General features: G+C 66.5%; 394 protein-coding genes, 4 tRNA genes, 1 pseudogene and 2 riboswitches (2 of these 401 cut by a window edge). Of the genes and pseudogenes, 194 read left to right on the forward strand and 205 right to left on the reverse strand.

The genetic code is table 11. The annotated features are described in order from the left end of the window. Positions 1-355: the end of an MDR family MFS transporter gene (locus AC2FAN_RS07075; RefSeq protein WP_485173213.1), read on the forward strand. The gene continues 1,139 nt to the left of window position 1, outside the view; the window shows 355 of its 1,494 coding nt (coding positions 1,140-1,494); its start codon lies off the left edge, out of view; it ends in the stop codon at positions 353-355. Positions 356-451: 96 nt separating this feature from the next. Next, positions 452-1,015, forward strand: a complete 564-nt coding sequence (locus AC2FAN_RS07080; RefSeq protein WP_485173214.1) for a DUF1269 domain-containing protein — start codon at positions 452-454, stop codon at positions 1,013-1,015. 93 nt (positions 1,016-1,108) lie between these two features. Here AC2FAN_RS07080 and dapD read toward each other — a convergent pair whose 3' ends face one another. The 7 genes from dapD to AC2FAN_RS07115 form a co-directional block, all read right to left on the reverse strand. After that, entirely contained in the window at positions 1,109-1,951 is an 843-nt protein-coding gene (dapD, locus tag AC2FAN_RS07085; RefSeq protein WP_485173215.1) for a 2,3,4,5-tetrahydropyridine-2,6-dicarboxylate N-succinyltransferase, read from the reverse strand. A 61-nt stretch (positions 1,952-2,012) separates the two neighbouring features. Further along, entirely contained in the window at positions 2,013-2,771 is a 759-nt protein-coding gene (gene cobF, locus AC2FAN_RS07090; protein WP_485173216.1) for a precorrin-6A synthase (deacetylating), read from the reverse strand. A 53-nt stretch (positions 2,772-2,824) separates the two neighbouring features. Beyond that, positions 2,825-3,142, reverse strand: coding sequence for a hypothetical protein (locus AC2FAN_RS07095; protein ID WP_485173763.1), 318 nt, complete (start codon positions 3,140-3,142; stop codon positions 2,825-2,827). Beyond that, positions 3,132-3,398 carry a hypothetical protein gene (locus AC2FAN_RS07100; protein WP_485173765.1) on the reverse strand — a complete coding sequence of 89 codons (267 nt, stop codon included), beginning with the start codon at positions 3,396-3,398 and terminating at the stop codon, positions 3,132-3,134. The genes AC2FAN_RS07095 and AC2FAN_RS07100 overlap by 11 nt, the downstream gene beginning before the upstream one ends. 155 nt (positions 3,399-3,553) lie before the next feature. Continuing rightward, the gene (locus tag AC2FAN_RS07105; RefSeq protein ID WP_485173217.1) at positions 3,554-4,333 is read right to left on the reverse strand and encodes a VOC family protein; all 780 of its coding nucleotides are present in this window, start codon (positions 4,331-4,333) and stop codon (positions 3,554-3,556) included. Positions 4,334-4,360: 27 nt separating this feature from the next. Beyond that, on the reverse strand, positions 4,361-5,344 hold the full coding sequence (locus tag AC2FAN_RS07110; protein ID WP_485173218.1) for a TRAP transporter substrate-binding protein: 984 nt from the start codon (positions 5,342-5,344) through the stop codon (positions 4,361-4,363). Between the two features lie 70 nt (positions 5,345-5,414). Continuing rightward, a complete protein-coding gene (locus AC2FAN_RS07115; protein WP_265051561.1) occupies positions 5,415-6,014 on the reverse strand; it encodes a nitroreductase family protein in 600 nt (199 codons plus the stop codon). 44 nt (positions 6,015-6,058) lie between these two features. On the opposite strand from AC2FAN_RS07115, the gene AC2FAN_RS07120 reads away from it, so the two are divergent. Beyond that, the gene (locus AC2FAN_RS07120; protein ID WP_476805192.1) at positions 6,059-6,232 is read left to right on the forward strand and encodes a hypothetical protein; all 174 of its coding nucleotides are present in this window, start codon (positions 6,059-6,061) and stop codon (positions 6,230-6,232) included. A gap of 102 nt (positions 6,233-6,334) precedes the next feature. After that, positions 6,335-7,210, forward strand: coding sequence for an aldose 1-epimerase family protein (locus AC2FAN_RS07125; RefSeq protein ID WP_485173219.1), 876 nt, complete (start codon positions 6,335-6,337; stop codon positions 7,208-7,210). A 3-nt stretch (positions 7,211-7,213) separates the two neighbouring features. On the opposite strand, the gene AC2FAN_RS07130 is transcribed toward AC2FAN_RS07125, so the two are convergent. From AC2FAN_RS07130 to AC2FAN_RS07155, 6 genes are all read right to left on the reverse strand, one after another. Continuing rightward, complete coding sequence (locus AC2FAN_RS07130; protein ID WP_485173220.1) at positions 7,214-8,803, reverse strand: ABC transporter substrate-binding protein; 1,590 nt, start codon at positions 8,801-8,803, stop codon at positions 7,214-7,216. A 51-nt stretch (positions 8,804-8,854) separates the two neighbouring features. Continuing rightward, entirely contained in the window at positions 8,855-10,363 is a 1,509-nt protein-coding gene (locus AC2FAN_RS07135; protein ID WP_485173221.1) for a serine hydrolase domain-containing protein, read from the reverse strand. Between the two features lie 12 nt (positions 10,364-10,375). After that, positions 10,376-11,536, reverse strand: a complete 1,161-nt coding sequence (locus AC2FAN_RS07140) for an amidohydrolase (protein WP_265051557.1) — start codon at positions 11,534-11,536, stop codon at positions 10,376-10,378. 174 nt (positions 11,537-11,710) lie between these two features. Next, entirely contained in the window at positions 11,711-11,926 is a 216-nt protein-coding gene (locus tag AC2FAN_RS07145) for a hypothetical protein (protein ID WP_476805196.1), read from the reverse strand. Between the two features lie 93 nt (positions 11,927-12,019). Next, positions 12,020-12,760, reverse strand: coding sequence for a M48 family metallopeptidase (locus AC2FAN_RS07150; RefSeq protein WP_265051555.1), 741 nt, complete (start codon positions 12,758-12,760; stop codon positions 12,020-12,022). Between the two features lie 44 nt (positions 12,761-12,804). Further along, positions 12,805-14,106 (reverse strand): polyhydroxyalkanoate depolymerase, encoded by a 1,302-nt coding sequence (locus AC2FAN_RS07155; RefSeq protein WP_265054981.1) that lies wholly within the window; start codon positions 14,104-14,106, stop codon positions 12,805-12,807. Positions 14,107-14,285: 179 nt separating this feature from the next. Between AC2FAN_RS07155 and AC2FAN_RS07160 the strand changes: the two genes are divergently transcribed. Further along, on the forward strand, positions 14,286-15,638 hold the full coding sequence (locus AC2FAN_RS07160; protein WP_485173222.1) for an ActS/PrrB/RegB family redox-sensitive histidine kinase: 1,353 nt from the start codon (positions 14,286-14,288) through the stop codon (positions 15,636-15,638). A gap of 87 nt (positions 15,639-15,725) precedes the next feature. Further along, complete coding sequence (locus tag AC2FAN_RS07165) at positions 15,726-16,292, forward strand: ActR/PrrA/RegA family redox response regulator transcription factor (protein ID WP_265051553.1); 567 nt, start codon at positions 15,726-15,728, stop codon at positions 16,290-16,292. A 78-nt stretch (positions 16,293-16,370) separates the two neighbouring features. Here the strand turns inward: AC2FAN_RS07165 and AC2FAN_RS07170 are convergent, their stop codons facing one another. Next, complete coding sequence (locus AC2FAN_RS07170) at positions 16,371-17,540, reverse strand: MFS transporter (protein WP_485173223.1); 1,170 nt, start codon at positions 17,538-17,540, stop codon at positions 16,371-16,373. 98 nt (positions 17,541-17,638) lie between these two features. On the opposite strand from AC2FAN_RS07170, the gene AC2FAN_RS07175 reads away from it, so the two are divergent. Further along, positions 17,639-18,604, forward strand: coding sequence for a LysR family transcriptional regulator (locus tag AC2FAN_RS07175; protein ID WP_476805199.1), 966 nt, complete (start codon positions 17,639-17,641; stop codon positions 18,602-18,604). Here the strand turns inward: AC2FAN_RS07175 and AC2FAN_RS07180 are convergent. Beyond that, positions 18,596-19,063 (reverse strand): MmcB family DNA repair protein, encoded by a 468-nt coding sequence (locus AC2FAN_RS07180; protein ID WP_476805200.1) that lies wholly within the window; start codon positions 19,061-19,063, stop codon positions 18,596-18,598. The genes AC2FAN_RS07175 and AC2FAN_RS07180 overlap by 9 nt on opposite strands. Positions 19,064-19,327: 264 nt before the next feature. Next, entirely contained in the window at positions 19,328-20,386 is a 1,059-nt protein-coding gene (locus AC2FAN_RS07185) for a LacI family DNA-binding transcriptional regulator (protein ID WP_476805201.1), read from the reverse strand. Between the two features lie 118 nt (positions 20,387-20,504). On the opposite strand from AC2FAN_RS07185, the gene AC2FAN_RS07190 reads away from it, so the two are divergent. From AC2FAN_RS07190 to AC2FAN_RS07210, 5 genes are all read left to right on the forward strand, one after another. Then, on the forward strand, positions 20,505-21,521 hold the full coding sequence (locus tag AC2FAN_RS07190) for a TRAP transporter substrate-binding protein (RefSeq protein ID WP_476805202.1): 1,017 nt from the start codon (positions 20,505-20,507) through the stop codon (positions 21,519-21,521). Between the two features lie 93 nt (positions 21,522-21,614). Continuing rightward, positions 21,615-23,462: a TRAP transporter large permease gene (locus tag AC2FAN_RS07195; RefSeq protein WP_476805290.1), complete on the forward strand. Its 1,848-nt coding sequence runs from the start codon at positions 21,615-21,617 to the stop codon at positions 23,460-23,462. Between the two features lie 20 nt (positions 23,463-23,482). Further along, positions 23,483-24,037, forward strand: coding sequence for a VOC family protein (locus tag AC2FAN_RS07200; protein ID WP_476805203.1), 555 nt, complete (start codon positions 23,483-23,485; stop codon positions 24,035-24,037). Positions 24,038-24,153: 116 nt separating this feature from the next. Then, the gene (locus AC2FAN_RS07205) at positions 24,154-25,437 is read left to right on the forward strand and encodes a ribulose-bisphosphate carboxylase large subunit family protein (RefSeq protein WP_485173224.1); all 1,284 of its coding nucleotides are present in this window, start codon (positions 24,154-24,156) and stop codon (positions 25,435-25,437) included. 5 nt (positions 25,438-25,442) lie between these two features. After that, positions 25,443-26,732 (forward strand): four-carbon acid sugar kinase family protein, encoded by a 1,290-nt coding sequence (locus AC2FAN_RS07210; RefSeq protein ID WP_485173225.1) that lies wholly within the window; start codon positions 25,443-25,445, stop codon positions 26,730-26,732. A 206-nt stretch (positions 26,733-26,938) separates the two neighbouring features. On the opposite strand, the gene AC2FAN_RS07215 is transcribed toward AC2FAN_RS07210, so the two are convergent. From AC2FAN_RS07215 to AC2FAN_RS07240, 6 genes are all read right to left on the reverse strand, one after another. After that, positions 26,939-27,883, reverse strand: a complete 945-nt coding sequence (locus AC2FAN_RS07215) for a threonine ammonia-lyase (RefSeq protein WP_485173226.1) — start codon at positions 27,881-27,883, stop codon at positions 26,939-26,941. Beyond that, a complete protein-coding gene (locus AC2FAN_RS07220) occupies positions 27,880-28,923 on the reverse strand; it encodes a succinylglutamate desuccinylase/aspartoacylase family protein (RefSeq protein ID WP_485173227.1) in 1,044 nt (347 codons plus the stop codon). The genes AC2FAN_RS07215 and AC2FAN_RS07220 overlap by 4 nt, the downstream gene beginning before the upstream one ends. Positions 28,924-29,104: 181 nt before the next feature. Then, positions 29,105-29,887: a transporter substrate-binding domain-containing protein gene (locus AC2FAN_RS07225; protein ID WP_265051542.1), complete on the reverse strand. Its 783-nt coding sequence runs from the start codon at positions 29,885-29,887 to the stop codon at positions 29,105-29,107. A gap of 41 nt (positions 29,888-29,928) precedes the next feature. After that, the gene (locus tag AC2FAN_RS07230; RefSeq protein ID WP_265051541.1) at positions 29,929-30,660 is read right to left on the reverse strand and encodes an amino acid ABC transporter ATP-binding protein; all 732 of its coding nucleotides are present in this window, start codon (positions 30,658-30,660) and stop codon (positions 29,929-29,931) included. Beyond that, positions 30,647-31,297, reverse strand: coding sequence for an amino acid ABC transporter permease (locus AC2FAN_RS07235; RefSeq protein ID WP_485173228.1), 651 nt, complete (start codon positions 31,295-31,297; stop codon positions 30,647-30,649). Before AC2FAN_RS07235 ends, AC2FAN_RS07230 begins: the two co-directional genes overlap by 14 nt. Continuing rightward, on the reverse strand, positions 31,294-31,956 hold the full coding sequence (locus AC2FAN_RS07240) for an amino acid ABC transporter permease (protein WP_485173229.1): 663 nt from the start codon (positions 31,954-31,956) through the stop codon (positions 31,294-31,296). Before AC2FAN_RS07240 ends, AC2FAN_RS07235 begins: the two co-directional genes overlap by 4 nt. Positions 31,957-32,097: 141 nt before the next feature. Here AC2FAN_RS07240 and AC2FAN_RS07245 point away from each other — a divergent pair, with 141 nt between their 5' ends. Next, positions 32,098-32,880, forward strand: a complete 783-nt coding sequence (locus tag AC2FAN_RS07245) for an IclR family transcriptional regulator (protein ID WP_485173230.1) — start codon at positions 32,098-32,100, stop codon at positions 32,878-32,880. A 33-nt stretch (positions 32,881-32,913) separates the two neighbouring features. On the opposite strand, the gene ureG is transcribed toward AC2FAN_RS07245, so the two are convergent. The 8 genes from ureG to AC2FAN_RS07285 are packed head-to-tail and all read right to left on the reverse strand — an operon-like array spanning position 32,914 to position 38,496. After that, a complete protein-coding gene (gene ureG, locus AC2FAN_RS07250) occupies positions 32,914-33,531 on the reverse strand; it encodes an urease accessory protein UreG (RefSeq protein ID WP_265051537.1) in 618 nt (205 codons plus the stop codon). Then, positions 33,528-34,250, reverse strand: a complete 723-nt coding sequence (locus AC2FAN_RS07255) for an urease accessory protein UreF (RefSeq protein ID WP_485173729.1) — start codon at positions 34,248-34,250, stop codon at positions 33,528-33,530. Before AC2FAN_RS07255 ends, ureG begins: the two co-directional genes overlap by 4 nt. Continuing rightward, positions 34,183-34,686, reverse strand: a complete 504-nt coding sequence (locus tag AC2FAN_RS07260; protein ID WP_485173231.1) for an urease accessory protein UreE — start codon at positions 34,684-34,686, stop codon at positions 34,183-34,185. The genes AC2FAN_RS07255 and AC2FAN_RS07260 overlap by 68 nt, the downstream gene beginning before the upstream one ends. A gap of 8 nt (positions 34,687-34,694) precedes the next feature. Next, complete coding sequence (gene ureC, locus AC2FAN_RS07265; protein ID WP_485173232.1) at positions 34,695-36,407, reverse strand: urease subunit alpha; 1,713 nt, start codon at positions 36,405-36,407, stop codon at positions 34,695-34,697. Continuing rightward, positions 36,407-36,712: an urease subunit beta gene (locus AC2FAN_RS07270; protein ID WP_265051534.1), complete on the reverse strand. Its 306-nt coding sequence runs from the start codon at positions 36,710-36,712 to the stop codon at positions 36,407-36,409. Before AC2FAN_RS07270 ends, ureC begins: the two co-directional genes overlap by 1 nt. A gap of 4 nt (positions 36,713-36,716) precedes the next feature. Beyond that, positions 36,717-37,298 (reverse strand): HupE/UreJ family protein, encoded by a 582-nt coding sequence (locus AC2FAN_RS07275; RefSeq protein WP_485173233.1) that lies wholly within the window; start codon positions 37,296-37,298, stop codon positions 36,717-36,719. Positions 37,299-37,319: 21 nt separating this feature from the next. Beyond that, positions 37,320-37,622, reverse strand: coding sequence for an urease subunit gamma (locus tag AC2FAN_RS07280; protein WP_265051532.1), 303 nt, complete (start codon positions 37,620-37,622; stop codon positions 37,320-37,322). Between the two features lie 28 nt (positions 37,623-37,650). Next, a complete protein-coding gene (locus AC2FAN_RS07285) occupies positions 37,651-38,496 on the reverse strand; it encodes an urease accessory protein UreD (protein WP_476805293.1) in 846 nt (281 codons plus the stop codon). A 591-nt stretch (positions 38,497-39,087) separates the two neighbouring features. On the opposite strand from AC2FAN_RS07285, the gene AC2FAN_RS07290 reads away from it, so the two are divergent. From AC2FAN_RS07290 to AC2FAN_RS07310, 5 genes are all read left to right on the forward strand, one after another. Then, positions 39,088-39,483, forward strand: coding sequence for a (R)-mandelonitrile lyase (locus AC2FAN_RS07290; protein WP_265051530.1), 396 nt, complete (start codon positions 39,088-39,090; stop codon positions 39,481-39,483). Between the two features lie 49 nt (positions 39,484-39,532). Beyond that, positions 39,533-40,537, forward strand: coding sequence for a 1-aminocyclopropane-1-carboxylate deaminase/D-cysteine desulfhydrase (locus AC2FAN_RS07295; protein ID WP_485173234.1), 1,005 nt, complete (start codon positions 39,533-39,535; stop codon positions 40,535-40,537). Between the two features lie 34 nt (positions 40,538-40,571). Next, positions 40,572-40,782, forward strand: a riboswitch (cobalamin riboswitch). 269 nt (positions 40,783-41,051) lie between these two features. Then, positions 41,052-42,083 carry an ABC transporter substrate-binding protein gene (locus AC2FAN_RS07300; protein WP_485173235.1) on the forward strand — a complete coding sequence of 344 codons (1,032 nt, stop codon included), beginning with the start codon at positions 41,052-41,054 and terminating at the stop codon, positions 42,081-42,083. Next, complete coding sequence (locus AC2FAN_RS07305; RefSeq protein WP_485173236.1) at positions 42,080-43,123, forward strand: FecCD family ABC transporter permease; 1,044 nt, start codon at positions 42,080-42,082, stop codon at positions 43,121-43,123. Before AC2FAN_RS07300 ends, AC2FAN_RS07305 begins: the two co-directional genes overlap by 4 nt. Before the next feature lie 10 nt (positions 43,124-43,133). Continuing rightward, positions 43,134-43,919: an ABC transporter ATP-binding protein gene (locus AC2FAN_RS07310; RefSeq protein WP_485173237.1), complete on the forward strand. Its 786-nt coding sequence runs from the start codon at positions 43,134-43,136 to the stop codon at positions 43,917-43,919. A gap of 109 nt (positions 43,920-44,028) precedes the next feature. Here the strand turns inward: AC2FAN_RS07310 and AC2FAN_RS07315 are convergent, their stop codons facing one another. From AC2FAN_RS07315 to AC2FAN_RS07350, 8 genes are all read right to left on the reverse strand, one after another. After that, the gene (locus tag AC2FAN_RS07315; RefSeq protein WP_485173238.1) at positions 44,029-44,544 is read right to left on the reverse strand and encodes a protein-tyrosine phosphatase family protein; all 516 of its coding nucleotides are present in this window, start codon (positions 44,542-44,544) and stop codon (positions 44,029-44,031) included. Positions 44,545-44,561: 17 nt separating this feature from the next. Then, complete coding sequence (locus AC2FAN_RS07320; RefSeq protein ID WP_485173239.1) at positions 44,562-45,668, reverse strand: acetate/propionate family kinase; 1,107 nt, start codon at positions 45,666-45,668, stop codon at positions 44,562-44,564. Then, complete coding sequence (locus tag AC2FAN_RS07325; protein ID WP_485173240.1) at positions 45,665-46,612, reverse strand: bifunctional enoyl-CoA hydratase/phosphate acetyltransferase; 948 nt, start codon at positions 46,610-46,612, stop codon at positions 45,665-45,667. Before AC2FAN_RS07325 ends, AC2FAN_RS07320 begins: the two co-directional genes overlap by 4 nt. A 5-nt stretch (positions 46,613-46,617) precedes the next feature. Then, entirely contained in the window at positions 46,618-47,739 is a 1,122-nt protein-coding gene (locus tag AC2FAN_RS07330; protein ID WP_485173241.1) for an alpha/beta fold hydrolase, read from the reverse strand. A gap of 100 nt (positions 47,740-47,839) precedes the next feature. Beyond that, positions 47,840-48,973 carry an ABC transporter permease gene (locus AC2FAN_RS07335; RefSeq protein ID WP_265051521.1) on the reverse strand — a complete coding sequence of 378 codons (1,134 nt, stop codon included), beginning with the start codon at positions 48,971-48,973 and terminating at the stop codon, positions 47,840-47,842. A 1-nt stretch (position 48,974) separates the two neighbouring features. Then, on the reverse strand, positions 48,975-51,707 hold the full coding sequence (rbbA, locus tag AC2FAN_RS07340; protein WP_485173242.1) for a ribosome-associated ATPase/putative transporter RbbA: 2,733 nt from the start codon (positions 51,705-51,707) through the stop codon (positions 48,975-48,977). After that, entirely contained in the window at positions 51,704-52,708 is a 1,005-nt protein-coding gene (locus AC2FAN_RS07345) for an HlyD family secretion protein (RefSeq protein WP_265051519.1), read from the reverse strand. Before AC2FAN_RS07345 ends, rbbA begins: the two co-directional genes overlap by 4 nt. Positions 52,709-52,917: 209 nt before the next feature. Then, positions 52,918-53,607 carry a GntR family transcriptional regulator gene (locus tag AC2FAN_RS07350; protein WP_265051518.1) on the reverse strand — a complete coding sequence of 230 codons (690 nt, stop codon included), beginning with the start codon at positions 53,605-53,607 and terminating at the stop codon, positions 52,918-52,920. Positions 53,608-53,764: 157 nt separating this feature from the next. Here AC2FAN_RS07350 and AC2FAN_RS07355 point away from each other — a divergent pair, with 157 nt between their 5' ends. The 10 genes from AC2FAN_RS07355 to AC2FAN_RS07400 all read left to right on the forward strand — a co-directional run bounded on the left by AC2FAN_RS07355 (position 53,765) and on the right by AC2FAN_RS07400 (position 60,398). Then, the gene (locus AC2FAN_RS07355; RefSeq protein WP_265051517.1) at positions 53,765-54,751 is read left to right on the forward strand and encodes a TRAP transporter substrate-binding protein; all 987 of its coding nucleotides are present in this window, start codon (positions 53,765-53,767) and stop codon (positions 54,749-54,751) included. Positions 54,752-54,821: 70 nt separating this feature from the next. Beyond that, entirely contained in the window at positions 54,822-55,355 is a 534-nt protein-coding gene (locus AC2FAN_RS07360; RefSeq protein ID WP_265051516.1) for a TRAP transporter small permease, read from the forward strand. A gap of 4 nt (positions 55,356-55,359) precedes the next feature. After that, positions 55,360-56,640 (forward strand): TRAP transporter large permease, encoded by a 1,281-nt coding sequence (locus AC2FAN_RS07365; RefSeq protein ID WP_485173243.1) that lies wholly within the window; start codon positions 55,360-55,362, stop codon positions 56,638-56,640. Positions 56,641-56,650: 10 nt separating this feature from the next. After that, on the forward strand, positions 56,651-57,487 hold the full coding sequence (gene kduI, locus AC2FAN_RS07370) for a 5-dehydro-4-deoxy-D-glucuronate isomerase (protein ID WP_485173244.1): 837 nt from the start codon (positions 56,651-56,653) through the stop codon (positions 57,485-57,487). Beyond that, positions 57,487-58,257 carry a 2-dehydro-3-deoxy-D-gluconate 5-dehydrogenase KduD gene (gene kduD / locus AC2FAN_RS07375; protein ID WP_485173245.1) on the forward strand — a complete coding sequence of 257 codons (771 nt, stop codon included), beginning with the start codon at positions 57,487-57,489 and terminating at the stop codon, positions 58,255-58,257. Before kduI ends, kduD begins: the two co-directional genes overlap by 1 nt. Positions 58,258-58,269: 12 nt before the next feature. Continuing rightward, positions 58,270-58,611, forward strand: a complete 342-nt coding sequence (locus AC2FAN_RS07380; protein WP_485173246.1) for a cupin domain-containing protein — start codon at positions 58,270-58,272, stop codon at positions 58,609-58,611. A gap of 89 nt (positions 58,612-58,700) precedes the next feature. Then, complete coding sequence (locus AC2FAN_RS07385; RefSeq protein WP_485173247.1) at positions 58,701-59,033, forward strand: ArsR/SmtB family transcription factor; 333 nt, start codon at positions 58,701-58,703, stop codon at positions 59,031-59,033. After that, a complete protein-coding gene (locus AC2FAN_RS07390) occupies positions 59,030-59,440 on the forward strand; it encodes an SRPBCC family protein (protein WP_485173248.1) in 411 nt (136 codons plus the stop codon). Before AC2FAN_RS07385 ends, AC2FAN_RS07390 begins: the two co-directional genes overlap by 4 nt. Before the next feature lie 57 nt (positions 59,441-59,497). Beyond that, complete coding sequence (locus tag AC2FAN_RS07395; RefSeq protein ID WP_485173249.1) at positions 59,498-59,950, forward strand: DUF1801 domain-containing protein; 453 nt, start codon at positions 59,498-59,500, stop codon at positions 59,948-59,950. 43 nt (positions 59,951-59,993) lie between these two features. Next, the gene (locus AC2FAN_RS07400; protein WP_485173250.1) at positions 59,994-60,398 is read left to right on the forward strand and encodes a DUF1801 domain-containing protein; all 405 of its coding nucleotides are present in this window, start codon (positions 59,994-59,996) and stop codon (positions 60,396-60,398) included. 255 nt (positions 60,399-60,653) lie between these two features. Here the strand turns inward: AC2FAN_RS07400 and AC2FAN_RS07405 are convergent, their stop codons facing one another. Continuing rightward, positions 60,654-62,300, reverse strand: a complete 1,647-nt coding sequence (locus AC2FAN_RS07405; protein WP_485173251.1) for a bifunctional aspartate transaminase/aspartate 4-decarboxylase — start codon at positions 62,298-62,300, stop codon at positions 60,654-60,656. 17 nt (positions 62,301-62,317) lie between these two features. Beyond that, complete coding sequence (gene aspT, locus AC2FAN_RS07410) at positions 62,318-64,006, reverse strand: aspartate-alanine antiporter (protein ID WP_485173252.1); 1,689 nt, start codon at positions 64,004-64,006, stop codon at positions 62,318-62,320. Positions 64,007-64,517: 511 nt separating this feature from the next. Between aspT (AC2FAN_RS07410) and AC2FAN_RS07415 the strand changes: the two genes are divergently transcribed. Together AC2FAN_RS07415 and AC2FAN_RS07420 are read left to right on the forward strand one after the other, a co-directional pair. After that, positions 64,518-65,678 carry an efflux RND transporter periplasmic adaptor subunit gene (locus AC2FAN_RS07415; protein ID WP_485173253.1) on the forward strand — a complete coding sequence of 387 codons (1,161 nt, stop codon included), beginning with the start codon at positions 64,518-64,520 and terminating at the stop codon, positions 65,676-65,678. Positions 65,679-65,682: 4 nt separating this feature from the next. Beyond that, positions 65,683-68,844 carry an efflux RND transporter permease subunit gene (locus AC2FAN_RS07420; protein ID WP_485173254.1) on the forward strand — a complete coding sequence of 1,054 codons (3,162 nt, stop codon included), beginning with the start codon at positions 65,683-65,685 and terminating at the stop codon, positions 68,842-68,844. Between the two features lie 41 nt (positions 68,845-68,885). Here AC2FAN_RS07420 and AC2FAN_RS07425 read toward each other — a convergent pair whose 3' ends face one another. From AC2FAN_RS07425 to AC2FAN_RS07470, 10 genes are all read right to left on the reverse strand, one after another. Continuing rightward, entirely contained in the window at positions 68,886-70,748 is a 1,863-nt protein-coding gene (locus AC2FAN_RS07425; protein WP_485173255.1) for an ABC transporter ATP-binding protein, read from the reverse strand. 135 nt (positions 70,749-70,883) lie between these two features. Further along, positions 70,884-71,762 carry an ABC transporter permease gene (locus AC2FAN_RS07430; RefSeq protein WP_485173256.1) on the reverse strand — a complete coding sequence of 293 codons (879 nt, stop codon included), beginning with the start codon at positions 71,760-71,762 and terminating at the stop codon, positions 70,884-70,886. Between the two features lie 13 nt (positions 71,763-71,775). After that, entirely contained in the window at positions 71,776-72,717 is a 942-nt protein-coding gene (locus tag AC2FAN_RS07435; RefSeq protein WP_485173257.1) for an ABC transporter permease, read from the reverse strand. Between the two features lie 133 nt (positions 72,718-72,850). After that, positions 72,851-74,452 carry an ABC transporter substrate-binding protein gene (locus tag AC2FAN_RS07440; protein WP_485173258.1) on the reverse strand — a complete coding sequence of 534 codons (1,602 nt, stop codon included), beginning with the start codon at positions 74,450-74,452 and terminating at the stop codon, positions 72,851-72,853. A gap of 103 nt (positions 74,453-74,555) precedes the next feature. After that, positions 74,556-76,025, reverse strand: a complete 1,470-nt coding sequence (locus AC2FAN_RS07445; RefSeq protein WP_485173259.1) for a M81 family metallopeptidase — start codon at positions 76,023-76,025, stop codon at positions 74,556-74,558. A gap of 196 nt (positions 76,026-76,221) precedes the next feature. Next, positions 76,222-77,757, reverse strand: a complete 1,536-nt coding sequence (locus AC2FAN_RS07450; RefSeq protein ID WP_485173260.1) for a CYTH and CHAD domain-containing protein — start codon at positions 77,755-77,757, stop codon at positions 76,222-76,224. 120 nt (positions 77,758-77,877) lie between these two features. Beyond that, positions 77,878-79,128: a DUF1501 domain-containing protein gene (locus tag AC2FAN_RS07455; RefSeq protein ID WP_485173261.1), complete on the reverse strand. Its 1,251-nt coding sequence runs from the start codon at positions 79,126-79,128 to the stop codon at positions 77,878-77,880. A 5-nt stretch (positions 79,129-79,133) separates the two neighbouring features. After that, entirely contained in the window at positions 79,134-80,600 is a 1,467-nt protein-coding gene (locus AC2FAN_RS07460; RefSeq protein WP_485173262.1) for a DUF1800 domain-containing protein, read from the reverse strand. Positions 80,601-80,778: 178 nt separating this feature from the next. Next, positions 80,779-81,987, reverse strand: a complete 1,209-nt coding sequence (locus AC2FAN_RS07465; protein ID WP_485173263.1) for a CaiB/BaiF CoA transferase family protein — start codon at positions 81,985-81,987, stop codon at positions 80,779-80,781. Continuing rightward, positions 81,984-84,302: a molybdopterin guanine dinucleotide-containing S/N-oxide reductase gene (locus tag AC2FAN_RS07470; RefSeq protein ID WP_485173264.1), complete on the reverse strand. Its 2,319-nt coding sequence runs from the start codon at positions 84,300-84,302 to the stop codon at positions 81,984-81,986. The genes AC2FAN_RS07465 and AC2FAN_RS07470 overlap by 4 nt, the downstream gene beginning before the upstream one ends. A gap of 124 nt (positions 84,303-84,426) precedes the next feature. Here AC2FAN_RS07470 and AC2FAN_RS07475 point away from each other — a divergent pair, with 124 nt between their 5' ends. Next, entirely contained in the window at positions 84,427-85,359 is a 933-nt protein-coding gene (locus AC2FAN_RS07475) for a LysR substrate-binding domain-containing protein (RefSeq protein ID WP_485173265.1), read from the forward strand. Between the two features lie 219 nt (positions 85,360-85,578). Beyond that, entirely contained in the window at positions 85,579-86,442 is an 864-nt protein-coding gene (locus tag AC2FAN_RS07480; protein WP_485173266.1) for an NAD(P)/FAD-dependent oxidoreductase, read from the forward strand. 55 nt (positions 86,443-86,497) lie between these two features. Here the strand turns inward: AC2FAN_RS07480 and AC2FAN_RS07485 are convergent, their stop codons facing one another. The 5 genes from AC2FAN_RS07485 to AC2FAN_RS07505 form a co-directional block, all read right to left on the reverse strand. Then, positions 86,498-87,832: an LLM class flavin-dependent oxidoreductase gene (locus tag AC2FAN_RS07485; protein ID WP_485173267.1), complete on the reverse strand. Its 1,335-nt coding sequence runs from the start codon at positions 87,830-87,832 to the stop codon at positions 86,498-86,500. Between the two features lie 37 nt (positions 87,833-87,869). After that, complete coding sequence (locus AC2FAN_RS07490; protein WP_485173268.1) at positions 87,870-88,751, reverse strand: ABC transporter permease; 882 nt, start codon at positions 88,749-88,751, stop codon at positions 87,870-87,872. 18 nt (positions 88,752-88,769) lie between these two features. Next, positions 88,770-89,687 (reverse strand): ABC transporter permease, encoded by a 918-nt coding sequence (locus AC2FAN_RS07495; protein WP_265051491.1) that lies wholly within the window; start codon positions 89,685-89,687, stop codon positions 88,770-88,772. Beyond that, complete coding sequence (locus AC2FAN_RS07500; RefSeq protein ID WP_485173269.1) at positions 89,684-91,204, reverse strand: ABC transporter substrate-binding protein; 1,521 nt, start codon at positions 91,202-91,204, stop codon at positions 89,684-89,686. Before AC2FAN_RS07500 ends, AC2FAN_RS07495 begins: the two co-directional genes overlap by 4 nt. A 194-nt stretch (positions 91,205-91,398) precedes the next feature. Beyond that, positions 91,399-92,085 carry a TetR/AcrR family transcriptional regulator gene (locus AC2FAN_RS07505; protein WP_485173270.1) on the reverse strand — a complete coding sequence of 229 codons (687 nt, stop codon included), beginning with the start codon at positions 92,083-92,085 and terminating at the stop codon, positions 91,399-91,401. A gap of 158 nt (positions 92,086-92,243) precedes the next feature. Between AC2FAN_RS07505 and AC2FAN_RS07510 the strand changes: the two genes are divergently transcribed. The 3 genes from AC2FAN_RS07510 to AC2FAN_RS07520 are packed head-to-tail and all read left to right on the forward strand — an operon-like array spanning position 92,244 to position 96,639. Further along, positions 92,244-94,361 (forward strand): TonB-dependent siderophore receptor, encoded by a 2,118-nt coding sequence (locus AC2FAN_RS07510; protein ID WP_485173271.1) that lies wholly within the window; start codon positions 92,244-92,246, stop codon positions 94,359-94,361. Between the two features lie 8 nt (positions 94,362-94,369). Then, positions 94,370-95,503, forward strand: a complete 1,134-nt coding sequence (locus tag AC2FAN_RS07515) for an ABC transporter substrate-binding protein (protein ID WP_485173272.1) — start codon at positions 94,370-94,372, stop codon at positions 95,501-95,503. Then, positions 95,500-96,639 carry a DUF2218 domain-containing protein gene (locus AC2FAN_RS07520; RefSeq protein WP_485173273.1) on the forward strand — a complete coding sequence of 380 codons (1,140 nt, stop codon included), beginning with the start codon at positions 95,500-95,502 and terminating at the stop codon, positions 96,637-96,639. Before AC2FAN_RS07515 ends, AC2FAN_RS07520 begins: the two co-directional genes overlap by 4 nt. A gap of 126 nt (positions 96,640-96,765) precedes the next feature. On the opposite strand, the gene AC2FAN_RS07525 is transcribed toward AC2FAN_RS07520, so the two are convergent. The 4 genes from AC2FAN_RS07525 to AC2FAN_RS07540 all read right to left on the reverse strand — a co-directional run bounded on the left by AC2FAN_RS07525 (position 96,766) and on the right by AC2FAN_RS07540 (position 102,391). Then, positions 96,766-98,820, reverse strand: coding sequence for a hypothetical protein (locus tag AC2FAN_RS07525; protein WP_485173274.1), 2,055 nt, complete (start codon positions 98,818-98,820; stop codon positions 96,766-96,768). A gap of 89 nt (positions 98,821-98,909) precedes the next feature. After that, a complete protein-coding gene (locus AC2FAN_RS07530) occupies positions 98,910-99,866 on the reverse strand; it encodes a LamG domain-containing protein (protein WP_476805255.1) in 957 nt (318 codons plus the stop codon). Next, a complete protein-coding gene (locus AC2FAN_RS07535; RefSeq protein ID WP_476805256.1) occupies positions 99,859-100,920 on the reverse strand; it encodes a glycosyltransferase family 4 protein in 1,062 nt (353 codons plus the stop codon). The genes AC2FAN_RS07530 and AC2FAN_RS07535 overlap by 8 nt, the downstream gene beginning before the upstream one ends. 124 nt (positions 100,921-101,044) lie before the next feature. Then, entirely contained in the window at positions 101,045-102,391 is a 1,347-nt protein-coding gene (locus tag AC2FAN_RS07540; RefSeq protein ID WP_485173275.1) for an FAD-dependent oxidoreductase, read from the reverse strand. A 254-nt stretch (positions 102,392-102,645) separates the two neighbouring features. Between AC2FAN_RS07540 and AC2FAN_RS07545 the strand changes: the two genes are divergently transcribed. The 3 genes from AC2FAN_RS07545 to AC2FAN_RS07555 are packed head-to-tail and all read left to right on the forward strand — an operon-like array spanning position 102,646 to position 107,270. Further along, the gene (locus AC2FAN_RS07545) at positions 102,646-104,595 is read left to right on the forward strand and encodes an HAD family hydrolase (RefSeq protein WP_485173276.1); all 1,950 of its coding nucleotides are present in this window, start codon (positions 102,646-102,648) and stop codon (positions 104,593-104,595) included. Next, complete coding sequence (locus AC2FAN_RS07550; RefSeq protein ID WP_476805259.1) at positions 104,583-105,779, forward strand: glycosyltransferase family 4 protein; 1,197 nt, start codon at positions 104,583-104,585, stop codon at positions 105,777-105,779. Before AC2FAN_RS07545 ends, AC2FAN_RS07550 begins: the two co-directional genes overlap by 13 nt. A 51-nt stretch (positions 105,780-105,830) precedes the next feature. Beyond that, positions 105,831-107,270: a lipopolysaccharide biosynthesis protein gene (locus AC2FAN_RS07555; protein WP_265051479.1), complete on the forward strand. Its 1,440-nt coding sequence runs from the start codon at positions 105,831-105,833 to the stop codon at positions 107,268-107,270. Between the two features lie 3 nt (positions 107,271-107,273). Here the strand turns inward: AC2FAN_RS07555 and AC2FAN_RS07560 are convergent, their stop codons facing one another. The 10 genes from AC2FAN_RS07560 to AC2FAN_RS07605 all read right to left on the reverse strand — a co-directional run bounded on the left by AC2FAN_RS07560 (position 107,274) and on the right by AC2FAN_RS07605 (position 119,593). Next, positions 107,274-108,341 carry a glycosyltransferase family 2 protein gene (locus AC2FAN_RS07560; RefSeq protein WP_265051478.1) on the reverse strand — a complete coding sequence of 356 codons (1,068 nt, stop codon included), beginning with the start codon at positions 108,339-108,341 and terminating at the stop codon, positions 107,274-107,276. After that, positions 108,331-109,116 (reverse strand): FkbM family methyltransferase, encoded by a 786-nt coding sequence (locus AC2FAN_RS07565; protein ID WP_265051477.1) that lies wholly within the window; start codon positions 109,114-109,116, stop codon positions 108,331-108,333. The genes AC2FAN_RS07560 and AC2FAN_RS07565 overlap by 11 nt, the downstream gene beginning before the upstream one ends. 24 nt (positions 109,117-109,140) lie before the next feature. After that, a complete protein-coding gene (locus AC2FAN_RS07570) occupies positions 109,141-110,853 on the reverse strand; it encodes a P-loop NTPase family protein (RefSeq protein ID WP_485173277.1) in 1,713 nt (570 codons plus the stop codon). Then, the gene (locus AC2FAN_RS07575) at positions 110,850-112,853 is read right to left on the reverse strand and encodes a glycosyltransferase (protein WP_485173278.1); all 2,004 of its coding nucleotides are present in this window, start codon (positions 112,851-112,853) and stop codon (positions 110,850-110,852) included. The genes AC2FAN_RS07570 and AC2FAN_RS07575 overlap by 4 nt, the downstream gene beginning before the upstream one ends. After that, a complete protein-coding gene (locus tag AC2FAN_RS07580) occupies positions 112,850-114,259 on the reverse strand; it encodes a hypothetical protein (protein ID WP_485173279.1) in 1,410 nt (469 codons plus the stop codon). The genes AC2FAN_RS07575 and AC2FAN_RS07580 overlap by 4 nt, the downstream gene beginning before the upstream one ends. Positions 114,260-114,338: 79 nt before the next feature. Next, complete coding sequence (locus tag AC2FAN_RS07585; RefSeq protein ID WP_485173280.1) at positions 114,339-115,031, reverse strand: class I SAM-dependent methyltransferase; 693 nt, start codon at positions 115,029-115,031, stop codon at positions 114,339-114,341. A 102-nt stretch (positions 115,032-115,133) separates the two neighbouring features. Beyond that, positions 115,134-116,291 (reverse strand): glycosyltransferase, encoded by a 1,158-nt coding sequence (locus AC2FAN_RS07590; RefSeq protein ID WP_485173281.1) that lies wholly within the window; start codon positions 116,289-116,291, stop codon positions 115,134-115,136. A 115-nt stretch (positions 116,292-116,406) separates the two neighbouring features. Beyond that, on the reverse strand, positions 116,407-117,099 hold the full coding sequence (locus tag AC2FAN_RS07595) for a sugar transferase (protein ID WP_476805265.1): 693 nt from the start codon (positions 117,097-117,099) through the stop codon (positions 116,407-116,409). Positions 117,100-117,500: 401 nt separating this feature from the next. Beyond that, positions 117,501-118,175, reverse strand: coding sequence for a LuxR C-terminal-related transcriptional regulator (locus AC2FAN_RS07600; protein WP_485173282.1), 675 nt, complete (start codon positions 118,173-118,175; stop codon positions 117,501-117,503). 68 nt (positions 118,176-118,243) lie between these two features. Beyond that, the gene (locus AC2FAN_RS07605; protein ID WP_485173283.1) at positions 118,244-119,593 is read right to left on the reverse strand and encodes a polysaccharide biosynthesis/export family protein; all 1,350 of its coding nucleotides are present in this window, start codon (positions 119,591-119,593) and stop codon (positions 118,244-118,246) included. A gap of 81 nt (positions 119,594-119,674) precedes the next feature. Here AC2FAN_RS07605 and AC2FAN_RS07610 point away from each other — a divergent pair, with 81 nt between their 5' ends. Both AC2FAN_RS07610 and AC2FAN_RS07615 read left to right on the forward strand, forming a co-directional pair. Further along, positions 119,675-120,010 (forward strand): hypothetical protein, encoded by a 336-nt coding sequence (locus AC2FAN_RS07610; RefSeq protein WP_476805268.1) that lies wholly within the window; start codon positions 119,675-119,677, stop codon positions 120,008-120,010. Between the two features lie 50 nt (positions 120,011-120,060). Next, positions 120,061-120,480: a hypothetical protein gene (locus AC2FAN_RS07615; protein WP_485173284.1), complete on the forward strand. Its 420-nt coding sequence runs from the start codon at positions 120,061-120,063 to the stop codon at positions 120,478-120,480. Positions 120,481-120,494: 14 nt separating this feature from the next. Here the strand turns inward: AC2FAN_RS07615 and AC2FAN_RS07620 are convergent. Continuing rightward, positions 120,495-120,570 (reverse strand) — tRNA-Glu (locus AC2FAN_RS07620). Between the two features lie 298 nt (positions 120,571-120,868). Between AC2FAN_RS07620 and AC2FAN_RS07625 the strand changes: the two genes are divergently transcribed. From AC2FAN_RS07625 to AC2FAN_RS07645, 5 genes are all read left to right on the forward strand, one after another. Beyond that, positions 120,869-121,612 (forward strand): ComF family protein, encoded by a 744-nt coding sequence (locus AC2FAN_RS07625; RefSeq protein WP_485173731.1) that lies wholly within the window; start codon positions 120,869-120,871, stop codon positions 121,610-121,612. 31 nt (positions 121,613-121,643) lie between these two features. After that, positions 121,644-121,901 carry a glutaredoxin 3 gene (gene grxC, locus AC2FAN_RS07630; protein ID WP_476805271.1) on the forward strand — a complete coding sequence of 86 codons (258 nt, stop codon included), beginning with the start codon at positions 121,644-121,646 and terminating at the stop codon, positions 121,899-121,901. Positions 121,902-121,985: 84 nt separating this feature from the next. Beyond that, on the forward strand, positions 121,986-122,462 hold the full coding sequence (locus tag AC2FAN_RS07635) for a DUF1178 family protein (RefSeq protein WP_476805272.1): 477 nt from the start codon (positions 121,986-121,988) through the stop codon (positions 122,460-122,462). 367 nt (positions 122,463-122,829) lie between these two features. After that, entirely contained in the window at positions 122,830-123,735 is a 906-nt protein-coding gene (locus AC2FAN_RS07640; protein ID WP_485173285.1) for a cell wall hydrolase, read from the forward strand. 204 nt (positions 123,736-123,939) lie between these two features. Beyond that, positions 123,940-125,925 (forward strand): methylmalonyl-CoA mutase family protein, encoded by a 1,986-nt coding sequence (locus tag AC2FAN_RS07645; protein ID WP_485173286.1) that lies wholly within the window; start codon positions 123,940-123,942, stop codon positions 125,923-125,925. A 143-nt stretch (positions 125,926-126,068) separates the two neighbouring features. Here AC2FAN_RS07645 and AC2FAN_RS07650 read toward each other — a convergent pair whose 3' ends face one another. Then, positions 126,069-126,686, reverse strand: a complete 618-nt coding sequence (locus AC2FAN_RS07650; protein WP_265051455.1) for a J domain-containing protein — start codon at positions 126,684-126,686, stop codon at positions 126,069-126,071. A 95-nt stretch (positions 126,687-126,781) separates the two neighbouring features. Here AC2FAN_RS07650 and AC2FAN_RS07655 point away from each other — a divergent pair, with 95 nt between their 5' ends. After that, positions 126,782-127,054 carry a BolA family protein gene (locus AC2FAN_RS07655; RefSeq protein ID WP_485173287.1) on the forward strand — a complete coding sequence of 91 codons (273 nt, stop codon included), beginning with the start codon at positions 126,782-126,784 and terminating at the stop codon, positions 127,052-127,054. Between the two features lie 10 nt (positions 127,055-127,064). Here the strand turns inward: AC2FAN_RS07655 and AC2FAN_RS07660 are convergent, their stop codons facing one another. From AC2FAN_RS07660 to AC2FAN_RS07680, 5 genes are all read right to left on the reverse strand, one after another. Continuing rightward, the gene (locus AC2FAN_RS07660) at positions 127,065-127,472 is read right to left on the reverse strand and encodes a type II toxin-antitoxin system VapC family toxin (RefSeq protein ID WP_485173288.1); all 408 of its coding nucleotides are present in this window, start codon (positions 127,470-127,472) and stop codon (positions 127,065-127,067) included. Beyond that, the gene (locus AC2FAN_RS07665; RefSeq protein WP_485173289.1) at positions 127,469-127,702 is read right to left on the reverse strand and encodes an AbrB/MazE/SpoVT family DNA-binding domain-containing protein; all 234 of its coding nucleotides are present in this window, start codon (positions 127,700-127,702) and stop codon (positions 127,469-127,471) included. Before AC2FAN_RS07665 ends, AC2FAN_RS07660 begins: the two co-directional genes overlap by 4 nt. Positions 127,703-127,783: 81 nt before the next feature. After that, on the reverse strand, positions 127,784-128,977 hold the full coding sequence (locus tag AC2FAN_RS07670) for an MFS transporter (RefSeq protein ID WP_485173290.1): 1,194 nt from the start codon (positions 128,975-128,977) through the stop codon (positions 127,784-127,786). A gap of 211 nt (positions 128,978-129,188) precedes the next feature. Next, on the reverse strand, positions 129,189-130,358 hold the full coding sequence (locus AC2FAN_RS07675; protein WP_485173291.1) for an acetyl-CoA acetyltransferase: 1,170 nt from the start codon (positions 130,356-130,358) through the stop codon (positions 129,189-129,191). A 135-nt stretch (positions 130,359-130,493) separates the two neighbouring features. Continuing rightward, entirely contained in the window at positions 130,494-131,399 is a 906-nt protein-coding gene (locus AC2FAN_RS07680; protein WP_476805279.1) for an EamA family transporter, read from the reverse strand. Positions 131,400-131,590: 191 nt separating this feature from the next. On the opposite strand from AC2FAN_RS07680, the gene AC2FAN_RS07685 reads away from it, so the two are divergent. The 4 genes from AC2FAN_RS07685 to AC2FAN_RS07700 all read left to right on the forward strand — a co-directional run bounded on the left by AC2FAN_RS07685 (position 131,591) and on the right by AC2FAN_RS07700 (position 136,522). Further along, a complete protein-coding gene (locus AC2FAN_RS07685; RefSeq protein WP_265051448.1) occupies positions 131,591-133,174 on the forward strand; it encodes a serine hydrolase in 1,584 nt (527 codons plus the stop codon). A gap of 7 nt (positions 133,175-133,181) precedes the next feature. Next, complete coding sequence (locus AC2FAN_RS07690) at positions 133,182-134,078, forward strand: DMT family transporter (RefSeq protein ID WP_265051447.1); 897 nt, start codon at positions 133,182-133,184, stop codon at positions 134,076-134,078. A 33-nt stretch (positions 134,079-134,111) separates the two neighbouring features. Continuing rightward, a complete protein-coding gene (locus AC2FAN_RS07695; RefSeq protein ID WP_485173292.1) occupies positions 134,112-135,266 on the forward strand; it encodes a CobW family GTP-binding protein in 1,155 nt (384 codons plus the stop codon). A 113-nt stretch (positions 135,267-135,379) separates the two neighbouring features. Further along, positions 135,380-136,522, forward strand: coding sequence for a GNAT family N-acetyltransferase (locus AC2FAN_RS07700; protein ID WP_485173293.1), 1,143 nt, complete (start codon positions 135,380-135,382; stop codon positions 136,520-136,522). Here the strand turns inward: AC2FAN_RS07700 and AC2FAN_RS07705 are convergent. The 3 genes from AC2FAN_RS07705 to AC2FAN_RS07715 all read right to left on the reverse strand — a co-directional run bounded on the left by AC2FAN_RS07705 (position 136,491) and on the right by AC2FAN_RS07715 (position 139,828). Next, entirely contained in the window at positions 136,491-138,104 is a 1,614-nt protein-coding gene (locus AC2FAN_RS07705) for an AMP-binding protein (protein WP_485173733.1), read from the reverse strand. The two genes, AC2FAN_RS07700 and AC2FAN_RS07705, sit on opposite strands and share 32 nt — an antisense overlap. A 100-nt stretch (positions 138,105-138,204) precedes the next feature. After that, complete coding sequence (locus tag AC2FAN_RS07710; protein ID WP_265051443.1) at positions 138,205-139,263, reverse strand: ABC transporter substrate-binding protein; 1,059 nt, start codon at positions 139,261-139,263, stop codon at positions 138,205-138,207. A 106-nt stretch (positions 139,264-139,369) separates the two neighbouring features. Continuing rightward, positions 139,370-139,828 carry an Lrp/AsnC ligand binding domain-containing protein gene (locus tag AC2FAN_RS07715; RefSeq protein ID WP_320109583.1) on the reverse strand — a complete coding sequence of 153 codons (459 nt, stop codon included), beginning with the start codon at positions 139,826-139,828 and terminating at the stop codon, positions 139,370-139,372. A 125-nt stretch (positions 139,829-139,953) separates the two neighbouring features. Here AC2FAN_RS07715 and putA point away from each other — a divergent pair, with 125 nt between their 5' ends. Further along, positions 139,954-143,055, forward strand: coding sequence for a bifunctional proline dehydrogenase/L-glutamate gamma-semialdehyde dehydrogenase PutA (gene putA, locus AC2FAN_RS07720; protein WP_485173294.1), 3,102 nt, complete (start codon positions 139,954-139,956; stop codon positions 143,053-143,055). 208 nt (positions 143,056-143,263) lie between these two features. On the opposite strand, the gene AC2FAN_RS07725 is transcribed toward putA, so the two are convergent. Next, the gene (locus AC2FAN_RS07725) at positions 143,264-144,364 is read right to left on the reverse strand and encodes an NADH:flavin oxidoreductase/NADH oxidase (RefSeq protein ID WP_485173295.1); all 1,101 of its coding nucleotides are present in this window, start codon (positions 144,362-144,364) and stop codon (positions 143,264-143,266) included. Positions 144,365-144,470: 106 nt separating this feature from the next. Between AC2FAN_RS07725 and AC2FAN_RS07730 the strand changes: the two genes are divergently transcribed. From AC2FAN_RS07730 to AC2FAN_RS07740, 3 genes are all read left to right on the forward strand, one after another. Next, positions 144,471-144,776 carry an ArsR/SmtB family transcription factor gene (locus AC2FAN_RS07730; RefSeq protein ID WP_485173296.1) on the forward strand — a complete coding sequence of 102 codons (306 nt, stop codon included), beginning with the start codon at positions 144,471-144,473 and terminating at the stop codon, positions 144,774-144,776. A gap of 96 nt (positions 144,777-144,872) precedes the next feature. Beyond that, the gene (locus tag AC2FAN_RS07735; RefSeq protein ID WP_485173297.1) at positions 144,873-145,391 is read left to right on the forward strand and encodes an RNA pyrophosphohydrolase; all 519 of its coding nucleotides are present in this window, start codon (positions 144,873-144,875) and stop codon (positions 145,389-145,391) included. Next, positions 145,388-145,768, forward strand: a complete 381-nt coding sequence (locus AC2FAN_RS07740; RefSeq protein WP_485173298.1) for a VOC family protein — start codon at positions 145,388-145,390, stop codon at positions 145,766-145,768. The genes AC2FAN_RS07735 and AC2FAN_RS07740 overlap by 4 nt, the downstream gene beginning before the upstream one ends. 47 nt (positions 145,769-145,815) lie before the next feature. Here the strand turns inward: AC2FAN_RS07740 and AC2FAN_RS07745 are convergent, their stop codons facing one another. The 6 genes from AC2FAN_RS07745 to AC2FAN_RS07770 all read right to left on the reverse strand — a co-directional run bounded on the left by AC2FAN_RS07745 (position 145,816) and on the right by AC2FAN_RS07770 (position 153,478). Beyond that, positions 145,816-146,229, reverse strand: a complete 414-nt coding sequence (locus AC2FAN_RS07745; RefSeq protein WP_485173299.1) for a F0F1 ATP synthase subunit epsilon — start codon at positions 146,227-146,229, stop codon at positions 145,816-145,818. A gap of 138 nt (positions 146,230-146,367) precedes the next feature. Then, positions 146,368-147,855: a F0F1 ATP synthase subunit beta gene (gene atpD / locus AC2FAN_RS07750; protein WP_265051435.1), complete on the reverse strand. Its 1,488-nt coding sequence runs from the start codon at positions 147,853-147,855 to the stop codon at positions 146,368-146,370. A 75-nt stretch (positions 147,856-147,930) separates the two neighbouring features. Further along, a complete protein-coding gene (locus tag AC2FAN_RS07755; protein ID WP_485173300.1) occupies positions 147,931-148,800 on the reverse strand; it encodes a F0F1 ATP synthase subunit gamma in 870 nt (289 codons plus the stop codon). A 164-nt stretch (positions 148,801-148,964) separates the two neighbouring features. Continuing rightward, entirely contained in the window at positions 148,965-150,497 is a 1,533-nt protein-coding gene (atpA, locus tag AC2FAN_RS07760; protein WP_265051433.1) for a F0F1 ATP synthase subunit alpha, read from the reverse strand. Then, positions 150,497-151,066 carry a F0F1 ATP synthase subunit delta gene (locus AC2FAN_RS07765; protein ID WP_265051432.1) on the reverse strand — a complete coding sequence of 190 codons (570 nt, stop codon included), beginning with the start codon at positions 151,064-151,066 and terminating at the stop codon, positions 150,497-150,499. The genes atpA and AC2FAN_RS07765 overlap by 1 nt, the downstream gene beginning before the upstream one ends. Before the next feature lie 207 nt (positions 151,067-151,273). Further along, positions 151,274-153,478 carry a primosomal protein N' gene (locus tag AC2FAN_RS07770; RefSeq protein ID WP_485173301.1) on the reverse strand — a complete coding sequence of 735 codons (2,205 nt, stop codon included), beginning with the start codon at positions 153,476-153,478 and terminating at the stop codon, positions 151,274-151,276. A gap of 264 nt (positions 153,479-153,742) precedes the next feature. Here AC2FAN_RS07770 and AC2FAN_RS07775 point away from each other — a divergent pair, with 264 nt between their 5' ends. Both AC2FAN_RS07775 and AC2FAN_RS07780 read left to right on the forward strand, forming a co-directional pair. Beyond that, the gene (locus tag AC2FAN_RS07775) at positions 153,743-154,669 is read left to right on the forward strand and encodes a tyrosine recombinase XerC (protein ID WP_476805296.1); all 927 of its coding nucleotides are present in this window, start codon (positions 153,743-153,745) and stop codon (positions 154,667-154,669) included. A gap of 65 nt (positions 154,670-154,734) precedes the next feature. Then, positions 154,735-155,295 carry a DUF4337 domain-containing protein gene (locus AC2FAN_RS07780; RefSeq protein ID WP_476805287.1) on the forward strand — a complete coding sequence of 187 codons (561 nt, stop codon included), beginning with the start codon at positions 154,735-154,737 and terminating at the stop codon, positions 155,293-155,295. 153 nt (positions 155,296-155,448) lie between these two features. Here the strand turns inward: AC2FAN_RS07780 and AC2FAN_RS07785 are convergent, their stop codons facing one another. From AC2FAN_RS07785 to AC2FAN_RS07805, 5 genes are all read right to left on the reverse strand, one after another. Next, positions 155,449-156,249 (reverse strand): SDR family oxidoreductase, encoded by an 801-nt coding sequence (locus AC2FAN_RS07785; RefSeq protein WP_485173302.1) that lies wholly within the window; start codon positions 156,247-156,249, stop codon positions 155,449-155,451. A gap of 152 nt (positions 156,250-156,401) precedes the next feature. Continuing rightward, positions 156,402-157,787: an amidase gene (locus AC2FAN_RS07790; protein WP_485173303.1), complete on the reverse strand. Its 1,386-nt coding sequence runs from the start codon at positions 157,785-157,787 to the stop codon at positions 156,402-156,404. A 155-nt stretch (positions 157,788-157,942) separates the two neighbouring features. Further along, positions 157,943-158,803 carry an ABC transporter permease gene (locus tag AC2FAN_RS07795; protein ID WP_485173304.1) on the reverse strand — a complete coding sequence of 287 codons (861 nt, stop codon included), beginning with the start codon at positions 158,801-158,803 and terminating at the stop codon, positions 157,943-157,945. Further along, positions 158,800-159,744 carry an ABC transporter permease gene (locus tag AC2FAN_RS07800; RefSeq protein WP_485173305.1) on the reverse strand — a complete coding sequence of 315 codons (945 nt, stop codon included), beginning with the start codon at positions 159,742-159,744 and terminating at the stop codon, positions 158,800-158,802. Before AC2FAN_RS07800 ends, AC2FAN_RS07795 begins: the two co-directional genes overlap by 4 nt. Before the next feature lie 154 nt (positions 159,745-159,898). Continuing rightward, entirely contained in the window at positions 159,899-161,389 is a 1,491-nt protein-coding gene (locus tag AC2FAN_RS07805) for an ABC transporter substrate-binding protein (RefSeq protein WP_485173306.1), read from the reverse strand. Positions 161,390-161,567: 178 nt separating this feature from the next. Between AC2FAN_RS07805 and uxaC the strand changes: the two genes are divergently transcribed. The 3 genes from uxaC (at position 161,568) to AC2FAN_RS07820 (ending at position 165,427) form a co-directional block, all read left to right on the forward strand. Beyond that, positions 161,568-162,971 (forward strand): glucuronate isomerase, encoded by a 1,404-nt coding sequence (gene uxaC, locus AC2FAN_RS07810; RefSeq protein WP_485173307.1) that lies wholly within the window; start codon positions 161,568-161,570, stop codon positions 162,969-162,971. Further along, on the forward strand, positions 162,968-164,437 hold the full coding sequence (locus tag AC2FAN_RS07815) for a mannitol dehydrogenase family protein (RefSeq protein ID WP_485173308.1): 1,470 nt from the start codon (positions 162,968-162,970) through the stop codon (positions 164,435-164,437). The genes uxaC and AC2FAN_RS07815 overlap by 4 nt, the downstream gene beginning before the upstream one ends. A gap of 159 nt (positions 164,438-164,596) precedes the next feature. After that, entirely contained in the window at positions 164,597-165,427 is an 831-nt protein-coding gene (locus AC2FAN_RS07820) for a transporter substrate-binding domain-containing protein (protein WP_485173309.1), read from the forward strand. A gap of 181 nt (positions 165,428-165,608) precedes the next feature. On the opposite strand, the gene AC2FAN_RS07825 is transcribed toward AC2FAN_RS07820, so the two are convergent. After that, positions 165,609-166,766, reverse strand: coding sequence for an amidohydrolase (locus tag AC2FAN_RS07825; RefSeq protein ID WP_485173310.1), 1,158 nt, complete (start codon positions 166,764-166,766; stop codon positions 165,609-165,611). A gap of 215 nt (positions 166,767-166,981) precedes the next feature. Between AC2FAN_RS07825 and AC2FAN_RS07830 the strand changes: the two genes are divergently transcribed. From AC2FAN_RS07830 to AC2FAN_RS07860, 7 genes are all read left to right on the forward strand, one after another. Then, positions 166,982-168,688: a lysine--tRNA ligase gene (locus AC2FAN_RS07830; RefSeq protein WP_265051420.1), complete on the forward strand. Its 1,707-nt coding sequence runs from the start codon at positions 166,982-166,984 to the stop codon at positions 168,686-168,688. 199 nt (positions 168,689-168,887) lie between these two features. Then, positions 168,888-169,877 carry an iron exporter MbfA gene (mbfA, locus tag AC2FAN_RS07835; RefSeq protein ID WP_485173311.1) on the forward strand — a complete coding sequence of 330 codons (990 nt, stop codon included), beginning with the start codon at positions 168,888-168,890 and terminating at the stop codon, positions 169,875-169,877. A 239-nt stretch (positions 169,878-170,116) separates the two neighbouring features. Beyond that, complete coding sequence (locus AC2FAN_RS07840) at positions 170,117-170,779, forward strand: hypothetical protein (RefSeq protein ID WP_485173312.1); 663 nt, start codon at positions 170,117-170,119, stop codon at positions 170,777-170,779. Between the two features lie 127 nt (positions 170,780-170,906). Then, the gene (gene acnA, locus AC2FAN_RS07845; protein ID WP_485173313.1) at positions 170,907-173,579 is read left to right on the forward strand and encodes an aconitate hydratase AcnA; all 2,673 of its coding nucleotides are present in this window, start codon (positions 170,907-170,909) and stop codon (positions 173,577-173,579) included. 44 nt (positions 173,580-173,623) lie between these two features. Further along, entirely contained in the window at positions 173,624-174,592 is a 969-nt protein-coding gene (locus AC2FAN_RS07850) for a Bug family tripartite tricarboxylate transporter substrate binding protein (RefSeq protein WP_485173314.1), read from the forward strand. A gap of 41 nt (positions 174,593-174,633) precedes the next feature. Then, positions 174,634-175,566 (forward strand): GntR family transcriptional regulator, encoded by a 933-nt coding sequence (locus AC2FAN_RS07855; RefSeq protein ID WP_485173315.1) that lies wholly within the window; start codon positions 174,634-174,636, stop codon positions 175,564-175,566. Positions 175,567-175,755: 189 nt separating this feature from the next. After that, entirely contained in the window at positions 175,756-176,445 is a 690-nt protein-coding gene (locus tag AC2FAN_RS07860) for a nitroreductase (RefSeq protein ID WP_265051414.1), read from the forward strand. Positions 176,446-176,661: 216 nt separating this feature from the next. On the opposite strand, the gene AC2FAN_RS07865 is transcribed toward AC2FAN_RS07860, so the two are convergent. Both AC2FAN_RS07865 and AC2FAN_RS07870 read right to left on the reverse strand, forming a co-directional pair. After that, positions 176,662-177,723 carry a DUF808 domain-containing protein gene (locus tag AC2FAN_RS07865; protein WP_265051413.1) on the reverse strand — a complete coding sequence of 354 codons (1,062 nt, stop codon included), beginning with the start codon at positions 177,721-177,723 and terminating at the stop codon, positions 176,662-176,664. 171 nt (positions 177,724-177,894) lie between these two features. Continuing rightward, positions 177,895-179,973: a 3-hydroxyacyl-CoA dehydrogenase NAD-binding domain-containing protein gene (locus tag AC2FAN_RS07870; RefSeq protein WP_485173316.1), complete on the reverse strand. Its 2,079-nt coding sequence runs from the start codon at positions 179,971-179,973 to the stop codon at positions 177,895-177,897. Between the two features lie 184 nt (positions 179,974-180,157). Here AC2FAN_RS07870 and AC2FAN_RS07875 point away from each other — a divergent pair, with 184 nt between their 5' ends. Next, positions 180,158-180,907, forward strand: coding sequence for an enoyl-CoA hydratase-related protein (locus AC2FAN_RS07875; protein WP_485173317.1), 750 nt, complete (start codon positions 180,158-180,160; stop codon positions 180,905-180,907). Between the two features lie 274 nt (positions 180,908-181,181). Here AC2FAN_RS07875 and AC2FAN_RS07880 read toward each other — a convergent pair whose 3' ends face one another. From AC2FAN_RS07880 to AC2FAN_RS07895, 4 genes are all read right to left on the reverse strand, one after another. Next, positions 181,182-182,687, reverse strand: a complete 1,506-nt coding sequence (locus AC2FAN_RS07880) for a tripartite tricarboxylate transporter permease (RefSeq protein WP_476806415.1) — start codon at positions 182,685-182,687, stop codon at positions 181,182-181,184. Positions 182,688-182,700: 13 nt separating this feature from the next. Next, positions 182,701-183,192 (reverse strand): tripartite tricarboxylate transporter TctB family protein, encoded by a 492-nt coding sequence (locus AC2FAN_RS07885; protein ID WP_476806416.1) that lies wholly within the window; start codon positions 183,190-183,192, stop codon positions 182,701-182,703. An 84-nt stretch (positions 183,193-183,276) separates the two neighbouring features. Then, entirely contained in the window at positions 183,277-184,272 is a 996-nt protein-coding gene (locus AC2FAN_RS07890) for a tripartite tricarboxylate transporter substrate binding protein (RefSeq protein WP_265051408.1), read from the reverse strand. A 128-nt stretch (positions 184,273-184,400) separates the two neighbouring features. After that, entirely contained in the window at positions 184,401-185,855 is a 1,455-nt protein-coding gene (locus tag AC2FAN_RS07895) for a S1 family serine peptidase (protein WP_485173318.1), read from the reverse strand. 390 nt (positions 185,856-186,245) lie between these two features. Here AC2FAN_RS07895 and AC2FAN_RS07900 point away from each other — a divergent pair, with 390 nt between their 5' ends. Both AC2FAN_RS07900 and pbpC read left to right on the forward strand, forming a co-directional pair. Next, positions 186,246-191,501, forward strand: coding sequence for an alpha-2-macroglobulin family protein (locus AC2FAN_RS07900; RefSeq protein ID WP_485173319.1), 5,256 nt, complete (start codon positions 186,246-186,248; stop codon positions 191,499-191,501). Between the two features lie 92 nt (positions 191,502-191,593). After that, positions 191,594-193,687 carry a penicillin-binding protein 1C gene (pbpC, locus tag AC2FAN_RS07905; protein WP_485173320.1) on the forward strand — a complete coding sequence of 698 codons (2,094 nt, stop codon included), beginning with the start codon at positions 191,594-191,596 and terminating at the stop codon, positions 193,685-193,687. A gap of 602 nt (positions 193,688-194,289) precedes the next feature. On the opposite strand, the gene AC2FAN_RS07910 is transcribed toward pbpC, so the two are convergent. Continuing rightward, the gene (locus tag AC2FAN_RS07910) at positions 194,290-197,376 is read right to left on the reverse strand and encodes an efflux RND transporter permease subunit (protein WP_485173321.1); all 3,087 of its coding nucleotides are present in this window, start codon (positions 197,374-197,376) and stop codon (positions 194,290-194,292) included. Continuing rightward, a complete protein-coding gene (locus AC2FAN_RS07915) occupies positions 197,376-198,455 on the reverse strand; it encodes an efflux RND transporter periplasmic adaptor subunit (protein ID WP_476806419.1) in 1,080 nt (359 codons plus the stop codon). Before AC2FAN_RS07915 ends, AC2FAN_RS07910 begins: the two co-directional genes overlap by 1 nt. A 78-nt stretch (positions 198,456-198,533) precedes the next feature. Between AC2FAN_RS07915 and AC2FAN_RS07920 the strand changes: the two genes are divergently transcribed. From AC2FAN_RS07920 to phnE (AC2FAN_RS07940), 5 genes are all read left to right on the forward strand, one after another. Beyond that, positions 198,534-199,298 (forward strand): TetR/AcrR family transcriptional regulator, encoded by a 765-nt coding sequence (locus AC2FAN_RS07920; RefSeq protein WP_265051402.1) that lies wholly within the window; start codon positions 198,534-198,536, stop codon positions 199,296-199,298. Between the two features lie 150 nt (positions 199,299-199,448). Next, entirely contained in the window at positions 199,449-200,267 is an 819-nt protein-coding gene (phnC, locus tag AC2FAN_RS07925) for a phosphonate ABC transporter ATP-binding protein (RefSeq protein WP_485173322.1), read from the forward strand. A 76-nt stretch (positions 200,268-200,343) separates the two neighbouring features. Next, complete coding sequence (phnD, locus tag AC2FAN_RS07930) at positions 200,344-201,273, forward strand: phosphonate ABC transporter substrate-binding protein (RefSeq protein ID WP_265051400.1); 930 nt, start codon at positions 200,344-200,346, stop codon at positions 201,271-201,273. A gap of 143 nt (positions 201,274-201,416) precedes the next feature. Beyond that, positions 201,417-202,298 (forward strand): phosphonate ABC transporter, permease protein PhnE, encoded by an 882-nt coding sequence (gene phnE / locus AC2FAN_RS07935; protein WP_485173323.1) that lies wholly within the window; start codon positions 201,417-201,419, stop codon positions 202,296-202,298. Beyond that, on the forward strand, positions 202,295-203,149 hold the full coding sequence (gene phnE, locus AC2FAN_RS07940) for a phosphonate ABC transporter, permease protein PhnE (protein ID WP_485173324.1): 855 nt from the start codon (positions 202,295-202,297) through the stop codon (positions 203,147-203,149). The genes phnE (AC2FAN_RS07935) and phnE (AC2FAN_RS07940) overlap by 4 nt, the downstream gene beginning before the upstream one ends. Positions 203,150-203,261: 112 nt before the next feature. Here the strand turns inward: phnE (AC2FAN_RS07940) and phnF are convergent, their stop codons facing one another. Next, a complete protein-coding gene (phnF, locus tag AC2FAN_RS07945; protein WP_485173325.1) occupies positions 203,262-204,005 on the reverse strand; it encodes a phosphonate metabolism transcriptional regulator PhnF in 744 nt (247 codons plus the stop codon). A gap of 88 nt (positions 204,006-204,093) precedes the next feature. Between phnF and phnG the strand changes: the two genes are divergently transcribed. From phnG to AC2FAN_RS07985, 8 genes are all read left to right on the forward strand, one after another. Beyond that, positions 204,094-204,525 (forward strand): phosphonate C-P lyase system protein PhnG, encoded by a 432-nt coding sequence (phnG, locus tag AC2FAN_RS07950; RefSeq protein WP_485173326.1) that lies wholly within the window; start codon positions 204,094-204,096, stop codon positions 204,523-204,525. Continuing rightward, complete coding sequence (gene phnH, locus AC2FAN_RS07955) at positions 204,525-205,127, forward strand: phosphonate C-P lyase system protein PhnH (RefSeq protein WP_485173327.1); 603 nt, start codon at positions 204,525-204,527, stop codon at positions 205,125-205,127. The genes phnG and phnH overlap by 1 nt, the downstream gene beginning before the upstream one ends. Positions 205,128-205,149: 22 nt before the next feature. Next, positions 205,150-206,337, forward strand: coding sequence for a carbon-phosphorus lyase complex subunit (locus tag AC2FAN_RS07960; RefSeq protein WP_485173328.1), 1,188 nt, complete (start codon positions 205,150-205,152; stop codon positions 206,335-206,337). After that, positions 206,334-207,257 carry an alpha-D-ribose 1-methylphosphonate 5-phosphate C-P-lyase PhnJ gene (locus tag AC2FAN_RS07965; RefSeq protein WP_485173329.1) on the forward strand — a complete coding sequence of 308 codons (924 nt, stop codon included), beginning with the start codon at positions 206,334-206,336 and terminating at the stop codon, positions 207,255-207,257. Before AC2FAN_RS07960 ends, AC2FAN_RS07965 begins: the two co-directional genes overlap by 4 nt. After that, entirely contained in the window at positions 207,254-208,060 is an 807-nt protein-coding gene (gene phnK, locus AC2FAN_RS07970; RefSeq protein ID WP_485173330.1) for a phosphonate C-P lyase system protein PhnK, read from the forward strand. Before AC2FAN_RS07965 ends, phnK begins: the two co-directional genes overlap by 4 nt. Before the next feature lie 212 nt (positions 208,061-208,272). Next, positions 208,273-208,968 carry a phosphonate C-P lyase system protein PhnL gene (phnL, locus tag AC2FAN_RS07975; protein WP_485173331.1) on the forward strand — a complete coding sequence of 232 codons (696 nt, stop codon included), beginning with the start codon at positions 208,273-208,275 and terminating at the stop codon, positions 208,966-208,968. 2 nt (positions 208,969-208,970) lie between these two features. After that, positions 208,971-210,110, forward strand: a complete 1,140-nt coding sequence (locus AC2FAN_RS07980; RefSeq protein WP_485173332.1) for an alpha-D-ribose 1-methylphosphonate 5-triphosphate diphosphatase — start codon at positions 208,971-208,973, stop codon at positions 210,108-210,110. Continuing rightward, positions 210,107-210,802, forward strand: a complete 696-nt coding sequence (locus AC2FAN_RS07985) for a DUF1045 domain-containing protein (protein ID WP_485173333.1) — start codon at positions 210,107-210,109, stop codon at positions 210,800-210,802. The genes AC2FAN_RS07980 and AC2FAN_RS07985 overlap by 4 nt, the downstream gene beginning before the upstream one ends. Here the strand turns inward: AC2FAN_RS07985 and phnN are convergent. After that, a complete protein-coding gene (gene phnN / locus AC2FAN_RS07990; protein WP_265051389.1) occupies positions 210,799-211,398 on the reverse strand; it encodes a phosphonate metabolism protein/1,5-bisphosphokinase (PRPP-forming) PhnN in 600 nt (199 codons plus the stop codon). The two genes, AC2FAN_RS07985 and phnN, sit on opposite strands and share 4 nt — an antisense overlap. Here phnN and AC2FAN_RS07995 point away from each other — a divergent pair. The 3 genes from AC2FAN_RS07995 to AC2FAN_RS08005 all read left to right on the forward strand — a co-directional run bounded on the left by AC2FAN_RS07995 (position 211,397) and on the right by AC2FAN_RS08005 (position 213,633). Then, entirely contained in the window at positions 211,397-212,032 is a 636-nt protein-coding gene (locus tag AC2FAN_RS07995; protein WP_476806426.1) for an LbetaH domain-containing protein, read from the forward strand. The genes phnN and AC2FAN_RS07995 overlap by 2 nt on opposite strands. A 117-nt stretch (positions 212,033-212,149) precedes the next feature. Then, positions 212,150-212,641 (forward strand): protoglobin domain-containing protein, encoded by a 492-nt coding sequence (locus AC2FAN_RS08000; protein WP_485173334.1) that lies wholly within the window; start codon positions 212,150-212,152, stop codon positions 212,639-212,641. Positions 212,642-212,757: 116 nt separating this feature from the next. Further along, on the forward strand, positions 212,758-213,633 hold the full coding sequence (locus AC2FAN_RS08005; protein WP_485173335.1) for a methyl-accepting chemotaxis protein: 876 nt from the start codon (positions 212,758-212,760) through the stop codon (positions 213,631-213,633). Positions 213,634-213,644: 11 nt separating this feature from the next. On the opposite strand, the gene AC2FAN_RS08010 is transcribed toward AC2FAN_RS08005, so the two are convergent. The 6 genes from AC2FAN_RS08010 to AC2FAN_RS08035 all read right to left on the reverse strand — a co-directional run bounded on the left by AC2FAN_RS08010 (position 213,645) and on the right by AC2FAN_RS08035 (position 218,996). Beyond that, complete coding sequence (locus AC2FAN_RS08010; RefSeq protein WP_265051386.1) at positions 213,645-214,307, reverse strand: class I SAM-dependent methyltransferase; 663 nt, start codon at positions 214,305-214,307, stop codon at positions 213,645-213,647. Further along, positions 214,304-215,458, reverse strand: a complete 1,155-nt coding sequence (locus AC2FAN_RS08015) for a glycosyltransferase family 4 protein (RefSeq protein ID WP_485173336.1) — start codon at positions 215,456-215,458, stop codon at positions 214,304-214,306. The genes AC2FAN_RS08010 and AC2FAN_RS08015 overlap by 4 nt, the downstream gene beginning before the upstream one ends. 46 nt (positions 215,459-215,504) lie before the next feature. Next, positions 215,505-217,004, reverse strand: a complete 1,500-nt coding sequence (locus AC2FAN_RS08020) for a S8 family serine peptidase (protein ID WP_265051384.1) — start codon at positions 217,002-217,004, stop codon at positions 215,505-215,507. Between the two features lie 61 nt (positions 217,005-217,065). After that, a complete protein-coding gene (locus AC2FAN_RS08025; RefSeq protein WP_485173337.1) occupies positions 217,066-217,758 on the reverse strand; it encodes a hypothetical protein in 693 nt (230 codons plus the stop codon). 48 nt (positions 217,759-217,806) lie between these two features. Beyond that, positions 217,807-218,367, reverse strand: coding sequence for a sigma-70 family RNA polymerase sigma factor (locus AC2FAN_RS08030; RefSeq protein WP_265051382.1), 561 nt, complete (start codon positions 218,365-218,367; stop codon positions 217,807-217,809). Between the two features lie 254 nt (positions 218,368-218,621). Beyond that, positions 218,622-218,996 (reverse strand): DUF6481 family protein, encoded by a 375-nt coding sequence (locus tag AC2FAN_RS08035; RefSeq protein ID WP_265051381.1) that lies wholly within the window; start codon positions 218,994-218,996, stop codon positions 218,622-218,624. Positions 218,997-219,326: 330 nt separating this feature from the next. Here AC2FAN_RS08035 and proB point away from each other — a divergent pair, with 330 nt between their 5' ends. The 9 genes from proB to AC2FAN_RS08080 all read left to right on the forward strand — a co-directional run bounded on the left by proB (position 219,327) and on the right by AC2FAN_RS08080 (position 227,976). Further along, complete coding sequence (gene proB / locus AC2FAN_RS08040) at positions 219,327-220,451, forward strand: glutamate 5-kinase (RefSeq protein WP_476806432.1); 1,125 nt, start codon at positions 219,327-219,329, stop codon at positions 220,449-220,451. 111 nt (positions 220,452-220,562) lie between these two features. Next, complete coding sequence (locus AC2FAN_RS08045; RefSeq protein WP_485173736.1) at positions 220,563-221,804, forward strand: glutamate-5-semialdehyde dehydrogenase; 1,242 nt, start codon at positions 220,563-220,565, stop codon at positions 221,802-221,804. 15 nt (positions 221,805-221,819) lie between these two features. Further along, positions 221,820-222,431, forward strand: a complete 612-nt coding sequence (locus tag AC2FAN_RS08050) for a nicotinate-nucleotide adenylyltransferase (RefSeq protein ID WP_485173338.1) — start codon at positions 221,820-221,822, stop codon at positions 222,429-222,431. A 103-nt stretch (positions 222,432-222,534) separates the two neighbouring features. Continuing rightward, positions 222,535-222,912 carry a ribosome silencing factor gene (gene rsfS, locus AC2FAN_RS08055; protein ID WP_265051378.1) on the forward strand — a complete coding sequence of 126 codons (378 nt, stop codon included), beginning with the start codon at positions 222,535-222,537 and terminating at the stop codon, positions 222,910-222,912. Between the two features lie 12 nt (positions 222,913-222,924). Further along, positions 222,925-223,404, forward strand: coding sequence for a 23S rRNA (pseudouridine(1915)-N(3))-methyltransferase RlmH (gene rlmH / locus AC2FAN_RS08060; RefSeq protein WP_485173339.1), 480 nt, complete (start codon positions 222,925-222,927; stop codon positions 223,402-223,404). Next, positions 223,401-224,765, forward strand: coding sequence for a murein hydrolase activator EnvC family protein (locus AC2FAN_RS08065; RefSeq protein WP_265051376.1), 1,365 nt, complete (start codon positions 223,401-223,403; stop codon positions 224,763-224,765). Before rlmH ends, AC2FAN_RS08065 begins: the two co-directional genes overlap by 4 nt. Beyond that, positions 224,765-226,141 carry a S41 family peptidase gene (locus AC2FAN_RS08070; RefSeq protein WP_485173340.1) on the forward strand — a complete coding sequence of 459 codons (1,377 nt, stop codon included), beginning with the start codon at positions 224,765-224,767 and terminating at the stop codon, positions 226,139-226,141. The genes AC2FAN_RS08065 and AC2FAN_RS08070 overlap by 1 nt, the downstream gene beginning before the upstream one ends. A 105-nt stretch (positions 226,142-226,246) precedes the next feature. Next, positions 226,247-227,470 (forward strand): divergent polysaccharide deacetylase family protein, encoded by a 1,224-nt coding sequence (locus tag AC2FAN_RS08075; protein ID WP_485173341.1) that lies wholly within the window; start codon positions 226,247-226,249, stop codon positions 227,468-227,470. Continuing rightward, a complete protein-coding gene (locus AC2FAN_RS08080; RefSeq protein ID WP_265051373.1) occupies positions 227,467-227,976 on the forward strand; it encodes an RNA pyrophosphohydrolase in 510 nt (169 codons plus the stop codon). The genes AC2FAN_RS08075 and AC2FAN_RS08080 overlap by 4 nt, the downstream gene beginning before the upstream one ends. Before the next feature lie 16 nt (positions 227,977-227,992). Here the strand turns inward: AC2FAN_RS08080 and AC2FAN_RS08085 are convergent, their stop codons facing one another. Together AC2FAN_RS08085 and AC2FAN_RS08090 are read right to left on the reverse strand one after the other, a co-directional pair. Continuing rightward, the gene (locus AC2FAN_RS08085) at positions 227,993-228,580 is read right to left on the reverse strand and encodes a hypothetical protein (protein WP_442864868.1); all 588 of its coding nucleotides are present in this window, start codon (positions 228,578-228,580) and stop codon (positions 227,993-227,995) included. A gap of 103 nt (positions 228,581-228,683) precedes the next feature. Next, positions 228,684-228,760: transfer RNA gene (locus tag AC2FAN_RS08090), tRNA-Arg, on the reverse strand. A gap of 58 nt (positions 228,761-228,818) precedes the next feature. On the opposite strand from AC2FAN_RS08090, the gene AC2FAN_RS08095 reads away from it, so the two are divergent. The 3 genes from AC2FAN_RS08095 (at position 228,819) to AC2FAN_RS08105 (ending at position 232,012) form a co-directional block, all read left to right on the forward strand. Continuing rightward, positions 228,819-229,562 carry a hypothetical protein gene (locus tag AC2FAN_RS08095; protein WP_485173342.1) on the forward strand — a complete coding sequence of 248 codons (744 nt, stop codon included), beginning with the start codon at positions 228,819-228,821 and terminating at the stop codon, positions 229,560-229,562. A 4-nt stretch (positions 229,563-229,566) separates the two neighbouring features. Then, positions 229,567-231,045: a M48 family metalloprotease gene (locus AC2FAN_RS08100; protein WP_485173343.1), complete on the forward strand. Its 1,479-nt coding sequence runs from the start codon at positions 229,567-229,569 to the stop codon at positions 231,043-231,045. Between the two features lie 97 nt (positions 231,046-231,142). Continuing rightward, positions 231,143-232,012, forward strand: coding sequence for a dienelactone hydrolase family protein (locus tag AC2FAN_RS08105; protein ID WP_265051348.1), 870 nt, complete (start codon positions 231,143-231,145; stop codon positions 232,010-232,012). Between the two features lie 217 nt (positions 232,013-232,229). On the opposite strand, the gene AC2FAN_RS08110 is transcribed toward AC2FAN_RS08105, so the two are convergent. The 6 genes from AC2FAN_RS08110 to AC2FAN_RS08135 form a co-directional block, all read right to left on the reverse strand. Continuing rightward, positions 232,230-232,829, reverse strand: coding sequence for a CarD family transcriptional regulator (locus AC2FAN_RS08110; RefSeq protein ID WP_485173344.1), 600 nt, complete (start codon positions 232,827-232,829; stop codon positions 232,230-232,232). Positions 232,830-233,205: 376 nt separating this feature from the next. Beyond that, positions 233,206-233,541, reverse strand: coding sequence for a ferredoxin FdxA (fdxA, locus tag AC2FAN_RS08115; RefSeq protein ID WP_265051346.1), 336 nt, complete (start codon positions 233,539-233,541; stop codon positions 233,206-233,208). A 171-nt stretch (positions 233,542-233,712) separates the two neighbouring features. Then, complete coding sequence (locus AC2FAN_RS08120) at positions 233,713-234,021, reverse strand: RNA-binding S4 domain-containing protein (protein WP_485173345.1); 309 nt, start codon at positions 234,019-234,021, stop codon at positions 233,713-233,715. A gap of 24 nt (positions 234,022-234,045) precedes the next feature. After that, entirely contained in the window at positions 234,046-237,438 is a 3,393-nt protein-coding gene (locus tag AC2FAN_RS08125) for a helicase-related protein (protein WP_485173346.1), read from the reverse strand. 264 nt (positions 237,439-237,702) lie between these two features. Further along, positions 237,703-238,149, reverse strand: coding sequence for a MerR family transcriptional regulator (locus AC2FAN_RS08130; protein ID WP_485173347.1), 447 nt, complete (start codon positions 238,147-238,149; stop codon positions 237,703-237,705). Between the two features lie 261 nt (positions 238,150-238,410). Next, the gene (locus AC2FAN_RS08135) at positions 238,411-239,385 is read right to left on the reverse strand and encodes a KpsF/GutQ family sugar-phosphate isomerase (protein WP_485173348.1); all 975 of its coding nucleotides are present in this window, start codon (positions 239,383-239,385) and stop codon (positions 238,411-238,413) included. Positions 239,386-239,540: 155 nt separating this feature from the next. Between AC2FAN_RS08135 and AC2FAN_RS08140 the strand changes: the two genes are divergently transcribed. After that, positions 239,541-241,067 (forward strand): outer membrane beta-barrel protein, encoded by a 1,527-nt coding sequence (locus AC2FAN_RS08140; RefSeq protein ID WP_485173349.1) that lies wholly within the window; start codon positions 239,541-239,543, stop codon positions 241,065-241,067. Positions 241,068-241,244: 177 nt separating this feature from the next. On the opposite strand, the gene AC2FAN_RS08145 is transcribed toward AC2FAN_RS08140, so the two are convergent. Further along, complete coding sequence (locus tag AC2FAN_RS08145; protein ID WP_485173350.1) at positions 241,245-243,086, reverse strand: M3 family oligoendopeptidase; 1,842 nt, start codon at positions 243,084-243,086, stop codon at positions 241,245-241,247. A 194-nt stretch (positions 243,087-243,280) separates the two neighbouring features. On the opposite strand from AC2FAN_RS08145, the gene AC2FAN_RS08150 reads away from it, so the two are divergent. From AC2FAN_RS08150 to AC2FAN_RS08160, 3 genes are all read left to right on the forward strand, one after another. Continuing rightward, complete coding sequence (locus AC2FAN_RS08150) at positions 243,281-244,777, forward strand: sigma-54-dependent transcriptional regulator (RefSeq protein WP_265051339.1); 1,497 nt, start codon at positions 243,281-243,283, stop codon at positions 244,775-244,777. 105 nt (positions 244,778-244,882) lie between these two features. Beyond that, complete coding sequence (locus tag AC2FAN_RS08155; protein WP_485173351.1) at positions 244,883-246,787, forward strand: L,D-transpeptidase family protein; 1,905 nt, start codon at positions 244,883-244,885, stop codon at positions 246,785-246,787. A 259-nt stretch (positions 246,788-247,046) separates the two neighbouring features. Continuing rightward, on the forward strand, positions 247,047-248,756 hold the full coding sequence (locus tag AC2FAN_RS08160) for a peptidoglycan L,D-endopeptidase MepK (RefSeq protein WP_265051337.1): 1,710 nt from the start codon (positions 247,047-247,049) through the stop codon (positions 248,754-248,756). 1 nt (position 248,757) lies between these two features. On the opposite strand, the gene AC2FAN_RS08165 is transcribed toward AC2FAN_RS08160, so the two are convergent. Beyond that, positions 248,758-249,366, reverse strand: coding sequence for a glutathione S-transferase family protein (locus tag AC2FAN_RS08165; protein WP_485173352.1), 609 nt, complete (start codon positions 249,364-249,366; stop codon positions 248,758-248,760). A gap of 78 nt (positions 249,367-249,444) precedes the next feature. Next, complete coding sequence (locus AC2FAN_RS08170; RefSeq protein WP_485173353.1) at positions 249,445-250,437, reverse strand: LysR family transcriptional regulator; 993 nt, start codon at positions 250,435-250,437, stop codon at positions 249,445-249,447. Between the two features lie 111 nt (positions 250,438-250,548). Here AC2FAN_RS08170 and AC2FAN_RS08175 point away from each other — a divergent pair, with 111 nt between their 5' ends. Then, the gene (locus AC2FAN_RS08175) at positions 250,549-251,154 is read left to right on the forward strand and encodes an FMN-dependent NADH-azoreductase (RefSeq protein ID WP_476806448.1); all 606 of its coding nucleotides are present in this window, start codon (positions 250,549-250,551) and stop codon (positions 251,152-251,154) included. 76 nt (positions 251,155-251,230) lie between these two features. Next, positions 251,231-251,571: pseudogene (locus AC2FAN_RS08180) on the forward strand (ABC transporter permease); the annotation flags it as partial. A 19-nt stretch (positions 251,572-251,590) separates the two neighbouring features. Here the strand turns inward: AC2FAN_RS08180 and AC2FAN_RS08185 are convergent. The 4 genes from AC2FAN_RS08185 to AC2FAN_RS08200 are packed head-to-tail and all read right to left on the reverse strand — an operon-like array spanning position 251,591 to position 255,764. Continuing rightward, complete coding sequence (locus AC2FAN_RS08185) at positions 251,591-253,024, reverse strand: amidohydrolase family protein (RefSeq protein WP_476806449.1); 1,434 nt, start codon at positions 253,022-253,024, stop codon at positions 251,591-251,593. Between the two features lie 14 nt (positions 253,025-253,038). Continuing rightward, the gene (locus AC2FAN_RS08190; protein WP_476806450.1) at positions 253,039-254,064 is read right to left on the reverse strand and encodes an ABC transporter substrate-binding protein; all 1,026 of its coding nucleotides are present in this window, start codon (positions 254,062-254,064) and stop codon (positions 253,039-253,041) included. 37 nt (positions 254,065-254,101) lie between these two features. Continuing rightward, positions 254,102-254,878 carry an ABC transporter permease gene (locus AC2FAN_RS08195; RefSeq protein ID WP_265051331.1) on the reverse strand — a complete coding sequence of 259 codons (777 nt, stop codon included), beginning with the start codon at positions 254,876-254,878 and terminating at the stop codon, positions 254,102-254,104. A 1-nt stretch (position 254,879) separates the two neighbouring features. Continuing rightward, on the reverse strand, positions 254,880-255,764 hold the full coding sequence (locus AC2FAN_RS08200) for an ABC transporter ATP-binding protein (RefSeq protein WP_476806463.1): 885 nt from the start codon (positions 255,762-255,764) through the stop codon (positions 254,880-254,882). A 124-nt stretch (positions 255,765-255,888) separates the two neighbouring features. Here AC2FAN_RS08200 and AC2FAN_RS08205 point away from each other — a divergent pair, with 124 nt between their 5' ends. Together AC2FAN_RS08205 and AC2FAN_RS08210 are read left to right on the forward strand one after the other, a co-directional pair. Beyond that, positions 255,889-256,641, forward strand: a complete 753-nt coding sequence (locus AC2FAN_RS08205; RefSeq protein ID WP_485173354.1) for a GntR family transcriptional regulator — start codon at positions 255,889-255,891, stop codon at positions 256,639-256,641. 219 nt (positions 256,642-256,860) lie between these two features. Continuing rightward, the gene (locus AC2FAN_RS08210) at positions 256,861-258,102 is read left to right on the forward strand and encodes an amidohydrolase family protein (protein ID WP_485173355.1); all 1,242 of its coding nucleotides are present in this window, start codon (positions 256,861-256,863) and stop codon (positions 258,100-258,102) included. Between the two features lie 507 nt (positions 258,103-258,609). Here the strand turns inward: AC2FAN_RS08210 and phhA are convergent. The 3 genes from phhA to AC2FAN_RS08225 all read right to left on the reverse strand — a co-directional run bounded on the left by phhA (position 258,610) and on the right by AC2FAN_RS08225 (position 262,631). Further along, a complete protein-coding gene (gene phhA / locus AC2FAN_RS08215; RefSeq protein ID WP_485173356.1) occupies positions 258,610-259,485 on the reverse strand; it encodes a phenylalanine 4-monooxygenase in 876 nt (291 codons plus the stop codon). 1,511 nt (positions 259,486-260,996) lie between these two features. Further along, positions 260,997-261,239, reverse strand: a complete 243-nt coding sequence (locus AC2FAN_RS08220; protein WP_442864865.1) for a hypothetical protein — start codon at positions 261,237-261,239, stop codon at positions 260,997-260,999. Between the two features lie 327 nt (positions 261,240-261,566). After that, positions 261,567-262,631, reverse strand: coding sequence for an AI-2E family transporter (locus AC2FAN_RS08225; RefSeq protein ID WP_476806453.1), 1,065 nt, complete (start codon positions 262,629-262,631; stop codon positions 261,567-261,569). A gap of 523 nt (positions 262,632-263,154) precedes the next feature. Here AC2FAN_RS08225 and AC2FAN_RS08230 point away from each other — a divergent pair. Beyond that, entirely contained in the window at positions 263,155-263,487 is a 333-nt protein-coding gene (locus AC2FAN_RS08230; RefSeq protein WP_265051325.1) for a potassium channel family protein, read from the forward strand. 141 nt (positions 263,488-263,628) lie between these two features. Here the strand turns inward: AC2FAN_RS08230 and AC2FAN_RS08235 are convergent, their stop codons facing one another. Beyond that, positions 263,629-265,272 carry a DUF2252 domain-containing protein gene (locus AC2FAN_RS08235; RefSeq protein ID WP_485173357.1) on the reverse strand — a complete coding sequence of 548 codons (1,644 nt, stop codon included), beginning with the start codon at positions 265,270-265,272 and terminating at the stop codon, positions 263,629-263,631. 223 nt (positions 265,273-265,495) lie between these two features. Between AC2FAN_RS08235 and AC2FAN_RS08240 the strand changes: the two genes are divergently transcribed. The 4 genes from AC2FAN_RS08240 to AC2FAN_RS08255 all read left to right on the forward strand — a co-directional run bounded on the left by AC2FAN_RS08240 (position 265,496) and on the right by AC2FAN_RS08255 (position 269,906). Beyond that, positions 265,496-267,010 carry a phospholipase D family protein gene (locus tag AC2FAN_RS08240; RefSeq protein WP_485173358.1) on the forward strand — a complete coding sequence of 505 codons (1,515 nt, stop codon included), beginning with the start codon at positions 265,496-265,498 and terminating at the stop codon, positions 267,008-267,010. Between the two features lie 177 nt (positions 267,011-267,187). Continuing rightward, a complete protein-coding gene (locus AC2FAN_RS08245) occupies positions 267,188-268,885 on the forward strand; it encodes a SulP family inorganic anion transporter (protein ID WP_485173359.1) in 1,698 nt (565 codons plus the stop codon). A 198-nt stretch (positions 268,886-269,083) separates the two neighbouring features. Then, positions 269,084-269,338, forward strand: coding sequence for an ATPase inhibitor subunit zeta (locus tag AC2FAN_RS08250; protein WP_485173360.1), 255 nt, complete (start codon positions 269,084-269,086; stop codon positions 269,336-269,338). A gap of 491 nt (positions 269,339-269,829) precedes the next feature. Beyond that, positions 269,830-269,906 (forward strand) — tRNA-Arg (locus tag AC2FAN_RS08255). Between the two features lie 381 nt (positions 269,907-270,287). Here AC2FAN_RS08255 and AC2FAN_RS08260 read toward each other — a convergent pair. From AC2FAN_RS08260 to AC2FAN_RS08305, 10 genes are all read right to left on the reverse strand, one after another. Continuing rightward, the gene (locus tag AC2FAN_RS08260) at positions 270,288-271,700 is read right to left on the reverse strand and encodes a mannose-1-phosphate guanylyltransferase/mannose-6-phosphate isomerase (RefSeq protein WP_265051321.1); all 1,413 of its coding nucleotides are present in this window, start codon (positions 271,698-271,700) and stop codon (positions 270,288-270,290) included. Between the two features lie 289 nt (positions 271,701-271,989). After that, a complete protein-coding gene (locus tag AC2FAN_RS08265; RefSeq protein ID WP_476807172.1) occupies positions 271,990-273,399 on the reverse strand; it encodes an HlyD family type I secretion periplasmic adaptor subunit in 1,410 nt (469 codons plus the stop codon). Beyond that, entirely contained in the window at positions 273,396-275,138 is a 1,743-nt protein-coding gene (locus AC2FAN_RS08270; RefSeq protein ID WP_485173361.1) for a type I secretion system permease/ATPase, read from the reverse strand. Before AC2FAN_RS08270 ends, AC2FAN_RS08265 begins: the two co-directional genes overlap by 4 nt. A 158-nt stretch (positions 275,139-275,296) precedes the next feature. Beyond that, entirely contained in the window at positions 275,297-277,459 is a 2,163-nt protein-coding gene (locus AC2FAN_RS08275; RefSeq protein ID WP_485173362.1) for a right-handed parallel beta-helix repeat-containing protein, read from the reverse strand. Positions 277,460-277,705: 246 nt separating this feature from the next. Next, positions 277,706-278,020 (reverse strand): hypothetical protein, encoded by a 315-nt coding sequence (locus AC2FAN_RS08280; RefSeq protein WP_476807175.1) that lies wholly within the window; start codon positions 278,018-278,020, stop codon positions 277,706-277,708. Next, positions 278,017-280,200 (reverse strand): GumC family protein, encoded by a 2,184-nt coding sequence (locus tag AC2FAN_RS08285; protein WP_485173363.1) that lies wholly within the window; start codon positions 280,198-280,200, stop codon positions 278,017-278,019. Before AC2FAN_RS08285 ends, AC2FAN_RS08280 begins: the two co-directional genes overlap by 4 nt. Positions 280,201-280,290: 90 nt before the next feature. Beyond that, complete coding sequence (locus AC2FAN_RS08290; RefSeq protein ID WP_485173364.1) at positions 280,291-281,766, reverse strand: sugar transferase; 1,476 nt, start codon at positions 281,764-281,766, stop codon at positions 280,291-280,293. A gap of 145 nt (positions 281,767-281,911) precedes the next feature. Continuing rightward, complete coding sequence (locus AC2FAN_RS08295; protein ID WP_485173365.1) at positions 281,912-282,925, reverse strand: NAD-dependent epimerase/dehydratase family protein; 1,014 nt, start codon at positions 282,923-282,925, stop codon at positions 281,912-281,914. A gap of 93 nt (positions 282,926-283,018) precedes the next feature. Then, complete coding sequence (locus AC2FAN_RS08300; RefSeq protein ID WP_485173366.1) at positions 283,019-283,810, reverse strand: WecB/TagA/CpsF family glycosyltransferase; 792 nt, start codon at positions 283,808-283,810, stop codon at positions 283,019-283,021. Next, positions 283,810-284,793 (reverse strand): UDP-glucuronic acid decarboxylase family protein, encoded by a 984-nt coding sequence (locus tag AC2FAN_RS08305; protein ID WP_265051312.1) that lies wholly within the window; start codon positions 284,791-284,793, stop codon positions 283,810-283,812. Before AC2FAN_RS08305 ends, AC2FAN_RS08300 begins: the two co-directional genes overlap by 1 nt. A 415-nt stretch (positions 284,794-285,208) precedes the next feature. Here AC2FAN_RS08305 and AC2FAN_RS08310 point away from each other — a divergent pair, with 415 nt between their 5' ends. From AC2FAN_RS08310 to AC2FAN_RS08335, 6 genes are all read left to right on the forward strand, one after another. Beyond that, positions 285,209-286,432 (forward strand): polysaccharide biosynthesis/export family protein, encoded by a 1,224-nt coding sequence (locus AC2FAN_RS08310; protein WP_485173367.1) that lies wholly within the window; start codon positions 285,209-285,211, stop codon positions 286,430-286,432. 35 nt (positions 286,433-286,467) lie between these two features. Continuing rightward, positions 286,468-287,877: a mannose-1-phosphate guanylyltransferase/mannose-6-phosphate isomerase gene (locus tag AC2FAN_RS08315; RefSeq protein ID WP_485173368.1), complete on the forward strand. Its 1,410-nt coding sequence runs from the start codon at positions 286,468-286,470 to the stop codon at positions 287,875-287,877. A 474-nt stretch (positions 287,878-288,351) separates the two neighbouring features. After that, positions 288,352-289,131, forward strand: coding sequence for a methyltransferase, TIGR04325 family (locus AC2FAN_RS08320; RefSeq protein WP_485173369.1), 780 nt, complete (start codon positions 288,352-288,354; stop codon positions 289,129-289,131). Positions 289,132-289,455: 324 nt separating this feature from the next. Beyond that, positions 289,456-291,486, forward strand: coding sequence for an amino acid adenylation domain-containing protein (locus AC2FAN_RS08325; RefSeq protein WP_485173370.1), 2,031 nt, complete (start codon positions 289,456-289,458; stop codon positions 291,484-291,486). Then, on the forward strand, positions 291,479-299,470 hold the full coding sequence (locus AC2FAN_RS08330) for a hybrid non-ribosomal peptide synthetase/type I polyketide synthase (RefSeq protein ID WP_485173371.1): 7,992 nt from the start codon (positions 291,479-291,481) through the stop codon (positions 299,468-299,470). The genes AC2FAN_RS08325 and AC2FAN_RS08330 overlap by 8 nt, the downstream gene beginning before the upstream one ends. Before the next feature lie 8 nt (positions 299,471-299,478). Beyond that, positions 299,479-301,734 (forward strand): condensation domain-containing protein, encoded by a 2,256-nt coding sequence (locus AC2FAN_RS08335; protein WP_485173372.1) that lies wholly within the window; start codon positions 299,479-299,481, stop codon positions 301,732-301,734. Here the strand turns inward: AC2FAN_RS08335 and AC2FAN_RS08340 are convergent. Then, complete coding sequence (locus tag AC2FAN_RS08340) at positions 301,703-302,401, reverse strand: 4'-phosphopantetheinyl transferase family protein (RefSeq protein ID WP_485173373.1); 699 nt, start codon at positions 302,399-302,401, stop codon at positions 301,703-301,705. The two genes, AC2FAN_RS08335 and AC2FAN_RS08340, sit on opposite strands and share 32 nt — an antisense overlap. A gap of 56 nt (positions 302,402-302,457) precedes the next feature. Next, positions 302,458-303,807: a lipopolysaccharide biosynthesis protein gene (locus AC2FAN_RS08345; RefSeq protein ID WP_485173374.1), complete on the reverse strand. Its 1,350-nt coding sequence runs from the start codon at positions 303,805-303,807 to the stop codon at positions 302,458-302,460. A 293-nt stretch (positions 303,808-304,100) separates the two neighbouring features. Between AC2FAN_RS08345 and AC2FAN_RS08350 the strand changes: the two genes are divergently transcribed. The 3 genes from AC2FAN_RS08350 (at position 304,101) to AC2FAN_RS08360 (ending at position 308,645) form a co-directional block, all read left to right on the forward strand. Further along, positions 304,101-306,968 carry a right-handed parallel beta-helix repeat-containing protein gene (locus AC2FAN_RS08350; protein WP_485173375.1) on the forward strand — a complete coding sequence of 956 codons (2,868 nt, stop codon included), beginning with the start codon at positions 304,101-304,103 and terminating at the stop codon, positions 306,966-306,968. A 135-nt stretch (positions 306,969-307,103) separates the two neighbouring features. After that, positions 307,104-307,760, forward strand: a complete 657-nt coding sequence (locus AC2FAN_RS08355; RefSeq protein WP_265051302.1) for a class I SAM-dependent methyltransferase — start codon at positions 307,104-307,106, stop codon at positions 307,758-307,760. 219 nt (positions 307,761-307,979) lie between these two features. Then, positions 307,980-308,645, forward strand: a complete 666-nt coding sequence (locus AC2FAN_RS08360; RefSeq protein ID WP_265051301.1) for a glycosyltransferase family 2 protein — start codon at positions 307,980-307,982, stop codon at positions 308,643-308,645. Here AC2FAN_RS08360 and AC2FAN_RS08365 read toward each other — a convergent pair. Further along, complete coding sequence (locus AC2FAN_RS08365; protein WP_485173376.1) at positions 308,631-309,338, reverse strand: Crp/Fnr family transcriptional regulator; 708 nt, start codon at positions 309,336-309,338, stop codon at positions 308,631-308,633. The two genes, AC2FAN_RS08360 and AC2FAN_RS08365, sit on opposite strands and share 15 nt — an antisense overlap. Before the next feature lie 360 nt (positions 309,339-309,698). Here AC2FAN_RS08365 and AC2FAN_RS08370 point away from each other — a divergent pair, with 360 nt between their 5' ends. The 6 genes from AC2FAN_RS08370 to AC2FAN_RS08395 all read left to right on the forward strand — a co-directional run bounded on the left by AC2FAN_RS08370 (position 309,699) and on the right by AC2FAN_RS08395 (position 314,931). Beyond that, entirely contained in the window at positions 309,699-310,256 is a 558-nt protein-coding gene (locus AC2FAN_RS08370; RefSeq protein WP_485173377.1) for a methanogen output domain 1-containing protein, read from the forward strand. Continuing rightward, complete coding sequence (locus tag AC2FAN_RS08375; protein WP_485173378.1) at positions 310,246-311,409, forward strand: sensor histidine kinase; 1,164 nt, start codon at positions 310,246-310,248, stop codon at positions 311,407-311,409. The genes AC2FAN_RS08370 and AC2FAN_RS08375 overlap by 11 nt, the downstream gene beginning before the upstream one ends. Continuing rightward, positions 311,406-312,065 (forward strand): response regulator, encoded by a 660-nt coding sequence (locus AC2FAN_RS08380; RefSeq protein WP_265051297.1) that lies wholly within the window; start codon positions 311,406-311,408, stop codon positions 312,063-312,065. The genes AC2FAN_RS08375 and AC2FAN_RS08380 overlap by 4 nt, the downstream gene beginning before the upstream one ends. 124 nt (positions 312,066-312,189) lie before the next feature. Continuing rightward, entirely contained in the window at positions 312,190-313,056 is an 867-nt protein-coding gene (locus AC2FAN_RS08385; protein WP_485173379.1) for a LuxR C-terminal-related transcriptional regulator, read from the forward strand. Between the two features lie 217 nt (positions 313,057-313,273). Further along, positions 313,274-314,089 carry a LuxR C-terminal-related transcriptional regulator gene (locus tag AC2FAN_RS08390; RefSeq protein ID WP_265051295.1) on the forward strand — a complete coding sequence of 272 codons (816 nt, stop codon included), beginning with the start codon at positions 313,274-313,276 and terminating at the stop codon, positions 314,087-314,089. A 29-nt stretch (positions 314,090-314,118) separates the two neighbouring features. Next, positions 314,119-314,931 carry a glycosyltransferase family 2 protein gene (locus AC2FAN_RS08395; RefSeq protein ID WP_485173380.1) on the forward strand — a complete coding sequence of 271 codons (813 nt, stop codon included), beginning with the start codon at positions 314,119-314,121 and terminating at the stop codon, positions 314,929-314,931. A 214-nt stretch (positions 314,932-315,145) separates the two neighbouring features. Here the strand turns inward: AC2FAN_RS08395 and AC2FAN_RS08400 are convergent, their stop codons facing one another. The 8 genes from AC2FAN_RS08400 to AC2FAN_RS08435 form a co-directional block, all read right to left on the reverse strand. Next, on the reverse strand, positions 315,146-315,874 hold the full coding sequence (locus AC2FAN_RS08400) for an SDR family oxidoreductase (protein WP_485173381.1): 729 nt from the start codon (positions 315,872-315,874) through the stop codon (positions 315,146-315,148). Then, positions 315,871-317,526, reverse strand: a complete 1,656-nt coding sequence (locus AC2FAN_RS08405) for an FGGY-family carbohydrate kinase (protein ID WP_485173382.1) — start codon at positions 317,524-317,526, stop codon at positions 315,871-315,873. Before AC2FAN_RS08405 ends, AC2FAN_RS08400 begins: the two co-directional genes overlap by 4 nt. Before the next feature lies 1 nt (position 317,527). Next, positions 317,528-318,967: an FAD-dependent oxidoreductase gene (locus AC2FAN_RS08410; protein WP_485173383.1), complete on the reverse strand. Its 1,440-nt coding sequence runs from the start codon at positions 318,965-318,967 to the stop codon at positions 317,528-317,530. 75 nt (positions 318,968-319,042) lie between these two features. Further along, a complete protein-coding gene (locus AC2FAN_RS08415; RefSeq protein ID WP_485173384.1) occupies positions 319,043-320,338 on the reverse strand; it encodes an ABC transporter substrate-binding protein in 1,296 nt (431 codons plus the stop codon). Between the two features lie 23 nt (positions 320,339-320,361). After that, entirely contained in the window at positions 320,362-321,195 is an 834-nt protein-coding gene (locus AC2FAN_RS08420; protein WP_485173385.1) for a carbohydrate ABC transporter permease, read from the reverse strand. Next, entirely contained in the window at positions 321,185-322,060 is an 876-nt protein-coding gene (locus tag AC2FAN_RS08425; RefSeq protein WP_485173386.1) for a carbohydrate ABC transporter permease, read from the reverse strand. Before AC2FAN_RS08425 ends, AC2FAN_RS08420 begins: the two co-directional genes overlap by 11 nt. A gap of 51 nt (positions 322,061-322,111) precedes the next feature. Beyond that, the gene (locus tag AC2FAN_RS08430; protein WP_485173387.1) at positions 322,112-323,209 is read right to left on the reverse strand and encodes a LacI family DNA-binding transcriptional regulator; all 1,098 of its coding nucleotides are present in this window, start codon (positions 323,207-323,209) and stop codon (positions 322,112-322,114) included. 90 nt (positions 323,210-323,299) lie between these two features. After that, the gene (locus AC2FAN_RS08435) at positions 323,300-324,229 is read right to left on the reverse strand and encodes a lipid kinase (protein ID WP_485173388.1); all 930 of its coding nucleotides are present in this window, start codon (positions 324,227-324,229) and stop codon (positions 323,300-323,302) included. Positions 324,230-324,385: 156 nt separating this feature from the next. Here AC2FAN_RS08435 and AC2FAN_RS08440 point away from each other — a divergent pair, with 156 nt between their 5' ends. Continuing rightward, a complete protein-coding gene (locus AC2FAN_RS08440; RefSeq protein ID WP_485173389.1) occupies positions 324,386-325,633 on the forward strand; it encodes a flavin-dependent oxidoreductase in 1,248 nt (415 codons plus the stop codon). On the opposite strand, the gene AC2FAN_RS08445 is transcribed toward AC2FAN_RS08440, so the two are convergent. The 7 genes from AC2FAN_RS08445 to AC2FAN_RS08475 all read right to left on the reverse strand — a co-directional run bounded on the left by AC2FAN_RS08445 (position 325,634) and on the right by AC2FAN_RS08475 (position 331,439). Then, positions 325,634-325,987 (reverse strand): PilZ domain-containing protein, encoded by a 354-nt coding sequence (locus AC2FAN_RS08445; RefSeq protein ID WP_476806635.1) that lies wholly within the window; start codon positions 325,985-325,987, stop codon positions 325,634-325,636. It lies immediately after the preceding gene. Positions 325,988-326,134: 147 nt separating this feature from the next. Beyond that, positions 326,135-326,593: a cupin domain-containing protein gene (locus AC2FAN_RS08450; protein WP_265051283.1), complete on the reverse strand. Its 459-nt coding sequence runs from the start codon at positions 326,591-326,593 to the stop codon at positions 326,135-326,137. A gap of 199 nt (positions 326,594-326,792) precedes the next feature. Further along, positions 326,793-327,491 (reverse strand): ABC transporter ATP-binding protein, encoded by a 699-nt coding sequence (locus AC2FAN_RS08455; protein WP_485173390.1) that lies wholly within the window; start codon positions 327,489-327,491, stop codon positions 326,793-326,795. A 2-nt stretch (positions 327,492-327,493) separates the two neighbouring features. Continuing rightward, positions 327,494-328,243 (reverse strand): ABC transporter ATP-binding protein, encoded by a 750-nt coding sequence (locus AC2FAN_RS08460; protein WP_265051281.1) that lies wholly within the window; start codon positions 328,241-328,243, stop codon positions 327,494-327,496. After that, entirely contained in the window at positions 328,236-329,225 is a 990-nt protein-coding gene (locus AC2FAN_RS08465; protein ID WP_485173391.1) for a branched-chain amino acid ABC transporter permease, read from the reverse strand. The genes AC2FAN_RS08460 and AC2FAN_RS08465 overlap by 8 nt, the downstream gene beginning before the upstream one ends. Further along, positions 329,222-330,148 carry a branched-chain amino acid ABC transporter permease gene (locus AC2FAN_RS08470; RefSeq protein WP_265051279.1) on the reverse strand — a complete coding sequence of 309 codons (927 nt, stop codon included), beginning with the start codon at positions 330,146-330,148 and terminating at the stop codon, positions 329,222-329,224. The genes AC2FAN_RS08465 and AC2FAN_RS08470 overlap by 4 nt, the downstream gene beginning before the upstream one ends. A 118-nt stretch (positions 330,149-330,266) precedes the next feature. After that, positions 330,267-331,439 (reverse strand): ABC transporter substrate-binding protein, encoded by a 1,173-nt coding sequence (locus AC2FAN_RS08475; protein ID WP_476806630.1) that lies wholly within the window; start codon positions 331,437-331,439, stop codon positions 330,267-330,269. A 248-nt stretch (positions 331,440-331,687) separates the two neighbouring features. Here AC2FAN_RS08475 and aspT (AC2FAN_RS08480) point away from each other — a divergent pair, with 248 nt between their 5' ends. The 3 genes from aspT (AC2FAN_RS08480) (at position 331,688) to AC2FAN_RS08490 (ending at position 334,503) form a co-directional block, all read left to right on the forward strand. After that, entirely contained in the window at positions 331,688-333,355 is a 1,668-nt protein-coding gene (aspT, locus tag AC2FAN_RS08480; protein WP_265051277.1) for an aspartate-alanine antiporter, read from the forward strand. Positions 333,356-333,464: 109 nt separating this feature from the next. Then, entirely contained in the window at positions 333,465-334,022 is a 558-nt protein-coding gene (locus AC2FAN_RS08485; protein WP_485173392.1) for a L,D-transpeptidase, read from the forward strand. Positions 334,023-334,182: 160 nt separating this feature from the next. Then, a complete protein-coding gene (locus tag AC2FAN_RS08490; protein WP_485173393.1) occupies positions 334,183-334,503 on the forward strand; it encodes a hypothetical protein in 321 nt (106 codons plus the stop codon). 173 nt (positions 334,504-334,676) lie between these two features. Here AC2FAN_RS08490 and AC2FAN_RS08495 read toward each other — a convergent pair. Beyond that, a tRNA-Ala gene (locus AC2FAN_RS08495) sits at positions 334,677-334,752 on the reverse strand. A 171-nt stretch (positions 334,753-334,923) separates the two neighbouring features. Then, positions 334,924-335,316 (reverse strand): TIGR02300 family protein, encoded by a 393-nt coding sequence (locus tag AC2FAN_RS08500; protein WP_485173394.1) that lies wholly within the window; start codon positions 335,314-335,316, stop codon positions 334,924-334,926. Between the two features lie 227 nt (positions 335,317-335,543). Here AC2FAN_RS08500 and aroA point away from each other — a divergent pair, with 227 nt between their 5' ends. From aroA to AC2FAN_RS08515, 3 genes are all read left to right on the forward strand, one after another. Further along, positions 335,544-336,887, forward strand: coding sequence for a 3-phosphoshikimate 1-carboxyvinyltransferase (gene aroA / locus AC2FAN_RS08505; protein WP_265051273.1), 1,344 nt, complete (start codon positions 335,544-335,546; stop codon positions 336,885-336,887). After that, complete coding sequence (cmk, locus tag AC2FAN_RS08510; protein WP_485173395.1) at positions 336,884-337,537, forward strand: (d)CMP kinase; 654 nt, start codon at positions 336,884-336,886, stop codon at positions 337,535-337,537. The genes aroA and cmk overlap by 4 nt, the downstream gene beginning before the upstream one ends. 116 nt (positions 337,538-337,653) lie before the next feature. Next, complete coding sequence (locus AC2FAN_RS08515) at positions 337,654-338,460, forward strand: DUF1194 domain-containing protein (protein WP_485173396.1); 807 nt, start codon at positions 337,654-337,656, stop codon at positions 338,458-338,460. A gap of 124 nt (positions 338,461-338,584) precedes the next feature. Here AC2FAN_RS08515 and hrpB read toward each other — a convergent pair whose 3' ends face one another. Next, entirely contained in the window at positions 338,585-341,080 is a 2,496-nt protein-coding gene (gene hrpB, locus AC2FAN_RS08520; protein ID WP_485173397.1) for an ATP-dependent helicase HrpB, read from the reverse strand. A gap of 78 nt (positions 341,081-341,158) precedes the next feature. Here hrpB and trpA point away from each other — a divergent pair, with 78 nt between their 5' ends. From trpA to AC2FAN_RS08550, 6 genes are all read left to right on the forward strand, one after another. Beyond that, on the forward strand, positions 341,159-342,004 hold the full coding sequence (gene trpA / locus AC2FAN_RS08525; protein ID WP_485173398.1) for a tryptophan synthase subunit alpha: 846 nt from the start codon (positions 341,159-341,161) through the stop codon (positions 342,002-342,004). 116 nt (positions 342,005-342,120) lie between these two features. Next, the gene (gene accD / locus AC2FAN_RS08530) at positions 342,121-343,020 is read left to right on the forward strand and encodes an acetyl-CoA carboxylase, carboxyltransferase subunit beta (protein ID WP_265051268.1); all 900 of its coding nucleotides are present in this window, start codon (positions 342,121-342,123) and stop codon (positions 343,018-343,020) included. A 29-nt stretch (positions 343,021-343,049) separates the two neighbouring features. After that, positions 343,050-344,372 carry a bifunctional folylpolyglutamate synthase/dihydrofolate synthase gene (locus AC2FAN_RS08535; RefSeq protein ID WP_265051267.1) on the forward strand — a complete coding sequence of 441 codons (1,323 nt, stop codon included), beginning with the start codon at positions 343,050-343,052 and terminating at the stop codon, positions 344,370-344,372. A 41-nt stretch (positions 344,373-344,413) separates the two neighbouring features. Then, complete coding sequence (locus AC2FAN_RS08540) at positions 344,414-344,836, forward strand: hypothetical protein (RefSeq protein ID WP_265051266.1); 423 nt, start codon at positions 344,414-344,416, stop codon at positions 344,834-344,836. Positions 344,837-344,854: 18 nt separating this feature from the next. After that, entirely contained in the window at positions 344,855-345,697 is an 843-nt protein-coding gene (locus AC2FAN_RS08545) for an aldo/keto reductase (protein ID WP_485173399.1), read from the forward strand. 132 nt (positions 345,698-345,829) lie between these two features. After that, a complete protein-coding gene (locus AC2FAN_RS08550) occupies positions 345,830-346,534 on the forward strand; it encodes a L,D-transpeptidase (protein ID WP_485173400.1) in 705 nt (234 codons plus the stop codon). A gap of 15 nt (positions 346,535-346,549) precedes the next feature. Here the strand turns inward: AC2FAN_RS08550 and AC2FAN_RS08555 are convergent, their stop codons facing one another. After that, a complete protein-coding gene (locus AC2FAN_RS08555; protein ID WP_265051263.1) occupies positions 346,550-347,434 on the reverse strand; it encodes an aldose epimerase family protein in 885 nt (294 codons plus the stop codon). A 130-nt stretch (positions 347,435-347,564) separates the two neighbouring features. Between AC2FAN_RS08555 and AC2FAN_RS08560 the strand changes: the two genes are divergently transcribed. Beyond that, complete coding sequence (locus tag AC2FAN_RS08560) at positions 347,565-348,461, forward strand: 2-dehydro-3-deoxygalactonokinase (RefSeq protein WP_485173401.1); 897 nt, start codon at positions 347,565-347,567, stop codon at positions 348,459-348,461. Between the two features lie 220 nt (positions 348,462-348,681). Then, entirely contained in the window at positions 348,682-349,176 is a 495-nt protein-coding gene (locus tag AC2FAN_RS08565; RefSeq protein ID WP_485173402.1) for a retropepsin-like aspartic protease family protein, read from the forward strand. 49 nt (positions 349,177-349,225) lie between these two features. On the opposite strand, the gene AC2FAN_RS08570 is transcribed toward AC2FAN_RS08565, so the two are convergent. From AC2FAN_RS08570 to AC2FAN_RS08580, 3 genes are all read right to left on the reverse strand, one after another. Then, on the reverse strand, positions 349,226-349,771 hold the full coding sequence (locus AC2FAN_RS08570) for a TadE/TadG family type IV pilus assembly protein (RefSeq protein WP_485173403.1): 546 nt from the start codon (positions 349,769-349,771) through the stop codon (positions 349,226-349,228). Positions 349,772-349,845: 74 nt separating this feature from the next. Continuing rightward, a complete protein-coding gene (locus AC2FAN_RS08575) occupies positions 349,846-350,472 on the reverse strand; it encodes a TadE/TadG family type IV pilus assembly protein (RefSeq protein WP_485173404.1) in 627 nt (208 codons plus the stop codon). Between the two features lie 234 nt (positions 350,473-350,706). Next, positions 350,707-351,150, reverse strand: coding sequence for a pilus assembly protein N-terminal domain-containing protein (locus AC2FAN_RS08580; RefSeq protein ID WP_265054970.1), 444 nt, complete (start codon positions 351,148-351,150; stop codon positions 350,707-350,709). On the opposite strand from AC2FAN_RS08580, the gene AC2FAN_RS08585 reads away from it, so the two are divergent. From AC2FAN_RS08585 to AC2FAN_RS08630, 10 genes are all read left to right on the forward strand, one after another. Continuing rightward, complete coding sequence (locus AC2FAN_RS08585; protein WP_476806619.1) at positions 351,149-351,322, forward strand: hypothetical protein; 174 nt, start codon at positions 351,149-351,151, stop codon at positions 351,320-351,322. The two genes, AC2FAN_RS08580 and AC2FAN_RS08585, sit on opposite strands and share 2 nt — an antisense overlap. A 310-nt stretch (positions 351,323-351,632) precedes the next feature. Beyond that, positions 351,633-351,806 (forward strand): Flp family type IVb pilin, encoded by a 174-nt coding sequence (locus AC2FAN_RS08590; protein WP_265051258.1) that lies wholly within the window; start codon positions 351,633-351,635, stop codon positions 351,804-351,806. Positions 351,807-351,974: 168 nt separating this feature from the next. Then, on the forward strand, positions 351,975-352,487 hold the full coding sequence (locus tag AC2FAN_RS08595; protein ID WP_476806618.1) for an A24 family peptidase: 513 nt from the start codon (positions 351,975-351,977) through the stop codon (positions 352,485-352,487). A gap of 124 nt (positions 352,488-352,611) precedes the next feature. Further along, positions 352,612-353,391, forward strand: a complete 780-nt coding sequence (gene cpaB / locus AC2FAN_RS08600) for a Flp pilus assembly protein CpaB (RefSeq protein WP_265051256.1) — start codon at positions 352,612-352,614, stop codon at positions 353,389-353,391. Further along, entirely contained in the window at positions 353,388-354,830 is a 1,443-nt protein-coding gene (locus AC2FAN_RS08605) for a type II and III secretion system protein family protein (protein ID WP_265051255.1), read from the forward strand. Before cpaB ends, AC2FAN_RS08605 begins: the two co-directional genes overlap by 4 nt. 39 nt (positions 354,831-354,869) lie before the next feature. Continuing rightward, complete coding sequence (locus AC2FAN_RS08610) at positions 354,870-355,616, forward strand: CpaD family pilus assembly protein (RefSeq protein WP_485173738.1); 747 nt, start codon at positions 354,870-354,872, stop codon at positions 355,614-355,616. Beyond that, positions 355,616-356,878, forward strand: a complete 1,263-nt coding sequence (locus AC2FAN_RS08615; RefSeq protein ID WP_442864863.1) for a CpaE/TadZ family protein — start codon at positions 355,616-355,618, stop codon at positions 356,876-356,878. The genes AC2FAN_RS08610 and AC2FAN_RS08615 overlap by 1 nt, the downstream gene beginning before the upstream one ends. Positions 356,879-356,974: 96 nt before the next feature. Beyond that, entirely contained in the window at positions 356,975-358,420 is a 1,446-nt protein-coding gene (locus AC2FAN_RS08620; protein WP_265051253.1) for a TadA family conjugal transfer-associated ATPase, read from the forward strand. 27 nt (positions 358,421-358,447) lie between these two features. Continuing rightward, positions 358,448-359,425: a type II secretion system F family protein gene (locus AC2FAN_RS08625; protein ID WP_485173405.1), complete on the forward strand. Its 978-nt coding sequence runs from the start codon at positions 358,448-358,450 to the stop codon at positions 359,423-359,425. Positions 359,426-359,434: 9 nt separating this feature from the next. Beyond that, on the forward strand, positions 359,435-360,412 hold the full coding sequence (locus tag AC2FAN_RS08630; RefSeq protein ID WP_265051251.1) for a type II secretion system F family protein: 978 nt from the start codon (positions 359,435-359,437) through the stop codon (positions 360,410-360,412). Between the two features lie 178 nt (positions 360,413-360,590). Here the strand turns inward: AC2FAN_RS08630 and AC2FAN_RS08635 are convergent, their stop codons facing one another. Beyond that, positions 360,591-361,475 carry a tetratricopeptide repeat protein gene (locus AC2FAN_RS08635; RefSeq protein WP_485173406.1) on the reverse strand — a complete coding sequence of 295 codons (885 nt, stop codon included), beginning with the start codon at positions 361,473-361,475 and terminating at the stop codon, positions 360,591-360,593. A gap of 126 nt (positions 361,476-361,601) precedes the next feature. Between AC2FAN_RS08635 and AC2FAN_RS08640 the strand changes: the two genes are divergently transcribed. From AC2FAN_RS08640 to AC2FAN_RS08650, 3 genes are all read left to right on the forward strand, one after another. Then, on the forward strand, positions 361,602-362,984 hold the full coding sequence (locus tag AC2FAN_RS08640) for a leucyl aminopeptidase family protein (protein WP_485173407.1): 1,383 nt from the start codon (positions 361,602-361,604) through the stop codon (positions 362,982-362,984). Positions 362,985-363,064: 80 nt separating this feature from the next. Further along, positions 363,065-363,418, forward strand: a complete 354-nt coding sequence (locus AC2FAN_RS08645; protein ID WP_265051248.1) for a MarR family winged helix-turn-helix transcriptional regulator — start codon at positions 363,065-363,067, stop codon at positions 363,416-363,418. 156 nt (positions 363,419-363,574) lie between these two features. Beyond that, positions 363,575-364,432, forward strand: coding sequence for a C40 family peptidase (locus AC2FAN_RS08650; RefSeq protein ID WP_485173408.1), 858 nt, complete (start codon positions 363,575-363,577; stop codon positions 364,430-364,432). Positions 364,433-364,441: 9 nt separating this feature from the next. Here AC2FAN_RS08650 and mutS read toward each other — a convergent pair whose 3' ends face one another. Further along, on the reverse strand, positions 364,442-367,165 hold the full coding sequence (gene mutS / locus AC2FAN_RS08655; protein ID WP_485173409.1) for a DNA mismatch repair protein MutS: 2,724 nt from the start codon (positions 367,163-367,165) through the stop codon (positions 364,442-364,444). Between the two features lie 104 nt (positions 367,166-367,269). On the opposite strand from mutS, the gene AC2FAN_RS08660 reads away from it, so the two are divergent. The 6 genes from AC2FAN_RS08660 (at position 367,270) to AC2FAN_RS08685 (ending at position 375,898) form a co-directional block, all read left to right on the forward strand. Then, positions 367,270-369,093, forward strand: coding sequence for a methyl-accepting chemotaxis protein (locus AC2FAN_RS08660; RefSeq protein WP_485173410.1), 1,824 nt, complete (start codon positions 367,270-367,272; stop codon positions 369,091-369,093). Between the two features lie 127 nt (positions 369,094-369,220). Further along, positions 369,221-371,506, forward strand: coding sequence for an NADP-dependent malic enzyme (locus tag AC2FAN_RS08665; RefSeq protein WP_485173411.1), 2,286 nt, complete (start codon positions 369,221-369,223; stop codon positions 371,504-371,506). Between the two features lie 362 nt (positions 371,507-371,868). Further along, positions 371,869-373,665 carry an ABC transporter ATP-binding protein/permease gene (locus AC2FAN_RS08670; protein ID WP_485173412.1) on the forward strand — a complete coding sequence of 599 codons (1,797 nt, stop codon included), beginning with the start codon at positions 371,869-371,871 and terminating at the stop codon, positions 373,663-373,665. A gap of 48 nt (positions 373,666-373,713) precedes the next feature. Further along, entirely contained in the window at positions 373,714-374,280 is a 567-nt protein-coding gene (locus AC2FAN_RS08675) for a hypothetical protein (protein WP_485173413.1), read from the forward strand. A 58-nt stretch (positions 374,281-374,338) separates the two neighbouring features. After that, positions 374,339-374,764, forward strand: coding sequence for a GNAT family N-acetyltransferase (locus AC2FAN_RS08680; RefSeq protein ID WP_485173414.1), 426 nt, complete (start codon positions 374,339-374,341; stop codon positions 374,762-374,764). A 186-nt stretch (positions 374,765-374,950) separates the two neighbouring features. Continuing rightward, a complete protein-coding gene (locus AC2FAN_RS08685; RefSeq protein WP_265051241.1) occupies positions 374,951-375,898 on the forward strand; it encodes a lysylphosphatidylglycerol synthase domain-containing protein in 948 nt (315 codons plus the stop codon). A gap of 9 nt (positions 375,899-375,907) precedes the next feature. Here the strand turns inward: AC2FAN_RS08685 and AC2FAN_RS08690 are convergent, their stop codons facing one another. Further along, positions 375,908-376,660 (reverse strand): hypothetical protein, encoded by a 753-nt coding sequence (locus AC2FAN_RS08690; protein ID WP_485173415.1) that lies wholly within the window; start codon positions 376,658-376,660, stop codon positions 375,908-375,910. Positions 376,661-376,785: 125 nt separating this feature from the next. On the opposite strand from AC2FAN_RS08690, the gene AC2FAN_RS08695 reads away from it, so the two are divergent. Both AC2FAN_RS08695 and AC2FAN_RS08700 read left to right on the forward strand, forming a co-directional pair. Further along, a complete protein-coding gene (locus tag AC2FAN_RS08695) occupies positions 376,786-377,424 on the forward strand; it encodes a glutathione S-transferase family protein (RefSeq protein WP_265051239.1) in 639 nt (212 codons plus the stop codon). Between the two features lie 143 nt (positions 377,425-377,567). Continuing rightward, positions 377,568-378,806, forward strand: coding sequence for a multidrug effflux MFS transporter (locus AC2FAN_RS08700; RefSeq protein WP_265051238.1), 1,239 nt, complete (start codon positions 377,568-377,570; stop codon positions 378,804-378,806). Between the two features lie 136 nt (positions 378,807-378,942). Here AC2FAN_RS08700 and AC2FAN_RS08705 read toward each other — a convergent pair whose 3' ends face one another. Next, positions 378,943-379,152, reverse strand: a complete 210-nt coding sequence (locus AC2FAN_RS08705; protein WP_265051237.1) for a cold-shock protein — start codon at positions 379,150-379,152, stop codon at positions 378,943-378,945. A 216-nt stretch (positions 379,153-379,368) separates the two neighbouring features. Between AC2FAN_RS08705 and AC2FAN_RS08710 the strand changes: the two genes are divergently transcribed. Next, a complete protein-coding gene (locus AC2FAN_RS08710) occupies positions 379,369-380,055 on the forward strand; it encodes a fumarylacetoacetate hydrolase family protein (protein WP_265051236.1) in 687 nt (228 codons plus the stop codon). A gap of 26 nt (positions 380,056-380,081) precedes the next feature. Then, positions 380,082-381,011, forward strand: a complete 930-nt coding sequence (locus AC2FAN_RS08715) for a dihydrodipicolinate synthase family protein (protein ID WP_265051235.1) — start codon at positions 380,082-380,084, stop codon at positions 381,009-381,011. 102 nt (positions 381,012-381,113) lie between these two features. Here the strand turns inward: AC2FAN_RS08715 and AC2FAN_RS08720 are convergent, their stop codons facing one another. Both AC2FAN_RS08720 and AC2FAN_RS08725 read right to left on the reverse strand, forming a co-directional pair. After that, positions 381,114-381,593, reverse strand: coding sequence for a copper chaperone PCu(A)C (locus tag AC2FAN_RS08720; protein WP_265051234.1), 480 nt, complete (start codon positions 381,591-381,593; stop codon positions 381,114-381,116). Between the two features lie 100 nt (positions 381,594-381,693). Continuing rightward, positions 381,694-382,071, reverse strand: coding sequence for a hypothetical protein (locus AC2FAN_RS08725; RefSeq protein WP_485173416.1), 378 nt, complete (start codon positions 382,069-382,071; stop codon positions 381,694-381,696). 411 nt (positions 382,072-382,482) lie between these two features. Between AC2FAN_RS08725 and AC2FAN_RS08730 the strand changes: the two genes are divergently transcribed. The 5 genes from AC2FAN_RS08730 to AC2FAN_RS08750 are packed head-to-tail and all read left to right on the forward strand — an operon-like array spanning position 382,483 to position 385,524. After that, positions 382,483-382,731 carry a hypothetical protein gene (locus AC2FAN_RS08730; RefSeq protein WP_265051232.1) on the forward strand — a complete coding sequence of 83 codons (249 nt, stop codon included), beginning with the start codon at positions 382,483-382,485 and terminating at the stop codon, positions 382,729-382,731. A 7-nt stretch (positions 382,732-382,738) separates the two neighbouring features. Then, complete coding sequence (locus tag AC2FAN_RS08735) at positions 382,739-382,912, forward strand: hypothetical protein (protein ID WP_476806603.1); 174 nt, start codon at positions 382,739-382,741, stop codon at positions 382,910-382,912. 7 nt (positions 382,913-382,919) lie between these two features. Continuing rightward, entirely contained in the window at positions 382,920-384,026 is a 1,107-nt protein-coding gene (locus AC2FAN_RS08740; protein ID WP_476806602.1) for a methionine ABC transporter ATP-binding protein, read from the forward strand. After that, entirely contained in the window at positions 384,016-384,681 is a 666-nt protein-coding gene (locus AC2FAN_RS08745) for a methionine ABC transporter permease (protein ID WP_476806601.1), read from the forward strand. The genes AC2FAN_RS08740 and AC2FAN_RS08745 overlap by 11 nt, the downstream gene beginning before the upstream one ends. Before the next feature lie 42 nt (positions 384,682-384,723). Beyond that, positions 384,724-385,524 (forward strand): MetQ/NlpA family ABC transporter substrate-binding protein, encoded by an 801-nt coding sequence (locus tag AC2FAN_RS08750; protein ID WP_485173417.1) that lies wholly within the window; start codon positions 384,724-384,726, stop codon positions 385,522-385,524. 275 nt (positions 385,525-385,799) lie between these two features. Here the strand turns inward: AC2FAN_RS08750 and AC2FAN_RS08755 are convergent, their stop codons facing one another. After that, positions 385,800-386,234, reverse strand: coding sequence for a hypothetical protein (locus AC2FAN_RS08755; RefSeq protein WP_476806599.1), 435 nt, complete (start codon positions 386,232-386,234; stop codon positions 385,800-385,802). A gap of 132 nt (positions 386,235-386,366) precedes the next feature. Between AC2FAN_RS08755 and AC2FAN_RS08760 the strand changes: the two genes are divergently transcribed. Both AC2FAN_RS08760 and AC2FAN_RS08765 read left to right on the forward strand, forming a co-directional pair. Then, complete coding sequence (locus AC2FAN_RS08760) at positions 386,367-387,188, forward strand: helix-turn-helix domain-containing protein (protein WP_485173740.1); 822 nt, start codon at positions 386,367-386,369, stop codon at positions 387,186-387,188. 80 nt (positions 387,189-387,268) lie between these two features. After that, the gene (locus AC2FAN_RS08765; RefSeq protein ID WP_265051226.1) at positions 387,269-387,460 is read left to right on the forward strand and encodes a CsbD family protein; all 192 of its coding nucleotides are present in this window, start codon (positions 387,269-387,271) and stop codon (positions 387,458-387,460) included. A gap of 68 nt (positions 387,461-387,528) precedes the next feature. Here the strand turns inward: AC2FAN_RS08765 and dnaJ are convergent, their stop codons facing one another. Together dnaJ and dnaK are read right to left on the reverse strand one after the other, a co-directional pair. Continuing rightward, positions 387,529-388,659 carry a molecular chaperone DnaJ gene (gene dnaJ, locus AC2FAN_RS08770; RefSeq protein WP_265051225.1) on the reverse strand — a complete coding sequence of 377 codons (1,131 nt, stop codon included), beginning with the start codon at positions 388,657-388,659 and terminating at the stop codon, positions 387,529-387,531. Between the two features lie 152 nt (positions 388,660-388,811). Next, positions 388,812-390,725, reverse strand: coding sequence for a molecular chaperone DnaK (dnaK, locus tag AC2FAN_RS08775; protein WP_265051224.1), 1,914 nt, complete (start codon positions 390,723-390,725; stop codon positions 388,812-388,814). Positions 390,726-391,045: 320 nt separating this feature from the next. Here dnaK and AC2FAN_RS08780 point away from each other — a divergent pair, with 320 nt between their 5' ends. Further along, positions 391,046-391,927, forward strand: a complete 882-nt coding sequence (locus AC2FAN_RS08780) for a hypothetical protein (RefSeq protein WP_265051223.1) — start codon at positions 391,046-391,048, stop codon at positions 391,925-391,927. On the opposite strand, the gene AC2FAN_RS08785 is transcribed toward AC2FAN_RS08780, so the two are convergent. The 4 genes from AC2FAN_RS08785 to AC2FAN_RS08800 all read right to left on the reverse strand — a co-directional run bounded on the left by AC2FAN_RS08785 (position 391,911) and on the right by AC2FAN_RS08800 (position 396,341). Continuing rightward, entirely contained in the window at positions 391,911-392,672 is a 762-nt protein-coding gene (locus AC2FAN_RS08785) for a hydroxyethylthiazole kinase (protein WP_485173418.1), read from the reverse strand. The two genes, AC2FAN_RS08780 and AC2FAN_RS08785, sit on opposite strands and share 17 nt — an antisense overlap. After that, positions 392,669-394,546 (reverse strand): phosphomethylpyrimidine synthase ThiC, encoded by a 1,878-nt coding sequence (gene thiC, locus AC2FAN_RS08790; protein WP_485173419.1) that lies wholly within the window; start codon positions 394,544-394,546, stop codon positions 392,669-392,671. Before thiC ends, AC2FAN_RS08785 begins: the two co-directional genes overlap by 4 nt. A gap of 77 nt (positions 394,547-394,623) precedes the next feature. Next, positions 394,624-394,727: riboswitch (TPP riboswitch) on the reverse strand. A 69-nt stretch (positions 394,728-394,796) separates the two neighbouring features. Further along, on the reverse strand, positions 394,797-394,994 hold the full coding sequence (locus tag AC2FAN_RS08795; protein ID WP_485173420.1) for a hypothetical protein: 198 nt from the start codon (positions 394,992-394,994) through the stop codon (positions 394,797-394,799). A gap of 438 nt (positions 394,995-395,432) precedes the next feature. Continuing rightward, entirely contained in the window at positions 395,433-396,341 is a 909-nt protein-coding gene (locus AC2FAN_RS08800; protein WP_265051219.1) for an OmpA family protein, read from the reverse strand. A gap of 865 nt (positions 396,342-397,206) precedes the next feature. Between AC2FAN_RS08800 and AC2FAN_RS08805 the strand changes: the two genes are divergently transcribed. Then, entirely contained in the window at positions 397,207-397,362 is a 156-nt protein-coding gene (locus tag AC2FAN_RS08805; RefSeq protein WP_265051218.1) for a hypothetical protein, read from the forward strand. Between the two features lie 334 nt (positions 397,363-397,696). On the opposite strand, the gene AC2FAN_RS08810 is transcribed toward AC2FAN_RS08805, so the two are convergent. The 5 genes from AC2FAN_RS08810 to AC2FAN_RS08830 form a co-directional block, all read right to left on the reverse strand. Continuing rightward, positions 397,697-398,596, reverse strand: coding sequence for a polysaccharide deacetylase family protein (locus AC2FAN_RS08810; RefSeq protein WP_265051217.1), 900 nt, complete (start codon positions 398,594-398,596; stop codon positions 397,697-397,699). Between the two features lie 179 nt (positions 398,597-398,775). Continuing rightward, a complete protein-coding gene (locus AC2FAN_RS08815) occupies positions 398,776-400,476 on the reverse strand; it encodes a dipeptide ABC transporter ATP-binding protein (protein ID WP_485173421.1) in 1,701 nt (566 codons plus the stop codon). Next, a complete protein-coding gene (locus tag AC2FAN_RS08820) occupies positions 400,473-401,351 on the reverse strand; it encodes an ABC transporter permease (protein WP_265051215.1) in 879 nt (292 codons plus the stop codon). The genes AC2FAN_RS08815 and AC2FAN_RS08820 overlap by 4 nt, the downstream gene beginning before the upstream one ends. Continuing rightward, the gene (locus AC2FAN_RS08825; RefSeq protein WP_265051214.1) at positions 401,348-402,322 is read right to left on the reverse strand and encodes an ABC transporter permease; all 975 of its coding nucleotides are present in this window, start codon (positions 402,320-402,322) and stop codon (positions 401,348-401,350) included. Before AC2FAN_RS08825 ends, AC2FAN_RS08820 begins: the two co-directional genes overlap by 4 nt. A 22-nt stretch (positions 402,323-402,344) precedes the next feature. Then, positions 402,345-403,046: a creatininase family protein gene (locus AC2FAN_RS08830; RefSeq protein ID WP_476805300.1), complete on the reverse strand. Its 702-nt coding sequence runs from the start codon at positions 403,044-403,046 to the stop codon at positions 402,345-402,347. Positions 403,047-403,216: 170 nt separating this feature from the next. On the opposite strand from AC2FAN_RS08830, the gene AC2FAN_RS08835 reads away from it, so the two are divergent. From AC2FAN_RS08835 to AC2FAN_RS08855, 5 genes are all read left to right on the forward strand, one after another. After that, a complete protein-coding gene (locus tag AC2FAN_RS08835) occupies positions 403,217-403,768 on the forward strand; it encodes a MarR family winged helix-turn-helix transcriptional regulator (RefSeq protein ID WP_485173422.1) in 552 nt (183 codons plus the stop codon). Beyond that, positions 403,765-405,357, forward strand: coding sequence for an ABC transporter substrate-binding protein (locus AC2FAN_RS08840; RefSeq protein ID WP_476805301.1), 1,593 nt, complete (start codon positions 403,765-403,767; stop codon positions 405,355-405,357). Before AC2FAN_RS08835 ends, AC2FAN_RS08840 begins: the two co-directional genes overlap by 4 nt. Before the next feature lie 152 nt (positions 405,358-405,509). After that, a complete protein-coding gene (locus AC2FAN_RS08845; protein WP_485173423.1) occupies positions 405,510-406,457 on the forward strand; it encodes an isoaspartyl peptidase/L-asparaginase family protein in 948 nt (315 codons plus the stop codon). A 10-nt stretch (positions 406,458-406,467) separates the two neighbouring features. Beyond that, a complete protein-coding gene (locus AC2FAN_RS08850) occupies positions 406,468-407,505 on the forward strand; it encodes a ketopantoate reductase family protein (RefSeq protein WP_265051209.1) in 1,038 nt (345 codons plus the stop codon). Beyond that, on the forward strand, positions 407,478-408,233 hold the full coding sequence (locus AC2FAN_RS08855) for an SDR family NAD(P)-dependent oxidoreductase (protein WP_265051208.1): 756 nt from the start codon (positions 407,478-407,480) through the stop codon (positions 408,231-408,233). Before AC2FAN_RS08850 ends, AC2FAN_RS08855 begins: the two co-directional genes overlap by 28 nt. Positions 408,234-408,383: 150 nt before the next feature. Here the strand turns inward: AC2FAN_RS08855 and AC2FAN_RS08860 are convergent, their stop codons facing one another. From AC2FAN_RS08860 to AC2FAN_RS08880, 5 genes are read right to left on the reverse strand one after another with little or no spacing between them, the layout of a single operon-like run. Continuing rightward, complete coding sequence (locus AC2FAN_RS08860; protein ID WP_265051207.1) at positions 408,384-408,818, reverse strand: VOC family protein; 435 nt, start codon at positions 408,816-408,818, stop codon at positions 408,384-408,386. A 32-nt stretch (positions 408,819-408,850) separates the two neighbouring features. After that, on the reverse strand, positions 408,851-408,994 hold the full coding sequence (locus AC2FAN_RS08865; protein ID WP_485173424.1) for a DUF1579 family protein: 144 nt from the start codon (positions 408,992-408,994) through the stop codon (positions 408,851-408,853). Continuing rightward, positions 408,984-409,334, reverse strand: coding sequence for a DUF1579 domain-containing protein (locus tag AC2FAN_RS08870; RefSeq protein ID WP_485173425.1), 351 nt, complete (start codon positions 409,332-409,334; stop codon positions 408,984-408,986). The genes AC2FAN_RS08865 and AC2FAN_RS08870 overlap by 11 nt, the downstream gene beginning before the upstream one ends. A 43-nt stretch (positions 409,335-409,377) precedes the next feature. After that, positions 409,378-409,923 carry an SRPBCC family protein gene (locus tag AC2FAN_RS08875; RefSeq protein ID WP_485173426.1) on the reverse strand — a complete coding sequence of 182 codons (546 nt, stop codon included), beginning with the start codon at positions 409,921-409,923 and terminating at the stop codon, positions 409,378-409,380. A gap of 39 nt (positions 409,924-409,962) precedes the next feature. Next, positions 409,963-410,310, reverse strand: a complete 348-nt coding sequence (locus AC2FAN_RS08880) for an ArsR/SmtB family transcription factor (protein ID WP_265051204.1) — start codon at positions 410,308-410,310, stop codon at positions 409,963-409,965. 223 nt (positions 410,311-410,533) lie between these two features. Here AC2FAN_RS08880 and AC2FAN_RS08885 point away from each other — a divergent pair, with 223 nt between their 5' ends. Next, positions 410,534-411,988, forward strand: coding sequence for an AMP nucleosidase (locus AC2FAN_RS08885; protein WP_485173427.1), 1,455 nt, complete (start codon positions 410,534-410,536; stop codon positions 411,986-411,988). A gap of 130 nt (positions 411,989-412,118) precedes the next feature. Here the strand turns inward: AC2FAN_RS08885 and ubiB are convergent, their stop codons facing one another. Next, on the reverse strand, positions 412,119-413,675 hold the full coding sequence (gene ubiB / locus AC2FAN_RS08890) for a 2-polyprenylphenol 6-hydroxylase (protein WP_265051202.1): 1,557 nt from the start codon (positions 413,673-413,675) through the stop codon (positions 412,119-412,121). A gap of 19 nt (positions 413,676-413,694) precedes the next feature. Beyond that, the gene (gene ubiE, locus AC2FAN_RS08895) at positions 413,695-414,471 is read right to left on the reverse strand and encodes a bifunctional demethylmenaquinone methyltransferase/2-methoxy-6-polyprenyl-1,4-benzoquinol methylase UbiE (RefSeq protein ID WP_485173428.1); all 777 of its coding nucleotides are present in this window, start codon (positions 414,469-414,471) and stop codon (positions 413,695-413,697) included. Between the two features lie 114 nt (positions 414,472-414,585). Here ubiE and mutM point away from each other — a divergent pair, with 114 nt between their 5' ends. The 12 genes from mutM to gyrB all read left to right on the forward strand — a co-directional run bounded on the left by mutM (position 414,586) and on the right by gyrB (position 429,588). Next, positions 414,586-415,476, forward strand: coding sequence for a bifunctional DNA-formamidopyrimidine glycosylase/DNA-(apurinic or apyrimidinic site) lyase (gene mutM / locus AC2FAN_RS08900; RefSeq protein ID WP_485173429.1), 891 nt, complete (start codon positions 414,586-414,588; stop codon positions 415,474-415,476). Positions 415,477-415,593: 117 nt separating this feature from the next. Continuing rightward, on the forward strand, positions 415,594-416,367 hold the full coding sequence (locus AC2FAN_RS08905; protein WP_485173430.1) for an enoyl-CoA hydratase: 774 nt from the start codon (positions 415,594-415,596) through the stop codon (positions 416,365-416,367). A gap of 140 nt (positions 416,368-416,507) precedes the next feature. Beyond that, positions 416,508-417,509: a threo-3-hydroxy-L-aspartate ammonia-lyase gene (locus tag AC2FAN_RS08910; protein ID WP_485173431.1), complete on the forward strand. Its 1,002-nt coding sequence runs from the start codon at positions 416,508-416,510 to the stop codon at positions 417,507-417,509. A 179-nt stretch (positions 417,510-417,688) separates the two neighbouring features. After that, positions 417,689-417,955, forward strand: a complete 267-nt coding sequence (gene rpsT, locus AC2FAN_RS08915) for a 30S ribosomal protein S20 (protein WP_265051197.1) — start codon at positions 417,689-417,691, stop codon at positions 417,953-417,955. Positions 417,956-418,733: 778 nt separating this feature from the next. Further along, the gene (gene dnaA / locus AC2FAN_RS08920; protein WP_485173432.1) at positions 418,734-420,251 is read left to right on the forward strand and encodes a chromosomal replication initiator protein DnaA; all 1,518 of its coding nucleotides are present in this window, start codon (positions 418,734-418,736) and stop codon (positions 420,249-420,251) included. Between the two features lie 157 nt (positions 420,252-420,408). Then, on the forward strand, positions 420,409-421,524 hold the full coding sequence (gene dnaN / locus AC2FAN_RS08925) for a DNA polymerase III subunit beta (RefSeq protein WP_265051195.1): 1,116 nt from the start codon (positions 420,409-420,411) through the stop codon (positions 421,522-421,524). Positions 421,525-421,702: 178 nt separating this feature from the next. After that, on the forward strand, positions 421,703-422,899 hold the full coding sequence (gene recF, locus AC2FAN_RS08930) for a DNA replication/repair protein RecF (RefSeq protein WP_485173433.1): 1,197 nt from the start codon (positions 421,703-421,705) through the stop codon (positions 422,897-422,899). Positions 422,900-422,975: 76 nt separating this feature from the next. Then, complete coding sequence (locus tag AC2FAN_RS08935; protein WP_265051193.1) at positions 422,976-423,590, forward strand: LysE family translocator; 615 nt, start codon at positions 422,976-422,978, stop codon at positions 423,588-423,590. A 6-nt stretch (positions 423,591-423,596) separates the two neighbouring features. Continuing rightward, positions 423,597-423,950: a hypothetical protein gene (locus tag AC2FAN_RS08940; protein WP_485173434.1), complete on the forward strand. Its 354-nt coding sequence runs from the start codon at positions 423,597-423,599 to the stop codon at positions 423,948-423,950. 190 nt (positions 423,951-424,140) lie between these two features. Beyond that, positions 424,141-425,979, forward strand: a complete 1,839-nt coding sequence (gene recQ, locus AC2FAN_RS08945) for a DNA helicase RecQ (protein WP_485173435.1) — start codon at positions 424,141-424,143, stop codon at positions 425,977-425,979. Between the two features lie 113 nt (positions 425,980-426,092). Further along, positions 426,093-427,025, forward strand: a complete 933-nt coding sequence (locus AC2FAN_RS08950) for a diguanylate cyclase (RefSeq protein ID WP_485173436.1) — start codon at positions 426,093-426,095, stop codon at positions 427,023-427,025. A gap of 124 nt (positions 427,026-427,149) precedes the next feature. Beyond that, positions 427,150-429,588: a DNA topoisomerase (ATP-hydrolyzing) subunit B gene (gene gyrB, locus AC2FAN_RS08955; RefSeq protein ID WP_265051189.1), complete on the forward strand. Its 2,439-nt coding sequence runs from the start codon at positions 427,150-427,152 to the stop codon at positions 429,586-429,588. Between the two features lie 666 nt (positions 429,589-430,254). Here gyrB and AC2FAN_RS08960 read toward each other — a convergent pair. The 13 genes from AC2FAN_RS08960 to AC2FAN_RS09020 all read right to left on the reverse strand — a co-directional run bounded on the left by AC2FAN_RS08960 (position 430,255) and on the right by AC2FAN_RS09020 (position 447,544). Further along, positions 430,255-430,488 carry a type II toxin-antitoxin system Phd/YefM family antitoxin gene (locus AC2FAN_RS08960; RefSeq protein WP_485173437.1) on the reverse strand — a complete coding sequence of 78 codons (234 nt, stop codon included), beginning with the start codon at positions 430,486-430,488 and terminating at the stop codon, positions 430,255-430,257. Between the two features lie 33 nt (positions 430,489-430,521). Then, a complete protein-coding gene (locus AC2FAN_RS08965) occupies positions 430,522-433,458 on the reverse strand; it encodes a TniQ family protein (protein WP_485173438.1) in 2,937 nt (978 codons plus the stop codon). 19 nt (positions 433,459-433,477) lie between these two features. Then, positions 433,478-435,367 carry a TniQ family protein gene (locus tag AC2FAN_RS08970; RefSeq protein ID WP_485173439.1) on the reverse strand — a complete coding sequence of 630 codons (1,890 nt, stop codon included), beginning with the start codon at positions 435,365-435,367 and terminating at the stop codon, positions 433,478-433,480. Beyond that, on the reverse strand, positions 435,364-436,497 hold the full coding sequence (locus AC2FAN_RS08975) for a TniB family NTP-binding protein (protein WP_485173440.1): 1,134 nt from the start codon (positions 436,495-436,497) through the stop codon (positions 435,364-435,366). Before AC2FAN_RS08975 ends, AC2FAN_RS08970 begins: the two co-directional genes overlap by 4 nt. Positions 436,498-436,508: 11 nt before the next feature. Beyond that, positions 436,509-438,866 carry a transposase gene (locus AC2FAN_RS08980; protein ID WP_485173441.1) on the reverse strand — a complete coding sequence of 786 codons (2,358 nt, stop codon included), beginning with the start codon at positions 438,864-438,866 and terminating at the stop codon, positions 436,509-436,511. After that, positions 438,863-439,573 carry a hypothetical protein gene (locus AC2FAN_RS08985; protein WP_485173442.1) on the reverse strand — a complete coding sequence of 237 codons (711 nt, stop codon included), beginning with the start codon at positions 439,571-439,573 and terminating at the stop codon, positions 438,863-438,865. Before AC2FAN_RS08985 ends, AC2FAN_RS08980 begins: the two co-directional genes overlap by 4 nt. 329 nt (positions 439,574-439,902) lie before the next feature. Continuing rightward, positions 439,903-440,253 (reverse strand): DUF6634 family protein, encoded by a 351-nt coding sequence (locus AC2FAN_RS08990; protein WP_485173443.1) that lies wholly within the window; start codon positions 440,251-440,253, stop codon positions 439,903-439,905. Positions 440,254-440,333: 80 nt separating this feature from the next. Further along, positions 440,334-440,552 (reverse strand): hypothetical protein, encoded by a 219-nt coding sequence (locus AC2FAN_RS08995; RefSeq protein WP_485173444.1) that lies wholly within the window; start codon positions 440,550-440,552, stop codon positions 440,334-440,336. Continuing rightward, positions 440,549-442,654, reverse strand: coding sequence for an AAA family ATPase (locus tag AC2FAN_RS09000; protein ID WP_485173445.1), 2,106 nt, complete (start codon positions 442,652-442,654; stop codon positions 440,549-440,551). The genes AC2FAN_RS08995 and AC2FAN_RS09000 overlap by 4 nt, the downstream gene beginning before the upstream one ends. Before the next feature lie 538 nt (positions 442,655-443,192). After that, complete coding sequence (locus AC2FAN_RS09005) at positions 443,193-443,684, reverse strand: helix-turn-helix domain-containing protein (RefSeq protein ID WP_485173446.1); 492 nt, start codon at positions 443,682-443,684, stop codon at positions 443,193-443,195. Positions 443,685-444,024: 340 nt separating this feature from the next. After that, on the reverse strand, positions 444,025-444,930 hold the full coding sequence (locus tag AC2FAN_RS09010) for an SMP-30/gluconolactonase/LRE family protein (RefSeq protein WP_485173742.1): 906 nt from the start codon (positions 444,928-444,930) through the stop codon (positions 444,025-444,027). Between the two features lie 118 nt (positions 444,931-445,048). After that, the gene (locus AC2FAN_RS09015; RefSeq protein WP_485173447.1) at positions 445,049-446,074 is read right to left on the reverse strand and encodes an aldo/keto reductase; all 1,026 of its coding nucleotides are present in this window, start codon (positions 446,072-446,074) and stop codon (positions 445,049-445,051) included. Between the two features lie 156 nt (positions 446,075-446,230). After that, positions 446,231-447,544, reverse strand: a complete 1,314-nt coding sequence (locus AC2FAN_RS09020; protein ID WP_485173448.1) for an extracellular solute-binding protein — start codon at positions 447,542-447,544, stop codon at positions 446,231-446,233. A 558-nt stretch (positions 447,545-448,102) separates the two neighbouring features. Here AC2FAN_RS09020 and AC2FAN_RS09025 point away from each other — a divergent pair. Together AC2FAN_RS09025 and AC2FAN_RS09030 are read left to right on the forward strand one after the other, a co-directional pair. Next, positions 448,103-448,906 carry an SDR family NAD(P)-dependent oxidoreductase gene (locus tag AC2FAN_RS09025; RefSeq protein WP_485173449.1) on the forward strand — a complete coding sequence of 268 codons (804 nt, stop codon included), beginning with the start codon at positions 448,103-448,105 and terminating at the stop codon, positions 448,904-448,906. 40 nt (positions 448,907-448,946) lie between these two features. Next, positions 448,947-449,969, forward strand: coding sequence for a Gfo/Idh/MocA family protein (locus AC2FAN_RS09030; protein ID WP_485173450.1), 1,023 nt, complete (start codon positions 448,947-448,949; stop codon positions 449,967-449,969). Positions 449,970-450,117: 148 nt separating this feature from the next. On the opposite strand, the gene AC2FAN_RS09035 is transcribed toward AC2FAN_RS09030, so the two are convergent. The 5 genes from AC2FAN_RS09035 to AC2FAN_RS09055 all read right to left on the reverse strand — a co-directional run bounded on the left by AC2FAN_RS09035 (position 450,118) and on the right by AC2FAN_RS09055 (position 455,700). Then, entirely contained in the window at positions 450,118-451,323 is a 1,206-nt protein-coding gene (locus tag AC2FAN_RS09035; protein ID WP_485173451.1) for a fumarylacetoacetate hydrolase family protein, read from the reverse strand. A 180-nt stretch (positions 451,324-451,503) separates the two neighbouring features. Beyond that, on the reverse strand, positions 451,504-453,021 hold the full coding sequence (locus AC2FAN_RS09040) for a UxaA family hydrolase (protein ID WP_485173452.1): 1,518 nt from the start codon (positions 453,019-453,021) through the stop codon (positions 451,504-451,506). 101 nt (positions 453,022-453,122) lie between these two features. Continuing rightward, positions 453,123-453,800 carry a hypothetical protein gene (locus tag AC2FAN_RS09045; protein WP_485173453.1) on the reverse strand — a complete coding sequence of 226 codons (678 nt, stop codon included), beginning with the start codon at positions 453,798-453,800 and terminating at the stop codon, positions 453,123-453,125. 105 nt (positions 453,801-453,905) lie between these two features. After that, positions 453,906-454,913 (reverse strand): Gfo/Idh/MocA family protein, encoded by a 1,008-nt coding sequence (locus AC2FAN_RS09050; RefSeq protein ID WP_485173454.1) that lies wholly within the window; start codon positions 454,911-454,913, stop codon positions 453,906-453,908. A gap of 34 nt (positions 454,914-454,947) precedes the next feature. Continuing rightward, on the reverse strand, positions 454,948-455,700 hold the full coding sequence (locus AC2FAN_RS09055) for an SDR family NAD(P)-dependent oxidoreductase (protein ID WP_485173455.1): 753 nt from the start codon (positions 455,698-455,700) through the stop codon (positions 454,948-454,950). 110 nt (positions 455,701-455,810) lie between these two features. Between AC2FAN_RS09055 and AC2FAN_RS09060 the strand changes: the two genes are divergently transcribed. Continuing rightward, complete coding sequence (locus AC2FAN_RS09060) at positions 455,811-456,611, forward strand: IclR family transcriptional regulator (RefSeq protein WP_199084948.1); 801 nt, start codon at positions 455,811-455,813, stop codon at positions 456,609-456,611. Between the two features lie 169 nt (positions 456,612-456,780). After that, positions 456,781-457,195, forward strand: the 5' end (the start) of a protein-coding gene (locus tag AC2FAN_RS09065; protein WP_199084949.1) for a sn-glycerol-3-phosphate ABC transporter ATP-binding protein UgpC. The gene runs 638 nt beyond the window's last position; only the first 415 of its 1,053 coding nucleotides appear in the window; the start codon lies at positions 456,781-456,783; its stop codon lies beyond the right edge, outside the window.

Consider the following 457,195-nt stretch of genomic DNA (forward strand, 5'->3'; position numbering starts at 1 on the left):
CTTCGGCACGCTGCTGCCGGTCGCCACCGTCTCGATCCAGAACGCGGTGACCGTTCATCAGCTCGGCACGGCCACGGCCGTCGCCAATTTCTTCCGTCAGATCGGCGGGGCGCTGATCGTCGCGATCTTTGGTGCGATCGTGCTCGGCGGCGTCGGCGGCGCGGCCGCGCAGCTCTCGCCAGAAGCGCTCAAGCTCGGCACGGTCGATCGGGAAACGATGGTGACGCTGTTCCGCTACGTCTTCGGCGCGGCAAGCCTCGGCTTCGGCTGCGCCCTCGTCTCGCTCGCCCTGATGGAGCAATTGCCGCTGCGCGGCCGGGCGGTCGAAGCGGCCAACGCGGTCGGCGGCGAATAGGAGTTCGGCCGGAACCGCTCGCTGCGACTGCGCGTTGCCTTGAGCCCGTCATCCATCCGGGCCAGCATGCCAGCATCCGCAGCAGGAGTTCCCGCCATGTCCGATCTCGTCGTCATCGTCTATTCGACCGAGGCCCGCGCCGAGGAGATGCGCCAGAAGCTGATCGGGTTGCAGAAGGAATATCTGATCGAGATCGGCGATGCCGCCATCGCTGTGATGCAGGACGGCGGCAAGGTGAAGCTCAACCAGCTCCTGAACACGACGGCGATGGGCGCGGTCTCCGGCTCGTTCTGGGGCCTGCTGATCGGCGCGATCTTCCTGATGCCGGTCTTCGGGGCGGCGCTTGGCGCGGCGTCCGGCGCGCTCGGCGGCGCGCTGACTGATTACGGCGTCAACGACAAGTTCATGAAAGACCTGTCCGGCAGCCTGCAACCCGGCAATGCGGCGCTGTTCGTGCTGATCAACAAGGTGACCGGCGACAAGGTTCTGGAAGCGATCCGCGGCACCGGCGGCACCGTGCTCAAGACCTCGCTCGACCGCGCGCAGGAGCAGAAGCTGCGCGATGCGCTGGCCGACGCGCATGGCGCGACGCCGGCGGCGGCCCAGACGCCGCCCGAGCCCTACCCGCAGGGAACGGGCGCGCCTTCGCCGGTGGGCTGAAAATCAAGGCACGTCATGGTCGGGCTCCGCCCGAGCATCTCCTGCACGAGATTCTCGGGACAGCGCTGCGCGCGCCCGAGAATGACGGCTGATTCAGTCGCGCAGCAGCTCGTTGATGCCGGTCTTGGAGCGCGTCTGCGCGTCGACCGTCTTGACGATGACGGCGCAGGAGAGCGCCGGGCCCGGCGTGCCATCCGGGAAAGGCTTGCCCGGCAGCGAGCCCGGCACCACCACCGAATAGGGCGGCACCTTGCCGACATGGACCTGACCGGTCGCGCGGTCGACGATCTTGGTCGAGGCCGAGATGAAGACGCCCATGGAGAGCACCGAGCCCTCGCCGACGATCACGCCCTCGACCACCTCGGAGCGGGCGCCGATGAAGCAGTTGTCCTCGATGATGGTCGGGTTGGCCTGCAGCGGCTCGAGCACGCCGCCGATGCCGACGCCGCCGGAGAGATGCACGTTCTTGCCGATCTGGGCGCAGGAGCCGACCGTCGCCCAGGTATCGACCATGGTGCCCGTGTCGACGAAGGCGCCGATGTTGACGAAGGACGGCATCAGCACGACGTTCGGCGCCAGGAACGAGCCCTTGCGCGCGGCGGCCGGCGGCACGACGCGGAAGCCGGCAGCGCGGAAGCGGTTCTCGCCCCAGCCCTCGAACTTCGACGGCACCTTGTCCCAGAACACGCCCTCGCCCGGGCCGTTGGCGATGATCATGTTGTCGGTCAGGCGGAAGGAGAGCAGCACCGCCTTCTTCAGCCACTGATGCACGACCCAGTCGGCGCCCTGCTTCTCGGCGACGCGAGCGGTACCGGCATCGAGCATCTCGATCGCCTGCTCGACGGCCTCGCGCACCGCGCCCTTGGTGGAGATGCCGATCTCGGCCCGGCTCTCCCAGGCGGCGTCGATGGTAGCGGCAAGATCGGCGAGGGACATCAGACGGCTCCGGCAGGGTTCGAAAGATCGCGGCGAGCGATGGCGGATGAGGGGCTCCGCGTCAAGCCGGGCGGCGACGCAGCAGGTAGGTATCCATGATCCAGCCGTGCCGGGCACGGGCCTGCGCCCGAACACGGGTGATCTCGGTGGAGAGTTCGGCGAGCGGGCCGGCAAGCAGGATCTCGTCCGGCGTGCCGAGATAGGCGCCCCAGAAGATGTCGAGCCCCTCGGGATCGAGCTTCGCGAAGGCCTGCTCGCCATCGAGCATCACGACGACGCTGTCCTGATCGGCCGGAAAGCCCGCCGCCAGCCTGCGCCCCGTCGTGACCAGGATCGGCGCGCCGATGCTGTTGAGGGGAATGCGGTGGCGCGCCGCCAGCACCTGGACGCTGCTGATGCCGGGATAGACCTGCCAGTCGATGGCGAGGCCGGATGCGACGACCCGCTCCATGATCCGCAAGGTGCTGTCGTAGAGCGCAGGATCGCCCCAGACGAGCAGCGCGCCGGTCTGCCCTTCAGCCAGTTCGGCCTCGAAAAGGGCGCGATAGCTGGCGGCGATGCGCTCATGCCAGTCGTCGACGACGCCGCGATAATCGCTGCCGGCTTCCGCTCGCTGCGGAATCGCGACGGGGATCGTGCGATAGCCGGGCGTTCGGATGAAGCGCGCGCATATAGCTTCGCGCAGGGCACGCAGCGCCGCCTTTTCTTCGCCCTTGTCGGGGATGAACAGCACGTCGGCGCGGTTCAGCGCCTCGATGGCCTCGACCGTCATATGGTCGGGATTGCCGGCCCCGATGCCGATGATGAGGATGTTGCGCATGCCGCTCCGAAGGTTCGCAGCGGCTTACCATGGCCCGCACCGGGAATGCGAGATCAGGCCCGGCCGAGCACCACCATGCGCGCGAGGTCGGGTTGGGGAACAGGCGCCGCGCTCAACGCCAGCGCCGCCTGAAGCGCCTCCAGATCCGCCGCGAGGCGCGGGTGCCAGCCGCAAGGGCATGGCTGATCGCCGCGATGAGCATCCGCCACCTCTCTGTAGACCGACCCGACCGCTTCCGCCGCCAGCTCGATCAGCGCCAACGGCGGCAGGTGAGTATCCCGGAGCGCCGCGCAAAAAGCTGTCATGACCGCCTCGCGGAGATGGCCGCGGGCAGCTTCGAGCGATTCGGCGCTTCCCTGTTCAGGCGGCACGATCGATACCCTTCATGGCGGGATGGCGGCGGTTTGGCGGCCCCTGTTCGGGCAAGGTCACGGCCAGCAGATCGACGAGGCGCTGCATGCGCGGCGGCAGAGCCGAATCGGCGGCGAGATCGCCGGGACCCTTGGCCAGAGCGAGCGCGCGGCGCAGCTCCGGCCGGGTTGCGCCGGTGCGGACGATCTCGCGAATGATGATCTCGTCGATCCGGCCGATCGCGGCCGCGACATCCACCTCGGTGACCCCACCCATCCCGGTACCTCCGTCGGTTGATTCACTGATCGCCGGGAGAGATAGGCAGGACTGAGATTCGATGCAAGCCTTTGTTATTACTACATAAATAGAACTATTCGAAGGTAACGGGCCACTCTCGCTCGCAAGCGTGACCGGAAAATGACGCCGCCGGCTCAGATATCGCGGACGATCTCCAGACGAGCGCCATGAGCAAGGCCGCTATCGAGCGTGAGGTCGTCGGGGCCATAGAAAGACACCGCGTAGGAGCCCTGACCATGGCGGACGAGATGCGCAGCCGGTCCCGCTGCGGCAGAGCCACGCGGCTCGACCAGCGACAAGGTCTGCCGTTCGATGCGGAACTGCACGAGGCCGAAACCGAGGCCGGGAACGCCGCCCGTGGCGACAGGCTCGCGTCCGAGCAAGGCACGGTAGCGCGCCGTCGAGGTGGCGAGATCCTGAACCGCGACGGTGATGCCGGCCACCCCCGTCACGCCATTGGCATGACGACGCGCCTCACCCTTGGGGACGCGCAGATCGCGCGGCGTGACGTCGGTGACCAGGAACGGGATGTCGGGCTCGGGCGGGCGGGCCGAGCGCCAGGCGATGCGTGTGCCGTCGGGCTGGAGGCGGCCGCCCTCGATCGGCCCGTCCATGACGATGCCGGCGGCGCGGGCACGGGCGAGATCGGCGTCGAAATCATCCGGCAGCACGGCATAATCGACGAGGCCGGGGCCGGCGCGATCCAGCACCTGCCACCAGCGGAACCCCGGCACCGGGCGCGGAAAGGCGATGATCTCGAGATAGGCGCCGTCCTCGAACACGACCAGCGCATTGCGAGAGCCGCGCGGATGCTCGCCGCCGGGCAGCACGGTGAAGCCGAGCGCCGTGTAGTCCCGCGCCGCGGCGTCGAGATCGGTGACGGCGATGACGATATGGTCGATCGAAAGCGGCATGGTCGCGACTCCCTGTCGATGCTGGATTCAGGCGCTCTGCGCGATGGCCTCGATCTTGTCGATGCCGCCGAGCTGGGGGGCGAAGCTCGCCCAGACCTTGCGGGCGCCGTCCTGCCAGCCGGCGCGGTCCTCGGCCGGCACGACCTTGCCGCCTTCGGATGCGGCCTTGGCCATCGAGGCCGCTTCGTCAGCCAGCATCAGCTCGTCGAAATAGGCAGTTCCTTCCGCGACGGCGGCGGCCAGCGCCTCGCGGTCCGGCAGCGCCAGCGCCTTCCAGAACGGCGCGGCGAACATCACGACCCCGGTCGCCCAGATGTGGCCGGTCTCGATCAGGACGGGCACGACCTCGTGGAGCCGGAAGCCGACATAGGCGGATTTGGTCAGGTCCATGCAGTCGACCACGCCGGTCTTCAGGGCGTTGTAGGTCTCGGGGATCGGGATCGGCGTCGGATAGGCGCCGAAGCCGGACCAGAGCGCGGTATGGAGCGGGCTCTGGATGACGCGGATGCGCTTGCCCCTGACGGAGGCCGGCGTCGTCAGCGGTTCCTTCGCCAGCAGATGGCGGGCGCCGTAATTGATGAAGCCGGGCACGACGAAGCCCTGCGCCTCGTAGCGCGCCTTGAGCTCGCCGCCCAGCGGCCCGGCCAAGACGCGCCCGAGATGATCCCTGTCGCGGAACATGAAAGGCAGGTCGAGTACCTGCCCCTCCGGCACCCAGGCGGAAAGCGAGGACACCGTCGAGAGCGCCGCCTGGATCGAGCCGAGCCGCAGCCCCTCGGCGACTTCCTTCTCGCCGCCGAGCGCGGCGTTGGGCACGATGCGCAGATCGAAACGCCCCGGCGCGGTGCGCGCCAGGATCTCGGCGATCCGCCGCCAGATCCTGGTTTCCGGCTTGTCCTCGCCGAGCAGCGAGGCGACCGTGACCGGGCGCCCGGCGGCCAAGGCCTTTCCACTCAGGACAGCCGGCGCGGCGACGAGGCCGGCGGCTGCTTGACGGCGTGTGATCAGCAAGGGCTTGCCTCCTTCGGCGCTGATCGGGGGATCGCCCGAAACCGCTCCCCCGGCAAGAGGCAACAGCCGTTCAGCCGCCGAAGCTGCCTTCGAAGACGGTCGCGCTGATCGGGTTGCGCTGGCTCGGCGTCTCGCGCGCCTGCAAGGCTTCCGGAAGCTGCGCCTTGTCACCGGGCTTGCCGATGGCGACGGCCGCCTCGACGCGGTAGCCGGCCGGCACCTTTAGTTCCGACCGCGCGCGCTGGAGATCAAAGCCGACCATGCCATGCGCCTGCCAACCGAGCCGCACGGCCTGGAGGGCGAGATTGGCCCAGGCGGCTCCGGCATCGAAGGAATGGCTGTGGGACGGCACTTCCTCCGACTTGCCGGGCACCGCCATCGCTTCCTTCGAGACGATGACGACGAGGGCTGCCGCGTGCTTCGCCCAGGACTGGTTGAACTCGTTGAGCAGGCCCAGCAGCGTCGGCCAATGGGCCGAGTCGCGCCGCGCATAGATGAAGCGCCAGGGCTGCGAATTGTAGGAAGACGGTGCCCAGCGCGCCGCCTCGAACAGCGCCTTCAACTCGGCTTCGGAGATGATCTCGTTGGTGAAGGCGCGCGGCGACCAGCGCTCGAGGAAGAGCGGGTCGATATCGTGATCGGCGGTGCGGCTGTTGGCGGTGTTGGTCATCGAACGTCCTGACGGCAGATTGGCGGCGGCGCGAACCACCTCCGATGGAATTCCCTGCGGAGGCGTTCGGCAGGATCGGCACACGCGATCAGGCGGTCAAGGAAAGGAAAATCTTTAAAAAGATCCATTCCGGCAACGCCTTGCCATCAAACGAACCCGACAGGGCACGGCGCCTCTATCGCATAAACTCTTTGCCGGAAGCCATCACTCTTGCGTGAAACGCATAACAAGCGCGTACGCGATACGCGCGGGAGGTCATCGCAATTCCGCTGGCCCGCCTGATCGGATATCGAGGAACGAAGCAGCCGCCGGAGATGATGATGCGCGATACCCATGAGATTTCCTCCAGCCGGTTGCATGCGACGATCAGGGCCCAGGGCGGCGAGTTGATAGCGCTGAGCACTGAGGACGGGCCGGCGCTCTGGCATGGCGGCCCGGAATGGCCGCGCCATTCACCGGTGCTGTTTCCGATCGTGGGGCGCCTCACCGACGATACCTTGATCCACGAAGGACAGCCCTACCGGCTGACGCAGCACGGCTTCGCCCGCGACAGCCTGTTCAGCTGGGTCGAGCGAAGCGCCGACCGCGCCGTGCTGGAGTTGCGGGACAGCGCGGAGACCTTGGCGCACTACCCGTTCCGCTTCGTGCTGCGGATGATCTACGCGGTCACCGACGATACGCTGTCGGTGACCACGCAGGTGAGCAACCCGGCGGAGACGAAGCTGATCTGCGGCGTCGGCGCCCATCCCGCCTTCCTCTGGCCGCTGGCCGAGGGGATCGCGAAGGAGGCTCATCGCCTGACCTTTCCGCAAGCCGAGCCGGGGCCGGGCCTGAGCGTCGACGGCGGTTTGCTCGGACCAGCGATCCCTCTGCCTTTCGCGGGCACCGAACTCCCGCTCGCCGAGGGGCTGTTCGCCAACGATGCGATCGTGATCGCGGACGTCGCCAACCGCTCGGTGCGCTTCGCAGCACGCGACGACGCCGGGCGGGAGCGACGCTCCCTGACCGTAAGCTGGGAGGGCTACAAGGATCTCGGCATCTGGTCGAAACCGACCGGCGCGCCGTTCCTGTGCATCGAGCCCTGGTACAGCATGGCGAGCCCGGCCGGCTGGCAGGGCGAGTTCGCGGCCAAGCCGGGCATCCTGACCCTGGCGCCGGGCGAAAGCCGCGACTTCACCTGGCGCGTGACGCTCTAGCCCTCACTTCTTCTCGATGTTCCAGAACAGCATCACCGGCGCTGGCAGCACGCCGGCGACATTGGTGCGTCGCGCATAGGGCTGGTCGAACTGGCCGAGCACGCGATAGGGCTGCATCTCGGCGAGGCGCTTATGCAGCGCTTCCAGCGCGATCTTGCGGCTGGCGTCGTCGGGCGCATCGACAAAGGCGCCACGCAGCTTCTCCGCCTCGGCATCGCAGGGCCAGCCGGCCCAGGCCCGCTCGCAGGCCATGTTGGTGCCGATATTGGTCAGCGGCGATTGCATCGTCGCGCCCGAGGCATAGGTGACGAAGAGGTTCCAGCCGCCCTGATCGGGCAGGCTCTTGTTCTGCTGGCGCGTGGTGACGGCGCCCCAGTCCGCGAACTGGACGTCGACGTTGAAACCGACAGCCTTGAGCTGCGACGCCGCGACCTCGGCCATGCGGCCGATCGGGGCGATATCGTTGCTGGTCGAGAGCACGAGCTTCTCGCCCTTGTAGCCGCTCTCCTTGAGGAGCTGGCGCGCCCTCTCCAGGTCGGGCTTGGCGTAGCCTTCCGCACCGGCCTCGATGCCGTTCGGGCCGCCGCAGATGAAATAGGCGTTGCAGCGCTTCCACCATTCCTCGTCGCCGAAGCCGGCGGCGAGGAAGTCCGCCTGATCGGTGGCATAAGCCAAGGCGAGCCGGGCCTTCGGGTTGTCGAAGGGCGGGTGGAGATGGTTCGGCCGCAGCATCACCTGATTGGCGAGGTTGGAATAGCGCTCGACCTTGACTTGGCTGTTGGCGGAAACGATCGGGATCAGGTCCTGGCTCGGCTGCTCCCAGATGTCTATCTCGCCGGTCTGGAGCGCGGCGGCCGCGGTCGCCGCATCGGGCATGATCAGCCATTCGACCCGGTCGACCTTGACGACGCGGCCGCCGGCGAGCCCGTCGGCCGGCTCGGAACGCGGGACATAATCGGGGTTGCGGTCGTAGACGATCTTCGAGCCGCTGCGCCATTCCTCGCGGTTGAACCTGAACGGGCCGGAGCCGATCGTCTCGGTGATCGGCTTCATCGGATCGCTCTTGGCGTCGGCCTCTCGCATGATCACCGGGATCTGTCCGACGGCCGAGCCGAGCGCGAAGGGCACGAGAGCCAGCGGGCGCTTCAGCTTGAGCCTGAAGGTGGCATCATCGACCACCTCCATGCCCTCGGTGTATTCGCCGAGCTTGCCGCCGATGGTGTCGCGCTTCATCCAGCGGGCGAGCGAGGCGACGACGTCCTTCGTGGTGACCGGCTGGCCATCGTGGAATTTGAGGCCGGGACGCAGCTTGAAGGTCCAGCTCAGCTTGTCGGGCGCGGTCTCGAAGCTCTCGACCATCTGCGGCTTCGGCTGGAGATTCGCATCCCAGGCGAAGAGCGTCTCGTAGATCATCAACCCGTGCATGCGGGTGATGACGATGGAGGCGGCGACCGGATCGAGCGTCTTGAGGTCGGCATGTGGCGCGACGCGCAGGACGCGGTTCGCGGCCGGCTGTGCCTGCGCCAACACCGGTAATGGCAGCAGCGCGGATGCGGTCAGTAGCAGCGCTGCAGCGAAACGGGGCAGTTGCATCGGGACGTCCTCCTCCATCGTCGTCGACCGCAGCGCTCCGGACGAGCCGCCCTAGCCGACGCGGTTCATTTGCAGGATCCTTGCCCGGTGCCCGGCCACCCGCAAGCCGCGATCGGCATCGAGCCAGAGGCAGGGCCGCGAGCGCCAGGGGCCGTGAAGCAGTTCGGCCAGCGCCCGGCCGTTCGGCAGCGGCATCAAACGCGAGACCGTTCCACCAGAAGGCCAGGGCATCAGGGCGGTGCCGCCCGCCCGGATCTCGATCTCGGTGCCGAAGCCCGGATCGCGCCAGCGCCCGACCAGCCGTTCATCAAGCGCCGTATCCGCCGGCACCCGCCGGAGCGAGCGCCGTACGCCGCCGATCAGGCCGGTGAGCCTGTCGTCCCCGTCCTGCTTCAGACGGATGTCGAGATAGACGGGCAGGCTGCGCAGGCCACCATCGCCGTCCTCGACGAGGCGCTCATAGCCACCCATGAAACTGATCGAATCCGGCGTCAGCTCGGCCCAGAACGGGCCTTCGTCGGCCACGAACAACCCGGTCGGCGCCTTCGCCGCCGCAGGCATTTCCTGTCCGAGCAGGGCGGCGAGGACCGTCAGGGCGGGCCAGAGCGCCTCCTCCTCGCGATTGGTCAGGACGACCACGCCGACGCCCAGAGCCGGCGCTATCAGCATATGGTTGCGATAGCCGGTCAGCGAGCCGCCATGGCCGACGATTTCGGTTGCCCCGAGGCGGCTGCAGACCAGCCCGAGCCGATAGACGCTCTCGCTTCCGTCAGAGAAATGGCGCGGTGCCGTCAGGCGCTCCAGCATGCCGGCGAGCGGCCCGCGCCCCGCGAGCAGGGCGGAGGCCCAGCCGGCGAGATCGGCGGCGGAGCCGGCGATGCCGCCGGAGGCGGAGAAGTGGAAACCGTAATGGCCGCGCCGCCAGCTTTCGCCGTCACGCCAATAGCCCGTGGCGAGGCCGGGCACGATCTCGGCCGCGTCATAGGGCAGGCGGAAGGAGAGGCCGAGATCACCGGACAGCTCGGCGACGATGTCCCTGTAGGGCCTGCCCGTGATCAGCTCCAGGATGCGCTGGCCCAGCCGCCAGCCCGTATTGGAATAGGCCATCTCGGTGCCAGGAGCCGCGCTCAGCGACGGAAACCGGCAGGCGAGCGCGTATATTTCCTCGGCGCTGAGCGTCGCCGTGAAAGGCACGCCCTGCTGCCAGAAGGCCTCCATCATGTCAGGCAGGCCGCCGGTCATGTCGAGGGCGCGGCCGAGTTCGACCTCGGCCAGCGGCTTGGGCAGCTCGGTCAGCCAGCGGCCGAGCGGCGCATCGAGCGGCACGCCTTCGCGCAGCAGCGCGATCGCCAGCAGATGCTTGCTGATCGAGGCGAAGCGGTTCGGCGTCTGCGGCGTGAAGGGCAGGTTGTGGTCGATGCTGGCGAGGCCGCCGGCGAAAGCCTCACGCACCCCGTCGCGATCGAACAGGACGACCGCGCCGCCGGGCCCGGCGTCGCGCTGCCAGTTCGCAACGATCTCGTTCGCACGCGCGGCGGCGCGCATCCAGTCCGGAGCCATGCGCCTGCCCTCTCAGCCTTGCGGCCGGGCTTCGCCGAGCAGATTGCGCAGCGCCCGCATGAAGACGCGCGCGCCCGTGTCGATGGCGTCATCCGGGAAATCGAAATCCGGATTGTGCAGATTCGCAGTGTCGCCAGACCCGAGCAGGAACATTGCCGATTTGGACTTGCCGCCGAACAGGCCGAAATCCTCGGAGCCGCGCGACGGTTTCGTCGGGCCGTGCGGCACCTTTTCCTCGTCCATCGCCCGGCGCAGCATCGCCACCGCCTCCGGCTCGTTCTCGCAATGGTGGAAGATGTCGTGATAGCTCAGTTCGGCTTCGAGCCCGCCGGCCTCCGCGACCTCGCGCACCAGAGCCTCGGCCTTTTCGCAGAGCGCGCCCATCTGCGCGTCGTTGACGGTGCGCAGCGTCACCCAGAGCTCGCCGCGGCCGGGCGCGATGCCGAAGGCCGGCTCGCCGATCCCCGCATGGGTGACGGTGGCGAGCGCGAAATTCGCATCGAGCGCGCCGCCCGGCCCGAGCACCGTCAATTCCGGGATCAAGCGCGCGATGGCGGGAGCCGGCGAACGGCCATGCTCCGGCGTCGAGGCATGCGTGGTCTCGCCGTTGAGGACGATCTTCAGGCCGCGCGAGGCGCAATTGGCCGCGCCTTCCGAGATGCGCGTGTGGCCGACGGGAATTCCCGGCCGGTTGTGCAGGGAGAAGGCGTAGTCCGGCACGATCTCGTCGAATTTCGGATCGGCGATGACGGCTGCGGCGCCCGCGCCGGTCTCCTCCGCGGGCTGGAACAGCAGGATGGCGCGGCCGCGCTTCGGCGGATTGCGCTGCAGCCCGCGCGCCAGGCCGGCAAGAATGGTCATATGGCCGTCATGGCCGCAGAGATGGCCCTTTCCGGGAATTTCGGAGCGATGGTCGCTGGTCGAGAGCTCCTCGATCGGCAGCGCGTCCAGCTCGGCGCGGATCATCACCGTCGGGCCGGGCTCGGCGCCCTCATAGATCGCGGCGACGCCATGGCCGCCCAGCTCCGTGACGATGCGGTCGGGCTGTGTCGGCTTGAGGAATTCGACGATGGTCGCGGCGGTCTCGCCTTCCTCGCCCGAGATCTCCGGCCTCCGGTGCAGCCGATGTCTGAGATCGACGAGATCGACCATATCGCTGTTGGTCAGGAACACGGATGAGCCTCCCGGGCGTATTTTCATTGCATCGGATTTTCCCGGAAAGTGGGCTCCACTTTTCGGTCCGAATGCCGGAGCCGGCACGATCGCCGGCTCTTTCGGGAGAGGTTCGACAATTCATCCGCTTCGACAACCCGCATCATCGCCGGGGGCGGCATGCGCGGGGCGGTGTCAGCCGCCGAGTTCGGCCTCGACCTCGGCGTCGAAGGCCTGCGCCAGCATGGCGCGACAGGCCTCGGCCTGCTCGCGAGCAGTATCGAGAGCGATGTGGGGCATGATTTCCGCAAGGTCGCGGAGCGCGAAATCGACCGCCGACATCAGGCCGAGCGCTGGCTCGCTAGGGGCGGAAGACTGTTGCAGGCGGCGGAACGCGATGACCTGACCCATAGGCATACTCACACTGAAGCCGAATCGGCCTTCACTGTGCGGGGTGAGACTTCAGAAAGTGGTTAACGGCAGAATTGCGGCCGGCACGCCGCGTCAACCATAGCCGTGAAGGCTGGCGCCATGGCGCTTCAGCCAGGCCTCGGCCTCTTCCGTATGGGGGCAAAGCTTGTGGGTCAGCGCCCAGAAGCGATGCGAGTGGTTCATCTCCTTGAGATGCGCCACCTCATGGGCTGCGAGATAATCGAGCACGGAGGGAGGCGCGAGAATCAGCCGCCAGGAGAAGTTGAGATGGCCCTGCGAGGAACAGGAGCCCCAGCGGCTCGTGGTGTCGCGGATGGTGATCTTGCGCGCGGGGATGCCCAGCGCCGCTGTATGGCGGCGCACAGCCTTCTCCAGATCCTCGAGCGCGAGGCGCCGCAGGAAATCCTTGACCCGGCGCGACACATGGGCGCCCTCGCCCGCGACCGCGATGATCGGCGCGCCGTCCTTGTCCTGCGTCGCCTGCGTCAGCCCGCGCGCCTTCGACCAGTGGACGATGCGATGCGGCACGCCGCGCAGCGGAACGGCATGGCCGGGCTCGAACGGCACGGCGAGCGGGCGCTTGGCGACGCGTGCCGCGATCCAGCCGCCATGATTCTCGGCGAAGGCGCGCCCGGCGGCAAAGTCGGCGCGCTCGGGCAATGTCAGGGTGATCTCGCCGTTCGCCTGCGAGACGCGCAACGTCATCCGCCGCGCCGTGGCGCGGCGCTTGACCAGGACGGGATAGCGCGTCCCGGCATGCACGACCTCGATCCGGTCGGGGTCCGGCTGGCGCCTGAACAGGGAGATGCGCATCGCCCGCGATTGTGCGGGATTCGCAGGCGATGGGGAAGTGGCTGTCAGCCGACGACCTTCAGAGCCTTGCGCTGCTCGGTCGCGCTATCGTTCCGGCGGTCCTTGGCGGCCTCCATGTCGAGGCTGACCATGAAGTCGGAGATGCGCGGCTGAATCTCAGAGCGGAAGCGCGAGCCGTTGAAGACGCCGTAATGGCCGACCTTCGGCTGGAGGTAGTGAACGCGCTTCTCGGCGGGAATGTTGACGCACAGATCATGCGCCGCCTTGGTCTGGCCGACCCCGGAGATGTCGTCATTCTCGCCCTCGACCGTCATCAGCGCGACCCTGCGGATCGCCTTGAGATCGACCGGCTTGTCGCGATGCATCATCTCGCCCTTGGGCAGGGCATGCTGGACGAAGACGGTGTCGACGGTCTGCAGGTAGAACTCCGCCGTCAGGTCCATGACCGCGAGATATTCGTCGTAGAACTCGCGGTGCTTCTCGGCGGAATCGCCGTCGCCGCCGACGAGATGCTTGAACATGTCGTAATGGGCGGTGACATGGCGGTCCATGTTCATCGCCATGAAGCCCGAGAGCTGCATGAAGCCGGGATAGACCTGCCGGAACGCGCCCATATGCGGGAACGGCACCACCGTGATGCAGTTGCGGCGGAACCAGTCGGTGCCGCGCTCCATGGCGAGCTGGTTGACCGCCGTCGGCGAGCGCCGGGTGTCGATCGGGCCGCCCATCAGCGTCATCGAACGCGGTGCACAGGGATCGGCCTCGGCCTCCATGCGCGCCACGGCGGCGATGACCGGGACGGAGGGCTGGCAGATCGCCATGACATGGGTATCCGGACCCAGCGTCTGGAGCATACCGATGACGTAGTCGATGTAGTCGTCGAGATCGAACCGGCCGGCGGCCATGGGCACGAGGCGCGCATCCACCCAGTCGGTGATGTAGACCTCATGGCCGGGCAGGAAGGCCTCGACCGTGCCGCGCAGCAGCGTGGCGTAGTGGCCCGACATCGGCGCCACCAGCAGGACCTTCGGCTGCGGCTTGCGCCGGCCCTGAATCTTGCGGTCGAAATAGACGAGCTTGCAGAACGGCCGCTCCCAGACCACCCGCTCCTCGACCAGCACCTTGACGCCGTTGATCGTGGTCTCGTCGAGCCCGAAGGCCGGCTTGCCGTAGCGGCGCGTCACGCGCTCGAACAATTCGCAGGAGGCCGCGACCGAGCGCCCGAACGACGTGTAGGTCAGCGGATTGGCCGGGTTCTTGAAAGCCAGATGCATCGCATCGGAAACACCCCGGACCGGGCTCACCATCATGTGAACCGCTTCATAGGCATGATAGGCAAACGACATGGTGGCCCCGTACATGCGATGTCCTTCCGGCGGCGCAACAAAAGATGATGCGTCGCAACAACGCACCTTACGTTGATTTTGTTCTCATTCAACCCGGCTAAAGGCTAAGATTCTCCTGCCATGTGGATGAACCCCTTATTTCCGCGCCCGCTGGAAGCCGCTGAGAAGGCCGATCGCCAGTGAGTGTCTCGGATCTCTCGGCCCCGCTGCTCGCCCGCACGGGCCGCCATTTGCGGCTCGACACGCTGGTCAGGCTGCGCTGGCTCGCCATCGTCGGGCAGAGCGTCGCGGTCGCCGGCGTGCATTTCGGCCTCGGCTTCTCTCTGCCCTTCGGCTGGTGCTTCATCGTCATCGCCGTCTCGGCCTCGCTGAACATCGCCCTGCGCATCCGCTTTCCGCTGAGCCATCGGCTGAAGGACGGCCCCGCAACGGCGCTGCTCGGCTTCGACATCGCCCAGCTCGCCGCCCTGCTCTACATGACCGGCGGCCTGCAGAACCCGTTTGCGATCCTGTTCCTGGCGCCGGTGATGATCTCGGCGACGGCCCTGCCGCCGCACCGCACATTGCTGCTCGGCCTGCTGGCGATGGTGCTGGCGACGCTGCTCAGCCGCTTCCACCTGCCGCTGCCCTGGGCCGGCGCGGACCGGCCGGTGCTGCCGCCCTTCTACCAGCTCGGCAACTGGGTCGCGCTCGTGCTCGGCCTCGCCTTCACCGGCATCTATGCCTGGCGCGTCGCCAAGGAGGCACGCGACCTCTCGGACGCGCTCGCCGCGACCGAGCTGGTGCTGGCGCGCGAGCAGCATCTCTCCCAGCTCGACGGGCTCGCCGCGGCCGCCGCCCATGAGCTCGGCACCCCGCTCGGCACCATCGCGCTAGTCGCCCGCGAGCTCACCCGTCTCGCCCCGCCCGATGGCGAGATGGCCGAGGACATCGCGCTGCTGCGCGAGCAGGTCGAGCGCTGTCGCGGCATCCTCGGAAAACTCTCCAGCCTGCAGGACGACGATGCCGGCCCGCTCGACCAGCTGACGCTCCGGCTGCTGATCGAGGAGGCTGCCGGGCCGCAGCGGCCCTTCGGCGTTCCCTTCGAGATCACCATGACCGGCGACAAGCCGGAGCCGGTCTGCCGGCGCAATCCCGGCATGATCTACGGTCTCGGCAACATCGTCGACAATGCGGTCGATTTCGCCAGTTCGACCGTGACGATCGCGGCCGAGTGGACCCAAAGCCGCGTCGTGCTGGCGATCTCCGATGACGGGCCGGGCTTCCCGCCGGACGTGCTGATGCGCGCGGGCGAGCCCTATCTTTCGCGCGGCGGCGGTGAAAACCGCGCTGGCGGCGGGCTGGGCCTGGGGCTCTTCATCGCCAAGACGCTGCTGGAGCGTGGCGGCGCGACGCTGGAATTCTCGAACCGGGCGGCCCCCGCGAGCGGCGCCTCGATCCGAATCGTCTGGCCCCGCGACATTTTTGAAGCGGATCTGCCGGCCCTAGGGGGTACCAAGCCGGAAGCATCGGCATTACATGAGCTTAGCTGATCGGAGGCCCGCGGGCCTGCGACCGGCTGTTCGAAACCACACTTCGCGCCACCGCAGCGCGCATGGACAAGCGGTCAGGAGACGATGATGCAGGATGCGCCGAGCGAAACCGACAGGGCTGATGCCCATGCGGACATGTCCCTTCTGTTGGTCGACGACGACAAACCCTTCCTCACCCGTCTCGCACGCGCCATGGAAGGCCGCGGCTATGCGGTCCGCACAGCAGACAGCGTCGCGGCCGGGCTCGCAGCCGTGGAAGAAGCCGCGCCCGCCTTCGCCGTGATCGATCTCCGCCTCGGGGACGGCAATGGGCTCGACGTGATCGCACGCCTCAAGGAACGCCGGCCGGATGCGCGCGGCGTGGTGCTGACGGGTTACGGCAACATCGCCACCGCCGTCAGCGCCGTGAAGCTCGGCGCCTTCGATTTCCTGGCGAAGCCGGCAGATGCCGACGAGATCCACGCGGCTCTCGCCGCCTCCCGCGATGCCCGGCCGCAACCGCCGGAAAACCCGATGTCGGCCGACCGCGTCCGCTGGGAGCATATCCAGCGCGTCTACGAGCTGTGCAGCCGCAACGTCTCGGAGACGGCGCGCCGTCTCGGCATGCACCGGCGCACGCTGCAGCGCATCCTGGCCAAGCGCGCTCCGCGCTGACAGGGCCATAAAGAAAGCCCGCCGGATGATGAATCCGGCGGGCTTTCTCTTGTTAGGTCGTTTCTCGGATCGGAACGCTCAGGCCGCAACTGCCCGGGCCGTGCGCCGTTCGAGCGCGACGGCGAAGGCGGCCAGGCCCAGCGCCACCAGCGGCACGACCGCCGCGATAGGCGCGATGGCGCCATAACCCAACCCCTGCGTGATGACCAAGCCGCCGAGCCAGGCGCCGAAGGCGTTGCCGAGGTTGAAGGCGGCGATGTTCAGGCTCGACGCCAGGCCCTGTCCGGCTCCGCCTGCCTGCTGAAGCACCCACATCTGCAGCGGCGCGACGGTGGCGAAGGCGGCTGCGCCCAGCGCGAATGCTGCGATGACCGCGCCGATCTGGCTGTGGAACCCGAAGCTCGAGGCGAACATCACAACGGTCATCAGCGCGATCGAGCCGATCAGTGCCGGCGCCAGAGCCTTATCCGCCCAGCGCCCGCCGAGCAGGTTGCCGACGACGAGGCCACCACCGAAGACGAGGAGGATCGGCGAGACGGCCGCCTCGCTGAAGCCGGCAAGCTCGATGAGGATCGGCTGGATGAAGGTGAAGATCGCGAAGATGCCGCCGAAGCCGAGCACGGTCATGATCAGGCCGAGCTGGACCTGCGGCCGGGTCAGCACCTTGAACTCCTCGGCAAGCGAGCCGGGGACGACGCGCTCGCGGTCTGCCGGAACGAACACGGCAAGGACGACGAAGGCGACGAGGCCGATGGCGGTCACGGCCCAGAAGGTCGAGCGCCAGCCGAAAGCGAGGCCGAGCCAGGAACCGAACGGCACGCCGAGCAGGGTGGCGAGCGTCAGGCCGGTGAACATCAGCGCGATGGCCGAGGCCTTGCGCTCCGGCGCGACCAGGCTGGTGGCGACGAGCGAGCCGACGCCGAAGAAGGTGCCGTGCGCCAGCGCCGTGACGATGCGGGCCGACATCAGCCAGCCGAAGCTCGGGGCCAGCGCGGCGGCGAGGTTGCCGAGGGTGAAGATCGCCATCAGCACCAGCAGCGTCGTCTTGCGCGGCAGGGAGCGGGTGGCGATCGTCAGGACGGGGGCGCCGACGAAGACGCCGAGCGCATAGCCGGTCATCAGCAGGCCGGCGAGCGGGATGCTGACGCCGAGATCGCTGGAAACCTGCAGCAGCAGGCCCATGATCACGAATTCGGTGACGCCGATGCCGAAGGCACCGACGGTGAGAGCATAAAGGGCAATGGGCATGAGATGCCTCCGGGGAACTGGTTCGGCCCGGAGATAGCGCCGCGAGCGCCTGTGAATTAGACTGCGGTAACGATCAGGAATTGTGAGTTGAATTCACGATGCCACGCTCCGAGATCAACCGCTCCGGCGAGATGGAGGTTTTCGCCCGCGTCGTCGAGCTGAACGGCTTCTCGCCGGCGGCACGCGCGCTGAGGATGACGCCCTCGGCGGTCAGCAAGCTCGTCGCCCGGCTGGAGGCGCGGCTCGGCGTCAGGCTGATCGTCCGCTCGACCCGCAAGTTCATGCTGACCGAGGAGGGCACGACCTTCCATGACCGGACGCTGCGGGTGCTCGCCGACCTCGACGACGCCGAGCGCGCCGTCGCCGCCTGTCAGATCCCGCGCGGCCGGCTCCGGGTCAACACCAACGTTCCCTTCGGCCGGCATTTCCTGTTGCCGCTGGTGCCGCGCTTTGCAGCCGGTCATCCCGGGGTGCAGCTCGACATCACGCTCGCCGACGCTGTGGTCGATCTGGTGGACGAGCGCGCCGATGTCGCCATCCGCGTCGGGCCGCTGCGCTCCTCGCAGCTCGTGGCGCGCAAGCTCGGCGAAAGCCGCATGGCGGTGGTCGCGGCGCCAAGCTATCTGGCGGCGCGCGCCGCTCCAGCCCATCCCGACGAACTCGCCAAGCACGACCTCGTCACCTTCAACTTCACACGGCACAGCGATTCCTGGCCCTTCGCTATCGACGGCAAGCGCGGCGATTTCCCCGCCCGCGGACGCACCACGGTCGGCGACGGGGAGAGCGCACGCGAACTCGCGCTTGCCGGCCAAGGGCTGACCCGGCTTTCGCTCTTCCACATCGCCGACGACATCGCAGCTGGCCGGCTCGTTCCGGTTCTCGAGGAATTCAATCCCGGCGATGTCGAGGAGATCCACGTCGTCTATGTCGGTCATGGCGGCCGGCTGCCGGCCCGCGTGCGCGCCTTCATCGATTTCCTGGTCGCCGAGATCGACCTGCGCCGCTTTGCCAAGCCGCTGGAGCCCGCCCCAGCCGAGTCTGCGCGAGAGGCGGCCTCAGTCTGAATCGACCGGATCCTCGATCAGCGCGAGCCTCATCGACGCAAGCCGCGCGAGCGCGATGGTCAGCATCTTGCGGCGCGCGGGGCTCAAGGGATGGCGCGGCGGCTCGCGCAGCAATTCGCCGCCATAGGCATCGGCGACGATCAGCCCGACATCCTCCGGCAAGATCTCGCGCGGGAATTCCGGCGCGACCGCGAAGAGGAAGCCGTCGCAATAGTCGCGATAATCCGGCCATTTACCGTCGACGCGGTAGTCCGCGATGCCTGACTTGACCTCGACGACCCAGAGCTCACCCGAAGGCGACAGGGCGACGATGTCGCCACGCCGGCCATTCGCGAAGGTCATCTCCTTGACGATGGCGTAGCCACGCTCGCGCAGATGCCGGGCCGCGCCGCGACAGACGATACGCGTGATATCGGGCCGCGCGGGCGGCGGGTTGAGAACGGAATCCGGAAGGGACATGCCAACATGTTCCCTCTTTGTTTCCGAAATTGCAAGTCCAAGCCGCTCTCAGGACAGGACCATTGCTTCAGCTTGACTTACCGCCACCGTCATTCCGGCCGGAGCGAAGCGGAGCGCCGGAATCCATCATAGGCCGCTGAGTTCTACGATGGATTCCGGATCGGCGCCGCTTCGCGGCTTGTCCGGAATGACGCGTGGGAGTGGGTCCGGACTTGCTCAAGATCAAAGCGGCGAGACTGCAATCCGAAGCGATTGCTCTGGCTCTCACGGCAGGTTCTCGCGCAGGATAATCTCGATGCTGGGCGCTGCGGTGCCTTCGCCAGCGGGGCGGCCGGCGCGCAGATTGGCGAAGATCGCGATGCAGCTCATCAGCGCCGCATGCGGATGCTGGGTGATGACGGCGTCCATCGTGCCGTCGAGTAGGAGCGCGCGGGTTTCCGGAGTCAGGCCATGGCCGACGAAGACGACCTCCTGCTGGCGCCCGACCTCCTTCAGCGCGCGGGCAATCCCCTCCGGCCCACCGCCGATATTGTAGATGCCAGCAAGGTCCGGGTGCCGGGCCAGCAAGGCCTTGGCCTGCCGATAATTGCGCCCTTCGTCGTCGAGACCCTCACGCAGCCCGACAACCTCGATCTGCGGAAACAGCTCCTCGAAGAGATGCAGGAAACCCATCTCGCGCTCCTCATGGGCGCGGTAGCTCAGGCTGCCCGCGATCATCGCGACCTTGGCCGGACGCCGCCCGATGAAGCGGGCGACGAGAGAGCCGGCGGTGCGCCCGGTCGAGCGGTTGTCGAGCCCGACATAGGCGGCGCGGCGCGAATTGGCGACGTCGGAGATCAGGGTCACAGCCGGTACGCCGCGCTCCGCCAGGCCGTTGACCGCTTCGCGCACGGCCGGGTGCTCCAGTGCCATGAAGGCGATGCCATCGACGTCACGGCCGACCTGTCGGAGCTGCTGGGCCAGCAGCTCCGGCTTGAAGCTCTCGATGAACTCGACACGGGCGCGCATGTTGAAGGAAGCGAGTTGGTCCTGCGCGCCGGCGATGTGGCGTCCGAGCATGGCGAGGAAACGGTTGCTGCCGGCCGGGAGCAGGAAAGCGAGCCGCATCGGCGTCAGCGCCTGCGCCGGCAGGCCGGGATCGAGCACGTAGCCGAGATCGCTCGCCGCCTTGAGCACGCGCTGGACCGTGGCGGCGCGCACGCCGGGACGCTGGTTGAGCACCCTGTCGACCGTCGCCGTCGAGGCACCCGAGAGCGCCGCCACATCGGCGATGCGCGCCATCCGGCGACGTTGCAGCCCGTCTGCCGTCTTCAAATCATCCATGAGATTACATCAAAAAGCATCAAGAATTGAGTTTGACGACCATCATTCCTGTTTTCTACTCTTGAGGCAAGAAGACCTCAATCAATCAAATCGCATCAGCGATACCGGGAGGACCATCATGACGAATTTCACGCGCCGCACGGTGCTGCGCACGCTCGCCGCCGCCCCCGCCGCCTCGCTCATCGCCATGCCGCATATCGCGCGCGCCGCCGAGATCGAGCTGAAATACGGCAACAACCTGCCGCTCAGCCATCCGCTCAACATCCGCGCCCAGGAGGCTGCCGAGCGCGTGGCGAAGGAGACCAACGGGCGCGTCGAGATCAAGATCTTCCCGAACAACCAGCTCGGCGGCGACACCGACATGCTCAGCCAGGTGCGCAATGGCGGCATCACCTTCTTCACGCCCTCGGCGCTGGTGATCGCGACGCTGGTGCCGGTCGCGGCGATCAATGCCGTCGGCTTCGCCTTCGCCGATTACGACCAGGTCTGGAAGGCGATGGACGGCAAGCTCGGCGCCCATGTCCGCGAGGCCATCTCCAAGGTGAACCTCTTTGCCTTCGAGAAGATGTGGGACAACGGCTTCCGCCAGATGACCACCTCGGGCAAGGCGATCGAATCAGCCAAGGAAATGGCCGGCCTGAAGATCCGCGTGCCGGTGAGCCCGCTCTCGATCTCGATGTTCAAGGCGCTCGACGCCGCTCCGGCCAGCCTGCAGTTCTCCGAGGTCTATTCGGCGCTGCAGACCAAGGTCGTCGACGCGCAGGAGAACCCGCTGCCGATCATCCAGGTCGCCAAGCTCTACGAGGTGCAGAAGAGCTGCGCCATCTCCAACCATATCTGGGACGGTTTCTGGTTCATCGCCAATGGGCGCGCCTGGCGCGGCCTGCCGGCCGACATCCAGACGATCGTCGCCGGCGCGATCAACGATGCCGGCGTCGCCCAGCGCGGCGACATCAAGAAACTCAACGAAACCGTGCAGGCCGATCTCCAGTCGAAGGGCCTCGCCTTCAACAAGACAGACCCGGATTCCTTCCGCGCCAAGCTGCGCGACGCGGGCTTCTACAAGGAGTGGCAGGAGCGTTTCGGCAAGGACGCCTGGAGCCTGCTCGAAGACGCCGTCGGCAAGCTGGCCTGAGGCGTGCGGGCAGGCCTATAAGGCGCCCAAACGCATAAGACAGGAAACGCCCCGATGGATGTTCACAGCGCGACCCTTCCCGCTGCTGCCGCCATGCCCGCGACCGGGCTCGGCCGCTTCGCCGGCCATTTCGACCGCACGCTGGGCGGGCTGGTCGAGGCGGTGGCGGCGGTGCTGGTGCTGGTCGAGATCATCATCCTTGGGGCGGGCGTGACGGCGCGCTACGTCTTCCACGCGCCGCTGGTCTGGTCGGACGAGCTCGCCTCGATCCTGTTCCTATGGCTCTCGATGCTCGGCGCGGTCGTGGCGCTCAGGCGCGGCGAGCATATGCGCATGACCGGCCTCGTCAGCCGCGTCTCGCCGCAGACGCGGGCGCTGCTGGAGGCGGTCGCGATCACCGCCTCGATCGCCTTCCTGCTGCTGATCATCCCGCATGCGATCGAATATGCCGAGGAGGAGAACTTCATCGTCACCCCGGCGCTGGAGATCAGCAATGCCTGGCGGGCGGCGGCGATCCCGGTCGGCGTCGGGCTGATGCTGATCGCGGCGGGCTGCCGGCTGCTGCGCTTTTCCTCGCTGAAGCCGGCGCTGCTCGCGATCGGCCTGACCGCGCTGCTCGTGCTGCTGTTCTGGCTTGCCGGGCCGGCGCTGAAGCCTCTCGGCAAGCTCAACCTGATCGTCTTCTTCGTCGGCGTCGTCGCGCTCAACGTCTTCTCGGGCGTGCCGATCGCCTTCTCCTTCGCGCTCGCGACCTTCGGCTACCTCGCCTGCACCACCTCGACGCCGATGCTCGTCATGGTCGGCCGCCTCGACGAGGGCATGAGCCACCTGATCCTGCTCGCCGTGCCGCTCTTCATCTTCCTCGGCGCTCTCATCGAGATGACGGGCATGGCCAAGGCGATGATCCAGTTCCTGGCGAGCCTGCTCGGCCATGTCCGCGGCGGCCTGTCCTATGTGCTGGTCGGCGCGATGTATCTGGTCTCCGGCATTTCCGGCTCGAAGATCGCCGACATGGCGGCCATCGCCCCGGTGCTGTTCCCCGAGATGAAGAAGCGCGGCGCCAAGCCCGGCGATCTCGTCGCCCTGCTCTCGGCGACCGGCGCGCAGACCGAGACGATCCCGCCCTCGATCGTGTTGATCACCATCGGCTCGGTGACCGGCGTCTCGATCGCGGCGCTGTTCACCGGCGGCATGCTGCCGGCGGTGGTGCTGGGCGCGGCGCTCTGCTTCGTCGTCTGGTGGCGCTGCCGCGGCGAGGACCTCAGCAACGTCACGCGCTTCTCCCGCCGCGAGATCGCCAAGCTCGCCCTGATCGCGGCCCCGGCCATCGCGCTCCCCTTCGTCATCCGCGCCGCGGTGGTCGAGGGCGTCGCCACCGCCACGGAGGTCTCGACCATCGGCATCGCCTATGCGGTGCTGGCCGGCATCCTGCTCTACCGCCAGTTCGACTGGCGCCGCCTGCCGCGCATGCTGGTCGAGACGGCTTCGCTGACCGGCGCGATCATCTTCATCATCGGCTGCGCCACCGCCATGGCCTGGGGACTGACGCAATCCGGCTTCTCGCGCGACCTCGCGCAGGTGATGGCGGCCGTGCCCGGCGGAAGCTGGGGCTTCCTCGGCGTCTCGATCGTCGCCTTCACCATCCTCGGCAGTGTGCTCGAGGGCATCCCGGCGATCGTGCTGTTCGGGCCCCTGGTCTTCCCGATCGCCAAGCAGGTCGGCGTGCACGAGGTGCATTATTCGATGGTCGTGATCTTCGCGATGGGCATCGGGCTTTTCGCCCCGCCCTTCGGCGTCGGCTATTACGGCGCCTGCGCGATCAGCAAGATCAATCCCGACGAGGGCCTGAAATACATCTGGGGCTACATCCTGGCCCTGCTCATCGGCCTTCTCGTCGTGGCTGCCGTGCCGTGGATCTCCATCGGCTTCCTCCGAACCTGATATTTGAGAAAGCAACGCCCATGAGCCGCTTCTTTGGCCAGATCCGTCAGGCCGGCTATGTCGTCCCCGACATCGAGGCGGCCATGGACTATTGGAGCCGCGTGCTGGGCGTCGGGCCGTTCTTCTACAACCCGAAGGTCCCGATCAAAAACTACCGCTACAAGGGCGAGACCTACGAGCCGCACAACTCGGTGGCACTGGCCAATTCCGGCCCGCTCCAGATCGAATTGATCCAGTGCCGCAACGCCGTGCCGTCCATGTACAAGGACTTCACGGATGCGGGGCTGACCGGCCTGCAGCATGTCGCCTACTGGACCTCGGACTACGACGCCGATCTGGAACGGCTTGTTGCCGAGGGCTTCAAGCCGGTGATGTCAGGCGAGGTCGGCGAGCGCGGGCGCTTCGTCTATTTCGACACGCATTACCATCCCGGCACCGTAATCGAATTGTCGGAGGTCGCCGGCCCCAAGGGCGAGATGTTCCGGCTGATCCGCGAGGCCTCCGAGACCTGGGACGGCAAGGAGCCGGTCCGGCCCTTCCCGGATCTGAGCAAGCTCGCCGCTGCTGCGGCGTGAGTCCGCAATTGCATTGCGTCATGCTCGGGCTTGACCCGAGCATCTCGGAAACCAGCGCCCTCTGGTCATGAGATTCTCGGGTCGAGCCCGAGAATGACGCCTTATGAACGGCCTGGATGCGTCCGATGACCGACAACCGCTTCGAAGCCACCTACCTCATCGAGACCCCGCTCGACCCGACAGAGGTCGCGGAGGTGATGGCGGGCGAGCAGTCCTGCGGCACCTTCGCCCGCGTTGCCGGCGAGACCGACGAGTTGCGCGAGCGGGCGCGCGCCACCGTCACGCGGATCGAGGAGCTGGAATCCGCGGCAGAGCCCAGCCTGCCCAATGCCTGGCTCACCCGCAAAGGCGTCGGCGGGCCGTGGCGGCGCGCGCGGGTCACCATTTCCTTCCCGGTCGACAATGTCGGCGCCAATCTGGCGACATTGGCCGCCGTCGTCGCCGGCAATCTCTATGATCTCGGCGAGGTCACGGGGCTCCGGCTCGAAAGCATTTCGTTGCCTTGGTCCTACCGCCAGCGCTTTCCGCTACCTACACAAGGCATCGCCGGCACGCGCCGGCTGACCGGAGCCGCGACAGGCCCGCTCGTCGGCTCGATCATCAAGCCGAATGTCGGCCTGAGCACCGCGCAAACGGCCGAACTCGTCGCCAGCCTGTGCGAGGCCGGGCTCGACTTCATCAAGGACGACGAGATTTCCGCCGACCCGGTGCATGCGCCCCTTGCCGAGCGCATTCCCGCCGTGATGGCGGCGGTGCGCCGGCATCAGGACCGGACCGGCAAGCATGTCATGGTCGCCTTCAACATCACCGACGAGACCGATGCGATGCGCCGTCATGCCGACCTCGTCGCGCGCGAGGGCGGTTCCTGCGTGATGGCGAGTCTGAACTGGTGCGGCTTCTCAGGCGTCGAAACCTTACGCCGCTCGACTGACCTCGCATTGCACGGGCACCGCAACGGCTACGGAGCCTTCTCGCGCCATCCGCTGCTCGGCATCGGCTTCCAGGCCTATCAAGTGCTGTGGCGGTTGGCCGGTGTCGATCACATGCATGTCCACGGCCTGCAGGGTAAATTCGCGCAGGAGGACGAGGAGGTCGTGACCTCCGCCCGGGATTGCGTGACGCCACTGACCGATGGCGCCGACGACCGGGTGATGCCGGCCTTCTCCTCGGGCCAATGGGCGGGTACGGCGCAACCGACCTGGGATGCGATCGGCCATGACGACCTGCTGTTCATGGCCGGCGGCGGCATCCTCGCCCATCCCGGCGGGCCGAAGGCCGGCGTCGCCAGTATCCGGCAGGCCTGGACCGCCGTGGCGGAAGGCACGCCCGTCACGGAGGCGGCGCGCGCGCATCCGGAATTGCAGCAGGCGCTCGACACCTTCGGCGGCAAGGCAGGCTAGCGGCCGTGAGTGCGACGCAGACGCCTCTCTACGGCTGGTACGGCGACGATTTCACCGGCTCGACCGATACGCTGGCGACGCTGGCCGAGCGCGGCTTTCGCGCCCTGCTTTTCCTACGGCAGCCGAATGAGGCGCAACTAACCGCTGCCGGCCCGCTCGATGCGATCGGCATCGCCGGGGCGAGCCGGGCCATGGCGCCGAAAGCGATCACGGCGGAACTGACGCAGATCGGGCGCTTCTTCGCCGGGCTCGGCGTCGGGCTGATGCATTACAAATGCTGCTCCACCTTCGACAGCGCGCCTGACGTCGGCAGCATCGGCGCGGCGGTTACGGCCCTGAAGCCGATCTTTCCGAACCCGCTGGTGCCGATCCTCGGCGGCCAGCCCAATCTCGGGCGCTATTGCCTGTTCGGGAACCTGTTCGCGGCGGGCGGCGACGGCACGATCCACCGCATCGACCGGCATCCGACCATGAGCCGCCATCCGGTGACACCGATGGCGGAAGCCGATCTGCGCCGGCACCTCGCCGCGCAGGGGCTCGAAGATATCGGCCTCGTCGATTACCGCGCCAATGCCGGCGGCTCGGCCACTCTGGCCCACGCATGTCCGGATGGAAAGCCGGCCGTTCTGTTCGATGTCGCGACCGAAGCCGATCTCGCGGCGATCGGTGGGTTGCTTGCGTCCTCGCTGGGGAATGGTCCGATGCTCGCGGTGGGAGCCAGCTCGGTCGCGCGCGCCTTCGCGGCGGCTTATGCAGGATCATCGACAACAGCGCCGGCCGCTGGTGCGATCCATCGCAGCAGCGGCCCGGCCCTCGCCCTCGTCGGCAGCCTGTCACCAGTGACGCGCGCGCAGGTCGAAGCCGCAAGAGGCTATGCGATGCTGCCCGTCGATGCCGGGCGGCTGCTATCGGACGAGAGCTATGCTGCGGAGTTGCGTGCAGCCGCCCTGTCAAAACTAGCTAAGCGCGACGTGATGTTGGTGACGGAACAGCCCGCGGGTGCTCCGACCGCAGCCGGCGCGGTTGCCAAAGCAACTGGGGCATTGCTCTCGGCGATCATCGCCGCGGCCGATCTCGGCCGGCTCATCGTCGCGGGCGGCGATACCTCGACCATGGCGATCCGATCACTGCCGATATGGGGCTTGTCCTATCGCGGGCCGTGCGTTCCCGGCGCGCCGCTCTGCCGTGCTCATTCCGACGATCCGCGCCTCGATGGACTCGAGATCGTGCTGAAGGGTGGGCAGATGGGTCCGCCCGGCTTCTTCAACGACGAGGCACGCGCGGAAGTCGGCTGAAGCGAGCTGATTTCCCTCGGAACTGCGCCGTCATTCCGGGGCTTCGCGTCAGCGAAGAGCCCGGAACCCAGAATCGATGCCGTTTTCACGAAAAGGCACAGTCGGGCCAGCGCTTGAATTCATGACGGTATCTGTTCTGGGTTCCGGGCTCAGGCCTGCGGCCTGCCCCGGAATGACGCCGTGGCTTCGTGCAAATTCAACGCAACCTAACCCGGCAGGCAGCCATCGGTGCCGGCGCCGCAGACGAGTGCGCAGACCTTCGTTCCGGCGGTGAGCGCGACTCGCCCGGACTGGAGCGCCGCCAGCGCCGCCGCGCCCGACAAATCTGCCGCGATGCCGAATTCGAACCAAAGCGACTTCGCCGCCTGCTCCATCTCGGCATCGGTCACCAGCACGATCTCGTCGACATTGCGGGCCACTGTCTCATAGATCGCCTGATCGGTCTGGCGGCAGGACATGGTGGCGACGCGGGTCTCCAGCTTGTCGAGCGCGACGAGGCGGCCGGCGGCGAGGCAGGCATGCAGGGTCGGCGATCCCACCGGCTCGATGCCGATGATCCGCGTCTGCGGCCGCAGCGCCTTCACCGCCGTCGAGAGGCCGGTGATCAATCCGCCGCCGCCGATGGCGACGAGGACGACGTCGACATCAGGCATGTCGTCGAGGATATCGAGGCCGAGCGTACCCTGCCCCGCCACGACGACCGGATCGCTGAAGGGATGGGCATAGGTCGCGCCGGTCTTGGCGGCATGGGCGAGCGCGGCCGTATTGGCGTCGTCCCAGATGTCGCCGACGATATGGACGTCCGCGCCCCAGTCGCGCAGCTTGGCGATCTTGTCTGGCGCGGCATTGGACGGCAGGAAGATGGTCGCGGGCACGCCGAGCACATGGGCCGAGCGGGCGATGGCGAGGCCGTGATTGCCGCCCGACGCCGTGACGACGCCGCGTGCCAGTTCGTCCTTCGACAGGGTCAGCAGGCGGTTCATCGCGCCGCGCGCCTTGAAGGAGCCGGCCGCCTGCAGCAGTTCGAGCTTCAGCGTGACCTCGCCGCCGAAATCCGAGCCGCGCGTCTTGGCATAGGGCAGCGTCGGGGTGCGGCGGATATGCGGCGCGATCCGCTGGCGGGCGGCGCGAATGTCGTCGAGCGCGATCATGACAGGGTTCCGCGATAGGGCGCCGCGACGATGAGGCAGCAATTGCCCGGCTTCACCCGCCCCGACTGGCGCCGGCCGTAGAGGATGCCGTCGGCGGCGTAATGCAGCGTCTCGGGCGGGCGCGTCGGGTCCCAGGTGCAATGGATGCGGCCGGCCGGCTCGCCGGCGCTGACCTTGGCGCCGTTGGCGTGGAAGGGCTCGAAGATGCCGTCCGCCGTCGCATAGACGTAAGCCGAGATGCCGGGCAGTTCGAGGATCTGGCCATCGCCGCGCTTCGGCTCGGGCTTTTCGCGAACGACGACGCCGAGATGATCCAGCACATTGGCCACACCGCGCCGGCAGACCTGGAGCGCGTCGAGCGAGACCGTACCGCCGCCGGCCATCTCGGTGCCGACAGTGACGAGCCCGGCCCGGCAGGCGGCGGCGGTCGCGGTACGCGGCTCGCCGAGATTGCTGATGACGACGATCATCGGCGCGTCGAAGGCCTGGACTGCGGCGACATTGCGCTTGTGCAGGGCGGGATCGTCGGTCGGCTCGACGATGGCGCTCGGGATGATGTCGAGCGAGGAGCCCCCGGAATGCAGGTCGAGGAAGGCGTCGCCGATCGGCAGGATGTGGTCGTTGACGAAGGCCGAGATCTGCTGGGTGATGGTGCCGCGCGGATCGCCGGGGAAGGTGCGGTTGAAGTTCAGCCCGTCGACCGGCGAGGTGCGCTGACCGGCGACGACGGCATGGACATTGTTCGCCGGCATCAGGATAAGGCGGCCCTGGACACGTCCGGGATCGAGATCGCGGATCAGGTCGCAGATCGTGATCGGCCCCTCGTATTCGTCGCCATGGTTGCCGCCTTCCATGATCACGGTCGGGCCGGTGCCGTTCTTGATCACGGCGATGGGCACGCGCGTCACGCCCCAGGCATCGTCATGCGGCGAATGCGGGATCATGAGGAAGCCGGCTTGCTTGCCCTCCCGGTCGAGATCGACGGTGAGGAAGGCGCTGGACGGGCGCGGGGCGGGCTTGGGGCGCGAGGAACTGGTCATGGCGGGCTCGATGAGACGTGGCTTGGAAGCCTCCCCAGGAAGGAGAGGCACGAGACAAGCCGTCATGCTCGGGCTAACCCCGAGCATCTCCGGCCGAGTGAGGCGCCGACCAGCGCCTTCTGGTCAGGAAATTCTCGGGTCTTCGCTACGCTTCGCCCGAGAATGACGGATGTCGGCTCGACTACAGCGTCGGCAGCGGGTCCATCGGAATGTCCAGATACTTCCGGTGGAGCCGGTCGAGCTCGCCGTTCATCGCGTTGAAGAAGATGAAGCCGTCGAGCCAGCGCACCAGGTTATGCTGGTCCATCTGCACGCCCATATGGGCCGGGCTGCGGCGGATGACGAATTTGCGCTCGAACTCCTTGTTCGGGTTCTGCTTGGCGAGCGCCTGCGCCACGATCGAGTTGGTGGCGAGCAGATCGGCCTGACCGGTGATGTAGGCGGCAGCGGCCGTCGCATCGTCCTCGGTGCGCATCAGGCTGGCCTTCGGCGCGGAGGCCGAGATGGCGAGCTCCTGCGTCGTGCCCTTGGCGGCGGCGACGCGGGCGGAGCCGATCGTCTCCGGGCTGCTCACCGTCGAATTCTTGGCGCCGTAGACCGCCAGGAAGGTGTTGGCGTAGGGCGCGGTGAACTGGATCTGCTTGGCGCGCTCCGGGGTCAGGCCCATCACCGAGATGACGATGTCGACCTTGTCGGTCAGCAGGAACGGGATGCGGTTGGCGCCGGTGATCTGCTGCATCTCGAGCTTCACGCCGAGACCCTTGGCAACCATCTCCGCCATCTCGATGTCGAAGCCGATCGGCTTGCGGTCCGCATCCTGGGCGCCGAAGGGCGGCGCGTCGAGCGGCACGCCGATGCGCACGACGCCCTTGGACAGGATGTCCTGGAGCTTGTCGGCCTTGGCCTCGGCGGCGCCGAAGGCGGCGACGGCCAGGGCGGCTAAACCTGCGAACAGTGAACGCATCGTCTTCTCTCCCCTCGTTGATGTCGGTTCTTGGTTCCGCCTCAGTGCAGGACAGCGCTGAGGAAGGTCTGGAGTTCCGGCGTCTTCGGCTCGGCCAACACGGCGGCCGCCGGTCCCTGTTCGTGGATGCGCCCCTCATGCATGAAGACGACGCGCGAGCCGAAGCGGCGGGCGAAGCCCATCTCGTGGGTCACCAGGATCATGGTCATGCCCTCCTGCGCGACGGATTCGAGGACCTTGAGCACCTCGCCGGTCAGCTCCGGATCGAGCGCGGAGGTGACCTCGTCGAACAGCATCAGCTTCGGCCGCATGGCGAGCGAACGGGCGATGGCGACGCGCTGCTGCTGGCCGCCGGAGAGCTGGGAGGGATAAGCGTCGAGCTTGTCTTCCAGGCCGACGCGGGCGAGCACCTCGCGCGCCACCTCGCGGGCGGCCTGCGGCGCCTGCTTCTTCACGACGCGTGGTGCCAGCGTGATGTTGTCGCAGACCGAGAGATGCGGGAACAGGTTGAAGCTCTGGAAGACGATGCCGACCTCCTGGCGTAGCTTGCGCAGATTGGTGTTGGGATCGTTGACCTGCGTGCCGTCGACGCGGATCACGCCGGCCTGCACCGGTTCCAGCCCGTTGATGCAGCGGAGCATGGTGCTCTTGCCCGAGCCCGAGCGGCCGATCACGGCGATGATCTCGCCCTTGGCGACATCGAGCGTCACATCCTTCAGCACCTGGACGGCGCCGTAACTCTTGTTGATTCCGTGGATTTCAACGAGCGACATCGAGCTTCCGCTCGATCGAGCGGCTCCATTGCGTGAGAGGAAAGCACATCGCGAAATAGATCGCGGCGACGGTGATGTAGACCGCGAAGGGCTTGTAGGTGCCGGCGGCCGTGAGCTGGCCTTCGCGCGTCAGCTCGACGAAGCCGATCGTCGCGGCGAGCGAGGTGTTCTTGATGAGCTGCACGAGGAAGCCGACCGTCGGCGGGATGGCGACGCGGATCGATTGCGGCACGATGACGTGGCGCAGTTGCTCCCGGAGCGAGAGCCCGAGCGAGGCGCCGGCCTCCCACTGCGTCCTGGCGATCGAGACCAGCGCGCCGCGCCAGATCTCGCCGAGGAAAGCGCTGCCATAGACCGAGAAGGCGGTGGCGGCGGCGAGCCAGGGATTGACCGAGATGCCGATGAGCGGCAGGCCGAAGAATATGACGAAGAGCCAGACCAGCAGCGGCGTGCCCTGGACGATGTGGATATAGGCGGCTGCGAGCCAGCGCAGCGGCGCGACGGGCAGGATGCGTGCGATGGCGAGGACGATGCCGATCAGCGCGGCGCCGATGAAGGCCGTCGCGGTCAGGGCGAAGGTCCAGCGCGCCGCCGCTATCAGGTACATGACGTCGATGAGGCCGAATTCGCGGATCATCGCCTGACGAACGCCCAGTAATAGATGCCTGCGAACAGGCCGCGGAAGGCGAAGGCGAGCCCGAGATAGAGCACGCCGATGACGGTGTAGACCTCGAAATCGCGGAAGGTGCGCGACTGCACGATAGAGGCGGCGTGGAAGAGATCCTCGACCGAGATTTGCGAGACGACGCTGGTCGCCAGCATCAGCAGCACGAACTGGCTGGCGAGCGCCGGGAACATCGCCTTCAGCGCCGGGAACATCACGACGTAGCGGAACACCTGCAGGCCGGAGAGGCCGAGCGAATGGCCGGCCTCGACTTGCGCCTTCGGGATCGCCTCCAGCCCGGCACGAACGATCTCGGTGGTGTAGGCGCCGAGATTGACGATAAGCGCGATGATCGCGGCGGTGAAGCCGTCGAGCCGCAGGCCGAAGCTGGGCAGACCGAAGAAGATCAGGAAGAGCTGCACCAGCAGCGGCGTGTTGCGGATGACCTCGACATAGGTTCCGACGGCACGCCGCAGCCAGGCCGGGCCATAGACGCGGGCCGCCGCGCAGGCGATGCCGATGACGAGGCCGCCGGTCATCGCCGCCGCCGACAGAAGAAGTGTGATCCAGACGCCGTCGAGGATCGATTCCCACGCGGCGAAGACGTCGCGGAACTGCAGCCCGTATTTCATGCCCTGCCGCCTCGCGGGCGATTTCCGCTGCCGCCCCGGCGCGCGATATGATCCGGCAATCGCACCATCCGCCTCCCCTTTACGAGGAGGCTAGGTTCGTTTCTTATTTGATGTCAAGCTTCATATATGAAACAGGAAAGCATGAGCGACCTGCCGGACTCCGAGAGCGGAGATAAAAGCACCTACGCGGCTCCCGCCCTGGAGAAGGGGCTCGACATCCTCGAGCTCCTCGCCGAGGCCGGCGAGCCCTTGTCGACGCGCGAGATCGCGGAGCGCCTGGCACGCTCGAAGAGCGAGATCTTCCGCATGGTCTTCGTGCTGCAGCAGCGCGGCTATCTTGCCCGCGAGGCCGGAACCGACCGCCTCGCCCTGTCGCGGCGGCTGTTCGACCTCGGCATCCGCACGCCGGGCGGGCGCCAGCTCACGTCGATCGTGCTGCCGCTGATGGAGCGCTTCAGCGAGGAAAGCGGACTGGCCGCGCATCTGGTCGTGCTGAGCCGGGCGCAGACCGTTGTGCTCGCGACCACCTCCGGCCATCTCGACGCCAGCGTGATCGTGCGGCCGGGCTATGGGCGGCCGGCGCTCGATGCCAATTCCGGCCTGCTCATCCTCGCCTTCCAGAGCGAGGTGCGGCGCCGGCAATTGATGAAGGAGGCCTCCGAGGCCGACCGGGACAGGCTGGAGAGCGAGGACACGCTCCGCACCTTCGCCGAGATCCGCGCCAGCGGCCATCGCGTCGCGCCCAGCCGCGACATCATGGCGGTGACCGACATCGCCTGCCCGGTGATCGGGCCGGGCGGCCATGCCGAAGCGGCGATCCTGGTGCCCTGCCTGCAGCGCCATGGCATCGCGACGGACGAGCAGGCGATCCTGCTGGCGCTGGAAGCCTCCTGCCGGGAGGCCGGTTCGCAGCTTTCGCTGTAGCGAGCCCTTTCGACCGCGGAAGACGCTGGCGCGCTAAGCCGCCAGCCCGCCATTCTCCTCGATGAAGCCGACGATCTCGTCGAGGCCGATGCGGCGGTTCATGTCGGTGAAGACGAAGGGCCGCTCGCCGCGCTGCTTCTGCGTATCCGAGCGCATCACATCGAGATTCGCGCCGACATAGGGAGCGAGGTCGATCTTGTTGATGATCAGCAGGTCCGAGCGGGTGATACCCGGCCCGCCCTTGCGCGGGATCTTCTCGCCGCCGGCAACGTCGATGACGTAGAGCGTGAGGTCGGCGAGATCGGGCGAGAAGGTCGCGGCGAGGTTGTCGCCCCCGGATTCGATGAAGACCACGTCGAGATCGGGAAAGCGTCGGCGCATTTCGGCGATGGCCGCGAGGTTGATCGAGGCGTCCTCCCGGATCGCGGTATGCGGGCAGCCGCCGGTCTCGACGCCGAGGATGCGCTCCTCCGGCAGAGCCTGCAGCCGGTTGAGGATCAGCTCGTCCTCCTTGGTGAAGATGTCGTTGGTGACGACCGCGACGGAATAGCGATCACGCATCGCCTTGCAGAGCTTCTCGGTCAGCGTCGTCTTGCCGACGCCGACCGGGCCGCCGATGCCGACGCGAAGGGGGCCATTGGAGGATTTCACGAGCGGAACACCCTGGAATACTGCGTTTCGTGGTTCATCGACATGATGTCGGCAAGGACCGTGCAGGAGCCGAGATCGTCGAGCGTCGAGCCGGCTGCGCGGTTTGCTGTACGCAGGATGACCGCCTCCAGCGCGGCGAGCGTGCCGACGCCGTCGCGCTGCCCGAGCGGGACCAGCCTGACGCAGGCCTGGATGAGGTTCGAGGCGAAGGCGTGGAGATAGGCGACCAGCGCATCCTCCAGCTTGACCTGATGGCGTGCCGCAGCCGCACCGACGGCGACCGGATAGGTGATCGCCCCTTCCCCATTCGTCGGCCGCTCGCCGCACCAGGCCGCCATCGCATCGACGAAGGCGCCGCCCTGCAAAGTCGTCTCCATATGCCGCTCGCGCGAGCCCGCCATGGCCTCGGCAAGTTCGGCGACATCCTCGATACCGTCGCCGGCCGCGATGCAGCGCCAGGCCTCGGCCAGCAGTACCGCATCGTTCCAGCCGGAACCGCGATCGAGCAGCGCTTCCAGCCAGCCGGTCAGGCTGAGCCTGTCGCGGATCAGCCCGTCATGGATCGCGCGCTCAAGGCCGTGGCTATAGGCGAAGGAGCCGACCGGGAAAGCCGGCGACAGCCAGGTCATCAATCGGGAGAGCGCGACCGGATCAGTCATGATGATGGTGGTGATCGTGCGCGTGATCGCGGTCGTGGTCGTGGTCGTGGTGATGACCATGGTCATGCCCGTGAGCATGATAGGCGCCGTGCACGGGCTGGAAGCGCGCGACGACCTCGCCGACAGAGGCGCCCAACCCTTCCAGCATGGCGCGGATGACATGGTCGCGCTGGATCAGGATGCGGTCCGCATCGATCTGCGCCGGCAGATGGCGGTTGCCGAGATGCCAGGCGAGATGGCGCAGCGGGCAGGCCGCGCCCGGCCTGACCTCGTAGAGTTCCTCCTCCGCCGCCGTGATCGCGATCGTGCGGCCATCATCGAGCACGAGCCGGTCGCCATCGGCGAAGAGCACGGGTTCGGGCAGATCGACCATGATCTTCTCGCCCTGATCGGTGGTGACGAGCTTGCGGCGCAGATGGCGCGCGGCATGGTCGAGCCGGATCGTGCCGGCGGGCTCGCCGCCACCGCCGTGGCTATGGGAAATGGCGCGGAGCATGATCGGCCTCAGAACAGGAAATAGCGCTGCGCCATCGGCAGCACGGTCGCGGGTTCACAGGTCAGCAATTCGCCATCGGCGCGGACCTCATAGGTCTCGGGATCGACCTCCATATGCGGCGTCGCGTCGTTGAGGACCATCGAGGCCTTGGAGATGCCGCCGCGCGTGTTCTCGACCGCGAGCATGCCCTTGGCGACGCCGAGCTTTTCGCGCAGCCCGTTCGCGATCGCGGCCCCGCTGACGAAGGTCACCGACGACATGGCAGGCGCCCGGCCGAGCGCGCCGAACATCGGGCGGTAATGCATCGGCTGCGGCGTCGGGATCGAGGCATTGGGGTCGCCCATGGGAGCGGCCGCGATCATGCCGCCGACCAGCACCATTTCCGGCTTCACGCCGAAGAAGGCCGGGTTCCAGAGCACGAGATCGGCGCGCTTGCCGACTTCGATCGAGCCGACATGCCGGGACAGCCCCTGCGCGATCGCGGGGTTGATCGTGTATTTCGCGATGTAGCGGCGCACGCGCAGATTGTCGTTGTCGCCGGTCTCTCCGGGCAGGCGCCCGCGCTGCAGCTTCATCTTGTGCGCGGTCTGCCATGTCCGGATCGGCACCTCGCCGACGCGGCCCATGGCCTGGCTGTCGGAGGAGATGATCGAGAAGGCGCCGATGTCGTGCAGGATGTCCTCGGCCGCGATCGTCTCCTTGCGAATGCGGCTCTCGGCGAAGGCGATGTCCTCGGGGATCGAGGGCGACAGGTGATGGCAGACCATCAGCATGTCCAGATGCTCGGCGATGGTGTTCAGCGTATAGGGCCGGGTCGGGTTAGTGGAGGACGGGATGACGTTCTTGAGCCCGCAGACCTTGATGATATCGGGCGCATGGCCGCCGCCGGCGCCCTCGGTATGGAAGGCGTGGATGGTGCGGCCCTTGAAGGCCGCGACGGTATCCTCGACGAAGCCGCTTTCGTTGAGCGTGTCGGTGTGGATCATCACCTGGACGTCGTGATCGTCGGCGACCGCGAGGCAGTTGTCGATCGCGGCCGGCGTCGTGCCCCAATCCTCGTGGAGCTTCAGCGCGCAGGCGCCGCCCTCGATCATCTCGATCAGCGCGGCCGGCTTCGACGCATTGCCCTTGCCGGAGAGGCCGAGATTGATCGGCACCGCGTCGAAGGACTGGATCATCCGGCCGAGATGCCAGGGGCCGGGGGTGCAGGTCGTCGCCAGCGTGCCATGGGCCGGGCCGGTGCCGCCGCCGAGCATGGTGGTGATGCCCGCCATCAGCGCTTCGTCGATCTGCTGCGGGCAGATGAAGTGGATGTGCGCATCGACGCCGCCGGCGGTGAGTATCTTGCCCTCGCCGGCGATCGCCTCGGTGCCCGGGCCGATGATGATGGTGACGCCGGGCTGGGTGTCCGGGTTGCCGGCCTTGCCGATGGCGACGATGACGCCGTCCCTCAACCCGACATCGGCCTTAACGATGCCCCAGTGATCGACGATCAGCGCGTTGGTGATGACGGTATCGACCGCGCCCTCGGCGCGGCTCGCCTGGCTCTGGCCCATGCCGTCGCGGATGACCTTGCCGCCGCCGAACTTCACCTCCTCGCCATAGATCGTGAAGTCCTTCTCGACCTCGATGATCAGGTCTGTATCGGCGAGGCGGACCCGGTCGCCGACCGTCGGTCCGTACATCTGGGCATAGGCGGCGTGGGAGAGCGTGGCCGGCATCAGAGTTTCCCCATCACCTTCTGCTGGAAGCCGTAGACGGCCCGCCCGCCGCCGAGTGGCACGAGGCGGACCTCGCGCTGCTGGCCGGGCTCGAAGCGCACGGCGGTGCCGGCGGCGATGTCGAGCCGCATGCCGCGCGCGGCGGCACGGTCGAAATCGAGCGCCGCGTTGGTCTCAAAGAAATGGTAGTGCGAGCCGACCTGGATCGGCCTGTCGCCGGTATTGGCGACGAGCAGGGTCACCTGCGCCGCCCCCTCGTTGAGGACGATGTCGCCGGCAGCGGGGAAGACCTCTCCGGGGATCATCGCGTCAGGCTCCCGCGACCAGCCAGAGGCCGCCGAGCGCGGTCAGGCCACCGGCGACGCGCGCCGCCATGCGCCCGCGATGCGAAAGCGCATTGCCGGCAAAACCGACGCCGACGCCGACCGCATGCAGCAGCGCCGTCGCCAGCGCGAAGCCGACCATGAAGGACGTGCTGGTCGCCTCGCCCAGTTCGCCGCCATGGGCATAGCCGTGGAACAGCGCGAAGAAGCCGACCACCGCCATGCCGACCGGCGTCGGCACCTGCAGCGCGACGAGCGCGAGCATGCCGAGCACGACGACGGAGGCGGCGATCACCGGCTCGACGAAGGGCAAACCGATGCCCGCCAGCGCCGCGGCGAAGCCGAGCATCATCGTGACGACGAAAGCGAGCGGGATCGCCCAGATCGCGCGCCCGCCGACAAGGAACGCCCAGAGGCCGACGCCGACCATCGCCAGGATATGGTCCACGCCGAAGAGCGGATGCGAGAAGCCGGCCGCAAACGAGCCATGCTCGGCCGGGTTGAGATGGGCGAAGGCCGGGCTCGCGGCACCAACGCTCAGGATCAGGGCGATCGACAGTCTCTTCATGGCAGCCTCTGTGTCGGGACGTCAGCGGATCGGTTCATGGACGGTGACGAGCTTGGTGCCGTCGGGAAAGGTCGCTTCGACCTGCACGTCGTGGATCATCTCGGCGACGCCTTCCATGACCTGCGCCCGGCCGACGACATGCGCCCCGGCTTCCATCAGCTCGGCGACGCTGCGGCCATCGCGCGCGCCTTCGACGACGAAATCCGAGATCAGCGCGATCGCTTCGGGATGGTTCAGCTTGACGCCGCGCTCGAGCCTGCGGCGCGCCACCATGGCGGCCATCGAGATCAAGAGCTTGTCCTTCTCGCGCGGTGTCAGGTTCATGCCGTCATCCTAGAGTTTCCGGGCCTTGCTAGAGTTGCCAGACCTTGGGCAGCGAACGGCCGCCCATCAGCAGGGTCAGCAGCGGCTCCAGCCGCCGCCGCAGAGCGAGCCCGGTCTCCTCGACCAGCCGCGCCAGGAACTTGCCGTTCCACGCGCTGGCGCCGCCGGCTGGTCCAATGATGGATCGGGCCAACTCAAGAAAGCGCTCGGGCGCGGCCCCAGTGAACAGCACCGTCGCCATGGCGCGCCGGCCGGCCATAACCGCCTGCGGCGCCATGCGCGCGGCGATATCACCCTCGAAACGCAGATCGTCGGCGAAGATCAGCCGACCGTTGCGACGCACCCGCCAGCGATCATGCAGAAGCCCGCTGCGCAGCGTCTCGCCCATCGCCATCCGGCCGAAGAGCACGGCCTCGACAGCAACCAGTTCGGCATCGCCCTCGAGATCGGCGTCGAGCCGGCGGGAGAGGCGGCCGCCATCGAACAGGATCGTCTCCTGCGGCAGCCAGGCGAGCCGCGCGCCGGCCGAGACGCGCAGATGATTGTTGAGCGTCGCATCCGGCCCCGTCGAGCGATAGACACGCTCGCAGGCCTGCGTGGTCACGCAAGCCGCGGTATTCGCGCCGAGATTCACATCGGTGGCCAGGCGGTCGCCGCCCGTCAGGCCGCCTGCGGTGTTGATGAGGATCGCCTGCGGATCGTCGACGCCCAGCGTCTTGGGCAAGCGTATCTTGGCGCAGCCATCCTGGAAGAGACGTTCGAGACGCGTCGTCCCATCCAGCGACCGAAAACTCACGCCGGCATGGCCGACAGCACGCTGCATCCGTGGCGGTCCGGCGCCCTGCATCGCCGCACTATCGGCAGCCAACAGCATCTTCAACGCCGCTTCCGCTTCGGGACGAAGGCCTCAGCTTCGACTCCTGCCGCACCGATGCCCAGCGTCAGGCGGATCGCAAGCCGCACAGCTCTTCCCCCATCGCGATCCCGCCAAGCCACACGCACGCCGCATTCCCCTCTGCTGCCGAAAAAAGACGCAAGTGATATGCCAGCCGGGAGAGCTCAATGTCATTGCGATCAGAGTGGCTCGTCCGCGGCAAAGGATTGATCGGCCCGCGCCGGCTGGCGGGCGCGTTTGCACTGCGCTTCAGTGCCATCACCTGCATTCAAAAGCGGCAGGAGGCACCGACCATTCGGTCCTCAGCTGGCCGAGGCCATCGATGACGCCATCCAAGAAACTGATTTGCACAATAAAGCGGCATCAATCGCCCGCTTTGCGAGCCAAACCCTCAGGGGTGCTCAACCGATCATCACCGCCAAGGCGCGCCGGCCTCGTTCAGTCCGAACGCCTCTGTCGGCACGGCGCTTCCCGGTCTATGCCCGTAGCGGACGAGGCGATTCCCAACCGATCGCGTATCGTCGCAATATCCCGAGCGCCTTCCGCAGCGCCGGAGACGAGGAGATCACCATGGAGATCATGCGCGCCGGCTCCCGGCCGTCCGGGAAGGGACCGGCCGACTGGTTCACCGGATCGGTCCGGATCGACCCCCTCTTCAATCCGCATGCGCCGGAGCGCGTGCAGGGCGCCAGCGTCACCTTCGAGCCGGGCGCGCGGACGGCCTGGCACACCCACCCGCTCGGCCAGACGCTGGTCGTCGTCAGCGGTGCCGGCCGGGTGCAGCGCTGGGGTGGGCCGATCGAGGAGATTCGACCGGGCGACGTGGTCTGGTTCCCGCCCGGCGAAAAGCACTGGCATGGCGCGGCGCCGGCAACGGGCATGACCCATATCGCCATTCAGGAAGCCGAGAACGGCAAGGTCGTGGAATGGTTGGAGCAGGTCTCGGACGCCCAGTACGGCGGCTGATCGCCGCTCATTCGACCCAGCCTGACCACGCCCTACCGCGAACGGGACGATGACGCCTCAGCCTTCCACCCTTTTGCGCGAGCCGCGCCATGCCCTCGTCCAGGCTCCGACGCCGCTCCAGAGGCTGCGCCGTTTCGAGGAGAAGCTCGGCCGGCCCGGCGTCTACATCAAGCGCGACGACCTGATGGAGATCGCGCTCGGCGGCAACAAGCTGCGGAGCCTCGAATACTGGCTGGGCGCTGCGCTGCGCGAGAAGGCCGATATCCTTCTGGTCGGAGGCGGCGCGACCTCCAATCTCTGCCGCCTCACGGCCGCGGCTGCCTCGCTCGTCGGTCTCGACTGCATCGTCCTGCACAATGCGCCGGATACGCCGGAGAATCGCGAGCGCTCCTTCCTGAACCGACTGTTCGGCGCCGAGCTGCGCTTTATCGGGGCCGTCGATGAAGGCGAGCGCAACGCCGCGCTCGCCGAAGCGGCGGCGGAACTCGCGCGTCAGGGGCGGAAGCCCTACATCGTCGGCGACCCCGTGCTCGGCGCGATGGGTTATGTCCGGGCCGCCTTCGAGCTGCACGAACAGTCGCAGCGGGAAGAGGCGCCGATCAGGCACGTCTTTCTCGCCGGCTCGATGGGGCCGACAGAGGCCGGCTTCATCTTCGGCAATGCCCTGCTCGGGCATCCCTTCCAGCTCCATCTCGTCAGCGTCGAATACGAGCGAGCGGAGCTGGAGGAGCATGTCCGGCGCATCTATGAGGGCCTGCGCGACCGGACCGGGCTCGATGTCGCGCCGCTCGATGCGGCGCTGCCGCAATATCACATGGAGCAGCTCGGCGGCGGCTGGGGCGTGCCGACCCCGGCCTCGGAGGCCGCCATCCTGGCCTTCGCCCGCACCGAGGGCATCCTCATCGAGCATGTCTATACGGCGAAGACCTGTGCCGGCTTCCTCGACGCGCTCACCGAGGGCCGGATCGCTGGCGGCGAGCCGGCCTGCGTGATCCATACCGGCGGCACTGCCGCATTGTTCTCACAGTTCGGATTGTTCAGGACGGTGACGTAGCGTCTGCCCGCTTGACGCGCCTCGGCGCCGCCCTATGGTGCCGGTCGATCGAGGTTCTCCGGGTTGCACCCCGGAGCTAAGAGGGAATTCGGTGAGGCGCCTTTCGCCGAAGCCGAGGCTGCCCCCGCAACTGTAAGCGGTGAGCCTTCCGTCCATCGTCCACTGGTGCCCCGCGCACTGGGAAGGCCGGGCGGATCAGGCGTCGACCCGCGAGCCAGGAGACCTGCCGCGATCGCGAGACGTCTTTCGGGCGGGGTGTTCCGGAGGGATGCGCGTCGGCGGCGTCCCCAGACCCGCATCCGGCCGTATCCGCCCAGACTCCCCGCGCTCATTTCGGGGAGCGATGAAATCCATGTCCACGATATCCGCTGATGCCGCCGCGCAGGCCGCACGTCACTTGACGCGCCCGCGTCGCGCGACCTATGAGAAATGCAACATTGTTACACTTGATGTCCGTTGCGCCGGGGCCTCGCTGCTCCGCTGCCGTGACGCCCTCTCCAAGCCGGTCCCGTTCATGCGTCGTGCCTTCCAGTTCGTTCCCGCCTTGCTCGCCGCGGCCGCCGGCAGCGTCCTCTTCGCCGCCGCCGCCTCGGCAGCTCCGACGCAGTATCCACTGACGCTGGAGAACTGCCGGGAGACGATCACCTTCGCCGCCCCGCCCAAGCGCGTCGTCGCGCTCGGACAGACCCAGACGGAAATCCTTTATGCGCTCGGCCTCGGCGACCGTGTCGTCGGCACCGCCGTCTGGTTCTCGCCGGTCGCCAAGTCCTATGAGGCCGTCAACGCCAAGGTGAAGCGCCTCGCCGACAACGACCCGAGCTTCGAGGCCGTCGTCGGCCAGGAGCCAGACCTCGTCACCGCGATGTTCGAATGGCATCTCGGGCCGAACGGCATCGTCGGCAAGCGCGACCAGTTCCACAAGGTCAAGGTGCCGACCTATGTCTCGCCGACCGATTGCGTCGGCAAGGACAATTCCGGCCCCGGCGACGGCGTGCGCACGCAGATGTTCTCGATGGAGCTGGTCTATCGCAACATCCGCGAGTTCGGGCAGATCTTCGACGTTTCCGACCGCGCCGAGAAGCTCGTCGCCGAGCTCAAGGCGCGCGAGGACAAGGCCGTCGAGCAGGTCGCAAAGCTGAAGGCGCAGGACGTGCCCGTGGTCGTCTGGTTCTCCAGCAAGGACATCAAGGGCGACGGCTTCATGGCCGGCAAGAACGGCGTGCCGGCCTATATCCTGTCGCAGCTCGGGGCGCGCAACATCATCACCACCAACGAGGAATGGCCGCTGGTGGGCTGGGAGAGCATCGCCGCCGCCAACCCGGCCGTGATCGTCACGGTCAGGATGGACCGCCGCCGCTTCCCGGCCGACGATATCGAGAAGAAGCTCGAATTCCTGAAGACGGATGCCGTCGCCAGCAAGCTCGACGCGGTGAAGAACAACCGCGTCGTCATCATCGACGTCGGGGCCACTCGCGCCGGGCTCGATACGGTCGATGGCATCGAGACGCTCGCCAAGGCGATCGCGAGCTTCGGCATCGCCCCTTGAGCCACGCCGCCCACGGTCCGAACTGGCCGGCGCGGATCGGTCTCGCGCTGCTGTCGCTGCTGGCACTCACCTTGTCGGTGGCGCTGGCGGTGACGATCGGCGAGATGGCGATCCCGTTTCAGGTCGCCGTCAAGGCGCTCGGCAACGGGCTGTTCGACCTCGACCTGCCGGTCAGCGCGATCCAGCAGGGCGTGATCTTCGACTATCGCCTGAGCCGGGCATTGATGGCCGGATTGTGCGGCGGGGCGCTCGCGCTTTCCGGCGCGATCCTGCAGGCGCTGCTGCGCAATCCGCTGGCCGAGCCCTATATCCTCGGCATCTCCGCCGGCGCCTCGACCGGTGCCGTCGCGGTGCTGATCCTCGGCATCGGCATCGGCGGCGTGGCGATCAGCCTGTCGACAGGCGCCTTCATCGGCGCCTGCGCGGCGCTGGCAGCCGTCGCTTTGCTCGCGACGGGGGCGGGCGGCGCCAGCGACCGCGTCATCCTGGCCGGCGTCGCGACCTCGCAGCTCTTCAACGCCGCGACGGCAACCATCGTCACGACACTCGCCAGCGCCGAGCAGGCGCGTGGCGTCATGTTCTGGCTGCTCGGCAATTTCGGCGGCGTGCGCTGGCCGGATCTATGGATCGCGACGCCGGTCGCCCTGCTCGGCTTCGGCGTCTGCATGCTGCACGCCAAGGCGCTCGACGCCTTCGCCTTCGGCGTCGACGCCGCCGCCTCGCTCGGCATCGCGGTTCTGCGCGTGCGGATCGTGCTGTTCGCGACGACGGCGGTGATGACCGCCGCCATGGTCAGCATCGTCGGCACGGTCGGTTTCGTCGGCCTCGTCATCCCGCACGCCGCGCGTTTCCTCGTCGGCTCTGGCCATGCCCGCCTGCTGCCGGCCTGCCTCGTGATCGGCGCGGTCTTCATGATCCTCGCCGACATCCTCTCGCGCGTGTTGGTACCGCAGCAGATCCTGCCGATCGGCGTCGTCACCGCCCTGTTCGGGGCGCCGGCCTTCGCGCTGATCCTCTATCGCGCCAGGAGACCTGCGTGAGGAAGCCGGCATGACGCTCGCGACGCAGGACGTGCGCTGGAGCGCGGCCGGAAGGATGATCGTCGACGGTGTGACGCTCGCGGCGGCGCCGGGGCGCATCCTCGGCCTGATCGGCCCCAACGGCTCCGGCAAGTCGAGCCTGCTCAGGCTGCTCTGCCGATTGCGCAAGGTGGCGAGCGGCGTGGTGACGCTCGACGAGCGCGACATCGCGAGGGTGCCGCGACGCGAACTGGCACAGCGGCTCGCCTTCGTCGAACAGCAGGCGACGACCGAGATCCAGCTCTCCGTCTGCGAGGTCGTCCGCCTTGGCCGCACGCCGCATCGCGCCGCGCTCGCCTCGTGGAGCGCAGCCGACGAGGCCGCCGTCAGCGAAGCGCTGGTGCGGGTGGGCCTCGAAGACCGGCATGACCAGCCCTGGCACACGCTCTCGGGCGGGGAGCGCCAGCGCGTCCATATCGCGCGGGCGCTGGCGCAGGAGCCGAGCGAGCTGATCCTCGACGAGCCGACCAACCATCTCGACATCCAGCATCAGCTCTCGATCCTGACGCTGATCCGGCGGCTCGGCATCACCTGCATCGTCGCGCTGCACGACCTCAACCTCGCCGCTCTGTTCTGCGACGAGATCGCGCTCTTGCATCATGGCCGGTTGCTGGCGGCGGGCACGCCAGAAGCCGTGCTGACGGAAGAGACCATCCGGACCGTGTTCGGCGTGGCCGTGGCGATCAAGCCCGGCCATGCCGGGCGCCGGCACATCGAATATCTGGTCGATCTCGATCGGGACGAGCCGGGAGCGTGACTGGGGGGTGCTGGAGCGTGCTGATCGAGCGCGGAGCCACGCCGTCATTCCCGGACGGAGCGAAGCACAGATCCGGGATGACATGTATTTCTAGCAATAAGCGCCAGGTTCAGCGGCCGGAATTCAGCGCCTCTTCGGCGTAGCGGGCGACCAGGCGCTTCTGGATATCCGTCTCGGGGCCCGAGCCGGCGGCAGTGATCGCGCTGATCGCCGCATCCCCGCTCAAGCCAAGCGCGACAAGGATGCAGGTCGCGACCATGCCCGTCCGCCCGATGCCGGCGGCGCAGTGGACGAACAGCGCCCTCCCCGCCTTCAGGTCGCGTGCAGACTCTTGCGCGAGGGTCTTCAAGCCGCCGCCATCATCGGGAACGCCGAAATCGCCGATCGGGAAGCTTGTGACGGGGATGCCGAGATCGCCCTGCCGTGCGGCATAGTCCGGCGACTTCAGCCGGATTTCGTCCGATGGCGTCAGGCAGATCACGCGGGCGATCCCTTGCCGGGTCAGATCGGCCAGATCGTCCGCCAGCGGCCGCAAACGGCCGGGCATCGGCCCAAGCCAAAGCTTGCCGGCGATTTCAGCGGGTAGATCGACGCGTCGCATGAAGCCCGTACCGGCACTGCTCATTCCGCTTCCTCCGATCGTCAGGCGATCAACCCCTTCGCCTGAACGGCCATGACACGCTCCTCATTGGCCGGAATGACGAGAACCTTGAAATTCCCGAGGAAAGCAAGGCGCTCGAGGATGGCGTCCCGGACCGGCGCGGCATGCTCGCCGATGCCGCCGGTGAAGACGAAGCCGTCGATGCCACCCATGGCAGCGGCCATCGCCGCGCCGAACTGCGCGACCTTCAGCGCGAAATAATCGAGGGCGAAGCGCGCGCGGGGATCGTCGCTCGCGAGCAGCGTCTCGACATCGTTGCTCAAGCCGGAGAGGCCGAGCAGACCGGAGCGTTCATAGAGCACGTTCGAGACCTCTTCCGCGCTCATGCCCAGGCTCTGGAACATGTAGAGCACGGCGCCGGCATCGAGCGCGCCACTTCGGGTGCCCATGGGCAAGCCGTCGAGCGCGGTCATGCCCATGGTCGTGTCGATGCTGCGGCCACCCCGGATGGCGCAGAGGCTCGCGCCATTGCCGAGATGAGCGGCGACGACGCGCCCGGCGTGGAGATCGGGATGCTGCTCGGCCAGCACCATCTCCAGCCATTGATAGGACAGGCCGTGGAAGCCGTAGCGGCGGATGCCCTTGTCGCGCAGCCCCTGTTCGAGCGCGAAGTTATGGGTGAGCGGATCGTGCCCGGCATGGAAGGCGGTGTCGAAACAGGCGATGTTGGGCACGCCGCCCATCAGGCGCTGCGCAGCGGCAACCGCAGCGAGATTATGCGACTGGTGCAGCGGCGCCAATGGCGAGAGCGCTTCCAGCGCAGCGAAGACGGCCGGCGTCACCACGACGGGATCGGCATAGTTCTCGCCCCCATGGACGATGCGATGGGCGACGGCCTGCATCCGCCAGCCATCGTCATGCCGGTCGACGAAAGCGAGGACAGCAGAGAGCGCCGTGTCGTGGTCGCAGGCCTGCGGCAACGCGATGCGCTCGCGCCTGCCGTCGGCAAGGCTCGCATCCATCGCGGGCTCGGCTTCGCCGAGGCGCACCGCCTTGCCGCGGGCGAGCACGCCGAGGTCGTCGCTGCGGAAGACCTGGAATTTGAGGCTGGAAGACCCGGCGTTGAGGACGAGGATCGTATCGATCACTTGATCCGCCCCGTGCGGCGCGCATCGGCCAGGAGCACGGCCAGAACGCAGGAGAGCAGCCGCGCACGCAGATTGTCGGCCCGGCTGGTCAGGATGATCGGCACGCGCGCGCCGAGCACGATCCCGGCGGCATCGGCGCCGCTCAGGAAGGTGAGCTGCTTGGCCAGCATGTTGCCGGCCTCTATCTCGGGCACGAGAAGGATGTCGGCATGGCCGGCAACGGCGGAGACGATGCCCTTTTCCTTCGCCGCCGCGGCGCTGATCGCATTGTCGAAAGCGAGCGGCCCGTCGACGATGGCATCGGTGATCTGGCCGCGCTCGGCCATCTTCGAGAGCGCGGCGGCGTCGAGCGTCGCCGGCATGTGCGGGTTGACGGTCTCGACCGCCGCGAGGACGGCGACTTTCGGCAGATCGTCGAGGCCGCCCAGAGCGACATGCCAGAGATTGACGGCGTTCTGGACGATGTCGGCCTTGGTAGCGAGATCCGGCGAGATGTTGACCGCCGCATCGGTGATGATGAAGGGCTTGGGATAGCTCTCGATATGCATCACGAAGGCATGGGAAATGCGCCGCTCGGTCCGCAACCCGGAATCGGCCCGTACGACGGCACCCAGAAGCTCGTCGGTATGCAGCGAGCCTTTCATCAGCGCGCCGAGCTCGCCGCCCGCCGCCAATGCGACGGCCTTCGCCGCGGCCTCGTGACTATGCTCGGTATCGACGAGCTCCCAGGGCGAGATGTCGATGCCGGCCTCCCGCGCGGCAGCGTGGATGCGGGCGGCCGGGCCGATCAGGACCGGTTCGATCAACGCCTCGCCGGCCGCATCGGCCACCGCTTCGATCACATTGGCCTTGACGGGATGGACCACGCCCGTGCGCACCGCCGGGAGATCCTGGCAGCGGCCGAGCGCGAGCTGGAGATATTCGGAAGCGGACAGCGTCGTCATGGCATCTAATCCTGTTCCGCGATCCAGCGGGCGATCCCCGGCCAGGTTTCGCCAAGCGTCTTGCGGCCCATGAACAGGCCGATATGGCCGCCGGGCACCAGCTTCTTCTCGACCTTCTTTTTCGGCGTCCCGACGAGATCCTCCGCCGCGAAGACCTGCTCGCTGGTGGTGATGTCGTCCGCCGCGCCAGCGAGGAGATAGACCGGGCAGGTGACATCCTTCAGGCTCAGGCGCCGGCCGAGCCCGACGAACTCACCCTTTGCGAAGCGGTTTTCCTTGAAGATCTGCTCGATGGCCTGGAGATAGTAGACGCCAGGCAGATCGAGCGGGTTCTCGTACCAGGCCGCGAAGGTCTCGGTCCGGTCGAGATAGTTCCTGTCGGCGAGATTCTGGTAGAGCCGGATGAACTTGTCGACGTAGTGCTCCTCCGGATGCATGTTCTTCCAGCCGGCGAGCATGAAACGGCCCGGCATCAGCCCGCGCCCGAGCCGCACCATGTCGCGATAACTCTTCAGCGGCATGGTCTGCGCCATCTGCTTGATCGGTCCATCGCCCGCATCGGCATCGATCGGAGAGCCCGCCAGCACCAGCGACCTGACCTTGCCCGGAAAGCGGGCCGCCAGCATCGCGCTCAGCCAGCCGCCCTGGCAGAGGCCTACCAGATGCACGACACCGCCAAGATCGTCGATCGCGGCATTCAATTCGGCGAGATAGGTGTCGATGCTGAAATAGCGCATCTCCTGCGTCGCAGGCTTCCAGTCGGTGACGAGGGCGTGGTCGATGCCGTTCGAAAGCATCGTCTCGACGAGGCTCTGGCCCTTGTCGTAGTCGGCGATGGTCGCGCCGTGCCCGGCATAGGGCGCGTCGATCAGCACGGGAACGCCGTCTGCACGAGGCTTGCCGAATTCGCGCAATCGCATCGTCTGAAGGTCGAGGCGCACCGTGTTGGGCGTGGCCCAGTCCGGCGGCGGCGGGCGGGTGATCTTCACCGCCTCGGAGAGGAAATCGAGATTGCGCTCGGTCAGGCGCAAGGCGGCATCGACGGGCCAGAACCAGGGCAGGCTGAGTTCGGCGGGGCGGTCTGCGGCGAGTTGCGCGGCAGGCGTCGTCTTCTTGCGGGCGGTCATAAGCGGATCCAGATCTCCTCCCGTCAGCTCGGACACTAGGAAGCCGACAGGGCGATGACAACCGGTGCGGACGGGCCAGCACCGGACGATGGAGCGGCCCTCAGGAGAAGATCACCTTGCGGAACCGCGTGAGCGCGAAAGCGAAGTAGGCCGCGCCGATGGCGACGATCTTGACGATTTCCGGCCAGACGATGTCGAGGCCCGCGCCGCGATAGAGCACGCCTTGCGAGAAGGCGACGAAATGCGGCGTCGGGCTGAAGATCCGCATGATCCACTGTAGCCAGAGCGGCATGCTCTCCATCGGCGTCGTCGCGCCGGACAGAAGCTGCGTGACCACGAAGACCGGGATCGCGAGCAGGCCGAACTGCCCCATCGTCGTCGCCAGCGTGCCGAGCAGGATGCCGAGCGCTGCGACGGAAAAGGCATAGATCGCCGTGCCGAACACGAAGAGCAGGAGCGAGCCGGCGATCGGCACGCCCAGCGCCCATTCGACGATGAGGAGGAGCGAGGCCACCGCCGCGACCAGGATGACCAGTGCATTCGCCACCATCTTGGCGAGCATGATCTCGACCGGCGTGACCGGCATCACCAGGAGATGCTCGACCGTGCCCTGCTCGCGCTCGCGGATCAGCGCCGCGCCGGTCAGGATGATGGTCAGCAGGGTGACGTTGTTGAGCACCTGCATGACCGAGCTGAACCAGCCGGAGTCGAGATTGGGGTTGAAGCGCGCCCGCACCACCAGATTGATCGGCAGCGCGGTCGTCGTCTCGCGCCCGGCCTGCCGGTTCGAAATCTCCTGGGCGATGATCTGCTGGATATAGACCGCGCCGTTGCCGGCCTGGGTCATCGCAGTGGCGTCGATGTTGAGCTGCAGCACCGCCTGCCGCCCGGCCAGCAGGTCCGCCTGGAACTTGGGCGGTATCTCGAGCACGAAGACGAGGCGGCCGGAATTCATCTCGGCGTCGATCTCGGTGGCGGCGATGCGCTTCGAGACCTTGAACAGCGGTGGACCGAAGGCGCCGAGCAGCGAGCGCGAGAACTCGGACTGGTCCTCGTCGACGACACCGATGGTCAGATCGCGCGCCTCCAGCTTCACGCCGGTCGCCACGGTGTAGACGGCAATGCTGAAGGTGTAGGCCACCAGCACCAGCATGATCGGGTCGGCCCGCAGGCTGCGCAGCTCCTTGACCATGAGGCGCAGGATGTTCTGGAGGTGGATGACGAGCGCCGCCATCTCAGTTCTCCTGCTTGCGCAGCGCCAACTGGGCGACGACGAGGAAGAGCAGGAAGAAGCCGCCGAGCACCAGCAGATTGGGCCAGAGCTCGGCCGCCCCCAGCCCCTTGGTGAAGACGCCGACGCTGACCGGCTGGTACCAGGCCGGCGGCAGGCTCATGCCGATGATCCGGCCGCCGCCCGAGAGCGAAGCGACCGGCACCATCAGGCCGGAGAAATTGACCGCCGGGATGATCGACAGGATCGCGGTGGCGAAGACGGCCGAGACCTGCGTGCGCGTGAAGCTCGAAATGAGCTGGCCGAAGCCGGTCGTGGCGGAGACATAGAGCAGGGTCGCCAGCACCAGCACCCAGGCCGGCCCCTTGATCGGAACCGCGAAGACGGTCAGCGCGATCAGGACCAGCATGACGAAGCTGACCATCGCCACGGCGATATAGGGCAATTGCTTGCCGAACAGGAATTCGAAGCGGCTGATCGGCGTCGAGCGGAAATTGGCGATGGAGCCGGTCTCCTTCTCGCGGACGACGCCGATCGCTGACATGATCGCCGGGATGAGGATCAGCATCAGCATGATCACGCTCGGCACCATCGCGTTGGCGCTCTTGAAGTCCTGGTTGTAGCGGAAGCGGGTCTCGATCGTGACGGGCGTCGGCGCATGGCTCGATGCGGCCTGGGAAGCCACGAAGTTCTGCGCGTACTGCGTCGCCAGCCCGGTGACATAGCCGCGCGTCGTCTCCGCCCGGAACGGCATAGCGCCATCGAGCCAGACGGATAGTTCGGGCACCCGTCCGCTCATCAGGTCGCGACCGAAGGAAGGCGGGATCTCGATCGCGAACTGAAGCTCGCCGCTCCGCAGGCGCTGGTCCAGTTCGACGGCGGATCGGATCGGCGCCTGTTCGTCGAAATAGCGCGAACTCGAGAAGCCCTCGACCAGTTGCCGGCTCTCCATCGAGCTGTCCTGGTCATAGGCGGCGAATTTCAGGTTCTCGACATCGAAGGAGATGCCGAAGCCGAAGGCCAGCATCAGCAGGAGCGGCCCGAGGAAAGCGAAGCTAAGCCGGATCGGATCGCGCAGCAGCTCCATGGTCTCGCGCCTTGTGCAGGCCCAGAGCCGGCGCGGATCGAAGCGGCGCGCCGGCGGCGCCGGCCGGGCCGCGGCGGCTGGGACCGCAGCCGCTTCCGCAGGCGCATCCTCGATGCCGGCGGCCTCCTTGAGATAAGCGATGAAGGCTTCTTCCAGGGTGTCCATGCCGCGTTTCCGCACCAGCTCCTGCGGCGTGCCCACCGCGAGCACCTTGCCGGCATGCATGAAGGAGATGCGGTCGCAGCGCTCCGCCTCGTTCATGAAATGGGTCGAGAGGAAGATCGTGACGCCGTCATCGCGCGAGAGGTCGATCAGCGTGCGCCAGAAGGCGTCACGCGCGATCGGGTCGACGCCCGAGGTCGGCTCGTCGAGGATCAGCATGGCCGGCCGGTGCAGGACGGCGACGGCGAGCTGCAGGCGCTGGCGGATGCCGAGCGGCAGGCTGTCGGGCCGTTCGTCGGCAACGGTCTCGAGGTCGAAGCGGGTCAGGAGCTCTGCGATCCGGCCGGGGATATCGGCCGGCGGCAGATGGTAGAGCTCCGCATGGAGCAGCAGATTCTGGCGGACCGTCAGCTCGCTGTAGAGCGAGAAAGCCTGCGACATGTAGCCGACATGGCGGCGCGTCTCCATGTCGTCGGCGGCGAGCGGCTGGCCGAAGAGCTTGGCCGTGCCTTCGCTCGCCGGCAGCAGGCCTGTCAGCATCTTCATGGTCGTCGACTTGCCGCAACCGTTCGAACCGAGGAAGCCGAAGATCTCGCCGCGGCCGATGCGGAAGCTGACATGGTCGACGGCGACGAAATCGCCGAAGCGGCGGGTCAGCCCCTCGGCTTCGATCGCCGGGGTGGCATCGTCGCTGATCGTCCGCGGCCGCATCACGACCTCCCGATGCTGCGCGCGCTTGGCCTCCGGCAGCAGCGCGACGAAAGCGCCCTCCAGCGTCGTTTGCCCGGCCTTTTCGCGCAGCTCGGCCGGCGTACCGGTGGCGATCGCCTTGCCGTCGTCCATGGCGACAAGCCAGTCGAAGCGCTCGGCCTCCTCCATATAGGCAGTCGCCACGATGACGCTCATGCCCGGCCGGCGGGCGCGGATCGTGTCGATCAGGTCCCAGAACTGGCCGCGCGAGAGCGGATCGACGCCCGTCGTCGGCTCGTCGAGCACGAGCAGGTCGGGATCGTGGATCAGCGCGCAGCAGAGCGAGAGCTTTTGCTTCATGCCGCCGGAAAGCTTGGCTGCCGGCCGGTTCTCGAAGGGGTCGAGCCCGGTGGCCTTGAGCAGTTCGTCGATGCGGCTGCGGCGCTCGGCGGCATCCTGTCCGAACAGCCGCGCATGGAAGTCGATGTTCTCGAAGACCGACAGCGTCGGGTAGAGATTGCGACCCAGCCCCTGCGGCATATAGGCGATGCGTCCACGCCGCGCCTCGCGCTGCGCCTTGACGCCGAGATCGCCGCCCAGCGCATGGACGCTGCCCTGCTGGATCGTGCGCACCCCGGCGACGAGCGCCAGCAGGGTCGACTTGCCGACGCCATCGGGCCCGATCACCCCGATCATGCGGCCGGACGGGATGTCGAGCGTCATCGCGTCGAGGGCGGTCACCTTGCCGTAACGGTGCGTGACGCCGACGAGGCTGGCGGCAGGACCGGCCTGCGTCATGGCAGCTTCACGACCAGGGAGTCGGGCCATTTCGCGGAGGGAGAGGTACGCACGAAGCCGAGGCCGCGCACGCCCGTCTTCACCTGCCGGTGGTATTTGGCGAGCAGCGCGGGATCGACCTGAAGCTTGGCGCGGAAGACCAGCTTCTCGCGCTCCTCGGCGGTCTCGACGGCCTTTGGCGTGAACTGCGCATCGGCCGCGACGAAGCTGACCGTCGCCGGGATGACGTATTGCGGCACGGGATCGAGGATGATGCGCGCCTCGTCGCCCAGCGCGAGCTGCCCCGCCTGCGAAGCCGGCAGGTAGATCGTCATGTAGACGTCCGAGAGGTCGAGGATGGTGATGACACGGGTGCCGGCCGAGACCACCTCGCCGGTCCGGGCGAGCTGGTACTGGACGCGCCCGCTGCGCGGCGCGACCAGCACGAGATCGACCAGGATCGCCTTGATCTGCTCGGCATCGGCCTCGGAGGCATGGATCGCGAACTGTGCCTGATCGCGCTGCGCCTGTGCTGCCCTCAGCGCGGCGTCGGCGGCATCGGCCTTGGCAGAGCGCTGATCGTCGGTCTGCTTGCTGAGATAGCCCTTCGCGACCAGCTCCTTGCCGCGTTCGGCATCGGTGCGGGCGAGGATCTGATCGCTTTTGCGCTGGGCGATCAGCGCCTCGGCCTCGGCGAGCGCCTGGCGGGCGCGAAGGACCTGTGCCTGCGCGGCCCGCAGCTGCGCCTCGTATTCCGGCGAGGAGATGCGGGCGACCACCTGGCCGGCGGTGACCTCGTCGCCCTCCTTGACCGAGACCTCCGCCAGGCGGCCGGCATATTTCGAGGAGACGTCGATCTGCGTCGCCTCGATGCGGCCGTTGGTCTTGACGATCCCTTCCGGCATCGCGTCGCCGCGCAGCCTTTCGATCAGCGCCTTCAACCGCGACTGCGCCTGTACGGGAGGCGGCGACAACAGGAACGTGGCGAGGGCAGCGGCGACGGCTACTCGGTATACGCGCATGGAGCGTCTCCAACGGGACAGGCCTGGAACGTTCAGCTCTGCGGTTTTCATAGCACGCAAGCCGCAGCCGGCGAGAGCCGCGCTCGCATGACGCCCTTTTCGTTCGCGCTCGGGAACGCGGCACAACGCCGCGATCTCGCGCCCATCGTTTCCCGAGGGGGTTCGGTCGCCTCTGCCCGCTGGCGGGGCGGCTCGCAATGCGCGGCGCGCTACTCGAACAGGTCGGGATGCGCCGCTTCGGTCTTTGGCAGGGCGCGCAGGATCTCGGTGAGATGGTGGCGCATGGCGGCCTCGGCCTCGGCGGCATCGCCCGCGTCGATCGCCGCCATGATGCGCCGATGCTGCTGGATCAGCGGCAGCATCGCCTCGGGCCCCGGCAGGGTCAGCTGGCAGACCCGGTCCATATGCGCCTTGATGTCCCGGATCGCCTCCCAGGCGAGCGGCATGCCGACGCCTTCCGTCAGCTCGACATGGAAGAGTTCGTCATAGCGCTGGAAGGCGGCATGGTCGTCGCGCGCGGCGGCCTTGTCCTGCATCTCCAGGAAATCGGCGATGCGCTGCCGGCTCTGTGCGGCGAAGGACTGGCAGGCCTGCCGGACGATCGCGACCTCCACCGCCTCGCGCACGAAGCGCGATTCCATCATCTTGCGCACCGAGAACTTGACCACGACGGTGCCGCGCTGCGGCTGGATATCGACGAGCCGCGTCTTGGCGAGCGCGATCAGCGCCTCGCGCACCGGCTGGCGCGACACGCCGTATTTCAGCGCGATCTCCTGCTCCGACAACCGCGTGCCGGGCGGCAATTCGAGCGCGATGATCGCCCGACGCAGTTCGGCTTCGACACGTCCGGCCGCCGAAGCGCCCTGGAGAGCGGCGGGTGACGCCAACGAAAGGCTCAAGTCAAAAACCTCCAGGGCCTGTTGCGTACCATACAACAACATACTACCATACAATCACTGCCGCAACCAAGCAGGGGCGGGCAGCAAGTTTACGTTCGAGGCGCCAGCGAACAAGCCGGGAAACGGCAGGGCGCTCGAAACCACGGGAGAACGCACCATGACCGCACGCCGCAGATTCCTTGCCTATACCGCCGCGCTGGCCTTTTCGGCAGCGGCAGCTTCATCCGCGCTCGCCCAGAGCGTGACGCTTCGTTCCGCAGACATCCATCCGACCGACTATCCGACCGTCGAGGCGGTCCGCTACCTCGGCAAGCTGCTCGAAGAGCGCACACAGGGCCGGATCAAGATCAACGTCTTCCACTCCGGACAACTCGGCCAGGAGAAGGACACCATCGACCAGACCCGGTTCGGCGTCGTCGACATCAACCGCATCAACATGGCGCCGTTCAACAACCTGATCCCGGCGACCAACATCCCCTCCCTGCCCTTCATCTTCCGCTCGGTCGATCATATGCGGAAGGCGATGGACGGGCCGATCGGCGACAATCTGCTGAAGGAATTCGAGAAGCACGACCTCATCGGCCTCGCGCTCTACGATTCCGGCTCGCGCTCGTTCTATAATTCCAAGCGCCCCATCAACAGCCCTGCCGACATGAAGGGCATGAAGATCCGCGTCCAGCAGTCCGACATGTTCGTCGCGCTGGTCTCGGCGCTGGGCGCCAACGCGACGCCGATGCCCTTCGGCGAGGTCTATTCCGCGCTGCAGACCGGCGTGATCGACGGTGCCGAGAACAACTGGCCGTCCTATGAATCGACCCGCCATTTCGAGGTCTCGAAGTTCTACTCCGTGACCGAGCACTCGCTGTCGCCGGAAGCGCTGGTGATGTCGAAGAAAAGCTTCGACAAGTTCAACGCGGCCGACCAGGCGATCATCAAGGCTGCGGCCAAGGAATCGGTCCTCAAGATGCGCGAGCTCTGGGATGCGCGCGAGAAGGCGTCCGAGGCCAAGGTCAAGGCCGGCGGCGCACAGATCAATACCGTCGAGAAGAAGCCCTTCATCGACGCGATGAAGCCGGTCTACGACAAGTTCGTCACCGATCCGAAGCTGAAGGAAATGGTCGCCGCCATCCAGGCGGTGAACTGAGCCTCTGCGATGCGGGGCGGCCGGCAACGGCCGCTCCGCTTTCGGCAACCCGCCAGCCCGGGCCAATCTCATGCGCGCTTTCACGGCCTTCCTGACACGCCTCGATGCCAAGCTCAGCCTTTATGCGCTGATCACCGCAGGGGCCGGCCTCGTCCTGATGACCATCATGGTCGCCTGGGGCGTCTTCGGCCGCTATGTGCTGAACGACACGCCGATCTGGGTCGAAGCCGGATCACTCTTCCTGATGTCCTGGTTCATCCTGCTCGGCGCCGCTGTCGGGGTGCGCGAAAGCGACCATCTCGGCTTCGAGGTCGGGCTCGTGATGTCGCCGCCGCGCTTACGCGCCGTGCTGACCGTGCTTGGCGAGGGCCTGGTCTGCGCCTTCGGGCTCGCCATGCTCGGCTATGGCTGGCAGCTCGCGGCCGGCACCTGGAGCGACCGCATGCCGATCATCGGCATCTCGCGCGGCTGGGACTATGTCCCGATCGCGGCGGGCGGCGCGCTGATAGCCCTGTTCGCGCTCGAAAAGATCCTTCTCTTCATCACCGGCGAGCAGCAGGCGCCGCTCGGTTTCGTCCATTTCGGCGAGAGCCAGGAGGCCTGATCACATGGAACTCTGGGTTCTCTTCGGCCTCTTCTCGCTGCTCCTGCTGATCGGTGTGCCCGTCGCCTTCTGCCTCGGCATCGCCTCCGTCGCGACCGTGGCCTATATGGGCCTGCCGCCGGTCGTGGTCTTCCAGCAGATGAACTCCGGCATGAACGCCTTCGCGATGATGGCGATCCCGTTCTTCATCTATGCGGGCGACCTGATGATCCGCGGCGGCATCGCCGAGCGGCTGATCCAGATGGCGGCGAGCCTCGTCGGACATCTGCGCGGCGGGCTCGGCCAGGTGAACGTGGTGACCTGCACGCTCTTCGGCGGCATCTCCGGCTCGGCCGTCGCCGACGCCTCGGCCGTCGGCGGGCTGATGATCCCGCAGATGAAGAAGCGCGGCTATGACGCCGACTACGCCGTCAACGTCACCGCGAACGCGGCGATCATCGCGCTGCTGATCCCGCCCTCGCACAACATGATCATCTATTCGCTTTCGGCGGGCGGCAACATCTCGATCGCGGACCTGTTCACGGCAGGCGTCGTGCCGGGTCTCATGCTCTGCGGCGCGCTGATGGTCGCCGCCTGGGCGGTTGCGGTGAAGCGCGGCTATCCGCGCGAGGCCTTTCCGGGCTTTGCCGCCGTCGGACGCTATGTCGTGCTGGCGCTGCCCGGCATCCTGCTGATCGGCATCATCTTCGGCGGCGTCCGTTCCGGCGTCTTCACCGCGACGGAATCGTCCTGCGTCGCCGTCGTCTATGCCATCCTCGTGACCGTCTTCGTCTATCGCCAGCTGACCTGGACGGCCTTCGTCGAGGCGACGCTCGGCGCCGTCCGCACCACCGCGATGGTGCTGCTGGTCATCGGGACGGCCGGCGCCTTCGGCTGGCTGATGGCCTTCCTGCAGGTGCCGCAGGCGACCATCGCCGCGATGAAGGCGGTCTCCGACAATCCCATCGTCATCCTGCTGATGATCAACCTGATCCTGCTGGTGCTCGGCACCTTCATGGACATGGCGCCGATGATCATCATCTGCACGCCGATCTTCCTGCCGGTGGTGAAGGCGTTCGGCGTCGATCCCGTCCACTTCGGCGTGATCCTGATCCTCAATGCCGGCATCGGCCTCAACACGCCGCCGGTCGGCTCGGTGCAGTTCGTCGCCTGCGCCATCGGCCGCATTTCCATCGGGGAGTCCATGCGGACGATCTGGCCGTTCTACGGCGCCAGCGTCGCCATGCTCCTGCTCGTCACCTATGTGCCCGGCCTGTCGCTCTGGCTGCCGCGCCTGTTCCACTGAAGGACCGACCATGACCATCGAGATTCGCCAGGTTTCGCACCCCGAGGCCGTCAAGGGCTTCGACACGGCGGAGCTGCGCCGCCATTTCCTGATCGAGACGCTGTTCGTGGCGGGCGAGGTCAAGCTGACCTACAGCCATCTCGACCGCGTCATGGTCGGCGGGGCCACGCCGGTGAGCAAGCCGGTCGTGCTGCCGACGCCAAAGGCGGTCGGCACCGACGCCTTCCTCCGGCGGCGCGAACTCGGCATCGTCAATGTCGGCGGCGCCGGCACGGTTTCGGTTGGCGGCAAGGCCTACGCACTGGCGAAGCGCGACGCGCTCTATGTCGGCAAGGAGGCCGGCGAGGTCTCGTTTTCCAGCGACGAGGCCGGCAATCCCGCGAAGTTCTACCTGCTCTCGACGCCGGCCCATGCCGTGCATCCGACCAAGGTGATCCGGGAATCCGACGCCAAAACCCTCGCGCTCGGCGAGCAGGCGACCGCCAACAAGCGCGTCATCCGCCAGTACATCATCCCCGGCGTCTGCGACACCTGCCAGCTCGTGATGGGCCTGACCACGCTGGAGGAGGGCAGCATCTGGAACACCATGCCTTCGCATGTCCACGACCGGCGCATGGAGGCCTATCTCTATTTCGACGTCCCCGAGGATGCCCGCGTCTTCCATCTGATGGGCGAGCCGCAGGAGACCCGCCACCTCGTCGTCGCCAACGAGCAGGCGATCCTCTCGCCCGGCTGGTCGATCCATTCCGGCGTCGGGACGAAGGCCTATTCCTTCATTTGGGGCATGGGCGGCGACAATGTCGACTACACCGACATGGACATGGTCGCGACCGGAGACCTGCGCTGATGCTCTCAGCGTTCGATCTGAGCGGCCGGACCGCGATCGTCACCGGGGCCAATACCGGCCTCGGCCAGGCGATCGCCGTCGCGCTCGCTCAGGCGGGGGCCGGCATCGTCGCCGTCGGCCGCTCGAGCATGAGCGAGACGAAGGCGCTGATCGCCGAGACCGGCCGGCCCTTCCATGAGATCGCGGCCGATCTCGCCACGCTGGAACCGATCGCGCGTATCGTGAGCGAGGCCGAGGCCGCGGCGCAGGCCGACGGCTCGCGTCTCGACATCCTCGTCAACAATGCCGGCATCATCCGCCGCGCCGACGCGATCGACTTCACCGAGGCCGATTGGGACGCCGTGATGGACGTCAACCTGAAGTCGACCTTCTTCCTGACGCAAGGCGTGGCGAAGCGCATGCTCGCCGACGGCAAGGGCGGCAAGGTGATCAACATCGCCTCGCTGCTCTCCTTCCAGGGCGGCATCCGCATCCCGTCCTATACCGCGTCGAAGAGCGGGCTCGCCGGGCTGACGAGGCTGCTCGCCTGCGAATGGGCTGCGAAGGGCATCAACGTCAACGCCATCGCGCCGGGGTATTTCGCGACCAACAACACGCAGGCCCTGCGTGCCGACCCCGCGCGCAACGACGCCATCCTCGCGCGCATCCCGGCCGGGCATTGGGGCCAGCCGCAGGAGATCGGCGGCGCTGCCGTGTTCCTCGCCTCCGACGCAGCAGCCTACATCCACGGCGTCGTCCTGCCCGTCGATGGCGGCTGGCTCGCACGCTGAGGGAGATCTGACATGGACCGCAAGAACGAGCCCTTCGCCCATGATGCCGGTCTCGCCTGGGAGCCGGCCGGCGAAGGCGTGACGCGGAAAATCCTGACCTATCGCGACGACGTCATGATGGTGCGCGTACGCTTCGAGGCCGGCGCCATCGGGCCGGCGCACAGCCACCCGCATATCCAGTGCTCGCTGGTCGAGAGCGGCGTCTTCGATATCACCATCTCCGGGCACACCGAACGCCTGAAGGCCGGTGACAGCTTCACCGTGCCGCCCGATGCCATCCACGGCGCCGTCAATGTCGAGGCCGGGACGCTCGTCGACGTCTTCACGCCGATGCGGCAGGACTTCGTTTCCTGACAGCCGGAAGGCTCCGCAAGATTCGGCCCAGCGCGGATTGACTCACGCATAACCCGTCAGTTATTGGTTCGACCTATAACTGACGGGTTATGCGTTTGACATCGACCGATCACGACCTGCTCTTCCGGACCCTTGCCGACCCGACGCGGCGGGCGCTGTTCGAGCGTCTGTGCCGGGACGGCGAGCAGACGGTCGGCGCCCTGACCGCTCGCGCCGGCGTTTCGCAACCGGCCGTGTCGAAGCACCTCGGTCTGCTGAAGCAGGCCGGGCTGGTCCGCGACCGCCAGGACGGCCGCCAGACGCATTACAGCGCGCAGCCCCAGGCACTAGCACCGCTGGTCGACTGGACCGGCCAGATGAGCGGCTTCTGGGAGAACCGCTTCGACGATCTCGAGGATCTGCTGAGGAGAATGGATCAATGAGTGAAACATCGGACGAGGTGCTTTCCGTCGTCGTGGAGCGGCAGCTTCCGCACGCTCCCGAGAAGATCTGGCGCGCGCTGACCCAGCCGCATCTGATCGCGGAATGGCTGATGAAGAACGACTTCCAGCCAATCGTCGGCCATCGCTTCGATCTCAGCGCCGAATGGGGCTCCGTCCAGTGCGAGGTCCTGGAGGTCGAGCCGACCAGGACCCTGTCCTACACATGGGGCGACCACAGGCTGAAGACGGTGGTGACCTGGACGCTGACGCCAGCCGGGTCCGGCACGTCGCTGCGCATGGAGCAGGCGGGCTTCCGGGCCGACCAGCCGCGCTATTTCCAGGGCGCGCAGGGCGGCTGGCCGCGCTTCTTCGCGGCGCTGGAGGATGTGCTGGCGCGGATCGGCTGAGGAACGCACGCCGTTCCGGCGCATCGTTTGGAGATCGGTTTGCCGGAGGAGAGCGGCTTGGCGAGGAAGACAAGACCATCGATCGAGGCCGATGCGGCCGGCCCCGCCAAGCCCGTCCTGCTCTCCGGCGGCAACCCGCAGATCGCCAAGGCCGAGGGCGATGCGGCCGTGCAGGCCTATATCGCGGCGATGCCAGAATGGAAGAGCGCGGTGGGAAAGGAGCTCGATGCGCTGATCGAGCGCACCGTGCCCGACCTGCGCAAGGCGGTTAAATGGAATTCGCCGCTTTACGGAACCAGCGAGCACGGCTGGTTCCTCGGGGTCCACTGCTTCGCGCGCTACGTCAAAATCGCCTTCTTCAACGGCGCCGGGCTCGACCCGCTGCCGCCCGTCGCGTCGAAGGACAAGAACACCCGCTACGTCCACATCGACGAGCAAGGCCTGACCGACACGGCGCTGATGGCGCGCTGGGTCGAACAGGCCGCGAAACGGCCCGGCTGGGTGATCTAGGCACCCTGCGCCGCAGCAGCACACCGAAGCTGGAGGACAACCCATGGCCAAGAGCGCAACCCAGGGCGAGACATCACCGTCCGAACTGATCGACGCGCGGATCAAGGAGCTGGGTGACTGGCGCGGCGAGATGCTCGCGCGGCTGCGTGAGCTGATCAAGCAGGCCGACCCAGAGGTCGTCGAGGAGTGGAAATGGCGGGGCGTGCCGGTCTGGTACCGTGACGGCATGATCTGCACCGGCGAGACCTACAAGAACGCCGTGAAGATGACCTTCGCCAAGGGCGCGGCCCTTGAAGATCCTTCCGGCCTGTTCAACTCCAGCCTCGACGGCAATGTCCGGCGCGCCATCGATTTCCACGAGGGCGACAAAATCGACGACAAGGCCCTGACGAGCCTGATCCGGGCGGCCATTGCGTTGAACGCGGCGCCCTCCGGCCGGTCACGCTAGCGTACTGATTTTGCCAGGAACCACGCCGTCGTCCCGGGCTTGACCCGGGCTCCATGCTGGAGCTTGTCCGACGAATCCCTCAGGCATGGATCCCGGATCTGCGCTCGCTCCGTCCGGGATGACCCGCCTTTCCACAAAAACACGACATACTCCAGGCCGGGCCATCCTTGACGGAGGCACTCGATGGAGTCTCCGAAACGCCTGTGAGCGATTGGCGGAGAACGGCCGGCGCCCTGGCACCGGCCGATAGCGGCCTCAGCCCTTCGACTTCTTGCGTCCGGGCTTTCCGTTGCGCTTCTTGGCCGCCGGCGAGCCGCCCTTCTGGAAGGCGCGGTGGTACTCCTCCGCCATCTCGCGCAGCGCCTTGCCGATATTGGCGTATTGATACTCGTTGAGATTGGCGAGGGAGGCACGCCCGGCCGGCTGGCGCGTGCCGAAGCCGCGGCCGGGCAGAAGCACGATGCCGGTGTCGTCGGCGATCCTGAACAGCAGTTCGTCGGGATTGACGTTCTCCTTGACCCAGGCTGCGAAGTCCGGCCCGTAAAGGCTGCGCGAGATCGTCTCGAGATCGAGCAGCGTGTAGTAGTCGACCGAGTTCGGATCCTGCTCCTGGGCTACGCCTAGCTCGCGATACAGCGCCGCCTCGCGGCGACGGATCAGCTTCTTCAGCTCTGCCTTGTAGCCGTCGTTCTCGTCCATCAGGGCGAAGAGCGAGAACAGCACCATCTGCACCTGCTGCGGCGTCGAGAGGCCGGCGGTGTGGTTGAGCGCGACGGTGCGGCTGTCCGCGACCAGACGGTCGATGAAGCGCAACTGGCTGACATCCGGCAGGAGCGAGCCGTAACGCCTGTCCAGCGCGGTCTTGGTGCTCTTCGGCAGGTCGTCCAGCGCCTTGTCGAAGACGGAATCGCGATGCGTCGCGACGACGCCGAGGCGCCAGCCCGTCGCGCCGAAATATTTCGAGAAGGAGTAGACCAGCATCGTGTTCTTCGGGCAGGTCGCGAAGAGCGACCTGAAATCATCAGCGAATGTGCCGTAGACGTCGTCCGTGAGGATGAAGAGATCGGGCCGATGGTCGCGCACGATGGCCGCGACCTTCTCCAGGCTGCGATCGTCCATCTTCACCGATGGCGGGTTGCTGGGGTTGATGCAGAAGAAGATCTTGACCGCCGGATCCTTGAGCTTCTCGAGCTCGGAATCGGGATACTGCCAGCCCTTTTCGGGATCGGCGTCGATCGCGACCTCGACCAGACCGTATTCGTCCAGCTCGGGGATCTCGATATAGGGCGTGAAGACCGGCATGCCGATCGCGACCTTGTCGCCGCGCTTGACCAGCCCGTTCTGCTTCAGCGTGTTGAAGATGTAGGTCATCGCGGCGGTGCCGCCTTCGACGGCGAAGAGATCGATGCTGCTTGCCGGGATGAAGCCGCCGATCATCTCCTTGACGATGTAGTGCCTGACGATCTCCTCGCTCACCACGAGCATGCGCGGCGGGACCGGATAGTTGCTGCCGAGGATGCCCTCGACCATCTCGTGCAGGAAGGCCGAGGCGGAGAGCCCGAGCTGGTCGCGCGCATAGCTCAGGGCGCGCCCGAGGAAGACGACGCCGGGGTGCTCGCGATTATCGGCGATGAAACGCTCGAACCGCCCCTCGATGCCTTCGATCTGCGGCAGGCCGCCGATGCCGTTGGGCATGTAGGAATAGGACAGTTCGGCTTCAGCCGTCGCGAAGAGGCCGAGCCGGAAGAACGCCCGGCGCGGCAGCGTCGCGAGGAAGTTCGGATTGCCGCGCCCGGCATTCAGCATCAGGCGGTTCTCGCGGCTCGACGCGAGCTTGATCAGTTCATCCTTCAGTTCGAACGGGCTGAGCTTGGAGTATTTGCTGTAGTCGGTCGCCATCATACGTCTCCTCGATCAGATCAGGCGAAGGCCACGACGAGCGGGCCAAGCAGGGTCAGGAAAACGTTCGCCAACGCGTAGGTGATGGCGAAGGGGGTGGTGGGAATGGAGTTCCCGGCCTTGTCCAGAACCTCGCCGAAGGCGGGGTTGGCACTGCGCGATCCAGACAGTGCGCCGGCAAAGATCGCGGTGTTGTCGTAGTGCAGGATATAGCGCCCGACGAGCATGGTGATGATCATGGGCAGGATCGTCACGACCACGCCGATCAGGAAGATCGACAGGCCACTCTGGGCGATGGTGGTGACGGCCTGATGCCCGGACTGAAGCCCGACCACCGCGACGAAGCCGGCGAGGCCGAGATCGCGCAGCAGGGTCGAGGCTGCCGTGGGCATGTTGCCGATGGCGAGGTTGCGGCTCCGATACCAGCCGAACGCCAGACCGGAGAGCAGCGCGCCGCCGCCGCTGCCGAGCGTCAGCGGGACATCGCCGATCCGAACGACAAGCAGGCCGATCAGCAGGCCGACGACGAGGCCGACGCCGTGGAAGACGAAATCGGTCTTGTCGCTGGCGACGAGGACGGTGCCGACGACCTTCGCCACACGCTGGACGTCCTCGGCCGTTCCATAGAGCGTCGCGACATCGCCGACTTCGATGACGGTGTCCGGCTTCAGCGGCAGCGGCTTTCCCGCCCGCTGCAGCCCGGTGACATAGATGCCGTGGCGCAGGCTTCCGGCGGTCGCCTCGCTGATCTGCTGCACGGTCTTGCCGATGAAGTCGCGGTTGGCGATGGCCACGTCCTGGTTGAGCACGACCAGGTCCATACCCTCGGAAGACTGGAGCTCGGGGCCGATCTGGCCGGCCACGCCGACGACGCCGGCGCGACGGCCGACGACGAGGACGGTGTCGCCGGCCATCAGCTTGAGATCCGGCTCCACACCGATGACCGAGCCGGCGCGCTTGAGCCGCTCGATGACGATGGAGGAGCCGCCCGCGAGCGCCTCGACCTCGGCGACCGTGCGGCCGGCCACGCCCTCCACCTTGAAGAGGCGCCCCACAAGATCCGGCGCGGCCGGATGCTCGCCCGCGCCATAGACGCGAATGCCGGCGAGCATCTCGGCCTCCGCCTTCATGGCGTCGTCGCGGATGCTGCGGCCCATCAGCCAGGGCAGGATGTTGACGCAGACGATGATCGCGCCGAAGGAGCCGAAGATGTAGGTCACCGCATAGCCGACGGCGACGTTCCCCTGCAGGCGCTGGACCTCGTCGGCCGCGAGCCCGAGCTTGCCGATGGCGGCGCTCGCCGTGCCAATGATCGCCGATTGGGTGAGCCCGCCGGCCGCGATGCCGGCCGCGAGGCCCTTGTCGAGCCCGAACATCCTGGCGAGGATGACGACGGTGGCGAGGCCGCTGAGCGCCAGCACCGCCGCCATGACGATCTCACGGATCGACTGCCGCCCGAGCGACCGGAAGAATTGCGGCCCGCTCTCGAAGCCGACCGCGTAGATGAACAGCGCGAACAGCACCGACTTGATGCCGTTGTCGATGGTGACACCGACCTGGCTGATCAGCACGGCGGCTAGCAGGGAGCCCGCAACGCCGCCGAGCTGGAATTTCCCGAACTGGAACTTCCCGATCCAATAGCCGGCTGCCAATGACAGAAAGAGAGCTATTTCAGGGGATTGATGAAAAATCGACGATAGCGCCGCCACGGACCTACTCCTGAATCTCGGAAATCTGGCACGTTGGAAAATGGATGAACCGAAAGGAGAATGCCGAACTCTAAACTGGAATTCTTATGCAACTCAAGGTTCAACATCGGGAGCGTTTTCCGCGATGCAACCATCAATCTGAAGTTGAACTTGATATAAATTTTAATTCGAAAAATTGAAAATAAATCGTAACAATATCCGTTCTCGAGGCCAGACAGCGAAACTCGAATTTCGATCTATATTTAGAATATACATAAGATACGCTCGTCACACATATGTTCAGGACGGTACGGAAAGCAGCCTCGGGCGTCGCCGTAGGTGTCGCCGCCTCGACAGATTTGCCCTCGCACGCTTCGAGAAACTCATGGGAAACGCGAATAGCAGGCAAGAAGCGGACGTGTGAGAAGTATTCAACAATGTTGTAGCGCCGCGGGAGAAAAACACTCAGTATCGCCTCGCGCTGGCGGCCCCAGGAGAAGCCGGCGCGATACGAGGCGGCAAGGGGAAGCGGATGCCTGAGTTTTCGCAGCAGTCGAACGAAAAATCCCGTACCCGACTTGCCTACCTCATAGTAATTGCCTTGGCCGGCGGGCTCGTAATCGCCCCCATCGCCCCTGCATCGGCGCAGCAAGCCGCCCCGGCGGCGGTCCAGGTCGGCACGGTCGCAGCCGAGAAGCGCGCCATCGAACGGACCGCCGATTTCGTCGGCCGCGTCGAGGCCGTCAATCGCGTCGACATCCGCGCCCGCGTGACCGGCTATCTGGACGAAGTCCTGTTCAAGGACGGCGCCATCGTCAAGGAGGGAACGCCGCTCTTCCGCATCGAGCGCGCGCCGTTCGAGGCGGCTGTCGAGCAGGCGCAGGGCGCGCTGGAAGGGGCGCAGGGAACCTTGCAGAACGCCATCGTGCAGCGCCAGCGCGCCGAGGAGCTCCTGCGCACCAGCGCCGGCTCGGTCGCCGTCCGCGACCAGCGCGTCGCCGAGGAGAAGAGTGCGCAAGGCAATCAGACCATTGCGGAAGCCAATCTGAAAACGGCGCAGATCAACCTCGGCTACACCGAGATCACGGCGCCGATTTCCGGCCGGATCGGCCGGACGAAGCTGACCAAGGGCAACGTCGTCGGCCCCGATAGCGGCGTGCTGGTGCAGATCGTCAGCGGCGATCCGATGTATGTCACCTTTCCGGTCAGCCAGCGTGAATTCCTCGGCCTGAAGACGAATGCCGTCACAGCCGAGACACGCGCCCCGTTCGTCACCATCAGGTTCGCGGACGGATCGAGCTACGACCAGAAGGGGCGCGTCGATTTCGTCGATGTCTCGGTCGACCGCGCCACCGACACGGTCCTGGTGCGCGCCGAGATTGCCAATCCCGAGGGAAAGCTCATCGACGGCACGCTGGTGCGCGTCACCGTCCAGGCCGATCAGAGCGAGGAGAAGGTGCTGGTCCCGCAATCGGCGCTGATCGCCGATCAGCAAGGCGCCTATGTCTTCGCGGTCGAGGACGGCAAGGCCGTGGTGAAGCGCGTCAAGATCGGCGCCGAGGCCGGTGCCTATATCGTCGTCGAACAGGGTCTGGCCGGCAACGAGCAGATCGTCGTCGAGGGGCTGCAGAATCTCAGGGCGGGAACGCCGGTCCTCGCCTCGCCCGTGCCCCCGCCGGCCGGCCGGAGCTGAGCCGATGTTCACCTCCGTCTTCGTCGACAGGCCGCGCCTGGCCATCGTCATCGCGCTCGTCACCACGATCGCCGGCCTGCTCTCGCTCTTCGCGATTCCCGTGGCGCAGTATCCCGACATCGTGCCGCCGCAGGTTTCGGTGACGACCTCCTATCCCGGCGCCTCGGCGGCTGTGATCGAGCAGACGGTGGCCCAGCCGCTCGAAGCCCAGATCGTCGGCACCGACAAGATGCTCTACATGAAGAGCGTCAGCGGCAATGACGGCAGCTACTCGCTGCTCGTCTCGTTCGAGCTGGGCACGAACCCCGACATCAACAGCGTCAACGTCAACAACCGCGTGCAGATCGCCTTGTCGAAGCTGCCGCAGGAGGTGCAGCGCAACGGCGTGACGGTGAAGAAGAAGTCCTCGGCGCTGCTCGGCGTCATCGCGGTCTATGCGCCGAAGAACACCTACGACACGCTGTTCGTCTCTAACTACGTCACCATCAACCTGCTCGACTCGATCCGCTCGACGGCGGGCGTCGGCGACGCGGCGCTGTTCGGCGCCCAGGATTATTCGATGCGGGCCTGGATCCGCACCGACAACCTGACCGGCCTCAACCTGACGACCGGCGACATCATCAGCGCCATCCAGTCCCAGAACGCGCAGGCGGCCGTCGGACGCATCGGCGCCCGTCCAATCTCGGATGACCAGCAGTTGCAGCTGAACATCCAGACCAAGGGCCGGCTCAGCACGCCCGAGGAGTTCGGCAAGATCGTGCTGCGCACCAATGCGGACGGCTCGATCCTGCGGCTGTCCGATGTCGCGCGCCTCGAACTCGGCGCCGCCAATCTCGACCGCGACACAAGGCTGAACGGCGGCCCGGCCGTCCTGATCGGCGTCTACCAATCGCCCGGCGCCAATGCGATCGCCGCGCTCGACGCCGTCAAGAAGACGGTGGGCGACCTCTCGAAATCCTTCCCCGAGGGACTGGCCTGGAAGGTCACCTACGACCCGACCGCCTTCGTCACGGCGACGATCCACGAGGTGCAGAAGACGCTGCTCGAGGCCTTTGTTCTCGTCGTGCTCGTCGTCTACCTGTTCCTCGGCAACATCCGGGCGACGCTGATCCCGACCGTCGCCGTGCCGGTCAGCCTGATCGGCGCCTTCATCGTCCTCAACGCCATCGGCTATTCCGCCAATACGGTGTCGCTGCTCGCGGTGGTGCTCGCGATCGGCATCGTCGTCGACGACGCGATCGTGGTGATCGAGAACGTCGAGCGCGTGATGGAGGAACATCCGGAGCTCACCCCGGCCGAGGCGACGAAGAAAGCCATGGGCGAGATCGTGGCGCCGATCATCGCCATCACGCTGGTGCTGCTCTCGGTCTTCGTTCCCGTCGCCTTCATACCGGGCATTTCTGGCGAGCTGTTCCGGCAGTTCGCAGTCACCGTGGCGGTCGCGATGGTGCTGTCCGCCATCAACGCGCTCACCCTCTCGCCGGCGCTCTGCGCCGTCCTGTTGAAGCCCCAGCACGGGCCGCGGCGCGGGCCGATCGCCCGCATCATGAGCGGCATCGACTGGACGCGGGACCGCTACGGCAACGCCGTCGCGCGGCTCGTGCGGGTCGCCTTCGTCAGCCTGGCGCTGACCGCGGCGTTCGGCGCCGGCATCTATGCGATGGGCCGGATCACGCCGACAGGCTTCCTGCCGGACGACGACCAGGGCGCCTTCTTCGTCGTCGCCCAGCTGCCCGACGGAGCTTCCATCGGGCGGACGTCGGTGGCCATGGCGCAGGTCGAGGGCATCCTCAAAAGCGAGAGCGCGATCGCCGACTACTCCACTGTCATCGGGCTGAACTTCCTCGACAATTACTCCCAGCCCAACGCCGCCTTCGTCATGGTCTCCCTCAAGCCGTTCGAGGAACGGACGAGCCGCGACGATTCCGCCCAGGCTGTCATCGCCCGCCTCTCGCAGAAGCTGCGGGCGGTGCGCGACGCCAATGTCGTGCCGCTCGGCCCGCCGCCGATCATCGGCCTCGGCAGCGGCGGCGGCTTCAGCTATGTGCTGATGGATATGGGAACGTCCGATCCCAAGGCGCTCGGCCGGGCGCTGCGCGGCCTCACCATCGCCGCCAATCAGGACCCGCAGCTGCGGCGGGTATTCTCGACCTTCTCGGATTCGGCCCCGTCGATCTATCTCGACATCGATCGGGACAAGGTCCAGATCCTCGGCGTCGAGCTGACCAACGTATTCCAGGCGCTGCAGGCCTCGCTCGGCGGCTACTACGTCAACGACATGAACCTGTTCGGCCGGACCTGGCAGGTGCAGGTGCAGGCCGATGGCGCCGATCGCGCCTCGCTCGACGACATCTACCGCATCAATGTCCGCAGCCGCGCCGGCGACATGATCCCGCTGCGCAGCTTCGTCGAGGCCAAGGTAGTAGTCGGGCCGCAGGCCCTGATCCGCTACAACAACCGCCTTGCCGTGACCTTGCAGGGCTCGCCCGCACCCGGTGTTTCGTCCGGCCAGGCGCTGGCGGCCATGGAAGCGGTCTCCGCCAAGACGCTGCCGCCGAACTATCGCGGTGCCTGGACCGACGTCTCGTTCCAGGAGAAGCGGGCGGAGGGGCAGACCTCGATCATCCTCGCCTTCGCGCTGCTCTTCGCCTACCTCTTCCTCGTCGCGCTCTACGAGAGCTGGACGATCCCGGTCCCGGTGCTGCTCTCTGTCGCCGTCGGCGTGCTCGGAGCCTTCGTCGCGATCGTGATCGGGAGGCTGACGCTCGATCTTTACGCCCAGATCGGCATCGTCGTGCTGATCGGCCTGGCCGCCAAGAACGGCATCCTGATCGTCGAGTTCGCCAAGGAGCTGCGCGAGAAGGGACATCCGCTGCTGCACGCGGCGACCGAGGGCGCGCGCCTGCGCTTCCGCCCGGTGATGATGACCTCCTTCGCCTTCATCCTCGGCCTGCTGCCGCTCGTCATCGCCGAGGGGCCGGCGAAACTCGCCAGGCGCAATGTTGCGACACCGGTCTTCGGCGGCATGCTCGCAGCGGCCTTTATCGGCATCTTCGTGATCCCGGCGCTCTACGTGGTCTTCCAGTCGCTACGCGAGCGCTTGCGGCCATCGACCCGGCCGAAGGAAGAACTCGCGGCGCCCGCGGTGGAAAAGGGCACGGTTTGACGGTGTCGCCGGATGCTCCGACCTGAGCGGGATACTTCCGGCTACTGGAAGCCCGCAGCCTGGAGCGAGAACAGCTCGGCGTAGCGCCCGCCCAGCGCCATCAAGGCGGCGTGATCGCCGCTTTCCAGGATCGCGCCGTTTTCCAGCACGATGATACGGTCGGCCATGCGCACGGTCGAGAAGCGGTGCGAGATCAGGAGCGCGGTCGTCGATCGGCTCAGGTTGCGGAAGCGCTCGAAAATCTCGACCTCGGCGCGGGCATCCAGCGCAGCGGTCGGTTCGTCGAGGATGAGGATATCAGCGTCGCGGAAATAGGCCCGCGCGATCGCGATCTTCTGCCACTCACCGCCCGAGAGATCGATCCCTTGCGCGAAACTGCGCCCCAGCATCTGGTCGTATCCCATCGGGAGCTTGCCCATCAGCGGGTCGGCCAGGCTCTTCCGCGCGGCCTCGACGATCCTCGGCCGATCATCGATGGCAGCGACACGGCCGATGCCGATATTCTCCGCCGCGGTGATGTTGTAGCGCGCAAAATCCTGGAAGATCGCGCCGACATGGCTGCGCAGTTCGTCAAGGTCGATCTCGCGCAGATCGATGCCATCGACGAGAATGCGGCCCTCGACAGGATCGTAGAGCCGGGTCAGCAGCTTGACGATGGTGGTCTTGCCCGCGCCGTTCTCCCCGACCAGAGCGAGCGTCTCGCCGGGGCTGAGCACGAAGCTGAGATGGCGCACCGCCCAGCCGTCCTTGCCGGGATAGCGGAAGCCGACATCCTCGAAGACGATGCCCTGCCGCAGCGGCGACGGAAAGGCGCGCGGGCGCGCCGCGTTCGGCATCGACGAGCGCAGGTCCATGAAGAAGAAGTAGTCGTTGAGATACTGCGCCTGCGAGGCGATCTGCGTCAGGCCGAGGATCAGACCTTCAAACAGCCCGTTGAGGCGCAGCAGCGAGCCGGAGAGGAAGATCAGATCGCCGAGACTGATCTCGCTCCGCACGGCCCGCCAGGCCAGGACCGCATAGGCCGCGTAATAGGCCAGCGAGCCGACCGCGCCGAACAGGCTGCCCCAGACGGCGCGGCTGATCGCCAGCCTGCGCCGCGCGACGAACGGCGTCTCGGCCAGGGCCCCGAAGCGATCCGCCAGGAATCCGCCGAGGCCGAAGAGCTTGACCTCCTTGGCCAGATCCGCGACCGAGCCGACATGGCGGACATATTCCATCTGCCGGCGCTGGGGCGTGGTGGCGACGCTCCAGTCATAGGTCTTCTCGTTGAAATACGCCTCGCTGAGCAGCGTGGGCAGCAGCGCCAGCACGAGCAGGCAGACCAGCACCGGCGCGTAGAAGATCAGCCCCGCGAGAAAGGCGATCAGCGTGACGACGCTCTGGACCTGCCCGAGCATCAGGCCGAGCAGGCCGCCACCGCTTATCGTCTGGATGCGTGCGCGCAGCAGCTTGTCCTGCGCCTGACTGGACTCGATGTCCATCAGGTCGAGCCGCGCGGCGTGCTCGATCAGGTCGATGCCGAGCCGGTTGGCATGCCGCTCGGAGAGCAGCCCCTCCGTCAATGTGCTCAGGCGTTGCAGGATGTTCGCGCCGACCATCAGCACGCATTCGAGCGCGAGCCACTCGGCCAGCGCCGAGAGGCGCCCGCTCGCCAGCCAGTCGGCCAGAGCGGGCCCCGGCGACGGCATTCCCGCCTGCAGCACGACCTCGTCGACGATCAGCTTGCCGACGAACAGCACGAGCGGTGGCTGCACCGCGCGCAGCAGCCGCAGCACGATCGCCGCCGACACCAGGACGGGACTTGCCGTCCAGAGGCTTCGCAGCAGGCGCGGCAGCCGCGCTAGTGTCGTGAAGCGCTGAAGCAGCGTCGTCCTGGCAGAAGCCAGAGGCGCGATGAAAACCATTCTCGATCCTGGATTGCCGAAGTCCGCGACTCCGTGCCCTCTTTCAGCCTGAGAGCACCGACCGAGCCATACTCTGCGCAGGCCGGGATGGAGTGGAGCTATGGGTTCACGGCGGCGGAAACCCGTATTAAGCTCCTATAATCGCCGCGAGAGACGGGGATCGAGCCGGTCCCGCAGGCCGTCGCCGAGCAGGTTCACCGCCAGCACCACCAGCGCCAGCGCAATCGCCGGGCAGAAGATCGTCCAGGGTGCGCGGGCGAGATAGAGGCGGCTCGACGCGATCATGTTGCCCCAGCTCGGGACTTCCGGCGGAACGCCGGCACCGAGGAACGACAGCGAGGCCTCGACCAGGATGGCGGAGGCGCAGATATAAGTGGCCTGCACGATCAGGGGGGCGATGGTGCTCGGCATGATGTGGCGAAACAGGATCCGGGGCGTGCGCGCGCCGCAGGCGATCGCGGCCTCGACGAAGGGCAGTTCCTTGACGCTGAGCACGATGGAACGCACCAGCCTGACGACGCGCGGTAGCTCCGGGATCGAGATCGCTGCGATGACGATGCCGATGCTGCCCTGGTTGAGGGAGACCATGGCGATGGCCAGCAGGATCGCGGGGATCGCCATCAGCCCGTCCATGAGCCGCATGACGATACCGTCGAACCAGCGGTAATAGCCGGCGAAGAGGCCGATCGTCAGGCCGACGAGGATCGAGATCGTCGCGACGCTGAAGCCGACGATGAGCGAGACGCGTGCGCCGTAGACGGTGCGGGCGAAGACATCCTGGCCGAGGTGGTCGGTGCCGAACCACAGGGCCTGCGACGGCGGCTGCAGGCGCCGGGTCGGCAGCTTCATCATCGGATCGCCGGCGATCAGCGGCGCCACGATGGCGACGCCGAGGAAGAAGATCAGGAGGGCGGCGCCGAGCAGCACCGTCGGGTTGCGGCGCGCGAAGCGGCCGAGGCGAGCGATCTGGTTGCCGGAGGACGGAACGACGGGCGGAGCGGTGATCACGGTCATCGGTCGCGCTCCCTCAATGCCGGATGCGCGGATCGATGAGCGAATAGGACAGATCGACCGCCAGATTGATCAGCACGTAGACGCCGGAGAAGACGAGGATCACGCCCTGGATGATCGGATAATCGCGCTTCGAGATGGCATCGACGACCAACCGGCCGACGCCGGGGATATTGAACACCGTCTCGGTGATCACCACGCCGCCGATCAGCAGCGCGACGCCGATGCCGATGACGGTGATGATCGGCACGCCGGCGTTCTTGAGCGCATGCTTCATCAGCATGGTGCGCGCCGGGACGCCCTTGGCGTTGGCGGTGCGGATATAGTCCTCCTCCAGAACCTCCTGCATCGAGGCGCGCGTCATGCGGGCGATCAGCGCGACATAGGCGAGGCCGAGCGTCACTGTCGGCAGAATGAGGTGGAGAAACCAGGGGCCGATCCCGTCCAGGATCGGCCGGTAGCCCTGCACGGGCAGCCAGCGCAGCTCGATGGCGAAGATGTAGATCAGCCCGTAGCCGACGACGAAGGTCGGCATCGAGAAGCCGAGCACGGAAAAGCCCATCAACAGCCGGTCTATGGGGCGGCCCGCCTTCCAGGCCGCCAGCACGCCGAAGGTCACCGCGATCGTGACGGCGAAGAGCATCGTCAGCACGGCCAGCGACAGCGTCGGCTCCAGACGCTGCAGGATCAGGGTCGAGACCGGGGTGCTGGAGAAGATCGAGACGCCGAGATCGCCCTGCACGACGCGCAGCGCCCAGCGCCCGAACTGGACGAGCAGGGGATCGTCGAGGCCGAGGCGCTGGCGGATGGCGACGATCTGCTGCGGCGTGGCGTAGTCGCCGGCGATGATGGCGGCCGGGTCGCCCGCCGAAAGATGCAGCAGCAGGAAGACGAAGATGCCGACCAGCGTCATCACCAGAATGGTCGATGCCAGGCGTTGTGCGAGATAGCTCAGCATGGCTCCGGTCGTCCTCCGTCGGCTAGGTCGTTGCGCGGGCCGCAGCCGCGCGATCGCCCGCGAAAGGCGACGTCGCGGCCGGGGCCCGCCGATGGCGGGTCCCGGAGATCGGATGCAGGGCTCGGCAGGGCGCTCAGCCCTTTCTGACGTTCCAGAACGGGATCAGCTCGGGCATGCCGATCAGGCCCGTCAGGTTGCGCAGGGCCGCCGGCTGGAACCATTGGCCGAAATACGCATGCGGCACGAAATCCCAGGCGTTCTGCTGGATATCGCGGGCGATCTGCTTGCGCTCGGCGTCGGTCGAGGCTCCGGCCCATTTGTCGCGCAATTGCTCGTGCAGTTCGTTGGTCGGCCAGCCGAACCAGCCCTTCTCGCCATTGGCGGCGTGGCCGCTGAGCGAGACCGGATTGCCGAAGGCGTTGACCGAGCCGGAGGTGAAGAAGACGTTCCAGCCGCCCTGGTCCGGCGCTGCCTTGACGGCGCGGCGGGTGACGACCGCGCCCCAGTCGGAGGCCTGCAGCGAGACGTTGAAGCCGGCCTGCCGCATCCATTGCGCGATCAGGTTGGCGGCGTTGTTCATATAGGCGATGTTGGTCGCCTGCAGCACCACGACCGGGCGCCCGTCATAGCCGGATTCCTTGACGAGCTGCTTCGCCTTCTCGATGTTTGGCGCGCCTTTGAACCAGTCGATATTGGCGTCGTTCTCCATCGGCGTTCCCATGCCGAAGAGCGAGGAACAGCCGCGGAAATACTTCTCGTCGCCGAAGGTCGCCTTCATCACCTCGGTAGGGTGGATCAGGTGCAGCATCGCCTGGCGGGCCTTGACGTTGTTGAACGGCGGATGGAGCCAGTTCACACGCGCCCAGCCGAGCTGCCCCTGCTTGTTCAGCACCTCGAGCTTGATCTCCTTCTCGCCGGCCAGCGAGTCGAGCAGGTCGACATTGGGGTACTCGATCATGTCGATCTCGCCGGCGCGGATCGCGGCGATCGCCGTCGCCTCGTCGGCGATGTTCTCGTAGACGACGCGGTCGACGTTCACCACCTTGCCGCCGGCGGTGAAGACGGCCGGCTCCGAACGCGGCACATAGTTCGGATTGCGGTCGTAGACGTAGCGCTGGCCCTGGACGACGGCGCCCTCGTTGAAGAGGAAGGGCCCGGAGCCGAGGATGGTGCTGATCTGCTGGTTCGGGTCGGTCTGCGCCTCCTTCTCGCGCATGACGTAGCAGACATTGGTGGCCGCCTTGGCCAGCCACTCGACCACGAGCCCGTAAGGCTCCTTCATGACGATCTGGAAAGTCTTGTCGTCCTTCACCGGCGTGTCGGCGAGGCGGGCCATCATGTGCTGGCCGCCGCCGTCGCGGGCGCCCCAGCGCCGGATCGAGGCGACGCAGTCCTTCGCCGTGACCGGCGTGCCGTCGGTGAAGCGCAAACCGTCGCGCAGCTCGAAGCTATAGGTCTTGCGGTCGTCCGAGAGCGACCATTTCGAGACCATCTGGGGCTGCGGTTCGTATTTGTCGTTCACGCCGAACAGCGTGTCGTAGACCATGCCGGCGTGGTAGGAGGTCATGTTCGCGGTCGTCCAGATCGGATCGAAGACGCGAAGATCGCCATGCAGGACGGCGCGGATGGTGCGCGCCACGGGAGGCGTGGTCTGGGCGCGGATCGTGGCCGGAGCGGCGACGATCGCGCCGGTGGCCAGCCCGCCCTGTACGAAGCGACGGCGTGTCGTGTTCATGTCGTTCTCCTCCTCGTTGTGGATCGAGCCGCGGGCATTCGCCTCGTCTGGCCCTCATCGGGTCATGGCATCAATTCTCCTGGTCCATCCGGTGCATGCGGCGTCAGACGACGAGCCGGCCCGGCGGGAGCGGATCATGCGGCCAGAGCGGCCGGTTGATCTTGCGGTAGGGGTATTTGCGCACGTCGAGATGCGAAGGGCCACCGCCATCGGTGTAGATCACCTCGCTGGCGATGGGTCCGTAGGCGGCGTGGAAATGGTTGGTCGACTTGACGCTGACGATGCGCTTCTGCGTCGGCTCGATGCCGACGCTGGTGAAGATCTCGAGCCCCAGCGCCTGCGTGCGGTGCGAGAGGAGCGCGACATCGATGCCGTCGATGCGGATGCCGACCGCGTTGCCGATCGGCACCTTCGCGGTGCCGAAGCTCTGGGTGCCGTTGCGGATGGCGCCGAGCACCGTCACCTCGCCGTCGACCGGCGTGCCGGAGGTCGAGGCCGCCTTGCCGCCGAAGCGCAGCGGGATGGTGGCGCCCACGCCGGCGGTCAGGCAGAACTCGACCGCGACCGGATCCCAGACAGGCCCGATCGCCGCGTCGCGGATGCCGCGCTCGCGCAGGCGGTGGATGATGTTGGTGTTGTCGGACGCGGCGCCGCCCCCGGCATTGTCGGTCGAATCCGCGATCACGCTGGGGCCATTGGCCGCGCTGCCGAGGGCACGGTCGAGCGCCTCGTCGAGCGGAACGACGGGCGGGGCGAACTGCCCCTTGAGCGAACGGAACTCCTCGCCGAGCTTCGCCGCGAGCGCATCGCCCGTCGCCTTGTCGTTGTCGGTGACGACGAGAACGCGGGTGCCGATCTCGGGCACGTCTCCCTGCTGGAAGCCATGCGCCAGCGAAACCGAGAGCACGCCATCCTTGCCTTCGAGCGCGCTCATCCGATCGACGAAGGAGCGTCCGGGCTCGCGCGTCGTCGGCACCAGCTCGATCATGCGGCAGTCATAGAGCGACATCACCGGCCTGATCTGGCCGCGCACGGTGCCGAGGATGATATCGACGAGTTCCTCCGCCCGCTCGACGAAGTCGATATGCGGATATTCCTTGTAGAGGATGATCGCATCGGCAAGGCGGACGCGCTTCTCCGTCAGGTGGCAGTGCGGATCGAGCTCGACGCCGATCGGCACGGAGGGGCCGACGATGGCGCGGACGTGATCGAGGATGTCGCCCTCGCAATCGTCATAGCCATGCGCGACCATGGCGCCGTGCAATCCGAGCAGGACGCCGTCGACGGGCAATGCGGCCTTGAGCTGGGCGAGGATCTCGTCGCGCATCTCCTCATAGTCGGCCTTGGCGCAGGTTCCGGACGGCTCGGCCCAGAAGCAGGAGCCTTCGACGAGCTCGAAGCCGTCGCGTTCGGCCCGCTGCCGCGCAACGTATAACGGCGCCGTGCAATGGGTGGCGCGATCGGGATGCTGGCCCGCCGGAAAATAGGCCGAGGCCTCGAAATTGGCCCGGGATGTCGGAATGGGAGAGAAGGTGTTCGTTTCGGTTGCGAGCGAGGCAGCGAACAGGCGCATAGGTCACCTTCCCGAATGTCTCGCCATGTTCGATTGGCCGGGAAGCCAGAGTCAAGCCGCAGTGCAAACCATGAAGTTTTGCGCATGCAGCATGGCGACACATAATTCGAGCACGATGGCAGCGTCCCGGCTGCGATCGCTCACCAGCGCGCGGTCCACCATCGGCACGCAGCGTTCCCTGCCCGCAACGATCCGCTCACTGCCAGAACGGCCGGAGCTCGACCAGATCTTCATGCGCCCCGACGGCGGATGCGAGCAGCTTCCGCTCCTTCGCGCCGATGTCCGCCGTCGCCAACCCCGCGGCGAACTGGACGGAGCCGCCGGCATCCGAACCCGCCACATGTTCGAGCAGCCGATGGCCGGAGGCGATGTCGTTGAGCGTGCCGAGGCTGTCCTGCAGTTTCGCAAGAGCCGATGCAAAAGCCTTCCGGCGTTTCCGCTCCTTCTTGCCCTCGTAGAGACCAGCGAAGAACTCGGCGCCATAGCGCAGCTTCTTCGCGGCGATCCGGACCTGGTGCCGCTCCTCCGGGTCCAACGCCGCGAGATGCCGGCCACGCTTCCTGACCTGCCGCCTGCGCTTGTCGAGCTGGCGCGAGGCGAACGGCAGGACGGCCTGGTCGCGCTCGGCGGCGTTCGCTTCGGACAGCCACGGGCCGGCGTTGATCCACGCGACAAGATCGATCAGGAAATGCCGCCATTCCTCCGAACGCAGCATCTCGTCCACGGCAAGGTAGACTTCGGTGCGCTGGCTTTCGAGATGCTTCTCCAGGTTGAGGAGTTCGACCTGGTCGGGATGTCGGGACCTCTCCGTCGGCAGCGTTTCCGAGAGGAAGACATCGAGATTCCGGGCTCGCCCCAAAGGCTCCGACAGGCGCTTCAATCCCGCCTTGATGTCCTTGAGCCGGTCGTCGTCCAGCACATCCTTGAACAGGGACATCGCCGAACGCAGCCTGCGCACCGCAACGCGGGCCTGATGCAGGGCGGCCGCGTCGCGCCGATCGAGCAGGATGTCCTCGTTCAGCCGGAACTGGCGCAGGCAGCCATGGGCGACGGCACGAAAGGCATCGGCCGCCGACATGTCCTCCGACAGGGCGACAGGCTCGGCCTTGCGGACCCGGTCAGCTTGCCCGTCGATCAGGCCGAACCCGCGCTCCGACTTGCTCGCCACTCCGAGCCGGACCGGCACGCGCGCGCCGATTTCGCGCGCAAGCGTGAAGAGGTCGCCAGCCGTTCCGGTCTTCAGCTCCAGCTCGATCTCGCTGATGGCGGCGGTCTCAGCGCCGTCCTCCCCGCGAGAATTCGTGACGCGCCCTTGGTCCAGCGCGACTTCGATCTGCGAGTTCCCATGCTCCATCAGGCAGGTGGCGCGTTCGACAGCGACGGTGAACAAGGCGACGAGCTTCGCCTTCCTGCCAAGCAGCTTCGCCAGCGGCGTCTTGTCCAGGGCGTCGCGATCCGGTTCGGGGCCGCCGACCGCCGCCTCCCATTCTGGACGCTCGATCAGGCCGTCGCCGCCGGCTTTCACGGTCTGGACGTAGCCATCCTTCGTCCGCCTCACCCGCAGAACGTAACCGCATTCCTGCAGGAGGCGCTCCGGCGTGTCGAAATAGATCGACTCCAGCCGATCCTCGCTTCTCGCCTCAGCCGCGGCAAAACGCGGCCATTGCCGCAGCGTGGCCAAGTCCGCCGCATCGCAAACCAGCTTGAGCTCGACTTCCTTCGGGTCGGTCATGCTTTGACCTGGCGCTCCCGGTGAAGACAAGGACGGGGCGCTCTTGTCTCACGCCAGTATAGCACTGAACCCGGTCGCAGCGGGGCTCGCCCCAAAAGCGAGTCGGCGCGGGCCTGTCCGTCACACCACCAGACCTTGCATCGGCCTGAGATCGCCGGTGTCCGGGAACACCTTCTCCGCCAGAACCGGCCCGGAGAGGCCGAACAGATCGGCCACCACGCCCTTCGCCACGGCGCGGATATCCGTCGTGGGCCTCAGATCGCGGTTCTGGTAGAGCTGCTCCGGCTTCAGGCCGGGCCAGTCGGCGATGATGCGACCGCCCTTGACCGCCCCGCCGACGAGGAACGCGACCGTACCGGTGCCATGGTCGGTGCCGACCGTACCGTTGACCGCGGCCGTGCGGCCGAACTCCGTCGCGACCATCACCACCGTATCCTTCCAGACCGGCGCCAGCCCCTGCTCCAACGCGGCGAAGGCACCGTCGAGCCCGCCGAGCAGCGTCGCCAGCCGGCCCTTGGCGCCGCCTTCGTTGGCGTGAGTGTCCCAGCCCTCGAAGGCCAGCGCGGCGATGCGTGGCCCGTCATCGGCGCCGACGAGCGCGGCAGCCCCCTCTGCGATGCGTCGCATGCCATCGGCCGTATCCGGGCCGCCACCACCCATCTTGCCGTCGATGCCGCGTTGCTGCGCCAGCCTTTGCGTCTCGATCGCCTGGCTCAGCGCCGCCGCAAGGCCGGGATCGCGCTGGCCATAGAGATCGGCGAGCCGCATCGTCAGGTCGGCGCCGGCCCGCGCCATGCGCGGCGGCGCCCAGCCGAGCACCGGCGCCTCGCCGCGCACCACCAGCGGCGGCACGACGCCGACGCCGAGCAAGCCCTTGCGCGCAACGCTTTCTCCCGCCGGAAGGCCGGCGAGCAGACGGTTGAGCCAGCCCGAAGCGGTCCGTCCCGGGCCGGGCTGGCCGCTCTCCAGCACGTCCTGCCCGTCGAAATGCGAGCGTTCGCGGTAGCCGGTCGCGGCGGCATGGACGATGGCGGCGTGGCCCTGCCGGTAGAGCCGCGCCAGATTCGGCATCGCCGGATGCAGATAGAAGAAGCCGTCAAGCAGCAACGCGGCGTCGGGTCCATCCTTGGCGAGCGCGATGCCCTCGCGCAGGTCGGCATAGCCGGGGTCGCCGATCGGCGGCACGGCCGAAAGACCGTCGAGCGCGCCGCGCAGGACCACCAGCAGGAAGCGGGGGTCGCGCGCGCCCGCCGCGGCATAGGCGAATTTCGGCACGAAGGACCAGGCGAAGAGCGCGCCTGCGGCGCCGAGGACGGCGCGCCGTGACGGCGTCATCCGTTCGCAGTCATCATCGTCGTCGTGATGATCCATCACCGTCACCTCCGCTGGAATTCGGGCGACATCAGCAGGAGCGCGAGCGCCTGCGGCCGGCTCTCGGCCCGCGCCACCGCCTGCCGCGTCTCGGCCGAGAGGATCGGCCCGAGGATGTCCTCGCTCAGGCTGCGCGGATCCGGCACCGCATTCGCCGCCTGCCGCCCCCAGCCGGCGGCAACGTCGATGCGTGTCTTGACGCCCTCGGCCGAGGCCCAGGCGGCGTTGTCGTCGGCGTAGCCGTTCGGACCCGAAGGCTGCCAGAAAGGCTGCCCCATCGCGGTCAAAGGCCCGTTGATCTGGCCGAAATCGGGCTGGCGGTCGAGCGCCCGATAGGAGGCGAGCAGGAACTCCTGCGGCGAACGCATCTTCGTCGCCGGCGCCGTCCACGCTTCATTGCTGCCGATCAGCGCCCGGTAGAGCGAAGGCAAGTCGCCGCCGCTCTGGCGGAAGGTGGCGACCAGGAGATCGACCAGCTTCGGCGGCGGATCATCAGCCACGAAATGGCGCACGAGCTTCGTCGCGATGAAATGCGCGGTCGCGGGATGGCGGGCGAGATCGGTCAGCGCCGCCACGCCCTGCGCACGCCCCGGCTGATCGTAGGAACGGCCGAGCAGCGGAGTCACGCCCGGCTCGTGCAACCCGGCATTGAAGGCGAAGGAGCCGGGAAAGCCAAGAACGCCCTCGCGCCCCACCACCGTCCAGCCAGTGATGATGCGGGCGAGATTGGTGACGTCAGCCTGGCTGTAGCCGCCGGAGACGCCGAGCGTGTGCAGCTCCATTATCTCGCGCGCGAGGTTCTCGTTGAGCCCGCGCCGCTGGCGCCGGCCCACCGCCGAATTGGGACCGACGGACTGGCGGTTGTCGAGGAAGTCGAGCATCGCCGGATGGCTCTCGGCCGCGACCAGCATGTCTTCGAAACGCCCGAAGACATGCGGGCGGATCGCCTCGCGCTCATAGGCGCCCGCCATGATCCGGCAGATGTTGCTCTTGGTTGCGCCGATGCAGAAATGGTTGGACCAGAACAGGGTCAGCCGCTCGCCGAGACCAGTTTCGGCGGCCAGCGCCAGGGCGACACGCGCCTTCACCTCGTCGCGATAGGTGCGGTAGGGCAGCGCCGGCTCGTTCGGCGGCTTGGGCGGCGGCGCCATCTGGCCCCGGGCCGCGTCGGCTTGAGCCTCGCCCTGCATCGCAGCCGCGACCTGCATGCCCGGAGCGGGCTGCTGCGCGGCCGGGCGTTTCGCTTCCCGCTCGCGCTTTTCCTCATCCTCGAAGGCGTAGAGTGCCTTGCCGATCTCGGCCGCGCCCGAGAACGGCACGCCCTGCGGCTGCGCGACGGGGCCGGCGTCGATCTCGGCGAGCAGGCGGTCCCGCGCCTCCCGGCGCATCGCCTCGCCCTGCCCCGGCTTCGGCCCGAGGCCGAAGCGCTGGAGGGCGACGGCCCCCGCCTTTGGATCGCCCGACTCCGCCATGCCATCGGCCTCCGCTGATCACGAACGACAGCATCGGCAGCGACTATGGCGAAAAACCGAAGGGATTCATGACAATTCGGCAAATGTGCCGCGGGAGAACGCCCGAAGATTGCTATTTCAGCAGTTTTTTGTCGGTGCCGGGCTCGGCCCTGCTTCAAGGCCATGCTCCATTTGCCGCTCAGTCCCGCGCTTCCAGACAGGTCACGACACCCGCTGCGACCAGCCGTTGCACCTCCTCTGCAGAATATCCGGCCTCCGCGAGCACCTCGCGGCTGTGCTCTCCGAGGCGGGGAGCGGGTTTCTCCGGCTCAGGCTGGCTGGCGCTCCACTGCGAAGCGACACGCATTGTTCGCACAGGCCCTTCCGAAGGGTGCTCCGAGGTCGGGAAGAATCCCACTTCGACCAGATGCGGATCGCTGAGAAGCGAATCCAGCGTGTGCATGCGTGCATGCGGAATATCCGCCTCGCCAAGCAGGCGCTCCCACTCGGCCGTCGAGCGGGTGAGGAATATCGCCGCGACGCTCGTCATGATCCCGGCCATATTGCGGGTGCGGCTGGCATGGCTCGCAAAACGTGGATCGCCGCGCCAGTCGTCCCGCCCAGCGATGTCGATGAAGCGCTGCCAGTGACGGTCGGTATAGATGACCGCGCAGAGATATCCGTCCGCCGTTCGGAACGGCCTGCGGTCCGGCGCAAGGAGACGGGCATATCCGCCGTCGTCCAAAGGAGGATCATAGCTCAAGCCGCCGAGATGGTCGCCGAGGACGAAGCTCGCCATCGTCTCGAACATCGGGACGTCGATGCGCTGCCCCTGCCCCGTCCGGTCGCGATGGCGCAGGGCCGCCAGGATCGCCGCAAGCGCATGCAGCCCGACGACACGGTCGGCGATGTTGATGGGCGCATAGCGCGGCGTTCCGTCACCGGCGTCGGCGATGAGCGCCGGCACGGCACACAAGCCCTGAACCAGATCGTCATAGGCGGGCTTGGCGGCGTAGGGACCATCCTGCCCGAAGCCGAAGGTGCCGACATAGATGATGTCTTCTCTAGCTTTCGCCACCGCCTCGTAGCCGAGGCCGAGCCGCTCCATCGCCTGCGGCCGCAGATTGTAGACGAGCACGTCCGCGGTCCGCGCGAGATCGAGCGCGACATCCCGGCCGGCGGGCTTCTTGAGATCGACCACGATGCTGCGCTTCGAGCGGTTGGCATGCATGAACAGGCCGCCCATCGCGCCGCTTCGGCTGGGCCCGACCTGGCGGATGAGATCGCCCTCGGGCGCTTCCAGCTTGATGATGTCGGCGCCCATGTCACCGAGGATCGAGGTCGCATAGGGACCCATCAGCACGGAGGTCATGTCGAGGACCCGGATGCCGGCCAAAGGACCGCTCATGGCAATTCGCTCGCGCCACGGGGCGGATCATAGGCGCGTATGGGCGAGGGTTCCCCTTCGTATCGCGCGCATTGGACCGTGGTTACCTGCCCGCAGCTGCCCTGCGCCAGCCGCGAGGTGCCGATGTCGCGCGTCACGACGTTCGGATTGCCATGGCGGCAGAGGGGCCGGTCGCTGCCGTCCTCGACCGGATCGTACCAGGCGCCGGTCGAAAGGTTGGCAACACCGGGCATGACGCCGTCGCTGAGCCGGGCTGCGGCCAGACAGGCGCCCCGGCCATTGAATATCCGCACGAGATCGCCGTCCGCTATGCCGCGCTCGGCCGCGTCTTGCGGGTTCAGCCGCACGACCTCACGGCCATGCCGTTTCGCCGATTGGCTGTAGGCGCCGAAATCGAGCTGGCTATGCAATCGCGTCGCCGGCTGGTTGGCGATCAGCGTCAGCGGCGCGAATGCGTCGGGCTGCTCGGTGGCCGGCAGCCAGGCGGGGTGGCCGGGGCAATCGTCGTAGCCGAAACCAGCGATCGTCTCGCACAAGATCTCGATCCGCCCGCTCGGCGTCGGCAAGGCGTTGCGTTCGGGGTCTGCGCGGAAGGCACGCAGCAGCCCGCCATCGTCCGGCGCCGATGGCAGGGGGATCTCGCCGCGCTTCCAGAACTCGGCAAAGGACGGCGCGGGATGGCCCTGCGCCGCGAGCGCTTCGCGGGTCGGCTCGTAGAGATGCTCCAGCCATTGCGGGGCCGTGCGCCCCTCGGTGAAGGCAGCCTCGCAGGCCATCCGCTGCGCGAGGCCGCGGAAGATTTCGAAATCGTCGCGGGCCTCACCGACCGGCTCGGCGATGCGCTTCATCGCGATCAGGCGGGGATCGGTCGCCGCGGCGCCGATATCGTCACGTTCCAGCGACATGGTGGCGGGCAGGACGATATCGGCGAAACGCGCCATCGGCGTCCAGGCGCTGTCCTGGCAGATGATGGTGTCGACCTGCGAGAAGGCGCGCCGCAGCCGGTTGAGGTCCTGGTGGTGGTGGAAGGGATTGCCGCCGGCCCAGTAGACAAGCTTGATATCGGGATAGGCCAGCGTCTGCCCGTTATATTCGAACGGTGTTCCGGGGCCGAGCAGCATGTCGGCGATGCGCGCCACAGGGATGAAGTCCCTCACCCCGTTGCTGCCTTGCGGCATGGTCGGGATCGGCACCGCGTTCACCCGCCGGCCGGTGTGGCCCATGGCGCCGAGCGCGTAATTATAGCCACCCCCCGGAAGGCCGATCTGGCCGACCATCGCCGCCAGGACGGCGGCCATCCAGACCGGCTGCTCGCCATATTGGGCGCGCTGGAGAGCGTGGGCGACCGTGACGAGGCTGCGACCGCCGACCAGCCTGCGGGCGATCTCGCGGATGGTGCCGGCATCGACGCCGGTAATTGCGGCCGCCCATTCGGCGTCCTTGACGGTGCCGTCGTCCTTGCCACCGAGATAGGCGGCGAAGCGGTCGAAGCCGACGCAGTACCGATCGAGGAACGCTTGGTCGTGTAGGTTTTCCGCAACCATCGTCCGGGCGATGCCGAGCATCAGCGCGACATCGGTGCCCGGGCGGATTGGCAGCCAATGCGGACGGGCATCGTCCGGCATGTCGTCGCGAAGCGGGCTCACGGACCAGAAGGCGCAGCCCCGCGCGGCGGCCCGCGACATCGCGTCGGGCTCGATATGGCGGGTGATGCCGCCGCTGGCGATCATCGAGTACTTCAACGGCATGCCGCCGAAGGCGAGCACGAAATCGGTATGATCGGCGATCTGCTCCCAGGTGACGTTGCGCCGGGACAGATTCTCGAACGGCCCCAGCACATGCGGCAAGATGACGGACGACGCCCCGGCGCTGTAGCTGTTGACGGAGCGGACATAGCCGCCGCAGGCGACGTTGAAGAAGCGATGGATCTGGCTCTGGGCATGGTGGAAACGCCCGGCGCTCGCCCAGCCATAGGAGCCACCATAGATGGCCTGAGGCCCTAAGCTCGTCCGGACACGGCCGATCTCCGAGGCAAGACGATCCAGCACCTCGTCCCAGCCGACTGCGACGAGATCGTCGCGGAAATCGCGCTCACGCCGGCCGGGACCGGCTTCGAGCCAGCCGCGACGGACCATCGGCCGGCGAATCCTGGCCTTGTGATCCAGCGCGTCGGTGAAGTTGCCGAGGATCGGCGACGGGGCGGGATCTTCCGGATGGGGCGTCAGCACCAATCGATCGCCGTCGCGGCGGGCAAAGAAGCTGCCCCAATGGGCGCTGTGAGGCAGGCCGCGCGAGGGCGGTCGAGGACAATCCATGCGCAACTCGCTTGGGTACGCGGGCATCGGTAGTCCGGCGATATTGCTGAGCGAGGTTATATCGGTCCAATATCCTGACTGATCGATTTCAAGAATTAAAACTTCTCAATGCTAGGCATGACCGATGGCGCCGGGCCGACGTCCCAGCAGCGCGATGCTCGAACTGAGGCATCTGCGCTATTTCCTCGCGACCGCCGAGGAGCTGAATTACGGCCGGGCGGCCGAACGCTTACGCATCGCGCAGCCCGGTCTCAGCCAGCAGATCAAGAATCTGGAAAAGATCGTCGGCACGCAGCTCTTCGACCGCACGCGCCGGTCGGTGAAGCTGACGCTCGCGGGGGAGCTTTTCGCCGAGGAAGCGCGCAAGGCGCTCCAGCAGACCGAAACGGCACTGCTGGTGACGCGCCGAGCAGGCAGAGGGGAGCTCGGGCGCATCGCCATCGGCTATGTCGGCTCGGCCGCCTATACCGGCGCACTCACCACGATGATCGGCGAGTTCCGCAAGGCCTACCCGGAAGTCGAACTCGACATCTCCGAAATGGAGATGTCGCAGCAGCTGGACCAGCTGGACCATGGCAAGCTGGATATCGGCTTCATTCGCCCCCCTGTGCCGCTGCCGCTGGGCATCGTCTCGACGCCGGTTCTCTTCGAGGAGATCATGCTGGCGCTGCCCGAGAACCATCCCCTGGCGGAGCAGGAGCGGGTTTCGCTATCGGCGCTCAACGGCGACATCTTCATCACGCCGCGCCACCCTGCGGGTGTCAGCTTTCACGCGCATACGACCTCGGCCTGCCGCGCCGCCGGCTTCTTTCCACGGCTGGGGCCGCAGGGACGCGATTTCGTCACCATCGCCAGCATGGTCGCCGTCGGGCTCGGCGTCGCGCTGGTGCCGCAGTCGCTCCGGAGCATCCAGGTTCCCGGCCTGCGCTACCGCGCCATCGCGGGCGAGCCGGTGCTGGCAGAGCTTGCGGTCGCCTATCGCCGCAACGAGCCTTCGCCGGTGGCGCGGGCCTTCGCGGCTCACGCCCGGAAAGGAGCGCCGCCCGTCAATCAATAACCTCAAATTATTCGGGCTACCTGCTGATCAATCCCGGCGAACCCAGCGCCAATGCAGCGGGCTTCGGCGGCGACTGGGCGTCCCGGCAGATCGGGCTGGTCCAGACGGGGCTGGACTGGCTGCGCGAACTCGTCGCGACCCATGCGATCGCCTGCGACTGGCAGGAAGACGTCCCTGCGATCACCGCCGCCGCGACATCGCGGGGCGAAAGCTCCCTCCATGCGACGCGCCGTCGCTACGAAGCCTTGGGGCATCGCATCGAAGGCATATCCGGCCGAGGACCTGCGGTGCATTCTCGGAACCGCCTATTATCGCTACGGAATCCAGTCGCTGACGCGTGCCCTGGTCCAACCGGCCGCGCTTCATCGAGGTCTCGCGGATCATCTGCCGGCGGGCGTTACGCTTCTGGAGAACACCACGGTGCATTCGCTGAGCGGTGAAGCGCCGTTCACGGTGGCGACCAGCCGCGGCGAATTCACCGCCGACCGGGTGTTCATCACGAACAACCTGCATGCCCGGGCCTTCGGGCTCGCTCGCGACCGCATGATCGGCATCTACACCTATGGCGCCTTCACGCCCGAGCTCGACCGGGATCAACTGGAGCTTCTCGGCGAAATGCCGCAATGGGGCGCATTGCCGGCGCATCGGATGGGCACCACGATGCGGAAGGCGGGGCGGCGCCTGTTGATCCGGAGCGGCGATTCCTACGAGCGGGAACGCGAACCCGCCGCTGTCCGCGCGATGCTGACCCAGCTTTATCGCAACCGCTTCCCGGCGATGAGGACGCATGAGTTCGAGCATGTCTGGGGCGGGCTGACCGCGGTGACGCATAACGGCGCCTTCGCGTTCGGGCAGGTCAGGCCAGGCCTTTTCGTCTCGGCAGGATGCGGCGGCGCCGGCGTCACGCGCGGAACGATTCACGGCAAGTTGCTGGCTGAGCTGGCGTGCGGATCGCAATCCCAGCTGCTGACAGACCGGCTGGCGCAGAAGGGCCCGAACTGGCTGCCGCCCGAGCCCTTCAGAGGCGCAGGCGCGAAAGCCCAGATCGCCTGGGAGCAATGGCTTGCGGGAGCCGAGCGCTAGCCGTCATTCCACGACGGGCGGTCAGCCCTGTCGAAAGCGGTTTTCCGCCGGCCGCTCAGCTCGTGAAAGCGGCAAGCTGGGGGATGTCGAGGCCAAAGCGCTCGCGCAGGGTGGTTTCCTCGTAATGACGGCGGAACAATCCGCGTTCCTGGAGGACGGGGATCACGAGATCGACGAAATCGTCGAGCCCGTCCGGCATTGAGGCCGGGATCAGGTTGAAGCCGTCGGCGGCGCCCTGCTCGAACCAGGTTTGAAAGTCGTCGGCGATGGTCTGCGGCGAACCGATGATGATGCGGTGGCCATGCGATGCGATGGCCAGGGCGGCGAGCTCGCGCAGCGTGTAGTTCTCGGCGCGCGCCTTGTTCAGCAGGAGGCGCACCCGGCTTTCCCCATGGATGCGTTCCCCCGGCTCCGGCACGGGACCGTCGAGCGGGTGCTGCGAAAGGTCGTAACCCCAGCGCCCGGACAGTTGGCGGATGCCGGCGGCGATGTCGGTATGCTCCTGCAAAGCGGCGAATTTGTCGCGCGCTTCGGCATCGGTCCGCCCCACGATCGGCATGACGCCGGGCAGGATCGGAAGGCTCGGCGCCTTGCGGCCGGCGGCTCTCGCGGCCTCGCTCAGCGCCGCGCGATAGACGAGCGAATCCTCGATCGTATCCTGCGCCGTGAAGGCGATATCCGCCTCGGACGCGGCCAGCCCAATGCCGTCCTGCGAGGAGCCGGCCTGCACGATGATGGGGTGCCCCTGCGGCGGCCGCGAGATGTTGAGCGGCCCGCGCACGCCGAAATGCTCGCCCTTGTGCTCCAGCAGGCGCACCCGCGCCGTATCGAGGAATGCTCCCGATCGCCTGTCCATGATCAGGGCATCGTCGGCCCAGCTATCCCAAAGGCCGCGGACGACCTGGACGAATTCGCCGGCGCGCACATAGCGGGTGGCGTGATCCGGCAGCGCCGCGAGGCTGAAATTCTCGGCTGCTCGATCCGATTGGGTGGTGACCACGTTCCAACCCGCGCGGCCATGGCTGATGTGGTCGAGCGAGGCGAGCTGCCGCGCGACATTGTAGGGTTCCGCGAAGCTAGTCGAAATCGTGCCGACGAGACCGATCTTCGAGGTCGTGACGGCCAGCGCCGACAGCAGCGTCAGCGGTTCGAGCCCGCCGGCCTTGCCTTGGGCGCCCGGCTCCGGGCCAGCCAGATTGTCCGCGACGAAGAACATGTCGAACAGTCCCTCCTCGGCCTTGCGAGCGATCCGGATCGCCCAGTCGACATCCTCGGGATGGCCCTGCGCGCTGTCCTGCCGCCATGCAGCCGGATGCCGGCCGAGCGGCTGGTGGAACAGGCCGAGATGGAGCCTGCGGGGCTTCCCGGCATTCTGGTCGACGGTCGTCATTGCATTCTCGGACAGGGTCAATCGAGTGGAGCTGCGTTCAGTCCAGGCGAGGATCGAGATGATCCCGCAACCAGTCGCCGAGCAGGATGACGCCGAACACCGTCAAGGTGATCGCGATACCGGGAAAGGTCGCAACCCACCAGCTCGTCGCCAGATATTGCCGGCCCTCGCTCAGCATCTGGCCCCAGGATATCTCGGGCGGCTGAATCCCGAAGCCGAGGAAGCTGAGGGATGATTCCGCGAGAATGACGGTGCCGACATTCATGGTCGAGACGACCACGAAGGACGACAGGATGTTGGGGAGGACGTGCCGCAGGATCAGGCCGAGCGGGCGCGCGCCGATCGCGCGGGCCGCCGCGACATAGTCCATTTCCTTCACGCCCAAGACATCGGCCCTGACGATCCGGGCACAGCCGACCCAGTTGGTCGCGGCGATGACGACGACGAGCGGCAGCAGCCCGGAGCCCGCGACGAGGGCCACGACGAGCATGAACAGCATCGTCGGAATCGCCAGCATCGCGTCGATCACGCGCATGATCAGCGCATCGACCCTGCCACCCGCCATGCCCGCCAGCAGGCCGAGCGAAAGGCCGATGAGGCTGGAGAGGGCGACCGCCGCGACGCCAACCGTCAGCGACGTGCGGGCGCCGAAGATGATGCGGCTGAGCAGGTCGCGTCCCTGGCTGTCGGTTCCCAGCAGGTGTCGCGGATTGCCGCCTTCGAGCCAGGCCGGCGGGAGCAGTTTCAGCGACAGGTTGCGCCGCAGCGGGTCGAGCGGCGCCAGCTGGTCCGCCAGCAGCGCCGTGAGGGCGATGAGGACGACGATGGTGAGACCGGCCAAACCGGCCTTGTTCGACAACAGCGAGCGCAGCACGCGCGGGCAGCGCAGCCTATGGGGGATCGAGAGAGTTATCTGCATCGCTTTCACGTGAGCCGATCAAGGCCGCAGGCGAGGGTCGATCAGCCGATAGAGAGCGTCGGTGGCCAGATTGATCGTCAAGGCCATGATCGTGATGACGAAGACCGCGATCTGAATGACCGCCATGTCCTTGGTGTAGACGGCCTGCACGACGAGCTGGCCGAGGCCCGGCCAGGAAAACACGGTCTCCGTGACCAGCGCACCGCCGAGAAGGGCGATGGCGTGCAGCGATGTCATGGTGAGCGCGGGGATCAGCGCGTTGCGCAGGCCGTGACGCAGGATGACGAGCCGCTCCGGCACGCCCTTGGCCCGCGCGGTCCGGACGTAATCCTGGCCCATCACCTCCAGCAGGCTGGAGCGGATCAGCTTCGTCAGCTCCGCCGCGAAGCCGGTGCCCAGCGTGATCGCCGGCAGGATGAGATGCGAGAAGCCGCCGCTGCCGGACACCGGCACCAGCCGCAGCCACACGCCGAAGACGAGGATCAGCATGATGCCGACCCAGAAGTTCGGCATCGCCTTGCCCAGCACCGTAACCGCCGAGATCGCGAAATCCGGCATGCTGTTGCGGTTGACCGCAGCGAAGATCCCTGTCGGCACGGCAATGATGATCGCGACGACGAGGCCGCCCGCGGTCAATGTCAACGTCGCGGGAATGCGTTCGAGCACGACCGGCAGGGCATCGGTGCCATAGCGATAGGAGACGCCGAAATCCCCGGTCAGGATGTTGGCCATGTAGCGCAGATACTGGGCGTACCAGGGCTGATCGAGCCCCCAGGCCGCGACCAGCGCGAGACGGTCCGCTTCGCTCGCATCCTCCGGGATCAGCAAGGCCGAAGGGTCGCCCGTCAGATAGACGAGGACGAACACGATCAGCGAGACGATGTAGAGCACCGGGACGAATTGCAGCAGCGCCCGCAAGGGAGAACGGCCGCTCATGGGCGCGAGACATCCTCGGCTGCGATCATCTCGTCGAAGCGCCCGTTGTATTTGACGCGGTCGCTGACGCCATAGATCGACTGCGGAAAGAGCAGGCCGATGCGGACACGTTCGTCGGCCACGATCTGCTGGCCCTTCTGCGAGATCGCGATGCGCTCCTCTTCGGTCCTGGCGGTGCGCACGGCCGTCGCGAGCCCGTCGAAGGTTTCGTCCGCCCAGTCGTAATGGCGCTTGAAGTTGTCGACGAAGAGGGTGGAGGCGTCGGTGTAGGAGCCCATTCCCCAGAGATAGAGCTCCCCGAAGCCGTCGCCGACCACCTTGTTGTTGTAGACGGTCCAGTCCAGCACCTCGACCTGAACCTTGAAGCCGACATCCTCGAGATAACCGGCCACCGCTTCGACGATTTCGCGATCCTTCACGTAGCGGCCGCTCGGCGTGCTGATCCTGATCGCCGGCTGCTTGCGGCCGCCATAGCCGGCTTCGCGCAGCAGCGCCTTGGCCCGCTCCGGATCGAAGCGGATGTTGCGGCTGAGATCGGGGGCGAAGCCGGGGATCGCCGGCGGGAAGAAGCCGCGGGTCGGCGTGCCATGTCCTTCCAGAACCTGCTGCACGATCGCGTTGCGATCGATGGCAAGATCGATCGCCTCACGGATGCGCGGATCGCCCGTGACGCGGTCCTTGCCCGTCCGGACGTGGAGGGCGAGGTTGCGGGCGATATCGAAAGTCAGCGCCCGCGTGCCCTTGTTGTCGTCCAGCCGGGCGATATCCTCCGGCGGAATGTTCACGGCGATGTCGACGCCACCGGTCAGGAGCTCGGCCACGCGCGTCGTCGTCTCCGGGATCGAGCGGATGACGACGCTGTCCCATTTCGGGGTGCCGCCCCACCAGCGCGCGTTCTTCACCAGAACGACGCGATCGGACTTGATCCACTGCTTGAAGACATAGGGGCCGGTGCCGACCGGCTGCTTGAAGAACTCGTCCTTGCCGGCCTTCTCGAACGCCGCCTTGGGCAAGATGCCGGCGCCGTTGCCCACGAAGGCGTGCAGAAGCAGCGTGTCGGGACCATCGGTTTCGATCTTTACCGTGAGATCGTCGGGCGCCTCGACCGATTTGATGCGGCGGAACTTGCTCGAGTTGACCAGTTTCTTGTCTTGCTGCGAGCGCTCGATCGTGAACTTGACGTCCTGGGCGGTGAACTTGTCGCCGTTATGCCAGTAGACGTCGTCGCGCAGCTTGAACGTCCAGTGGATGTTGTCGTCGCTCTGCCATGTCAGCGCGAGGCGCGGTGCGAAGCGCAACCGGCCTTGGCTGAAATCCTTGTCGACCAGATAATCGTAGATGTTCACCAGCGCCGACTCGGTGCTGTTGTTGCCGTGATTGGCCGGATCGAGCGAGAGGATGTCGTTGCCCTGCGCGATCGTCAGCGTTTCGGCTGCGGCAGAGCTTCCAGGGCTTGCAAGGATCAACGCCGCCCACATGGCCAGAACCGGCCAGCGGATCAAAGCAGACAAACTCATGAAAGCGACGCCCTTGTCTTCGAGACTTCGAGATTGGCGCCAAAATAACGCGGGCTATCCGGAAAAGGCCTTCAAATCCACGGCGATATCGATAGAGATCCTCTCCCGTTCCCGGACGTCGCAGCAATTCCATCGCCCGCGCGGCTCTCATGCGAGCTGCTGAGCAGAGCGGAATTCCGCGACCGGCAGCGATCTCAACGCGATCCGTCGGCCGCGCCCTTCAGGAACAGAGCCCAGGCCTTCTCGAAGAACGCGTCCCGCGCCTCCGCCGTCGCATAGGCCGTGCCGCCGAGCATGGCGTCGATCGAGGGGCCGGTCGCGACGGCATGAATGAGCTGGTCCGCGATGAATTCGGCCTCGCCTTCCGCGATCGCGCCCTCGTCCTGTGCGTCGCGCACGATGTCGGTCAGGCGCTCGACGATCGGGTCGGGCGTCTTTGCAGCTAGAGCGCCATCGAGCAGAAGGGCTTCGCTGAAGGCGATGCGCTTGAATGCCGTCAATTCGGCTTCGACATTGACGGTGAGGAACCAGCGTGCGGTCCGCCGCAGGCGCTCGATGCCGGTTCCCGCCTCGCTGGCGACCGCCTCCAGGCGCTGGAGAACCCGGGACCGCAATCGCTCGATCACGGCATCGAACAACGCCCGCTTGGAGGGAAACCGGCGATAGATGGTGTCCTTGCCGACCCGGCAGGTCACGGCAAGCCGCTCCACAGAGGTGGCGGCATAGCCCTGGCTGGCGAACATCTCCGAGGCGAGATCGAGGATCGCATCGGAAATCTGGCCTTCGCGCGCCTTGGATGGCCTGCCGCCCTTTCCCAGGCGCCGGGAACCCTTCGCAGGCGAGGCTTTGGGCGGTGAGGAAGAGGGAGGAGCGGCGGACATGATGCTTCCTTAGCTCATGGCTACACAGTTTAGAAGCTTGAAAATGAAGGAAAATAAACTGGACAGGTAAGTCCCGTTTTGTTTAGGCGAGAGCGATCGCGCTTGCTGGGGCTACCGCTATGACGTCACGGGTTTCACATCTTTCCACATCGGTATGCGTGCTGGCACTCTTCGCCGGATCGGGGATCGCGGGGGCGCAAACGCGTGCGGACGCGCAACCCGTCCAGCTCGACACGCTCGTCGTGACGGGGGAGCGCCCGGACAGCCGCGACGAATACGCCCGCCGCACGACCGCCACGGCGACCAAGACCGCGACGCCCGTCCTGGAAACCCCGCAGGCGATCTCGACGGTGACGCGCCGGCAGCTCGACGACCAGAACCCGCAGACGGTGGGAAACGCCCTGCGCTATACCGCCGGCGTGCTCTCCGAGCGTGACGCGACCTCGCGCTACGACAGCGTCTTCCTGCGCGGCTTCGGCGGCTTCGGCACCGCGACGGACTTCGTCGGCTTCCTGGACGGGCTCAGGCTGCCGCGCGGACAGGCCTTCGCGGTGACCTCGATCGATCCGTTCCTGCTCGACCGCATCGAGGTGATCAAGGGGCCGTCCGCGCTGCTCTACGGCCAGATCAGCCCGGGCGGGCTCGTGAACCAGATCAGCCGGATGCCGAGCACCACGCCCTATAACGAATTGCGCGTCGAGGCCGGCAGCCATGGCCGGGTCCAGAGCGGCTTCACCAGCCAGGGGCCGATCGACCGTGAGGGCAAGTTCTCGTACAGCCTCAGCGCCGTCGGCCGCCTCGCCGACACGCGCTACGACGACGTCGAGGAGCAGCGGTTCGGCATCGCGCCGGGGCTGACCTGGCAGCCCACGAGCGATACGCGCCTGACGGTCTCCGGCTTTTACCAGCGCGATCCGAAGGGCGGCTATTTCAACTCGCTCTACCCCCGCTTCCTGGCGCCCAACTACCGGGCCTTCCTCAACCGGGACCTCAATATCGGCGATCCCGGCTTCGACAGCTTCAAGCGCGAGCAATACGGCGTCGGCTACAGCCTCGAGCATCGCTTCAACGACACGGTGAGCCTGCATTCGAGCCTGCGCTATGGCGAGGTCGACACCAATTTCCGCTCGCTGCAGATGGCCGGCCCGATCAGCGCGGCGGGCACGATCCCCCGCATCGCGCTCAACTCGATCGAGGATGCGCGCCGGCTGTCGACCGACAACCACCTGCGGTTCAACCTGCGGACCCTCAATGCCGAGCATACGCTTCTGACCGGCGTCGACTATCAGAACGGCGGCAGCAACTGGCAGTACAGGTTCGGGCCGGCAACGACGCTGAACGTCGTCTCGCCGAGCTATTATCAGCCGGCCGGGCCTCTCGCGACCATCATCGACAGCAAGCAGGATCTGACCCAGGCCGGCGTCTACCTGCAGGACCAGATCACGCTCGGCGGATTCCGCGCGACTCTGGGCCTTCGGCACGACTGGACCGAGCAGTCGACGCTTAACCGCCTGACCGGAACGAAGCAGAGCCAGTCCAGCGAGAAGACCAGCTATCGGGCGGGCCTGCTCTATCTCTTCGACAACGGCCTTGCGCCCTATGTCAGCTACTCCACCTCCTTCGAACCGACCATCGGAGTCGATGCCGTGGGCGTTCCATTTCGGCCGAAGACCGGTGAGCAATACGAGGCCGGCCTGAAGTATCAGCCCGGCTTCATGAACGCGCTTCTGACCTTCTCCGCTTTCGACATCAGGCAGCAGAACGTGCTGACCCCGGGAGCGATGCTTGGCTTCAACGTGCAGCAGGGAGAGATCCGCTCGCGCGGCCTCGAATTCGAGGCTCGCGGCGAGGTTCTGGAGGGCCTCGACATCATCGCGGCGGTAACCGTGCTCGATACCGAGGTCACCCGCTCCACCGTCGCGACCACGATCGGCAAGCGACCCCAGGCCGTACCGACCCAGTTCGGCTCGCTCTGGGCCAACTATCGCTTCGCGACAGGGCCGCTGGCGGGGCTTTCGATCGGCGGCGGCGTACGCGGCGTGGGCGCGAGCTTCGCCGACGACGCCAACACCATTCGCACGCCCAGCTACGCCGTCGTCGATGCCGCCATCCGCTATGACCTCGCGAAGCTGCACGCCTCGCTGAAGGGGGCGGAAGCCACGCTCAACGTCTCCAACCTGTTCGACAAGGACTACTACACGAGCTGCAGCTCCAATATTTACTGCCAGTTCGGCGCCGGCCGAGAGGTTCTGGCCGGCCTGCGCTACCGGTGGTGAAGCTGCCGATGCACCTGCCGACACGCCGAACCGCCCTGGGGACGATGGCCGCGTTGATCGCGCAGCCATCACTCTCGCGCGACGACAGCCTTTCCGTCGTCGACATGCTCGGCAGGACCGTCACCCTGCCACGGCCACCGCGCCGGATCGTGCTCCTCGAAGGGCGCGACCTCCTGACGATGGCACTGTTCCACCCCCGGCCCGCGGAACTCGTCGTCGGCTGGGCGGCCGCAGAGCGCTTCGACAGCGACCTGCTGCGGGACCGTTTCGAGCGCTCGGCCGGCCATCCGATCGTGCTCGTCGGCAAGCAGACGGCCGACACGCTTTCGCTGGAAGGCATCCTTTCGCTCGCGCCCGATCTCGTCATCGCCACCGCCTTCATGGCGCCGGGCGGCGATCCGCAGGCGGCGGTCGAACGGTTGGCACAGTTCGGCATTCCGCTGGTGTTCAGCGACTCCGCCAGCAACTCCCCGTCCGAGAGCCGGCGCTCGCCGCGACAGGGGCTTGCGGCCCAGCTGCGCATGTGGGGCGCCATCCTCGGGGAGCCCGCCCGCTCCGAAGAGATTATCGCCTTCGTCGATCAACGGTTCGAGGCCGTCTCCCGGCGCCTGTCCGGCGCCAAGCCGGTCAAAACCTATCTCGAAATCATGTCGCTCTACGACGAGTGCTGCTGGGCTGCGGGAACCCGGATCTGGGGAGAGCTGCTCATCGACGCCGGTGGCCGCTCGCTCGACGGGCTCGATGCACCGTGGACGGCGAAGCTGTCGACGGAGCAACTTCTAGCGCAGCAACCGCAGGCCTATATCGCGACCGGCGGAGGCTATGCGTCCGCGACGCGCCCGGCCATCGGGCCGGGGCTCGACGCGCAAGCCGGGCGCCGCGGCCTGCAGCGGCTGACCGAGCGGACCGGGTTCGCGTCCCTGCCCGCCATTCGCGACCGTCGCGTCCACGGTATCTGGACCGGCCTGATCACGGTTCCGGTGCTCAACATCGTCTTCGTCGAGCTCGCCGCCAAATGGCTCCATCCGGAATTGTGCGGCGATCTCGACCCGGCGGCCACGCTGGCCGAGATCAATCGCCGCTTCCTTTCGCAACCCCTCGCCGGCCCGTTATGGGCGAGCCTCGACGGAGACGATCCGTGACCGCCTCTGTGAAGCCGATATCCAGTCCGGCAAACCCACGATTCGCCGCCAAGGCCGTGATCGCGTTCCCGCGTGTATCCGCCTTCCTGCCCGACATCCTGGACTCGATCGCGACGCATGACATGGAGGTCATGCCCGACAGTGGCGGATACACCGTTTCCTCGCCATTGGGTGTCGCCACGGTCGCTGCGGGCCGGGGCACGCTGACCCTCACGGTCGCCACCGACGAGCCGGCGCATCTCAACCGCCTGAAACATGCGCTGGCCGGCCCGATCGAATTCATTGCGCGGTCGGAGCAACTCGTCATCGACTGGCAGGGCGACACGACGGGCCCTTCGCTCCCCGATGACCTGCGCATCCTGCGGGTTCGGCATATCGAGGATATGTCTCCTCGCCTGCGGCGCATCGTCTTCTCGGGCGAGAACCTCGTCCGCTTCGACCGCCCCGACCAGATCCATTGCCGCCTGCTGTTCCAGCCCGAGGGGATCGACGATCCCCAATGGCCGATGCTCGGCAATGACGGGAAGATCATCTGGCCGGAATCGGGGCCGTTGCCGTCCCGCGTCTATACGATCCGCGAGATCGACGCGGCGGCGGGGACGATCACGATCGACTTCTCCCTCCACCCGACGCCCGGCCCGGCAACGCGATGGGCGATCGAAGCCCGCCCCGGCAGCATGGCCGGCATCCTCGGCCCGGCGGCCAAAGGGCCCAAGCCTGCCGAATGGTATGTGCTGGCGGGGGACGAGACAGGTCTGCCGGGCATCGCCCGGATTCTGGCTGATCTCCACGCACAGGCTCGTGGCATCGCCTTGGTCGAAGTCGGCGGCGCCGAGGACGAGCAACAGCTGCGGCATCCGCCCGGCATCGCGTTGCGCTGGCTGCATCGCGCGGAGGCTGCGCCGGGACTGTCGACCGTGCTTGTGGATGCCGTACGCGCATCCGCATGGCCTGATGATCTGGCATCGGCATTCTTCTGGGGCGGTTGCGAGTTCCAGGCCTTTCGCGCCATCCACCGCCATCTCAGGGAGGAAGTCGGGCTGCCGGCCGACCGGCGCGTCCTCTACTCGCACTGGCATCGCAGCATGAGCGAGGAGGACATCATCGCAGTGGGCAGCGAAGCCTATCTTCCATGATCAGAAAAAGGGTGGTGCCACACTCGCTCATGCTGCAGCCAGCCGCAGCGATTGCAGGGCGTGACCGAGACGCATCTCTAGCCAGCGGCCTTCCTGGCCGCCCAGTTAAGCGGCGGCGAAAAATGATCACGTCGAGCTCTTTCGGCGTCCGGCGCTTGCCTCAAGAACGTCCTTCGCCCGCTGGCGGGCGGCCCCGTTCCGGCGCTTGGTCCGGATGCGCGCTTCCAGCTCGATCGCCTTGTCGATGCCGCGGGAAATCAGCGCCGGTATGAGCTGGTCCCGCGATCGCGCCAGGGAGCCGGTGTACCAGCTCGTCACCGCCCCTTTCGCGCCGCGGTTCACCAGATGACGGACGACGTCCAGGCTCTTCAGCCGTTGAGCGAGCTCCCGCGATTTGAGGTGATTGACATCCTCCTGATGCAGGATCGCGCCATAGGCCTCAGCCTCCGCCCAGCTCGGCGACAGCATGAAGTGCCGATATGCCGCCAGAGCGGCGCTTTCGAGGGCTTCGTAAAGCTCCGCGGGCTCGTGGTGGTCGCGCTCGACCGCCTCTGTCAGGTAATCGACGAACCGAAGAGCGATCTCCTGCTGCTGGCGCGCGCCCCATGCGACCAGAACCGTATCGTCCTGCAGCAGTGGAACGCAGACCGGCTCCCCACCCTCGGACAATCCGAAGCCCTTCACGCTCGTATGATCGGCCGCGGCCATCACCTCGAGCAGCGCCGTCTTCCATGGCGCGCTCGGCATCCATATGCGCGTCTGCGCCTCCGGCCCGAGCACCGTGTTGCTGAGCCCCATGTAATAGCCAACGAGACTGACACGATCGCCGACGACCCGCTGAAGCCGCCTCTGCGTCGTGCCACGCCAACCCAGATCGACGATATGGGCGTCGTCTGCAGCAAAGAAATCCTTGGTTTCAAGATAGGCCGTGGTCGCCGCCCGCGCCTGCCGGGCCCGCGCGCGCAGGGGAGCAAGCCATAGCGGCCGCAGCAGCACCTCCTTCAGCCGGACTCGGTCGCTCTCGCTCAGTTCCGTGCGCGGCGTACCCGGATCGACGCTCGAGGCCTGGGCGATCAGATCGATATCGCCGCGAGGATAGCGCAGGGAGAGCAAGGCTTCGGCGAGGGAGATGCGGTCGTAATAGGCCAGCGCCAACGCCTGATCGACCATCTCTTCGTCATCGTCGTCGGGCAGCGCCGGCAGCAGGAAGGCTTGCCGCGACGCGTAGGTGTAATGCACGGCCACGTCGACGCCGAGCCAGCGGACGAAGCGCTCGCAGATAGCAGCCAGGACCTGCCCGTCGCGCGCGAGGAAATGAATGGCGCGCCCGCCCCGCTTCAGCACGTCGAGCAAGATCCACAGGACATAAGCGGCGAAGAGCGGGCCGACGACGCTGGCTGCGGCCGTCAGAATGCCTTTATCGACCGGCGCCTCCTGTCCGAGACGAGCAGCCCGCGCCGACCCCGCTATGGTGGAGGCCAGGACATCGCCGGCTCCGGATGCGAACAGCACCCGCTCGCGGGTCGTCCAATGGGAGTCGCTGAACAGCGTGGCTTCCCAGCCATTCGCCCGGGCGTTCTGGACATCGCTCAGCGCATTGTCGCCCAGATGCCGGAAGCGCAGGCCGGAGAGGTTTTTTCGGCCCGCAACATGGCCGAAAATGCTGCCATCGATCTTGCTCCTGAGCTCCTCGCACGACGAGATGATCGCCATCGGAGGGGCATAGCCGGCCTTGGCGAGAAGCTGGCCGACCTCATCCGCCGTGAAATAGGTATCCGACAGGAAGAGCAGCGGCTGCCCGCTCCGTGCCAGCGCCGCCACCCTGCTCCGCGTCCACGCGATCGGGCGGATGAGACGCAGCTCCTCCTCGAATTCCATTCCGCGCGCGACACGCGCGACCTCCGGCGACAGGCCGAGAAAGCCGGCCAGGCGGCCGTAGATATCGTCGAGCGTGACCTCGCGGTGAGGAACCGTGAGCCTTTGATCGAACTCGGCCTGTGCCCGGGCGTAAAGCCACTCGGTGTCGCCGAGCTTCGATAGGCCAAGCCGGCGCAGCTTTCGCCCGACGACGAGGTGCAGGTGTTCGGGCAGATGGAGGAGGCGGCAGAGGGATGTGTCGAACACGTCGAAACTGAAGGCCAGCCCGGTCCGCGCGGCGTTCGGCGGGGATAGGTCGTTCATCTCAACCTCCTGCGACGGACCGCAACAACTGCTCCGTTCAAAGGCATCGAACATGCGACGCAGCGCGCTTTGCCAGGCCTGAACCGGCCTCACGCATAGACGCGGAAGTAATCGACCCGCATGCTGGTCTCGCGATCCTCCTCCCTCAGCGGATCGGGAAAGGGCACGTCCGAGCGCAAGGCGAGGGTCAGCAAGGGCCAGAACACATCCCCTTGGTCGTCCAGCTGCCGCGCCCGGCCGATCGTCCAATCGATGGGGAGGCCCGATTTTGGATCCCTCACTGGTTGTCGCTCGAAATACGGGACACAGCGCGCGCCTTCGACGAGCACGCCATAGCGAAAATATCCTGCGGTGATGTCGGTCCCCGTGGGCACGCCGACGCCCTCATGATGTTCGCCGGGCTGCCCCCATTCGTGGAGATAGGTGCCGTAGAGGTCGAGCTCCCAGCCCTTGTGCTCGACGACATCGATCTCGATGCTCGTCTTCGGCAGCAGGATGCTGCGGCCGTTCATGAGCCAGAACGCCGGGAAGCTCAGGGGATGCTTGGGAAAGCGAATCCTGGCCTCGAAATAGCCGTTCCGCCAGCCGGCGACGATCGTGCCGTCGGGGCGCGCCGTCTGCAGGTTGCCGGAGATCCACTGATATTCGGGCAGGACGTTTCCGTAATAGGCCGGCACCCTCATCGTGCGACCGATATATTTGGCGGAAATCTGGAGAGCCTTGCCGTTCTCCGTGAGGGGATCGTCGATGATGGCGTAGGGGTTGAACCCTTCCTCGCCGTCGATCCGCGCGAAAGCCGAGCGCCCGTAGAAGCCGGTGTCGAAGGTCGTCGCCTTCGGGCCGGCCTGCCAGAGCTTCGTATCGAGAACGGCAAAGTCGTCGCTGAACGAGAGCGCCCTGCCGGCCAGCGGGTCTGCGGGAACGGCAGCCGCGCCACTCGCAGGCCCCGCCACGGCAAGCGGAGCAGCCGCAAGGGCCGCCATCCCCTTCAGCAGGCCGCGCCGCGGCAGCGCGAGGTTCCGGGATGAAGAGCGTCGCTCATGCATGCGCCGCTCCCGCCGCTTCGTAGACGCTCATGGTCTCGCGAGCGACGCGGTCTATCGTCAGATGCGTCAGGTTTCTCTGGCTGCGCGCCCTCCATTCGGACAGGATCTCCGGATTCCCGACGATCCGGCCGAGCGCGTCGGCAAGCTTCATAGGGTCCTTAGCCGGAACAAGAATTCCGGCCTCGCCATTCTCCAGAAGCTGCGGAACCCCGTCGACGGCCGTCGCCACAACGGCGCAGCCGGCCTCTCTCGCCTCCGAGAGAACCAGCGGCGCAGGGTCCGCATGCGACGGCAGCACGAAGATATCGGCCCCCAGCATCCAGGGATAGGGATCCTGCTGCGCACCGACGAAGGTCACGGCCGGCGCGCAGCGCATTTGTCCGACCATCTCGCGATAGGACTCCAGATACGGCCCCTCCCCGACGATCCAGAGGCGCGCGGTGGGATGGTCGGCATGGAGCCGGTCGAAGGCCGCGAACAGATCGGGCAGCCCCTTGCGCGGATGCTGCCCGCCGACGGACAGGATGCTGGGCGAGCCGAGATCCCGCGGCGAATGATCCCGCCCCTCGAAGCGGGCCGAGCCGATCGTGCCGTTGAGAACCACGCTCAGGCGGGAGGCGGGAACACCTCTTTTCTTCATCGACAGGCCGACGGCCTCGCTGACTGCGATCACGCGCGTGCCCAGCCCCATCAGGGTCGCGCTTTTCTCGAACTCGTTATGGACAGTCGTGACGAGCGGGATGCGCGCCAGCTTGCAGGCTGGCCAGGCCAGCACGGCGCTGGTCATCATGTGAGCGTGGACGATATCGGCACGCCACAGCCTTATCTTCCGCCGCAACGCCAGGAACGCCCTCATGAGATCGGAGGCCCGGCGACGGTGATCGATATGAAAGCTCTCGATGCCGTTCCTGGCGAGGAGGTCGTCGAAATCGCCGCCGCCGCTCGCCACCGCGACCGAATGGCCGAGCTGTCGTTGCGCACAGGCCAGATCGACCGCGGCATGAACATGCCCGTTGAGGCGCCGGGTATGGTTCAGCAGATGGAGGATGCGCATGATCCGTTTCCCGTGGAGGCCGGCGTAGCCAATCTTCGCTTGCTGTCCCGACCGGACCGAGTGGCTGCCGCCCGGAAACGGCAGCCTGCCCGGGGTGGGAGCCTCGTCTGGCTGCGTTTGAGACTCACAGCGCGGACCGGCTCGCGCCAAGCGCCGCCTCGGCTTCGTGCGTCGAGACCCGGGCGGTCGGCTGATAGTTGAATGCTCCCTGCCGCCCGAAGGATTCCACGCCGAACTGACGCAGCGAATCCACCAGCGCCGCAGCCCTCGCCGCCGCTCCGTTGCGATAGATCGGATAGGCATTGGCGAGCATCTGGCTGCCCTCCAGCTTGAGGTCGCCATCGAACAGCCCGTTCAAGCGGACATGCGCGCGGAAATCCGCCTCGGCTTGGGCGGCCGAATGCCCGATATGGTCGGCGATGACCTCGACCGCGAAATACTCGCGGCCATCAGCCGGCCCGTAGAAATCCGAGTAGACGGTCAGGCGCTTCCAGGCGCCTTCATGGGAGAAATTGTAGAGGATGGACTCCCGGAAGCCCCTTTCGCCGGAGAAGCTGAAATAGAGGCTCACCAGCGTGATCGTCTCGAGTTCCGCCTCGCCGAAATTGATCCCGCACAGCGCCGCCGCACGGTCCAGAGGGATTGTCGAGATGACGCGTCTCGCGCTGATCGTGCCGTCCGCGAACCTGACGCGGAACCCCTGTCCCGAACGCTCGATCCCCTCGAGTCGGGTCGACAGGCGGAATGTGACGCCACTCGCACTGAGGCGGTCGACCGCCGCGGCGTAGAGCGTCGAGAAGCCTTCTTTCGGGCGAGCGAGCTGCCGGTTCGTCGGCGCGCCGCCCTTCGGCTTCCGCAAGCGGGCGACAAAGGCGCGCAGCGAGGCGTTTTCGCTGATCCAGAGCATCCGCTTGCGGGCGAGCTCGATATCGATCTGCTCAGCCGGCACGCCGTAAAAGCGCTTCATATAGGATTCGAGCCCGGTCCGGTGCAGCAGATACCCGCCGATCCAGTAGCGCGCGAAGTCCCGTGCATTGCGCATCTGCCGTTGGAAAAGCCGGGCATAGATGACGGAGGCCGCGATGCAGATGAGGACCCAGAGACCGGCGGCCAGAACGTCGTCCCTCGGCGAGATCGGATAGGCGGTCACCTTCCTCTGCGGGTTCAGCCGCGCCCAGCTCGGGTCGATCGGCACATAGCGCGGCAGCAGTTCCGGAAAGTGGGCGAGGAGCGGCGAATCGTCCTGGAAGATTAGGCTGCCGATGTCGAAGGTGTAGCCGCCACTCGACCAATCGATGTGGTTCCCGCCGACATGGGCGTATTCGTCGACGAGGAGGAGACGCCCGCATCCCTGCGCGCCGAGGACCGAGGCGGAGACGAGCCCGGATATGCCGGCGCCGAGCACGACGGCGTCGTAATGCTCGACCGAGCCTTCGACGTCTTCCATGTCGCGGGCAACCGCGTCATCCATGGCTCGTCCCTTCTCATCCCTGCGCCACCGGATCGGTGGCCAGATGGATCGGGCGCGACGCTCCGGAGCCAGAAGTATCCGGCAAAAGACCGGGCGCGTCGGCATCACTCCGGATCCCAGCAAGACTTAGGCCAACGTTCGGGAATGCGACTCGGCATCTTTCTGCCGCTGCGGCAGAGGCGCGTGACTGCGCTGGCACGATCTTCGCTTTACCTCAGCCCAAGCGGCTCTGGCTCTGGAACGAGGATTCCGACGTGCGAGGCCCAAGCGAACTCAGCAGCAGGCTCGATGGTGTCAGCCTGATCTCCACGGATGTCTTCGACACGCTGCTGTTGCGGCGACTGAGATCGGAGCGCTCGCGGATCGTCGAAGGCGAAAGGCTGTTTGCCCGGTTTCTCGGCGAGCGCGGCTTTTCAGTTTCCGTGGAGAGGCTCGTCGACCTCCGCCTTCGCGCGCAGGCGCTGGCCCACCGCGCCGTCAATATGAACGGAAACGGGGAAGTCGGCTTTCTCGACATCACCCGACGCCAGCTCCAGGTGCTGGGGCTGCCGGAAGAACTGGCGCAGGACCGGCTCGGCATCGAGATCGAGGTCGAGAAGCGGTCGTTGCGGCCCAACCGTGCCCTGGCCGCAGCGCTCCGGCAGTCCGGCCTGCCGGTTGTCGCGATCAGTGACACGGGCTTGCCGGCGGCGGCCATAGCCGGCTTGATCGAGCATCATCACGGGCCGGAATTGATCTCCCGGGTCTATTCAAGCGCGGACGAGGCGGCCACCAAGCGCCAAGGCGACATCTTCCTCCAGATCCTGGCTGCCGAGGAGGTCCCGCCGCACCGCCTGCTCCATGTCGGCGACGACGCCATCGCCGACCATGAAGTGCCCTGCGCATTGGGCATCAGGACGCTTCATTTGCCGCGAGCCCGGCTGCGCCGCCGCGTCTCGCGTATGCACGGGGCCGCCGCCGAGGCGCGCCGGCGCCTCGGCCGTGCATGGGTTGGCAGCCGGCTGGCCCTGCCCACGCCGGGAGATACCGCCAGCTTCGCCGGTGCGGTGCTCGGTCCGATCGTCGCGGAATTCTGCCTCCGGATCTGGCTCTATGCCGATCAGCTCCGAAAGGATGACGACGCGATACTGCTGTTCTGCGCCCGTGGCGGCCTCGGTATTCGGGAGGCGTTCGAACGTCTGCTCGATCGCTTGCATCTGCGGCTGGATACGCCCCGGGAAAACCTGCTGATCTCGCGTCTCGTCGCGGCGCGCGCGGCGATCGCAAGGCGCAGCCCCGCCGCACTCGAGGAACTGAGCCGCGAATTCCGGGACAGCAGCTTTGCCGACGTGGCGCAGGCCTTGAGCGGGCGCAATCGCGAGCTGCCCGCCAACTGGTCCGAACCGTTTGTACCGGACCAACTCTACGATCTCTTCAAAACGCCCGCAGGCCAGCAGGTCGTGGACGATATCGACGCGCAGAACGCTCTCTTCCGCCGGCACCTGAAACAGGTCTCAGCCGGGCGAGGACGGCTGGTGCTCTGCGATACCGGTCTCTACGGCAGCACCCAGCGGCTCCTCGCCGACGGGTTTCCGGAACTGTCGATCGAAACCGTCCAGCTCGCGCGGTCCAACTACAAGGGCCATTCGGAGGCGCATTTCCCGCGGGTCGTCGGCCTTCTCGTCGAGCAGGATGTCTACAGCCCGTTCCAGGTCGAAACGACCGTCTTGCGCTACTGGCAGCTCGTCGAAAGCCTGTTCGAGCCGGCCATCCCCTCGGTACGTCATTTTCATGAAGACGCCGCGGGCGATGTGCTGGCGAATTCCGGCTGCGTCCGCCGCGAGGCCGTGGATGTCGCCGCCGGCAACGCGCTGCTGCGGGATGTCCTCGCCTATATCGATCAGATTCCCGACGGCGCGACGCTCCTCGACGATGCGGAGCGCGCGTGGCCAAGGCTGAAGCAGGCGATCACCCGCCCATCGACACAGGATCTGCACGCGCTTGATGTCGGCCGGCGCTCGGTCGATTTCGGGCGCAGCGGTGTCGTCGCTGCAATCAACGGCAACAGCCCCGGCCATGCGCTAGCGCGCCTCTCTGCGGTCCGGTCGCATCTCTGGCGGGAAGGCGCCATCGCCCGCGAATTCCCGCATCTGCGCCCGGCGCTGCTGCTGGCGATGGAGGCAGGCTACGCGGTGAGAGGATTGTCGGCACAATGGCTGCGGTGACCGCTCCCGGGCGCCCCATGAACGTCGCGATGCTGCTCAGCTGCGGCTCCTTCGAAGGCTTCTTCGGCGGCGTCCAGGGCCAGACGCGGGAGACGTATCTGAAGAGCTATCGCGGTGATTGGTCCTGGTACTACGCCCGCGGCCTCGTCGAGAACGGGATCAGGCCGACGCTCTACATTCCCTCCCTCCGCGAGAGCGGGCGCTACGAAACGGAGCTCGGTGTCGCCGTGCGCTTCCTGCCGCTGGCGCGCTGGTATGTTCCGGCGGAGCGGGTCTGGCTCAAGCGGCTGAGCCGGACCAACCCGCTGTCGCTGTATCTCGACGAGCGCCTCAACACGATCGCGTTGATGAAGCCGCTGCGCGAAAGCCTGAGCGCGGACGAAATCGACCTGCTCTATATCCAGGAATATTGGAGCGGGCGTTTCGACCATGTCGTGACGCGCGTCGACATCCCCGTGACCGCGGCGGACCATGGCGGCGTTTCCAGGGGCGTCCTGAAGTGGTTCAAGCGCCGCAGCTTCGCCAGGACGCCGTTCGTCTACAGCCAGACGCCCAACGAATGCGACATCGTCCAGGCCTTCGGCGGACGATCGAAGCTCCAGCCCAATGGCTGCGACACCAGCGAATTCTCGCCCGACCCGGGCCGCCGGCGCGACAAGACGATCCTCACCGTCGCGCGCTTGACCGACAAGCAGAAGCGGACCAGCGACCTCATCCGGGCGCTCGCCCTGCTGCCGAAGGAGTGGCGCCTGGATATCGTCGGCTCGGGGCCGGACCTCGCCAAGCTGCAGAAATGCGCCGCCGAGGCGGGGGTCACGGAGCGTGTCGTCTTCCACGGCTTTCTCGGCCGGGCGGCAGTGCGCGAGCTTTTCCGCAGTTGCGGCGTCTACGCCATGCCGTCCTCGAACGAAGCGGTCGCCATCGCCGCGCTCGAGGCCATGGGCTGCGGCGCCTCGGTGGTGCTGAGCCGGATCCGCGCCTTCGAATGGCTGGTCGAGGACGGGGTCGATGGCCGGCTGGTGCCGGTGGCAGACCCCGCCGCGCTTGCACTGGCCATCACCGATGCCTGGAACAGGCGCGAGCAATTCGGCGCGGCGGCGGCGGCAACGGTCCGGCAGCGCTTCGACACCCGCAAGCTCTATCGGGAGCTGGCCACTTCGCTGCGTGCGGCGGCTCATGCCTAGGTTCCCTCTCCGTGCCCGGATTTGCGGCAGCCTTCCTGAAAAGGCCCAAACATGCTCGCTGTGAAGACCTTCAAGGGCGCGAGCTGGCTCATCCTTTCCCGTTTCGCCGGGCGCGCGATCGACATGGTCACGATGTTGGTCCTCGCCCGCATCCTTACCCCCGCAGATTTCGGGACGACCGCGCTCGCCATGAGCCTGGTCGCGATCGTCGATACCGTGCTGGAAGTGCCGGTCAGCCAGGCTCTGACCCGGCTGCGCACCATCGACAAGAGCCATCTCGATACCGGCTTCACGCTCGGCCTCGCGCGCAGCGTCATCGTCGCGCTGGCGATCCTGCTGGTGGCGCTGCCCTTCTCGTTCTTCGGGGCGCATGAGCAATTCCTGCCGCTGGTGCTGGTGCTCTCCATCGCCCCCGTTGCCCGAGGGCTCTTCAGCCCCGGCATGGTCGCGTATACGCGCGAACTTTCTTTCCGCCCGATGTTCGTGGCCGAGTTCATCGGCAAGGTCGTCGCCTTCGCCGCCGCGATGGCGACGGTCTTCGCCGGCGGCAGCTTCTGGGCGATCGCCGTCAACTTCGTCGTGGCGCCGACCGTCGCCTCCGCCGTCTCCTATGTGCTGTCACCCTACAAACCGTCATTGTCGCTGGCGCGCTTCTCGCATTTCTCCAGCTTCGTCGGCTGGTTCACCGCTACCCAGGTCATTTCGGCCCTGAACTGGCAGCTCGACCGCGCCCTGATCGGCGTGACGGCCGACAAGGCGACACTCGGTCACTATGCCGTCGCGAGCGACCTGTCGGCGGCCCCGACGCAAAGCCTGATCGGCCCGGCGCTCCAGCCAGTCATGGCCGCCTTCTCCAAGATGAATGCCGACCCGCCGCGATTGCGCAGGGCCTTTCTCAAGGCGGCCCGCATCGCCATGCTGCTGGCGGTTCCGGCCGCGTTGGGAATAGCTCTTACCGCCGATCTCCTCGTCGCGATCCTGCTCGGCCCGAAATGGACCGGTACAGCCCCCTTGCTGCAGTGGCTGGCGCTCGCGGTGCTGCCGATCCCCTATTTCCAGACGCTGTGTGCCCTGAGCATGGCCGTCGACCGGCCTTCCCTTCTGGCCCGGCTGAGCGTCATCGATCTCGGTTTCCGGATCGTCCTCGTCTCGCTCGGCGTCTTCCTCGCTTCCGCGACGGGCGCCAGCATCGCGAGGCTCGCCCTCTCGGGCATCATGTTCGCCTTCTATCTCGACGCGACCCATCGCCTGATCGGCGTCGGCGTTGCCGAGCAGTTGAAGAACCTCTGGAAGGTGCTGGCCGCGGCAGCCGTCATGACCGTGGTCGTCCTGCTGCTCCGCGAACGTCTTTCGCCTCTCGGCCTGCAAGCGGTGCTGGAATTCGGGATCATCGCGGCTCTGGCGGCAGCGACCTATGGCTGCACGCTGCTGATCCTCGGCATCAGGCTCATGGCCGGTCCGAGCCGACTGGAGCTCGTCGACCGCTGGTAGAGTTCAGTTCATCAGCGCCTTGAGGAAGCCGAGCGGAGAGCGCCGGCCCGGCTGCAGGCGATAACCGAGCAGGCGCACGGCAAGGCTGGGCGGCAGAACCGCCGCGAGCGCGAAGAAGAGGGTCATGACCGCCTTGATCTTCGCCGGGTAATATTCGCGCCAGAGGCTCCCGATCAACGCCGGGAATTGGCCCCGGTCGAGGCGGTTTCCGGTCGCGAGCGCCAGATAGAAGCTCCGCTCCCGGTGGAAGTAGGCCTCCTGCGCCTGGACCAGCGGCACCGTCACATCGGAGCGGGCCACGACCTGCCGCAGATGCTCCATCCGCCGAGCGAAACGGACGAGATCGCGACGCAGCAATCCGGGGTCCAGCGGCTTGCCGAGGCCCGAATCGTTGGCGGCGTGCACGCGATAAAGCGCGAGCTCCTCCGGGAGACTGACGACATCGCCGAGGAACGGAGCGGCGAACAGGATGACGCCATCCGCCGCCCGGTCGTAATCGGCCTCGCGCAGCAGCTCGCAAACATCGCGGCGAAAGACGTTCCCGGAGGTCGGCGGGGTGGTGTAGACGCCAGTGCGCAAGACGCGCTGCACCAGGTGATCACGATCGCGGCCGGCGGACAGGGGCGGAAAGGCAGCCCCCACCCGCTCGCCATTCTCGTCGATCCTGGCCAATTGGAACTGCACCTTGGCGACACCGGCATCGAGATGCGGAAGGATCGCAGCGAGCGCGCCGGGTTTCAGCTCGTCATCGGCATCGAGAAAGAGCACGAAGGGGGCGCTGGTCTGATCGAGCCCGAAGAGGCAGGCCGCCCGCTGGCCCCCATTGGCGATGCGGAACGCCGTGGCGCCGGTTTCGCGGATCGCATCCCACGACCCGTCCGTCGAACCGTCATCGACCACCACCAGATCGCATTCGGCGCAGCTCTGCCCCTGAACGCTGCGGATCGCCCGCCCGACGAAGCGCTCGTAGTTCCAGCAGGTGATGATGACGGCGATCCGCGGTGCGGGCGTGCGCCGGTCCTCGCGCATGCCGACGCTGCGAGTCTCAACCTCCCGAGTCTCAACCTCCATGGACGTACCAGCCGTCCCACTGCGAATACTCCGGAAAGCGCCGCTTGAAGCCGTGTTGCGCCAGGAACGCGTCGATCTTGGGCTCCTGCGGGCTGTTGCTGTGCTCGACCGAGAGAAGGCGCACCTGCCGCTTTCCGAAGTCGAAGGCTTCGAGAATCTCGAGCTCGCTGCCTTCGGTGTCGATCGACATGTAGTCGATGACCGAGGGCGCGGCGTGATGGTCGAGCAGATCGTCGAGGGAGATCGTCTCGACTTCGATCGGCGTCCCGGCCTGCCGAACCGCAGCGAAATGGTCACGTCCCGCGCTCGCCGAAATGCCGCTCAGCTCGGGATCCTCGGTCGCCATGAAGCCGAGGGTTTCGCCCGACCGCGCATAAACGCAGCGCTTGTCGACCGCGCCGCTGCGATTGCGGTCGAGGGCGTCATGCCAGACGGGGTTTGGCTCCGCCAGGATGCCGCTCCAGCCGAACTGTTTCTCGAGCCGCCAGCTGTTGCTGTTCGTCAGCCCGTCCGTCGCCCCGAACTCGACGAAGAACCCGCCGCGCATGTCCGAAAGCTCGTAGGCGACCCAAAGATCCTGCAGGATCTGGGACTTTGAGCTGTCGAGGTTTTCGAAGACGTAGGCGAGAAAGCGGACCGCATCGTCTTCGCGCAATTGCATGATCTCGGGCCGGCGCAATCGCAGGGCGTTGAAGACGATCTGACGGACGTCGGGCCGAGCGGCCAGGGCGCCTACGGCACCTGCCGCCATCCTCTTGGTCGTTCTAGTCAGCATGTCTTCACCTCTCGACAGCGGCAGCTAGGCCGCCGCGTTGCTCAGGACGGCACCGATGACGTTCGCTCCCCCGGCTCGAAGGGAGCGCGCAGCCTCCGCGACCTCGTCGATGCGCGTGCTCCCGGCGACTGCGACCAGGATGACGGCGTCGGCGTGCTGGGCCAAAGCGAGCGTATCCATCTCGCTGCCGACCGGAGGCAGATTGAGCAGCACGTCGCCCTTCTGCCTGACGGCGTCGATCATGGCGTCCACGCACGGGTCGTTGAAGTCAGCGAAATGGTTCAGATCCTCGGTCGCGGAGAGAAGAGGCAGGACCGAAACATCGTCCAGCCTGAAGCAGGACAGCTGAGCGGGCAGCGCGCGATGGGCCAAGGCGTCGACGACGGTCACGGCCCCGCCACCCTGAAGCTCATAGCGGTCCGGGCCTTCCGTATTCAGCACGGTGACATGCGTCCCGCTGCGGCCGATCACCCGCGCCAGATTCATCACCAGCGTCGTTGTGCCGGCTCCGGTGTCACAGGCGACGAAGGCGACGACCATGTTCTCTCCCGGCCTGCTGGCGGAGCAGGCCAGCGCCACCGCGGTGCGCAGCCGGCGGACGGCCAATGCGTAGGCGCTCGTCGGATGCGTGACGGCGAGGCGCTCCATTTCCGCCTCGGACCGACGCCTTGCGCCGCGACCGCCGTTGCCCTGCGGGATGCTGGCCAGGCAGGGCAAGCCCGCCTGCCGCGGCAGATCGCCGGAGCCGCGCAGCTTGCGATCGAAAGCCCCGACGAGCGCGGCCACCATCAGGCCGCTCATCAGGCCACCGATCGCCCCGAGCAGCAGGATCAGCGTCTTTCGCGGTGCCGAGGGCGCGAGCGGACGTAGCGCGGCCCCGATCACCCGGGCATCGGCGTCCGGCGTCGGCCCCGCCGGCACGACGCCCTCGTTCAGGGCACGCCCGGCGGCCTCGACCTGCGCATCCAGCGCGTTCACGCGTCCCTGGAGATTCTCCGCTCCGTTCCGGGCGAGCTCGGCCTTGAACGAGACGGATTGCCAGATATAGGCCGAGGCGGCGGCATTCGCGACCTGAGCCGCGAGGGCGGGATCGGACGACGAATAGGTGATCTCGACGACATAGGATTGTCCGACGCGCCGGGCGGTCAGGCGTCGCGCGAAATTCTCGAATGCGACCTGCCGCGTCAGGGCCGCGTCGGGTGCGGGCGACGAAGCTTCGTTACCAGCGCCCTTGTTCTCACCGGGGTTTTCGCCGGTCACGGCACGCCTGCCTCCCCGCACCTGGCTACCGGCGACCCGGCGCAGCCAGTTCGCGAGGTTTCCGACGGCTGCGCCCCCCTGCGGCAGAAACTCGGGCTTTTCGGCCAGGCCGAGCCCCTCGAACACCGCATTCAACAGGCGCTCCGAGCGGATGACCTGAATCTCGCTGTCGGCACGGTTGAGGTCCAATGTCCCTGCACCCGCCTGCTCCCCGACACCGCGAGACACTCCGCGCCTCGGCTCGAGCAGGAGCGTCGCGGTGGCGGAATAGATCGGCACGGCCGTGTAAGCGTAAAGGCCCGCTGCGAGGATGCAGAGGCCGGTCCACAGACCGAGCGGGACCGCATAGCGCCGCACCTTGGCTCCAACCGATCTCAGCAAGGCGAGCGGCCCGTCCTCCGCCGGCGCGGTGGAAACCTCGTCGATCGGCCAGACCGTTTGCAGGCGACGCCCCCCGGTGAACCCCTTATGCATCATGCCCTCTCCGAACCGAGTGTGATCGATGCCGCCCGCTCCGGCTGGACATGCCCCCGGAGCACGTCGGCGATCGCCAGTACGTTGCCCCGCAGGCGCCCCCGACGGTCGATGAACGGCTCCGGCCAGGCGGCCTTGCCGATATTGCTCGCTATGTTCCGGAACAGCTGCCCGGCGACTTGCGGCAAGGTCATGGTTCCCTTCCGGAGCATGTAGAGCGGATTGACGACCTGTGAGTACCCGAGGCGGTCGCCCGCGATCCGGCCGCTCTTGACGCCCATGTGAACGCCGACGAGCTCTGCGGATTTGGCGACGCGACCGCCCTTCCTGGCGAGCGCAGCGCCGAAGTCCCGGTCCTCGAGCCAGCCATAGAGCACGAGGCGCTCGTCGAAGCGCAGATCGCCGAGCTGCGAAACACGGAAGGCCATGTTGCAGCCATAGGGGCTGTAGCTGTCGATCCAGGACCAGTCGCTGCGTGGAACATGCTCGACCAGCCGGCTGGCCTCCTCGAAGCCGATGCCCGGCCCCGTGGCGCCGTCCGCCAGGACGCGGCCTGTGAGCGCGGCCACGTCGACGTCGTCCCGGAAGGCCTCCGCCGCCCGCGCCAACCAGTCCCGGTGCGCGACGAAGTCATCGTCGAAGAATACGACGATTTCGGTTCCAGGCGGCAGCCGGGCCAGCGCCGTATTGCGCTGGGCAGCCAGCCCTGCGGGGCCGGTCACGACCGTCGCGTCCGAGGTGCCGACGAGATCGCCGGCATCCTCGCGGCTGCAACAGGAGACGATGACGTCAGTCGGCTTCAGCGATTGCTGCGCGAGGAGATGCCTGACGGTGCGGGAGACCACATCGGGGCGGCCCCGCGTGGCGATGACGACTGCGATATGCGGCCGCCGCGACAGGTCGGCCGCTCGCCCGGACAGCGACGCCGCCGGCTGGCGAAGCAGATCGAGATAGCCGGCGCCGGTCTGCGCCCAGGAGAAGGACGCCACCTGCTCGCGCCCTTTCCCGCTCAGCTCCTCGCGCAAGCCGGGAGACCCGGCGAGAGTCAGAATTGAGCTGATCCAGGCCTCAGGCTGCGTCGGTGCGGCAAGGAGCGCGGCATCGCCACAGACCTCGGGCATGCTCGCGCAATCGGACGAGACCACGGGGCAGCCGCGTGCCATCGCCTCCACGATCGGCAGACCGAAGCCCTCGGTCAGCGACGGAAAGGCGAGACACAGCGCCCTGTCCATCAGATAAGCGAGATCATCATCCAACAGGCGGCCGAGGAGGTGGACATTGGGCGCCGCGCGCAGCGCTTCCGGCGCGAAGATGTCGCCTTCGCCCCCGGCGATCAGGACATCGATGTCGCTTTCAGCGAGCTGGGGAGCGATGTCGATCAGGAGCTTCAGGTTCTTGTGTCGCGCCCGCGAGCCGAGCGCGAGCACGAAGCGGCGGCCCGCCCTGTCCGCGAGCAGCAGCGGCGCCGTCTCGGCGCGCTCCGGCCGCCAGGCAAGGGCATGTTCGTGGCCGTTCGGCAGCACGGCGATCTCTTCCGCCCGGATCGGCAGGTAGCGGGCGAGCTGCCGCGCCGAGGCCTGCGACACCGTCGCGATGCGGGCCGCGCGGCGCACCAAAAGCGGCTGCAACCGGGTGTAGAGTTCCCGGAACGCCCGGCCATAGCTGCCGGGAGCGGTGAAGACGTTCGCATCGTGGATGCAGATGATCTGCTCGCCCTTTGCCAGCGGCGCGGTGTTGCAGAGGTTGAGAAGCGGACCGGAGAACGAGATCGGCAGTTCGAGCTGCTCCCAGCCATGGCCGGAGAGACGGCCTGTGCGGGTTAGCGGCAGCGCTTGAAAGCCAGGATCGTCGACACGGCGCGGCCCGATGATCGCCGCAGCCTGTCCGCGCTCGACAAGCGCCGCGTCGATCGCGGCAACGACGTTGCGGGCGTAGCGCTGCACACCGGTCACCCGTTGCGTCAGAAAGCGGCCGTTGATGGCGAAGCCGGTCGTGGAACTCATGCCGGCAGCCTCCTGCCGGGAAAGCCGGGGATCATCGATCTCGCGGTATCCGTCTCGCCCTTCGGCCGTGCGGCGGCCAGCGCGGCGAGCATGTAGAAGAACAGGCCCTGGTCGATCACCGGGCTGACGAGCATGTCGCCCAGCAGCAGGCCGATGCAGCCGTTGCGAGCGGCGAGGCGCACATCGGTGGCGAAGCTGCCCGGAATGCCCTGCCGCATGAAAAGCGCGCTGGCGAGAAAGGCCCCATAGAAGAGCGCGCCGGGAACACCCACCGTCGCCAGCAGGGCGACTGCAAAGCTCGACGCCCTGGCGGTGCCGAGCCCGACCCCGATGCCGTGGGTATCCAGGAAGTTCTGGAACGATATCGCATTCCAGGCGCTGCGCTCGATGCTGGAATCCGAAGACGATTTGTCGAGGAGAACCAGGTTGAAATAGTCCTGGATGATCTGGGACAGCGTCGGTTCCAGCATCACGCCGATGCACACCGCGACCGCGGCGGCCGGTGCTGCGACCACGACCACCGCCGCCGTGCGACCGCCCGGCCGCTGCGCGCGGAGGGTGGCGGTCGCGTAAAGCAGCAGCAACATCACCGGCGCCCCGGCAAGCCCGGTCGACGAGGTGGAGAAGACAAGGGAGACAGCCGCGCAGACGGCAAGGCCTCCCGTCAGGAGCGTGTATCGACCGCAGAGGAAAAGCGTTCCGGTCAGGCCGAACACGCCGAGCGTGGAGCGCGCGAATGCCGAGGCCTCCGGAAACGAGCCTGCGATGCGCTTCATTCCGGCGACCTGGTCCTCTGTATGCATCACGTACTGGGCGTTGCGCATGAATTCGAGCACGGCCTGCGTGCCGGAATAGAAGGTCGCAAGATCGATCGCCGCGAAGGCGAGATTGGCGGCGCAATAGGCCAGGACGCCCTTCAGAACCGCCTCGAACCCCTTCTGCGTCGTGGCGATCGCCACGACCGCAAGGAAACAGATGAGATTGGCGATCAGATAGACGCTCTGCGTGAGATTGCTCGAGACCGGCGTCAGCGGCACAGTCGAGCCATTATCCTCGTAGATCGAGGTTCCCAACGCGACGATGTCAGTCGTGCCCGCCAACAGGCGCGGCACGAAGAAGGCGCTGGCGACCCCGTATATCGCGAGGCAGGCGAGCCAGAAGCCGGGCTCATCGGGGTTGAGCGCCCGGATCGCGGTGCTGGCCTCCCGCCTGCGGCTGAGGGCCGCGATCACGACGAAGCCGAGGAACAGGTGGCCCGGCTGGACATTCGCCCCGCCGACGAACAGCGCGCAGGCCGCGCCCAGCACGGCCGCGATACCGAGGCCGACGAGAGAGGCTTCGATCGTGGAGAGAAGGCAGGCGATCCCGATGAGGACCGTGACCAGGCCGATCGGCTCCAGCATCATGTCCGGCGGCCTCCCGAATCCTGCTGGAGAAACTGCTGGCTCCGATGCCCCGCGACCTGTCTGCGCCCGCCATCCATGGCTATTCCGCCAGAACCATCAGGGAATAGCCCCCGAGCATGCGGACGGCGAAATCCGCATTGACCGAATAGAGGAGCCGGCGCGGCAGCCGCATCAGCTGGCTGCTGAAGGCCTGATTGGGAAGCTCCAGCCGGCTCGCCGTGTATTTGTAGTCGAGGACGACGTATCCGCAGTCCTTCAACGTCGCGAGGACGCTGTCCTTGAAGAAATAGTGGAGATGCCCGACACTCTCCCTGAGCCCCATGATCGGCCAGGCCCGCAGAACCGATTGAACCGAAAGGTCCAGCGGAACGTGGATCACCTTGTAGCGGGCACGGTCCTTCAGGCTCTTCAGGAAAGAAATGTAATCCTCGACATGCTCGACGACGTCGGCGATGACGAGGATATCGAAATGGGGCCCATCCTCTTCGATCAGGTTCGCGAGATGGAACCGGACACGATTGGTCTCCTTCGATTTCGCACGCCGATAGGCATGCGGCGAGATCTCGTAGCCCGAAAACCTTGCTTCGGGGAACGCGGCGGCGAGGTTGAGCAGAATCTCCCCCGTACCGCAGCCGACCTCGCAGATCGTCTCGAAGTCGAGATCGTTCTTCCTGATGATCTCGGCGACATGCTTCGCCTTCCAGGGCGAATCCTCTTCGTGCCAGTTCGGATTCCGGTCGGCATATTGCTCGGTTTCGTAGATCGTCTGCACGGCACTCACTCAACAAGGGTTGCGGGGGCTATCGCGCTCTGCGAGCCCGGGCGAACGCGTTCCCGGTGCGTTGGCGATGCGGTCCCTGTCACGACGCATTCCTCAACCTCCCGCCGGGGCGAGCTGCGGCGTGAGTCCGGAATGCAGGACCGCTTTCCGCATCGTGTTCGGCAGCGGCTTCAGCAATTGCTCGATGTGCAGCTTGATCTGCGTTTCGAAGACATCCCGCGAAAAACCATGCGCATAGTCGGCGATCGCGCCGGAATCCCAGGCGATCGCGCGCGCCCGGTTGTCGGCCGCGATGATGGCTTCGACGCTCTGCTCGTCGAAGAAGATGCCGGTCTTGCCCTCGATGACCGTCTCGGTGGCCCCGCCGCGACGATAGGCGACGACGGGACGACCGCTGGCCATGGCCTCGAGCGGAACGATCCCGAAATCCTCCTCGCCGGGGAAGATCAGCGTTCTGCACCGGGAATAGTGATGCCGCAGTACGTCGAAGGGTTGCGGTCCGAGAATCCTGACGTTCGGCTTCGCAAGCCGGCGCAATTCACCCAGCATTTCGCCGCCGCCGATGACGACGAGCTCACGGCCGGATTCGTTGAAGGCCTGGACCGCCAGCTCCGGCCGCTTGTAGCGCACGAGTTCGCCGACCATGAGGCTGTAGTTCTCGACGGCCTCGTTCGGCACGACCTCGAACGCATCGACATTGACCGGCGGGTTGATCACCGCAGCGGCCCGGCGATAGTAACGGTACAGCCTTCCTGCGACCGTCTCCGAATTCGCGATGTAGTGATCGACGCGGCTCGCGGAATTTGCATCCCAATTGCGGATGTAATGCGCGAAAATAGGCATCATGCATCGCGTGATGAAACCCGATCTCTCGCGATAATCGTGGAACATGTTCCAGATGTATCGCATCGGCGAGTGGCAATAGCAGATGTGCATCGAGCCGGGCGGAGGCACGATGCCTTTCGCAGGCCCGGATTCGCTGCTGATGATCAGATCGTAGCCGCGCAAATCCAGCTGCTCGAGCGCGAGCGGCATCAGCGGCAAATACTTTTGATACATCTTTCGGGCCCGGGGCAGGCCATTGATGAAGCTCGGAATGACCCGATGCCGCCGAATTTCCTCGGAGACGGCCTCGGGCACGTAGACATGCGTGAAGATGTCCGCGTCGGGATAGATGCGGCACAGCGACTCGACGACCTTCTCGCCGCCCCGCATGCCGACCAGCCAGTAGTGGATGATCGCGACCTTCATGGCGCCGCCTCCGCTGTCGTCCTGTGGGACCGCACGCCCCGCCGCGTATCGGCAGCCGGCGGGGAGCATCGCTTGTGCAGGCATGAAAGCTTGAGGCTGGAGACGAGGCCCGAATTCATCGACTTCCCCTCCCCGAAAGCACGGCAGGAACGGTCTGCACGAGGATCTGGAGGTCCAGCGCGAGGGTCCAGTCGCGCGCATAGCGCGCATCCAGCGCCACTCGCGTGACATAACCGCAGTCGCTGCGCCCGCTCACCTGCCAGAGACCGGTCAGGCCCGGAGGCACCGAGAAGCACTGCGAGAAAGCCTCGCCATATCGCGCGATTTCGGCTTCCACGATCGGCCGCGGCCCGACGAAGCTCATCTCCCCGGACAGGATGTTGAGCAGTTGGGGCAACTCGTCCAGGCTCGTGCGCCGCAAGAATTGCCCGAGCGGCGTAATGCGTGGATCGCAAGAGAGCTTCTGATTTTCTGTCCACTCCCGCGCGGCCTCGGAGTCCGCTTCCAGGAGGTCGTTAAGCGCCTTTTCCGCGTCGCATCGCATCGTCCGGAACTTGAGGCAGGTGAACGGCTTGCCCTGTCTGCCGACCCGCCTCTGACGAAAGAGCGCCGGGCCGCCATCGGATGCGCTGATCACCGCCGAGAGCGCGACGAGCAACGGGATCAGGAAAGCCAGAAGCACGAGCGCCAGAACAACGTCGAACGAACGCTTGGCGGCACGTTCCGCAGCAGACCGAACTTTGGGATTCAGCCGCGTACCGACTGGACGCGGAAGAGAAAGGCCAGACGGTCGATTTGATTTCGCCATGGCATCACCCTTGGCCGTAAGACGACAACGTCGCTTAAGAAAATATCAACCCAAGTTAAACAAACTGCAAGATCAATTTAGTTGCTGATTACTATTTATACTATCAATACATAAGATGATGCTTTTTCAACCAGCCATCAGAAAATACCCTACAAAACGAGAACGAAAATGGCTCTAAATTCATCGCTTTGCGACCGAGCGTATTACGACAATTCATTCGCCCAATTAATTTGCATTACCTTGGGTTAAATTGAGCCACTCCCTTAGGGAATGTCACCCTGGACACGGCATTGCCGACCATCCGCCTATGGCAGCACGAAGAGAGCAATCCGGCCTACAGGAAGGGGAGAGGTAGCCCAGACCCAACCACACCAAATTCAGGCGGGGGCGCTGCTGGCGGTCTAATTCGGCGCCGCGATAGAGGCGGGCCGCGCCACGCCCTGGAACCACCCCATGACGATGGCGTACTGGATGATGTCGGAGCGGCCGTGAAGTTCGAGTTTCCCGGTCGCCCGGATCTTGTAGGTTTCGACGGACTTTGTCGTCAGGCCCAGGCGCGTTGCGATCTCCCTGCTGCTATAGCCGAAGGCCACCAGCCTGAGGACCGTGACTTCACGCTCGCTGAGCACCGTCCGGTGAGCATTCGAGCCGCCGGCCAGCTGTCCGCCGGCACGTACCCCCTGGCCCTCGACATACTGGCCTCCCCGGCGGAGCGCCTCGACCGCACGCAGCAGGCTCTCGCCCGGCGAGGTCTTCAGGACATAGGCGCGCGCCCCGGCCGCCAAGGCCTCTCCGATATGGCGATGGTCGTCCTGCTCGGACAGGCAGATGATGCGCGCATTGGGGAATGCCTGGACGAGGCACCTGATGAGCGAAATCCCGCCTGGAGCAGCGTCGACGATGATGATGTCGGGGCATGCCTCGCTTATCAGAGGCAAGAATGCCCCAGCGGAACTTGCTTCCCCGACCACCTCGATATCGGGCGAGCGTCCGAGAAACGATCGCACTCCGGCCACGAGGATCGGGTGTTCGTCGCATATGAAGACACGCAGCTTCGTATCCGAGGCCAAACTCATGGCGTCCCTTTGGTCAGGTCGTCGCTTCCACTCTCCTCCCCCCGTCTTTTTTATAGATTCATTGGATCTCAATTTTGCTTCACGCCGGCATCATCGCTCTTTCGCCTGTCGAGCGACAGCAAATCAGGCGCGATGGCCTGCAATTGCGGACGCTCGACCTTGATGAGATCGCCGGGTTGCACGCTTGACGTCTCCTCGGCAGCGAACTGCTTCGTCAAACCACCTTCCCGGCGGATCAGAACGATCGACATGCGGGACGCGGCGCGCGACTGCTCAGTTTCGAGCCGCGGCCCGATCGTACCGGATTCGTTGATCAGCAGCTTGAGCGAGCCAATCCGGTCATCGGCCTGCTTGAGGCTCGTCTGCGCCTCCCGCAACTCCCTGCTGACGTCGGCATCGCGCTGGTTCTGCAGATCAAGGCTGTTGCGTTCGGTACGAGCAATCTCCTGCTTGGCCCGCGCCATCGCCACGATCAGGTCCAGCGACTGGCTCTCGAGCTGGGCGAGGTTTTGCTCGACGGCGAGCTGGCGCGGGCTCACCGCAAGCCCCTTGCTCATCAGGGTGTTGATGTTGTCGAGTTCGCGGCGGACCAGATCGACCTGCTTCCGCTGATTGGTCTCCTTGGCCCCAAGCGTCCTCAACTCATCCTCGAGCAGCGATCTCGCCTGTTGCAGCAGCGTCAACTGGGAGAGCAGCGCGGTCCGCCGGGCGTTGAACAGCATCGTCTCCTCCCGCATGCCTTGCGCCGCGGACGGGGCATCGGGGTAGCGCTGCAGGGCCTGCGAGAAGGCAATCGCATCGGCCTTCTGGGCTTCCGCCAACAGGCGGTCGCGGCGCAGAAGCAGCGCGAGCCTTTGCGTCTCCTGCAGGCGGATTTCTCCGTCCGCGACGATGGTCTCGCGCTCGAACCGCGCGAGAGCGAATTCGGCCCGCTGGAAGCCACCGGCGATGCTGATGGCCTGAAGCGCGTTGAGGCCCGGGCGGTAGGCGTATTCGCCGGGCTTCTCGACGGCCCCGACGACATAGATCGGCCGATACTGGGCGATCTCCACAGCCGCGGCGGGAGCATTGACCAGCCCTGCGGAGACCTTGAGACGATCCGCGATGAGCGCCGCGATCTCGTCGGTCGTCCTGTTGTCGACCGACACCGATCCCACGATGGGGAGCGAGATCAGCCCGCCGGAATTGACCGTGAACTCGCCGCTCAGCCCCGTCCATTCAAAGACTTCGCGAGAGTTCGGCCTCCATTCGGAAACCTTGATCCTGACCTTGTCCGAGGGGCCGACCCGATAGCTGGGCTCGCCGGCCATAACCGTCGAAACAAAGCAGAAGGCGCCGACAACAGCGGCAAGCAGGGGCGCGAGCCGTGGCGGCACGATCCGGCAGTTCGACGCGGTGGCAGATCGACGAAGCACCATTGACGCCCTCGACAGCTACAAGGGCGTCTCATAGCAAGTTCTCTGCCAAGCGCCGGCGGAGTTCACCTGGGCTTAACGGCCATGGCCGATGATATCGAGCGGCTGGCGGGATTCGAGGCCCTGATTCAAATTGGTGCCGGCCCGCGGAGCGCGTATAGTCCTGACGAGGCTTCCTGCGTCGTCAGAGAATGGTGGCCGATGATTTTTGTCCTGTTCCTAGCCGCATTGATCGGCGGTGGGCTCACGGTCGTCATGGCCTGGCCGCTGGGGCCGTTGCCTGCCGTCATGCTGGCCTCGCTCGTCGCGAGCTGCGGCGCATTCGCTGCGGCGATGATTGTGGCGCGTCTCGCGAACAGGCCCGGCGACGAGCCCCGCACCGGCCTCCGCTCAGCGTTGAATCGTATCTTGCCGCGCTGATTGGCACATCAATTGCTGTCTCGACGTCGGGAGGTCCCTGCCCCATGTCGATGATCACGCGCTTCCGCAGGCCCGATCGCGATCAACAGACGGATGACGGCCGGAACCAGGCGGTTCGGCTCGCGCTGTTGAGGGCCAGACGCAGCCTGGAGCAAGAACGGAAAGGGCTCGATCGACGCCTGGAGGAAGCCAGGTTGCGCGCAGCATCGCTTCTGGGAAACGAGAGCGGTATCTACTTCGAGCGCGAGCCGGAAGACGAGCAGATGCTGTCCGAGGCCGAAGCCCAGATGGCCTATGCCAGCCGGCGGCTCGCCGATCTCAGGACACAGTATCTCGCCTTCTCGAACATGCTCGCGGCGCTGCCCGGGCCTTCAACGAGTCTCGACAGGCGGCACAGCCTCCGTTCCCGTATCGCTGGCGGCTTATATCTGCTCTACCGCCGCGTGGCCCGTCGACAGAGCCGAACCTGAGCCGCGGAAATCGGTGGCGCTCCCTAGGGGACTCGAACCCCTGTTTTCGCCGTGAGAGGGCGACGTCCTAGACCGCTAGACGAAGGGAGCAGCGCTGGCCGAGGGCGCCTATGTAGTCGGACCACCGCGCCGCCGCAACTGCTTTTTGCGGTGATCCCGACAAAAGATTCGTGAAGCGCGACGACGCCGTTTCGCATCCGACCACAGAGATACGCGGCGGGATTGCCCGCCTCTCCGGAACGTTCGATGCTGAGGGCCATCCGCCGGACGCGCCTTCAGGCCGCTCCAGCGGGCAGACGCCGCAGGGACGGCCTTGGGGAAGCGGTTCGTGACGCAGGGCGAGCAGCGACGATATCCACTCCACGCCGTCCTTCGGCGCGGACACGCCGTGCTCAGGGCCGGGCTCGGCAGCCTGGTGTCGGTCGTCTATCCCCCGATCTGCATCGCCTGCCAGGCGGCGACGGGCGAGGCGCAGGCGCTGTGTCCGGCCTGCTGGAGCGGCATGGGCTTCATCGAGCGCCCCTATTGCGAGCGGCTCGGCACACCCTTTGCCGTCGATCTCGGGGCGGGCCTGTTGTCGCCGGCCGCGATCGCCGATCCGCCCGTCTTCGCGCGGGCGCGGGCCGTTTGCCGCTTCGACGGCGTGGCGCGCGAGCTGGTGCACCGCCTGAAATACGGCGATCGCGTCGAGCTGTCCCTGACGCTCGGCCGCATGATGGCGCAGGCCGGCCGCGAACTTCTCGGCGAGGCAGAGATCGTGGCGCCCATCCCGCTCCACCGCACGAGGCTCTGGAGCCGGCGCTTCAACCAGGCCGCCGCGCTGGCCGGCGTCGTGGCCCGTCAGGCAGGGCTTCCGCTCCGGCCGACGGCCCTCGTCCGCGTCAAGCGCACGCGCCAGCAGGTCGGGCTCACGCGCTCCCAGCGCGCCGACAACCTCCAGGGCGCGTTCCGGGTGCCGGATGCGATGCGGCCGCAGGTCGAAGGCCGGCGCATCCTGCTGGTCGACGACGTGCTGACCACCGGCGCGACCGCCAATGCCGCGGCCCGTGCCCTGCTGCGGGCCGGTGCCCGGGAGATCGACATCCTGACATTCGCGCGGGTCGTGACGGATGGCCGGGAAATCACTACATGAGATCAAGCGCTATCAAGAGAGACTCCAGCCCATGCCGCCGGTCACGATCTACACCACCTCCTGGTGCCCCTATTGCAAGACCGCCAAGTCCCTGCTGACCCGGAAGGGGGTCGCCTTCACCGAGATCGACGTCGACGGCAAGCCGGATCTGCGGCAGACGATGACGGCAAAGGCCGGCGGGCGCACGTCGGTTCCGCAGATCTTCATCGGTGAGCGCCATGTCGGCGGTTCCGACGACATCCATGCGCTCGATGCCCGTGGCGAGCTCGACAAGCTGCTGGCGGCCTGAGCGGGACGCCCCTCCGGGCTTCCTGCCGTGCTACCCTGCCGTGCCTATTTGCGCTGGTGGCCAAGCGCCACCATCTGAGACGATATGATCCGTTACACCCTCATCTGCGACAATGCCCACGAGTTCGAGAGCTGGTTCTCCGGCTCGGCCAGCTTTGAGGAACAGGCCAGGCGCGGTTTCGTGACCTGCCCGCTCTGCAACAGCGCGAAGGTCGAGCGCGCGGTGATGGCGCCGAATGTCGCGCGTACCGATCTCGGCCAGCGCGCAGCGGCCGAGCCCGCAGCGGAAGCTCCCGCGCCGTCGGGCACGCCTGCGCCAATGGCCCTGATGAGCGACAAGGAGATCGCCTTCCGCGAGATGCTGACCGCGCTCCACAGCCATGTCCGCGAGAATGCGGAGCATGTCGGGACTCGCTTTGCCGACGAAGCCTTGAAGATCCATCACGGCGAAACGGAAGCGCGTGCGATCTATGGCGAGGCGAACGCCGACGACGCCCGCATGCTGCATGAGGAGGGCGTCGACTTCCTGCCCCTGCCGCGCCTGCCGAACTCGGGGAACTGAAGCGCCTTCCACCGCGACGGTCGCCAGCGACACATCGATGATCACGATCGACCTTTGATCGAGAAACGGTCGGGAGGCCGTCGAATTGCCGGCAAGCCGCTCCGCGATCGCGCCCCTGCTCCGGCAATGATGACCGATCCGTAACGCGGAAAAATGAAAATTCGCCGCGCCGTCCATCATAATTTTCCTTGTTTTACCAACATGTTAGATTCTCCATAGCCGGCAAGATCCCTCGCCGCGGCTCACCTTGCGTGGCTCGGCCCTTCCTTCCGGGATTAACTTTCTGTTAAGTGTTTCGGGTTTCCTTGCTGGTGATCCCGGTGTGCTGCGTCTGGCCACCGAGGATCCTGAACCCAGGAGTTACCGCATGAAGCGGGCCGCGATCGCTGCACTTGGTCTCCGCTCCGATGGGGTGCTCCGGTACGGCGGCCGCAGGTCGATCCCGCTTCTGATCGCGCTGGCGGCGCCCGCCTTGGGTGCCTGCAGTATGTCGCCGGTCGAGACCGCCGCTGTCTCCGCGCCGACGGCGAAGGACCCGACTGTCGCGCGCAAGCGCGCCGTCGCTCTGGCCAAGGCCGATCCGCGCGAAAAGGAATGCCTGGTCCGCGCGATGTATTTCGAATCGAACCGCTCGAGCGAAGCCGGCCTGCTCGGCGTCGGCACGGTCGTGATGAACCGGGTCGAATCGGCGCGTTATCCCGAGACGATCTGCGGCGTGGTCGGAGCTCCCCGCCAGTTCGCGTCCGGCGTCCTGACACGCCCGATGCCGGAACGCACCCGGCCCCAGATCGAGGCCATTGCGGACGACATCCTCGATGGCCGCCGGAACGAGGCGGTCGGATCGGCCAAGCACTTCCACATGGCCGGCATGCGCTTCGGCTACGCCAACATGCACTATGTGACCGTGGCCGGCGGCAACGCCTTCTATCTCAAGGGCGAGCGCCCCGAGCGCAAGCGCATCGAGGAGCCGACGATCCAGCTCGCATCGGCCTCCACCTCCGTGCCGCTCACGACCGCGTCCCCGGTCGCCTCCACCTCCTTCGCTTCGGCGCCCCTGGGCTTCGCACCTCAGGCTGCCACGCCCAGGCTTCCCGCTATCGAGACGCCGGCCGTCATGCTGGTCAAGAACGCGCCGCTGCCGCCGGGCCGGCCGATCGATCTCGATCTGCCGAAAGCCGTGCGCGCCTTCGCCGCTCCGCCCAGGCCCGACCGCCGCCTGGCTTCGCTTGAGCTGCCCACCGTCGAGATCAAGGGCAGCGTTTCGCCGCGATAGGCGCGCGACGCCCGCTTGGCTCGGCTTCCGGCGCGCTGGTCCATCGTTCGGCCGCCTGCCGAAGGAGCTGCGCGTTTCCCTGAAACGCGCTCTGTCCGCGTGAAAAACCCGTCATCCTAACGTCGCACGCGACAGCCGCGACGCTCTGGCGTTATCCTCGCCGCAGTGCAACATTCAGATTGCTCAGCAATACGGGGAAACGCCATGACCGCGACGAAGACCGGCGGCCAGCAGACGGCGCGCGACAAACCCTGGATCTTCCGCACCTATGCCGGTCATTCCGACGCGGCGGAGTCCAACAAGCTCTATCGCAACAATCTCGCCAAGGGTCAGACAGGCCTCTCCGTCGCCTTCGACCTGCCGACCCAGACCGGCTACGACCCTGATCATGTGCTGGCGCGCGGCGAGGTCGGCAAGGTCGGCGTGCCCGTGAGCCATCTCGGCGACATGCGGGCCCTGTTCGAGGATATCCCCCTCGCTCAGATGAATACCTCGATGACGATCAATGCGACGGCGGCCTGGCTGCTTGCGCTTTATGTCGCGGTGGCCGACGAGCAGGGGGCCGACCGCAAGCTGCTGCAGGGCACGACGCAGAACGATCTCGTCAAGGAATACCTCTCGCGCGGCACCTATGTCTTCCCGCCGCGTCCTTCCATGCAGCTCACCACCGACATCGTGGTGTTCGCGGCCAGCGAGCTGCCGAAATGGAACCCGACCAATGTCTGCTCCTACCACCTGCAGGAGGCCGGGGCCTCGCCGGTGCAGGAGCTATCCTTCGCGCTGGCGACCGCGGTGGCGCTGCTCGATTCCATCCGCGCACGCGCCGAGGTGAGCCAGGAAGAATTCCCCGGCATCGTCGGGCGCATCTCGTTTTTCGTGAACGCCGGCATGCGCTTCGTCACCGAGCTCTGCAAGATGCGGGCTTTCGTCGAGCTTTGGGACGAGATCACGCTCGGCCGCTATGGCGTGGCCGATGAGGCGATGCGCCGTTTCCGCTATGGCGTGCAGGTCAATTCGCTCGGGCTGACCGAGCCGCAGCCGGAGAACAACGTCTACCGCATTCTGATCGAGATGCTGGCGGTGACGCTGTCGCGGAAGGCGCGTGCCCGCGCCGTGCAGCTCCCGGCCTGGAACGAGGCGCTCGGGCTGCCCCGGCCGTTCGACCAGCAATGGTCGCTGCGCATGCAGCAGGTCCTGGCCTATGAGACCGACCTGCTCGAATTCGGCGACATCTTCGACGGCTCGACCGTGGTCGATGCCAAGGTCGCCGAGCTCAAGGCGGCCGCGCTGGAGGAACTCGCCAAGATCGACGACATGGGCGGCGCGCTCGCGGCCGTCGAGAGCGGCTACATGAAGCAGGCGCTTGTCGAGAACGGCGCGCGACGCATCGAGGCGATCGAGCGCGGCGAGCAGGTCGTCGTCGGCGTCAACAGGTTCACCAGCAGCGAGCCCTCGCCGCTTTCGGCCGGCGAAGGCAACGTCGTCACCGTGCCGGATTCGGTCGAGATGGAGGCGATCGCGCGGCTCAAGGCCTGGCGCGCGGGCCGCGATACGAAAGCGGCAGAGGCGGCACTGGCCGATCTTGCAAGCAGCGCCCGCGAGGGCCGCAACGTCATGCCGGCCTCGATCGCCTGCGCCAAGGCCGGCGTCACCACCGGCGAATGGGCGCAGACCCTGCGCGAGATCTTCGGCGAATACCGCGCCCCCACCGGCGTCGACACCAAGAAGCTCGGCGACGCCGCAGACCTCGCCACAGCGCGCGCAGCCGTCGAGAAGGCGACGGAAAGGCTCGGCCGGCCGCCGCGCTTCCTCGTCGGCAAGCCGGGGCTCGACGGGCACTCGAACGGCGCCGAGCAGATCGCCGTGCGCGCCCGCGACGCCGGCATGGCGGTGAGCTATGGCGGCATCCGCCAGACGCCGGAGGAGATCGTCAGCGAGGCGAAGGCGCAGGACGCCGACATCATCGGGCTCTCCATCCTCTCGGGCTCTCATCTGCCGCTGGTGCGCGACGTCACGGCGCGGCTGCGGGTCGCCGGCATGAACGTGCCGGTCGTGGTCGGCGGCATCATCCCGCCCGACGACGAGAACGCGTTGCGCAACATGGGCGTGGCGCGGGTCTATACGCCGAAGGATTTCGCGCTGGACGGCATCATCGCCGATGTGGCGGGGCTGGCGGCGAAGGAGCGGTAGCCGTCATCCCGTGCGCGCTGCGGCGTGTAACGCCGCTGCGCAGACACGGGACCGTGTGCAGGATAATGCGCCTTCTCGTCATGCGATCCCGCATCTGCGCAGCAGCACTGCGTGCCGCAGCGCGTGCGGGATGACACGCCCGGTCAGACCATCCCCACGCTCTTGAGCTGCTGATAGGCCTTCAGGATCTCCTGCAGCGTGCCCTCGCGCGAGCGGTCGCCGCCATTGGCGTCCGGATGGAAGCGCTTCACCAGTTCCTTGTAGCGCGCCTTGATCGCGGCCGAGTCGGCGGTGTCGTCGAGGCCGAGCGTATCGAGCGCCTTGCGCGCGACCACGCCGACGCGCGATTCCGGCTGTGCGGCCTGCTGCTTGTTGCGTGCGCCGAACAGGTTGAAGGCGTCGTGCATGTCGGCGCTGGCCTCGCCCTTCGCCGCGCGGCCGCGCTGCGACATCCGCGCCGCCTTCGAGTTGACGCCGAGCTTCCAGGTCGGCCGGTGGCCGATCTCTTCCTGTTTCTGGTAGGCGGCGAGCGCCTCGTCATCCATCCCGGCGAAATAGTTGTAGGTCGCGTTGTAGGTCTTCACATGCTCCATGCAGAACAGGAAAAACTGGCCTTCGCGGCCGCGCCCCTTGGGCGCGCGGAATTCGCCGACGCGCGTGCAGCCGGGATGGTCGCAACGGGGCGCATCATTACCCTCGACCGCTTCCGCCTCGGAAGGGCCGATCCTGATGCGATCGAAAAGGCGCGAGTTGATGTTCATCGTCGAAGGGTTATGAGACGCAAGGTTCGGACCGGCAAGTGCGATGCAACACACCGCCGAACCGATAGGACAATCATTGCAACGGTGGCGCGATCATGACCGCAATCGCTGAAAGAATCACGCGAAAGCTGACCGAGGCCTTTGCGCCACAGGAGCTGAGGGTGATCGACGAATCGCACCAGCATCACGGCCATGGCGGCTGGCGCGAGGGCGGGGAGACTCATTTCCGCGTGGATATCGTGTCGGATGCCTTCGCCGGCAAGAGCCGGCTCGAGCGCCACCGCCTCATCAATGCGGCGCTGGCGCAGGAGCTCGCGGACCGCGTCCACGCGCTGGCGATCGCGGCAAAGGCGCCAGACGAGGTTTGAGCGCGCAGCTCTATTCGGGTGCGATCAGTTCGACCGATGGAAAATAGCTGCGATAGCGCCGCGCATCACGCGTTAGCAGCGGGACCTCCGCCACAGCGGCATGCGCTCCGATGAAGAAATCCGGGAGAACGCTCGCCCGTGTGCCACCGGCCGCGCGATAGCGCCGGAAGGCCTTGCCGGCGACGAACAGCGCTTGCCGTGACATCGGATCGATTTCGACGCGGAAGTCGGTCAACATGGTATCGAACGTCACGATATCGTCGAAGCGAATGGAGAGCTCGGCATAGATCACCTCGGTGATGACAAGGCCTCCCCTGCTCATCGCCGCGCCCAGTTGTCCGGCCGACCATTTACCCCACTCCGGATCATTGGTGATGAGATCCAGAAAGACATTCGAGTCGACGAGCGTCGCCTTCAAGATTCTCCCCGGGTCATTTCCATGATCTCGTCGGTGCTCGGGCCCGGCCCGGCGATACCGCGCCATTTATCGAGAGGATTCTTTACGACCTCCGCGCCGACCTTCAGCAGGACGACCTTGCCGTCCGGCTCCATCCGGAAATCGACCGCATTGCCAGGCTTGATGCCGAGCCTATCCCGCACGACCTTGGGGATCGTGACCTGCCCCTTGCTGGTGACAGTCGTCGCCATGGCCACCTCCGTATTACCGCCTGATCTAAAAGTAATACCTAGGCGGGCTCGCGACAAGAACCATCCGGCCCCGCCGGTCCGTCAGCCCTTCGGCCGCGCCGGCGCGAAAGCGTAGATCGCGACCGAGGCCAGCAGCAGGGCGGCGAAGGCCCAGTGCAGGTTGGCGAAGGTCGAGGCCGCGTCGAGCCCGGTCGCGCGCTGCTCGGCGATGAACCAGCCGGAGGCGGACTGCACCGCCGCGGCTCCGGCGATGAAGAGGAAGTTCACGAAGGTCATGCCGCGCCCGATCAGATGCTCCGGGAAGAACTGCCGGGCATGCGCCATCAGGATCGCATAGGTGAAGCCCGCCGCGCCGATCAGCGAGAACAGCGCGATCGCCGTCAGATGCGAATTCTGGCCGCTCAAGGCCAGCAACACGAAGCCGAGCGCCGTCAGCAGCGTCCCCCACAGCACGATCGCCTTGGCCTGCCCGGTCCGGCTTTCCAGCCAGCCATAGACGAATGCGCCGACGATCATCGCCACCGCCATGATCGTCGCCGCATGCCCGGCCCAGACGGCATCGAAGCCATGGACCTGCGTCATGAAGGGCGCGATCCACAGGCCGCGCACGGTCGCGACGATGGCGTAGCCGGTGATCGTCAGCGGCGCGAGCAGCCAGAGCGGTCGGATGGCGACGATGCTGGCTAGTCCTTGCAGCAACCCTTCATCCGGCGCCGCCGAGGCGGGACGCGGCGGCGGGTCGCGCACCAGCAACGCCGCCAGGATGGTCGCAACCAGGAAGGCGGCGGCCATCGCCATCATCGCGCCGCGCCAGCCGAAATGCGCCGCCGCGATAGCCAGCGGCGCCGCCCCGGCGATATTGCCGAGCGAGCCCAGCGCGATGAACAGTGAAGTCAGCAGCCCGAAGCGCGCCGGCGCGGCAGTGCGGGCGAACAGGAAGAGCGATGACATGAAGATCGGCGAGCAGCCGATTCCGATCAGAGCCATGGCGACGCCGGCCGAAAGCGCCCCGCCGGCCTGCGCGAACAGGAAGGCACCGGCCGAGCCGATCGCCATCGCGACAGCCACCGTCCGGCGCGGGCCGACCCGATCGAGCCCCCATCCGACCGGGAACTGCGCCAATGCGAAGGCGATGAACCAGGCCGCGCCGAGCAGGCCGAAGGCAGCCGGGCCGATGCCGAGATCGGCCATCACCAGCCCGGCGATCACGCTGAGGAAGGAGCGGTAGAAGATCGAGAGGATGTAGGCCGGCAGAAGCGCGATGAAGACCGTCACGTCGAGAGAGTATCCGCTTGGGCTGCTAAGCCGGGAACTCGGAGAATTCTGAATCGCACGGAACCTCAAGTCATCCGGGCTTGACCCGGGATCCATGCCGGAGCGTCACCGACGAGGTTCAGGCATGGATCCCGGCGCTCCGCTTCGCTGCGGCCGGGATGACATGTCGTTCCAGGCGCGCCGGCTGTATCCGGCCCGCTGTGGCAGTGCCTTACTTGATCCGTTCGAGCACGGAGACGTAGTTGGCGACCGCGGCCCCGCCCATGTTGAAGATGCCGCCGAGGCGGGGATCGCTGAGCTGCATGCCCTCCGGCGCCTCGCCGGTGAGCTGCATCGCCGAGAGCACGTGCATGGACACGCCGGTCGCGCCGATCGGGTGGCCCTTTGCCTTGAGGCCGCCGGAGACGTTGACCGGCAGCCTGCCGTCCTTCTGCGTCCAGCCTTCCTTGATGGCGCGGGCGCCGTCGCCTTCCTTGGTCAGGCCCATCGCCTCGTATTCGATCAGCTCGGCGACGGTGAAGCAGTCATGCGTCTCGACGAAGGAGAGGTCCTCCAGCGTCACGCCGGCATCGGCCAGCGCCTTCTGCCAGGCGAGCGCGCCGCCCTCGAACTTCAGGATGTCGCGCTTCGACATCGGCAGGAAATCCTGCACATGGGCCATGCCGCGGAAGCCGACGGCGCGGCGCATCTCCAACGCGGTCGCCTCGTCGGCCAGCACGATGGCGGCGGCGCCGTCCGAGACCAGCGAGCAGTCGGTGCGCTTCAGCGGCCCGGCGACATAGGGGTTCTTCTCGCTCTCCTCGCGGCAGAAGGCGTAGCCGAGGTCCTTGCGCATCTGCGCATAGGGATTGTCGACGCCGTTCTTGTGGTTCTTGGCGGCGATCATGGCGAGCGCATCGGACTGGTCGCCATGGCGCTGGAAATAGGCGGCGGCGATCTGGCCGAAGACGCCGGCGAAGCCGCCCTGGGTCTCGCCATCCTCGGGCAGGTAGGAGGCCTTGAGCAGGTTTTTACCGATCTCGGCTGATGGCGTCTTGGTCATCTGCTCGACGCCGACGACGAGGACGACCTTCGCAGCACCGGCCTTGATCGCCCGCACGCCCTGATGGACGGCCGCCGAGCCGGTGGCGCAGGCATTCTCGACGCGCGTGGTCGGCTTGAAGCGCAGGGCCGGATCAGCCTGGAGCACCAGCGAGGCGGTGAAATCCTGTGCGGAGAAGCCGGCATTGTAGTGGCCGAGCACGATCTCGTCGACCTGGTCGGCGGTGATGCCGGCATCGACCAGCGCGTCGGTCGCGACGCGCACGATCAGGCTTTCGACGGTTTCGGCATCCTGCTTGCCGAACGGCGTATGCGCCCAGCCGACGATTGCAGCGCTCATGACGGATTCTCCCTTAATGTGCAGCTACACTATATCTTGGCAGCCTTGCTCCGCCCGGCAAGCCGGTATCCGCGCATGATGGCCGTGCGCGGATCGGCTGACGGGCTTTTGTTCAGCACTAGCCGGCCGCTCCGCTCATCGCAATGCCACCGAGAGCAACAGCCCGACCCCGCCGACGATCATCGCCATGCCGAGGATTTCGCGCTTGCTGGTGCCTTCGGAGAACAGGCGGCGCGAGGCGATCTGCGCCAGCGGCACCTCGATCAGGGCGAGCGTGCGGACATTGGCGGCCGTGGTTAGCGAGAAGCCGATGAACCAGAACTGCGAAGCGGCGGCGCCGAGGAAGCCGGCCGAGAGCGAGCGCCGCCAGTTCCTCAGGCTCTGGATCAGCGCGTCGCGATTGGCGGCGAGCAGATAGAGCGTCAGGATCGCGGTCTGCAGGCCGAGGCCGAGCACGAGGATGGTCGAGGCGCGGATCAGGAAGCCGCCTTCCGGCAGCGCCTGGATGCCGCCGCGGAAGCCGATGGCGGACAGGGCAAAGAAGGCTCCGGAGACGATGCCGAGCACGGCCGGGCGCATGCCCGCGCGGGTCAGCTTCTCGCCCGGCTTCCACGAGACCACGATCACGCCGGCCGTCGCGACCGCGATGGCGAGGAACTTCAGCGGCGTCAGCGCGTCGCCCAGCAGCGCGGCACCGAACAGCGCGACCTGCACGGGCTCGGTCTTGGTATAGGCCGTCGTCACCGCGAAGGAGCGCTCGCGCATCGCCGCCAGCATCAGCGCCGTCGCCGCGATCTGCGTCAACGCGCCCCAGAGCGTAAAGCCGAGGGACGCCATGCCGATGGCGGGCGGCAGGCGCTGCAGCCCGATGCAGGCCAGGAGCAGGAAAAGCGCGGCGAAAGGCAGGCCGAACAGGAAGCGCACCTGCGTGGCGCCGACGACGCCGATGATGTCGGTGAGCGAGCGCTGCGCGAGGTTGCGTGCGGTCTGCAGCAGCGAGGCGACGATGGTCGCAGGGATCCAGAGAAGACCGAAAGCCACGGTAAGCCTTGGGAAAGCAAGACGGGCTTAGGCTTTTGAACCGGCCTGCGCGACTAGGCAAATCGCTCGGCTAGGGGTAGGTATGCGTTCATGGGCGGACAAATCTGCTCGCCGTCTCGAAATCGCCGCATGCATCGCGTTGAACCCTGCGCCGTCCTCGCCACCCGCCAAGACAGGTTCAAGACCGCCCGATGATCCTCTCACGCTGCGCTGCCGCCCTCGCCCTCACCTTCGCCGTGACGGGTCCCGCCCTCGCCGGGGCTAGTCTGGTCGTCGACGCATCGACCGGCGAGGTGCTCTCCAGCGAGAACGCGACGCAGGCCTGGCGCCCGGCCTCCACGACCAAGATGATGACGATCTATCTCGCGCTGAAGGCAGTGCGGGAGGGGCGCATCGGCCTGGAGACGGCGATCCCGGCCTCGAAGCTGGCCGCGAGCCAGCCGCGCGTGAAGGTCTATATCCGGGCCGGGCAGGAGGTCACGCTCGACAACGCCCTGCGCATCATGATGGTGAAATCGGCCAACGACATCGCCTATGTCGTGGCCGAGGGCGTCGGCGGCGATGTCGGCACCTTCGTCGACATGATGAACGCCGAGGCGCAGCGCTTGGGCATGCGCGACACCCGCTTCGTCAATCCCAATGGCTGGGATCATCCCGACCAGCAGAGCAGCGCGCATGACCTCGCCATCCTCGCCATGGCGCTGATGCACGATTTCCCACAGTATTCGGACTACTGGAACACCTCGGCCGTCCAGCTCGGCAAGCAGGTGATGCACAACACCAACGGCCTGGTGGGGCGCTATTCCGGCATCGGCGGCATGAAGACCGGTTTCACCTGCGCCTCCGGCTTCAACGTCGTCGCCACCGCCAATCGCGGCGGCCGCACCCTGATCGCCGTGGTGCTCGGCTCGGTCTCCGGCGTTGAGCGAACCGTCAAGGCAGCCCAGATTCTCGACGAAAGCTTCGGCCGCTGGGGCGGCACGGGCTACAATGTCGCCTCGATGCCACCGAGCGGCACGCGGGCGCCGAACATCTGCGACGATGTCCGCCGTCGCGGCGGCGGCGTCGCACTGGCCGACGATGCCGATCTCTCCGGCCCGCTCTCGGCATCGGCAGCGGCGGCGGCCGGCAACGATTCCGACGGCGGCCGGTTCGGGACCTTCGCGACCCAGTCGGCCGGCACGGTCGCGACGCGCTCGCCGCGCGGGCGCGTCATCCTCGGCCAGCGGGCGCAGGTCGTGCCGATCCAGGTCTCCTTCGGGCGCACCGCCGGCTCCGCCTCGGCTCCGCTCGCAGCCAATGTCACGGCGCAGCCGGACTCGCGCGTCGCGCGCGGCACCGCCCCGACGATCGAGCCGGGCGCTCCGATCGCCGCCGGGCTCGCTGCCACTCCGACCCGGCGTACCGCGTCGAGCAATGGCGCGATCCCGCGCCGCACCACGGCCTTCGCGCCGGCAGATACCCCGGTCCAGCCCTCCACCGACGCTTTCGAGGGCGGCCCGCTGCGGCTCCAGGGCGCGGTCCAGCGGGGCGCCGCGAATGCAGCGAGCCTGCGGCCGGGCGCAGCCGCCGGCATCAAGGCGGCACCGCGCAACGCCAAGGCGCAGGCGGCCAAGACGCAGCCTGCCAAGACTCCGGCCGCAAAGCCCCAGCCCGGCAAGACGCCCGCAGCCTCGATCCCGCAGCCCAAGCCGCGGCCATCGCAGGCCGCCGTGAAGCCGCCGGCCGAGAAGCCCGCCGCGAAGGCGAAAGCCAAGCCCGCCAGCGACGCCTGAGGCCTGATTGGACACACGGCCGGCGAGCGAACGTAACGGGTTGCTGCTGGCCTTCGCCTCGGCCGCGGCCTTCGGCACCAATATCGTCAGCGCGCAGATCGCCGGACAGGCCGGCCTCAGCGGCCCCCTGCTCGTCTTCTATCGCGTGCTGCTGATGCTGATCCTCGTCGGCGGCACGGCGCTGGTGTGGCGGGGCTCGCTCAGGCTCGCACGCAGCGAAAGGCAGCCGGTCCTGCTGTTCGGCTTCGCCACCGCGCTCGTCGGCATCGCCTATCTCTCCTCGGTCAGCTTCGTGCCCGTCTCGGTCGCGGCCGTGGTGTTCTACACCTTCCCGATCCTCATCGTGCTGGCCGAGCCTCTCCTCACCTCCGCGCCGTTCCGGGCCGACAGGCTCGCCGTCGCGCTCGTCGCCTTCCTCGGTGTCGCCCTGGTCGTCGGGCCCGACCTGCACGGGCTCGATCCGCGCGGGCTTGCCCTCGCCTTCCTCGCCAGCCTCAGCGCGACCGCGCAGTTCTTCGCCGCCGCCCGCTGCGCGCAGGTCGCGACGCTGCCAAAGCTGTTCTGGTCGCATGTCGTCATCCTGCCGGTGACGCTGGCGATCCTGGCAATCACCGGCGGCCTGCTTCCGCCGCAGACCTTCCTGCTCGCGCCGATCGCCATCGCCATCACCTATGGCGGCTACATCATCGGCTTCGTCCTGCAGATCCTCGCCCTTGCACGGATCGCCCCGGGACCGGCCGGCCTCGCCTTCTGCGCCGAGCCGGTCTTCGCCGTGGCCATCGCGGCCATCGTCCTGGCCGAGCGGCTGGGGCCATTGCAGTATGGCGGCGGCGCCCTTGTCATCGTGGCGCTGGTCACTAATGTAATATTAGAACATTCAAGGCGGAGCGTCGTGCCCGCCTGAAGGCCGCATCGCTCTTGCGTCACGGGACGCATGATGGCGATCCAACCTTTGACCATGCATCGGACCGGACGACAGACCCCCGCCCGCCCCGCCCCCGTTCCGCTGATGCTGCTCACCGGCTTCCTCGGCGCCGGCAAGACGACGCTGCTCAACCGGCTCCTGAAGGACCCGGCGCTCGCCGACACAGTCGTGCTCGTCAACGAGTTCGGCGCGGTCGGGCTCGACCATCTGATGGTCGAGGGCGTCGAGGAGAACATGATCCTCCTCGAATCCGGCTGCCTGTGCTGCACCATCCGCGACGACCTCATCGTGACGCTAGAGGACCTGCTGCGCCGCCGCGACAATGGCCGCATCGGAGCCTTCAGCCGTGTCGTCATCGAGACGACCGGGCTCGCCGATCCCGCACCGATCCTCAACGTGCTGATCAACCACCCCTATCTCGCCATGCGCTTCCGGCTGGACGGCGTCGCCACGCTCGTCGATGCGGTCAACGGCATGGCGACGCTCGACGAGCATGAGGAGGCGCGCCGGCAGGTCGTCGCCGCCGACCGCCTCGTCCTGACCAAGACCGATATCGCGACGCCGGCCGAGGCCGATGCGCTGCGCAGGCGTCTGGGCGCGCTGAACCCGGGCGTCGAGATCCTGCTCCCCGACGCGCCCGCGAGCGACCTCGTCGGCGCGAGCCTCTACGATCTGGCGCGGCGGCCGGCGGCTCTGCGACGCTGGCTGGCGGAAACGACGGTATCCGGGCACGACCATCACCATCACGGCCACGACCATCATGGCCACGATCACGGTCATGACCACCATCATCACCACGGGCAGGACCCGCATGACGTCAACCGTCACGACGAGGCGATCCGCGCCTTCGCCCTGACGGCCGACCGTCCCGTCGCGCAAAGCACCTTCGATCTGTTCTGGACGCTGCTGCGCTCGATCCACGGACCGCGGCTGCTGCGGCTCAAGGGTCTCGTCGATCTCGCCGAGCAGCCGGGCCGTCCGCTGCTCGTCCATGCCGTGCAGCAGATCCTGCACCCGCCCATCCAGCTCGAAGGCTGGCCCGATGCCGACCGGCGTTCGCGCCTCGTCCTCATCGTCAAGGATATCGAGGAGGAGACCGTGCAGCGCCTCTGGTCCGCCTTCCTCGGCCAGCAGGCGGAGCAAGCCGAAACGGCGCATCACCACTGAGAACGCCGCGGCGCGCTTCTTGAACCTGTTCCCTCGCGCGGCGAGGCACATGCCTGTTTCTCGCCAATCCGGCACAGCCATGCGCCGGAACGATGCATCGGGAGCAGGATCGGATGAGCGAGATCATGGCCTTGGCGGGCACGGGCGCCGCCATGTCCACCACGGCATCGAGCCCGCCTCGACTGCATCCCGGCACGGCGGTCCATTGCGAGATCCGCCCGCTCGGCTCCTGTGCCGACATCATCGGGGAATGGGCCGATCTCGCCACCCGCGCCATCGAGCCCAACCCTTTTCTCGATCCGGGATTTGCACTGGCGGCGGCACAGCATCTCGTCTCGTTCCGCGATGTCGCGCTCATGCTTCTCTGGCAGGGCGGACCCGGAGGCCAGCCGCGCCGGCTCATCGGCCTCGCGCCCTTTCGCAGGCGCCAGCGTCTGTTCGCGGCCGAGGCCCTCGACGAATTCGCCGATCCGCGCCTGCTCAACGGCACGCCGCTGATCGACGCCACCTTCGTGGCGCCGGCGCTGTCGGCGCTGCTGCGTGCCTGGCGCGGTGAGGCGGGGCCGACGGCCGGATTGACCTTCCACGCGATCGACCCGGGCGGCCCGTTCGCCGCGGCGCTCACGGGCCTCGCCCGCAGGCACGGCTTCTTGGCGGATTGGCACAGCCTTGGCCGGCCGGACGCGCAGTTTACGGCCCCGACCAACCTCCGAGAAGCCCGGGCCGCGTTAGAGGCGCATGGAACGCTGCGTCTGGAAGAGCCCTCGACGCTCGCCGGCCGGCGCGACGCCGCCGAGATCCTGCTCGCGCTCGAAGCCTCGGGCCGGCGTGGGCGGACCGGCAGCGCGACCCTGCAGGACATTCGCGAGGCCGCCTTCCTGCGCAGCATGAGCCGCAGCCTCAGCCGCCAGAAGCTCTGCCGGATCGCGCTGCTGATGCTGGATGAAATACCGATCGCGGCAGCGCTGACGATCGGCCGGTCTCCGGCGAGCTGGCTCTATCTGGCCGCCGACGAGGACGAGTTGGCTCGGGCGCGGCCGCTGGCCCTGCTCCTGGCGATGATGCGCAAGACAGCCCCGTCGCGGCAAATCCGGCTCGCTGGCGGCCTGCCGGTTTTCGGAGCCAAAAGCGACGGCTTCGCGACGCTGCGCCTCAGCCATCGGCGCGCCGGCACCCCGGCCGATCTGGCGGCCCGCATCAGCAGGCGGGTCGGCCAGTCGCTGTTCAGGCCTCGGCCCGCAATACACGGCGGATGATCTTGCCGGTCGTCGTCATCGGCAGTTCGCCGAGGAAGGCGATCTCGCGCGGATATTCATGGGCCGACAAGCGGGCGCGCACGAAGTTCTGAAGCTCCGAGACCAGGGCCGGCGACCCGCCCTGCCCAGGCTTCAGCACGACGAAGGCCTTGACGATCTCGGTGCGCAGCGCGTCGGGCTTGCCGACCACCGCCGCCAGCGCGACCGCCGGGTGCCTCAGCAGGCAATCCTCGATCTCGCCTGGCCCGATCCGATAGCCCGACGAGGTGATGACATCGTCGTCGCGGCCGATGAAGCGGACATAGCCGTCCTCATCCTGGACGCCCTCGTCACCGGTGATCATCCAGTCGCCGATGAACTTCGCCGCCGTGGCCTCGGGGTTGCGCCAGTATTCGAGGAACATCACCGGGTCGGGCCGGCGCACCGCGATCTGTCCCTCCTCGCCGGGAGCGCAGACGATGCCGTCCGGCCGGATGATCGCGACCTGATGGCCGGGGACGGCCTTGCCGATCGAGCCCGGCCGGCTCACGCCGATGGCGGCGCTCGATGCGAGCACGAGATTGCATTCGGTCTGGCCATAGGCCTCGTTGATCGTCAGGCCCAGCGCTTCCCGCCCCCAGGCCAGCGTCTCGGCACCAAGGGCCTCGCCGGCCGCCGCGACCGTGCGGAGATGCAACTGGTAACGCCCGCGCGGATTGCCGGCGCCGCGCAGCATCCTGAGCGCGGTCGGCGGCACGAAGGCGTTGCGGATGCCGAGATCCTGGATCAGGCGATAGGCCTCCTCCGGCTCGAAACGCGTCACCGGCCGCACGACCACGGCGACACCGAAATGCAGCGCCGGCAGCAGCATGTTGAGCAATCCGCCGGCCCAGGCCCAGTCGGCCGGCGTCCAGGCGAGGTCGCCCGGGCGCGGCATGAACTCGTGCGGCATCTGCACGCCCGGCAGATGGCCGGGCAGGACGCGGTGACCATGCAGCGCGCCCTTCGGATTGCCCGTCGTGCCGGAGGTATAGATCATCAGTGCCGGGTCGTCCGGCGTCGTCTCGGCGGGCACGAAATCCGGGCTGCCTTCGGCAAGCAGCGCGTCCCAGCCTTCCGCGCGCCCATCCGCTCCGTCGGTGGAGATCAGCAGAGAGAGCTCCGGCAGGGGCTGCGCGATCTGGCTGAGCTTCGCGAGCCCCGCATCATTGGTCACGACGACCTTCGCGCCGGAATCCTCCAGCCTATAGGCCAGCGCATCGACGCCGAACAGCGCCGCCAGCGGCACCGCGATGGCACCGAGCTTGTAGGCGGCGAGATGCGCCGCCAGGACCGCCCGGCCCTGCGGCAGCAGGATCGCGACGCGGTCTCCACGGCCGACGCCGCGTGCGCGCAGGGCGTTGGCGAGCCGGTTCGAATGTTCGCGGAACCAGCCGAAGCTGACCGGCGTCACCAGCCAATCCTGCGAGACCTCGATGATCGCCGGACGCTCGGGCTCGCTTGCCGCCCAGCGGTCGCAGACGTCGACGGCGATGTTGTAGCGATCCGGAATGCGCCAGCGGAAAGCGTCGCGCAGCGCGGCATAGTCGGACAGGTCTGGCAATTTCAAGATGTGGGTCCAGCGGGAGGCGCGGCACGATAGGCAGGCGGCTCCCGGCTGTCACCCCGCCGCGCGCGCAAGTTTTCCGTGCGTCAGGATGCGCTCAGAACATGCGTTCGCCCGGCGGCGGCAGGAAGGCGTCGGAGAAGGCATCGCCCGCCCGTGCCTTGTCGCGGAAGCTCCCTGCCAGCGCGAGCTGGTCCAGCGCCCGCGACCAGCGCTCCCGGTCGATGCCGCCGAGGCCGTGGACGCGCACATAAGGCGTCAGAACGTTCTGCGCGATGACCATGGCGAGCTTCTCGCGCTCGATCTCCGGCTGTGCATCCTCATTGCGGCGCAGGACCAATTGCCCGCCCAGGGCCGGATTGACCACGGCATCGCGGAAGCCGCGGGTGACGGCGCGCACGAGGCCTCGCACGGCATCCGGCTTCTCCGCCGCGAGCTTGCCCGCAACGATGACGGCGCTGCCATAGGCAAGGAGGCCGTGATCGGCCATCTCCATCAGGATGATGTCGTCGACCGGCACGCCGCGCGCCTTGAGGCCGACATAGGAGGAGGGCCCGAAGCCGAGGGCGGCGTCGAGCTCGCCGGAGGCCAGCATCGGCTCCCGCACGGGGTAGCCCACGGTTTCCAGCCTGATCTTGCTGTCGTCGATCTTGTTGAGGTTCTTGAAGACCGGCCATTGCGCCAGCGCGGCATCGCCGCTGGCAGCACCGATCTTGCGCCCCTCCAGGCTGGGCGGCTCTGCGGTCAGACCGCGGCTCTTGCGGCCGACGATCGCGAAGCCCGGCCGGTCGTGGACGATCATCACCGCCTTGAGATCGGCACTGGGGTTCTCGTCGCGGAAGCGGATGAGCGCATTGACGTCGCCGAAACCGGCGTCCTGCGCACCTGTCGCCAGGCGCTGCAGCATGGCGCGAGAGCCCGTGCCCGGCTCGATCGTGACGTCGAGCCCCTCGGCACCGAAATAGCCCTTCTCCTGCGCGATCAGAAACGGCGCCGACGGCCCATCGAAGCGGCCGTCCAGCGCAAAGCGGATCGCCGCATTGCCTTGCGCTCCGGCCATGCCGCCGCTTGTCGCGGCGATCGCGGCCCCCATCGCCAGCCGCCCGAGCGCACGGCGCGACAGGTCAGTGGACGGACGGGACGGAGCGATCGGCATGGCAGGCCTCTGAGTGCCCTGCGGGCATCGGCACGGCATATCCGTGCCATCCACGCTTCTTGACACCATAAGATGTTGAAATGGCGTCAACGCGGCGGCATTTGCGTCACAATGGCAGGGCACCGTCCGTCTTGACCTCCTCCATCACCGCATAGGTCCGGGTCTCGCGCACGGCCGGGAGCGCCAGCAGCACCTCTCCGAGGAAGCGGCGATAGGCATTCATGTCGGCGACGCGCGTCTTGACCAGATAGTCGAAGCCACCAGCCACCATATGGCATTCCAGCACCTCGGGCGCCCGCTTCACCGCCGCGGCGAAGCGCTCGAAGGCGTCCGGTGTCGTCTTGTCGAGATAGACTTCGACGAAGACGAGGAGGTTTAATCCGAGCTTCATCGGATCGAGCGTGGCGCGATAGCCGGTGATGTAGCCGTCGCGCGTCAGCCGCTTCAGCCGCTCGCCCGTGGCGGTCGGCGAAAGCCCGACCTTCTCGGCCAGCTCGACGCCCGCGATGCGGCCGTCGCCCTGGAGCAACGCGAGGATGCGGCGATCGGTCCTGTCGAGCATGATGAAACTCTATGGAATTGCCATTCTGTAGAGATTGATACGGGAATGGCGTTGTAAATGCCAATTGATATGCGGGATATCATCCCTCATCCTTCAGATAATCCAGTCTGACAGATCCGGAGCCCTTCATGGCCGCCTCTGCCCCGCGTTTCGCCGTGCCGTCTTTCCGCGTCCCCTTCGCCGAGGATGACGGTGCCATCGCTGGCCGACTGCTCGCCTCCGCTCGCCGCGATCCCGCGGCCAAGGCGCGGATCGATGCGCGCGCGACGGGGCTGATCGAGGCGATCCGCACCCGCAAGGTCGGCCTGGGCGGCATCGAGGAATTGCTGCGCGAATACTCGCTCTCCACCAAGGAGGGTCTCGCCCTCATGGTGCTGGCCGAGGCGCTGCTGCGTGTGCCCGATTCTGTCACCGCCGATCGCCTCATCGAGGACAAGCTCGGCCAGGGCGATTTCGCCAACCATGAATCGAAGTCGGACGCCTTCCTCGTCTCGGCCTCGGCCTGGGCGCTCGGTATCACCGCGCGCGTCATCCAGCCGGGCGAGACCCCGACGGGCATCGTCAGCAGCCTCGCCAAGCGCCTGGGCGTGCCGACGGTACGCACCGCCACGCGCCAGGCGATGCGCGTCATGGGCAACCATTTCGTGCTCGGCCAGACGATCGAGGAAGCGCTGAAGCGCGCCGGCTCGGGCACCGGCAAGCTCTATCGCTATTCCTTCGACATGCTCGGCGAGGGCGCGCGCACGCAGGCCGATGCCGACCGCTATTTCGGTTCCTACGCCGCCGCGATCGACGCGATCGGCCGCTCGGCTGGCAACGACAAGCTGCCGAACCGGCCGGGCATCTCGGTCAAGCTCTCGGCGCTGCATCCTCGCTACGAGGCGACGAGCCATGAGCGCGTACTGACCGAGCTGGTGCCGAAGGTGATCGAGCTCGCCCGCCAGGCCAAGGGCTACGACCTCAACTTCACCATCGATGCCGAGGAGGCCGACCGGCTCGAGCTTTCGCTCGACGTGATCGATGCAATCTTCGCCGATCCCTCGCTCGACGGCTGGGACGGTTTCGGCCTCGCGATCCAGGCCTATCAGAAGCGCGCCTCGGCCGTGATCGACCATATCGGCCGGCTGGCCGAGACCTATGACCGGCGCATGATGGTCCGCCTGGTCAAGGGCGCCTATTGGGACACCGAGCTGAAGCGCGCCCAGGAGCGCGGCCTGCCCGACTATCCGGTCTTCAGCCGCAAGGCGATGACGGATCTGAACTACGAGGCCTGCGCCGCGCAGCTCCTCCAGCTCCGGCCGCGCATCATCCCGCAATTCGCCACCCATAACGCACTCACCGTCGCGGCTGTCGCGGAGATGGCGGGCAACACCGAAAACTTCGAGTTCCAGCGCCTGCATGGCATGGGCGAGGCGCTCTACGAGAAGCTGCTGCGCGAGAACGAGGGCTATGCCTGCCGCACCTATGCCCCGGTCGGCGGGCATCAGGACCTGCTCGCCTATCTCGTACGCCGCCTGCTCGAGAACGGCGCCAATTCTTCCTTCGTCAGCGCCTCCGGCGACCCGGACGTGCCGGTCTCGCAGCTCCTGCTGGCGCCCGCCGACATCATCGGCACGCCGATCGCCGCGCGTCATCGCCGCATTCCGCTCCCGGCCGATCTCTACGGACCCTCGCGCAAGAACTCGGCCGGCACCGAGCTCGGCCATGAAGAGAGCCTGGACGCCCTGGTGAAGGAGATCGCGGCGGCGAAGAGCTTCCCCGATGCCGCGCCGATCATCGACGGCAAGCTGCAGCCCGGCGCGGTACGCGACGTACGCTCGCCGATCGACAACAAGCCGATCGGCAAGGTGACGGAAGCCGACGCGGCGACGGCCGAGCGAGCTCTCGTCGCGGCGAAGGCCGGCTTCCCCGCCTGGAACGCCACCCCCGCCCGCATCCGCGCCGCAGCCCTGCGCAACGCCGCCGATCTGCTGGAGGCCCGCCGCGGCCTGCTGATCGCGCTCTTGCAGGCGGAAGCCGGCAAGACCATCGACGACGCCATCTCCGAGATCCGCGAGACCGTCGATTTCTGCCGCTATTACGCTGCCGAGGCCGAGACCCATTTCGCCGCCCCGACGGCCCTGCCCGGCCCGACCGGCGAGGAGAACCGACTGATCCTGCGCGGCCGCGGCCCCTTCATCTGCATCGCGCCCTGGAACTTCCCGCTCGCGATCTTCACCGGCCAGGTCGTCGCCGCGCTGGTCGCCGGCAACAGCGTCGTCGCCAAGCCGGCGCCGCAGACGCCGCTGATCGCGGCCGTCGCCATCCGCATCCTGCACGAGGCCGGCATTCCCGCGAGCGCGCTGCATCTCGTGCCCGGCGGAACCGAGGCCGGCGCGGCGCTGGTCGCGCATAAGGACGTGGCCGGCGTCGCCTTCACCGGCTCGACCGCGACGGCGCGCGGCATCAACCGGGCGCTCGCCGCCAAGAACGGGCCGATCGTGCCGCTGATCGCCGAGACCGGCGGCCTCAACGCCATGATCGTCGACGCCACCGCCCTGCCCGAGCAGGTCGCGGACGATGTCGTGATGTCGGCCTTCCGCTCGGCCGGGCAGCGCTGCTCGGCGCTGCGCCTGCTGGTCGTGCAGGAGGATGTCGCCGACAAGATGATCGAGATGATCGAGGGCGCGACCAAGGAGCTGAAGCTCGGCGACCCCCGCAAGGTCGATACCCATATCGGCCCGGTGATCGACGCCGCCGCCAAGCAGCGCCTCGACGGCCATGTAGCCGCCATGCGCCAGCAGGGCCGCGTCGCCTGGGCCGGCCAGGCGCCCGATCTCGGCGGCACCTATGTCGCGCCGCATGTCATCAGGCTCGACCGCGTCGGCGACCTGACCGCCGAGCATTTTGGCCCGATACTGCATGTCGTGCGCTGGAAGGCCGGCGAACTCGACAAGGTGATCGGTCAGATCGACGAGACCGGCTACGGGCTGACGCTCGGCGTGCATTCCCGCATCGAGACGACGGTGGAGCGGGTGACGCAGCGGCTTTCGACTGGCAATATCTACGTCAACCGCAACATCATCGGCGCCGTGGTCGGCGTGCAGCCCTTCGGCGGCCACGGCCTGTCGGGCACCGGCCCGAAGGCCGGCGGCCCCCATTACCTGATGCGCTTCGCCACCGAACAGACCGTGACGATCAACACGGCGGCGGCAGGCGGCAATGCCAGCCTGATCGCGATGGGCGAGTGAAGCGACAACGCCTGCAGGTTATGCCGAGCAGTGACAATTCGCCACGGTCATTCCGGGGCAAGCGCGAAGCGCTTGAGCCCGGAACCCAGAACCGATGCGATCACCGGATAGGGCTCTGATCCTGTCACCTTCCGACGAAGGGCTCGGTTCTGGGTTCCGGGCTCGCCCCTGCGGGGCGCCCCGGAATGACCGCGCCATTCTTTCCGGTTCACGCCGCGCGGTAGCGCGACAGCCAGTGGGCGTAGGGCGCCGGTAGGGTCTTCCACGCCGCGTCCTCGACGCCGAGCGCCTTTGCCGCCGCATAGGGCCAGTGCGGGTCGGCCAGCAGCGGACGGCCGAGCGTGACCAGATCGACCTTGCCCTCGCGCACCAGCGCGTCGGCCTGCTCGGGCTGGCTGATGTACCAGCTCGTCGAGGCCGGCAGGCCGCTCTCGCGCCGCACCCGCTCGGCGACGGGCGCCAGGAAGGCCGGCCCCCACGGGATCTTGGCCTCGTTGGTCGAGAAGCCGACGCTGACATCGATGAAATCGAGCCCCTCGGCCTTGAGGCGCTTCACCAGCTCGATCGCCTCGGCCAGTGTCTCCTCGTCCTGCCCGTCATACTCGATGACGCCGAGCCGGGCCGAGAGTGGCCGATCCTCCGGCCAGACCTTGCGGACGGCCACGAGCGTCTCGATCAGGAAGCGGGCGCGGTTCTCGAAGCTGCCGCCATAGGCGTCGTCGCGCTTGTTGGCGTGGCGCGACAGGAAGCTCTGCGCCAGATAGCCATGGGCGAAGTGCAGCTTCAGCCACTGGATGCCGATATCGCGGGCCCGTTCCGCCGCCGCAACGAAATCGCCGCGCACGCGCTCGATATCGGCTGATGTCATCGCCCGCGGCACACGCCCGAGGCCGCCGCCCTGAGCGACGGCGGAGGGCGCGATCGTCTCCCAGCCGCGCGGATCGCCCGCCGGGATATGGTCGTCGCCTTCCCAAGGCAGATTGGCGCTGGCCTTGCGGCCGGCATGGCCGATCTGGATGCCGGCGACCGCACCGGCCTTGTGCATCTCCGCAACGATGGGCGCCAGCGCTTCGGCCTGCTTATCGTTCCACAGGCCGAGGCAGCCGGGCGTGATCCGCCCTTCCGGCGAGACGCCCGTCGCCTCGATGACGACGAGACCGGCGCCGCCGCGCGCCAGCCCAGCGAGATGGGCGCGGTGCCAGTCGTTGGCAACGCCGTCCTGCGCCGAATACTGGCACATTGGCGAGGTGACGATGCGATTGCGAAGGGTGATGGTCTTCAGGCTGAAGGGGTCGAACAGACCGGGCATTGGAGCGGCTCCGCGCTACGGGGAATTGGCGACAGGATCTTATTATTCGATAGTTCGATATTTTTCGAAATTTGGCAACATCAAAACTCTGTGATAGATTCCCCCGATGCGACAGACCCGCCTGCCCGCTCTGGAAGACATCGCGCTCGAGGACGTCTTTCACGCCTTGAGCGACCCGATCCGTCTGGAGATCGTCCGGCGTCTGGCCGTCGAGGGCGAGGCGAGTTGCCAGGCCCTCGACTGCGACCGGCCGAAATCCAGCGTCTCCCATCATTTCCGCGTCCTGCGCGAAGCCGGGCTGATTCGGACGCGCAGCGAAGGCGCGTCACGGATGAACGCGCTGCGCCGCGAGGACATCGAACGCCGTTTCCCCGGGCTGCTGTCCTGCGTTCTTTCGGCCCCCGGCGCCTGAGAACTCTCGCTTGCCGGCGCTGACAGCACCAAGTGACATCGCCGGCATCAGCACCCGGCCGTTTCGCTCCCCGGCACGGCGCCCTATGCTCGCCGGATGAGCCTGCCCTACCGCCCCAATGTCGGCATCGCCCTGTTCAATGCGCAGGGCCTCGTCTTTGCCGGCCATTCCCATAGCGCCGGGCCCGAGATCGTCTTGCCCGGCTTCGACTGGCAGATGCCGCAAGGCGGGATCGACCCGGACGAGGACATCGTCGCCGCCGCGCGCCGGGAGCTGGAAGAGGAGACCGGTGTCACCAGTGCCGCCCTGCTGGCCGTGACGGAGGATTGGTGGAGCTACGATTTCCCGCCCTATGACGGCCCGCCGCACAAGCTCACGGCCTTTCGCGGCCAGCGCCAGCGCTGGGTTGCCTTCCGCTTCACCGGCAGCGAGGACGAGATCGATATCGGCAAGCCCAATGGCGACGAACCGCCGGAGTTCAGCGAATGGCGCTGGCGCCCGCTGAACCAGATGCCGGGGCTCGTCGTTCCCTTCAAAAGACCCGTCTACGAGCGCGTGGCCGTGGCTTTCGCAGCCTTCGCTTCGCCCGTCGCGGCAGAGGGAGCAACCAGATGAGCATCGTCGAGCTCGATCATTGCGTCATCCACGTTTCCGATTGGGAACGCGCCAACGCCTTCTATCATGACATTCTCGGCGCGGAGGTCGTCCGGAACGGCGACGGCTTCGCCTATCGCATCGGCCGGGCGCAATTGAATTGCCATGGCCCCGGCATCGAGCCGACGCCGGTCGCGCGCGTGCCGGTGCCGCCGGGCGGCAGCGATCTGTGCTTCGTCTGGCCGGGGCCGATCGCGGAGGCGATCACGCACCTCCAGCGTCAGTCGATCGCGATCGAGCTCGGCCCGGTCCAGCGCGTTGGCCGAGGCGGCCACGGCACCAGCGTCTATTTCCGTGATCCCGACGGCTCGCTGTTGGAATTCATAAGCTACGCATGAAAAAGGCCGCTCGCGCGGCCTTTGATGTTTCCAGCGTGCAGAGGGGCTCAGGCCGCCTTGCGCTGCTCGAAGACGTGCTTGAATTCGCGCAGTTGCACCAGCGTGTCGTGCAGGCGCTTCTGCTCGTCCTCGTTGTGCGAACCCGTCAGGCGCGTCTCGGCGGTCAGGATTTCGGCGTCGAGCACGGCGGTGTCGACATCCTCGATGAACTTGCCCTGCTCGGCGAGGATGGTCATCGTCTCCTGGTTGACCTCGACGAGGCCGCCATTGACGAAGAATTCCTTGCCGTTGCTGTCGGTCGTCTGGACGAAGACGATGCCGGCCTTGACCGTCGCCACCAGCGGCGCATGGCCGGCGAGCACGGTCATCTCGCCCTCGGTCGAGGGGACGATGACGCTGACGACATCGCCCGAGAACAGGATGCGCTCCGGCGAGACGAGTTCGAACTTGAAGGTGGCCATCGCTACTCTCTCCTCCGACGTCATTCCGGCCGGAGCGAAGCGGAGAGCCGGAATCCATCATAGGGCGTGCCCTCGGATGGATCCCGGATCAGCGCCGCTTCGCGGCTTGTCCGGGATGACGTCGTGCGTTTGTCGACGTTACGCCGCTTCGGCGGCGAGGCGCTGAGCCTTCTCGACGGCTTCCTCGATCGAGCCGACCATGTAGAAGGCCGCCTCCGGCAGGTGATCGTACTTGCCCTCGATCAGGCCCTTGAAGCCCTTGATCGTGTCCTCGAGCGGGACGAGCTTGCCGGGCGAGCCGGTGAAGACTTCCGCGACGAAGAAGGGCTGCGACATGAAGCGCTCGATTTTGCGGGCGCGCGCCACCGTCATCTTGTCGTCTTCCGACAGTTCGTCCATGCCGAGGATCGCGATGATGTCCTGCAGCGACTTGTAGCGCTGCAGCGTCTGCTGGACAGCCGTAGCGACAGCGTAATGCTCCTCGCCGACGATGTCGGCCGAGAGCATGCGCGAGGTCGAGTCGAGCGGGTCGACCGCCGGGTAGATGCCCTTTTCTGCGATCGAACGCGACAGCACGGTGCGTGCGTCCAAGTGGGCGAAGGAGGTCGCGGGCGCCGGGTCGGTCAGGTCGTCGGCCGGGACGTAGATCGCCTGCACCGAGGTGATCGAGCCCTTGTTGGTGGTGGTGATGCGCTCCTGCAGGTTACCCATGTCGGTCGCCAGCGTCGGCTGATAGCCCACCGCCGAGGGAATGCGGCCGAGCAGCGCGGACACTTCCGAGCCCGCCTGCGTAAAGCGGAAGATGTTGTCGACGAAGAACAGCACGTCCTGACCCTTGTCGCGGAAATCCTCCGCGATGGTCAGACCGGCCAGGGCCACGCGCATGCGGGCGCCCGGGGGCTCGTTCATCTGGCCGTACACAAGAGCGCACTTGGAACCTGCGGTCGAGCCGCCGTTCTCCTTCGGGTCCTTGTTGACGTTGGACTCGATCATCTCGTGATAGAGATCGTTGCCCTCGCGGGTGCGCTCGCCGACGCCGGCGAACACCGAATAGCCGCCATGGGCCTTCGCGACATTGTTGATCAGCTCCATGATCAGCACGGTCTTGCCGACGCCGGCGCCGCCGAACAGGCCAACCTTGCCGCCCTTAGCGTAGGGTGCCAGCAGATCGACGACCTTGATGCCGGTGACCAGAATCTGGGCTTCCGTCGCCTGATCGGCATAGGACGGGGCCGGCTGGTGGATGCCGCGCCGGGCGGTGGTCAGGATCGGGCCGGCCTCGTCGACCGGCTCGCCGATGACGTTCATGATGCGGCCGAGAGTTTCGTCGCCGACCGGAACGGCGATCGGCGCGCCGGTGTCGGTCACCGACTGGCCGCGGACCAGGCCTTCGGTGGCGTCCATCGCGATGGTGCGGACGGTGTTCTCGCCGAGATGCTGGGCGACCTCGAGGACAAGGCGGTTGCCGAGATTGTCGGTCTCGAGCGCGTTCAGGATCTCGGGCAGCTCGCCGTCGAATTGCACGTCGACGACCGCGCCGATGACCTGAGTGACACGGCCGGTGCCGGTGTTGGCGGGCTTCTCGGCGGTCTTCGTCTTGGTGGTCTTGGTAGCGGCTTTGGCCATGGTGGAACCTCGGGACTAGCGCATTCGGATGTAGCGGCAGCCGGCGGATCGCTCCACCGGCAAAAGATTAGGCGGTTAGAGCGCTTCCGCGCCGGAGATGATCTCGATCAGTTCCTTCGTGATCATCGCCTGGCGCGAGCGGTTGTAGAGCTGCGTCTGTTTCTTGATCATCTCGCCGGCGTTGCGCGTGGCGGAGTCCATCGCCGACATGCGCGCGCCCTGTTCGGACGCGGCGTTCTCGAGCAGCGCGCGCAGGATCTGGACGGTCAGGTTGCGCGGCAGCAGGGCCTCGAGGATCTCGCCCTCTTCCGGCTCGTAGTCGTAGACGGCGTCGGTCTGCTTGGTACCTTCCGGGATCTCCGCCGGAATGATGCGCTGCGCCGTCGGGATCTGGGCGATCACCGAGCGGAACTTGGAGAAGAACACCGTCGCGATATCAAATTCGCCATTGGCGAAGCGGGCCAGCACGTTCTGCGCGATCGCCTCGGCATTGACGAAGCCGACCTGCTTGAACTCGCGCAGGTCGATGAACTCGATGATATCGTTGGCGAACTGCCGGCGCAGGATGTCGTAGCCCTTCTTGCCGATGCAGATGATCTTGACCGTCTTGCCCTCAGCCTTCAGCGCTAGTGCCTTGTCGCGGGCGAGGCGCGCGATCGAGGAATTGAAGGCGCCGCACAGGCCGCGCTCGGCGGTCGCCACCAGCAGCAGATGCACCTTGTCAGAGCCCGTGCCCGCGATCAGGCGCGGCGCGCTCGAACCGGACACGCCGGAAGCGAGGTTCGACAGCACCGTCTCCATGCGCTCGGCATAGGGGCGCGCGGCTTCGGCGGCCGACTGCGCGCGGCGCAGCTTCGCCGCCGCGACCATCTGCATGGCTTTGGTGATCTTCTGCGTCGACTTCACCGAAGCGATGCGATTTCTAAGGTCCTTCAAAGAAGGCATTTGGCGCTCTCACCCCGTCATGGTCGAAACTGACCATCTACGTCTCATTCCGTCATGCTCGGGCTTGTCCCGGGCACCCATGTCTTCAACCCCGCCTGCCTTGCTCGATCGGTCGCAAGGCGTGGATGGTCGGCACAAGGTCGACCATGGCGGAAAGTCCCGCCTTAGGCGAAGGACTTCGCGAAGTTCGTCACGATATCCTTGAGCTTGGCGGCGTTGGCGTCCGACAGGTCCTTGCTCGTGCCGATCTCGTTGAGCATATCGGCATGCTTCGAGCGGACCAGCGACAGCAGGCCGTCCTCGAAGGCGCGGACCTTGTTGACCGGCAGCGCGTCGAGATAGCCGTTCACGCCGGCATAGATCACGACGACCTGCTCTTCCATCTTCAGCGGCGAGAACTGCGGCTGCTTGAGGAGCTCGGTCAGGCGGGCGCCACGGTTGAGCAGGCGCTGCGTGACCGCGTCGAGGTCCGAGCCGAACTGGGCGAAGGCCGCCATCTCGCGATACTGGGCGAGCTCACCCTTGATCTTGCCGGCGACCTTCTTCGTCGCCTTGGTCTGCGCCGCAGAGCCGACGCGCGACACCGAGAGGCCGACGTTCACCGCCGGGCGGATGCCCTGGTAGAACAGGTCGGTCTCGAGGAAGATCTGGCCGTCCGTGATCGAGATCACGTTGGTCGGGATATAGGCGGACACGTCGTTCGCCTGCGTCTCGATGACCGGCAGCGCCGTCAGCGAGCCGAGGCCGGCGGCCTCACCCATCTTCGCCGCGCGCTCGAGCAGGCGTGAGTGGAGATAGAACACGTCGCCTGGATAGGCCTCGCGGCCCGGCGGACGGCGCAGCAGCAGCGACATCTGGCGGTAGGCGACGGCCTGCTTCGACAGGTCGTCATAGATGATGACGGCGTGCATGCCGTTGTCGCGGAAGAACTCGCCCATGGCGCAACCGGCGAAGGGCGCCAGGAACTGCATCGGGGCGGCGTCCGAGGCGGTGGCCGCCACGACGATGGAATACTCCATCGCGCCGCGCTCTTCGAGCACCTTCACAAGCTGGGCGACTGTCGAGCGCTTCTGGCCGACAGCGACGTAGACGCAATAGAGCTTCTGGCTCTCCGGGGCGCCTTCGACGTTCAGCGGCTTCTGGTTGAGGATCGTGTCGAGCGCCAGGGCGGTCTTGCCGGTCTGGCGGTCGCCGATGATCAGCTCGCGCTGGCCGCGGCCGATCGGGATCAGGGCGTCGACCGCCTTGAGGCCTGTCGCCATCGGCTCGTGCACCGACTTGCGCGGGATGATGCCGGGCGCCTTGACGTCGACGCGGGCGCGGGTCTTGGCCTTGATCGGGCCCTTGCCGTCAATCGGATTGCCGAGGGCGTCGACGACGCGGCCGAGCAGCTCCTTGCCGACGGGAACGTCGACGATGGCGCCGGTGCGCTTGACGGTCTGGCCTTCCTTGATCTCGCGGTCGGAACCGAAGATCACGACGCCGACATTGTCGCTCTCGAGGTTGAGCGCCATGCCGCGCACGCCGGATTCGAACTCGACCATCTCGCCGGCCTGGACCTTGTCGAGGCCGTAGACGCGGGCGATGCCGTCACCGACGGAGAGAACCTGGCCGACTTCGGTAACCGAAGCTTCCGAGCCGAAATTCGAGATCTGAGCCTTCAGGATGGCGGAGATTTCAGCGGGGCGGATGTCCATCAGCCGACCTCTTTCATGGCAAGACGAATTGAATTGAGCTTGGTTTTCAGCGAGGCGTCGACCATCCGCGAGGCCATCTTGACGATGAGCCCGCCGATCAGCGTCGGATCGACCTTGATCGAAACGTCGACATCCTTGCCGGCGACGCCCTTGAGCGCCGCGCGGATCTCGTCGACGCGCTTGGCCGTGGGCTGCTCGGCGACCGTCACCTCGGCGGAGACGATGCCCTTGGCCTCGGCGACCAGGCGCTTGTAGCCGGCGATCATGCCCGGCAGCGCGAAGAGACGGCGCTTGCTGGCCACGAGCCCGATGAAATTGGCGGCGATGCCGGTGATGCCGGCCTTCTCGAGCACGGCCTTGATCGCCGCGACCTGCTCCTCGGCGGTGAAGGCCGGGCTCTCGATCAGGCGGGTGAGATCGGCGCTCTCGGCGAGCAAGCCGTTGAAGGCATCGAGGGCGGCGGCGACGGTGTCGATCGCACCCGTCTCCTCAGCCAACTCGAACAGAGCGGTGGCATAGCGCTGAGCTACGCCCGACACCAATGTCCCCTGCGATCCGCCTTCTGCCACGCTTCCCGTCTCTCGTTTCAAGGGACTGCACCGGCGACCTTCCGGAGAAGGTGGAGTGCGTGGTCCCGACACTGCGAGTATCTTAGGCGCAAAGTCGGCAAGACGACTTCGCGACCGAAATGTGGCGGTGCACTAGCATGCGGTTCCGGGCCACGCAATCGCTAGTTCGCCATCGTAAGCGGCGATTTTGCCGTGGCTTTCAGCTCTTCAAAGGAAGCTTTGCGGATCGACGTCGATCGCGACCCTGACCGAACCCTTGGGCTTGGGCGCCCGCTTCAGCCAGGCGCGGAGATAGTCCTGCAGGTTGATCTCGCGTGCCGTCTTGACGATCAGACGCATGCGATGGCGCCCGCGCAGCACCGCCAGGGGCGCTTCAGCCGGCCCCAGCACCATGATTCCGTCACCGGCGTCGGCGCAACGCGCCAGCGTCCGGGCATGGCTTTCGGACTCGGCCTGGCTGTTCGCGGAGACGATCAGCGCCGCGAGCCGGCCGAAGGGCGGCAGCCCCGCCGCCTCCCGCGAGGCCTCCTCTGCGGCATAAAAGCGCTCCGGGTCGCCCGAGATCAGCGCCTTCAGCACGGGATGCTCAGGGTCATGCGTTTGAAGCAGGGCGCGGCCAGGTTTCTCGCCCCGCCCTGCGCGGCCCGTGACCTGCCGCAGGGCCTGGAAAGTGCGCTCGGCCGCGCGCGGATCGCCCGAGGTCAGGCCGAGATCGGCATCGACGACGCCGACCAGCGTCATGCCGGGGAAGTTGTGGCCCTTGGCGACGAGCTGCGTGCCGATGACGATGTCGAACGCGCCCTCGGCCACCGCCATCAGCTCCGTCTTCAGGCGCTCGGTGCCGCCCGGAAAATCGCTGGAGAGCACGATCGAACGCGCCTGTGGAAAAAGCGTCGCGACCTCCTCGGCCAGCCGCTCCACGCCCGGCCCGCAGGCCATCAGGCTCTCGGGCTGGTGGCAGGCCGGGCACTCATGCGGCCGGCGCTCGACATGGCCGCAATGATGGCAGACCAGCGCCCGGCGGAAGCGATGGTCGACCAGCCAGGCCGTGCAGTTCGGGCACTGGAAGCGATGGCCGCAGTCCCGGCACAGCGTCAGCGGCGCATAGCCGCGCCGGTTGAGGAACAGCAGCGACTGCTCCTTGGCTTCGATATTGGCCTCGATCGCCTTGACCAGCGCGCCCGACAGCCAGCGGCCCCGCTCGGGCTTGTCCCGGCGCAGATCGACGAGGCCGAGCACCGGCAATTCGCGCCCGCCGAAACGCTCGGGCAATTTGAGATGGGCGTAACGCCCGCGCTCGGCATTGACGCGGGTTTCGAGCGACGGCGTGGCGGAGGCCAGCACGACCGGCGCGTTCTCGATGCGCCCGCGCACCACCGCCATGTCGCGGGCATGGTAGGAGACGCCGTCCTCCTGCTTGTAGGCGGCTTCGTGCTCCTCATCGACGACGATGAGGCCGAGGTCCTTGTAGGGCAGGAACAGGGCCGAGCGGGCGCCGGCCACCACCTTCGCCTCGCCACTCGCGATCGCCGCCTGCAGCCGCTCGCGCTTGCGGCCGGTGACGGCCGAATGCCATAGCCCCGGCCGGACGCCGAAGCGCGCCTCGAAACGATCGATGAACTGTGCCGTCAGCGCGATTTCCGGCATCAGGATCAGGCTCTGGCGGCCCTGCCGGATCGCCTCGGCCACCGCCTCGAAATAGACCTCCGTCTTGCCCGAGCCCGTCACGCCTTCGAGCAGCGAGACGCCGAACGTCTGCGCCTGCACGGATGCGACAAGCGCCTGCGCAACCGCGCCCTGTCCGTCGGACAGCTCGGGCACGGCATGGTTCGGATCGGGCGCGGCCGCGATCGCCTCGCGCGGCAGCGGCTCGACGGCGAAGGTGCCGGCATCGACGAGGGAATCGATCACGGCGGAACTGACCGACGCCGCCTCGGCCAGCGCCGATTTCGCGATCAGCAACCCGCCTTCGGCGGCGGCCATTGCGCGGGCGCGGGCCGGCGTCATCCGGCCGGGCGGCGGGCCGACGAGCCTGACACCGAGCTTCGGCCGCTCCGGCGTATCGTCCGGCGGCCGGCGCAGCGCCAGCGCCAGAACCGAGCCCTTGGGCGCAAGCGTGTACCACGCCACCCAGTCGACCAGCTTCATCAGTGCCGGATCGAGCGGCGGCATGTCGAGCTTGCCGGTGACCTTCTTGAGATTGCCGCCGCGCCCCGAGCCGGCCTCCCAGACGACACCGACGATCTCGCGCGGCCCGAGCGGCACCTGCACGACATCGCCGGGCTGGAGGACGAGCCCCGCCGGCACGGCATAGCTGTAGGCCTGGTCGAGCCCGAGCGGAATCAGCACGTCGACCGTGCCGCCCTGATCCGCCGCTGTCGTTTCGTCATCGATCAAATCGAACTGCGCCATCGCCAAACTACCACCGCCGTCATCCCGGACGGAGCGAAGCGGAGCTCCGGATCCATCATAGGGCGCGGTGCTCTGCGATGGATCCCGGATCGGCGCCGCTCGCGCGGCTTGTCCGGGATGACGGCGTGTTTCTCCCGCAGTGTCTAGCATCGATTCGCGACCTGTTAAGGCGGGAGCGTCATGGTCTGGCTTGACCCGACCATCTCGGGACAGGCAGGCGCGGGAAGAGATGCCCGGGTCAAGCCCGGGCATGACGAGTACACCATGACCGATTTCGACAGCTTCCGACGGGACTGGCTTTCCCACCTATTGTCCGAGCGGCGCCTCTCGCCCAAGACGCTGGAGGCCTATGGCCGCGACCTCGGCCAGTTCACGGCGTTCCTGACCGCGCATCTCGGCGGCGCGCCTTCGCTCTCGGATATCGCCGCGCTGAAGCCCGTCGACCTGCGCGCCTTCCTCGGCCAGCGCCGCCGCGACGGCGTCGGCAACCGCACTCTGATGCGCCAGCTCGCCAGCTTGCGCTCCTTCGCCCGCTTCGGCGAGCGCAACGGCAAGCTCACCGCCGCCGCCTTCGCCGCGACGCGCGGGCCGCGGCTGGGCAAATCGCTGCCGCGCCCGCTCGAGCCCAGCGCCGCCCGCGCCGTCACGCAGGCCGATACCCGCGCCGGAGAGGAGCGCGAGCAGTGGGTCCTCGCCCGCGATGCCGCCGTGCTCGGCCTGCTCTATGGCAGCGGGCTGCGTATCTCGGAGGCGCTCTCGCTCGCTCGTTCGCAGGCGCCGCAGAATGCCGGCGACGCGCTGACCGTGATCGGCAAGGGGAACAAGACACGCATGGTGCCGGTGCTGCCGGTCGTGATCACGGCCATCGCCGAGTATCTCAAGCTCTGCCCCTGGCGCCTGCCACACGAGGGCCCGCTCTTCGTCGGCGCCAAGGGCGGGCCGCTCTCGCCCCGCATCATCCAGCTCGCGGTCGAGGGCCTGCGCGGCGCGCTAGGCCTGCCTTCCTCCGCCACGCCGCACTCGCTGCGCCATTCCTTCGCGACGCATCTGCTCGGCCGCGGCGGGGATCTGCGCGCCATCCAGGAGTTGCTGGGCCACGCCTCGCTCTCGACGACGCAGATCTACACCCGCATCGATTCGACGCGGCTGATGGCGGCCTATGACGCCGCCCATCCACGCGCCGGGCGCTGAGCTGTTGCTGACTTAACGGAAAGCCTTAAACAGCGCCCGCCAATATCGGCCCTGCGAGGTGATTCGTGTCCGGCTCCGTCGAAACGCCCGAGGGCGGCAACAAGCGCATCGCGCTCCTGATCGCGCTGCTGGCGCTGATGCTCGCCTTCTCAGAGATCGGCGGCAAGAATGCCGAGCAGGAGGCGGTCGCCAAGAACATCGAGGCCTCCAATCTCTGGGCCTTCTTCCAGGCCAAGACGATCCGGGGGACGGCGGTGCGCACCGCCGCCGAGGCGATGGAGGTCGAGCTTGCCGGCGCCACCGACGAGGCCGCCCGTCAGCGGCTGACCAAGCGCATCGAGAGCTGGAAGCAGACCGTCGCGCGCTATGATTCCGAGCCCGAGACCCAGGAGGGCCGCAAGGAACTCGCCGCCCGCGCCAAGGCTGCCGAGGCGCAGCGCGACATCGCCGCCGCGCGCGACGACAAGTTCGACATCGCGTCCGGCCTGATCCAGATCGCGATCGTGATCTCATCGGCAGCGATCATCACCGGCGTCGTCCTGCTCGCCTGGACGGGTGTCGCGCTCGGCCTTGCGGGCTTCGCGCTGATGGCCCTGGCGCAGTTCGCCCCGACGGCGCTGTTCTGAGGGAAAGACGAAACCTCGCCGTCATCCCGGCTTGATCCGGGATCCATGCCGGGACGTTGCCGACGGAGGCTCGGGCATGGATCCCGGATCTCCGCTTCGCTACGTCCGGGATGACCCGTGTTTCCGTGGAAACACGTCAGAACCTAGTCTGTCTCAATAGTGGATCGCGCCGCGGATGCCGCCGCCGCAGGCGATGGCATCGCCATTGATCGCGACGCTGCGCGGCGAGGCGAGGAAGGCGACGATATCGGCGACCTCGCCCGCGTCGACCAGCCGGCCGATGGTGACATTCGCCGCCATGCCGGCTTCGACCTCCGCCGCGCTCTTGCCGCTTGACGCTGCCCTTGCTGCAATGACCGACGCGGTACGCTCGGTGCGAGTCGTGCCGGGATGGACGACGGTGACGTTGATGCCCTGCGGACCGAGCTCGTCGGCGAGGTTCTTGGTCAGCGCGGAGACGGCGACATTGCGGATCGAGCCGATGGTCGAGCCGGTCGAGCGCGCGGCGAGCCCGCTGATGCTGATGATCCGGCCCCAGCCATTCGCCGCCATGTGCGGCGCGACCTCACGCGCCATGCGCAGATAGCCCATCACCTTGACGTTCACATCGTCCCAGAACAGTGCGTCTGTGATCTCGGCGAGCTTCGGCGGCGGCGCCTGCCCGCCGGGCTTTGCGGCGGCGTTGACGAGGATGTCGAGCCCACCGAGCGCGGCGACGGTGTGGGCTACCAGCGCCTTCACCGACTCGTCGTACTGGGTATCGACGATGTGGCCGATCACCTTGCGCCCGCTTTCGGCCGCGAGCGCCGAGGCGGCTTCGGCGAGTTCGTCCTGATTGCGCGCGGCGATGACGACATCGACGCCCTCCAGCGCCAGTTGCCGGGCGATGGCGCGGCCGATGCCCTTGCTGCCGCCGGTCACCAGCGCGCGTTTGCCCGTCAGTTGTAGATCCATAGCATTTTCTCCGGTTCTCGTTCGCTCGGAAACACTGGGTCATCCCGGACAAGCGGCGAAGCCGCGCCGATCCGGGATCCATCGTCGAGCGCGAGCCCTACGATGGATCCCGCGTCAAGCCCGGGATGACGATGCGGTTCGTTCAAAAGCCTTCATGCGGGAAGGACCGGCCAGGCGATCGCGCCGCGCATCGCCTCCCAGGCGCGGGCCATCCTGAGCACACCGAGATCGTCGAAGCGCTTGCCGGTGATCTGCAGGCCGATCGGCAGGCCTCCCGCCGTCAGCCCGGCATGGACGGAGATCGCCGGCTGGTCCGACATGTTCGCCGCCACCGTGAAGCAGATATGCTCGAAGGGCCGCGTGGGATCGTCGATCGGCGAGGCCCATTCCGCCGGGAAGCTCGGCACCGGCGAAACCGGCGAGAGGATGAAGTCGTAAGGCGCAATCGCCTTCAGCGCCGCATCGCGCATCGCGATCATCTGGCTCATGCCGCGATAAACCCTGTCGCCCGGCAAGGCCTTGCCGCCCTCCGCCCAGGCGAAGATGTAGGGCAGCACCTTCGCCTGCTTCTCGGGCGAGAGCGCGCCGATATCGACCCAGGCGCGCTGACGCCAGAAATCGTCGAGCCCGTCCAGCATCTCGCGGGTCAGGTAGGGCGAAACCGGCTCGACGATCGCGCCAGCATCGGCGAAAGCTTTCGCCGCCGCCTCGATCGCGGCCTTGGTCTCCGGCTCGACTGCGAGCCCGATCCCCGCATCGAGCTGCAAGCCGATGCGCAGGCCCTTCAGGTCGAGATCGACAGCCAGCCAGTCAAGTTCCTGCGGTGGCAGGCTCATGCCGTCGCGGGCGTCGGGCTTCGACAATTCCCGCATCATCAGCGCGGCGTCCGCGACCGTGCGCGTCATCGGCCCGGCGACGCGGCCGTAATAGGTCGGGTCGATCGGCACCCGCCCGAAGCTCGGCTTCAAACCGACGAGCCCGCACCAGCCGGCCGGCAGGCGGATCGAGCCGCCGATATCGGTGCCGACATGCAGCGGCCCGTAGCCCGCCGCGCCCGCCGAGCCCGCGCCGGCCGAGGAGCCGCCGGGGTTCTTGGTGATGTCCCAGGGATTGCGCGCCGGCTTGTGGAAGCTGGAAAGCCCGGAGGAGAGCATGCCGTAATCCGGCATCGTCGTCTTGGCGAGGATCACGCAGCCCGCCTCGCGCAGCCGCGCCGCCGGGGGGGCGTCGGTGGCGGCAGGAGCGAGATCGTTTGCAGCGGTGCCCAGCGGCACGGCCACGCCCTTCGTCCTGATGTTCTCCTTGATCGTGCAGGGCACGCCGTCGAGCGGCAGCGCCTCTCCCTTCAACCAGCGCGTCTCGGAGGCCTTGGCCTGCGCCCGCGCGCTCTCGGGGTCATAGGCGTAGAGCGCGTCGATCTTCGGCTCCCAGACCGCGATGCGGGCGATCACCGCTTCCGTGACCTCGACCGGCGACAACCTGCGCGCCTCATAGGCGGCGAGAAGCTCGGCGGCGTTCAGATCGGCAAGCTCGGTCATCCCATATCCTCATTTCCTCCAGCCCTCATCCTGAGGAGCAAGCCGACGGCTTGCGTCTCGAAGGATGCTCCAGGAGGCTCCTGAACCATCTGGATCATCCTTCGAGACGCCGCTGCGCGGCTCCTCAGGATGAGGGCTGAGCGCTGCATCTGTCCTCACCGGGCACGGCGCAGGCACGGATCGACCGCGTCGCGCAGGCCGTCGCCGAGCAGGTTGAATCCCAGCACGGTCAACGCGATAGCGGCACCCGGAAAGATCGCAAGCCAGGGCTGCGTCGCCATGAAGGTCTGGGCCTCGTTGAGCATCCGCCCCCAGGACGGGTTCGGCGGCTGCGTGCCGAGCCCGAGATAGGACAGCCCCGCCTCGGCCAGCACGGCGAGCGCGAACTGGATCGTCGCCTGCACCACCAGGATGCCGGCGATATTGGGCAGGACATGGCGCAGCGTGATCTGCCGGTTGTTCAGGCCGGCCGCCCGCGCCGCCTGGATGAAGTCCTGCGCCCAGATCTGCAGCGCCGCGCCGCGTGCAAGCCGCGCGAAATAGGGCAGGTTCAGCACGGCGATGGCGACGACGGCGTTGAGCATGCCGGGCCCGATGATCGCGGTCATCATGATCGCGGTCAGCACGGCCGGGAAGGCATGGGTGAAATCGGCGGTGCGCATGATGAGATGGTCGAGGATGCCATCGCGCCGGACGGAGGCCGTGAGCCCCAGCGCGGTGCCCAGCACCATGCCGATGCCGACGGCGCCCAGCCCGACCGCCAGCGAATTGCGCGCCCCGACCATGATCATCGAGAAGACGTCGCGGCCGAACTGGTCGGTGCCGAACCAGTTCGTTGCCGAGGGCCCCTTGAGGCGGTTGAGGATCGCCATCTGTGTCGGCTGATAGGGCGTCCAGACGTAAGATGTCAGCGCGGCGGCGATGACGAGCACCGCGATGACCGCGCCGATGACGAATGACGGCGCCAGCCACCAATGCCGCCTGCCGCCGGGCGCCTTGTCCTCGACCGCGCTCATGCCTGCCTCAATCGCGGGTCGATCAGCCCGTAGAGCAATTCGACCGCGAAATTGATCAGGATTGCCGCTCCCGCGAAGAGCATGACGAGGTCCTTGACCACGATGAGGTCGTGCTGGGCGATGGCCTGGAAGACGAGCCGCCCCAGCCCCGGCAGGGCGAAGACGTTCTCGATGATGATCGCGCCGGCGATTAGCACCGAGAACTGCAGGCCCAGGATGGTGACGACCGGGATCAGCGCATTGCGCAGCGCGTGCCGGCGCATCGTGGTGCCCTCGCTCAGGCCCTTGGCGCGGGCGGTGCGGACGAAATCCTCCTGCAGCGTGTCGAGCATCGACGAGCGCGTCACCCGCGCGATGATCGCTGCCTGCGGCAGGGCCAGCGCCAGCGCCGGCATCAGCAGCGATTTCAGCGCCGTGCCGAAGCCCGCCTGCCAGCCGGGAAAGCCGCCGGCCGGCAACCAGCCGAGCCCGACCGCGAAGACCAGCACGAGCAGGAGGCCGAACCAGAAATTCGGAATGGCGAGCCCGGCCTGCGCGAAGGCCATCACGCCCGCATCGGCCAGCCGGCCATGGCGCGAGGCGGCGAGCATGCCGAGCGGGATGCCGATCGCCGTCGCCAGCGCGATCGCCATCAGGGCGAGCGGCAGCGTCACCGCCATGCGCTCGGCGATGAGCTGCGCCACCGGCACGCGATAGGTGTAGCTCAGGCCGAGATCGCCGGTGACGAGCCCGCCGAGCCAGAGGACGAAGCGCAGCACGGCCGGTTTGTCGAGCCCCATCTCGGCCCGCAACGCGGCAAGCGCCTCCGGCGCGGCGTTCAGACCCAGCGTCACCGCCGCCGGATCGCCCGGCAGCACTTCGAGCACGACGAAGATGACCAGTGCCGCCGCAAGCAGCGTCAGCACCAGCGCCAGCAGGCGGCGCAGGACGTAGGCGATCATGAGCCGCACCTCTCCGCGCGGTCATCCCGGACAAGCGGCGCAGCCACGCCGATCCGGGATCCATGCCAGAGCGCTCCCGAGAAAAGTTCAGGCATGGATCCCGGGTCTCCCTCCGGTCGCCCGGGACGACCCGGTTGGATCCATGAAGATGAGATCAACGCCAGCGCAGCTCCGCCAGTGGCGTCACCGGCAATGGCCAGTCGGTCCACATGCCCTCCAGCGCGGCGTTGGCGACCGTGATCTTCGGCAGGATGAAGAGGAAGCCGTTGACCGCGTCGCGCGCCAGCTTCTCCTGCGCCTGCTTGTAGAGCACGTTGCGCTCGGCCTCGGGCAGGGTCACCGCGATCTTGGCGATCAGCTCCTTGAAGGCGGGGTCCTTGTACTGGAAGTAGTAGCCGTCGCGCGCATAGATATCGATGTCGAGCGGCTCGGTATGGGCGATGATGCTGAGATCGTAGTCCTTGTTGCGGAAGACGCGCTCCAGCCATTGCGGGAATTCGAGCGGCTCGATCGCGGCGTTGATGCCGATCTGCGCCAGCAGCGCCGCGACGATCTCTCCCGAGCGGCGGGCATAGGAAGGCGGCGGCAACTTCAGCGTACAGTTGAAGCCGTTCGGGAAGCCAGCCTCCTTGAGCAGCGCCTTGGCCTTGGCAGGGTCGTAAGGATAGGTGTTGGTCAGGTCGACATAGGCCGGGTGCAGCGGCGAGAAATGGCTACCTATCAGGTCGACGTCGAAACCGTAGACGCCGAGCGCGATGGTCTTGCGGTCGAGCGCATGCGCAATGGCCTGCCGGACCTTGGGATTGTCGAAGGGCGGCTTGGCATTGTTGGTGGCGAGAACCGTCTCGCCCTCGGTGCGGCCGATCGTGACCTTGAGCCTGGCATCGGCCTTGAGCTGCGGCACCGCCTCGGGCGCCGCTAGATTGGTGTGCGCATCGACATCGCCAGCCCTGAGCGCCGCGACCTGCGCCTGCGGATCGGACATGAAACGGAAGATCGCCCTGGCCAGTGCCGGCTTCTCGCCCCAATAGCCGTCGAAGCGGGCGAGCTCGAGCCGGTCGCCGCGATTCCAGCGCAGGAATTTGAATGGGCCGGTGCCGACAGGGCTGGTCTTGTTGTTGGCGGCGCTCGCCGGCGCGACGATCACCGCATCGCCCCAGCTCAGGCCGTAGAGGAAGTTCGCCGTCGGCTGCTTGAGCTTGATCACCACCGTCGCCGGGTCCGGCGTCGCGATCTCGGCGATCGGCGCGAAGAGCTGGCGCTGGGCATTGGTCGAATCGGGCGCGACGGCCCGCTCGAAGGAGAATTTCACCTGCTCGGCGGTGAAGGGCGTGTCGTCATGGAATCTCGCGCCCTGCCGCAGCTTGAAGCTGTAGGTGACGTTGTCGTCGGCGATGGTCCAGCTCTCGGCGAGGCAAGGCTGCAGCTTGCCGGTCCGGTCCATCTTGACCAGCCCCTCGAAGATGTTCTGCAGCGTGACTTCGCGGATCGCCTGCGCGGCGCCGGAGGTCGGATCGAGCGTCGGCGGCTCCAGCGTCTGGGCGATGGTGACGCTGTCCTTCGCCTGCGCCAGCGCGACGACGGGAAGCTGCGCCGCCAGCGCCGCCAGTCCCGCCCCTGCCAGGAGTTCACGCCGCGTCGTCATCGTCATCGCTCCGGTCCGTTTGCGGCTGCGAAGATGGCGCGGGACGAGCGGCGAGCGCAAGCCTGCTTCGGCGCAATCCGCGTCGCGCGAAAAGCCCGAGCCTGGCGCACTAGTATACCAGGCAATTGACCCCTGCCGCAGCCGGCTCTAGAGATCACGCGACCGATGGAGATGCCCCATGCTGTTGCACGATGATCGCCTCTTCCCCGCCGATCCGGTGACGCGCGGCATCGCGCGACGGCTCTTCGCCACCATTCGCGACCTGCCGATCATCTCCCCGCACGGCCATACCGATCCGCGCTGGTATGCTGAGGACAATGCCTTCCCCGATCCGGCGACGCTCTTCGTCAAGCCGGACCACTACATCTTCCGCATGCTCTATTCCCAGGGCATTCGGCTGGAAGAGCTCGGCATCGCCCGCAAGGATGGCGGAGAGGTCGAGAGCGATCCGCGCAAGATCTGGCGCCTCTTCGCCGATAATTGGCATCTCTTCAGGGGCACGCCGACCCGGCTCTGGTTCGAGCACGCCGCCTCGACGGTCTTCGGCGTCAACGAGCGCCTGACGCCGGAAAACGCGGACAGGATCTACGACAAGATCGCCGCCAAGCTGGAAGAGCCCGAGCTGCGCCCCCGCGCTCTGTTCGAGCGCTTCAAGATCGAGGCGATCAGCACGACCGAAGGCGCGCTCGACGATCTCAAATGGCACGACATGATCCGCTCGTCCGGCTGGGGTGGCAAGGTCGTCACCGCCTATCGGCCTGACAGCGTCGTCGATCCGGAATTCGAGGGCTTCGCCGACAATCTCGATAAATTCGGCGAGTTGACGGGCGAGGATATCGGCAGCTGGACCGGCTACCTTGCCGCCCACCGCAAGCGGCGCGCCTATTTCAAGGAGCGCGGCGCCACCTCCTCAGACCACGGCCATGCCACGGCGCGCACCGCCAATCTCTCGGATGCGGATGCCGAAAAGCTCTATGCCAAGATCCTCAAGGGCAAGGTTTCGGCCAAGGACGCCGACCTGTTCCGTGGCCAGATGCTGACCGAGATGGCTAAGATGAGCCTCGATGACGGGCTCGTCCTGCAGATCCATCCGGGCTCCCATCGCAATCACAACGCTGCGCTGTTCGAGCATTTCGGCCGCGACATGGGCTGCGACATCCCGACCGCCACCAACTATGTCGAGGCGCTGAAACCGCTGCTCGACGCCGTCGGCAACGAGCCTAACCTGACCGTGATAGCCTTCACACTCGACGAAACCGCCTATTCGCGCGAGCTCGCCCCGCTCGCCGGGCATTATCCGGCGCTGAAGCTCGGGCCGGGCTGGTGGTTCCTCGATGCGCCCGAAGCCATGCTGCGCTTCCGCGAACTGACGACCGAGACGGCCGGCTTCTACAACACCGTCGGCTTCAACGACGACACCCGCGCCTATCTCTCGATTCCGGCGCGCCACGATGTCGCCCGCCGGGTCGACTGCGCCTATCTCGCCAAGCTCGTCGCCGAGCATCGGCTGGAAGAGGACGAGGCGGCCGAGGTCGCCTACGACCTCGCCTATCGCCTCGCCAAGGAGGCCTACAAGCTGTGACCCGCCTTTCCGCTTCGACCCTCGCCGGCCTGCCAGCCCCCATCCGCCGCCCGGCCTATGACCGTTCGGGCCTCAAGTCCGGCATCGTCCATCTCGGGCTCGGCGCCTTCGCCCGTGCCCATCTCGCGGAGTACACCGAGGATGCGCTGGAGAGGCGCTTCGGCGCCTGGGGCATCGTCGGCGCCAGCCTGCAGCGCCCGGACCAGCGCGACCGCCTGCAGCCGCAGGACGGGCTCTACACCCTGCTGAAGCGTGCTCCGGCAGGGCCCGAACTGCGCATCATCGGCTCGGTGCTCGACGTACTCGTCGCTCCCGAGAGCCCGTCTGCCCTCGTTGCCAGATTGGCTGCGCCCGAGACACGCATCGTCTCGCTCACCGTCACCGAGAAGGGCTATTGCCACGATCCGGCGACCGGCCGCCTCAAGGCGGATCATCCCGACATCGTCCACGACCTTGCCAACCGCCAAGCACCGCGCTCGGCGGTCGGCATCCTCGTCGCCGGCCTGAAGGCGCGCCGCGATGCCGGGCTCGGCCCGTTCACCGCACTATGCTGCGACAATCTCCCCTCAAACGGCCATGTCCTGCGCGGCCTCGTGCGCGATTTCGCGGCGCTGACCGACGACAAGCTCGCGGCCTGGATCGAGGCCAACGGCGCCTTCCCGGCGACGATGGTCGACCGCATTGTGCCGGCCACGACCGATGCCGACATCGCCGAGGTCGCCAGGCTGATCGGCGCCGAGGATGCGGCGCCCGTCATCGGCGAGCCCTTCCGGCAATGGGCGATCGAGGATGTCTTCGCCGCCGGCCGCCCGGACTGGCACGAAGTCGGCGCACAGATGGTCTCGGAGGTCGCGCCCTTCGAGTTCATGAAGCTCCGCATGCTGAACGGCGCGCATTCCTCGCTCGCCTATCTCGGCTATCTCGCCGGCCATGAGACGGTCGCCGAGGCCAGCGGCGATCCCGTCCTCGCGCGCTTCCTCGGAGGGCTCTGGGCCGAGATCATGCCGACCGTGCCGGCCCCGCAGGGCGTCGTGCTCGCTGACTACGCCAAGGCGCTGCTCGCCCGCTTCCAGAATCCCGCGATCCGCCACCGCACCTGGCAGATCGCCATGGACGGCTCGCAGAAGCTGCCGCAGCGCCTGCTCGGCACCATCCGCGAGCGGCTGAAGGCCGGCGCGCCGATCGACCATCTCGCGCTCGGTGTCGCCGCCTGGATGCGCTACGTCACCGGCACCGACGAAAAAGGCGGCGCGATCGACGTCCGCGATCCACTGGCGGTGGAGTTCAAGCGCAGGACCGAGGCAGCCGGGCGTGATGCCAAGGCGCTGGCCGAGGCGCTCACCGGCATCGAGGCGATCTTCGGCAGCGACCTGCCGCAAGACCAACGGTTTAGGAAACCGGTGGTCGCTCATCTCGCCTCGCTCTTCGACAAGGGCGCGAAGGCGACTGCGGCCAGTCTGGGCTAATACAGCTCCGTCATTCTCGGGCGAAGCAAAGCTTCGACCCGAGAATCTCATGACGCGAAGGCTCTTGGAGCCGCATCCGGCAAGAGATGCCCGGGTCAAGCCCGAGCATGACGGCGGGCCTCTTGATCCTCAACTCCATCCGGCGCCAGATGCGCGGCGATGCTTCGCGCGCTGACCGCCCTCGCCCTCTCGACCCTGCTGGCTGCGACCGCCACGGCGCAGGCTCCACCACGCGTCGCCGTGCCCAATCTCTGGGACCCGCGCATCCGGCTCGACCGGCCGGCGCCCGGCCCGCCGCGCGTCGTGCGCTTCCTGACCGACGACGACTATCCGCCGTTCCATTTCGCCGGGCCGGACGGCGCACTGACCGGCTTCTCGGTCGAGCTCGCCCGCGCGATCTGCGAGAAGCTGGCCTGGACCTGCACGATCCAGCCGCGCCGCTTCGACACCTTGCCGGACTCGCTCACTGAGGGCCGCGGCGACGTACTGGCTTCGGCGATGAACCTGACGCCGGCGCTGCGGGAGCGCTTCGCCGCGAGCCATCTCTATTTCCGCGCCCCGGCCCGCTTCGCCACCACGCGCGGCAATGCCCGTGCCACGCTGGACACCGCCGCCCTACAGGGCCGCCGTGTCGCGGTGGTCGCCGGCACGGCGCATCAGGCCTTCCTCGAAAGGCTGATGCCCTTCGTGCAACGCCGGGAGAGCGCCAATCTCGGCGCCGCAATCGCCGCGCTGCGCAGCGGCGAGGCGGAGTACGTCTTCGCGGACGGCGTCGCGCTGTCGCTGACGCTCGCCGGCAGCGGGGGCGAATTCGCCTTCTCCGGCGGCCCCTATCTGGAAAGCCGCTATTTCGGCGAAGGCGTCGCCTTCCTCATGCGCAGGGACGATCCCGCCCTGAAGCGCGCGATCGACTACGCGCTGCAGGGCCTGTGGGACGACGGGACCTACGCCCGGCTCTATCTGCGCTTCTTCCCGGTCAGCCCGTACTGACTACCCGGCTGCGGTACGGAACCGGCCGTCATTCCGGGGCATTGCGCAGCAATGAGCCCGGAACCCATGACCACGACGGGTCAGGAAGAGCGGCATCGGTGCCGGCCCTTCTTCACCTCCTGTGGTCATGGATTCCGGGCGCGGACCGTTGGCCCGCCCCGGAATGACAGGGAGTATTCTCTCAGGGCGCGTTGCTGGCCAGCGCCTGCTTCGCCACCGCCGCTAGCCAGCCGGAGGTCGCCGGCAGGATCGCGTCGTTGAAGTCGTAGCGGTCATTGTGCAGCTCGCCGCCGTTCACGGCCGGGCCGTTCCCGACCCAGACATAGGCGCCGGGCCTGTCGTCCTGGAGGAAGTAGCAGAAATCCTCGGAGGTCGTGCTGGCGGGGATGTCGCGGCGCAGCCCGAGCCCCGCGGCCTTCGCCGCATTCGCCGCCATGTCCTCCTCGTCCGGCGTGTTGATCGTCGCGAGCCCGCCGAGCGAGAAATCGACATCGGCCGTCATCTCGAAGGTGGCGGCGATGTTGTTGGCGATATCGCGGATGCGCTGCACGACCCGCTCGCGCACCGGCACCGTGAAGACGCGATAGGTGCCCTCGATCCAGACATGGGTCGGGATCTGGTTCGAGGCGAGCCCACCATGGATCTGCCCGATCGTGACGACCGCGTTCTCCATCGGGCTTACATTGCGCGAGACGATGGTCTGCAGCGCCACGATCAGGTGCCCCATCGCCGTGATCGGATCATGGGTCAGCTCCGGCTTGGCGGCGTGGCCCGCCGTGCCCGACAGCGTGATCTTGAATTTCCCCGGCTCGGCCATCACGGGGCCGCGATGCACGGCGACGGTGCCCGCCTCCAGCCCCGGCCAGTTGTGCAGGCCGAAGACGCGCTCCATCGGGAAGCGCTCGAACAGCTTGTCGGCGATCATCGCCTTCGCCCCGCCATAGCCTTCCTCGGCCGGCTGGAACAGGAACTGGACCGTGCCGCTCCAGCTCTCGTCGCTGTTGAGCAGCGCCGCCGCGCCGAGCAGCGAGACGGTGTGGCCGTCATGGCCGCAGGCATGCATGACGTTGGTCTTGCCGGATTTATACGGAAGGTCGTTGACCTCCTGTATGGGTAGCGCATCCATGTCGGCGCGCAGGCCGACCGAGCGTTCCGAGGAGCCGCGCTGAAGCGTGGCGACCACGCCGTGACCGCCGACATTGGCGGTGAAGGGAATGCCCAGCTCCTTCAACTTCTCCTGCACGAAGGCGCTGGTCTCAGCCTCCTGCAACGACAATTCGGGGTTTGCGTGGAGATGTCGTCGCCAAGCGGTCAGCTTGTCGAGCAGGTCGCGGTCCAAAGCGGCATCCTTTCAAGGCATGGTCGAGGGTCGAAAAAGCCAGGAGGAGCCTATACCGCCACCGGCAGCCGGCAAGGCATTCCGGCGGGGGCCGCACCCTCGTTTGCCGCATTTCAACCGGGCTCGCGCATTGACGGCGCCCTTCGCAATCTGCGAAAGCCCCTTCTTCGCATAAGCGATATCTCTTATCCGTTCAGGAGAGGACACCGCCCCTCATGCCCGCCTTCGACGCAGCCCTTGTTGACGCCGCCCAGCGTTCGGCCGCCTGGCCGTTCGAGGAGGCCCGCAAGCTCGTGGCCCGCATCGAGAAATCCGGCAAGAAATCGGTGATCTTCGAAACCGGATACGGCCCCTCCGGTCTGCCGCATATCGGCACCTTCGGCGAGGTCGCGCGCACCTCGATGGTCCGGCATGCCTTCAGGGTGCTGACCGGCAACACCATCCCGACCCGGCTGATCGCCTTCTCGGACGATCTGGACGGCCTGCGCAAGGTGCCGGACAATGTGCCGAACAAGGAGCTGCTCGCCGCCAATCTCGGCAAGCCGCTGACCGAGGTGCCGGACCCGTTCGGCACGCATGACTCGTTCGGCCGCCACAACAATGCGCGGCTGCGCGCGTTCCTGGACGGCTTCGGCTTCGACTACGAGTTCAAGTCCTCGACCGACTCGTACCGCGCCGGCGAGTTCGACGCGACGCTGCTCAAGATGCTCGCCCGCTACGATGCGGTGATGAAGATCATGCTGCCGACTTTGCGCGAGGAGCGGGCGGCGACCTATTCGCCCTTCCTGCCGATCCATCCGAAGACCCGCATCGTCATGCAGGTGCCGATCGACGAGGTCGATGTCGAGACCGGCACCATCGCCTGGACCGATCCCGAAACGCGCGAGCGCTTCGTCACTCCGGTCACCGGTGGCCATGTGAAGCTCCAGTGGAAGCCGGACTGGGCGATGCGCTGGGTCGCGCTCGGCGTCGACTACGAGATGGCCGGCAAGGATCTGATCGACTCGGTCAAGGTCTCCTCGCAGATCGCGCGTGCGCTCGACGCCACGCCGCCGGAAGGCTTCAACTACGAGCTCTTCCTCGACGATCTCGGCCAGAAGATTTCGAAGTCGAAGGGCAACGGCCTGACGATCGAGGACTGGCTGACCTACGGTCCGCCGGAGAGCCTGGCGCTCTACATGTTCCAGCGCCCGCGCGAGGCGAAGAAGCTGCATTTCGACGTCATCCCGCGCGCCATCGACGAATATCTCCAGTTCCTCAACGGCTATGAGAAGCAGGACTGGAAGAACCGGCTCGGCAACCCGGTCTGGCATATCCATGCCGGCGATCCTCCGGAGCCGGAGGTGATCGCCTCGGGCGAGGGCGACAACGCGGTGCGCACGCAGATCAGCTTCGGCCTGCTGATGAACCTCGTCGCCGTCGCGAATTCGGAGGACAAGGCCGTGCTCTGGGGCTTCCTCCAGCGCTACGCCCCCTCGATCTCGCCTGAAACACATCCGCGCCTCGATGCGCTCGTCGGCTACGCGATCGCCTATTTCCGCGATTTCGTGAAGCCGGCGAAGAGCTACCGTCCGGCCGACGAGGTCGAGCGCGATGCGTTCACCAAGCTCGACGCGGCCATCGCGGCCCTGCCGGCGGACGCCACGCCGGAGATGGTGCAGGACGCCGCGCTGGACGTGGCCCGCGCCATCCCGCGCTACCAGAACCTCGCCGCCAAGAACGCGACGCCGGAGCGTCCGGGCGTCTCGGGCGACTGGTGGAAGGCGATCTACCAGGTGCTGTTCGGCGAGGAGCAGGGCCCGCGCTTCGGCTCCTTCGCGGCGATCTACGGCCTGCCCAACACCCGCACCCTGATCGCCAAGGCGCTGGCGGGCGATCTGGTCAAGGAGCACGCCGCCTTCCTCGCCGCGCGCAAGGGCTAGCGAGGGACGGCCCGGACCGAGTCCGTCGAACGAACGATCGTCACCCGCCTGCGCCGCCTGACTGGCGTCGCAGGCGCCGACCAGCACATGCAGCAGGACTCCGGCGCCCTGACGGCCCGCACGAAAGCATATGCCGGAGTGGACTGAACTTTAGAATGTTTCTAAATAAGGTCATCGACTCATTCTGGCTGGTGACGCCATGCCCGCGCTGTTTTCCTTCTTTCGACCTGCCCGGCGCCGATTCGATGACCTGAGCCAGCAGGAAGTCCTGTCCCTCGCCATTCTCGCCGAGGAGGAAGATGGGCGCATCTATGCCGCCTACGCAGCGAACCTGCGCGAAGAGTATCCGGCGTCGGCCAAGGTCTTCGAGGACATGGCCGCCGAAGAGAATGAGCATCGGCGCAGCCTGCTGGACCTTTACATGCGTCGGTTCGGCCAAGCCGTCGTCCCGATCCGCCGCGAGCACGTCGAAGGCTTCTATGAGAGGCGGCCGCTTTGGCTGGTCAAAACGCTCCCGCTGGAGCGGGTGCGCGCAGAAGCCGCCGATATGGAGCGCCAGGCCGAGAACTTCTATCAGCTGGCGGCGTCTCACTGCCCGGATGCCGAGATGCGCAAGCTGCTGGGCGACCTGGCCGCGGCAGAGGCCAATCACGAGAAAATGGCGCTGGAGCTGACGGACGCGCTCGTGCACAGCCGCGCGGGAGAAGCCGAAGGCGAGCATGCCAAGCGCCAATTCCTTCTGACCTGGGTCCAGCCCGGTCTTGCCGGGTTGATGGATGGGTCCGTTTCGACGCTGGCGCCCATTTTCGCCACGGCGTTCGCGACCCAGAACCCTTGGACGACCTTCCTCATCGGACTGTCGGCCTCCGTCGGCGCCGGCATCTCGATGGGCTTCACGGAAGCCGCGCATGACGATGGCAAATTGTCTGGAAGGGGGGCGCCGTGGAAGCGCGGACTGGCTTCCGGCGTCATGACCACACTCGGCGGGCTTGGACACGCCCTGCCCTATCTCATTCCTGATTTCTGGACCGCCACCTCGATCGCGCTCTGCGTCGTCTTCGTGGAGCTTTGGGCCATCGTCTGGATCCAGCATCGCTTTATGGAGACGCCTGTCGGGCGGGCCGTTTTTCAGGTCGTTCTCGGCGGCCTGCTCGTGCTGGCCGCGGGCATCTTCATCGGCGGAGCCTAGACGTGGCAGCCTCCGAATTGACAAGGGACATCAAGCAAGCGCCGGCTTTTGCGGCCTAGGACGCACTCTGTCCCATTCCGAATGGTCGACTCTCCATCACCATGGCGAGGTCGCCCGGACCGCTTCGGTCCGGACATTTGGTGACGAGAACGCGATATTGGCGTAGATTGGCAGCCTGGCTCTCTTCAGGAGAAGGGACGATGGCTCCAATCAAAACGCCCCGATGCCCAACCGGCCCGATGCAGCCTGAACTGCGCCTGCGATGGGAAGTGCAGTTCGCGGCGACCCATTTCCAGCGTGTGTTCAACCAGAGCCTGTATCCGTTCGTCGGACATGTCGTGCAGGTGTTCGAGCCCCCGGCCTCGCCAGGCATCCTGTTTCAGTTCCGCGACGGCATGCGCGAGGAATTCGCGAAGCTGCTCGATAAGCGGGCTTTCCCGCCCAAGACTCTCAATGAAGCGATCCGGGCGGTCGTTCCGGGGGCCAAGCCCGTCATCCCCGACAATCCGGGGATCGATCACCGCGATGCCTGGTGGCGTCAGGCCGCGGCCGGGGCCGCGATCGGCTCGAGCTTCCGCGAAGAGGGAACCGGTACGAGCCTTCATATCGCGTTCAACAAGACCCTCTGCGACGTGCATGTCGACAGGAACGGCTTCGTGGTCAACCACGACGGCCACACCCATTGGGATCTGAATGGCCTGCTCCGCCACCTGACCATCGATCTTGCCGGCGACAAGGCGCCTTGGCTGCTTCACACCGGCGTAGTGCTCGATCGTCACCAACGGCCTATCGTCCAGGCGACCATTGGGCCCTGGTTTGCAGTCGATCTGCCATCGAAGGACGGCAACGACCGGACGGCGGTCAAGGTTGGCATTCAGATCACCGGCAGCTTCGGCCGATAGGCGCAGATTCGTCAGCTCGTTTCGACGCATCCGGCGCCTCCACCGGAAATGAAAGCCCTTATCAGCGGTAATCCCGGAGCCGGACGCCATATTGTATTTTGAGTCGTCTTTATGCATATCTTTCGGCATGAGCTTTCGAGCACGATCTTTTTCGGAGACAGGCAGCGCGACCGGACAGGCCTGTCTCATCGCGGACCTGCCGGGCCGGTTCGGCGTCGATCTGCAAAAACTGCCCTACGTCTTGCGGATCATCGCCGAGAACGTCATGCGCGAGCTCAAGGCGCAGGAGGAGCGCGACCAGGCGCTCTCTGATCTTCAAACCTGGCTCGTGCGCGGGACGTCCGAGGCGGAGATCGCCTTTCAGCCCGGCCGCGTGCTGATGCACGACACGACCTGCACGCCGGCTCTTGTCGACGTTGCGGCCATGCGCGATGCCATCGCCGCAGCGGGGGGCGCCCCTGAGCGCCTCAGCCCGGTTCTGCCGGTGGACGTATCCGTCGATCACTCGCTTGGTGTCGATCTCTCGGCTTCGCCGGATGCCATGCGGGTCAATCTGGAGCGCGAATATCACCGGAACGGCGAGCGCTACCGCTTTTTGAAATGGGCGACGCAGGCGCTCAGCGGCGTCCGGGTCCATCCGCCCGGCACCGGCATCATGCACACGATCAACCTGGAGCAGCTCGCGACCGTCGTGACCACGCGGCGGATCGACGGCCGTGTCTGGGCGATGCCCGACACGCTGATCGGAACCGACAGCCACACCCCCATGATCAACGGCATCGGCGTTCTCGGATGGGGCGTCGGCGGGCTCGAGGCCGAGAGCGTCATGTTCGGCATGCCGGTGATGATGCGGATTCCCGACGTCATCGGCGTGCGTCTGACGAACCGGCTGCGCGAGGGCGTGAGCGCGACCGATCTCGCGCTGACGGTGACGCAGCGCCTGCGGGCTCGCAACGTCACCGGCGCCTTCGTCGAGTTCTTCGGCCCGGGCATCTCCGGCCTGTCGGCGGGCGAACGAGCCGTGGTCGCGAACATGACGCCCGAATTCGGCGCCTCGACCGGCTATTTCCCCATCGACAGCGCGACACTGGATTACCTGGCGCAAACGGGGCGTTCGCGGCAACAGATCGCGCTTGTCGAGGCCTATGCGAAGGAGCAGCAGCTCTGGTTCGATCCGCAGGCACGGCCCCGCTACACCGACATCGTCGAGATCGATCTCGCCGCGATCGCCATCAGCCTTGCCGGGCCGCGCCGACCGCAGGATCTGCTTACACCGGCGGCCGTGATGCCGGCCCTCGCCGCCATGCCGCGGCCGAAGACGCCTTCCGCTTCATTGCCGCGTTTTCCCATCGCCATCGCCGCGATTACGAGCTGCACCAATACCTCCGACCCTCGCCTCGTCGTGGCGGCCGGCGTCGTCGCGCGCAAGGCGCGTCGGCTCGGCCTCAGGCCACCGGCCTGGGTGAAGACCTCCCTGGCGCCGGGATCGCCTGCGGCCGAACGCTATCTCAGCCGTGCGGGGCTGCTCGAAGATCTCGAGGCCCTCGGCTTCGGCATCGTCGGCTATGGCTGCACCACCTGCATCGGCAATTCGGGGCCTCTGCTGCCGGTGATGGATGCCGCCGTCCGCGCCGACGAGGTTCTTCCCGTCGCCGTCCTGTCGGGCAACCGCAATTTCCCCGGTCGCGTCCATAGCCAGGTCGAGGCCGGTTTCCTGGCCTCGCCGGCGCTGGTTGTTGCCTATGCGCTTGCCGGCGATGCGGATCGCGACATTTTGCAGGCGTCTTTGACTTCGACGGCAGACGGCAGACCGGTGACGCTTGCCGAGCTGTGGCCCACAGGCGCCGAGATCGACGCCGCGCTGGCGCTCGCACTCGATCCGGCGGATTTCAGCCATGCTTTTGCCGAGGCAACCGCGAGCCGGCACTGGTCGGATCTCGACGCTCCATCCTCGGGGCTCTTTCCATGGAATCCGGCTTCGACCGCACTGCGGCCGCCGCCCTTTGCCAAGGCGATACAACCCAGCAGGCTCGGCTATCACCGCGCTCATCCGCTGCTGGTGCTCGGCGACGACATCACCACGGATCACATCTCCCCGGCCGGCCAAACCCCTGCGGCGAGCGAGGCCGGACGATGGCTGATCGAGCGAGGCGAGGATCCCAGGGATCTGAACGTCTACGCTTCGCGCCGCGGCAACTGGGAGGTGATGCTGCGCGGCCTTTTCACCAACCGCACCTTGGTGAACCGGCTCGCCGCCGACCTGCCGGCAGGCTCGACCCTGCACGTGCCGACGGGTGAGACCCTGCCGCTATGGCGCGCTGCCGAGCGTTACCGCGCATCGGGAGATGCGATGGTCGTCGTAGCCGGGGAACGCTACGGCACGGGTTCATCGCGAGACTGGGCAGCCAAAGGGCTTGGGCTCCTCGGCGTAAATGCCGTCATCGCCCAGAGCTTCGAGCGCATCCACCGCTCCAACCTGATCGGCATGGGGATTCTGCCTCTCCAGCTCGCGCCCGGGACGGGGTCCGGCTCATTGGCGCTCGTCCCCGGCGACACCATCGAGATCGAGGCCACGCCGGATGCGATCGCCCCGCGCGGCGCTGTCGCTGCCCGCATCCACCGCGCCGGCGGCTCGGTCGAGCTATTGCCGGTGCGGGCCGCCGTCGAGACCGCGCTCGAATGCGAAACGCTGCGTGCCGGCGGCATCATTTCCCTGATCCTCGGGCGCCTGCTGGCTGCGTCCGGTCCGCCTTTCGCCGCAACCGGCGAAACACCACCCGCAGCGCTGCGGGAAGCCTGAACAGCGCAAAAGCGCGATCACCTGTCATCCTTGGGAGGATTATCATGACGACCCGCAGAGTTTTCCTGGCCGCCGGCATGGCAGCGCTGTCCGTCACATCCGGCTTCGCGCTGGCCCAAACGCCGATCCAGGAGCTGAAGATCATGGCACCGGCCGGTCCGGGTGGCGGATGGGACGGCGCGGCCCGCTCGATCCAGCAGGTGCTGACCGAGACCAGGGCCGTACGCAGCGTCCAGGTCAACAACGTCACTGGCGCCGGCGGCACGATCGGGCTGGCGCAATTCATCAACAACGCCAAGGGCGACCCGAGCCAGCTGATGGTCAACGGCATCACCATGGTCGGCGCCATCCTGACCAACAAATCGCCCGTCAGCCTGGAACAGGTGACCCCGCTTGCGCGCCTCACGGGCGATCCGCTCGTGATCGTCGTCCCGGCCGACTCGCCCTACAAGACGGTCAAGGACTTCGTCGCTGCCATCAAGGCCGATGTGGCGCGCGTAACCTGGGCCGGCGGATCGGCTGGGGGTGCCGACCACATCCTCGCGGCGCTCGTCACCAGGGTGGCAGGGGCCGATGCCGGAAAGGTCAACTACGTCGCCTTTTCCGGAGGCGGCGAGGCGCTGGCGGCGATGCTCGGCGGGCGCGTGACGGCAGGCGTCTCCGGCTATGGCGAATTCGAAGGCCAGATCAAGGCCGGCAAACTTCGCGCTCTCGCAATCTCCTCGGGCAAGCGGCTCGAAGGCGCCGATGTGCCGACGCTCAAGGAGCTCGGCTACGATGTCGAGGTCGTGAACTGGCGCGCTGTCATGGCCGGTCCCGGAATCACGCCGGACCAGAAGGCGCAGCTGACCAGGCTATTCGACGGCCTGGTCGCGAGCAGCGAGTGGAAGGCGCTTCTGAAGGCGCGCGGCTGGGACGACTACTATCTCGCCGGCGAGCCCTTCGCGGCTTTCCTCAAGGAAGAACAGGTCCGCGTCGGCGATATTCTCAGGACCATCGGCCTCGTCAAATAGGGCCGCTTGTCGCGCGGCCGCACCGGCCATAAACCACACCCGTGCGCGGCAATGCCGACGAGGGGCGGGTGATGGCTGGCAGCGGAAGAAGAGACCTCGCGACACCCCTTGCCGCACGCATTCTCGCGGACATTCGAGACGGCGGGCTGGCGATGGGGACGCATCTCCGCTCGCAGGACATTGCGACACGCCTCGGCGTGTCGCGGTTCCCCGTCGGCCAGGCTCTCCAGATCCTGGCCGACAAGGGCGTGCTGCGTCACGAACGCAACCGCGGCTATTTCGTCGAGCAGGCGTCGCCGGCTTCGAGCGATGCGCTTGGACTTTCCATGCCGGATAGGATCACACAGGCGTATTTCCGCATCGCAGACGACCATCTTCGCGGCCGCCTGCCGGAACAGGTCAGCGAAGCCGATCTCAGACAAGGGTACGATCTGACGCGAGCCGAACTCAACGCGGTGCTGGCCCGCATCGGCAAGGAGGGTTGGGCCGAGCGGCGGGCGGGCTATGGCTGGACCTTCGCTCCGGTTCTGAACACGCCGGAAAGCCTGGAGCAGACCTACCGCCTGCGCCTCGCCCTCGAACCGGCGGCGCTCCTCGAACCGGGGTATCACCTGGCGTCGGAGAGCATAGCCGCATGCCGCGCCGCCGAGGAACGGCTGCTCGCAGGCGCGATCGAAACAGACAGCGCCGACGCCCTCCACGAACGCGGCGTGCGCTTCCACGAAACCATCGTGGCAGGTTCGGGCAATCCGTTTTTCCTGGATACGATCCGCCGCATCAACCGTATCCGGCGGCTGCTCTCCTATCGCTCCATGCTCGACCGGAAGCGCTACCGCCAACAATGCGAGGAGCATCTCGCGATCCTCGACAGTCTGGCGGAAGGGCGGCAATCGGAGGCAGCCGAGCGCCTGCGACGACATCTGTCCCATACCATCGACAACCTGAGCGGCATCCGATCGCTCCTCAGCCGCTGATCGGGAACGTCTCAGGCGTTCGGCAGGTGCCAGCCTATAGTCTTGCTCGCGACTCCCACTTCGATACGGAAAAAGGTGTTCCTGCAATCGGGTCTCGCATACAGAGCCGATTGCGCCCAGGCGCCGGCCCAGGCGGTTCGGGTTGCCGCGATCTGTCGCCGGAGCGACTGAATGGAGAGATCGATAAAGATGAATGTCTCCAACGATATGAATGCGGTCGAGCGCGCCATCACGACCCGCCGCGCCATCCGCGCCTTCCTGCCCGATCCGGTCGATCAAGCTTTAGTCCGCCGTCTGATCGAGTTGGCGGCGCAGGCGCCCTCCGGCACCAACATGCAGCCCTGGAAGCTCAGGGTGATCGGTCCTCAGTCGCGGGCGCGGCTCGAAGCCGCGCTGCGCGCCGCCCTGGAGGCCGGGGAACGACCCGGCGTCGAGGAATACCGCTATTATCCCGAGCGCTTCCGCGAGCCCTATCTCTCACGCCGCCGAAAGGTCGGCTGGGATCTCTACGGCCTGCTCGGCGTGGCGAAGGGTGATGTCGAGGGCATGAAGCGGCAAACGGCGGCCAATCTGCGCTTCTTCGATGCGCCGGTCGCGCTGATGCTGACGATCGACCGCGATCTGGAGATCGGCTCCTGGCTGGATCTCGGCATGTTCATCCAGAACCTGCTGATCGCGGCCCAGGGCCATGGGCTCGATTCCTGCCCGCAGGCGATCTTCGCGCAGTTCCACCCGATCGTCAGGCGCGAGCTCGCGATTCCCGACGACGAGGTCGTGGTCTGCGGCATCGCCATCGGCAAGGCCGATCCGGACGCGCCGGCCAATCGCCTCGTGCCCGAGCGCGAGCCGGTCGAGGCCTTCACCAGCTGGCTGGATTGAGGGCTCCGCTGGAGCGTGCTTATTTCGCACGGAACCTCGGCGTCATTCCGGGGCACGGCGCAGCCATGAGCCCGGAACCCATGAACACCGTCATATCCAGACGAGAGCGATTGCCATCATCACAATTTCCTCCTCGCACCGTGTTCATGGGTTCCGGGCTCTTCGCTGACGCGAAGCCCCGGCATGACGCCTAAATTCCATGTCAACGCTGCACATCTAGGCCCCGGGCTTTTCGCCGGCCGGCTGCGTCGCCGCCTTCCTGAATAGCTTCAGCAGCGGCGCGACCAGCCAATGCATCGCGACGATGACGATCCCGCCGACGACCAGCCCAAAGACGGCCGCGAGCACCGCACCCGCCAGCCATTCGCCGGCAGCGGCCACGGCAGCCGGCAAGGCACGGCCGGCCGCGACGGCGAGATCATGGACGCCGTGGCCGAGGCCCGAGAAGCCATAGCCTTCCAGCCCGTGGATGATGATGCCGCCGCCGACCCAGAGCATCGCGGCCGTACCGATAGCGCCGAGCCCGGTGAGGAAATGGGGCATGCCGACGACGAGGCCGCGCCCGAGCGGCCGCGTCAGCCAGCTCAGCGCGCGATCGAGCCCGCCGGCCTCGCCCGGCGCCGGCTGCCTCAAGCCCAGCAGGCTCGTCGCTGGCCGCTGATTGGCGGCAAGCGCAACGCCGACATCGTCCGCCTTCACGATCAACGCGACCACGCCATAGACGACGACGGTGATGCCGATGCCGACGATGGCGAGCACCGCTGCCTTCATCCAGAAGGACTGATCCGCAACGCCGGCCAGCGTGATCGCCATGATCTCGGCCGAGAGGATGAAATCGGTCTTGATCGCGCCCGCGATCTTCTGCTGTTCGAGTGCCGCAGAATCGCCCGCCGCAGTCTCGCCCTCGCCATGCGCTCCGTGCGGCAGCACCAGCTCCAGCACCTTCTCGGCGCCTTCAAAGCAGAGATAGGCGCCGCCGGCCATCAACAGCGGGGTGATCGCCCAGGGCGCGATCAGGGCGAGGATCAGCGCGCCCGGCAGCAGGAAGAGAAGCTTGTTGCGTAGCGAGCCCAGCGCAATTCGCCAGATGATCGGCAGTTCGCGTGCGGCCGCGAAGCCGACGGCATAGCGTGGCGTCACCGCGGCATCGTCGATGACGACGCCGGCCGCCTTGGCGCCGGCCTTGCCGGCCTGCGCCACGACATCGTCGACCGAACTCGCCGCGATCTTGGCGATGCCGGCGACGTCGTCGAGCAGCGCGAACAGACCCGAAGCCAAAACGCCCTCCCTTGTTGGACAGCGACCCAGCTGATCGCGCCATTCCGGGATAGAGCCGCGCGTCATCCCGGACAAGCTGCGAAGCAGCGCGGATCCGGGATCCATCGAAGGCGCGCCGCTCTACGATGGATCCCGGCGCTCCGCTTCGCTGCGGCCGGGATGACGGCGCGGTTAACCCGCCGCCTTCAGGCTCGCAAACCCCTTGCCCTCGGCCGCGAGACGCTTCAGCAGCGGCGCCGGCTCCAGCGCCTTGTCGCCGGTCTCGGCGGCCTGCGCCTCCAGACGCTTCGCGATGACGCCGAGCCCGACGCTGTCGGCCCAATACATCGGGCCGCCGCGCCAGGCCGGCCAGTTATAGCCGTTGATCCAGACGATATCGATGTCGCCCGGCCGCGCCGCGATGCCTTCTTCAAGGATGCGGGCGCCCTCGTTCACCATCGGGTCGAGCAGCCGGGCCAGGATCTCGGCCTGCGTGAAGGCGCGGCGCGTGACGCCCTGCTCGGCCGAAATGCGGGCGATCAGCGCCTCGACCTCCGGGCAGCGCTGGCCGGTGCGCGCGCCCTGCGGATAGATGTAATAGCCGCGCCCGGTCTTCTGGCCGAACCAGCCGGCGTCGCAGATCGCGTCGGCCACGGCGGCCTTCAGCCCCCGTGCCTTGCGCGAGCGCCAGCCGATGTCGTTGCCGGCGAGATCGGCCATGGCGAAAGGGCCCATCTTGAAGCCGAAATCGACCAGCGCCGCATCGACCTGATGCGGCAGGGCGCCCGCGATCAGCAGCCGCTCGGCGGCGCGGGTGCGCTGCTCCAGCATGCGGTTGCCGACGAAGCCGAAGCCGTTGCCGACGACGACCGGCACCTTGCCGAGCTTGCGCCCGAGCGCCACCGCGGTGGCGACGGCATCATCCGCCACGCCATGCGGCCTGACCACTTCGAGCAGCTTCATGACATTGGCCGGGCTGAAGAAATGCATGCCGAGCACGTCCTGCGGGCGGCCGGTCGACGCCGCGATGGTGGGCACGTCGAGATAGGAGGTGTTGCTGGCGAGGATCGCGCCCGGCTTCGCGACCTTGTCGAGCTCGCCGAAGATCTGCTTCTTGACGCCCATCTCCTCGAAGGCGGCCTCGACGACGATGTCGGCGCCTGCCGCCGCGGCCAGCCCGACCGCCGGCTTGATCAGGGCGAGCCGCTGCTTGCGCGCCTCCGGCGTCAGCGAGCCCCGCGAGACCGAGATGTCGTAAATCGCGGCGATGCGGTTGATGCCGTTGTCGAGCGCCGCCTGCGCGGTCTCGATCAGCGTCACCGGGATGCCGGCATTGGCGAAGCACATGGCGATGCCGCCGCCCATCGTGCCGGCGCCAATGACGGCGGCGCGGGCGATCTCGCGCGGCTTCACTTCCGGCCCGATGCCCGGCACCTTCGCGACCTCGCGCTCGGCGAAAAAGACATGGCGCAGCGCCTTGGAGCGCTCATCGGCGATGAGCGAGAGGAAGAGCCTGCGCTCCACCGCCAGCCCCTCGGCAGAGGGCAGGAGGAAGGCGCTTCGGACCGCCTCGACTAGCGCCGGCACGGTCGGCATGCCCTCGGCTTTCCGCAGCGCCTCCTTCGCCAGCCCCTCGAAGGCCTCGCGATCCGCCTCCGTCAGCCTCTCGCCGTCGGCGCTCGTGACCGGTCGGCGCCCTTCGGCCGCCAGCCCCTCAGCCAGCCTGATCGCTGCCGTGACGAGATCGCTGGAGACGATCTCGTCGAGCAGCCCGTATTCGAGCGCCTGACCGGCCGAAATGGGTTCGCCCGAGAGCATGATCGGGAAGGCCTTCGCCGCGCCGATCAGCCGGGGCAGGCGCTGCGTGCCGCCCGCGCCGGGAATGAGGCCGAGCTTGACCTCGGGCAGGCCGAGTTTCGCTACGGGCAGCGCGACGCGGCCATGGCAGGCGAGCGCGACCTCGAGGCCACCGCCGAGCGCCACGCCCTGGATCGCCGCGACCACGGGCTTGGCCGAAGCCTCGATCGCATCGAGCAGATCGGGCAGCAGCGGCGCGGCCTGTGGCTTGCCGAACTCGCTGATATCGGCCCCGGCGATGAAGGCCTTGCCGGCGGATGCGATCACGATGGCGGTGACCGAGGCATCCGCATTGGCGGTCTCGATCGCTTTCGCCAGCCCTTCGCGCACGGCGGCACCGAGCGCATTGACCGGCGGATTGTCGATGGTGACGACCGCGACCGGGCCGCGCACCTCAAACTGAACCTTCGTCATCGACGGCCTCCGCAATCCTCGTTCCGCGCTCCGACTCGCTAGCCAAAGCAGCGAAGGCGTCCATCGGGTAGGGAGAGCCCGGCCCGCGCGATGTCAAGCGCGCGGCGACGAAAGACGCATCCGGCCGCGCTTGACCCCTCCCGAAAGCGCATGCCATCCCGGCAACACCATCAGGAGCGGATCGATGAGCGAGAGTGTCATCAGCGAAACCGTCGCGGCCGGCGTCGTGCAGATCACGATGAACCGGCCCGACCGCAAGAATGCGCTCGACCGCACGAGCTATGCCGGGCTGATCGCCGCCATCGTCGCCGCCGAGGCCGATGCTTCGATCCGCGCGATCCTGCTGACCGGCGCTGGCGGCTGCTTCACCAGCGGCAACGACATCAAGGACTTCGCGGCCGCCGCCGCAACGGGCCAGGGCCTGACCATCGCCATCGATTTCCTGAATGCGATCTCGACTGCGAAGAAGCCGATCGTCGCCGCCATCGAGGGTTTCGCCGTCGGCATCGGCACGACGATGCTGCTGCATTGCGACCTCGCCTTCGCGGGCCGCACCGCGACCTTCCGCCTGCCCTTCGTCACGCTCGGCCTCTCGCCGGAGGGCGGGTCGAGCTATCTCCTGCCGCTCGTCGCCGGCTCGAAGAAGGCGGCCGAACTGCTGATGCTGGGCGAGCCTTTCGGCGCCGAGGCTGCTGAAGCTGCCGGTCTCGTCAATGCGGTGGTCGAGGAGAGCACGGCGCTGGAAGCCGGGCTCGCCAAGGCCAAGACATTGGCGGCGCTGCCGCCGGAATCGGTCGCGCTGACGAAGATGCTGCTGAAGCGCGGCTCGGCTCAGGCCGTGGCCGAGACCATCGGTACCGAGGCGCACCATTTCGGCGAGCGCCTGCGTTCGGCCGAAGCCATGGCGGCTTTCGCGGCGTTCCTGAAGAAGTAGCAGCGGGGCGCTCGCGAAGCCGCAGCTGTCATTCCGGGGCAAGCGCAGAGCGCTTGAGCCCGGAACCCATGAACACGGCGCTTCCGTCGTGGTCGCGCCTGTCCCGACCATCCACGTCTTTCTTCGTCGAGGTCAGTGCTCAAGACGTGGATGCTCGCCACAAGGGCAAGCACGACGCTTCTGGAATAGCGTGGTGTTCATGGGTTCCGGGCTCGGGCCTTTGGCCCGCCCCGGAATGACGGCAGTGTTTCCCCGCGAACCTGCCTGCGTACCCTCAGGCCGCCACCGCCCGGCGCCGCCCCTTGAGCCAGTCGCGCGTCCAGGAGAACACCGGCCAGAGCAGCGCCGCGAAGGTCATCGATGCCAGCACCGAGGAGACCGGCCTGTCGAAGAAGGGCAGCACCGATCCATCAGACTTGATCAGCGACGTCACGAAGCTCTGCTCCACCATCGTGCCCATGACGATGCCGAGCACCATGGCGGCCACGGGATAGCCGTTCTTCTCCATCGCGAAGCCGAAGAGGCCGAAGAAGGCGACGCACCAGACGGCGAAGAGGTTGTTGCCGGCCGTCGCGAAGGCGCCGACCGCGCAGAAGATCATGATGACCGGCATCACCGCCGAGCGCGGCGCCCCGACGACCTTGCTCGCCAGCCGGATCATGATGATGCCGAAGGGAATCATGATGATGTTGCCGAGAATGAAGATGATGTAGAGCGCGTACATGCTCTCGGCCTGCTGGGTGAACAGCGTCGGCCCGGGGTTCAGCCCCTTCATGTAGAGCACGCCGATGGCGATCGCGGTGATGGTGTCGCCGGGGATGCCGAAGAGCAGCGCCGGCACCCAGCCCGAGGCCAGCGAGGCGTTGTTGGAGGCGCCGGCCTCGATCAACCCTTCCGGGTGCCCCGTGCCGAACTTCTCCGGCGTCTTCGAGAAGCGCTTCGACATCGCATAGCTCACCCAGGCCGCCATGTCGGCGCCCGCGCCGGGCAGCACGCCGATGATGATGCCGACGATGTTCCCGCGCGCCTGCTGCTTCGGATATTCCTTGGTGAGCTGCCACTGGCCCTTGAGGATCGAGCCGAGGCGCCGGTTCTCGATCTTCGGCGGCTCGCGCTCGGTCAGCGCCCGCATCACCTCGGCCAAAGCGAAGACGCCGACCAGCGCAGGGATCGGCTCGATACCCCCCAGCAGATCAGTCGAGCCGAAGGTGAAGCGCGGCACGCCGCCGGGATTGTCGATGCCGACGCAGGTGATGAGCAGGCCGAGCAGCATCGCCGCGATCGCCTTGATCGGCGATGACCGGGCGACCAGCGTCGAGCACATCAGGCCGAGCATGGCGAGCCAGAAGTTCTCGTAGGTCGAGAAGGACAGCGCCATCTCGGCGAGCAGCGGCGCGATCAGCATCAGCGAGAGCGTGCCGGCGATGCCGCCGAGCGCCGAGAACCACAGGCAGATGCCGAGCGCCGTCTCGGCCTGGCCCTTGCGCGTCATCGCATAGGCTTCGTCGGTATAGGCGGCCGAGGCCGGCGTGCCGGGGATGCGCAGCAGGCAGCCCGGAATGTCGCCGGAGAAGATCGCCATGGCGGAGGCCGTGATGATCGTCGCCACCGCCGCGATCGGCGAGAGATAGAAGGTGACCGGCACGAGCAGCGCCGTCGCCATGGTGGCGGAGAGGCCGGGCAACGCGCCGACGGTCAGGCCGTAGAAGGCGGACGCCACAATGGCAATCATAACGTCGAATTGAAAAACCAGCCCGAAGGCCTTGATGACGGTGTCCATCGTCAGGCCTCGCTCACCAGGGGAAGGGCAGGATGCCGCCGGGCAGGGGTACGCGCAGCAGCTTGAGGAAGATCAGGTTGATCGCGAAGGGCGCGATGATCGCCAGCGGCACCGCGAGCTTCGGTTTGGCGCCGAAGGCGAGGCTGGCGGCGAGCACCATGATCGCGGCCGTCGGCAGGAAGCCGAGCGTCTCCGAGACGAGCGCGTAGAAGGCGAGCAGGGCCGGCGGCAGCAGCGCCAGCCAGTTGCGCCAGGCCGGCAGCGGCGCGAGTTCCTCCGGCGTCGCATGGCTGACGACATCGGCCTCGGCGACCTCCTCGAAATGCCGGCCGATCCCGAAGACGATCAGCCCGCCGCAGAGCACGAGCCCCGCGCCGACGACCATCGGAAAGGCGGAGGGTCCGACCTGCTGGCCGGGAACCGGCGGCAATCGCGAGCCGTAAAGGAACGCGGCAGCCCCCAGCGCGGCGAGGGCGGAGCCGGTGATGCGGTCGGATAGTTGCAAGGGGCAACCTCCTTGGAATTCTGATCGTGAAGAGACGAAAACGCCGGGAGCTTTCTTGCTCCCGGCGTCGTGGTCTGGCGCCGACTAGCCCTTGGCGAGCCCTGCCGCCTTCATGGCGGAGGCCATCGACTTGTCGCTTTCGGCCATGAAGGAGGCGAAGCCCGGCCCGTCTGCGAACTTCATGCCGAAGCCGCGCGCGTTCATGAAGTCCTGGTAGTCCTTCGAGTCGAAGGCCTTCTTCAGCGCCGCCGTCAGCTTGGCCGCGATCTCGGGCGGCAGGCCCTTGGGCGCGCCGATACCGCGCCAGGCGCCGATCGAATAGTTGACGCCGAGCGTCTCGTTGAGTGTCGGCACGTCCTTGAACTGCGGATTGCGCGCGCTCGCCATGATCGCCAGCGACTTGGCCTTGCCGGCGTCGATCATCGCGCGCCCCTCGGGCACCGAGCAGGTGACGATGTCGAGGCCGCCGGCCGCGAGATCCTGCATCGCCGGCGCCGCGCCGTTCGAGGGCACCCAGGCGACATGGTCCGGCTTCAGCCCCATGGAAACGAGCCAGCCGATCAGCGCGAGATGCCAGATGCCGCCCTGGCCGGTGCCGGAGGCCTTGAGCTTGCCGGGAGCCGCCGCCTTGATCGCGTCCGCCAGCCCCTTGATGTCCTTGTAAGGGCCGGACGCCGAAACCTGCACGCCCGGCGGGTCCTCATTCATCAGCCCGAGCGGAACGTAGCTCGCAGGCGTCAGCTCGGTCAGGCCCTGATGATGCATCATGGCGATCTCGACCGTCAGCATGCCGATATTGTAGCCGTCCGGCGCCGCCGTCGCGATGGCGGAATGGCCGACGACGCCGGAGCCGCCGGTGCGGTTGACGACATTGACCGGCTGGCCGAGGTCCTTCTCCAGAAGCTGCGCCACGATGCGCGCGGTGGCGTCGGTGCCGCCGCCGGCGCCCCAGGGGCAGACCATGGTCAGCGGCCGGTTCGGCCAGTTGGCCTGTGCCAGTGCCGGCGCCGCGATCAGGCTCGCCGCGCCCGCTGCCGCGGCTCCCTTGAGCACACTACGCCTGTCGATAAAATCGCTCATTCCCCATCTCCTCCGCTAAATCGATTTAGTGTCCGGGCGCTCCTCGTCCTTGAACGGGGCGCCCTTGGTGTGACGCGATTATCTGAGCCGATCGCGCGGCGGGTGACAACACCTCATTTTGGCCGATGTCACAGACCGCAGATGACGGGCAGGACCGCGCTCGTGACCCGCTCCACCACCGCGCCGGTGCTGAGGTCGGAGCCGGCCGCGGCCGGCGGCAGCGAGGCGCCAGCCTTGGTCAGCATCGCCTGAATCGCCGCACCGTTGGCAAGCGCATAGCTGCGCTGCGGCGCGACGCCCGCGATCAGCACCTTGTCGGAGGGATTATCCGTGACGACACCGACCAATCGGCCCTGACGGTCGAAGGCCGGGGTGCCCGCTTGCCCGGGCTGCAGCGGCGCCCGCAGCGCCGGCTTGCCACCCGCCTGGACGCTCTGCCCCGGCAGGGCGACGGCCGCCCGTTTGCCGGCATCGTCGCCGAACGCCACCAGAACCAACGCCTCCTCCGCGCTTGGCGCCTCGGTGCGCAGGCCCGGCAGCCTGGCCGTACCGGCGCCATCGAGATCGAGCAGCACGAGCCCGCTCGCATCGTCCTTCAGCCGCAGCTTCGCAGTGCGTCCGCCGACGCGCAGGCTGCGGCAGCCGTCGACGGCGACGGCTGCGCTCAGGGCCGTCCTGTCCGAGAGCGCCAGCGCGACCCCGTAGCGTTCGTTGCTACGCGCGGCCGGTGGCATCAGCGACGACAGGCCGGGCGCCGGGCTCGCCGTGCCGGCGACGGCCGAGGGCGCGGCCGGGACCGCACCGCTCGGAAACGGCTCGAAGCTCGCAGCGATGGCGATGACGAGCTTGTCGACGGTCGGCGCCAGCGCCTTGTCGTAGCCGATCGAGAAGCCGCGCAAGCCCTGCGGCCCGGCCGAGAGGCGGCGATAGAACCGCCCGGTCGGGGTCTCGCCCGTCACTACGAAAAAGTCGGGGCGCAGCAGCTTGTAAGTGATCTTGCGGCCGGGATTGTTCGGGTTGAGCGCGGTCGCCTTCTCGAACAGCACGGCGAGATCCTCGCCGGGCGGCGAGGCGGAGGTGTCGAGCGTGACCTTCTCGTCGAGGCTCTGCCAGCGGCTCCCGCCCGTGGGCGTCGCGTCGCGCCTTGGCAGGAGCTTGGAGGGAATGCCGATCTGCACGCCGGTCTTGTCGTCGGCCAGGACGCGGAAGCCCGCGACATCGCGCGCAGCCTGCGCGGCCCTCGCCAGGGCGACTCGATCGGCCGGCGCCAGCACCCCGTCGGCCGGGCCGCGCGCGCCCTTGAAGGCGTTGATCGCCCGGAAGGTCAGCGGACCATACGAGCCGCTGACCGCGCCGTTGAACTGCCCGGCCCAGATCAGGTCGGACTGGATCGCCTTGCGCTCGGCCTCGGGCAGCGCCTCGAAGCTCGCCTGCGCCGCCGCCATCTGCGGATTGGCAGCCTGAGCCGGCGCGCCGGGAGCCTGCGCCCATGCACCCGCAAGCGGCACCGCCAGCATCGCGAGCGCCAGCGCGGCGGCCGCGACGGAGTTCTTTCGCGAATGAGGACGAAGCGCGCGCGGCATCATCAGATCCTTGGAAAACGGACTAGCGGCTGCATTGAGCGTCAGAATGCGTGGCGCCGCAACCGAGACGCCCGTCATTCCGGGTCATGCCCCAGGCATGAGCCCGGAATCCAGAACCGGTGCGGCCGATAGAAGAAGCCAGAGCAGAGAGCTTTCTGTCGAAAGGGCATCGGTTCTGGGTTCCGGTCCCTTCGCTATCGCGAAGTCCCGGAATGACGGCGGAGTTCAATAAGCCCGAAGAGATGGCCCTTCAGCTTTCACCCCGCGACCTGCATTCGCATGACTTGAACGCGCGCCGGGCGGTGATAGCCTGCCGGCCCCGCTCACGCCGTCATCCGCCCGAGGCAATCTCCGGCGACGCTGGCGGGCGGCCGACGAAGAGGAACGACGATGACCCTGCTATCCCGTCTCGCGCTCACCCTCTGCCTCGTCTTCGCAGCCGCACCCGCCTTCGCGCAGAAGGCCTATGTCCGAAACGACCTGCTCGCGGATGGGCAGCGGCTGGAGGAGCGCCTGAAGCGCGAGGTCTCGGCCGGGAACCGCTCCGCCGCCGATGCGATCCGGGCCGGCGAGATCGCGCTGGCCCGTGGCGACGCCCGCGCCGCCCTACCCCAGGCCAATGCCGCGATCGTCGCCGATTCCAGCAATGCCGCCGGCTGGCGCCTGATGGCGCGCGCCGCCAACGCCATCGAGCCGCGCGACTATCGCGAGCGCTGGGAATTGCGCGAGCGCGCGATCAGCGCCGCCTACCTCGCCTACAGCCGAGCAACCAACCGCAGTGACGAGGCGGCGTCGCTGGGCGTGCTCGCCCGCACCTTCGAAAAGAACGAGCTCTGGCGCCCGGCGCTGACCAGCTATCGCCTCAGCCTCGACCTCGCCGCCAATCCAGCGTTGCAAAGCTCCTATGAGAGCCTGCGCGAGAAGCGCGGCTTCCGCCTGATCTCCAACAAGACCGATTCAGACGCCGCTTCGCCCCGCGCCTGCTTCGAATTCTCGGAGGCGCTGGCACGGGGCCGCGTCGATTTCGCGCCCTATGTCGCGATCTCCGGAGGGAAAGGCGACTTCGCTGTCAGCGCCGAGGACAAACAGATCTGCGTCGACGGCCTCAAGCATGGCGAGCGCTATGCCATCGTCATCCGCCAAGGCGTGCCCTCCGCCATCCCCGACGAAACCCTGCTGAAATCGGCCGATTACGAGATCTATGTCCGCGATCGCACCCCCTCCGTGCGTTTCACCGGCAAGAACTACGTGCTGCCGCGCACCGGCCAGCAGGGCATTCCGGTCGTCTCGGTCAATTCCGGCAAGCTCGACCTCGAAGTCATGCGCATCGGCGACCGCAACCTGATCAACTCCGTCCATTCCGACGACTTCCTCGGCCAACTCGGCTCCTATTCCGCCAAGCAGATCTCGGGCGATAAGGGCCAGAGCGTCTGGACCGGCACGATGGACGTGAAGTCCGAGCTCAATCAGGACGTGATCACCGCCTTCCCGGTAACGGAGGCTGTCGGCAGCCTGAAACCCGGCGTCTACGTCATGTTCGCCAAGCCCTCGGGCGGGCCGGTCGCGGCGCCCTCCGGCGACGATGGCGACTATGATGATGGCTCCACCCGGGCGACGCAGTGGTTCGTCGTCTCGGATCTCGGCCTGACCTCCTTCACCGGCCCCGACGGCGTGCATGTGCTCGCCCGCTCGCTGGCCGATGCCAAGCCCGTCGCCAATGCGGAACTGCGCCTGGTCGCCCGCAACAACGAGGTACTCGGCACGGCCAGGACCGACGCCAATGGCTATGCCCGCTTCGATGCCGGATTGGGCAAGGGCCAGGGGGGCAATGCGCCGGGCCTCGTCACCGCCTCGCTCGCCGAGGATTACGGCTTCCTCGACCTGAAGCAGACCGCTTTCGACTTGTCCGATCGCGGCGTGAAGGGCCGCGTCGCGCCGGCCGGGCTCGACGCTTATCTTTATACCGAGCGCGGCGTCTATCGCTCGGGCGAGACGGTCTATCTGACGTCGCTGCTGCGCGACGCCAAGGGTGCGGCCGTCACCGGCCTGCCGCTGACCCTCGTCGTCAAGCGCCCGGATGGCGTGGAGTATCGCCGCCGCCAGGTCGAGGATCAGGGCGCGGGTGGGCGGGCCCACTCGATCCAGCTCGTCTCCGGCGCGGCGACCGGGACATGGCGCGTCGTCGCCTATTCCGACCCGAAGGGGCAGGCGATCGGCGAGACCTCCTTCCTCGTCGAGGACTATGTCCCCGAACGGCTGGAACTGACGCTGTCGCCCAAGACGCCGCTGCTGCAGGCCGGCGAGCCGGCCGAGCTCAACGTCAACGCGCGCTATCTCTACGGCGCGCCGGGCTCCGCGCTCGACGTCACCGGCTCGATGACCATCCGCGCGGCGGGCGCGAGCGCCATCCCTGGTTTCAAGGATTATCAGGTCGGGCTCACCGACGAGGAGTTCGAGCCGGTCCAGAGCGAGTTCGAGGAGAGCGCCACGACCGACGCCGCCGGCAAGGCGGTGATCACCAACCCGGTCCAGCAGCCCGACACCAACCGCCCGCTCGAGGTCGAGATGACCGTGCGCGTCGGCGAACCCGGCGGGCGCGCCATCGCCCGCTCCGTCACCCTGCCGATCGTGCCCAAGGGCGCCGCTATCGGCGTGAAGAAGCTCTTCAGAGACGGCGATCTCGGCAACGGCCAGACCGCGAATTTCGAAGTCATCATGGCCACCGGCGACGGCAAGCGTCTCGCCCGCCCCGGCGTCAAATGGGTGCTGTCGAAGGTCCGTCGCAACTATCAGTGGTTCTTCCAGGACGGCCGCTGGAACTATGAGGGCGTCAAGACCACCCGCCGTGTCGCCGATGGCGAGATCGCGGTGGCGGAAGCCGCAGGCGCCAAGATCGCGGCACCCGTCGAATGGGGCAATTACCGGCTCGACGTGACCTCTGACGGCAACGAGGCCGCCGAGACCTCGGTCTCCTTCAGCGTCGGCTATGAGAGCGACAAGACGGCGGATACGCCGGATGTGCTCGACGTCGCGCTGGACAAGGCCTCCTACGCCGATGGCGAAAGCCTGCAGCTCCGCCTCTCGCCGCGCTTCGCCGGCAAGGCGACGCTCGCGGTGATCACCGACAAGGTCGCGGATATCCGTACCATCGACATCGCGGAAGGCGGCACCACCGCCTCGATCCCGGTGAAAGCGGAATGGGGCGCCAGCGCCTATCTCGTCGTGCTCGCGCATCGGCCCATGGATACCGCCGCCAAGCGCCTGCCCGGCCGCGCCATCGGCCTGTCCTGGTTCCAGATCGGCAAGGAACAGCGCACGCTGGCTGTTGATCTCGGCGCGCCGCAGCTGGTGCGTCCGCTCTCGACGCTCTCGCTGCCGGTCAAGGTCACCGGCATGAAGGCCGGCGAGGAAGCCTATGTCACGCTCGCCGCCGTCGATATCGGCATCCTCAATCTCACTCGCTACGAGAGCCCTGATCCGAGCAAATTCTTCTTCGGGCAGCGCCAGCTCGGCCACGACCTGCGCGATCTCTACGGCTACCTGATCGACGGCATGCAGGGCACGCGCGGCGCGATCCGCACCGGCGGCGACGCCGCACCCAAGATGGATGGCGAGAAGCCGACGCAGGAGCCGCTCGCCCGCTATTCCGGCGTGGTCAAGGTCGGGCCGGACGGCACCGCCAAGGTCGATTTCGACATGCCCGCCTTCAACGGCTCGGTCCGCGTAATGGGCGTCGCCTGGTCGGCCGGGCGCACCGGCCAGGCCAGCGCCGACGTGATCGTGCGCGACCAGATCGTGGCGCAGGCGACGCTGCCGCGCTTCCTCGCCATCGGCGACCAGTCGCGCTTCCATCTGCAGGTCGACAATGTCGAGGGTCCTGCCGGCGCCTATACCGTCGATCTCGACGTGAAGGGCCCGGTGGTGGTCGCGGCCGACGCGACGCGCCGCACGATGCAGCTCGCGGCCGGCGCCAAGACGCAGATGACGATCCCGGTCACCGCCGCCGGCCTCGGCCGCGCCGAGTTCGACGTGCGCGTATCCGGCCCGAACGGCATCGGCACGGTGCAGAACCTCGCGGTCAGGGTGCAGCCCTCGGCCGCGACCATCGCGCGCCGCATCGTCCGGGCCATCCCCGGCAATGGCGGGGCGATCACCGTCTCCTCCGACCTGATGGCCGATCTCGTGCCGAACTCCGGCCAGGTCTCGGTGACTGTCTCGCCCTTCGGCTCGCTCGACGTGCCCGCCCTGCTCAAGGCGCTCGACCGTTACCCTTATGGCTGCACCGAGCAGACCGTCTCGCGCGCCCTGCCGCTGCTAGCGGTCAATCAGCTCGCCTCGATGGAGCAGCTCGCCCTCGACGACAAGGCTGACGAACGCGTGCAGAACGCGATCGAGCGCGTGCTTACCCGCCAGGGCGGCAACGGCTCCTTCGGCCTGTGGAGCGTCGGCGGCGAGGATCTCTGGCTCGACGCCTTCGTCGCGGACTTCCTGACGCGGGCTCGCGAGAAACAATTCGCGGTGCCGCAGATCGCCTTCAACCTCGCGCTCGACCGCCTGCGCAACCAGGTCGTCAACACAGGCGACATCAACAAGGAGGAAGCCGCCGGCATCGCCTATGCGCTCTATGTGCTCGCCCGCAACGGCCGGCCGGTGATGGGCGATCTGCGCTATCTCGCCGACAACAAGCTTGGCGATTTCGCGACCCCGCTCGCCCGCGCCCAGATCGGCGCGGCGCTCTCGGCGCTGGGCGACCGCGGCCGCGGCCGCGCCGCCTTCACCAGCGCGCTCGGGCTCTTGCAGCAGGCTGGTGATGACGGTCTCTCGCGGCCGGATTACGGCTCGCGACTGCGCGACGGCGCCGGCGTGCTCGCACTGATCGCGGAGGCCAATGGCGAGCGCGCCGACATCAGCCGCGCCGTCTCGATCCTCGACGCCACCCGCAACAGCGCCCGCTACAGCTACACCTCGACGCAGGAGCAGATGTGGATGGTGCTGGCGGCGCAAGCCATGGCCAAGGACGCCGAGGGCATGACGCTGACGATGGACGGCACGGCCCGTAAGGGCGCGCTCTACCGCACGCTCTCGGCCGAGGCGCTGGAGGCGAAGTCGCTGACCATCGCCAATCCCGGTGCGGCCAGCGCGCAAGCCGTGATCACCGTGGCGGGCATCCCGAGCGCGCCCGAACCGGCACTGAACCAGGGCTTCGGGCTGGAGCGGGTGATCTACACGATGAAGGGCGAGCGGGTCGATCCCTCGCGCCTGCGCCAGAACGAGCGCTATGTCGTGGCGCTGACAGTGACGGAGGGCGCGCCGCGCTACGGAAGGCTGCTGCTGGTCGACCCCGTCCCGGCCGGGTTGGAGATCGAGAACGCCAACCTGACCGAGGGCGCCTCGGTCGCGGGGCTCGACTGGCTGAAGCAGGAGGTCTCGCCAGTTCATACCGAGTCGCGCGACGACCGCTATGTCGCGGCCTTCGAGCGCTCGGGCTCGAAGACCGACAAGCTCTCCTACACGGTCGCCTATATCGCGCGGGCTGTCTCGCCCGGACGCTACGTTTCCCCCGCCGCCGTGATCGAGGACATGTACCGGCCCGACCGCTTCGGCCGGACGGGCTTCGGCGCGGTGGAGATCAGTTCGGCGCGGTGATGGGCAAGGAGACGCCCCATCCGTCATTCTCGGGCGAAGCGCAGCGCAGACCCGAGAATCTCGACAAGGAGATGCTCGGGTCAAGCCCGAGCATGACGGCGCACCGTGGGCTCTTTCGCAAACTGAAGATCGCCGCGGGCGCACTCGCCGTCTCAGCTATCGCCGGAGCCAGCGCCCTCGCCCTCTACGCCCGCTCCCTGCCCCCGCTAGACCTCTCGGCCGCGGCCGAGCGCTCGACCGTGGTGCTCGACCGCGAGGGCAAGCTGCTGCGGCCCTTCCTCACCGCCGACGGGCGCTGGAAGCTGCCCGTCACCAGCGAGGACGTCGATCCGCGCTACCTCGCCATGCTCAAGGCCTTCGAGGACAAGCGCTTCGACGGCCATGCCGGCATCGATCCACTCGGGATGCTGCGCGCCATCAGCCAGATGCTGGCGAATGGCCGCGTCGTCTCCGGCGGCTCGACACTGACCATGCAGGTCGCGCGGCTGCTCGAACCGCGCGAGGAGCGAACGCTCGCCGCCAAGCTCCGGCAGGCCGTGCGCGCCGTCGAGCTGGAACGGCGCTTCGACAAGGCAGGGATTCTCGACCTCTACCTCACGCTCGCCCCCTTCGGCGGCAATCTCGAAGGCGTTCGCGCCGCGAGCTTCGCCTATTTCGGCAAGGAGCCGAAGCGGCTCTCCACTGCCGAGGCAGCTCTGCTCGTCGCCCTCCCGCAATCGCCCGAGACGCGCCGGCCGGACCGTTTCGCCGAGGCCGCCCGCAGGGCGCGCGAGCGCGTGCTGGAGCGCGTCGAGCAGGCCGGGCTGGCGACATCGGACGAGGTCGCCACTGCCCGCAACGAGCCGATCCCGACCGCGCGCCGCCCCTTCCCGAATTTGAGCCCGCATGTCGCCGAGCAGGTCGTAGCGGAAGCACCGGCGCTGCGCGTCCACAAGCTCGCGCTCGACGCGCGGCTGCAGGCCTCCCTCGAAGGCCTCGCCCGCGAACGCAGCCTCGGACTGGCACCCCAAGTCTCGATCGCCATCCTCGCCGTCGACAACGAGACCGGCGAAGTCCGGGCCTCCGTCGGCGGCGTCGATTATTTCGCGGCCGAGCGGGCGGGCTCGCTAGACCTGACGCGGGCGCTGCGCTCGCCGGGCTCGGCGCTGAAGCCATTCATCTATGCGCTCGCCTTCGATAACGGCATCGCCCATCCCGAGACGATGCTGGAGGACCGCCCGGCGCGCTACGGCATCTACATCCCCGAAAATTTCGACATGACCTTCCAGGGCATGGTCAGCGCCCGCAAGGCGCTCCAGCTCTCGCTCAACGTGCCGGCGGTCGAGCTGCTCTCGGCGCTCGGCCCGCAGCGCTTCGTCTCGCGTTTGCGCGATGCCGGCATCGCGCTGGCCATGCCGAAGGAGAGCGGCGCGCCCGGCCTCGCCGTGGGCTTGGGCGGGCTCGGCATCACCCTGCAGGATCTGACCCGCGCCTATGTCGGGCTGGCGCGCGGCGGCGAACTGGTGCCGCTGCGCTTCAAGGAACAGGCCGGGCTGAGCCCGCCCGCGCCACGCCTCGTCGACCCCGTCGCTGCCTGGTATGTCGCCGATACGCTGCTCGGCGCGCCGCCGCCGCTCAACGCCGTGCCCGGTCGCATCGCCTACAAGACCGGCACCTCCTATGGCTATCGCGACGCCTGGGCCGTCGGCTTCGACCGCAAGCACACGATCGGCGTCTGGGTCGGCCGAGCCGACAATGGCGCCGTGCCCGGCCTCGTCGGCCGCACGGTGGCTGCGCCGATCCTGTTCGACGCCTTCGCCCGGCTCGGCATCGACCAGCGACCCTTCCCGCAGCCATCCGACGCCATCGTCGCCAGCACCAGCCATCTGCCGCCGCCTCTCAGGCATCTCAGGCAGGATGTGCCGAAGACCGTCATGGCGATGACGACGCCGACGCTCAAGCTCGCCTTCCCGCCCGACGGCGCCCGCATCGACCTGTCGGCCGCGAGCCTCGACGGGCGGAGCCAGCTCAACCTCAAGGCGGCCGGCGGCGCCCCGCCCTATACCTGGCTGGTCGACGGCACGCCGGTCACCGGCCCGCAGCGCCGCCGCGAAACCGCCTGGCAGCCGCCCGGCAAGGGCTTCATGCGGATATCGGTCATCGATGCGACCGGGGCCAGCGAGAGCGTGTCGGTCAGGTTGCAGTAGCGCACCGAAAGCCCCGTCAGGCCTGAGCCTGCGGGGTTTCGGGCTTGGACATCCGAGGGATTCGCGGAGCCGGGCGGCGTTTCGCAGTCGACGGCTGCGTGCCGATGTCGAGTCGATGTCGATGGTGTCGAACAGCGACGACCTCGCGCTGCCCGGCTCCGCGCACGGGTATCTGGGGGTTCCGCTTCGTTCTGGGTTCCGGCGAAGGAGCGGGCCTGCCTGTTGGGCCCGGACGAAGTCGGCACCTCCGCGCTATCGCATCGGATGTTTCCGATGCGATATTGGATAAATCGATCACCGTTATCGCGTCCAATCGGACGCGCGGCGATCGAGCGGACCCGCAACGGTCCGGGACGCGAAGCCCGCAAACCCATCCGGCCCACGATGCCTCGCGAAGCCCCTCGGTCGGATGGGACGCGCGCAGGATAGGCATGGGTTCGCGGGGCGGGGATAAGTTTGGGCTCAGCCCTGCCGTGGCCGGGCCGAGGCGTCATGCCCGGGCTTGACCCGAGCATATCATGCCGAAAGAGGCTCCTGCGCCATCCCGTCCGGAGATTCTCGGGTCTGCGCTACGCTTCGCCCGAGAATGACGGCGAGGACGCCTACTCCGCCGGATGCGGATGCGCCCCTTGCACCTCGTCATGCGCGCCATGGCGCGAGCCGTGGACCTTGCGGGCGAGGTAGCTGTAGGCGACGGGCACCACATAGAGCGTCAGCAGCGTGCCGAAGGTCATGCCGCCGACGATGACCCAGCCGATCTGCGAGCGGCTTTCGGCACCGGCGCCATGGGCGATCGCGAGCGGCACGGCGCCGAGCACCATCGCGCCTGTGGTCATCAGGATCGGCCGCAGGCGCAGCTCCGCCGCCTCGACGAGGGCGTCGATCATCTCCTTGCCCTCCTCGCGCAGCTGGTTGGTGAACTCCAGGATCAGGATGCCGTGCTTGGTGATCAGGCCGACCAGCGTGATCAGGCCGATCTGGCTGTAGACGTTCATCGTCCCGCCGGTGAAGTAGAGCGCGGCCAGCGCGCCGGTCAGCGAGAGCGGCACCGAGACCATGATCACGATGGGATCGACGAAGCTCTCGAACTGCGCCGCCAGCACCAGATAGATGAAGCCGAGCGCCAGCAGGAAGACGAGGAAGATGCTCGCGCCTGACTGCTTGAACTCGCGGCTCTGGCCGGAATAGTCGATCTGGACCGTGTTGGGCAGCACGCGCGCCGTCGCATCCTCCAGCACCTTGAGCGCGTCGCCGAGCGAATAGCCCGGCGCAGGCAAGGCGGTGATGGTGGCCGAGCGCAGCTGGTTGAAGCGCACGAGCTCCTTGGGCGCGACGGTCTCGTCGATCTTGACGAGGCTCGACAGCTGCACCACCGCGCCGTTGCGGCCCATCAGGTAGATCGACTGCAAGGCCTGCGGCGTGTTGCGCTCGGAACCGGCGACCTGCAGCATCACGTCGTACTGCTTGCTGTTCATGTTGAAGCGCGTGACTTGGCGCCCGCCGAGCAGCGTCTCCATCGTCCGGCCGATGACATCGACCCCGACGCCGAGATCGGCGGCGCGCTGCCGGTCGATCGTCACCTTGAACTGCGGCTTGTCGAGGATGAGGTTCGTCTCGACGTTCGACAGCACCGGAGAATCGGCGACCTCCGCCATCACCTGATCGACATAGGCCTTGAGCTGCGCATAGGGCTCCGACGAGCGCAGCACGAACTCGACCGGCTTGCTGTTGGCGCCGCCCTGGCCGAGCGAGGGCGGGTTGTTGGCGAACAGGCGGATGCCGGGGATCTGCCCGAGGTCGCGGGTGATGTCGGCGACGAGATCCTGCTGCTTGCGCTGGCGCTCCTCCCAGGGCTTGAGCCGGGCGAAGGCGATGGCGCGCGTCACGTCGGGGAAGCCGACGATGACGAGATAGGTATCCACCTCCGGGATCTTGCTGAAATACTCCTCGACCCGCCGGGCATAGTCCGCCGTGAAGGACATGGTCGCGCCTTCCGGAGCGACGCCGATGACGTTGATCGTGCCGCGATCCTCGACCGGCGCCAGCTCCGAGCGCAGATGGGTGAAGAAGTAATAGCCGCAGCCGGCGACGCCGACCGCGAGCAGGACGACGAGCGGGCGCACGCTGAGCGCGGCGCGCAGCGAGGCCTTGTAGCCCCGCGACAGCCCGTCGAAGCCGCGCTCCAGCACGTTGTACAGCCAGCTATGCTTGTCGTGGTGGCGCAGCAGCTTGGCGCACATCATCGGCGTCAGCGTCAGCGCGACGAAGCCCGAGACCAGCACCGCGCCCGCGAGCGTGAGCGCGAACTCGATGAAGAGCTTGCCGGTGCGGCCGGTCGAGAACGCCATCGGCGCATAGACCGCGACCAGCGTCAGCGTCATCGCCACCACCGCGAAGGCGATCTCGTTGATGCCGCGCACCGCCGCCTTGGTCGGCTCGATACCGTCCTCGACATGGCGATGGACGTTCTCGAGAACGACGATGGCGTCGTCGACGACGAGGCCGATGGCGAGCACCATCGAGAGCAGCGTCAGCGTGTTGACCGTGAAGCCGAGCGCATACATCAGCGCGAAGGAGCCGATCAGCGAGACCGGGATGGTCACCAGCGGGATCAGCGTCGCACGCAGCGAGCGCAGGAAGATGAAGATGATGAGGACGACGAGGACGATGGCCTCGACGATCGTCTGGTAGACCGCCTTGATCGAGCGATCGATGAAGATCGAGGTGTCGTAGGAGGTCGCGATCGACATGCCGTCCGGCAGGTCCTCGATGATGCCGGGCAAGGCAGCCTGGACGCCGCTGGACACGTCGAGCGGGTTGGCGGTGGCCTGCTTGACGATGCCCACCGTCACCGATGGCGAGCCCTTGAACCAGGCGGCGTTGCGCTCTTCCAGCGCACCGAGCTCGACCCGCGCCAGATCCTTCACCTTGATCGGGAAGCCGTTGGCGTCCTTGACGACGATCTCGCGGAACTGCTCCGGCGTGACCAGGCTGGTCTGCGACAGCACCGTGAATTCGCGGGCGCTGCTCTCGATCCGGCCCGACGGGATCTCGATGTTCTGGGCGCGGACCGCCGCCTCGATCTCCTGGACCGTGACGTTGTAGGCCGAGAGGCGCGAGCGATCGAGCCAGATGCGCATCGCATATTGGCGCTGGCCGAGGATGCGGACCTCGGCGACGCCGGTGATGTTCTGGACGCGCTCGGCGATGAAGCGGTCGGCGAAATCGGTGAGCTCGAGCGGGCTGTGCCGCGTGCTGGTCAGCGACAGATAGAGGATCGGCTGCGAATCCGCCTCGACCTTGGCGATGATCGGTTCGTCGATCTCGTCCGGCATGCGCCCGCGCACGCGGCTGACGCGGTCGCGCACGTCGGAGGCCGCGACGTCGGGATCGATGTCGGGGCGGAAGCGCACGGAGATCTGGCTGCGCTCCTGGCGGCTGGCCGAGGAGATGATCTCGATGCCTTCGATGCCGGCGATCGAGTTCTCCAGGATCTGCGTGACCTGGGTCTCGATGATCTCGGCGGAGGCGCCGCGATAGACCGTCTGCACCGAGACGATCGGCTCGTCGATATTGGGATATTCGCGGACGGTGAGGCGGCCATAGCTGACGATGCCGATCAGCATCACCAGCAGGCTCAGCACCGTCGAGAGGACGGGCCGGCGGACGAAGAGCTCGAACAGGCTCATCAGAGCTGGCTCGTCTGGACGGGCTTCTCCTTGATGGAGATTGCACTGCCGTCGCGCAAGCGCATCTGGCCGGCGGTGATGATCTGCATCTTGGGCGTCAGACCCTTGACGATCTCGACCTTGCCGGGCAGCCGCTTGCCGAGCTCGACGGCGACGCGGCGCGCCTTTCCGTTTTCGGCGACGTAGATCATCTTGCCGATGCCATCAGGCACCACGGCCATCTCGGGCACTACGATGGCGTTCTCACGCTGGTCGACGGTGATCGTCAGCCGGGCGAACAGGCCGGGCTTCAGGGTGAGATCGGCGTTGGGGATGTTGGCGCGCAGGCGGATCGCGCGGCCGTTGACGTCGACGACGGGATCGATCGCGAAGATCCGGCCGGTGAAGGTGCGATCGGCGACCGCATCGACCCGCGTCTGCACCGGCTGGCCGGTCTTGAGGCGGCTCAGATAGATTTCGGGAACGCGGAAATCGACCTTGATCGGATCGATGTTGGTCAGGGTGATCAGCTGCTTGCCGACAGAGACATAGTCGCCGACGCTGACCGCGCGCAGGCCGACGACGCCGTTGAACGGCGCGACGATGGTCGATTGCGCGAGCTTCGCCTTGGCGAGCTGGACGCGCGCCTCGGTGGAAGCGAGCTTGGCCGTCGATTCATCGAGCGCGACCTGCGTGCCCGAGCCGCGCGACACCAGCGACTTCAGCCGGTCATTCGTGTCACGGGCGAGGCCGAGATCGGCCTGCGCCTGCTTCAGCTCGGCATCGAGGATCGCGGTATCGAGCTTGACCAACTCCTGCCCGGCCTTGACGCGCTCGCCCTCCTTGAAGCCGAGCGCGATGACGCGGCCGGCGATTTCGGGGGCGATGACCACGGATTCATCCGCCGCGAGCGTGCCGAGGGCCTCGACCTCCTCGTTGACGGTCATCAGTTCGATGGAGGCGACCTCGACCGGCACCGCGCGCGGCCCGGAGACCGCACTGGCCTGTGCCTGCTGCGTACCGGCGCGCTGGTTGCGGTAGGCGTAATAGCCGCCGCCGGCGAGCGCCGCGACTAAAACGAGGAGGAGAAACCGCTTCATAAGACTGGACGCTCCGATACCGCAGGACTATCTTAGACTGGACGGTCCAGTTTGATAAGAGGCTTAGTGGGCGGAAGCATGGCTGACACCCCCCTCCGCCGACACCGGGCGACCCTTCTCACCGACCCGGCGATTGCCGAGGCAAGACCCGTGCCGAAATCGCTCCGGCGAAACGGCGCCAAGGCTCGCCTGCTCGCCTCTGCTCAAACCGAGACAAATCCGGCCAAATCCCCTTCCGCCGAGCGTGCGCGCCCTGACAAGCACGACGCCATCACCCGCGCAGCCGCGGAAACCTTCCTCGCGGAAGGCTTCGAACGCGCGAGTCTCGACCAGATCGCCCATCGGGCCGGTGTTTCAAAACAGACGATCTACAGCCATTTCGCCGATAAGGAAGCGCTCTTCAAGGCGATTTGCACCGAGCTCACGGAAACGTTGACGATTCCGCTGCGCGAAAATTCTTCCGCGTCGAATTTGCGCAACACTTTGGTGCGCCTCGGCGAGGATATGCTGAAGATGATGCTGCGCCCCGCGGCGCTGGACCTGCATCGCCTCGTCGCGAGCGCAGCCCCGCGCTTCCCCGAGCTCGGCCGGGTGGCTTACGAGGCCGGCGCCAGGCGGATGCTGAACGATCTGGCAGCCCTGCTCGTCGCGCGATCACAAATCGGCGACGGGCTCTCGCGGCCGATCGGCCCGGCGCAGGCCGAGATGCTGGCCGAGCAGTTCGTCGGCATGCTGCGCGGCTTCCATCAGGCACGCGGGCTGCTCGGCGTCAGGCCGATGCCAGCCGCCAGGCGAAAGGCCTATGTCGGCGCCTGCGTCGACATGCTTCTGACCTCGGTCTGAGACGGCCCCGGCCGCACTCGCCCTGCCCTGCCTGCTGTCACGCCGCTGTCATTCGCAGCCGATAGCTCTCGTCGCCATGGAGACGCGCTTGCCCTCGGCCTTGGCCGGCGGGGCCGCGCTCATGCCCGTATCGTGCCCGAGAAGCCATCCATGCTGCGTATCGAAGCCCTGACCAAGCGCTTTGGCGACAGGAACGCCGTCGACAACGTCGCGCTGTCGATCCCGAAGGGAGAGATGGTGGGCGTGATCGGCCGGTCCGGAGCCGGCAAATCGACATTGCTGCGCATGCTGAACCGCCTGGCCGAACCGACCTCAGGCCGTATCGTCTGCGAGGAGCAGGACGTCACGGCGCTGAAGGGCGCTTCGCTTCGGCGCTGGCGCCGCGACACGGCGATGATCTTCCAGCAGTTCAACCTCGTCGGCCGCCTGGACGTGCTGACCAATGTGCTGCTCGGCCGCCTCAACCATCGCTCCGCCGCGCTGACGCTGGTCAAGAGCTTCTCGGAAGACGACAAGATCCGTGCCATCGCGGCGCTTGAGCGTCTCGATATGGGACAGCTCCTGACACAGCGCGCCGAGACCCTGTCCGGCGGTCAGCAGCAGCGCGTCGCCATCGCCCGCGCGCTGGTCCAGGAGCCGCGCATCATCCTCGCCGACGAGCCGATCGCCTCGCTCGACCCGCGCAACACCCAGGTCGTGATGGACGCGCTGTTCCGCATCAATCGCGAGGACGGCATCACCGTGGTCTGCAACCTGCACGACCTCGACATCGCCGCGAAGTATTGCGACCGGCTGATCGGCATGTCGGCCGGCAAGATCGTGTTCGACGACGTGCCGCAGGCGCTGACCCGCGAGGTCGCGGCCGAGCTCTACGGCATCGAGGCCAAGGATGCCGGGGCCGAGGCGCTGGATGCGCTCGACGCCATCGCCGCCTCCGAAGCGAAGCGCGCCCGCCAGAAGATCGCCTGACGTCAAAGCATCGCCGGCGCGGCCCGGGGCCGGCGCCGCGAGAAGACTATCCCGACAGCAACCAGGAGCAGACCCAATGCTGACCCGTCGCCATACCCTCAAGCTCGCCGCCGCCGGCCTTGCCGCCACCGCCGCCCAGCCTTTTAGCAACGTTGCTTTCGCCCAGGACTGGAAGGCGAAGTATCCCGAGCTGATCTTCGCGATCATCCCGGCCGAGAACGCCTCGGGCGTCGTCGAGCGCTACACCCCCTTCGTGAACTACCTTTCGAAGGAGCTCGGCACCAAGGTGACGCTGCGCATCGCCAACGACTACGCCGCGATCATCGAGGGCCAGCGCGCCGGCAACATCCATATCGGCATGTACGGCCCGGCGTCCTTCGCCCGCGCCCGCATGACCGGCGCCAAGGTCGACGCCTTCGCGATCGAGACCAACCTCGACGGCACCAAGGGCTATCACTCGGTGTTCTACGTGAAGAAGGACTCGCCCTATCAGAAGGTCGAGGACCTCAAGGGCAAGAACCTCGGCCTCGTCGACCCCAATTCCACCTCGGGCAACAACGTACCGCGCTTCGTGCTCAACGGCATGAAGATCGAGCCGGAAACCTTCTTCTCCAAGGTCGTCTATACCGGCAGCCACGAGAACGCGGTGATCGCGCTGCAGCAGGGCACCGTCGACATCGCCGCCAACTGGTGGAACGACGAGCAGGAATCGAACCTCCTGCGCATGGCCCGCAAGAACATGGTCAAGGCCGAGGATTTCCGGATCATCTACAAGTCCGAGCAGATCGTGAACTCGCCGATGGCCTATCTCACCGACCTGCCCGACGACCTGAAGGCCAAGATCCGCGACGCGGTGCTGAACCTCGCCACCAAGGACAAGGTCGCCTTCGACAAGATCTATGAAGGCAAGCAGGGCCCGCTCGTCGCCGTCGACAACAAGTCCTACGAGCCGATCATCGAGCTGAACAAGTTCGTCGACGAACTCCGCAAGAAGAAGTCGTCGTAAGCAGCATCCGTCATGCCCGGGCTTGACCCGGGCATCTCTCGCCAGAGATTCTCAGGGCTCCGCGCTTCGCTTCGCCCGAGAATGACGCCCTTGTCCGGGGTCGGCGCCAGCCGGTCCCCGCGACCTCTCGGAAGCGCCTCTCCATGACACTCGCGATCGATCGCAACGACCCGGCCATCCGGGCCCATGCCGAAGCCTATCGGCAGGCGGCGACCGTCAAGCGCCGGCAGGCCTTCATCGGCGCCGCCGTCTTCATCGTCTGCGTGCTGCTCGCCGCGCGAGGTTCGGAGGTCGATCTCGGCAAGTTCGCCGAGAACATCCACCGCTTCCCGAAATACATCTTCGAGACGCTGCCGACACTGCGCCTCTCCAGCGTCGGCGCCGACCTCGCCGAATGGTACTGGGGCCTGAAGGGCTGGCTGAAGCTGCTCTGGCAGACCATCCTGATCGCCTATGTCGGCACGATCCTCGGTGCTGCCGGCGCCTTCCTGTTCTGCTTCGCCGCCACGGCCAATCTCGGCCGGTCCGCCTGGCTGCGCTTCGCGGTCCGCCGCTATCTCGAATTCTGCCGCACCGTTCCCGAGATCGTCTTCGCGCTGATCTTCGTCATCGCCTTCGGACTCGGACCCTTGCCCGGCGTGCTCGCCATCGCGATCCACACCATGGGCGCGCTCGGCAAGCTCTTCTCGGAAGTCGTCGAGAACATCGACCTGAAGCCGGTCGACGGCGTCACCGCCACAGGCGGCGGCTGGTGGCAGATCGTGCGCTTCGCCGTCGTGCCCCAGGTGCTCTCCAACTTCGCCAGCTACGCGCTGCTGCGCTTCGAGATCAATGTCCGCGGCGCCTCGATCATGGGCTTCGTCGGCGCCGGCGGCATCGGCCAGGATTTGATCGAAGCGATCCGCAAATTCTACTTCACCGATGTCAGCGCCATCCTGCTGCTGATCATCGTCACGGTGATGCTGATCGACTACGGCACCGAGCGGCTGCGCCACGCACTCCTCAGCCTGGAGCACGGCCGATGAGCCTCGCCCTCGACACGGCCGAGCGCTCGGCCATCCTGAGCCGCCACCAGGCCGCGATCCGTGGATCGCTCAAGACGAAACTCGCGACCATCGGCACCATCGTCGCTCTGCTCGGCCTCTTCCTCTACGGACTGACCACGCTCGAGACGACGCTCTGGAAGATCATCGCCGGGCTCGGCAATCTCGGCTCCTTCGTCGCGCTGATGCTGCCGCCCCATCCGGGTTCCTGGACCCGTGCCCTGATCTTCGTGCAGGCGCTGTTCGAGACGATCGCCATTGCGTTCCTCGGGACTGTGCTGGCGGCGGCGCTCGCGCTGCCACTCGGTTTCATCGCGGCGCGCAATGTCGTCGCCAACCGCGTCGTGCATTTTCTCGCGCGCCGCTCGCTCGACACGGTGCGCGGCGTGGATGCGCTGATCTGGGCGCTGATCTGGGTGAACGTCGTGGGTCTCGGGCCCTTCGCCGGCATGCTCGCGATCATGACCAGCGATCTCGGCGCCTTCGGCAAGCTCTATTCGGAAGCGATCGAGGCGGCCGACCGCAAGGCCGTCGAAGGCGTGGCATCGGTCGGCGGCGGCAAGGCGCATGAAATCCGCTTCGGCCTCTTGCCGCAGGTCCTTCCGGTGATCGCGAGCCAGGTGCTCTATTATATCGAGTCGAACACCCGCTCCTCGACGATCATCGGCATCGTCGGCGCCGGCGGCATCGGCCTCTATCTCGCCGAGACGATCCGCACGCTCGAATGGCAGCAGGTCTCCTTCCTGATCCTGCTGATCCTCGCCGCGGTCTCGGCCATCGACTTCCTCTCCGGCAAGCTGCGCTTCGCGATCATCGGCAAGCGGGCGAGTTAAGCTCGGCTTGGCGCGTCATTCTCGGGCTTGACCCGAGAATCTCTTGCAAGAAGGCAGAGGGCGCCTCTCCGTCCTGAGATGCTCGGGTCAAGCCCGAGCATGACGGAGCGGTTCAATCCCCGAACGGCTCGATCACCATCTCCATGCGCTCAGCCGCAAAGACGCTGCTGACGAGATGGATCGGCGTCAGGTCGGGCAGCGCGTCGACCGCCGTCGAGATCATCACGGCTGCCTCGGGCGCGATCTCCAGCAGTTCGGCCTCGTGCTCGTCGGCGAGCCGCGCCGTCAACCGCGTCGACAGGCGCACGTAATCCGTGATGCCGTAGATCTTGAAGGCAGCCGTGATCGAGCCGGCCGCCTCGCGATAGGCCTTGTCGAAATCGGGAAAGCGCTCGACCGAGAGCCAATGCGTGCCGGTGCCCATCGGCACGCCGTCGGCCAGGCTGACACCCTGCACGCGCCAGAGCGGCGTCCCGTTCTTCAGGCCGAGCGCCGCGCAGGCTGGCGCCTCGCCCACCACCGTCTCGGCCGCGAGCATGCGGCTCGTGCCGAGGATGCCGAGCTTGCCCATATTGGTGCGCATGCTGACGCGCCGGCCGATCGGATACGGCAGGCGCGGCGCCGTCACCTGCGTGCCGCGGCCGCGCGAGACCGTCACCAGCCCCTGCTCGGCGAGATGGCGAAAGGCCTGCCGCACGGTATGGCGATGCACGCCGTAACGCTCGGCCAGCGCGACCGAGGCCGGCAGCGTGTCGCCGAGCTTGTACTCGCCACGCCCGATCGCCTCCGCCAGTTCGTCGGCGATACGTCGCCACGCCGTCCCGCCATCCCGTTCGGCGATTGCTGCGTCCGTCATCAAAATTTCATCCGAAAAGTATAGACCTTTGCCATCAACTCCCCTAGCATAGTCTAGACATTCGGAACTGACCAGCGAGCCCGCGCCGATGAGCCAGAGAACACCGAGACAAAGCTGGATAGCGACGCTGGCGCGCGCCTCCCGCGCCGAGATCGAGAGCCTGCTCGGCGATCCGCCCGACCACGACGTGCTGAAGGCGCCGGAGACCGGAACCGTGATGGTCGAGGGCCGCGCCGGCGGCGCCGGCCGCCGCTTCAACCTCGGCGAAGCCACCGTGACGCGTTGCGTCGTGCGCCTCTCCAGCGGGCGGATGGGCTTTTCCTATGCGCTCGGCCGCGACGGCCGGAAGGCGCGGCTCGCCGCCCTGCTCGACGCCCGGCTTCAGGACGAGGGCGATGGCAGCGGACTGCATCAAGGCGTCGCCACGCTCGCCGCGCAGCAGGCCACCGCCCGCGACCTCGCCTCGCGCAAGGCGGCGGCGACCAAGGTCGATTTCTTCACGCTGGTCAGGGGTTCGTGATGTCGGCTCAAGCCATGATCGCTCCCGGCTTCTCCGATCCGGTCTTCCAGTCGCAAAAGGCCTTCCGCGCCCTGCTCGCCGCCCTCTCGGAGCCCGGCACACTGCAGCGCGTCGTGGCCGAGATCACGCCGCCGGAAGGGCTCGACATCGCGACGGCGACTGCTTTGCTGACGCTCGCCGATTACGAGACGCCGGTCTGGCTGCCGGAAGCCCTGCGCGACGGCCCGGCCGGCGCCTGGCTGCGCTTCCATTGCGGCGCCGCCTTAGTCGACGATCCCGCTGAGGCCGCCTTCGCCGTGATCGACAGCGCGGCGGATGGGCCGAAGCTCGCCGCTTTCAATCCCGGTAACGACCAGTTCCCGGATCGCTCGACAACCGTGTTCGTGCAATGCGCTGCTCTGGATGGCGGCGCGGGCTTCTCGCTCTCAGGCCCCGGCATTCTCGGCTCGCGCTCGATCGCGCCGCAGGGCCTGCGCCCAGACTTCACCGATGAGCTCAGAGAGAACAGCGCGCTCTATCCGCTCGGGGTCGACGTCGTCTTCGCCCATGGCGACGGCCTGATCGGCCTGCCGCGTTCGACGCAGATCGAGAAGGCCCGCTGATGCCCCACCGGGAGTCTCACTGATGTACGTCGCAGTCAAAGGTGGCGAAGCCGCCATCCTCGCCACGCATGATCTCGTCGCCGAAGCCCGCCGCGGCGACCCCGCCGTGCCGGAGATCAGTGTCGCCCAGATCCGCGAGCAGCAGGCGCTGGCCTGCGCCCGCGTCATGAACGAGGGTTCGCTCTACGACCAGGACCTCGCGGCGCTCGCGCTGAAGCAGTCGCAGGGCGACGTGATCGAGGCCGCCTTCCTGATGCGGGCCTATCGCACGACGCTGCCCCGCTTCGGCTCCTCCGAGCCGCTCGATACCGCCGCCATGGCGATCCGCCGCCGGGTGTCCGCGACCTACAAGGACCTGCCGGGCGGGCAGGTGCTCGGCCCGACCTATGACTACACCCATCGGCTGTTCGACTTCGCGCTGATGGATTCCCCCGACGTCATGGCCGGGCTCGACCCGGCCATCTCAGGACCAGAAGGCGCCGGAGCCTCGGTGTCAGGAGATGCTCGGGTCAAGCCCGAGCATGACGACCTGAAAGCTCCCCTCGATGCTACCATGCCGCGCGTGCCCGATATCCTCGGCGCCGAAGGGCTGATGGAGGCGGAAGAGCCGCCGGAGGGCGATCCGCGGCCCTTCGACCTGACGCGCGATCCTGTCTCCTTCCCGGCCGATCGCGACGTGCGCCTGCAGTCGATGGCGCGCGGCGATGAGGGCTTTCTGCTCGGCCTCGGTTATTCCGTGCAGCGCGGCTTCGGCGGCTCGCATCCCTTCGTCGGCGAGGTCCGCGTCGGCGAGCTCGCGGTCGAATTCGTGCCGGAGGAGCTCGGCTTCGCCGTTGATCTCGGTGACATCACCCTGACCGAATGCCAGATGGTCAACCAGTTCCAGGGCTCGAAGGAAGTCCCGCCGCAATTCACCCGCGGTTACGGCCTCGTCTTCGGCCATAGCGAGCGCAAGGCGATGTCGATGTCGCTGGTCGACCGTGCCTTGAAGGCGCGCGAATTCGGCGAAGCCGCCACCTACCCGGCGCAGCAAGACGAGTTCGTCCTCTACCACGCCGACAATGTCGAGGCCGCCGGCTTCGTCGAGCATCTCAAGCTGCCGCACTATGTCGACTTCCAGGGCGAGCTCGAACTGATCCGCCGCATCCGCAGGGAGCGCGAGGAGCGGCTGGCCCAAGAGCAGAATGCCATGCCGGAGGCTGCGGAATGACCATCCATCAGGTGCCGACGGACAATACAAAGCCGGCTTACAACTACGCCTATCTCGATGAGCAGACCAAGCGGATGATCCGCCGCGCTTTGCTCAAGGCGGTCGCGGTGCCCGGCTATCAGGTGCCGTTCGGCTCGCGCGAGATGCCGCTTGCCCGCGGCTGGGGCACGGGCGGCATACAGATCACCGCCGCGATCATCGGCCCGGCCGATACGCTGAAGGTGATCGACCAGGGCGCCGACGACACCACCAACGCCGTCTCGATCCGCAAGTTCTTCGAGCGCACGGCCGATGCCCGCACCTGCGAGGCGACGGAGGAGGCGACGATCATCCAGACCCGACACCGCATCCCGGAGGCACCGCTGAAGAGCGGACAGGTCATGGTCTATCAGGTGCCGACGCCCGAGCCGCTCCGCCGGCTGGAGCCACGTGAGGCCGAGACCCGCAAAATGCACGCCTGGGCCGAATACGGGCTGATGCAGGTCAAGCTCTACGAGGACATCGCCCGCTATGGCGAGATCACCAAGACCTATGACTATCCGGTCATGGTCAACGGCCGCTACGTGATGGCGCCCTCGCCGATCCCGAAATTCGACAATCCGAAGATGCACATGTCGCCCGCGCTCCAGCTTTTCGGTGCCGGCCGCGAGAAGCGCATCTACGCGCTGCCGCCCTTTACCAGCGTGCGCAGCCTCGATTTCGAGGATCATCCCTTCCGCATCCAGAGCTGGACGCAACCCTGCGGGCTTTGCGGCGCCCCCGACAGCTACCTCGACGAGGTCGTCATCGACGACCAGGGCGGGCGCATGTTCGTCTGCTCCGACAGCCATTATTGCGAGACACGCCGGGCCGAAGGGCATCGCGGCACCATGCTGGGCGACGCGGCTGCGAGCGGCCTGGTCGAGGAGACGACGCCATGACCCTCCATGTCTCCCTGCCCGAAGCCGACCTCGAACCGGCACCCCTGCTCTCGGTCGCCAATGTCAGCCGCTTCTATGGTGAGCGGATCGGCTGCGCCGATGTCTCCTTCGATCTCTGGCCGGGCGAAGTGCTGGGCATCGTCGGCGAATCCGGCTCGGGCAAGTCGACCCTGCTGCGCTGCCTCGCCGGCATCGACAAGCCCGATGAAGGCGAGGTGCTGTTCCGGGGCGGCATTGAGTCGCTCGACATCTATTCGGTCTCCGAGCAGGAGCGCCGCCGCCTGATGCGCACCGCCTGGGGCATCGTCCATCAGAACCCGCGCGACGGCCTGCGCATGGACGTCACCGCCGGCGGCAATGTCGGCGAGCGCCTGATGGACCGCGGCGACCGGCATTACGGCCAGATCCGCGAGCGCGCGCTCGACTGGCTCAGCCGCGTCGAGATCGCCGGCGCGCGAATCGACGACCGGCCGCGCCAGTTCTCCGGCGGCATGCAGCAGCGCCTGCAGATCGCCCGGGTGCTGGTCTCCGAGCCGCGCCTCGTCTTCATGGACGAGCCGACCGGCGGCCTCGATGTCTCCGTGCAGGCGCGCCTGCTCGATCTGCTGCGCGTTCTGGTGCGCGATCTCGGCCTCGCCGCGATCATCGTCACCCACGACCTCGCGGTGGCGCGCCTTCTCACCGACCGGCTGATGGTGATGAAGGACGGCCGCGTCGTCGAGCAGGGCCTGACCGACCAGGTCCTCGACGATCCGCACCACGCCTATACGCAGCTTCTCACCTCGGCGGTGCTGAGTGTGTGAGGGAACCACCACCGTCATTCCGGGGCATCGCGTAGCGATGAGCCCGGAACCCAGAACCGATGCGATGGCGGAGAAAGCCGCGCGGCTGCGTCGCGTAGAAAGACAACCGGCATCGGTTCTGGGTTCCGGACTCGCGCCTGCGGTGCGCCCCGGAATGACGGCGGAGGTCCCGTCACATCCTCGTCACCTCGCCGGCACAAGGCACTGACACCATGACCACGATGATTCAGGTCGAGAACGTCGCCAAGACCTTCATCCTGCACAACCAGGGCGGGGCGCGGCTGCCTGTCTTCGACAACGTCAATTTCAGCGTCGAGGCCGGCGAGGCGCTGGTGCTGGCGGGTGCGTCCGGCGCCGGCAAATCGAGCCTGCTGCGCATCCTCTACGGCAACTACAGGCCGACGGCGGGCAGCATCCGCGTTACCCATGCCGGCCGTCTCGTCGACATCGTCGCCGCCGTGCCGCGCACCGTGCTCGATGTCCGCCGCCGCACGCTCGGCTTCGTCTCGCAGTTCCTGCGCGTCATTCCGCGCGTCTCGACGCTCGATATCGTCCGCGATCCCTTGCTGGCGCGCGGCGCCGCTCCCGAGGTCGCAACGGAGAAGGCCAAGGCGATGCTCGCCCGCCTCAACCTGCCCGAGCGGCTGTGGAGCATCGCGCCCGCCACCTTCTCCGGCGGCGAGCAGCAGCGCGTCAACATCGCCCGCTCCTTCGTCGACCCCTCGCCGATCATGCTGATCGACGAGCCGACGGCCTCGCTCGATGCCGCCAATCGCGATGTCGTCGTCGAGCTCATCTCGGAGGCGCGCGCCACCGGTTCCGCCATCGTCGGCATCTTCCACGACGAAGCGGTTCGCGAACGCGTCGCGACGCGCTATCTCGACATCACCGATTTCCGGAAGGCCTGACGATGCAAACCGTTCTCACCAACGCAAGACTGATCCTCGAGAACGAGGTCGTCACCGGCACCATCGCCTTCGACGAGACCGGCATCACATCTGTCGATCAAGGCAGGTCATCCCTGCCTAACGCCATCGACGCGGGCGGCGACTATGTCGCGCCCGGCCTTGTCGAGATGCACACCGACAACATGGAAAAGCACTTCATGCCGCGCCCCAAGGTCTTCTGGCCGAACGGGCTGGCGGCGGCGCTGGTCCATGACGCGCAGATGGCGGCGGCCGGCGTCACCACCGTCTACGATGCAGTCTGCGCCGGCACGCCCTTCTCGGCCAAGGACTACCGCAAGGACATTTTCGCCGACGTGATGAAGTCGCTGGCCTATGGCAAGAGCGAGAACGTCTTCCGGATCGATCACCGCATCCATATGCGCTGCGAACTGACGAGCCCGCAGTTGCTGGAAGACATCGCACCCTACCAGGACGACGAGCTGGTCCAGCTGGTGTCGCTGATGGACCACACGCCGGGCCAGCGCCAGTGGCGCGATCTCCAGCACCTCAAGACCTATGCGGTCGGCAACGGCAAGACGGTCGCGGAATTCGAGGAGGACGTCGAGGTCCGCCAGCGCGAAGGCGCCGCCAACGTCGCCCGGAACTGGCAGGCGGTGGTCGATATCTTCCGCGCCCGTGCCATCCCGCTCGCGACCCATGACGACACGATTCCCGAGCATGTCGAGGAAGGCGTCGCCTCGGGCGCGGTGATCTCCGAATTCCCGACCACGGTCGAGGCTGCGGCAGCCGCCAAGAAGCACGGCCTCGCCACGGTCGCAGGCGCGCCCAACGTCGTGCGCGGCGGCTCGCATTCCGGCGGCGTCTCGGTCTCGGAACTCGCCGAAAAGGGCCTGCTCGACGGTCTCTCCTCGGACTATGTGCCGGCGAGCCTGCTGCAGGCCGTGGTCAAGCTCAACGCCGAGCATGGCATCGCGCTGCCCGAGGCCATGGGCATGGTGACCTGGAAGGTCGCCGATATCCTCGGCCTCAGGGATCGCGGCCATCTCAAGACCGGGCTGCGGGCCGATCTCGTCCGCTTCAAGGTGCTGGGCGCGACGCCTGTCCTCGCCGCGGTCTGGTCGAAGGGCGAGCGCGCATTTTGAGCCGCAAGCGCTACGCACTCTATTACGCTCCCGCCGTCGACAGCGCGCTCTGGCGCTTCGGCAGCGGGACGCTGGGCTATGACGCGCTGACGGGCGAGGACATCCCCTTCGCCGTTCCCGCCGGCTGCGACGGATCGGAATGGCCGGCGCTGACCAACGAGCCACGCCGCTACGGCTTCCACGCCACGCTCAAGGCGCCTTTCGAACTGGCCGACGGCCGCAGCGAGGACCAGTTGCGCGCCTTCGCCCGCAACTACGCTGCCGGCCTCGACGGCGTGACGCTGAGCGGGCTGTCCGTGACGGCGCTCGGCTCGTTCATAGCCCTGACGCCATCGCAGCCGAGCGAGGATCTGCAGCGCTTCGCCTTCGCGCTCGTGCAGGCCTTCGAACCCTTCCGGGCGCCGCTGGCCGAAGCCGACCGGGCGCGACGCCTGAAGAGCCCGCTCACCCCGGCGCAGCGCGCCTATCTCGAAGCCTATGGCTATCCTTATGTCGGCGACGCCTTCCGCTTCCACATGACGCTGACCGGGTCGCTGCCGGCGGAGCGGGTCGGGCCGATCCGGCAGGCGCTGGAGGCGGCCTATGCCGCCGCCGTTCCGCCGGGCGCCGTCGCGCTCGACCGCTTCGCGCTGTTTCGGCAGGATGGCCGCGAAGCCCGTTTCAGGCTGCTCGATTCCTATCAGCTCGGCTAGCAACCATGGCGGCCGAGCGCGCGCAGCACCGCCAGCAGGTCACCGGTCGCCTCCGCAATACTGCGATCGTTCATGATCGTGACGATCTGCGCGTGCTCGGCTTCGAGCGGCGCCTCGCGCGCCAGCCGGGCCGCGATGTCGGCCTCGCTTTCGCGCCCGCGCGCCGCCAGCCGCTTCGCCAGAACGGCCGCCGGGGCGGTGATGTTGACCACGACGACACGCGCCGCGAGCCGCTCCGCAGCCGCGATGGTGCCGCGCGAGATGTTGGCGATCACCACCGTTCCGTCGGCGATGCCGTCGAGTTCGCTCGCCGGGATGCCGTAGCTCAGGCCATGCGCCCGCCAGCTCAGCGCCATCTCGCCGCGGGTTTCGGCGGCTGCGAAAGCGGCCTCGTCGCAGGAATCGTGATCCTCGGCGCCGAGCATCGCCGGCCGGGTGATCAGCCGGCGCGCAAAACGGAAGCGGCCGTCGCCGGCGAATTCCGCCCGCGCGCCATCCATCAACGTGTCCTTGCCCGCACCCGACGGGCCGACGACGAGAACAAGGGCACCCGCCAGGGCGGCGGCTGCTGCGATATCAGGAGAGGATGACGACATGGCCGCGAAGAAGCTGGGACTCGAACCGGTGATCGACCCGACCGCACAGGTCAGGCAGGCGACGCTCGGACGCTACACCGAGATCGGCGCCCGCACCGTCTTCGTCGAGTCGACGATGGGTGACTACTCCTATGTCGTGAACGACGCCAATGTCATTTACACGACGATCGGCAAATTCTGCTCGATCGCGGCGATGACGCGGATCAACCCGGGCAACCATCCGATGCATCGCGCCAGCCAGTCGCACTTCACCTATCGCGCCTCCGCCTATTTCGACGATGCGCAGGACGATTCCGCCTTCTTCGACTGGCGGCGCTCCCATGCCGTCACGATCGGCCACGATGTCTGGATCGGCCATGGCGCGATCGTGCTGGCCGGGCGCAGCATCGGCACCGGTGCCGTGGTCGCGGGCGGCGCGGTCGTCACCAAGGACGTGCCGGCCTACACCATCGTCGCCGGCAATCCGGCCCGCCCGGTCCGGCGGCGCTTCTCCGAGGATGTCGCGGAAAGGTTGCAGGCGCTGGGCTGGTGGGATTGGGAGCATGCCCGCCTGCGCGAAGGGCTGGACGATTTCCGCCATCTCCCGGTGGAGGCGTTCCTCGACAAATACGAAGCGGGCGGCGGTAAAAGCTGAGGCACTCGGCCGCAGCCGGATTGATGCAGGTCAATACCGGCCATCACCGGCCGTTAACCCTTGATCGGCGAGACCGGGGCGGGCTCGAACAGTGGCCCCAGCTGGGATTTCCGTTTCATGTCCGCATCGGATCACCTCGCCAGGCGCCTGGCATTCATCGGCCTCGACAGCGCAGCGCAAGGGCGCATCCGCAATGTCGGCGACGCCCTGGGCGCCTTCTACGGCCAGATGCGGCAATTCCCGGAGACGAGGGCTTTCTTCGGTAGCGAGCAGCACATCGAAAACGCCAAGCAGCGTCAGCTCCAGCACTGGAGCGGCATCGCGACGGGCCAGTTCGACGCGAATTACGTCGATGCCGTCACCAAGGTCGGCAAGGTCCATGCCCGGATCGGGCTCGAACCGCGCTGGTATATCGGCGGCTACGCGCTGATCCTCGAAAAGATGCTCGCCAGCGTGATCGAGACGCGCTGGCCGAAGAACGCGTTCGGCAAGCGCATGCCCGGCGCCGAGGAGCGCGCTGCCGAGATCGGCGCCATCGTCAAAGCGGCGCTGCTCGACATGGACTACGCGATCACGGTCTATCTCGAAGCCTCGGAGAAGCCCGGCTGAAGGCCGAGGCCGAGGCGCGCGCCATCGAGCAGGCCAAGACGGCCGAGCGCGACCAGGCCATCGCCTGCGTCAGCCAGAGCATGGCGGCGCTAGCCGAAGGCGACCTGACCCACCGCATGAGCGCTGAGATCCCGGCCGAATACGGGCAGATCCGCGAGCACTTCAACGCGGCGATGGCCCGGCTCCAGGAGATGGCGGCGACCATCAAGGCGACCTCGGCCGCGATCGCCGCCTCCTCGCAGGAGATCAACAGCGGCGCGCAGGACCTTTCGACGCGCACCGAGCAGCAGGCCTCGGCGCTGGAGGAAAGCGCTGCGACCACCGAGCAGCTCGCAGCCTCGGTCAAGACCTCCTCGCAGGCCTCGCGCGAATCCGTCGCGCTCGCGGACGAGGCCGCCGATGTCGCCCGCACCGGCGGCGACGTGGTCAAGGAAGCGGTCGAAGCCATGGCCCGGATCGAGGGCGCCTCGAAGCGGATCTCGGAGATCACCGAGCTGATCGACGACATCGCCTTCCAGACCAATCTGCTGGCGCTCAACGCCGCAGTCGAGGCGGCGCGAGCCGGCGATGCGGGGCGCAGCTTCGCGGTGGTCGCCGCCGAGGTGCGCGCGCTGGCCCAGCGTTCGGCCAGCGCCGCCAAGGACATCACCGGCCTGATCTCATCCTCCGATTCGGAAATCGCCGAGGGCGTCAAGCTGGTGCGGCAGGCCGGCAAGACGCTCGACCGGATCGTCGCCGCCTCCGCCAAGGTTTCGAGCACGGTCGACGAGATCGCCTCGGCGGCCGGCGAGCAGGCCAACGGCATCGACGAAATGAGCCAGACCGTCAGCCATATGGATGAAATCACCCAGCAGAACGCGGCGCTGGCCCAACAGAGCGCGGCCTCGGCGCGGACGCTGCTCGACCAGATCGCGCAGCTCAACCGCCTCGTCGCGGCCTTCCGCACGGAGCCGCAGCCCGGTTCCGGTCCGTCACGACGGCGCGCGGCCTGAGCGCCGCGCCCTCAGCCCGCCAGGCGCCAGACCGAGCTGCGCTTGATCTCGGCGTCCTCCAGGGCGCGCGTCACCGGCACCTCGTAGGTGGCGACGGCTTCCAGTCGTTCCCTCGGAAGGTAACTGCGGCCGGGATCGCCGATCAGCACCGTCGCGCCGCGCGCCGACAAGGCAGCGAGCCAGCCGATGACGCGCTCGGCCATCTCGCGCTCGTAGCAAACGTCGCCCGCACAGATGATATCCCAGCCCTCGTCGCGGCCGACGAGATCGTCGACGCGGGGCAGGATCGCGACGCCGTTGGCCTGCGCGTTGATGCCTATCGCGGCACCGGCGAAAGCGTCGATATCGCAGGCTTCTACCCGGCCTGCGCCCGATTTCGCCGCGGCGATCGCCACCAGCCCGGAGCCGGAGGCGAAATCGAGGACATGCCGGCCCGCGACGACCTGCGGATGGTCGAGCAGATAGCGGGCGAGGGCCTGCCCGCCGGCCCAGGCAAAGGCCCAGAACGGCGGCGGCAGCCCGATGACCGCGAGTTCGTCCTCGGTCTTCTGCCAGAGCTCGGTCGCCTCCTCGGCGACATGCAGCGCGATCTCCGGCGCATAGGGCACGGGCATCAGCCGCGTATGCGTGAGGATGAACGTCTCGCGGTCAAGCGGAGCGCTCGCGTCGCTCATGCGACCTTGTCCGCGGCCGGCGTGGCGAGGAGCCCCTGATAGAGCGCCTTCACCGCATTCATCACGGCGCGCTCGGTGTGGCCGTCGAGCAGGCGCGCGCGGGCATTCGCCCCCATGCGCTCCGCCAGTCCGGGAGCGCGGGCGAAGACCGTGAGCGCCCTGGCGAGTGCGGCGGCATCGTCGACGGGCACGACCATGCCGTCCTGCCCCTCGCGGACGAAGCTGCGGCAGCCCGGGACATCCGTCGTCAGGATCGGCCGCCCGCAGGCGGCTGCTTCCAGAATGGTGCGAGGCAGCCCCTCCCCGCCGCGCGACGGCAGGATGCAGAGGTGATGCGCCTTCCAGACCGCCTCGATATCGCGCGTCGGGCCGGCCCAGGTGATTCCGGGCCGCGCCGCCCATTCCTTCAGCGTCGCCTCGGGAATGGCCTTCGGATTGGACGGGTCGGGCGCGCCATGAATGGTGAGCGTGACCTTCGCGCCCTCAGCGCGGGCGAGCCTGACCGCCTCGACCGCGAGATCGACGCCCTTCGACCAGAGCATGCGCGCCACCAGCGCAACCTTGAGCGGCGGCGCGTTCGGCATCGGCGACGGCATCAGGATCAGCGGATCGACACCGGCCCCGCCGACCAGCGCAACCTTCGCTACATCCTGCGGATCGAGGCCGAGCGTGACGGGATCGTCGGGATTCTCGAACAGGAAGCGGACCTGCGGCCCGTCGACCGCGCCGCGCAGCCAGACGATCGCGGCGAAGCGGGCGGCAGCGGCGAGCACGCCCTGCTTCGCGCCGAGGAAACCGAGCCCCGTCAGAGCATAAACGCGCCTGTCGATGCCCGCGAGCTTGCCGGCGAGGCCGGCGAGCGCGATCGGCTTCAGCGCGATGCAATGCAGGATGTCGGGCTTTTCCGCCGCGATCAGAGCTTTGAGCGCCGTGATCTGCCTGAACAGCGCGCGCGGATCGAGGCTGCGCCGCTCCGCTTCCAGCGCGATCAGGCGCGCGCCCGTCGCCTCGATGATGCGCCGGTGGTTGCGCTCGCGCGCGATGACCGCGACGTCGAAGCCGAGTTCACGCGCCGCCCGCGCCATCGGCAGGAAATGCGAGGCGAAGAACCAGTCCTCGGTGGCGACGAAGAGGAGTTTCGGGCGCGGCATCGCGCCATGAGGCCGATGCGACGGCGCAGGTCAAGCCCGTTGCGGATCAGGGCCGGGCCGTCGCGACCGGCAGCACCCGCGCCAGCGCCGCCGCTGGATCGATCCGTCCGGCGCCGAAGACGGGGTCGCGCCCCTTGGAGCCGAGATCGCTCGCGCTTTCGCCGAGGATGCGGCGGGCGCTGTCGGGGTCGAGTTCGGGCTGCTTTTCGAGCAGCAGCGCCACCAGCCCCGAGACATGCGCGGCTGCGATCGAGGTGCCCGAGGTGAAGGCGTACCGGCCTGCGGGCTCCGCCGTCAGCACGTCGACGCCCGGCGCGGCCAAGGCGATGTAGCTGCCGCGATTGGCGTCGGCGAAAACCTTGTCGTCGGCATCGGTCGCGGTCACCGCGATGACGCTGGGATCGGCGCCGGGATAGAGCGGCGCGGCGCGGCTGCCGCCATTGCCCGCAGCGGCGACCGTGACGACGCCGCGCTCCTTTGCCCCGGCAAGCGCCTTCGAGAGCAGACGGTCCTGCGGGCCGGCGAAGCTGAGATTGACCACCTTCGCGCGCTGCTGGACCACCCATTCCAGCGCCGTCAGGATCTGGAAGGACTTGCCGTTGGCGGAGGTCGCCTGCGTCCCGCCGAAGGCACGGGCGACGAGCAGCCGCGCGGCCGGCGCGATGCCCTGCAATTCGCCATGGGCGACGATGGCCGTCGCCATCGAGGTGCCGTGGGCGTGCGGCGTCGCCAGCCCGTCGACGGCATCGAGATAGCCGATAACCGAGCCGCTGATCTCGGGATGGTCCATGTCGACGCCGGAATCGATCATCCCGACCCGGATGCCGCGCCCCAGCGCGAGCTTGCGCGCCTCGCCGAGGCGCAGCTTGTCGACGACATATTGCGGCGGCAGCACACGGCGCACCGCCGCGCCGCTACGCGCGGCGGTCGTCGGCTCGCCGAGCCGCAGCGCGGGAGGCGCCGGCGGGGTGCTCGCATCGGAGGACGCCGTCGCCGGAGAGGCCGGAACGGCCGGGGTTCCGGGGCTGGACTGCGAGCCCTGCTGCAAATCGAACAGGAAATTGGGCTGCGCGCCGGCGATGCTGCTGTCGTCGCCCATCTGCGTCAGCACGGCCCGCAGGTCGCGGCCGGCTTCGAGCTTGGCACGGATAATGGTGACGCCGGCAAGCTCAAACCGCTGGCGGGCGATCAGCGTCGCGCCGTAGCGGCGCAGCACGGCGTCGGCCTCGGCATCGGGCGCGAGTTCGAACAGCACCTCGTCGGGAACGAAGCGGGTCTCGTCCAGCGCCGGCACGATGGCGCGCTGCTGGCGCGGTTGCATCCAGGACCCCGGCGGCACGCGCATCGAGCGATTGGGCGGATTGGCGGCAGGCGGCGGCTGAGGTGCCGTCGCCGGAGCGACACGCTTGTCGGAGGCCGAACTTCCGGCAGCGGGAGCCTGGGCCAGGGCGGCGGCCGGCACGAAAGCGACGCCCCATGCCAGCAACGCGGCCCCGGCAAGGCGCCGCATCGGCACCGTCCTGCGAGCGAAACCGGATTGCAGCATGGCCTGGCCCTCCTGCGGCGGACACATCATGCCATGGCGCCGGCTGACGGCGCCAGCACGATCACGGTGCGGGTGCGACGAAGGAGATGATCGCGCTCTCGCTCTTCATCCGCGCCGCGATGGCATCGACCTGGGCCGATGACAGCGACGCGTCGCCGACGCGCACCTTGAAGAAGCCGTTGGCGCGCGGCCCGTCGACGACCGAGGCGTCGAAGCGCTTGAAGAAGGAGGCGATCTCGCCCGCCTTGGCGTCCGGCGAGAAGCTCAGCAGCACATAGCGCTCAGAGGTCTGCGCGCCCGGCGCCGACGCGGTCTGGAAGCCGGCGCCTTCGCGCAGGGCAAGGCCGGTGATGGCAACGCCCTGCAGCAGGATCAGCGCGATCGCGGCCGCCCCGGCATAGGCGAGCCGGCGCTGCGGCTGTGCCGCCAGCAGGCCGCCGAGCCAGCCCAGGAAGCTCTGGCCAAAGCCGTCCTTGGCCCGCGTCAACAGCGGCGCCTGCCGGGGGACCGTCTCGATCTCGGCCATCAGCTTCTCGAGCGCCCGGGGCGACGGGGCGCCCAGGCTTTCATTGAGCAGCACGGTCTCGGCCATGTCGTCGCGGATGATGTCGAGCCGGGCGGCGAGCTCGGCATCGGCGGCGAGAGCCGCTTCGAGGCGGCGCTTGTCGGCGTCTGAAATCCGGCCATTGGCATAGAAGGGCAGCAGCTCCTCGAGCTCCCGGCGCTTCAGATCGCTTGCGATGCTGTCGCTCATCACGCCACTCCTCCGGCGGCTCTGCCCCGGTTCATGATTCCGGTCGTCTCAGGGCCAGCCACGGTCGATACCGGCTGCCTTGAGCATCTCGCCCAGCTTCTTGCGGGCATGGAAAAGCCGGGTTTTGACGGTGTTCTCGGGAATGCCGACGATCCGCGCGACCTCCTCGACGGAGGTCTCGTGGTAGTAGACGAGGTCGATGACCTCGCGATGGTCGGCAGAAAGGCGTTCGAGGCAGGCGCGGATCGCCAGCCCCTTGTCCTGCTTCTGCAGCACGATTTCCGGCCCATCGGACTCGTCCTCGATGGTGCCGGCGTAATCCTCGTCGAGTTCGGCATCGCGGCGCTTGCGCAGAAGCGACCACGCCTTGTTCCGGGCGATGGCGAGCAGCCAGGTCGCGACGGAGGCGCGAGCCTCGAAGCGATCCGCCTGTCGCCAGAGATCCATGAACACGTCACTGATCACATCCTCGGCAAGCGTCTCGTCGCGGACAAGCCGCAGCACGAAACGGTAGACCCGCACCTGATGCCGCGAAAACAGCACCTTCATCGCGAGCCGGTCGCCCGAAGCGATCCGCTTGACGAGATCCTCGTCCGATTCCGTATGCATCGCCCCTCGAAGACCCAGCATTCCGGCTCGCATGAATTGGTCGCGGCGAGGCGGGAAAAGGTTCAATCGGCGAGAGACTAATCCGGTGAATTCATTTTGCCGATAGGCAAGAGGCGCTTTTCGGCGCGTGAAGGGGTCGCGCGCGAGCTTTATATGCGGCGGATATGAAAAGGGGCGCCCACGGCGCCCCAGATCGACCTATGATTTTGCGCGAATTCCGGCCTCCGGCCGTGACCAGCCGAACGGAAAGCGCGTCAGCGGCGCTTGCCGGCCGTGCGCAGCTGCATGTACTGCACGGCTTCGAGCAGCACCTTGCGCGGACGCTCGGCATCGCGCTTGGCCTGCTCCGCTTTGCGGGCGACCTCGCGGGCGATTTCTTCCTGGCGCTTCTCTTCCTCGATACGCGCACGCTCGAGCGCCTCGAGACGTTCATTCTCGGCCCGGATCTTCGCCTTCTCGGCTTCGCGCTCGGCGCGGGCCCCGGCGATGGCTTCCCGTTCCGCGCGTCGCTGCATCATGACCGGGTCGTCGGCTTTCGGCCGCGCCTTGAAGCGCTCGAGCAGAGCCTGCTTGGCTTTGGCGGAATTGGACTGGCGGTCGGTGAAGCTGCGGTCGTTCGGGTTCTTCAAGGGTGATCTTCTCTCGGGTTGTTACGGACGATTTTCGGCCCGCGCGGGCGAAATAATCCAGATCGCGAAGGATTGGTATCGAAATCGACGCGCGGCAGCCCCGCATCCAGCGCTTATCGAGCCGGTGTAGACCGACGACTGCCCATAAAGAAGGCGTGGACAGCGCGGAACGAAGCCGAGCGGGGCGCCCCCGGATATGGGGGCCAGGTTTCCCGCTGTCAATCCGGCCAGCCTCCGGCGTCCCGCGCAATTGCCGTGGCAACCACGTCTTTACAAGCGCGCCGTTTTCGCCAACAGGCAGGAGGCCCGCTGCAACCCATCGTGTATCCCGTGAAGACGCCCTCGCTTTCCGATTTCCGCCGCATCGTCGTGAAGGTCGGCTCCAGCCTGCTGGTCGACCGGGCCCGTGGCCGGTTGCGCCATGCCTGGCTCGCCGCATTGGCCGAAGACTTGGCCGAGCTGCATCAGCGCGGCGCCGACGTGCTCGTCGTCTCGTCCGGGGCCATCGCGCTCGGTCGCACGGTGCTCAACCTACCCTCGGGCCCGCTCCGGCTGGAGGAGAGCCAGGCCGCCGCCGCCGTCGGCCAGATCGCGCTCGCCCGCAACTGGGCCGAGGCGCTCGCCGCCCATGGGCTGACCGCCGGGCAGATCCTGCTGACGCTGGCCGACACCGAGGAACGGCGCCGCTATCTCAACGCCCGCGCGACGCTCGGCCGCCTGCTCGACCTTCGTGCGATCCCCGTCATCAACGAGAACGACACCGTCGCCACCACCGAGATCCGCTATGGCGACAACGACCGGCTCGCCGCCCGCGTCGCTACCATGGCGGGCGCCGATCTGCTCGTGCTCTTCTCCGACATCGACGGGCTCTATACCGCCCCGCCCGCGAAGGACCCGTCCGCCCGGCACATCCCCGTCGTCGAGCGGATCACGCCCGAGATCGACGCCATGGCCGGGGGCGCGGCCTCCGAGCTCTCGCGCGGCGGCATGCGCACCAAGATCGAGGCCGGCAAGATCGCCGTCGTCGGCGGCACGCATATGCTGATCGCCGATGGGCGCGGCAAGAATCCGCTCGCCGCCGTGGCCGCGGGCGGCCGCTGCACCTGGTTTCTGACGGCATCGACGCCCGCCACCGCGCGCAAGACCTGGATCGCCGGCACGCTGGAGCCGCGCGGCACGCTGCATGTCGATGCCGGCGCGGCCCGCGCGCTGCGTGGAGGAGCCAGCCTGCTGCCGGTCGGCGTCAGCCGCATCGAGGGCGAGTTCGCGCGCGGCGATGCCGTGCTGATCCGCGATGCGGACGGGCAATTGCTTGGGCGCGGCCTCGTCGCCTACGACGCAGCCGAGGCGGCGCTCGTTCTCGGCAAGGCCTCGCGCGACATCGAGGCGGTGCTCGGCTATCCCGGCCGCGCCGAGATGATCCACCGGGACGACATGGCGCTCGGGCTGGGCTAAGCTTCCTTTCGGACAGGCTTTGGCGAACGGGTTTTTGGGCTGGATGACATGACGGGCGACAGCGCATTGCGCATCATCGCGACGAACGGGGCCGACGATGTCGGGCTCGTCATGCATGAGATCGGCCGGCGCGCCCGCGCCGCCGCGCGCCGGATCGCCCTCGCCCCGGCCGCGCGACGCAACGCCGCCCTCATCGCCATGGCCGATGCACTGCGCGCCCGCAGCGCCCGCATCCTCGCCGCCAATGCGCAGGACCTCGCCGACGGCAAGGCGGCCGGCCTGAGCGGCTCCTTCATGGATCGCCTCGCCCTCGACGAGAAGCGCCTCGCCGCCATCGCCGATGCCGTCGCCGACGTCGCCGGCCTGCCCGACCCGCTCGGCCGGGTGCTGGCGGAATGGACGCGGCCCAACGGCCTGCGCTTCGAGCGCGTCGCCACGCCGCTCGGCATCATCGCCGTGATCTTCGAGAGCCGGCCCAATGTCACCGCCGATGCCGGAGCGCTGTGCCTGAAGAGCGGCAACGCCGCGATCCTGCGCGCCGGTTCTGATTCCTTCCGCTCCTCGACCGAGATCGCCGCCGCCATGCGCGAGGGGCTGGAGGCGGCCGACCTGCCGGCCGACGCGATCCAGCTGGTGCCGACGCGGGACCGCGCCGCCGTCGGTGAAATCTTCGCAGGCTTGAGCGGAAACGTCGATGTCGTCGTGCCGCGCGGGGGGAAAAGCCTCGTCGCCCGCGTCCAGAGCGAGGCGCGCGTGCCGGTCTTCGCCCATCTCGACGGCAACTGCCATGTCTATGTCCATGCGCAAGCCGATCTCGCCATGGCCCGTGACATCCTGCTCAACGCCAAGCTGCGCCGCACCGGCGTCTGTGGCGCAGCCGAGACGCTGCTGGTCGACGAGGCCTGTGCCGGAACCCATCTCGCGCCGCTCGTCGCCGCGCTGCTCGAAGCCGGCTGCGCGGTGCGTGGCGATGCCGCCTCTCTTTCTGTGCACGCGCGCGTGACGCCCGCGAGCGAAGAGGACTGGTCGACCGAATATCTCGACCGGATCATCGCGGTGAAGACCGTCGCCGGGCTCGATGCCGCCATCGACCATATCGAGCGCTACGGCTCGCACCATACCGATGCTATCGTCACCGCCGACGAGGCCGCCGCCGCCCGCTTCCTCGCCGAGGTCGATTCCGCCATCGTCATCCACAACGCTTCGACCCAGTTCGCAGATGGCGGCGAGTTCGGCTTCGGCGCCGAGATCGGCATCGCCACCGGCCGCATGCATGCGCGCGGCCCGGTCGGCGTCGAACAGCTCTGCTCCTTCAAGTACCGCGTCCATGGCGCGGGCCAGATTCGTCCCTGAGCCGATGCATCTGGGATGACGAACGAGCATCTGCGCCTGCCGCCCCATGCGCCGGGGCTGTGCATCGGCCTGTTCGGCGGCAGCTTCAACCCCGCCCATGACGGCCACCGGCTCGCCAGCCTGACCGCGCTGCGCCGGCTCCAGCTCGACCGTGTCTGGTGGCTGGTCACGTCGGGCAACCCGCTGAAGGACAATGCGAAATTGCCGCCGCTAGCCGAGCGCATAAGGCAGGCCCGCGGCGTCGCCAACCATGCCCGCATCCAGGTCACCGGCATCGAGGCGATGCTGCGCACCCGCTATACCGCCGACACTTTGCGCGCGCTGAAGCGGCGCTGCCCGGGCGTCAACTTCGTCTGGATCATGGGCTCCGACAATCTCGCCGGCTTCCATCGCTGGGCCGAGTGGCGGACGATCGCCCGGATGATGCCGATCGCCATCATCGACCGGCCGGGTTCGACCCACAGCGCCATGGCCTCGCCCGCCGCCAACTGGCTGTCGCGCTGGCGCATTCCGGAGAATCAGGCGGCGAGCCTGCCGCGCACGCGACCCCCTGCCTGGGTTTTCCTGCACGGCAAGCGCTCGGCGCTGTCTTCGACCATGCTGCGCCGTCAGGCTGGCCGCGATTGAATTCCGGGGCCTTTTGGCCTATTTTAAATGTGTCGCGCCGAGAGCGCGTCGCGTTCGAGAGGATACGTCACTGAACCGTCAAACCCTTGGTGAAGCCGAGCCGATGCCGCTTCCCCAGGCCGCTATCGCAGACAACCCCTCTGCCGATAGCATCGCCCTTGCGCAACGTGTCCTCGAAGACATGAAGGCTGAGGACATCACGGTGATCGACCTCGTTGGCAAGACATCTCTGGCCGACGCGATGATCATCGCCTCGGGCAACGTCAACCGCCATGTCGCCGCCATCTCCGACGCGCTGATCGAAGCCCTGAAGGGCTCGGGCCTCCCCGCGCCCAACGTCGAGGGCATGCCTGCCTGCGACTGGGTGCTGATCGATACCGGCGACATCATCATCCACGTCTTCCGGCCCGAAGTGCGCCAGTTCTACAATCTCGAGAAGATGTGGGGCACCGACCGGCCGAACGAACGCCTCGATAGCTGACGCCGTTCTCGGATGCGGCTCGCAGTCATCGCCGTCGGCCGGCTCAAGGACGGGCCGGAGCGGGAGCTCTGCGAGCGCTATCGCGAGCGCGGCGTTGCGCTCGGCCGCGGCATCGGCCTGAGCGGTCCCGACATCGTCGAGATCACTGAGGGCCGGGGCCGGCGCCCTGACGAGCGCAAGCGCGAGGAGGCGCAGGCCATCCTCGGCAAGGCGCAGCCCGGCCTGCTGATCGCCCTCGACGAGCGCGGCCGCCCTCTCGGCAGCGACGCCTTCGCCAGCCGCATCGCCGCCGCCCGCGATTCAGGCGTCGGCCACGCCAGCCTCGTGATCGGCGGTGCCGACGGGCTGAGCGAGGAGATACGCGACAAGGCCGAGATCACCCTGGCCTTCGGCGCCCTGACGATCCCGCACCAGATCGTGCGGGCGCTCGTGCTCGAACAGCTCTATCGGGCGATGACGATCATCGCCGGACACCCCTATCATCGCGCATGAACCTTGCCGCCCTGCTGATTCGCTCCGGGCTGGGCCGTCCGGGCCTCGCCGCCCTGCTGGCCGTGGCATTGCTCGGCACGCCGGCCCTCGCACAGGGCAACGCGCCGGATCCGGACGCTCTCGCCCGTGAGGCGATGCAGAAGCTTGTGGAGAAGCAGGCGCGCGAAGCCGAGCTCAAGGCGATCGAACAGCGCCTCGCCGGCAATACCGAGGCCCGCGCCGGTCTGGAGAAGGAGATCGCCGCGATCCGCGCCGACCGTGCCGCGCTCAACAAGGCCCTGCTCGACACCACCGCAAGGACGCAGGCCGGCGAGGAGCGGCTGGGCGCGCTGGAGAAGCGCCTCGCCTTGCTGCAATCCAGCGAGACCGCGATTCGCCGCTCGCTCGAGGGCCGGCGCGGCCTGATCGCCGAGGTGCTGGCAGCGCTGCAACGCATCGGGCGAAGCCCGCCGCCGGCTGTGCTGGTGCGCCCCGAGGATATCCTCGAAGCGGTGCGGGCCTCGATGCTGCTCGGCGCCGTCGTCCCCGATCTGCGCCAGGAGATCGAGATCCTCGCGACCGATCTCGGCGAGCTGGTGCGGCTGCGCGACGGCATCGCCACCGAGAAGATCAAGATCGGCGAGGAGATGCAGCAGCTCGCGGGCGAACGCCAGCGCCTGGCCTCCCTGATCGAGGCAAGACGCGAGCGCGAGACCTCGGCGGCGAAGGATGTCGAGGCCCAGCGCGCGCTGGGCAGCGAGCTCGCCGGCCAGGCCCGGTCGATGCGCGATTTCGTCGAGAAGATCGAGAAGGAGATCTCGGTCGCCAACAGGGCGGCCGACGCCGCGCGCCAGGCGATCGAGCAGGAAACCCGCGAGCAGCGCGAGCGCATGACGGCGCTCGCCTTCAAGGACCCGGCCCGTCTCGCCCCGAAGATCGCCTTCGGCGATGCCAGGGGGCTGCTCGCGCTGCCTGTCGCGGGATCACGATTGCGTGGTTTCGGCGATCCCGACGGTGCCGGCGGCACAATTCGCGGAATTTCGCTCGAGACCCGGCCCAATGCCCTAGTTTCGGCGCCTTCAGACGCTTGGGTGGTTTATGCGGGGCCGTTCCGTTCGTTCGGGCAACTCTTGATCCTGAACGCTGGGGGGGGATACTACATATTGCTTGCCGGCATGCAGCGGATCGATGTCGCGCTCAATCAGTTCGTGCTGGCGGGAGAGCCGGTTGCGATGATGGGCGAAACATCGGAAGCTGCCGCGACGACAGTAGGAGTGGGAACCGGCCAGCCGGTCCTGTATATCGAATTCAGGAAAGACGGCGTTTCGGTCGACCCGAGCCCGTGGTGGACGAAATTGCAAGGCGAAAAGGTTCGCGGATGATGCGCAAGGTTTCCCTCGTTCTCGCCGGCGCCATCATGGGTGCGGGCCTGACCGGACTGGCTACTCAGACGAGGCTGCTCAGCTCGACCAGTGCTGTCGCCGCCTCGGCGGAGGTCTACCGCAGCCTCAATCTCTTCGGTGACATCTTCGAGAAGATCCGCACCGACTATGTCGACAAGCCGGACGAGCAGAAGCTGATCGAGGCCGCCATCAACGGCATGGTCTCCTCGCTCGATCCGCATTCGTCCTATCTGGACTCCAAGGCCTTCCGCGACATGGACACGGACATGCGTGGCCAGTTCGGCGGCCTCGGCATCGAGGTGACGATGGAGGACGGCGTCCTCAAGGTCGCCAAGCCGATCCGCGACACGCCCGCCTCCAAGGCCGGCATCCTGGCCAACGACATCATCCGCCAGATCGACGGCACCGAGGTGAAGGGCCTGTCCCTGACCCAGGCGGTCGAGAAGATGCGCGGGCTGATCAACACCCAGGTCACGCTCAAGGTCGAGCGGCCGGGCAAGACCGAGCCGCTCGAATTCACCCTGACCCGCTCGACCATCGTCGTGCCCGCGGTCGAGGAGCGCGTCGAGGGCGACATCGGCTACATCCGCATCGGCACCTTCTCCGAGCAGACCTATGACGGCCTGCGCAAGGCCATCGACAAGCTCTCGAACGAGATCGGCGCCGACAAGCTCAAGGGCTACGTCATCGACCTCCGCAACAACCGCGGCGGGCGCCTCGACCAGTCCGTGCTGGTCTCCGACGCCTTCCTCGATCGCGGCAAGATCGTCTCGACGCGCGGCCGCAACGCCGAGGAGACGCAGGTCTTCAACGCGAAGTCGGGCGATCTGACCAAGGGCAAGCCGGTCGTCGTGCTGATCAACGGCTCCTCCGCCTCGGCGGCCGAGATCGTGGCCGGCGCGCTGCAGGACCACAAGCGCGCCGTCGTGATGGGCACGCGCTCCTTCGGCAAGGGCTCGGTCCAGACCGTGATCCCGCTCGGCTCGAACGGCGGCCTGCGCCTGACTACGGCGCGCTACTACACGCCGTCGGGCAACTCGATCCAGGCCAAGGGCATCACGCCGGACATCGAGGTCCAGCAGGACATCCCGCAGGAGATCAAGGACAAGCTCGTCGAGAACAAGGGCGAGGCGGCGCTGAAAGGCCATCTCAAGGCCGGCGAGGGCGAGGAGCAGTCCGGCTCCGCCTCCTATGTCCCGAACGACGCGGCCAAGGACACCCAGCTGATCGCGGCCTTCAACCAGCTGCGTGGCGTCAAGAAGGACGCTGCCGCACCGGCCGAAAAGCCGGCGGCCGACCCGGCTCCGACCGCTGCGGCCCCCGCCGCCCCGGACGCGCCGAAGCAGCCGAACTGAATGCCCCGTCGAGCCTTCGGGCTCGACGGCAGGCTTCTTAGGCGACAAGACTAGCGCGCGGGCCACTGATTCGGGTCCGCGTCGCAACCTTGAGGACGGCTGACCTTGGCCGGAACGCCGCTGACGGAGCTCAATCGGCCACTCGGCCAGGATCGAGCCGCGCCCTCCGGCAAGCCGTGGGGCCGCTGGTCTGCGACTGCGGCCGCAGCCTGCGTCGGTACCGTGATCCTCGGCCTCCTGCTGGTTGCTGCGATCCGCCGCGACCCAAATGGCGGCGAGCCCGTCGCCGTCGCCTCCATCGTGAAGCGGGCGGCCCCCGTCTCTTCCATTCCGCCCAGCAACGATACGCCTCTTGCCGCCTCGCGCGGGCCGGCGAGCGCTGCGCAGCTCGAGAACAGCGCCGGCGTGACGGTGGTGCGGGCGGGCGAAGATGCGCCCGGCGCCATCATCATCACCGTTCCCGACGAAGCCGGCGCCATCAAGCTTGCTTCCGCCCCCGACAACCGCCTCACCGAACGCACCCGCTACGGCCTGCTGCCGAAGCTCGGCCCGGACGGCGCGACGCCTGCGAAGATCTATGCCCGCCCCCTCGGCCCGGAGCCGGCGGCGAAGCCGGCCGGCCGCATCGCCCTGCTCATCGGCGGCCTCGGCATCAGCCAGAATGGCACCGCCGATGCCATCGCCAAGCTGCCCGGGCCGGTCTCGCTGGCCTTCGCGCCCTATGGCACCGAGCTCGAACGTACTGTCCAGCGCGCCCGCAGCGAAGGCCACGAGGTCTTCCTGCAATTGCCGATGGAGCCTTTCGACTATCCCGACAACGACCCCGGCCCGCATACGCTGCTGACAGGCCCCAAGGCGCAGGACAATCTCGACAGGCTGTACTGGTCGCTCGGCCGCTTCACGGGCTATGTCGGCATCGTCAATTTCCTCGGCGGCCGTTTGACCTCGGATGAGGGCGCCCTGTCGCCGATCCTGCGCGAGCTTGCGGGCCGCGGCCTGATGGTCGTCGACGACGGTTCTTCGCCGCGCAGCCTGCTGGCCGCCTCCGCCACGCGCGCCCAGATCCCCGCGTTGAAGATCGACCGGGTCATCGATTCCGTCACCCGCGCCGACGCCATCGACAAGGAACTCGCGGCGCTGGAAGCGCTGGCGCGCGATCAGGGCATCGTCGTCGCCTCGGCCAGCGCCCTGCCGGTCTCGATCGAGCGGATCAATCGCTGGGCCCAATCGTTGGAAGCCAAGAAGATCGCGCTCGTCCCCGTCAGCGCCGCGCGCGGCTTCCGCAGCCCCAAGACCACCGGATCACTCTCCACCGGATCGCAGCGATGACCGAGACCGCCCCCGAAGGTTATCGTCCCTGCGTCGGGCTCGCCTTGTTCAATGCCGAGGGGCTCGTCTTCATCGGCCGGCGCGCCGACAAGACGAAGCGCGAGCATGTCGCGCCGGGCCATGCCTGGCAGATGCCGCAGGGCGGGATCGACAAGGGCGAAACCCCGCTGGAGGCCGCCCGCCGCGAGCTCATGGAGGAAACCAACGTCACCTCCGTCGAGCTGCTCGCCGAGGCACCGGGTTGGCTGACCTACGATTTGCCCGGCGATATCGGCAAGGAGGCCTGGAAAGGCCGCTGGCGCGGCCAGACGCAGAAATGGTTCGCCTTCCGCTTCGTCGGCGCCGATGACGAGATCAACATCCTCACCCCGGCCGGCGGCCACAAGGCCGAGTTCGACGCCTGGCGCTGGGCGCGGCTCGACGAGACGCCGGAGCTGATCATCCCGTTCAAGCAGGGCGTCTACCGGCAGGTCGCCAGGCATTTCGCGCCCTTCGCCGAGCGCTGAACCTGTTCGCGCGGCGTCAGCCCATCGTGTAGACGACGCGCCCGATCCAGTAAGCCTGATAGCCGATGTGCACGGATGCCAGCGCGATCTGGACCGAGCGCCGCGCGGAAACGAAGGCGACGAGGCATAGCAGCAGCCCGATCGGGACCTGGATGAGATAGTCGCCGCTGAGCTGGCTCCAGTGCTCGCTGCCCTTGATCAGCGTGTCGACGATGTCGAGCAGGAACGCCGCCGCCATCAGGCCGAAGAACCAGCGCCGGCGCCTGATGAAGAAATCCTCGTAGCCGGCATATTCCGAGATGTTGTCCGGAAAGAGCAGCGCCGAGAGCAGATAGAGGACCACGGCATAGCCGATCAGGAACAGGTAGATGCCGAAGCTCCAGCCCGGAATGCGCGAGAGCCCGAACTCCCACCACCAGAACAGCACCAGCTCCAGCAGGATCGAGCCGACCCAGAGCATGTGCAGCAACGAGACGCGGTGGCGGCCGGGATGCTGGATGAAGCCGGCGATGCCGGCCAGCATCCGGGTGATACCGAGGCCGATGACCATGCCCATGACGATGCGGACATGGATGAAGAGTTCTTGCGGCGTCACGTTCTCCATGAACGTTGCTTAAAGCACCGCGCCGAGAAGGGGAATCCGGAATGGCCGGCGCCTTGACGAGACGCAGGAGAACAGCGTGGCCGCTCTCATGCGAACTGTCGAATGGCGTCCCGGAAGGGATTCGAACCCCTGACCTACGGTTTAGGAAACCGTTGCTCTATCCTGCTGAGCTACCGGGACGCACAAAACGTCGTGTAGCATAATCGCGATGCGGGTGAAGTCCCTTCTTGCAACTGTCATGATCGCGGTCTTGCCCGGTGCGCCCGTGCAGGCGGCGCCCGGCTGCGCCGAACCCAGGGCCGAGACGACGGCAGCGCGGCTGACCGGCATCAACGCCGCCGGCGACCCGGTCCTGAGCGATGGCCGGGTCCTGCGGCTGGTCGGGCTGGCGCCGCGCCAGGACCTCGACGAAGCCGCGCGCTTCCGCGCCGGGCTCCAGCCCTTCCTCGATCGGACCCTCGATCTCGCCGTCCTGGGCGAGCCGGACCGCTGGGGGCGCTGGCCCGCGAAGCTCTTCATCCCGCCAGAGGAGGCCGCTCGCGAGCCGCTGGAGCTTTCCACCGCCTTGCAACGCAGCGGCGCGGCCCTGCCCTTGCCCGAACCGGCCGCAGCCCCCTGCAAGGGCGCGCCTGCTCCCGTTCAGAAAACGGTAACATCTGCCCTCCAACCTTCACAGCTCGTGGCCGTCGACGGTCATGATCTCGCCGCCGTGAAGGCGCAGGAGGGGCGCTACGTCATGCTGGAAGGTCGGATCGCCTCCGTCGGCGAGCGCTCCCAGCGGACCTATCTGAATTTGTCCCGCCGTCCCGGGGAGGCTGCCTCGATCGTCGTCGCGCGCGCGCTTTGGCGTGAATTGAAGGCTGCCGGCTGGACCGCGGGCAGCCTGGGCGGTAAACGCCTGCGAGCCTATGGCGTCATGTCCGGGCGCGACGGCCTCCTGCTGGAGGCGACATCGCGGGCAGCGCTGGAACTGATCGACTGAGGATATGCTGGAGCCCTGGCGGACATCGCTTTCGCGGCATTCGAAGCGGCTGGCGGCCATCGTGCTGCCGGGCCTGCTGCTCGTCGGCTGCCTCGGCGACCAGAGCGCGCTGCTGCCGACGCCCTCGGGCGACGACATCGCCCCGCGCATCAACACCGTCCAGCGCGCCTCGGATCAGGAGCATCAAAGGCTGCTGACGGCCTTCGGCGGCGAATACCGCGCGCCCAAGGCCCGCGCCGCGCTCGACGAGGTGGTGCAGCGGCTGGCCAAGGCCGGTGAAGGCCAGATCGGCCATTACGAGATCACCATCCTGAACTCGCCGGTGGTCAACGCCTTCGCCTTGCCCAATGGCCGGCTCTACGTGACGCGCGGCCTGCTCGCGCTCGCCAACGACACCTCCGAGATCGCCTCGGTGCTGGCCCATGAGATCGCCCACGTCACCGCCCAGCACGCCGTCGAGCGCGCCGAGAAGGAGGCCGAATCGGCGCTGGTGAGCCAGGTCGTCTCGCAGGTGCTGAAAGACCCCTCGCAGGGCGCCGCCGTGCGGGCGGGCTCGAAGCTCTCGCTCGCCCGCTTCTCGCGCCAGCAGGAATTGACCGCCGACCAGATCAGCGTGCGCAATATCTCGCGCGCGGGCTACGATCCGTACGGCGCCGGCCGCTTCCTGGCGACCCTCGGGCGGAACACCGCCTTCCGCAACAGCGGGCAGAACCAGAGCGCCGAGGACAAGCGGCTCGACATCCTCTCCAGCCACCCGCAGACGCCCGAGCGCATCGCCGCGGTGACGGCCGCCGCAAGGCAGATCGGCGCCCCCGGCATCGGCGAGCGCGACGCCAATCGCTGGCTCAACGCCATCGAGGGGCTGGCCTATGGCGACGATCCGCGCGACGGGGTGGTGCGCGGCCGGCGGTATCTGAACAGCACCCTGCGCATCGGCTTCACCGCGCCCGAGGGCTTCAGCCTGGAGGCCGCGCAGGACATGGTCATCGGCGTCAGCGCCAGCGGCTCCCAGGCCTTGCGCTTCGACTCAGTGACCTTGAAGAGCGGCCAGACGCTGGAATCCTATGTCGCGGCCGGCTGGATCGAAGGCGTCGAGACGACCGGGATCGAGAAGGTCGAGATCGGCGGGCAGCCGGCGGTCATCGCCTATGGCAAGGGCACGGACTGGATGTTCCGCCTTGCCGCCGTGCAGGTCGGTGAGCGCGTCTATCGCTTCATCCTCGCCGCGCGCGGCGCCAGCGACCCCGAGCGGCCGATGCGCAGCATCGCCGAGAGCTTCCGAACCTTGAGCCCGGCGGAAGCCCAGGCCATCCGGCCGATGCAGATCCGGCTGGTGGCGGCCGAAGCCGGCGACACCGTCGCCAGCATGGCCGAGCGCATGCCCGAGCAGGATCGCCCGGGCGAACTCTTCCAGCTCCTGAACGGTATCGAACGCAACGCCGCGCTGACGCCCGGGCAGCGCTACAAGGTCGTCGCCGAATAGCCCTGCGCCTTCACAAGGCTGCGAGCCCGTGCGCCTGCCTCCTGCGCTCGGCGAATACGTCGCTATGATCGGCGCCATAACGCAAGGGGAAGCAGACATGGCGCTCGATCGCAGGATCGTCGAACTCTACGACGAATACACCCACAAGCCGCTCGACCGGCGTGTCTTCATGAATCGGTTGCTCGCCATCGCCGGCACTACGGCCGCCGCCGAAGCGGCGCTCGCCCTGCTCGAACCCAATTATGCAAGGGCACAGCAGATCGCGCCGGACGATGCCCGGATCGCGACATCGCGCGTCGACACCACCGTCGACGGCGTCGCGCTGAAGGGGTATCTCGCCACGCCGAAGGCGGAGGCCAAGCGCGGCGGCGTCCTCATCATCCACGAGAATCGCGGCCTCAATCCGCATATCGAGGACATCACCCGGCGCATGGCGCTGGAGGGCTTCACGGCGCTCGGCCTGGACTTCCTGACCCCGCTGGGCGGCACGCCTGCTGATCCAGACGCCGCCCGCGCGCTGTTCCCGCAGCTTTCCAACGACGCCGTCGTCGGACAGGGGCGCGCGGCCCTCAAATACCTGGCCTCCCGGCCGGACGCGAACGGCAAGGTCGGCGCGGTCGGCTTCTGCTGGGGCGGCAGCGCGGTCAACAATCTCGCGGTCGCGGCGCCCGAGCTCGCCGCCGGCGTCGTCTTCTATGGCGGCCCGCCCGATCTCGCCAAGGTGCCGCAGATCAAGGCCCGCCTCCTGATCCAGCAGGCTTCGCGCGATACGCGCCTCGTCCAGATGCTGCCCGATTACGAGAAGGCGCTGAAGGCGGCCGGCATCCAGTACGAGGCGATCATCTACCCCGATGTCGACCATGCCTTCATGAACGACACCAGCGCCGAGCGCTACAACGCCGCCACCGCCAAGCAGGCCTGGGCGCGGACGATCGCCTTCCTGAAGGCTGGAACGGGCACCGCCTGAGTCCTGTTCATCGCGCGGGGTACCAAGTCGTCATCCCGGGCTTGACCCGGGATCCCAGCCAGAGCGCTGCCGATCAGGGTTCAGGCATGGGTCCCGGCTCTTCGCTTCGCTCAGGTCGGGATCACCCGCGTTTCCGGGAAAATCCTGGAGCGGTCCGGACAACAAAAAACCCGGCGGTCGCCCGCCGGGTTTCTGAATTCCGGATCAAAGCAGCCGTTCAGGCGGCCTCTTCCTGCAGGTCGTCGTTGTCGCCTTCCAGCTCCGCCTCGGCGTCGGCCGCCTCGTTCTTGCCGGCGCGGCGCGGCGACTTGGCGAGCTGACCCTCGATCTTCTTGAGGGCTTCGGTCTCGGTGACGTCGTCGACGACCGCGATCTCGCGGGTCATGCGGTCGAGCGCGGCTTCATAGAGCTGGCGCTCGGAGTAGGACTGCTCGGGCTGCGCCTCGGAACGATAGAGATCGCGCACGACCTCGGCGATGGCGACGAGATCGCCCGAGTTGATCTTCGCTTCGTATTCCTGGGCGCGGCGCGACCACATGGTCCGCTTGACGCGGGCGCGGCCGGTGAGCGTGGTCAGCGCCTTGGCGACGGCTTCGGCATCGGCGAGCTTGCGCAGGCCGACGCTGGCGGCCTTGGCGGTCGGGACGCGCAACGTCATCTTGTCCTTGGAGAAGCTGACCACGAAGAGCTCAAGCTTGAAACCTGCGACTTCCTGTTCCTCGATCGCCGTGATCTGACCGACGCCGTGGGACGGGTAGACGACGTACTCGCCCGTCTTGAAACCCTGGCGCACAACAGCTTTCTTCGCAGTGGACATGCCGTTACGACTCCTGACCGGCCCGCTCGACGCGAGCACGCGATGACACGTCTTCATCCGGTCGGACGAAGACTTTCCGCCTGATGCGACGCTTGAAAGGCACCGCTTCACGCTCCCTCAGTCGACTGTTTCATTTCCTCCAGGACGAGAACGACGATCGAGGCCCGGCGGTTAAACCGGCTGTCTCTGACGCTCTGATCGTTGGGGGCACCCCTTTTGTGGGAATCTCGCAGGGGCATGCGGAACGAATTCGACTGGGGCTAGCTTGTAGCATAAAAAACACGCCGAATCAAAGGTAAACGCCGGAAGGCGTTCCCCTGTGACGGCATGGCGCGGTCTTGGTTAATGCAGCGCTGGGCTCTCGAGGGAGCGAAAATCAGTCTCCTTCGCCGGGCTCCGGCGAGAACATCTCAAGCTTGCCGGGCACGCCGTCGAACTCCTTCGCGTCGGCCGGCGCCTCTTTCTTCTGGGTCAGGTTCGGCCAGCTTCCGGCATATTTGCCGTTGAGCTGGAGCCAGCTTTCCAGGCCGGGCTCGGTGTCGGGCTTGATCGCCTCGGCCGGGCATTCCGGCTCGCAGACGCCGCAATCGATGCACTCGTCGGGATGGATGACGAGCATGTTTTCGCCTTCATAGAAGCAGTCGACCGGGCACACCTCGACGCAATCCATGTACTTGCACTTGATGCAGTTCTCGGTGACCACATAGGTCATGATCGATCGGCCCTTCCAACGCTTCTAAACAGCCCCATAAACCCCTGCCCGGCGCAGGTTTCAAGGCTGTTTTCGTGATCTTCGGCAGAACGTTTTTTCATTCCTCTGGCGCCCAGGAGAATGTTTTCATCGCTTGCCCGCTCGCGGCATCTGCCGACGACAAGCCGCGATCTAGTCTCCGCCTTCCGCCTCCGCAAGCGGCGCATCGCCGCTGCCGCCGTCGAGCCGCTCATAGAGCTGTCGCGCCGTTTCGAAGGGACCGCGCCGCTCTGCGAAGGCGAGCACGCGCACGACCATGGTCGCGTGCGGCAAGGCCAGCGTCAGCACCGCTCCGACCCTGATCCCCTGCGCGGGATTTTCGACGCGGCGTCCCTCGATGCGGACATGCCCGTCCTCCACCAGACGCACGGCGGACGGACGGGTCCGCGCGAACCGCGCGAACCAGAGCCATTTGTCGAGGCGTTGACGATGCTCCTGCAAGCGGTCCGCGCCTCCCGGGATCGTTCAGTTCTTGCCGCCTTCGAGCTGCGCCTTGAGTGCGGCCAGCTTGGCGAAGGGTGAATCCGGATCCGGCTCGCGATTGGCCGGGCGCGGACGCGGCGCCTGCTGGAAGCGTTCGCCGCCGCCGCGTTCCTCGCGCCGCGGGCCGCCGGGGCGGCCGTCGCGCTTGAAGTCGGGCCGCGGACCGCGGCCGCCCTCGGGGCGCCCCTGCCGTGGCGGCTGCTCGTCGCGGCGTGGCCGCTCCTGGCGTTGCGGGCGCTCCTGCCGCTGCGGCGCCTCGCCTTCGCTGCGCGCTGCCGCGGCAGGCTGCTGCTGTCCGGGGTGTTGATCGCGACGCTGACCACCCGGCTGCTGGCCTTCGCGCTGGGGACGCTCGCCGCGGCGCTGATCGCCGTCGCGGCGGCCGCGCGGGGCATGCTCCGGTCGGCGCCCGCCCTGATGGCGATGCGGCCGCCAGACTTCGATGAGCTCGGGCTCGGCCGGGGTCGCGGCTTCCGCGGCAGGCGCCTCGGCAGTTGCCGCCTCGGCCACATCTGGGGTCTCGGTCGTCTCGGCGGTCTCGGCCTCGGCCGGCAGAGCCACCAGAGCATCGGCCGGAACCGGCTCGCGAGCCTGATCCAGCTCGCTTTCGGTGAGAACAGGCGTATCCGCCGTCTCGACCGCCGGCGCTTCGGCGACGGGTGCCTCACCTTCCGCCGACGCATCGTCGTTCAGCGCCACGGCGGGCTCGGCCGGAGCTTCGGCCTCTACCGGAGCCTCAATCGTTTCGGTCCCGGCCGTTTCGCTCTCGACCTGTGCCGCTTCGGGCTCGGCCTGTGTAGCCTCATCGGCGGCAGTGGCGTCATCCGCCTTGGCCACAACGGGTTTTGCCGGCTCGGTCGCTGCCGGCGGCGGCGCCAATGGCACAGTGATCGCCGGGCCAGGGCGCTTGACCGAGACATAGCCGAGCGAGCGCAGGATCGAGGCAAAATCCTCGCCCGCGCAGCCGACGAGCGATGTCATCGCACCGGTGGCGACGAAGCCGTCCTGATCTGCGGTGCCGGACGGCGGCGTGCCCTGGGTCGCGCCGGGACGATAGGCGATCGCCGGCCGGATGAGATCGGCGAGGCGTTCGAGGATGTCGACGCGCACCGCGCGCTCGCCGCAGACGCGGTAGCCCGCCGCGCGGTAGAGCCCCTTCGGCACGGCCTTGTCGACCGGGAAGGAGGTGCGGCCGGACGCCGCGAGATGGGCGATGTCGTCGAGCCCGGCCGTCTCCGGCCCGCCATGCTTGAGTGCCCAGAGCTGGGCGGCGAGCGCGCGGGGCGCCGGCTTCAACAACGCCGGCATGTAGATGTGGAAAGCGCCGAAGCGGATGCCGAGCTGGCGCAGCGCGGCGCGGCCCTCCTGGTCGAGCGCCTTCATCTCCTCGCCGACCTTGGCGCGTTCGAGCACGCCCAGCGCCTCAGCGGCCTGATAGGCGATGCCGCGCGCGATCCCGGTGGCGTTCTCCGCCGCTTCCAGAATCTGCAGCGCGCCGAGAAGGCGGGTGACATGATTCTTCAGCCAGAGATTGAGGCGGGCCTCGATCTGCTCGCGCGCCGCACCGCTCAGATGCTCCTCGACGAGCAGGCGCAGGCGTGGCTCGAGAACTTTCTCGCCGGCCGTCAGGCGCGCCACCGGCTCGCCGACCCAGCGCACCAGCCCGTCATGCGACAGCACGAAGGCATCGTCGCCCGCCAGCACGACGCGCGCCGCCCGGGCTTCGATCTCGGCGCCAAGCGCCTTCATCGCCGCCAGGTTCAGGGCCTTGACCTCGGCCCCTCCAGCCTTCGGGTCCGCCGTGAAGCGAAAACCCTGCAGCATTCCAACGTGCTGGCCCTCGACGAGCACATCGCCCGTCGCAGTGACCTCAGCCTCCAACATCGCATTCTCCCGCAAGCGGCGCATCAACACGCTGGTGCGCCGATCGACAAATCGGCTGGCGAGACGCTCATGCAGAGCATCCGACAGCTTGTCCTCTACAAGACGCGCCATGCCCTGCCAATGCTCAGGATCGGGCAACCAGTCCGGACGGTTTGCAACAAAGGTCCAAGTCCGGACCTGCGCGATGCGCGCCGAGAGCGTGTCGATCTCGCCATCGGTGCGGTCGAGCGAGGCCAATTGCGCCGCATACCAGTCGGCATCGAGCCGGCCATGGCGCATCAGCCGGAGATACAGCGTGGTCGCCAGATCGGCGTGCTGCATCGGCGAGATCTTGCGGTAATCGGGCAGGCTGCAGACCTCCCAGAGCCGTTCCACCGCCGCACGCCCTTGCGCCAGCGCCGCGACGTCCGGGTCCCTCGCCAGGATTTCCAGCGTCGTCATGTCCTCGGCGATCAGTGCCCGCGTCAGGCCGAGTTCGGAGGGCTGGATGTTCAGCGTATCGAGCAAACCGGCGATCGAGCGCAGGTCAAGATCGGAATTGCGCCACTGCATCTGCCGGATCGGCTCGAAACGGTGATTCTCGATCGCCTCGACCAGTTCGGCATCGAAAGGCGGGCAGCGCCCGCTGGTGCCGAAGGTGCCGTCGCGCAGATGCCGCCCGGCGCGCCCGGCGATCTGGCCGAACTCGGCTGGGTTGAGCTTGCGGAAATGATGGCCGTCGAATTTCTTGTCGGCCGCGAAGGCGATGTGGTTGACGTCGAGGTTGAGCCCCATGCCGATCGCATCGGTCGCGACCAGATAATCGACATCGCCGGACTGGTATATCTCGACCTGCGCGTTGCGGGTGCGCGGGCTGAGCGCGCCGAGCACCACGGCCGCCCCGCCCTTCTGCCGGCGAATCAATTCGGCGATGGCGTAGACCTCCTCCACCGAGAAGGCGACGATGGCCGAGCGCGGCGGCAGCCGCGTGATCTTGCGGTCGCCCGCGAAGGTCAGGTTCGACAGGCGCGGGCGCGACACCACGTTGACGCCGGGGATCAGCTGCTCGACCAGCGGGCGCATGGTGCCGGCGCCGATCAACATGGTCTCGGCCCGGCCGCGCCGGTTGAGCAGCCGGTCGGTGAAGACATGGCCGCGGTCGAGATCGGAGGCGAGCTGGATCTCGTCGATCGCGACGAAATCGACCGCGAGGTCGCGCGGCATCGCCTCGACCGTGCAGACCCAGAAGCGCGGCCGCTCCGGCTTGATCTTCTCCTCGCCGGTGACGAGCGCGACGGCCTCGGGGCCGACCTTCTCGACGGTGCGCTGGTAGACCTCGCGCGCCAGCAGGCGCAGCGGCAGGCCGATCATCCCCGTCGGATGGGCGACCATGCGCTCGATGGCGAGATGGGTCTTGCCGGTATTGGTGGGGCCCAGCACCGCCGTGACGCCATGGGCGCGGGCAGCGGGCGGCAGCGAACGGAAAGGAAGCAAGGCGATGGAGCCGATCATCTCGCCCGCCCATGCGGGCGGGAGCGTGAACTTGAATCAGGAACGAGTCCAGAACGAAGCGGGGCCGAATCGGTGACTCCGGCAGAATCGGGATTTGTTCCCCTTTCGGGGCCACACTCCCTTCGGCATGGGCCATGGCTGCATCGCGCGCCCTCCCGCAAAGTGATCGTGGAGGCGGCGCAGAGGCCGCCCTTCAGGTTTTCTATTTAAGCCTTTCGGGCGGGGAAACGAGAGGCAATGCGGTTTTCCGGCCTGCCGGCCAGCTCAATGGCGGGCGTGCTTGCATTGGCCATGATCGGCCAGGGCCTCGATGATCGCGCAATCGCAGGCCGCGACGCCGCCCGAGCAGGTGGTGGCGATCCGCTCCAATTCCTTCTCCAGCGAGCGCAGCCGCGCGATCTTGTCGCGAACTTCATCGAGATGAGCGACCGAAATCGCATGCGCCTCGTCGCAGGCGATGCCGGGGGTATCGGAGAGCCGGAGCAGCGTGCGGATGTTCTCGACCGCGAAGCCGAGATCGCGCGCATGCTTGATGAAGGCGAGCCGCTCGGCATGGCGGCGACCATAGCGGCGTTGATTGCCTTCGGAACGCTCCGGCGGCGGCAGCAGCCCGACCTGCTCGTAATAGCGGATCGTCTCGACCTTGACGCCGGTACGCTCCGCCAGCGCGCCGATCGGCATCACGCGTTCGAGCCTGTCCGTCGCAGCCATCGTGCCATCTCCGAAGCTATAGTCTCTACAGCTTTAGATAGACCGCAGCACTCCGAAGACAAGAGCCTGTCATGTTGAACGGAACCGCGTCGTCATTCCGGGGCGGCCCGCACGGCCGAGCCCGGAACCCATGAACACGACATTTCAGAAAAAGCCGGGAGCGGCGGCCGATGCGCCTATCCGGCGATCACCGTGTTCATGGGTTCCGGGCTCAAGCGCTGCGCGCTTGCCCCGGCATGACGGCGCGGTTCCGTTGCGCGATCAAGCCACACCCATCGCCAGTAGGTCGTGGACATGGACGAGCCCGACCGGCCGCTCCTGCGCATCGACGACGATCAGCGCCGTGATCCGCACCCGGTTGACCAGCTCCAGCGCCTCGACAGCGAGCGTATCGAGCCCGATGCGGCGCGGATCGGCCGTCATGATGTCGCGCGCCCTGAGCGATCCGCCGCCGCCCATCGTCGCCTTGCGGCGCAGGTCGCCATCGGTGACGACGCCCGCGAGCTTGCCGTCCAGGTCCATGACGATGGCGCAGCCGAAGCTCTTCTCCGAGATCATCGCGATCACGTCGGGCAGCAGCGTGTCGAGCCCGATCAACGGCAGGTCGGCGCCGCGATGCATGATGCTCTCGACGGTCTTGAGCTGCGCGCCGAGCTTGCCGCCAGGGTGATAGACGAAGAAGTCCTGCGGCGAGAAACCGCGCGCCTCGAGCAGCGCCACCGCCAACGCGTCGCCGAGCGCGATCTGCATCGTCGTCGAGGTGGTGGGTGCCAGGCCGTTCGGGCAGGCCTCCGTCGCCTTGGGCAGGATCAGCGCGACATCGGCCTCCTTGCCGAGCGTGCTCTCGGGATTGGAGGTGAAGGCGATCAGCCCGACGCGGAAGCGGCGGGTATAGCCGACGAGCGCGGCGAGTTCCGCGGTTTCGCCCGACCAGGACAGCGCGATCACCACGTCCTCCGGCCTGACCATGCCGAGATCGCCATGGCTCGCCTCGGCCGGGTGGACGAAATGGGCGGGCGTGCCGGTCGAGGCCAGCGTCGCGGCAAGCTTGCGCCCGACATGGCCGGACTTGCCCATGCCTGAGACGATCACGCGGCCGCTCGCGGCACGGATCAGCGCGACGGCGTCGGTAAAGGGCTGGCCCAGCCCGTCGGCGAGCGCGGCATGGAGGGTGTCGAGCCCGGCCCGTTCCGTGGCGATGGTGCGGAGGGCGGAAGCGCGGATGTCATCGGTCATGGCGCGCGCTCTAGCACGAGCTCCCTCGGCATTTCCACCGTTGCCGGGGGCACAATGCCTGCGTTGACGGCTCCTTAACCCTGTTCGTTCTAACTCCGTTAACCATGCGCGCCTTCCGGGGCGCGTCAGCTGTTGCCTGGAGCCTTGCGAACCCCGTGTCCGGCCGCACGAAGATCCTGCTTCTGTCCGGCACCGCCCTGGCCGGGCTCGCGCTCGGCTGGACGATGGCCGTAGCACAGCAGGCGCGCGCGCTCAGGACGGGCACGCCGACCTATATCGCGCAGCAGCCAGCCCCGCCGGCGGCACCGCTCGCAGCGGCGAGCGGCGATCCCGAGGCCATTCGCGACCCGGCGGGCCTGATCCAGAACCAGAGCACGACCGTCTCGGCGCGCCAGCCTTCCCGCGCCAGCCAGCCCATCCAGGCGCCGACGCTGCGCGGCGTCACGCAACGCCAGTTCCGCGCGCCGCCGCCCACCGTGGCCGCGCTGCCGCCGCCTGCTCCGCCGCCGCCCCCGCCACGCCGCCGCAGCGCAGCGGAAGAGGATCCTTACGCCGCGCTGGGGCTGCGCCTCGGCTCGGTGACGTTGCGGCCCGGCATCACCAACTCCGTCGGCTACGACACCAACCCGCAGCGCAGCTCCACGCCCGGCGTGAAGGGCTCGCCCTTCGCCCGCTACGAGGCCGATCTCGACATCCAGTCCGACTGGAACGCGCACGAGCTCAAGGGCAAGCTGCGCGGCAGCTATCTGCAGTTCTTCAGGGACGGCGAGGCCTCGCGCCCGGATGGCGAAGGCAATCTCGACCTGCGGCTGGACGCCACCCGCGACACCCGCATCCTGCTCGAATCGCGCTTCCGGCTCGATACGCAGCGCCCCGGTTCGCCCGATCTGACCGCCGCCGTGCAGGGCCGCCCGCTGATCTGGCAATATGGCGGCTCGGCCGGCGTCACCCATGATATCAACCGTCTGCAGCTGACCTTGCGCGGCTCGGTCGACCGCAGCGACTATGAGGATGCACGCCTCACCAGCGGCGCGATCCTCTCGCAGAAGGACCGCAACCAGACGCAGTACGGCCTGCGCCTGCGCGCCGCCTACGAGGTGACACCGGGCTTCAAGCCGTTCGTGCAGGGCGAGATCGACCAGCGGGAATTCGACGAGAAGGTCGATTCGAGCGGCTATATGCGCTCCTCGAACGGCGTGACTGGGCGCATCGGCTCGAGCTTCGAGATCAGCCGCCAGCTCACCGGCGAGATTTCCGGCGGCTATCAGGATCGCAAATACGAAGATGCCCGGCTGAAGAACCTGCGCGGCTTCATCGGCGATGCCGCAGTGCTGTGGCAGCCGACACCGCTCACGACAGTGACGCTGCGCGGCGGCGGCGAGCTGGGCGACACCACCATCGCCGGCTCCTCGGGCACCACGGTGCGGCGGGGGACGCTCGAAATCGCCCATGCGCTGCGGCGCAACCTGGTCGTCACCGGCTTCACCAATTTCAGCCGCACCGACTATGAGGGCCAGGGCCTGCGCGAGGACTTCATGAACGTCGGGGCGCGCATCGAGTACAAGCTGACCCGCACCTTCTCCATCCGCGCCAGCTTCACCCATGAGCGCCTGAACTCGACGGCGATCGGCGCGGACTACACGGCGAATGTCTCGCAGGTCGGGCTCAGGGTTCAGTTCTAAGTCGCCGCACTTCTCAATAAGCGCGGTCATCCCGGGCGCAGCGAAGCGAAGACCCGGGATCCATGCCAGAGCACTTCCGACAGAGGTCAGGCATGGATCCCGGATCGGCGCCGCTTACGCGGCTTGTCCGGGATGACCCGCGCCTTGCTGAAACGAGGCCGGAAGCGTTCCCGCGTCCTACTCCATCCCTTCCAGCTCGATGATCATGCCCTCGATCATCTTGAGGCCGATCTGCCAGAAGCCGGGATCGCGCGCGTCCAGCCCGAAGGGGGCAAGCAGCTCGGAATGGTGCTTGGTGCCACCGGCCGAGAGCAGCGCGAAATAGCGCTCCTGGAAGCCGTCCGCGGCGTTCTGGTAGACGCCGTAGAGCGAGTTCACCAGGCAATCCCCGAAGGCGTAGGCATAGACGTAGAACGGCGAATGGATGAAGTGCGGGATGTAGCACCAATACGGCTCGTAGCCCGCCGATAGGCGGATCGCCGGGCCCAGGCTCTCGGCCTGCACGCTCATCCAGATCTCGCACAGCGCTTCCGGCGTCAGCTCGCCCTCGCGGCGCGCCTGATGGACCTTGCGCTCGAACGAGTAGAACGCGATCTGCCGCACGACCGTGTTGATCATGTCCTCGACCTTGGCGGCCAGCATCGCCTTGCGCTGCTTGCGGTCGGAGGTCGTGTCGAGCAGCCGGCGGAAGGTCAGCATCTCGCCGAAGACGCTCGCGGTCTCGGCCAGGGTCAGCGGCGTCGGCGCCATCAGCGCGCCGTTCGGCGCCGCCAGCACCTGATGCACGCCATGGCCGAGTTCATGGGCCAGCGTCATCACGTCGCGCGGCTTGCCCTGGTAGTTGAGCAGCACATAGGGATGCACGGATGGCACGGTCGGATGCGCAAAGGCTCCCGGCGCCTTACCGGGGCGCGGCGGGGCGTCGATCCAGCGCTCGTCGAAGAAACGCTGGGCGATGGCAGCCATTTTCGGCGAGAAGGCGCCATAGGCCGAGAGCACGGTCTCGCGCGCTTCCGCCCAGGGAATGATGCGTTGCTCGACCTGCGGCAGCGGCGCGTTGCGGTCCCAGAAATCCAGCGCGTCGCGGCCGAACCACTTGGCCTTCAGCCGGTAATAGCGATGCGACAGGCGCGGATAGGCCTCACGCACCGCCGCGACCAGCGCATCCACGACCTCCCGCTCGACTCGATTGGCGAGGTGGCGGGAATCCGCGACATCGTCGAACTTGCGCCAGCGGTCGGAGATTTCCTTGTCCTTGGCGAGCGTGTTGGTGATCAGCGCGAAGGTGCGCAGCTCCTTGCGGAACACCGTGCTCAGCGCCTCTGCCGCGGCACGGCGAACCTCGCCATCGCTGTCCTGCAGCTTGTTCAGCGTCAGTTCCAGCGTCAGCTCCTCGTCGCCGACCATGAAGCGCAGCGAGGCGATCGTCTCGTCGAAGAGCCGGTTCCAGGCGGCGGCGCCGGTCATCGACTTCTCGTGGAAGAGCGCCTCGATCTGGTCTTCGAGCTGATGGGGCTTGTCCTTGGCGAGATCGTCGAGCCAGGGCTTCCAGTGCGAGAGCGGGGCTTTCGCAGACACCTTCGCCATCACCTCCGGGGCGATGCGGTTGAGTTCCAGCTCGAAGAACAGCAATTCGGTGATCGCCGCGTTCACCTTGTCCTGCGTGTCGCCGTAGAACTTGGCGCGCTGCGGATCGGTCGTGTCGCCGGAATAGACGAGCCCGGCATAGGCGCCGATGCGGCCGAGCAGGTCGCTCAGGCCCTCATAGCTCCTGACCGCCTCGGCCAATCTTTCGCTGGCGTCGGACTGGTCGGCGATCTCGGCGAGCTTGCCGCGATAGCGCTCGGCCAGCGCCTGCGCCTCGGAGAGCGCCCGGTCGAGGTCGCTCCTGAGCTGAGGCGAATCGACGCCGGGGTAGAGATGGCTCAGATCCCATTCCGGCAGATCGCCGGAAGCCCCGGCCGGCCTGGCCGCGCCCGCCACAGCGCGGGAACGCCGGATCGTCTCATGAAAACGCATTCGCTCGACACCTCGCCGCACTGACATGGATCTTCAATAGGCCGGCTCCGGCCCGGGGATCAACGCGGGATATGCCCGGGGCGCGCCGCCTTAAACCCGGCTTAACCCTTCTGGCCGACGATGCCCCAGAACGGAACAGACGATTCCGTCGGCACAAAGCATTTCTTACATATTGCATCGGCTTTCGAGGTGTCATGACCGCCACCGTCCTCGTCGTTGACGACGATCCCGTCCAACGCCGCCTCCTCGACGCGATGCTGAAGCGCTTCGGCTACGGCGTGACCGTGGTCGAGGACGGCAAGGCGGCCGTCGCCCTGATCGGCGGCCCGGACGGCGAGCGCATCGATGCGATCGTGCTCGACCTGCAGATGCCCGGCCTCGACGGCATGGGCGTGCTGGCCGATCTGCGCGAGCGCGGGATCGAAACTCCGGTGATCGTGCAGACGGCGAACGGCTCGATCGAGACCGTGGTGTCGGCGATGCGCGCCGGCGCCTCCGATTTCGTCGTCAAGCCCGTCGGGGCCGAGCGCCTGCAGGTCTCGCTCAAGAACGCGCTCAAGCTCGGCGCGCTCGAGCACGAGCTGCGCCATATCAAGCACCGCGCTTCGAACACGCTCGGCTTCCGCGATCTCGCGACCAAGAGCCCCGACATGGCCCGCGTCGTCAGGCTGGCCGAGCGCGCGGCGAAATCCAACATCCCGATCCTGATCGAAGGCGAATCCGGCGTCGGCAAGGAAGTGCTCGCCCGCGCCATCCAGGGCTCCAGCGACCGCAGGGGCAAGCCCTTCGTCACGGTCAATTGCGGCGCGATCCCGCATAATCTCGTCGAGTCGATCCTGTTCGGCCATGAGAAGGGCGCCTTCACCGGCGCGACCGAACGCCATCTCGGCAAGTTCGTCGAAGCCAATGGCGGCACGCTCTTCCTCGACGAGGTCGGCGAATTGCCGCTCGACGCGCAGGTCAAGCTGCTGCGCGCCATCCAGGAGGGCGAGGTCGACCCGGTCGGCGGCAAGAAGTCGGTGCGCGTCGATATCCGCCTGATCTCCGCCACCAACAAGAGCCTGCTGGAGCAGGTGAAGCGCGGGGAGTTCCGCGAGGACCTCTACTACCGCCTCAACGTCTTCCCGATCACCCTGCCGCCCCTGCGCCAGCGCCGCGAGGACATCGCCGATCTGGCGCGGGGCTTCCTCGCCCGCTTCGCCGCCGAGGAGGGCCGCAAGCTCAGCGGCCTGACCCGCGAAGCGGCCGCCCTGATCAGCAGCTACGACTGGCCGGGCAATGTCCGCCAGCTCGAGAACGCCGTGTTCCGCGCCGTCGTCCTGGCCGATGGCGACGAGCTCGATGTCACCGAGTTCCCGCAGATCGCGGCGCAGATGGAGGGCTACGACGTCCGCATCCCGCCCGCCCCCGCCCCGATCGCGCGCGGCGAGGCGCAGGACGAGCTTCCGCCCCGAATCATCCAGATGCCGGTGCGCGATCCCAACGCGCTGGAACTCGTCGCGGGCTCCGACATGCGCAAGCTCGACGATCTCGAGCGCGAGATCATCACCTTCGCCCTGGCGCATTACCGCGGGCATATGTCCGAGGTCTCGCGCAAGCTCGGCATCGGCCGCTCCACGCTCTACCGGAAGCTCAAGGAATACGGGCTGATCGACAACGAGACCGGCCCCGACGAAACCGACGCGGCCTGAGCCGCGACAAACCGAATGCGGCGGCGTGTTGCGCCGCCGCATCTTGTCTCAACCAACCGAGTCACGCAGGAATGGCGGGATTCGGCAGCTATCGGGAAAGCGACCATGCGTCGTCGCCACTGGGCGAAACTGACCACGGCAACAGCCCTGGCCATTATTCTGGGATCCGTCCCGCTCCGCGCCGAAACCCCGGTCCAGACCGACGCCACGCTCGGAATCCCGCTGCCGGACCAGCCGGAGCTGAAGCTGCTCGACGCCGAGCGGCCAGCCTCTCCGCAGGCCACGGCCGCCCATTCCGGCGATGCCTCCGAAGCGGAGATCGTCACCGGCACGGTCTCGGCCGGCGGCCGCCTGCGCGACCCGGCCAAGCTCGACGCCACCGCACCGGTGGAGGCCGAGCAGGAGCCGGTCACGCTCGACATTCCCGCCATCGAAATGCCCGCGGCCGACCCGGCGCTGGTGCCGGCCTCCAAATCCGTAGAGCCTGCACCGCAGACCGGACCGTTGCAGAGCGTCGAGCCGCTGGTGCCGCCGCCCGAGATGCCCAAGGTCGTGGTCACGGTTCCGCCCGGCTTGGAATTAGCGACGGCCGTGGCAGAGCGCCTTCCAGACGCGGTCGCGCTGCAACGCCTCGCCGAACGCGAGCGCAACGAGATCATCGCCGCCTATCAGGCAAACGAGAACAAGCCGTTCTGGATCGACGGCAAGGGCTGGAACGAGGCGGGAAAGCGCATCGTCGCGCAGCTCGGCCGCGCCGCCGAAGACGGATTGCGCCCGGGCGACTATCCCCTCCCCGCCTTCGAGGCCAGCGACAAGGCCAAGCTCGCCGAAGCCGATATCCGTCTCTCGGCGCTGGCCGTGCTCTATGCCCGCGACGCGCGCGGTGGCCGCATCGATCCGCGCCGTCTCTCGAAGCTGATCACGCCGACCCTTTACCTGCCGTCGGCGACCGAGGTGCTCTCCGAGCTCGCCGGCGCCACCGATGCCGGCGCGGTGCTCGCCGCCTACAACCCGCCGCATGCAGGCTACCAGCGCCTCAAGGCCAAGCTGGCCGAGATGCGCGAGCATCTCGACGACACGCCGCTGGTGCGCATCCCCGCCGGCCCGCCGCTCAAGCTCGGCATGCGCGACGAGCGCGTCCCGCTGGTGCGCGCCCGCCTTGGCCTCGGCCCGAGCGAGGAGCCGGTCTTCGACCGCTCGACCTCGCTCGCGCTGGCCGACTTCCAGAAGAAGGCCGGGCTGCCCGCCAACGGCGTGCTGAGCGAGCGCACGCTGGCGGCGCTGGGCAAGCCGGCCACCGTGCGCGGCGAGGAGGACATGGTCGCGCAGATGGAGCGCTGGCGCTGGCTGCCGCCCGATCTCGGTACCGACCACATCATGGTCAACGTGCCGGAGATGCGCGTGCGGGTCATCCGCTCCGGCAAGGTCGTCCACGAGGCCCGCACCATCATCGGCAAGCCGGAATCGGCGACGCCCATCTTCTCGCACAAGATGGACCACGTCATCGTCAACCCGTCCTGGTACGTGCCGCCCTCGATCCTCAAGAAGGAATTCCTGCCCGGCCTCGCCGCCGATCCGGATTATGCGGCCAGGCGCGGCTATGTCGTCACGCGGACCAAGGGCGGCGGCATCTCGGTGCGCCAGCCGCCCGGCGAGCGCAACGCGCTCGGCTGGATCAAGTTCATGTTCCCGAACGAGCATGCGGTCTATCTGCACGATACGCCGAACCGCCGGCTCTTCGCCGGCGAGAGGCGGGCGCTCAGCCATGGCTGCGTGCGTGTCGAGAACCCCTTCGCGCTGGCCGACCAGGTGCTCGGGCCGGAATGGACGCATGAGCGGCTGAAACGCCTGATCGGCTCGGGCGAGCGCCGGATCAACCTGCCGCAGCCGCTGGCGATCCACCTCGTCTACAACACGATCGTCGTCGGCGCCGACGGCCAGATCACCCGCTTCGACGATGTCTACGGCTTCCACCGCATGGTGCGGCAGGCCCTCGAACAACGCGGCTGAAATGTGCCCGCCACAAGGCGGGCACCTTTTTGCCACGATCCGCCCTTAGCCACCTTGTCCCAGAAATTTCTGGCGCGGCAATTGCCGGCTCGCTAACGAGTCGTTAACGCTTCTCCGCAACTGTTCGTTCACGTTCATCGCGCCGCTTCGGCGGGGGCACCGAGACGGGTCAGACAGATTGGGCAGGATCAACGCCAAGCTTGCAGGATGGTTGCCGTCCGGCTCCAGGCCAGCCCTGCGGCACGTCCTGACCATCGGCATGGCCTTCGCCGCCTCGATCATGGCGATTCGCGGCACGCAGGACGCCGTCGCCAACGGCGATACCCGCACGATCACGATCCGGCACATGCACACCAAGGAGGAGACGACCGTCACCTTCAAGCGTGACGGCCGCTACGACTCCGCGGCGCTGGAAAAGCTGAACTGGGCCCTGCGCGACTGGCGCAACGACGATCCGATCAGGATGGATCCGCGGCTGTTCGACGTGGTCTGGGAGGTGCAGCGCCAGCTCGGCTCGGACCAGCCCTTCCACGTCGTCTCGGCCTATCGCTCGCCCGGCACCAATGCGATGCTGCGACGCCGCTCGCGCGCCGTCGCCAAGCACAGCCAGCACATGCTCGGCAAGGCGATGGACTTCTACCTGCCGGACGCCCCGACCGCGCGCATCCGCGAGATCGGCATGCGGCTCCAGCGCGGTGGCGTCGGCTTCTATCCCAACGCCCATACGCCATTCGTCCATCTCGACGTCGGCTCAGTCCGCTCCTGGCCGCGCATGACGCGCGACCAGCTCGTGCGGCTGTTCCCGGACGAGAAGACCGTCCACCTGCCGGCCGATGGGCATCCGCTCGCCGGCTACGAGATCGCCAAAGCGGAGATCCTCTCCGGCGGCGGCGCGGTCGCCGGCTATGCCACCGCCGATTTCGACGAGGGCGCGGTCATCGCCTCCGGCGGCAAGAGCCTGTGGGCCTCGCTCTTCGGCGGCGACGAGGAGGAGGTCGATGCCCGGCCGACCCGCGGCCGCCGCAGCGCGCCGCGCCAGCAGCCGGCCGTCATGGCCTATGCCAATCCGGGCTACAGCGACAGCAACTCCGGCGATGGCGGCCGCTTCGCCGTCGCCGCCGCGCCCGAGCCGTCGACGAGGGCGCTCGCGCGCGAGCGGTCCGAGCGCCTGGCGGCGCAGGCCGCAGCACCAGCGCCGGCAGCGGCCCCCGCCCCGGAACCGGCTGCCTTGCCGACCCCGCCCGCTCAACCGCAACAGCGCCCCCTCCAGGAGAACAGGCCACAGCTGATCGACGCGCCGCTGCCTCTGGCGCGGCCGCGCGGCCTATCCTCGCCCGTGGATGAGACGACCCAGATCGCCGCCCTGCCCTCGACCGGCGGCGCGCTCGCCTTTGCGTCGCCATCCGGCCCTGCAGGGGACCAGCGCCTCATCCTCGCCTCGCTGCCGCCGCGCCGGCCGGACGAGATGGCTGCGGCCACCGTCGCTCTCGCCGGCAGCCCGACCAATGCGCCGCTGCCGCCGATCCGGCCGACCGCGCTCGCCGACGCCGCGATCGCCTCGCTGCGCGGGACCGATGTTCCCGAGACCGCAGCGGCTCCTGCTGCGGAGGGCCGGCTCGTGATGGCCGCTCTGCCGCCGGTCCGCCCGCGCGAAGGCGGCGTCAGCTTCGTCGCGGCCAGCCAGCGCTCGGTTCCCGTCGCCGCCGAGCCGGAAGAGCCGGAGCCGATGGATCGCTCGGGCCTGAATTCGCTGTTCGCCACGGTGGCGCGCACGACCGTTTCGCCGGGCAGGCCTGTCAATGTCGCGACGGCACGCTCCAAGGCTGCGGGCCCATCGGCCGCGCCGATCGCCGGCCCAAGCCCGGCCGCCGCGCTCGGCTTCAGCCATGCCGATCCGGTAGACGCCAAGCCCGGCGCCTTCACCGGCCCGGCGGTCCGCCCGCTCCCGACGAATTTCGTCCAGAACTGAGCTATTCCCGGTCGATCGGCCAGGCCTTGAAGACGTCGAGCGCCTCGCAGGCTCGCGCCTGCTCAGCCAGAGCCGGCCACCGCTCCTCCGGCACGAATTCCGGGATCACGAAACGGCAGAAACCCCAGGCGATGGCCGCGGCGATGTCGCTCGGCAGCAATTCCGGCCCCGCAGAGAGCTCGCCCTCCTTCGCAGCCGCATCGAGCAGATCGAGCGCCGTATGCAGCTGGGCGACGATCCGCTCCTGCCAGGGGGCATAGCGCTGCGCCTCCGGCCGCTTGCGCTCGTATTCGACCGAGACCGCCTTGTCGGCGGCGACGATGCCGATGCCGGTGAGCGACAGGTCGCGCCGGCGGGCCACGCCCTCGATCGGACGCAACGAGCGGCCGGCCGCATCCTCGAAATGCTGGATGATCAGCAGGGATTCGCTGATGACGATGCCGTCGTCGGTGACCAATGTCGGCGCCTTGATCAGCGGGTTGATCTCCCGGAAAGCGTCCATGTGCCGGAACACCGAGACCGAGCGGTGCTCGAAGGGGACTTCCAGCAAGGTGCCCGTGATCGCGGCGCGGCGGACATAGGGGCTATCGAGCATTCCGACGAGCAGCATCGCTTCCTCCAGATGAGAACGCCGGGAGAGTGCCGAAACACGCCGCGGAAACCACGCGAATTCGCGTGATGCGCGAGATCACGCCACTTGATATTCCGGCTCCGCGGCGGGCGTGAGCTGGCCGCTCAGGGGTTCGTCCAGCCTGATGCCGCGCTCATGGGCCTCCATCTGACAGGGGTCCCAGTAAGGCGTGCCGCCGAAGCGCTCGACGAGCAGATCGATCAGCACCCTGACCTTGCCGGGCACATAGGCTCCCGGCGGGCGCACGACATACAGCGCGCGCGTCGGCATCGGATAGTCCAGCAGGATCGGCTCGACCGCACCGGAGCGGATCCCATCCGAGGCGATGAAGGTCGGCAGGACGGCGAGCCCAAGGCCCGCGACCGCCCAGGCGAGCAGCGTGTCGCCGCTGTCGGAATGCATGCGCCCCGCCGGCCGCTCCGAGACCCAGCGCTTGCCGGCGCGGAAGACCCAGTCCTGATCGGCCGTGCCGCTATAGAGCAGGCAGTCATGGTCGTGCAGATCGGCCGGCGTCGCCGGGTGCCCCCGCCGCTCCAGATAGGCCGGGCTGCCGACGACGGTAGCGTGGACCGGTGCGATGCGGCGCGCGATGAGGCTGGAATCCTTAAGAGAGCCGATGCGGATCGCGGCATCGAAGCGCTCGCCGATCAGGTCGACATAGCGGTCGCTCGCCTGCACGTCGATCTCCAGCCGCGGATAGGTCTGCGCCAGATCGCCCAGCAGCGGCGCGACATGCCTGTTGCCGAAGGTGAGCGGCATTGCGAGCCGCAAACGGCCCGCGACCCCGCCCGCCTGCTGCGCCACGGCCTCGCGCGCCTCGTTCAGCTCGGCCAGGATGCGCTCGCTGCGCGCCTTGAATTCGAGCCCGGCCTCGGTCGCGCTCACGCCGCGCGTCGTGCGGCTGAGCAGGCGCGTGCCGAGCTCTTCCTCCAGCCGGCTGACGCGACGGCTGACGATAGACTTCGCCACACCGAGGGTCTGCGCCGCCCGGCCGAAACCGCCGGCATCAACCACGGCAATGAAGCTTCGGATATCGTCGAGCTCCGCCATCGGCGTTCCTCCTGCAGCAACAGTCTGGTCCCTATTATGGCGGTTCTAGTGCGGTTCGTGAACCACTACCTTGCAGGCCATCGAGATCATTCCGACACAGGAAGCATCATCATGGCCACCGTCCTCGTCCTCAACAGCAGCGCCTCGGGCCCCGACTCGGTATCGAAGCAGCTCGTCCGAAGCACGGTCGAGCGCCTGCGCAGCCAGAACCCCGGCGTGCATGTCGTCGAGCGCGACCTCGACGCCAACCCCATCCCGCATCTCAACGCCGAAACGACGGCTGCGGTGCGTGCCGGCGTCACCGAGACCCCGGCGCAGCGCGAGGCGCTCGCCCTCTCTAATGCGCTGGTCGATGAGCTGAAGGCCGCCGACACCATCGTCATCGGCGCGCCGATGTATAATTTCGGCATTCCCTCCACCCTGAAGAGCTGGTTCGACTACGTGCTGCGCGCCGGCGTCACCTTCCGCTACAGCGAAGCCGGCCCCGAGGGCCTGCTCAAGGGCAAGCGCGCCATCATCGTCGAGAGCCGCGGCGGCCTCTACAGCAGCGGCCCGGCCCAGGCGATGGACTCGCAGGAGCCGCATCTGCGCACGATGCTCGGCTTCGCCGGCATCACCGAAGTCACCTTCATCCGCGCCGAGAAGCTCGGCTACGGCCCGGAAGCGCGCGAGGAAGCGATCCGCAACGCCAACGCCGAGCTCGCCCTCGTCGCCTGAAGACGACACGAACAGGAAGCCCCGCATCGGACAACCGATGCGGGGCTTTTTTTGTCTGCGTCCTGTGGCCGCCGATCGGCTCGAGGAGGCCGCGCGCGATCTCGGAGCAACGCCGCGGCGGACATTATGGCATGTCATCGTGCCGGTCATCCTGCCGTCGCTGATCGGCGTTGGCCTGTTCGGCTTCACGCTGTCATGAGACGAGATTGCCCTGACATCGCAGACGGTTGGCGAGAAGAACATGCTGCCGCTCGAATTGCAGGCGCTGACCTCGACGGTGACGACGCCAAAATCTATGCGCTGGGGACCATCACCACCGGCGTCTCCTTCGTGGTGATCGAGTTGGCACTGATCGCGATCCTGCTGCGCGCCCGGCAGGCCAGGCGCGGTTCGGACGCCGGGAAGAGGCTTGTCTAGGGGCTCAAGCGCCCACCGCCTATCCGCAGCAACCGGGCTCGAACCATGAGGCGGTGGCGGCGGCGAGCGCCGGCCAGGCGGCTTGCAATCCCCGGTAGCGCGGCAGGTTCCTGCGAAACAGAGCGCGCAATTCGGCTTCCATCCGCTCCAGTTCGATACCGGTTGGGCACCCGTCCCTGACGATCGTCCGGCCGGCCACGACGACGTCGCGCACGCAAGCCGTGCTGCCGCGCGCAAACAGCAGGTCAAGCGGATCGACCGGCATGATCGCATCGCGGTCGAGATGGTCGAGGTCGATCGCCGTGAAATCGGCCGCCGCGCCCGCGACCAGCGCGCCGGGGCCGGGAGCGCCGACAGCCTTGCGCCCATTTCGCACCGCCAGCGCCAGGAACTCGGGCCGGCTCCAGTTGCGCCGGAAGCCCACGCCGTCATGTGCAAGCTGCACCAGCCGCATCTCGCGCAGCACGTCGTCGTCCTCGTCGAGCGCGCAGCCGTCGACGCCGACGGCGATGGCGCAGCCTCTTGCATGGGCTTCGGCGATCGGCCCTAGCCCGGAATGCAGATGCAGGTTCGAGCTGAAATTGGAGACGATGGTGGCGCCGGCCTCGGCGATCAGATCCAGTTCATCGGACCTGGCATGGACGCAATGGGCCAGCGTCAGCCGCTCCGACAGCAGACCGATATCCCTAAGGTAGTGCAGGATGCCGTTGGGAAAGGCCCGGTCGGCCCATTCACGCTGGTAGACCGTCTCCAGCAGATGCATGTGCACGCGCCGGCCGGTCGCGGCCGAACGTTCGGCGATGGCCTCGAGCAGGGCCGGCGAGCACCACTGCACGCCGGCCGGCCCGAACTGCACGTCGATCATCGGCCCGGCGATGGCGGCACTGACCTCCTCGATCAGGTCGAGATAGGCCGCCGGCGGCAAGGCCGGCCGGATGAAGAGCTCCTCGACCGGCTGCCGCGCCTCGGCTGGCAACGCATCCAGCAGGGCCGCGCTGTCGCCGTAGACGAGCGGATTCTGGTCGCGCACCGCCAGGGCGAAGGCCAGGCGGATGCCGACATCGCCGGCGGCGCGGGCAATCGCTTTCGCCTCCTCGATGATCGGCATCGCGCCGCTGGGGCGGGTGTAGTGAACCATCATCGCGCCGCAGCCAGCGCGCGCGGTCCTGGCGAGCGAGACGGCGGCTGCGAGGTAAGGGTCGGGCGGCGTGCCGAAGGTGGCGCGCAGGATCCAGCTTTCGAGCGGCAAATTGGCAGCGCCGAACGAGGTCATGCTCGGCCGGGCATGGTCATGCGCGTTGACCAGTGCCGGGATGATCAGTCGGCGCCCGCCCGCCGGCGCAACCTGCCCGCTCAGGATCGCATCGATGACGCCATCCGCGTGCCGAAGCACGGCATCCGCGACGCTGCTCTCGCCCGTGAACAGGGTCGTCGCGAAGGCCGTCTCCCTCATTGCGCCCTCTCGTCTCAGTTGGCGGTGTAGACCAGCTCGCGTTCCGCCTTGGCCGGCAGGAAGGCCCGCGAGAAGATTTCCTCCGGCTTGGGCGTGCGGCCGAGCTGGTAGCCCTCGACGATGATGCCGATGGCGCGCGCCATGCGGTCATCCTTGGTGTCGCCGATGCCGATCTCCTTCATCTCGGGCGAGACGATGAGCTCGCTGAAGGAGTATTGCAGCCGGCGCTTCTCGACCTTCTCGTCGACGAGATTGTCGAAGTTCATCACGCCCTTCATGCCGATGGCCTGGTCCCTGGCGATCTCGATCATCGCCTTGTTGGTGGCGCGCACCAGCCCGGCCACGGCCTGCGGGTTCTCCTTGACCAGCTTCTGCGAGACCATCAGCCCGTTCGAATAGAGATCGAGGCCGTAATCGCCGAACATCAGCCAGTTGAAGTCCTTGTCGGGGTCCTGGCGGTTCAGCACGAGGTTGAAATAGCTGGTGATGTTGAAGACCAGCGCGCCGTCGATATCGCCCTTGATCAGCAGCGGCTCCTGCAGGTTCGGCGCCATGTTGGAGAGCTTGATCTTGTCCATCCCCACATCGTTCTTGCGGGCAAACACCTCGAGCAAGCGCGTCGTCGGCGTGCCCTGCGCGCCACCCAGCGTCTTGCCGACGAGATCGGCCGGCTTGCCCACGCCGGTGGCCTTCTTCGTCACAATGGCGAAGGGCGGCCGGTTCCACATCATGTAGACCATCACCGGCGCCTCGCCGGGCTTGGCCGCCGCGTTCTGGATGATGGCGTTGACGTCTCCGAAGCCGGCCTCGTAGGCACCGCCCATTATCCGGGTCACGGTCGCGCCCGAGCCTTCGCCCTGATCGATCACGACGTTCAGCCCCTCGGCCTTGTAGTATCCCTTGTCGCGGGCGACGAAGAAGGCGGCGTCGGAGCCCTGGGTCTTCCAGCCGAGCGTGAACTTGATCGTGGTCTCCTGCGCCAGCGCCGCGCCGGCGCAGACGAGGCTTGCAAGGACTGTCGCGGTCAATGTCTTGAACATCGTGGTCTCCCCTTTTTTTGGACGGTGGCGGTGGATCTCAGGCGGCGGCGAGGTCGCCCTTGCGGTTGGCCCAGCCCGTGACGCGCATCTCGATCAGCGAGAAGGCGACGTAGAGCGCGACACCGAGGCCGGCGAGGATGAACAGCCCGGCGAAGACCAGCGGCGTGTTGAAGTTCGACGAGGCCGACATCATCACATTGCCGATGCCGCGATTGGAGGCGACGGTCTCGGCCAGCACCGTGCCGACGAAGGCATAGGTGATCGCGACCTTCAGCGAGGCGAAGAAGAACGGCATCGTCCGCGGCAGGCCGACATTCCAGAGGATGTCGAGCTTGCTGGCGCCGAGCGCCTTCAGCACATCCTCCATTTCCGGTTCGGTCGTGGCGAGGCCGGTGGCGATGTTGACCACGATCGGGAAGAAGCAGATCGAGAGCGAGGTCAGCACGGCGGGCACCGTGCCCGAACCGAACCAGAGCACCAGGATCGGCACGACCGCGACCTTCGGGATCGAGGAGAAGCCGATCAGCAGCGGATAGACCGTGTCATAGGCCGTGCGCGAGACGCCGATCACCGCGCCGAGCAGGACGCCGAGCGCGACACCGAGCACGAAGCCCGCCATCGTCGTCGCCAATGTCTGCAGGATATGCGGCCACAGGATCGGGAAGCGCTGCACCAACGTCGCGACCACCTGGCTCGGCCGCGGCAGGATCAGGTCCGACATGCCCGAGATCAGGCAGAACAGCTCCCAGCAGACGAAAAACAGAACGATCAGTGCGGCCGATCCAAGCCTTTGCCTGATGCGACGATCGGCCATGTCAGGTGCCCTCCTCGGGAGCAGGCGCCGAGCGGGCATCGACGATGAGATCGCGCAGGCGCTGGTTCAGGGCGACGAAATGCGGCTCGAAGGTCATCGCGATCGAGCGCGGCCTGGCGAAGGCAACCGCACTGTCGTCGATGATGCGGCCGGGGCGGGCGCTCATCACGCAGATGCGGCTCGCCAGGAAGCCGGCCTCGCGCAGGTCGTGCGTCACGAGCAGCACGGTGGGGCGATGGGCCAGCCAGAGCTCCTGCAGGATCGCCCAGAGCTCTTCGCGCGTGAACTGGTCGAGCGCCCCGAACGGCTCGTCGAGCAGGAGCATGCGCGGCTCGTGGATCAGAGCCCGGCACAGATTGGCGCGCTGAAGCATGCCGCCCGAGAGCTGCCAGGGATATTTGCCGGCAAATCCGCTGAGGCCGACCTGCGCGAGCAGGGCATGCGCCTTGTCGCGAAAGGCGCCGCGCTTCTCCTTCGCGTAGCGGGCCCGAAACGGCTGGACGATCTTCAGCGGCAGCATGATGTTCCGCTCGATCGTCAGCCAGGGCAGCATCGTCGGGTTCTGGAAGGCCATGCCGATCCGCAGCGCGTTGGCGGCGACCTCCCGGCCGCCGACGACCACAACGCCGGATGTGGGCTTCACCAGCCCGCTGACCAGCCTGAGAATGGTCGACTTGCCGCAACCCGACGGACCGACCAGAGCGAGGAACTCGCCGTCCTGAACGCGCAGGCTCGTCTGCGCCAATGCCGGGACGGCATTCGTCCCGTGTCCGAAGGTGATGCTGGCCTGCGACAGCTCGATCGCAGGAGGCCGTGGGCCGGCAGCCTGCCCTGTGAACGCGAGCGGCGCCGCAACGACGGAAAGTTTGATCTTGGCCGGGCTCATGCAGGAAAGTGCATGCAATCGTGATGCCATCTTGTATCCTGATCTTCGATCAGGCTCGGCCCGGGATTGCGGAGCGTCGAAGCGAGGCGTTAAAGACGGGCTGATTCAACCGCGGATACCGAGCATGGCGCGCGACACGGCCGGGAAGGCATCGTCGGACAAGGTTGGGACGATCTGCCGAGCGCTGCGCCGCGCGATCATCGAGCAGGCGCTGGAGCCGGGAGCCAAGCTGCCGGAAGATGCGCTTGGCGAAAGCTTCGGGGTAAGTCGCACGATCGCGCGCCACGCGCTCGGCCAGCTCGCCGCCGAAGGTCTCGTGGAACTGCGCCGCAACCGCATCGCCGTCGTCGCGACGCCGAGCTGGCAGGAAGCGCGCGATACATTCGATATCCGGATCGAGCTCGAACGCCTGGTCGTTCGTCAGCTCGCGGGCAGGCTTGGCAAGGCCCAGCTCGCGGCCTTGCGCGCCCATGTCGACGCCGAGGATGCGGCGCGCGGCGGCGCTGACGCGGTATCGATCCGCCTCGCCACGGAATTCCACATCCTGCTGGCAACCATGACCGAGAGCCCGATCCTGATCCGCTATGTCAGCGAGATCGCCTATCGGTGCTGCCTGACGCTATCGCTGTTCAGCCGGCCGCATTCCTCCGAATGCGCAATCAACGAGCACCGCCTGCTCATCGATGCGCTGGAAAAGGGCGATACGGAGCAGGTGATGAGCCTGATGCACCACCATCTCGATTCCGTCGCGGAGCGGGCTCTTGTCGCCCAGGCCAAGCCGCGCGGCCGCAACATCGTGGATATCCTGGCGCCCTATGCCGAACCGCCAGCTGTCCAGGCCATCTCGCGCAAGCGGCCGCTGAACGCAGCCGAATAGCCGCGGACATATGGGCGTTGGTGTGACAGTGCCCTCCCGACAGTTGTTTCGGACAAGCCGCACCGTGTGACACCTGCGGCCGAACGCATGCCGGTGAATTCCAGGTCTGCCGGCATCTTGCGGCGGCCCGTGCTCAGCGAGCCCGGCGGCGCGCTACTCCGGCACACAAAGTGCATGCAAGTTTTTTGCACAATTGAATGCCGGTTCCCAAGCATCCGAATGCCCACGCGCAACGCCCTTGATCTCGTCTTTCGCCAAGCTGTCATTCCTGGGCGCGACGAGCCGCTCGACATCGGTGTCAGCGCCGGACGAATCGCCACGATCGCGCCACGCCTCGTCTGTGACGCACCCGCGATCGACGTCGCCGGCCGCACCGTCATCGCAGGCTTCGTCGACAGCCATGTCCATCTCGACAAGGCCTGCCTGCTCGATCGCTGCGGGCATGTTCACGGTGGGCTCCGGGATGCGATCGCGGCGGTCGCCGCGATGAAGCGCGCGTTCACGGAGGCGGATGTCTACAAGCGTGGCGCGCGCGTGATCGAGAAAGCGATCGCGAAAGGCACGACCCGCATGCGCACCCATGTCGAGGTCGATCCGCGAGCGGGCCTGCGCAGCTTCACCGCCGTCAAGGCGCTGAAGACCGATTACGCCTGGGCGCTCGATCTCTCGATTTGCGTCTTCCCTCAGGAAGGACTCACCAATGACCCAGGAGCCGAAGAGCTTCTGATCGAGGCCCTGCGGAACGGCGCCGACCTGCTGGGCGGCTGCCCCTATACCGACACCGATCCGGCGGCGCAGATCGATCGGCTCTTCGAACTCGCGCAGGAATTCGATGTCGACCTCGACTTCCACCTGGATTTCGACCTCAACCCCACCTGGATGCATCTTGAGGAGGTCTGCCGCCAGACCGAGCGACATGGCTGGGGCGGCCGGGTCGCGATCGGGCATGTCACCAAGCTTTCGATGGTGACACCGGAAGCGCTTGCGTCGATCGGGTGCCGGCTCGCTGAAGCGGGCATCGCGCTGACGGTGCTGCCCGCGACGGATCTTTATTTGACGGCGCGAGAGCTGACGCACGCGAAGCCGCGTGGCGTGACGCCGGCCCACTTGCTCGTCGACCAGGGCGTGGTCTGCTCGGTCGCAACAAACAATGTCTTGAACCCTTTCACGCCGTTCGGCGACGCCTCCCTGCTGCGCATGGCCAATCTCTACGCCAACGTCGTCCAATGCGAGCCGCCGCTCTTCGAGCGCTGCCTCGATCTCGTCACGTCCCTTCCGGCCAGGCTGATGCGACTCGACGACTACGGCATCGCCCCTGGCAACCCCGCCGACCTCATTGTCCTCGACGCCCCCACGCCGGCTGACGCACTCGCCGAAATCGCAGAGCCCGTCATGGGCTTCAAGCACGGCCGGCTCAGCTTCGAGAGACCTTCGGCACGACTGCACGCGCTGGCGCGATGAGACCCGCAGGCGATGTGAGGCAGATAGGCATATCGGGCGCAGCCACACTCGCGGCGCGCCCGACACGTGAGCCGTTCTACCAAGCCGCTCGCTCATCAGAATGGCTCCCATCCGCTGCGAAGTTACTCGCCGGTTGCGCAAGCCTGAGCGCGCCGCTAGCGAAGCACGCCCGCAATGAAGAGACGCGAAAGTGCGCGCCGTCCCCGTATCCCAACGCAACGCGCCAGGAGCGGCCTCTGGCTTGCCGCTGGAACGAGGACCTCCGCAGCGCCGCAGCGACACGGCCGCAAGCGAGCTTCCTCGGATGTTTGAAGAACCTGCAGGCAAATGGCCAGAGATCGGCCGAAAGGTTGCAACGGGTCCGTCAGTCCTTCTACGGATCCCTCACAAGCGTGCGCACTTCGTTGGCCTCGGCGTGCGTGGGAGAACAGTTCTTGTCCCGCCCCAAGAAGCCCTTCAAGGCCGGCACTGCCACGCTTGAGAAGCTCGCTGACGTTGGATTAAGCCTCACTTCAGCTTCGCTTTCGCTACCGGGAAATCGCGCCAGAAATGGCCGGTGCCTTTCCGGATGACCACGTCCTGCGGCAGGATGTCGAAGGGCGTGTGGGCCGGCAGAGCGCGCAGTTCCTCGAAACGCTTGGTGAAATCGGTGCCGCTGAGCAGGTCGAACAGGTCCTCGAAGCGGTCGATGACGAAATAGGTCGCCTGGAAATCGTCGATGTAATAGCCGGTGCGCAGCACGCGCTCCAGATTGAAGGCCACGTGGTGGGCGGAGGGGTCGCCCACCACGTATTTTGCCTCGCCGAAGGACGAGACGATGCCGGCGCCGTAGATGCGGATCCCCTCGGGCTTGCGGATCAGCCCGAATTCGATGGTGTACCAGTTGAGGCGGGCGAGGAACTTCACCCCCTTGGTCTCGACGGCGACGAGCCCGATGCGGCCATATTCGTTCATGTAGTCGGCATAGGCGGGATTGGTCAGCAGCGGCACGTGGCCGAAGACATCGTGGAAGACGTCGGGCTCCTCCAGATAGTCGAGCTGCTCGCGGCTGCGGATGAAGGTGCCGGCCGGAAACTGGCGGTTGGCAAGCATCTGGAAGAAGGGGCGCGACGGGATGAGCCCCGGCACCGCCACCACCTCCCAGCCGGTCAGCCGCCGAAGCCGCTCGTTCATGCGCGCGAAATTCGGCACGCCTTCGGGGCCGATGCCCAGCGCGGCGAGGCCGTCGAGATATTCCTGGCACACATGGCCCCTCAGGGTCCGCTGCTGACGCTCGAACAGCACGCGCCAAATGGCGTGGTCCTCGGGGGTGTAGCGCTCCCAGCCTTGGTCGATGATGCATTCCTCGACCGTCTGCGCGGTCAAAAGAGCATGTCCGGGCATCGCGTTCTCTCCTGAGAGCCGGCCCCAACTCCGGCTGCGGGGCTCCGCATCGCCATAACGCGCGACATGGCCTCGCAGATCCGGCAGCGCCGGGAGCGAAGCTAGAATACGCCCTTGGCGGCCGTGCGCGAAGGATGTGAAGGGTGTGAGCCGCGATCCCTCGCTGCAGGAGAGGGCGGCCGCGCTCGACTAGCAAACCAGACTGCCCAAGAGCTGGCGTTCCGAGAGTCTGAAAAGGCCCAGTCCCGGAAGCTCTACGTCACGGAGATCAACGTGCTCATCACTGCCTCGCGCGACCATGAAGAGCAGCGCATAGGTCATCGCTGCCGTCGGAGTACCGCTCGCGAATCCGACAGATGCGACGCGGAGAGGGTGCAGGACGCCGTGTCCGGCGCGCCGTATGACGGCGGCGATCGGAAACTTCATCGAATGGTTCGACTACGCGCTATATGGAGCAGCGGGCGGGCTGATCAGAACCGGCTCTGATTTGACCTCGTGCGCAAGCCCCTTGGGCCCTGGACCAGAAAGTGAGCGCCGTCGGCGTGTTTTGAACGCGACCAATCCGCCTTGTGTAATGCGCCTTAAAGGCCAATAGTCAGCGATCCATGAGTGACGCGGATAGCTTCTCGCCGTGGTTTGCCATCGCAGGTGAGGGCTTCAAGCACGTTGGTCTGGAGGGGCGAGGGGGCGGGAGAGCGGTTCATTGAACCCAAGGAGACCGGCCATGAGCGAATTCTTGAACTCGGCAGGGACGACACGTCGACGCGGCCTTTTCTTCTTGTGGTCGGCGGTCACCTTGGCCTTCGCGGGGGCTGCTGCGGTTTTGACGGCATCGCAATCCCAAGCTCAAACCAACGGCATGGAACGACGCGGGGATCGGCGCACTGGACGGGACGTTCGACGCACTGATCGGCGTACTGGCCGCACGACGAGGCGTGAAGAGCGCCGAAACTGAGTGAGCGACCAAACTGTCGCATCGGCACTGAGCGTCGAGACAGTTCAACTCACTTGTTCGCGCATGGCGCGTTGGCGAGCCCCCCGAAAGGCGAGAGCAAAAGCGCCGGGGCGAAACCACACTTCGAACGCACTAACGGCAAAGCCGTACTCGATAAGCCACATTCAGCCGGAAAAGCCACTGGGCGGCCGCTTCCGTCGCGGAACGCTCCAGAACGGCGGCAACTTTCGCGAACGCACTCGCTGCCGGCTTCATTGAGGCCGGCAGCGAGCCGAAGACGCGGATGCTCGCGACCAGAGCGCCGGTCCGAAAAGTGGAGTGCGATTTTTGGGAAAGCTGATTCAAAAACAAAGCGCTGCAGCATCGGACTGAATACGATATTCAGTCCGATGCTGTCATGTCGCGCCGGCGGAATTGCTTCTGGCATCAGCGGCCGGCGGCAACGCAGCCATGCGAAAGGGCTACCCGCTCGGGCCCACCACGTTACGAGCATGCGCCCAGGCTGCCAGCGGCCTGATCTCAGAGCGCTGCAACGCGGCTCGGTCGCCGCCAGGCGTCAGCGGCGAACGCCGACCCTGTTGACACCGCCATTGCGATTTCCCGGACGAGGCGCGGTGACAGCGCCAACCCCGCCGGGCCGAGCGACCAGACGCACGCCGGGCCGCGCGATGCACCCACTGGGGTAACCGATATAGGTGCAATAAACGACGGCATTTGCGGTTTTCGTTGTCGCGGCAAGGCCAGTGAAGGCGATGCCGGCCGTGGCCATAGCGAATACGGCAAGTTTCATCTTTGTCATTTTGGGTGTCCCCAGGATTTTGAGGAAAACAAGCGCTCGCAACTATCAACCCTGTCACTATCGCAGCGGCGCGAACATTGTACCTGAGTACATGAGGTGTGCAGCACATCCAGATCAGCGCCATTCGCTCCGGCAATGTATGGAGGCGGAAGAAGATGGTGCCAACCGTCAGCACCGCTACGACGAGGAGCATCACCATCGCGACCGTGAGATAGTCCGGTATCTCACGGCGCCGTGATGCGCGGCCTTTCACGGAGCCCGTCAGGCGCATGTGCAGTGCTGCCCACGATCGAGGTAAGACGACACAAGGACCCGGAACGACGCGATTCACACCGGGTGTTGCTGCAGCCATTCCAGCAGCAACACGTAGCTGACGGCCAGAAGCACGGGCCCGACAAATAGCCCGAGGAGCCCGTCAACGATCATGCCGCCGATGACACCCATCAGAATGACCGGCATCGGCACATTCAGCCCTCTGCCGAGCATCAATGGTCTGAGAATATTATCGCCGAGACCGACGCCGATATTCCAGATCAGAAAGATGACCGCTGGCTGCGTTGCCTCGTGAATGAAGACATAGCCGACCACAGGCAGCGTCAGCAAAATCAGCGGCACCTGCATGATACCCAAGATGAGCGCAATAAGCGTCAAGGGGCCGGCTGCCTGAATTCCGATGGCGAAGAAGCCCAGGCCTAACAGCGATGACTGGATCAGAGCCACGCCAACCACGCCGAGCCCCACGCCGCGGATCGTGGCTGCGGTCAGCGTGACCAGTTGCTCCGCGCGCTCGTTGCTCCCTGTGACGCGTGTCAACAGACGATGAGCGAACGTTGCGGCCTCCTTCCCGTAGAGAATGAGCACCCCGGCAATCGCGAAGGACAGTACGAATGAGAGTTCGCCAACGGCAAGGCCACCAGCAAACGTAGCCAGCCACGCCAAGGGCCCGCTGAGCAGGTGACCGTACTTTGCCAGCGCCGCGGGCAAGTTGGAGGCGACGAGTGCCCAGATCTCCGTTAGTTTCTTGCCGATCAAGGGGGTGCCATCGAGCCATAGTGGTGGCTGTGGAATGGAAATGTCCTGGCTCTGCAAGGTCGAGATCAGCGAATAGAGCGTCGTCGCAAGCGACGTCACCGCAATCACCATCGGGCCCAGCATCAAGACGACGCCAATAAGCCCGATCAAAAGCGCCGATCCACGATTTCCCAGCCGCGGCATCAAGCGCAGATGGAGCGGATAGAGGATCACTGCGAGGATCGCCGACCAGATCAAAAGGAATGCGAAGGGAAGCACGATCCGTGCGCAGGCATAGACCAGCAGGGCAACCAGACCGACCCGAATGGCATTATCGATCATGGTCGATGAGCGACCAAGGTTTGGAGCCTTCTCGTCCATCGACCTGCCCCCCGTATTGAGTTCCCTGCAAGAGCCGGCGCGATGTACGGTCGTCAGCCCAACCATTCTGGATCAGGTTGGAGTTGCGAGGAGAATGGGCTGGATCTCCGGTCGGCTCAGCGGGGCAAAAGCTCTAGATTCCTGCCCGTCAGATTGGCCGACCATCTTGGCTCTTCTGCGACGCAATACACAGTACAATGAATGTAAGCCCTGTAAACAGGGCATTGGGCCTGCCGCGGCTTTCTCACGACAGACGCAACTCTTGCGCCGGATGATGCGCGTCCGACTCGCCTAGCGGCTGACGAAAAGTCAAACGCTCTCCAACACGCTCGTCAGAGCGCCGACGGCCCCCCATCATCGTGCGGTTGTCTTAGTCTATGCGAAACGGCATCCTTGACCAGCGAATACAATCACTAGACAGTTCAGGCTTGCGGCGCCTCGCTCATGGACGCCCTCCGATTCACCGAGTGGCGGTAGTCTTTCTCGACCGGTCTGTTTGCCCAATTTTACGGGGTCTGATCCGATGGAACCCAAAGAGAAACGGCGCGCCTTTTTCTTCGCCTTCGCGCAACAATTCCGTGTGGTCGGGCCAATTCTGTCCGGAGTCGTGGTTGTCATGGCCGCGATTGGCTTGGTGATCGGACGCATCGAGGATTGGAGGATGGGCGAAGCGCTCTACTTCACGTTCGTCACCGGACTTACGATCGGTTACGGAGATTTTGCGCCCAAACATTTCAGCTCGCGCGTGCTCGCCATCTTCATTGGATTCTCCGGCATCGTTCTGACCGGGCTTGTCGCGGCAGTCAGCGTCGAGGCACTCCGCGCGACGGAGATCGATTCTATCGACAAGAAATAAGGTTCACCCCGCCAATCCCCATGCCGCAGCTTGGCCTGCCCCTGAAAAACGACCCTCCGTGAAACAGGCTTTTGAGGCTTGGCAGGATGTCGCTATGGCGCAGAAGAAGCACAAGCCCGAGGAGATCGTCGCGCTGGCGGGCTAGGCGTCCAGATAGGCCTTGACCTTGCCCTGGCGCACGGCGGCCTTGAGGGCGGCATGATCGCGCTCGGCCTGGTCGGCATAGCTCACGGAGAAATCTCCCAGGGCCTCATCGAACTGGTCGTTGGATCCGAGATAGCCGCTAATGCCGGCAGCGTTGCCGGCGACGGCATGGGCGCGTGCCAGCACCCAGCCGCAGGCGAGGGCGTAGCTCAGGAGCAGCTCCGCGTCGAAGGTCACGACAAGCGGCTTGATCTTGGCGTCGCGCAACTGGCGCACATAGAACTGCTTGCCCGAAAGCTCAGCGGTGACCCAGCCAAGGAACAGATCCGACGCAGGCTGCATCAGGCGCTGCCCGACGACGACACGCTGGCCGTGCTGGGAATAGGCGCTCGTGCCGGCATAGGGCTCCAGCACCGAGGTCACCGCCTCCTTGAACTGCAGGAACAAGGGGTCGTTGCAGGACGACATCATCAGGACAACCCAGCAGCGGCGCCCGACGCTGCCGACGCCAACGACCTTGATGGCTGCGTCGACCAGATGATAGCGGTCGAGCAGGACGCGACGGTCCTCTGACAGGGTCTCCCGGTAATCGCGGAAGATCCGCTTCAACTGCTCCTCGAAATCCGGACCACGCGATCCCTCGGGATGGTAGATCAGGGGCGGCATGTCGCGAATGCGGATGCGGCCGCCCACCATGTCCGTGATCTTGGGAAAATCGGTTTCAGAGCCGTCCTGCTGGGCCGCTTTCGCGATCCGCTTCTGGATCCGGCCACGTTCTCGCGCTGGCGCCAGGGAGACGAGATCGTCACCGGTGACGCGCGCGTACCAGACGTCGAGCGGATGCATGTCCGCGTAAGTCGCAAGGTGCCTGCGGTAGCTGCGCACGCAGGCGATGGCGGTGTCACGCGCCGTCCTGGCCGGCAACCCGATCGACCGGGCCGCGAGGACGAACGAAGTCGCAAGCCGCTTGATGTCCCACTCCCAGGGGGCCGGAAGAGTCTCGTCGAAATCATTGATGTCGAAGAGTATGTTGCGTTCGGGCGTGGCAAAACCCCCGAAATTCATCAGGTGGCAGTCGCCGCAGGCCTGTACCTGGATTCCGGTGTTCGGCGTGGTGCTGAGATCGGCCGCCATGATGCCCGCCGATCCGCGGTAGAACGCGAAGGGCGATTGCAGCATGCGTCCATAGCGGATGGGAACGAGCTCGGGAATGCGATCGGCATCGGCAGCCTGCAGGAGGGCGAGCGGGTCGGGGCGGCTTCCATTAGGCGCCCATGTCCTATGCTGTGGGCGCGAAACGCGATCGCGGAGCGCCTTCCCGGCCTTCATCCGCTCCGCCAACGACATCGCTTGCGTGAATTCGTCGGGTGGCGGCTGATTGGTAGGGATCGCGTCGGCGCTGGCGCCGTGACGGACCTCCAGCTGCGACCTCTTCGGCGACGCGAGCCTCTCCGATCTAGCAGACATGAGGCCCCCACACAGGAAACAGCCGGCGCAATCTTTACGTAACGTACGCCTTTTCGCGCGTTCGAGAACAGGCTTTGAGGCCATGATGTCACCGAATTGTCGGATCGTGGCGCGCGCCGTCCCCTGCTGCGGGGGGCGGGCCGGGCGCGACGACCGCCGCGCCGGCCTGGGCATCCTCCGCGGCATCGGCCCCGATTTTCCGGCCCGAACCCACTTGCCCGCGGCTTGTGCTTGACGGATTGCCTAGGCCGCGCTTGTCTGCCAGCGAGGGATGGTGGAGAGCACCATGCGCCGCGAAAAGCCCAGCCCGATACGCTCCGATCCATTGGGAACCGGCCGTTTTGCGGGGGCGGTCCGGCCTCGGTCACCGGGCGCGCGCGCAATCCCACGCAGGATCGTGAATTGGCTGGGACGGGTTCTCAACGGCCGTGCCGCCCGCCCTTGGTCCGACGATCAGCGCAGCGCATCGACGGCGTTCGGGGATCCCGCTTCGACCAGGCTGGGACAATCCTTCGGCGCGGCCGCCGCCGAGCATCCCGGCCTCTCCGGCTTCAGCCTCCTGATCCACGGGCGCGAGGCCTTCATCGCCCGTCTCGCGCTTGCCGACATGGCCGAGCGCAGTCTCGACATGCAGTATTATTCCTGGGACGGCGATATCACCGGTCGGATCATCGTCGATAGCGTGATGAAGGCGGCCGATCGCGGAGTCAGGGTCCGTCTTCTCGTCGACGACGCTTTCTACAAGGCCAGCGATGCCGTCAAGGCCGCGCTCGACGCTCACCCCAATGTCGAGATCCGCCTGTTCAATCCGGTGACAAATCGGCGCTGGTCAGCGCTTGATTACATCGTCGATTTCGGCCGGTTGAACCGCCGCATGCACAACAAGCTGATGGTTGCCGACAATGCTGCGGCGATCGTGGGCGGCCGCAATATCGGTGACATCTATTATGGCGTGAACACGATCGCCAATTATCGCGATCTGGACGTTTTGGCGGTCGGGCCCGTCGTCCGCAATCTGTCCGATGTCTTCGACCGGTTCTGGAACAGCCCGTCGGCCGTGCCGATCGCGGCGCTCGTCGAGCGCAGTTATGGCGCTGCCGATCTCGATGCCATCCTCATTCGCCTGCGCGGGGAGATCGACGCGGCCAAATACCCTTATCCGATCGACCAGGACCTCGACGAACTGGCGGCCCAGAGCGCGGAGCTTCGCGATAATCTCGTCTGGGCACAGGGCCGGGTCATCGCCGACGATCCGGAAACCATCGCGCCGGGCATCGAGAGCGACCATGTGGTTGCGTTCATCCGCGGGCGGGTCGCCGAGCTGAAGCAAGAACTGCTGGTCGAGACGCCGTATTTCGTTCTGCCCGCCAGGGCGCAGGCAACCGTCAAGGCGCTGCACCAGCGCAATGTCCGGGTGCGCGTGTTGACCAATTCGCTGGCTTCGAACGACATGCTGCCGGCGCATTCAGGCTACGCCAAGACCCGCAGGCGGCTGCTGGAGAACGGCATGGAGCTCTACGAGCTGCGCCCGGATACCGACGCCTACCGGCCGGGCTGGTCGCTCCGTTCCGGCCGGTCCCCCGCAGCCTTGCACGCCAAGGCCATGGCCTTCGACCGCGAGGCTGTGTTCATCGGCAGCTTCAACCTCGATCCGCGCTCCGCCGTGATCAACACCGAAGCCGGGCTCTATATCGAGAGCCCGGAGCTGGCGGAAAGGCTGGTCGCCTACATGGCCACCGGCGTCGTGCCCGCCAACAGCTACCGCGTTCTTCTTGCCCCGAATGGCGGCATCGTCTGGGAGACGGCGCGGGAGGGGCAAAGCGTCCACTATCGCGACGAGCCCGAGACCCGCTTCCGCCGGCGTCTCGGCGCCGACCTGTTGAAGCTCCTGCCGATCGACTCGCAACTCTGATGCGGTGGAAGGCCCGGCTACGTCGTTGGAGCGGATTTCATACGACGGAGCTGGTCTCCTGCAGTGCGGGTAAGAGCCAGGTTGAAGTACTGCAGTAGACGTTGGCGGCGGTTTTAGTCAGGATGTTCAGCTACCTTTGCGTATTCAGGCTTTCGAGCTTGTGCGATGGCGGGGTCAATGCAGGCTGCTTCGATGCACGGGAACGACTCGAATGCTGGCGGGCTCCGCTTCGACGTCGTTGCGGGGCTTACCGCGGCCGCCGTCGTGCTGCCCAAGGCCATGGCCTACGCCACCGTGGCGGGCCTGCCCGTACAGGTTGGTCTCTACACCTCCCTCGTGCCGATGGCCGTCTACGGATTGCTCGGCTCCTCCCGCGTACTCAGCGTCAGTTCCACCACCACGCTTGCGATCCTCACTGGCGCCCAACTCGGTGCAGTGGTCCCGGACGGCGACCCGACCAAGCTGCTCACTGCGACGGCGACGCTGACGGCCCTGGTTGGCGCCTTGTTGCTTCTCGCCAGGCTCCTGCGCCTGGGATTCGTCGCCAATTTCATCTCCGCGCCGGTACTCACAGGCTTCAAGGCCGGCATCGGCCTCGTAATCCTGCTGGACCAGGCGCCCAAGCTCTTCGGAGTGCACATCACAAAACAGTCCTTCTTTGCCGACATTCTGAGCGTCGTGCGCGCGCTTCCGGAGGCGTCACTGCTGACTGTCGCGGTAGCGGCGGCGACTGTGATCGTCCTGATCGGGATGGAGCTTCTCAAGCCGCATTCGCCCGCCCCCCTCATCGCAGTGGCCGGCGCGATCGCAGCCTCGTGGATCTTTCACCTGGGCGCTCAGGGCGTCTCTACCGTGGGGCACATACCGCAGGGCCTTCCGTCGTTGACGCTCCCCAATCTTGCGCTCGCACTGCAACTGCTGCCGGGAGCGTTCGGGATTGCCCTGATGAGTTTCACCGAAACCATTGCGGCTGGCCGGGCTTTTGTTCGCCCTCGCGATCCTCCGATCAATGCCAATCGAGAGTTGGTGGCGACAGGCGCAGCCAATCTCGTCGGCTCCTTGCTTGGCGCGATGCCGGGCGGCGGCGGCACGTCGCAAACGGGCGTTGTTCGCGCAGCGGGCGGGCGAACACAGGCGGCCTCGCTGGTGACTGCGGCGGCAGCTCTTGCAACCATGCTCCTGTTCGCGCCTTTGCTCGGCCTCCTGCCGAACGCCACGCTGGCAGCCATCGTCATCGTCTACTCAATTCCCCTTATCCAGCCGGCGGAGTTCAACGCCATTCGCCGAGTGCGCACGATGGAGTTCCGCTGGGCGATTGTCGCAACCCTTGGCGTCCTGATCTTTGGAACCCTTCAGGGTATTGTCATCGCGGTCATCCTGTCGCTGATCGGACTGGCCAGCCAGACTTTCCACCCCCGGGTTACGGTGATCGGCCGCAAGCGTGGAGCCGACGTGCTCCGCCCTCTTGGACCTGAAAACCCCGATGACGAAACCTTCGAGGGATTGTTGATCGTGCGGCCGGAAGGGCGGCTCTTCTTCATCAATGCACAGGATGTGGTTGATCAGATCGCCGCTCTCGTTGGTCAGCATAAGCCGCGGGTCCTCGCGCTCGACCTCAGCCGCGTTCCGGACATCGAGTATTCGGCCCTCCAGATGCTGCTGGAAGGCGAGAAACGCCTGGCGGAACAGGCCGTCACGGTCTGGTTCGTGGGCCTCAACCCTGGTGCGCTCGAGGTCATTCGCCATGCAGGCCTGGACACGTTGCTTGGCCCAGACCGGTTGCTCTTCAACGCACGCGGTGCCATCGAACGCTACACGGCGCTGAACTCGCTAACCGTCAACGCTGCCGGGTTGGTTCCTGAGCCAAAAGCGTGAGAGGCCGCTTTCCAATCGGCTTTGTTGACACCATCCTGAAGCTACATCGGTTCCAGCGATGCAATCCATCGGGCCACGGAGCTACAGCGGAAGGCGCATTCACCGGCCGGCAATCGGAGAATTTCGAAGGACCAGTTCAAACGATGCGCAGAGGACGATCCTCCGCAACAAGCTCCTCGCAGGTGGGCCGCTGAGAAATTGGCAAGCTCGGGCCGGGACGCCGATGCCTGTTCGGACGACTTTGCCAGGGGCACGGTCGATCCCGAGCGCAGTGACCTGTTCAGCAAAATCCGCAAGGACTTTGACGCCGCGGGCGTTGCCCAATCGGACGAGCAAATCCTGCGCATCATGACCAAACTCATGCTCAAAGGGGGGAACTTCATGCCAACAACGCTGCGAGGTTCCCGCGATGCCGCAGCGGTGATGCTCACGCGCGATCTCCCGTCGCGCTGAGGTCGGCTGTCGATTGCCCGTATAGCGCTACGGGATGCTAACCTGATGAACGGAATGGCATGGCCGACTGCAGGCCACTAAGCGCTTTTGGGCCAGGCAAAATTCAGACATGGCGACAGCCCGCGTATTGCCAAGCCGACATCCGTAGAGCTCGACATGCCCCCTTCTGGCTGTTGAACTGAGCTCGAACCAGAATGCCTGAAAGCGGACATGGTCAGAGTCCGGAAAGGGCCATTAGCGGCGCTGCCTTCCCGGATCGTTGCAAAAAATTGGTTGCGCTTCGGTTCTGCCGAGCGGCGTGATTGCCAATTCTGTGGCTCGCCCCAGTCCCGGCGTTATGCACGGGTTTGGTTGCCGGCGCTCATCAGCCACACTCGCGGCGCGCCCGACACGATTCGAACGTGTGACCTTTGCCTCTTCGGGCATGTGCTCCTTCGCAAAATCCCGCATTGCCGAAGCGGCGGGGATCGGCTATCCAGCCTTCACGGTTAGCGCCCGTAGCTCAGCTGGATAGAGCGTTGCCCTCCGAAGGCAAAGGTCACACGTTCGAATCGTGTCGGGCGCGCCATTTTTGGAATCTCGCGGGTTCTCGCGAGTTTCTGCCTTAGCCCCTCATCTTGGCGATCATCGGAGACCCCTGCTGTCGCAGTTGGCGGGGGGTGCTCATGGCTGAGCTCCGCAGGACGGGGGCGGTTGGCAAGCAAGGTTCAGGTGTGCAGGCAACCCTGCGGCAACCAGGCGATTCCTTGAGAAGGCAGGGGTTTCGCACGGGCCCGAGCGCCGGAGGCGGAGAGCGACACGGCCGCGCTGTCTCTAGCCCCGTGACCTTCACGATGACGGCGAGCGCCCTTCTGCGGCGTTATCAGGCGGAGGCGAAAGCCGCCAAACGCAGCGCAGCGTATGAGCGCTCGCGCATCAGCTCCGTCGCCTGCGGCAGCAGCTCATCAATTCAAACCCGCTTGTAGATGTCCTCGATGCGGACGATGTCGTCTTCGCCCAGATAGGAGCCGACCTGCACCTCGATGATCTCGAGCGGGATCTTGCCTGGATTGGCCATGCGGTGGGTGCAGCCGATCGGCAGGTAGATCGACTCGTTCTCGTGCACGACGAGGGTTTCCTCGTCGCGCGTCACCTCGGCCGTGCCGCGCACCACGACCCAGTGCTCGGCCCGGTGGAAATGCTTCTGGAGCGAGAGAACGCCACCGGACTTGACCGTGATGCGCTTGACCTGATGGCGCGAACCCAGATCGATCGAGAGATATTTGCCCCAGGGCCGGTGAACTTCGCGATGGGCACCGGCCTCCGCCTCGCCGTTGGACGCGATCATGGCCACGACGTCCTTGACCTTGTCGGCCTTCGCCTTCGGCATCACCAATATGGCGTCGCGCGTGGCGATGACGGCGACATCGTCGAGGCCGACCACGGCGACGAGGGCCTCCTCGGAGCGAACGAGGTTGTTCGCGCCGTCCACGACATAGCCCCTGCCTTCGACGACATTGCCGCATTTTCCCTTATCGGAAAGGTCCCAGATCGCAGCCCAGCCGGCGACATCCGACCAGCCGAAATGACCGGCGATCACCGCTGCCTTCGTCGTCCGCTCCATGACGGCATAGTCGATCGAGATCTTCAGCGCCCTGGCGAAGGCGCCGGTGTCGAGCACCCGGAAGCCGAGATCGCTCGTGCTCTTCGCGACGGCCTCACGCGCCGCGCGGATGACACCCGGCGCGAAAATCTCGAGCTCGGCCCGCATCGTGGCCGCATCGAAGATGAGGTTGCCGGAATTCCAGAGATAGCCGTCCGCGAGACAGCGGGCAGCCTGCACGGCATCGGGCTTCTCGACGAAAGCCTCGACCTGGCGGGCGTCATCGGTGATTTCCGCTCCGGGCCGGATATAGCCGTACTGCGACGCCGGATAGGTCGGCGGTATCCCGATCGTCACGATGCGCCCCTGTGCGGCCACCTTGGCAGCCCTGGCGCAAGTCTCGACGAAAAGCGCGCCATCCTGCACGACATGATCTGCCGCGAAGACGCCGACAATGGCTGCGCCGTCGCGCGCAAGGCCGAGCTCGACCGCGATCGCCACGGCGGGAGCGGAGTCTCGCCTGACGGGTTCGAGCACAATCTCGGCCTGCACGCCGATCGCCTGCAACTGATCCGCGACGGTGAACCGGTATTCCGAGCTGGTCACGACGATCGGCTTGTCGAAGACCGCCTTATCGGAGAGAAGCTGAACCGCCCGTTGGAAAGTCGATTCCTGACCGAAGAGCGGGATGAACTGCTTCGGCATCGTGTCGCGCGCGATCGGCCATAGGCCGATGCCGACTCCTCCGCACATCACAACGGGGATGATCTTCTGCGACATGGATTCACGCTCCTCGAAGTCGCTGATCAACGGCAGGTATTTCTGGGAATGACTATTATTCGCGCGTCCGACCAGGCTGAGCTGCCAAGCTAGCATGCGGCATATCTCGGCGAATAGCTCACTCCATTGACCTACTCCTTGCGGTAGGGCTTGACGCAGCGGGAAACAGCCGGGCCACGGCAAAAGGCCCGATCCACCGGCACGAGCAGCCGGCAGAGTCGGGCCTCCGCGATCTTCAGCCGCTTCCGGGCAGTTTTCGGGCCGATGCCCGTTCAAGCCGCCGCCGGCGTCACTCCTCCCTGAGGCCCGAACGCACGGAATCCATCAGGGGCTGCATCAGATAGGCAAGGGCGGTGCGCTCGCCTGTCGGCACGAAGACCTCGGCCGGCATGCCGGGCTTGAGTTTCGAACGGATCTTCGGGGGGAAGCCCGAGGCCGAGACACTGACGCGCAGCTCATAGACCATCTGCTGGGAGACATCGTCGCGCAGCGCATCGGCCGCTACCGACTTGACCTCGCCGACGGTGAAGGGCGTCGCCCGTCCCTTGAACGAGGGCAGGCGCACCTCGGCCGCCATGCCGGGGCGCAGGCTGTTCACGTCCATCGGCGAAATCTTGGCGGTGACGACGAGATCGTCGTCCTGGGGCACGATTTCCATCATGGTCTCGCCCGGCTTCACCACGGCTCCGACCGTATGGACCTTCGACGCCACGACCCGGCCGGCGCGCGGGGCGCGGACTTCCGCACGCGCCAGCACATCCTCGGCGATGCGCAGCTTCTCGCGGGCATCGGCGAGCCTGACGCGGCAGTCCGCGACCTTCGTCGACGCCTCTTCCGCGGCCTTGAAGCCGATCTGGCTCATCTGGAGCCGGATTTCGTCATTGGCCACGGACAGGCGCGCGAGATCCGCATTCAGCGAGCCGATGCGGCCCTCGAGTTCGGTCAGCGACCGGCGCAGCGGGTTGATGCGCGTCGCCGCGATGTAGCCCTGATCGGCGAGAGGCCGCAGCTTGGTGAGTTCGTCGTTGATGCTGGCCGCCTGGGTCGTCGCAGAATTGCGCTGCGCCTCGGTCGATTCATATTGCTTCCGGGATTGCGTCAGACGCTCTCCCAGAATGGAGACCTCCATCTTCTGGGCCGAGACGCGCTCCTTGAAGAGGCGTTCCTGGTCGAGCACGATCCGGCGCGCCTCCTTGCTCTCGCCGGCCTCGGTCAGTTCATTCGAGAAGGCGATGCGGTCGAGCTGGTCGATCTGTGCGGTAAGCCGCGCTTCCTCGCCCAAAGCCTGGAGGACGCCGAGCCGCGCCACGCTGCGCTGCGCGGCGGCATGCGTGGCGTCGAGCCGCAACAGCACCTCGCCGGCGCGAACCTCGGAACCGTCACGCACCGCGACAGCCTCGACGATGCCTCCCTCGAGATGCTGGACCGCTTTCCGGTCGCTCTCCACGACGACGCTGCCATGGGCCACGACGGCGCTGTCGAGGCGGGCGGTCGCCGCCCAGGCTCCTCCGGCCCCCAATGCGACGGCGACGACGATGTAGCCCTTCTGAACAGGGGTCCGCCAATCGCCACCCGCTTCGGCAGGCGTTCGCGCCAGCAGGATCATGCGCCTTGCCCCGACAAGGGCGGGCTCGAGGCGCCGACGCCATTGCGTGGTGTGGAGCGACAGCTTCTTCGCGATATTCACCGACAGTTTCATCGACGCGCCCACCTCGCCACGGAATGCGGCTCCAATTGTCGTACCGCTCCACGCTGAGGCGGCTGAACGCGGGGCCCGACGCCCGGCTGCAGCAGCACGGGCAGGATCTCGTCGCGCAGGCCGACCCTGACGGCCTGGCCCTTCTGCATGAGGATGATCTTGTCGACCTGGGACAGAAGCTGCGGGCGATGCGTGATCACCACGACGATGGCGCCCGCGGCGCGCAGGCCCGACAGGGCGCGGGCGAGCGCGGCATCGCCATCCATGTCGAGATTGGCGTTGGGCTCGTCGAGCACGACGAGCGCGGGCTGGCCGTAGAGCGCTCGCGCCAGGCCGACCCGCTGCCGCTGTCCTCCGGACAGGATCGCCCCATCGTCGCCGATCTGCGTCGTGTAGCCTGCCGGAAAGTTCTGGATGAGATCATGCGCCGAGGCGGCCGAGGCGGCGGCGACGGCGGCATCGTCCGTGGCGGCGGGATCGAAGCGGGTGATGTTGTCGCGCACGCTGCCGGCGAACAGTTCGACATCCTGAGGCAGGTAGCCGAAGATCCGGCCGCGCTGCTCGTCGGAAAAATGCCGGATGTCGTTGCCGTCGAGACGCACGACGCCCTGGTCGGGGTTCCAGACACCGACAAGCGCCCGGGCCAGGGAGGATTTCCCGGAGCCGGTCAGCCCGACGACTGCCGCGACCTCACCCGGCTCCACCTCGAACGAGACATTTTGCAGAAGCAGCGCTTGTCCGTTCGGAGCGCGCACGCTCAGGCCCTCGACGCGCAAGGAGCCCGCCGGGTGGGGGAGCGTCATGACCTCGCTGCCGGCTGAGGCGGGCTTCAAAGCCGTTCCGAGCCGGTGGAACGCGCTTCGCGCGGACACGAAACTCTTCCACTGGCCGACGGCGCCCTCGATCGGCGCCAGGGCCCGCCCCATGATCAGGGAGGCGGCGAAGATCGCCCCCGCCGCGATGTTCTGGTGGATGGCGAGATAGGCGCCGACGCCGAGCACGGCGCATTGGAGGACGAGCCGCAGCAGCTTCGTCGCTGCGAGCAGCGTCCCGCCCCAATCGGCGGCGATCGTATGGTAGGCGAGCGCTCGGCGCTGCCGGTGCCGCCATTCGCCGCGGATGGCCTGAGCCATGCCCATCGCCTGGATGACTTCGGCATTCCGGAGGGAGGCGGCGAGGCGCTCGCTGGCGCCGTGGCCCAGTTCCGCTGCGCGAACCAGGGAATTCTTCGTGACGCGCTCGTTCAGCAGGGCGACGCCGAGGATCGCGGCGGCGCCGACGGTGGCAACGAGGCCGATCGCCGGATGCAGGATGAAGCAGAGGCCGAGATAGATCGGGATCCAGGGCGCATCCATCAGTGCCGGCACGAGACTGCCGGACAATGTCGCGCGAAGGGTTTCGACATCGCGAATGGGCAAGATGTGCTGCGAGCCCTTGGCCTCCAACGCACCGCGAAACGCGGCCTCGAATGCCGGCTCGGACAGCGCCCGGTCCACGCACAGGCCGAGCTGTACGAGCGCGCGGCTGCGGAAATGCTCGAGTGCGGCATAGGCCGCAAACAAGGCAAGGACGATCAGCGAGAGCATGACGAGCGTCGTGCCGTTCCGGCTCGTCAGCACCCGGTCATAGATCTGCATCGTATAGAGGGGGGAAACGAAGACGAAGAGATTGAGAACGAAGGAAAGCCCAAAAAGCGAAGCGAATGCGGGCGTCAGACTGCGGACCGTTTGCGAAAGCATCTTCGTCGGTTTCCTTGCAGCGATGGGAATTTCAGGAGAGGCAGAGCCGGGGGATACCGACTCTGCGGGGGCGGCGAGGAGCTGCCGCCGGGATTATTCTCGAAGATCGGCGATCCGGCTCCGGTCGTGGAGCCGGATCGCCAGGCAGGGACCGCGACCTACCAGTGCCAGTGCGAGGAATGGCCGTGGTCGTGATTGTCGTGCTGCGCCTGCAAATCCTGGAACCAGTTGCGACCGCCGCCGTTGCCGCCCCAGGAGACGTGATGCCCCCCCCAGCCGCCCGGCGTCGTGGGCGTTGACGGAACGACCGGCGCGGATGGCTCCTCGCTGGGCGGCGCGGGTTCTGCGACGACCGGCGGGGCGGGCTCCGCCGTGACCGGCGGCGGCAGCTCGGCTACCGGCGGGGTCGGTTCGACGGCAGGCGGCGTGGGCTCTGCCGTGACGGGCGGCGCAGGCTCAGCCGTAACCGGCGGTGCAGGCTCTGCCGTAACCGGAGGAGCGGGCTCCGCCGTGACGGGAGGAGCGGGCTCCGCCGTAACAGGGGGAGGCGTCGCCGGTGTGCCCGTATCCGGCGCCGAGCTCACACCCGTTGCTCCGATGGACTCGAACGGAGCCGATTCGATGCCATGCGACTGCGCCATCGATCCGGATGTAAAGCTGTAGTCGCCGTTCGCGGCATTCGCGAAGCCGGCCTGGGTGGTCACGACGCTACCCACGTCGCCGCCGCGCTGCTGGAAGCTCGACAGCGAGAGATCCGCGACGGTCAATTCGCTACCATCGGGGTTGTAATAGACGTTGTTGTGGATCAGGCCCGCATTGGTCTGATCGGTATCGATCGTGTTGCTGCCATCCTTCGAGACCTGGATGAAGTTCTCGTAGGTCTCGTTGCCGGTGATGGCGTAGCCGTCGACACCGATGGTCGCGATACCGTATTTTCCGTTGTCCAGCAGCGTATTGTCATGGATCGAATTATTCGATCCACCATGGATCAAAATGCCGCTGAAGGACGTTCCCTCGATGAAGTTGCCATAGATCTGCGCATTGCTCGCGAGGTTGTCGAGATAGATGCCGGAGCTCCAGTTTTCCGCGAACCCGCCCTCCTGCGTGTTGAGGCCGCCGGTATCGACGATGTTGTTGTAGCGGATCGTGTCGCCGAGTGCGCCGGGATCCTCGTGAGAGAACAGGTAGATGGCGCCGACATCGGGCGTCTGCTGGCCGGCATGGCGGATGTCGTTGTACTCGATGACATTGCCGCCGGATGCGATGTCGGGATCGTGGTTGTTCTCGGAAATGGCGAAGCGCGGCACATTGGTGATCGTGTTGTGGTCGATCTGGTTGCGCGCCGATTCCTGCATGTCGATCGAGCCGTACTGAACGAAGGCTTCGTTCGAGTGGTCGATGACATTGTTCGATATCTTGTTGCCGCTGGTCCCTGACGTCAGGGCGACAGCGCTCGACCAGATGTGGTCGAAGCTATTGCCCGAGACCACATTGCCGTTGCTGCTGCCATGCAACGCGACACCGAGGCCGACATTGACGAAATGGTTCCCGTCCACCGTCAGCCCAGTCGCATTATGCGCCTCGATCGCTGCCGTGTTGGGATCGCCCGATACCGCTGCCGTGTCGGTCAGCGTCAGGCCCTTGATGCCGACATCCTTCGCGCCATCGACGACGAACAGGCTGTGATCGGAGGATGCGACCGCGCCGTCGCCCGTGAAACCGGCGGGCGCCTTGAACAGGACGGTACCGGTCTGGCTGTTGAACGACCACTCGCCCACGCCATCCGGCACCGGCTCCGAGACGAAGAAGCGGCTCGCAGGGCCGAGATCGTAATTGGCTTCGGATGTGAAGGTCATGACGTTGCCGCTGACCGACCCGATGGTCAGGTGGTCGTTGGCGTAGCCATTCTCGGAAAACACCGTCACCGTCTGCCCGACCTGCGGGGCATGGCCCGACGGGAAGTCCGACGGATTGAAGGCAAGCGATTTGCTGGGATCGGCCCCACCCGGCAGATCCTGCCCCCAGAGCCAGCCGCCTCGGATGGGATCGGAAGGATCGACGTTGGGAAAGCGGCTTTCGACCTGCTGCACGCCGTTGACGGTCAGTTGCAGGACCTGGGCGTCATCGACATGGGCCGACCAGACGCCGTTCGCGCCCTGGGTCCAGCCAGTGATCGGCGTACCGCCGCTGACGATGGCGTTCTGTCCGGGTGACGCCACGAAGGATGAGCCGGAATCGGCCGACGTCAGGTGAATGGGACTGTCGAGATGGTAGGTACCACCTGCGAGGTAGGTCGTATCGGCGCCCCCGCTCTGCCGCATGGCTTCCTGGGCACGCTCAAGAGTCGCAAAAGCTGAGGATTGATCGAGTCCGGAATTGTTATCGTTTCCGGTTGTAGATACGTAGAAATTAGCCATAAAGGGGTCTCCTGTTAGGGCAAGAACACACTCGGTGTGGTCGAGCCCCTAGATACCCCTGACCGGCAATCGCGTTCTACCCAAAGACCTGAATTTATATCAAACGGTATTAGTCCGATCGTACTATCCGTCCGAATTTGGTACACTATATCAATCGATTATTTCTTCGTTAAAAACTGACCCTCCTGTGGACGAAACCGGCCTTCCGGCATCCATCTGGCAGATCGTCAGGTGATGGTCGCAACATTGGGCACCTGCCGCCAGGCGATCGACATACTCCCGGAAGGCCGCCAGAGTCGCGATCGGACTCTGGCAGCGGTCGCAAATCACGAGCGCCTGGGCGGAGAGGTCCCGCGGCAGCAGCACAGCCGGAGAGCCGCAATCCCGGCAGCTGAAGCCCGTGCCCGCCGGAAGTGCCGGGCGATCGGCATCGGCCAGCGAAGGCGAGGCGGGGCGGCCGATCATGCCGAAGCCTGATAGAAGGATTTGTAATTGCGGTAGGCCTGCCCGCGGTCCGTCGCGTTGTAACGCCCCTGTTCCTCGAGATCGACGCCGTTGAGCACGATGCCTCCCACGTCGAGCCCAAGCCGCGTGAGATGGTCGAGCGTGGCGGAAACGGTCGTCCTCAGCGTGTCGTTCCATTTGACGACATGCAGCACAGTGTCGGCGTGCTCGCGCAGCAAGGCGCAGTCGGCCGAAAGCAGCACGGGCGCGACCTCGAACAGGATCACGTCATATCGCGCGCGCGCCTCGCGCAGCATCGCCTCGAAAGCCGGATTCGAATAGACATTCTGCCCGTCCCTCAGGCCGGATGCGCGCCGCACCGTGGCGATGGAGGTCGCGCTCGCAGAGTCTGAGTCGCCGCCTTGCGGAAGGCATTGGTCGAGCAACGCCTCATGCGGGAAGTTCTCGCCCAGCAGGAGTCGGCGCGGAGAACCGTCGACCACCAGAACCCGCTGCCCCATCACCGTCAGCACGCGAGCCATCGCCGACGCCACGAAGGACTTGCCCTCGCCCGGTGCCGAAGAGGTGATCAGCACCACCTTCGGCGGATTCGTGGGAGGAAACAGCTCCGCCACCGTCGATCTGACCGCTTCGGCGAAGACGAGGCTCTCCAGACCATTCGGGTAGTGCTCGAGCTTGGGAAGGAGCCCGACGCAGCTGCTGTGATTCTCGAGTGCGAACTCGCTTTCGCTGCGGAAACCGCGATCCCGCTTCTCCAGCATGAAGGACAGCGTGGCCCCGGCCGCGAGCCCGGTGAGCAGGCCGAGGCTCAGCACCAGTCCCGGGCCGGGGGTGTTCGGCAGGGAAGGTACTTCGGCGGGAGCCAGGATCTGCGCGATGACCGGCCTCAGCTCGCTCACGGCACTGGCCTGCTGCTGCGCATCGGACAACTGCTTGACGCGGTCGCGCGCGGCCGTCGCCTCCGCCTGCAAGGTCCGCAACTGGCCCTCGAGGCCTCGCGCCTCGATCGACTTCGTCTGGAGTGTCGCGACGCGTGCCGAAAGCGCCGTTTCCGTGGCACGGGCTGCCTGGACGTCGGTTTCGATATTGGCCACGGACTGGGCGAGCTGCTTCTTCAGGCGGTCCTGCACAGAAGTGAGCGTCAGCCGCAGCCGCGTGACTGCGGGGTGGCGATCGCCGGCCATGCTGATCATTTCGTCGAGAGCCCTGCGCGCCTTGCCCTCCTCGTCCAGGAGCGCCTGAACCACTGGAGATCCGCCGAGGTCCGTCGCCTGCGGAACGTTGCCGGCGGCGATGGATTCCTGCGCCCGGCGCAGGCGCATCTCTTCCGCCAGACGTGTCGCCGACGCGGCGTTGATCTGGGTCAGCACGTCGCGAAGCTGCTGCTGCTGCATGTCGGCGCCGTCCTGCCCGAGCTCGACGAAGCCGGTCCGGACGCGGAACTCCTCGATTTCCTTCTCGATCCGCGCCAGGTTGATGCGCGCTTCCTGCGCTTGCACCCCGTACCACTGGCTGGAGCGCTGCGAGGCGCTCGTGCTCGCTTCCATCTTCCGCCGCAGATATTCGGTGCCGAAGGCATTGACGATGAGCGCAGCGCGATCCGGATCGGTATCGCGATATGTGAGCGTCACCAGATACGCCTTCGAATCGTTGCCGACCGTCAGCGACGACAGCAGCCCCTGCGCGACGACATCGCGCAACGCCGGCGGGCTCGTCGACCCGCCCAGGCCCACGAACTCGCGGGCGGTCTCACGGACCCAGGGCGGGAAGACCAGGTCGACGCCGCCCGCAACGAGACTGGACAAGGAGGAGGCCGGCTTTTCGGATACCTTGTCGAGCCCCAGCCGCGATACCACGGCCCGCGCGGTCGCCAGAGAGCGGATGATCCGCGCCTCGCTCTCCACGAGCGTCGAAGCCTCGAGCGCGACACTGCTCGATTTGCCTCCCCCTCCCGCCGTATCATCGCGCGTGAAGTCGAATTGCAGGACCAGATCGGTGGCATAGCGACGCGGCATGACCACCAGAGCGAGCGCGGCAACCAGCACGGCTCCGCAGGTGACCCCGAGGATCAGCCCACGCCGCCGCCAGAGCATCGAGAGAAAGTCGAAGGTCGCGGCATCGTAATATCGGGAGAGCGCCTGAGACTGGCGAGGAGCCCTCATCTCGCTGAAGAAATCCATGGTCGCTTGTCCCGCCTGCTTCGTGTCTCTGGATGACGACTGAGGCTGCCCGCTTCCGCGGAGGCAGCCCGATTGGGCCTTTGCGCCGCGCTACTTCGCCCCGCGCGCCATGAGCACTGCCGGAACGGTCTGCAGCAGCACGTACAAATCCAGCCAGAACGACCAGTTATGGATGTAGAAGCTGTCCTGGCGCTTCTGGATCGCGAGATCGCCGTCACTGCGATCGGTCACCTGCCACAATCCCGTCAGACCCGGCGGGACGCTGGTCCGAAGCGCCTGGAACGCCGTGTCGAAGCATTGATTGTGGTAGGCCGGGAAGGGTCGCGGTCCGACGATGCTCATCTCGCCGCGCAGCACGTTCCAGAGCTGCGGCAGCTCGTCGAGGCTGGAGCGGCGGATGAACTGTCCGATGCGAGGCAGGATCCGCGGATCGTGCGTCAGCTTGAAGAACCGCTCCCACTCGTGTCGCGCCGTGAGATCGGCGTCGAGATGGGCCGCCAGGCGAGCCTCGGCATCGGAGAACATGCTGCGGAGCTTGTAGACCTTGAAGATGCGCCCGTTTCGGCCGATCCGCGGCTGGGCGTAGAAGGCGGGCCCGGGATCGACAGCCTTCACGGCCAATGCGAGCACGATGATCGCCGGAGTGGCCAGAATGGCGAGCGGTATGCCGAGCACGAGATCCACCAGCCGCTTCAGGCGCAGGTTGCGGGGGATGTGAATCGCGCTGCGCCGCTCGAAGCCGAGCAGCCCGCCCATGACACGCATCCGGGGGGTCAGGATTTCAAGCGCCGAGGCGTCGTGGACGACGAAGATCTGGCGCAACGGCAGGCGTTCCAGCCAGTCCGCCTTCTCGGCAGGCAAATCGCCCGAAGCGCATAGAGCGACCTCGATCCGCTCCGAAATGATGTTCGCCTGTCCGCAGGTGATGACGGGAAGACCGGCCGCCTGGCCGGCTTCGACAAGCGACTCGCCGTCGTCATCCGTGAGAATCGCGACCGGTCTCAACCCGAGCTCCGGCCGCAGCGCCAGGTGGCGGGCAAGCGCCGCGCAGGCGGCCCTGGTTCCATAGAGGACCGTCGGGGCGGCCCAGAGCCCGCTCCTGAGCAGTGCGCCACGGACCAGCATCTCGACATAATAACCGAGCGCGATGGCCAGCAGCGATCCAGCGGCCACCATGCCGATCAGCGGGGCAGGTCGTTCCCCGATCAACACCCAGGCGATCACGACCATCGCGGCGATGGCATTGCCGAGCGTACGCCGGCGCAGCCGGTCGACGGGCTCGGCACGTTCCGAGCCGTAGAGGCCGAAGCCGGCTTGTGCCCCGCACAGGGCCAGGAGCCAGACGACCATCAGCCCGGGCATGGCGGTGTCCGCACCGAACCCGCCGATGCGGGCGCCAAACTGCAGAATGCCGATGACGATCGTCAGGGTGGCAAGATCACCGACCAGCAAGGCAGCGGCGACAAGCAGCCGGCGCGTCGCGGGAGCCACGCCGGAGCCCACCCGATAGTCCGGCCTCGGCATGGCGATGGCAGGCGATACCGCGGTGGTGATGATATCCGGCATGGCAGCCTCCCGTGATATCGCGCGGTAAGGAGAACCGAACCGCCGGAGCACCAGACCGAAAAGCGGATTTCCGCTTTTCGGGAGAGTTTGGCGCTGCAACAATGAGTTGGATCGACAGCGTGCGTCCCGCAGGACGCGCCGCGATCTATTGCGCAGCGATCATGGGCTCCACCTGGGGCATGATGTGACGCTCGATGCCCCCGGCCTTCACCTCGGCCTCGATCCAGCGATAGGTCGGAACCAACCCTTGCCGCAGATGCATCGGCGGTTCCCAGCCGAGCACTTCACGCAGAAGGGTGTTGTCGCTGTTGCGACCGCGCACGCCCTGCGGGCGGTTGGTGTTGAAGCGCTTGTTGATCGTCTTGCCGGCGATCTCGGCGACGATGTCGACGAGCCCGCTGACATCGACCAGCTCATCGGTGCCGAGATTGAGCGGCCCGGAGTAATCCGATCGCATGATGCGGAAGATGCCCTCGACACAATCGTCGACATACATGAAGGAGCGGGTCTGCTTGCCGTCGCCCCAGACCTCGATCGTGTCGCCGGAGGCCGCATGCGCGACCTTGCGGCAGATCGCTGCCGGTGCCTTCTCCTTGCCGCCGTCATAGGTGCCGAGCGGCCCGTAGACATTGTGAAAGCGGACAAGCCGGGTCTGGAAACCGTAATCCTCGGTGAAGTACTCGCACAGCTTCTCGGTATAGAGCTTCTCCAGCCCATATCCGGGCTCCGGATCGGCCGGGAAGGCATCCGCCTCCTTCAAAGGCACGACCGAAGGCACATCCTGCAGGTGCTGCGGATAAACGCAGGCCGAGGAGGAGAAAAGGAAACGCTCGACCTTGGCATCATGCGCCGCCTTGAGCATCTGGGCGCTGATCATCGTATTGTTGTAGGTGATGGAGGCATGCGCCCCAGAAATGTAGCCGATGCCGCCCATATCTGCGGCGAGGTTGTAGACCTCGTCCATGCCGTAGACGGCTTCCCGGCAATTCTCCATCTCGCGGAGGTCCAGGAGCTTGAACTCATCCGCCGAGCTGTCCTCGTAGTCGGGCTCCTTGATATCGACGCCTCTGACCTTGTAGCCCTTATTCTTCAGATAATTCACGAGATGAAAGCCGATAAAGCCGCCGGCGCCGGTAACCAACACGGATTTGCTAGACATTACATCGCTCCACTAAGAATTGAGTTTCGGTGTTAGCGATTTTCAGTTTCCATTAGCAGTGGTAAAACTGAATTATACCTCTATTGAGATCGGCTAGCTTTTAGGAGTAGCTGCCGGAGCATTCTTCTCACGGAGCAGTTGCAAGCTGGCGCCGACCATGAACTGGGGCACGATCTTGCCGTAGCGACGCCAGAGGCGCCGCGGCTCCGACATCAGCCGGAACAGCCATTCGAGCCCGTTTCGCTGCATCCAGGGCGGCGCCTGGCGCTTCGTGCCGGCCAGGAAATCGAAAGCGGCGCCAACGCCGATCATGACGGGCGCATCGATGCGCCCGACATGTCCGGCCATCCAGTATTCCTGCTTCGGCGTACTGAGCCCGACCCAGACGATGTCCGGCTTGGCCTCGTTGATCATGCGCACCATCTCATCGTCTTCGTCGGGTGCGACGGCTCGAAACGGCGGCGAGAGGGTGCCCGCGACGGCGAGGCCTGGAAAACGCGTGGTCAGACAGTCGCGAAGACGGTCCGCGAGGCCTGGAGCGCCACCGAAATAATACTGGCGATAGCCCTTCTCGGCCGAGAGCGCCGAGAGCGCCAGCATGAGATCGGGGCCGTAGACTCTCTCCGTATCGCGATATCCGAGCTTGCGGGCCATCCAGACCAGCGGCATCCCATCCGGGGTGACCAGGCCGGCACGCTCATGGATCGCCATGAGCGCCGGGTCGGACTGGCTCTCGATCACGCCGTGGACACCGGTGATGCAGATGAAATGCTGCGCCTTCCGGCCGATCCAGTCCTCTACCGTGCGCAGGGCATCCGCCATGTTGATGGCGCTGACGTTGACGCCCATGATGCGCGCGTGAGGAAGGGAGGGCTCCGACGTCATCAGCCGGCCCTCGCGATTTCCATCCGCCGCACCGGATCGCGCGACCGCGACAGCCAGTCCTCGAAATAGGCGATCGTGCGCCGCAGGCCCTCCTGTAGCGGAACCTTGGGTGTCCAGTGCAGCAGCTCCTGCGCCTTGCTGATGTCGGGGCAGCGCTGCCTCGGATCGTCCTGCGGCAGGGGCCTGAACACGATCTCGGAACGCGAGCCCGTCATCGAGACGATCAGGTTCGCGATCTCCGCCATGGTGGTCTCGACCGGGTTGCCGAGATTGACCGCGCTATCCAGCGGCTTCGTCACGTTCATCAGGCGCATCAGGCCATCGACCAGATCGTCGACGAAACAGAAGGCCCGCGTCTGCTGCCCGTCTCCATAAAGTGTGATGGGCTCGTTCTTCAGCGCCTGGACGATGAAGTTGGAGACGACACGCCCGTCTTCCGCATTCATGCGGGGGCCATAGGTGTTGAAGATGCGGGCGACGCGAATGGCCACGCCATGGCGCCGGTTGTAGTCGTAGAACAGCGTTTCCGCGCAGCGCTTGCCCTCGTCGTAGCAGGCGCGGGGCCCGCTGATGCTGACGAGCCCGCGATAATCCTCGACCTGCGGGTGGACGTCGGGATCGCCGTAAATCTCGCTGGTCGAGGCCTGCAGGATCGGGATGCCCAGCCGCTTGGCCATGCCGAGCATGTTGATCGCGCCGAGCACGCTCGTCTTCGTCGTCTGCACCGGGTCGCGCTGGTAGTGCACCGGCGAGGCCGGGCAGGCGAGATTGTAGATCTCGTCGACCTCAAGATAGAGCGGGAAGGTGACGTCGTGCCTCACCGCCTCGAACAGCGGCTGGCCGAGAAGCCCGCTCAGGTTTTCGCGGCGCCCTGTGTAGTAGTTGTCGACCGACAGCACCTGGTGGCCTTGAGCGACCAGTCGCTCGCAGAGATGGCAACCCAGGAAGCCGGCGCCACCTGTGACGAGAATGCGTTTCTGCATGTGGAAACTCCAACGGGTCGCAATCATGCGCAAGAAGAGGCCTGCAGCTTTGCCGCAAGGCCGCCGTTCTCAAAGGGCGCTTTGGGGGGCCTTCTTCCTGGCGCGGGCGAGGAAGGGCTACTTCCCCGGCGGGCCGACATGACGCTCTGCCGCAATCGCGGATGCTGCAGTGCACATTCGGATTAATCCTGCCGAGACCCGCCTTGACCTGAATGGCGACGCGGAAAGCGGACATAGTGCTGACATCCTGCCTCCTGCCCGGCGCTCAATCCCGAGGTCCGTCCGGGCAGGACCGTGTGGAACTGCCTTGTCCCCTTCATCTGGTCACCGGGAACTGCGTCCCGCTTCCGAAAAACCGGCCCGTGCCGAATGGTCGTGGCAATGCCGCCTCCGGCGCCGCCTGTTGCCGCTTCTCGTGGCGCTGCTGCTGCCGATCGCGGCCATGGCGGCTGAACGGGAAGCGGTCGAAACGCTTTCCATCGGCGACAAGGTCACGGTCTCGGTCTTCGGCCAGTCGGACCTCTCCGGGGATTTCGTGCTCGACGGGGCGGGCGCCGTGAACATGCCCTTGGCCGGACGCATCAGGATCGCGGGGTTGTCGGTGCCGGATGCGGAGATGCGGATCCGCACTGCCCTCATGGACGGCTATCTCCGCGATGCCGTCGTCAGTCTGCGAGTGGCCGAGCTGAAGCCGGTCTACATCATGGGCGAGGTCCGCTCGCCCGGCAGCTACCCTTTCCGGCACGGACTCAACGTCCTCGGAGCCGTGGCGCTCGCCGGGGGCTACCGGGTGGGAGACGAATCGATCTCCGTCCTCAAATCGGAGCTCCTGCTCGCCGATGAGCGCGAGCGGCTGCTCGAGACGTCACTCCAGAGCCTGACGGCAAGGCGTCTGCGACTCGAAGCGGAACGCGACGGCACAAAGCAGCTCGCTCCGCCTTCGCCGGGCGCCGAAACAGGCAGCGCCCAGATCACTGCGGGAGAGCAGGAAATCCTGGACTTCCAACGACGTGCACATGAAGGCGGGCGCGAGCTGCTGCGGCAACAGGTGGCTCGTCTCCAATCCGAGAAGACCGCCCTGACGGAGCAGGCCGAACTGGCGCGAAGGCAGATCGAACTCACTCGCGAACAATCAACCGAATACGACAAGCTCGCCGCGACCGGCCACGGGTTGCGCAACGTCCAGGTCGAGCGCGAGCGGGAATACGCCCGCACGCGCAGCGAGCTCGCCCGCATCAAAGCCGAACTTGCCAAGAACGACACCGCATTGGGCGAAGTGACGCTGCGGCTGGAAGACATCGATACGGCCTTCATGCGCCGCGTCGTGCTCGAGCTTCAGGAGACGCGCCTGAAGATCCTGGAGGTGGGGCGCAGCGTGCCGGTCGCGCGGGAGATCGCCGAGAGCCGCCGGCGCAGGCTGGCCGCGAATGGCGGGAGCGGAACCGCCGGGGACTGGGACATCCGGATCACCAGACAGGGCGGCCTGGTACCGGTGACGATTGCCGCGACGTTCGGAACCTCGCTGCAACCCGGCGACATCGTGCAGATCACGCCCAAGGCGGGCTCGCCCGAAGACCGTGCCTCCGGCGAAGCCAAGGCAAGCATGCGCCCGCTCACGGGTCTCGTCAGTCAGGAATGACCACCGCGCGGCGTACGCCGCGAGAGGACCTTCCCATGCATTCCAAGATACGCCCGATCATCATGTGTGGTGGCGCCGGGACAAGGCTGTGGCCGACCTCCCGGAATTCCCTGCCGAAGCAATTCGCCATGCTGCTCGGCGAGCGCTCGACATTTCAGGACACGGTTCTGCGGCTCCGGAACAAGCTGTTCGATCGGCCGATCATCCTGACCAATCGCGACCACCGCGTTCTGGCGGAGAGGCAACTCGCCGAAATCAACGCGTCGGCCGATATCGTGCTCGAACCCGAGCGGCGGGACTCCGGCCCGGCCATCCTCGCCGGCTGCATGATCGCGGCCAGGGAGGGACCCGACACGCCCGTGCTCGTCGTCGCCTCGGACCATGTCGTCGAAAACCCGGCGGCGTTTCGGCGCGCCGTTGCCAACGGCATTCCCGCTGCACGAGCACGGCGCCTCGTCACGTTCGGGGTCGTGGCGAGCCATGCCTGCACGGAATATGGCTGGATCGAGCCGGGGGTGATGCTCGAAGGGGAAGCCCGGCATGTCGAACGCTTCGCCGAAAAGCCCGATGGGCGCCGTGCCGCCGAATACCTGCTGAATGGCTGGCTCTGGAATTCCGGCAACTTCCTGTTCGGCGCCAGCACCCTCATCGAGGAATACCGATCCTTCGAGCCGGAAACCGTGAGAGCGGTCGAGAACGCCGTTGCGAACGGGACGGAGGAGAATGGCGCCCTCGCCCTGGCCCTGGCCGATTTCGTCAAAGCCGGGAAGCGCTCCATCGATTTTGCCGTCATGGAACGCACCGAGAGAGCGGCAGTCGTCGCGACATCATGCGGCTGGTCGGATGTCGGCAACTGGGATGCATTGTGGGCCCTCAGCGATCACGACGGCTCCGGCAACGCCCGTCGTGGCAATGTCGAGCTGTTCGACGTCCATAACTGCTTCGTCTCGACGGATGGTCCGATGACGTCGGTGCTCGGCGTCGAGGATCTCATCGTGATCGCCAGCCGCGATGCCGTGCTCGTCGCCGATCGCGGTCGTGCGGCCGAGGTCAAGCAGGTGGTCGAGTTGCTGCGCAGCAAGGGCTGCAGCCAGGCCGAGACGCATGCCAGCGTCTATTGCGCATGGGGCTCCTACCAGATCGTCGATGCCGGCGAGGGCTTCCAGGTCAAGCGCTTCATCGTCGCTCCCCAGGGGCGGCTGCTCTTGCAGAAGCACCGCTTCCGCTCCGAACACTGGGTTGTCGTCCGAGGCACGGCCACCGTGACCATCGAAGACACGGTCAGCCATTTCGGCGCGAACGAGCACATCTTCATCCCGCTCGAAACCGCGCATCAGTTGGAGAATGTCGGTGCAGAGCCGCTCGAACTCATCGGCATCCAGAATGGCAGCTATCTCGGCGAAGACGACGCCATTCGCATGGACGATAGCCGCAGACGGGTTTGAATGCCTTGCCCAACGGGGCCGGCATATCCAGCGGAACGAAGGGCAGATCGCATCTTTCCCGCCGTCCGGCGGCAGAAACATACGGCTCGGCATAGTGAAACGGAGGCACTTTTGATCACGTCCGCGAGACCCGCCCAGCAAGAACGCGGCAGCCGCACTTCTTCCTCGACTCTGCCTGCGGTCCGCCACCCGACCTTCGCCAAGCATTGGCTCGCTGGCGACAAAGGCGGCATCGAGTTGATGACCGCAGCCTTCGGCGCCTCTGCCAAGCAGGCGCCGCTACGGCTCGCTCCGACCGCAAGCCGGGAGGAGCAGCCGACAACCCATTCGCCCGGACAAACGCATCCCCTCGCACCGCCGCCGACCCGCCTGCGGGCGACCCTGGCTCTGCTTCTGCTTGCCCTGGCCATTCTTTTTGCGGAGCCGGCCGCGAGCCTGATCGGACGACTTTAGCAGTGAAGCGGAGGAACGGCCGTGGGGAGCATCTGGTCCATCCCGGTACTGAAACAGGCGCGGCGGTCGGATCTGCTGAACGATCTGTTTCGCATCGGCTACGGCCGGCATTGGGGATGCTTCGAGACGAGGGCCGCGGCAGTCGCATTCCTGACCGGGCGGCCGCGCGCGGAGTACGACGACGACGAGATCGTCCAGATCAATCTCGAGAAGTTCAAGGAGGTCCAGGCGTTCGACTGGCCGGTGATGTTCTTCATGGAGCGGCTGATCAAGGACGGCGCACTCACAACGATGACGGATTTCGGCGGGCATGTAGGCGTCAAATACTATGCCTATGCGAGCTACCTGACCTATCCGGACGGCTTTCGGTGGCAGGTGGTCGATGTGCCGGCGGTGTGCCGCGAAGGGGTCGGTCAAAGGCCCGGCTGGGCATCCGCTCTCAGTTTTCACGAGACGATCGGCGAAACGGCGCCGTGCGACCTGCTGCTCTGCTCCGGCTCGCTGCAATATGTCGAGCTCTCCCTGAAGCAGATCGTGGCGCAGTGCGCGCGGGCGCCCCGAACCATCATCCTCAACAAGCTCGCACTCTCCCGATCCGGGGGCTTCTTCACCCTCGAATCCTTTGGTCGAGGGCGGATGCCGTATCGCGTTTTCGGAGAGGATGAGCTCGCGGAAGCCCGGAGCTCGCTCGGCTACGCATTGCAGGCGCGCTGGGACATTCCGGATCGGAATTTCGTGGTCCCCAGCCGCCACGGCACAAGATCCGTCAGCGTCGTCGGCGAAGCGTGGGTACGCCAATAGGGCATCCTACCGAGCTGCATCGGAATCGCCCCTTGGTGGGCAATAGCCCAAATCATGGACACATCAGCCGCGCCGGACATGGCCGGGACGACGCCGCATGCGCCAAACCGCCGGAAGCTTCGATCTCCGAGCCCATCAACCCTAGCGTGCGCATCCGCCTAATGAGCAAGCGCGCGCGATCCCAATACCCGCTTGCGGAATTCCTGCCGATTCTACGGGTGTCGAGCGCTAACCGTTCGCGCCTGAGCCCCGTATCCTTGGGGAGATGGCGTTACTCCACCTGCTCCCATTTTGTCGCGCGGGCTGTACGCATAGCCTTCCTGCATGAGCAAGATGTTCGTCAGGAAATCCTCCCGCCGCCCCTCTGGACGTGGCGGCCTGCCAACGCCCGTCGGAGCCGAGCGCAACGATACGGCGAGCCGGCCTGTCGCCCCACAGGACTCGCCATCGCCCGACAGCAGCGCCGGCGTCACAAGCCCTCTCGGGGACGCAACCCTCGTCACCCTGTTCGCCGCGAGGGTCGCCGCACAGCCGCGTCATGTCGCTCTGTCCCTCGGGTCGACCAGCCTGACCTATGCCGAGCTCGACGGCCGCGCCGATCGGCTCGCCCACCGGCTGGCCGCCATGGGGGCGGGGCCGGGCGCGATCGTGGGTCTCTGCCTGCCGCGCTCGCTCGATCTGATCGTCGCGATGCTCGCCATCCTCAAGAGCGGCGCCGCCTATCTGCCGCTCGATCCGGCCTACCCTGGCGAGCGCCTGGCCTTCATGGTCGAGGATGCGAACGCGATGCTCGTCGTTGCGGCATCGAATTGCGCCGATTGGCTGCCATCGGGCCGGCGGCGGCTCGATCCGCACGATCAGAGCGATGCCGAGGCGACGGATAGGGCACTACCCGCGCGCAAGGCTGAGGCCAGCGACCTCGCCTATGTGATCTACACCTCCGGCTCGACCGGGCGCCCCAAGGGGGTCGCCATCGAACACGGCGCCGTCACGCGGCTCTTCAGCGCGACGCAGCACTGGTTCGGTTTCCGACCGACCGATGTCTGGACGCTGTTCCATTCGGTGTCCTTCGACTTCTCGGTCTGGGAAATCTGGGGGGCCCTGCTCCATGGCGGCCGGCTGGTGATCGTGCCGGAAGCTACGGCACGCGATCCCGTCGCCTTCCTGCGCCTGCTGGCGGATGACGGAGTCACGGTCCTCAACCAGACGCCGTCGGCCTTCGCCGCGCTCGATCGTGCCGACCACGACCTTTCAGGTCGGGACCGGCTGGCGCTGCGGCTCGTCATTTTCGGCGGCGAGGCGCTCGATCCGCGGCGGCTGGCCGGCTGGTACAGGCGCCGGGGCGAGCATGCGCATCTCGTCAACATGTACGGGATCACCGAGACCACCGTTCACGTCACCTATCGCCCGATGTCGCCCGCGGATACCGCACTGCGCGCGAGCCCGATCGGCCACCCGATTCCCGATCTCGACATCCTGCTGCTCGACGGCGAGACGATGCAGCCGGTTCCAGCCGGCGAGGTCGGCGAGATCTTCGTTGCGGGAGCGGGACTGGCCCGCGGCTATCTCAACCGGCCCGACCTGACCGCCAGCCGCTTCGTGCCGCATCCGCACAAGCCAGGCGAACGGCTGTACCGATCCGGCGATCTCGCCCGGCTGAACGAGGGCGGCGAGTACGAGCATCTCGGCCGTGCCGACCAGCAGGTCAAGATCAGGGGCTTCCGTGTCGAGCTCGGCGAAATCGAGGTCGCTCTGCTGTCGCATCCTGCGATCGGGCAGGCTGCCGCCCTGCTCCGTTCCGATGACGGGCATGATCGCCTCGTCGGCTACCTCGTCGCGAATGGCGGCGAACGCCCGTCGCCATCCGCCCTGAAAGCCCATCTCGCCCAGGCCTTGCCGGATCACATGGTGCCGGGGACCTTCGTCTTCGTGCCGCATCTGCCGCTGACGGTGAACGGCAAGCTCGACCGCGCGGCATTGCCGCCGCCCAACCGTTCACGACCCGACAGCGTCGCCCCCTACTGCGCGCCACGCAACGCGCTCGAACGCCGGCTTGCCGAGGTCGTCGCGGACGTCCTCCAGATCGATCATCTCGGCATCGACGACAATTTCTTCGACCTCGGCGGCAACTCGCTGCTGCTGGTCGAGATTCATCGCCGCCTGGTTCGCGATCTGGCGGGGCTCGGGCTGATCGATCTCTATCGCCGGCCCAATCTGCGCGCGCTGTCCGGGCATCTGACGCCCGCGGCCTCCGGCGTGCTCGGAAGTCTCGCCGCAGCCCGCGAGCGCGGGATGCGCTCACGGGGAGTGCCCCCCTCTTCGCAAGCCACACCCGTAGGTAGCCGCGATGAGTGACCGCCTTCCCAGCAACGCCGTCGCGATCATCGGCATGGCCGGACGCTTCCCCGGAGCGGCGGATGTTCCGGCCTTCTGGCAGAACCTGCTGGATGGCGTCGAATCCATCACCCGCTTCGATCCGGCGGAGCTGGAAGACAGCTTCGATGCCGCGACACGGGCGCTGCCGAACTATGTCCCGGTCCGGTCCGTTCTCGAAGGCCCCGAACTGTTCGACGCTCCCTTCTTCGGCATGCTGCCGCGCGAGGCGGCCGTCACCGATCCGCAGCAGCGCCTGCTCCTGGAATGCGCCTGGGAGGCGCTGGAAGACGCCGGCCACGATCCCGCATCTCCGGGCCAGTGCATCGGCGTCTTCGCCGGGGCGACCTCCAGCACCTATCTGCTGCACAATCTGTTTCAGGACCGCACGGCCATTGCCGAGTACACTTCCGGCTTCCAGGTCGGCAATCTACCGATGCTGGTCGGCTCGGCCTCCGATTTCACGGCAACCCGCATCGGCTACAAGCTCGGCCTCACCGGCCCCTGCGTCGCCGTGCAATCCGCCTGCTCCACCTCGCTGCTGGCGGTCGCGCAGGCGGTGCAGAATCTCCTGAGCCATGGCTGCGACATGGCGCTGGCGGGCGGCGCTTCGATCACCTTCCCGCAGCGGCGCGGCTACCTCGCTCAGGACGGCGGCATCATGTCGACGGACGGCCATTGCCGTGCCTTCGACAGCGGCGCCAACGGCACCGTCTTCGGCAGCGGCGCCGGCATGGTGCTGCTGAAGCGGCTGGAGGATGCAGTCGCTGACGCCGACCACATCTACGCCGTCATCCGCGGCGTCGGCGTCAACAATGACGGCTCGGCCAAGGTCGGCTTCACGGCGCCGAGCGTCGACGGCCAGGCGGCGGCGATCGCCATGGCCCATGCGGCGGCCGATATCGACGCGCGCTCCATCGGCTATGTCGAATGCCACGGTACGGGCACACCGATGGGCGATCCCATCGAGGTCGCAGGGCTCACTGCCGCCTTCCGCCTGACGACCGAGGATCGCGGCTTCTGCGCGCTCGGCTCCGTCAAATCCAATGTCGGCCATCTCGACGCGGCTGCTGGCGTGACCGGGCTGATCAAGGCGGCACTCTCGATCTCCTCCGGAACGGTGCCGGCAAGTCTCCATGTCAGCGAGCCCAATCCCGCACTCGATCTGCCGAACAGCCCCTTCTTCATCGCCGACCGCCGGCAGGAATGGCCCGTCAGTGAAGGAACACGCCGCGCCGGCGTCAGCGCCTTCGGTTTCGGCGGCACCAATGTCCATCTCGTGCTGGAGCAAGCCCCGGAGACCGGGGAGCGTGCTTCCGCCCGCCGCAACCAGATCCTGGCCGTCTCGGCCCGGAGCACGGCTGCGCTCGCAGCGGCGCGGGATCGACTGGCTGATCATATCGAGGCGCATCCCGAGCAGAACCTCGCCGACATCGCCTTCACCCTGCAGAGCGGGCGGCGGCACTTCGCCCATCGCATCGCGGTGGCGGCAAGCAGCCATGGCGGGGCTGCGGAAGCGCTGCGCAAGCAGAATACGGCGCGTGCCGCCGCGGTGTCCGGCACGGGCGATCTGGTCTTCATGTTCCCGGGACAGGGCGCGCAGTATCCGCAGATGGGGCGGGAGCTCTATGCGGGGGAGCCGATCTTCCGGCAAACGGTCGATCTCTGCTGCGAGATCCTGAAGCCCCGGCTCGATCTCGATCTGCGCAGTCTGCTCTATCCCAGCAATGGCGGCGCCCATGCGGAGCGCCTCGCGGCGACCGTGATGGCTCAGCCCGCGATCTTCACGGTCGAGTATGCCTTGTCCCAGCTGCTGATGAGCTGGGGCCTGCGCCCCGCCGCCATGATCGGCCACAGCGTCGGCGAGTTCGCGGCCGCCTGCATCGCCGGCGTCTTCTCGCTGGAAGACGCCCTGTCTCTCGTCGCCACGCGTGGGCGCATGATGCAGGACCTGCCCGGCGGTGCGATGCTGGCCGTGCGCCTGCCGGATACCGAGATCGCAGCCCTGGCGCGGGACGGCGTCTCGGTGGCCGCCGTCAATGCGCCGGGCATGGCTGTGCTCGCCGGCCCCTTCGAAGCGATCGAGGCGCTGGAGGCGGAGTTCTCGCAGCGTGACGTGACGCATCGCCGGCTGCAGACGTCGCACGCCTTCCATTCCGGCATGCTCGACCCGCTGATCGAACCTTTCACCGAGGCTGTCGCGGCGATCCGCCTCAACCCGCCCGAACTGCCCTATGTCTCCGGCGTCACCGGCGATTGGGTCACCGCGGAGCAGGCGACCGATCCGATCTACTGGGCGAGGCATGCCCGCGAGCCCGTGCGCTTCGCCGACGGCATTGCCACGCTGGTGCGCAACCTGTCGCCCACGATGCTCGAGGTCGGCCCCGGATCCGCGCTGTCGACCTTTGCACTGCAAGGGGCAGGTGCCGGGCGTGTCGCCGTATCCTGCCTGCCGTCGCCGCAGGGCGATGCCGAGGAGATGCTGGCCGCAGCCATCGGGCGCCTCTGGAGCGTCGGTGCCGCGCCGGATTGGACCGCCTATCACACCGAGGGCGGCCGAAGGCGGGTTTCCCTGCCGACCTATCCTTTCGAGCGCGGCCGACATTGGGTCGAGCCCCCGGCTGCCTCGACCGGAAACGCTTCGGTCGTGCCGGCCGCGCTGCCGGCCGCCGCTGTTTCAATCCCGCTCTCAAGCCAACCCGATCAGGATCCGGCCATGTACCGCCAAGCCGATGCCGACATTCCCCTGGGCCGCTCGGAACTCGGCACCCGGGTCGCCGCGGTCTTCGAGAACCTGTCGGGACGTGCCTTCGGCGCGGAGGAGACCGGCGCGAGCTTCCTCGAACTCGGCTTCGATTCTCTGTTGCTGACCCAGGCCGCCCAGAGCCTGCAGACGACGTTCGGCGTGCAGATCCGTTTCCGGCAGCTTCTCGACGATCTGCCAAGCGTCGACGACGTGACGCGCCATATCGCGGAAATCCGCCCGGAGGTCGCGAAGCCTGCTCCGGTCGTGCCCGCGCCTGCGGTCCAGGTGGCGGCTGTGCCGGCCGCAGCGCAACCCGCCGCTGCCCCACTCGCCCCCGCCATCGCTTCGGAACGGCCGAGCGGCGCGGGGCTCGACGCGCTCATGCGCGAGCAGCTCGACACGATGTCGCGCCTGATGGAACGCCAGCTGCAGGCCATGACCGGCCAGCCGACAGCGCCCGCCATCGACACATCGGCCCCGGCGAGCCAGCCGGCACAGCCGGCCCCACAGGTCCAGCCACCGCAGGCTGCTCCTCCCGCCGCAGCCAAGGAAGCGCCCGTTGCTGCATCCCCCTCGCGCTTCAAGGCGTTGATCCGCGCCGGCGGAGAGACGCTCAGCGAAGGGCAGCGCGCCCATATCGACCGGCTGACCGCGCTCTATGTCGGCAGGACGGCGGGCTCGAAGCGGCTCGCGGACGAGCACCGCGCGGTCCTGGCCGATCCACGCACCGTCTCCGGCTTCGCGGCGGACTGGAAGGAGATGGTCTATCCGATCGTCTCGGCGCGGGCGAAGGGCGCCCATATCTGGGATATCGACGGCAACAGTTACATCGACCTCGTCAACGGTTACGGCCAGACGGCTTTCGGGCATGCGCCCGATTTCGTCGTCGAGGCCGTCCAGGCACAGCTCGCAGAAGGCTTCGCCATCGGCCCGCAATCGCCACTGGCGCATGAGGCCGCCCGGCTCTTCTGCGAGCTGACCAACCATGCGCGCGTCGCCTTCTGCAATACCGGCTCGGAAGCCGTGATGGCGGCGATGCGGGTCGCCCGCACCGTCACCGGCCGCGACCGCGTCGTCGCCTTCTCCGGCGCCTATCACGGCCAGTTCGACGAGGTGCTGGTGCGGGGCGTCGGTGCCGGCGAGCAGCGCCGCTCCCTGCCAGCCGCGCCTGGCATCCCGGCGGAAGCCGTTGGCCGCATGACCGTGCTGGATTACGGCACGGATGAGAGCCTGGCCTGGCTGCGCGAGCACGCGCATGAGCTGGCTGCCGTCCTGGTCGAGCCCGTACAGAGCCGCAAGCCCGGATACCTCCCGGCCGCCTTCCTCAAGGAGCTGCGCGCGATCACCGAACAGTCGGGAACGGCTTTGGTCTTCGACGAGGTCGTGACCGGCTTCCGCGTGCATCCGGCCGGCGTCCAGGCGCTGCTCGGCATCCGACCGGATCTCGCCACTTACGGCAAGGTCGTGGGCGGCGGCCTGCCCGTCGGCCTGCTGGCCGGCACGCCCCGCTTCATGGATGCGCTCGACGGCGGTGCCTGGCGCTTCGGCGACGGCAGCGTGCCGGAAGTCGGCGTCACCTTCTTCGCCGGAACCTTCGTCAGGCATCCGCTCGTGCTGGCGGCGACGGTCGCGGTGCTGAGGCACGTCAAGGAACAGGGCGCGGCGCTGGCCGAGGGGCTGACGAGCCGCATGCAGCACCTTGTCGAGGAGCTGAAGCGCGCCTTCGCCGAGGCCGGCTGGGACGTGCCGATCGAGAGCTATGGCAGCGTGATGTATTTCGAGCCGGGCCGCGACCACCGGCTCGGCAGCCTGCTGCACTACCATCTGCGGGCGCGCGGCATCTTCATCCAGGAGCATTATCCCTGCTTCCTGACCACGCAGCACGGGGATGCCGAGGTCGCCGCGATCGTCCAGGCGTTCCGCGACAGCCTTCGGCTGATGCGGCAGGACGGGATGCTGCCCGGCGGCGCGGCCGAAATGCACCTGCCGAAAGCAAGCCTGCCTGCGGAGATCGCGCGTATCCCGATCGCAGTCGAGCTTCCCCTGACCGAGGCTCAGGCGGAAATCTGGCTGTCGGACCAGACGGGGCCGGAGGCCAGCGCCGCCTTCAACGAATCCGTCAGCCTGACGCTCGAGGGCGATATCGATGTGGACCGCCTCGCATTGGCCGTAAGGCAGGTCGCGGCCCGGCATGCGATCCTGCATGCGCGCTTCTCCGCCGATGGCGAGACGATGCGGATCGCACCCTCCGATGCGCTGCCCGTCGCGATCGTCGATCTCGGCAATGAAAGCGACCCCGAGAGCGCCCTGCGCGCCCGGATCGAGGCACGGGCGGCCCGGCCCTACGATCTCGTGGAAGGCCCCGCGGCGGAAGCCGAGATCGTCAGGGTGGGCGAGCGGAAGCACGTCCTGGTCCTGTCGGCGCATCACATCGTCTGCGATGGCTGGTCGACCAACATCCTGCTGGACGAGATCGCTGCGGTCTATCGCTCGGATTTGGCCGCGCTGCAGCCCGCCATGCCCTTCGCAGACTATGCGAAATTGATCCGGAAGGATGCGCGCGCGGAGGAATCCGCGACTTACTGGGCCAAGGTGTTCGAGAACATCCCGGCCCCGCTGGAACTGCCGACCGACCATCCCCGGCAGGCGATGCGCAGCTTCAGTGGCGGCACGCGCACGGCCTTCATCGACGCCGAGCTCTACCGCAATGTGAAGGCGGCGGGCGCCCAGCGTCGCAGGACCCTCTTCGCCACGCTCCTTGCCGCCTTCCAGGTTCTGATGCTGAGGCTCTCCGACCAGCGCGACCTCGTCGTCGGCGTCCCCGCCGCAGGACAGTCGCTACTGGAGGGCGCCGCTCCGGTCGGGCACTGCGTCAACTTCCTGCCGATCCGCAGCGGGATCGACCCGGCTGAGCCCTTCTCCGCCCATCTCGACAAGGTCGGCCGCGTCATTCTGGACGCCTACGACCATCAGAGCTGCACGCTGGGTGCCCTGCTCAAGCGACTCCGCGTGCCGCCCGTTCACGGCCGCTTGCCGCTCGTCGAGGTCCAGTTCAATCTCGAGCGCCTGGCCGATAGTCTAGACTTCGGCCCCGGCGTGCGAACCAGTGCGCAGCCGAACCCGAAATCCTTCTCGACCTTCGATGTCTATTTCAATGTCGTCGAGTCCAATGACGGCCTGCGGATCGACTGCTGCTACGGCGCCGATCTCTTTGATGCGGCGACGATCGATCGCTGGCTCGGGCACTACCGCACATTGCTGGCCGCCTTCGTCGCCAATCCCGACATGGCTATCGCGGCGATGCCTCTGATCGAGGGCGGCGAGCGCCAGCGCCTGGTCTCCGAACTCAACGACACGCAGATCGCCTTCAAGATCGAAGAGGGCACGATCGGGGCCTTCGAGCTGCAGGCCCGGCAGCGTCCCGATGCGATTGCGGTGTCGTGCGGCGACGAGCAGCTGTCCTATGCCGCGCTCAACGCCTGGTCCGACCGCATCGCCGCCGAGCTTACGGCCCGGATCGACACGCCCGAAAGCCGCGTCGGTTTGCTGATCGAACGCTCGCCCGCGCTCGTCGCCGCGATGCTCGGCGCGCTGAAGGCCGGCTTCCCCTATGTGCCGCTCGATCCGGGCATGCCGAAAGCCCGGATCCAGAGGATCCTGCGGGACTCGGAGGCCGTGGCTCTCCTGACGGAAAACCCGGGGGAATCTGCCGTCGTCGAGCCTGATGAAGGCGTCGCGATCATCGACGTTCACCAGACCGATCCCAAGCTCATGGGCATCCGGACGGCGCCGATCGCCTCCGACCACCTCGCCTACGTGATCTATACCTCCGGCTCGACCGGTGCACCGAAAGGCGTCGAGATCACGCATGGCGCGCTGTCGAACCTGCTTTTCGCGATGGCACGGGAACCGGGCTTCGGCGAAAGCGACACCATCCTTGCCGTCACCACCGTCACCTTCGACATCGCGGCGCTGGAACTGCTGCTGCCGCTGATCCGTGGCGGTCGCGTCGCCATCGCCACTGCCGACGAGGCGCGGGACGGGACGGAGCTGCTGGCACGGTTGGAACGGAGCCAGGCAACGGTGCTGCAGGCGACGCCGATGACATGGCGGCTGTTGCTGGAAGCCGGTTTCCGCTCGTGGCCGGGCTTGCGCATGCTGTGCGGCGGTGAGGCCCTGCCGCTCGACCTCGCCCGCAAGCTGCTCGAAGGCGGCGGCGAACTCTGGAACATGTATGGACCGACCGAAACGACGATCTGGTCCTCGGTCGTCCGCATCGTGCCGGCGGACGAAGTCGTCACGATCGGCCTGCCGATCGCCAACACGCAGTTCTATATCGTCGACGCGAATGACGAACCGGTCGGCGTCGGCATCCCCGGTGAGCTGCTGATCGGCGGCGCCGGGCTCGCGCGCGGCTATGCCGGCAATCCGAAGCTCACGGCCAGGAGCTTCATCCCCAACCCCATCGATCCCGCTACAAGCGCGCGGGCCTATCGCACCGGCGACCGCGCCAAATATCTTCCCGACGGCCGCATCCAGCATCTCGGGCGCCTGGATCATCAGGTGAAGCTGCGCGGTTTCCGCATCGAGCCCGGCGAGATCGAGGCGGTCCTTGCCCGCAAGACCGGCATCGTCTCGGCCGTGATCCTCCGCGAGGACGTTCCGAACGAGCCACGGCTGGTCTGCTATTACATCACCACCGCCGAAAAACGGGCCCCGGCCGAGCTGCGAACCATCATGGCGCAGGAATTGCCGGACTATATGGTGCCGACATCCTGGGTCGCCCTGCCAGCCCTGCCGCTGACACCGAGCGGAAAGCTCGATCGTGCGGCGCTGCCGGCTCCCGACGCAGGGATCGTAGTGCCGAGGGCGGACAGGGCCGCACCGCGCACCTCCGTCGAGGAAACGCTGATCCGCATCTGGAGCGAAGTGCTGCGGCGCGACGATATCGGCGTGGATGACGATCTCTTCGATCTGGGGGCCGACTCCCTCAGCATCTTCCAGATCACGGGGCGCGCACGCCGCGAAGGGCTGAAGGTTTCCGCCCGCGATTTCTTCCGCAACCGCACGATTGCCGGCGTCGCTGCCGCGCTGCCCGTCGGTGACGTCAGCGAGCCGGTAGCTCCCACTCCAACACTCTGGAAGCGGGCCTGGCGCCGCCCCCGGGAGACGGCGCAGGCGGATGTGCCAAATCCCGTATCGCAGCGTGAGCAGGGGTGAGCGAGTCCATGCCAAACCATTTCACCCGCGAGCCAGAAGTCCAGATTCACATTCCCGACCGCATCGTGATGACGGCCAGATGTTCTTCGGCGCAGGAGAGATACTGGCGGCTGGACCGGCTCGATCCGGGCACGCCGGCGCTCAACATCGTCGTCAAATGGCGTATCCGCGGACATCTGGAGGCAGCCCTCGCGCAGGACGCGTTTCAGGCCATCCTGGACAGGCACGAGAGTCTTCGAACCTCGATAAGGGTGGAGGATGGCCGCCCTGTTCAGGCCATTGCGGAGCATGTCCCGTTCAAGCTGCCAGAGATCGACCTTTCAGGGCTGACGGAGACTGACCGGGCCAGGGAGACCGACCGCATCGCACAGATCGAGGCACGAACCAGCTTCACCCTGGACGAGGCCCCCCTGTTGCGGGCGACACTGTTGCGGCAGAGCCGGGCTGAGGCCGTGATCCTCGTCGTCGCACACCATATCGTCAGCGACGGCTGGTCGATGGGCATCATCGCCAAGGACTTCGTGGCCGCATACCAGGCGCTTGGCCGGGGACGCAAACCAGCCCTCCGCGATCTCGCGCTACAGTATTCCGACTTCGCCGAAGCAAGCCGGGAGGGGCTCGCCGGCGGCGAATTCGCACGGGAGGAAGCCTATTGGCGAAAGCAGCTCGCCGACCTGCCCGACGTCGTGGTGCCGCCGGATCGTCCGCGCTCCGCCGTTCGCAGCGCGAATGGCGCCTCGCTCTCGCGGCTGCTACCGCGCCCGTTGACGACGAAGCTCACCGAGCTGGCGCGCAGCGAAGGCACCACTTTCTTCTCGGCCGCCTATGCCGTGCTCCTGGCGCTATTGCATGAGCGCACGGGAAGCTCCGACATCGGGCTTGGCACGCAAATGGCGGCTCGCGACGATGTCGAACTGGAATCGATCGTCGGGCCCTTCGTCAACACGCTGGTGTTGCGAACACAGGTCACGGACGGTCTATCCTTCATCGACCTCTGCCGGGCGGCGCGCGACACCTTCGAGGATGCGGTCGATCACCACGAATGGCCGTTCGACAAGGTCGTCCCCTTGCTGCCGGGCAGCGGGGATGCCAGCAGGCCGCCGGTTTCGATCAACTTCATCGTCCAGCGCGCCTTCATCGGCGAGCTCGCCAATGACAGCTTTCAGGTGTCCGGGATTCCCTCCCCCCTGCCGGGCGCGCTCTACGATCTCAATTTCATCCTGGTGAAGCGGGAGGAGGGTTGGCGCCTGACCTGCGAATATCACCGCGACCTCTATGACGAAGCGACGGCGAAGGCGCTCGTGGCCCAGTACGAGAGCATTGCCGAGGCGGCGCTTGCCGACCCCGCCGCGCCTTTGTCATCTGCGTTGCCAGCTGCCCGGCTGGCGTCGTCGCCGGCGCCCGTGGCAGCAGTTCCGCTCCCAACACCAGCCATCGACATTTCGGCGCTGCGCCGGACATGGCTGCAGAAAGCCGGCACGCAGCCGACATTGTTCGCGCTGAACCATACCGCCCACAATCTGCGCCTCTACCGCCCGCTTTCTCGCGAGCTCGGGGCCGATCAGCCCTTCGTCGCCTTGCAGCTCACGGAGCCGACCCTCGACGGAGCCGCGCCGGCCTCGATCGAGCAGCTGGCAGCCGCCTATTGCAACGCGATCGTCGCGACCAAGGCCGACGGCCGATACCGGCTTGCCGGCTTCTGCCGGTCGGGCGTGATCGCATTCGAGGTGGCGAGGCAGCTCGTAGCCGCGGGGCACGAAGTCGATCTGCTCGTGCTGATCGACTGCTGGGCGCCGGGCTACTTCCTTCGCCAACCCTATATCGCGCGTGCGCGCTTCAGGCTGAGGCGCGCCGGCCGCTTCGCCCGTCGGCTCTGGCGTGGCGGTCCGCGCAACTTCGCGACGCGCATGTCGTTCTGGCTGCAATCGACCGCCGCCGTCCGGCAGGCAAAACGCCTGTTCTTCTGGAGGGCGGCCGAGGAAGTGGCCGATGAGGCCGACTTCTGGCGGACGACCGACGAGCTGGAGACATTGGTCCAGCACTATGTCCTGCCGGATTATCGGGGCCGCGTTCTGCTCTTCCGCAGCGAGGCGATCCCAGAAGGCTGGCCGCCCGATCCCACGCTCGGCTGGGCGAGCCATATCGCGGCCGACACCCCCTGCTTCGCCATTCGCGGGGAGGGCCACGAAGGCGCTTTCTCGGAAGAAGGCTCGCAGTCGATGGCGCTGCGCATCATGGATGCAGTGCAGCCAGTCCCATCATAGCGTGGGTGCCCCCGTCCACTGGCGCGGGCTCCGGGCGGGCCATCCAGATCGCGGACCAGCCATGCCGGCGCGCAGCCAACGCGCCGCAATAGCCCGGCGCCGGCCGCAGGTCGGCGAGTTGCCAGTGCATGGCCTCCCCGAGATCCGTTTCGACATGCAGAAGCCTCGCCTCGGATGGATCGAGTGACACGGCGAAGCTTGATGGCGGCGTATTCAGCCCTGCGCCGATCGCCTTCAGATAGGCTTCCTTGCGCGTCCAGCAACGGATGAAGGCTTCTTCCCGAAGCTCGGGCGCCAGCCCCGCCAGCGCCGCGGCCTCGCCGGGCGTCAGGCATCCCGCGGCGACATCGGGCGGCACGGGGCGGATGCGCTCGATATCGACACCAACGGCCAGACCGGCCGTCACCGCGACGATAGCCAGCTCACCGGAATGGCTGAGATTGAACGCGATGGGCGCGCGGTTGCCCGCGTCGGCGAGAAACGGCTTGCCGAAAGACGTCTCCTCGAAGCGCAGGCACGATGGCGGGACAAGCGTATAGGCGGCCAGCACACGTCGAAGCCAGCTTCGCGCGGCAACAAAGGCGATGCCGGCATCTGCAACACGGAAGCGATCGGCGCGGGCGCGCTCCTGGCCGGACAGCACCAGGCGCCGTTCTGCCGCCTCCATCTCGCCGAGGTCGGTGCGGCAGCACCAGAGATGCACCTGCGACGGAGGCAGCGGGATCATAGGGACGGGACCGTTGCCGCCTCGCCGTCCACGGCGCGGCCGGGCCCGCGCGGCCGGCGACTGGTGAAGAGGCCAGCCGTTCGCGCGACAAGGATCGACAGGACGATCAGGATGACCAGCTCCGACACGAGCCCGACCGTGATCAGCCCCGCCACGCCGAAGATCAGCGCCGCCGGATAGACCGCGAGCAAGTTGAAGCAGGCTGCCGCGAGGGTGGCCAGGAAAAGCGGTTGCGTACGTTCGAGTGCCCGGAACGCGCAGCCCAGAACCACATTCACCAGCGTCATCGGGAAGATGAGCGAATACCAAGCGATAACCCAGCCGAATTCGAGGATCTCGCCGCCATAGAGCTGATGGAGCAGCCATGGACCGAACAGCATGAGGCCGAGCGTCGCCGAGGTGCCGATCAGCAAGGCGAATCCGATGGCACGCCCCAGCGTCTGCCGGAGACCTGGCAATCCCGCCGTCGCGTAGGCCTCGCCGGCGAGCGGCGGAACGACGTTCTCAAGCGCTTCGCGCACGACACTTACGATGGCGAGGAGGCTCTGGGCCGCTCGTAAAGCGCCGAGGATCTTGGGGCCGAAGAGGCCTGCGGTCACCAGCAGACCGCTATAGGCGAGCGCCCATTGCACGGAGCCGGTGAGAACGAGCCAGCGCGCCGAATGCCACTGCCGGCGCGTGACGTCGGAGAAGATGTCTCGCTTCCAGAGAAATGGCCCCGATAGGAACAGGCCACAGACCGCCGAGGCAGCGGTCGCCATCGCGACGGCCCAGAGTGCATTGGCGACGCTGATCAGACCGATATGCCAGAGAACGGCGACCGCGCCGAGCTTGAGCGCCTGATTGACGATGTCGATCAACAGGACCGCTGTCGGGCGGCGACGCGCGAACAGGTAGCGGCGCAGAAAATCCTGCGTCAGGTAGGCAGCACCGGTGGCAGCGCCCGGCAGAGCCACGCCATCGAGCGATGTCGCGACTGTGGCGAACTTCAGGATGGCGAATATCGCGATCGCCGCCACGGTGACGTAGGCGGCCTGATGGACGAAGACCACGGTATAATAGGCTGCCGCTTCCGCCCCATCCTCCTTCGACCCGATGCTCATCATCGGGCTGACGATCAGGCCGAGTTGCAGGCTCATGGCGAGATACAGCGCGAGCCAGACCATCGTGTAGAGCCCGAAGGCTTCCAGACCGAGCGCGCGTGCCAGCAGGACGGTCGTCAGAAAATTGCAGACGCTGCAAAACGCCTGGTCGCCGAAGGACAGCGCGGGGCCGATGGCCGGGTGCAGGCGCGCCCTGAAACCGCTTCGGGGCCGCCCGCCGGACATCTCCAGATCAGGAACCATCGTCATACTGTCCGGCATCGGCAGGGATACCGGTCCCTTGCCGAGCGGGCTCCTTCATCACGTTTCATCTTGCCTCCGCCGCGGGTTGCAAGCGGCAACCCGATCGTTCCTGACGATGGAAGTCTACCGTCACCGCCGCGGCCGTTGCGCTGCGCATAGGGACTACCCGCAAGGTGGACGGGTGCCGAGGCCGAGGGTGTGGCTACCCCCAAAGCCCATCCTGCTTCGAATCGCCCGCGCGCTAGTCTGGCCTGGTGGCGGCCGCGATCGCGGACGCATGACGGGAGCGGATCGTGGCCGAGGCGTCATCAATACAGGCGGCCGGTGTTTCCGATCGGCGAGCGACCGATCGCTATTTCCCGATCCTCGCCCTCGGCTTCGCCGGATATGTCCTTTTTGGAAAGAGCTTCGCCTATCTCGGCGTGCCGCCGCTCTTCATGGGCGAGATGCTGTTTGTTCTCGGCATCCTGGCATTCCTGGCTTCCGGCTGCGCAACCTCGCTTCTCGCCACGATCCCCGCTATCAGCGCCGCCCTGCTCATGGGTTGGGTTCTGCTGCGAACTCTTCAGGGGATCGGCACCTACAAGGTCGATGCGTTGCGTGACGGAGCTGTCGCGCTTTATGCCGGCTTTGCCTTCATCGTGGCGGCATTGCTGGTCGAACGCCCGGCGAGACTTGCCCAGATCGTCGGCTATTTCAGGATTCACGCGCGCATCATCATCCCGATTGCCATCGTGGCCTATCTGGTCGCGCGGTTCGCCGGCACCTCGATTCCAAAGCTTCCCGGGCAGGATGTCGAAATCATCTCCGTCCGGTCGGGAGAGCTGGCCGCCCATCTCTGCGGCGCACTCGTGCTCGTCCTCCTGGGGCTCTGCAAAGTCAGGCGTGCCTGGCTCGTGGTTTCCATCGCGGCGGCTCTGCTCATCGCCAGCCAAAGCCGCGGCGGAATGCTTGCCCTGATGATTCCACTGGTCTTCGCGATGGTGTTCACGGGACAGCTGCGCCGCTTCGCCACGATCGGCGGTCTCATCGCCGTCGTCATGTGCGCGGCGTATGCGGCCGATCTCGAGATCGATCTGCCCAGGGGCGAGAGGCCGATCAGCGCCCGCGCGGTGATCGACAACGTCGCCAGCATCGCCATGCCCAGCGACGCCAACAATCTCGACGGCACCAAGCAATGGCGGCTACGCTGGTGGGAAGCCATCCGCAACTATACCCTCCACGGGTCCTATTTCTGGACGGGCAAGGGCTTCGGCGTGAATCTGGCGGAAGCGGACGGCTTCGTCGTCGGCCTCGAGCGCGGCGGCCCGACACTGCGCAGCCCCCACAGCGTCCACATGACCTATCTCGCCAGAGGCGGGGTGCCGGGGCTGGCGCTTTGGGTGCTGACCTTCACCAGCTGGATCGTGGCGCTGCTGCGCATCGCGCGCGCCGCCTGGCTGCGCGGAGACCGGGACTGGTCGCGCTACTTCATCTTCCTCGTCTGCTATCTGGCCGCGATCATCATCGATGCCTCCTTCGACGTCGCCCTCGAAGGGCCGATGCTCGGCATTCCCTTCTGGATCATCTTCGGCATCGGCCTCGGCTCCCTGATGATCTATCGGGGCATGCATGTGATAGACGCCCCCGCCTCTCCCCGTCCGGCGCTTCGCAACGGCGCGCGCATCGCAGGCGCTGCCACGCTGCTTGCGGCGGCTTGCCTGAGCGGCGGCCGCCCGTCCGAAGCCGCCGAAAGCACGGCATGTCCAGCTGCGGCGATCCCGGTTCCGGTCGGCTCGTCCATTCAGGCGCTCGTCACCAAGGCGCCGACGGGAGCGACATTCTGCATCGGCGCAGGGACACACCGGGCACAGCTCATCGCCCCGAAGGATGGACAGACCTTCATCGGCGAGCCCGGCGCGACCCTGAGCGGGGCCGAGCTGATCACCGATATGCGGCAGGAAGGGCGCTTCTGGATGGGATCAGCCGTGAAACTGGACATCCGCCCGTTCGGCACCTGCCTGAAGTCTCGCCCGCGCTGCAACGATGCGGAGCGCTTCTTTCTCGATGATCAGCCGCTGGAGCCTGTCTCCGCTCTCGCCGATCTGCGACCCGGCGCAGTGTTCCAGGATGCTCTGATGAGCCGCTTCTATCTCGCAGACGATCCCCGCGGCCGCAGGCTCGAACGCACGCTCCAGCCCTACGCTTTCCGCAATGACGGGGCGCGCAACGTCACCGTCAAAGGGCTGATCGTGGAGAAATATGCGACGCCGGCCCAGCAGGGCGCGATCTACGGCGACGAGGATCGGCGGGCAACCGACTGGCTGATCGAAGGCAACGAGGCTCGCTTCAACAGCGGATCGGGAATCGCGACGGGCGACAGGAGCGTCGTTCGCGGCAACAAGGTCCACCATAATGGTCAGCTCGGAATCTCGCCCAACGGCGTCGATGTCGTGATCGAGGACAACGAGATCTACGAGAACAACATCTTCGGTTTCGACGCCGCCTGGGAAGCCGGCGGCGTCAAGGCGGGGGCGGTGGAGCGCCTGACGCTGCGCCGCAACCATGTCTACGACAATTTCGGCTCGGGCCTGTGGTGCGATGTCGACTGCCGCAACATCCTGATCGAGGACAACCGGGTCGAGCGCAACGCCGATGCCGGTATCTTCTACGAGATCAGCTTCGACGCGATCATCCGCAACAATATCGTCGGCCTCAACGGCACGGGGCTGGGCGGCCAGCAAGGGAGCGCCTGGATCTGGGGAGCCGGCATCCAGATCGCCGCCTCACAGGGCGTCGAGGTCTACGGCAACACCGTCACCGTGGCGGAAGGCAGCGCCGGCATCGTGCTGGTCGATCAGGGCCGCGAGCGGATCGATCGGCCAGCTCGCGCGGCGGGCGCCGGAAAGACGTTCTACAGGACCGCCGGCAACAGCGTCCATGACAACGAAGTCATCTACAACGGGCGGGCTGGTATCTCCGGCGGCGCCAGCGACGTCGCAAGATTGAATCCGAATTTCGGGATCATCGAAACCGGCGGCAACCGTTTCGACCGGAACACCTATGTGCTGCGCCTGGCGGCTGCATCGCCCGCCTTCATCTGGGGGCACGGCGCGATCTCCTATGAGAGATTCCGCAATCTCGGCCAGGAGGCGAACGGCCAGCTCGTTCGCCCGAAATAACCTCGGGCCTCGCGAACCTACCCCTGACGGCGTAGTCCGGACGCTTGAAGCATCTAGTCCTTGGAGACGCGGCCCGAACACGCGTACGCGGGTAGAATTCGGCGCCGAGAACCGACATCGCGAGGTCCGAACCCCATGAACATGATACCGCGATCGTTCCGTCGCTCGCACTTCCGGGAGGAGCGGTTCAAGACCCATGTCCTGCCCATCATCGAGGGGTTGATCAGGGAGCGGGGGTCGTGCCGGATTCTCGATCTCGGAGGAGATGCGGAATACTGGCAGTACGATATCCCGGCCTCGGGCGTCGAGATCTGCATCCTGAACATCGAAGCGCGCGAAGATCCCGCCGACCGGCGATTTCGCTTCGTCCAGGGGGATGCCCGCGACGTCGCGCAATTCGACGATCTCAGCTTCGACTTCGTCCACTCCAATTCGTTGATCGAGCATGTAGGCCGCTGGGAGGACATGAAGCGCGTCGCCGCCGAGATCAGGCGGCTTGCACCGTGCTACTACGTCCAGACACCGAACTTCTGGTTCCCTCTCGACCCGCACAGCAACGCGCCGTTGATGCACTGGCTGCCCCAGCCGCTGCAGCGGCGCCTGGTCTCGACGAAGGCTCGCGGCTTCTACGCCAAGGCGACCTCCCTCGACCACGCCATGCGGATCGTGGAAGGCACCTCGATGCTCGACCGGGCTCAGATCACCGAGCTCTTCCCGGATGCGCGGATTCTGACGGAAAACGTCCTTTTCCTCTCCAAATCGCTGATCGCCATCAGGAGCCCGGATGCCTGAGAGCGGGACGCCACAATGAGGTGCGATTTCGTTTTCCTGGCCTTGGCCAGGAATTGTGCCGAGACGATCCCGCGCTTCCTCGATCTGTTGGAAGCGTTGCGCTCCGAGGGATTGAGCGTAGCCGCCTTCGTTGGCGAGAATGGCTCGCGTGACGGGACGCGGGCACTGCTTCAACGTGCCGAGGCAGACGGGCAACTCGTGCTGGTGCCGACGCCTTTCATGGCGGACGAGCCCGATCGGCTCAAGCGGATGGCTCTCGGCCGCGAGCGGATCAAGACGGAATGCGAGGCCTCGAACCTCAAGCCCGATGTCGTCTGCGTTCTCGACATCGACAACGTCATCGCCCGGCCGCCTTCCGTCGCAGCACTGCTCAAAGCCGCATCCAAGCTCGATCGGCCGGGCGTTTTCGGCGTGTCAGCGACGTCGCGACCCCATTATTATGATCTCCTGGCATTTCAGGACGAATGCAGATCATTCGATACGCTGCTGGACGATCTGGCGGAGAGTCGGGGCAATATCTTCAGCTATTATCGCTTCTTTTGTTCGCGAATCTATCCGCACCAGCGGGCGCTCACCGTCGATCGCGAGATCGCGTGCTCGTCGACCTTCAATGGCTTGTGCCTCTATCGCGCGCCTGTCTATCGGCTGGGAAGCTATCTCGGGGACGGACCGAGCATCTGCGAGCACCTGACCCTCAACCGCCGCCTCGCGGGCATGACCGGCGGGAAGATGCTGATCGACCCCGGCCTGATCCTTCCCACGCCCATCGACCATTCCGAGCAAAGTTTCCTGCCGTTCGTCTGGCGACGGCTTCGAAAACTGATTGCCTCCGCAGCGCCTCAGACCGTTTTCAGGACCGAACCCACGACCTCAACCCTGCGGTGAGGGCGCGTCATCCTCGTCCGTAATCGCGAGGTCATGGAGATTGTCCCTCAGGACCACGCTCAGGAGCGAATTATGAACCTCGATGCGACCGTTGTCTGAAATGAACCCCAGTCGCTTGAACTTGTTCATGAAGCGAGCGACACGCGAGCGCGTCGAGCCTATCATTTCCGCCAGTGTTTCCTGGCTGATCTCGCCAATGATCGGCTGAGGCGCTCCCTCCTTGCCGAAATTGGCAAGAAGCAACAGGAGGCGGGCGAGCCGCCTTTCGCTTGAGTTAAAGAGCTGATCTATCAGATCTGCTTCCATTCTGATGTTGCGGGCAAGAAGGTGGGACGTAAAGGCGCCTGCAGCGGCGCGATTTTCTTGCAAAACACGGACTATCGTGGCTCTTTCAACCCTAACGATACTGCTGTCCGTCAACGCGGCAGCAGTCGCGATCCTTACCTCCTGCCCTGCCAAACAGCCTTCGCCAAAGAAATCGCCGGCCCTGAGGATCGCCACGACAGCCTCTTTTCCATGGGCCGACACGGTTGAGATTCTGATCTCCCCGTCATGTATAAAATAAATCGAATCCGCTGGCTCTCCTTGCGAATAGATCACGGAACCCGACTCTGGATACTGCTCGGCGCCGCCATCATAAGATAAATCGATTAATAATTTTCCGTAAGATTTATTATTATTTTTAATAATCATACGAATTTTCCTGAATGGCATATCACGAGCAATAATATACCACACTGCGGCAATAGTAATCCTACGCTGCCGCACAACATTTCGATATCACGTTTTCGTCAACGGCGCGCCTTCCATCGAAAATTGTCCGTTCCCTCTATTTCTCTATAAAAAAGACGTAAAAATACACCGGACACAGGCCGAATATTATGGTAGCATCTAGATGCGGCCCTACAGAAGGGCGGGTCTAACTTGGGTCAGGCACGATCAGAGTTCGGCGTCCTCGCGCCTTCGAACCCCGAAGGCGGCGGATCGTCATTGCAAATTCCACCACCTGTACGCTCGTCTCCACCCACCAATCTGCGCAGGAGGGGCGCTGGAGTGAATACGTCTGCTGCCGAAGCGTCATCAAAGACCATAAGCTCGCTTGATATCGCCTACGACAATCATCGTCTTTTCGACGCGCTGGTCGCCGGCATGGCGGATCTGCTCGAAAAAACCGCCGGCCTGGACGATGCGTCGATCTTCATCGGCAGTATCGCGACCGAGTTGGGAGCCGAGATCGAGAAGCAATACAGGACGACGCTGGGAAGACACCGCCTCAGTCCCGAGCAACTTCCGCTCGTTTTGGTCGATCTGGCCAATCGCGCCGGTGGGGCGTTCTTTATCATTGAGGAGAACGAAGATCGCATCGTTCTGGGCAACGGGGCCTGCCCTCTGGGGGATGCGGTTCGCAACCATCCGTCGCTCTGCATGCTGACGTCGAACATATTCGGTCGCATGGCCGCGAACACAGTCGGCTCCGCGGCCGTCGACCTCGAACAGACGATTGCGACCGGGGCGGCCGGATGCCGGGTGGTCATCCATCTCAACCGCAAAGGGCTGCGGCTGGACACCACGGAATACCTTCGCGACGACGCAACTGCCGATGCAGACTGATTTGGACATCCACGCCTGTTTCGACCCATCGATGATCGCCCTGAGCGACGGCCGCATCCGTGCACTCAATCGCGCGGCACGCTCGATCTTCCCTCTCGCAACCTCGACATTCTCGCTGTTCGACATTTGCGCCGACCCGGCCGAAATGCTGCGAAGATATCTCGTTCGCTGCTCGGGCTCTCGCCAGCCGGTGATGGAAAAAGTCAGCCTCACCGGGCCGGGGGGGATCGTCAACTATCGCTGCTTCGGCAGCGCCATCACCACCCGGCGACGCGGTCGTCCTTCCACCCTCCTGTTGCGTCTCTCACCCGTGCTCGACCCCCGGCTGTCGGCCCAGGCGCAGCGGATGAGGAACGAGACGGGAGAGCGGCGCCTGGCGCTGGTGCTCGACCAGTTGGGGGAGCTGCGCAAGGACCGCCTGCGTCTGGTCGAGCAGTACTTTTTCGTCACCGAGGCACTGCGCGTCGTGGAGGCGCAAAAGCGCGAACTTCAGCAAGAGATCAAGCATATCCGCACCGACGAGCGCGAGCGCATCGCACAGGATCTGCACGACCATGTCGGACACGAGATGGTCGCCGTTCTCGCAGGGTTGAGGAAACTGCGCGATTCCGCGCACGGTTCAGCGCGAGCGCATCTCGATGGCATCACCATGCACGTCGCCGAGGTCGGCCGCCGCATTCATCGCGCCGTCGTGGGCGCCAGACCCCGGATCGTCGAAGAGCTCGGCCTGAGCCGGGCGCTCGAAGTCACCCTCGTTTCCTGTGCGACGGACGGGGCGCTGGACTTCTCCTTCACCACGAAGGGAGCGGTGCCCAAATTCCTGCCCGCGCCCGTTGAAAGCGCGCTTTATCGCGTGGCCCAGGAGGCGTTTACGAACGTGCTGAAGCATGCGCGCGGCGCGCGAAGGATCGACGTTGTCCTGGGAGGCAGCGCGACCTCCGTTTCGCTGACGATAACAGACAACGGCGCCGGCTACGCTCCAGAACTGCAACAGCGGGGGGAACTTTATGATACCGGCATCGGTTTGCTGGGAATGCAGCAGCGGATGCGCAGCATAGGGGGTGTGTTGCAGATCGAATCGCTCCCCGGACAAGGGACAACCGTCACCGCCCTCGCATCGCTGAACCGCGAGCAGCGGAGTGCGCCGTCATGACGGAACGGATCATTCTGGTCGATGATCACCCGGTTATCCTGACCGGGCTAGCGGCGTTGGTGCGCAGTCTCCCCGGGCTTGAACTGGTCGGGCAAGCCACTGTCGCCTCGCAGGCGCTTACGCTGGTTCGAGAGCAGAATCCCAACATCGTCGTTCTGGACATGGGGTTGCCAGGCATGAACGGCGTCGCATTGGCAGAGCGCATTCTCGAGAAGGCGCCTCACACGCGGATCGTCATGCTGACCCACTTTGAGGAACCGAGCTACGTGCAGAAGGCGCTGAGGACGGGCATCCGCGGCTACGTCCTCAAGTCATCGCCGAGCGACAAGATCGCGCAGGCCATCAAGACGGTCCAGAGCGGTGGCGTCTACATCGATTCCGAGCTCGAGGAGTTCCGCTCCGAATGGATTCGCAAGCTTGCGCAGAAGCCCGGCTCCGAATTGGAGACCCCCAATGGCAGCCTCACCAATCGCGAGTTGCAGGTCCTGCGTCTCGCAGCCGTCGGGCATTCCAACAAGGAGATCGCCCGCCGTATCGGGCTGGGCGTCAAATCGGTCGAGACCTATCGATACAGAGCCTGCAAGAAGCTCCTGCTGCACTCACGTCTCGACATCATCAGATACGGCGCCACCCATGGCTGGATCCTCGATATCTAGAGGCAATCGACCGAGCCATCCTCAGTCTGAGCTAGTGCGCCGGCTCTGGGAGTAACCAGCTTGGCGTCGGCGGAAATAAAACGCCAAGCGCAATGCGCCCCCCTGCCCGGAAGGGCGGGGCGACTTGGCGGCCCGTTCCCGCTACGACGATGCATGGGGAATTGGGAGTTTCGGTCCAGACGGAACCGCCGTCCGGGACCGAGCAAAGCGGCGCCAAAGAAGGCCGCGCCTCTCGATCGAAAGAGGGCGCCTGGATCGGCTGAACGCACCAATGGTCAGGATTCTCGTTGCCGACGAACACGCGCTTTATCGGACCGGTTTGCGCGTCATTCTGCAAGCCGCGTTGCCGGAGGCTGAGTTTCTGGAGGTTGCCGATCGCGCCGGCTTGATGCGCAGCCTGATGGAGGAACAGCCTATCGAACTCGCGCTCGTCAGCCTCAACCTGACAGGCTCTACCGATCCGGGTGTCATCTGGGACTTCAAGCGCGCTTCCATAACTACGCGCTACGTCATCATCGCGACGGACTGCACCTTCGACCAGGTTCTCCATTTCATCGCCGAAGGTTTCCAAGGCTTCATTTCGAAGCTGCAGCGCGACGACGAAATCGTTCAATCGATCGAAGACGTTCTGGCCGGGCGCCTGTCGGTGCCGCGAGAACTCACGCCGTTCAGCTCCGCTGCGGAAGGCCAACCAGCACGAGACGTTCAGCAGCGCCGATCGAGCCAGCAACAGGGTCCGTTCGGCTTGACGCGGCGCCAGCGGGACGTTCTGATGCTGTTGGCGGACGGACTTTCGAACCGCGAGATCGCTCAGGCGCTCCATATCGCGGAGCCGACGACCAAAATCCATGTTTCGGCGTTGATGCGCGTTCTCAACGTCCGCAACCGAACGGAAGCTGCAGTTCTCGCTCGCGATTTGCTGCGGACCTTCCAAAACGGCCCGGAAGGCCGGGACGGGGCCAGGCCCAACAAGGCCGGCCCGCGCGGGTGATTTCCCAACGCATTTAATCTGAAATTTCTTTGTAAGGTTTACCCTTACGAGGATCGTATTCTCCTGACAGGACGAACACGTCCGAGTGAACTAATTATTAATGATGACCTAGGGTCATGAAAGCGATGGTTGGCGGTCTTCGGTCTCTAAATGGGTAGCACATGCGATGTTCTCGGTTATCTGACTAATTCTGAAACCGAGTCAGTTACGTGCGCAAATGACGATCAAGGCTTTTTTCCGTAGTTCGCTCTCGTTTCGTGTCGAGTGGATGGAGAGTACGATGCCTGAACTTATCGAGACCGCCGTTCTAAGTGACAACGCTCTGCTGAGAGAAGGAATTACACAACTGCTGAGCGGCGCGCGGTTCCATGTGAGCCAGAGATCCGCAAGTCTCGATCTTCAGAAGTACGAAAACGGCCAGAGATCCCCCGACCTCTTCATCGTCGTCATCGACGACATGTCCTGTTCGATCCTCGGTGACATCAAAAGGCAGTTCAAAAACGCCAAGATCGTAGCCCTCGCCCTCCGCGACAATCGCGAGTTGATGCGGCGCGCCGTACAGCTCGGCGCCGTCGGCTATCTCGTCGAATCCGTATCCGCGCAGGATCTCATCATGTCGCTGGAGGTCGTCATCGCGAACGGTGCCGTCTTCCCACCCGAACTCCTGTCACAGCTTTCCGAAGTTGCGGTCGAACCGCAGCGCCTTCTCCAAGGCGTGCAGCGCAGGGCCGACGGGTCTCCGTTCTCGGGCCTTTCCGGCCGGGAGGTGAGCATCCTGGAAGGGCTCATGCTGGGCGAATCCAACAAGGTCATCGCGCGCAAGCTGCAGATCGCCGAGGCGACCGTGAAGGTGCATGTGAAGGCGATCTTGCGAAAGGTGCGTGTCAGAAACCGGACCCAGGCAGCCATGTGGGCAATGCAGAACGCGGCCTCCCAGATCCCGGTCCTCGACGAGCACGACATCGGCGGCGACGAGACGCTCCCGATGATCGCAACGAGGCCGGAAGCGATGCTTTCGCCTCAGCTCTCGTGACACGGTCAGCGTAAACGGGGAGCCGCTCCATGATCGTGACTATCGTGACTCCGACGCTCAATGCGGTCGAGTATCTGAAAGAATGTATCGAGTCGGCGCGCAGAAACACGACGAAGGATATTGAAATCGAGCATGTGATCGTCGACGGCGGCAGCACCGACGGCACTGTCGAGTTAGCCCGCAGCTACGGGCTGCGGGTCCTCCAAGGCAAGGACAGCGGGATATTCGACGCCATCAACAAGGGCTCGTTCGACTCTTCGGGCGAGTTGCTGGGCTTCCTTGGAGCCGATGACGTGATGCTCGATGGCGCATCGGCCGCGGTGGTCCAGGCCTATCGGAAGAGCGGCCGGCGCTGGGTCGTCGGTGGCATCAAATGGACGGACTCGAAGGGGCACAGCCTGGGCCGCCTTGCAGCTCCTCCGAACTGGATGACCCCGGCGATGCTGGTCAGCCTCGGCTGGAATCCCATCATGCATATGGGAACCTATTTCTCGCGGAGTTTCTTCGAGGAACTCGGTGGTTTCAACATCACCTACAAGGACTCGGGCGATTACGAGATGTTCTGCCGGGCCCTGACCAAGGCCCCCTACGGCCGGATCGATCAAACGCTGGCCTGCTTTCGGCGGACGGGAATGAACAACAGTGCGATCCACGGAAGTCGCACAGCCGCCGAATGGGCGAGAATCCTTGCTGAGCACGGACCATCGTCGAACGCGCAGCGCGTGTTCTGGCGCTGTCTCCTGAAGGGCTATTTCAACCTCGGCAACCCCGACTGGCTGCTGGCGAAGATGGCCGATTCGACCAGAACGACGCTAAAACTTCAGCCGAAGCCGCATTTCTGAGGTTCTTGGGGTTTGGCGGAGCGGCCGGGCGCCATGGCGTCCGGCCCAATTCCCAGAGTGTCGCTGGTAAACGCCACCCCGTATCCTCTCCACGCGTTAATCAGACAGCGTGCTGTTTCGCCGGGAAAAGCGCGCCATTTCCGGTTCGGCCCCCTATGTCTTTCGGCGCTGTGACCGCTTTTTCACCCCCGGCTGTGCCGAAGCAGGGCGTTTCTCACAGATCCGTGCTCTGGGGCAGAATCACGAGGTCACGGATCGTGACGTTGCGCGGGCGGGTCAGCATGAAATGCACGGCCTCGGCCACCTCCTCCGCCTCGATCAGGCCGCCACGGGCGCGCTCGGCCTCGAGCTTCTCCTGCGGCCAGTCGGCAATCAGGGCCGTCACGACAGGGCCGGGCAGGACCGCCCCGACGCGCAGCCCGTGCGGGATCACCTGCCGGCGCAGCGTGTGGACAAAGGCCTGCACTGCGTGCTTCGAGGCCGTATAGACCGGCTCCCAGACCACCGGCACGACGCCGGCCACCGAGCTGGTGACGAGGATGTCGCCGGTCTTGCGCGCGATCATATGCGGCAGCACGGCATGGATGCTGCGGAAGACCGCGTTGACGTTGAGGTTCAGCATGCGGTCCCAGGCGTCGGGATCGCCCTCGCTGACCGGCCCACCGACATAGGAACCGGCATTGGCATGAAAGATGTCGAGCTGCCCCGCCCTGTCGAGGATATCAGGCATCATGCCGGCGGCGGAGGCTGCATCGGTCAGGTCGACGACCAGCGGGATCGCTCCCGGCCCGAGAGGTTGGCAGACCTTTGCGAGAGTCTCGCGGTCGCGGTCGACGAGGACGACGCGGGCGCCGGCGGCGATCAGGCGTTTCGCACAGGCGAGCCCGATCCCCGAGGCGGCTCCGGTGATCGCTGCAACTTTCCCGGTCAGTTCCTGAGTCACGTCGGCGTCTCCGATCCGCATTGATCCCGGCTGCCGCGCATGAGTTCGCGTGCCTCGCGCGCGGCGGCCTGCAGTGTTTCGAATGCCGCGAAGCGGCGGTCGTGCAGCCGGGCGATCTCGTCGCCGGCGGGGGCGAAGACTCCGGCCTCCGGCGCCATCTCGACCATCGCCTGCGCAAGATCGGGGAATGCGCCGGCCGCCGTCGCGCCCAGCATGGCAGAGCCGAGCAGGACGGGATCAACGCCATCCGGCACGAGCACCGGCAACCCGGCGCAATCGGCGAGAAGCTGCCGGACGAGCGGATGGCGCCCGGCGCCGCCGCTGAGCACGATCGCCTCGATCACGGCGCCCTTGGCGCGGCTGGCCTCGACGATCTGCCGCAGCCCGTAGCCGATGCCGGTCAGGCCGGCGACATAGAGCGCGACGAGATCGTCGAGGTCGCGTTCCATGCCGAGGCCCGCGATCACGGCGCGCGCCTGCGGATCGGCATGGGGCGAGCGGTTGCCGAGAAAATCCGGCACCACGACGCGCCCCTGTGCGAGATGTACGGCTTCCGAAGCCTCGCCGGCCCGCAGCACCGCCTGCGTGGCAAGCCAATCCGGCAGCGAGAGGTTTTCAGCCATAGCCCGGCGCTGCGCTTCCGGCGCGGCCGGGTGGAAACCGATCAGCTGCTCGATCGCGGCGCCGGCACCGGACTGGCCGCCCTCGCTGAGCCAGAGGCCCGGCGCCATCGCGGAGAAATAGGGACCCCAGATTCCGGGAATGAAGATCGGCTCGCGACTGCTCGCCATGGTGCAGGCCGAGGTGCCGAAGACATAGGCCATGCGGGTCAGGGCCGTGCCATGGGGCGAGCGAACGCCGACCGAACCGACGCCGCCGGCATGGGCATCGATGAGACCGGCAGCGACGGCGGTTCCGGGATTCAGCCCGAGTTCGGCAGCCGCCTGCCCGGCGAGTCCGTTCCCGAGCGAAGTGCCGCCCGGAACGATCTCGGTCCCGATACGGGAAAAGCCGTCGTCGCCGAGATCGCCGAGCCCGATCTGACGGAAATAACCGGCATCCCAGCGTCCCTCATGGGCGAGATAGGTCCATTTGCAGGTCACGGTGCAGGTCGAGCGCGCCAGCGAACCGGTCGTGCGCCAGGTCAAATAGTCGGCGAGATCGAAGAACTGCCAGGCCGCGTCATATGTCGCCGGCAGCTTCTCCTTGAGCCAGAGCAGCTTCGGCGTCTCCATCTCCGGCGAGATCGTGCCGCCGACATAGGCGAGGACGGGATGGCGCGTCGCGTTGATGCGCTCCGCCTGAGCGAGCGCACGGTGGTCCATCCAGACGATGATGTCGCGGCTGGCGTCGCCATGCGGACCGACCGGCAGCGAGGCTCCGCCCGGCCCGAGCACCACCAGCGAGCAGGTCGCATCGAAGCCGATGCCGGCAATCGCTTCGGGCGTGAGCCCGGCCGCGGCCATGGCCTCGCGCACGCTTGCGCAGACGGCGCCCCAGATATCCTCGCTCGACTGCTCGGCGATATCAGGCCCGTCCCGATGGAGCGCGATGTCGCGCTTGCCCGTCGCGACCATGCGGCCGCGCCGGTCGAAGATGCCGGCGCGCGCGCTGCCGGTGCCGACATCGATGCCGATGAAGTGCCCGGTCATCTCAGGCTGCGGCGCGGTTCGGCGGTCCGGCCCGCGTGCCGTCCGGGTTGCGCAGATAGACGCCGCTCTCCAGCTGCTGCCGGCGCAGTTCGTCGATGTCGATCTCGGCAGGCGGGCGGTTGCCGCGTACGGAGATCTTGGCGGCACGCCCGGCCGCCTCGCCCATCGCCATGCAGGTCGCCATCACGCGGATCGCGCCCATCGCCTCATGCGTCGCCGAGATGCTGCGGCCGGCGACCAGCAGGTTGCCGATCTTCTGCGGGACCAGCGAACGATAGGGGATGTCGTAGCAGTCGCCGCACCAGATCAGCGTGCAGCCATCGTCGGAGGGGCGATGGATGTCGATCGGATAGCTCGCCACCGCAATCGCGTCGTCGAAATGCTTGCAGGCCAGCACATCCTCCTGCGTCATCACATATTGGCCGACGATGCGGCGCGTCTCGCGGATGCCGAGGAAGGGCGCGGTCTTGGTGAAATAGGCCTTCTCGAAGCCCGGCACATAGCCGACGAGATAGGCAACGATGTCGTCGATCTGGGCGCGGCCCTCGATCTCGCCCTTGGTCAGGCTGCGGGCATCGGTGCCATCAGTGCCCTTGACGCGGGTCATGTTGATCCAGACCTCGCCCTTCTTCAGGCCGGTGATGATGATGGTGCGCTCATTGGCGATCTTCAGCCCGCGTTCGGCCTTGGCCTTGGCCATGAGCTCGCGCATGCCGACGACGATGAACTGCCGGTTCTGGCCGAAATACTCCGCCGGAATGAAGTCGGTCAGGTAGGTGCGCGCCTCGGGCGGGGCGTTGGCTATGCTCATCCGCAGCGCGTCGGTATCGACGCCGGCGAGGCAGAACATCAGCGTCGGCGGCTGCATGCCGCCCTCCGCATTCCCCTTCTCGGTCGGCACGCCGGCGCTGTAGGCGACATCGGCATCGCCGCTGCAATCGATCACGACCTTGGCGAGGATCGCGGTACGGCCGCTCTTGCTCTCGGTGATGACGCCGCGGATCGTGTCGTTCTCGACCAGTGCGCCGGCAAAGAAGGTGTAGAACAGCACGTCGACGCCGGCTTCCGTCAGCATCTCCAGCGCCACGGTCTTCACCGCCTCGGGCTCGACCAGTGTAATGCCCATATGCAGCGGGCAGGGCCGGTGCTCGCTGGCACCGTCACGCTCCTTGCGGAGCCGCTCGATGAACTTCTGCGGCAGGCCGTCGATGATCTGGTTGCCCTTCTGGCCGAGGAAGCCGAGCACCGGCAGGCCGATCGTCATGTTGCCCCCGACGAAGCTGCGGCTTTCGATGAGCCCGACGCGCAGGCCATCCTCGACCGCGGCCAGTGCCGCCGTGATGCCGGACGGCCCGCCGCCGACGACGAGCACGTCGTACTCGGCCGAGACGGGAATGGAGCGTGCCGGCTCCTCGATGAAGCGGGTCGATGCGGTCGACATGGCAGAGGTCCTTCAGGTGGAACGAGTTCAGCAGGTCGGCTGCGGAGCTGCCCGCCCCGCAGCCTTGTGGCGTGATCAGGCGGGCATCATCGGCTTGACGCGCTCGATGATGGCGGAGACCGCGTCCTTGACGGGCTTGCGGCCGAGCACGGCGAGCTGGACTTCCTCGAGGAAGGTCGCCTGGGCGCGCGCGGCTTCGGGGAAGGGCGGGAAGGCGCCGCGCGCCGTCGCCAGCACCTTCGCCTCAACGGCAGCAAGCGGGTTCTTGGCCTTCAGCCCTTCATCGGCATAGGTCGAGACGCGCACCGGGCCGTTGCCATTGATGGCCATGCCGAGCGTGACGCGCTTGCTCGACACCTCCTTAATGAAGCTCCAGGCCAGAGCCTTGTCCTTGGCATTCTTCGGGATCGACATCGCCCAGGCCTCGACGACCGAGGCCATCGGCACCTTGCCCTTGATCGTAGCCGAGCCGGGAAACTCGACCGCCTTGATCTTGCCGGGGAACTTGCTCTGCTCGGCATTGTTGAGCTGTGCTCCGCGCGCGAAGGGCAGCACGGTGAAGGCGGCACGGCCTTGCTGCAGCCAGGTGACCTGGTCGTCGTTCTTGGTCGTCGCGTAGCTGCGCGGCAGGCTGCCCGCCTCGAACATGGCGCGCAATGCGGCGAGCCCGCTCTCCATCGCCTCGCGGTTCGGCACCAGCTTGAGGTCGGGGCTGACGAAGTCGCCGCCATAGGCGCGGGCGAACATCACCGGGAAGACGGCGAGATCGCTCGCCAGCACCATGCCGGTGACCGGGGTGCCGGCCTTGGAGGTGAAGGTCGTCTTCTTCGCCTGCTCGATCAGCTCTTCCAGCGTCGTCGGCGGCGCGGTGATGCCGGCCTCCTCCAGCAGCGCCTCGTTGTAGAACAGCCCCTGCGTGGCGTGGCGGACGGGGATGCCTATCAGCTTGCCGTCGACCGTCATGCCCTGCACGAGGCCGGGCGCGATATCGCCGAAATCCTCGATCGCATCCTGCTTCTGATAGGCGTCGAGCGGCTCGAACAGTGCGGCGATCTGCGAGGTCGGCCGGTTGTCGATGAGATAGCCGACGCCGTATTCGGTCTCCTTCAGGCTGGCCTCCCGGAAGAGCCGGTCCTGCAGCGGGTTGGAGTCGAAGGTGGTGAAGGCGATCTCGGCGTCGTTGGCCTTGCGCCAGCCCGCCATCAGGTCGCCGTCGCCGGTGCCCAGCACGGTCTGGTGGACCTTGTGACTGAGCACGTTCAGCGTCTTGCCCGCGGCGAAGCCTGGACTTGCGGCGAGCGCGGCGGCGGCGCCTGCCGCTCCGGCCATGAAGCTGCGGCGGGTCACCTCTGTTGCGGATGTCTTCGGCATGGCTTCCTCCCTCTCGTGGTTGGCTACCCCTTCGTTGAGCCGGCGGTGAGGCCGGCCACGAGGTAGCGGTTCATGAAGACGACGAAGAGCAGGACGGGCACGAGCTGCACCGTCGAGGCGGCGAAGAGGATCCCCCAGTCGACGCCGTCGATGGAGCCGATCATCTCCGAGATCACCAGCGGCGCGGTCTTGGCCCGCGTCGCGGTGAAGATGAAGGCGAAGAGGAACTCGTTCCAGGAGAAGACGATCACGAAGACCGCGACGGCGAGCACGCCCGGCATCGCCAGCGGCGCGATGACCTTGCGCAGGATGGTCATGCGGCTGGCGCCGTCGATGGAGGCGGCCTCGTCGAGCTCGCGCGGAATCTGGTCCATGAAGGTGCGCATCAGCACCGTGCCGAGCGAGACGAAGAAGGTCGCGTAGAGCAGGATCAGGACGAGATGGGTGTCGCTGAGGCCGAGCGCGTTGACGATCGGGAACAGCGGCAGCGTCACCACGATCGGCGGGATCAGCCTGATGACGATCAGCCCGAGCAGGCTCGCGCCGAGCCAGCGCCCGGAGTTCCGTGAATAGACGTAACCGGCGCAGGCGCTGGCGACGATGGCGAGCAGCGTCGCGCCGACCGTGATCAGGAGGCTGTTCAAAAGGCCGTCGAAGAACACGCCCCAGGAGCGCCAGAGCTCGGTGTAGTGCTTCAGCGTCGGCATGAAGAGCCATTTCGGTGGCACGGCGAAGATGTCCTGCCCCGGCTTCAGCGACGACATCGCGATGAAGAGGATCGGGAACAGCGACCAGAACAGGATCGCGACGACGGCGAATGCCTTGCCCGCCCCGATGAGAAGGCGCTCAGTGCGCATGGGCGAGCCCTCCCCGCCTGAGCAGGAAGACATAGGCGCCGGCGAGCAGGAGCGACACCAGCACCATGATCCAGGCGGTGGCGGCGGCCGGGCCGAAAGCGTTGAAGCTGAAGGCCTCCTGATAGAGATAGATCGCGACCACCTCGGTCGAGCGCGCCGGGCCGCCCTTGGTCAGCAGCCACGCTTCCGAGAACAGGCGGAAGGCGAAGATGTAGCGGAAGAGCAGCGCGATCAGCATGGCAGGGCCAAGCAGCGGCAGCGTTACGCGCCGGAAGGCCTGCCAGCGCGTCGCGCCGTCGATGCGAGCGGCCTCGTAGAGTTCGGCGGGGATGGCGAGCCGCGCCGCGTAGACGATGATGAAAGTGAAGGGCAGGTGCAGCCACACGGTCAGGAGACCGATCAGGATCATCGCGTGCGAGGGCTCGAACGACCAGTCGAGCGTCGGCAGGCTGAGCGCCCGCAAGGCCAGCGTGACCGGGCCGGCATCGGGATCGAACAGGAAGCGCCACATCACCACGGCCGTGACTTCGCTGACGGCATAGGGGGCGAGCACGGCGACGAGCAGGAACCGGCGGAACGGCAGGCCGCTCGCAAAAAGCAACGCCATGCCGAGCCCGACGGCAAGCTCCAGATGGACGGCCACGACGACGAGAATGACGGTGTTCAGCAGCGCGCCGTGGAAGGCCGGGTCGGAGAGAACCCGCCAATAGTTCTGCAAGCCGACGAAGCTCGGCGCCTGGCCGAAGCTCGACGTGTTCAGGCTGAGCCACATCACATAGAACGACGGCAGCACGATCACGCTCAGGATGAGCAGGTGTACCGGCGCGAGCAGCGGCAGTATCCGTGCCGTTCTTTGAAGCTGCACTCTTTCCTCCAGGACTTCTTTCGATCCGGGCTCTGTCGGCCCGGTGATCTGTCAGTGCACGGCCTTGGGCGAAGCGGTTGGCATCTCCGGGTTCAGCAGCGGTTCGAGGTCGGGGGCATCGCGGCCATCCGCCTTGCCGGGTGCGAGATCGCGGACGGAGTCGCGGGCCTGCAGGCTGGTCTGCAGGACGATGTGTTCGGGCGCGGCATGGTCGCCCGACATGCGTCCTCGCAGGCGCCGCCAGGCGGCCTCGGCGATCTCCGCGATCGGCTGGCGGATCGCGGTGAGGCCGGTCTTCCGGGCGCTCATCCAGGGATAATCGTCGAAGCCGACGACGGAGACAGGATTGGGTATGTCGATCCGCAGCCGCGCCAGAGCCGACAAGGTGCTCAGCGTCGTGACGTTGGTCAGCGCGATGACGGCGCTCGGCTGCGGGTGCCGCTCGAGCCAGTGCAGGAAGATGCCGGCGCCTCGATCGGCATTGGAACCGAGTTCGATGACGGTCGGCTCGCGGCCGAGCGTCGCCCGGATCAGCTCGCAGGCGCCACCGACACGCTCGCGGATCGGGGAGATGCCGATGCTGGAGGCGGCGACGACAATGTCGCGATGCCCCTTGGCCAGCAGGTGCCGGGCGGCGATCTCGCCCGCTTCGCGATTGTCGATCGCCACCGTATCGACGACCGACCCTTCGGGAGCGACGCGGTCGGCGAAGACCATGGGCAGCCGGCCGATCTCTCCGAGCAGGATCTCGGGGACCGCGTCCGAGCAGGGCACGGCGATCAGCCCCGATGGCCTCCAGGCCAGCAAGGCGCGCAGCCGCGACTGCTCCAGCCCCAGATCGTCGCGCGAGCTTGAGACGATGATGTCGTAGCCATCCTTCTGCGCCATCACCTCGAGCTGGGAGACCAGAGAGGTGAAGAAGACGTCGTCGAGATCGGGAACGAGTACGCCGACCACGCGGGCCTGGCCCGAACGCAGCTGCGATGCGGCGCGGTCGACCTGATAGGACAATTCGCGCGCGGCCGCCTTCACCCGCTCCTGCAGGTCGGCGTTGACCGGTTTGCGGCCGCTGAAGACGTTCGAGACCGTCGCGATCGAGACGCCCGCCCGCGCTGCGACTTCCTTGATCGTGATGCGCTTGGCAGCCATCCCGCGATCGCCTGTTAAACGTTTTTCTGTGAAACGTTTAACAGGCCGGATCGGAGGATGCAATCCTCAAACATGAAAGGTTCGACGCGATCAGCGGTGATACAGCGAAGGACGGTTCGTTCCGGGCAGTGCGCCGCCGACCGGCGCAAAGATCGAGATCGCCTGCGGGTGGACCTTGAAATGCGCCGGCGTCGCCGTGACGATCTCGCCATCGGTGTTCACCGGCATCGGCCGCTTCGTCTCGATCTCGAATTCGACGCAGCGCGCGGTGCGGACCTCCTGCCAGGCGCCATGGGTGCCGGAGCGAAACGAGCGCAGCATCAGCGCGAGCTTCCAGAGGTTCTTCATCTCCAGGCTGTAGAGATCGAGATGCCCGTCATCGATCTCAGCCGTTTCCTCGACCACATTGCCGCCGCCATAATGACGGCCGTTGCCGACCGCGATCTGGTAGGTCTCGACCTCGGTGGTCCGCCCCTTCTCGGTGATCTTCGCACTGAAATGCGAGGCGCGGGTCAGCACCTTCATGGCCGCCACCGCGTAGCCAAGCCTGCCGAAACGCTTCTTCAGCGCCGGATCGAGGCTTTGCGCGAGCTCGCTGCTCAGCCCGATACTCGCAACGTTGAAGAAGGCATGGCCATTGACCGTGCCGACATCGACGAGGCGCGTCGCGCCGCGCGCGATCACATCGGCGGCGGCTGGAAGGTCCATCGGGATGTCCAGCGTGCGCGCCAGATCGTTCGCCGTTCCCATCGGCATGATGCCGAGCGGCAGGCCGCTTTCCATGGCGGCCAGCGCCGCCGAGGACACCGAGCCGTCGCCGCCGCAGACGATGACGAGATCGGCCCTGTCGCGCAGGCGGACGATGTCGCGCGCGATCTCCGGCAAGGCCTCGAAGGTCTCGACGGCGACGTCGAGCCCACCCGCTTCCAGCCGCTGGAGAATCGGATCGATCGACTCCTGGCCGCGCCTGGCCTTGGGATTGCGCAGCAACAGCGCGCGCTTGCGGGTGGGCGGGGTCATCGGCTCCTGCAGTGACTGAACATCGGGCAAGGCAGGTGGGGAACCTGCCCGCCGATTTCAACTGCGAGGGCTTTCCGGCGCGGCCGCCATTCGGCGATTGACAACGCAAACGGAGATATTTCAAACTTAAAATATTAGACCCTGGGGAACGGGCATATGCGGGTTATCATCGTTGGTGGCGGCATCGGCGGATTGACGCTGGCGCTGACGCTTCATGCCAGAGGGATAGCCGCCACGGTTTATGAGCAGGCCAGCGAGATTCGCGAAGTCGGCGTCGGAATCAACACGCTGCCACACGCGATCCGCGAACTCGCCGAGCTCGGCTTGCTGCCGGCGCTCGACGAGGTCGGCATCCGCACGCGCGAGCTCGTCTACATGAACCGCTTCGGGCAGGCGGTCTGGCGCGAGCCGCGCGGGTTGCATGCTGGGGCGCCGGTGCCGCAGTTCTCGATCCATCGCGGCCGGCTCCAACGCGTCATCCGCGATGCGGCGGCTGAGCGTCTCGGCGAGGATGCGATCCGCACCGGCCGCCGGCTGCTCGGCTTCGTGCAGGACGAAGGCGGCGTCACCGCGCATTTCAACGATGCTCGCTTCGGCGGTGCCGGCGAGACGGCGCGCGGCGATATCCTGATCGGCGCCGACGGCATCCATTCGGCCGTGCGGGCCTTCTATTTCCCGAACCAGGGCTCGCCATGCTGGCAAGGAGTCCAGATGTGGCGCGGCGCCTGCGACTGGCCGGTGTTCCTCGACGGCGAGAGTATGATCATCGCCGGCGGCATGGCCGGCAAGCTGGTGCTCTATCCGATCGGCAAGGGGGCAACGCCGCAGACGCGCCTGACCAACTGGGTGGTCAACATCCGGAACGGCGATCCAGAACGGCCGCCGCCTAAGGAAGCCTGGTCGAAGCCCGGCCGCCTCGAGGACGTGCTGCCCTTCGCGCGCCGCTTCAGCGTGCCCGATGTCGATATCCTCGGGCTGATCCGGGCGACCTCGACCTTCTGGGAATACCCGATGTGCGACCGCGACCCGCTGCCGCGCTGGACCCATGGCCGCGTCACGCTGCTCGGCGACGCCGCCCATCCGATGTATCCGGTCGGCTCGAACGGCGCCTCGCAGGCAATCCTCGATGCGCGCTGCCTTGCCGACTGGCTGGCGAAGGCTGAACATCCGCGCCAGGCGCTCGCGGCCTATGAGTCTCAGCGACTGCCGGCGACGGCCGAGGTGGTCGCGATGAACCGGGTCGGCGGTCCCGAGCGCGTCATCGACGCCGTGGAAGCGCTGGCGCCGAACGGCTTCGACGATGTCGAGCGCGTGCTCGGCTATGCCAAACGCGAGCAGATCGTGAAGTCCTATGCCGGCAAAGCAGATTTCTCGGCCGAGCAGCTCGCAGCGCGGAAGGGCTGATCAGCCCGCCTCGGTCAGTTGACGAATGCGTGTTTTCAGCCGCGCATTGGCGGTCTCGCACGCTTTGAGCTGGCGCATCAGGTCGAGCGGCACGACATCAGCCGGGTCGGCGAAAGCGATGCCGATCCGATTGCCGTTTCGCCATTTCAGGCGCGCGGGATACTGGCGCTGCCGCGACGGGATCTCGATATCGAACGCCTCCGGCAGCGCGACCGCGTCCGACAGGATCATCAGCGCGCCGTGATCGGACAAGTTGCGGATCGTGCAATCCAGGGTCGAGCGCCGGCCGTTGAAGGCAACGACACCGCCAAGCAGCGTGCGCTGGCGCAGCAAGCGGCGACGTTCGATATCCATGACAACTGCTCCCGAACAATACGACCCAAGGTTGTGGACCCTATTAAACAAAGCGAGGGCAGGTTTTCACGCTTAACGATCGATTATCCTTAATGCGGAGGTGTGAGCCGGCGCCCGTCAAGCGACGCCGGCGCAATCCGCGCCCGCTCAGGCACCTTCGGGCGGCGGCGGCAGGAAGTCGACCTCGTGCCTGGCCGCAAGCGCGACGACATCGGCGGGCTTCTGCTCGGCCAGGGAATGGAGGCCCCAGAACAGATCGTAGAGCCGCGCCGTCGGCGAGACCCAGAACAGGCACTTCACCGTCGAATCGCTCTTGTTGAACAGGCCGTGCGGGACATTGCGCGGCAGGCGGATCAGGTCCCCGGCGGTGGCGAAGCTCTCCTGCCCGTCAAGGACGAGGTCGAGCCGACCCTCCAGCATGTAGATGAACTCGTCCTGCGTCGTGTGGATATGGGGCGGCACGAAGGTGCCGGGCGGCAGGGTCGCATGCCAGGAGAAACTATCTTCCGACAGGGTCTTGGGAACATAGGTCTGGCCGAGGATGCTCCAGGAAATCCCGTCGAGGCCTTCATTGGCGCGGGTCACGCCGGCTGTCAGCGGTTTCATGAGTATTTCCTCTCTGTTGGCGTTTGCTGATCGTAGAGCACATCGTCATCCCGGACACAGCGAAGCGCAGATCCCGGATCCATCGTCGAGCGCCGTCGCCCTTCGATGTATCCCGGCTCTGCGCGGCTGTGGCCGCTTGGCCGGAATGACGGCGCGGGTGGGATATCCAAAGGAACGAAACCTCGATTGTCCTTAGCCTTCAGAAGTGCAGGAAGCGATCCTTGACGGCGCCGTCGCTGCGCAGTTCCGCACTGGTGCCGCGCCAGACGACGCGGCCCTTCTCCAGCACGACATGGCGATCGGCGATCCTGACGAGCGCGTCGACATTCTTGTCGATGACGAGGATCGATTCTCCTTCTGCCTTCAGCGCCGTCAGGCAGTTCCAGATCTCCTCGCGGATCAGGGGAGCGAGCCCCTCCGTCGCCTCGTCGAGGATGGTCAATCGCGGATTGGTCATCAGCGCCCGGCCGATCGCGAGCATCTGCTGCTCGCCTCCGGAGAGCTGGTTGCCGCGGTTCTCCCGCCTTTCGCGCAGGCGAGGGAAGAAGGCGTAGATGCGTTCGAGGTCCCAGCGCTTCTTGCCGGAGCGGTCCGCGGCGGTCGCGATCAGGTTCTCCTCGACCGAGAGCGTCGGGAAGATCTGGCGCCCCTCCGGCACGAGGCCGATGCCGGCCTGGGCGATCCGGAAGGGGGCCGAGCCGGTGAGGTCGCGGCCGCCGAAGGCGATGCGGCCTGCCTTCGCCGGCAAGAGCCCCATGATGGCGCGCACCGTCGTGGTCTTGCCCATGCCGTTGCGGCCGAGCAGGGTCACCACCTCGCCTTCGCCGACGGTGAGGTCGACCCCGAACAGGATCTGCGCCTCGCCATAACCGGCATCGAGCCCTTCGACGCTGAGCATCGCTAGCCCTCCTCGCCGAGATAGGCCTGCCGCACGGCCGGATCGGCCCTGACCGCCGCCGGCTCGCCCGTGGCGATGACGCCGCCATAAACCAGCACGGTGACGCGGTCGGCCAGCGCGAAGACGGCGCTCATGTCATGCTCGACCAAGAGCATGGCGAAGCGGCCCTTCAGGCTCTTCAACAGGGCGATCAGGCGCTCGCCCTCCTCATGGCCGACACCGGCCAAAGGCTCGTCGAGCAGGATGAGCTTCGGCTGCAGGGTCAGCGCCATCGCAATCTCGAGCGCGCGCTTCTCGCCATGGGAGAGGCTTCCGGCCGGAGCATGGGCGCGTCCGGCGAGGCCGACCGCCTCGAGCGCTTCCCAGGCGGGCGCGTTGAGCGCCTGATCCCGCGCAGCGTCCCGGAACAGCGAGAGCGGATGGCTGCTGCGGGCCTGCACGCCGAGCGCGACGTTCTCCAGCGCCGAGAGCGAGGCGATGGTCGAGGTGATCTGGAAGGTGCGGGCAAGACCCGCTCGCGCCCGCTTCTGCGGCGGCAGGCGGGTGACATCCGTGCCGCCGAACAGGATCGTGCCGGAATCGGGCCGCAGCGTCCCGGAAATCTGATGGACGAGCGTCGTCTTGCCGGCGCCGTTTGGGCCGATCAGGGCGTGCAGCTCGCCCGGCGCGATCGAAAGGTCGACCCCGTTGGTGACCTTGAGCGCTCCGAAGGACTTCGCGAGCCCCTTGATTGCGAGCGCCGGCTCAGCCATCGCGGCTCCCCCGAAGCTTGACCATGAGGCCGGCGATGCCACCGCGGGTGAACAGCACGAAGAGCACGATCAACGGGCCGAAGATCGCCTTCCAGTTCTGCGTCAGCCCGGAGAGCACATCCTCCACGGCCAGGAGCGCTATCGCACCGACGATCGCGCCATAGAGTGAGCCGACGCCGCCGAGCACCACCATGAAGATCAGCTCGCCCGAGCGCTGCCAGGACATGAAGGCCGGGCTGACGAAATCGGTCTGGTTGGCGAGCAGGAAGCCCGAGATCCCCGCCATCATGCCGCTGATCACATAGGCGCCGAGCCTGACATGGTCGACATCGTAGCCGGTCACCGTGACGCGCACGGCATTTTCGCGCGCCGCCCGCAGCACGCGGCCGAAGCGCGAAGCGACCAGCCGCCGGGCCAGCCAGTAGCAGAACGCCAGCGTGCCGAGCGCAATATAGTAGAAGCCGGTGCGGTTGCCGAAGATCTCCTGCCCCAGCAGCGTGCTCTTCTCGTTGAGCGTCAGCCCGTCATCGCCGCCATAGCCTGAGAGCGCCTGGGCGAAATAGAAGGCCATCTGCCCGAAGGCGAGTGTGATCATGATGAAGGCGACACCGCGCGTGCGCAGCGAGACATAGCCCGTCACTGCCGCGAAGATGCCGCAGACGATCAGGATCACAGGCAGCGCGACCAGCAGCTCCGTCTGCCCCTCGGTGATCAGGATGCCGGCGCCATAGGCGCCGATCCCGATGAAGGCGGCGTGCCCGAAGGAGACGAGGCCGCCGATGCCGAGAATGAGGTCCAGCGAGAGCGCGGCGATCGCGAAGATCATCGCCCGCGTCACCAGCGTCAGCCAATGCGAGGGCAGGCCGAGCGCAGTGGCCAGAGGCAGCAACGCCAGCAGGCCGAGTATGGCGAGCGGCGCCAGCCAGCGCACGGTCGGCGCCGCCGGCCGCGCGGCCATCGACGGGGTCGTCACCGCGCTCATGAGCGGCCCTTGGCGGGAAGCAGGCCCTCGGGCCGCACGAACAACACCGCCGCCATCACCAGATAGATCAGCATGGAGGAGAGCGCCGCCCCGGTCGCGCGGGCCGAGGCCGGCGCCATGAACAAGCGGAGCAGGTCGTTCATGGAAGAGCGGCCGAGCGTGTCGACGAGGCCGACGATCAGCGCTCCGACGAAGGCGCCGCGGATCGAGCCGATGCCGCCGACGACGATCACGACGAAGGCCAGGATCAGCACGGTGTCGCCCATGCCGGGCTCGACGGAGAGGATCGGCGCTGCCATCGCCCCGGCGAAGCCGGCGAGCATGGTGCCGAAGGCGAAGACCACCATGAACAGCTTGCGAATGTCGACGCCGAGCGCGGAAACCATCGGCGCATTCGAGGCGCCGGCCCGGAGCAGCATACCGGTGCGCGTCTTCTCGACGACGAACCAGAGCAGCGCGCCGACGCCGAGCCCTGCCCCGATCAGCGCGAAGCGATAGGTCGGATAGAGGATACCATCGAGCAGCCGGACATTCCCGGAGAGGAATTCGGGCACCGGCACCGAAAGCGGCGCCGCGCCCCAGATCATCTTCACCGCCTGGTTGAGGAGAAGGATGAGCCCGAAGGTCGCCAGCACCTGGTCGAGATGGTCGCGCTCATAGAGATGCCGGAAGACCAGAAACTCGAAGGCCAGCCCGAGCAGCAGCGCGGCGGCGAGCGCGAGCACGAGCCCGAGCATGAAGGAGCCGGTCAGGCCGACGAAGGTTACGGCGAGATAAGCGCCCAGCATGTACTGGACGCCATGGGCGAGGTTGATGAAGTCCATCACGCCGAAGACCAGCGTCAGTCCGGCCGCGACCAGGAACAGCAGGATGCCGAACTGGAGGCCGTTGAGGAGCTGGACGATCAGGAGGCTCGTTGTCATTGCGCGGTCCTACGTCAGGGCCGGTCATAAGACGTCATGCTCGGGCTTGACCCGAGCATCTCGTGACGAAGAGATCCCCGGGTCGAAGCTGCGCTTCGCCCGAGGATGACGCTTTGCGTCACTTCAGCGCGCAATCCTTGGCGTGCGGATCGGCGTAGTCGCTGAACACCTTCTCGGCGATCTCGGTCTGGAACTTGCCGTCGGCGCGCTTGGCGACTTTGACGAGGTAGAAGTCCTGAATGGGATAGCCATTGGTGTTGAACTTGAACTTGCCGCGCAGCGAGGTGAAATCGGCCTTCTTGATGGCCTCGCGCAGCTTGTCGGCGTTGCCGGCGCCGCCGGCGGCCTTCACCGCGGAATCGATCAGCATCGCCGCGTCATAAGCCTGCTGCGCATAGGAGCCGGGCACGATCTTGTAGGCGGCTTCATAGGCCTGGACGAAAGCCTTGGTCTGCGCATTGTCCATGTTGGGCGCCCAGGTCATGCCGCCATAGAGCCCGACCGCCGCGTCCTGCTGCGCCGGCAGGGTCGATTCATCGACCGTGAAGGCGGAGAGGAACGGGATCTTGCCCTGCAGGCCGGCCTGCGACCACTGCTTGACGAAATTGACGCCGAGCCCACCGGGCAGGAAGGCGAAGACGACGTCGGGCTTGGAGGAGGCGATCTTGGCAAGGTCGGCCGAGAAATCCATCGCGTTCAGCGGCGCATAGACCTCGTCGACGATCTCGCCCTTGAAGTAGCGCTTGAAGCCGGCGAGCGAGTCCTTACCGGCCTGATAGTTCGGCGCGATGATGTAGGCTTTCTTGTAGTTCTGGTCCTGCGCGTATTTGCCGAGGACCTCGTGCACCTGGTCGTTCTGGTAGGAGGTGACGAAGAAGTTCTTGTTGCAGGCCTTGCCCGCCATGGTCGAGGGGCCGGCATTCGGGCTGATCAGGAAGGCGCCGGAATCGAGGACGGGCTTGGCGATCGCGCCGAGGATGTTCGAGAAGACCGGGCCGACGACGAAGGCCGGCTTCTCGGTCTCGACATAGGTCCGCACCCGGTCCACCGCGACGTCGGGCTTCAGCTCGTCATCAATCACGGTGATCTTGACCGGCACGCCGCCGAGCTTGCCGCCGTTCTTGTCGACCGCGAGCTGGAAGCCGTCGCGGACCTGCTGGCCGAGCGATGCCGCCGGCCCGGTCAGCACGCTGACCACGCCGATCTTGAGCGGCTCCTGCGCCTGTGCGGAAGCGATGGAAAGCGCCAGCGCAGCGCAGCCGATTGCGAGGCCGAATTTGAAAGTCGTCATCGATGCCCTCCCGGGACGAACGAGCGAAAAAGGAGGCGCGGCCGGGTTCCCTCAAACTTCTGTGGCTCGCGCAGGAGCATATTGTTTCAAGCTTAAAATATCTGCAAGGGCCATGACGCGGAAATTTCGAGCGGCCGTGCCCATCGCTTCCCACGTTGGAACGTCCGTCTACCCCAGCGCGAGCTCTTGCAGTTTTGCACGGCCCGCGAATAATCTCGACTACCCTTCCGTCTCGAGCGGGTGTCATCGTGTCTTTCGTTGAACAACCGGTCGTCGCCCTCTTCCTCTCCCTGACGCTGGGCTACCTGATCGGAAAGATCCGAATCGGCCCCGTCCAGATCGGCGGCGTCTGCGGGACGCTGTTCGTGGCCCTCGCCATCGGACAGCTCGGCGTGACCCTCAGCCCGGACCTGAAGAACGTCGCCTTTGCGCTGTTCATCTACGCGCTCGGTTTCACGGCGGGGCCGCAGTTCTTCAACAATATCCGCGGCGGCCTGCGCTACGGCATCCTGTCCTTCGTCGAGGTGGCGACGGTGCTGGCCCTGGTCGCGGTCGCCGTGCTGCTGTTCCGCCTCGATCCCGGCACGGCTTCCGGCCTTTTCGCCGGCTCGGCAACGGAGTCGGCCGTGCTGGGAACGGCTTCGGACGCGATCGGACGCCTTCCCCTACCGGCCGCGGAGATCGCCCGGCTGCAGGCCAACATGGCGACCGCCTATAGCGTGACCTATCTTTTCGGGCTCGTCGCCATCGTGGTCTTCACCACCCAGATCGGCCCGCTGCTGCTGCGGATCAACCTGCGGGAGGAGGCTGCCACCCTGGCGCGGCAGCTCGGCGCCGAGGATGACGGCGCCAAGGAAAACGGCGTGCCCGAGATCGTCTCGCGCACCTTCCGGGCCGGCCCTGTCGCCGGCGGCACCGTCGGGGCCTTCGAGAACAGCGTCAACGGCGTCGTCACGATCGAGCAGGTCGGGCGCGGCTCCGGTTTCGTCAAGGCGACGCCGGACATGCAGCTCGAAGCCGAGGATGTCGTCCTTGTCATCGGCCGGCGGCGCTCGGTCATCGCGATCGCCGAGCGCCTCGGCGCGGAAGTGCCGATGCCGGCGGGAGACAATGTTCCACTGGTCGAACGTCAGGTCGTGCTGGTGCGCCGCGAGGTCAGCGGGTTGCGGATTCGCGACCTGCGCCGCCTGGCCAGCGACGAGCAGCGGCGCGGCGTCTTCATCTCGCATGTCCGCCGCCTCGGCCAGGGCATCCCCGCCCTGCCGGGCACGGTGCTGGAACAGGGCGACATCCTCACCCTCTATGGCTCGGAAGAAGCGATCACCCGCGCGGCGCCCGAGCTCGGGCATCTGCTGCCGACCACATCGGCGACGGACTTCGTCATGCTCGGCCTCGGCGTGGTCGCGGGCCTCCTGCTCGGCGAGGTCGCGATTCAGGTCGGTGCACTAAACCTGACGCTCGGCACCGGCGGCGGTGCGCTCGTCTCGGGCCTCGTCTTCGGATGGCTGCACATGCACCGGCCCCAGCTCGGCGGCATTCCCCCGCAGGCAGCCGAGTTCATGAAGGATTTCGGATTGGCGACCTTCATCGCCGCGGTCGGCCTCTCGGTCGGCCCCGACGCCATCGCCCTGCTCAAGCAATACGGGCTCGTGCTGCCCGTGCTGTCGATCCTGGTTTCGGCCCTGCCCGGCCTCGCCTCGCTCTATATCGGGCGCTACCTCCTGAAGATCGAGGCGCCGATCCTGCTCGGCGCCATCGCCGGCCAGCATTGCAGCACGCCCTCGATCAGCGCGCTGGTCTCGCTCGCCGGCAATTCGACGCCGGTGATCGGCTATACCGTAACCTATGCCATCTCGAACGTGCTGCTGCCTCTGATGGGGCCTGTGGTCGTCGGCATGGTCGGGATGATCGGCTAGACATCCAGCCGGCAGGCCAACGCCCGCGATCACTCACGCGCGATGCCTGACTTGACCTCCCCTTCCGACTTCGCCCTAAATCCGGGCGGGGGGCGTCGTAGGGACGATCATGCTACGCGCCATCATTCTCGTCGCCGGGCTTCTTGCTCTCGCTCCGCCCGCACGCGCCTTCGACAACCCGATCAGCCGCGGCCTCGCGGATTTCCTCAATATCTTCAGCGAGCAGCCGATCCCGCGCCAGGTCGTGCTATGGAACGGCAAGCAGGCGCCCGGCACCATCGTGATCTCGACGAGCCAGCGGCGGCTCTACTACGTGCTCGGAAGCGGGCAGGCGCTTCGTTACGGCGTCGGCGTCGGACGGCAGGGCTTCAGCTGGTCGGGAACGAAGACCGTCACGATGAAACGCGAATGGCCGGATTGGCGGCCGCCGGCGCAGATGCTGAAACGCCGCCCGGACCTGCCGCGCCACATGGCCGGCGGCATCGACAACCCGCTGGGCGCGCGGGCGATCTATCTGGGATCGAGCCTCTACCGCATCCATGGCTCGAACGAGCCCGATACGATCGGGGCCGCAGTGTCATCCGGCTGCATCCGCATGACCAATCGCGACGTCATCGATCTCTACGGCCGCGTACGGACCGGCACCAAAGTGGTCGTGCTGCGATGAGACACAGCGAGGGTTCCGCGCCCCTTACCCTCGCACAGGCTGCCCGATTCGCAGCGGTTCTCGCCGTCTTCGGGAACAGATAATCCGGACGAGACTGGCACATCACTCCGCGGCACGGCTTTTGATCAACCGAAGAGGGGGATCACTTGGTTGCGCCGAAATGGAACAGGCTGTGCCTTATCCATATCTACGGCGCTCCCTATGGAGCGCGAACATGCCAACTGCGAGCGCGCGCGCGACGGAGCTCGTCGACCGCCTTTCGATCAAGCTTTACGGGTCCGAGCTCTGGGTCGTCATGGCCAATTGCGACGAGGCTCATGACATCTTCCTGCAGGCAATTTCTGCTGCGGAGAACTGCGCGATCGAACGGGCCGCTCAGTTGATCGGCAGGCTCGCGACAACCGGCACCACCCAGATCACACCGACGGCGGCGGCAGATCTCATCCGATCACTGAAGGATGAAAACGCTGTCTCGGAGTGATACGCCGCTGCCTGAAGAGATCGCCATGCAACGGCCGAATATCATGAAGGCGCATGGCTAAGCGACCCGGCGCGTCTCGGTCCGAACCCGTTCGCGCAAACCATCTGGAAACTGACGGCGTAGCAGCGAACTGCCCGAGAACGTCAACCGTACCAGCGTAGTATGGAGAGATTTGGTGGAGCCAGGCGGAATCGAACCGCCGACCTCTTGAATGCCATTCAAGCGCTCTCCCAACTGAGCTATGGCCCCACGCGCGACGGCCGGTTTGGGGGTCGGCCGTCAAAATCCGGTGTTTCATTCCGCCGCTTGGGCGGTCCGTCCGGAGCCGCCTGCCGGCGACGCAGCGGTCTATAGGCGGCCCGGACGGAAGACACAAGCGCCTAATGTCGCTTTGCCGTCATCTTTTTTCGAGGGTCGGACTCAGTTGTCCTCGTCGCCCTCGATGTCCCCGTCGATCAGGTCCGCGACGTCGTCGTCGCCTTCCTCATCCTCTTCGAGGAAGGTGTCGTCATCCTCAGTGCCGATGTCGTCCTCGACCTCGATATCGTCCTCGGTCGTGACGACGGCCTCCTTCTCGGACGTCTCGGCATCGGCTTCGTCGAGCGAGACGAGCTCGACCGCGCTGTCGGCGGTCTCGGCCTCGTCCTCCTCCTCAGGCTCCGGCTTGACCGGCGCCTTGGCCTGCGGCTCGAACATCGTGCGCGGATATGCCTGCCCCGTATAGGGCGAGACGACGGGGTCTTTATTCAAATCATAGAACTTGCGCCCCGTGACCGGGCAAACGCGCTTCGTTCCGAGTTCCGGTTTCGCCACTGCGTCGGACCCTTCAACCATCAGTATCTGAAAAGCAGGCGCGTCCGTTAGTCGGGGCGGGCGGCGCTGTCAAATGTTGATTTGAGCCATGCGACGGCTGCGCGCAAGAGCGGGGCTGTTTCGCCCCCCTCGCATGGCAGCGTCATGACCGCGCATTGGCGCGGCTCGCGCGAGCGTGCTAGGGCGGGCGCGCACTTCGTTTGGCTCGAGCGAGAGACCCCGATCCCGTGTCCCACGACCATGAACCCGTCCCCGTCACCGCCAGCGCCGCCGGCCCGCTCAAGGGCCGCGCCCGCGTGCCCGGCGACAAGTCGATCTCGCATCGGGCGATGATCTTCGGACTGCTGGCGATCGGCGAGACCAGGGTCACCGGCCTGCTCGAGGGCGAGGACGTGATGCGCACCGCTGCGGCGGCGCGGGCGCTCGGCGCGATCGTCCACCATGACGGGCCGGGCGCCTGGCGCGTGCAGGGCGTTGGCGTCGGCGGGCTGCGCGAGCCTGATTCGATTCTGGATTTCGGCAATGCCGGCACGGGCTCGCGTCTGATGATGGGCGTCTGCGGCTCGCATCCGATCACCACGACCTTCGATGGCGATGCCTCCCTGCGCAAGCGGCCGATGCGGCGCATCCTTGATCCGCTCGAGCAGATGGGCACGGTCGTCGTTTCGCAGCAGGAGGGCGGGCGCGTGCCGCTCACCCTGCGCGGCCCGAAGGAGGCCATCCCGATCGTCTATCGCCCGCCGGTCGCCTCGGCGCAGATCAAGTCAGCGGTGCTGCTGGCCGCCCTCGCCGCGCCCGGCGAGACGACGGTGATCGAGGCGGAAGCGACGCGCGACCATACCGAGAAGATGCTGGCTCATTTCGGAGCCGAAATCACCGTGACGCCGGAAGGCGCGCATGGCCGGCGGATCGTGCTGAAGGGCCAGCCCGAATTGCAGGCCGCGCCGATCGTGGTGCCAGCAGACCCCTCCTCGGCAGCCTTCCCGCTGGTGGCGGGACTGATCGTGCCCGGCTCCGACATCCTGATCGAGAGCGTGATGACCAACCCGCTGCGCTCGGGCCTGCTCACGACCTTGCTCGAGATGGGCGCCGACATCACCATCGAGCGCGAGGCCAATGAGGGCGGCGAGACCGTCGCCGATCTGCGCGTGCGGGCTTCGAGCCTCAAGGGCGTGACGGTGCCGCCAGAGCGCGCGCCTGCGATGATCGACGAATATCCGGTGCTGGCCGTCGCGGCCTCGTTCGCCACCGGCACGACGCGGATGCGCGGCTTGCAGGAACTGCGCGTCAAGGAATCCGATCGCCTCGCCGCGGTCGAGGCCGGGCTGAAGGCCGCCGGCGTGATCTGCGCCATCGAGGGCGACGACCTGATCGTCGAGGGCTCGGGCGGCGGGCCGGTTCGCGGCGGCGGGCCAATCGCGACCCATCTCGATCACCGCATCGCGATGAGCTTCCTCGTCATGGGCCTGGCGACGCAGCAGCCGGTCGTGGTCGATGACGGCCTGATGATCGCCACGAGCTTCCCGAGCTTCATCCCGCTGATGAACCAGCTCGGAGGCCGGATCGGATGAGCGCGGCGGCGGCGCGCGGCCGGCTCGTCATCGCCGTCGACGGCCCCGCCGCCTCCGGCAAGGGCACGCTGGCGCGGCGCCTCGCGGCCCATTACGGCCTGCCCTATCTCGACACCGGCCTGCTCTACCGGATGGTGGCCCGCGCCATGCTCGATGCCGGCCACGACATACGCGATGCCGCGGCGGCCGGCGAGATCGTCAACAGCTTCGACGAGACGGCCTTTCCCGAGGACCGGCTGCGCGGCCGCGAGATCGGCGAGGCGGCCTCCGTGGTCGCGGCGATGCCGGCCGTGCGCGCGGGATTGCTGGCGCGGCAGCGGCGCTTCGCCGCCCGGGCCGGCGGCGCCGTGCTGGACGGACGCGACATCGGTACGGTGATCTGCCCCGACGCCCGCGCCAAGCTCTTCGTCACCGCGACGCCGGAGGTGCGTGCCGCGCGCCGGCACAAGGAACTCATCGGGCGTGGCGAGGCCGTGACCTTCGACGGCATCCTCGCCGATATCCGCCGGCGCGACGCGCGGGATTCCGGCCGCAGCGACGCGCCGCTCAAGGCGGCGGAAGACGCCGTGACGCTCGACACCTCGGCGCTGACGGTCGAGGAGGCCGTTGCCGCAGCCATCGACGTCGTCGACGGCCGCCGGGCCGCCTGAAAGCCACTTCCTCGCGCATTTGCTATCGAAACGGGCGCGATCAGCCGGTTTTCCACCTTGGCGATCGCATCGACCGGGCGCACACTCCGATTCGCGACAGGACGACGGAGGTGGCGATGCGGCGCTGGCTGTACGGTCTCTCATGTCTGGCAGCGGCGGCGCTCTGGCACCCCGCCCTGCCTCGAGCCCAGACGGCAGGACCGCCGCTGGAGGAGGTCGACGTCGCGCTCGTTCTGGCGGTCGACGTCTCCTATTCGATGGATCTCGACGAGCTCGCCCTGCAGCGCAACGGCTATATCGAAGCCTTCCGCTCGAAGCAGCTGCATGACGCCATCAACAAGGGCGCGATCGGCAAGATCGCCGTGACCTATTTCGAATGGGCGGGCACCGGTTTCCAGTACGTCGTTCGGCCGTGGAAGGTGATCGACGGGCCGGCAGCGGCGATGGCGTTTGCGGAGGAGCTCGGCGAGGCGCCGACGCGGCGCGGGCGGCGCACCTCGATCTCGGGAGCGATCGACCTGGGCGTGCAATTACTCGAGCAGTCGAACGTGACGGCGATGCGGCGGGTGATCGACATCTCCGGCGACGGCGCCAATAATGACGGGCGCCCGGTCACCACAGCGCGCGACGAGGCCGGAGCCAAGGGCATCGCCATCAACGGCCTGCCTGTGATGCTGAAGCAGGCCGGCTATTTCGACATCGACAACCTCGACGTCTACTACAGCGACTGCGTCATCACCGGCATCGGGGCCTTCGTCATTCCGATCCGCGAGAAGAGCCAGTTCGTCGAGGCCACGAAGACCAAGCTGCTGCGCGAGATCGCCGAGGCGCCGGCGGACGCGACCATCCACAAGGCGCAGTCCGGCAACATCGCCACCTGCCTCGCCGGCGAGCGGCAATGGCGCGACCGGATGGGGAATTGAGGCCGGCAGCAACCGTCATGCTCGGGCTTGCCCCGAGCATCTCGTCAAGCGGAGGCGCCAGAGCCGCGTCCTGCCTGAGATTCTCGGGTCTACGCTTCGCTCCGCCCGAGAATGACGCTGGGTGTCACGTCCCCCTTGGCTTGGCCCGCGTCGTCGGCAGCGCAGCGGCGGGGTCGTCGGGCCAGAGATGGCGGGGATAACGGCCCTTCATCTCGGATTTCACCGCCAACCAGGATCCGCGCCAGAAGCCCGGCAGATCACGCGTGACCTGGATCGGCCGATGCGCCGGGGAGAGCAGCTCCAGCACCAGCGGCACGCGCCCGCCGGCCAGAGCAGGATGAATCGCGAGTCCGTAGAGTTCCTGCACCCGCACCGAAATGGTCGGCCCCGCCTCGGCGGCATAGTCGACGGCAAGCGACGAGCCGGTCGGAGCGGTGAAATGGGTCGGCGCCTCCGCGTCGAGCCGGCGCTTCATCTCCCAAGGCAGCAGGGTCGCGAGAGCGGAATCGAGATCGCCGGGCTGGATCGCCGCCAGTGAGGCACGGCCGGCGATATGAGGCGCCAGCCAGATCTCAGGCTCCTGTGACAACCCCAGGTCGGAGAGATCGGGCCAGTCCTCCTCGGGCTCGGCCTTGCGCAGGAAAGCAACGCGCTCGCGCAGCTGGTTCTGCGCCTTCGTCCAGGGCAGGAGGTCGATGCCAAGCGCAGCGATGCCCTTCGCCAGGGTCTCGGCATTCTCGGGCGTATCCGCGACCGACAGCGGGCGCTCCGACAAGGCTAGGGCGCCGTAGCGGCGCACCGCCCGAACGCGCAATGCGCGCGCTGTCCTGTCGAAATTCGCCTCCTCTCGCTCTGCGATGGCGAATGGTGCGAGGCCATGGGCGACGAGGGCTGCGATCTCGGCCTCGGAGATCGCGGCCGCGGCCATAATGCGCGCCTGCTGGGCGGCCCCCGTCATCTCCGCGACGACGATGTAGGGCTCGCGCGCCAGCCTCTGCGAGGCTTCCAGCGCCGCGCCACGGCCATTGGCGAGCAGGTACTGTCCGGAGCCCGGCGAGCGGGCCTTCGCGACGCGGTCCGGATAGGCGAAGGCGAGCAGGAGGCCGGACGAGAGCGGCTCGCCAGCCGAGCACGAGGCATTCCGCTCCGCCGTGCGGGCCCAGCCTTCGGCGAGACGGCGCATGTCGCCGGCCCGGCCGCCACGCTCGCGACTGAACCGCTCCAGCCGCTCGGCAAGATCGATGGCATCGCCTCCGAGCCCACGCTCCACCAGCACGGCGGCAAGATCGGCGGCGACACCGGCCTGCCCGAAGCGGGCGGCAGCCACGACCATGCGGGCGAGCCGGGGCGGCAGCGGCAGTGACTGTAGGGCCCGCCCATCCGGCGTGATGCGGCCATCCGCATCGAGCGCGCCGATGCTGGCCAACAGGGCGCGGGCTTCCTTGAGGGCAGGCGCGGGCGGCGGATCGAGGAAGGCGAGCGTGGTCGGATCGCCGACCCCCCAGGCGGCGCAATCGAGCAGGAGCGGGCTCAGATCGGCCGAGAGAATTTCGGGCCGGGCGAAGGCTTCGAGCGCGCCGGTCGCCGCCTCCTCCCAGAGCCGGTAGCAGACACCGGGCTCGGTGCGGCCCGCACGGCCACGGCGCTGATCGGCGGCGGCACGGCTGGCGCGGCGCGTCTCCAGGCGGGTGACGCCGATATCGGGCTCGTAGACGGGCACGCGAGCGAGGCCGGAATCGATCACCACCCGCACGCCCTCGATCGTAAGCGAGGTCTCGGCGATGGCCGTGGCCAGCACGATCTTGCGCCGGCCGGCTGGCGCTGGCAGCACGGCACGGTCCTGATCGCGCTGGTCGAGCGCGCCGTAAAGCGGAGCGATCTCCACGGCGGGATCGCGCAGCCTTTCGCGAAGGCGCTCCTCGACGCGGCGAATCTCGCCCTGCCCCGGCAGGAAGACGAGCTGCGAGCCAGGCTGCTCGTTCAGCGCAAGCAGGATCGTATCGACGACCTGATCCTCGATGCGCCTCAGCGGGTCGCGGCCGCGATAGCGCGTCTCGATGGGGTAGGCGCGGCCCTCGCTTTCGATCACCGGGGCATCGCCGAGAAGTTTCGCGACGCGCGCGCCGTCGAGCGTCGCGGACATGACGAGGATGCGCAAATCCTCGCGCAGGCCGCCCTGCGCATCGAGCGCCAGCGCCAGCCCGAAATCGGCATCGAGCGAGCGCTCGTGGAACTCGTCGAACAGCACGGCCGCGACGCCGTCCAGCGCCGGATCGTCGAGGATCATCCGGGCGAAGACGCCCTCGGTGACGACCTCGATGCGCGTCTTCGGCCCGATCTTCGAGCCGAGCCGGACACGCAGGCCGACGGTATCGCCGACGCGCTCGCCCAGCGTCTGCGCCATCCGGTTCGCCGCTCCGCGCGCCGCCAGCCGCCGCGGTTCCAGCACGATCAGCTTGCCGTCCTTCGTCCAGGGCTCGTCGAGCAGGGCGAGCGGCACGCGCGTGGTCTTGCCGGCGCCGGGCGGAGCGACCAGCACGGCGTTCGGCCGCGCCCGCAGGGCGACCGAGAGGTCCCCGAGGACGGCATCGATGGGTAAGGCGGTGTCAAAGGCGCGCATGCCCGGCCGATGTGGCGCAGGCGCGAGCCTCACGCAAGCCACTCGCCAGCCCGCGCTCATCATGCTAACCGCTGGCGCATGACAGAGACTGGCCAGACCCGCATCCAGAACCGCTTCCAGGCCTGCGCCCGCGAGGGCCGGGCGGCGCTGGTGACATTCGTCACCGCCGGCGATCCCGATTTCGAGACGGGAAGCGCGATCCTCGCGGCCCTGCCCGGAGCCGGTGCCGACCTGATCGAGCTCGGCGTGCCCTTCACCGACCCGATGGCGGACGGCATTCCTGTCCAGCTTGCCGGACAGCGCGCGCTCAAAGCCGGCCAGACGCTGCGCAAGACGCTCGCCATGGTCGAAACCTTCCGCAAGGCCGGCCATGACACGCCGATCGTGCTGATGGGCTATTACAACCCGATCTACGCCTATGGCGTCGAAGCCTTCCTCGCCGACGCGCGCCGGGTCGGCATCGACGGCCTGATCGTCGTCGACCTGCCGCCGGAAGAGGACGAGGAGCTCTGCCTGCCGGCGCTGAAGGCCGGCGTCAGCTTCATCCGGCTGGCCACGCCCACGACCGACGACAAGCGCCTGCCCAAGGTGCTGCAGAACACCTCCGGCTTCGTCTACTACGTCTCGGTGACCGGCGTGACCGGCGGCGCCATCGCCGATTACGGCGCGGTCGGCAGCGCGGTCGCTCGGATCAAGCGCCACACCGACCTGCCGGTCGCCGTCGGCTTCGGCGTCAAGACGGCCGCCGACGCCGCCACCATCGCCAAGGGCGCGGACGGCGTCGTCGTCGGCTCTGCGCTGGTCGAGCGCGTCCGGCTTTCGCTCGACAGCGAGGGCAAGGCCACGGAAAAGACGGTTTCGGCTGTCACCTCGCTGGTCAGCGAACTCGCGCAGGGCATCCGCTCTGCGGCCAAGGCGGCCTGAGGCCGGTTTCATTCAAGGGTCGCGTCGCTTGCCCTTCGGCAGGCCCGACCTATTTCAGGCGTGACGGCGCCAAGGCCTAGAAAGCCCCCGCCGCAAGCCCATCAGGGAATCGTCCGATGAACTGGATTTCCGAAGTCGTCCGCCCGCGCATCAAGACGCTGTTCAAGCGCGAGAGCCCCGAGAACCTCTGGATCAAGTGCCCGGATTCCGGGCAGATGGTCTTCCACAAGGATGTCGAGGCCAATGGCTACGTCATCCCCGGCTCCGAGCACCATATGCGTGTCACCGCGCCGGAGCGACTGCGCCTGACCTTCGACGACGGCAAGTGGCTCGACGTCGCCCTGCCGGAGGTGCCGGTCGATCCGCTCAAGTTCCGCGACGAGAAGCGCTATGTCGACCGGCTGAAGGACGCCCGCGCCAAGACCGGCGCACAGGATGCCTTCAAGATCGGCTACGGCCGGGTCAAGGGCCTGCCGATGACGCTGGCGGCTCAGGATTTCCACTTCATGGGCGGCTCGCTCGGCATGGCCGCCGGCGAAGCCTTCGTCAAGGGCGCCGAGACCGCGCTCGAGAAGAAGACGCCCTATGTCGTCTTCGCGGCGTCCGGCGGCGCGCGCATGCAAGAGGGCATCCTCTCGCTGATGCAGCTGCCGCGCACCACGGTGGCGGTGCGGCGCCTGCGCGCGGCCGGCCTGCCCTATTTCGTTGTGCTGACGAACCCGACGACCGGCGGCGTCACCGCCTCCTACGCCATGCTGGGCGACATCCACATCGCCGAGCCGGGCGCGCTGATCGGCTTCGCCGGCCCGCGCGTGATCGAGCAGACGATCCGCGAGAAGCTGCCGGAAGGCTTCCAGCGCTCCGAATATCTCAAGGACCACGGTATGGTCGACATGGTCGTCCACCGCCGCGAGATCCCCGAGACGCTGGCCCGGCTCGGCCGCCTGCTGACCAAGCAGCCACCTGTGAAGGAAGAAGTCGCGGTGGCCGCACGCCCGGTGGTCGAGGCGGTCTGAGGTCGTTTGCGGCTGGGGGCCGTCACATCATGGGGTCTTCCGACACGCTGCTTGCGCGCTTCATGGCGCTGCACCCCAAGCTGATCGACCTCTCGCTCGGCCGCATCCTGACCCTGCTGGAGCGGCTCGGCGACCCGCATAAACGCCTGCCGCCGGTGATCCATGTCGCCGGCACCAACGGCAAGGGCTCGACCATCGCCTTCATGCGGGCGATCCTCGAGGCGGCGGGCCTGCGCGTCCATGTCTACACCTCGCCGCATCTGGTGCGTTTCCACGAGCGCATCCGCATCGGCGCGCCCGGCGGCGGCCGTTTCGTCGACGAGGCGGTGCTGGTCGAAGCGTTGGAGCGCTGCGAGCGCATCAATGCCGGCGATGCCATCACCTTCTTCGAGATCACGGCTGCGGCGGCCGTGCTGCTGTTTTCAGAGCATGAAGCGGATGTCGTGCTGCTCGAAGTCGGGCTCGGCGGCCGCTTCGACGCGACCAATGTCATCGCCCATCCCGCCTGCACCGTGGTGACGCCGGTCTCGCTCGACCATGCCGAGTATCTCGGCGACACCGTGACCAAGATCGCGGCCGAGAAGGCCGGCATCTTCAAGCGGGGCGCGCCGGCGGTGATCGCCCCGCAGGAGCCGGAGCCGACGGCGGTGCTCGAAGCCACGGCCGAGCGCGTCGGCGCCTCGAAAATCTTGATCGGCGCGCAGGATTTCAACGTCCACGAGGCCGGCGGGCGGCTGGTCTACGAGGATGGCGACGGACTGCTCGACCTCCCGCTGCCGCGCCTGGCCGGGCGCCATCAGCACATCAATGCCGGCACCGCGATCGCGGCGCTGCGGGCGGCCGGCTATGGCGGCCTGCCGGCGCGCGCCTTCGAGGAGGGCATGCGCAACGCCGACTGGCCGGCGCGGCTGCAGCGGCTGGCTCGCGGGCACCTCGTCGGGATCATGCCCGAGCGGGCCGAACTCTGGCTCGATGGCGGCCACAACCCGGATGGCGGACGCGTGCTGGCCCAGGCCATGGCCGATCTCGCCGACCGCAACCCTGCGCCTTTGGTGATGATCGCGGGCCTGCTCTCGACCAAGGACGCCGCCGCGACGCTCGGCCATTTCAAGGGGCTGGCGCAGGCGCTCTATGCCGTGCCGATCCAGAACTCGCTGGCCGCACGCCCGGCGGAAGAGGTGGCCGAAGCGGCCCGCAATGCCGGTCTTGCTGCGGAGGTTTCAGGCTCGGTCGAGCAGGCGCTGCGGACGATCGCGGGCCGCGACTGGCCGGCGCCGCCGCGCATCCTGATCTGCGGCTCGCTTTATCTCGCCGGCGAGGTGCTCTCGGCCAACGGCACGCCGCCGACCTGAACAGCGGCCGGCGGAATACGATCATGGAGGCGGGGAAAGCCATGCCAGTTCCCGGACTGACCGTTCTCGCCGCGACGCTGATGTGCGGAATGCTCGGCGGCTGCGTCACCTCCGGTGATCCAGCCCCGCCGGCAGCCGAAGGCGCCGAGCGCGTCGCGGCCGGCAAGCCGACTTTCCTGCAGCAGACCTATATGACGATGGACACAAGCTGCCGGCCGGTGAAGCCGCCCACGGCCGTCCTGACCGAGCCGCCCCGGCACGGCAAGGTGCGCATGGCCAAGCGGAACGCCAAGGCCGAATACGGGCCCGGCGACCATCAGCACTGCGACGGCAAGATCGGCCCCTCGCTCGCCTTCGAATACACGTCACGCCGGAACTATCGTGGACCGGACCGCTTCGGAGTGCGTGTGCGCTACAGCGACGGCGAGATCCGGCATGCGCAGTTCAAGGTCGAGGTCGACTGAGACGACGGGGAGAGCGGCATGCAACGCAACTTCGGAGCCGGCGGGCCGGCCGTATCCGCGATCGGCCAGGGCAGCTGGTACAGCGAGCAGGGCGACCGGCGCGAGGCCATTGCCGCGTTCCGGCGCGGGCTCGATCTCGGACTTGGCCATATCGACACTGCCGAGATGTATGGCGACGGCCGCTCCGAGGCGCTGATCGGCGAAGCCATCACTGGGCGACGCGACGAGGTCTTCCTCGTCTCGAAGGTACTGCCGCACAACGCCTCGCGGCAGAGCGCTCGCGCCGCCTGCGAGCGCTCGCTGAAGCATCTGAGGACCGACCGGCTCGACTGCTACCTGCTGCACTGGCGCGGGCCACATCCGCTGGCCGAGACCTTCGCCGCCTTCGAGGCGCTGAAGCAGGAGGGCAAGATCCTGTCCTGGGGCGTCAGCAATTTCGACGAGGACGATCTCGACGAGGCGCTGGCGGCTGCCGGCAAAGGCAGGATCGCCTGCAACCAGGTGCTCTACCATCTGCGCGAGCGGGCCATAGAGCATGCGGTGATCCCGTGGTGCGAGCGCAACGGCATCGCCGTCACCGCCTACAGCCCCTTCGGGCACGACGACTTTCCGGCCCCCGGCAGCGCGCAGGGCAAGATCCTCGCCGAGATCGCCGCGGCGCATGACGCGTCTCCCCGGCAGGTCGCGCTCGCCTTCCTGACGCGGCGTGCGAGCCTCTTCGCGATCCCGAAAGCGGGCAAGGTCGGCCATGTCGAGGACAATGCCGGGGCGCTGCGTCTTGCCCTCTCGGAAACCGAGATCGCGCGGATCGACGCCGCCTTCCCGCTCGGCCGCAAGCCCCATGCGTTGCCGATGATTTGATCTGCGCTGGAAACCACGATCCACCTTCGCGCTTTACAGGCCGCGGCGCCCGCGCTTTCCTAGAGTCAAGGGCGACGGCCGTCAGAGCCTCACCAACGCCCGCTCAGCAGTTGCGTCTTCGGAGTTTGGGCGATGCGTCGTGTTCTCGGCATCCTGGCCGTTTTGTTCATGTCCGTCTTCGGCGCCGCCAAGGCGCAAGCCGGCGTCGATGTGAGAGTGGACATCGCCGCCCAGCGGATGACGGTCGCCACCACCGACGGTGAAATCTACGACTGGAAGATCTCCTCCGGCCGCAAGGGGTTCCGCTCGCCGAACGGCCAGTACCGCCCGACCCGGCTCGAAAAGAACTGGTATTCGCGCAAATATGGCGGCGCGATGCCCTACGCTGTGTTCTTCCGCGGCGGCTACGCGATCCATGGCACGACGGCCGTCGGCGCGCTCGGCCGCCCGGCCTCTCATGGCTGCATCCGCCTGCACCCCGCCAATGCCGCCAAGCTGTTTGCGCTGGTGAAGAAGCATGGCGCCGGCCAGACCCGGATCGCGCTGAACGGGGCCGCGACCGACAATCTCTCGCGCTTCGCCAAGGCGTCCGGCGGCTCGAAGGCCAGGTTTGCCAACACAGCACCGACCAAGCACAAGATCGCGAACAGCAGCGGCACCAAGGCACAGATCGCCAAGGCCAAGCCGCGGCATCAGGACAGCACGATCGCCCAGCAAGGGCGGTCCAATGGCTGGGAAGCGGCGCGCGGCCAGATCCTGCTGCGGCCCGCGCTGCCGGCTAATGCCTATGGCTACCAGCCCTATTACCCGAGCGGCTATGGCTATGGCTGGCGCTGAGATCGACGTCAGACGCTAGATCGCTTCCGGCGCGATCCTGAGCCAGCCTTCCAGCGTCTCACCGGGCGCCAGCCGCTTCAGCGGCGCGGCCGCCCGCGCGGCCGGCTCGCTCGGCGCGCCGATGGCGTGGCTCTGCGGCTCGACGCAGAGGAAGTCGGCCCCGGGTGGCGACCAGACCACCGGGCAGTTCAGGCTGTCGCTCGCCGTCAGCGTGATGGCGAGGCCGGTCGAGGGCGTCTCGATCCGAGCGCTGCCGTCCCAGTCGAAAAAGCTCCAGGCCGTCACCGTATCGGAGCGGAACGGCCGCGCATCGGCGTAAGGGCCGCCCTGGGTGAAAGCTTCCTGCCCGATCGCCCGAAAGGCTTCGCCGAAGACCAGCGCGCCGGCTGCCCGCATGGTCAGGCGCGTATCGGCCGCGCACGGAAACCAGGGATGATGGCCGATCCCGAACGGTAGCGCCGTCTCGGCCTCGTTCGTGATCGACAGGCGAATGGTCATACCGGCTTCGTCCAGTATGACTTCCTGCCGGGCACGGTAGCGATAGCGGTCGGGACCGTCGATGCGCCGATGCTCGATGACGGTATGACCGCGGTCATACCGCAGAACCTCCCAGGCGGCCTGCCAGCCGAAGCCATGGATGGTGCCTGACGGATCGTTGGCGGGAACCTGAAAACGGGTTTCGCCGTCGTCCACCACGCTTCCGAAGGCCCGGTTGGCGAAGGGCAGCATCGCCCAGCTGCCGAAGAAGTTCGGAGAAGCGGTCGAGGCCGTCCGATCAGCCGGCGGATGCAGCACATCATGCCGGCGCCCATCCGGGCCGGTCCAGACGAGCCGCGAGACGATGCCCCCGATCTCCGGTATGACCACGGCTTCCAGGCCGCCGGCTTGCAGTTGCAGCATCGCGCTCGTCCGATTCGTTCGTTCCCGTCGAACCGCAGCGTTGCCGCGATTGCAGGGCGGGCACAAGCCGGCGCGCCTTGACCATGTCCGGTACGGCAGTGACAGTCGCGCGCCATTGCCGGAGTCTGCCATGCCCAAACCTTTGATCGCGCTCGACTGGGGTACGACCCGCGCGCGCGCCTTCCTGATCTCGGAAACGGGCGCGGTGCTGCAGCGGCGCATCGCCGATCAGGGCATCCAGTCCGTGCCGGCTGGCGGCTATCCCGCCGCATTCGAGACGCTGGCTGGCGATTTCCGGCGCGCCGCGCCCGATGCGGCCATCGTGCTCGCCGGCATGGTCGGCAGCCGCAATGGCTGGATCGAGGCGCCCTATGTCGCCTGCCCGGCCTCTCCTGACGAGATCGCGGCAGCTTCGATCCGCGCAGCGCTCGACGATCACACCACGGCCACCATCCTGCCGGGCCTGAGCTGCGACGAGGGCGCCTTCGACGTGATGCGCGGCGAGGAGACGCTGATCGTCGGGCTCGGCCTGGAAAACGGCATCGCCTGCCTGCCGGGAACCCATTCGAAATGGGCCGAGATCAGGGACGGGCGCATCGTCCGCTTCGCCAGCTTCATGACCGGAGAGGTCTACGGACTGCTGCGTAACGGCTCGATCCTGGGCCGCCTCGCGGAGGAACCGTCGGGTGAGGATGCTTCAAACGGAGCGACTCGCGGCCGGGCAGGCGCACAACGTACCGGCGGCCTGCTCAACACCGCTTTCGCCGCCCGCACCGAGGTCCTTGCCGGCCGGATGCGCGGCGGCGAGGTCGGTCCCTATCTATCGGCGCTGCTGGTCGGGCAGGAGATCTCAGGAGCGCAGTCGCTGTTCGGGCGGCGGGAAGAGATCCACCTCGTCGCCGACGGTGCGTTGGCCGAGAGCTATGGCGCCGCGCTGGAAGCGGCAGGCCTTACGGTCAGGCTTACAACACCCGAGGACGCCTTCATCGCCGGCATCAGGCGTCTCGCGGACGGACTCACCGGGTAATCGCTCTCGCCTGCCCGATTGCGGCAGCGACACGGGCTGGCAGAACGACATGCTGGTAAGCGTGGATTAAGCCTGCAGACGATCTGCGTCTGGTGCGCCGCCGTTGCAGACAATCGCGGAGACCCTCTTCACCCTTCGTCAGGGGACCGGCCCGATGATGACGGCCTGGATCAGGCTGGGGAAGGCCGTGACATCGCATCCCTCTATATGGGCGCTGGGCATGGCCGGCTTCGCCATTGTCGGCTCGCTCGGTTATACGCAATGGCTCGCGCAACGCAGTGAAGGCGCGGCGCCGGTGGTAGCCGTCGCCTCAGCGGAAAGGCCCATCCCTGGGCCGCGCCAGCCCGTGACGCTCGCCGTATCCGCCGATTATCGGGGGCACTACATCGTTCATCCGAGCGTCGAGAACTACCGGATCAAGATGATGGTTGACACAGGCGCCAGCATCGTCGCGCTGACCGCGGCCGATGCCCAGGCGCTGGGCATCAAGTCGGACACCAATGCGCGCAAGATGATGCTGAGCACGGCAAACGGCACCGTCACGGGCTATCGCACGGTGCTGCGCGAAATCCGGCTCGGCGACATCGTCGTGCGCAATGTCGACGCCGTCGTGCTGCCCGAGCGCGCCCTCTCGATGAGCCTGCTGGGCAACTCGTTCCTCAGCAAGCTGCAGGGCTACGAGGTCCAGACGGGGCGAATGGTGCTGCGGGGTTGAAAGGCGGCGGCCGAGGCCGGCAACGGGTCCCGAACGTGTCTCGCCCCGCTCAGGTGAACTTGGGGCAACCCTTCACGTCGGCGCGCACGATCTGCTCGATGCTGTTATCGCCATCCGCCTTGCCATTGCGCGGCCGCGTATAGATCGGATTGTCGCCGAGCGTGACCTTGCTGAAAAGGCCGTTCCCGATCAACGGCGTGAATTCGTAGCTCGCTCGCGCCAAGATTACCGAGGTGCTGGCGATCCGCGCACTTTCGGGCACGGTCACGGTGTCGCCGCGCTTGGGTGCGGCGGTACCCTCCGGATAGCTGCTCGACCAGCAGACCTTGCCGATGCGGTTGGCATCGATGACGATACTGGCGATGACCATCTTGACCTTACTGGCGTCGTAGGGAAGCAGGACCGTTTCAGACGCTTTGAAGATGTTGGTGATTTCCGCCGTCGGAATCGTCTGGAGGCGCGCCGTAAGATCGCTCAGAGATGAAGTCAGCTGGGTGACCTTGCGATTGATCATGACCATCTGCGAGAGGTTGACCAATCCGATATAGGCGATCGCCATCACGGGAAGCACGATCGCGGCCTCGATGGCCGCCACGCCGTCAGAGGCGTCGCGGAAACGGCGCCACAGGCTGAAGACGCTCTTGAGTTTCATCGTCGCTCCGGATCGCATCATGGGACGAACGGCTCCGCCCGGAAGGTCATGCTTGCAACGAGGCCGCGCCGACCGGAACCCGCGCCGCCTATGTTGGCGAGATCCTTCGACGCCCAGCTCGTGAGAAGCAGCTTGTAGTCGAGCACCGCCCGCACGACGACGATCTGACCGGTGTCGGGCTGGCGGTAAGAGAAGCTGCTCGTATCGAGATTGCCGCCCGCAAGAGGATTGCTGCTGGCCGTACCGGAACTCGCCCCCGAGAAGTCGCTATAGGTGCTGACATCAATAGCCAGCTTGGTGCAGTCGATGAGTTTCATCGGCGCCCGCGCACAGACGTCGTCGCGGAATGCGGCTGCATTGACTGAGGCAGTGCTGGACGAGTAGCGGCTGCGCGACTCGCCGGTCAACAGCGCGCGCGACGCCTGCGACAGCGATTCCTCCAGGACCTGATTGGTCCAGAACATCAGCCCCGTCTCGATGATAGCCCACGTCAGCATGAAGAAGGGCAACGCAACGAAGCCGAACTCGATCGCCGTCGCCCCGTTCTCGGAACGCTGGAAGCGCCTGATGATGGAACGCCGGCCGCGGCCCTTCCGCCCGGCTGTTGTGCCGGTCTGCTCCGCTGGTGCCATAGGATCAAACATTCGCTGGCCTCGCCGAGCCTGTCGCTCCGACCAGCTGATATCTAAGCCAAAACAATTGCCGATCGGTTAGGGGTGTTTCGCTGCCACCGCCTGCAAGGCAAAGATTTTATTTACCTTGAGCACTTCCGAGCACGCCCGCGCCTACGCGCGCGTCAACACCTAATAGGATCGGCCGCGATCGAACGGCCAGGCTTTCCGACGAACTACTTGCACTTGGCGTTGGGCTAACGCCAACTATTTGGGCGCGGCACCATTGCCGGTTGCCTGAGCGTTGCGGGCCGACGCCTGGCCTCCAACTTCGCCGAAATACTTCTGGGCGTCACCAAGCTGCGCAGCAGGCTGGCATACGGGCGTGCAGGAATAGCTCTCGCGCTCCATGCCCCGCTGCACCGTCAGCACCGCCTCGGACGCCGCGCCGACGCGAACCAGCGACTCGGCCAGAAGCGTGCCCGTTCCGTCCAATGCGATCAGGTTGGTCACGCCGAAGCTCTTGCCGGTGACCACCATGACACCATTGCGCTGCACGGCCACGTCCGCGATGGCCGGATTGCCGACGATGACCGTCTGCGCCTTCTCGGGCAAGCGCACGACCTTGGCATGATCAACCAGGACCATCACGCTTTCGGCCTGGCTCTCCTGCGGCGCAGCCGTCGCCGGACCGCTGGTCGAGCAGGCCATGACGAAGACCATGGCGACCAGCCAAGGCGCGGAACGACGGCACCTTTCCGGCGTGTGGTTGGTCGACATGGCGGGCCTCAAGCTCTGCGATGTCACCAGACAAGCGCAAAATGATGAACCAAGTCTTAAAAACGATGACGGCAGCGACTTCATCGATCTTTTCTCCGCCTAACGAAGCGGAATGCCTTCCAAAAATCTCGTTGGGCGATCATTGATATCAAACTAAAACGTGAATGCAGTATCGGTTAAATATCTTATTTACCGACAAAAACCTAGATTAATTCTTGCTTATTGCATGAATCCCTTTCTATTCGTCCTTTAAATTGGGCGTTAACCACGGCGAAAACATCATCTCAAAGCGCCCAATTCTTTGATCACTTTAACTGATCGGCAAGAGGGGCGGGCTAATGTCGTTCCTGTCGCTGACCGAAGCCGCTTCAGAGCGAAGGCAGCCGTCAAACCGTGGTGTAAGGAGTTTCAGCATGACCAATCTTTTCGCTCGCTTCGTCAAGGACGAGTCCGGCGCCACCGCCATCGAGTACGGCCTGATCGCCGCCCTGATCGCCGTCGTTTGTATCGCTACCTGGACGACCATCGGCAGCAATCTGAAGGCGCGGTTCCAGGAAGTCGAAAGCGGCCTCATCAAGAAGTCCTGAGGATTCTCACAGGCGGCCCTCAGGGTTGCCGAGCGCATCCGAGAACGCCCCGGCATGGCCGGGGCGTTCTGCCGTTTTTACACTTCTCCGACCATTCCCGCCGTTTTCGTAAGGCTTTGGTGAGGCCTGCGTGCGACTGTCACACCCTCGCTCGGATCGGACCAGCCCATGTCACTCCCACTGATTATTATGCTTGGTGTGTTTCCTTTCGCCATGGCCTATGCCGCAGCGAGCGATCTCGTCTCGATGACGATCTCGAACCGGCTTTGCCTCTCCCTGGTCATTTCCTTCGCGCTTTGCGCCGCGCTGCTGGGCCTCAGCCTCAACGACATCGCCTGGCATCTGGCAGCCGGCATGCTGGTGCTCGTCGGCGCCTTCGGCCTATTCGCCGCGGGCTGGATCGGCGGGGGCGATGCCAAGCTCGCGGCAGCGACTGCCCTGTGGTTCGGCTTCGACGAGTTGATGCCGTATCTCGTCTTTTCCAGCTTCGCCGGCGGATTGCTGACGCTGCTGATCTTGCATTTGCGCTCGCATCCTCTTCCTTCGATGGCTGCCAACTGGGGCTGGGCACAGCGCCTGCACGCGCCGAAGGAGGGCGTTCCCTACGGCATCGCTCTCGCCTTCACCGCCTTGCTCATCCTGCCGGAGACCGCAATCTGGCGCGCCGCAGTCGGCGTCTGACGGCATACGGCGACCTTACGTCATACCTCATCAAAAAATATACGTCCGATTAACCATAAGTTGACGTTTCACGACGACGATCCAGGACATGAGCCGGCTCCGCCTGGCTGAGGATCGGACGCCGATGAGTCCCGCACGCATCATCATTCTCGTGATCGCACTGGCCGCGGGCCTGGGCGCCGCTCTCCTCGTGCAGCAGCCGTCGCAGGCTCCGGCGCCGGTGGCCAAGGTCGAGCAGGCGCCAACCGTGCCCGTGCTCGTCGCGGCAACCGACATCCCGATCGGCAACACAGTAGCGGCCAACGATCTGCGCTGGCTGAACTGGCCGCTGGCCAGCGTGCCGAACGGAATCATCCGCAAGGATGAAGCGCCCGAAGCCGAGAAGGAGATCATCGGCCAGTTGGCGCGCTACGCCATTCTCGGTGCCGAGCCAATCCGGCGCGAGAAGCTGATCAGGACCGACGGGACAGGCTTCCTCTCGGCCGTGTTGCCGTCCGGAATGCGCGCGGTGGCCATCAGCACCGATAGCCGCGGCGCCAGTACCGCAGGCGGTTTCATCCTTCCCAACGATCGCGTCGACGTTGTCTCCACCTGGCGCGGCGAATCCACCTCCGGTCGCGGCGAAGCCCAGGTCAGCGAAACCATCTTGCGCAACATCAGGACTCTGGCGATCGGCCAGAACGTGCAGGAGCGCAACGGCGAGAAGGTCGTGGTCGGCGAGACCGCGACGCTCGAAGTCGATCCCGGGCAGGTCGAGATCCTGATCCAGGCGCAGAAGACCGGGACGCTCTCGCTGGCGCTGCGCAGCCTGAAGGACGCGAATGAACCGGCACCGCCAGCCTCGGCCGACAATTCCATGACCCTGGTGCGCTACGGTGTCACCTCGAAGAGCGTGAAGCCATGACCAGATGCTCTCTTCGCCTCGCGACGGCTCTCGCGCTCGTTCTGCTGGCCGGCAGCGCCAACGCACAGTCGACCGGCAGAGATGCCGCTCCGGTGCTCAATGTCGGCGCGAGCGAGCACGCGATTTCACGCAAGCTCGACCTTTCGATCGGCCGTTCTCTGATCGTCGAACTGCCACGAGACGCCAAGGAAGTGTTCGTCGCGAACCCGAAGGTCGCAAATGCGGTGGTCCGGACCGCACGCAAGCTTTTCATCATCGGCATCGCCGACGGGGCGACCTCGATGTTCGTGATGGACGGCGACGGCCGCCAGATCACCGCCCTCGAGATCAATGTCGGGCGGGACCTCAATGTCCTGCGCCAGACGCTACGCACCGCGCTGCCGAATTCGCAGATCGAGATCAAGCCCGCAGGCGACTCGATCCTACTGGTCGGGACCGTGCCCAACGCGTCCGAAGCGACGCAGGCCGTCGACATCGCCAATGCCTTCGTCGGAGTCTCCGACAAGAACGCCTCCAAGGGCGCCGTCATCAACTCGCTGACGATCCGCGACCGCGACCAGGTCATGGTCAAGGTGACGGTGTCCGAGGTCTCGCGCAAGGCGATCAAGCAGCTCGGCATCAACTCGACCGGCGAGTGGAAGCTGGGCAAGTTCTCGATCACGCCGAGCATCGACAACCCCTTTTCGCTGTCTCCTCAGGCGCTATCCGCCACGGCGATCGGAGCCGGCATCGGCAATTCGCAGAACTTCACCCTGCGAGCCCTCGAGCGGGCGGGCCTCGCCCGCGTCCTGGCCGAACCAAACGTCACCGCGATCTCCGGCGAGAGCGCCAAGTTCACGGCAGGTGGCGAAGTCCCTGTTCCGACCGGCTATACCTGTGACCCGGCCAAGGCCGTCTGCACGCTTGGCGTCCAATACAAGCCGATCGGCGTCGCCCTCAACTTCACGCCGATCGTGCTCTCGGCCAACAAGATCAGCATGCGCATCGCGACCGAGGTCACCGAGCTCGACTTCGAGAACCAGATCGTGCTCCAGGGCGGAGCCGGCCAGCCCACCGTCACTGTCCCGGCGTTCCGCGTGCGCAAATCCGACACGACCGTTGAATTGCCATCCGGTGGCACGCTGGCCACCGCAGGCCTGATCCAGCGCGTCTCCAAGTCATCGCTCAACGGCCTACCTGGGCTCATGAACCTGCCGATCATCGGGGTGCTGTTCCGCTCGCGCGACTATCAGCGCGAGGAAACCGAGCTGATGATCACGGCCACTCCCTACATCGCCAAGCCGATGCAGCCGAACGAGGTCCAGCGCCCCGATGACGGCTTCGTGGAATCCCACGATGCCCAGGCCATCCTGCTCGGACGCCTCAACAAGCTCTACGGCAGCGGCGGCGGCCCGATCCCACAGGCGTACAAGGGCCGCGTCGGCTTCATTGCCGACTAAGCGAACCGAATGGATAGCATCATGATGGATCGCCCGACCATGACGGTTCCCTTCCAGGAGAGAGCCATCGCCCCGCGCCTTCTGGCCTTTGCATTGGCTTTCGGTGCGCTCGCCGGCGGATGCGCCGGCAAGGGCGCGCAGGCAGATCCGCCTTCCATTGCGCCAGTGGATACCCGGGAACGACATCCGATCGTGCTGCGCGATGCGCCCCGCTCGCTCGACGTCTTCGTCGGCCGCGCAGGGGGCTCGCTCGACAGCCGTCAGGCCGAGGATGTCGCGGGTTTCGCCCGGGAATACCGGAGGTCCGGAAAGGGCGGCCTCGTCGCGGAGGTTCCAAAGGGCTCGCGCCGCGAGGGGGCGACGCATGACACGCTCAGCGGTATCCGCGCGACCTTGGCCCGCAATGGCGTATCGCCGAATGCTCTGAGCGTTCGCAGCTATCCAATCCAGGATCCAGGCCTCGCGTCGCCGATCCGCCTCAGCTTCGCGTCGCTCCAGGCCGTCGTGCCGCACCAGTGCGGGCAGTGGCCGACCGATCTCGGCAGCTCCGACTTCAAGTTCTCGGCATCCAACGAGCCATACTGGAACCTCGGCTGTTCTTCTCAGGCCACGCTGGCGGCCCAGGTCGCGGATCCAATCGACCTGGTCAGGGCTCGCGACGAAGGCCGCCCCGACATCGTCAAGCGTATGGGTGCCATCGCCAAGATTCGCGAAGGCAAGGATCCCTCGACGCAGTATCGCCAGCAGACACCACAGATCAATGCGACGGTGGGAGGCGGCAGCTAATGCAGCCCATGACGAACGAAACACCGGCGCCCGAGGCGAACGAAGAGACCATCGCGCCGCTGCCGCGCATCACGCTGCAGGCCTTTTGCGAGACACCGGCCGTCGCCGCGACGATGCAGGCGGCGGTCGCCGACCGGCGCATGGACAAGACCCATGCCCGCATCCAGATGGGCGGACCAGCCGCAGCCGTCGAGACCTTCCGAACGGCACCGACGCCGAACGTCATCGTGGTCGAGACCGTGTCGGACCCGGCGACCCTGATCGCGCATCTCGATATGCTGTCGGAAAGCTGCGATCCCGGCACGAAGGTCGTGGTGATCGGCCATGTCAACGACGTGCAGCTCTATCGCGACCTGCTGCGCCGCGGCATCAGCGAATACCTGATCGCACCGCTTGGGACGCTCGATCTGCTGCGCACGCTCTCAGAGCTCTATATCACGCCGGAAGCGCGCAATCTCGGCCGGGTCATCGCGGTGGTCGGCGCCAAGGGCGGTGTCGGCTCCTCGACCATCGCACACAACATGTCTTGGGCGATCGCGCGCAATCTCGATGCCTCCACGGTGGTCGTCGATCTCGACATCGCCTGGGGCACGGCCGGTCTCAACTTCAATCAAGATCCGCCCCAGGGGATCGCGGAAGCGGTGTTCGCGCCCGAGCGCCTCGACGCCAACCTGCTCGACAGGCTCCTGTCGCGCTGCAGCGACAATCTCGCCCTCCTCGCGGCGCCGGCGGTCCTCGACCGGACCATCGATCTTGACGAAGACGCCCTGGAGCAGTTGCTGGAGCTGCTGCGCGCCAGCGTCCCCTGCATCGTCCTCGACGTGCCGCACCAGTGGAGCAGCTGGGTCAAGCGGACTCTCATCAGCGCCGACGAGATCGTGGTGGTGGCCGAGCCAGAGCTCGCATCCCTGCGCAACGCCAAGAACATCGTCGATCTGTCCCGCGCCACCCGGCCCAACGATGCGGTCGCCCGTCTCGTGCTGAACAAGGTCGGCGTGCCCAAGCGGCCGGAGATCAATGCCAGCGAGTTCGCCAAGGCACTCGGCATCGACGTTCTCTGCACGATCCCCTTCGACGCGCAGCTCTTCGGCACGGCCGCCAACAACGGCCAGATGATCGCCGAGGTCCAGGCGGGCAGCAAGGCGAGCGAAGCTTTCACGCAGATCGCAAGCGCGCTGACCGGCCGCGGCGAAGCCAAGCGCAGCCGGCGCAGCCTGTTCGAGCCGCTCGTCTCGAAGCTGAAACGCCGCAAGGCCTCTTGATGACGGTGGACCGGCCAGACGGAAAGCCAGCCGGGAGATCAGGCCAGGCAGTCGAGCATGCGCGCGCCGAAGCGGCGCGTGCGGGAGTGTGCTGAGATGTTCGGGAAGCGATCCGCGGGCGCGACCGTCGCGCCGTCCCTGAGCGCGAAGAGCCCTGCGGCTCTGCAACCGGCGCCGCGCAAGCTGGAACAAATCCAGCCCGGCGCCGAGGAACGCAAGGCCGCGCCGGTCGAGGCGCCGACGCGGTCCGAAGAATACTATCAGATGAAGAGCATGATCTTCGGGGCGCTGATCGAGGCCATCGATCTGTCGCAGCTCGCGAAGCTCGACTCCGAATCGGCGCGGGAGGAAATCCGCGACATCATCAACGAGATCATCTCGCTGAAGAACGTCGTGCTTTCGATCGCCGAGCAGGAGGAACTGCTCGACGACATCTGCAACGACGTCCTCGGTTACGGTCCGCTCGAACCCTTGCTGGCGCGCGACGACATCGCCGATATCATGGTCAACGGCGCGGGCAGGACCTTCATCGAGACGGGCGGCAAGATCCAACTCACCAACATCCGCTTCCGCGACAATGCGCAGCTGATGAACATCTGCCAGCGCATCGTCAGCCAGGTCGGGCGGCGCGTCGATGAAAGCTCGCCGATCTGCGACGCGCGCCTCGCCGACGGCTCGCGCGTCAACGTGATCGCGCCGCCGCTCGCCATCGACGGGCCCGCCCTGACGATCCGCAAATTCAGGAAGGACAAGCTGACGCTCGACCAGATCACCAAGTTCGGGGCGATCTCGCCGGCCGGCGCGGAGATCCTGAAGATCATCGGCCGCGTCCGCTGCAACATCGTGATCTCCGGCGGTACGGGCTCCGGCAAGACCACACTGCTGAACTGCCTGACCAACTACATCGACCATGACGAGCGCGTCATCACTTGCGAAGACGCCGCCGAACTCCAGCTGCAGCAGCCGCATGTGGTGCGTCTCGAGACGCGCCCGCCCAACCTGGAGGGCACCGGTGCAGTGACGATGCGCGACCTCGTCAAGAACTGCCTGCGCATGCGGCCCGAGCGTATCATCGTCGGCGAGGTGCGCGGACCGGAAGCCTTCGACCTGCTCCAGGCCATGAACACCGGCCATGACGGCTCGATGGGCACGCTGCATGCCAATACGCCGCGCGAGTGCCTCAGCCGTATCGAGTCCATGATCACGATGGGCGGCTTCTCGCTGCCGTCGAAGACTTTGCGCGAGATGGTCTGCTCCTCGATCGACGTGATCATCCAGGCGCAGCGCATGCGCGATGGCTCGCGCCGCATCACGCACATCACCGAGGTGATGGGCATGGAAGGCGATGTGATCACGACGCAGGATCTCATGGTCTACGACGTGCTCGGCGAGGACGCCTCCGGCAAGCTGATGGGTCGCCACCGCTCGACCGGCATCGGCCGGCCGCGCTTCTGGGAACGAGCACGCTATTTCGGCGAGGAGCAACGCCTCGCGGCCGCCCTCGATCAGATGGAACAGGTCGGCGAAGGTCATGCAGCCTGAACGGAGGCCCTTGTCGGGAGCCCGCACATGAACTCGAGCACGCTCGCTGTCGCCGCATTGGCCATGCTCGCCGTTGGCGGCGTCGCCTATGCCCTGCTCTATCCTATGCTGAGCGGCGAAAACCGGGCCGAGAAACGGCGCAAGGACTTCGCCGGTCCAAGCACGATACGCAGCATCGACCGGGAGGCGCAGGCCAGGGCGAAGCGCGGGCAAGTCGCGCAGAGTCTCAAGGACATCGAGAGCCGCGAGAGCGCGCGCCACAAGCTGACGCTCGAACAACGCATCGGCCAGGCGGGCTTAAACTGGACCCGTCAGAAATACTACGTGGTCAGCGCGGCGACCGCGGTCGTTACCGGGCTGGTTCTGTGGGTACTGAGCGGCAATGCGATTCTCGGCGGCGCAGGTCTCTTCATCGGGGCGCTGGGGCTCCCGGACTGGTTCTTGAAGCATAGCAAGACCAGGCGCCTGAAGCGGTTCGGCATCGAGTTTCCAAACGCGCTCGATGTGATCGTGCGCGGCATCAAGGCGGGCCTTCCCGTCAATGACTGCTTGCGCATCATCGCTTCCGAAGCGAGCGACCCCGTCAAGGGCGAATTCAGGCAGATCATCGAGACCCAGACGCTCGGCCTGCCGCTCCCCGAGGCCGTCGCAAAGCTCCCCGAGCGGATGCCCTGCGCGGAAGCTAGCTTCTTCGCAATCGTCGTCGCAATCCAGCAGAAGACCGGCGGCAACCTGTCCGAGACGCTGGCGAACCTCTCGCGCGTGCTGCGCGAGCGGCGCAAGATGCGCGACAAGATCCAGGCCGTTTCGATGGAAGCCAAGGCATCCGCCGGCATCATCGCCGCCCTGCCCCCGAGCGTCGCTGTCCTCGTCTACCTGTCCACCCCGAGATACATCGAGCTGCTGTGGCTCACCCAGGCGGGCAAGCTCGCCCTCGTCTGCTGCGGCATCTGGATGATGATCGGGGTCCTGATCATGCGCAAGATGATCAATTTCGAGATCTGAGGTGCGTCCATGATCTCGCAAATCGCCGACAAGCTCGTCGATCCGCAATTCATGCTGGCACTGCTGGCCGCCGTCGCGGCCGTCGCCACGGTGCTGACCGTCGCGATCCCCCTGACGGAGGGAAACACCCTCCAGAAGCGCATGAAGAATGTCGCGACCGAACGCGAGAAAATCCGGGCGCGCGAGCGTGAGCGCCTCAACCGCCAGAGCGAAAAGGTGAACCTGCGCCAGGAGCCGAAGGCTTACATGCGGCGCATCGTCGAGCAGTTCAAGCTCGGCGACTGGCTCGGCACTGAGAGTGCCAAGAAGCAACTCGCCATGGCGGGCTACCGTGGGCCCCAAGCGGAAATCGCCTTCCTGTTCTTCCGTCTCGCCGTCCCGGTCGGCGCTTTCTTGTTCACGCTATTCTATCTCTTCGCCATCAATGATTTCGGCCAGTCGCTGTTCATGAAGATCGGGATCGCGATCGGCGGCGCCTATATCGGCATCAAGGCTCCCGAAATCTTCCTCTCCAACCAGATCAGCAAGCGACAGCTCTCGATGCGCCTGGCTTTTCCGGACGCGCTCGACCTGCTGCTGATCTGCGTGGAGTCCGGCATGTCGATCGAGCAGGCCTTCCGCAAGGTCGCCGGTGAGATCGGCAGCCAGTCCGTGCCGCTGGCCGAGGAATTCGCACTGTGCACGGCGGAGCTCTCATACCTGACCGACCGCAGAATCGCCTATGAGAACCTCGCGATGCGGACCGGGCTCGAAAGCGTCAAATCGGTCTCGACGGCATTGATCCAGGCCGAACGCTACGGCACGCCGCTAGGCACGGCGCTCCGCACGCTAGCGCAGGAAAGCCGCGATCAGCGCATGAACGCCGCCGAGAAGAAGGCCGCCTCACTGCCGCCGAAGCTGACGGTGCCGATGATCCTGTTCTTCCTGCCAGTGCTCTTCGTCATCATCATGTTTCCTGCGCTGGTGCAGGTCTTCGGCTGGAAGTGACTTCGCCCGAGCGATAGCGCGTCATCGCAGATCGCCGCTATGCGGAAGTCCCGGACGCAATCGACAGATTAATCGCGTGGAACGTGCCGGCGGTTGCGCGAACAGGTTGGGAGCCAGCCTTCCGGAATTCACTCTGTAGCTTAAGCTGACGGGCGCCGTAGGCCTCGTCGACTCGGCTTCAGCCGCGGGCACCCATATCGGCCGAGCCATTCGGCGCCTGCGGAGACTTGCCGGCAGGCTGCGCCCGACCCTTCGCGCCTTTCAGCAGGTCCCAGCTGTTCTGCTGGCTGACGCTGCGTTTCAGATAGGCGATCGTGGCGGCCGCCTCCGCAGGGCTCTGGTCGCGCCGCGCCATCGCCTCGGCTTCGGTGAAGCGTCCCTGCAGGCCGAGGACGAGGACCAGATTCTGGCGCACCCGCGCATCGGCCCCTTCCGAAGCCGCAGCCTCCGTGAGAACACGCTCGGCTTCCGGCAACTTGCGGGACAGGGCGAGCGACAAGCCATAATTCGACATCACGGTCGACTCGTTAGGCGCCAGTCTGAGGGCGGCCTGATAGATCTGCTGGGCACGCTCGTGCTCGCCGAGTTGATCGGCGACAGTGCCTTGCGCCGAGAGTATCCGCCAATCGGGCCGCTCTGGCGAATGGGCGCGGGACAGCACGTCGTCAGCCTCCCTCAATCGGCCGTTATCGGCGAGCGAGCGGCCATAGGCGCCGAGCAGCTCGCGGTCATCCTGGAAGACCAGCACGGCGTTCTGGAGCACGGCCAGTGCCTGCGCATTCTGCTCAAGAGCCCGCAGGGCGCGCGCGTAATTCAAGGCGGCATTGCGGTCCTTCGGATTGGCGTCGTAGCGCTTCCCCCAGCTCTCGCGCTCGGCCTGCCAGTCGGACGCGGTGCGGGGCTGGCTAGCCTGGCTGCGTCCGATCGAGCCCGTGACGTCTCCGAGGCCGCCGCGGCCCTGACAGCCCGCCAGGGCGATCGCGGCGAGACAGACTGCGACCGCGAGGCCGCGGCGCCGGGCGGAAACGATCGGCAGGTCGGAGGCGAGCTTCATTGGAATCATGGGCCGGATCGCCTTGCGACAACGTCGTCGAACTGGGTTCTTCTGGTCCTCCGGTGATAAAGCGTTAACCCTAATGCATTCTTAATTCCGGCATCCGCCCCTGCCCCAGAACCGATCGATCGGCCCGTGAACGCTCTTCTCACTTCCGCCTCCGACGCTGCCATTCCGGTTCATGTGGTGTCCGCCGAGACATGGCCTGCGCTGCAGGGGCGGATTTCGCCGGCTCATCGCAACTTCGCGTCGGCGCAAGGCTTTGCGGCCCGCTCCGGCCAACATTGCGTCCTCCCGGATTCGCAAGGCGCGCTCGCCGCCGTTGTCCTAGGTGTCGAGACCGGAGCACGCCGGCGCGACCCCTTCGCGCCCGGACGCCTGTCGACCCTTCTGCCGGCCGGCGACTATGCGCTAGAAGGCGAGATCGACGATGCGGCCCTGGCCGCGCTCGGCTGGCTGCTGCAGGGCTATCGCTTCGACCGCTATCGCAAGCCGAACCCGCCGCGTGCCCGCCTCTCGCTGCCCGATGGCGTCGACGGCGAGGAGATCAGCCTGATCGCTGAATCGGCCATGCTGGCGCGCGATCTCGTCAACACACCGGCCAATGAATTGGGGCCCGGCGAGATCGAAGCGGCGATCCGCGGGCTCTCGGCCGAATGCGGCGCGGGCGTCACGAGCATCGTCGGGGACGATCTGCTGGCACGCAACTTCCCGATGATCCATGCCGTCGGCCGCGCCTCGTCGCGCGCGCCGCGCCTCGTCGATCTGGTCTGGGGCGACCCGGCCCATCCCAAGGTCACGCTCGTCGGCAAGGGCGTCGCCTTCGACACGGGCGGGCTCAACCTCAAGCCCGATGCCTCGATGCTGCTGATGAAGAAGGATATGGGCGGCGCGGCGGCGGCGATCGCGACGGCGCGGATGATCATGCTGGCGAAGCTGCCGGTGCGGCTGCGGCTGCTGGTGCCGACTGTCGAGAACGCCGTCTCCGGGAATGCCTTCCGCCCCGGCGACGTGCTGTCGAGCCGCAAGGGGCTTTCCGTCGAGATCGGCAACACCGATGCGGAAGGCCGCCTGATCCTGGCCGATGCACTTGCGCTCGCCGATGAGGAAACGCCGGAGCTGCTGGTGGATTTCGCCACGCTGACCGGCGCGGCGCGCACCGCGCTCGGGCCGGAGCTGCCGCCGTTCTACACCCATGACGACGGACTCGCGGCGGAAATCGCGCGGATCGGCATGGCGGTGAACGACCCGGCCTGGCGGCTGCCGCTCTGGCGCCCTTACGATGGCCTGCTCGATTCCAAGATCGCCGATGTAAACCATGTCTCCAGCGGCGGAATGGCGGGCTCGGTCACGGCGGCGCTCTTCCTCAACCGTTTCGTCGAGAAGACGCAATCCTATGCGCATTTCGACATCTACGCCTGGAATCCTTCGGCCAAACCGGGGCGTCCCGAGGGTGGAGAATGCCAGGGCGCGAGGCTGATCCATGCGCTGGTCAAGCAGCTTTACCCGCGCGGTTAAGGCTGATCGGCGAAGTCGATTGCACAGGGGCAGCCACAGGATAATGATACGGACCCGTAACGATCGGGAACCGTGCCTTCATGCCCTTGGAGATCAAGCCTTCGCAGGCGCTCAAACTGTGGCGGCAGGTTCATCTCGATCTGGTGCGGGACAGCGAGGCCGATCTCTCGGCGCGCCAGACCGCGATCCTGCTGACGGTCTACCTCGAACTGCCGCCGCATACGGTGCGGGGGCTAGCCAAGCAGCTCGGCGTGACCAAGCCGGTGATCACCCGCGCGCTCGATACACTCGGAAAACTCGGCCTGCTGACCCGCAAGCGCGACGAGGCAGACCGCCGTAATGTCGTGATCCAGCGCACCGTAGCCGGTGCACTCGCGGTCGAGAGGCTTGCCGATCTGGTGACCGAGCATGCGAAGGAGATCGGCGGAAGCTGATTGCAAGCTACCCGTCATGCTCGGGCTTGACCCGAGCATCTCTCGCCAAAGGACGCTCCTCGAACCTCATCCTGCCCGAGATTCTCGGGTCTACGCTTCGCTCCGCCCGAGAATGACGTGGTTCCCTGACAAGCAGGAGCACCCTAGATTGCCGATATGACCACGATTCTCGACCGCCGCATCACACCCTTTCGCCCCGACCTCGCCGCCCGCCATCTGGCCGGGCAGGTCGAGGCCCCACGCTTCGTCGACCCGCAGGCGATGCGCGTGATCGTGCCTTCAGCGCCGCTCCGGCGCGAGCCGCGCCCGGACGCGCCGCTCGACACCGAGGCGCTCGCCGGCGAACTCGTGCAGGTCTATGAGCAGGAGGAAGGCTGGGCCTGGGTCCAGCTCGCGGGCGATGGCTATGTCGGCTACCTGCCGGACGACGCGCTGCGGGCGGACCAACCGGCGCCGACGCATCGCGTCACGGCGTTGCGGACCTTCGTCTATCCGGGCCCCTCGATCAAACTGGCGCCGCTCGCCATGCTCTCGCTGAATGCGGGCGTCGTCGTCGCTGCGATGAACGGCGATTTCGCCGTGCTGGCCAATGGCGGGCATATCTTCGCCAAGCACCTCGCCCCGCAGGACCGGCACGAGCGCGATTTCATCGCAGTCGCCGAGCGCTTCCTCGGCGTGCCCTACCTCTGGGGCGGCAAGACCAGCTTGGGGCTCGACTGCTCCGGACTGACGCAGCTCGCGCTCGCGGCGGCGGGTGTCGCCTCGCCGCGTGACTCCGACATGCTGGAGGCGGCGCTCGGCCGCGCTGTTGCGTTCGACGAAGACCTGTCGGGGCTGCAGCGCGGCGATCTCGTCTTCTGGAAGGGCCATGTCGGCATCCTGACCGACCCGGACACGCTCCTGCATGCCAACGGCTATACGATGACCGTGCACCGCGAGCCGCTGAAGGAAGCGCGCGACCGCATTCGCGACAAGAGCTTCGGCGCGATCACCAGCATCAAGCGGCTGGGGTAGCCGAGAACCTCAGCTGAGCCGCTTCAGCCGGTAGAGCGCTTCCAGCGCCTCGCGTGGGGTCATCTCGTCCGGGTCGATCCCGGCCAGCGTCTCACGCAGCCCGTCGGGCTGGTCTTCCGTGACAACCGAAGCCGGGCGTCGCAGCGGCGCGGCGAAGAGCGGGAGGTCGTCGACCAGCGAGGCGACCGGCTTTTCGCGCTCGGTCTTCTCGAGCTCGCCGAGGATGGCGCGGGCACGTTCGACCACGGCCGGTGGCAGGCCGGCGAGCTTGGCGACCTGGATGCCGTAGGAGCGATCGGCCGCGCCCGGCACGACCTCGTGCAGGAAGACGACTTCGCCCTTCCACTCGGTGACGCGGACCGTCGCGTTGGCGACGCGGTCGAGCCGGTCTCCGAGCGCCGTCAGCTCATGGTAGTGGGTGGCGAACAGGCTGCGGCAGCGATTGATCTCGTGCAGGTGCTCGATCGCGGCCCAGGCGATGGAGAGGCCGTCGAAGGTCGCGGTGCCCCGCCCGATCTCGTCGAGGATGACGAGCGCGCGCGGGCCGGCCTGGTTCAGGATCGCGGCGGTCTCGACCATCTCCACCATGAAGGTCGAACGCCCGCGCGCCAGATCGTCGGCGGCGCCGACGCGCGAGAACAGCCGGTCGACGACGCCGATACGGGCCTGCGTCGCCGGCACGAAGGAACCCATCTGGGCGAGAACGGCAATCAGCGCGTTCTGGCGCAGGAAAGTCGATTTACCGGCCATGTTCGGGCCGGTGATCAGGCAGATGCGGCCACCTTTGGTATCGGCAGTGGGCGGCGACAATTCGGTGTCGTTGGCGACGAAGGGCTTGCCGTCGCGCTTCAGCGCCGCCTCGACGACGGGGTGGCGGCCGCCCTCGATGGTGAAGGCGACGCCGCCATCGACATGCGGACGGCTCCAGCCTTCGCGCGAAGCGAGATCGGCGAGCGCGGCGGCGACATCGAGCTCGGCCAGCGCCAGGGCAACGGCCTTGATCGGCTCGGCCTGGGCCAGGACGGCTTCGGTCAGCTGCGAGAAGATACCGAGTTCGAGCTTGAGCGCCCGGTCGGCGGCGGAGGCGATCTTCGCTTCGAGCTCGCCGAGCTCGACCGAGGAGAACCGCATCACGTCCGACATGGTCTGGCGATGCACGAAGGTCGCGCGCCAGGACTCCCTCAGGAACTCCTCGCCCATCGCCTGGGGCACCTCGACGAAATAGCCGAGCATGGCGTTGTGCTTGATGCGCAGAGTGCGACAGCCGGTCTCGGCGGCATAGCGCGCCTGAAGCTGGGCGATGACCTTGCGCGAATCGACCTGGAGCAGGCGCAGCTCGTCGAGACCGGCATCATGCCCTTCGCGCACGAAGCGGCCGTCGCGGCGGTTGAGCGGGAGCTCCTCTGCCAGCGTCTCGCTTAACCGGACGGGAAGATCGGGATCGCTTTCACCGAGCGCCCGCATGGCCCGATTCAGCTCCTCCGGCAGATCGGCGCGCTGGATCAGCAGGCCAGCGATCGCACGGGCGGCGTCGAGCCCGGCGCCGAGCGCCGCGAGATCGCGCGGGCCGCCACGGTCGAGCGATAACCGCGCCAGCGCGCGGGCGGCGTCCGGCACCTTCTCCAGGGCCCGGCGCAGATCCTCGCGAAGGCCCGCGTCGGTCACCAGGAGCGCGACCGCGTCATGACGCGCCGCGATGGCAGCCGGATCGGTCAGCGGCCCCGCCAGCCGCTCGGCCAGCAGGCGCGCGCCGCCGGGCGTCACCGTGCGGTCGATGGTAGCAAGCAGGCTACCCTGGCGGTCGCCGCCGAGCGTGCGCGTCAATTCGAGATTGGCTCGGGTGGCCGCGTCGATCAGCATCGTCGCCGAGCCGGAATCGCGCACCGGGGCCGATAGCGGAGGGCGCGCGCCGAGCTGGGTGCGCTCGACATAGGCGAGTGCGGCGCCCGCAGCCGCGATCTCGGCCCGGCTGAAGGCGCCGAAGGCATCGAGCGTGGCGACGCCGAAGAACTCCTTGAGGCGGCGCTCGGCGGAGGCGGCATCGAGTCCGTCGCGCGCCAGCGGCGTCACCGGGATCGTGATCTCGCGCCAGAAATCCTTCAGCTCGGGATCGTCATGGATCGCGTCGGGGCAGACGATCTCGCGCGGCTCCAATCGCGAGAACTCGATGGCGAGCCGCTCCTGCGGCGTCTCCATCACGGTGAAGCGGCCGGTCGAAATGTCGATCGCCGCCAGCCCGTAGACCGCCGCCGCCTCGCCGGTCTTGCGGCGCGCCACGGCGACGAGCAGGCTGGCGCGACCGGGATCGAGCAGCCGCTCCTCGGTGATGGTGCCGGGGGTGACGAGACGCACCACATCGCGCTTCACCACCGACTTGGCGCCGCGCTTCTTCGCCTCGGCCGGGTCCTCAGTCTGTTCGCAGACCGCGACGCGGTGGCCGGCGGCGATCAGGCGCTGGAGGTAGTCGTCGGCGCGCTCGACGGGCACGCCGCACATCGGAATGTCGTCGCCCTGGTGTTTGCCACGCTTGGTCAACACGATGCCGAGCGTACGCGAGGCGATCTCCGCATCGCGGAAGAACAGCTCGTAGAAATCGCCCATCCTGTAGAACAGCAGGCAATCGGGATTGGCAGCCTTGATCTCGACGTACTGCGCCATCATCGGCGTCACCCGCTCGGCAGGAGCGGCTGGCACGGTCGAACGGGCGACTTCGTTGGGAGAGCTGTGGCGCATCGGCCGGCACGCTAGCAAAAAGTAGCGTCAAGACCATCCGTTAGGACGGCTTTCAACAATTGAAAGCAAGGTCGATCGGCCGAATCCGGCGGAAGGCCGCCATCTTGCTGATCAATCTCGTCCAAAGCCTGTTCTTCCTGCTGTTCGCCGGGCTGGTGCTCACGGTGATCGCGCCCTGGTTCGTCGGGCGGGACTGGCTGCGGCCCTGCGCCGTGGGGCTGCTGTTCGCAGGCGGCGCGCTCGTCAGCATGGCGAACCCGGTCGAGATCCAGCCCGGTCTGCTGATCGATTCGCGCAATACCTTCGCCATCCTGGCGGGGCCCATCGGTGGGCCATGGGCCGCCGTGCTGACCGCCGTGCCGCTGGTCGCCGTGCGCTTCATGACCGGCGGCGTCGGCATGGCGACCGGCATCAGCGGCATCGTGCTGCGCATGCTGATCGGGATCGGCTTCTCGATCTGGCTGGTCAAGCGCCGGCGCCCTCTGATGGCGCGCGACATGATCCTGCTGAGTTCGCTCGACGCGGTCTGCCTGCTGGCCTCGGCCCCCTTCATTCCCGGCGATGCGGGCGAGCGCTTCCTGCGCGAGGCCGTCCCCGCCATGATCCTCGTCAGCACGGTCGGCATCATCCTCACCGGCATCGTCGTGATCCATGACAACGACCGCCGCGAAACCGCCTATCGCTTGCGGACCTTGATCAAACGCGCGCCCGGTACGCTGTATCAGCGCATCGTGCGGCCGGACGGCATGCTGTCATACCGGTTCGCGTCCTTTTCCATCGACAAGGCGCTCGGCATCACGAAAGAGGACGTCGAACGCGACCCCGAGATCTGGCTCGGCAAGCTCTTTCCCGAGGATCGCGCCCGCTTCGAGCAGTTGCGACGCGAGCAGCATGCCGGCGAGGCGCTCTGGCGCTTCGAAGGCCGCTATCATGCGCCGGGCGGCGGCGTCGTCTGGCTGCGCAGCGAATCGACCAAGCGCAGGCTCGCCGACGGCACCCTGGTCTGGGACGGCATCCTGCTCGACATCACCGCCGAGAAGACGCTGGAAGTCCGGCGCGACGAGATCGAGACGCTGCGCAAGACGGCCCTCGACGAACTCGCCGGCGATCTGGAACGCACCGTCGGCAAGGCGCTCGCCGATGTCGGGGCCTCGATGCGGGGCATGCACGATGCCGCCGCCCAGATGGTGGAAAGCGCCAGCAAGACGACCTTGCGTGCCGAAGGCGTGACCCGGGAAGCGGAGAGCGCCTCGCGGCGGGTCGGCAGTGTCGCCATCGCGGCGGAGGAGATCGGGGCCTCGATCCGGGAGCTCACCCGCCAGACCAGCCATGCCGACGAGACGGTGCGCGCGGCAGCCAGCTATGTCCGCAGCACGCGAAGCGACGTGGCCGGGCTGACCGAGGCCGCCGACAAGGTGCGGGCCGTGCTCGATTTCATCGAGGAGATCGCAGCCCGGACCAACCTGCTGGCGCTGAACGCCACGATCGAGGCCGCCCGGGCCGGCGCGGCAGGCCGGGGCTTCGCGGTCGTGGCAGGCGAGGTCAAGACGCTCGCGGAACAGACGCAGAAGGCGACGCGCGACATCGCGGCGACGCTGGCCGATATCCGCGGGGCCGCCGCCACCGCCTTCGAGGCCGTGGCCCATATCGAGGACACGATGACGACCATCGAGCGGACCTCGGGGGCAATCGCCTCCGTCGTCAGCCGCCAGGCCGACATCGCCTCGACCATCGCGGTGGATGCCCAGGCCGTGGCCCTCAGCGCCGATGCCGTCACCACCAATGTCGGCGCCGTCGGGGCCGAAGTGCGCGTCACCGGCGATGCCGCCGTCGGCGTGGCGGGCGCCGCCCGCAAGGTCGACGAACAGGCCGAAGCGCTCGACCGCTATGTCGGCGACTTTGTCCGCAGCGTGCGCAGCCGCTTCTAGCCGCCGCCGGCGTCAGGCGGATCGCTCCTCGGCAAAGGTTGCGCGAAGCCGTCACCGCTTGTGGTCTGCGGGCGCCGCGCCGTATGGTCAGCTCCCCCCGAGGAAACGCACAAGAAAAGACGCTTCGATGACCGATCGCCCGACGACCAAGAGACCCCGTCCCACCTTCACGGACCAGGAGGCGCTGCTGTTCCACTCGCAGGGGCGGCCGGGCAAGCTGGAAATCGTTCCGACCAAGCCGATGGCGACGCAGCGGGATCTCTCGCTCGCCTATTCGCCGGGCGTGGCCGTGCCGGTGCTGGCGATCGCCGAGGACCCGTCTCGCGCCTATGACTACACCACGCGCTCGAACCTCGTCGCGGTGATCTCGAACGGCACCGCGATCCTCGGCCTCGGCAATCTCGGCGCGCTCGCCTCGAAGCCGGTGATGGAGGGCAAGTCCGTCCTGTTCAAGCGCTTCGCCGATGTCGACTCGATCGATCTCGAGGTCGACACCGAGGATCCGGACAAGTTCATCGACGCCGTGCGCTATCTCGGCCCATCCTTCGGCGGCATCAATCTCGAGGATATCAAGGCGCCCGAGTGCTTCATCATCGAGCAGCGCCTGCGCGAGCTGATGGACATCCCGGTCTTCCACGACGACCAGCACGGCACCGCGATCATCGCTGCCGCCGGCCTGATCAACGCGCTCGACCTGACCGGCCGCGACATCAAGTCGACCCGGCTCGTCATCAACGGCGCGGGAGCGGCCGCCATCGCCTGCATCGAATTGCTGAAGGCCATGGGCTTCAAGCCCGACAACGTGATCCTCTGCGACACCAAGGGCGTGATCTACCAGGGCCGCACCGAGGGCATGAACCAGTGGAAGTCGGCCCATGCGGCGATCACCGACCGGCGCACGCTGGCGCAGGCGCTTGACGGCGCCGATGCCTTCTTCGGGCTGTCGCAGAAGGGCGCGGTGACCCCGGAGATGGTCGCCTCGATGGCGGCTAATCCGATCATTTTCGCCATGGCGAATCCTGACCCGGAGATCACGCCCGAGGAGGTCCACGCCATCCGCGACGACGCCATCATGGCGACCGGCCGCTCGGACTATCCCAACCAGGTCAACAACGTCCTCGGCTTCCCCTTCATCTTCCGCGGCGCGCTCGACGTGCGGGCGACCACGATCAACATGGAGATGAAGATCGCGGCGGCCGAATCGCTGGCGGCACTGGCCCGAGAGGACGTGCCCGACGAGGTCGCCGCCGCCTATCAGGGCGCGCGCCCGCGCTACGGCAAGGACTACATCATCCCCGTGCCCTTCGACCCGCGCCTCATCCATGTCGTGCCGATGGCGGTCGCCAAGGCGGCGATGGAATCCGGCGTCGCCGGCAAGCCGATCGTCGACACCGCCGCCTACAAGGCCCAGCTTTCGGCGCGGCGCGACCCGATCGCGGGCACGCTCAACCGCATCTTCGAGCGCGTGCGGCGCTATCCCAAGCGCGTCGTCTTCGCCGAGGGCGAGGAGGAACAGGTCATCCGCGCGGCGGCGTCCTTCGTCGGACAGGGCCTCGGCCAGGCCATTCTCGTCGGCCGCGAGGAACGCATCTATGAGGCTGCGACCTTCCTCGGCGTCGATCTCGAGGCCAAGGGCATCACGGTGCAGAATGCCCGGCTCTCGCACCGCAATTCCGCCTATGCCCAATATCTCTACGAGCGGCTGCAGCGGCAGGGCTATCTCTTCCGCGACTGCCAGCGCCTGATCAACCAGGACCGCAACCATTTCGCCGCGGCGATGGTGGCGCTAGGCGATGCCGATGCGATGGTGACCGGCGTCACCCGCAACTATTCGATCGCGCTGGAGGAGGTCCGCCGCGTCATCGACGAGAAGCCGGGGCATCGGCTGATCGGCGTCTCGATCGTGATCTCGCGCGACCGGACCGTGCTCGTCGCCGACACCGCGATCACCGAGATGCCGACGGCGCAGCAGCTTTCGGAGATCGCGATCGAAGCCGCCGGCGTCGCCCGCAGGCTCGGCTACGAGCCCAAGGTCGCGATGCTCGCCTTCTCGACCTTCGGCCATCCGGCCGGCGAGCGCTCCGAGAAGGTGCGCCAGGCCGTCGCGATCCTCGACAACCAGCGCGTCGATTTCGAGTATGACGGCGAGATGGCGGCGGATGTCGCGCTCAACCGCGAGATCATGGGCCAATACCCGTTCTGCCGCCTCTCCGGGCCGGCGAACGTGCTGGTGATGCCGGCGTTCCACTCGGCCTCGATCTCGACCAAGCTGCTGCAGGAACTCGGCGGCGCGACCGTGATCGGCCCGCTGATCGTGGGCCTCGACAAGCCCGTGCAGATCGTGCCGCTCGGCGCCAAGGACTCCGACATCGTCAACATGGCGGCACTGGCCTCCTTCAACATCGGCGGCTGACACCGGGCATGTGACAACCTGAGCCGGACCGTTCGAGGCTGCCGACAAGGCGGCATCGTCGTCGCGACTCCTTCGCCATCATTCCGGGGCAGGCCGAAAGGCCTGAGCCCGGAACCCAGAAACGATGCGCGTCATTGTGAGGCGCTGGCTTTGGGAAACCGCACGGGTTCTGGGTTCCGGGCTCGCCGCTTCGCGGCACCCCGGAATGACAGGTGGTTCACCATGCCATCTCCATCGCCGGACATCGACAGAGTGCGAGGTCAGCCCGCCCACCGACTCCGTTCAGCCTGAGTTCATTTTCGCCCGATCAGCTTCTCACCGTGGGAGACCGGAAAACCGGCCCCGGGGGAACGATCGAAACCGTGCTGACGCCCGACGAAATGGCAGGCGAGAGAGCGACCGTGCCCGGAGACCGGCAGGTGGCGATCCGTTTCGCCCGCCTGACGCGTCATTTCTGGCGCGGCGAGAGCGCCGGCCGCGCATGGTTCTGGACGTTGCTGCTGGCGGCCGGGATCATCCTGTCCGTCTTCGCCAATGTCACGATCAACCGCTGGAACGGCTGGTTCTTCGACGCGCTGGAGCGCAAGGACGGCCACAGCGCCCTGGTCGCGATGGGCGTGTTTCCGGTGCTTGTCTTCGTCGTGGCGGGGCTCGGCGTCGTGATCCTGCGGGCGCGCGAGACGTTCCAGGTGCACTGGCGGCAATGGCTCACCGCGCGGCTGGCCGATGGCTGGGTCGGCGAGCGGCGCTTTTTCCGGCTCGGGCTCACCGGCACCGAACCTGCCAACCCCGAATACCGCATCGCCGACGACGTCCGCTGGGCGACGGAGCCGGTGGTGGATTTCGCGATCGGCCTGCTTTCCTCCGTCATCACCATCGCGATCTTCATCGAAATTCTCTGGGAGATCGGCGGCAGCCTGAACCTGTCCTGGGGCGAAAGCAGCGTCGCGATCCCCGCCTATCTCGTGCTGGCCGCCATCCTCTACGCCGTGATCGTCTCGGCGCTGGTGACGACCGTCGGGCGGCGCCTGCCGGGCCTCATTGCCGCGCGCAACGAGAGCGAGGCGGGCCTGCGCTTCGCCCTGATGCGCATCCGCGATCATGGCGAAGCCATCGCGCTCGCCCGGACCGAAGCCGGCGAGCGCCACGCCGTCGCGCGCAGTCACGAGGTCCTGGTGCGGCGCTGGCTGGCGATGATCCGGCAGCGGGCGCGCCTGACCTGGATCACGAATGGCAGCGGCGCGCTCGTCCCGGTGGTGCCGCTGCTGCTGGCGGCGCCGAAATACCTCGGCGGCGAGATGACGCTCGGCGGCGTCGTGCAGGTCGCGGCCGCCTTCGTCGCCGTGCAGAACGCCTGCAACTGGCTGCTCGACAACTTCATGCGCATCGCGGAGTGGCTCGCCGCCGCCCGGCGCGTCAATGAACTGGCCGATGCGCTGGCCGAGATCGAGTTCCGCCCGCCGGTGCAGAGCCTCGTCATCGCGCACGCTCCGGATCACGTCCTGCGTCTCCAGGACGTGACCTTGCACGACGGCACCGGCCTGCCGCTCGCCGCCGGAATCGATTTCGCGTTGCCGGCCGGCGCGACGCTCCATGTCGTCGGCGACGCCGGCTTTGCCAAGAACACGCTGCTGCAGGCGATCGCGGGTCTCTGGCAGCAGGGGGAAGGGATGATCGCATTGCCCCGCGGCGCCCGCGTCGCCGTGGTGCCCCAGCATCTGCAGCTGCCGCGAACGAGCCTGCGCCATCTCCTGCAGGGCGACCGGCCGCGCCCGGCGCCGGATGTCGCCGCCGCGCTGCGCCGCTACGGCCTGGCGACACTGACCTCCCGGCTCGACGGCGAGGACGACTGGAACAGGGCCTTGACGAGAGGCGACCGTCAGCGGCTCGCCTTGGCGCGCGCCGAGCTCGGCGGCTGCGAGGTGGTGCTGCTCGACGAAGCGACGAATGCCCTCGAAGCCGAGGCGGCGCTCGACCTGCTTGCCGAATTGCGTGCGGCGCTGCCCGAAGCCGTGATCGTCGCCTTCGGACAATCGCCCGGCTTCGGCGAGATCGCCACCCATCGGATCGTGCTGCGCCGGATCGGCGGCGTCGCCCGCATCGTCGAGCGCGACGGCTTTGCCGAGTCTCGGCCGGCCGAACCCGTCGCAGCCCTGTAGCGGGCGGCAGCAGATCAAAAAACACCGGCAACAACGAGGAGAACCGCCGTGAAGATGAATATCTGGGATGCCTTCTGGGGCCTCGAGGTCGAGCAGTGCCCCTGCGACGTGCATCTGGTCGAATGGCTCGAGACGGAAGGCCTGAGCGGCAAGCGCATCTACCATTTCGGCACGGGCGGGCATCACTATGTCGGCCTGCGCTGCGCCGAGCCGCATCTCGACAACACGGTGCTCGGGATCACCGCAGCGCCGAAGGAATACGAGGCGTTCATCGCGCTCGCGACCGAGAACCCAACCGTCACCAAGACTTACTCGGCCTATTTCGGCGATATCTACACCAGCAATGCCAAGCTCCTGCCGCGGTTCGACATCGTGACCCTGTTCCATTCCTGCGAATTCCGCAGCGCGGCGAACGATGCCTATGGCGCGCTGACCGACCGCGAGGTGATGGATCTCTTCACGCAGCAGACGGACGAGGGTGGCCACATCCTGTTCTACAAGGGCTCCTTCGCCTATGGCGCGGCGGAACCGATCATCGCGGAGTGGGCCAGCGAGATGCCGGTCGAGGAACTCCCGAGCTTCAAGACGCTGCGTATCTTCCGCAAGACGGCTTGAGGCGACAGCACGCGGGGCGGACATCTGCTTGTCCACGCCGAAGGCCGGGAGGAAAGTCATGGATCAGCCCAGGCGGGTCTTCTACGCCCGCGAACCGGACCTCCCGGTCGCCGCGTTCATGCAGCTGCTCATCGAGTCCGGCCTCGGCGCGATCCGACCGATCGAGGACGAAGCCCGGCTTCAGGCGATGCTGTCGGCGGCCGATCTGGTCGTCACCGCGCGTCTCGACGGGCCGCAAGGCGAACTCCTCGGCGTCGCGCGCTGCGTCACGGATTTCTGCTGGTGCTGCTATCTCTCGGACCTGGCGGTGAGCCCTCGCACGCAGGGGCAGGGCGTCGGGCGCGGCCTGCTCGACGAAACGCGCCGGCAGCTTGGCCCGCAGGTCGCGCTCATGCTGGCATCCGTGCCCGAGGCGGTCGGTTTCTACGAGAGCGTCGGCATGGAGCGCGTGGCCGATGCCTTCTGGTATCGGCGCACCACGTAGGGCAAAGCACCCACGATGGTTCCCTCATAGGGCTCATTCGCCACACCGGCTTGTGCATCGCCACCGACGCGCTATCTCTCGGACCGGGGCGCGGCCGCGCCCTCTCGCCAATCCACCGCGCCGCCGCGACCCGGCAGCAGCGCGCAACCCAGAGAGCGCATGTCGTTCGGCCCGCACGAGCCAGGAATGCCCCTGCGCAAGCGCAGCCGCTGGTGGTGGCTCGGCCCGCTGGCGAGCATCGTCATCTTCGGCGCCTCGCTCGTCGTGCTCTGGCACATCATCAGCCAGATGGAGCCGGGCCAGCTCGCCGGCGCCTTCGCCAATGCCAGCCTGCGCCAGCTCGGGCTCGCAGCCGCCTTCACCGCGCTGAGCTATCTGCTGCTTACCGGCTACGACGCGCTGGCGTTGCGACGGCTCGGGCTCTCGATCCCCTACCGCACCACGGCGCTCGCCTCCTTCACCAGCTATTCGGTCTCCTTCACACTCGGCTTCCCGATCGTGACCGGCGGCACGGTGCGCTACTGGATCTACTCGCCAAAAGGGGTGCGGGCATCCGAGGTCGCGAGCCTGACGGTGATCGCCGGGCTGACCTTCTGGCTCGGCCTCGGTGCCATCCTCTGCGCCAGCCTGGTCTATTCCGCCGATTCGATCGCGATGCTGGCGCGGACCTCGCCGCTCGTGGTCCAGGTCGTCGGCGGCGCCGTCGGGCTCGGCATCCTCGGCTATCTCGGTTGGATCGCGACGGACGATCGGACCCTGCGCGTCAGGGGCTGGAACCTGCACCTGCCGGGGCTGGGCACCACGCTCGGGCAGATGGCGCTCGGCGCCTGCGAGGTCTGCGCTGCCGCTGCCGTGCTGTTCGTGCTGCTGCCGGGCGGCTACAACCTCGACTATCCGACCTTCCTCGCCGCCTACATCTTCGCCTGCCTGATCGGCATCGCCAGCCATGCGCCGGGCGGGCTCGGCGTGTTCGAGGCGACGATCCTCGTCGCGCTCAACCGCTTCCCCTACGAGCATGTGCTCGGGGCGCTTCTGATCTTCCGCGTGATCTACTACGTCCTGCCCTTCATCCTGGCGTTGGCCCTGCTGGCGCTGAACGAGATCATCCGCCGCATTCGCCGCCACGAGCCGTGAGGCGAACGGCTACTTCACCGCGATGATGATCATCAGGAAGGCGAGCAGCAGCAGGAGCTGCTTGAAGCTCCAGTTGATCTTGCGCAGCTGCTCGGCGCTGCTTTCCCGCCAATCCTCCTCCGCCTCCTCGTCGTGAACGGCTGCCGGGAGGATCGCGAGGGCCGCCTCGTCGTTCGGCGCGGGAGAGGCGTGCGGCCGCCATTCGATGCTCTCGATGAAGCCGCGGGCCGGAGCCACGGCACCTTCCTCGGTGCCGGAGGCGAGATGCCAGTCGATCGGGCTTGCCTCCGCCAGATCGCGGTCGTCTTCCCGTATCCAGAGGTTCGTCGTGGCGCTGAGAGTCATGTGCCGAGCGAGCCCCGCCAGCATGTCCGCCTTGAGGGCCTCGAAGACGGCCGGCGCGAGAAACGCCTCGGCGAAAGGCAGCGTTTCGCCGTCCTGCTCGCGATAGCCCAGCAGCAGCAGCAGCCGCGTCTGCTCTCCGGTCGTGGATAGCGGACGCAAGGTCAGGCCGATCACACCGGCCTCGCCCTCGACTCCGGCGCGCCGCAGTGCGCCGCCTTCGACATGAGCCTCGGCCAGGAGGCGCTGGCCGTCCTCGATCCGCCCATCGCGGCTGTCATAGCCCCCGACGAAGCTTAGCCCGGAAGCCGTCAGCCGAAAACGGCGGGTGGCGCCCTGGACATAGCGGGCCGACATCCCTTCGATCGCCATCCGCCCGTCACCGAGGGATACGCCGCGCAACGCCTGTGATTCGTTCATGCTCCCACCCCGCTCTGCGGCGAGGATAGCAGTTCGATCTTCCGGCGTCAGGCAATCGGCTCCTGACAGCGTCGCGACACTATCGCAGGATAGAGCGAAGCTGGAGCTCCAGGGAGACAAAGCTCATGACGGATGAACTCGTCCTGTACACGAACCCGATGTCGCGCGGCCGCATCGCGCGCTGGATGGTGGAGGAGATCGGCCAGCCCTACCGCGCCGAGATCGTCGGCTTCGGCGCGCCGATGAAGAGCGCGGACTACAAGGCGATCAATCCCATGGGCAAGGTGCCGACGCTGGTGCATGGCGACACCGTCGTCACGGAATGCGCGGCGATCTGCGCCTATCTCGCCGATGCCTTCCCGCAAGCCGGGCTCGCCCCCGAGGCCGACAGCCGGTTGCGCGGCCCCTATTATCGCTGGCTGTTCTTCGCCGCCGGCCCGATCGAGGCCGCCGTCAGCAACAAGGCCTTCGGTTTCGAAGTCCCGCCGGAACGGGCGCGATCGATGGGCTACGGCACCTTCGGCGACGTGATGGATACGCTCGAACAGGCCGTCAGCCAGGGCGAATATCTGCTCGGCGACCGCTTTAGCGCCGCCGACGTCTATGTCGGCGCACAGATACTCTGGGGTCTGCAGTTCGGAACGATCGAGAAGCGGCCGGCCTTCGAAGCCTATGGCGCGCGACTGTCCGGTCGGCCGGCCGCACGGCGGGCCGACGAGATCGACAACGCGCTGATGGCCGAAATGCAGAAGAAGGCGGACTGAGCCGGAATCGCGCCCGGTGCATGGCTCCTGGCCGGCAAGGCGGGTTGCCGCAGCCTGCCGGCGCGTCTAATTCTGCGGTTCGATGGTCCGCCGCTGCCGCCCGGTTGCAGCCGCCGGGCCCTACAGCAACTTTCGCGATCACCATGAACGACATGTCCGTCATTGCCCGGCCGCGCCACGGCATGGGCTTCTATCCTTTCGTAGGCCTCGCGGCCGCGCTGATGGCGACGAATGCGCTCGCCATCGACTCGATGCTGCCGGCCCTGCCGCAGATGGCCGAGGCGCTCGGCATCGCCGAGGCCAACCAGCGGCAGTGGATCATCACCGCCTATCTGCTCGGCTTCGGCATCTCGCAGATCTTCTACGGCACGATCTCGGATCGCTATGGCCGCCGCCCGGTGCTGATCATCGGGCTCGTGATCTATGTCCTCGCCAGCATCGCCGCAGCCTTCGCCGGCTCGTTCGAGGCGATGATGGTCGCGCGTGTCGTGCAAGGCGTCGGCGCGGCAGCGACGCGCGTGCTGGTCGTCTCGATCGTGCGCGATTGCTATTCCGGCCGCGACATGGCGCGCGTCATGTCGCTGGCGATGATCGTCTTCCTGGCCGTGCCGATCCTGGCGCCCTCGATCGGCCAGGCGATCCTCTGGATCGCGCCCTGGCGCTGGATCTTCGGCGTGCTGACCGCCTTCGGTGCCACCGTGCTGCTCTGGGTCGCGGTGAAGCTGCCGGAGACCCAGCACCCGGAGGACCGCAAGCCGATCGCGTTCGCAAGCGTCGCCGCCGCCTTCCGCAGCACGCTGACGAGCCGTATCGGCGTCGGCTACATGCTGGCCATGGCCTTCGTCCTCGGCGGGCTGTTCGGCTTCATCAACTCGGCCCAGCAGGTCTTCGTCGACGTCTTCCACGCGCCGGAGCTGTTCACCACGATCTTCGCGATGATCGCGATGTTCATGGCCGCTTCGTCCCTGCTTAATTCGCGCATCGTCGGCCGGCTCGGCATGCGCCGCGTCTCGCATGCGGCACTGCTCGGCTATATCGCGCTGACCGGCGCGCATGCGCTCGTCGCCCTCAACGGCTATGAATCGCTGTGGAGCTTCGCGATCTTCCAGGGCGGCGCCATGTTCTGCTTCGGCCTGATCGGCCCGAATTTCGGCGCCATGGCGATGGAGCCGCTCGGCCATGTCGCGGGCACGGCATCCTCGGTGCAGGGCTTCGTCACCACCGTCATCGGGGCGCTGCTGGGCTTCTATATCGGCCAGCACTTCAACGGCACGGTCGTCCCGATCACGCTGGGCTTCGCGCTTTGCGGCCTTGCGGCGCTCGTCACCGTGCTGATCGTGGAAAAAGGCCGGCTGTTCCATCCGGCGCCGGGCCGCTCCTGAGGAGCCTGCCCTCGGTTCCGCCGCCAGCGGCGACGGGCATGCCTGGAATCGTCTTCAATCCGCTCGTGAGCGAAAGAGATTCGCTGTGGCTCGGGAAGGGTGCCGCCGTTCGCCTTCCCGCTGTCGCGCGCGTGTCCTACGCGACCTTCAGGTTCACCGCAGCGCTCTTGCCGGTCTTGCGATCGGGCTCGAGGTCGTAGCTGATCTTCTGGCCTTCATTCAGCCCACGCAGCCCCGCACGCGTCACCGCGCTGACATGGACGAAGATGTCGCTCCCGCCCTCGTCCGGCGTGATGAAGCCGTAACCCTTGGTCTCATTGAACCACTTCACGGTTCCCGTACTCACATGTCACTCCTTCCATAAGACCACCGGCACCGGTCCGGTCAGGCAGTGTAGGAGGCAAATCGTCACGGTTGCAACGACGCGCCGCACAAACTCTGCCGCGCATGCGAAGAGCGGTCTGCAATGCCGCCCGCGCAGCCCTGGTGAGGCCGCAAGTCGCTTGCGGTCGGCGCGCGGCTCCCGCATGAACGGCGCAAGCGAGCAAGAGGGAGCTGCCCGATGAGCAATTATGTGATCGATCCGCCGGCCGTCACGGCCGTTCCGGTCGCGGGGGGCGGTTCCTTTCCGGTGCGGCGCATCTTCTGCGTCGGCCGCAATTATGCCGAGCACGCCCGCGAAATGGGCCATGATCCCGATCGCGAGGACCCGTTCTTCTTCACCAAGCCGGCCGACGCGCTGCTGATCAACGGCGCCGACATGCCCTATCCGAGCAAGACCAAGGACCTCCACCACGAGATGGAGCTGGTCGTGGCGATCGGCACCGGCGGCAGGGACATCCCGGAATCCGAGGCGCTCGCCCATGTCTACGGCTACGCAGCCGGGCTCGACATGACGCGCCGTGACCTGCAGGCCGCCGCCAAGAAGGCAGGGCGTCCCTGGGACATGGCCAAGGGCTTCGATCTCTCGGGCCCGATCGGCGAGATCGTGCCGGCGAGCCATGCCGGCCATCCCAGCGCCGGCAAGATCGAACTGACCGTCAACGGCGTCGTGCGCCAGACCTCCGACCTCGCCAAGCAGATCTGGAACGTCGAGGAGACGATCGCCTATCTCTCCGGGCTGGTCGAGCTGAAGCCGGGCGACCTGATCTTCACGGGTACGCCGGAAGGCGTCGCGGCGGTCGGCAGGGGCGATGTGCTGGAAGGCGAGATCGCCGGCGTCGGCACCGTCCGCACCCGCATCGTCTGACCCGACCGTACGACAAGGAGCGCATCATGCGCCTGACACCCGACGCCAGCGGCGTCTTCCCGATCGCGCCGACGCCGTTCAACCCGGACGGCAGCATCGACTGGACCTCGGCCGACCGGCTGTTCGAGTTCTATCACGGCATCGGCTCGGACGGCGTTACCGTGCTCGGCATCATGGGCGAGGCGCCGAAGCTGGAGCCGGAGGAATCGATCGGGCTGGTCAAGCGCGCCGTCGCGAAGATGGGCGGCAAGCCCATCATCGTCGGCGTCTCCGCGCCGGGCTTCGCCGCGATGCGCTCGCTCGCGCGACAGGTGATGGATCTCGGCGCCGGCGGCGTGATGATCGCGCCGCCCCCGTCCCTGCGGACCGACGACCAGATCACCGGCTACTACGCGCAGGCCGTCGAGGCGATCGGGACCGACATCCCCTTCGTCATCCAGGACTATCCGCTGACACTGTCGGTGGTGATGACGCCGGCGGTGATCCGCAAGATCGTGCAAGACAATCCCTCCTGCGTGATGCTGAAGCACGAGGACTGGCCGGGGCTCGAGAAGATCTCGACGCTGCGAAAGTTCCAGGCGGAAGGCTCGCTCCGGCCGATCTCGATCGTGACCGGCAATGGCGGGCTCTTCCTCGATTTCGAGATGGAGCGCGGCGCGGATGGTGCCAATACCGGCTATGCCTTCCCGGAGCTGCTGATCGACGTGGTGCGGCTGCAGAAGGCCGGCAAGCGTGACGAAGCCCATGACATCTTCGACGCGCATCTGCCGCTGATGCGCTACGAGCAGCAGCAGGGCGTCGGCCTTGCCGTGCGCAAATACACGATGATGAAGCGCGGCATCCTCACGCATGACGCCCAGCGCAAGCCGGGCGCGGCGTTGAGCGCCGCCGCGAAGGCCGAGGTCGATTACCTGCTGGCCCGGATCGCGAAGCACGATCCGCGCGCGAAGATCTGATCGGCCAGAACGTCATTCCCGGGCGCCGTGCACGGCGACCCGAGAATCTCAGGCAAGAGATGCTCGGGTCAAAGCCCGAGCATCTCGCGCATGTATCCGGGCTCAATGCCCCTTGTGCTCGCCCTCGCCGCCCTTGGCGGCGATCGAGTCGACCTTGAACTCGACATCGACATTGCCGGCCTTCTCGAAGGTCAGCGTGCCCTTCATCATCTCACCCTGCTTCAGCTGCTGCTTCAGCTCCATGAACATGATGTGGTAGCCGCCGGGCTTGAACTCGACCTTGCCGCCGGGCGGGACGTCCACGCCATTCTCAAGCGGGCGCATGGTCATGATGCCGTCCTTCACCGCCATCTCGTGAACCTCGGCACGGGCGGCGAAGGGAACGGAGACCGAGACCAGCCGGTCCGCCGTCGAACCGGTGTTCTCGATGCTGAGATATCCGCCGCCGACCTTCGCGCCGGCTGGCGTCGCACGCGACCAGGGGTGACCGATCTTGAGCGCGCCCGCCTTGAACTCATGGGCGGAGGCGATGGTGGCCGATAGCGCGAAGGCGGCCGCGGCGAGCGAATAGGAAAGCTTCATGGCTTGTGTCCTGAACGGAGAGGACCGCTGACGCAGTCCAGATTGCATGTCGCCCGCCCCCGTGAGGCCGGCGACGTATCGACGGATCGGGGAAGAAACGTCAGGCGGCCGGCGGGGCGCGCGAATGCGCGAGGCCGGTGGCGAAGCGATGCGCCAGGCCTTCCGCCAGCGGGAGCGGCACGGGCAGGCTGACGACGGAACGCCCCACCGAGGGCACGCCATCGGCTGCCGAACCAGCGAGGATCGGGTTTAGCGGGCAGCCCTTGCAATGGACGAGATCGCCAAGCGGAACCGGCGCGGCATCGCCGGGAACGGGCATGCCGGAACAGAGGACGGCGCCGTTCTGCGCGATGAAAGCCGCCTGCGCGGGCGCAGGAGCGAGGGCCAGCGCCAGCACCGCCCAGGCATAAGCGACGGCGAGCCAGACTCCGAGCCCGGAGCGGCGCAGGCGGTCAAGAAGGGTGGCGCGAGCCGGCATGGCGGCAAATGGCGCCGCTTCCGCCCTGCCGTCAAGCCGCGCGATGCCGCAGGCCGCACTCCGGACATACGATTGGAGAAGATTATTCTCCTTGCCTGAGTTTCTTTAAAAGAACGAACCGATTGACAAAGAGGACGACCACCGCCAGATTGCAGATCGTTCCTGGAGCGATCCAGGCACCGCGGAGATTTGAGCGAGCAGCTTGCGCCGCGTCACCAAACGCTAAAGCGCCACGACTGGGTCGTGGGCTCCAGACCGAGGAGACTGACATGGCCATTGCGAAAACGAGCCGAAGCCAAATCCGCTTCCGCCACTCTCTCTGTTGCTGTCGACGCTGAGATCGCAGGGCCGCAAGGCCGCTTCCATCCGATCGTTTCGACGAACGCCGCAAGAGCGGCGAAAGGCAGAGCCATGTCCCAGTTTTACTCCGCTTCGAGCCGGACCCGCCCGGCCCAGCAGGCCTATGTGATCGAAATCGGCGAGGCCCAGATCGGCCTCGTCAGCCGCCGCGCCGACGAGCGCGACTTCACCTTCATCGCCGCTTCCTCGGCTTTCCACGCTTTGGACGGGCGCCGCTTCGCCAGCCCGGGTGCGGCGGAAAGCGCTGCCCGCCGGCTTGCCGCGCCGCGACGCGCCAGCTCGCTTCGACTGGCCTCGTGAGGCGAAGATGCAGCTCCTGTCGCCACTCTGGAACGCCCTGGCAGCCTGGTTCGCCCGCGCCGTTCCCGCCAGCTTCGACCCGCTCGACGCCACGAGCGCGGACGACCGGCGCCGTTCGATCCACGACGTGACGATCGAGCAGCTCGGCATCGCCCACTGGTCCTGCCATACCCATTTCTGAGGACATGATGAACGCCCCCGTCAGACCCGGCACGCTGAGTGCCGGCGCCCTGCCCATCGCCGTTCCCGATCCGGCCATCCGCTTCGAGCAGGTCGGCAAGACCTATGCCGGGCGCAGCGGCCAGCAGGCCGTGAGCGCGCTCGCCGGCATCGATCTCGATGTGCCGGCCGGCAGCATCCTCGGCGTGATCGGCCGCTCCGGCGCCGGCAAGTCGACACTGATCCGCCTGGTCAACGGGCTGGAGCGCGCCACCGCCGGGCGCATCCTGATCGAGGGCGAGGACGTCACGAACCTGACCGAGGCCGGTTGGCGGGCACAGCGGCGGCGGATCGGCATGATCTTCCAGCACTTCAACCTGCTCTCCTCGCGCACGGTCTTCGACAATGTCGCGCTGCCGCTGGAGATCGCCGGCACGCCGCGCGCGCAGATCGCCACCAAGGTCGAGCGGCTGCTCGCGCTCGTCGGGCTCGCCGACAAGAGCGAGCGTTATCCGGCCGAGCTGTCGGGCGGGCAGAAGCAGCGCGTCGGCATAGCCCGGGCGCTCGCCACCAATCCGAAGGTGCTGCTCTGCGACGAGGCGACCTCGGCGCTCGATCCCGAGACGACCCGCTCCATCCTGTCCCTGCTGAAGCAGGTCAACCGCGATCTCGGCATCACCATCCTGCTGATCACCCATGAGATCCCGGTGATCAAGGAGATCTGCGACCGGGTCGCGGTGATCGAGGATGGGCGGATCGTCGAGGAGGGCGAGACCTTCTCCGTCTTCACCAACCCTCAGCATCCGACGACGGCCCGCTTCGTCGAAGCGGTGACCGGGGTCGAGGTGCCCGAGCATCTTGCGGGCCGCATCCGCTCGCAGGCACGGCCGGGCGACAATCTCGTCCTGCGCATCACCTTCATCGGCGAGAACGCGACCGCGCCCGTGATCAGCCGGCTGAGCGCCATCGTCGGCATCGACGTCAACATCCTGGCGGGACGCATCGACGCCATCGCCGGCCAGCCCTTCGGCAGCCTGCTCGTCTCGGTGCCCTCGCGCGCGCCGGAGAGCGAAGCCGTGCTCGGCGCCCTCAAGAGCCTGGGACTCAAGGCGGAGGTGATCGGCCATGTCTCCTGAAATCATCCGCCTGATCTGGCAATCGACTTTGGACACGCTGATCATGGTCGCGACAGCGGCCGGCATCGGCACACTGCTGGGGCTGCCGCTCGGCGTCTTCCTCGCCACCAGCAAGCGCGGCGAGCTGTTCTCGGCACCTGCCGCCAATGCCCTGCTCGGCGTGCTGGTCAACGCCACCCGCTCGACGCCCTTCATCATCCTGGTCGTGGCGATCATCCCGTTCACACGGCTGCTCGCCGGCACCTCGATCGGCACAGCAGCGGCGATCGTGCCGCTGACCGTCGCCGCGACGCCGTTCATCGCCCGCCTGATCGAAGGCGCGATACGCGAGGTCGATCAGGGTCTGGTCGAGGCTGCCCGCGCCATGGGCGCCACGCCCGTCCAGATCGTGCGCAAAGTCCTGGTGCCCGAGGCTCTCCCGGCGATCGTGCTCGGCCTGACGCTGGCCATCGTCAGCCTGATCGGCTTCTCGGCCATGGTCGGCGCGGTCGGCGGCGGTGGGCTCGGCGATCTCGGCATCCGCTACGGCTACCAGCGCTTCATGCCCGATGTGATGGCGACCGTCGTCGCCGTGCTCATCGTTCTCGTCCAGCTCGTCCAGAGCATCGGAGACCGCCTGGCGCGCCGCCTCAACAAGCGCCTGCGCCACGCCTGAACCCGACATTCCATCCGCTTCACGTCAAAGGAAACCACCATCATGACGACCTCCCTCAGCCGCCGCAGCGCCCTTGCCGCCGGCTTTGCCCTCGCCCTTGCCGCCGGCCCGGCGCTGGCCCAGCAGAATCAGGTCGTGCGCATCGGCGTCTCGCCCGGCCCGCATGCCGAAATCCTCGAAAAGGTGAAGCCCCTCATCGCCAAGAAGGGTATCGACCTCAAGATCATCGAGTTCTCCGACTATGTCGTGCCAAACCAGGCGCTCGACGCCGGCGAGCTGGAGGCCAATTCCTTCCAGAACCAGCCCTATCTCGACAACCAGGTGAAGGACCGCGGCTTCAAGATCGAGAGCGTCGGGCTGACAGTGAACTTCCCGCTCGGCATCTATTCGTCGAAATACAAGAACTGGTCCGAGGTGCCGGATGGCTCGACCGTCGCGATCCAGAACGACCCGACCAATGGCGGGCGCTCGCTGCTGCTGCTGCAGGACAAGGGCATCATCAAGCTGAAGGACGGCGTCGGCTTCAAGCCGACCGTGGCCGACATCGTCGGGAACCCGAAGAAGCTCAAGATCATCGAGATCGAGGCTGCCCAGACCCCGCGTTCGCTGGCCGACGTCGCCGCCGCCGCGATCAACACCAACTACGCGGTCGATGCCAAGATCGACCCGGCCTCGGCCATCCTGCGCGAGGATGCCAAGGGCCCGTATGTCAACCTGATCGCCATCCGCAGCGCCGACAAGGACAAGCCGTGGGTCAAGACGCTGCTCGAAAGCTATCACACGCCCGAGATCAAGGCCTTCGTCGCCGAGCGCTTCAAGGGCGCCGTTCTCGCCGGCTGGTGACCGTCTCCTCCCCACCTGGCTCTCCAGTCATATAGCCAGGCAACTGCCCCGGATGCGTGCATCCGGGGCTTTTTGTTTTCCGACGCTCAGCGCCGAGGCGGGCCGAAGGCGGAGCACCGGGTCTCGCCGGAGGAATCGTCGACGCCGTCGTTCGGTGACCACGAAGAGGTCGCCCCCCTTGTTGCCCATGATGCCACGCTCTGGCGCGTGGAACGGCCCCGCTGACAAGATCGGAATCCGCCGGCCGGGAACCATGCGGCGGCCGCGTGACAGGCCTAGCGCAGGCCCGCGCCATCCGCGCCCAGCGCTATCGCGGCCTGCGCCGGCGAGCGCTTAAAGCCGATCACTTCGAGCTCGGTGACGATGGCAACGGCGGCTGCCTGCGCCAGCACGAAGGCGATGCCGAGCCCCGTCGGCGCGAACCAGCCCAACAGCAGGATCGCGATGCTGTCGGCTATCCAGACGAGGTTGCCGCCGATGACCGCATAAACCACGAGGCGCGGCAGGAGCTTGCGACTAGCGAGGAAGCCGAGCAGCGCCGCGCAGGGCAGCAGCATGAGGCCGGCCCCGCGCAGGAAGCCTTCCGGCAGGCCGAGCGGCGCGGCAAGCGGGCCGGCGGCGGTGGCGAGCAGCAGAGCCATGCCGGCGCAGGCAGCGGCATCGAGCGCGAGAGCGTTGCGCAGGAACGGCGAGGACTGGATGAGCGACATGGCATTTCTCCTTGCGGCTTGTTGGGCGGAAAGCCCGTTGTCGATGCGGAGAATGCTGACGGGTTCGCGGGGACGCGTCGATTAAGCGGGAGGTAATTGGAACGGTCCGCCGGGATCGCTAGCTTGCCTGCCATGACCATGCATCACGCCCCCTCCATCGGCGCCCTGCTCCGCGACTGGCGGCAGCTGCGCCGCTTCAGCCAACTCGACCTCGCGCTCGAGGCCGAGATCTCGCAGAAGCATCTGAGCTTCATCGAGAGCGGCCGCTCGCGCCCGAGCCGCGAGATGGTGCTGCTGCTCGCAGAGCACCTCGCTGTCCCGCTGCGCGAACGCAACGCGCTGCTGCTGGCCGCCGGCTATGCGCCGGTCTATCTGGCGCGCCCGCTGGAAGCCCCGTCGCTGAAAGCGGCGAAGGGCGCGATCGACCTCATCCTCAAGGGCCATGAGCCCTATCCGGCAATCGCGATCGACCGGCACTGGACGCTGCTCGCGGCGAACGGCGCGGTTACCCGCCTGCTCAGCCTCGTCGCCGATGCGGAGCTGCTGCGGCCGCCGGTCAATGTGCTGCGCTTGTCGCTGCACCCGGACGGACTCGCGCCCTTCATCCTCAATCTCGGCGAATGGCGCGCACATTTGTTGGCCCGGCTGCGCCAGCAGGTCCGATCGACGGCAGACGGCACGCTGGGCGCCCTGCTGAGCGAGCTTTCGGAGTACCCGCATCCGAGCCAGGCGACGAAGGCGCGCCATGAGCCCGAAGCCGAAGCCGGCATCGTCGTGCCCATGCAGCTGCGGCTCGGCGACACCGTGCTCTCGCTGATATCGACGACCACGGTGTTCGGGACACCGGTCGACATCACGCTTTCGGAGCTCGCGCTCGAAACCTTCTTCCCGGCCGATACCGCCACGGCCGAGGCGCTGCATGCCCTCGCCGCAAGCGGCAGCGGAACGGCATGATCGCCCGGAACCTTTCAGCCCAGGCTCCGTTCCTTACCCGACGCGACGGATGTCGCACCGGAACCAAGAGGAGCTTCGCAATGGGCAGCACGACCGACAAGATCAAGGGTATGGCCAACGAGGCCACCGGCAACGTCAAGCAGGCCGCCGGCAAGGCGTTCAACAAGCCGGACCTGGAAGCCGAGGGCGCCGCGCAGGAGCTGAAGGGCGAAGCCCAGCAGGCGATCGGCAAGGGCAAGGACGCCGTCAAGAAGGCCGTCGACAAGGTCTGAGGCACCGGCCTCAAAACGCAAAGGGCCGCCGAAAGGCGGCCCTTTTTGTATCTATGCCCGGGTGCCGGTCAGGCCGTGCCGCCGAGACCGCCGAGAAAGTCCTTCACCCGGCCGAAGAAGCCGGCCGTCTCCGGGTGGTTGTTGTGCGAGCTCTCGCGCTCGAACTCCTCGAGCAATTCCCGCTGGCGCACTGTGAGCTTCTGCGGCGTCTCGACCACGACCTGGATGTAGAGGTCGCCGACCTCGCGCGAGCGCAGCACGCTCATGCCTTTGGCCTTCAAGCGGAACTGCTTGCCCGTCTGGGTGCCCTCGGGGATCTTCACCCGCGCCTGTTCGCCCGAAAGCGTGGGCACCTCGATCTCGCCGCCGAGCGCGGCCGAAACCAGCCCGATCGGCACGCGGCAGAACAGGTCGGCGCCGTCGCGCTGGAAGATCGCGTGCGGCTTGATCGAGAGGAAGATGTAGAGGTCGCCCGCCGGCCCGCCGCGCAGGCCGGCCTCGCCCTCGCCGGCAAGACGGATGCGCGTGCCGTCCTCGACGCCCGCGGGGATGTTGACCGCAAGCGTGCGCTCGCGCGTGACGCGGCCCGCGCCCTGGCAGTTCTTGCAGGGGTCGTCGATGATCTCGCCGCGGCCCGAGCAGGTCGGGCAGGTCCGCTCGACCGAGAAGAAGCCCTGATTGGCGCGCACCCGGCCATGGCCACCGCAGGTCGGGCATTGCCGCGACTTCGAGCCCGGCTTGGCGCCCGTGCCCGAACAGGCCTCGCACGAGACCGAGGTCGGCACGCGGATCGAGGCGTTCTTGCCGGTGAAGGCGTCCTCCAGCCCGATCTCGAGATTGTAGCGCAGATCGGCGCCACGCTCGCGGCCATTGGCGCTGCGCGGCCCGCCGCGACGGGCATCGCCGAAGAAGGAATCGAAGATGTCCGACATGAAGTCGGAGAAATCGGCATTGCCGCCGGCGCCGCCGCCATTCTCGAAGGCCTGATGGCCGAAGCGGTCATAGGCGGCGCGTTTCTGGCCGTCGGAGAGGACCTGATAGGCCTCGTTGATTTCCTTGAACTTGATCTCGGCTTCCTTGTCGCCGGGATTCTTGTCGGGGTGATGCTGCATCGCGAGCTTGCGGAAGGAGCCCTTCAGCTCGATTTCCGTCACGGTCCGGCTGACGCCAAGGATCTCGTAGTAATCGCGTTTCGACATCGATCGAACAGCCCCTTCGCCGCCTCATGCGTCATGGCCGGGCTTGACCCGGCCATCTCCGGCAGGAAAGCGTTTTTCTTCGCGATGCCTTCTCGTAACGAGATGGCCGGGTCAAGCCCGGCCATGACGTCCCAGGAGAAGGCGAGCGCCGGTTACGCGCTCTTCTTCTTGTCGTCCGAGACGTCCTTGAAGTCGGCGTCGATGACGTCGTCCTTCTTGGCTTCCTCGGTCGTCTCGCCTTCGGCAGCGGCGCCTTCGGCCTGGCTGGCGGCATACATCGCCTCGCCGAGCTTCATCGAAGCCTGCATCAGCTCGTTGGTGCGCGCCTGGATGGCCTCGGGATCCTCGCCGGTCAGGGCAGTCTTGAGCGCCTCGGCCGCGGTCTCGATCGCCGCCTTGTCGGCTTCCGAAACCTTGTCGCCATAATCCTTCAGCGACTTCTCGGTCGAATGCACAAGGCTCTCGCCCTGGTTCTTCGCCTCGACCAGCTCGCGGCGCTTCTTGTCCTCGGAGGCGTTGGCCTCCGCATCCTTCACCATCTTCTGGATGTCGGCCTCGCTGAGACCGCCCGAAGCCTGGATCTTGATCTGCTGCTCCTTATTGGTGGCCTTGTCCTTCGCCGTCACCGAGACGATGCCGTTGGCGTCGATGTCGAAGGTCACCTCGATCTGCGGCATGCCGCGCGGGGACGGCGGAATGCCCATCAGGTCGAACTGCCCGAGCAGCTTGTTGTCGGCCGCCATCTCGCGCTCGCCCTGGAAGACCCGGATCGTCACCGCGTTTTGGTTGTCCTCGGCGGTGGAGAAGACCTGGCTCTTCTTGGTCGGGATCGTGGTGTTGCGGTCGATCAGGCGGGTGAACACGCCGCCCAGCGTCTCGATGCCGAGCGAGAGCGGGGTCACGTCGAGCAGCAGCACGTCCTTGACGTCGCCCTGCAGCACGCCGGCCTGAACCGCGGCGCCGATGGCGACGACCTCGTCAGGATTGACGCCCTTGTGCGGCTCCTTGCCGAAGAACTGCTTCACGACCTCCTGGACCTTCGGCATGCGGGTCATGCCGCCGACGAGGACGACCTCGTCGATCTGGCCCGCCGACAGGCCGGCATCCTTGAGCGCCTTCTTGCAGGGCTCGATGGTGCGCTGGATCAGGTCGTCGACCAGGCTCTCGAACTTGGCGCGCGAGAGCTTGATGGCGAGGTGCTTCGGACCCGAGGCATCGGCCGTGATGTAGGGCAGGTTGATCTCGGTCTGGGCCGTGGTCGAGAGCTCGATCTTGGCCTTCTCGGCGGCTTCCTTCAGGCGCTGGAGCGCGAGTTTGTCCTTCTTCAGGTCGATGCCCTGCTCGCGCTTGAACTCGTCCGCGAGATACTCGACGAGGCGCATGTCGAAATCCTCGCCGCCGAGGAAGGTGTCGCCATTGGTCGACTTCACCTCGAAGACGCCGTCGCCGATCTCGAGGATCGAGACGTCGAAGGTGCCGCCGCCGAGGTCATAGACCGCGATGGTGCCGGCCTGCTTCTTGTCGAGGCCGTAGGCGAGCGCGGCCGCCGTCGGCTCGTTGATGATTCTGAGCACCTCGAGGCCGGCGATGCGGCCGGCATCCTTCGTCGCCTGGCGCTGGGCGTCGTTGAAATAGGCGGGAACCGTGATGACGGCCTGAGTGACGGGCTGGCCGAGATAGGCCTCCGCCGTCTCCTTCATCTTGGTCAGGGTGAAGGCCGAAATCTGCGACGGCGAATAGTCCTTGCCGTCAGCCTCGACCCAGGCATCGCCCGAGGAAGCCTTCTTGATCTTGTAGGGAACGAGCGAGAGATCCTTCTGCGTCATCGGATCCTCGAAGGTCCGGCCGATGAGGCGCTTGATCGCGAAGAAGGTGCGCTCCGGATTGGTGACGGCCTGGCGCTTGGCCGGCTGGCCGACAAGGCGTTCGCCGTCATCCGTGATGGCGACGATGGAGGGCGTGGTGCGCGCGCCTTCCGAATTCTCGATGACCTTCGGCGTGGTGCCTTCCATCACTGCAACGCAGCTGTTGGTCGTGCCGAGGTCGATACCAATGACTTTACCCATGGATGGGATCCCTTTCGATTGAGCAGATCGCCGGCCGGCGACGCATTCCCGTCACCTGCCGGCCCATGGACCGGACCGCCCCCGCTTCAGCGGCGAACGAACCGGCATTCCACGTTTGACGGTGGTTAAACCGCCCCTTGGCGGCGTATATAGTGAGGGTGTTCCCACCCTTGCAAGACAGGCGAGCCGAATAAGAAACGGGGATTTCGGGCTTTGCGGCCGGATTCGTGCTTTCAGGCGCGACTGTGGCCTCGCCGCCCTTGCGCATCCCGATGCCGCCCTTCATGCAGGAAGGCCGTTCCGTTAGCGCATGGACAGCCATGAGCCGATCGACGCGCCTCATCCTCGCTTTGGCGGCTGCTTTAGCCGCGATGACCGCCTGTGCGCAGGCGCAGCCCCTGCAATTGCCGGGCGCGCAGCCGTTCAATGCACCGGGCGCGCAACAGGCGGCCCCGCCGCAATCGGGGGCGCCCGCCCAGCCGCGCCCGCAGAGCATGCCGGCGATCAAGATCGCCGGCGAGGATGCGATCCTCGGCAAGGTCCTGCATCGCAACGGCCATCACGGCGAGGCGATCTTCACCAAAACGGCAGGCGGATTCGGGATGAAGCTCAATCTCGACGGCTTCCAGCCCGCCAATCTGGTCGAGCCCTGCGCCGTTTCCTTCGGCGAAAATCCGGTTCCGGTCACGGCATTGGGCCGTCCGGCCGGGGTGCCGCGCTATCGGTTGGAAGCTCCGATCTGCCCGATCGTCTTCGATGTGCTCGACGGCGCCTTCCTCGTCGTGGAGCCGACGGAGCCCTGCGTCGTCGAGGCCGCGCAATGCCGCATCGACCCGCGTGGCCTGTGGGGGCCGGACGCGCGCACAGCCGCCGCCCAGGCCAAGGAGATCGAACGGGCCCGCGGTGCGGCCGAGCGAGCCGTCCGCGAAGGCTACAAGACGTTGACCGCGAAGTCCGACGCGGTCGAGCAGCGCACGATCGCCCGCGAGCAGGCGGGCTTCTCGGCCGAGCGCGAGATGATCTGCCGCGATTTCCAGCGCGAGGGTCAGGTGGGGTTCTGCGCAGCGCGGATCACCGAGGCGCGCGCCGCCGGGCTGCGTGCCCGCCTCGGCCTCAACACCGAGCCCAAGCCGGCCGCCAAGCCGAAGCCGCGCCCGGCAACGCCGAGGCCGGCGCCGCTCTCGCTCACGCCGACGCAGTAGGGTCCCGGCCCATCCGCTTGGCCAATGTCGCTTCGTCGAGCCCGGCGAGAGCGTCGATCAGAAGCATCGCGAAGCTGCCCGGTCCAGCCGCGCGTTCGGCGGCGACTTCGCCCGCGATCCCATAAGCCGTCAGCGCGGCGGCTGCCGCGACGGCGGCATCCGGCTCGACCGCCCGGCAGGCGGCGACCAGCGCGCTCGATGCGCAGCCGAGCCCCGTGACTTTCGTCATCAATTCATGGCCATGGCCGATCGAGAAGCTGCGCCCATCGCCCTCGATGCGGTCGACCTTGCCTGTCGTCACGCGCAGGACGTCATCCGCCCGCCGCATGACGGCATCGAGCGCCGCCATTTCCGTGGCGTTGCCACGCACGGTGACGCCCGGCAAGCGCAGGATCGCCTCGGCCAAACCCAGTCTGAGCGGCGACAGCTCGACGAAAACGGGGTCGAGCACGAGAGGGATGCCGCGTTCGCGCGCGACACCGACGAGCTTTGGGATGGCGCGCTCGCCCTCCGGGCTGATCGTGCCGAGATTGATCAGGATCGCGCCGGCCCCGGCGGCGACGGCCGCGACCTCGTCGGGATGACCGGCCATCGAGGGCACGGCCCCGAAGGCGAGCAGCATGTTGGCGGTGACGTTCTGCGCCACCGTATTGGTCAGGCAATGGATGCGCGGGCGGCGCTTGGCCACCCGCGCGAGGATCGACGCGACCTGCGCCGCGTCGAGACTATCGTTCTCGCTGCTCATTCCGCCGCTGGTAGATAGATGCTGCCGCCCTTGTCGAGGAATTCCTTCGACTTGGCGGCCATGCCGTCTGCTGCCATCGCTTCGAGATTGGCGCGCTCATTGTCGCTCATCGCCAGAACCTCGGCGCGCAGGTCCTGCGTGATCTTCATCGAGCAGAACTTCGGCCCGCACATCGAGCAGAAATGCGCGACCTTATGAGCGTCCTTCGGCAAGGTCTCGTCGTGGTAGGCGCGCGCCGTGTCGGGATCAAGCGCGAGATTGAACTGGTCCTCCCAGCGGAAGTCGAAGCGGGCGCGGGAGAGCGCATCGTCCCTGATCTTCGCGGCCGGATGGCCCTTGGCGAGGTCGGCGGCGTGCGCCGCGATCCGATAGGTGATGACGCCGGTCTTGACGTCGTCGCGGTCGGGCAGGCCGAGATGCTCCTTCGGCGTGACGTAGCAGAGCATGGCGCAGCCATACCAGCCGATCATCGCCGCGCCGATGCCGGAGGTGATGTGGTCGTAGCCCGGCGCGATATCGGTGGTCAGCGGTCCCAGCGTGTAGAAGGGCGCCTCGCCGCATTCACGGAGCTGCTTGTCCATGTTCTCCTTGATCTTGTGCATCGGCACGTGGCCGGGGCCCTCGATCATGACCTGACAGCCCTTGTCCCAGGCGATCTTGGTGAGCTCGCCCAGCGTCTCCAGCTCGGCGAACTGGGCGCGGTCGTTGGCGTCGGCGATCGAACCGGGGCGCAATCCGTCGCCGAGCGAGAACGAGACGTCGTATTTGCGCATGATCTCGCAGATCTCGTCGAAACGCTCGTAGAGGAAGCTCTCGCGGTGATGCGCCAGGCACCAGCGCGCCATGATCGAGCCGCCGCGCGAGACGATGCCGGTGACGCGGGATGCCGTCAGCGGAACATAGGGCAATCTCACGCCGGCGTGGATGGTGAAGTAGTCGACGCCCTGCTCGGCCTGCTCGACCAGCGTGTCCTTGAACACCTCCCAGTCGAGCTTGATCGGATCGCCGCCGACCTTCTCCAGCGCCTGATAGATCGGCACCGTGCCGATGGGGACCGGCGAATTGCGCAGGATCCAGGAGCGGATGTTGTGGATGTTGCGGCCGGTCGACAGGTCCATGACGGTGTCGGCGCCCCAGCGTATCGCCCAGACCAGCTTCTCGACCTCCTCGGCCGCGCCCGAGGTCACGGCGGAATTGCCGATATTGGCGTTGATCTTGACCAGGAAGTTGCGGCCGATCGCTATCGGCTCCAGCTCGGGGTGGTTGATGTTGGCCGGGATGATGGCGCGGCCGCGCGCGATCTCCTCGCGGACGAATTCGGGCGTGACGAATTCCGGCACCGAGGCGCCGAAGCTCTCGCCATCGGCATGGCGCTCCCTGGCACCTTCCAGCATGGCGGCGCGGCCGAGATTCTCGCGATGGGCGACATAGATCATCTCGGGCGTGACGATGCCGGCCTTCGCGAACTCGTATTGCGTCGTCATCTGGCCCGGCTTCGCCTCGAGGATCGGGCGCGCGGCCGGGCAGGCGGGAACGAGCTGCGCCTCGCTGATATGGCCGTTATCGGCGGCCGTGACTGTGCGGCCGGGCACGGTCTGGAAGCCGCGCGCATCGAGCCAAGCGCGGCGCGGCTGGGCCAGGCCGGCATTCAGGTCGATTCGGGCGTCGGTCTCGGTGAACGGGCCGGAGGGATCGTAGATCCGCACCGGCGGCTCGGCATCGGTGGTCAGCATGACCTCGCGAAAGGGCACGCGCATCTCCGGATGATCCGGCGGCGCGACATAGATCTTGCGCGAACCGATGATCGGGCCGGTCGTCACACTTTGCGGCGCGGCCTTGACGCTGTTCTTCAGGGTTTTGGTGTGGGCATTCATGAGGATCTCCTCCTTGATACAGGTCAGGAGATCCGGGCTTGAAAGCGGTCCAGTCGCTGTCTGCGGGCACGATTCGACTCTAACCCGCGTTCCAGTCCCTCCGCCGGTATGACCCGGATCAGGTTCGATGGGTTCGGCGGTCAGGCCATCTCAGCTCTTGCGAGCACCCCTCGGAACAGCACCGAGGTTAGGCGTAGCGCCGCCGCTTGGCAACGGGCTGCGTGACGAACGATTGGAGGATGGAAGTGGATCAGGCCGTCAGGTCGACCAGGGCGCCCTGCCCGGCCGGAAGCGTCGCCTGTATCTGTTCGACGCTCTGCTGGAGCATGGCGACGAGGCCCTGATCGGCCTGCGCGTTCTGTTTGATCATCTCGACGGACAGTGCGTGCTGCGTCGAGGCGGTCTGCATCGTGACGATGCTGCGGGCAAGGGAAACGGCGTCGCTCATACGGCGACGCTAGTTCGCCGACCTTGCCAAATCCTGAACGGCCCCGCTCAGGGCGCGCTGATCGACGGCACCGGGCGCGGCATCGGCGGGTCGCGATTTGGCTGCGGCGCCGCCTGTGCGCGGTCGTCGCGCGGGGCGCGGATTTCCGTGCGCGGCACGGGCCTCTCACTGGCTGGCGCGCGAACGGCCTCGCCTGCGCGAGGAGCCAGCGGCACACCCGGCGCCCGCTGCTTCACGGCGGCAGGAGCACTCTGAGCCAGTGCCGGAAGCGCCGCAAACGAGCCCGCCATCATCAGGCCGGCATCACCAGATCAAGCTTTTTCATGACTGAACCTCCCTTCGGCTTGTCCTCCGGGAGATGAAACCGCCGCAGAAGGCGGCAGTTCCCTGCGTCCAGGTAAGAACGGGGCCGCTCGTCGAGCAGCCCCGTTCCCATCGTCACTGGTTCTGGCCGCTGAGCAGCGGCGTGATGCGCCGCAGCGTCACGCGCCGGTTCTCGCGTGCCGCGTCCTGCGTGTTGATCTTCAGATACTGCTCGCCATAGCCCTGCGTCGTCAGGTTCTCCGGCGGGATCTGGAAATCGCGCGTCAGGATCTCGGCGACGGACTGCGCGCGGCGATCCGAGAGCGAGAGATTATCGACATCGGCGCCGACGGCGTCGGTATGTCCCTCGACGAGGAAGACCTCGTTGGGCGCGCGCTGCAGGGCGCGCCGGACGGAGTCCGCGATCACGGACAGGCGCTGCGCCTGTTCGGGCGCGATCTGCCAGGAACCGGTGTCGAAGGTGATCGTGTCGATGTCGACGCTGCGCATGCGGGCGCGCAGATCCGGCGAGTAGCGGACCTCGTCCAGCGTGTAGCGACGCGGGATCGCGGCGATCGGCGGCGCCGTGATCGTCTCGTAGATCAGCGCCTCGTCGGCCTGATCGGCATCGACGATATAGCGCTCGCGCGGGATCGGCAGCGGCGGCGCCGGCAGCACGACGACATCGTCGGCGAAACGGCCGGGACGGTCGCGCAGCGTGTTGTCGATGATGATCACCTCGCGATTGTCGCGGTCGATGCGGGTGCGGCGGATCAGACGGCCCTCCTCGTCCGTGACGGTGACGATGCGCGTGCCGTCGGGGCGCTCGAAGACCATGCGGTTCTCGTCGCCGCGGCGCTCGGAGCGGCCCTGCCAACCGAGATCGCGGAAACGCTGATCCTCGTCGCGGCGGATGATGGCGCGGCCGTCATCGTCGCGGATGATGGTGCGGCCGGGCTCGCGGATGATGGTGACGTCACCCTCGCGGCGCTCCTCGCGGCGGCTGCGGATATCCTCGAAGCGCTGCGCGCCCTGCGTCGCCATGATGCCGCCGATGACGCCGGCGCCGAGGCCGATCGCACCTGCGACGCCGGGCGAGATGCCGCCGCGACGACCTTCGCGCTGGGGCGGCTGAGTCGGGAAAGCCCCACCGGCGGGCGGCTGACCTGGAGCAATGCCGGGCTGAACAGGGGCGGGAGCAACACCCGGTTGTGCAGCGGATGGCGGCGCTCCGGGCGCGGGACGTCCCGGCGCGGCACCAGCGGGCGGAATCGGGGCTGTGGCGCCGGGCTGGGCCGGAGCACCCGGAGCCGCCGCCGGAGGCGCTCCCGGAGCGGGGCGCGGCGGCTGAACCGGAGCCGCACCCGCGGGCGGAGTCGGAGCGGTTGCGCCCGGTTGCGCAGGGGCGGCGGGACCGCCGGGCGCTGCGGCCGGAGGCGCCACGGGCTGCGGTGCTGCGGCCGGCGGACGGGCTTGGGGCGGCGCAGCCGAGGGTGGCACGGCCGGGCCGCCACGCGGAACGGCCGAAGGCGCAGCTCCGGCACCCGGCTGAGCCGGCGCGGGAGCGGCAGCCGGCGGCGTTCCCGGCGTCGGGCGCGGCTGCCCGGCGGGAGCGGAGGGTGCGGTGCCGGGCTGCGGCGCAGCCGCCGGAGGACGAGGCTGAGATGGAGCTGCCGAGGGAGGCACGGCCGGGCCACCGCGCGGAACGGCCGATGGCGGGGAGCCCGGCTGGGCGGGAGCAGGAGGCGGAGCCGCTTGCGGGCGCTGGCCGGGCTGTGCGCCAGGAGCGGAGGCCGGCGGTGCAGGCGGCTGGGAAGGCGCGGCGCGCGGCGGCGTCGGCACGGTAGGTTCGGCCGGCGGTCGCGGTGGCGTCGGGCGCGCTGCCGGAGGCTGGCCGGGTGCGGGCGCCATGTTCGGGGCGGGACGCGGCTGCGCCGGAGCCTCGCTCGGCATGGCCGGGCGTTGCGGCTGCGGACGGGCGGCCGGCGGCTCGGCGCGCGGCTGGGGAGCGGCGGGTGGCGGCGGCGCGGGGATGGCGGGCGGCTGCGGCGGGCGCGGCGCTTGAGGCGCGCCGGGAACCGCTGGGCGCTCCGGCCCGCGCTGGCCCGGCTGCGCTCCCGGTGGACGCGGCTCCTGCGGCCGCTGGCGCGGCCCGCGCCCGGGCTCTTCGTCGCCGGGAGCCGGGGCCTGGACGAGTTGCAGCCCGGCTTGAGCGAAGGCTTGTCCGGCCTGCGAAAGGACGAGGGCAGGCAGGACGGTCCCGACCAGCAACCAGCTTTTCGTGCGCATTACAATTCCCGTCATTCGTTTCAACTTGGGGGTATCAGGCCGTTGGCGGCCTGAACCCGCGATGAAGCGAAAACGGCGAGAATCGGGCAATGGTTCCGGCCTTGCAGGCCTCAGAGACCAGCCTGCGCCTTCACATAGGCCGCGATCTCGGCATGGCTCGCGAACCAGCAATCGCCCTTCGCCTTGGCGAGCTGGATCAGCTCCTCGAGGATCCAGAGGCGCGAGCGATAGGTGATGACATGCGGATGCATGGTCAGCAGAAAGAGCCCGCCATCGGCATAAGCTCCCTCGAATTCGCGGCGGAAGATATCGAAGACCGCTTCGGGTGGCGTATAGGGCCGAAGCGCCTGAAAGCGGTTCATGTTGAAGTAGACCGCGTCGTCGCGAATCCACTCGACCGGCAATTCGACCATACCGGTCGCCTCGCCCTTCTCGACGATCTCGTAGGGGTCGTCGTCTGCGAAGAGCGAGGAATCGTAGAGCAGGCCAAGCTCACGCTCGACGGCGAGCGTCACCTCCGAGAAATCCCAGGACGGTGTGCGCATGCCGACCGGCCTGACGCCGGTGATCTTTTCCAGCGTATCGGCCGAGCGCAGGTGCAGTTCGCGCTCATCCGCCGGCGGCACCGCCGTGTTCACCTCGTGAATCCAGCCATGGAGGCCGATCTCATGGCCTTCGCCGACGATGCGGCGCTGCTCATCGGGATAGAGCAGCGCCGTGACGGCCGGCACGAAGAAGCTCGCCTGGATGTCCTGTTTCTTCAACAGGTCCAGAATGCGCGGGATGCCGACGCGATTGCCGTACTGCCCCCAGGAGAGACGCCCGACCGATTTGCCGCCGTCGCGCAGTTCGTTGGTCTCGTGGTCGACGTCGAAGGAGAGCGCTACGGCGCAGCGGGCGCCGTTCTTCCATCTGGCGGGCTTGAGGTTGCGGCCGGCGCGCACGCGCTCGACCTTGCCGCGCCAGACCTCTTCCGGCCATTGCCAGGGCAGGAGTTCGGATTCGGACATGGATCGCTCCTTCTCAAATTCTCTCGACGGACAATGACATTTGCGCCGGCATCCTGGCCGAAGCGAAGCGTAGCGCCGGGATCCATCATGGGGCTCCGACGCCCTGCGATGGATCCCGGATCTGCGCGGCTACGCCGCTTGTCCGGGATGACGGCGCGTATTTCCGAAACGACGACGGCTCACGCCACCGGCAGCACCGGCACAGCCGCCAACAGCCTCTTCGTATAATCGTGCTGCGGGTTGTCGTAGACATCGCTGGCCGGGCCGCTCTCGACGATCTTCCCGCGATACATGATCGCGACGCGGTCGCAGAGATGGCGGACGACCGAGAGGTCGTGCGAGATGAAGATCAGCGTCAGGTCGAGTTCCTGCCTGAGCCGTATCAGCAGGTTGATGATCTGCGCCTGGATGGAAACGTCGAGCGAGGCGACCGGCTCGTCGCAAACCACGACGTCCGGCTGCATCGCGAGCGCGCGGGCTATGGCGACGCGCTGGCGCTGGCCGCCCGAGAACTGATGCGGATAGCGGACGGCGAAGGCCGGATCGAGCCCGACCGCCGCCAACCACTGACGGACATACTCCTTGGCCTGCCCGCGCCCGATCAGCCCATGCGTCAGCGGCCCCTCGGCAATGGAATCGCCGACCGTCATGCGCGGATTGAGCGAGGCGAAAGGGTCCTGAAAGATGGTCTGGACGCGCGTCGTGATCTTGTGAGGATGCGTGCCCGCGCTCATCACCGGAGCATCGTCGATCGCGACGCGGCCGGTATCGGGCGCATAGATGCCGGCCGCCACGCGCCCAAGTGTCGACTTGCCGGAGCCGGATTCGCCGACGAGGCCGAGCGCCTCGCCGCGCCTCAGGACCAGCGTGACGTCGTCGACCGCCTGCACCGCGACAGGCGCTCTGGAGAAGCCGGCCTTCTGCGCCAGCTTGCGGAACAGCCCGGGCGTCTGCTCGAAGCGCTTGGCGACATGCTCGATGCGAACATAGTGCGCCGCGTCCCTCGCCGGCGGCGCTGCATCCTTCGCCATGCGCGGCGGCGGAGCTACGTCGGAGCCGGCGCCGCCGGCCAGCAGCGCGCCGGGCTCGGAGCGAGAGGGCAGCGCGTCGAGCAGCCCACGCGTATAGGGATGCTGCGGATGCGTCAGCACGTCGAGCGTCGGGCCGGCCTCGACGATCCTGCCGTGGCGCATGACGCAGACATGGTCGGCGAGCGAGGCGACGACGGCGAGGTCGTGGCTGATCCAGATCAGCGCCGTGCCGAGCTCGGCGACCAGCTCCTTCATCTCCGCGAGAATCTCGGCCTGGACGGAGACATCGAGCGCGGTGGTCGGCTCGTCGCAGATGATCAGCTTCGGCCGGTGCAGCAGCGCAATCGCGATGGCGACGCGCTGGCGCATGCCGCCGGAAAACTGGTGCGGATAGAAATCGACCTTGCCCTCGGCATCGGGAATGCGGACCTGCGCCAGTGCGGCCACCGCGCGACGGCGCGCCTCGGCGCCCGAAACCGCCTCGTGGGCTTCCAGAGCGAGCCTGATCTGCACGCCGATGGTCAGCATCGGGTTCAGCGTCATCATCGGGTCCTGGAAGACCATCGAGATCTGCTTGCCGCGGATCTTGCGCAGCTCCGAAGGGGACAGCCCGACGAGTTCGCGCCCCTCCAGTTTCACCGAACCGCCCTCGACGCGGCCGGGCGGGTCGATCAGCCCGATGATCGAGAAGCCTGTGATGCTCTTGCCGGAGCCGGACTCGCCGACGAGACCCATCACCTCGCCACGCTTCAGCGCGAAGGAGACGCCATCGACCGCCTTCACCACGCCGGCCCGGGTGTGGAACTGGGTGGCGAGATCGCTGACCTGAAGGAGAAGCGCTTCGCTCATCGCTTCAGCCTCGGATTGACCTGGTCGCGGATGCGGTCACCGACGAGATTGATGGCGACGATCAGGACGATCAGGGCGATGCCGGGATAAATCGAGATCCAGTAGCGGCCGGACAGCATGTATTGGAAGCCGTTGGCGATGAGCATGCCGAGCGAGGGCTCCGTCACCGGCAGGCCGACGCCGAGGAAGGACAGCGTCGCCTCCAGCGCGATGGCATTGGCCACCTGCACGGTCGCGACCACGATCAGTGGCGGCAGGCAGTTCGGGAAGATGTGACGCAGGATCACGCGCCAGCCCGGCAGCGGCGTCGACAGCACCGCCTCGACATAATCCTTGCCGCGCTCGGCGGAGGCCGCGCCATGGGCCGTTCGGGCGAAATAGGCGTATTGCGCGGCGGCCAGCGCGGCGATGAGTTGCATCTTGCCCTGACCGAGCAGCGCGGAGAGCACCAGCGCCAGCAGGATCGCCGGGAAGGCGAGCTGTAGGTCGATGACGCGCATGATGAAGGCTTCCCAGCGCCCGCCGACATAAGCCGCGCCGATACCGAGCGAGACGCCGAGCACGAAGGCGAGCCCGCCGGCGACCAGCCCCATCTGCAGGGAGATGCGCAGGCCGTAGAGGATCGCCGAAAGCAGGTCGCGCCCCTGCGCATCCGTGCCGAGCCAATGGGTGTAGCCGCCTTCGCCGACATAGCCGGGCGGGCGGCGCGCATCGGAGAGGGTGAGGTTGGCGAGGTCGTAGGGGTCCTGCGGCGCGACGAGCGGCGCCAGCACGGCGATGCCGACCATCAGCACGACCACGGCGAGCGCCGCGACCGCGGCCTTGCTCTCGCGGAACTCGGCCCAGAAGCGGGCGGCGGGAGACGCGTCCTTCATCGCGCGCCTCCTTTCCGCAGCCGCGGATCGAGCCCGACATAGGCGAGGTCGACGAGGAAGTTGATGGTGATGAAGACGAAGGCGACGAGCATGAGATAGGCGACCATCACCGGCCGGTCGAGCGACTGGATGGAGTCGATGATGAGCTTGCCGATGCCGGGCCAGGAGAAGATCGTCTCCGTGACGACGGCGAAGGCGAGCGTCGAGCCGAATTCGAGGCCGAAGACTGTGACGAGCGGGATCGCGATCAGCCTGAGCACATGACGGCGCAGGACCGTCCATTCCGAGAGACCGGCCGCACGGGCGAACTTCACCGTATCCGAGAGCATGGTCTCGCGGGTTCCGGCGCGGGCGAGGCGCGTCATCAAGGCGAGCTTGAAGAAGGCAAGATTCAGCGCCGGCAGCAGCAGATGGCTGAGCCCGTTCAGGGTCAGGAAGCTCCATTCGACGCCGAAGATCGAGACGGTCTCGCCGCGCCCGCCGGCAGGCAGCCATTGCAGCTCGACCGCGAAAGCCATGATCAGCACCAGGCCGATCCAGAAGGTCGGCACGGAGAAGCCGAGGATCGAGACCGTCATGATCAGCTTCGAGGCGACGCTGTCCGGTCTGTAGCCGGCATAGATTCCCGCGGGTATGCCGATCAGCGCGGCGCCACAGACCGCGGCAAGCGTGAGCTCCAGCGTCGCCGGCAGGCGCGACAGGATCAGGTCCATCACCGGCATGCCGAAAACGAAGGAGCGGCCGAAATCGCCATGCAGCACGCGGCCGAGGAAGGTGAGGTACTGTTCCCAGAGCGGCCGGTCGAGCCCGTAATGAGCGATGGTCTGGAGGCGCAGTTCCTGACTGACGTCGGGGCCGATCAGTACATCGATCGGGTTGCCGATCGCATAGACGCCGACGAAGACCAGCACCGACATGACGAGCATGACGACGAGCGCCTGGGCGAGGCGGACGGCGACATGGCCTAGCATGGGTGAAGCCTTCGGCGCGGCCTCACGGCCAGTCCTCCACCATCGCCGCGCGCGTCTCCTCGACGCCGACCTGCCAGAGCTTCAGCATCTCCTCGTCCGGCCGCTGGTAGAGACCGTGGAAGTTGCCGTCGCCGAGGATTTCGCGCCGCTTCGCCGGGGCTGCGGCCTGATATTGAGCCGGATTGAAGGGCGGCTTCGCCGTATCGGGCATCGCGACGCCAGCAAGGCGCGTCCAGGGGAAGTTCTCCATCCAGGATGCGTGGGAGGCGGCCGGATCGACCGCCTTGACCGCCGCCTGAAACTGCGGCGCCGCCCACCAGTTGTGCACCCGCACGCTCGCATCCGGATGCTGGCCGAGCCATTCGGTCGCGAAATTCAGCGCCGGCGAGTTGCCACCATGGCCATTGACCAGCACGATCCGGCGAAAACCCGAGCGATAGAAGCCATCGAACAGATCGCCGAGCAGCGCCGTATAGGTGCTGAGCCTGAGCGAGATGCTGCCTGGAAAATCGAGGAAGCCGGGCGTCATGCCATAGGCCAGAACCGGGAAGACGGGGATGCCGAGCGGTTCGGCCGCCTCCAGCGCCACCCGCTCGGACAGGATCACGTCGGTCGCAAGGCTGAGATAGGCGTGCTGCTCGACGCTGCCGAGCGGCAGGACGCAACGGTCGTCACGCCGAGCCTGGGCTTCGATCTGCATCCAGTTCAAATCGGCGACACGCACGGCGCAATCCTTGCTTCGTTCGTTCAAGCGGTAGAGAGTCGGAGCAAGCGATCCCGCGTCGCTGCGGCGAGCCAGGAAACCTTGCGGCCAGAGGCCGAAGCCATCCTTGACTCTGGCATTCGAGAGCGTCAAGTTCCATTTGGAACTAAATTGACCGGGAGATATTTCCCATGCGGCGCTCGCCCACCTCTCTTTCGCGTGTCGACCCGGAACGCGAGGCCGCGTTCGCGGAGCTCGATCCCCTGACCGTGACGAAGCTCTGGGACAATCCCTGCTGGCTCTCCTTCCGACTGAACTTCGTCGCCTTCCGCTTCAATGATCCGGTCTATCGCTGGATCGAGACCCGCTACGGCCTGGTGCGCCCGGAATTCGTCGCGCTCTATGCCGTCGGATTGCGGGAGGGCGTCGCGGCCAAGAACATCGTGGCCTCCTCCGGCCTGCCCAAGAACACGCTGTCGCGCGCCGTGCAGAAGCTGCTGCAGAGGCGCCTGCTCAAGCGTGAATCCGATCCGAAGGATCTGCGGAGCTACGTGCTTCACCTCACGGCCGCCGGCCGCAAGATCTTTGACGAGACCATGCCGCTGATGGTGCAGCACCAGAGCACGATGCTCTCCGGCCTCAGCGAGGACGAGCAGCAACAGCTTTGCATGCTGATGGACAAGCTCGTCATCGCCTCTCCTGCATGGCCCAACGAACTCGAACAAGAGGGGACCTCATCATGAAGCTGGCCCGCACCTTCCGCCTCGCGGCCTTCGCCGCCCTGCTCGGCGCCACCGTCTCCACCGGAGCGCTCGCCCAGACGTTGACGATCGGCGTGCGCGCCGGACCGGAATCGATCGACCCGCATTTCACCGCGACCGGCACCCATGCCGAAGCGCTGAAGCATGTCTTCGACACGTTGACCTGGTCCGGCGACCAGCTGCAGATCGAGCCGCGCCTCGCGCTGAGCTGGAAGACGATCGAGCCGACGGTTTGGGAGTTCAAGCTGCGCCCGGGCGTCAAGTTCCATGACGGCTCGGACTTCACCGCCGAGGACGTGAAATTCTCGATCGAGCGCATTCCGGTCGTCGCCGGGCCGAACCCGACGACGATCTATGTCCGCCGCGTCAAGGAGGTGAAGATCGTCGACCCGCTGACGGTCCATATCGTCACGGACGGGCCCGCGCCGAACCTGCCCAACGACTTCATCCGGCTCTTCATCGTCTCGCACAAGGCCGCCGCCGGCCTGACCAAGGACAATGCCAACGAGGCGTTCAACTCCGGCAAGGCGGCTGTTGGAACCGGCCCCTACAAATTCGTCTCCTGGACGCCGAAGGACCAGATGGTTCTGGATCGTTTCGACGGCTACTGGGGCCCAAAGGAGCCCTGGGCCAAGGTCGTGCGCAAGGAGCTGCCGAACGACGCCGCCCGCGTCGCGCAGCTCAAGGCCGGCCAGGTCGACATCATCGTGCGCGCGCCGGCCTCCGACGTGCCGACGCTGAAGCGCGACGCCAAGCTCAACGTCGCCACGGTCGAGAGTGTCTATCTTTTCAACATGGAGCTCGACATGCGGGACAAGTCCCCGCAGATCAGCGCCAAGGACGGCTCAGCCCTGCCCAAGAACCCCCTGCAGGACGTGAAGGTCCGCGAGGCGATCGACATCGCCATCGACCGGCCGGCGCTGGCCGAGATCGCGATGGAGGGCCTCGGTTCGCCGGCGAACCAGCTGGTGACGCCGACCATCGCCGGTTTCAACAAGAGCCTGCCGGCGACCAAGCCCGACATCGCCAAGGCGAAGAAGCTGATGGAGGAGGCCGGTTACCCCAACGGCTTCAAGATCACCTTCTCCTTCACCAATGACCGCCTGCCGGGGGACCGGCAGGTCGGCACCTCGATCGCGCAGATGCTGGCGCGCATTGGCGTCGAGGTGAACGCCAACGCCCAGCCGGGCGCGGTGTTCTTCCCGGCCCGACTGCGCGGCGACTTCTCGATGTCGATGTCCGGCTGGGGCACGCTGACGGGCGAGGCGAACTACACCCTCTCCTCGCTGGTGCACTCCAACGATCCGGCCAAGAAGCTCGGCGCCTTCAACGTGCAGAACTACGCCAATCCCCAGGTCGACAAGCTGATCGAGGACGCCGGCATCGAGATGGACGAGGCCAAGCGCAACCAGATGCTGTCCGACGTCGCGGCGATCGTCGCCAAGGACCGGCCGCGCCTGCCGATCACCGCCGTGGGCTCGGCCTGGGCGATGCAGAAGGACAAGGTGACGATCAGCCCGCGCGTCGACGAGGACACGCTGGCGATGGACATCAAGCCCGCCAAGAAGTAACGCGACCGCCTTCGCGTCATGGTCGGGCCTGTCCCGGCCATCCACATCTTCGCTTGATGACCAGGTTCGGTGTTCAAGACGTGGATGCTCGCCACAAGGGCGAGCATGACGGACGGCCCGCCTCGCAAACGACCACCGATCGGAACAATCATATGACCCTCGCGCTAGCCATCCATGGCGGCTGCGGCACGCTGCCGAAGATCGAGATGACCGAGGCCGAATGGGCCCAGGCCCGCGCCGACCTCGCCTCCGCGCTGCGGGCCGGCTGGGCGATCCTGGTCAAGGGTGGAGCCGCGGTCGAGGCCGTCGAGGCTGCGGTGCGGGTGATGGAGAATTCACCGCATTTCAATGCCGGCCATGGCTCCGCCTTCAACACCGATGGCGAGCACGAGCTCGACGCCTCGATCATGGACGGGGCGACGCTGGCCGCCGGCGCGATCTGCGCCGCCAAGCGCATTCGCAATCCCATCACAGCCGCCAAGGCGCTGATGCTGCGCGGCGACCCGCTTTTGCTGGCCGGCCCGGCGGCCGACGACTTCGCCGAGCATGAAGGCATCGACACCGTCGAGAACGAGCATTTCTCGACCGAGCGACGTCGCAAGAACCTCGCCTCGATGAAGATCCGCGAGATCGTCGGCACGGCCGCCGAGGCGAGCGAGGCGGAGAAGCACGGCACGGTCGGCGGCGTGGCCTGCGATGCGCAAGGGCATCTGGCCGCCGCGACCTCGACCGGGGGCTACACCAACAAGCCGGCCGGGCGCGTCGGCGATTCCCCGATCATCGGCGCCGGCACCTATGCGCGCGACGGCCGCTGCGCCGTCTCGGGCACCGGCAAGGGCGAGTACTTCATGCGCTACTGCGTCGGGCATGAGATCGCATCGCTGATCGCCTATAAGGGCCTCTCGCTCGAGGCGGCGACGCAGGCCATGCTCGCCGAGCTTTCCGAGCACAAGATCGGCGCCGGGCTCGTCGCGGTCGGTGCGGACGGCACGGTCGTTGCGCCCTACAACACCGCAGGCATGTATCGGGGATGGGTGACCCCGGACGGGCTGATCCATGTCGCCACCCACGGCGATGTCGAGATGGCCGGGCAGGCGTGAGGCGGCCGGCATGAGCGAACCGATCCTGATCTGGGGCGCGGGAGCCATCGGCGGCACGCTCGGCGCCTATTGGGCGCGCGCCGGGGTGCCAGTGCTGCTGGTCGACATCGTCGCGGAGCATGTCGAAGCCTGCCGGACCAACGGCCTCGCCGTCTCCGGCCCGGTCGAGGAATTCACGCAGGTCGTTCCGGCCGCGACGCCGACCGAGCTGACCGGCCGCTACAGCCGCATCGTTCTCGCGGTGAAGGCCGGAGCCACTGAGGCGGCGCTCGCGGCTCTGGTTCCGCATCTGGCCGAGGATGGCTTCGTCCTCTCCGCCCAGAACGGACTCAACGAGCTCGCCATCGCCAAGGCGGTCGGCGAGCGGCGCACCATGGGCTGCTTCGTCAATTTCGGCGCGGACTGGCTCGGGCCGGGCGAGATTCTCTACGGCAATCGCGGCGCCGTGGTCGTGGGCGAACTGGACGGCTCGATCAGCGAACGCGCGGCCGAGATGCACCGCTTGCTCAAGCTCGTCGAGCCCGACGCGATCCTGACCGATAACATCTTCGGCTATCTCTGGGGCAAGCTCGCCTATGGTGCGATGCTGTTCGCCACGGCCCTGACCGACGATTCGATGTCGGCGAACTTCGCCGATCCCGAGCGCCTGCCGGTCTGGCTCGCGCTCGGCCGCGAGGTCGGGGCAGTGGCGGCCAAGCGTGGCGTGACCTCGCTCGGCTTCGGCGCGTTCGACCCGATGGTCTTCGCGCCCGGCAAGCCGGAGGGACCGCAGATCGAGACGATCCGCTGGCTTGCCGATTACACCTCGCAGACGGCGAAGACCCATTCCGGCATCTGGCGCGACCTTGCCGTACGCAAGCGCAGGACCGAGGTCGATCCGCAGATCGGCGTCATCGCGAACCTCGGCCGCGAGGTCGGCACCGCGACGCCGGCGCTGGAAACGCTGGTCGCCCTCGTTCACGACATCGAGGAAGGCCGCCGTCCAATGGCCTTCGAGACGCTGAAGGTATTGATCGACCGATGCAGATTCGCTTCGACGGCCGCGTAGCCCTCGTCACCGGCGCGGCGCAGGGAATCGGGCGCGCCATTGCGGCCGCGCTGGCGGAAGCCGGTGCCCGCGTCCATCTCGCCGATATCGATGCTGCCGGCGTGAAGGCGGCGGCGCAGGAGATCAATGCGACCGGTCATGCCGCCGATCTCGGCTCGGCCGAAGCGGCGCAGGCTCTGATCCGCGACATCGTCGGCGCCGATGGCCGGCTCGACCTCCTGGTCCATGCGGCCGGCGGTGTGCGCGGGCAGGTCGGCCGGGCGATCGAGGACATTTCCGAAGGGGATTGGCGGGTGATCTTCGCCGCCAATGTCGATGCCGCCTTCTTCCTGGCGCAAGCGGCGGCGCCGGTGATGAAGCAAGCCGGCTATGGCCGGATCGTCACCATCTCGTCGGGCGCGGGATTGCGGCCGAGCCTCACCGGCATCCAGGCCTATGCCAGCGCCAAGCACGCGCTGGTCGGGCTGACCAGGCAGCTCGCCTGGGAATTCGGTCCGCACGGCATCACCGTGAATTCGGTCGCGCCGGGCTTCGTGCGCTCCAACCCCGCGACCGAGCGGCAATGGCAGAGCTACGGAGCGGAAGGTCAGAAGCGCCTCGTCGAGAGCATCCACACCCGCCGCCTCGGCACGCCGGAGGACATCGCCAATGCGGCGCTGTTCTTCCTGAGCGAGCAGGCCGGCTGGATCAGCGGGCAGGTGCTGTCCGTGGATGGCGGGCGCTCGTAGAGGCGGCTGACTTTCCCGGACCCGCGCCGTCATCCCGGACAAGCGGCGAAGCCGCGTAGATCCGGGATCCATCCCAGAGCGACGAGCCTTACGATGGATCCCGGGGCAAGCCCGGGATGACGGCGTGCTTCCTCGGGAAATCGGCAGAGTCTAGCCGCAATCCATCTTGTCGGCCGGCTGCTCGGCGCCGACCATCCAGTTCGTCCCGAACCGGTCGACCAGCATGCCGAAGCGCGGCGACCAGAAAGTCTCGGCGAGCGGCATGGTGATCTTGGCGCCGCCCTCGGACAATCCGGCGAAGATGCGCTCCGCTTCCTCCGGCGTCTTCACGCCGACGCTGACCGAAACCGAACGCATCGGGCCGTCGCTGCGGTCCGGCGGGGCATCGGAGGCCATCAGCATCTGCCCCTCGATCTCGAGGCAGGCGTGCAGGATCTTGTCGCGCCATTCGGGTGAGACATGCTCCTCGGCCGGGGTGCCCTTGTGATCCATCATCGCTTGGATCTTGCCGCCGAGCACCTTCTCGTAATGGGTGAAGGCTTCGCGGCAATTGCCGTCGAACAGCAGATAGGTCGAGAGTTTCATCGCATTTCCTCCTGGTTGTGATCTGAAGGCGATCAGATCTTGCGGCGGTAATCGGCGGACATGAACTCGGTCCACTGGCCGTCCGGGCCGAGGGCGCGCGAGGTCAGGGTGCGGTGATCGGGCGACAGGAAGGTGATGACGTCCTGATACTTCGCCATCGAGCCGTCACCGGCCATGCTCGGCCCTTCCGTATCGAGGACCAGCGACTTGCCGTCGGTGGCGAGCGCTCCCGTCATAGTGCCAGATCATCGACGTCATCGAGGCGATGAAGCTGCCGACGAAGCGGCCCTTCGCCGGGTCGAAGCCGAGCGTCATCAGGCTGGTGACGGGGGAGCCATCCGGACACGCGCCCTGCCCCTCGCCGAGGGTCCAGAGCCCGCCGAGCGAGCGCACGCTTTCCGTGCCCTGCGTGGTGCTGGGCGGCTGGCCCGGCTCCATCGAGGCCGTCATCTCCGCGGTCCAGTCACCGACGAGCTGTTGCAGCCACTCATGTTCCTTCCGCACTTCGACCTGCATGGGCCGTCTCCTCTCCCTTGGGTGTTTTTCTGATTGAGGTTGTTCAGGCCGAACGCTCGGCGGCGGCCTTCATCGCAGCCAGGCCGGTTTCAAAGTCGCCGCCGACCATGCGGTCCATATCCATGAAGACATGCATGATCTTGCCCATGAACGGCGTCGGGCCGGTCATCGTCCAGGTCACGGTCGTTCCCGGCCCCTGCGGCGCCAGGGCGAAGACCACGTCGTTATGGGCTTCGAACGGCTTGAGGAAATCGAGCTTGAGCCCGAGATGGCCCGGCGCCTTGGCCTCGACGACGCGCATGCTGCCCTCGCCTACATTCTTGTCGCCGGACCAGGCATAGGTCGCGCCGACGCCGGTTTCAGAACCACCATAGGTGCGCTTCATCGCCGGGTCCTTCTTCTCCCAGGGCGACCATGCGCCCCAGGCCTTGAAGTCGGCGATCAGCGGATAGACGCGCTCCGGCGGTGCATTGATCGTGACCGTGCGCGTCACCTGGAAGGTGTCGGGCTTGCGGGCGGCCAGGATCAGCACCACGGCGATACCGACCACGACGACGCCGGATAGGCTGAGAAGAACAGTCTTGAGCATGATGGGAAACCTCACGGGCTGATTTCAAAGGCTTTGGCGTCAAACGCCCTGCTTATCGGGTGGTTTCACCTTGATCTCGCGCAGGACCTCGTCCAGCCGGCTCAGGCTCTGGTCCCAGAAACGGCTGTAATGCTCCAGCCATTCCGAAACGTCCTGAAGCGGGCCGGGGTCGAGCCGGCAGGGTCGCCACTGGGCTTCCCGCCCCCGCGTGATCAGCCCGGCCCGCTCCAGCACCTTCAGATGCTTGGAGACGGCCGGAAGGCTCATCGCGAAGGGCTCGGCCAGTTCCTTCACCGAGCTTTCGCCTTGCGACAGCCTTGCCAGAATGGCGCGGCGCGTCGGGTCGGCGAGAGCGGCGAAGGTCAGGCTGAGCGGGTCCGTCGACATCGTATGAAACCGATCAGTTAATTAACTGATCGGTTTAGTATCGTCATGCCTTCCGCCTGTCAAGCGCCTTCGAGGACAGAGTGGCCTTGGCCATCGCCGGTTGCTGTCAGGAGCGGAGACGCGGCCGGGCCTCTTCGTTTCGGCGCATTTTCTTCACGCGAACCGGTGTCCCCTTCGCTTGAAAATGCTCTAGAACCGGAAATGAAGGAGGATCGATCCACCCATGAGCTTCGAGACCGCAGCGACCCCAGAAGCCGCCATCGACCGGCTCGAGCAGCTCTATGACGAGGCCCGCTCGGCGCTGCGCGCCGATCTGCAGCGCTTCTTCGATACCGGCGAGGCGCCGACACCGGAGGATCGGCAGCGCTATCGTTACCCCCTGCTACGCGTCACCTACGAGCCGTCGAAGCTGCCGGCCGCGACGCGGCGCGGCTATGCGAAATTCGCGGCGCCCGGCATCTATTCGACCACGGTGACGCAACCCGGCGAATTCAGGGCCTATCTGCTCGATCAGCTCAGGCCGCTCGTCGCGGAATATGGCGCGACGATCGAAACCGGCATCAGCACGCAGGAAATCCCCTATCCCTACGCGCTGGAAGGCGGCGACGAGCTGGGGCGCGGCAAGATCACCGCCGCCGAGCTCGCGCGCTATTTTCCGACGCCGCTGCTCTCGCTGGTCGGCGACGAGATCGCCGATGGGACCTATGACCTGATCGATGGCGAGCCGCGCCCGCTCTCGCTGTTCGACGCCGTCAGGGTCGATTATTCGCTGCGGCGCCTGATGCACTATACGGGTACCGACTGGCGGGCCGTGCAGCCCTGGGTGCTGCTGACCAACTACCATCGCTATGTCGATCAGTTCGTCCGGCTCGGCATCGCCGAGATCGAGGCCGGCACCGCCGAGGCGCTGATCGCGCCGGGCGGCATCCGCATCGACCGCGACGGCGTCGACGTCTCCGCGGCCGAGCGCGTGATGTCGGCGCCCTGGCACCGCTTCCAGATGCCGGCCTATCACCTGATCCGGAAGACCGGCGAGGGCGTGACGCTGGTGAATATCGGCGTCGGCCCCTCGAACGCGAAGAACATCACCGACCATCTCGCGGTGCTCAGGCCCAATTGCTGGCTGATGGTCGGCCATTGCGGCGGCCTGCGCCAGACGCAGATCATCGGCGACTACGTGCTGGCCCATGCCTATCTCCGGCAGGACCACATCCTCGACCAATTGGTGCCGCCGGAAATCCCGATCCCGGCGCTGGCGGAAGTGCAGGTCGCGCTACAGCAGGCCGCGGCCGAGATTACCGGCGAGAAGGGCGACCGGCTGAAGCAGCGCCTGCGCACCGGCACCGTGGTGACGCAGGACGACCGCAACTGGGAGCTGCAATGGACCAAGGAGCGGCGGCGCATCAACCTGTCGCGCGCCATCGCGGTCGACATGGAATCCGGCACCATCGCCGCCCAGGGTTACCGGCTGCGCGTGCCCTACGGCACGCTGCTCTGCGTTTCCGACAAGCCCCTGCATGGCGAGATCAAGCTGCCCGGCGCCGCCAATGCCTTCTACGAGCGGGCCGTGGGCGAGCATCTGCGGATCGGGCTCGCCGCGCTGGAGAAGCTGAAGGAGGCCGGCTCGACCATCCATTCGCGCAAGCTCAGGAGCTTCGACGAGCCGCCGTTTCGGTAAAGGGGCTCGTCATGCTCGGGCTTGACCCGGGCATCTCAGGACAAAAGGGCGCCTTATCCTGCACGAGATTCTCGGGTCGAAGCTGCGCTTCGCCCGAGAATGACGGCATGGCCGCGCCCGATAATGATCCTCAGCCGAACACCCCATAGGCGACCAGGGCCGCGATCACCCAGAGCGCGGCCGTACCCCAGCGATTGCGCCGGGCTTCGGCACGCCCGATCGCCTCGACGCTGCGCTCGTCCAGCGAGAAGCCGTGGCGCGAGGCGTCCTCGAGCTGGCCGAGCACGCGCTCGGCGCGGCCGATCGTATCGGGCAAGGCGGCGAGCGAACCCAGCAGCGAGCGGGCGCCGCGCCCGACCTCCTCCAGCCGGCCGATCGGCCCGAGATTATGGGTGATCCAGTCGCGCACGACCGGATCGGCCGTGCCCCACATGTCGAGATGCGGATCGAGCGAGCGGGCCACGCCCTCGACCACCACCATGGTCTTCTGCAGCATGACGAGCTCGGTGCGGGTCGCCATGTCGAACATGCCGGTGATCTCGAAGAGCAGGGTCAGGACCTTGGCCATCGAGATCTGGTCAGCGCGCTTGTCATGGATCGGCTCACCGACGGCGCGGATCGCCTGCGCGAAATCCTCGACGTCGTGATGGGCCGGCACGTAGCCGGCCTCGAAATGCACCTGCGCCACGCGGCGATAATCGCGGGTGATGAAGCCGAGCAGGATTTCGGCGAGGAAGCGCCGCTCCTTCAGGCCGAGCCTGCCCATGATGCCGCCATCGACCGCAACGAGTCGGCCTTCAGCATCGACGAACAGGTTCCCCGGATGCATGTCGGCATGGAAGAAGCCGTCGCGGATCGCATGCTTCAGGAAGGACTGGATGATGTTGCGGGCAAGCTCCGGCAGGTCGTGGCCAGCGGCGCGCAAGCCCTCGACATCCGAGAGACGCACGCCGTCGATCCACTCGTCGACCAGCATCTCGCGGGCCGTCAGCTGCCAGTCCGGCTCCGGCACACGGAAATCGGTGTCTGCCTTGGTATTCTCGGCGAATTCGGAGAGGGCGGCGGCCTCGAGCCGCAGATCCATCTCCATGGCGACCGAGCGCGCCAGCGTCTCGACCACGCCGGTGAAGCGCAGGCGCCGGGCCTCGGCCGAGCGCATCTCGGCCATTTCGGCGCCGAAGCGCATCGCGGCGAGATCGCGGTTGAAGCGGTCGCGAATGCCCGGCCGCAGGATCTTCACGGCGACCTCGCGCCCATCCTTCAGGCGCGCACGGTGGACCTGCGCGATCGAGGCGGCGGCGACCGGCTCGCTGAATTCCGGGAACAGCGTCTCCAGCGGAACGCCATGCGCGGCCTCGACGATGGCGCGCGCCTGCGCCATCGGAAAGGCCGGCATCCGGTCCTGCAGGGCCGAAAGGTCCTGCGCGATCCTCATGCCGACGACATCGGGCCGCGTCGCCAGGAACTGGCCGAACTTGACGTAGGAGGGCCCAAGCCGGGTCAGCGCCGCGGCAAGCCGCGTCGCAGAGGAGCCGGCACCCCGCCGCTCGATCAACCGGCCGACACGGATGAGCCCGCGCGCCAGAGGCGGCAGGACGGACGGGTCGACCAGCCCCAACGCGCCCTCGCGCGCCAGCACGAAGCCGACGCGGGCGCCGCGAGCCAGGTGGAAGAGGGAGGAGATCATCGGCAGGCCGTCTGGTGCATCACAGCTTCCAGCCGGAATGCAGCGCCACGACCCCGCCCGTCATGGCCGTGAACTTCGCCCGGCGGAAGCCGGCATCCTCGATCATGCCGGCGAAGGTCTGCGGCTTCGGGAATTTGCGGATCGATTCGACGAGATACCGATAGGGCTCGGCATCGCCGGTGACGAGCCGGCCCATCGGCGGGATCAGGTTGAAGGAATAGGCCTCGTAGACCTTGTCGAGCAGCGGCACGTCGACATGGCTGAATTCGAGGCAGAGAAAGCGCCCGCCGCGCTTCAGCACGCGATAGGCCTCGGCCAGCGCCCTGTCGATGCGCGGCACGTTGCGGATGCCGAAGGCGATCGTATAGCAGTCGAAATGGTTGTCCGGCAGGCCGAGCTCCTCGGCATTGCCCTGGACGAAGCGGATGCGGTCATCCTCCGGAAAACGCTTGTCGGCGCGCTCGCGCCCGACGCGGAGCATGTCGGCATTGATGTCGAGTACGGTGACGTCGGTTTGGGGGCCACCCGCCTCGAGCACGGAAAAGGCGACATCGCCCGTGCCGCCGGCGACATCGAGATGATGGAAGGGGCGGTCCTTCTGCGGGTTGATCGCGGTGAGCAGCGCGCTCTTCCAGGCCCGATGCAGCCCCGCCGACATCATGTCGTTCATCAGGTCGTAGCGGTCCGCGACCTTGTGGAAGACGTCGTCGACCTTGGCCTGCTTCTCGGCGAGCTTCACCGTTTCGAAGCCGAAATGGGTGGTGTCCTCGCGTCCGGTATTCTGGGCTGCTGTCACGGTCGGGCCGGCCTTGTGCAAATCTGTCTTGTTTTCGCCTGAGCCGATGAATAGCCAAAGGCAGCGGGCTTGTCGCGGCCCGTCTCGACGCAGGCTTTACAAGAGAGTTCAGGGATGCCCGAGCTACCCGAGGTCGAAACCGTCCGGCGCGGGCTGGAGCCGGCCATGCTGGGCGAGCGCTTCGCCCGCATCGAGCAGCGCCGGCCCGATCTGCGCTTTCCCTTGCCCGAACGGTTCTCCGAGCGCCTGACCGGGCGGCGGATCGAGGCGTTGTCGCGGCGGGCCAAATATCTGATCGCTGATCTCGACGACGGCCAGGCGCTGATCATGCATCTCGGCATGAGCGGGCGTTTCATCGTCGAAGCGCCCGGCACGAAGCCGACCGAGCCCGGCTCCTACTACAATGAGATCGGCCGGCACCTGATCCACGACCATGTCGTGTTCGAGATGGGGTCTGGCGCGCGCGTCACCTATAACGACGTGCGCCGCTTCGGCTTCATGGACCTGGTGCCGCGCGCCGAGCTTGCGGCGTCCAAACACTTCGCGGGCATGGGCATCGAGCCGCTCGGCAACGAACTCTCCGGCGAGACGCTGGCGAAACTCTTCGCAGGCAAGTTCGCGCCCTTGAAGGCCGCGCTGCTCGACCAGCGGCTCGTGGCGGGCCTCGGCAACATCTATGTCTGCGAGGCGCTGTTCCGCGCCGGGCTTCACCCGGAGGCCGAGGCGGGAACGCTGGCGACCCCGACCGGCCGGCCGCGCGAGAAGGCGCACGAGCTCGCCCGCATCATCCGCGAGGTGCTGGAGGAGGCGGTCGCGGCAGGCGGCTCGACCTTGCGCGATTTCGCCCATGCCGACGGCTCGCTCGGCTATTTCCAGCACCGCTTCCGGGTCTACGACCGCGAGGGCGATCCTTGCGTCACGCCGGGCTGCGGCCAGCCCGTGAAGCGGCTGGTGCAGTCGGGCCGCTCCACGTTTTATTGCGAGAGCTGCCAGCCGCGTCGCTGACGCCTGCTCCACGGCGCGAGTGTGATGCCGCGAATGCGCGGATGCGCGTTGCGCGCATGGACTTCCCGCCTTGGCGCCCGGTAAAGCTGACGCAACAGCATCATCCGGGAGGCCGTCATGGCTTATGAGACCATTCTCGTCGAGACGAAGGCCAAGGTCGGGCTCATCACCCTCAATCGCCCGCAGGCGCTGAACGCGCTGAACGGCCAGCTCATCGACGAGATCAACACGGCGCTGGACGGCTTCGAGAGAGATGCCGGCATCGGCTGCATCGTTCTCACCGGCTCGGAGAAGGCCTTCGCCGCCGGCGCCGACATCAAGGAGATGCAGGGCCGCACCTTCCCCGGGACCTATCTCGACGACAGGTTCGTGCCCTGGGACCGCATCGGCCAGCGGAACAAGCCGATCATCGCGGCGGTGGCGGGCTTCGCGCTCGGCGGCGGCTGCGAGCTCGCCATGATGTGCGATTTCATCATCGCCGCGGACAATGCGAAATTCGGCCAGCCCGAGATCAATCTCGGTGTCATCCCCGGCGCCGGCGGCACGCAGCGCCTGACCAGGGCCATAGGCAAGGCCAAGGCCATGGATCTCTGCCTGACCGGGCGGCTCATGGATGTCCAGGAGGCCGAGCGTGCCGGGCTCGTCGCGCGGATCGTGCCGCTCGCCGACCTGCTGACGGAGACGCTGAAGGCAGCCGACGCCATCGCCGCGAAGTCGCTGCCCTCGGTGCTGATGGCGAAGGAGACGGTCAACCGCGCGTTCGAGGTGACGCTGAACGAGGGGCTGCGCTTCGAGCGCCGCGTCTTCTCCGCGCTTTTCGCCACCGCCGACCAGAAGGAGGGCATGTCCGCCTTCATCGAAAAGCGGAAGCCGGATTTCAAGAACGCCTGACGCGAGGTCGCGCGTCGCCTGCGTCAGCGGCGCGTCCCGCGCGACCGATTACTCCCACGCATGGCCGGGGCGTCGATCTTTGACTTGAACCCGGCCTGCGCCTGCTGACACGATGCGCCCTCATCAGCAGGACAACGATCATGACCGCCGCAGCCCACATCGCCGCCCCCGAGGGCCTGACACTCCCGACCTATGCCGATGTCGAGCGCGCCGCCGAGCGCCTGAAGGGCGTGGCGCATCACACCCCGGCGCTGAGCTCAGCCACGGCCAACCGGCGGACGGGTGCGAGCCTCGTCTTCAAGGCCGAGAACCTGCAGCGGATGGGCGCCTTCAAGTTCCGCGGGGGCTACAATGCCATCTCCGCCCTGTCGCCGGCGCAGAAGAAGGCGGGCGTGCTGACCTTCTCGTCCGGCAACCATGCCCAGGCCATCGCCTATGCCGGCAAGCTGCTGGGGGTGCCGACCACCATCATCATGCCCGAGGATGCGCCGAAGGCGAAGGTCGAGGCGACCCAGGGCTATGGCGGCGAGATCGTCCGCTACGACCGCTACACCCAGGACCGGCTGGTGATCGGCGACCGGATCGCCGCCGAGCGCGGGCTGACGCTGATCCCGCCCTATGACCATGCCGACGTGATCGCCGGCCAGGGCACGGCGACCAAGGAGCTGATCGAGGATGCCGGCCCCTTCGACATGCTCTTCGTCTGCCTCGGCGGCGGCGGGCTGCTCGCGGGCGCGGCGCTGGCGGCCAAGGCGCTCAACCCCGACTGCCGCATCTTCGGCGTCGAGCCGGAGGCCGGCAATGACGGCCAGCAGTCGCTGCGCTCCGGCAAGATCGTCAAGATCGGCGTGCCCAAGACCATTGCGGACGGGGCCCAGACCGCCTTCCTCGGCGAGCTCACCTTCCCGATCATCCAGGCGCTGGTCGAGGACATCGTCACCGTCAGCGACGCCGAGCTCGTCGATACGATGCGCTTCTTCGCCGAGCGGATGAAGCTCGTGGTCGAGCCGACCGGCTGCCTCGCCTCGGCGGCCGTGCTTACCGGCAAGGTGCCGGTCGAGGGCAAGCGCGTCGGCATCATCATCAGCGGCGGCAATGTCGATCTGGCGAGCTTCGCCCGCTTCATCGCACCCTCCGCCTGATGGAAGTGGCGCGCACCCGATTCCGGCGTTGACGAGGGACGCGCAAGCGATTATAGCCACCCAACTCGCGACGGCCCGCGCAAGCTCGGCCGCCGCTCACGTTTTTCCAGCAAGGTAGCGGCCAGGCCCGCCGGCAATAATGCCAGGCGTCCGGCAGCGATGAAGACGAGGACGTTTCGATGGCCAATACGACGTCGGCCAAGAAGGCTGCACGCAAGATCGTGCGGCGCACCGAGGTCAACAAGGGGCGCCGCTCGCGGATGCGCACCTTCCTGCGCAAGGTCGAGGAGGCGATCGCCTCCGGCGACAAGTCCGCCGCCGCCGAGGCTCTCAAGGCTGCCCAGCCGGAGATCATGCGGGCCGCGCAGAAGGGCGTCGTTCACAAGAACACCGCCTCGCGCAAGGTTTCCCGCCTCGCTCATCGCGTCGGCGCGCTGGCTTCCTGAGCCTGACAAATCGATCGTTTCGACGGCGAAAAGCCCGGCCTCACGGCCGGGCTTTTTCGTTGGCTCACATCCCTTCTGTGGCGACTCAGCCACAGGCTTCGAGCGAAGAAAAAAAACGCTCCCGCAAGGCATTTCCGCAAGCTTTCCACGCCTTTGCGGACTTGACTCTCGGGCACGCTTCAGGGCCCGAAACCGGGCCTGACGCCGCTTCCTGCCGCTCACAAAAAGACCTGATTTATCATCATCTTAGCGGGCAAAGCATTTTGGGCAGCGGAATCGCGGCGACTCTGCGGCAGCCTTTCCCGGGCACCTGAAAAAAAAGATTCGGGAAAACCAGGAGGCCGAGCATGAAGAAAATCTTAAGTTCCCCAACCAATTGCAGGTTCCCGCCATCACTCCGCAACACCCCCTCGCGGTGAGACTCTCCGAAGCCGGCTGAAAGGGATGTTGCAGCCCGTCGAGAGCGCCTTGTAAGGTCCCTTCATCGCCGGGCGGACAGCAATGACCGCCGCGGGATTTCCAGAGATGACAAGCGTTTTTGGCTCGCGACCATGGAGGTTGGAGGATGTAGCTCTTTGTCTTTCAGTGTTGAGATGAAGGGCGGCATCGTCTCTCGGCGAGCCTTCCAAGCGTAAATCGATAGAGCGGGATCGGAACCGGACGGGCGCCATGCCTCCGTCGGGCTCGAAACCCTTTTGACCGGACAACAGCGCCGGGAAGGTGTCCGCCATGCGGTCGCCACCCCAAGGTGCGTGCATTTCAAAGAATGGGGCCATTGATGTTCGAGCGGCAAGAATTCCTGGAGACGGTCGAGACGGCGTCGGTGGTGGTGACGATCGCGGCGGAGGAAACCGCAGGGGTTCAGCTGGAAGAGGTTTCGGTTCAGGAAGCCTGGGAGCGCGTCCGCCGGCGCCTGCGCGCCGAACTCGGCGAGGACGTGTTCTCGAGCTGGTTCGGACGGCTCGAGCTCGCCGGCATCGTCGAGGGCGTAGCCTATCTCACCGTCCCCACCCGCTTCCTGAAAAGCTGGCTCGAGGCGCATTACGCCGAGCGCCTGCGGGTGAACTGCATAGCCGAGCTGCCGGCGCCGAACGGCGTGCTGCTCTCGGTGCGCCAGGTCTCGCGTGACGCGTCCATCCCGGCACGGCCTGACGCCATGCCGCGCAGCAGGCCCACGCCCGCCGCTGCCGTTCTCGTGGAGGCCGGCAAGGCCGCCGCTGCCGCCCCCCAAACCTGTGAAGCCGACCTCGTCGATGCCTGCGGCACCGCGCTCGACAAGCGCATGAGCTTCTTGAGCTTCGTCGTCGGCAAATCGAACCAGCTCGCCTTCGCCGCGGCCGAACGCATCGCCGCCGCCCCGGCGGGCCAGAGCCCCTACAACCCGCTTTATCTCCATGCCGGCGTCGGCCTGGGCAAGACGCATCTGCTACAGGCGATCGCGCAGGAGGCGCGTCGCCAGGGCAAGCGCGTCGCCTATTTCACCGCCGACCGCTTCATGTACGGCTTCGTCGCGGCGCTGAAATCGCAGACGGCGCTCGCCTTCAAGGAGAAGCTGCGCGGCATCGACCTGCTCGTCGTCGACGACGTACAGTTCATCCAGGGCAAGTCGATCCAGCAGGAGTTCGGCCACACGATCAACGCGCTGATCGATGCCGGCAAGCAGATCGTCGTCGCCGGCGACCGGCTCGCCGGTGAACTCGAAGCTCTCGACGAGCGCATCCGCTCGCGGCTCGGCGGCGGTCTCGTCGTCGAGGTCGGCGAGCTCGACGAGATGCTGCGCGCCAAGATTCTGGGTACCCGGATGGAAGCGCTGCAGACGGCCCATCCGAACTTCCAGGTCAGCCCTGACGTCGTGGCCTATGTCGCCCGCGTCGTGACGACCAACGGCAGGGACCTCGACGGTGCCGCCAACCGGCTGCTCGCCCATGCGACGCTGTCGGGCCAGCTCGTGACGCTGGAGACGGCGGAGGCCGCGATCCGCGACCTCGTGCGGACCCGCGAGCCGCGCCGCGTCAAGATCGAGGACATCCAGAAGCTCGTCGCGACCCGCTACAATGTCAGCCGCGCCGATATCCTCTCGGAGCGCCGCACGGCCGCCGTGGTGAAGCCGCGACAGATCGCGATGTATCTCTCCAAGGCGCTGACGCCGCGCTCGCTGCCCGAGATCGGACGCCGCTTCGGCGGGCGCGATCACACCACCGTGCTGCACGCCGTGCGCAAGATCGAGAAGGCGATCAGCGAGGATCGCTCGCTGCATGAAGAGGTCGATCTGCTGAAGCGCATGCTGCAGGAGTGAGCCGGCGCGACTGGCCTGCGCCCGCCCCGTCAAATGGCTGTGGTTGCCGGGACGCACGGCTCTTGCGCGCCCGGCTGCCGTCCGGCAATGTCGCTGGCCACTCATTCGGGCCCAGGCAGCCATGCCTGGGCGGCTAGCGTCAGAAGACTAGACAATCATGAAGGTCACGGTCGAACGTTCCACGCTGCTCAAGTCGCTCGGCCACGTCCATCGCGTGGTGGAGCGTCGTAACACGATCCCGATCCTGTCGAACCTGCTGCTCAGCGCCGACGAGAGCGGCCTGCGCCTCAAGGCGACCGATCTCGATATCGAAGTGGTGGAGACGATCGCGGCCGACGCAGCCGAGCCCGGCGCCACGACCGTCCCGGCCCACACCCTCTACGACATCGTCCGCAAATTGCCCGATGGTGCGCAGGTCTCGCTGGAGACGACTGGCGATAGCGGCCTCGTGCTGCGCTCGGGCCGCTCGCGCTTCCAGCTCCAGACGCTGCCGGAAAGCGACTTCCCCGACATCACCGCTGGCGAGATGGCCCATCGCTTCGTGCTGCCGGCCGGCGAGCTGAAGCGCCTGATCGACAAGACCCAGTTCGCGATCTCGACCGAGGAGACGCGCTACTATCTGAACGGCATCTATCTCCACACCATCGATGTCGACGGCCGCCCCGTCCTGCGCGCCGTGGCGACCGACGGCCACCGCCTCGCCCGCGTCGATACCGCAGCCCCGCAAGGGTCGGTCGGGATGCCCGGCGTCATCGTGCCGCGCAAGGCCGTCGCCGAGATCCAGAAGCTGCTGGAGGACGGCGAGAGCGAGGTCGCGGTCGAGCTGTCCGCCTCGAAGATCCGCGTCGCCACCGCCAGCGTGGTGCTGACCTCGAAGCTGATCGACGGCACCTTCCCCGACTACCAGCGCGTCATTCCGAGCGGCAACGACAAGCGTTTGACCGTCGACAGGGGCGATTTCGCGGCCAGCGTCGACCGCGTCTCGACCATCTCGTCCGAGCGCGGCCGGGCCGTGAAGCTTTCGATGGCGGACGGGCGGATGACGCTCTCGGTCACCAACCCCGATTCCGGCTCGGCGACCGAGGAGGTCGAGGTCGACTACGAGGCGAGCCCGCTCGATATCGGCTTCAATGCCCGTTACCTCATGGACATCGCCGCCCAGCTCGACGGCGACACCGCGCTGCTCAAGCTCGCCGACCCCGGTTCGCCGACCGTGATCCAGGACCGCGAAGGCGCTTCCGCGCTCTATGTGCTGATGCCGATGCGCGTCTGACCGCCGCGCATGTCTCTTTGGGACGGAACCACCGCCGTCATTCCGGGGCGGGCCGGAGGCCCGAGCCCGGAACCCAGAATCGATGCGCTTGGGCAGGCAGGCTCCTGGCTTCACAGGTTTTTATGCGAGCCTCGGCGGCTCTGGGTTCCGGGCTCAAGCGCTGCGCGCTTGCCCCGGAATGACGGCGGAGAGTCCGCCGAAAACATCCCGTTCTCGGGCCGAATTGCCCGGAGGAGTTGTCCGTTCCGTGACGGCCGTTGCGCGCCTGATCCTGCAGGATTTCCGTTCCTATGAGGCCCTCGATCTTCCGGTCGAGGGCCAAATCGTTGCGCTCATCGGCGAGAACGGAGCCGGCAAGACCAATATCCTCGAAGCGCTCTCGCTGTTCACGCCGGGACGCGGCCTGCGCCGGGTCGAACTTGCGACGATGGCGCGGCAGGGCGGCGACGGCTCCTTTGCCGCTTCGATCACCCTCGGCGACGATGCGGGCCGGCTCGGCATCGGGCTCGGGCCTCTCGACGGCGAAGGACGACGGCCGCGGCTTGCCCGGATCGACGGCGCCTCCGTCGGCTCGGCGCTCGCCTTCAGCGACTATCTGCGCCTGGTCTGGCTGACGCCCGATCTCGACGGGCTGTTCCGCGGCGCGGCCGGCGACCGCCGCCGCTTCCTCGACCGTCTCGTGCTGGCGATCGACCCGAGCCACGCCACCCGCTCGAATGCGCTGGAGCGGGCGCTGCGCTCGCGCAACCGCATCCTCGAAGAGAGCCCCGGGCAGGGCCAGTGGCTCGACGCCGTCGAGCGCGAGATCGCCGAGCTCGGCATCGCGGTCGCGGCCGCCCGCGCCGAGACAGTGGCCCGGCTCTCCGCCATCATCGCCGAGACGCGCGACGACGCCTCGCCCTTCCCGCATGCCGTGATCGCGCTCACCGGCGAGATCGACGATCTCGTCACGCGCCTGCCGGCCGTCGATGCCGAGGACGCCTATCGCGGCCTGCTGCGCCAGGGCCGCCATCGCGACCGCGCGGCCGGGCGCACCCTTGCCGGGCCACAGGCTTCGGATCTCGAGGTCCGCCATGGGCCGAAGGACATCCCCGCGGGACAAGGCTCGACCGGCGAGCAGAAGGCGCTGCTGATCGGCCTCGTGCTCGCCCATGCCCGGCTCGTCGCGGCGATGAGCGGGCTGCCGCCGCTGGTACTGCTCGACGAAGTCGCCGCCCATCTCGATCCCCGCCGGCGCGCGGCGCTCTATGAGGGCCTGACCGGTCTCGGCTGCCAGGTCTGGATGACCGGCGCGGATGCGGCCCTGTTCGGCGATCTGCCGGCCGGCGCGCAGCGCCTCGCGGTCACGCCGGGGCGGATCGATCCGATCGACTGATCGATCGCACCACCCTTCCCGATGGGACGATCCGGCGCTTTGCTGGTAGCATCGGGCAAAAGATCGGGAGGAAACCATGGAATTCACCAGCCTCGCCTTGTTCGCCGGGGTTTATTTCCTCGCGGTCGCCTCGCCGGGGCCGGCGGTCGCGGCGCTGGTCGCGCGCTCGCTGTCGAGCGGGTTCCGGCGCTCGCTGCCCTTCGCCGCCGGCATCGCGGCGGGCGATCTCATCTGGTTCACGCTGACGGCGCTGGGCCTGAGCGTGCTGATGCAGAGCTTCCACGGCGTCTTCGTCGCGATCAAATATGCGGGCTGCGCCTATCTCGTCTACCTCGCCTGGAAGCTCTGGACAGCCCCGGCCGAGGCGCCGAAGCCCTCCGCCGCCGCACGCGGCGAGGGCTGGCGCCTGTTCCTCGGCGGCATCGCGCTGACGCTCGGCAACCCGAAGGTCATGGTGTTCTTCATGTCCATCCTGCCGCTGGTGATCGACCTGAATGCGCTCACCCCGCTGGCCTTTGTCGAGGTCACGGCGCTGACGATGCCGATCATCGGCGGGACGATGCTGGCCTATGCCTATGCGGCCGACAGGGCGCGGCGCCTCGTCGCCAGCGGGCGGGCGATGCGCTGGATCAACCGGGCGACCGGCGGGGTGATGGCGGGCGCGGCCGCGGCGATCGCGGCGCGGGGCTGACCGGCCTTGGCTCTGGCGGCCGGCCTCCTCGATCTCGGCTTCACGCTGTTCCACGCCGCTTTTCGGCGTCTCTTCGGCTGGCCGGAGCGGCTCGCGCCCTCCGGCAGCCTGAACACCGCGATCACGCAGACGCTCAACGTGATGCTGATCTTCGTCTTCCTCGCCTATGGCGCGACGCTGATCTGGCAATCCGGGCAAGCAAATGTGCATCCGCTGTTGCCGCTCGCGGGCGGCGCCTTCTGGGGCCTGCGGCTTGCCCTGCAATTCGTCTGGTTCGATCTCAAGCCCTGGCCCTCGAAGCTGATCACCGCCATCTTCGCGCTGGCAACCGTGATCCATCTGCTGGCGGTCAAAGGCTGAAGCTCGCCAACCTTCACGCCGTCATCCCGGACGGAGCAAAGCGGAGATGCGGGGTCCATCGCAGAGCGCCGCGCCTTTCGATGGATCCCCGGCCAAGCGCGGGATGACGCGTGGTTCCGAGCAGTATCGACACAGCTTTGGAAGCCGAAAGGCTGGCCAAGCGCGTCCGGCTGCGGCACACCCCTTCATCATGTCGCAATCCCGCGAATCAGACGCCCGCGCGATCCTCAAATCGGTGTTCGGCTACGACGATTTCCGCCCCGGACAATGGGAGGTGATCGAAGCCGCGCTGTCCGGCCGCGACGTCTTCGCGGTGATGCCGACCGGCTCCGGCAAATCGATGTGCTACCAGCTGCCGGCACTGGTGGCAGGCGGGCTCACCCTCGTCGTCTCGCCGCTGATCGCGCTGATGCGCGACCAGGTCGGCCAGTTGCTGCGCGCCGGCGTTTCCGCCGCCTCGCTCAATTCGATGAACAGCGAGAGCGAGGCGGCGCAAGCCTGGGACCAGCTCAATGCCGGGGAGCTGCGGCTGCTCTTCGTCTCGCCCGAGCGATTGGCCGGCGAAGGGCTGGTTTCGCGGCTGAAGCGCCTCGGCGTGACCAGGCTCGCCATCGACGAGGCGCATTGCGTCTCGCAATGGGGCCATGACTTCCGCCCGGAATACCGCCTGCTCGCCAAGACGCGCGAGGCGCTCGGCGGTGTGCCGGTGACCGCGCTGACCGCCACGGCCGACCGGCAGACGCAGGCCGACATCGCCCAGCAGCTCTTCCCGCAGCCGCCGCAGATGGTGGTGCATTCCTTCGACCGGCCGAACCTCAAGCTCGCCTTCGCGCCGAAGGACCAGCCGCGCCGGCAGATCGACGACTTCCTGCGCCGGCACCGCAACGGCTCCGGCATCGTCTACTGCTCCTCGCGCAGCAAGACCGAGCGGCTCGCCGCGGGCCTGCGTGAGAAGGGCTGGAACGCGCTCGCCTACCATGCCGGCCTCGAGCAGGCCGAGCGCAATCGCAACCAGGATGTCTTCCTGCAGGAAGACGGCGTCGTCGTCTGCGCCACCATCGCTTTCGGCATGGGCATCAACAAGCCTGACGTGCGCTTCGTCGTCCATGCCGACATGCCCGGTTCGATCGAGAGCTATTATCAGGAGATCGGCCGCGCCGGGCGCGACGGGCTGCCGGCGGACACGCTGACGCTCTACGGCGTCGAAGACATGGCGCTGCGCCGCCGCCAGATCGACGAGAAGCCGGTCGACGACGAACGCAAGCGCATCGAGCACAAGCGCCTCAACGCGATGATCGACCTGTGCGAGAACGCGCTCTGCCGGCGCAGCGCGCTGCTCGCCTATTTCGGCGAGGAGACGCCACCGTGCCGGCACGGGCAGGCCGCGTTCCGCTGCGATCTCTGCGGCACCGAGGCTCCGGCACTTGCCGATGCGACGCTCGATGCGCGCAAGCTCCTCTCGGCGGTGATACGCTCGGGCGAGCGCTTCGGCGCCGCGCATCTCGCCGACATCCTCACCGGCACGACGACGGAAGCGATCCGCCGCCAGAACCATGACGGGCTCAAGACGTTCGGCGTCGGCTCCGACAAACCGAAAGCGGCCTGGGCGGGATTGACGCGCAAGCTCTTCGCTGCCGGCGCGCTGGCCGAGGCCAGCGTCGAGCACGGCGGCTTCCGGCTGACGCCGAGGGGCGAGGACATCCTGTTCGGGCGCGAGAGCATTGCGCTCAGGGCCGACGCCTTCGTGGAACGTCGTTCACGGCGCTCCGAGCGCGACGCGGCGCGCGCCGACGGGCTCGACGAGGGCACCGCCGCGCTGTTCGAGCATCTGCGCAAGCTCCGGCTCCAGATGGCCCGCGAGGAGGGCGTGGCGGCCTACATCATCTTCACCGACCGCACGCTGATCGCGATGGCGCGCGAGCGACCGCTCGGGCTGGAGGAGATGCGCGGCATCGAAGGCGTCGGCGAGCGCAAGCTCGCGCAGTATGGCGAGGCCTTCATCGAGGCGATCGCGGGCTTTTCCGGCTGACACCGGTAACCACGCTTTACCGGCAGCCGAGCCCGGGGTTGGATCGTGGCTCCGGATGGGGCATCCTGATCGCGCAGGGCGCTACGGCGGCGTCCCGGCAAGCCGAACGGTCCATGGACAAAACCCACGAACAGTTCGCCGATCTGGTCGAACATTCGGACGTCCTGCTCGCGGTCTATGACGAGACCGATCGCCTGCGCCTTGCCAACGACGCCTTCCGGCGGACCTTCCATCTCGCGCCCGGCGAAACTCCGACCTGGACCGAGATCATGCGCCGCAACCACACCGCCTTCAAAGGCACGGCGATCCAGGCCAGCGATCTCGAAGCCTGGCTCATCTCGACCCAGTCGCGGCGCGGCAAGACACCGTTCCGGGCCTATGAGACCGATCTCGTCGACGGTCGCTGGCTGTGGATGACCGAAACCGTCCGCCCCAATGGCTGGATGCTCTGCATCGCGAGCGAGATCAGCGAGCTTCGCCGCGAGGAAAGGCTGCTCCGGCAGGATCGCGACCTGGCGATGCGCGCGGCCCAGACCGACGAACTGACCAGCACCGCCAATCGCCGCTTCGTCTTCGGCCGGCTGGAAGCACTGATCAAGGCGGCAGCGCTCGTGCCGGACAGCGCGCTCAGCGTCTGCCTGTTCGACATCGACCTGTTCAAGAGCATCAACGACCGCTTCGGCCATCAAGGCGGCGACATGGTGCTGCGCCATTTCACCAATCTCGTGCATGGCGTGATCCGGCGGACCGATTGCTTCGGCCGTATCGGCGGCGAGGAGTTCATGCTGGTCATGCCCGGATCGCCGGCCGAGAACTCGGTGGTCTTCGTCCAGCATCTGCTGGCGCAGGCCCGCACGGCACATCCCCTGCCCGATCGGCCAGCGGTAAGCTATACCTGCTCGGCCGGTGTCGCCACCTACCAGCCCGGCGATACCGCGGCCACGATCTATGGCCGCGCCGACCGCGCGCTCTACCGTGCCAAGACGGACGGCCGCGACAGGGTGCAGCTCAGCATGGAGGCACTGCCTCTCGCGGGGCGATCCTGACGAGATCGCGCCCTCCCGCGTACACGCACGCGTAGGCGCGTGAAAAAGCCATCGTCAGCCCCTATATTGCAGTTTCGAATCAGGATCATCGCGGGCGCCCGCTCGCCCGTTCAGGGACCATTTCATGACCGATGCCGCGCTCAGCGCCCAGCCCGACGATTACGGCGCCGATTCCATCAAGGTTCTCAAGGGCTTGGATGCAGTTCGCAAGCGGCCGGGCATGTATATCGGCGACACCGATGACGGCTCGGGCCTGCACCACATGGTCTATGAAGTCGTCGACAACGCCATCGACGAGGCGCTGGCCGGCCACGCCAACCTCGTCACGGTGACGCTGAACGCCGAGGGATCGGTCACCGTGACCGACAACGGCCGCGGCATTCCCACCGATATCCACAGCGAGGAAGGCATCTCAGCCGCCGAGGTCATCATGACCCAGCTCCATGCCGGCGGTAAATTCGACCAGAACTCCTACAAGGTCTCGGGCGGCCTGCACGGCGTCGGCGTCTCCGTCGTCAACGCGCTCTCGGTCTCGCTCAAGCTGCGCATCTGGCGCGGCGGCCACGAGCACTTCATGGAGTTCCGCCATGGCGATGCGGTGGCACCGCTCGCGGTGGTCGGTCCGCAGGGCGACAAGCGCGGTACGGAGGTCACCTTCCTGCCGTCACAAGAGACCTTCACCATGGTGGAGTTTGACTACAAGACGCTGGAGCACCGGCTGCGCGAGCTCGCCTTCCTGAACTCCGGCGTGCGTATCGTGCTGACCGATGCTCGCCATGCCGAAATCGTCCGCGAAGAGCTGATGTACGACGGCGGCGTCGAGGCCTTCGTGCGCTATCTCGACCGCGCCAAGACAGCGGTGATCGAGAAGCCGATCATGCTGAGCTCGGAGAAGGACGGCATCACCGTCGACGTCGCGCTGTGGTGGAACGACAGCTACCACGAGAACGTGCTCTGCTTCACCAACAACATCCCGCAGCGCGATGGCGGCACCCATCTCGCCGGCTTTCGCGCCGCGCTGACGCGCCAGATCACCGGCTATGCCGAAAGCTCGGGCATCTCGAAGAAGGAGAAGATCTCGCTCACCGGCGACGATTGCCGCGAGGGCCTGACCGCGATCGTCTCGGTCAAGGTGCCCGATCCGAAGTTCTCCTCGCAGACCAAGGACAAGCTGGTCTCCTCCGAGGTGCGTCCGGTCGTCGAGAACGTCGTCAACCAGGCCCTGTCCGAGTGGCTCGAAGAGCATCCGAACGAGGCGAAGACCATCGTCGGCAAGGTGGCGGAAGCCGCTGCCGCGCGCGAAGCCGCGCGCAAGGCGCGCGACCTCACCCGCCGCAAGGGCGCGCTCGATATCGCCTCGCTCCCGGGAAAGCTCGCCGACTGCCAGGAGCGCGATCCGGCCAAGTCCGAGCTGTTCATCGTCGAGGGTGACTCGGCCGGCGGCTCCGCCAAGCAGGGCCGTGCGCGCGAATACCAGGCCGTGCTGCCGCTGCGCGGCAAGATCCTCAACGTCGAGCGTGCCCGCTTCGACAAGATGCTCTCCTCCGACCAGGTCGGCACGCTGATCACGGCGCTCGGCGCCGGTATCGGCCGGGCCGAGGCCGACCAAGGCGGCTTCAACCTGGCGAAGCTGCGCTACCACAAGATCATCATCATGACCGACGCCGACGTCGACGGCGCCCATATCCGCACGCTGCTGCTGACCTTCTTCTATCGGCAGATGCCGGAACTGATCGATGCCGGCCATCTCTTCATCGCCCAGCCGCCGCTCTACAAGGCGGCGCGCGGCAAGAGCCACGTCTATCTCAAGGACGAGCGGGCGCTGGAGCAATACCTGATCGACTCGACGCTGGAGGGGGCGACCTTCCGCACCAGCGAGGGCGTCGAGCGCGGCGGAACCGATCTGCGTGCGCTGATCGAGGAAGCCCGCAGCGTCCGCAATGCGCTCGCCCAGCTCCATTCGCGCTACGACCGGCGCGTCGTCGAGCAGATGGCGATCGCAGGAGTGCTTCACCCGTTGAGCGAGGACAACGAAGCGCAGGCGAACGAAGCGGCGGCCGCGATCGCGAAACGGCTCGATGCGATCTCGGACGAGCTGGAACGCGGCTGGGAAGGCAAGATCGTCGATGGCGGCTTCGTGTTCTCGCGCATGATCCGCGGCGTGAAGCAGGCGGCGACGATCGATGCCGGGCTGCTCGCCAGCGCTGAAGCCCGCAAGCTAGACGCCGCGGCGATTTCCCTGCAGGAAGCCTATGCCAAGCCGGCAATGCTCGCCCGCAAAGGCGATTCCTTCCCGATCAACGGCCCCACCGACCTGTTCGATGCGGTCTCGGCCATCGGCAAGAAGGGCGTCGCGCTGCAGCGCTACAAAGGGCTGGGCGAGATGAACCCCGACCAGCTCTGGGAGACGACGCTCGACCGCGACGTCCGCACGCTGCTGCGCGTCAAGAACGACCAGAACGACGAGGCCGACGATCTCTTCGTCAAGCTGATGGGCGATGTCGTCGAGCCGCGCCGCGAGTTCATCCAGACCAACGCGCTCAACGCGACCGTCGATATCTGATTTCGGCGCCGAATGTAGGGGCACTCTAAAGTCTGACTCCTAGGCTAGGTTGTCAGACTCGATTGTCATGGAAGCTCGACTCATTTGCGAAGCGCGGTGGACAGAGCGCCAGGACGAGCCCGCACCTGCTAACGTCGGCCCTGAGCTCAACCTTGCAAATCCGGAGCCTCACGCCACGATTGCGAGGTTAATTGCGCGACGCATGCGGAGCCAGGTATCGTCGGGCTTGGTCAAGGGTTGAGGCGCGCTCTCGTCGCAATTCTCGCATAGGGCTCTGTTAGCACTACCGGCACGGCTTCCACGGAAAACATCCCGATAGTGCCTTTCGACGCGCCGCTATGGCTGGGCGAGGGCTCATAGCTTTTCTCGCCAGCTCGCTCTACAGCACTACCGGAAAATCTCGGTAGTGCCGCCTCGCTGCAACCTGATGTTGGAATGAGAATTGACTCACCGGTCGCTGCAATCGATGGAAGAGACGAAACCGAGCTTGAAAGGGTCGGTTTCGGTCGCGCTCACGCGGGAAGGTGAACGCAGCCAGACTGAACTGGCCGACGCTAGCAAACAGAGAGTGCGCGAACTACGAGCCCTGATGCGCAAACAGAGGCGCGACAAAAAAGGCACCGTAGAAAGCTCGGTCTAGTCAGCCTGGGGGCGACATGGGAAGTTTCACCCGATGTCCCAACCATCGCGCGCATGCTCGGGCAGCGGTTCCTGGAAGCGTTCATCGATGGCGATCTTGCCCTTGAGCACTCCAAAGCGCCGTTTGCCCCGTGGCGCAATTGGCGCCAGACGCACCACCGGCACGCCGCGGCGAGTGATGACCACGTCGTCACCCGCCAGCGCCCTCGCAATCAATTCGGTCAGTTGGATTTGTGCTTCACGGACCGAAAACTGGGGCACGTCATATCTCGTCCCGCTTGGCCAGACCGCATCTCAGGTGGCAGTCCGACGTTCCCATTTGAGCCCACCGAGCGCTGTCAGCGCCTGTTCCCTGTTGTAGATGTAGCCGCCGATACTTCTGTACGGCACCACTGGGGAAACCCCCAATCGGGCCAAAGCGGCCACCGCCGTCATCGCACCCTTCTTCCCAATCGATTCCGATGCTTCGGTCGCTAGGATGTAAGTTCGCTCAAACCGCTCAATTTCCTCGACCGTGAATACGAAGCTCCGCTTCCGTTCTTCCCCGCTCAGAAGGCCGGCTTTGACGACCCGCGCTAAGAATGCCGGCACGAGTCTCAGCCTCGCGGCCGCTTCAAGCGAAGCCAGAACCGGAATCTCCGCGATCTTCGCCTGCCTCTCCTCTTCGGCTTGGCGTTCGATCTCGAATTGACGGACCGCTTCGACAAACTCGACGCGGTCAAAAATCTGGATCCTTCCCGCTGGAGGGGCAAAAACGGGCGTCAAACCCAGCCGCTTGGCAAACCAAATGGGTGCCATGCCTGGATTTTTTGTGTTTGCCTCTAGTGCCTCGGCTAAGTCCTTCCCACAAAGATAGCGCTCGCGGAACGCGGCAACCTCACTGACCGAAAAATAGTACTGCCCGCTCGCTCGGATCGCCGAGATCAGCCCCTGCTTTTGCATCAGCGTGACCGTGTCCCGGTTTATGCCGATGAGCTCCATAATCTGTGTTGCGATGAGGTGCTCCTCCGCATTGAAAACGAAGCGGGTTGACTCCTCCTCAACCACTGAAAGCACCCGCTCGATGGCCGCCATCGCGGGGATTCGTTCCCAAAGGTAGCTGGAATAGTGTGGCGGCCCAGCCACGAGCTTCTCATCTCGCAGCGCATGAACCGCCCTTTGAGGGTTGCGGCCCAGCAACTCTCCCGCCTCGATCGTTGAGATGTAGCGGGATTTGAACGCATCAACCGCTTGTTCGCTCAGGCGTCGTCCTCTGGCGTTAGCTTCGCTCGCAAGGATGCCTGCGGCAATCAATTCCATGCCGAACGGATATGCCAATTTGAGTCGCGCGATGGCTTCTTTTGGTAACAGCCATCCACCGGCGGAGTACGTCTCCGGCTTGGTCTCCGATTCGGACCAACCTCGGATCGCGTCCTCGGCTTCGGCGCGATGGTAGATATAGCTCTTGTTGAAATCTCGGTCGCCTAGAGGCTTGATCCCAATCGTTTTCAGGAGCTGATCGGCGGATTGCCAGCCCAGAAGCCCAAAAGTCTCTGCCAGTTTGGCCGACGTCGTATAGAGCTCGTTGAACTCATCGACGTCCTGCCTCGATACGTCGTAGCGATTGCCGGTTTTCGTTGCCGGCAGGTATCCAGCATCGCGCACTTCCTTCGCGACAGCAGGCGTCAGTCCTATCTCGGCGCTGGCTTCCAAGAACCTGAGCATGTCGCCGCGGTCTTTTTGAAGCGCGGTCCTGATGTCGACAAGGCGGACCTTCAGTCGATCCAACCCTTGGGCGTCATCGTCTATGGCGCAAACCGACAGATGACCGCGTAATATCAAGCCTACCACGACAGATAGACGCTTTGACGCGGCGAAGCTGGCCTCGATTAACGACAAGGCCGGGCCCTGAGTCGGCACGAGTGTCCGTTCCAGCTTCTCGATGAAGCCATCGACGGTCTCCGGAGAAATTCGCCATTGCGCGAATCCAGCGCTCCCCTCTACCCTCGGATTGTCCGAGGTGATTCCGTCCAAGTGCTTTGCATCGAGCAATCGCTTCATGCTGGTCACCTCGACGCCAAGTCGCCTCGCGGTTTCCTCCAGATTGAGCCATTTGTCCTTTTGCTCGCGCAGAATCTCGATGGTCTGCTCGGACAGCGTGATAGGCGCTCCCTTCCAACGTTTCCGAGGCTCGATAAATCGTTTCTCGACGGCAACACGCCGGACCCAGTCGACATTGGTCCCGATCATCTGCGCCGCCTTCGAGAGGCTGATCCCGGAGCCTTCCACTGGCGCGATGCGGATGGCCCTGCCAACGCCAGCAGACGCCTTATCGTGCTCAATCGTTTTGGTCAGGTGGCGCTTGATAGCACCGTCGGGCAGCCCAAGAGCCCAGTTGTCGAAGCCCCCGTAGGCCTTCTGCTTGCCAGAGCCCCGAACCGTATGAGCCCCCTCCCTCAGCCTGGCGACGAGCTTAGAGGCAGCAGTCGCCAGATCCTCCACTACTGACAGCCCAATGCCGCACGACTGGCTGGACGCTCCACGGCTGTCGCCATACTGCTTGACGAAGGTTCGCTCGGTCTCGGCGTATCCCAAGACCTCCATGGTCTCGATCGCCCAGTGCAAAGGCATGTCGTCCAGTGCAGGAACGTTGATGCGCGGTCCGCCTCCCAGGCGCCCCACCACGTAAGCGGATGCACGAACCTCCTGCGCGTCGGCGGGAACGCATTCGAATCGGCTGATCTCGTGGTTGTTGGGGCAGCGATCGATTGTACCGCGGCCTGGGTCGAACGGCTCGGAGCATTTCGGACAGCGGGAGACGAGGCGACAGTAGTGGACCGGACACGCAGTTACCGCGGTCACATCCCACCAGGTGCGATGCCAGGCACGCGGCAGGCGGCGCTTGCGGGCTTCAGCAACCTTTTTGTCTTCGGCGAAGCATGCCGGGCATGCTCGGCGAACGCTAGCGGAGGCCCACTGTGTGCCGCGCCTCAGCGTCTCACCGCGCAGTGTGACGATGTCTCGATCGTCAGTGGCCGTGTCATGAGCAAGGCGGCTCATATCCGAGCGGCCCACCTTCGCAATCGTTTCCAAAGACGATCGCATGTGAAGGCGGAAAGATTCGAGATCGACGCTGGTCGCCAGTGTGGCGAGCCGCTCTACACCGTTGGCTTGGGCCAAGCGCATGAAATGAGCGTAAGCCGGCTCCCCATCCTGGCGAATGGGATGAACGGCGACGTAATTGATCCTCATGGTGATGATTCCAGGCCAATCAATGTTCGGTAGCGCGCTCCGCGCCGGATTTGAGTTGTTGCCAGCTGGCCAGCGCCGCCTCGGCATCGGACCGGCGATAGATTGCCTGCCGAGCCAGCTCGACAGGCAGAATGGGGGTCAGCCCGACCTTCCTAAGTTGCTTTGTGGCCGCGCTTGCCGAGCCAAAGCCGCCCTTGGCTGCTAGGCTCTGGGACGTCACGTGGTCGTCGACGAACTTCTGGAGCGTATCCCGTCGCACCAGAAGGCTGTTTCGATGGCGCGTTGCGTCGAGGAGCTGATGATCGCGCAACACCCGAGCGGTTTCCCCCTTGATGCCGATTTGGTCAGCAGCGACCGAGATCGGCACAAATTCCTCGGAAAGGTACTGGCCAATCGCTTTTGAGAGCTCGGAGCGGTCGATTAGAAACGCCTGAAGGCCAGGAGCGCTGCCGTCATAGCCTCGGATCGCCAATCGCCCCGACAGCACGAGCTGGACTGCTTTCGAAGTTGCCACCCGCAGAGAGCCGGCCGCCTTTGGCAACGTGGTGAGATTTTCACCACTTGGCTGGATTCTCTCGGCGAGGTTGTCCAAAAGCTTGCGGACCGACTGCACCGAGAATAGGGCGACGTTGAATCTGAGCTCTCGGCGCTTCTCGGGCGGCACTATGGGCTCGACCAGTCCTGCGTCGGCGATCGCGCGAGCGGCGGCTGACGACACACCTAGAGCGACTTCAAGTTCTGTCGCGTTGAAGCACTCGGCAATCAGGTCCTTGAGCTGATCCACGAAAGCTCGGGAGATTTTTGCGCTTTCCCCTTGTCGAAGCCTAGCGGTTGGCAGGATGCCCTGCGCCTCGCAGAACCGCCGAAAGCGCTCAGCTCCCATGCCGCATTCCGCCGCAGCCTCAGCCAGGGGGACGTGCTTGGAGTTCGCTATCACAACGCCGGCGATGCTAGTTTTTGATTTGAAGGTGACGTGATCCGAAGCCTGCGCGTGGGCCACGATGCCAGCCCGCAATGCGTCGGTGATCGCTGATTGTGGCTCATCCATCAGCCACTCGTAGAAGTCGCCGTAAGCCTTCAGGAGGCCCCACCGCAAAGGGCGGTGGCCAGACATGCCGACGAGTCTGTCCAGAATGACCGGCAGCCGTTCGGTCAGCCCCTGAATGGCATCAAAGCCCGCAGAGATGATGGCGCCAGATGAAGCTCTCGAAGCCTCCTCAACATACCGCTCAATTCCCATCGCGGCTCGACCCATGGCCTCCATAGTCGTGATTGCTCGACCGAGTTCCATGTCATCTAGGAATGCTGAGCGTATGCGATTTCCGAAGCCGAGCCGGCCGAGGATGTATCGAGCTCCGACCGTCTCAACTTCAGGCACGGCTTCGCAAATGAACGGCGCGATGTCATGTCCCTGCGGGCAGTGGCCGACTGAGGCGTTCTCGTAGGAAAGTTTGTCGCCACAGGCTTCACAGGCGTCGAGGAGACGCGCCGAATGCTCCAGGCACACATCGAGGGCACGGATGTCCCAATGGGTGCGTCGCCATGCCCTTGGGAAACGGCGTCGGAATTGCTCAGGCGTCGCCAGGTCCTGACGAATGCACAATGGGCAAACCTTGCACTGTGAAGCGATGGTCCACTGCTTTCGAAACAGCCGCTCGCCGCGCAGCTCGACGCTGTCGGGGGCCGTTCTAGCGGTATCGAAAGACAAGGCAGCAATATCCTGGCCCGCAAGTTCAGCGACGCTCTCCAAGGCTTTGCCTTGGATGATCTCAAACGACCGGAAGCCAAAAACATGACCACAATCGGTCAGGGTTTTCAGGCCGTTCGTCGCGCCTATTCTCGCGCAGTAAGCGTAGGCTGGTTCGCCCGAATGTCGGATCGGGCGAACCGGCAGAGTGGCGGCCCTCACACTTCGTCCTCGATCGAGGGGCGTTGGTTGCCTCGCAGAAGCGTGCGGTCATAGTCCTCGAGGGACTTCTTCTTCTTCAGCTTCGACAGATCAGCAACTCGGAATGGGTTGGCCCTCACGTCGCAGAGGCCGATTGCTTCCGCTGCAGCAGCAAGATCCAACATGGTCATCGAGCGCCCCGCCATCCAAGGGCTGACACCGGCGAGCTTGAACAAATCCGCAACGCGGCCAACTTCTCCGTCCGTCGCGTGGATCATGCGCTCGGGGTTATCATTGAGGTGGAGATCAAGCTTCTTCTCGAAGCCCAGCCTTTTCTCGAAATTTTGCAGCAGCAGGGCCATATGGTCTCGCCGCTTATTGTCGAGGCGTCGAACCTCAATGATCGGTGTCCTACGACGAAGCTCGGGATATTCCTCGACAAACTTCGCCGCCTTGACCCCCGCCAGAACGATGGAGACCGGCCATTCTTTGTCGACCAGCATTTCTTTGAGCTTCATGGCGATCTGAGCGCGCTCATGGCTCTTGGGGTTTGAGAAGACGTTATTGATCTCGTCGATGATGACGACCATGACGCCCTGAGCCGCGAGCTGAATACGGATCACGTCCCAGATATCTTCGGCGTCGAGCCGGATTCCTTTGGTGATTTTAGACTCACCGTCACCGGTGTCCTCAGCCAGCGCCACCCCAACACCCATTCGGCGAAGCATGCGCACGCCGAGCTTGCGTAGGTCGCACGCCGACGGGATCTCCACCTTGAGCAGGGGCCGCAGAGGTCCTTCCTCGGTCTCGATCATCTCCAGATTCTTGTGGCGGCTGAGGCGCCGCAGAATGTGCGTTTTGCCAGCACCCGTGGGGCCGTCGACCGCGAAGGCCTTGCCCTCTTCCTCTTCGCCCAGGCCAGCGATAATCTGATCGAATAGATCGCGCGATTGCACCCAGGTCCCCGTCGGGACCTCGATCATACGCATCCGCCGAAACCACTCCGCGGCTTTCTCGCGTCCGACGGAGTGATACCTGCCTTTCACCATCGCCGCCATTTGAGCGTATCGCCCGTTCTTTTTGGCTCGCTGCTCAAAGTCCGGCGCTTTTGAATACGCGTCGTCCGGGTTGATTTTAACCGCAACATTCATCGGAGTTCCCCTCAGTCGTCGGACATCTCGAAGTGCGAGAGGTCGTCGTAGTTCTTGATTTCTTCGGTCTTTTCCTCGTTGGCGGCATTCTCAATAAGCGCCGCGGCAAGAGGCGGTACCGTGCCCGCCGAGTTCAGATGCTCTTTGGCCAACGTCACGTTTTTCTGCATCTCGCTGACCCGAAGGTTGCTGTCCTCTTCGATGGCAGCGGCATCTCGGTGAATCTCGTCGCGATGTGCCTCCGGGTCCCGCTCTTCCAGCGGAACGCCGCCAGCTTCACTGACCGGCTTCGCATCGACGGTCTCGACATCCTTGTGCTCTTCCGGAATATCGGCGAACTGAACCGGAGCATCCGGGACCACCGCGATGGAAAAGTTCACGAACTCAGGCTTCGCGAGGATGTCCTCGTAGTCCTTCTTGGAAGGGCGACGGAGACGCTTGTCGCGCTGGCGATCCTCCGGCGTCATTGTGCGCGCCTCTACGAGGAGTTCCTGCTCGATTTTGACCCGGGTCTCGATAAGGGTTTCCCAGGCCACATATTGCCCAGCTTCGGTTTTCTTCCGAGCTATCGCGACGACCTCTTCCCAGACAGCGAGGTTTATCGAGGCGACGTCAGCGGCCTTGAGGCACGGGATTGGAACCCACTCCTTGCCCTTTTCATCGAGCACCAGGATCACCGTGAGATCGAGAGGATCGATCTTGACGAGGTACTGACGACCCAGGTGACCGCCGCGGCGCTTCAACTGGACGAGCTCAGGCGAGCTGTAGATCAGCCCCATGAACTCAATACCGCGACGCTGGATCGTACGCTGCACGACGAGCCCGATCAGCGCGTCCAGATCGGACGCCTTCGGCGGAACCCGCACTCCATAACCGGACACGTCTTCCCATGCCTGGAGGGGCGTCTTGCCCAGCAACCCGGCATGCGGACGGTTATGGTAGATGTCCACGACCCAAGTCTTGAAGAGCTCTTCGAGCTTCTGGTGGGACATGATGGCGAGCCCCTTGGAATCGTACTCGCCCTTGTTCACGACATTGTTGAAGGTCCGGCCAGGCATCGGCGCAACGAAGTCGGAGCTGACCTCGCGGAAAAATCGCTCGACCCGGCCCTTCAGCCAGGGCTTCCGGCGCGGCGTATACCGCAACTCCATCAGCAGCTGACCGGCAGCCGCCCGCATAGAGTGCGAGTGGAACTCTTTGGCGTTATCCAGAACCAGGACCTCAGGGACACCGAGGACCGGCCATTCGGTCTTGAGCCCCGCACCCTCCAGGTCCTTGGGCTGAACGCCCATGCGAAGCATATCCATGATGGCAGACCAATCGGGCTTGTGGCGGGAGAACGCCCAGCCGAAGACCATGCGCGTCGCCCGGCAAATCCCAAGGGTTAGCCACACACGTTCGGTACGACGCTGCTTGAGTGGCGCTTTGCGATTGGCCTCGCCTGGCGAAATCAACAGCACATCCACGAGCGTGGAATCGATCTCGATGACTTCAAGCGGCCGCGTCGCAACCGGCCCGGGCTTCGCGAGCTTGAAGCGATGGTCGGCAACGCGTTTGCCTTCACGCGCAAAGGTGATTTCGTAGGGAGTGAGATACTCCTTGATCCAGCGCCTCACCGCCATTTCGCTAGGGTGCGGCAGAGCCTCGAACGAGGGATCGTCGATCTTTAGCTCCTCGTTCTTCTTGATGAGCTCCGCGCAGATCAGCTGATGCACCATGCGCAGCGGCAGGCGCTCCAGCGTGAGGTACCGGCTGCGCACGACGTCGGCGATTATACGCACAACGATCTCATCCATGCGCGGCGCGCTGGCGCCCTTCTTCTCGTGCAGCGGCACAAGGGATCCAAGCGCGTGGCCAGCCTTACGCCAGCGCGTGTACCAGGCGCGAAGAGTCGAAGCGCTTACGGTCTCCTTGCCGACCTCAGATCGGCGAATGCCAAGGCGATCGGCTTGTCGCTTCTGCCGCATGTGTGCGGCAATCAGCGCCGCCTTCTCATAACCCTCGCCCTTTTCTGGACGCATGGCCCAGCCCGGCTTTCCGCGAAAGCGCTTGAAAAGCCTGTCCGTGATCTGCACGAAATCCAGCCGGCGCAGCGCTTCCTCCTGCCACGGCTGGGGAATCGTTTCGAAGGTCCGAGCGATCATGTCGTCGACACCCTTAGGAAGCCCCGCTCCCAGGGCTTTCCGCAGGATCTCAATCTCGTTCTTGAAATATGCTTCGATGAGCTCGCTATTCGAGAGCGTGCGCGTCGTGAAAGTACCGCTCAGACGAAGTGCGACCTCGTTCCGCGAACGGTGAAGAACTTCCCACCAGTCGGTTCCGACGCGAACCGCATCGCCCATATGAAGGTTCAGAGACGGCGCATTCATTGGGACGCTCCTTTGGTGGAGCCGTTAACGCGAACTGCTGCAACTACGGCGTTGTCATCGAGAGGCGCGTCGAGCGAACACTGAACGAATTCGCCGCGCGCTATGAGGCGGGCAATCCCCCACCAAGCGAAGTTGGTGCCCTCTACGCTATCCACGCCATGACGTAGCTGAGCCACGGTCGCCCGGTCGCCATACTGGAAAATCAGGCTCCGAAGGCGAAGCAGCAATTCATCAGAAAAGAAGGCCGTGTTGGCGGAGGAAATGATCTCAGCATTGGCCAGGCGCACGCCGGCGTTCAGCTCGCGATCGGTCCAAAGCTCAAAATTGTATCCGAGCTTCCCCAGCTCGAAACGCGCGAAAGCGAAGTGCTCCAACAGGCCCATTTTCTGGACGCGGGCCCATGGCTTAACCTCTACGATCGTCTCAGATCCGTCATCGGACTTGTACCAGAAATCGAAGGTCGAGCGCCGCAAGCGATAGGCGCCGTCGCGCCATTCCATCGCATCCGGCTGGTCCTTGTACTTGACGATATGCCGGTCCGCCTCCATCAGGCGGATCATCCGCTGCTCTAACAGGCTCTCATACTGAATGAGCTTTCCGTTCTTCCGCGATGGAAAGTAGCCCGTGAAGTTGTCCCGAGATCCCGTGACAACGTCTCGACTGCCCTTAGACGGATCTACGGCCTCCGCCCGCGTACGAATTTCCATGTTCACCCCCCGAAAACACGCAAGTTCTCGACCCGCCCACGCAAAGCGCGGGCAGATTTCTGGCGGCTGCAATTGTCAGATTGCAGAATCGTTCTAGATTATTATTTGTCTTATGAGCGCCTGAATGAGAGCATTACGCTAGGTAATGAACTTTTCCGCGCCTCTGTTGTTGATAAAGGGGTACGACAGCGATTCTGACTCAATCATTAATTGCGCGAACTCGCGATACACTACAACTATCGCTTGATGGCGTATCGTTAAACAATCCTTCCCGCCCTGCCGGGGACAAGGATCGAGCGTTCAGAGCTTGAGTGAATTGAGACCCGCGTCTACGCGCCGGCTGCCGGCTCGGGCGGCTCGTCCACTTCGTTGCATCGCATCGGCTCGATAGATGCGGGCGCGGGCTCGCCCAAACGATACCAGCGGCTCAGCGTCCGAGCGATCTGACGATCCTTGCTGACCCAAAGGACTGGGCTCGTGACGATATGTCTGTTGCCCAGGATCGGATGCCCGACAGCTTCACCCCAGAAGACGGTTTGGTTGGTGTTGGGCTGGAGGCCAATGATCCAGTTGTCGAGGAATACCGCGTCCGCCAGATCATAGGCAGAAGGCCTCCACCCCTGCTCCAGTCGCGATAGATCGGCACTAGCCAACTTGATGCGTTCAACCAGTTCCTGCATGGCCTCACCTTTCGCTGCTATACAAGCTGACAGGACCCGCCCGGCCAAAGCCGGGCCGATCCGTTCGCGTGGCGGGGTTGTCAGGGGCTGACTAATGGCTCGCCGACATTCGCATCGCGTCGGATTCGCTCAAAGTCAGCGCGGCGCTGCACGACAGTCGCAAGCGCGCGGATTGCCTGGTGAGGCTCAACACCGAGTGTGCCGGCAAGGTCGTGCGTGGCCTGCAGGAGGCGCCCCTCGATCTCAGAGAGAGATTTGGACTTCCGAACTTTGCGCGGGGTGTGATTGGCATCGGTCATGCGAATTCCTCTTCGGCTTCGTTCAAGTCGATAGGTGTGACGCAGACGATCGAGCGGATCTCATCGCCCGACAGATATCCCTCCTGATTGAGCGCGTTCGCGAGCGCCTCAAGCCGGCCGCGCTTTCGATCGAGCGTAAGCGACGCTTTGGCCTCAGCGTCCTTGAGCTGCAGATTGACTGCCAGATGAAGCGCTGGGGCGTAGACGAGGTCCTTGATATCGCCGATGTAGGCTTCACCTGAGTGCCCCAGCCCGCACTGAGCCTCGATCAGCAACGCAAGTGCTGTTGCACGGCCAAGATCCGATTCACGGGCCATTCCGGCTCCCGCGCCGACATCTCCAAGGATCAAGCGTTCCGCGGCTCTCCCAGCCATGAGGACCGCCATCTCCGTCATCAACCGCCCGTATGTCGAGGATCCTGAGATATTGCTTCGGAACTCGACGAAGCCGCCGGTAGGATGGATCGAGACCCCACCAACATGCCCGGCCTCCAACGCGATCGCAGCAAGTGCGTGCCCCGCCTCATGGACCGCGATACGCCACCTGGCCTCCGGAGACAGTGCAGGAACATCACCATTCCGCACCGCCAAAAGATCATCGATCGTGAGCTCGCGACGAGCGCGTCGGGCTGTGCCTTTTGCACGCCGTACCACCGCCTCGACGTCAGCCCCAGTGGCCCCGCGCGAGGCCATCGCCAGAGGAACGAGGTCCGCATCCTTCAAGGTTTGCGAGCCTAGATAGAAACGGAATATCTCAACCAGCTCGCGCGTATCGGGCTTCTCGATCTGGATTTCCCGATCGAGCCGGCCGGCACGCTTCACCGCTGGGTCGATGCGATCCGGGTGGTTGGTCGCGGCTATGACAACAACCCCAGCTCGCTCCTCGATGGCGGCCAGCTGCTCCAGCAGCAGGTTCACGATCTGCGTCCAATATTCGATGTAGTCGCCGCCAAGCTTCGCGCGATCCGAGATCCCGTCCACCTCATCGATGAACAGGATGCACGGCGCTTGGCGGCGAGCTCGCGAGAACGCGTCCCGGATCGCCTGAAGAGTGCCCGAAAGGTATGATGCAGAGTTCCATTCCGCGACCGAGGTAGAAACGAGCGGCACCTGCGCTGTTTTCGCCAGAGCTCGCGCAAACTGCGTTTTGCCCGTTCCCGGTGGCCCAGAAAGCAAGAGGCCCTTGTGATCGACGTCTGCCCAACTCAGGCGACCAGCACGGTACTCCGTCAGGTCCTCGGCCAGCTGCAGCCCCCAATCTTTGGCTGCGCCATAGCCGGTGAGCTCTTCGAGCGAGGGGCCTTCGAAGAGGTAGTCCCCGCGCTTCCTCACCACATCTTCGATCGCGGAAAGGCATTCGTTTCCCCGCAGGCCGAACCTGAACGCAAGTGGGAGATCGTCGATGTCGAGCATGCGAACGAGGCCCGTATCCATCGCGCGCGTCGGCGCGAGGCCGGTGACAGCTTCAACGATCAGGGCAACGCCTGCCTGGTCGAGCGACGGCAGCGTGAGCTTGAAAGCGGCGGTTCGGATCAGCGCTTGGGGTAGGTGTCGCAGGGGATCGGGCGCGATTCCCATGATGGGAATCCGATACTGCAGCGCTGAGGTGACCTCCCTGCTCCCCTTATCGCGGCGATCTGGCTTGGCGGTGCCGTCGCGAACCACCAGAATCCCACGTGTCTGCGGACTCACCAACGTCGAGCTCTCGACATCCAAAACGCGTGAGTGTTGGGGGAGCACGCATTCCTGCGCGACTTCCTTTGCCGTCTCGACCAGGTTGGGGCTGTGTATGGTCATGACGACGACGGGAGCGTCACGACGAAGCTGCCCAGCCAGTCCCGGTTCAGCTTCGATCGCCCGTGCCATCAAAATCGCGACCGCCGCCACATCCGGGCGGAGACGAGCGCTGGAGGTATCCCCCGCGTAGACTTCGAGGTCGTCGATCAGACGCTCCAACGCGGCGTCTGAGTACACTCCTGGCAGCATGGGTTTGGTCTTCGCTCCAGCTTCGCGAGCGAGAATATCAAGATAGGCACGCGCCAGCAGATCAGGCGGCATTGGGGCGTGTTTCTTCGCGCCGGAGATCGGCTTTCGGTGCTGCATGAAAGCTCCACGAGTAGGGCGGCATCGCTCTGCCGGGCGATCTGCGATCGGTCGGCGTGGTACTAGGAGAGACGGTTTTGAAAATCGGTCGGCTGACCGAGCTAGCGATCAGGCTTGGTTGACTAGCTGGAGGAGGACGCCAGGCTCGCAAGAGAGCTCGTCAAATTCCTCATCCAACAGCGCGGCGGACTGATCATCGCCCAGAAGGCACATAGCGAGCGCTGCCATCGGGCGAGCTCTGGTGTGGAAATCTGATAGAGGACATCTGCCGCTGACAGATGCGTAAGGTCTATAGGCCAGGCCGAAGCGTCTCAAGGCTGCCATTGATGGCTCCATGGATACGAGCGACGACGATTAGCGTCACGCGTCGACTAAGAAGCGCGTGCAACTGGATAGCTGTTCGGAGGATGGCTTGAACCGGCCAATATATGTGAGGCCGCAGACGAGGTCGGCAATCTTCGCCGCAGGTAGCGATCAACGCGGACGCCATCGAAGCGCGCTGACCGTTAACTAATATATCTTGGATATAAAAATTTTGCTACAATTTGAGCGAATTATGGTTAACGCCACGGCCTGAGGTCGCAGAAATCGCAGGCTCGTCTGGCATCGTCCTGGTCCGATAGACGATCACGCCGACGATATTCTCTCCGTAGATAAATTGCGCGCCCGCGCGCTCCAACGCGCGCCTTATCCTGAGATTGAGAGCCGCTTTAGGACGAGCGTATCCGTTTTCAAAATCATTGATGGTCTTCCGGGAAACTTGAGCGTGCTTCCAAAGCCAGGCCTGGGTCACGTCTAGCAGTGCCCTTGCCGCCTGGCATACGCAACCTACAAGCTGCCGATCCGGCGGCATTGGCAGAAACCCGGTTGCCGTCAGTGGCGGGGGATGCCCATCGCCGAAATGAAAGATTCGGATGCCGCTGCTATAATTCCAGTCATTCTGGGGGGACCCAATGTCCGGATTTAGCCCGGATGCACTATCCGGGCGAGATGCCCTTCCCGATGCTTTTAAACCCTTGGAATCGGACATGCAGTTCCATCTGGCCGCGCTGGGTCGAGCAGGATTAAGCTCACCGATCTCACTCAGCGTAGCAGAATCTCTCCATCAAAGGATTGCAAAATTGGTCCTTGCGGTTGAGGGGGCGACCCCTTCAAGCGCGTCGCGAAGTTGCGAAACACGGCGAGCTTGTCGACGCTGCAGCGCTATTGCTCGGCTATCCGCCGAAGATTCCTTCATTGAGATAGGATTGCAGAATCAATCCATGCAGCCGAGGCGGCCCACAACGCAAAGCGCGCGGATTATCTCAACAAACGGGGCGCTTCCTCCTGCGATCACACCCTGGAATCGCGGGCGCGGACCGGCCTAAACCTCAATAGGCCAGCTCAAGTCCGGGTTCATGCCAGGGCAACGAGCAGAGCTGCCCTTGGTAAGAAAGGGTGACGTATGCGGTACGATGTTCCGCACCGCCGAAGCAGATATTCGTGACCATAGGATCGGGAAATTCGTAACGGTTCACGACAGCTCCGTCCGGAGCGATTTCGAATATCGCGCCGTCCTCCAGCGCCGCGACGCATATCTTGCCGGATTGGCTCACGGCCAAGCTGTCTAGGCGAATGAAGCCGGGAAGGCCTGCAACTAGGTTTCCTCCGTTGGGAGAAGGCCAGGGCTTTCGGATCACCTCTCCAGGCGCGATCAGCTCCCAGCTCCAGACGCGCCCGGCATCCGTCTCCGTCACATACAAGGTATCGCCTTCAGGGCTTAGGCCTATGCCATTTGGTAGCGTCACTCCCTCAATGATCTGGCGAATTTCCGAACCATCTGCTCGGGCGTAATAGACGAAACCGCGATCCATATCCCGGGCACGACGCTTGCCGTGATCGGTGAAATAGAACCCCCCGAAGCGGTCGAACACGAGGTCGTTTGGGCCGCGCAGTCCGTGATCGTCGCACTTATCGTAGAGGCGCTCGACCACACCGGTGTTCAGATCGACACGCTCGATACGACCACCGCTGTAATCGACGCTTTGTCCATGAGGGCGACAGGTTCCATTTTCACGGATCCAGGAGAACCCGCCGTTGTTGCAAACGACCACGTGCCCATCGGGCCCAATGGCCGCCCCGTTTGGTCCTCCGGGAATTTTGGCGATGACCTCTTTGCGGCCACCCTTCCAGACACGTGTCAACGTCTCGCGGGCCATCTCGACGAGCAGCACGGAGCCGTCTTCGAGAGCGATTGGCCCCTCGGGGAACTGCAGATCCTCTGCCAGAACCAGCATTGAAACTCCGCCAAAATGCATACCGGAAAGGCCGGCAAAACGCGGCACGACTCCGTTATCGCTGGGTTAGAAACTGTCCCTCGCGGCCGGTTGCAAGGCGCGGGCGATCCGCCGCGGCTTATGCTCGAAGTTTTGAAATCCCCTCACGCCTAACCGCGAGGGACATCCACGGCGATACGTAGCCGCGGTCTGCTTCCTCGATAAGGGAGCCGGGGGGTAGGAGCGCATCGATCTTATCGAGCGTGGAAGCATCAAGCCGCGTGTCGAAGCCCAGCTCCATATCCTTGTACTGGTCAAGCTTGCGGGGGCCGAGGATCACGGAGGTCACCGCAGGATTCGCAAGCGGGAATGCCATCGCCATCGACATCAGCCGCAAATCGGCCTGTTGGGCGATCGACTCAAGCTCCGCGAGGATCTCGAATTTCTTCAGATTGCCGGGACGCGTCATGTCAAATCGCGACTGCAGGACGGGATAATGCTCACCCCATTGCCCCTTAACTCGCTCGGCTCTGGATCCGGCAGGCACGGTCCCGTCGGATCGATACTTCCCGGTCAACCACCCTCCATTGAGTGGGCTCCATGCCGTGAATCCCATCCGATAGTGCTGGACGGCCGGCAGCGATTCCCTTTCGACCGTGCGCTGAAAGAGCGAGTACGGAGAACTTTCATTCACGAACCGCGATAGGTTCTGCAATCGGCTGACGGCCTGCGCTTCAGCGAGATACCAGGCCGGAAATGTCGAGCAGCCGAGGTATCGGACCTTGCCTTGAGATATAAGGTCGGTGAGGGCGCCGAGCGTCTCGTCAAGATCCGCGTGCGGGTCCGGGCGATGCATCTGATACAGGTCGATATGATCGGTTTTCAGCCGGCGTAGACTGTTTTCGACCTGCTTCATGATCCAGTAGCGGGACCCTCCCTGGTCGTTCCGCTCGCCGCTGGCCGGCAACCTGAACTTGGTAGCAAGGACGACTTTATCGCGTCGACCCGCTAGGGCCTTGCCAACAATCTCCTCAGCTTCACCGTGGGAATAGGTGTCTGCGGTGTCGATGAAGTTGATGCCCCGATCGAGCGCGGCATGCACGATGCTGATGCACTCGCGCTCGTCGGTGTTTCCGTCCGACCCGTAACTCATCGTTCCGAGCATGTACTCACTGACTTGAAGGCCAGTCCGACCCAGGTACCGATACCTCATGAAGCAATTGCCCCTACTGCGTGTTGAAATCGCGAAAAGCGCGGCGCCTCAGCGTAGGGAATGGCGAGCACCGTCTCGCTCCACTACACCCCGGCGGACTGCGAAACTTCAGGCCTTTGCGAGCGCTTCGTCGTAGCGAGTTTGAACCTCCGCTACGACGCTTTCTGGCCGGTTGTCCCGCAAGATCATGCGCTGGAAGGCCTCGCCCACGATCTGGTTGAATGCCGACTGGATAACCGAATAGGTCACCAAGCGGCCTCGCTCTTGGACGAGCTTCTTCCAGCCCTGCTGATCAGCCGTATCCTGAGACTGAAGCGAGGGATCCTTATATGCGCTGGCGCGGGCAACGACTTCACCCCCACTCGCGGCGATAATCTGCGCTTCTGGGCTAGCCATGAACTTCACGAACTGCCAGGCCGCGTCCTTACGAGGCGAGTTCGCGTTGATGCTGAGCTGAAATCCGTAGACTGTTTGTTTGTCGTCGGCCGCCAGAGAGGGGGCGACCGCCCAGGCCAGGTCATTGTTCGCGACCGAGCGCTCCATCGTCTTGTACCGGTATAAGCCGAACGTTGCGGAAGCCACGGTTCCCGAGCGCAACGCGTCCTGCAGCTCATTGTAGCCGTACTGCAGGCTAACTGACGTGGACGCCTTCTTTGCAAACAAGTCGCGGACCGTCTCCGCCGCTAGTAGGAGCCGCTCTTCGGGGAATGCGATCTGCCGACCGTCAGGGGCGAACAAAGCACCGGCGTTGCCTGCGAGGATTGAGCTGACGATGAACTCGTTGAATGCCTGAGCGCCGCCGATGCCCCCGTTCACACCTAGCGGAACCGCGTACGCGATGTTGGCGCCCTTTGTCAGCTTCGCACCCAACTCTCCCACCTCGCGGTAGGTGCAGGGCGGCGCGGAAACCTGAGCCTCCAGGAAGCGGCTCTTCCGATATATGAGAATAGGAATTCGGAAATCCTGCTGCAGTCCCCAAAGCCGGCCATTGATCTTGGCCTGATCCAAGGGGATCAGCCAGTCGTTCACGTCGATTCCATCGCGGGCCACGAACTCATCGAGAGGCAGGATCGAGCCAGTCGCCGCATATTCCGGCTGTTGGAAATTCGCGACTCGGATTACGTCCGGCGAATTCGACTTTGCCCGCGCAGCGCGAACACCATTCGCGCCGCTTGGGTCGACGATGACCTTGACCCTGATGGAGGGATTCGCTCGTTCGAATGCCTCTATCATTCGGTTTTGCGCAGCTGCGCGCGGATCATTGATATTTGCTGGATCCAAAAAGCCGTTGTAGCTGATCTCAGTGACTGCGCCTGATTGAGCCACTGCTCCACGCAGCCCCGCGCCAGTGACAGTCGACGCGGCAAGGCCGCCGACGATCGAACGCCGCGAAAGCCCCATCTTGTTGGTTCTCACGCTCATCAGATCCCCTCCGATTGTTGGTCGTATGCCGTGCGGGCCTGAGAGGCGCCGATTGCGCGGCAGACATAGGCAAGGCGCATTAATTGGAACGCTGTTCTCTTTCTAATTTGGCATGCATTATGCCTATTGGAGACGATTCCATTAGAATCTAACCGCATGACACGTGCCGTTTTATCAATATTCAAGGGCGACATGCTGCAGGCTTAAAGCGGTGAATTCGGCATTCATCCGCCGCATGATGGCGGATAGTTTCATCCCCTGGCTTGGCCGGCTTTATTGCGGATCAATTCTTACGTGATAGCGGCCGCTGCGTGATCTTTATCGGCTTACGACAGGCAGGCTTACTCGCGTTAGTGTTGACCTCACTAATGGAACGATGTTCTATCTATCAGCATGACTGCTGTCAATGAGCGCTTCCCACCCACGCGAGCGCCACGTCCCCGGGTGCTCAAGCCCCCCGGTGGCTGGTGACCACCCGTTTGTCGACTTTGTTCGCCCGGCTTCCCGGCAAGGCGCTGAGCCAAATTCCGTTGCTACGGCGCTGAAAGGATAAATCTGATGCGAGCCCTCGTAACCGGAGTGAGCCAAGGGATTGGCGGCGCGATCTGTCGCCAGATTGCTCGCACGCCGAATTCTGCGCTCGCAATGTGCGTGCGCCAGAGGCGTGGGGACGTAGAGCAACTGGAGGAGGAGCTGAAACGCCAAGGCTGCGACGTTCTCATTCTCCAAGGCGATCTGCGCGATGCCGCGACACCCGATCAATTTGTTCAATCAGCAGCGGATCAATTCGGCGGGCTGGACGCGATCGTATCAAACGCTGGTGCGGTGGATCCGGTCCAGTTGGAGAACATGTCGCTTGAGGTGTGGGACAACATGTACGCCCTCACATGCCGCGCGACTTGGCTCCTCGCGAAGGCCGGCTTTCCGCATTTGAAGGCGAGTCGCGGAGCGATTGTGGCGATCTCTTCGCAATCGGGGATTCATCCCCACAGGCAAACGGGAGCCTACAGTTCAGCTAAGGCGGCTCTGATCATGCTCTGCAAGCAGATGGCCCTTGAATGGGGTCAGCACGGCATCCGGGTAAACTGCGTCTCGCCAGGGATGATCAGAACACCGCTGACCCAAGCCATTTATGAAGATGCCGCAGTCGCCCGGCAGCGTGAGGCCATCGTGCCATTGCAGCAGATCGGCGCCCCTCATGATGTGGCACGCACCGTCGATTTCCTGATCGACCCAGAGAACCAGTACATAACGGGCGAGAATATCATCGTGGATGGCGGCCTCACGCTTTCCGTTTTGGATCGCATCCCCGGAATAGCACTGCGCAAGGACGGCCCATCGGAGCAGAAAATCCGTGGCTAAGTCGTCAGGATCCGCAGGCGACGGACCCCTTCGCATAGCCGTGGCTGGGACCGGAGCTATTGGGCGCCGGCACGCGTTGCACTGCGTTGATGAAACTTCCACCCTTCTGGCGGGGATCGTGGACCCCGACCCGGGTGCAGCGGCATTCGCCAGCGAACTCGGCGTGCGGCACTACGCGTCCGTCGAGAACCTGCTGGATGCTCAGATGGTCGATGGGGTGATTATAGCGGTCCCGACGCAGCTTCATCGCGATGTAGGTTTGTCTGTCGTCGCGCGCGGCACTCACGTCCTGATCGAAAAGCCGATCACAGCTGAGCCGAGTGAAGCGGCAGAGTTGATCGCGACCGCCCATTCGACCGGCGCGAAAATACTGGTCGGCCATCACCGGCGCCACAACCCGATCGTTGCACGAGCGCGGGAGATCGTGAAGCACGACATCGGGCGGTTGTTGGCGGTCAATGTCATTTGGGCCGTGCTGAAGCCCGACAGCTATTTCGAGCCCGAATGGCGGCGGCGTGCCGGCGCGGGACCCGTCCTGACAAATTTAGTCCACGATGTCGATCTGCTTCGATATGTTTGCGGAGAGGTGACGAACGTCATGGCTGATGCCGCGGCATTGGCACGGCCGCACAGCGTAGAAGACACCGTGAGCATCCTGCTGCGCTTCGAAAGCGGCGCGTTAGGTACAGTCGTTGGTTGCGATGCTAGTCCATCCCCTTGGTCGTGGGATGCCAACTCTGGCGAGAACCCGACCTTTCCGGTCAGCAGGGAAAACTCCTATCGCTTCCTGGGCACCGAAGGCTCACTTGAGTTTCCTGACCTGCACCTCTGGCGGTACCGAGTTGACGGGGAGCCCGGATGGACTCGCCCGATCAGTCGCGAAAGCCGCGTGGCGCAGACTGCCGATGCGTATCGCCTGCAGCTCCAGCACTTCTGCCGCGTAGTACGCGGGGAAGAGGAACCGATCGTGAGCGGGGAGGACGGCTTGCGGAGCCTGCAACTAGCCAGCGCGATTCTCCATGCTGCGGCAACGGGACGGCCCGTTGATCCATCGCAAATGTGAGGCCCTGCTTGTCGCGACGGCGACCTTGTCGGCGTCGATGTCTTGTCGCAATTGAGGTTCGCATACCGCCAACGAAAAATACAAAGCCTCGCCGCGGCGATGCGCTCAAGCGAGCTGACGCGGCAAGGCTTTGCCTTGCACTCGTATGCTAGGGAATTAGCGGGCTTCCGCCGAGGAGGCCACGCCGCGCGAGATTCATCATCAGCTCGCCCAAGCCGTAGGTCCAAGGCTCACAGGAGGAGCTCGGCTTCATCCGATTTGTCAGCGCTCCCAAACCGGAAGCCGCGATGGTGACGATGTCGCCGGTCTTGTGCGTGAACCCCATTCCAGGCACGTCGCGATCCTGCGTCGGCGCGAACATCGTGCCGAGGAAAAGGACGAAGCCGTCGGGATACTGGTGGTGCGGACCGAGTGTCTGGGCCACGAGATCTTCGGGATCGCGACTGATTTCAGCGATGGACGACGCGCCTTCCATCATGAAGCCGTCCTCTCCTTCCACCGTCAGCGTCACTGTCGTCTTGCGGACGTCATCGAGTGAAAACGTCTCGTCGAAAAACCGAACGAAGGGTCCGACTGCACAGGAGGCGTTGTTATCCTTTGCCTTGGACAGCAGCAAAGCAGAACGGCCTTCGAAATCTCGCAGATTCACGTCATTGCCCAATGTTGCGCCGACGATCCGACCGTCGGCAGTGACCACGAGCACAACTTCGGGCTCTGGGTTGTTCCAAGTCGACCGTGGATGAAGTCCGGCATCCATGAAGGCGCCAACAGCGGAGAGAGTGGGCGCCTTGGTGAACACCTCGGCATCCGGTCCAATTCCCACCTCGAGGTACTGGCTCCAGGCGCCCTGAGCGACGAGAACTTCCTTGAGCCGCGTTGCCTCCGGCGAGCCGGGCTTGAGCTTCCTCAGATCATCACCAACCAGTCGCAGGACTTCCGATCGAATAGCCGCTGCGGCGCTAGCATCTCCTCGCGCCCGCTCTTCGATGACGCGTTCCAGCATGGACACCGCGAACGTTACGCCGGCAGCTTTCACGACCTGAAGATCGATGGGGGCTAGAAGCCAAGGACGCGACGTATCCCTGCTGTCCGGCGCTGTGTTCGCGAGGATCTCATCAAGGGACCCCACCCGTTCGCCCACGGCTGACGTCAAAATGCGCGCCGGATCGTCGGTGGCCGCAAGCCGGCTCATCGTGGGGGAAAGGGACGAAATGTCGAATACGCCATCCTCTCGGATCGCAACGACCGAAGGCCCGATACCGGGGCGCCATACTCTCCCCGCAAGCGCGCCGTTGAAGCCATCGGCGGGCAGGGTTCGACCGAGGTGGGCGTGGCGCGAAGCCGTTGAACTCATGTCGTGTCTTCCGTTCAGGTGTCGAAACCAAGGGGCCGCGTCCAATGACGACGGCGGCCAGACGTTCCAGGCGAGCTTCGCTAGGTGTTCTCGAACTGGCGGGAGGCAGGACCGCTGTTGGATCCCTCCAATCGCGCAGCACAACGTCGGCTTCGGTGAGAGCGCGGGACGCCCGCCGCGTCAGACCGTGACGCCGAGCGGCCAAGGGGCGAACTCGGCAGAGCCGAAGTCAAACAGCTCGCTCTTGGTTCTCTCGCCGGAAGCGACCTTTAGGATGCGCTCGAAAATCCGCTGTCCGGACTCTACAACGCTCTCCTCACCGTCGAGGATCGTGCCGCAGTTTACGTCCATATCCTCTTCCATCCGCTTGTAGAGAGGAGTGTTGGTTGCGATTTTGATCGACGGCGCCGGCTTGCAACCGAAGACGCTTCCGCGCCCGGTGGTGAAGCACACGACGTTTGCGCCACCCGCAACCTGACCGGTCGCCGCGACGGGATCGAAGCCTGGTGTGTCCATGAACACGAACCCCTTGGCGGTCGCGGGGTCGGCGTACCTGATCACGTCCACGAGGTTGGTGCTTCCAGCCTTGGCCATCGCGCCGAGGGATTTTTCAAGGATTGTCGTGAGCCCACCAGCCTTGTTGCCGGGGGACGGATTTGCGTTGATCTCCGCCCCGTGCTTGCGAGTGTATTCCTCCCACCAGCTCATGAGGCTTACTAGCTTTTCGCCGACCTCTTGGCTTACGGCTCGACGAGTAAAAAGATGCTCGGCGCCGTAGGTCTCGGTCGTTTCCGATAAGATTACCGTACCGCCATTGCGCACGACGAGATCGCTTGCAACGCCGAGAGCGGGGTTGGCCGAGACGCCCGAGTAGCCGTCCGAGCCGCCGCATTGCAGTGCGACTTTGAGCTCGCTCGCCGGGACTGTCTCTCGATGGACCTGGTTCGCGTCGACAAGGACCTCGCGCACAAAGTCCATGCCGGCCTCCACCGTCTTACGGGTGCCGCCCATGGCCTGAATGTCCATGTTGCGGATGCGGTCGGTCAGGTTGTGCTCCTTCAGCATCGCGCTGATCTGGTTCACCTCGCATCCCAGTCCCAGCACGATGATGTGGGAGAAATTCGGGTGTCGCGCGTAACCTGCAAGCGTGCGCCGCAAGAGTTGGAGAGGCTCCCCATCGGCCATGCCGCAGCCGGTCTTGTGCGTGAGTGCGACAACGCCGTCGACGTTCGGATAGTCCGCGAGTGGCTCGATCCCAATCAGTGGATGCCGCTTGTAGGCGTCGGCTACGAGGCCCGCCACGTGGGCGCTGCAATTCACCGAGGTGAGGATGCCGATATAGTTCCGGGTGGCGACGTGGCCGCCGGGACGGCGAATGCCCTCGAATGTCGCAGGGACCTCGACGTAGTCGGTCGGCTTCGCGTCTTTGCCGTAGGCATAGTCCTTCGCAAAATCCCCCATGCCCAGATTGTGAACATGAACATGTTCCCCTGGGGCAATGTCGGTGGTCGCGAAGCCGATGATCTGATTATAGCGGCGCACCGCCTCACCGCGGGCAATTGGTCGGACGGCGACCTTGTGCCCTGCAGGAATGCGCACGGAGGTCACAGCCCCGTCGGCAAGGGGCGTACCAACCAGTAACGCCGTACGCGCGATGACGACATTGTCGTCGGCATGGAGGCATATAACTGGCTGCATCGTCCTGAATTCCTGTCGGTGAGGCCGCACGTCGACGAGGCGTACGGTGCGCGTTTGGGCCGCCTTAGGGCACCAGCACTGGTGCCCTAGGCCGGATGGCATTATCGAGCGTCGACGAGGTCAAACTGCAGACTGTAGATGCCCTGCTGCGCCTCCAGAGCGCCCAAATCACGAAGAGCCGCATCGCTCAAATGAGTGGAAAGGGCGTTCTCGACCGCTTCCCGCGTAGCGCCTTCGACCATCACGACCCAGCGGGGAACCATGTTGGCGGCGCGCCCCCGCTGCTCAGCCGTTTTGACATTGCTCGCGCTCTCATCGGCCCGGCAGACATGAGCTGCGGAAATAGCGGCCGCCTTCGCCACCTCAGGCAGGATGGAGCCGGAGATTGCTTTCAGGAGCTCCGCGTCACGAGCAGGATCGGAGTCGAAACGGATCGTTCCGATAAAGCCTCCCGAGCCCGCGCCCAGCGAGAGCTCCACATCGCAGAGCGAACGAGAGGTGTTCCTGAAGTGCTGAACCGAGCGCGTGGTCCATTCGGTCGGGCTGTTCAGTCGCGCCAGATAGTCCGCTCCGGTGAGCACCGACTTGTGCTCAACCTCGTAGAGCGTGAAATACTCCGGCGTCCCCGACAAAGCGATGTAACGGCGACCGCGCAGAAAGCCCTGAATACCGACTCGTTCCGGGATATGCTCGCGATCGTGCCATTCGTAAAAATTGGCACGGCCTTCATCGGTGATATCGTTCCAGATGGCGATAACGCCTGATCCTGACAAAGACATGGGAAGCTCCTCGCTCGTTTGTTTTCCCGTTGCGTTCGAACGGCCCGAAAGACCGGCGAACGCGATAGCGTCACAGCTGGATTGAGCTACTGGCCGGGTGTGGACCTACAGTGCGTGTTCGACAGTTTGGGGCGTGCCGCCGTTGGCTGCGGAACGGTATGCTGCCTCGAGGACGGCGATCGCATGTTCCGCCTCGCGTAGACCTGCGATTGGTGCTCGGCCTTCGGCCAGATCCACCCAACTGCGTCTGAGAAACACCGGGTAATATTCGTCTGTATTAAACTCGACAGTGGCGGACCGCCCGGGTTGCTCGTTGCGTCCCTTCACGTAGAGCTGGTCAGCATACGCTCGCACGTAAGAGGAGGTGTGCGAGATCGAAAACGCGAAGTCCCGCTGGTCTTCCGCCGTTGACGGATACAGGTATCCGGTTTCGATCATGCCAATTTGGCCAGCTGCATTCTGGCAGGTCAGTATGGCCTGCTCGTCGACGGAGACGTCGGGGCGGAACGTCCGGGCCTGAGCCGAAACCTGGGTTATGGGGGCGGCCGTCAGAGCCGAGATCAGGTCGATAAAATGAATGCCGACATTCAGGAGGGAACCCCCGCCTGCCTGTTGTTTATCGAGCATCCAGCTGTTCCCGTTTCGCTCATAGCGATCAGCGAGACCCACGATGAATCTGAAGGACAGATGTTGAAAGCCTTCCGGCGTAAAACCTTCGGCGGGCGAGAGGCATGAAGCCCAATCGCTTACCCGGTTGATAAACGGAACGCTGACGTAAACGCTCCGCCGCTCCGCCAGCTGCCGGATGCGGCGAACCTCTTTCAGATTGAGGCCGCAAGGCTTCTCGATCAGGAACGGAATACCGCGGTCGGTGAGGCGTTCGGCCAAGGCAGCCATCCTGGAATGGCGGCTGAACACGAGAGCGAAATCGAAATCCGCTTTGAGCAGCTCTTCGTTCGAGTGGAAAAGCTTGCAGTTCAGCTGCTCCGCGAAACGCGCTCCCGCTAACGCTTCGCTATCGGAGATGCCGACTACTTCGACCCCCGGATCGCTCAGCGCGGGGATGTAGAGCGGGAAATGCCAATGACTGACGTCGAATATTGCGATCTTCATAGGAAGCTCCGTGACAAAGCGAGTGTTGAGTCACTCAATCCATGTAGGAGCCGCCGTTGACGCTTAGGGTCTCCCCGAAGATGTAGCTAGCGTCGTCGGAAACGAGGAAGGCGGTTGCGCGACCGATCTCTTCAGGGCGCCCGAGGCGGCCTGCGGGAATGCGCGAAATCGTCGTCGCCTTCATGTCGCTGCTCATCCCATCGGTGAGCTCCGTTGCGAAGAGTCCGGGGGCGACGGCATTGACGTTGACGCCAAATGGGGCAGCGTAGAGCGCTAGAGATTTCGTCAGGCCGATAATTCCGGCCTTGGCAGCGGTATAATGCGCATTGCCGATAAAATCGCCGCGCTTTCCGGCTACGGAACTGACGTTGACGATTTTGCCGTACTTCTGCTCTTTCATGCCGGCGAGCACGGCCTGACAGCAATTGAACGAGCCTTTCAGATGGATGTTGAGCATCCGATCCCATTTTTCCGGGGTGATCTCGGGGAAGCTCACGAAATCCCCGATGCCGGCGTTATTGATCAGAATGTCCACCCGGCCGAATTCAGCCCGGATTTTTCCGAAGGCTTCCTCGACCTGATCGGGTTCAGCCACATCGAAGGCTATAAGACTGGCTTTGCCGCCTGAGGCCCGGATGGACGCTGCGGTCTGTTCGGCGGGTTCGATCACGCGATCGGTGATGACCACATGAGCACCGCGGCCGGCGAGAACCTCCGCAATGGCTTTGCCCAATCCGCGGCCAGCGCCTGTGACCACGGCGATCTTTCCCGACAGCTCCTGCTGCATTGGTAACTCCCGGATTTTCTAGGCGGGTAATTGGGGCGCACAGGTTTGCGAAACTCAGCGAATTGTGCTAGTGGAATGACGTTCCAACAACCTCTTTGCTACGTGGTGTCATGCGGCTTGTCAAATCCCTCGTCGAACGCTGCTTCGACCTCATCACTTTGCTAAGCGAGAACGCTGGCGCCATGTCGCTCGGCGAGATCAGCAGGCGCCTGGACGTACCCAAGAGCGGCGCCCATCGGCTCGTAACCACCCTATGCGACCTAGGATGGGCAGAGCAGGATGCCGATAGCGGCTTCTATCGCCTGTCTCTGCGCCTAGCGGTTGTAGGACAAAGACTACTGGTCGGAACGCGTATACCGGACATTTGTCAGCCGATTTTGGATAGGCTTGCAAATAGCACCGAAGGACTCGGGAGAATTGCGATCGTCGACCCCGATGGCTTAACCTGGATTGCTCATTCGCAAGGCGCTCGTTCCGGGCTTATTTATCAGCCAGAACTCGTGGCCAAAGTGCCTTTGCACATGACCGCCAATGGCAAAGCTTGGCTATCGACGCTCAACCGAGACGAGGCCTTAGCTCGTGCCGTCGCCAGCGGTCTGGGTCGAACCGATATCGGCGGCCCCCGCGTCATCACGACAAAGCAGACTTTTTCCGCCGCTCTGGACGAGACATTGGAGCGAGGATGGGGCTCGGCGATTGAAGAGGCCGAGCCTGGCGTGGCGGCCATAGCCGCTCCGATCCGCGTCGGTGATCAGGTGGTTGGCACCGTGAGTGTTGCCGGCCCTATCCATCGTTTCTCTCCGCTAGTCGTTCCAGCAGTAGGCGAGCAGGTGAAGGCGGCTGCGCAGGAGCTTTCGGCCCTTTGGCCCTACAGAATCGCCACGCCAACGAGGCAGGCCACGAGCGCCTAATCCTCTCAACATACTGAAATTATTGTCGAACAATCTTTATTGCGCCGCCTGATGTTGCGGCCGCGAGAAGATAATTGACAAAAAGCTCGTTAACGGAATATCATTCCACTAACAGCCAGCAGACTGGCCAACCAAAAAACACCCGCTTCGCGGATCAGGGAGAAAACAAGTGGCGAACGTTGAGCTCAAAGCGGTCCGGAAGACGTACGGCATCGCCCCTGTGATCCACGGCGTGACGGTCGACATTCGCGACGGTGAGTTCGTGACCCTGGTCGGCCCGTCAGGGTGCGGGAAGTCGACCCTTCTACGCATGATCGCGGGCCTTGAAGATATTTCGGGAGGGGAGATCCAAATAGGCGGCCGCACGGTGAATAACGTTCCGCCGAAGGAGCGCGACATCGCGATGGTCTTCCAGAACTACGCGCTGTACCCCCATATGACCGTCGCCGAAAACATGGGCTTCTCCCTGAAGCTGAAGAAGGCTCCGCGTGAGCAGCGCGAAGCTGGTGTGCGGCGTGCCGCTGAGATTCTGAGCCTAACAAAGCTGCTTGACCGGTATCCCCGTGAGCTGTCTGGCGGCCAGC

The sequence above is a fragment of the Allobosea sp. RIT-PG3_2 genome (assembly GCF_057321085.1).

Excerpts from the sequence above, each read along its gene's own strand:
- AC2FAN_RS08805 (WP_265051218.1), top strand. The coding sequence starts at position 397,207 with ATGTTCGGGGCGGGACGCGGCTGCGCCGGAGCCTCGCTCGGCATGGCC.
- AC2FAN_RS08200 (WP_476806463.1), bottom strand. The coding sequence starts at position 255,764 with ATGAGCCCGGCCAAGATCAAACTTTCCGTCGTTGCGGCGCCGCTCGCG.
- AC2FAN_RS08725 (WP_485173416.1), bottom strand. The coding sequence starts at position 382,071 with ATGCCGGCTCGCGCCACCCTTCTTGACCGCCTGCGCCGCTCCGGGCTC.
- AC2FAN_RS07185 (WP_476805201.1), bottom strand. The coding sequence starts at position 20,386 with ATGGATGATTTGAAGACGGCAGACGGGCTGCAACGTCGCCGGATGGCG.
- AC2FAN_RS07800 (WP_485173305.1), bottom strand. The coding sequence starts at position 159,744 with ATGATCGCCTACGTCCTGCGCCGCCTGCTGGCGCTGGTGCTGACGCTG.
- AC2FAN_RS07600 (WP_485173282.1), bottom strand. The coding sequence starts at position 118,175 with ATGAGTTTGGCCTCGGATACGAAGCTGCGTGTCTTCATATGCGACGAA.
- AC2FAN_RS07235 (WP_485173228.1), bottom strand. The coding sequence starts at position 31,297 with ATGATCCGCGAATTCGGCCTCATCGACGTCATGTACCTGATAGCGGCG.
- AC2FAN_RS08085 (WP_442864868.1), bottom strand. The coding sequence starts at position 228,580 with ATGGAGAACGTGACGCCGCAAGAACTCTTCATCCATGTCCGCATCGTC.
- AC2FAN_RS07995 (WP_476806426.1), top strand. The coding sequence starts at position 211,397 with ATGGCCGCGAAGAAGCTGGGACTCGAACCGGTGATCGACCCGACCGCA.
- AC2FAN_RS07165 (WP_265051553.1), top strand. The coding sequence starts at position 15,726 with ATGCAGGATGCGCCGAGCGAAACCGACAGGGCTGATGCCCATGCGGAC.
- AC2FAN_RS08635 (WP_485173406.1), bottom strand. The coding sequence starts at position 361,475 with ATGATTCCAATGAAGCTCGCCTCCGACCTGCCGATCGTTTCCGCCCGG.
- AC2FAN_RS07385 (WP_485173247.1), top strand. The coding sequence starts at position 58,701 with ATGCGTTTGACATCGACCGATCACGACCTGCTCTTCCGGACCCTTGCC.
- AC2FAN_RS08220 (WP_442864865.1), bottom strand. The coding sequence starts at position 261,239 with ATGACAAAGATGAAACTTGCCGTATTCGCTATGGCCACGGCCGGCATC.
- AC2FAN_RS08630 (WP_265051251.1), top strand. The coding sequence starts at position 359,435 with ATGATCTCGCAAATCGCCGACAAGCTCGTCGATCCGCAATTCATGCTG.
- AC2FAN_RS07275 (WP_485173233.1), bottom strand. The coding sequence starts at position 37,298 with ATGAAGAGACTGTCGATCGCCCTGATCCTGAGCGTTGGTGCCGCGAGC.
- AC2FAN_RS08395 (WP_485173380.1), top strand. The coding sequence starts at position 314,119 with ATGATCGTGACTATCGTGACTCCGACGCTCAATGCGGTCGAGTATCTG.
- AC2FAN_RS08000 (WP_485173334.1), top strand. The coding sequence starts at position 212,150 with ATGTCCGCATCGGATCACCTCGCCAGGCGCCTGGCATTCATCGGCCTC.
- AC2FAN_RS08935 (WP_265051193.1), top strand. The coding sequence starts at position 422,976 with ATGGAATTCACCAGCCTCGCCTTGTTCGCCGGGGTTTATTTCCTCGCG.
- AC2FAN_RS08610 (WP_485173738.1), top strand. The coding sequence starts at position 354,870 with ATGACGGTTCCCTTCCAGGAGAGAGCCATCGCCCCGCGCCTTCTGGCC.
- AC2FAN_RS07540 (WP_485173275.1), bottom strand. The coding sequence starts at position 102,391 with ATGGATGACGCGGTTGCCCGCGACATGGAAGACGTCGAAGGCTCGGTC.
- AC2FAN_RS08210 (WP_485173355.1), top strand. The coding sequence starts at position 256,861 with ATGCCCACGCGCAACGCCCTTGATCTCGTCTTTCGCCAAGCTGTCATT.
- AC2FAN_RS08595 (WP_476806618.1), top strand. The coding sequence starts at position 351,975 with ATGTCACTCCCACTGATTATTATGCTTGGTGTGTTTCCTTTCGCCATG.
- AC2FAN_RS08765 (WP_265051226.1), top strand. The coding sequence starts at position 387,269 with ATGGGCAGCACGACCGACAAGATCAAGGGTATGGCCAACGAGGCCACC.
- AC2FAN_RS07420 (WP_485173254.1), top strand. The coding sequence starts at position 65,683 with ATGTTCACCTCCGTCTTCGTCGACAGGCCGCGCCTGGCCATCGTCATC.
- AC2FAN_RS07840 (WP_485173312.1), top strand. The coding sequence starts at position 170,117 with ATGCAGCCTGAACTGCGCCTGCGATGGGAAGTGCAGTTCGCGGCGACC.
- phnE (WP_485173324.1), top strand. The coding sequence starts at position 202,295 with ATGAGCCTCGCCCTCGACACGGCCGAGCGCTCGGCCATCCTGAGCCGC.
- AC2FAN_RS08645 (WP_265051248.1), top strand. The coding sequence starts at position 363,065 with ATGCCCTTGGAGATCAAGCCTTCGCAGGCGCTCAAACTGTGGCGGCAG.
- AC2FAN_RS07605 (WP_485173283.1), bottom strand. The coding sequence starts at position 119,593 with ATGGTGCTTCGTCGATCTGCCACCGCGTCGAACTGCCGGATCGTGCCG.
- AC2FAN_RS08755 (WP_476806599.1), bottom strand. The coding sequence starts at position 386,234 with ATGTCGCTCATCCAGTCCTCGCCGTTCCTGCGCAACGCTCTCGCGCTC.
- cmk (WP_485173395.1), top strand. The coding sequence starts at position 336,884 with ATGAGCGCGGCGGCGGCGCGCGGCCGGCTCGTCATCGCCGTCGACGGC.
- AC2FAN_RS07570 (WP_485173277.1), bottom strand. The coding sequence starts at position 110,853 with ATGATGCATAAGGGGTTCACCGGGGGGCGTCGCCTGCAAACGGTCTGG.
- AC2FAN_RS08735 (WP_476806603.1), top strand. The coding sequence starts at position 382,739 with ATGCAGCTCCTGTCGCCACTCTGGAACGCCCTGGCAGCCTGGTTCGCC.
- AC2FAN_RS08745 (WP_476806601.1), top strand. The coding sequence starts at position 384,016 with ATGTCTCCTGAAATCATCCGCCTGATCTGGCAATCGACTTTGGACACG.
- AC2FAN_RS07665 (WP_485173289.1), bottom strand. The coding sequence starts at position 127,702 with ATGGCGACGACTGTCACCAGCAAGGGGCAGGTCACGATCCCCAAGGTC.
- AC2FAN_RS08980 (WP_485173441.1), bottom strand. The coding sequence starts at position 438,866 with ATGAATGCGCCGTCTCTGAACCTTCATATGGGCGATGCGGTTCGCGTC.
- AC2FAN_RS08750 (WP_485173417.1), top strand. The coding sequence starts at position 384,724 with ATGACGACCTCCCTCAGCCGCCGCAGCGCCCTTGCCGCCGGCTTTGCC.
- AC2FAN_RS08195 (WP_265051331.1), bottom strand. The coding sequence starts at position 254,878 with ATGGCCGATCGTCGCATCAGGCAAAGGCTTGGATCGGCCGCACTGATC.
- AC2FAN_RS07380 (WP_485173246.1), top strand. The coding sequence starts at position 58,270 with ATGGACCGCAAGAACGAGCCCTTCGCCCATGATGCCGGTCTCGCCTGG.
- AC2FAN_RS08435 (WP_485173388.1), bottom strand. The coding sequence starts at position 324,229 with ATGACCCCGCCCACCCGCAAGCGCGCGCTGTTGCTGCGCAATCCCAAG.
- AC2FAN_RS08840 (WP_476805301.1), top strand. The coding sequence starts at position 403,765 with ATGAAGCTGGCCCGCACCTTCCGCCTCGCGGCCTTCGCCGCCCTGCTC.
- AC2FAN_RS08295 (WP_485173365.1), bottom strand. The coding sequence starts at position 282,925 with ATGTCTAGCAAATCCGTGTTGGTTACCGGCGCCGGCGGCTTTATCGGC.
- AC2FAN_RS08100 (WP_485173343.1), top strand. The coding sequence starts at position 229,567 with ATGCTGGAGCCCTGGCGGACATCGCTTTCGCGGCATTCGAAGCGGCTG.
- AC2FAN_RS08965 (WP_485173438.1), bottom strand. The coding sequence starts at position 433,458 with ATGAGGATCAATTACGTCGCCGTTCATCCCATTCGCCAGGATGGGGAG.
- AC2FAN_RS07550 (WP_476805259.1), top strand. The coding sequence starts at position 104,583 with ATGGCTGCGGTGACCGCTCCCGGGCGCCCCATGAACGTCGCGATGCTG.
- AC2FAN_RS09035 (WP_485173451.1), bottom strand. The coding sequence starts at position 451,323 with ATGAGTTCAACGGCTTCGCGCCACGCCCACCTCGGTCGAACCCTGCCC.
- AC2FAN_RS08275 (WP_485173362.1), bottom strand. The coding sequence starts at position 277,459 with ATGCGGCAGAGCGGGGGCGCCGATACGACCTACCTCGCAGGTGGTACC.
- AC2FAN_RS08715 (WP_265051235.1), top strand. The coding sequence starts at position 380,082 with ATGCGCCTGACACCCGACGCCAGCGGCGTCTTCCCGATCGCGCCGACG.
- AC2FAN_RS07480 (WP_485173266.1), top strand. The coding sequence starts at position 85,579 with ATGCGACGCGCCGTCGCTACGAAGCCTTGGGGCATCGCATCGAAGGCA.
- AC2FAN_RS07115 (WP_265051561.1), bottom strand. The coding sequence starts at position 6,014 with ATGACCAACACCGCCAACAGCCGCACCGCCGATCACGATATCGACCCG.
- mutS (WP_485173409.1), bottom strand. The coding sequence starts at position 367,165 with ATGCGCCACAGCTCTCCCAACGAAGTCGCCCGTTCGACCGTGCCAGCC.
- grxC (WP_476805271.1), top strand. The coding sequence starts at position 121,644 with ATGCCGCCGGTCACGATCTACACCACCTCCTGGTGCCCCTATTGCAAG.
- AC2FAN_RS07695 (WP_485173292.1), top strand. The coding sequence starts at position 134,112 with ATGGCGATCCAACCTTTGACCATGCATCGGACCGGACGACAGACCCCC.
- cobF (WP_485173216.1), bottom strand. The coding sequence starts at position 2,771 with ATGCGCAACATCCTCATCATCGGCATCGGGGCCGGCAATCCCGACCAT.
- AC2FAN_RS09025 (WP_485173449.1), top strand. The coding sequence starts at position 448,103 with ATGCGAGCCCTCGTAACCGGAGTGAGCCAAGGGATTGGCGGCGCGATC.
- AC2FAN_RS07465 (WP_485173263.1), bottom strand. The coding sequence starts at position 81,987 with ATGAGCGGTCCTTTGGCCGGCATCCGGGTCCTCGACATGACCTCCGTG.
- mutM (WP_485173429.1), top strand. The coding sequence starts at position 414,586 with ATGCCCGAGCTACCCGAGGTCGAAACCGTCCGGCGCGGGCTGGAGCCG.
- AC2FAN_RS07335 (WP_265051521.1), bottom strand. The coding sequence starts at position 48,973 with ATGGCGGCGCTCGTCATCCACCTCCAGAACATCCTGCGCCTCATGGTC.
- AC2FAN_RS09020 (WP_485173448.1), bottom strand. The coding sequence starts at position 447,544 with ATGAGCGTGAGAACCAACAAGATGGGGCTTTCGCGGCGTTCGATCGTC.
- AC2FAN_RS08175 (WP_476806448.1), top strand. The coding sequence starts at position 250,549 with ATGGCCACCGTCCTCGTCCTCAACAGCAGCGCCTCGGGCCCCGACTCG.
- AC2FAN_RS07875 (WP_485173317.1), top strand. The coding sequence starts at position 180,158 with ATGAGCGAGAGTGTCATCAGCGAAACCGTCGCGGCCGGCGTCGTGCAG.
- kduD (WP_485173245.1), top strand. The coding sequence starts at position 57,487 with ATGCTCTCAGCGTTCGATCTGAGCGGCCGGACCGCGATCGTCACCGGG.
- AC2FAN_RS08245 (WP_485173359.1), top strand. The coding sequence starts at position 267,188 with ATGCAGGCTGCTTCGATGCACGGGAACGACTCGAATGCTGGCGGGCTC.
- AC2FAN_RS08875 (WP_485173426.1), bottom strand. The coding sequence starts at position 409,923 with ATGCTCAAGACTGTTCTTCTCAGCCTATCCGGCGTCGTCGTGGTCGGT.
- AC2FAN_RS08810 (WP_265051217.1), bottom strand. The coding sequence starts at position 398,596 with ATGTCCGAATCCGAACTCCTGCCCTGGCAATGGCCGGAAGAGGTCTGG.
- AC2FAN_RS07900 (WP_485173319.1), top strand. The coding sequence starts at position 186,246 with ATGACCCTGCTATCCCGTCTCGCGCTCACCCTCTGCCTCGTCTTCGCA.
- dnaK (WP_265051224.1), bottom strand. The coding sequence starts at position 390,725 with ATGGGTAAAGTCATTGGTATCGACCTCGGCACGACCAACAGCTGCGTT.
- AC2FAN_RS08730 (WP_265051232.1), top strand. The coding sequence starts at position 382,483 with ATGTCCCAGTTTTACTCCGCTTCGAGCCGGACCCGCCCGGCCCAGCAG.
- AC2FAN_RS07270 (WP_265051534.1), bottom strand. The coding sequence starts at position 36,712 with ATGATCCCCGGAGAGGTCTTCCCCGCTGCCGGCGACATCGTCCTCAAC.
- AC2FAN_RS08465 (WP_485173391.1), bottom strand. The coding sequence starts at position 329,225 with ATGAGCGCGGTGACGACCCCGTCGATGGCCGCGCGGCCGGCGGCGCCG.
- AC2FAN_RS07100 (WP_485173765.1), bottom strand. The coding sequence starts at position 3,398 with ATGGGTGGGGTCACCGAGGTGGATGTCGCGGCCGCGATCGGCCGGATC.
- AC2FAN_RS07650 (WP_265051455.1), bottom strand. The coding sequence starts at position 126,686 with ATGAACATCAACTCGCGCCTTTTCGATCGCATCAGGATCGGCCCTTCC.
- AC2FAN_RS08590 (WP_265051258.1), top strand. The coding sequence starts at position 351,633 with ATGACCAATCTTTTCGCTCGCTTCGTCAAGGACGAGTCCGGCGCCACC.
- AC2FAN_RS08515 (WP_485173396.1), top strand. The coding sequence starts at position 337,654 with ATGCGGCGCTGGCTGTACGGTCTCTCATGTCTGGCAGCGGCGGCGCTC.
- AC2FAN_RS08860 (WP_265051207.1), bottom strand. The coding sequence starts at position 408,818 with ATGAAACTCTCGACCTATCTGCTGTTCGACGGCAATTGCCGCGAAGCC.
- AC2FAN_RS07285 (WP_476805293.1), bottom strand. The coding sequence starts at position 38,496 with ATGCTGTTGGCTGCCGATAGTGCGGCGATGCAGGGCGCCGGACCGCCA.
- AC2FAN_RS07830 (WP_265051420.1), top strand. The coding sequence starts at position 166,982 with ATGCCCGCCTTCGACGCAGCCCTTGTTGACGCCGCCCAGCGTTCGGCC.
- trpA (WP_485173398.1), top strand. The coding sequence starts at position 341,159 with ATGACAGAGACTGGCCAGACCCGCATCCAGAACCGCTTCCAGGCCTGC.
- AC2FAN_RS07290 (WP_265051530.1), top strand. The coding sequence starts at position 39,088 with ATGGAGATCATGCGCGCCGGCTCCCGGCCGTCCGGGAAGGGACCGGCC.
- AC2FAN_RS08885 (WP_485173427.1), top strand. The coding sequence starts at position 410,534 with ATGAGCTTCGAGACCGCAGCGACCCCAGAAGCCGCCATCGACCGGCTC.
- AC2FAN_RS07965 (WP_485173329.1), top strand. The coding sequence starts at position 206,334 with ATGACCATCCATCAGGTGCCGACGGACAATACAAAGCCGGCTTACAAC.
- AC2FAN_RS08235 (WP_485173357.1), bottom strand. The coding sequence starts at position 265,272 with ATGCCCAGGCCGGCGCGGCGGTCGTCGCGCCCGGCCCGCCCCCCGCAG.
- AC2FAN_RS08460 (WP_265051281.1), bottom strand. The coding sequence starts at position 328,243 with ATGGCTGAGCCGGCGCTCGCAATCAAGGGGCTCGCGAAGTCCTTCGGA.
- AC2FAN_RS07655 (WP_485173287.1), top strand. The coding sequence starts at position 126,782 with ATGACCGCAATCGCTGAAAGAATCACGCGAAAGCTGACCGAGGCCTTT.
- AC2FAN_RS08585 (WP_476806619.1), top strand. The coding sequence starts at position 351,149 with ATGACGAAGACCATGGCGACCAGCCAAGGCGCGGAACGACGGCACCTT.
- AC2FAN_RS08405 (WP_485173382.1), bottom strand. The coding sequence starts at position 317,526 with ATGACCGGGCACTTCATCGGCATCGATGTCGGCACCGGCAGCGCGCGC.
- AC2FAN_RS09045 (WP_485173453.1), bottom strand. The coding sequence starts at position 453,800 with ATGTCTTTGTCAGGATCAGGCGTTATCGCCATCTGGAACGATATCACC.
- AC2FAN_RS07795 (WP_485173304.1), bottom strand. The coding sequence starts at position 158,803 with ATGAGCGCGGTCGAGGACAAGGCGCCCGGCGGCAGGCGGCATTGGTGG.
- AC2FAN_RS07455 (WP_485173261.1), bottom strand. The coding sequence starts at position 79,128 with ATGGATCATCACGACGACGATGATGACTGCGAACGGATGACGCCGTCA.
- accD (WP_265051268.1), top strand. The coding sequence starts at position 342,121 with ATGAACTGGATTTCCGAAGTCGTCCGCCCGCGCATCAAGACGCTGTTC.
- rpsT (WP_265051197.1), top strand. The coding sequence starts at position 417,689 with ATGGCCAATACGACGTCGGCCAAGAAGGCTGCACGCAAGATCGTGCGG.
- AC2FAN_RS08625 (WP_485173405.1), top strand. The coding sequence starts at position 358,448 with ATGAACTCGAGCACGCTCGCTGTCGCCGCATTGGCCATGCTCGCCGTT.
- AC2FAN_RS07430 (WP_485173256.1), bottom strand. The coding sequence starts at position 71,762 with ATGACCGTGATCACCGCTCCGCCCGTCGTTCCGTCCTCCGGCAACCAG.
- AC2FAN_RS07170 (WP_485173223.1), bottom strand. The coding sequence starts at position 17,540 with ATGCCCATTGCCCTTTATGCTCTCACCGTCGGTGCCTTCGGCATCGGC.
- AC2FAN_RS09000 (WP_485173445.1), bottom strand. The coding sequence starts at position 442,654 with ATGCAGCACCGAAAGCCGATCTCCGGCGCGAAGAAACACGCCCCAATG.
- AC2FAN_RS08185 (WP_476806449.1), bottom strand. The coding sequence starts at position 253,024 with ATGAGGGAGACGGCCTTCGCGACGACCCTGTTCACGGGCGAGAGCAGC.
- AC2FAN_RS08230 (WP_265051325.1), top strand. The coding sequence starts at position 263,155 with ATGGAACCCAAAGAGAAACGGCGCGCCTTTTTCTTCGCCTTCGCGCAA.
- AC2FAN_RS08300 (WP_485173366.1), bottom strand. The coding sequence starts at position 283,810 with ATGACGTCGGAGCCCTCCCTTCCTCACGCGCGCATCATGGGCGTCAAC.
- AC2FAN_RS08285 (WP_485173363.1), bottom strand. The coding sequence starts at position 280,200 with ATGGATTTCTTCAGCGAGATGAGGGCTCCTCGCCAGTCTCAGGCGCTC.
- AC2FAN_RS08165 (WP_485173352.1), bottom strand. The coding sequence starts at position 249,366 with ATGCTGCTCGTCGGAATGCTCGATAGCCCCTATGTCCGCCGCGCCGCG.
- AC2FAN_RS07255 (WP_485173729.1), bottom strand. The coding sequence starts at position 34,250 with ATGGTCATCACCACGACCACGACCACGACCGCGATCACGCGCACGATC.
- gyrB (WP_265051189.1), top strand. The coding sequence starts at position 427,150 with ATGACCGATGCCGCGCTCAGCGCCCAGCCCGACGATTACGGCGCCGAT.
- AC2FAN_RS08050 (WP_485173338.1), top strand. The coding sequence starts at position 221,820 with ATGACGAACGAGCATCTGCGCCTGCCGCCCCATGCGCCGGGGCTGTGC.
- AC2FAN_RS08870 (WP_485173425.1), bottom strand. The coding sequence starts at position 409,334 with ATGCAGGTCGAAGTGCGGAAGGAACATGAGTGGCTGCAACAGCTCGTC.
- AC2FAN_RS07405 (WP_485173251.1), bottom strand. The coding sequence starts at position 62,300 with ATGATGGCGACCGACTACAGCAAATACTCCAAGCTCAGCCCGTTCGAA.
- acnA (WP_485173313.1), top strand. The coding sequence starts at position 170,907 with ATGAGCTTTCGAGCACGATCTTTTTCGGAGACAGGCAGCGCGACCGGA.
- AC2FAN_RS07860 (WP_265051414.1), top strand. The coding sequence starts at position 175,756 with ATGAATGTCTCCAACGATATGAATGCGGTCGAGCGCGCCATCACGACC.
- AC2FAN_RS07155 (WP_265054981.1), bottom strand. The coding sequence starts at position 14,106 with ATGTCGTTTGCCTATCATGCCTATGAAGCGGTTCACATGATGGTGAGC.
- AC2FAN_RS08565 (WP_485173402.1), top strand. The coding sequence starts at position 348,682 with ATGGCCGGCTTCGCCATTGTCGGCTCGCTCGGTTATACGCAATGGCTC.
- AC2FAN_RS08105 (WP_265051348.1), top strand. The coding sequence starts at position 231,143 with ATGGCGCTCGATCGCAGGATCGTCGAACTCTACGACGAATACACCCAC.
- AC2FAN_RS08835 (WP_485173422.1), top strand. The coding sequence starts at position 403,217 with ATGCGGCGCTCGCCCACCTCTCTTTCGCGTGTCGACCCGGAACGCGAG.
- AC2FAN_RS08990 (WP_485173443.1), bottom strand. The coding sequence starts at position 440,253 with ATGCAGGAACTGGTTGAACGCATCAAGTTGGCTAGTGCCGATCTATCG.
- AC2FAN_RS07200 (WP_476805203.1), top strand. The coding sequence starts at position 23,483 with ATGAGCCGCTTCTTTGGCCAGATCCGTCAGGCCGGCTATGTCGTCCCC.
- AC2FAN_RS07535 (WP_476805256.1), bottom strand. The coding sequence starts at position 100,920 with ATGCGCATCCTCCATCTGCTGAACCATACCCGGCGCCTCAACGGGCAT.
- AC2FAN_RS07120 (WP_476805192.1), top strand. The coding sequence starts at position 6,059 with ATGGAATTCCCTGCGGAGGCGTTCGGCAGGATCGGCACACGCGATCAG.
- thiC (WP_485173419.1), bottom strand. The coding sequence starts at position 394,546 with ATGAATGCCCACACCAAAACCCTGAAGAACAGCGTCAAGGCCGCGCCG.
- AC2FAN_RS08150 (WP_265051339.1), top strand. The coding sequence starts at position 243,281 with ATGACCGCCACCGTCCTCGTCGTTGACGACGATCCCGTCCAACGCCGC.
- rsfS (WP_265051378.1), top strand. The coding sequence starts at position 222,535 with ATGCCGCTTCCCCAGGCCGCTATCGCAGACAACCCCTCTGCCGATAGC.
- AC2FAN_RS07460 (WP_485173262.1), bottom strand. The coding sequence starts at position 80,600 with ATGGCGGAGTCGGGCGATCCAAAGGCGGGGGCCGTCGCCCTCCAGCGC.
- AC2FAN_RS08780 (WP_265051223.1), top strand. The coding sequence starts at position 391,046 with ATGAGCCGATCGACGCGCCTCATCCTCGCTTTGGCGGCTGCTTTAGCC.
- AC2FAN_RS07080 (WP_485173214.1), top strand. The coding sequence starts at position 452 with ATGTCCGATCTCGTCGTCATCGTCTATTCGACCGAGGCCCGCGCCGAG.
- AC2FAN_RS08650 (WP_485173408.1), top strand. The coding sequence starts at position 363,575 with ATGACCACGATTCTCGACCGCCGCATCACACCCTTTCGCCCCGACCTC.
- AC2FAN_RS08680 (WP_485173414.1), top strand. The coding sequence starts at position 374,339 with ATGGATCAGCCCAGGCGGGTCTTCTACGCCCGCGAACCGGACCTCCCG.
- AC2FAN_RS08080 (WP_265051373.1), top strand. The coding sequence starts at position 227,467 with ATGACCGAGACCGCCCCCGAAGGTTATCGTCCCTGCGTCGGGCTCGCC.
- AC2FAN_RS08015 (WP_485173336.1), bottom strand. The coding sequence starts at position 215,458 with ATGCCGCGCCCGAAACTCCTCTTCGTCGCCACCGAGGACTGGTTCTTC.
- AC2FAN_RS08340 (WP_485173373.1), bottom strand. The coding sequence starts at position 302,401 with ATGGAGGCGGCAGAACGGCGCCTGGTGCTGTCCGGCCAGGAGCGCGCC.
- AC2FAN_RS07710 (WP_265051443.1), bottom strand. The coding sequence starts at position 139,263 with ATGCCGATCGCTCCGTCCCGTCCGTCCACTGACCTGTCGCGCCGTGCG.
- AC2FAN_RS07125 (WP_485173219.1), top strand. The coding sequence starts at position 6,335 with ATGCGCGATACCCATGAGATTTCCTCCAGCCGGTTGCATGCGACGATC.
- AC2FAN_RS07315 (WP_485173238.1), bottom strand. The coding sequence starts at position 44,544 with ATGAGCAGTGCCGGTACGGGCTTCATGCGACGCGTCGATCTACCCGCT.
- AC2FAN_RS07325 (WP_485173240.1), bottom strand. The coding sequence starts at position 46,612 with ATGACGACGCTGTCCGCTTCCGAATATCTCCAGCTCGCGCTCGGCCGC.
- AC2FAN_RS07355 (WP_265051517.1), top strand. The coding sequence starts at position 53,765 with ATGACCGCACGCCGCAGATTCCTTGCCTATACCGCCGCGCTGGCCTTT.
- AC2FAN_RS08795 (WP_485173420.1), bottom strand. The coding sequence starts at position 394,994 with ATGAGCGACGCCGTTTCCCTTGCCCGCAGCATCGTCACGATGCAGACC.
- AC2FAN_RS07805 (WP_485173306.1), bottom strand. The coding sequence starts at position 161,389 with ATGACGACGCGGCGTGAACTCCTGGCAGGGGCGGGACTGGCGGCGCTG.
- AC2FAN_RS08415 (WP_485173384.1), bottom strand. The coding sequence starts at position 320,338 with ATGCCGAAGACATCCGCAACAGAGGTGACCCGCCGCAGCTTCATGGCC.
- AC2FAN_RS08445 (WP_476806635.1), bottom strand. The coding sequence starts at position 325,987 with ATGGATATCGAACGTCGCCGCTTGCTGCGCCAGCGCACGCTGCTTGGC.
- AC2FAN_RS07640 (WP_485173285.1), top strand. The coding sequence starts at position 122,830 with ATGAAGCGGGCCGCGATCGCTGCACTTGGTCTCCGCTCCGATGGGGTG.
- AC2FAN_RS07495 (WP_265051491.1), bottom strand. The coding sequence starts at position 89,687 with ATGAGCGGCCGTTCTCCCTTGCGGGCGCTGCTGCAATTCGTCCCGGTG.
- AC2FAN_RS08430 (WP_485173387.1), bottom strand. The coding sequence starts at position 323,209 with ATGGCTGCCAAGCGCATCACGATCAAGGAAGTCGCAGCGCGGGCGGGC.
- AC2FAN_RS08130 (WP_485173347.1), bottom strand. The coding sequence starts at position 238,149 with ATGGCTGCGACGGACAGGCTCGAACGCGTGATGCCGATCGGCGCGCTG.
- AC2FAN_RS08375 (WP_485173378.1), top strand. The coding sequence starts at position 310,246 with ATGCAGACTGATTTGGACATCCACGCCTGTTTCGACCCATCGATGATC.
- AC2FAN_RS07230 (WP_265051541.1), bottom strand. The coding sequence starts at position 30,660 with ATGTCGCTCGTTGAAATCCACGGAATCAACAAGAGTTACGGCGCCGTC.
- AC2FAN_RS07365 (WP_485173243.1), top strand. The coding sequence starts at position 55,360 with ATGGAACTCTGGGTTCTCTTCGGCCTCTTCTCGCTGCTCCTGCTGATC.
- AC2FAN_RS08410 (WP_485173383.1), bottom strand. The coding sequence starts at position 318,967 with ATGTCGACCGCATCGACCCGCTTCATCGAGGAGCCGGCACGCTCCATT.
- AC2FAN_RS07425 (WP_485173255.1), bottom strand. The coding sequence starts at position 70,748 with ATGGTTTTCATCGCGCCTCTGGCTTCTGCCAGGACGACGCTGCTTCAG.
- AC2FAN_RS07505 (WP_485173270.1), bottom strand. The coding sequence starts at position 92,085 with ATGTCCGCCGCTCCTCCCTCTTCCTCACCGCCCAAAGCCTCGCCTGCG.
- AC2FAN_RS08280 (WP_476807175.1), bottom strand. The coding sequence starts at position 278,020 with ATGATCGGCCGCCCCGCCTCGCCTTCGCTGGCCGATGCCGATCGCCCG.
- AC2FAN_RS08950 (WP_485173436.1), top strand. The coding sequence starts at position 426,093 with ATGGACAAAACCCACGAACAGTTCGCCGATCTGGTCGAACATTCGGAC.
- AC2FAN_RS07145 (WP_476805196.1), bottom strand. The coding sequence starts at position 11,926 with ATGGGTCAGGTCATCGCGTTCCGCCGCCTGCAACAGTCTTCCGCCCCT.
- AC2FAN_RS08545 (WP_485173399.1), top strand. The coding sequence starts at position 344,855 with ATGCAACGCAACTTCGGAGCCGGCGGGCCGGCCGTATCCGCGATCGGC.
- mbfA (WP_485173311.1), top strand. The coding sequence starts at position 168,888 with ATGCCCGCGCTGTTTTCCTTCTTTCGACCTGCCCGGCGCCGATTCGAT.
- phnN (WP_265051389.1), bottom strand. The coding sequence starts at position 211,398 with ATGTCGTCATCCTCTCCTGATATCGCAGCAGCCGCCGCCCTGGCGGGT.
- phnF (WP_485173325.1), bottom strand. The coding sequence starts at position 204,005 with ATGACGGACGCAGCAATCGCCGAACGGGATGGCGGGACGGCGTGGCGA.
- rlmH (WP_485173339.1), top strand. The coding sequence starts at position 222,925 with ATGCGGCTCGCAGTCATCGCCGTCGGCCGGCTCAAGGACGGGCCGGAG.
- AC2FAN_RS07485 (WP_485173267.1), bottom strand. The coding sequence starts at position 87,832 with ATGACGACCGTCGACCAGAATGCCGGGAAGCCCCGCAGGCTCCATCTC.
- AC2FAN_RS07135 (WP_485173221.1), bottom strand. The coding sequence starts at position 10,363 with ATGGCTCCGGACTGGATGCGCGCCGCCGCGCGTGCGAACGAGATCGTT.
- AC2FAN_RS08160 (WP_265051337.1), top strand. The coding sequence starts at position 247,047 with ATGGCCTTCGCCGCCTCGATCATGGCGATTCGCGGCACGCAGGACGCC.
- AC2FAN_RS08695 (WP_265051239.1), top strand. The coding sequence starts at position 376,786 with ATGACGGATGAACTCGTCCTGTACACGAACCCGATGTCGCGCGGCCGC.
- AC2FAN_RS07895 (WP_485173318.1), bottom strand. The coding sequence starts at position 185,855 with ATGCCGCGCGCGCTTCGTCCTCATTCGCGAAAGAACTCCGTCGCGGCC.
- dapD (WP_485173215.1), bottom strand. The coding sequence starts at position 1,951 with ATGTCCCTCGCCGATCTTGCCGCTACCATCGACGCCGCCTGGGAGAGC.
- AC2FAN_RS07565 (WP_265051477.1), bottom strand. The coding sequence starts at position 109,116 with ATGCTGACTAGAACGACCAAGAGGATGGCGGCAGGTGCCGTAGGCGCC.
- AC2FAN_RS08005 (WP_485173335.1), top strand. The coding sequence starts at position 212,758 with ATGAGCGCTGAGATCCCGGCCGAATACGGGCAGATCCGCGAGCACTTC.
- AC2FAN_RS08205 (WP_485173354.1), top strand. The coding sequence starts at position 255,889 with ATGGCGCGCGACACGGCCGGGAAGGCATCGTCGGACAAGGTTGGGACG.
- AC2FAN_RS09060 (WP_199084948.1), top strand. The coding sequence starts at position 455,811 with ATGCGGCTTGTCAAATCCCTCGTCGAACGCTGCTTCGACCTCATCACT.
- AC2FAN_RS08785 (WP_485173418.1), bottom strand. The coding sequence starts at position 392,672 with ATGAGCAGCGAGAACGATAGTCTCGACGCGGCGCAGGTCGCGTCGATC.
- AC2FAN_RS07225 (WP_265051542.1), bottom strand. The coding sequence starts at position 29,887 with ATGCGTTCACTGTTCGCAGGTTTAGCCGCCCTGGCCGTCGCCGCCTTC.
- AC2FAN_RS08540 (WP_265051266.1), top strand. The coding sequence starts at position 344,414 with ATGCCAGTTCCCGGACTGACCGTTCTCGCCGCGACGCTGATGTGCGGA.
- AC2FAN_RS07390 (WP_485173248.1), top strand. The coding sequence starts at position 59,030 with ATGAGTGAAACATCGGACGAGGTGCTTTCCGTCGTCGTGGAGCGGCAG.
- AC2FAN_RS07850 (WP_485173314.1), top strand. The coding sequence starts at position 173,624 with ATGACGACCCGCAGAGTTTTCCTGGCCGCCGGCATGGCAGCGCTGTCC.
- AC2FAN_RS08575 (WP_485173404.1), bottom strand. The coding sequence starts at position 350,472 with ATGTTTGATCCTATGGCACCAGCGGAGCAGACCGGCACAACAGCCGGG.
- AC2FAN_RS08535 (WP_265051267.1), top strand. The coding sequence starts at position 343,050 with ATGGGGTCTTCCGACACGCTGCTTGCGCGCTTCATGGCGCTGCACCCC.
- AC2FAN_RS07820 (WP_485173309.1), top strand. The coding sequence starts at position 164,597 with ATGCTTCGCGCGCTGACCGCCCTCGCCCTCTCGACCCTGCTGGCTGCG.
- AC2FAN_RS07175 (WP_476805199.1), top strand. The coding sequence starts at position 17,639 with ATGCCACGCTCCGAGATCAACCGCTCCGGCGAGATGGAGGTTTTCGCC.
- AC2FAN_RS09055 (WP_485173455.1), bottom strand. The coding sequence starts at position 455,700 with ATGCAGCAGGAGCTGTCGGGAAAGATCGCCGTGGTCACAGGCGCTGGC.
- AC2FAN_RS07525 (WP_485173274.1), bottom strand. The coding sequence starts at position 98,820 with ATGAACGACCTATCCCCGCCGAACGCCGCGCGGACCGGGCTGGCCTTC.
- AC2FAN_RS07880 (WP_476806415.1), bottom strand. The coding sequence starts at position 182,687 with ATGGACACCGTCATCAAGGCCTTCGGGCTGGTTTTTCAATTCGACGTT.
- atpD (WP_265051435.1), bottom strand. The coding sequence starts at position 147,855 with ATGGCCAAAGCCGCTACCAAGACCACCAAGACGAAGACCGCCGAGAAG.
- AC2FAN_RS07555 (WP_265051479.1), top strand. The coding sequence starts at position 105,831 with ATGCTCGCTGTGAAGACCTTCAAGGGCGCGAGCTGGCTCATCCTTTCC.
- AC2FAN_RS08045 (WP_485173736.1), top strand. The coding sequence starts at position 220,563 with ATGCATGAGATCGGCCGGCGCGCCCGCGCCGCCGCGCGCCGGATCGCC.
- AC2FAN_RS08825 (WP_265051214.1), bottom strand. The coding sequence starts at position 402,322 with ATGCTAGGCCATGTCGCCGTCCGCCTCGCCCAGGCGCTCGTCGTCATG.
- AC2FAN_RS08365 (WP_485173376.1), bottom strand. The coding sequence starts at position 309,338 with ATGATTATTAAAAATAATAATAAATCTTACGGAAAATTATTAATCGAT.
- AC2FAN_RS07180 (WP_476805200.1), bottom strand. The coding sequence starts at position 19,063 with ATGTCCCTTCCGGATTCCGTTCTCAACCCGCCGCCCGCGCGGCCCGAT.
- AC2FAN_RS08845 (WP_485173423.1), top strand. The coding sequence starts at position 405,510 with ATGACCCTCGCGCTAGCCATCCATGGCGGCTGCGGCACGCTGCCGAAG.
- phnL (WP_485173331.1), top strand. The coding sequence starts at position 208,273 with ATGACCACGATGATTCAGGTCGAGAACGTCGCCAAGACCTTCATCCTG.
- AC2FAN_RS08190 (WP_476806450.1), bottom strand. The coding sequence starts at position 254,064 with ATGTTCAAGACATTGACCGCGACAGTCCTTGCAAGCCTCGTCTGCGCC.
- AC2FAN_RS08560 (WP_485173401.1), top strand. The coding sequence starts at position 347,565 with ATGCCCAAACCTTTGATCGCGCTCGACTGGGGTACGACCCGCGCGCGC.
- AC2FAN_RS08450 (WP_265051283.1), bottom strand. The coding sequence starts at position 326,593 with ATGAAACCGCTGACAGCCGGCGTGACCCGCGCCAATGAAGGCCTCGAC.
- AC2FAN_RS09050 (WP_485173454.1), bottom strand. The coding sequence starts at position 454,913 with ATGAAGATCGCAATATTCGACGTCAGTCATTGGCATTTCCCGCTCTAC.
- AC2FAN_RS07645 (WP_485173286.1), top strand. The coding sequence starts at position 123,940 with ATGACCGCGACGAAGACCGGCGGCCAGCAGACGGCGCGCGACAAACCC.
- AC2FAN_RS08355 (WP_265051302.1), top strand. The coding sequence starts at position 307,104 with ATGAACATGATACCGCGATCGTTCCGTCGCTCGCACTTCCGGGAGGAG.
- AC2FAN_RS08760 (WP_485173740.1), top strand. The coding sequence starts at position 386,367 with ATGACCATGCATCACGCCCCCTCCATCGGCGCCCTGCTCCGCGACTGG.
- AC2FAN_RS07745 (WP_485173299.1), bottom strand. The coding sequence starts at position 146,229 with ATGGCCACCTTCAAGTTCGAACTCGTCTCGCCGGAGCGCATCCTGTTC.
- AC2FAN_RS07725 (WP_485173295.1), bottom strand. The coding sequence starts at position 144,364 with ATGCCCGGTCTGTTCGACCCCTTCAGCCTGAAGACCATCACCCTTCGC.
- AC2FAN_RS07105 (WP_485173217.1), bottom strand. The coding sequence starts at position 4,333 with ATGCCGCTTTCGATCGACCATATCGTCATCGCCGTCACCGATCTCGAC.
- AC2FAN_RS07280 (WP_265051532.1), bottom strand. The coding sequence starts at position 37,622 with ATGAACCTGACACCGCGCGAGAAGGACAAGCTCTTGATCTCGATGGCC.
- AC2FAN_RS07470 (WP_485173264.1), bottom strand. The coding sequence starts at position 84,302 with ATGGATTGTCCTCGACCGCCCTCGCGCGGCCTGCCTCACAGCGCCCAT.
- AC2FAN_RS08815 (WP_485173421.1), bottom strand. The coding sequence starts at position 400,476 with ATGAGCGAAGCGCTTCTCCTTCAGGTCAGCGATCTCGCCACCCAGTTC.
- AC2FAN_RS08880 (WP_265051204.1), bottom strand. The coding sequence starts at position 410,310 with ATGTCGACGGACCCGCTCAGCCTGACCTTCGCCGCTCTCGCCGACCCG.
- AC2FAN_RS08025 (WP_485173337.1), bottom strand. The coding sequence starts at position 217,758 with ATGAGCGACAGCATCGCAAGCGATCTGAAGCGCCGGGAGCTCGAGGAG.
- recQ (WP_485173435.1), top strand. The coding sequence starts at position 424,141 with ATGTCGCAATCCCGCGAATCAGACGCCCGCGCGATCCTCAAATCGGTG.
- AC2FAN_RS07635 (WP_476805272.1), top strand. The coding sequence starts at position 121,986 with ATGATCCGTTACACCCTCATCTGCGACAATGCCCACGAGTTCGAGAGC.
- AC2FAN_RS07735 (WP_485173297.1), top strand. The coding sequence starts at position 144,873 with ATGAGCCTGCCCTACCGCCCCAATGTCGGCATCGCCCTGTTCAATGCG.
- AC2FAN_RS07920 (WP_265051402.1), top strand. The coding sequence starts at position 198,534 with ATGGCTGACACCCCCCTCCGCCGACACCGGGCGACCCTTCTCACCGAC.
- AC2FAN_RS07590 (WP_485173281.1), bottom strand. The coding sequence starts at position 116,291 with ATGAAGGTCGCGATCATCCACTACTGGCTGGTCGGCATGCGGGGCGGC.
- AC2FAN_RS08125 (WP_485173346.1), bottom strand. The coding sequence starts at position 237,438 with ATGATCGGCTCCATCGCCTTGCTTCCTTTCCGTTCGCTGCCGCCCGCT.
- AC2FAN_RS07220 (WP_485173227.1), bottom strand. The coding sequence starts at position 28,923 with ATGACCAGTTCCTCGCGCCCCAAGCCCGCCCCGCGCCCGTCCAGCGCC.
- phnG (WP_485173326.1), top strand. The coding sequence starts at position 204,094 with ATGAGCCAGAGAACACCGAGACAAAGCTGGATAGCGACGCTGGCGCGC.
- AC2FAN_RS08975 (WP_485173440.1), bottom strand. The coding sequence starts at position 436,497 with ATGAATGTTGCGGTTAAAATCAACCCGGACGACGCGTATTCAAAAGCG.
- AC2FAN_RS07775 (WP_476805296.1), top strand. The coding sequence starts at position 153,743 with ATGACCGATTTCGACAGCTTCCGACGGGACTGGCTTTCCCACCTATTG.
- AC2FAN_RS07130 (WP_485173220.1), bottom strand. The coding sequence starts at position 8,803 with ATGCAACTGCCCCGTTTCGCTGCAGCGCTGCTACTGACCGCATCCGCG.
- AC2FAN_RS08030 (WP_265051382.1), bottom strand. The coding sequence starts at position 218,367 with ATGCATACGGAATCGGACGAGGATCTCGTCAAGCGGATCGCTTCGGGC.
- uxaC (WP_485173307.1), top strand. The coding sequence starts at position 161,568 with ATGCTGTTGCACGATGATCGCCTCTTCCCCGCCGATCCGGTGACGCGC.
- AC2FAN_RS07445 (WP_485173259.1), bottom strand. The coding sequence starts at position 76,025 with ATGCGCCTGTTCGCTGCCTCGCTCGCAACCGAAACGAACACCTTCTCT.
- AC2FAN_RS08850 (WP_265051209.1), top strand. The coding sequence starts at position 406,468 with ATGAGCGAACCGATCCTGATCTGGGGCGCGGGAGCCATCGGCGGCACG.
- AC2FAN_RS08555 (WP_265051263.1), bottom strand. The coding sequence starts at position 347,434 with ATGCTGCAACTGCAAGCCGGCGGCCTGGAAGCCGTGGTCATACCGGAG.
- rbbA (WP_485173242.1), bottom strand. The coding sequence starts at position 51,707 with ATGACGCAGGCCGGTCCTGCCGCCAGCCTCGTCGGCGTCACGCACCGT.
- AC2FAN_RS08475 (WP_476806630.1), bottom strand. The coding sequence starts at position 331,439 with ATGACGACTTTCAAATTCGGCCTCGCAATCGGCTGCGCTGCGCTGGCG.
- AC2FAN_RS07790 (WP_485173303.1), bottom strand. The coding sequence starts at position 157,787 with ATGACCGAGCTTGCCGATCTGAACGCCGCCGAGCTTCTCGCCGCCTAT.
- putA (WP_485173294.1), top strand. The coding sequence starts at position 139,954 with ATGGCCGCCTCTGCCCCGCGTTTCGCCGTGCCGTCTTTCCGCGTCCCC.
- AC2FAN_RS08710 (WP_265051236.1), top strand. The coding sequence starts at position 379,369 with ATGAGCAATTATGTGATCGATCCGCCGGCCGTCACGGCCGTTCCGGTC.
- AC2FAN_RS08470 (WP_265051279.1), bottom strand. The coding sequence starts at position 330,148 with ATGACAACGAGCCTCCTGATCGTCCAGCTCCTCAACGGCCTCCAGTTC.
- AC2FAN_RS08685 (WP_265051241.1), top strand. The coding sequence starts at position 374,951 with ATGCCCCTGCGCAAGCGCAGCCGCTGGTGGTGGCTCGGCCCGCTGGCG.
- AC2FAN_RS07610 (WP_476805268.1), top strand. The coding sequence starts at position 119,675 with ATGGCCGATGATATCGAGCGGCTGGCGGGATTCGAGGCCCTGATTCAA.
- AC2FAN_RS07475 (WP_485173265.1), top strand. The coding sequence starts at position 84,427 with ATGGCGCCGGGCCGACGTCCCAGCAGCGCGATGCTCGAACTGAGGCAT.
- AC2FAN_RS07295 (WP_485173234.1), top strand. The coding sequence starts at position 39,533 with ATGACGCCTCAGCCTTCCACCCTTTTGCGCGAGCCGCGCCATGCCCTC.
- AC2FAN_RS07770 (WP_485173301.1), bottom strand. The coding sequence starts at position 153,478 with ATGGCGCAGTTCGATTTGATCGATGACGAAACGACAGCGGCGGATCAG.
- AC2FAN_RS08270 (WP_485173361.1), bottom strand. The coding sequence starts at position 275,138 with ATGCTTTCGCAAACGGTCCGCAGTCTGACGCCCGCATTCGCTTCGCTT.
- AC2FAN_RS08135 (WP_485173348.1), bottom strand. The coding sequence starts at position 239,385 with ATGACCGATGACATCCGCGCTTCCGCCCTCCGCACCATCGCCACGGAA.
- AC2FAN_RS07560 (WP_265051478.1), bottom strand. The coding sequence starts at position 108,341 with ATGGAGGTTGAGACTCGGGAGGTTGAGACTCGCAGCGTCGGCATGCGC.
- AC2FAN_RS07890 (WP_265051408.1), bottom strand. The coding sequence starts at position 184,272 with ATGAGCGATTTTATCGACAGGCGTAGTGTGCTCAAGGGAGCCGCGGCA.
- AC2FAN_RS08855 (WP_265051208.1), top strand. The coding sequence starts at position 407,478 with ATGCAGATTCGCTTCGACGGCCGCGTAGCCCTCGTCACCGGCGCGGCG.
- AC2FAN_RS07195 (WP_476805290.1), top strand. The coding sequence starts at position 21,615 with ATGCCCGCGACCGGGCTCGGCCGCTTCGCCGGCCATTTCGACCGCACG.
- AC2FAN_RS07450 (WP_485173260.1), bottom strand. The coding sequence starts at position 77,757 with ATGACCGACCCGAAGGAAGTCGAGCTCAAGCTGGTTTGCGATGCGGCG.
- AC2FAN_RS08110 (WP_485173344.1), bottom strand. The coding sequence starts at position 232,829 with ATGTCCACTGCGAAGAAAGCTGTTGTGCGCCAGGGTTTCAAGACGGGC.
- AC2FAN_RS07500 (WP_485173269.1), bottom strand. The coding sequence starts at position 91,204 with ATGAGTTTGTCTGCTTTGATCCGCTGGCCGGTTCTGGCCATGTGGGCG.
- atpA (WP_265051433.1), bottom strand. The coding sequence starts at position 150,497 with ATGGACATCCGCCCCGCTGAAATCTCCGCCATCCTGAAGGCTCAGATC.
- phnD (WP_265051400.1), top strand. The coding sequence starts at position 200,344 with ATGCTGACCCGTCGCCATACCCTCAAGCTCGCCGCCGCCGGCCTTGCC.
- AC2FAN_RS08440 (WP_485173389.1), top strand. The coding sequence starts at position 324,386 with ATGCGGGTTATCATCGTTGGTGGCGGCATCGGCGGATTGACGCTGGCG.
- AC2FAN_RS07960 (WP_485173328.1), top strand. The coding sequence starts at position 205,150 with ATGTACGTCGCAGTCAAAGGTGGCGAAGCCGCCATCCTCGCCACGCAT.
- AC2FAN_RS08325 (WP_485173370.1), top strand. The coding sequence starts at position 289,456 with ATGAGCAAGATGTTCGTCAGGAAATCCTCCCGCCGCCCCTCTGGACGT.
- AC2FAN_RS08225 (WP_476806453.1), bottom strand. The coding sequence starts at position 262,631 with ATGGACGAGAAGGCTCCAAACCTTGGTCGCTCATCGACCATGATCGAT.
- phnC (WP_485173322.1), top strand. The coding sequence starts at position 199,449 with ATGCTGCGTATCGAAGCCCTGACCAAGCGCTTTGGCGACAGGAACGCC.
- AC2FAN_RS08265 (WP_476807172.1), bottom strand. The coding sequence starts at position 273,399 with ATGAAACTGTCGGTGAATATCGCGAAGAAGCTGTCGCTCCACACCACG.
- AC2FAN_RS08390 (WP_265051295.1), top strand. The coding sequence starts at position 313,274 with ATGACGATCAAGGCTTTTTTCCGTAGTTCGCTCTCGTTTCGTGTCGAG.
- AC2FAN_RS08070 (WP_485173340.1), top strand. The coding sequence starts at position 224,765 with ATGCGCAAGGTTTCCCTCGTTCTCGCCGGCGCCATCATGGGTGCGGGC.
- cpaB (WP_265051256.1), top strand. The coding sequence starts at position 352,612 with ATGAGTCCCGCACGCATCATCATTCTCGTGATCGCACTGGCCGCGGGC.
- AC2FAN_RS07415 (WP_485173253.1), top strand. The coding sequence starts at position 64,518 with ATGCCTGAGTTTTCGCAGCAGTCGAACGAAAAATCCCGTACCCGACTT.
- AC2FAN_RS07515 (WP_485173272.1), top strand. The coding sequence starts at position 94,370 with ATGCACCTGCCGACACGCCGAACCGCCCTGGGGACGATGGCCGCGTTG.
- AC2FAN_RS08865 (WP_485173424.1), bottom strand. The coding sequence starts at position 408,994 with ATGGCCGGTGACGGCTCGATGGCGAAGTATCAGGACGTCATCACCTTC.
- AC2FAN_RS08905 (WP_485173430.1), top strand. The coding sequence starts at position 415,594 with ATGGCTTATGAGACCATTCTCGTCGAGACGAAGGCCAAGGTCGGGCTC.
- pbpC (WP_485173320.1), top strand. The coding sequence starts at position 191,594 with ATGACGGCGCACCGTGGGCTCTTTCGCAAACTGAAGATCGCCGCGGGC.
- AC2FAN_RS08550 (WP_485173400.1), top strand. The coding sequence starts at position 345,830 with ATGCGTCGTGTTCTCGGCATCCTGGCCGTTTTGTTCATGTCCGTCTTC.
- AC2FAN_RS07360 (WP_265051516.1), top strand. The coding sequence starts at position 54,822 with ATGCGCGCTTTCACGGCCTTCCTGACACGCCTCGATGCCAAGCTCAGC.
- kduI (WP_485173244.1), top strand. The coding sequence starts at position 56,651 with ATGACCATCGAGATTCGCCAGGTTTCGCACCCCGAGGCCGTCAAGGGC.
- AC2FAN_RS08010 (WP_265051386.1), bottom strand. The coding sequence starts at position 214,307 with ATGAGCGACGCGAGCGCTCCGCTTGACCGCGAGACGTTCATCCTCACG.
- AC2FAN_RS07260 (WP_485173231.1), bottom strand. The coding sequence starts at position 34,686 with ATGCTCCGCGCCATTTCCCATAGCCACGGCGGTGGCGGCGAGCCCGCC.
- AC2FAN_RS07310 (WP_485173237.1), top strand. The coding sequence starts at position 43,134 with ATGACGCTCGCGACGCAGGACGTGCGCTGGAGCGCGGCCGGAAGGATG.
- AC2FAN_RS08800 (WP_265051219.1), bottom strand. The coding sequence starts at position 396,341 with ATGGCGACGCAGGGCGCGCAGCGCTTCGAGGATATCCGCAGCCGCCGC.
- AC2FAN_RS08820 (WP_265051215.1), bottom strand. The coding sequence starts at position 401,351 with ATGAAGGACGCGTCTCCCGCCGCCCGCTTCTGGGCCGAGTTCCGCGAG.
- AC2FAN_RS07400 (WP_485173250.1), top strand. The coding sequence starts at position 59,994 with ATGGCCAAGAGCGCAACCCAGGGCGAGACATCACCGTCCGAACTGATC.
- AC2FAN_RS07700 (WP_485173293.1), top strand. The coding sequence starts at position 135,380 with ATGAGCGAGATCATGGCCTTGGCGGGCACGGGCGCCGCCATGTCCACC.
- AC2FAN_RS09005 (WP_485173446.1), bottom strand. The coding sequence starts at position 443,684 with ATGTCCGATTCCAAGGGTTTAAAAGCATCGGGAAGGGCATCTCGCCCG.
- AC2FAN_RS07785 (WP_485173302.1), bottom strand. The coding sequence starts at position 156,249 with ATGGATCTACAACTGACGGGCAAACGCGCGCTGGTGACCGGCGGCAGC.
- recF (WP_485173433.1), top strand. The coding sequence starts at position 421,703 with ATGACGGCGGAGAGTCCGCCGAAAACATCCCGTTCTCGGGCCGAATTG.
- AC2FAN_RS07580 (WP_485173279.1), bottom strand. The coding sequence starts at position 114,259 with ATGATGCTGGAGCCGATCGGCCTGGTCACGGTCCTCATCGGGATCGCC.
- AC2FAN_RS08995 (WP_485173444.1), bottom strand. The coding sequence starts at position 440,552 with ATGACCGATGCCAATCACACCCCGCGCAAAGTTCGGAAGTCCAAATCT.
- AC2FAN_RS08360 (WP_265051301.1), top strand. The coding sequence starts at position 307,980 with ATGGCGGACGAGCCCGATCGGCTCAAGCGGATGGCTCTCGGCCGCGAG.
- AC2FAN_RS07675 (WP_485173291.1), bottom strand. The coding sequence starts at position 130,358 with ATGAGCGCTGCAATCGTCGGCTGGGCGCATACGCCGTTCGGCAAGCAG.
- AC2FAN_RS08700 (WP_265051238.1), top strand. The coding sequence starts at position 377,568 with ATGAACGACATGTCCGTCATTGCCCGGCCGCGCCACGGCATGGGCTTC.
- AC2FAN_RS08145 (WP_485173350.1), bottom strand. The coding sequence starts at position 243,086 with ATGCGTTTTCATGAGACGATCCGGCGTTCCCGCGCTGTGGCGGGCGCG.
- AC2FAN_RS08620 (WP_265051253.1), top strand. The coding sequence starts at position 356,975 with ATGTTCGGGAAGCGATCCGCGGGCGCGACCGTCGCGCCGTCCCTGAGC.
- AC2FAN_RS07915 (WP_476806419.1), bottom strand. The coding sequence starts at position 198,455 with ATGAAGCGGTTTCTCCTCCTCGTTTTAGTCGCGGCGCTCGCCGGCGGC.
- phhA (WP_485173356.1), bottom strand. The coding sequence starts at position 259,485 with ATGCCCGGACATGCTCTTTTGACCGCGCAGACGGTCGAGGAATGCATC.
- phnE (WP_485173323.1), top strand. The coding sequence starts at position 201,417 with ATGACACTCGCGATCGATCGCAACGACCCGGCCATCCGGGCCCATGCC.
- phnK (WP_485173330.1), top strand. The coding sequence starts at position 207,254 with ATGACCCTCCATGTCTCCCTGCCCGAAGCCGACCTCGAACCGGCACCC.
- ubiB (WP_265051202.1), bottom strand. The coding sequence starts at position 413,675 with ATGATCTCCTCCCTCTTCCACCTGGCTCGCGGCGCCCGCGTCGGCTTC.
- AC2FAN_RS07245 (WP_485173230.1), top strand. The coding sequence starts at position 32,098 with ATGAGCGACCTGCCGGACTCCGAGAGCGGAGATAAAAGCACCTACGCG.
- AC2FAN_RS07215 (WP_485173226.1), bottom strand. The coding sequence starts at position 27,883 with ATGATCGCGCTCGACGACATTCGCGCCGCCCGCCAGCGGATCGCGCCG.
- AC2FAN_RS08420 (WP_485173385.1), bottom strand. The coding sequence starts at position 321,195 with ATGCGCACTGAGCGCCTTCTCATCGGGGCGGGCAAGGCATTCGCCGTC.
- AC2FAN_RS08095 (WP_485173342.1), top strand. The coding sequence starts at position 228,819 with ATGATCGCGGTCTTGCCCGGTGCGCCCGTGCAGGCGGCGCCCGGCTGC.
- AC2FAN_RS08605 (WP_265051255.1), top strand. The coding sequence starts at position 353,388 with ATGACCAGATGCTCTCTTCGCCTCGCGACGGCTCTCGCGCTCGTTCTG.
- AC2FAN_RS07435 (WP_485173257.1), bottom strand. The coding sequence starts at position 72,717 with ATGCTGAGCTATCTCGCACAACGCCTGGCATCGACCATTCTGGTGATG.
- AC2FAN_RS07205 (WP_485173224.1), top strand. The coding sequence starts at position 24,154 with ATGCGTCCGATGACCGACAACCGCTTCGAAGCCACCTACCTCATCGAG.
- AC2FAN_RS07980 (WP_485173332.1), top strand. The coding sequence starts at position 208,971 with ATGCAAACCGTTCTCACCAACGCAAGACTGATCCTCGAGAACGAGGTC.
- AC2FAN_RS08455 (WP_485173390.1), bottom strand. The coding sequence starts at position 327,491 with ATGCTCAGCGTCGAAGGGCTCGATGCCGGTTATGGCGAGGCGCAGATC.
- AC2FAN_RS07490 (WP_485173268.1), bottom strand. The coding sequence starts at position 88,751 with ATGCAGATAACTCTCTCGATCCCCCATAGGCTGCGCTGCCCGCGCGTG.
- AC2FAN_RS07345 (WP_265051519.1), bottom strand. The coding sequence starts at position 52,708 with ATGCGCGTATACCGAGTAGCCGTCGCCGCTGCCCTCGCCACGTTCCTG.
- AC2FAN_RS08155 (WP_485173351.1), top strand. The coding sequence starts at position 244,883 with ATGCGTCGTCGCCACTGGGCGAAACTGACCACGGCAACAGCCCTGGCC.
- AC2FAN_RS09010 (WP_485173742.1), bottom strand. The coding sequence starts at position 444,930 with ATGCTGGTTCTGGCAGAGGATCTGCAGTTCCCCGAGGGGCCAATCGCT.
- AC2FAN_RS07595 (WP_476805265.1), bottom strand. The coding sequence starts at position 117,099 with ATGGCGAAATCAAATCGACCGTCTGGCCTTTCTCTTCCGCGTCCAGTC.
- AC2FAN_RS08690 (WP_485173415.1), bottom strand. The coding sequence starts at position 376,660 with ATGAACGAATCACAGGCGTTGCGCGGCGTATCCCTCGGTGACGGGCGG.
- AC2FAN_RS07910 (WP_485173321.1), bottom strand. The coding sequence starts at position 197,376 with ATGAGCCTGTTCGAGCTCTTCGTCCGCCGGCCCGTCCTCTCGACGGTG.
- phnH (WP_485173327.1), top strand. The coding sequence starts at position 204,525 with ATGTCGGCTCAAGCCATGATCGCTCCCGGCTTCTCCGATCCGGTCTTC.
- AC2FAN_RS07685 (WP_265051448.1), top strand. The coding sequence starts at position 131,591 with ATGATCCTCTCACGCTGCGCTGCCGCCCTCGCCCTCACCTTCGCCGTG.
- AC2FAN_RS08170 (WP_485173353.1), bottom strand. The coding sequence starts at position 250,437 with ATGGCGGAGCTCGACGATATCCGAAGCTTCATTGCCGTGGTTGATGCC.
- AC2FAN_RS07300 (WP_485173235.1), top strand. The coding sequence starts at position 41,052 with ATGCGTCGTGCCTTCCAGTTCGTTCCCGCCTTGCTCGCCGCGGCCGCC.
- AC2FAN_RS08910 (WP_485173431.1), top strand. The coding sequence starts at position 416,508 with ATGACCGCCGCAGCCCACATCGCCGCCCCCGAGGGCCTGACACTCCCG.
- AC2FAN_RS08315 (WP_485173368.1), top strand. The coding sequence starts at position 286,468 with ATGCATTCCAAGATACGCCCGATCATCATGTGTGGTGGCGCCGGGACA.
- AC2FAN_RS07575 (WP_485173278.1), bottom strand. The coding sequence starts at position 112,853 with ATGAGTTCCACGACCGGCTTCGCCATCAACGGCCGCTTTCTGACGCAA.
- AC2FAN_RS08330 (WP_485173371.1), top strand. The coding sequence starts at position 291,479 with ATGAGTGACCGCCTTCCCAGCAACGCCGTCGCGATCATCGGCATGGCC.
- AC2FAN_RS08345 (WP_485173374.1), bottom strand. The coding sequence starts at position 303,807 with ATGGTTCCTGATCTGGAGATGTCCGGCGGGCGGCCCCGAAGCGGTTTC.
- ureC (WP_485173232.1), bottom strand. The coding sequence starts at position 36,407 with ATGCCGGCCACGCTCTCCCACGCCGCCTATGCCCAGATGTACGGACCG.
- AC2FAN_RS07150 (WP_265051555.1), bottom strand. The coding sequence starts at position 12,760 with ATGCGCATCTCCCTGTTCAGGCGCCAGCCGGACCCCGACCGGATCGAG.
- AC2FAN_RS08260 (WP_265051321.1), bottom strand. The coding sequence starts at position 271,700 with ATGTCGCAGAAGATCATCCCCGTTGTGATGTGCGGAGGAGTCGGCATC.
- AC2FAN_RS07440 (WP_485173258.1), bottom strand. The coding sequence starts at position 74,452 with ATGAACACGACACGCCGTCGCTTCGTACAGGGCGGGCTGGCCACCGGC.
- AC2FAN_RS08490 (WP_485173393.1), top strand. The coding sequence starts at position 334,183 with ATGGAACAGGCTGTGCCTTATCCATATCTACGGCGCTCCCTATGGAGC.
- AC2FAN_RS07755 (WP_485173300.1), bottom strand. The coding sequence starts at position 148,800 with ATGCCTTCTTTGAAGGACCTTAGAAATCGCATCGCTTCGGTGAAGTCG.
- AC2FAN_RS08290 (WP_485173364.1), bottom strand. The coding sequence starts at position 281,766 with ATGCCGGATATCATCACCACCGCGGTATCGCCTGCCATCGCCATGCCG.
- AC2FAN_RS07330 (WP_485173241.1), bottom strand. The coding sequence starts at position 47,739 with ATGACCGCCCGCAAGAAGACGACGCCTGCCGCGCAACTCGCCGCAGAC.
- AC2FAN_RS08305 (WP_265051312.1), bottom strand. The coding sequence starts at position 284,793 with ATGCAGAAACGCATTCTCGTCACAGGTGGCGCCGGCTTCCTGGGTTGC.
- AC2FAN_RS09015 (WP_485173447.1), bottom strand. The coding sequence starts at position 446,074 with ATGCTCGGAACGATGAGTTACGGGTCGGACGGAAACACCGACGAGCGC.
- dnaA (WP_485173432.1), top strand. The coding sequence starts at position 418,734 with ATGTTCGAGCGGCAAGAATTCCTGGAGACGGTCGAGACGGCGTCGGTG.
- AC2FAN_RS08580 (WP_265054970.1), bottom strand. The coding sequence starts at position 351,150 with ATGGCCTGCTCGACCAGCGGTCCGGCGACGGCTGCGCCGCAGGAGAGC.
- AC2FAN_RS08335 (WP_485173372.1), top strand. The coding sequence starts at position 299,479 with ATGCCAAACCATTTCACCCGCGAGCCAGAAGTCCAGATTCACATTCCC.
- AC2FAN_RS09040 (WP_485173452.1), bottom strand. The coding sequence starts at position 453,021 with ATGCAGCCAGTTATATGCCTCCATGCCGACGACAATGTCGTCATCGCG.
- AC2FAN_RS07615 (WP_485173284.1), top strand. The coding sequence starts at position 120,061 with ATGATCACGCGCTTCCGCAGGCCCGATCGCGATCAACAGACGGATGAC.
- dnaJ (WP_265051225.1), bottom strand. The coding sequence starts at position 388,659 with ATGTCGAAACGCGATTACTACGAGATCCTTGGCGTCAGCCGGACCGTG.
- AC2FAN_RS08740 (WP_476806602.1), top strand. The coding sequence starts at position 382,920 with ATGAACGCCCCCGTCAGACCCGGCACGCTGAGTGCCGGCGCCCTGCCC.
- AC2FAN_RS08985 (WP_485173442.1), bottom strand. The coding sequence starts at position 439,573 with ATGGAAATTCGTACGCGGGCGGAGGCCGTAGATCCGTCTAAGGGCAGT.
- AC2FAN_RS08020 (WP_265051384.1), bottom strand. The coding sequence starts at position 217,004 with ATGCTGCAATCCGGTTTCGCTCGCAGGACGGTGCCGATGCGGCGCCTT.
- AC2FAN_RS07190 (WP_476805202.1), top strand. The coding sequence starts at position 20,505 with ATGACGAATTTCACGCGCCGCACGGTGCTGCGCACGCTCGCCGCCGCC.
- AC2FAN_RS08615 (WP_442864863.1), top strand. The coding sequence starts at position 355,616 with ATGCAGCCCATGACGAACGAAACACCGGCGCCCGAGGCGAACGAAGAG.
- fdxA (WP_265051346.1), bottom strand. The coding sequence starts at position 233,541 with ATGACCTATGTGGTCACCGAGAACTGCATCAAGTGCAAGTACATGGAT.
- dnaN (WP_265051195.1), top strand. The coding sequence starts at position 420,409 with ATGAAGGTCACGGTCGAACGTTCCACGCTGCTCAAGTCGCTCGGCCAC.
- AC2FAN_RS08065 (WP_265051376.1), top strand. The coding sequence starts at position 223,401 with ATGAACCTTGCCGCCCTGCTGATTCGCTCCGGGCTGGGCCGTCCGGGC.
- AC2FAN_RS07240 (WP_485173229.1), bottom strand. The coding sequence starts at position 31,956 with ATGAAATACGGGCTGCAGTTCCGCGACGTCTTCGCCGCGTGGGAATCG.
- AC2FAN_RS08485 (WP_485173392.1), top strand. The coding sequence starts at position 333,465 with ATGCTACGCGCCATCATTCTCGTCGCCGGGCTTCTTGCTCTCGCTCCG.
- AC2FAN_RS08720 (WP_265051234.1), bottom strand. The coding sequence starts at position 381,593 with ATGAAGCTTTCCTATTCGCTCGCCGCGGCCGCCTTCGCGCTATCGGCC.
- AC2FAN_RS08665 (WP_485173411.1), top strand. The coding sequence starts at position 369,221 with ATGACCGATCGCCCGACGACCAAGAGACCCCGTCCCACCTTCACGGAC.
- AC2FAN_RS07870 (WP_485173316.1), bottom strand. The coding sequence starts at position 179,973 with ATGACGAAGGTTCAGTTTGAGGTGCGCGGCCCGGTCGCGGTCGTCACC.
- hrpB (WP_485173397.1), bottom strand. The coding sequence starts at position 341,080 with ATGCGCGCCTTTGACACCGCCTTACCCATCGATGCCGTCCTCGGGGAC.
- AC2FAN_RS07530 (WP_476805255.1), bottom strand. The coding sequence starts at position 99,866 with ATGCATGAGCGACGCTCTTCATCCCGGAACCTCGCGCTGCCGCGGCGC.
- AC2FAN_RS07730 (WP_485173296.1), top strand. The coding sequence starts at position 144,471 with ATGCGACAGACCCGCCTGCCCGCTCTGGAAGACATCGCGCTCGAGGAC.
- AC2FAN_RS07740 (WP_485173298.1), top strand. The coding sequence starts at position 145,388 with ATGAGCATCGTCGAGCTCGATCATTGCGTCATCCACGTTTCCGATTGG.
- AC2FAN_RS08380 (WP_265051297.1), top strand. The coding sequence starts at position 311,406 with ATGACGGAACGGATCATTCTGGTCGATGATCACCCGGTTATCCTGACC.